Genomic DNA, 461,373 nt, shown 5'->3' on the forward strand with positions numbered 1-461,373 from the left:
CCCAGTCCGTTTTGGCTTTCCCACCGGAAACGGGATTTATTGCGAATAAAAAGACCAACTTCTGAGCGAATTATGGGTTATACGTGACACGCACCGTTGAACATTATGACCCTTGACCAACAGCCAATACAGAGTAAACAGAATTTAAGCCTAAAAGGTAAGTTAATAAATCGTTTCTTAACATGGCTGCGGCTAACCGATCAGCCCGTTGTTAACGTTTATCGGGGATTTGGCAATGCTCAAAAGGTGACCATCCACGGACATGCGCTTCGGCGGAGTGCCCAACCTCGAAAAAATTATCGAAACAGCGCCGTGGTAAATTTGCTTGCCGTCCTTCGCCTGTTTCTGGTGCGTCCGTACCCACAGGCTACCATTCGGGTCCGTTTAGGTGACCACACGACGGAAATCCGGACCGATCCTGATGGTTACTTTCGTATCGAACTCCCCTTGGAGCAGGCCCTACCGCCCGGCTGGCACTCGGTAAAGGCACAAATGGTGTCGCAAACGATTTCGCCCGAAACGATACTGGCCGAAGGAGAAGGTAAAATACTGATTCCGCATCAAACGCCGTTTCTGTGTATTTCGGACATTGACGACACATTCTTGATTTCCCATTCGGCGACGATTGGCAAACGTCTGCTGGTACTACTGACTCAGAATGCGCACAGCCGTGATCCCTTCGAAGGGGTTGTAGCCCATTACCAGCTGCTCGCCGAAGCCGCCAGCGGCCCGGACGCTACCAATCCTTTTTTTTACGTATCCAGCAGCGAGTGGAACCTGTATGATTATATTCTGGAATTTTCGCGCAAGAATGGGCTTCCGGAAGGAATCTATCTTCTGAGTCAGCTCAAGCAGCTATCGCAGTTGTTGCAGACGGGCAAAACCAAGCACCTGACCAAGTTTGACCGCATCGTCCGCATCATCGAAACGTATCCAGATCGGAAATTCATTCTGTTAGGCGACGACTCCCAGCAGGACCCGCCTATTTACGAATCGATTGTCAGGCATTTTCCTCAGCAGATTCTTTGTGTGTACATTCGGCGCATCCACCCCAAAAAACAGGATGCAACGAATGAGCTTATGAAGAGAATCAAAGCCAACGGGGTGGCCTACTGTTATTTCGCGAACAGTGCCGAAGCTCATCGGCATTCGGTAGAAATGGGACTTGTCGCTTCCTGAGGATGCAAGCGAACATTACACGCTAGAGAAAGCGTTGAGAAGATAGACAGGTTTGTGATGACCGCCTGATACAGACATCACAAACCTGATTCGTTATTTCGTCGCTACGTAAAAGAAGTCGAGACTTCCGGCGGGATCGTTGCTGACCAGATAATCGGTGTAGTCGATCTCGGCAGCAATACCATCCGCTTTCAAAAGTCGGTTGCGATTCAGTCGATTCATCAGATCGTAAGGAACCTGTAACAACCGGCGGGGCAACCGATACTGTAGATTGAAAATATCGAACCGGGTCAGCTTTTTGACCGACTCTTTATTTTGCTCATAATAGGTCATCACTTTTCCATTGCCGTGAACGCCTTTGGTATCCACGTTTGGAAAATACTTACCCATCAGGTTCCGTAAGCCATCGGCGTAATATTCCCGAACGTGCCACGGATTACGGGTTAGCGAGAACGTCTTGTTGACGGTTGTCAGCAGTAGCTTCCCCCCCGGTTTCAGAACCCGATGAGCCTCCCGGATAAACAGATCATCATTCTCAATATGTTCGATCACCTGAAACGTTACGATATAATCAAACGTATTGTCAGGTATTGGAGCACCGTTGGCACCCATTAACGGCGGAATGTTGGCGGCAATAAATGTAGACTGTGGGTAGGCCGCACCTAATGCCGAAATCAAATCGTTGTTTTTATCAATACCGGTATAATGATCAGCGGCTTTGGTGAGCAAATCAAGGCCACGTCCCCAGCCACAACCGATTTCGAGCACCTTGCCACTGACGATTGAAGCCGCTTCCACGTATGGAAACAACAGGCGCTGATGGACAGGGTTGTCCGACGCAATTTCAGCGGAGGTAATTTCGGTGGTTTTGTACATATCTTTTCTGGACGCCTGGGTTATTGTTGGCCACTAGGATCGTTTTTATGCTTAATTTAAGATCACCAAGTAGCCATTGTCTGTTTATCAAACGTCGTCGTTTGCAATTCAATCTACAAAATTAGTCTTTTGTAGTTAAGTAAAGAAAAATGAACCGCTTCCGTAACCCGAACGATACAATTTTTTCGTTATAAATACGGCTTTGCTGCTTTTAGGTGTACGTCAGGTTGGTAAGCCGTTAACCGACAGCCAGTTGCTGAAGCCCAAACTAAACATTTACTATCCGAAACACGCAAGATTACTTATATTGTATGCGTATTCTGTCAGCTATACTATTCATTGCATTCGTATCGGCCTGCTCAAGCAGCAAAAAGACGCAGCAGGACCGTGCCACTGCGGCTTACGAAGCGCGCACCGAAGCCCGGCGTAATTCGCCCCAAAGCGATTCGCGCCCGTCGGCACCCGCAACAGCAGCCCCTATCAAACTAAACGATGGTCCGACTACGACGCCTAGCTCAACACCAACGGCGGGGCCAAAACAGGTCGGAGAATGGGTTGTCACGTCCATAAAAGGTAAGTTTCTGGCAGTCGATACCAGTTCGGTTCGCGTGTACATGAACCTGACGGCAAAAACGCCAAAAGGAGAGCCGGTTTTGAACCCCGCTGAGTTTGTCGAGCATTTTCAAATGGCGTACGTCATGTATCCCGACTACAACAACCGCGAACGACTCGGTTATGGCACTATTCCACTGTCTACGCAAAACGTTAGTCGTGAAGGTGATTACCTGACATTGATGTTTGACGTTAAACGGCCTAAAGATGCCGCGAATGCTGTTCTGCTGACAGAAATTACGGAAATGAATACAGGGACGAAAGCGCGTAACGACCTGTCGCTGCGTTTTAAAGGCGGAAAACTCAGTGACCGTTTCGCCCTGTTCGATAAAAAGGGAACGATGCCACAACTGCGGAACTACGTCAACGCAGGTGATACGGTTATTATCCGCGATGTCAGCGGTGCCAGCAAGCCGCTTTACGGGTTTCGCTACCGGCACGATTTCGAGGCTGCTTCGTCGCCAATGAACACCTCGCCGAAACCAGCTCCTAAATCGCTGAACGTCGATTCAACCTTGAGCATTACTACGAACCAGCCGTTTATTATTCCGCGAGAAGGGCTTTATTACTTCGTGGAAGACACAACCGCCGAGACGGGTATTGGCCTGGTTGTCAGCGACAAACGATTCCCAAAAATGACTCGTCCCGAAAAACTCATCAAACCCGTGCTGTACATGAGTACCAGTAGTGAGTTTGGCGAGCTAGCTCAGGCGCAGGATACCAAAAAAGCGTTTGACCGCTATTGGCTCGGCCTGATGTCAGGAAATGAGGAAGTCGCCCGAAAAACGCTAAAAGCGTACTTTGACCGGGTTGAAGAAGCAAACCGCCTGTTCACCACGTACAAGGAAGGCTGGAAAACCGATAAAGGCATGATTTATATCGTACTTGGCGCTCCGGACCGTGTGCAACGGAACCGCGAACGCGAAGTGTGGGTTTATAATCGCCGGGCCAACGTCTCGGAAGTCAATTTTACATTTACGAAGAAACCGAATCAATTTGTCGAGGATCATTACGAACTGGTGCGCTACATTGAGTATCAGCCAATTTGGTACCCGATAGTCGAAGCATGGAGAACCGGCGCAATCCGCGAATAAATCGCTTTAATCATCGAAATAACAATGCCAAACCCCAATTTCGTCCGCAGCCCGACGAGATGGTGTTTGGCATTCAGTCTGTTATCGAAACCCTGCGTTCCGAGCAGCAGATCGATAAACTGTACATGGAAAAAGGGCTTAGTAACCCCGATATCCAGAACCTGGCATTTCAGAACCGCGTCACGATACAGCGTGTACCCGTCGAAAAGCTGGATCGGCTGACCCGGAAAAATCACCAGGGCGTCGTTTGTCTTGTCGCTCAGGTGCAGTACGTCAAGCTGTCCAACGTTATCGCTGATGTGTACGACCGGGGCGAAACGCCATTTTTTCTGCTTTTGGACCGCATCACGGACGTCAGAAACTTTGGTGGTATTGCGCGTACAGCCGAATGTACGGGCGTGCAGTGCATCGTCATTCCGGGACGTGGTGCCGCAGCGATCAACTCCGACGCGATGAAAACGTCGTCGGGTGCGCTCAACCACATCTCGGTTTGCCGCGAACCAGATTTGACCGAAACAATAAAATATTTGCAGGATTCGGGCATCACGGTTGTGGCTTGTACGGAAAAGTCGAGCCGGGATCTTTACGAGCGTACCACCGATCTAACCGGTCCGCTGGCTATTATCATGGGTTCGGAAGAGGACGGTATATCGCCCGAATTACTTCGCATGGCCGATAACCACGTCAAAATTCCGCTTCTTGGCGCAGTCGGCTCGTTGAATGTGTCGGTCGCAACTGGTGTCGTTTTGTACGAAGCTGTACGCCAGCGCAGCCTTGCCGTTCCAGTGCAGACCGAAGAATAGCAACAATGGATGGTTGTCAAAACAAGTTAGCTACCAATCTGACTTTGTAACTCATAAAAAAAGCACCGGCTAGTAGTCCGGTGCTTTTTCACTATTACGATTTTTTGCTTTTCGCTTTGGTCGATCCAGCTTTTTTAGCTGGCGACTTATCCAGCGAATTGATCCAGACGGCTAGTTTCATAGCATCTTCTTTCGGAACCTGTTTCATTGGAGCCATCGGTGGGTAACCGGGCCAGTGGCTTGGTATTGGATTGTAAATCAGGTTAACGATTTCCTCGTTAGAATACTTCTTCTTCGCTACGTCTGCGTAAGCAGGGCCAACTAACCGTTGGTTAGGACGATGGCAAGCAATACAAGTGTACTTGCTCATCAGGGCATTCATATCCGCTGGAATATCAGCGGTCGGAGCCTGCGCATTGACGTTTAATGAAGCCAAGGCCAGGGCTGCCGTAGCAAAAAGAAAGCCAAACGATTTTTTCATGAGAATCAGGTAAAGCAATAAATGAACGGAACAAATTGAAATCGGCGATAGGTCAACCCCGCAAAAATAGATGGTTCCTACTTATAACCCAATTTTGCCTCGGTTTTTCCTACTAAACCACTTGTTTGACAGTTGTTCTTTAAAAACGTTTAATATTTGCCCAAATAAAAAGACTATGTCCCCTCTCGACCGCTTCTCGGGCCACGCTGATCTGTACGCGCAGTACCGGATCGATTATCCGCAGGATCTTTACGATTTCATTCTTTCGTCAACGGACGGGCGTCATATGGCCTGGGATTGCGCTACGGGAAATGGGCAGGTCGCCGGTGTACTAGCCGATACTTTCGAGCAGGTCGAAGCCACCGATATCAGCGAAACGCAGTTGATACTCGCTGTCAAGAAACCGAATATCCGCTACCAGCTAAGTCAGGCGGAACAAACCCCCTTTGCCAACCAGACGTTTGATCTCATCACGGTAGCACAGGCCCTGCACTGGTTTAACGTGAAGGCGTTCCACACGGAGGTTCGACGCATTGCCAAACCGGGGGCGACGCTTGCTGAATGGGGCTATGGCCTGGCGACGCTTGGCGCTGACCTTGATCCGCTTCTGATTGATTTTTACCGAAATCAGGTTGGCCCTTATTGGGACCCACAACGTGTTCATATCGACAAGTCGTACGCAACGTTGCCGTTTCCCTTTGCGGATGTACAACACCAAGGATTTACCATCCGTAGAACCTGGTCACTGGATCGGTTTCTAAACTACTTGCGGACGTGGTCAGCCGTGCGTCAATACATCCACGAAAACGAAGAAGATCCCGTCACTCCGTTTGGCGAGCAATTACAGTCCGTTTGGGGCGATACTGAACGAGACGTTACTTTTCCTGTATTCCTACGACTCGGTCGTGTCCGCTAACAGCTACGAATTAGCTTTTGTCAGCGAACACGACCGAGTTATTATGAACAGCCTAAAAGTTGAAGGACGCGGACGCCTTCAAGGCAAATGGCTTAACCGGAATCCCATTGGGACCATTATCCAGATAAGTAAGCCGGTGAATTGCCTGAATACGGATTATTTTGAAAATATTGTCGATACCATACCCTACTTCCACGTATGGTTTTCTACCATCGAGCGCGCCAAAATGAATCGGTTTCATCCCACCCGGTAATGGCTTAAATGTTTCAATGTCCTGATTGGCCTTTGATTGACTTCCCCAGAGTGCGTCAACGTTGGCAACCAGTCGCCAGTTGAGTTTCCGGATACCGGGTAGTCGATTGAACAGGAGCCCTTCAAACCGATGCTGTACGTGAATTGCCACGAATCGATCACTCACAAATTCGTAGAACTGCATTCGGTTGAACGTATTGAATGTCAGCAAAGGAGTTGGATTACCGATGTGCGGAAACAGCAACGGCGCTGGCAATGTTGACGGTGTAAACCCGGCTGACAGCAGGTAGCTCATGCGACCGAGTGGCCCGATGCGCAACGATTGCTGTGCCCGCATGGTCAGCCGGTCATAATTGTAATTACCACCCAGTGATTTTAGGCCTTTCGTGTAACGGATGGTTAAAACCGGTGCCCGCTTCGTACCGAGCGTGATACGCTCGTTTCCGTCCATGATGTATTTTTCCTTACGGGCCAGACGCGCTTCGATTGACCAGTAAGTATCATAAATATCAGACTTCAGCGGTGATAAATCCCCCATGTCGGGGCTGATCCGGTAATGGAATGGAAATATAGGATTGAATGTCCGACTACCAATCGTAGCGGTCAGCAGTATGCCACGAACGGGTTCGGTACGGAAAAACAATTCTTTTTGCATATTCCTGTAAGCGCCCCGGTACCGTCCAAAACGGCTTAACGCGTAGAAGATCCGGTTTCCGCCGATCAATTCTGGCGTCAGCCCTAAACGTTCCAGATCATCGGAAACCTTAACGCCAGCCAATGTCCAGTGCTGACGAGAGAAAAGGTAGTCGGCTTCCATTCCGTACTTAAACCGACGATCAAGCGTTCCGTAAGCTACGTAGCCACGAAACGTCCAGTTGCGGCTAAACTGATCATTGGTTCTAAAACCGATTCGCGTCCGCAACCCTTCCACCGAATTGACAGCAAACAAATACGGGTACGGGCCTAAGTCGACCTTACCCAGCTTGTAAAACCCGGTAACGAGAACCTGTCCGATTCCTTCGGCTGTTTTCACCGCCGGGATGGCTCTTAAGTTCTCAATCATCTGGAGCGCTTTCTTGTCGGCCTTGTTGAGCGAATCCGACCCGGCAAGATTGCCCTGTACCGCCCGCCAATAAGCGTCATTATCCGTAGCAACGGTGTCGCTCGGCTCAATCGGTTGCTCGTAGAACAAAGCCGGATGCGGTTTATTGACAACGACATTGCTGCTACGTAGCGTAACCTCAGCGCGCAACCCAAGCGACTGCTTACCAACTCCTGTCAGATCAGCCAACAGTCGAATGGTAGTAGGCAGCCAGCCTGCGGTTCCCGACGAAGTAGAGACCGTATCCATCGTTGGTTCCAGTTCCTGCTCAATCGTCAGCTTACGCACATAGTTCAGGTTAGCCCCGCTGCCAATGCTCGTTTCGATCTGGCACAGCGCAAATGAGGTCGTGTCAATCCAGGCTTTACCCGTAAACGCCAGGTCTTCGGGGCGCTTGGGTTCAAACTGAATTTCGTAGCAGATATGATCGCCGATCTGGGTCGTATCCGCCAGGAAAAATTCGTACCAGTTCCGCCAGTTGTCGCCAATAGGTGACGCAAAGTCTTTTCCCAGAATGGGGATGTAGTTATCGTAGAAGTTCTGATTAACCAGGTTTGTTCCACCCAGCAGTTGTGAGCTTAGTCCGGCATCATCTACGGCCACGCCTTTAATGCGCGTTTTACGAACGTCCTCCCGTTTGCGCTGTGGACTATCCCGGTAGTAATAATGCGATACGGATTCCGAAACTAATATAGGTAGCAGTTTGTGCCCATCGCTGTCGATAATCGAATCGTGCTTGCTCATAGCCTCGTTGACCTTTTTCATCAACGGGTTACGGCGCATCCGTTCCGACATATGCGTTAGCGATACCTGGGTTTTAACGTAGTTGTCGCATTCGTAGGCCAGCAACCGTTTTCGGTCGTTGGTAACGCGGTTTTTACGCACCTGCCGCAACACACGGAACGCCGGATTCTCACCAGCACGCACCGTTACTTCCTGCAATGACGTACCACCGGAAGCCAGCTTGACATCAACTGCCTGCGACATTCGTTCCCGATCAATGAACTGTCGTTGCGTCACGTACCCAAGCGAACTAACGGCTATCGAATCTGACAGCAACTTGGCTTTGATCACGTACCGTCCCTGCTCATCCGTCAAGGCACCTACCCGTCGCCCTACCAGCGCGACACTAGCGAACGGAACAGGCTCTCCTGTACGAGCATCCGTTACTAGTCCTGTAACGGTGTAAATCGTTTGCGCGTTGGCTTGTTGTGAAGCAACAACAAGGAGACAAGAGAGTAAAAGTATAAGTAGTTTCTCTATGGACTTCATTGCGTATAATTACGGAAAGCGAAATTAAGCAATGCGCCATAATCTTAAAATACCCTTACCCCCCAAATGTCATTAATAAGTCATTAATTGTCAAAAGCTTGCTTTCAATTGATAGCATGCCTATCCAACCAACCAAATTCGATCGGCGTCGGCTCCCTGCTCAGTCCACTCAACGAGTACCCGTTGGGATTCAAGTGTATTGACGCGTTTTCCGGTATAATCGGGCTTCACGGGCAAATCGCGGTTATACCGACGGTCGATCAACACTAGTAATTCGACTTTACGAGGCCGTCCAAAGGCGGTCATGGCGTCGAGGGCTGCCCGTACCATTCGACCGGTTGCCAGCACATCGTCTACCAGAATTACGCGCTTATCCTCGATGATAAATGGGACATGAGTTGTGTTGGGGCGTAGTGGAGAATCGCGACGCCGAAAATCGTCCCGGTAGAATGTCGCATCGAGGTAGCCAAGAGGTACGTCGTAGCCAAGCGCCCGATTTAGTTCGCGTCCGACGCGCTCAGCAAAGTAAATACCGCGCGGCTGCAATCCCAGAATCACCGTATCCGCAAAATTCTGGTGGTTTTCAATAAGCTGCTGCGCCAGACGGCTGATCACAATTTCGAGCAGCGGACTGGAAAGGATTAGGCGTTGTTGGTTCATGGGGTAAAAATAGTCGTCTATTACCAGCCATCCGTCGTTAGTAGGTAGTTTTGGCTTACTATTTTTGTTTCCTTCAATTTATTAAAGACTAATACAATTGGCTAATGGCTAAATTTTTGATCGTCGGCCTCGGTAATATCGGCCCTGAATACGCTCTGACTCGTCACAATGCTGGATTTATGGTTCTCGACCGAATGGCGGCTCAACACGGGTTTACGTTTACAATGAATCGCCTGGCTTATACGGCTAAATGGCAACATAAGGGAAAGCAGTTGTTTCTGATCAAGCCCACGACCTTTATGAATCTCAGCGGCCGTGCCGTTCAGTATTACATGAAGCAGGAAAATATCCCAATCGAGAATATTTTGATTGTCACTGACGATAAAGATCTTCCATTCGGTAAGCTGCGCCTAAAGCCAAAAGGATCGCCGGGAGGTCATAACGGATTACGTAATATCGACGAAGTACTGTCCACTCAAGAGTACGCTCGCTTACGGGTTGGCATAGGCAGTAATTTTCAGAAAGGAAGACAGGTTGATTTCGTCCTGGGGCAGTTTCCAGAAGATGAATTAATCCAACTACCCGACTATTTAGACCGCATAGCCGATGTTGCGCTTGCTTTTTGTACTATGGGCATACAATTTGCGATGAACAATTACAACCAATGATATAAATTTTTAAAGAACTTTACAGTATTCACAAAACATATATTCTTATAATCTAGGCCCTAATAGGCAAAATATTATTTTGATTCACAAATTAACAATCAGAAATTATCAACTATTTACGAATTACACAGGATCAAATTCGGAATAATATTTCGATAAGGCACCTAATCAAGTTTTGCATTATCAAAACTTATAGAGACATTTGTGCGTTCGATAAATGAAACAGAAATAGAACAAAACAATGAAATCGCGTGTTATCTTTGCGTCGTTGATTCTTGGATTAGGATTGATGACAAGTAAGGCGGACGCGGCTACCACCACCAACACTGATGATAGCCCGGCAGCCAACAAGCCGGCAGGTGCCATGCTGGTTAACGGTTCAGAAAAGCAATTTGCTTCTTATGTTGAACAGCACGTTAACAAGCTTACGCGCAACAGCAACTGGCAAAATTTTATGAGCGTTGTCTCTTTGTATAACCAAAAGCCGTTCGCAGTGCTGAACCTCAGTGCAGCAGACCGGAACAAGTTCAACGAAGCAGTCACTCAAATCGATAATCAACTGGCGAAGCAAAACAGTGCTGAGGCCAGCCGCTGGATGAGCCAGGCCAATCACACGGCCCGGATGATCAACTTCCTTTGGAACGCGAATCAGTCTATCAGCGAAGGCTTTGATATTCAGTAATTTAAATAAATTTCTGATTTAACAAAGTATTTGGAACAGAAAAGGGTAAAAGTTAGTTTTTCATGTAGAAAAGGTTAAGGGTTTAGGAATAGTCAGCATAAGGTTCTCTGCCAAGATCAGGGAACCTTATCTTTTTTATAGACTGTAGCAATCGTTCATTTCTTTAAAAAGTACTACTTCCCCGCCTTTACTAGTTGACTGGACTTCTAAGTATAAGCAGATCAACAAAGATTCTTCATTTCTTTTTTCATGCATGCTGGCGAACCTTATTCTTCAAATGCTTCTCCAACTTAGTAGTAAACGCTAACAAAAAAGCCAGCCCTCAAGATGGGACTGGCTTTCACGTTTTCTTAACCTAAACTAATCGTTACGATTCATACCCTGATTCGTTAGAGTTATGTATCGTTTAATTTTGTCCGCCTACCCGGCTTTGTTCGGCCGATGTCGCGGAATTGCGTTGCCGGGCAGTTTTCACATTCTGATTACCAAATCGATAGGTGAACGTTAGCATGATCCGGCGGCTTTCCCACTGCGAACGAACGCGGAAGTTGATATCCTGTACGACTGCCCGACCACTAAACTTATTTAGCCAGAACGGGTCGTTGACATTCAGTTTGAGATTGCCTTTGCCTTCCATTACTTTTTTCTGAATGCCCAGGCTGAAAGCGCCCATCGGCTGAGCCCGGTAGAACCCGTATTGTGACGCTGAGTTGTACCAGCCTGACAATTCAGCAGAAAGCGTTTTATTGATTGTAAAGCTGTTAGACGTGTACAGATTGTACGATACCAACTTCACTTCGTAAGGTGTTCCCGAGTAGAATGTTTGGTAGTGTGTATAGTAGGAGCTGATATTGTTCTGCATCCGCCACCACTTCGCCACTTGTACCGGGAAGCTGATACTCAAGTTGATATTGTCCAGCGAGCCTAGGTTTTCGGGCGTTACGTACGTAACGTTTTCGGCGGGAATCTGGCGGGGTGTTTCGCGGTTGATGAAATCCGTCGTGCGGCTAAAACCTAATGTCGTCGAAATAGCGCTCTTGTAGACGTGGGTTAGCTCAACGGAGTTCGTGTACTGAGGCCGCAGGAACGGGTTTCCTTTTTGGTAGGTATACGGGTCCAGATAAAACACAAATGGGTTAAGGTTCTGATAATCGGGACGGTCGATCCGGCGGCTGTACGACAGATTCAACGTGTTGGTCGAATCCAACTGTCGCGATAAAAACAGCGTTGGGAACAGATTCAGGTAGTTGCGATCCACGGTCTGATTGAGCGTAATGGACGTACCGATTGAGTGCGTGTGTTCGGCCCGCAGACCCATCTGTAATTTGGTTTTCTTACCTAGCTGTCCGGCATAGTTCAGATAAGCCGCGTTGATATTTTCGTCGTATTTGAACTGATTCGAACGACTCGCATCGAACAACCACTGTTTTGTTTCCTGCCGGAGGGTATCATAGATCGTGTTATTATCGGCTTTTACAAAACTGCTTTTCAAACCAGCTTCGAACTTGCCCCCGTTTTTCATCGGATGAACGTAGTCCGTCTTGAACGCCATGATGTTGATGGTTGATGGCATGTTGTTCCGCACATCCTGATTCGGGCGAGTCATGCCATTGTCAACATTGTAGTAGATCGTATTCAAGTTGTTGGTATTGTTACCGTTGTAGCGAACGTAATCGGCATCAACAGTCCATTCACGACCTTTACCATCGAACTCGTACTTGTAATTAACGTTACCCGTTATGTTCGACAGAAGCTCCTGCGCGTCAGTTTTTGTTGTAGGCTTGCTAGTCAGGCGGTAGTTTTCATCACTGATCAACGTGTTATTCTGACCCGACGAACTCCAGTCATTGGAGAAACCATTCACCAAAACGCCCACCGTACTTTTTTTGCTGACAAAATAGTCGAGACCGGCTTTGTACGAATGGCCGATAAACTGGCTTGGTCGCGACGAATACTGATCAAAGTAAGTTACGGTACCATTGTAAGGAATTGCCCGGTTAATCTGGTTGCTGTTGTAGCTCTGGCGATTTGCGTAGCTGTAATTTCCAAACAGATTGACTTTGCCTTCGCGATGGTTCAGGTTCAGAGACGTGTTAAACTTCGGTAAGTCGTCGCGAACACCGCTCAGGTTATTGGCCCAGCCGTAACCCGTGCCAACGATGAACGTGCCGTTCGTTCCGAAGTTTTTGTTTTTCTTCATCTTGATATTGATGATACCAGAGTTACCAGCCGCGTCATATTTCGAACCGGGATTCGTAATGATCTCAATTGATGCGATGTTGTCGCTTGGCGTATTTTTGAGCAGATTCGCTACTTCCTGCTGGGACAGGTAGGTTTGCTTTCCATCTATGTACACAATGACGCCCGATTTGCCTTTCAGTTGAATCTGGTCATTCTGGCGGTCGATTGTTATGCCTGGTGCTTTCTCCAACACTTCCAGCGCGGTGTTACCACTGGCGACAATGCTGTTTTCGACGTTCACGACGGTACGGTCTACCTGCTGTTCGATGAATGGCTTTTTAGCGACGACGTTTACTTCGGTCAGGTTCTTCGATTCTTCGGTCATTGCCAGAGCAGGTACTTCATGCGTAGGATGTGCTTCGTCGATAACGAATACAGCACTGTACATTTTTCGGTAACCGACCTGTTGAGCGGCCACCCGGTATTGACCAGCCCCAACGTTTTCGAAAATGTATTTACCAGTTGCTTCGCTAATTGCTCCTTTTACAAGCGTCGAGTCTTTAGCTTTCACGAGCATCATAGTGGCAAATTCCAGTGGTTTACCAGCTCCGGTATTCACCTGACCGCTAACGTGGCCTCGCGTCAGAATCTGCCCAAACGACGTCGTCAGCGTCAGCAGTAGTAGCGTCAGAGAGTATAAAGTCGTTTTCATTAGTGTATCTTTTTCAGGAATCGCCTGTGTTTATGTCGAAGTACATGGCAAAGGTAGGTAGTATGCATCGCAAAGTACCTGTTCTTACACAAGCGGTCTGAAAGGCTGTATGAGTGGATTTAAGTGGTGATTGATGTTGTGAAGAGCGACTTTGGAGGAAAGACACCCGAAAAAATGAGATGTTGCGTAATGGCTAAATTTTTTTTTACTTTTCTGCCATTAACCGCTCACTACACGTATGGCTGCGTTGCATATAGGCTGGATGGTACTGAATGTCGGCTTGGCGATCAGCCTGTACCTTGTTTCCTTTCGGAATTTTCGAGTATTCTCGCAACGCTTCGGAATGATACCAAGCGGACTCGTATTGGTATTAATCGCATCAATGTGTCAATCGCCCGCAAGAAAACCATCTGAACTACCATCGAGTACGTTTAAGCGAGTTATTCCAGCTTTTGCTCAGCCTACCGATTGGTCTGATTCATATGACATCCCGTTGGTAACGTATCCGACGCTTCGCCTTACGCAGCAGGTGTATCTGATGCATCACACGCAACCAGGTTCTATACAAATAACCAGCATGACCAGTCTGACTCGTTTTGTGCTGGGCCTGCAATGGTCCCCAGCCAATACCTACGTCGATATTCACCCTGATCTTACGATGAATTATGAAGCGTCGGGTCTGTTGGAATGGAAGCTTCTTGGCCTGACTGTTTACCGGCAGCACAAGTATTTTGCCGGTAAAGTCGCGCTCAAATCAGTCGAAACTCGGTGACTTGTCGATGCAGCCGTTCACCTTACAGTTTTAGCCCAACCGCCCAGACACTCGCGTCTGGTCCTTCGCCCGTCCGAAAAGGACTGTTCGGCTCATAGCGGAAAAATAGTTTGGCACTTCCCCGGTAGCCAATTTCGCTGGTTAGTCCCCAACGAACTGGATTCAGATTGAAAGACCCGTGCGTCCGAACTGCGGACTGACCTTCTGGCTTGACCTTCGTGTAGCTGTCCAGACGCATACCTACGTAAGCCCCTGCGCCGACGGTGAATCCTGATCGAAATCGCAGATTGAGCAGTACCGGTAAATTCAGTTGCGTTGTGACAAGCTTTGATTTACGCAGGTCTACATTAGCCGCTTCGACAATGAGTTGGTTATTTTGCTCCGTCAACGTATTACGGCCTTCAAACATAAAGTTGTTCCAGGCAATTTCAGGACCCGTTACCAGACGCAGTTTGGTTGAGCCGTTGGTGATGAGGGGAATGCGTTTTTGCCAAGCCAGCGCTATGAACCGCGAACCAATTGGCCGAAAGTCGTAACCCGCGGGTAGTGACCCACCAAAATTATTAAAGCCGACGTATATGCTGAAATCGGAGGTGACTCGCTGAACAGCGCGGTACCGATTAGTCGTCGAATCGGTAGTGACCGTGACGGTTGTTGTCTGAGCAAACGTAGCAACTGATGCAGCAACAAAGGCGGTAGTCAGGAAGTGTTTTAGCGTTTTCATGGCAGTATATGAACTAAGATTAAAGGAAAGTTGAAGTTTAAAAAATCGTACAACGTACTCGTTGTGTTATTTGACCGGAAGATGTCAGAACACGCAGGTCAGGTTGCACGCACACTAAAAATTTCCTAAAATTTTTTCATAAACTTCGTCAAACCTCTCATTATCAGACACATAAATCAGTAACATTTCGTACAAAGCAGGCTATCGATCATATCAACTAGCCGATTCGTGCCGTCGGGTTCTCAAACCTGACGGTTTCTGTTTCAGGAGTTGGATGGAACCGGCCACCCTGCCACTGAAGTAAATTACTCGTTACTATAAGTTTCCTTCATCGCCCTTTTTCTTTTGTGTCAACGGGGCCATCCGTGATGTCGGTTTCAAAAAACCGACATCACGGATGGCCCCGTTGACACAAAAGAAAATATACGCTATAATCACCGTTAGCACCCATCGCTATGCACTTGGTTTTGCGGATTTCAATACGGGTAACGTTTGCCGTTTACACAATAAATGGGATACCTATTTGCTATTGACAAAATAAACGTTGACCATTGTAGTGTATTAGTTATGTAGTACACTAAAACAATACACGATGATTACTCTAAACCAATTGACTTTTGGCTATAGCGCGAAGAAATTACTCTTTCAGGATTTGACGGTTTCGCTTCACCCAGGTACCATTTATGGTTTGCTCGGAAAAAATGGGGCAGGTAAATCCAGCCTACTGCGACTCATGGGGGGTCTACTCTACCCCACCGCTGGTCAGGTTCGCGTAGTAGGATTTGAGCCCCGGCAGCGTCAACCTGCTTTTCTACAAGAATTGTATTTCATCCCGGAAGAAATCTATCTGCCGCCGGTGACACTACAACGGTACATTGACACGATGGGACCGTTTTATCCGAATTTCAGCGAGGCTCAGTTCAGACGGTATCTATCGGAGTTCGATGTTCCACAAGACCGCAAGCTGACGGCGATGTCGTATGGTCAGAAAAAGAAAGTGGTCATCAGTTTTGGCCTGGCGACGAATACGCGCATACTACTCATGGATGAGCCTACCAATGGACTCGATATTCCTTCAAAAAGCCAGTTTCGCAAAATAGTCGCTTCGGCTCTGGCCGACGACCGACTTATGCTGATTTCTACGCATCAGGTTCGTGATCTGGACAACCTGATCGACGCCGTTATTGTCCTGGATGAAAACGAGATTTTGATCAACCACTCCCTGGCTGAGATAAGCGACCGACTTTTATTCAACACCGTTTCAACCGTTTCAGAGCCAGACTCCGTACTCTACACAGAACCGTCATTGCGAGGCCATGCCGTTGTGATGGAAAACCGGAATCACGAAGAAAGCAAAATAGATCTAGAACGGCTCTTCAACACAGCCGTTAGCAACCGGAAACGAATCAAAACCCTTTTTCGCCCCTAACCATGACCTTATACTTCATGCTTTTTATGCTACTGAAGGCGCTGATCGGCACAGTAGCCCCTTATCTGGCAACCCTCTAATAGTCAGCAACTAATCTTTTACACCGTAGTTATGAATCAAACGTTTGATCTCCGCCGGTTCAACCTGGTCCTCCGCTTGCATTTTTCCGAGCACCTCCGGACTTATCTGATGGGTATTGGTATCCTGTTTGGCATCTGGATTATCATGCTCATTCCCAACATCATTCATGTCACTCATTTCAGTGAGTCGCTGTATCGAAGTCACGGCACGTTGTTCGGCTTTATTTTTTGCGGAGCGGGAGCCTGGTTTGCTAGTGAATCGTTTCGGGTGGTCGGTACACCGATGCGGGGCATTCCTTTCCTAACCTTACCCGCTTCGCAATTCGAGAAATACCTGGTAGCCTGCCTGATGCTTATCCTGTTTGTCCTGGTTTTTCTGGGTGTTTTTTATACCGTTGAAGGGGCCGCTTTTTCGCTGGTCAATGCCCGGCTGCCGCAGGATGAACCCCGTTATCACTTGCTCGATCTAAGCGGAACAGCCGTGCCCATAGAACTACAGTACGTATCTATCGCTGGTGTACCTTTCTTTTTCTTGGGGTCTATTTACTTTTCCAAAGTGCCCTTTGTCAAGACAGGTGTTGTTGCCTTTGCACTTTTATTCGGCATCATATTTCTGAACCAATTTATTATCGAGCAACTCTTTCCAAGCCGGGACTCTTACGGAACAGGAGCCTTCCGGTCCGTCGCGTTTATACAAAACGGTATCTGGTACAGTGTTGCCTTATCGGGTACACCCAAGATGATCGTTGACGCCTTCCTGATTTTAACCGTAGCGGGGCTATGGGTTGCCACTTACATTCGTTTCAAGGAGAAAGAAGTATAAGTATGGATTTTCGCGATAAACAAGCTATCTATTTACAAATCGCCGACTATGTCTGCGAGAAGATCGTGCTGGGGCAGTGGCCGCCGGGCGACCGTATTCCATCGGTTCGGGATCTGGGTATCGAACTGGAAGTCAACCCGAACACCGTCGTTCGGACCTACGACTTTTTACAGCAGAAAAGCATTATTTTCAACAAGCGGGGCATCGGGTATTTTGCCGCTGACGATGCGCCGGACCGTATTGTCGCGTACCGACGTGAACAATTTCTGGAAACAGAACTTCCCGCTTTCTTTCGAACGCTGTATCTGTTGAACATCGACATGAAAGAGATCGAACAGCGCTACGAATCGTTTGTCAAAGCGGCCTTTACTTAACACATAACCCATGACAATGTGGATAACTATCAACAATTCACTATGCACGTGGATAACTTTCCTATCTAAACCATGAAAACAAGTGATAAACTAATGGTCGGCCTGCTCCTGGTAGGCTTGTTGACGCTGGTTGGCTCTACCGTGGCCCTCAAAGCCGAACACGACAAGATCGACTTTAACGATCCGTTTTATGGCTATTCCGCAACGACAATCAAGCCGTTCCGCGTTCTGAAAATAGAAGTAGACTCGGCCAATAAGCAGCCTGTCAAGAGTACACAAACGGCCATAAGCATTCAAGTTGGGAAGTCGTTTGCAATTCGCCGTCAAGACCAAAGCAGCGTTCCTTTCACGTACCGTTCTGTGGGCGACACGCTATTAGTTCGTTACAAGCCGGAACGTATTTACTGGCACAATAGTACCGATGACCTACTGGCTACCAAACCATTCGCGTACATTATCGTGCCGTCGATTGGGGGACTTGTTGCGAATGGAGCAATCTGTACGCTCACCGGCCTGAACACAGATTCTCTACAAATAACCTCAACGAACGCACTGGTGCGAATCGACAAAAGCATAATTGGTCAACTGACGGCCTCTGGTCAACGGGGAAGCTTTCTGCAAACGGCGTCGGCAAACCGGATTAAAGCCGCCACTATTACTACTTGTGATAGCACGGGCTTTACGGCCGAACGAGACGTTTTCGGTTCGTTATCCATGCAGAACGACGCTAATACGATGATAAGCCTTCCGGCGTCGCTTCTGCGAAAACTACAATGAGCATTGATTCTTTGACGGCGTGGTTTTGCGATAAAATTACGCGGTTATTTTTCCTCCAGCTGTCTCCCCTCTACCGCCAGCATATAAACCGTCATCGACTCTCCGACGGTAGCAATCCAGGTATCGTAATCAACAATGGCTTGCAAACGCTGCTCGTCAGTGATGTACCCCGACTCGACCAACTGAGGACCGCGTAACTCCGCTACTTCGGCCCATAAGCGACTGTCTACGGCGAATGTCGGTAGCAGCTTTTTTGACAATTCAGACTGATCTTCTACCCGAATGTCGATCAACCCAACAGCCTCCATCAGTTCGGCCAGGTGATCAGCAATGGCGTTATCAAAACCAGCATCCTGCCGCCACCTCAGAAAAGCAGCGTAGAACTGTTTCATGGTATGGGGCGGTTCAGGCTCCCAGTGAATTTTTTCATGGTTAAAATCGAGGATTGCCAGAAACCCACCCGGTTTAAGCAATCGCTTCATATTAATCAACGCGGCTTTGGGATTAGCTAGCCATTGCAGCGTTCGAGCGCAGGTTACCAGATCAAATCGCTCGTCGGTATCGAACGTGTACACATCGCCCAGCTGAAAATCAAGCCCCGATCTATCCGTATGCTGACGCGCCTGTTCAATAAGTTTGGCGTTAGGATCAATACCCAGTACGCGACCCTCAACGCCTACTTTCTCGGCAATACTGCGCGTGATAGCACCCGATCCACAACCAACATCAAGCACCGAGATCCCCGGTCGCAGGTATTTGAGCAGATTGCGATTCGCGTTGTTGACGGTTCGGCGTTCAATGACTGGGTTGTGCGCAGCAGGCATGGTCGCCCGGTCAGAGGGTGTTTGGTCGGTCATCACGATTAAGGATAATACTGGCAAGTTCGTATTTATTATGACACTTGCCAGTATTACAGCTGACAATGTTCACTCGCTTCGTAAAGCCGCTCCATTCTTATCCGCAACCTGTTTCGCTGACTCCTTCCGATGACAGGATTATAGCAATTCAGTCGGTACAATTGCCAGTTCATGCAGCGGGCCATTGGTTTCGGGTGGCCTTCCACGCCAATTTTGGGAACTCAGCCGCTCTAACAGCGCGCTAGTCGAACCAAACTCTATTCATAAACAACGCGTCTAATGAAATCGTATTTACTGTCTTTGTCGCTACTCGTCATGAGTGGCTTTACGGCCACCGCCCAAAATGCTACCCGTTTTGCCCAACCCGCAGCGTCAACAAAGGCAACAACCACAAACACCAGTCCTGCGGCTCAGCCAGTAGCCCAAAACGCACCGGTATCCCCGCAAAAAACAGTACCAACGCCGGGTGCAGCCGTTCGCACTACTCCGCTTCAATCGTCCAGTGAGCGGCCCTTGTACATCAACGCCGGAATTGGTTTGGGGGCTTATACGGCTGGCGGTATTCCCATCGGCTTGTCCGTCGAAAAGACCATTCAGAACAACATCTCGGTAGGTGGTTCAATCGATTATGCCCGCTACGGCTACAATACCGGTGGCTACAGTTGGCATTACACCTTTATCTATGCCGGTGCACGTGGCTCGTACCACCTCGGCGAATTGCTCAATACGGGCAATGATAAGTTTGACCCCTACGCCGGTGTATCGCTTGGTTTCCGCCACGCGTCTTATAAAGATACGTACGGCTATGTCGGCGACTACTACAATCCGTATTCAAGCGGTTTATACCTAGGCATTCACCTGGGAGCCCGTTACATGTTCAGCGAGAAATTCGGTGGGTTTGCGGAAGTTGGTTACGGTGTCTCAGCCCTTCGACTGGGTCTTTCCGCTAAATTTTAACAGCTAACGCATAAACGAAACAACACTAGTGAACAGGCTTGACGCCCTTTGAAGTGTAAGCCAGCAAAGAGCATAAACAAGGGTGGAACAGCGGGTGGCGGTTTTGTCATCTGCTGTTCCATTTATGGGCGAGTCGCTTTTGGTCACAGCCTATCGCTTACTGATTCATAAATTGATTATTGACGCTCAGTGGTATTGGTGTCAGTTTTGAAAAGCTGACACCAATACCACTGAGCGTCACCAAGGATGGTTCATATCGATAGGGAAACCGTTTTATGTATAAACTATTTAACCAAAGAACGGATGTGATACGCATCATAGACATAGCGCTTAATCCGACTTAGGAAACCTTTTGCCGGCCAATAAATACCGCGCTGTTTCATCGGCGATTTGTTTTGACTGGAAACCTGTTTGTCTCGTTCATGGTTAGGCCTATTTATAAGCCAACCACCGATTTGGTTCTTTCGTTGCGGCTCCGTCTAGAGACCGGCACGTTGCTTAACCGCTATGACTTACGACACCTGGGTCTTGTTGTTTCTCGGGATGCTAACGGCTATGTTGCTGTACAATATTGCACAGTGGCTATGGCATCGCGAGCGCGTTTACGGCCTTTACACGCTGTACATGCTTGTCTGGCTGAGCTATTTTCTGCTTCGTAATTCGCCCAACTTAGTCAACTTTCCCAACAACGTCTGGTATTTGCTGCGTACCATCGGCCCAATGGTCGCCTACTGGGTTTACTTCGAGTTTACAATCGCTTTTCTGGAAGTAAAAAAACGGCAGCCCAAGCTCATTCCGCTATTTCGTTACGCTCAGGCAACCTTACTGGTTTATTTCGGAATAGAACTGGTGTTTTGTCTGGCAACGGATTTGTGGCAAAAGCCTATTCATGAACTGGTTCATACGATTGTTCGGGTAGCGCTGGCCATTTTCTCGATCTACATTGTCATTCAGGTTTACAAGCGCCGGAATGCCGTCGCCCGGTTGTTTATTACGGGCTCGCTGCTACTGGTCATTGGTGGTGTCATGGCTATGCTGTTCAGTCTGACATGGACTAGTTTTCAAACCTCGGATGCGATTCCGTTCTGGCAGGCACCGCTCACGTACATGCACATCGGCATTTTTCTTGAACTGTTGTGTTTCTCAATGGGTCTGGCGTATCGCCACCGGCGCGAGTCGATTCGGAGAGCCTTGGTAGACAAAGAATTAGCGCGTGAGCGGGAGCAGCGATTACGGGAACAGGTTGAAGCGCAATTAGCCGTACAGCAGTTGAAACATAAAATGACGGAAGTACAAATGCGGGCTTTACAGAGTCAGATCAGCCCGCATTTTCTGTTTAATAGCCTGAATACGCTGTCGTCGCTTATTGCTGACGAACCGGAACGGGCTGAACAGTTTGTTGATCAGATGTCGAGCGTGTACCGGTATCTGCTCCAGGCAAACGACCGCGAACTAACGACACTGACGACAGAATTGACTTTTATTCACTCGTATTACCACCTGCTCAAAACCCGTTACGGTCAGGGTATCGTGCTGGACGACGATATTGCCGATAGTTTCCGGTCGTACCTCATTCCTCCGTTAACGCTTCAGTTACTGGTTGAAAACGCAGTTAAGCACAACGTCGTTTCGGCGAACCGCCCGCTGCGAATTCGTTTATCAACCAGCGAAACGGGGGCGCTCTGCATCTGGAACAACCTTCAGCGGAAACTCAATAACCACACGACATCTACTCAGAAAGGGTTGCTGAACATCATTGAGAAATACAAACTGCTTCATCAGCCTCCTATTCAAATCAACGAAACCACTGATTCGTTTGAAGTGATCCTCCAATTGATTGAACCCGCCTGATCGGCTTTGTTTTTCTACTTTCTACGTCTGTTGGCGAACCAGCATGTTCTGCGGTACGAGCAGCGGCAATGTCACCCGAAACCAGCCGTCCTCCTCTTCAATCGTCGGTTCCGGCTGGTTAAGCAGCTGGTATTTAACCGTGATATTCGACAGCCCCACACCGTTTGAATCGACCCGGAGGGGTTTGCGTTGCAGCGTATTCTCGACAATCAACTGGCGCTGATCATTGGTTCGAATGCGAATCACCAGCGGCTCTTCGGCCAGAATAACGTTGTGCTTAACTGCGTTTTCAACCAGCAACTGGAGCGTGAGCGGGGGTATCCAGGCTCGGTTATACGCCTGATCTACCGCTATTTCCAGACTAACGCCACTGCCGAAACGGGTACGGAGCAAGTGAAAATACGAGTGAATAAACCCAAGTTCGAGGTTTAGCGTAGTCAGTTCGTTCTCGTTGCTGCGCAGCAAATAACGGTACACACTCGACAACTCATCCACAAACTCACTAGCCTGTGGAGGGCTTTCATCAATAAGCGACGAGAGCGTATTCAGACTGTTGAACAAAAAGTGGGGGCTGATCTGACTCTGTAAAGCCCGCATTTGCACTTCGGTCTTTTCGTGCTGAAGCTGTTTCAGGATCAAGTCGGCTTCAAGCTGCTTGCGGTAGTGATGTTCGCGCTCATTTTCCAAATCTTTCTCAACAACTACTTGCCGAACAGCCTCCCGCCGATGCCGGTACGAAATACCCAACGAAAAGAAAATCAGATCAAGCACGACGCCCATCTGAATGAACAGGTCGGGGTGTTGCCAGAGCGGTAATTGCAGACTAAAGGTCGTTGAGCGAATCAGTAGCAGTACCGTGATAGCATGGTTGATCATCAACGAAGCCGTACCAGCGATGAAGAACCGGACGACCATGTCTTTTGATCGATAAAACGTAAAAACGATATATGCTCCTACCGCCAGTAGCGCAAACCGTACCGGATGAAGCAGCAGATCGTGAAGCCTTGTCTGCCAGAAGTCAGTAAACAGATAGATGTACGTCTTGATCAGGCAATAAGCTACCAGTGCCCACTGCACGTACGTTACCCATCGCAGAAATTTAGGGTGACTCTTTAGTTCAAGAAAAACCTTGGCCAGTTCCAGATACAAGATGTACGAGGAATACGACAGGAGAAGCTTGTAAAAATTACCAATGTTTATTGGTAGGCCAAAGTGGTTGATGATAAAATAAACGGCCCAGGTCAGTGTGTAGAGCGCATAAAGACCGTAAATGCGTTCCCGATACATGAACCATTGTACGGTGGTGGTCAATAACATGGCGACAACCATGCCCAAAAAAAGGGGTGACCAGGCTTCGTAAGTCATTGACGGTATCTTGTCGCTTCGACCCGGCGAAGTGGTGTTCCACCCCAACCGCATCATTCCGTAGAGTTGCTAAAAGGCAAAAACGAATGTACAAAAAATACAAACCCGTTTTACCAATTGGTTCGTAGACGGCAACCGTATTTCTCTACGGTTCATCCTCTTCTTTTACCGCTTCAACGCAAACGCCGTTGGCAATCAGTCTTACTAGAACAAACTTGATGTCCGTAAACAACAAGATAGAATCGATTGCTTATGAAATTCCTCGACATTGACCTTTATACGGCTGACCCTGAAGGCACGCGACGCTTTTACACGAAACAATTAGGTCTGGACATTCTGGACGAGTCAACGGACCAGTTGACCTTACAAATCGGCTGGACTCGGCTAACCTTTCGAGCGGTACCCTTTCCGGTAGCGCCGTATCATTTCGCCATCAATGTACCCGCCAGCACGTTGGAAGTATGTATGCATTGCTACCCGTTCGATTACCTCGACACCCAGGCTACGGGCAAAGTAATTGCCGAATTTCCGGCCTGGGGAGCACGCGCCTGCTACTTCTACGACAACAACGGTAACCTGCTCGAATTCATTGGCAGAAACAGTTTACCACTCGACAATCCGAATCTGACCATTGGCGATTTGTTTCAGGGGATCAGCGAACTGGGCATGGGCACCGAGAACGTTCCACTCGCAACCCGTCAACTCAGAAATCAGTTTGGCGTTCCGCAGTTCAATCGGTCGATTCCGATGTCGGATTTCAACGCGGTCGGTGATGACAATGGTTTGTTTATTTTTTCGCAGGTTGGCCGTAACTGGTTATTTACCAATACGCCTGCCGCGCTAAACTACTGCCGCGTAACCTTCGAAACGGAGCCGAATGGCGCGTTACAAACGCTCTGTAGCTACGACATCAATCAGACACCCGTCGGCTACGCTTACAACTACCCGTGCTGAGTGGTTGGGGATACTTCTCATGGATATGCACGGATCAGTTCAGCACCTGAATAGTACGATTGGCTAAGCGTTTCGTACGATTGACACGGATTGATCTTCGGCAATCGCCAGATACCTATCAACTTTGTCAGTATCAACCCATTGCTATTCGACAACAGATACTATGAAATCGTTTAAAGCGTTATTTTTTGCTGGATTGGTGGCGACGAGTGGCTGGCTAATGGCCGCTCGTACCAGCGATGTTCTGGCCGATGTTGGCATTGGTCTGGACAAACTTCGGTACGATGTGCTCACCAACCTGAAGGAGCCGAAGTGGTTTTTCTTTAACAGTACGTCTACCATTCGTTCGATGGCTCGCCGGCTCCCCGAATCGTCGCGGGCCGCTACCGTACGGGCACTTGGCAAAACCGTCCGGGCTTACGTCGAATCGTCGGTTTTTCGGCAGGAATGGCTCCAGGACGTAAAGCGTTACCATCCGTATGACGAGACCTACAGCCCCGAAAATTTGGCCAAAAAGCAGCAGGAAGTCAAAGCCGAGCAGGCGGCCTTTGACAATCAGTTTGCCAGTATGGACCAGGCATTTACGCAGCTTGACCCGGCGATGATGCAGATGGCGATCCGCGCACAATTGGCGGAAGAAGAGCGACAGTTGACTTCGCTCAATGCAGAGGAACGAACCGAGCGGTCGCGCTACATTGCTGCCACCAAAAAGATGTTGTCACTGCCTCCGGCTGAGTTTAAAAAGCAGTATGTAGCCTTGCTCAAGCAACAGGCTCGCAATAACCACGAAAAACCAGCCGCCGATACACAGACCGACAAGGAAAATATCACTCGCTACCGCGAACAGAAAGCCGAATTCGATGCGCACAGCGATTTTAAGCCGCTCCTGAGAAAGCGACTACAAGCTTTTATTGATTTGAGCAATTCCGTTGATTTTGACGCCCGGCTCGTCCCGATGGGCTACAAACAGGAATTTGCCAACCCGCTCTATCAGCGCAAGCCCGCCGAATGGAAATTTTTGTATCGGTTGGGCAAAGAGCCAGTGACGGAAGCCAGAGCCTTCGCTCAGCAATGGTTAACAGACCTTCATTAACGCGGTTGACTTTTGGCTTTTTGGGTGACTGAAGTGCGTTGGCAATCCAGAACGCAAAATACCATTTCATCAGCCCAATTGATCACATAAGCCCACTCTCCATTCCTCTAAGGCGAGTGGGCTTTTACTTTTGATTGTCAACTCCTTAGGGGCTACCTGCCTGATAGATCGAGAAAACAGCAACTTTACCTGAATTGTGATTTCCTATTCTGCTCCACCACGCTCGTCCGTGGAACGTCCCAACGATAAATGGCTCCGTCGGTTTGCCATTCCGCTGGCAGTGCTGCTCGCGAACCTGCTTTCACTACCGGAGAAAGAGTATGACTGGCAGCAATACGTTATCTGGTCTGCGGTTGGGATCGGCTATGCAACCTTGATCTGGCAAGTAATCCTGTACTGGCTGTTGTACATCCGTCGGCGCTATTCATCGATCAATCGGACCCGTCGGCGAGTCATCCTTACGTTCGGTGGTTACTTTGTGATAACAGCCTCTGCCCAAGCCTTAATTATCGGGTTGTCCGACGTAACGGGCGTAAGTAGCATTCCAATCAACGTGTACGTATATGGCAAATTTATAACCGTAGGACTGGTATGGGTCATTCTGGTTGGTACGGTCTACGAGGTTATTTATTACGTCCAGAAATACCGTGAAGCTTTACAGGAAACCGAAGCACTCAAAAAAGTAAGCATTCAGCAACAGTACGACCGGCTTAAAAATCAGGTAAACCCGCATTTTCTGTTTAATAGCCTTAACTCGTTGTCAGCGCTCATCACCGAAGATCGGGATAAGGCCAGTATTTTTCTTGACGAATTGTCGAGCGTCTATCGGTATTTACTTCAAGCGGGGCAGCGCACCGTCGTAACGTTACAGGACGAACTAACCTTCTTGACGGCTTATCAACACCTTCTGAACACTCGATTTGGCAACGCCATTCGCTGGGATATCCAGGTTGACAAACAATTTCTGGATCTATCAATTCCTCCGCTTACGCTTCAAACGCTAATCGAAAACGCGTTACGGCATAATCTCCTACTGGTCGAGCAACCGCTAACCCTGCGCATTACGGTCACGAACGACGGCCATCTACTGGTAAGCAATCGGCTTCAGCGCAAGAAACTGACCGTAGCTACTCAGCAAGGTGGTCTAAGCAAGCTATCGAGTCGATTTGACGATCTCGGTTTGCCGCGCCCGCTTATCGAAGACGACGGCAAGCAATTTACCGTCTGTATTCCTTTAGTCCGGTTAACCCAGTCGCAGGGAAACGTTGTGACAGCTAACCCCTAGCCCGACAGCTAACTTGTTTACGTTGACTCGGTGATTCCTCGGATAAGTAGTAGCTTTATCATCTTGTAATAAGCCCGAAGCAGACCCTACTCTTTTTTAACAGTGCCCCTATGAACGTATTTCTAATTGAAGATGAAGAACTCGCCGTTCGCAAACTGACCAAGCTTTTGCTGGATGTCGATCCTACGATCAATATTGTTGGTACATCAGCCAGTGTGCGCTCGTCGGTAGCCTGGCTCAACGCCAACGGTCCCGGTCAGCCATCAGCGCCGGATCTGATTCTGATGGACATTGAGCTGGCCGACGGACAAAGCTTTGAAATTTTTGAGCAGACTACGGTGAGCGCACCCGTCATTTTTACGACTTCCTACGACGAATACGCGCTACGGGCTTTCAAGGTCAACAGCATCGATTATTTGCTCAAACCCATCAAACGGCACGAACTGGAAGCCAGTCTGACGAAATACAAGCGTACGGTAGCCGACAACGGGGAACCCGTTGAACCTAAACCAAGCGATATAAACGTGATGGACATCGACGCGCTGGTGCAGCAACTTCGGCAACAAATACAGCCCGCCGATTACCGCCGTCGCTTTCTAGTAAAGCACCGACAACAGTGGGTTCCAATTGAAGTTAGTGACATTGCGTATTTCTATTCCGAAGAAGGGGTCAGTCTATTCCGCACCCACAGCAATCAGAAATATTCGCTCGATTATCCGCTCGACGAATTGGAAAAAATGCTTGATCCAACCCAGTTTTTTCGCGCCAATCGCCAGTATATCGTTCAGATAAATACCATTCAGCAGATCCACCCGTATTTCAACAACAAGCTAAAGCTAGTGCTCAAGCCAGCCGCCGACGATGAGGTACTGGTGAGCCGCGAACGGGCTGCCGACTTCAAAAAATGGATGGGTAAATAATTAGCTCCAAAGGTTTCTTTTTAGTCGAGATATTCTTTGTACGTGGGCTTATAACCAGCCAGATAGGCAAACGGCGTCAGCAACGTAAACAAGATTTTCTGCACAAAAAACAGCGGCCTGGCGATACGGAAGACGCTTGCAAACCGGTTAGCCAGTAGCGCCGTTTGCAACAGCGGTGGCATTCCGCTGGCCGTTACTTTACCAGTCTGGGCAAGACCGTTGGCCGTTTCGAGCAGGTATTCCGTGTCCATTGCCGGTCGGACCTGCCAGTTCACGACTGTCTTACCATTGGACGCGTTCCACATGGCGTGTACAGTGTTCATTGGAATGTGCAGCGTATCGCCTTTTTTCAGCAATTTCAACTGGTCGCTTATCTTCACGGTAAGCTCGCCCGTCAACACCTCGAAGTCCTCGACCTGGTAAGGATGGTAGTGTGCTGTCGGTTCTTTCGATCCCGCGTAGTACGTCGATTCCATTTCCAGAAGCTGTCCATCGGTGTCCGCGGCTGTCTGCACGAAGCGAATGTCCTGTCTGGTTATTTTGTTGCAAAGCAGTTTATTTTTGTAAGCCATAAGAAAGGATTTTAACGACCTATTGACAAGGCCAATACTACTAGCCAAAGCCCTGCTGGTCAATCCGTTTAGAGACGAACCCCTTAAATGACGGCTTGAACTGGAAGTTTCTGTAGTCGAATAGATTCGCCAAAAATCCGGGGTAGTTATACAAGGACACCTCTACGGAAAGTCGTCCAGTTTATCGATTTCATAAAACGGTCCCGTTGTCAATGACCAACCCGGATGCGGATGCTTTATCTTTGAACTGGTATGACAACATTAACGCAATCGCGCACTTTACCGACAACCTGGACCGTCGTATTGGCGTTCGCAGCCATCTACCTGATTTGGGGATCAACGTATCTGGCGGCCCTGATCGGTCTGGAGAGTCTCCCGCCTTTTCTGATGGCGTCGCTCCGCTTTCTTTCGGCGGGTGGTTTGCTCTACAGCTGGTGTCTGTTTCGAAGAGAGCAGGCGGTCACCCGGTTGGCATTCTCCCGCAATGCTATTGCCGGTGTATTGATGCTGGGCGGTGGTACGGGTTCTGTCATTTGGGCCGAACAGTATTTACCAACCGGGTTGGCGGCCATTCTGGTGACGACTTTACCGCTCTGGTTTGTGGTGCTAGACCGTCCACAGTGGGCATCATACCGCACAGCAAAACTGCGACTCGTTGGGCTACTGCTTGGCTTTAGTGGCATTTTGCTGTTGTTTAGTGAAGATCCGGCTGCTCTTGTCGCACCTGCAAAAGCAGCGATGTACTGGCCAAGTATAGCGGTCATACTGGTAGGTACCATATCCTGGGCCGTAGGCTCGCTGTATTCGCGGTACCGCAAAGCACCTGGTTCAACAATTTTAAACGCAGCCGTCCAACTGCTGGCCGCCGGTTTGTTTTGCCTTTTCGTGAGCGCAGGATTAGGCGAATGGACAGGCTTTACCATCACTCAGGTAACCGTTCGCTCGTGGGTAGCGTTGACGTACGCCGTTATTTTTGGCTCGGTTGTCGCTTATTTGTCCTACTTGTGGCTTCTTCAGGTGCGTCCGCCAGCGGTAGTCGGCACCTACGCCTACGTCAACCCCGTGGTAGCCGTCCTGTTGGGCTGGGCATTGGCTAATGAAACCATAACGAGTCGGCAACTCACATCGCTTGCTATCATTCTGGTAGGAGTACTACTCGTAAACCGATCGTCGTCGCGCTAACCCAGATTGCTTTTCAGAACAACCATCGCCGATTGATCCGGCAACTAGGAGTTTATTAACGGTCTGTCGGAAGGCTACCCGCTATGCAGATATTAAGTCAAATTTCACTTTCCGGTAAGACACACAAACTACAATGCTTACTTGACCGTTGATAAAACGAAACTCTATCGCTCCATTCTACTCATTTATGACAAACACCCCCGCTTCGCCCACAGTCCTGCTTGTTAACGAACAGGACAATGTACTTGGAACCGCCGAAAAGTTGTCGGTCCATGAATCGGGCGATCTTCACCGCGCTTTCTCTGTGCTTGTTTTTAACGAACAGGGGGACTATTTACTTCAGCAACGCGCTTTTGAGAAGTATCACTCCGGCGGTTTATGGTCGAATTCCTGCTGTGGTCACCCCAGCCAGCCAGATAACACTGCGGCTCAGGCAAACCAGCGGCTGTACGAAGAAATGGGTTTCCGGACCGATTTGCAGCCTTTGTTCAGCTTTCAGTACCACGCCCAGCTACCCAATGGCCTGACTGAACATGAACTGGATCACGTCTTTACGGGTCAGTACGAAGGACCAGTTCCGTTTAATCCAGACGAAGTGTATGCGGTTCGCTGGGTCACTCCTGACGCACTCGCCCGCGAAATAGAAGCGGCTCCAGAAACGTTTTCGGTATGGTTTCGAATGCTTTTCGAGAGGCTACAGAAATCTGCCTAGTATTTTTCTGAATTTAACAACGGATTGGGGTTACTTTTAAGCAAGTAGTTTTGCTTATCAGACAATTACTTCTTTTCTTAACCGTTCAATTTGCGAGTATGCGTTCCCATCCTAGTAAAATTGAGTTCGTTAAATTTATTAAATCATGAAAACACTTACCGTATTTGCTGCTTGCCTGCTTGCCTCGGGCGTTTCGTTGGCTCAGACCTGGACGGTCGACAAAGCCCATTCGCGCGTTGGCTTCACCGTTACCCACAACCTGCTGGCCGAAGTCGATGGCAATTTCAAAACATTTGATGCCAAAGTTACGTCCGCAAAGCCTGACCTTTCGGACGCAGTCCTGGAGCTGACCGCCGATGTGAACAGCATTAATACCGACAACGAACGTCGGGACAATCACCTGAAAAGCCCTGATTTTTTCGATGCAGCTAAATACCCGACGCTGACCTTCAAGAGCACCTCGTTCAAGAAAGTAGATGGCAAAAAATACGCAGCTACGGGCAACCTGACGATGCACGGAGTCACTAAGCCGGTTACCCTCGACGTTACGATGGTCGGCCCCGTGAAAATGAAAGGTCAGGGTGGTAAAGAGCAGGAAAAAGTAGGTTTTAAAATTGGCGGTAGCCTGAAGCGTACTGATTTCGGTGTTGGCACCATCCCATCCGTTGTTGTTAGCGACGAAGTTGAGATAAAAGCCAGTGGCGAATTTGCCAAGCAGGAAGGTTAGAAACCCATTATTTCCCCAATTATTTTTCGCCCGATGATTAGTTTCATCGGGCTTTTTCTTTCTGTATAATAGTCCATTGCAGCAGCACTCATTATACCCGTTTAGCTCCATGAGAAACCGTAGAGATTTTTTGAAACAGGCCAGCCTGTTGACTTTGGGAGGTCTAGCCCTGCCTCAGCTTACGAAAGCGGAACAGCTTATTCATCCGACTCTCTCCCGCCCCATTGGTATCCAGCTGTTCACCCTGTTCAAGCAGATGAATGACGACCCGAAAAGCACACTGGAAAAAGTGGCGGCTACAGGCTATAAAGAAGTCGAATCTGCTTTCAGCATGCGCGGAAAATACTACGGCTATTCGGTCAAAGAATTTAAAGCACTGGTTGAGGGTATGGGTATGAAATGGCGGGCTCACCACGCGGGTGGAGCACCGTTTCGTCCGCGCCCCACTCCACCGGCCAGTACGACCGCTGCGGGTGGAGGAGCGCCACCCGCTCGCAATCCATTTGGCAATGGGCCAATGCCAACCATGCTGAACCTGCGGGACAACTACCAGCAATTGGTTGACGATGCCGCCGAAGGAGAACTGAGCTATCTGGTCTGTGCCAGTACGCCCGTCGCAACGCTGGATGAAATCAACAAGTCAATCGAGGTGTTCCAGAAAACGGGCGAAGCAGCCAAGAAAGCAGGTATTGGCTTCGCCTACCACAACCACGCTACCGAGTTCGATCCCGTTGAGGGCGGGAAGACACCGTACGAACTAATTCTTTCTCAGACGGATAAAGACCTCGTCAAGATGGAACTTGATCTGGCCTGGGCGACCAAGGCGGGTAAAGATCCCGTGGCGTTGTTTAAAGGGCAACCGGGTCGTTTTCCCCTTTGGCACATCAAGGACATCAAGTCGGATCTGAAAACGATCACGGAAGTCGGAAATGGTGTGGTTGATTTCAAACGCATTTTTGCCGCAGCAGGTATTGCCGGACTTAAATACATTTTCGTTGAACAGGATATGGCACCTGGTATCGAGAACATTCAGATCAGCTATCAAAATTTAACCAAGGTGCTGGCCTGATTGGTGGAATACGCCGAAAGACGTTAGCCTTTAGATAGCCCTCACGGACCCGTTTTCGAATGAGTTCGTGAGGGTTATGCGGTTGATAGACTTTGGTTTTGGTTTCCGGCGATACTTTTTGAGTAAAGCCTCCTTTATTTCATCTTTCTGTTATGAAGTTTCTGTCTGACGCCTACTTTCTCCCTGTACCTGTATGAATCTCCCTTTTCAACTACGCGTACCTGCCTGCGGACTGCTAACGCTGGCGTTGAGTTTGCCGGTAATGGCTCAAATGCCGCAACGGCAGCCGACTCCGAACGATACGCTTCAATCACCCCGCGTACTCAACGACAAACGTATTGCCTTGAGCATCTATGCACCTAAGGCAAGCGAGGTAACAGTATCCGGCGATTTTCTGTCGCCAGCGAAACCGCTTAGCCTTGCTAAAAATGAGCAGGGCGTCTGGTCCGTTCTCATTGGGCCGCTCAAACCGGATTATTACACCTACACCCTAACGGTTGATGGCGTTCGGACGATAGATCCCAAAAATCCGGTTATCAAACAAGGTATCAGTAGTCTCGAAAATGTAATGACCGTACCCGGTGATGCCACCGCATTCGAAGACAATCAGTCTGTGCCGCATGGTGAAGTCCGCGAAGTATGGTACCCGTCGAAATCGCTGGGAATGATGCGTCGGATGCATGTCTACACACCACCTGGTTACGAAAAAGGCGCGACAAAATATCCCGTTTTCTACCTACTGCATGGCGGAGGTGACGACGACTCCGGCTGGAATTCCATCGGGCGTGCGGGTTTTATTCTCGATAATTTGCTGGCTTCCGGCAAAGCTAAACCCATGATCGTGGTGATGCCTAATGGCAGTATGCCCATGAACAACAAGCCAGGTAGTGATCTGGCTCAGTCCATGTCAGCCATGCGGGCTTTGTTCGCCGATGAACTATTGAAAGAGGTGATGCCTCAGGTTGAGAAAACCTACCGCACGCTGAACAACCGCGAAAATCGGGCTATAGCAGGGCTGTCGATGGGCGGTTTTCAAACGCTGGATGTCACGCTGAGCCACCCGGAACTGTTTGATTACGTTGGCGTATTCAGCTCAGGGTTTTTCGGTGCAACGATCGATGAAGCCGAAACCAAATACGCCAAGGCATTGCAGGACCCGGCATTTAACAAAGGCAAAAAGCTATTCTGGGTCGAAATTGGCAAAGACGATTTTGTGATGGATGCCAACAAGAAAACGCTGGCTCTCCTCGACAAACACAACATCAAATACCAGTACAAAGAAACGGATGGCGGTCACACCTGGATCAACTGGCGGCAGTACCTGCACGAGTACGCTCCGCTGTTGTTTCGTTAGACAAACCTCGTCAGAATCAACGTCGTGTCAATGCCGTCCGGCGAGAATCGAGCTTGAGGAAGATAAACAGCAGAATAGAGAACGACCACAGCGATGAGCCTCCATAGCTAAAAAACGGAAGCGGGATTCCGATCACAGGCATCAAACCAATGGTCATTCCAATATTGACCAGGACGTGAAAAAAGATGATTCCAGCCACGCAGTAGCCATAAACGCGGGCAAATTTGCTGCGCTGCTTCTCGGCCAGAATCACGATGCGCGACAACAAGCCAACAAACAAGGCAATAACGACGGCGCTGCCAATGAAGCCATGTTCTTCGCCAATGGTACAGAAAATAAAATCAGTACTTTGTTCGGGTACGAAGTCAAATTTTGTCTGCGTACCCTCTAAAAACCCTTTGCCCTGAAGTCGTCCCGAACCAATGGCAATCTTGGCCTGCGTCACGTTCCAGCCAACACCCAATGGGTCAATGGTTGGATCGACCAATACTTTAATGCGGTTTCGCTGGTGTTTTTGCAAAACGTTATTCACAAAAAAATCCACGCCCGTCACGAACACCATCATAACAGCGCCGACAATTCCCATTGAAATGAAGTTGCTTATGGTCCGGTTGTAACGCGGCATCAGCGCAATAATAAGCAGCAGCAGCACTACGATTCCGGCAAAAATGTACAGTTTAGGAAAGATGAGCGCCAGTACAAACAAAGCCACAGCCGTAATACCCATCGCTGGAATCCAGCCGGGTAGTCCTTCGCGGTAAAGCATGATCGCGAAGGAAGCGAAGACCAGTGTAGAACCCGTTTCATTAGAAGCCAGAATCAAAATACAGGGCAGCACGATAATGCCAGCGATGTACATCAGGTCTTTCCGTTTGGTAAGACTAACACCCGGATTGTCCAGGTATTTCGCCAGTGCTAGCCCTGTAGCCATCTTGGCAAATTCGGCGGGCTGGATCTGAAATGCGCCAAACTTAATCCAGGAGTGTGACCCTTTGATGTTGGCTCCTGCCACCAATACCAGCAGTAGCATTAGAATCATAAACGCGTAAAACAAGTACGCGAACGAATCAAAGAACTTATGGTTGACAACCATAATACAGATAATCAGAATGACCGTGGTACAGATCCACATCATCTGCTTACCGGCATTGGTCGTCATATCGAAAAGACTGGTGTGGTCCTCAGGACTGTAAACGGCAGCGTACACATTGAGCCATCCCATAGTGACGCAGCCTAGGTACAGCACTAAGGTTAGCCAGTCGATGTCCTGAGTAAATAGATCGTTATTACGAGACACTTTTGGGTATTGTTTATCTATTGACTTTATAAAGAAGAAGCAGCTAACGCTATTCTATAAACTCGAAAAGCGAACGTTTATTTAATAGCCACTCACCGTCGCTGTGGCCGTTGTTGACCTTGGCTTTGTAGAGGTCATGAATGGTTTAGACGGTACTGGCTTGGGTTCCTTCTGCACAGTATCCTTTTTTGAAGGGGCCGGTTTTTTCGGCGTTAGCAGAAAGTTGGCGGGTGGCAAATAATTGGAGGCCAGCACCTGCGCTTCGAGTTTTTTTGCTTCGGTTATCCGTTTCAGATATCGTTCAGCAACCAAAGCCGCTACGGATGCTGCTGCTTTACCACCCCATCCGGCATTTTCGACGAAAACAGCCACCGCAATTTTAGGGTCATTCATGGGGGCGAACCCGATAAAAATCGAGTGATCGAACTTGTGGCCGAACTTCGCGTTCTGCGACGTGCCCGTTTTTCCGCAAAGATCAATCCCGGCAATATTCGCCAGCGGAGTCACGGTACCATTGGCAACCGCTCCGCGCATTCCGTCAATAACGGGCAGGTAATATTTGTAGTCAATACCGGTTTCATGGCGTTCGTGGTATTCACTGGGTACACCAGCCCCCGCCTTTTCGAAACCCTTAATGTAATGCGGGGTAATGTACCAACCCCGGTTGGCAATTGTTGCCGCCAGGTTGACCAGTTTAAGCGGGCTGATCAACAACTCACCTTCACCAATACTCAGCGAGTAAACGTTCGAGAACTTCCACCGCAACGCACCCCGGTACGCCTTGTCGTAGTACTCAGGCGTTGGTAGATTTCCTTTGCGTTCGCTTGGTAGATCAACGCCTAGCCGTGAGCCGATGCCAAACTTTTCGACCATATCGTGCCACTGCTGCAAGCCTATTGCCGACGCTTTGAATACGTTGCTTTCGCCGTTGAAATACAAAAACTTCCGAAAGACGTAGTAGAAGTAAGGATTACAGGAGTTTTGCACGGCCCCGCGCAAGTTGTTACCACCCCGGCAGTGACACCGCATCGGCGATCCAGCATGACCGTAGATCGTATTTGGAAAAAGCGATCCCTGTTGCTGAGCAACCAGCGCCTGAATAAGCTTAAACGTCGATCCAGGTCGGTAGCTGGACATGATAGGCCGATTGATCAGCGGCTTGTACGGATTCTTGACTAAGGCGCGGTAATTCTTTGAAAAATAACGGCTCGACAAGAGATTCGGGTCGTAAGTCGGCGCTGAAACCGAAACCAGAATTTCCCCTGTCGATGGCTCTACGGCTAACACCGCTCCCACTTTATTTTGCATCAGGCTGTCGGCGTACCGCTGTACCTCTACATCGATGCCCGTAATGAGGTTCTGCCCGGCAACGGCGAGCGTGTCGAAAGCCCCGTTCTTCCAGGACCCTTTGTTCACCCCACGCACGTTCTGCATCATAAATTTGACGCCCCGTTTGCCCCGCAATTGCTCTTCGTACTGTTCTTCCAAACCGTTGTTACCGATATAATCGCCCTGCCGGTAATACGGAATATCCTGTTCTTCGAGTTTCTTTTTGCTGATTTCGCTGACGTATCCCAACGCGTTAGCCATCGTATGCGCCGGGTAAGTTCGCATAGAGCTAATCACAGGTTCAAAACCACGGTAATCCACCAACGCGTCCTGAATCCGGGCAAAATCTTCCTTGGACAGCTGACGCAAGAACAGCGATGGTTTAACCGGGGAGTAATTCTTCGCCAGCCCCATGATACTGTCAAAGTCAGAACGAGTAATGTCCATCATCCGGCAAAACGCTACCGTATCCGGAATACGCACCTGCTTGGGCGTTACGTACAGATCGTAAACAGGAGTATTGTAAACGATCAGTTTGTTGTTGCGGTCATAAATCTGTCCGCGATAGGGTATTTCGATGACTCGCTTAATCGAATTCTTCGACGCTCCCAGCGAGTAGGTATCGTCAAGGACCTGCAAATAAAACAATCGGGCCAGATACGTCAGTGCGACAAGACAGAAAACGCCGATAATGACATACTTACGATTCTCCAACATGAGAATATATACTTACTTCAAGCTACGTACTCTATACAAAGTTAGTGCTTTAATCACGAACTATGCATGATAAACGTTGAAGTAAACTAAGTCATTTTAGCATCCTTTATCATTCCTATTTCCTCCCTAAATCTTACCATCCTTTGGCGGACGTTTTTACTCGGCAGAGGTACATATCCGCTGTTATATAGAGCGTTGAACCATCGTCACCCCAGGCACAGTTGGCCGTGGCACCACCAATTTTGATATGCCCCAGAAACTCACCCGCAGGAGAAAGAACCAATACGCCACCCGGCCTGGTAGTCCAGATATTTCCGTCGCGGTCCACTTTCATTCCGTCGAAACCGCCCGACAACCCTTGCTTTTTTAACCCGTCAGCACCAAACACAACCCGCCCCTTACCAACGGAGCCATCGGCTTGCAGGGGGTAAGCCATAATAACGGGCCGTTCTGGATCTGACTGAGCTACATATAGCGTTTTTTCATCCGGCGACAACGCAATACCGTTGGGCCGGGTCAGATCACTAACGACCATCGACACCACTCCCTGCTGACCAATCCGGTACACGCCAAACTCGTTTATTTCGCGACTGGGATCGTTTTCTTTTTTAGGCATTCCGTACGGCGGATCGGTGAAATAATAACTCCCGTTCGAATGCGCGACGACATCATTAGGGCTGTTGAAGCGTTTGCCATTATAATTGTCAGCCAGGGTACGCTTCCCGCCGACTCCATCCAGTGGCATGGCCGTTACGCGCCGGTCACCGTGTTCACAGGCGATGAGCCGCCCGTTCGCATCAACGGTTAGTCCATTGGAACCAGGTTCATCGCCGTAAACGCCTAAACCTGTATAGCCCGATGGTTTTAGAAAGGGTGTGACCCCTTCTTTTTCGGTCCATTTATAAATCGTATTCTGCGGTACATCGGAAAATAACAAAAAATTACCACCGGCAGCCTTTCCATTTCTTACCCAGACGGGTCCTTCCGTCCACATAAAGCCGCTGGCCAGTACTTCAATCCGGGCATCTTTTGGTAGCAGTTTATCAAGTCGAGGGTCGAGCCGTACAATCTGCCCGATAGTCGGGTAAGGAGTTGGCTGCGCCAGGCTCTGACCAAGCGCCATTACTATCAAACAAGTCAGTATGAATGATTTCATTGAATAATCGGGTTTTGTAGGAATAAGAGCAAGATTACGAAAGTGACGGAGTATAGCCACGTGAACAAGGTGTTTTTGGCGAGTTTTTTAATTATTAAATTATTTAAAAAATTAATCGAGACTTCGTTTATTTTTACAGACGATTCATTCAACAGGATTGATGCTGTTTGTCAGCGTAATCTTCGTTTTACCCTTCATAAATCCTCAATCTATTTTAGCATGAAAAACGACAAACGGGCGGCTTCATCGGAGACAAATGGGCAAAGTTCCCGCCGATCTTTCCTGAAGACCCTCGGTATTGCCGGTACAGCCGCTGCCGCTTCTCCTGTTGCCTTGGCGAAGCCCAACGCTACTCCTATCCCTCAATACCTCGACCTGATAAAAAGCCACTCCAGCACAGCGGCTAATGACAAAATCCGAATTGCCCTCGTTGGTACGGGCGGCATGGGCATTGGCGATACGCAAACGGCGCTGATGGTCGATGGTATCGAGATGGTTGCAGCCTGCGATTTGTATGATGGTCGTCTTCGTCGGGCCCGCGAACTTTGGGGCGAACAGTTGCCCGTTACCAAGGACTACCGGGAAATACTAGAGCGTAAAGACGTTGACGCCATCATCAACGGTACCACCGACCACTGGCACGAAAAAATATCGACCGACGCCATGCGCAAAGGCAAGCACGTGTATTGCGAAAAGCCAATGGTGCAAAAATTTGAAGATGGGCATACGCTCATTAAAGTGGCCAAAGAAACCGGTAAAGTGTTTCAGGTCGGCAGCCAGTTCGCCAGTTCACTGCTGATTGCCAAAGCCCGTGAACTGATGAAAGCGGGTGACATTGGTGAACTAGTTTTTGCCGAAGCCATCTACGACCGACACAGCGCAATGGGTGCCTGGCAATATTCTATCCCCCCCGATGCGTCACCCCAGACCGTTGACTGGGATACGTACCTTGGTAGCGCGCCCAAACGCCCCTGGGACCCGCTCCGTTTTTTCCGGTGGCGGAATTACCAGGACTATGGCACCGGCATTGCGGGTGATCTGTACGTCCACCTGCTGACCTCGCTACATTGCATCACGGGTTCGAAAGGACCAACCCGCGTGTATTCGAGCGGAGGTACGCGCTACTGGAAAGATGGTCGCGATGTGCCGGACATTCAGTTAAGTATCTACGATTATCCGAAAACAGCGGAACATCCCGAGTTTAACCTTACGACCCGCTCAAATTTCGTTGATGGCGGGGGTGGTAATTACCTGGTTCGGATTGTCGGCACGGAAGGTGATCTATCGCTTGGTTTTGACAGCCTGACAGTTCACCGCAATAAATTCCCGAAAGCGCCGGGTATGTCTATCGATAACTTCCCGAAAGATCAGAAAGAGTTGTTCGTTAAGGAATACGCGAAAATGTATCCTTCCCGTCCGGAATTGGAAGGTCCGAAAGAATTTAAGTATTCGTTCCCCAAAGATTACAAGGGAGACCGTTACGAGCACTTTGCGAATTTCTTCAACTCGATTCGGACAGGAGCACCGAACGTCGAAGATGCTACCTTCGGTCTGCGTGCCTGTGGTCCGACACAGTGCGGCAACATGAGCTTTGCGCAAAAGAAAGCGATTAGCTGGGACCCGATCAATATGAAGATTCTGGGCGCTGTGTAAAGTTTATCAATTACGCTGAACGCTGAAAAAGCCGTATGCCATATCTTGGAGATATGGCATACGGCTTTTTCAGCGTTCAGATAGTTAGTCTACCTGGATTCTATGTTGCGCCATGCCCGGCATACCACTTATCGTTGCCCCTTCGGCTCGTAACCGAAGATTCGTTTTGGCATCGGAGGTAAAGAAAGATACGGTTGCCTTGCCTTCCGCGTTCGTTTGGATAAGCGGAGACCAGAATAGCGTAGTTCGATAATCGGGTCGGGCAGCATTCAGCTTTTCCTGCTCCGTTTTCTTACTTTGGTCGTCGTAACGCGGTGAGTAGAACGCACGAACGGGCGCGTATCCGGGTAGTTTAGCAACCAACGTTCCGGGCGCAGCTTCCTTCGCCAGATCGTAGTTTGGCGACCCCCGCTTGGTTAAAATGGAAATGACTCCGCCCCCTCCCCGTGACCCATAAATACTGGCCGACGCTCCTTTCAGAACATCCACCTGGTCAACGTCATTGACGGGAATATTGATGGCGGTTTGCATGTCTACCGGCATGCCGTCCAGCACAAAGAGCGGTTCAACCGCCCCACCAAAATTAGCCGCTCCCCGTATTTGAACCCGCGCGCCCAGGCCAGAGCCCATTACCTGTACACCCGCAATACGCCCCTGAATCACGTCGAGGATCGTTATCCGACCAGCGGTATTCATCGGATCAAACTTAACACTTGCATCCGGCGTACCGTAAATGACCCGTGAGTCTCGCTCTTTGAACTTTTTGGCTTTCACGGTCACCGACTGAAGCAATACCTCCCGGTTTCGCCGGATTTGCTCTTCAATCTCCTGATACTCCCGAGTGCGTTTGATAAATTCACCCAATTCGTCGCGTCTGAACTCAAATGGATTGTAAGGTACGCGCGTGATGGTAACCGTCGGGGTCAATAGTTGATCAAGCGATATTGCCAAATCGCGATTAGCTTTCCCTTTTACACCCTGGATTAGTACCGTAGTGGTATCGGTAAAATCGAGATCGTAAGCACCAAAATACCCTGACTCATCCGTATCACCCGTCAGGAAATCGCGCGTGCTATCGCGTCGGGATAGTACAAAGGTCAATTTCACTTTACCGCCAATATCTTTCTGATTCGGACGAACCACGCGTCCCGTTAATGACAAGCCCTGCTCAATCGGGTATTTGACCGGAGGAATAGTACCAGCCAACACGTCGGCCCAGACGAAACGTCGCCAGCCCTGAGTCATCAGCAGCAGATCCAACTGCCGCCAGCGATCTTCGTTTTTAGGATTGAAATAGTAACTGGGTTGCTCAATCGTTCCTGTCAAATCCGACGAAAGTAACAGATGCGATACAATGCTGGCACTATTTGAGTCGATCTCCGGAGCCAACCGAGCGTCAACGGCGGCCAGCGATAGGTTTGCCGCAACCGGCTTGCCATCGCTGCCTGTGGTAGAAATACTCAGCTCTACCTTTTCACGATTTTTGTACGATGTTTTGTTTGGCGATAGCGTAATATTGATCTGCTCATTTTTGTTGACGAATATTAGCCGCTCACAGATTGGTTTACTTGTTTCATCAAATAGTGTCAGTTGGGCGATTCCCTGCGGAAATTCGGCCTTGGGTAACTGCACCAACGCACCTTTCTTGGCCAAGGGCACTTTAGCGACCTGCACAACCTGACCACGCGTCTGCGCAAAAAGTGTCATCGTAGCAGGAGGATCCGTTATAGCTTTGTTGTGCCGCAGATAAACCCGGATATTGTCTTTGTTACTTATGTTATCGACCTGCATCACAACACCCTCCTTTTGTACGTCAGGCAATGGATAAGCGGTAAACTGCCCGCTACCAAGGCGTTTAACAAAGGCCGTATACGTCTGACCAGCTTCGGGATTCAGCGTAAAAAAGCCTACACCAAGCTGCGTACTGGCTAGCCCCGTGATCGTGTCTTTACGGGTATTGAAGACAAATCCTTCTACAGGTAAGCCACGGCCCGATGCCTCTAGTGCCTTGAACGCCACCCGGCTTTCCAGACCCTCAACCAGCTGGCCCCCTTCGGGCAAAAACTGTACGTCGAGCCGGTCGGAAGAAGCTGATTTGCTGGCTGTCGAAGCGGTTGAGCCATCGGCTTTTAGGATGGTCAGCGTTTTTCTGAAGTAATACGTTTCCGGAAAGTTGCGCATATAGTTCGTATACGCTTGCACCATGTACGTTCCCGAAGCCAGCGAATCCGGCAATAAGAGCTGACCGGGCGCGTAACTGCTGCTGGACCGGAGTTGCAGGCGCTGCCGAACACGGCGAGCGGTAGGGTCAATCAGGTCTACATAAAGTACTTTACTGATGGTGTCGGCAGTGTGCGTATTTCCGTTAAACACATAGCCTTTCATCCAGATCGTCTCTCCGGTCAGATACGTGTCCCGGTCGGTGTGCAGATAGACCTTTTCAACGGGTCGTTGCAGATTGTAAGCCTGAAACTTGGCCAGTACTTCGTTGACAAAATCATCGTTATTAGCAAAACGAAAGGCCGCTAGTGCGACAATAGCGACTAGCGCAAGAATACTACTTGTTCGATAAAAGGTGTGGTGCATAGAATAGATTTCAGCAGTAAGTATCTACATCTGCTTAAAGCGCGACTAATTTAGCAAAAATATCCTCTTTGACATGATAGCACCTACTCCCAAAACAGCCATAGTACTTGGTGCCACCGGGCTTATCGGCAATTTGCTTACCCACCGTTTGATCAATTCCCCTTTCTATGAAAAAGTAAAAGTCCTGGTTCGGAAGTCACTCGGCTGGCAGCACCCCCGACTGCAGGAGATCGTCTTCGATTTTGACCACCCGAACGGACTCCTTACGCAAGCCGACGATATTTTTTGCTGTCTCGGTACAACGATGAAAAAAGCGGGCTCAAAAGACGCTTTTCGTAAAGTAGACTACCAGTATCCATTGGACGTTGCCCGATCAGGTCTGGCAAATGGCGCTCAACAGTTGGCCATTGTTACGTCAATGGGAGCTGATACTAACTCAACGTTTTTTTACAATCGCGTCAAGGGAGAGGTTGAACGGGATCTTACCGCATTGCATTACCCAACGCTATTGATTTTTCGGCCTTCGCTGCTGCTCGGCAATCGAAGCGAAACGCGCTTTGGCGAACGACTGGCGGAAGGAGCTATGCGGTTATTCGACCCACTTATTCCGGCAAAATACAAGGGAGTCGAAGCGGCTAAGGTAGCCAATGCCATGCTAACCACTACGCAAGAGGGATTAGTCGGTAAACACGTGTTTGAGTCAGACCAATTGCAGCGCTATTGATGGTTGCGCTAGTAAGCAGCTTATGGTTTACTTTCTCACCGATGTAGGTCAATAAGGGTTCTCCCTGATTCGCCTGCATCGGTGAGAAAAGCCGTTACCTTTTATTTTAATTTCTGTTCCAGCATCTTGATGTAGTAACCGCCGACAACTGATCGCGCCCGAAAACCAACGTGCTTGCCATCGGTAGTCTCGTGCCAGTCGCTCAGCGGAATCCGGTCGGGGCTTTCGTTCGCAAAACGCAGCACAGGCGCAATCAACGCGTTAAAATCAGCCGGACGATCCGCCAAAGTTGCCGTCCAGATAATCCAGTCCGATTTTGTGTATGTCTTGCGGCTATCGAGTGGTAAACCAAAAGGCTGCTGTTTGGTCAGGTAGTACGCAATCTCTTTCTGCGCTACTTCTTTTGGGAAAATCTCCAGTTTGAGCAGCTTGTCCCAAACCAGATTGTACTTCTGACTCCAGGTTCCTTTGTTTTCGAACGTCAACGTGTAGTGATCACCGTCGTCGGCAAGTTTCATCCACTTTCGGGCCAGATCACGAGCGATGTCGATGTATTCCTTTTCCCGAAGCTTGTCACCTAGCCGCCCCGCTAAATAGCCGTAACTGGCAATGCCCATAATTGCCTTTACCGACAGGTTTGCGTTGCGGGCAATGTGTCCGGCAAAGTCATCGGTACACAGCTGATTAGCCGGATCAAACCCTTCTTTGATTAGGTAATCGGTCCAGGTTGTCAGCGTTACCCAGTGTTGCTTAGCATAGTTCGCATTTCCTTCAACCGCAGCGATAGCCGCCGTTAGAATCAACATGTTACCACACTCCTCAACGGGCATATCTTCGCCGTAGGTTTGGCCGTTGGCCAGCGGATACGTTCCCACGTCGTGAGCCGCAAAAGGCTTGTTCCATTTTCCGCTCTCCGAATACTGAAAGATGGGTTCCATCATTCCCTTCAGCAACAGCGGATTGTACAGCAGAAAGAGCGGAGCCGATGGGTACGTTACATCCACAGTGCCGATTGAGCCATTCGAAAAATTCTCTTTCGAGAAAAAGAACGCTTCACCGTTAGGACCAGCTACCAGCTTATGCGCAGCAATTGCCTGCCGATAACCCAGCACACACAATTCGGCATACGTCGTTCCACCCGCTTTGAGCGCGTCGGTATAAAGTTGCTTATCGAATGTGTCGCATTGAATTTTTACTTTGGCATAGTCTGCATCGGCATCCTCCAGCGCCCGTTCCATGGACATGTTTCCGTAGCGACGCCACCACGCATTGAGTGGTTGCCCGAAGTATTCAATGGACTTAATATCATCGTAGCCGACAAGTAAGTGCCGTTCGACTGCCTTGTTGCCGATTGTGCCGAGCTCCATGCTTGTTGCCAACACGGGCAGGCTATCGCTTACCAGACGAGGCATTCGTTCATGCAAATCCGTCACCCGTCCTTCGCGTTCGAACTGATTTAAAGCACTCGCTAACGACCCAATCCGCCGACTCGTACCTGGCTCAATGGGCGACGCGATGTACAAGTGTCCCCAGTCGATACGAACATCATCACCTTTTCGACCCAGCACTTTCTGCTCGGCGGTACCAACCCGCATGTAATCGAGCCGCCCCGCGCGACCACGTCGCCAGGTCACTAGCTGATCCGGCGAGTTAACAGCCAATTCAGCTGAGGCATCCGAATACAATTGTACATCATGGGTTTTGCCGTCGGTAGACCGTACGCGGTAGCTGACATACTGCACGGGTCTCGACAATACATCCAGATTAGTCATCAGCAACGGAGCCATAAATGTAACCGTCAGTTCGACACCCGCAGCCACAAACGTGTATTCCGACTGCGTCGCTGTCATCCGGCGACCCGTCTGCGTTGCTGGTTTGTAATTTAGTACCCGTTCTTCCACTAGGCCAAGATCGACAAAACCCGGTCCTGACATGTTCTGGCTGTGAAACGCAATGACGTTCTGTCCCTTACGTAACACGTCAGAGGCTTTTCGATTCGTAGGGGTCAGCCGGTAATTCGCCGAAACACCGCTTACTTTTGTCATCCGCTCACCATTGATAAATAGCTCGTAATTGTCGTTCTGAATCGCATCGACCAGGAGCGGACCGTCGGGCACACGATCCAACGTAACAATACGCCGAACATAAATATCCGGTGTTGACCACGGAGTATGGTCACCGTTTCGACTACCAAACGTACCTTCGCCGACATTCCATTGGCTATCGTCGAAGTCGAGCGTAGTCCAGCTATCGGAAGCGGGTTTATTGGTTAGGTAACGGGCCTGATACGTTTGCCGTTGCGCCGAGGGAACAATGGTCTCACCCGTGAACGACGGATTTCCCATGAATCGAAACGTTCGTCCGTCAACCCGGATCAGTCCGTTTAGTTGTTGAGGTTGCCCTGTCCAGTGGCGGGTAGCATCCCCATTAAGCTGATCACCGAACGACCATATACTCGTATACGGGTCAATGGTTAATAATGGAGTTGCGGGAGGATTAAGCGCAGCTTTATGCGCGCTCTTGGGCTGAGTGAACCCAGTCAAAGCATTCATAAGCAAAATTAAAGTTACGGTTAAGCACTTACTACTACGAGTAAATCTAATGATATTGTATCTATATAACATATTTTTTAACTATTTTAATTTATTCATTCGTAAATAATTTTACGGACAGAATTAAAGATGAATGATGTTACAGCGAGTAATTCCCTGCTTTGCCAGCTATCAATCAGGATATTGAATCGACAAATGCCTGGATCAGAACTCCGTTGATTTATTAGGCTACACAAACCTTTCGTGGCTGAGAAATTGCTGTTTGACGAACTGCGTGTAGATTTAGCAAGTACTAATTCGCCAACAATACCCAAAACAGCCGTGCTTCTTAATCCTACTCCATCAACCAGCCTTATTATTCGATCGGCGACCCAGCACGACTCTACTACGGTCTACGAGTTTTTGTGTGAATTAGAGACAGAAACACTTAATTGGACCCAATTTCATATGGTATTCGATCTGAACTTACAAAACCCGCTGATTCACTATTTGATCGCCGAAGCGGCTGGCGAACGCGTGGGTTTTGTGAGTTGTCACGTTCAATACTTACTTCACCATACCGGTAAAGTCGGAGAAATTCAGGAGTTATTTGTTCGGGAAGATTACCGCAACCAGCGAATTGGTCATCAACTCATAGCGGCTTTATATGATATCGCTATTCGCGAAAAATTTGTCAACCTGGAAGTGACAACGAATCAAAAACGCCTGGATACAATCCGCTTTTACGAACGTGAGTCATTTAAGCGTACGCACCTAAAGTTGGTCAAAGCCGTTCATTCTTGATCGAGAACCAACAAAAAAGCCGCTTTCCACGATGGAAAGCGGCTTTTTAAGAAAATATATTGAACCGGCTGCAACGGTTTAACGAGCTAGTTCAGAAACTGCAAACGGAGTTCGTTTAACTGGTTCCGGATCGAGCCATCAATTTGCTGATCACCGACGCGTAGAATATAGCCACCGATCAGTTTTGGATCGATTCTTTCTTCTAATTCAACCAGTTTACCACCCGTAGTTTCTAGGACCATTGCTTTGAATTGCTCCCGCAAAGCGTCCGTAAGTGGAACGGTTGTGATAATGCTTGCCCGCTCTACTCCTTTCAAACGGTCATACTGGCGGATGAATTCTTCTGCAATCGCGTCCATGATTGGCTCGCGGTTCTTCTTGGTGATGATTTGCAGAAACGACATCGTTACTGGGTTGAGCCGTTTTTCAAAAGCTGCTTTTAACACAGCTGTTTTTTTCTCCGACCGAACGATGGGGTTTTTCAGCATCAACAGAAGGGGCCGACTTTGATCAACCGTCTGCTTGAAGAGCTGCATATCTTTGTATAACGTTTCCGTTATGCCTTGCTCCTGAGCTAGATCCAGAAGTGATTTTGCATAGCGGGCGGCTACAGTAGCGACTGCCATAGATATAATCGTAAGTGGTAAACTACAGATCTAAATCTGATAGCTCATCACTCATTTAGTTTAGTCTTGAATTTGATACCAGATCGCTAACCAGTTTTTCCTGCGCAGCTTTATCGTTAAGCTCTTTACGAAGCACTTTCTCGGCAATATCAATCGAAAGCGTAACAACCTCTTTTTTCATTTGGGTTATCAACGCCTGACGTTCGTTTTGCATTGCTTCACGCGCTTGCTCGAGAATCCGTTGACCTTCAGAAGCTGCTTTATCGCGCGACTCAGCGAGCATTTTATCAGCCGTTTCCTTGGCACCACGCAGAATAGCCTCGCGCTCAGCACGAGCCTCAACGAGCAGCTTTTCGTTGTTCGCTTTAAGGGCGGTCATTTCCTGACGGGTTTTTTCAGCCAGGTCAAGTGCGCTTTGGATATTGTTTTCGCGCTCATACAGGCTTTCCGTGATAGGTTTCCAGGCAAAGGCGCGAAGGATCAGGAACAGGAGAACGAAAACGACTACCTGCCAGAAAAGTAAACCAAGATCGGGAGTGAGCAAATCCATGGATCTATATATTGGGATTGTTTATTTCAGTTCGTTAAAATCGTTATGCAGAATGTCAGTTTATGTTCATTCCCGACAACGTCTATCAATCTTTTGTTAGGAACCGTTCGCTTATCGGCAACCCCAAACAAGCGAACGGTTTCCAGAAAAAGGTGAGTAGTGGAGCCAGCGCCTAATGCGACCAGCCTACTCAATTCAGATGCTGCTTAAGCCGTAGCGACCAGCAGACAAATAACGGCTGCGAACAGAGCCACGGCTTCAATCAGAGCCGCGATGATCAGCATGGCAGTTTGGATACGACCCGCTGCTTCTGGCTGACGAGCAATACCTTCCATGGCGCTACCACCAATCCGGCCAATACCCATACCTGCACCAATAGCAACTAAACCAGAACCAAGAGCGGCTCCCATTACGGCGATGTTACCCGTAGCTTCTAACAGCAGAGCAAACAACATTGCGAACATAAACGTCAAACGGATTTATTAGTAAAACAAAAGATTGCAACTCAAAAAGACCACCCGATTGATTCGGATGATATACTCAATTAACCTAACTCAGAAGTTGTTTCATGGCCAATACCATGATCAGCTTCATGATGATCTTCAACGGCACTACCGATGTACATAGCCGTCAACAGCGTGAAAATAAACGCTTGCAGGAAGGCAACCAGTAGCTCGATCAGGTTTAGAAACAGTGCAAAGAAAAGAACGACAGGACTGATCGCCAGACTCGTACTTGCACCGGCCAGATGGTTGGCCATAAAAATCAACCCCAGCAAGCTCAGGATGATGATGTGACCCGCTGTAATGTTGGCAAATAACCGGATCATTAGGGAGATTGGCTTCATAAATACGCCGACAATCTCAACCGGAATCATAACAGGTAGCAACGCGACAGGTACACCCGTTGGTTTGAGGATGTGAAGCCAGTAATGCTTATTACCGCTGAATGTTACGATCAGAAACGTAATTACTGACAGTACCAGCGTCACAGCAATATTGCCGGTCAGGTTAGCAGAACCCGGCAAAAGACCTAACAGGTTGTTTATCAGAATAAAGAAAAACAGCGTTAGCAGGTAAGGCAGATACTTGTGGTAGTGGGGCCCGATGCTCGACTTGGCAATCTCGTCGCGAACGAACAGAATAATCGGCTCAAAGAATGACTGGATTCCTTTGGGTGCTTTCCCCTGATTTTTTCCGTAACCCCGGCTAACGGCTGGAAAGATCAGCAACATAATCGTAGCACTTAACAAAAGCGATGCTACGTTCTTGGTAATGGAAAAGTCATAGACTTTAGCTTCGTGATCTACTTTGCCAGCTTCGTCAACACGGTGGATTTTACCATGTTCCTGCTTGTAGCCATTGTGAACGTTTCCATTAGCCAGTTTTGACGACGAAAAGACCTCTACTCCCCGATCCTGCGAATAAAGAATAACAGGCAAATGAAGCGTAACACCGTGGGCAAACTCCCAGCCATGTTCGTCTTTGATGTGGTGCATAATCATTTCGCCCACATTGAAGCCTTCTTTTTTGCCGTGCTCTCCCGGCACTTCACCCTCGTGGCCTTCCTCCTGAGCGTGTACAAAAGCTAACGAGCTCATAACAAGAGCTATAGCCAATAAAAATCTATTAATCAACGAACTCATTGTAGGATGTGACAGATCGTTTTTACGAATCGCGTCGCAAGTTACGAGTAAGGGCCCAAATCTCAAAGCATGTGTAAAATATATATAGTACAAGAAAGTCAAAAATGAACGTACGGCGTTGTTCGATGTGTCGATATAGGAAAAACCCGACAAAAGCAAGATCAAGCAATAAACGGGCAACTGTTGCAGCTAAGTACAGCGGAACAAATCGTTCGCGATTACCTTGTAAACCAGCATCCACCATGCGATGTGTAAGAAAAGACATGGCTAAAAAGAAAAGTAGTAAAATTTTCCAACTGGGATGTAGCCAAGATGCCGCCGAAAATTTTTCGGCTACGAAAAATACAATTGCTAAAAGGATTGTGAGTATTACAGAGCGAAGCATAAAGCACAGTGCAAAAAAGCAGGCAGCAGGGAGCTACCAGCAAGCGATTGCCGCCAATAAATTATTTTCTGGTTAGTTGACGAATAAATAAGTACAGCGATGCCCCGATAGCCGTTAGCGACAGAACAACGGTCCAGATCGGTCGCCTGTTACCCTGCCATTCATCCAGTTTCAAGCCGACCCAGACCCCTAAACCGATCGTGCCAAGCATTTGAAACGCAATACCACTATACTGGACAAAAGAGGTTGTTTTTTCAGAAGCGCTCTTTAGCGGACCATCGGGCGTTGACGGGCGGTTTTCTGGCGATTGTTCAGGGTCCTTTTCCACAGAATTCAAGAGTTCTATACGATATAAAAAGCAAAATTCGTTAATTTGGGCTAACGTTCATACGGCCACCCCAGATAGAAACGTTTTGAGATACGAGTCACTACGTATTATTTCCCGAATGTCCCGCTATTTCCGTAACCGCCCGCTCCTAGTATTGTTAACGGTCCTTGCGCTGCTGACCGGTGGGCTGGTTTCGTGTTCGCAGTACAGCACAAAGCCAATCAGTAAAGGTTACCATAATCTGACGGCCCATTTTAACGCGTACGTAATTGCCCGCGACGAAATAAAGGAAGCCGAATTAATCCTGTTCAAGACCCGGCAGGAAAATTACAGCCAGCTCTTACCAATCCTGTTGCCCGTGGATTCGATGCTGTCGATGCCCGTAAAACCTCAGCTCGACGACGCCATCAAAAAAGCATCACTTATTCCAGAACGCCATCAGAACAGCAAATGGCTCGATAATGCGTATATTCTCATTGGCCGGGCACGCCTGCTCAAGCAGGATTTACCGAATGCTATTGACGTCTTTAAGTACGTAAATACCAAAGGTACCAGTGAAGACGATAAGCACGAAGCTTTGGTTGGTCTGATGCGTGCTTACACCGAAGCCAGTGACTATGCCAATGCGCTAAATGTAGCAGAATACCTACGGACGCAGCCTCTCAACAAAGCCAATACCCGCGACTTTTACATTACGAAAGCGTACATACACGAGCGGAAAGGTGAATACGCCGTTGCTGCGGGTATTTTGGATGCAACTTTTCCGGCGTTGAAAAAAGGCGAATCCACGGCTCGTTTACACCTGATCGCGGGTCAATTGTATGACCTGACTGGCCAGCCAGCGAAGGCGATAGCTCATTACGAAAAGGTTCAGAAATCGCAGCCCACGTACGACTTGTCTTTCTACGCAAACCTGTATGCGATTCAAAGCAACGGCCTGACCGGCGACCAGAAACGACTGGCTCAGTCAACCGAGACGTTCGAGAGTATGCTCAACGACCGGAAAAATGCGGATCTGAAAGATAAGATTTATTTCACGATGGGGCTGCTGGAAGCCCGTAATGGTCGGATTGACAAGGCCATTAATTTTTATAGGCAGTCCATCCAGGCAGCGGGGGCCAACACAACGCAGATTCCTTACACTTATCAGGAAATTGGTAAGCTTTATTTCGAAAAGAAAGCGGACTATTCGAAAGCGAAAGTATACTACGACAGCGCTCTGGCTTTGATGCCGCAGCAGTCGCCGGACTATGCCGCTCTGATGAATCGGAAGAAGACGCTGGATGAATTTGTACAATATCAGACTACAATTCGTACGGAGGACAGTTTGCTCAATCTCGCTCAGATGAATCCTACGGCGCTGGATAAATTGCTGGATAACGTTATCACGCAAAAAGAAAAGGAAGATCAGGCGCAGGCTGCGCTTGCCCAGCAAATCGTAGAACGCGCTTCCAACGGCAATTTCAACGCTGTTCCAGGAGCAACCAACTCCAACCTTCAACCCAACGAGCGCTGGGTTTTATACAACCCGGTAGCGTTAAGTCAGGGCAGACAAGAGTTTTCGGTACGTTGGGGCAACCGGCCTATCGAAGACAACTGGCGACGCAGTAATAAAGAAGCATCGGAAGCCATTGCAGGGGTCAATAGCCCGCTCAATGGTGGAACCTCCGCTAACGATGTAAGTCCCAACGCCCCCCTGCAACAACAGGATGCTGCTAACGCAACGGCTTCGGTAAATGCAGCAACAACGGGGCGCAAGGCACAGAAAGACGCTTTTTACGCCAAGATTCCGTTTACAAAAGAAGCGCAGGCACAGGCCAATCAGCGCGTCGAAAACGCGTTGTATAAACTCGGCAAGCTGTATAAGTTTCAGTTGAACCAACCAGCTGATGCGATTCCGACATTTGAACAATTACTGACCCGTTATCCCAATACACTACAAAAACCAGAGGTGTATTACTTACTTCATTTGTCGAATGAGCAGTTGGGTAAAACATCTTCCTGGAAGGATAAACTGCTGGCTGAGTACCCAAACACATCGTATGCACGGCTGGCGGGCAAAACGGTTACCCAATCGGGCGATAGCGAAGCCAAAGCGCTGGTAACTTACAATCAAATCTACGAACTGTATCAAGCCAACAACGTAACGGAAGCACTGGCACGTGCGGATAATTCGCTAAGTTCGTTTGCGGGAACGCAGTTGGAAGACAAACTGGCGCTTTTACGTGTTATCCTCGTCGGAAGAGTACAGGGCGTAGATGCTTATCGTCAATCCATCAATGAGTTTATTCGCGATTACCCAGCCAGCCCATTGCTCCCACGCGTGAAAGCAATGCAGGATGCCGCTAATCGAATTACGGCGAACAGAAAATAAGTTTTTTGTTGGCAACCGATGCGCTATCGTTTATAGATAATAAGTCATCGATCAATACACTATAAATCCCTACACACCTGTAATGATTGAGTTTGCTCCCGGTCGGTACCGGACCCTAATTAAAAATCTCTGGCGGTATGCACTACTCGGTTTAGTGCTGATGGTTTTTTACATAGTAGCCGTTAGTTACAACGTTTTCTGGCTATTCGGCGGAATGCCTAGTTTGAAAGCGTTGGAGAATCCGCAAAGTGAAGAAGCTTCCGAAGTTTACACCGCCGACAACCAACTGTTGGGTAAATACTACGTTGAAAACCGAACGCCGGTCGAAATAACGCAAGTCTCCCCCAACGTAGTGTCTGCCCTGCTGGCAACCGAAGATGCGCGTTTCATTAAGCACTCCGGCATTGACCCGCGCTCGTTTTTCCGGGTTATCAAGGGAATCGCTACAGGCAACAGCAGTTCGGGGGGCGGTAGTACGCTTACGCAGCAGGTAGCCAAAAACCTGTTTGATACGCGGGGCGAGAAGTTACGGGGAGCGCTTGGCAATATTCCTGTATTAAAAACGGTCATTGAGAAGACGAAGGAATGGATTCTATCCGTTCGGCTGGAACGCAACTATACCAAGCAGGAGATCATGATGATGTACCTGAACACGGTATCGTTTGGGAACAATACATACGGCATAAAAACAGCGGCCAAAACGTACTTCAACAAAGAGCCCTGGCAGCTAAGCGTTGACGAATCGGCTTTACTGGTTGGGATGTTGCAGAACCCTTCCCGTTATGACCCTCGTATTTTCGAAGATCGGGCATTCCAGCGTCGAAACGTGGTACTAAGTCAGATGGAACGGTATGGATTTCTGAACAAAGAACAGTTTGTAACGTACAAAACCAAGCCAATAAAGCTTGATTTCAGCATTGAGAATCAGAATACGGGTATGGCTGCTTATTTCCGGTCGGTTATTCGGGATGACATCAAAGCATTTATTAACCAGTATAACGAGGACAATCCAGACGCCGAGCTGGACCTTTATACGAGCGGTCTACGCATTTATACGACCATCGACTCCCGGATGCAAACCTACGCGGAAGAAGCCGTTATGGCGAACATGCGGGATCAGCAGAAGAAATTCTACGAACACTGGCGCGGTCGGAACCCATGGGTAAAGAAAAACCCAAAGACAAAAAAATACGAGGAACTACCCGGTTTTATCGAAGCCCGAGCAAAGCAAACGACCCGCTACAAGCAACTAAAAGCTGCGTACGGCAACGACGAAAAAAAGATCTGGAGCGAAATGCGGAAGCCGGTCAAGATGAAAGTCTTTGTGTACGGCGGTCGGCGAAATGAGAAAGATACGACCATGAGTCCGCTTGATTCGATGCGGTATTACAAACGGCTCCTTAACACGGGCTTTATGTCGATGGACCCGCGCTATGGCCATGTGAAAGCGTGGGTTGGTGGTATCAACTTTAAGCACATGAAGTTTGACCACGTTCGGCAGGGCCGTCGTCAGCCGGGTTCTACGTTCAAGCCGTTCGTTTATCTGACCGCTATGGATCAGGGATTTGTTACGCCTTGCAGCCAGATTACGGACCAGCCAACCACATTCTTACACGGCGAAGATAACAACAACGGCCCCGCCTGGACACCGAAAAATTCGACGGGTCGGTACAGTTATCGCGGTCTCACGCTTCGTGAAGCACTCGGCCAGTCGATCAATACGGTTAGTGCTCAGTTGATCAAAAAAACGCGTGCTGAAGCAGTGATCAAATACGCCCACAATATGGGTATTCAAAGCAAGGACTTACCCGAAAATCCAACGCTTTGCTTAGGAACCGGCGATGTGTCTGTCTACGAGATGGTATCGGCTTATTGTGCCTTTGCCAACGGTGGTATCCGGGTGAGACCAATGATTATTCTACGCATAACGGACAAACACGGGAACGTACTCAAGTCGTTTAGCGCCGACGCTAACCAGGTTATAAGCGCCAACCGGGCTTATGAGATGCTGTATCTGATGCGGGGGGCCGTCGAAGAGCCAAACGGTACGGCACAGCGCCTTCGTACGCAATACAAACTCCTTGAAGGTGGTAATGAGATTGCCGCGAAGACAGGTACTACATCAAACTACTCTGACGCCTGGTTCATGGGCATGACGCAACACCTGGTTTCGGGCTTGTGGGTTGGTGGTGACGACCGTTCTATTCACTTCCGAACGATTGAATTAGGGCAAGGTGGACGCATGGCTATGCCTGCCTGGGGCATGTATATGCAAAAGATATACGCTGACCCAACGCTGACGCAGTATCGTCCGGAGCCATTCCGTAAGCCAAACAATTTTAAGATCGATTGCGGTGGTTACCATATTGATTCGACTCAGCGCTACATTCCACCCAAAGTTGTACCAGAGGACGAAGACGAGATTCTTCAATAATAGTTCGGGCCAGCAAATGCTGGCCCTTTTTGTTGGTACTAAACTGGCAACCTTTACTGTATATTCGTTGTTTTTGTATAGCTAACCGCTAGTCTGTTAGAACATAGTTAGCAAATGACTTTACGCTTTACAAACTTTGCTTGACGGTCTTTCTTTATGCCGGAATTCGATTACAAAAAGGAACTTGCCAAAGTACCCCATGAGCCGGGGGTTTATCGCTATTTCGACGCAACCGGTGAGGTTATTTACGTGGGTAAGGCGAAAGATCTGAAAAACCGGGTTAGCAGCTACTTTACGAACTCGAAGCAACATGACCGCAAAACGCTTCGTTTAGTAAGCCAGATCCGGAAGCTTGAGTTTACCATTGTCCATACTGAATTCGATGCGCTGTTGCTCGAAAACCAGCTTATTAAGCGCTACCAGCCGAAGTTTAATATCTTGTTACGGGACGATAAAACGTACCCGTTTGTCTGTGTCACGAATGAACACTTCCCCCGCGTCGTCACGACTCGTCGCATTGATCGCAAACTAGGCACGTTCTACGGCCCATTCGCAAATCTTAAGCCGATGTATACGGTGCTGGATATGTTTAGCCAGCTGTTCACAATTAGGACCTGTAATTACAACCTGGCTCCGGAGAACATTGAAGCGGGTAAATACAAAGTTTGTCTCGAATACCACATTGGCAATTGCAAGGGGCCTTGTGAAGGCAAGCAGAACGAACCTGACTACGACAAAGATATTGAGCAGGTCCACCACATCCTGAAAGGCAATCTAAAACCAGCACAGGAGTATTTCAAAAATCGAATGGTGGAAGCCGCCAATGATCTGGCGTTTGAACAAGCTCAGCAGTACAAAGAGAAGATGGACGTGCTGCAACGCTTCCAGAGTAAATCGACGGTTGTTAACCCTAAAATTGCAGACGCCGATGTTTTCTCGATTGCTTCTGATGACTCGGCGGCCTACATCAATTTTATGAAGGTGGTCAACGGTACGATTGTCCAGGCGCATACGGTAGAAGTAAAAAAGAAGCTTGATGAAACCGATCCCGATCTGCTGGCGATGATGATTATTGAGTTTCGTGAGCAGTATGGTAGCCAGGCAAAAGAGATTATCACAAACATCTCGTTAGATGTCGATTTGCAGGCTGAGGTGACTATTCCGCAGATTGGCGATAAGAAAAAGCTGCTGGACATGTCGCTCAAGAACGTGCTGTACTTCCGGCGGGAGCGCCAGGAACGGGCAGCCGCCGAAGCGACAGCGAACGCCAGCAAAAAAGACCGTGTACTTATCCGGTTAAAGCAAGATTTACAACTCAAAAATTTACCCAATCGCATCGAGTGCTTCGATAACTCAAATATCCAAGGGACGAATCCTGTTTCGGCGATGGTATGCTTTATCGGTGGTAAGCCTGCGAACAAAGAATACCGGCATTTCTCGATCAAAACAGTTGTCGGGCCAAATGATTTTGCGAGCATGTACGAAGTGGTTACACGCCGTTACACGCGTGTACTGGAAGAGCAAACGGACATGCCCGATCTTATTGTTATTGATGGTGGCAAAGGACAGCTCAGCGCGGCCTGCGATGCGTTAAAAGCGTTGGATCTGTACGGTAAAGTACCCATTATCGGTATTGCCAAACGTCTTGAGGAAATCTACTTTCCAGAAGATAACTTACCGTTATACATCGACAAGAAGTCGGAATCCCTTAAGCTTATCCAGCGAATTCGCGACGAAGCGCACCGATTCGCCATTACCTATCACCGCGACAAACGAAGTCGGAATAGTCTGATTAGTGAGTTAGAAAACGTGGAAGGAATTGGTAAGAAGACGGCGGCCAAGCTGCTCAAACATTTTAAAGGAGTCACGAAAATCCGTGAAGCATCATTTGAAGAAGTCGTTGAGGTGGTCGGTAAGGATCGTGCCGTAAAGCTTAAAAGCTATTTTGACACCATTGAACAATAAACACGAAGAGCGACCCTAGTAGGGTCGCTCTTCGTGTTTCACAAAAAAAGCGGGCTTAAACCCGCTTTTTTCTTAGTATTCCCATAGACTGTGCTCTGTTTCCATCAGTTCGTACTCTGTCTGGTAGGATTTTAATAAGCCTTCCCGATCACCGTACATACCGATCAGGTCTTGATCGCCAGGGTTAGCCACTTTCGTAATGCGTCCGTAGAACAACCGCAGATCGAAGGCATCAGCCAGGTTTTTGTGCTGAGCCTGGTTTTGCGGGTTGTACCAGATGAATTTTTTCGGATCGCTACGGAACAGCTTATCCAGATCTTTGTATTTGAACGATGCAATTGGCACCTCAAAACCAGCCTGGTTTTTGTCAGCAGGAAGTAACATCGTCACTGTCTGCACGTCATAGTACAAACGTGAACGCTTCCGGTCGAAAATCCAGTCTTCTTTAATCTCCAGGATATTTAGCTCCTTCGCAAAATATTCATCACCCGAAAAACTAGGAGTCTGCGCTACTGCTACAGTATCTTTTTTGGGTACTTCGACAGGTGCCGCAATGGTTTTCTTTCCTTTCTTGCCTTTTGCGTTCTTCGCTACCGTCGATTTTTTCTTCGGAGCACCCCAGCCATCATCAGCAGGTTCAGCAGCAGCTTTCTTGGGAGCACCCCAGCCGTCATCAGCCGCTTTTTTGTTGTCTTTTTTAGGGCTGTCCCAACCATCGTTGGCAGCACCGTTTTTGCCATCTTCCGTAAAACCAGCGGCTTTCTCTTCTTCCGAAAGACCACCGCCTGTGTTTGGAATCAGCATATTTTCATGAAACTTCTGAGCTGTGATCTTCGTCGTGCACGAATCGTTCGTATAGGCATCGATCAGACCTGCTTTTACCGCTTCAATCAGATACTTAGAAATCTCATTGTTTTTCGAGAACATCGACTGATTTTGTTTCTCCTTCAGGTCGATACGACGCCAAAGGGTCTTCTTCATCATGATGTCGTTCTCGTTTATTCCACGAACGGACAGCGAGTTAGTGCCGTTGCTCGCTTTCTCTTGAGCCATTGCGCTCCCACCCGCCAAGGCCAGCGTTGCAGCGGCCAGCACTCCAGCATATCGTATCGTTCTTCTTTGTGTCATGGCTACTATTTGTTGTCAAGTATGTTAACGGACCGCTAACCACTTTAGTGCATTAATAAAGCGAAACTTGCGACAATGTACTTCCCATTGGAACATCACTAACTTCACCACGGAAATTCCGACGTTGCACACCATCAACTTGAATGACCAATCGATCACCAGGCTGCGCTTCAGCAGCCAACCCAGCGATAGATCCACCACCGGCGGGCACTGTAACCGCTTGTATACGTTTCGTTCCGCGCACTAAAGAAACCGTAGCCCCGGTTGTACGGAAGTTGGCATCGTCTGGTGAGTAAGCGGCAAAGCTTGGATCAGCAACGGCCTGAATCCGAACGCTCCGTGCCGATGATACAGGGACGCCACGAGGGTCGTTAGCCCGTGTTCCACCAACAAAAACTTCAAGCGTTGGGCGAGGCACGCGGTTAACCCGGAAGCGTTCCGTTCCTAGCAAACTACCACTGTTGCTAATGTTTAGGGAAAGATTTGCAGCACTAGGCACAACTGTGATCTTACCTTTCTCGCCTGACTGAATCACAGCACCACCGTCAGCTGAGAAATTCGGGTTCCAAAGCGCTCCTAGCTGTGGGCTCTGAATGCTCAGTTTGTTGGCACAGCCTAAGTACAATGGCGGCATCGTTCCTGTTTCAACCTGATACGACGGCTTAGCTACGAAATACTCAGCAGTAAGCGGTACAGTTTTCAGACCAGCCGCTGTTTGGTAAGCAATCGAACCGTTAAGAACCCGACGCGCCAGACCGTTTTTGTCGTAAGCACCACCCTGAGCGGTAAACTCAACAATACCCTGACCGTCCTGCATCCGAACAGCACCGCCGTTCAGGCTCATTCGTGGTTGAATACCCGACGACGACGCAGCCAGGAACATCTGTCCTTTGAACTTCGTACCTGCCACGACAACTTTCGATTCCATGCTCAGCATGGCAATGATTTTGTCGAACTTCACGTCCTGAGCACCTACTTTACTAGCCAGGGCATCCAGCACTTCACCTTCGATCCGACGAACATCAGCTTGCTTCTGGCTCAATACCGCTAATGCAGCCGGTACGGGTGTCTGAGCAAAATTCAATTCGGCAAAATCCTTCTTACGCTGATCCGGTGACTGGCTAGCGATAGGATCATCTTTGCCATCAAGAGCCATTGCCGGATATTTGGTACCCGCATACTTCGATACAGCATCGATGTAGCCGTTCAGTTGGTCTTTCAGTTTGAAAGCAGCACCGGTACGGCCCGTACCAATCATCAACTGTGCGACTTTCTCTTCTTCGCTCAAGTTTTTGATGTTTCCAGCTTCATCACGGCCACCACCAGCTTCAATAATTTGCTCTTTTAGCTTATCAACTTCACCGATAACGTCAGCGGTTAGTTTGCGGACTTCATCAGCCTGCTTAACAATAGCAAGGTCAGTAGCTCGGTTACCTGATTTTTCTACCGTAGCGCGAATGTTGTCAAATGTTGACTGGTTCACTTTACTTACAGCACCGGTTGACTGCTCTAAGCTGTTATTGATCAATACAAATTTCTCCAGAATAGCCGACGTTACCTGCAATGCTAACAACGCGGTCAATACCAGATACATCATCCCGATCATTTTCTGACGGGGTGTCTCTTTAGTGCCTGCCATAAATTATGGTAGAAAACGGGGATTAGATATGTGGAATATAGCGTTACGGTTTGCAACAGAGACTATTACACTGTAAGAAATAGTCTCCAGCCGCAAACCGTAAACCAGACTATTGATTTTGACTACCACGCATGGCAGTTAACATACTGCCGTATACGTTGTTGAGCGAAGCAAGATTACCGGTCAACTTCGCCATTTCGTTTTTGAACTGCTGAGCGTCGCGGCTTGCGTCTGACATGTTCTCCATAGCCGAAGTGAGGCTACCGTAGAAAGCATTCATTGCTTTCAGGTGCTTGTTGGAATCCTGCAATTCCAGCTCATAAACAGCATTCAGAGCGCCCATATTTTTGGTAACTTTCTGAAACTGATCGCGATAATCTTTAGCGTCGGTCGTTGCGTCGGCCATTGAGTTCATGGCTGTAATGGCTGTACCGTATGACTTGTTCATCTCACTGATCGAACTAGAAGCCGACTTAACGTTGCGAGCGTAATCATTCGTAGCAACAGTTGCGTCCGTCAGATCGGTCAGTTTCGAAACCGTATCATTCAGGTTGCGGAAACCTGAACCCAGACGCTCAAATACGTCAGGCGTTACTTTGGCCTGCGCCAACATCTGATCCATATTACCAGTCAGACCGTTTGTTTGTGGAGCTGGTTTGCGGGCTTCACCTTTGTAATCATCAGCCAACTCAGGATAAACGCGCTCCCAGGCGTAGCCGTCATCAGCTGTTGCTGGGTTAGTGAAGCTCTGAACAGCGTATAATAAGAAGATAACGACCTCTGTCAACAGACCGGCTGTTAAGAGCCAGCCTAAACCTTCATTGTGGGTAATCTTTGCCCAGGCACCCGCAATTACGACGGCTGCACCGGCACTATAAATGGTTGGTACTAAACGATCCCAAAAGAAATTCGTGGACTTTGCTGCTGCCATGATAAGCGATTTGGTTGGAACAGGTAACTAACTTTTTGTGGTTAAGATTTTAGTTGAATGCCAGCTAATTAGATATGTGGTAGAGAAGTATTTTGTCTCGTCTACCACCCATCGATACGCTTATGCTTTTTTAGCGGATGCTTTTTTGCTGGATTTGCTTTTGCCTACACGGCCACCACGACCCGATGCAGCACGGCCCTCAAGGTTGTCCATCACGCAACGGAAACCGATGTAGGAACGCTTCTGATCTTCGTATTCGAAGTAGCGGGTACCCGTTTCGAGGTAGTAAGCGATATCTTTCCAGGAACCGCCCCGAACCACTTTCCGAGGTTCATCGGCATTCTGGTTATCAGGGTTCATATCCCATACGACGGCGTTTGAGTTGTCCGCATAAGCGTCGCGGCACCATTCGGCAACGTTTCCGGCCATGTTATAGAGACCGTAGTCGTTCGGGCTGTACGCTGTCGCTGGAGCCGTGTATGGATAACCGTCGGCATCGAAGTTACCACGCTGAGGCTTGAAGTTAGCCAGATAACAGCCTTTACCGTTGGCAACGTATGGGTTACCCCAAGGATACTTGGCACCGTTTTTGCCACCACGGGCAGCCCACTCCCACTCCGCTTCGGATGGAAGACGGAAGCCAAATGAGCGATAACCACCGTCTTTCGTACGGAAATCGTCAAGCGTATTGGTCCGCCACTGACAGAAATGTTTAGCCGCGATCCAGCTAACTCCTACGACCGGATAAGTATCGAAAGCAGGGTGTGCATAATAGTGCTCCAGCATTGGGTCACCGTTGTGATAGGTAAAGTCGTTTTTCCAGACCGTAGTATCCGGGTAATATTTTGCCATGATTTCCTCTTCACCCAATACGGATACCGAGTCGGCCAGCAGCGCGTTGACGTACTGCCGATATTCATGGTTCGATATTTCAGCATCGTCCATATAGAACGAACTGATCGTTACCTGACGGTTCATGTTGATCTGAGTAGCCGCAACGTCTTCGTCGGCTTGCCCCATGATAAACGAACCAGATGGAACCAGTACCATACCATATGGAGTTGGTTGCTTCCAACCTTTCCGACCCGTAGCCGTGATTTCTCCATTGGTTACACCGACTTCCCCTCCTTTGCCGTCCTTACCACCAAATTTTGATTTCATAAAGCCGCAACCTTGCATCAGCAGAATCACGGCTGCGACCATTACCACTCGGGTTGCGTTGGCTGTAAACCAGTTGTACTTCATCATTATAAGACTTTTAACCTTCTTCTTGTGCGAGATCAGACTAAAAACGAAAATCCGATTAGATATTGTATGTGGATTTCTCTTTACGCGGAATTTCTTAAAAACGTTGCTTGACTGCTTGTCTCCCAATTGGTAAGGGTGTTTTTGTTTATACTCACTTCCTTCAAAAATAAGCAGCCATCTGCAAACAGCCTAACAAGAATATTGCCAAAATGTTAGTGACTGTTATTTAACGCAACAAATCTAAAATAATCCATTTTTATATCAAATTAGTACCGAAAGCGTGGCGTCCGGATAATTGGCTTCTTCCGAGGGTCGGGCGACGGCAAGGCATAACCCAGTATAATCTCGTGCGACGTTGCACTTTTCGTGCTTGCTCCCAAGACCATATCAAGCGAATAGCCAACGCGTAGCGCATTGTTACGCATCAAATTAATACCACCAGTAATCATAGCTGCATCCTGATACCGGTAGCCAACACCAGCCCAAATCCGATTCGCGTAGGTGCCAATAATGTTTAAGGTTGCGGTTGAATTACGAATGCCACCTTCTGTGGCGTATTGAATCAAAATGGATGGCTGAATGTCGATATCATAGCCTATGCCCAGTCGATAACCAGCGGTCAGATAAGCGCTTGGATACAATGGGTTGGTTGAACGATCCGTACCTAATGTATACGATGCTTTGTTGATGTGATTAACGCTTACGCCAAACCAGTAATCCGTTGTATTGTAATACACACCAGCTCCGATATCGGGTCTGACCTGACTGATCCGACCGGTTGGAATGAGTGGGTCACCTGCCTCGCCGGGTCTAAGCTGACCGTAATCATACCCTTTGTTGAAGGCACCCGCCTGAACACCAAGCGACAGCGTACCATTTTTTAACGCTAGTCTATACGCATACGACACTTGTACGGACTGGTTGTAGTTTGGACCTACTTTATCATTCAGTAAATAAATGCCGATACCACTTTTGATACGGGCCAATGGCATATTGAATGATAGAATCTGTGAGTTCTGTCCACCGCCCGGATCAGAGTTACCAACTGGCTGATAACCGAGGTATTGAGTACGTTGAGTCAGCTGTATGCGTGATACCCCCTCCGATCCTGCAGCAGCCGGGTTGTAATAGAGCGGATTATACATGTACATACTAAGCTGTGGTTCCTGTTGAGCAACAACCGAACGAGCGGTAAGCATCAAGAGCAGAAAGGCAAAAGAGTAAAGTGTGCGAATCATACAAGCAAAGAAAAAGGGACCTGCGCCAAGACTTGTTGTCTATTTAAGATACGCATTGGTAAGATCATTGCAACCGTACGGTGCAGTTTACAAATAAACGCCGAAACTGCTAACTTTATTGAACCTAAAAAATAAAGGTTGGCTGCTGGAAAAAGGACTGGAAATGCCCTATTCCAACAACCAACCTCCGTAAGATACCAACTGTTTATGAATTGTTGGCCTTTTTGATGTAAAGATCGAGGGCACCGGTCATTGACGGTGCGTTAGGTAGTGGTGCTTCAATATCGAGTGTTAAGCCAGCATCCGTAACAGCTTTTGCGGTAGTAGGGCCAAAAGCAGCCATCCGCATTCCGTTTTGCTTGAAATCGGGAAAATTCGTCATCAGTGAAGAGACTCCCGATGGACTGAAAAAGGCGATTATATCGTAGCTGTGAATATCCAGATCTGATAAGTCCGTTGGGACCGTTTCGTACATAACAGCCTCCGTAAAATGTAGGCTACTGGTATCCATAAACTCCGGAATGTCGTTGCGCCGGATGTTCGAGCACGGAAACAGGAACTTTTCGTTCTTGTGTTTCTTGATCAGATCGAACAGTTCGGTTGCTGTCTTGCTGCCATTAAAGATTTTCCGCTTGCGAATGATGATGTATTTCTGAAGATAGTTGGCGGTTTGCTCCGAAATACAGAAATACTTCATGTCAGCCGGAACCTCAACGCGTCCTTCCTGACAAATCCGGAAGAAATGATCGATTGCATTACGACTGGTGAAGATGATAGCGGTGTGATCCAGAATGTTGATTTTCTGACGGCGGAAGTCCTTATACGATACACCTTGTATCTGAATAAACGGACGAAAATCGATCTGAATGTTATACTTGCTGACTAAGTCAAAATAGGGAGATTTTTCGTCGGCAGGGCGGGATTGGGTCACTAACAGCCGATTAACCTTCGTTAGCCGGTCTTCTGTGGATTGCATGCTGGTCTCGTTCATTGAATCTCAACTCGTTTCAATAGTCAGTTCTGAGTTCATGGCTTTGGTTTATAATTGACCAGAAAACCAACCATAAACCGCAGCTATAAACTGTAAACCACTCTCACAGCGCGAAACGAAGGCCTATGATGAGTGGAATCAATTCAACGATGCAAAGGTACGAAAATAAATACAGATTCTTGATAGATTCAAGACTACGTATGACAATGTATAGAAAGGCCAAACGGGCCAGGTAGAAGATTAAAATAGGCAATAGCAAGGCACTTTCTGACCAGGTTGTACTCGTTGTGTTATAAGCAATTATAGCCAGCAGCAGCGTTAACACCGTGAAAAACAGCATCGACGATTGTAAAGCCTTGAAAAAATGGATATTGATGATACTTTGTAGCTTGTATAATCCACCAATAACCTCTAAGGCTATATATTTTCCCATTAAGGTAATAAACGCTACGAAACTCAGTATAGCAAACTCACCCAGTATGGACCATAGGCTTTGTTTACCCAGTAAATGTCGGGATAAGAACACATCGAGGTTACGACTCTGCACGAACACCATCAGATAAGCAACCACAAAGCTCAGATTAAGCACAAAAAGGACGTTGGTGCCACTCAATGGACGGCTAATCAGAAACGATTCTTCCTGCGCCCGCAGTGAAAGCAAATCGCGCAAGCTGTAGAACCGTAAAAAAGCCCGGTGGTAGAACGAGAACAGAAACGTGTGCGTTGCCAGCAGAAACAACAATCCCAGACTTAGAAAATTGTCGTAAACGGAAAACGTACGGGGTCGTACGCTCAGGTTATCATCACGTAAAACAACCGGCTTCTGCGTCAGCGATTTAGGATAACCGATAAATAGTTGCTTATTCGTTAAGCCAGGAGCCCCATAGATCGTCAAAAAGATCTCAGGTTGTCGAAAGGCACGGTATAAACTATCGATGCTGAACACGTACCATTTTCCGGCCTCCAGTTTGTGCTTCAGTGCTGCGTTGATAAACAGATACCCGTCCTGCTGGGTCGAAACAAGCAAATTGTAGTTTCGATTACTTTCCAGATCGACATATGTGCTAAGCGCTCGTTGGTCGGGCTGCTGCTCGACGATATAAGGAACATACGCTTTAGCTACCTCGTCGTAGACCTGAAAGTCATCCCTGAAATCGTGAACGGGGTAATACTGGTTGGACGGTCCAATGCCTTCCGTACGTGTCTGAGGAAAGGCAACTTGTGTTAACAGCAAAAAAAAGAACAGAAGAGCGAACTGTGGCAAGGGGAAAAAGCGAGGAAGCATAGTCGTACCTAATCCTGTACAACTTAGTAGCTTCTTTGTCACTCTTTTACTACCCCACGGTCCGGTCTTCTGCGCTTTCACTAGTGTTCTTTAGAAATTTATTTGCCCAGCGCTTTCAGCATGGTATCGCCGATAAGCGCAGGAGATTCAACTACGTGGATACCGCATTCACGCATGATCGCCATTTTAGCGGCTGCGGTATCATCGGCTCCACCTACAATAGCGCCCGCGTGACCCATTCTACGTCCTTTAGGAGCAGTCTGACCAGCGATAAATCCGACAACGGGTTTGCGATTACCATCCGCCTTGATCCAGCGAGCGGCTTCGGCTTCCATACCACCACCAATTTCACCGATCATAACGATGGCTTCGGTTTCGGGATCGTTCATCAGCAATTCGACAGCCTGTTTGGTTGTCGTTCCAATGATTGGGTCTCCACCAATACCGATGGCTGTGCTTTGTCCCAGACCAGCCTTTGTCAATTGGTCAACGGCTTCGTAAGTCAGCGTTCCTGATTTAGAAACGATTCCGATGGTGCCTTTCTTGAAAATAAAACCAGGCATAATGCCAACTTTACATTCCTCCGCCGTCATTACCCCCGGACAGTTCGGACCGATTAGTCGAACATCCTTATCGGCAAGGTAGTTTTTCACGGCCACCATGTCTTCCGTCGGGATACCCTCGGTAATGCAGATAATCACCTGAATACCGGCCTCCGCAGCTTCCATGATAGCGTCAGCAGCAAAAGCGGGTGGTACAAAAATGATAGAAACATTAGCACCAGCCTCGTCAACAGCCTGTTGAACGGTGTTGAAAACGGGGCGGTTCAGGTGCGTTTGTCCACCTTTGCCGGGTGTAACCCCACCGACAACATTGGTACCATACTCGATCATCTGCTGGGCGTGGAAACTGCCCTCCGAGCCAGTGAAGCCCTGGACGATAACTTTGGAGTCCTTGTTAACTAAAACACTCATGACAGTTAGTAAATCGTTGGCGATGCGATTGAATTTGACGCAAAACGAACCGGCGATCGTGCAAAGACTTTAACAGCTACTGCCTTTGCCTTTCGTCTGTTAATCGTGCATCTTTAAATAAGTTGGGCAAAAGTAGCCGAATCTTCGTAAATTACGTGATGATTTTTTCGCACATTCTCTCTGGTTCTATTCTAGCCGGAACGGGCGTTGGGGTATTCTGGCATTTTTTTCAGCGAGTAAGCTTATTTAACCGGCTTTTGTGGGGCTTCTTTTTACTCACGGTTTCTCTCGCTGCACTAATTGGCATTTTTCATTACGCAGACAACAAGTCGCTTGAACCCTTACACCGCTCGATGGTCGTGCTATCCGACAGTCTGGGCGTAATCTGTGCAGTAGTAGGGGTTTGGGGATTGTTGAATCGACGGTCTTATTCACTGATGACCTTCGTAACGACCATGTTGTTTGGCCTGTTCACGTTTATCATGCTGCTGCTGCCCGAAGTGCGCGTCTTTACCCCTATCGTGCCGTCTCTGGCTATTTTGGTTCTTATGCTGCTGGCTGTCTTTTCGCTGCTTCAGCGCAACAAACGGGGACTTTGGATTGTGCTGGCCGCCATGATGATGGGCCTTGCAACGAAAGCGGAGTCATTTGAATCATTTATTCACCCGACGGATTTTTATCACTACGCCAGTGCGTTGGCACTCTGGTTTTTTGGGAAAGCCGCTGAGCGCTAATCGTCTGTATATTCAAGGCGGGACCAACGGGCGAATTCAGATGCCTTTCGGCGGTAATCACCAGGCGAAATACTTTAATCGTCCAGCTAACCAATTCCCTAACCAATCAGTTACCAATCCACCAAACACAACGAACGTGGATTTACTGGAACTGGCACACGACCCGGTTAAGGCTGCCAAGGCAGCTAAACTTGTGTACATGAACGACACCATGCCGGGCATCAGCCGTCGCAAAACCGGCGATCATTTTTCGTACTTTGACACTGACGAGCACGCTGTCGAGGACGAGCAAACCCTGTCTCGCATCAAAAGCATGGCGCTCCCCCCGGCCTGGGAGCACGTCTGGATTAGTCCAAAGGCAAATGGTCATTTGCAGGCTACGGGTATCGACACCAAAAACCGAAAACAGTACCGCTACCACACAAACTGGAACGCGATCCGCAGCGAAACAAAGTTCTTCCGCATGGTGGCGTTTGGGGAAGCCCTGCCAAAACTTCGCGCTCGGCTCGACAAAGATTTGAAACAAAAGTCGCTAACTCGCGAAAAAGTAATCGCTATTGCGCTCAGTGTCATGGAGCAGACCCTTATTCGGGTGGGCAATGCGGCTTACGAAAAAGAGTATGGTTCTTACGGCTTGACAACGCTAAAAAACCGACACGTTAAAGCAGAAGGGTCCAATCTACGTTTCAGCTTCAAAGGCAAAAAAGGCATTTACCACGATATTACGCTTCAGGATCGCCGATTGGCCAAACTGGTGAAGGACTGCCGCGAAATTCCTGGCAAAGAACTGTTCCAATATCTGGATGATGAGGGCGACCGTCACTCCATCGATTCGGGTATGGTGAATGACTACCTGCATGAAACAATGGGCGAAGATTTTTCGGCCAAAGACTTTCGAACCTGGGCCGGAACGGTCAATGCGCTACGTCTGCTGGTCGAGTTGGAGCCTTGTGAGTCGGAGAAAGAACTGAAAAAGAACGTCAACACTGTCCTTGACGAGGTGTCGCACAAACTAGGCAACACCCGGACGGTTTGTCGCAAGCACTACATCCATCCGCAAGTTCTGGAGTCCTACGAATGTCGGGATCTAAACGAATACATTGAGCATAAAAATCGCTTTCGAAAGACAAGTCCACATGGGCTGGATGGTGTCGAGAAGCTGCTGCTCAAGTTTCTCAACGATCAGGTTAAGAAAGTCATCAAGAACCCCAAGGTAAGGAAAGCAATCTAGGCTACAGATGCTTCACTGTACGGCTTCGGTCCACTCCGAGTGGCGGCAGCGTGGGCAAACAAACTGATTAACGGGTCCTGTAAACGTCTGTACGTGACCGCAATTAGCGCATGCGTACTCCCCCGATTGACGAATTGTTTCCGAACGACGCATCAGGTCGTTGGGCAAAATGGACAGGCCCTTCTGCGCATCGCTTTCTTTAAATTTGAAGAGGCTCAGTTGCCCGTTGGCCTCCAGAATAGCCACACGAACCTGCCCGAGCTGTTCGATACCTTCTACACGTAGGTCGGCAAACAACTCGTCCTGACTCAGATCTTCCTGGCTAAAATTGTTAACGAGAATACACCCGTTTTCGATGACATAAACGGGTTGCCCTTCAACGATTTTCTGGACTGTTTCATTCCGGTCGCTAATGCGGGTGGCGAGTTTATAACAACCCATCATCACAACAAATACAACCACCGCCGACGCCAGCGGCACATCGTCGTAAAACATAGGGTCGCCAGCGGCAGAACCGAGGCCAATAACCAGCACCAGTTCGTAAATGGATAACTGCCGTACTTCCCGCTTACCGGAAACTGTCAGCGCGGTTAGCAGAATCAGGAACATAAAGGCCGTTCGAAGAGCGACCTCACCAAGGTACAACCAGGGAAATTCGTGAATAACAATACGCTCCCAGTCGAAGGGCTGAACGGGTTCTTTCATGGTAGTGGACAAAATAAGTAGATGGATCGGCTCGTACCCAAGTACTTATTTTTTGTTCTCCGGAGCGTTATCCTTACGGATTTTCATACCCCGGTTAGAAGCCCACTCTTCAGCTTTGGCGGTTCCTATGGCAATGGCGCGCGTTTCATCAGATCCTTCGGCAAGCAGGGCGTTGACAATATCAATCGCTTTGTTGCGAACGGGTGCCATAAAATATTTTAGCGAATCAGGGTACTCTTTTTTGGTGAAAGGCATAGCAAGTTATAAAGTTAGTTGTCCCGTAATAGGCTGATTTACCGACCTTATAACTCGCTACCTCCCCGACTGTTTAATTACCGACCTAGTTCCTGCGTGATCGTACTACTCAACCGAAGTAACTCGATTTCAGCCGCTTTGGCAGTGAATTCTGCCTCGATCAGACGGATTTGGGCATCGATAGCGTTGCGTTGCACATCCCGAAATTCAACAAACGTTGAGTTCCCGATCCGGTAACGATCATAAGCAATATCGACGTTCTGGTTCGCTAACTGGTTGTTCTGAACTTCCAGGTTAAGCAGCCGCAGACTGTTTTGGTAGGTCTGGTACGTTTGCGTAAGCGCTAAATGAAGTTGTAAGCGCTGATCGTTCTCCTGATTTTGAGCGATAATCGTGTTCACGCGTGCATTTTGAATCTGCCGTTTCAGGTTATACCCGTTAAAAATTGGGATTGAGGCTGTTACCGAATAATTGAGCGATCCCGTCCGACCCGTTCTGATACCAAATCCTCCCTGATTGTCCTGGAACTGGTACGTATATCCCGTTTGTGCCGTTACCAGTGGAAGTTGCTGGGCGCTTGCCAGTCGGATGCTCACATCGGCAAGTGTTCGGTTTAAGACTGCCGATATCAGCAATGGGTTATTTGTATTCAACGATTGCTGGAGCGATGCAAACTCCAGGTTAGGACGCGCAATGATGGTATCGCGCACGGCAAACTCGGTGAGCGGCTCGCGTACCAGTTGTGTATTGAGCAGCACTTTTGCGTTACGCAACGCTTGTTCCTGCGCAATCAGAGCAGCACTATCCGTATTGTAATCTACTTGAGCACTCAAAAAATCAACCTTCGACCGCGCACCGACTTCGTAATTGGCACGTGCCAGTTCGAGTCGCTCACGTGAAATGTCAAGGGCTTGGGTAAAGGCGATCAGCCGCTGAAGCTGCCGAATCACATCATAGTAGCTGGTAGCGATACCGGCTACTGTCGCTTCGATATTGGCGCGCGTCGTTACTGATGTAATCTTCAAAAGTTGCTGAAGCTGTGCATACAGTGCCGACCGGGCATAGCCATTAAAAACAGTGTAGTTGAGGTTGATCCCCAGATTGGTCGTTCGGTTAAACACCCCATTCGCTTCCTGCGGTGGACGAAGGCCGTCGAGGTACGTTTGCCGGAAGCTCTGCAAGCTTCCGTTCGAAAGCCCGTTAAAGACCAGCGAAGGCAGGTAACCCGCGTTTCCTTTCGTGTAGTTGTTTCGGGCGATCTCTTCCTGAGATCGATTGATCTGAATCTGGTAGTTCTTGCTGACAGCTTGTTCAATCGCCTGGGTAAGTGTCAACACGTCACCCGGCTGCGGTATGGTAGCCACCGTGAACGTTCGTTGTTGAGCGCGTTGAATAGGGTTTTGAGGTTGTTGGGCAAGGGCCGGAAAAGAGAGGCAGGTAAAAAGAATCCAATTACGGAGCTTCATTGAGTTATTGTTGACAATGACGATTCAGACAAAAATACAAGAATCTGTGATTAGCTGGTCGGGTTATTGACGTTTCCGTTAATTTGCGTTTTTCCCAACATCAGTCATGATACGCCCTCTTTTATTAATCACTGCTTCATTCCTATTCCTGTCAGCCTGCTCCTCCAAGCAGAAAGCTGACCTTTTCGTTAGAAATGCCCGTGTTTATACCGCTGATTCAAGCTTTTCGGTAGCCGATGCCTTTGTGATCAAAGACGGTAAATTTCTGGCGGTTGGCGCGGCTAAAACACTCGCTGACCAATACGATGCCGACAGTACAGCCGACCTAGGCGGCCAGCCCGTGTACCCTGGTTTTTACGATCCACACTCCCATTTTCTTGGTTTAGGCCAAGTTCTCAATCAAGCCGATCTGGTTGGTGCCGCTTCTTACGATGAAGTGATCGAACGCCTGAAATCGTTTCATCAGCAACACCCCGATGTTATGTGGCTGACGGGCCGGGGCTGGGATCAGAACGACTGGCCCGACAAAACATTTCCGACTAAGGAGAAACTGGATGCTGCCTTTCCCAATGTACCGGTTGCACTAATGCGGGTAGACGGTCATGCGCTGCTCGTCAACTCAAAGACCTTACGGTTAGCGAAAGTAACGGCCAGCTCAAAACTACCGGGCGGTGAAGTCGTGGTGAAGAATGGGCAGCCAACGGGCGTTCTGGTGGATAATGCCATGCAGCTTATCAAACGGGTAATTCCACAACCGACCGATGCCGACAAAGTACAGATGCTGCAAGCCGCCGAAAAAGTATGCGTATCGCTGGGACTCACCACCATTTCAGACGCGGGCATTAGCCCTGACGAAATCAACCTCATCGATAGCTTACACAAAGCAAACAAGCTAAAGATTCGCGACTATGCGATGGTCAGCCTTGGCGAACCGAATCTAAATTATTTTCTGAAGCGCGGGCCTTTTCAGACGGATCGACTGACGGTTCGTTCGTTTAAGCTGTACGCCGATGGTGCTTTAGGATCGCGTGGAGCCTGCCTTCGGCGTCCGTATACCGACCGACCCGAAACAGGCGGTTTTTTGTTGCTTAGTCCGGGTGAGCTGGAGCGTGTCACCAAACTCTTGCACGCTAGCGGCTTTCAAGCAAACACCCACTGCATTGGCGACTCCGCTAACCACCTGATGCTCGATCTGTACGGAAAATTGCTGAAAGGTCGCAACGACCGTCGTTGGCGGATTGAGCACGCTCAGGTCGTATCGCCCGAAGACGTTCAGAAATTCGGTCAGTATTCCATTATTCCGTCCGTACAGCCGACTCATGCCACCTCCGATATGTACTGGGCCGCAGAACGGCTTGGTCCTATTCGCGTTAAAGGCGCTTATGCCTTCAAAGATCTACTGAAACAGAACGGAATGATTGCGTTCGGTAGCGATTTTCCCGTTGAGGCTGTCAACCCTCTGTTTGGCTTTCACGCAGCGGTTGCGCGTCAGGACGCAAAGAATTTTCCAGCGGGCGGTTACCAGATGGAAAACGCGGTTGATCGTAGGTCGGCGCTGCTGGCTATGACACGCTGGGCCGCTTACGCGTGTTTCGACGATCAACTGCGCGGCAGCATCGCAGTGGGTAAACAAGCTGATTTCGTCATCCTGGACCGCGACATTATGCAGGTACCCAATCCGCAACTACGCGATACCAAAGTGAAGCAGACCTGGATTGGTGGCGAACGCGTTTATTAAATTAAGCCACGCTTACAATTGTATAAACCATCTTATTGAACGTAACCTCTTCGCCCGCGCGCCGACCGGCTAATGCCACTCCAACAGGCGATGCGGGCGAAACGGCGAATATATCCTTGTTATCGACCCTGAGTTTGCCCGCGCTGATACTAATAAAAAACGTTCCCCGATTGGTCGTTACCAGACTACCCGGCTGAACGGTGCTGTACTCTTTTTCGCTATTGATTCGGGCGAGTTCCTGCTCCAACGTCAGAGCACCATCGAGCTGTTGGGCGTAGCGGTCACGCTCAAGTTGCGCCATCGCCCGGCCCGTCTCGTACTTATCCCCTGCACTGCTTTTTGATTCGGAATTGGCGGATTCCTGAGCCGCTTCCATCGCTTGCCGGGCGGTTTCGATACGCTGTTGAACGTGCGCTCTGCACTGTTCCACCAAAGCCTGCTTTATTTCTATTGAATTCACGCGTCTAAATTCTTTTGTGCCGTGATGCGGTGTCTGCCACTTCACTAAGTTGACGGTACGATATTACATACGAAATGCGGAGGACACAAAATCTACTAAAACAGTAGCTTTCTCAAAACAACCGTCGTTGGTTTTGGCTTATCAAGTTAAGTACAACCAAATCAACGTTATGGAAGCAAAAATTCCCCCACAGCATCAGGCTATCCAACCGGGTATTGAGGCTGAACTTGATCCCCAGCCGAAGGTGATCCGGTACCTTTACAAAGGAGCTAACAAATTAAAAGACAAAGTCGCTATTATCACCGGTGGCGATTCGGGCATTGGTCGGGCGGTAGCCGTTCATTTTGCCCGCGAAGGCGCTGATGTCGCGATTTCGTACCATCCGCGCGAAGAACAGGACGCCCAGAAAACAAAGGAACTCGTCGAGGCCGAAGGCCGCAAATGCCTGCTCCTCCCCGGCGATATTCGTCAGGAAGAATACTGCAAGCAGCTTGTTGAAGACACTGTCGAGAAACTCGGCAAGCTGAATATTCTGGTCAACAATGCTGGTCTGCAATTGCAGCACCAATCGCTCGAAGAGGTTCCCGATGAGGCTCTGCTAGCAACGTACGAAACTAACATCTATTCGTTTTTCCGCGTCACCAAAGCCGCTGAACCCTATTTAACCAAAGGCGACAGCATTATCAACACGACCTCGGTAACCGCTTATCAGGGCCGCGCCGACCTGCTGGAATACTCATCGACCAAAGGAGCGATCATGGCATTTACGCGTGCTTTGTCCGGTAACCTGATCAAAAAAGGAATTCGGGTGAATGGTGTAGCGCCCGGCCCGATCTGGACTCCGCTCAACCCGGCTTCGGTCAGTGCCAAGGAAGTCGCGCAGTTTGGGAAAGACGTACCAATGAAACGGCCCGGTCAACCCAGTGAAGTAGCACCCGCCTACGTGTTTCTCGCATCCGACGATGCTTCCTACATCACCGGCCAGGTACTTCACCCCAATGGTGGTACAATCATCAACACGTAGTCAAATAGGCTGGATTTCGGCATAAAGTCGGATCGAAAAAAATAGCCCGTGTCGGGTTTGAAACCTGGCATCATCAAACTCATTTCGTTATGGAACAAATGGAAATTGAAACCAAGCCCCAGCATCAGGACGCACAGCCGGGACTTGAATATGAAATGGACCCTCAGCCGATTTATATTCGGGACAACTATCAGGGAGCCGATAAATTGATCGATAAAGTTGCGCTGATTACGGGTGGTGATTCGGGCATTGGCCGGGCGGTGGCGATTCACTTTGCCCGCGAAGGCGCTGATCTGGCGATTGTCTACCATCCCCGTGAAGAACAGGACGCCCAAAAGACAAAAGAACTGGTTGAGGCTGAAGGCCGTCGCTGCCTACTGCTGGCGGGCGATCTCAAACAACTATCGTTTATCCGGGAAGTTGTTGGTAAAGTGATCAGCACCTACAGTCGGATCAACATTCTGGTCAACAATGCAGCCAACCACATCGAGCAACAGGAGTTTACCGATATCTCGGACCAGCAGATGCGCGAAACGTTCGAGCTAAATATCCTCGCGATGTTCCGGCTAACCAAAAACGTACTGCCTCACATGGGTGCGTATGATTGCATCATCAATACTACGTCGGTTGTATCGTACCGGGGTAGCAAAGCCCTGATCGACTACGCGTCTACCAAAGGAGCCGTGACGGCGTTTACGCGTTCGTTGTCGCAAAATCTGGTGGATCGCCATATTCGCGTTAACGCCGTAGCGCCTGGTCCCATCTGGACGCCCTTGATCGTAGCGACCAAAACGCCCGAAGAAGTCGAAAAATTTGGTTCCGAAACACCGATGGAACGCCCTGGTCAACCCGCCGAATTAGCACCGGCTTACGTCTTTCTGGCGTCGGAAGACGCGTCGTATTTTTCGGGTCAGGTAATTCACGTCAACGGTGGTGAAGTAATCAACTCGTAATAACTACAAACGCGCACTGGCAGGCAAAAGCTTATTTTAGTATTTTGCCTGCCAGTGCGCGTTTATAATCAGACTCCTTATTTGATGGTGAAGTCGGAGTCCTTCAGCCCCTTGTTGACTTTCACGTTATCAACCGACATGGTCATCGGCCCGCGTGGCGACTGCTGCGTAATCGTCATGGGAAACTTAACCCCGTTTACTTCTTTATAGTCCGAATAACCCGATGTCATCGTCATTTGGCCACGCGCGTTATTGCTCGTCACGACAGACTGCACTTTCAATCCGGTTGTCGCATCGAAATTGTCCGTCCAGGTAGCGGAACCGTCGGCGGTCGTATGGCTCAATTTGTAGGTGTCTTTGCCGTCGATTTTCTCCGGGCCAACAACGGTTGACTTTATTCCATTCTCAGCGTAATGTAGTTCCGGAAAAATAACGTTCATCGCGGTCATTTGCTGGGCTGCCGATCCTTCCAGCGTGTTGCTGTTTCCCTGCATACCGCCCATTACAATCTTCGAACCGTCGCCCGTTTGCTTCATAACCTCCATTCCGTTGGCGTTGATCACCATCGAAAACTTGTTGGGCAACTTCTGCTTTCGGGTAATCATAATGGTTCCCATCTGCCCTTCGCTGGACATACTTGTCGTTACATCTGTGACTTTCGTCAGTGCATCTTTACCACCAATGGCCGCAATGTATTTATCTAAAATTTCGTCGGCAGTTGGCGTTGTCTGGGCCATTGCCGAATAGCAAAGTAAGGGCAGTGAAAGTAAGGCAATAAATAGTTTTTTCATGGTTCGATTTAGTTAGTGAGTTTCACCAAATGTACGAGATCGCAAACATACTTTTTCGCCAAAAAACAAGACTTTAGCGATGAATGGAATTTCCCTTCGGTAGTCACTGTTTTTCTAGTGGATGTTCATTTGTACCAATCAAGAGTTGATCACCTTCTTTCAACCAATGGCTAGATTCGTCATTCGTGTTTCCTCGCTTGGTCCCGATGGGATGGCCTTATTCCCGTTTATATTGGTGCGAAAGCCTAATCCGGGAGCCGTTTTACTCAACCACGAACGAATTCATTTGCGCCAGCAGGCCGAGCTAGGCATTCTGCTTTTCTACATCTGGTATGTCGTCGAGTACTTCGTCCGGCGGCTTCACTACCGGGAGCATTACGAAGCGTACCGAAACATTAGTTTTGAGCGCGAAGCATTTGCCAATGAAGCCAACCTGACTTACTTAACGAAGCGTTCGTTCTGGGCATTCTGGCCGTACCTAAAGACGTCAACTGAGTGAGTTTTATTCTTCTTGAATAGCAGTTTTCTGCCTCAGCCCGCCCAACATCATCACAATGAGCGACAATACAACGACCAGTATGGGTATACCATCGCGAATACCGATCACCCGCATACTTTCGGGAATGTTCAGGTAAAGCAGGACCGTGATCAATCCGCGGGGAGCTATCCATAACAGCGGATTCATTGGTCCCTGATACGTCAGTCGCAGGGTAACCCAACGCCAGGCAATGATGACCGCCACAAAGATAGCGCTGACAATCAATGCGTCCCGGTCCCACAACTCACTGGGGCTTGCCGCGTAACCTAGGATCAGAAAGAAGAAAGTACGAACGACAAAAGCGCCTTCGGCGGTGAGGTTTTTGAGTTGCTCCAATTCCTTTTCGAACAAGTCATTTTTCAGAATACGACTCAACTGCCCCCGAATAAACAGTTCGGTATTATTCAGGAATAAACCAAAAATCAGGATCAGCAGCAGTGACGACAAATGATTGATCTCGGCAATGGCATAGACGAGGAACAGTACGGAGATGATCGGCAGAAATTTGATCCGGTGGTTGATCCGGCCAATCAGGTACAACAGCAGAAAGCAGCAAATCAGCGATAACAACGCCATGATAAAGGTATCGCGGGCGAAAAACCAGATGGCGCTTAATACGGAATCGCGGCTGACAAGCAGGAAATTAAACAGTAAGACGCCAATGATCCCAGCAAAAGCCGACTCGTAAATTACAAATTCGCCCTGCCCGAACGACAGATTTGATACGCTTGGAATAGCCACAGCGCTACTGATAATGGAGAATGGTAGCGCGGCAATCAGACAATGGTAAAAAGAATCATTCAGCAAAAGGTATAAAACACTGGCCAGCAGAAACGTGATCCCCGCGACCGAAAGCAACGAAGCGATTAACGTACGTCGGATAATGCCTAGCTTGTCGCCGTGTAGCTCTAGATCAAGGCCGTTTTCTAGTACGATCAGGATTAAGCCTAGCGTACCCAGTGTCGGTAAAATCGTATTGACAAACGGAAGTTGAACCCCGAAATAGTTTGTCGCCTGCCGGGTCAACAGACCGAGTAGCAAGAGCAATAACACAGAAGGCGTTCGTAACCGGCTGCTAAACAAGTCGAACGCGTAGGAAATAAGAACGGATAAGCTCAGAACAATAATCAGAATCGACGAATCCATTCGGCAAGATAAAAAGCAGTTTTCAGCTTAACCCATAGCAAGCCCTAAAAACTACTAATCGACGCTGAAAACTACACTAAGTCCGTAGCGATTTTGGCCGATAGTAAACACAATGGGATTCCACCACCCGGATGGACGCTTCCGCCAACAAAGTAAAGGTTATCGAATTGACGCGAGAAGTTGGCATGACGCAGAAAAGCCGCAAAGCGATTGTTGCTGCTGTTGCCGTAAAGCGCTCCCTGTGCCGACGAGGTTCGTGCTTCAATACTTCGAGGGTCCAGTACAGACTCCGTTTCAATGTACTTGCCGATATCTACTCCCAGATTCTGGCTAATCTTTCGAATGACATTCTGCCGGGTCTGAGCAATGATCGCATCCCAATCCTGTCCCGTATTGTTGGGCACATTTAACAGAATAAACCAGTTTTCGCAACCGTCGGGTGCATCGTCCGGTTTAAGCTTTGACGTGATATTCAGATAAATCGTTGGATCAGACGAGACGTTATTCTCCTGAAACAACGTTTTGAATTCAGTCTGGTAATTGTTGCTGAAAAGAATATTGTGCAACCCAAGTTCTGCAAACTGCCGCTTGATACCCCAGTAGAAAATCAACCCTGAGCTTGATTTGGGTTGCCGCAGAATCCGCTCCGGCTGGCGGGCAGTTGGCAACAGCCTGCGATACGTACTGACAATATCCATGTTGGAAACGACCAGCGCAGCTTCGACCGTGTCGATACCGTTAGCGCGGCTAACTCGGATTCCTTTTACCTGTTTACCTTCCGTTATGATCTCGGTAACGCGTGTATTGTAATGAAAGTGAACGCCCAGTTCTTCCGCCAGCTTCAGCAGACAGGTGGTGATGCTGATCATACCTTCTTTCGGAAAAAAAGCGCCGATGTTGTATTCCAGATGCGGAATGATGTTCATCGTAGCCGGTGTCTGGTACGGATCGGAGCCGTTGTACGTGGCGTACCGGTTGAACAGTTGAACCAGTTTGGCATGGTTAAACCGCCCGTTGTTAGCCTCGTTCATCGTGCCGAACACACCCAGCCAGGGCAGGTTCAGGTAGCCGGTTAAAGCATCCCGGTTGAGCCAGGTCGACATTTTATGAAGCGAGCGCTGTAAAAACAATTTCTCGGTTACCTGGTATTTCCGGGCACTATCGTTGAGGTGCTGGTGCAGGTGACGAGCGGGTTCGCCTAGTACGGTTTCGACTTCCTGCCCAAATCGATTCAGATCAGCCCAGGCCGTCAGCCGGGTGTTATCATCCCAGAAATAGCGGCAGGTTTCATCAAGTCGGGTATACTCAAAATAATCGGCTGGATTGCGGCCCGCGAGCCGGAATAATTCATCGACCAGATGAGGCATCGTAAAGAGCGATGGCCCCGCATCGAACCGGTAGGTCCGACCGTCGGGCGTCATTTGGTCAAAGCCGGAGAGCTTACCACCCGGATACGAATTGGCTTCGAACACATCGACGTCGTAGCCTTTTACGGCTAAGCGGATGGATGCCGCAAGTCCGGCGATACCCGCTCCAATGACAGCAGCTTTCTTTTTCACAGATACAAAGAAACGTTTTGATTCAGACGTAAGCCGCTGTCGAACCAAAACGTTTATTAATTTCTACTTACTGCTTACTGTTTGGCGTAGTAGTACAGATTTACCGACGAAGCACTCGCGCGTTCACTAAGGGTAAAGAACCCTCTGCCGTCCTTATCGAAGGCGATAGCTTCCCCCTGCGGTTCGGCTTTGACAACCAACTGACGAGCGGTTCCTTTCTGCATGGCATCAGCAACGGTTTGGCCGGCTTCACGTTTCCAGTAGAAAACCTGGAGGTATGTCCGTAACAAAATTTCTGTTCCATCGGGCGAGATAGCCGCGCTTGTAACGTACGTAAACGGCAATTCTCCGTAAGCTTCGAGGGTAGTTACCTGATTCACATCCTGCGGATACGGAAGCCGATACATCCGTATTTTGCCTTCCCGCTTCGAAAAAATCCAGGTGTCGCGGGTTTGCGGGTCAACCAGGAGCGCTTCGGCATCGCGTGGACCGTCGGGGTATTTGAAATTTATTCGCTCGACCTGCCCGATTGCTTCCTGCAAACTGGCCGGTTCGGGTAAGCGGTAAATCACGCAGTTTGGCCGCTGGGCATTGTTATCACCGATATCAGCGATATACAGGTAGTTTTTACCGCTCTGTGGGCCAGGACCAATCGACAGATCTTCCCAATCCACGTTCGTTGCATTGGGTATACTAATTTTACCTTTCAACTGACCATCATGTCCGAGCAGGGCCAGTTCAGCGGGGCTACCGCTATCCTGTTCAACCCAGATGTTTCCCGGCTGCGTCCGGCTATCGACAATGCCCGAAGCTTCGTCAATCAGGCCGGGCTGAACCGGGGCAATTGTTGGATCACTGCTAAACCTGGCCCCGTCAGGTGATACACCGACGTTACAGGACAGGACTGTCAGTGTACCAAGAACTAAAATGATAATGCGCATGAAAATTCCGGTTGATTCAATCGTCAAAGTAACGAAAGAAGCCGTTGATTAAGTCTTTAATTTGAGGGAGAGGGCAGCAATAGTCGGAAAGTAGCCCCTTCACCCGGTTGCCCGGTCGCCGTGATATAGCCATAATGATTCTCGACAACTTTCTGTACTATAGCCAGTCCAATTCCAGTTCCCTGGTACTCGCTGCGTCCGTGCAGACGCTGAAATACCTGAAAAATCCGCTCAGCATATTGGGGATCAAATCCAATGCCATTGTCAGTGATGGTAACCAGATAAAATAGCCGATTACTATCCGTGGGTGATACAACAAAGCCGGATTCGCGACCACGAACCTTTTCTGACATTATCGTTACTTCGGGTAATCGATCTGGCTTCGCGAACTTTAACGAGTTACTGATCAGGTTTTGCACTAGCTGTCGTAGCTGAAGCGCATCGCCCATAATGGTGGGTAACGAACCAACAGTCAGCAGGGCTTTTTTATCGTCAATGACCGTTTCAAGATCGTTGATAACCTCACGAGCAACGGTACTCAAATCGACGGGCACATGCACTTCACCCCTGTTCGAGACCCGCGAATACGTCAATACGTCTTTGATCAGCACCTGCATCCGAGCGGCAGCCGACTGCATTCGTTGAATCATGTCGGCCCCTGCTTCACCAACAATTGGAGCATACTGGGTTTGCAAAATATCGCCAAATGCCTGAATCTTTCGTAGAGGCTCCTGAAGGTCGTGGCTGGCTACGTAAGCAAACTGTTCCAGATTTCGATTAGAGCGCTGTAACTCGACTACCGACGCTTCCAACTGCTGCTGAAGCTGCTTGAGCGGAGTGTAATCACCGAAGGTCACCAGCACCTCATCGCCCATTCGGGTTACCAGAATATCAAGCCACGCGTCGATACCGCCCCCGTCGTAATGAAAGTCAAACCGCTGCGTTTCGCCCGTTTGATACGCCTTTTTATACAAGTCGAACATGCCGTTGTCCTTGTAATCGGGAAACCAGGTACTACCGAGCGCACCGATAACCGCTTTGGGTTCTTGCCCGACGTAAGAGGCTAATTGCCGGTTAGCCGTCTGAAAGCGAAAATCAACGACTTCCCCGCTTTTATCCCGTACCGGATTAAAAAGAAAGATCCCCGTCTGGGAGGTATCGATTACCGTCTGCAATTCGGCCCGCGACCGCTCCAATTCCTGCTGCGCCCGTTTTATGTCGGTGATGTACTGGAAAACAGTCAGCACATCGTCTTCCTGTTTGACCATTGTGATTGCCGCCCACAAATCGACACCGTCGTCGCAGAAATGATGTTCGTACTGCTTCGTTTCAGCCGTTTCCCATACCTGTTTTAAGTGGTCGAAGAATCCTTTCTGCGCGGAACCCGGAAACATCGTAAAGAGCGTGTTTCCCTGCATGTAGTCTAACGGTCGGCCAGTGGCGGTAGCGGCTATAGGATTCGCCAGTTTATAGCGAAAATCAATGATAACGTTGTTTTCATCCCGTATCGGTTCGTAGAGGACGAGAGCCGCCGGTGAATTATTGATCACCGTTTGCAGCAGATCCGCCGATTGCCGGATTTGACGCTGGATTTGTTTTTCTTCCGATATATCCGAAAACGTAACGACAAAACCATCGTTCAGCTTGAGCGCAGAAGCATGAATCCACATATCAAGCCCATCGTAGTTGTAATGAACTTCCATACTGGTCCGCTCACCACTCTCGACCGTATGGACATACATGTTCATCATCCCTGATTGAAGATTACCAGGAAAAACGTCCAGCATCGATTGCCCGATTAGTTCGTCTGCTGTTTTACGCGCTAGCAGCGAGGCCGCCTTATTGACCGCTATAAACTTGAAATCAACAATTTGCCCGGATTCGTCCCGCACGGCTTCGTAGGCAATAATACCGTTGGTCGAATTGTCGAGTACGCTGTTAAGCAGGTCCGACAACTGCTTGTATTGCAACACATCTTCTTTTTGCTGCGTGATATTGATGCCCGTTACAACGCATCCGTCTCCTAATTTGGTAATGGATGTATCGTACCATTCTTTTACATCAGGATAGTAGTGCTGGGCAAACAAGGGCTGTCCGGTTTCGATTACCTGCGAGAAGAGGTTAAACTGACCGGTCTCCCGCGAATGTGGCCGTAAGTCAAGCAGGCTATTATCCAAGACTTCTTTGCCATATCGGTTCATCACATCCTGACGAGCTACTGCGTTAGCCAACCGTACCCGAAAATCCTGAACCTGACCAACCTCGTCGCGAATTGCTTCGTAAACGAATATGTTGTTCAGGGCGGTATCCAGAATAGTTTGCAGCAGTTCTGTCTGTTTGTTTTTGTCCTGTTCGGCTTCCTTCAACGGTGAAATGTCGCGTGTGACGCTAAGGACTCCGTCTCCCAATTTACTCCGGTCCGTCAGATACCATCCATTCAGAATCGTATTGAAGTAGACCTCCTCGGTAGGCTTGCCTGTTTCGACAATAGTTGACAGACTTGTAAATATGGTTTGGGCAATAAGCGCCTGGTCCTGCCTGTCATTGAGCAGAAGCGTTCCAATGGCCACCTGATATTTGCCTGCACTATATTCTTCTGCTTTCTTGTTGGCGTAATCGACTCGAAAATTAACAACCTGACCGCTGTCATTACGAATAGCCCGCAACCAGATTACAGAATTGGGCAACGCATCAAGAATTTCAGAAAATTGCAGATCTACAGAATTTATAGTCGGCATTTACGATAACGTCAAATATAAATAACACCCTGACAATTAATCTCATTACTTTATTAGAATCGACTTATCCACAGCGTTATTCATTGTAGGAATTCCAGAAGTAAGAAGCGTCAACGAAGGTACATAATTTACTGCGCAAAAGTCATTCCAACAAATAGGTGCGTCAAAACAGCCTTTTTGATTCTAATACCATTGGATTTCAGCGTATCTTTAGAGCCTTTGTTAACCGAAAACAACCTCTATTTATGCTTCACAACCTCTCTGTTCATCGAAAAAGCCGCCGGCTCCTGCTTGCGCTGGCGGTCACGATTCCGATTTTCGGATACGCTCAGGATGCGCCAACTTATCAGACTCCGCCCAAAGCCCTGGCTGATCTGGTAACAGCCCCGCTGACGCCTACGGTCAGCATGTCGGCCAAGGGTGATCTTATGCTTATTCTAGAGCAGGCTTCCGCCCCAAGCATTGCCGAGCTTGCCCAACCTGAATTAAAATTAGCGGGGCTGCGCATGAACCCAGCCAACAATGGTCCCAGCCGGGCGCGCTACATCACGGGATTGAAACTCAAGAAGTTGATGGACAAGGATGAGAAAGCCATAACGGGCCTTCCGGCTAATCCGCTGATTAGTTTTGTCCAGTGGTCGCCCGACGATACGAAAATTGCCTTTGCCAATTCGACCGATACCCAAATTGATCTGTACATCGCCGATGTAGCAACGGCTTCCGCAAAAAAAGTGGGTACGTTAGCGCTCAATGCTACGCTGGGTGTACCGTTCCACTGGGTTTCCGACAGCAAAAGCCTTATCGCTAAAGCCATACCAGCCGGGCGTGGTGCAGCACCTGAAGTTAGCCGGGTACCGGCTGGACCAACCACACAGGAAAACGTTGGCGGTAAACGCGGGCAGGCTCCTACGTATCAGGATCTGCTCAAAAATCCGTCCGACGAAAAGCAATTTGCTTATTACACAACCGCTCAGGTGGTTCGGGTGGGACTGGACGGCTCAACGACCAACATCGGGCAAGCCGGTATTATTCGTTCGGCAGAACCTTCGCCGAATGGTCAGTACGTTATGGTCGAAACGGTTCATACGCCGTTTTCGTATCTGGTTCCGGTTTATCGCTTCCCGCTCAAAACGGAGATCTACGCCATGACCGGATCACTGGTCAAAACTTTGAACGACGGCCCCTTACAGGAAACTGTAGCCTACAGCCCCGACGGTGCGCCAACTGGCCCACGCGAGTTTACCTGGCGCGCCGATGCTCCCGCATCTGTCTACTACACAGTGGCGCAGGACAATGGTGACCCCAAGGTGAAAGCCGACATTCGGGATAAGGTCTATCTGGTTGACGCACCGTTCTCGGCCCAACCCAAAGAAATCTATGCCGCTCAGTACCGCTTCGAAAACTTCGACTGGGGTAATGAATCAACCGCATTGGCTACCGAACGTTGGTGGCAGAACCGGAAAAGCCTTACCAAGACGGTTAATCCTGCTAACTGGCAGACAACGGTTCTCTTTGATCGTTCGTACGAAGACCGTTATACGAATCCGGGTCAGCCGGATACGAAACACAATCAGTACGGTCGCGAGGTGCTGAATATTTTGCCTAGCGGTGAGATTCTGATGGTCAACGGACAGGGTGCATCGCCCGAAGGCGACCGTCCATTCGTAAGTCTGCTTAACCTGAAAACTAAACAAAATCGTGAGCTTTGGCGCTCAGCGTCTCCTTATTTCGAGCGTCCTGTTGCCGTGCTCGATGCTGTTAAACAAGTAATTCTGACCACGCGCGAAACCCCCGACGAGAACCCGAATTACTTTGTGCGTAATCTGAAAGCCCGTATTGCCCCCATTCAGGTAACGACTTTTGCACACCCTTATCCACAGTTGAAAGGGATTCAGAAACAGCAGTTGCGCTACAAACGCGCCGATGGTGTCGATTTGACGGCTACGCTTTATTTGCCCGTTGGCTATAAGAAAGAGCAGGGCCCTTTGCCAACATTCCTGTGGGCTTACCCCGCCGAGTTCAAAAGCAAAGATGCCGCCAGTCAGGTATCGGGTTCGCCTTACCAGTTCAACCGGATTAGCTATTGGGGAGCCGCTGCCTTTGTGACAATGGGATACGCTATTCTGGACAATGCCAGCATCCCCATCGTGGGCGAAGGCGACAAAGAACCGAACGATACATACGTTGAGCAACTAGTTGCCAGTGCCAAAGCCGCCATCGACGAAGGTGTTCGGCTGGGTGTTGTTGATTCGAGCCGCGTCGGTGTGGGTGGTCACTCGTACGGAGCCTTCATGACCGCCAACTTATTGACGCACAGCAAACTATTCAAAGGTGGTATTGCCCGCAGCGGTGCTTACAACCGGACGCTAACACCGTTTGGGTTCCAGAACGAGCAACGTTCGTACTGGCAGGCTCCCGACGTGTATAACAAAATGTCGCCCTTTATGAACGCCGACAAAGTGAAAACGCCCTTGCTGCTCGTACATGGCGAAGCCGACAACAACACCGGCACGTTCCCCATTCAGTCCGAGCGATATTACAACGCGCTGAAAGGTTTCGGTGCCACAACTCGTTTGGTATTCCTTCCCTACGAAAGCCACGGTTACACGGCTAAAGAGTCGTTGTTACACATGCTTTGGGAGATGAACGGCTGGCTGGATAAATACGTCAAAAACCCGGCTCCAACGGCCAAAGCTGGTCAGGCGGGCAAAGTTGGTGGTGGTAAGTAAGCTACAGTCTATTTGTTCGAAGAGCCGTCAGCGAACCGTTGACGGCTCTTTGTTTTTATAGCGAAACCAAAACTGTATCCCGGTCAAAACGAGTCGGGAAGAGCCAGCGGTTTCCTGAACACAACCAGTCAGGGTCGGGTTGAATTCGAAAAAACAGCTAACCTAGTATGCTTACGGCACTTGATAAACAAACCGCTCTCGTTCTAATCGATCTCCAGAAAGGCATCGTCAACGGTGATAAAGCGCATCCGACGCCAATGATCATTCATAATGCTTCCCGACTAAAAGCGGCTTTTCGTCAGGCGCAATTGCCGGTTGTAGTGGTTCACGTCGAACCGATTGGCGCACCAGCATCTCTCGTTCGTTCCGAAAAAAGCAATTTTCCTAAAGACGCTGCCGGACAGCAACAGGCGCTCGACACAATGCGGGCAGCAGGCTTTTTCGATATTGTGGAGCCAATCAAACCAGAACCCGATGACGTCCAGATCACGAAAGAAACCTGGGATGCCTTCTACAACACCTCTCTGCACGAAGAATTACAGAAACTAAACGTAACAGGTATCGTCTTGGCGGGAATCTCAACCAGCATTGGTGTGGAAGGAACGGCTCGTTCGGCAAATGAGCGTGGCTATAACCTTACTTTCGCCACCGACGCCATGACGGATACAGTGGCCGCTGCCCATCATAACAGCCTGACATACATTTTCCCCCGCATCGGCGAACTAGCGACCACCGACGAAATTATCGCCATGTTGCCCGACAGGACCTGACTATCATCTACGCACCATTGTCTAACGGACATGTCGATAAATTGCCAAACAACAACCTTTAAGAGCCTTTTAATAACCCATATTCGTTGCATTAGTTATTTATACGAAGGGTCATAATCCTAAAATAAAAGTCAACGCATATGAAACGGTTATTTTTTATCGCCCTGTTGGGACTGGCAACCAGTCTGACGCAGGCTCAAAATGTCACAGTAAACAGCGAAACCAAACCAAACACGGATTTTAGTCGCTACAAGTCTTATGTTTGGGCATCGCAGGTGGATAGCAAGCTCGATCCAGGCTATTATTTCCTAAACGACCTGGTTTTGAAGAAACAGATTCGGGAAGCCGTCGGCTTCGCTATGGATGGCCGGGGTTACAAATTCAATCGGCAGGCGCCCGATCTGATTGTTAACTTCCGAGTGTTCGACAAGCCAACAACAATAAAGGGCTACACAAGTGCAGGTTCAGACTATTTTAGTTCCAATGAAGTTCAGGCGCTGGGTGATGAGCAGGACATTAAAGTAGAAGCAGGTACCATTCTGATCAATCTTATTGATACAAAAACCGATCAGGCTGTTTGGCAGGGTCTGGCGTCGGGTTTAACGTCCAACAACGGCTTCGATCGTCAGCAAGGTAAAATCCGCGAAGCCATCAACCTGATATTTAACAAATACCCCTACCGAGCCGATAAATTCTAATTGGCCGTTCGTTCCAAAAAGTGCGTCGCTTCCCCGAAGCGACGCACTTTTTTTATGCTATACTACCCTTTAAACCTTGTTTTCATATGCCACTGAAAACATTCAATTTTAGGGTAATGTACTTCTCCAAACGGCAACCGCAGGGGTTGACCATGAAATTGCTTTAAATTGTAAGTGCTTTCTGTGTTGTCAGCCAGGGATGGGGACACGACCACCCGAAAGCCATCGTCTACACTGATCATACCCCGGTCAAAAGCCGTATGCAGGTTAGGGCATAAAGCGATCCCATTGGTTACCTTATCGTCACCGGAAATGCTAATTGGCACAATATGGCAGGCTTCGACCAAAGACGAACCATCTGTGGCAATCACTTTCATTCTTGAAATGGCACACGTAAAGTCATATACTTTTGGAATCAGTCTCTTAAACAAGCCGCCCCGTACGAACCGTATTTCTTCATCATCAACAACCGCCGACGGTGTGTATGATACTTCTTTTTCGTTTAACAGGTCGGCTTCCAGATCAAGAACATAGCTGTACTTTGTGTTTTTCACCCGCGTAAATTCGGCCTTGGTTTCGGCGAAGTACTGATCAAGTACTACCTTCTTCAAATAAAGACGAGCGGACTCGTTGTTTAGTAGTAGAAATAGATCGTCGGAGAAATACCCGTAACCCAACCGGTCGTTGAGCGTCTGAAAACTCCGAATATACGTATCTAAGCGTGGCCCTGCTTTCGTTTTAAGGAACCAGAACCCATCGTTCTGCAAGTAAAAAAGCGGCTGGGTGAAATCATCCTTGTGCGCTGTCTTGACCAGTAACGCAAAGTTTTCTTTAAACGTCGCCACCAGTTCAGGTGTGACTTTTACACAATTGTCGGTTAGGAAGCCTTTCTCGATTAACTCAAAAAGAGTAAGCAACAAAACGGGTTTATGGGGAGCCTTGCCGTAACGGGTACCGCCTTGTTTAAGTTTTTTGAGTCTTTGGCTGTATGAGGCTAATTGGGACTGATTAAGCACGGTAAACTCACTTCTGAATAGTAAGCGATAAAGATAACTGTATTTAGGTAAAATTGGCCACTTCCCCTTTTTGCCTTATTTTTATCGGCTTGTAACCCAATCATCAGAATACATACCTATGAAAACACAATTTCTCACAACGGCTTTATTGTTACCCTTCCTAGCGGTGGCACAACCAAAGCCCAAAAAAGCGGCTTCCTCAGCTGTCGATGCCGATAAGAAAACGGTCATTGCTGATCTGGATAAGCGATTCCCCGAATACGCCGGAATTTCCAAGCAGATCTGGGATTTTGCCGAGTTAGGGTATCAGGAAGAGAAAAGCGCTCAGTTGCTCGAAGAACAGTTGAAAAAAGAAGGGTTTGAGGTGCAGACAGGCGTAGCGGGTATCCCAACGGCTTTTGTGGCGACGTACGGTTCAGGCAAACCTGTCATCGGTATTTTGGGTGAGTACGATGCGCTGCCCGGTCTGGCGACGGAAGCGAAACCTGATTTTACACCCATCCAGGGACAGAAAGGCGGACATGGTTGCGGTCATAATTTGTTTGGAACGGCTTCCGTTGCGGCTGCTACCGAAATAAAGGATTGGCTAAAACGCTCGGGTCACTCGGGAACAATCAAAATTTACGGCTGCCCTGCCGAAGAAGGGGGTTCGGGTAAGGTTTACATGGTGCGTGAAGGCTTGTTCAAGGACGTTGATGTTGTGTTGCACTGGCATCCTGGCGCGCAGAATGCAGCCGACGCGAGTACGTCACTGGCGAATAAAAATGCCAAATTTCGCTTTAAGGGAATTGCGGCTCACGCAGCGGCCTCACCCGAACGGGGACGCTCGGCCCTAGATGGCGTCGAAGCCATGGACTATATGGTCAACATGATGCGTGAGCATATCCCATCCGACACGCGTATTCACTACGTCATCACGCGCGGTGGTGAAGCGCCCAACGTAGTTCCAGCTTTTGCCGAAGTTTATTATTACGCTCGTCACAAAGACCGCGACATCCTGCAAAGCGTTTGGAAACGCATTGAAAATGCCGCCGAAGGAGCCGCAAAAGGTACAGGTACGCAGGTTGAATGGGAAGTGCTGGGTGGCGTTTACAACCTATTGCCCAACGTTACACTGGCCGAAGTAATGCACCAGAACCTGCAAACTGTTGGTGGTGTCAACTACACGCCCGAAGAAATAGCGTTCGCGAACAAGATCAGTCAAACGTTCAACGGCCCAAAAATCCCCATCGAAAGCGCAGCCAACGTCAACGATTTTCGTACCGCATCCGAAACAACAACCAGCAGTGCATCAACCGATGTTGGCGATGTAAGCTGGGTAGTTCCTACCGTTGGTCTGTCAACCGCAACCTGGGTACCAGGTTCGTCGGCACACAGCTGGCAATCGACAGCCGCCAGTGGCATGAGTATCGGTCAGAAAGGTATGCTCGTAGCGGCAAAAACTATCGCACTAACGGCTCTCGACTTATACAAAACGCCTGCTCTCATCGAGAAAGCCCGTGCCGAATGGGTTCAGAAACGCGGGGCCGATTTTAAGTACGAAGCGTTACTTGGCAACAGAAAACCAGCGCTGGATTATCGGAAATAAAAGAGAAAGCACGAAAGAGTGAATGAGCGACTGTCCAGTTCCTGTAAAGTATATACCTTTGCGGCATTCTATTAAAAGAAAGGAACCGAATAGCTGATTCAGGACGTAGTTTCTGCCTGTTCATTCGCTCTTTCCTCTATCACTCTTTTGCTCATTAGAAATGCTTCGAACGCATACCTGCGGAGAACTCCGCCTTACTGACGTTAACAAGACGGTCGAACTGACTGGCTGGGTCCAGACCATTCGTGATAAGGGTGGTGTATTGTGGATTGACCTTCGCGACCGGTACGGTATTACGCAACTTCTGCTCGAAGACGGCCAGACAGCACCCGAACTCTTTGCAACTGCCCGCTCGCTGGGCCGCGAATTTGTCCTGAAAGCAACAGGAACGGTGATCGAACGGAAGTCGAAAAACCCGAATATACCAACGGGTGATATTGAAATTAAGGTGACGGCGCTGGACATTCTGAATGCAGCTAAGCTACCTCCTTTCCTCATCGAAGATGATACCGACGGTGGCGACGATCTGCGGATGAAGTACCGCTACCTTGATCTGCGTCGCAATCCGGTTCGCCGAAATCTTGAACTGCGTCATCGGATGGCCCAGCAGACGCGGCTTTACATGGACGGTCAAGACTTCATCGAAGTTGAAACACCGGTATTGATTAAGTCAACGCCCGAAGGAGCCCGCGATTTTGTGGTACCAAGTCGCATGAATCCGGGTGAGTTCTACGCGCTTCCGCAATCACCGCAGACGTTCAAGCAATTGTTGATGGTATCGGGTTTTGATCGGTACTACCAGATTGTGAAGTGTTTTCGCGATGAAGATTTACGCGCCGACCGTCAGCCTGAGTTTACGCAGATCGACTGTGAAATGTCGTTCGTAGAGCAGGAAGATATTCTGAACATGTTTGAAGGGCTGATTCGTCATCTGTTCAAAGCCGTTAAAGGTGTTGATCTGGCCGAAGTGCCCCGGATGACCTATGCCGATGCGATGCGCCTGTACGGTTCCGATAAGCCGGATACCCGTTTCGACATGCAGTTTACCGAACTGAAAGCGGTCCGGCGTCCCGGCACGTTTGACACCATCGACCTGACATCGGGCAAAGGATTCGGCGTATTCGACTCGGCAGAGTTGGTAGTAGGCATTAACGCACCGGGTTGTGCACACTACACCCGCAAACAACTCGACGAACTGACCGACTGGATCAAACGTCCCCAGGTTGGCGCAAAAGGATTGATCTACGTCCGCTACAACGAGGACGGTACGCTGAAATCGTCAGTTGACAAGTTTTATAGCGAAGACGATCTGAAAAAATGGGCGGTTCAGTTCAATGCCAAACCGGGTGATCTGATGCTGATTATTTCGGGTGATGCCAACAAAGCCCGTAAACAGCTGAACGAACTCCGTCTGGAAATGGGCAGTCGGCTCGGCCTGCGCGATCCAAACGTGTTTAGCAGCCTGTGGGTATTGGACTTCCCCCTGCTCGAATACGGCGAAGAAGAGCAGCGCTGGTTTGCCATGCACCACCCCTTCACGTCGCCCAAGCCAGAAGATATTTCGCTTCTGGACAGCGACCCAGGTGCGGTACGGGCCAACGCCTATGACCTCGTTATCAACGGAACCGAAGTCGGTGGTGGTTCCATTCGGATTTTCAACCGTGATTTGCAGGCTCGTATGTTTAGTCTGCTCGGCTTCTCAGATGAAGAAGCGAAAGCGCAGTTTGGCTTCCTGATGGATGCTTTCGAGTACGGTGCTCCTCCGCACGGCGGAATAGCCTTTGGATTCGACCGCCTGTGCTCGATCTTCGGCGGGGCTGATTCAATCCGCGACTTCATCGCTTTCCCGAAAAACAACTCGGGTCGCGACGTGATGATTGATTCACCGTCTACTATCAGTCAGGCTCAGCTTAATGAGCTAAAGATCGAAACGGTAGCAACAAAGTAATTCGCCCCAGGCGAAGCCAATACAAAGCGAAGGTGTGGTGCTGTGGTGCCGTCAGGTTTAAGAACTTGACGGCACCACAGCACCACACCTTCGCTTTTTGTATATTGGTATATATTTCTACTGATCCAACAGCACACTAGCAGCCGCTATCCGAATAGATTTTATTGTAGCTACCTATAAAGAGTACAACAAGTAAATTTTTAAGCAAATTTTGTATACTTAAATAAATGTCAAGCGGCTATATTCTATACTTGCCGTTTTTATTAGCATCCACCTAATACAACCTAATTATATGAACACATCTAGCCGGGCAATGGTATTGCTCCTTGTCTTACTGTACCCTACCCTTCTGACTGCTCAGCTTAGTGTTTCAAGTCCGGCTCCACGAATAGTTTATCAACGAAATAATGCAGAAGAAGCGACGATTATCGTTACGGGCTTGGCTCCATCAGCGGCTACGCACGTAGAAGCACGGTTTGTGCCAATGGCAATTGGTCAGGGACAGGTTACACGCTGGACAGCATTATCACTTCTGCCTTCGTCATCTACGTTTCGGGGATCCGTTGTTGTCAAGACGGGGCAGTACCGGTTGGATGTACGAGCATTTATGGGCAACACGCTATTGGCCGAAACCCACGTAAACCGGGTCGGCGTAGGCGAAGTGTTTGTGCTGGCAGGTCAGTCAAATGTGTATGGCGGGTTCCGACGCGTGCCTGGTTCCGAAGAAGACCGCGTTTCGTGTGTCGACTTCCGACAGGAAACGATTGACGAATATCTACTTCCATTCCGGTTTAGCAATGTTAGCTACGGCAGTAATATTGGCCCAAGCCAGCCTCCTCACTTGTGGAGCGTTCTGGGCGACAGGCTTGTTCGCTGGCTCAACGTACCCGTCATGTTTCTAGGGGCAGCATTAGGCGGCACGTCGAGCGAAGAATGGAAGCAGTCGGCTGCCGGGAACATCGGAAATACGCTTAACTCAGCCGTTTATCGACGGTTAGGTGTCGCCCTGCTGCATTATGTGTCCCGGACCGGAGCACGAGCCATTTTGTGGCATCAGGGCGAAAGCGATGATACAACCAATACGCAAACTTATTTCGACAACATTCACTACGTTATTACTAAAACGCGCCAGCAGACAGGCTTTAATCAACTGGCCTGGATGGTATCGCGGGCGAGTTACATAAACGGCAAAACAAACCCTGATGTCATTGCGGCTCAGAATCGACTTATCAACGAAGTACACGATGTTTTTGCCGGACCCGCCACGGATACGCTTACGGGTTCTGCCAATCGTCCCGATAATGTACACTTGCTTGGCGACGGTATGTACCGCTTCATTGATACGTGGATGCAGTGTCTTAACACCGATTTCTTTCAAAACAGTGTACCCTTTACGCCGACGGATGAATCGTCGCTGATTACCAGTGGATATACATTACCCTTAACCCGCCGTCCCGGTGAGACAATTCAGGCGTCTTCTCTTCGGTCGGATGCGCACGAGTTGGATAACCAGTACGTTGCACAAATCGTACGAGCCGACAACAATCAGGTTGTGTCTGAATCGGCACCCGGTACTACCAACCCACTGACGGTAACCTTACCTGCTGACTTGACTGATGGGTCATACCGAATCCGTACGAGGTCCACTCATCCAGTCACGGTTGGTACAGTCGGCGAAGCGTTTCAGGTAAGTCGATCAGCAGCCCCAACAACATCTCAAGCTACCATTCCGCTAGCTACCAGTGGCGGAACACCTGATCCCGCCATACAACGCCTGGCTTATCGGTATGAGATCTTCAGTCATGGTTTTTTTGCGATGATTCGCGCCGAAATTCCCGTTGAGGTCCGGCTTGAACGAATCGATGGCGGTAGTTTTAGTGATTCAGGCTGGTATTTGGTTCCACCCAGTAATCAGGCACCCGACTACACCGAATTTGCCGATTTCAATTACATCCGCAATTATCCCCCGGCCGCTGCCGGAGTGGGCGGGGTCGAGCCCGGAAGGTATCGTCTGTCAGTACGTCGCCAGGGCAGTTCAGGGGCTGGATTTTGGTACGATGTCAATTTCATTAATGGCAAGCAGATTCTCTACTACGCTATGGAACCCATTCCGCCGGTACCACCTGTTCTGGCAATGGAAGATATACCGACGACGCAACCTTGTTTATCCGGCTCATTTCCCGTATATGTTACGGTTACCGATGGATCTGTAAATAGTGGTAATACCTTTACCGTTCAGCTGTCCGATTCTATGGGTTCCTTCTACACAGTAACCAATATTGGCACAGGTAATACCAATCCTATCCAGGCTACATTGCCCGCTGGTTTGCCTGCTGGCAATACGTACCGAATCCGAGTGATAGCCAGCAACCCGACGGTAGCCAGTGCTCCTAGTCTACCGCTGCAAATCTGCCCCGATATGGCCGACTTATCGTTGGCCATGCAGGTAGATAACCGAACGCCAGCCGTCGGGCAAATCGTCTCGCTAACAGTGTCGCTCACGAATGCCGGGCCAAACGATGCTACCGGTGTGCAGGCGAAAAGCCTTCTTCCCGATTTCGTTACCTTCGTCGATTCGCAGAACCCAGCGGTAAGTTCAGTAGACAATACCGTAACGGTCGCAGCGGGTACTATTCTTACCGGTTCAACCATACCGTATACGTTTCGTATAAAAGCCAACCAACCCGGCACGTTTGTAACGGCAGCTCAGATTAGTAGTAGCTCGGTAACAGACCCGGATAGCCAGCCTGATTCAGGTACCGGTGACGGACAAGACGATGCAGCTTATGTAGATCTACGCACCGCCAACGCCAATGGTCCTCTGATTACATCGCCTAATCCCAACCAAACACCCTTACCAACTGTCCTGTCCAACCAGCCCTCAACCGATCCAAACAAAGCCGATTTGAGCCTCGACTTACAAGTCAGTCGGCTGGTGGTAACCACTAATGAATCAATTAATCTTACCGTAACCCTTAATAACCAGGGAGGACTAGCGGCCAGTGACGTTGCGATTCAGTTACTACTGCCCAATGGATGGCAACTGACCGATTCAAACGGGTTCCTCGTCAACGGTCAGACGGTTACCGCCGTGGTAGGTTCAGTGGCTATCAATTCGTATGCGACGGTTTCCTTACCTGTACGGATTAGTAGCTCAGGGACGGTGTCGGCTCAGGTTTCGAGTGTTTCCCAGCCGGACCCTGATTCGACACCAGGCAACGGCTATAGCAACGGGGAGGACGACGAAGCCAGTATTAGCGTGCGGACGAAATAGGTAAATTACCGGAACGGCAAAAGCGCTGTAAATCATTACAAATTACAATCCCTAATCCGATTGCATATGTAACAACAGCACCTTAACTTGCCGAGTAATTTATCACCTTTTTTACCGTAACGTACTACTCTATGCCCCTTTTTACTTGCCGCCAGTTGCTGGCTGGAGTGCTTTTCCTTTGCTTAAATAGTGTCCATACTACTCTTTCTGCACAGTCTACCAATCCTCCCTCTACGACTGCAATTCAGCGCGACGCAATTCAGCGCGACACGCTCCGTGAGCTTCTCGAAGAAGAGCAGAAGCGGATTATAGATCCCGGACTGGGACGCGTACCCTACGAGCGACTTAGTGCCGTACAGACGCAGCTTGCCAAGCAGGAGCCCAACGCTGTAACCAATGGAATTCCCGGTGTAACCTGGCAGGAGCGCGGCCCCAGCAACGCAGGTGGTCGTACACGCGCTTTTCTGTTCGACCCGAACGATCCAGCCCGCAAGAAGGTATGGGCAGGAAGTATCAGAGGAGGTCTGTGGTTCAACTCTGACATTACGGATGCGAATGCGTCGTGGACTCCCGTTAGCGACGACTGGTCGAACCTCTTCGTCTCGGCGCTGGCCGCTGACCCGTCAAACCCGCAGGTGATGTACGCGGGCACGGGGGATGGCTACGACTATCAATCCGGTGGTGGTATCTGGAAAACAACAAACGGCGGACAATCCTGGACCCTGTTGAGCAATACCATTCCGGGCGGTTCGTCGCTAAGTTCAGCGTTTTATTACATCAATCGGATTGTGGTCAATCGCTCAGGACACGTATTTGTGGCAACTCAATACGGCCTAGTTAAGTCAACGGACGGTGGAAACAGTTGGAATTACACGCTGGCCCCATCCAAAAACATTGGAGCACCCGGTTCGTCTACGGATTCGTATTATGATCGGGTGACGGACCTGGAAATTGGGAGCGACGGAACTCTCTACGCAGCCTTTTACCCAACTAAGCTGTACAAATCAACGGGCGACGCCACCTGGACGGATATTACCCCAGCAGGGTCACCCACTGGAGAACGCACCGAACTGGCCTTAGCACCTTCCACTAGTGGCGCCGGGCAGGTCATTTACGCCGTAACCCGCAAATACAACGCAACCAATTATTCGCAGGACATCCTCTGGTTTAAGAAAAGCACCAATGCCGGATCAACCTGGAGCGACTTGACCATCCCAGTCTACGGCACCAGCCCTTATATCAATCATTTTACCGAGGGCAATGGCTATTATTCAATGAGCCTGGGGGTTAGTCCAACCGATCCTAATATCGTCTACGCCGGAGGAATGTACTGGTTTCGATCAACAAACGGAGGTACTAGCTGGAGCCGGATTTCCTACAATTATTCCTACCAACATGGATTTGCTTTTCAGTCCGATCAAAGTGGCAATTACATGGCTGCTGTGTTCAGTGATGGTGGGGTTTTTCTGTCAACCGACTGGGGAAATACAGCGATTGCACAGTCTACAACAACTAGTAGAAATACAGGGTATCGGGCAGGAGAAACCAATTCCGTTTCTATGCGAAATAGTCCCGCCAGTGCTTACCTGCTCAATACAACTCACCCGCTGGGTGGTAACCAGATAACACAGGCAGATCTAGCACCCGGAGTCACATTTTTCACATCGGGCAGTCCATTCGGTATAACCTTTATCGACGAAGACGAACCCAGCCTCCAGATTCACTCGTACTACAATAATTTTTACGCATACGTTAATTCAAGCTGGCAGTATCTGTTTAATGCGAGTAATACCCCAGCTATGGCCTCTGCCGATTATGATAGTCCTGCCAACACGTTATATTCAGTTGATTATAACAATAGCGTTTACAGGATTCGCAGAAGCGCTGGCATCGGATCGACTGTTTCAACGACCTACTTGCCCCTCACTGGCGTTACCAATTACCCTTCTTTTGTAAAGCTTAGCCGGGACCGAACAGCGCTTTTCGTGGGAGCTTATCCGGGCAAATTGTACCGGATAACAGGACTCGATCAGTCCTCTCCAACGCTGACCGCCATTGACAACAACATATTCCCGCAGTACAGCACCATATCCAGCATCGATGTTGGTACCACCCCCAACGAACTAATCGTAACATTGTCCAACTACGGTGCCCGGTCGGTTTGGTACACCAACGACGGTGGTTCTACCTGGATTAGCAAGGATGAAGTATTTCACGGATTACCCGACATACCCGTTCGAAGTGTGTTGTTCAACCCCAAGAATTATAAACAGGTGTTGTTGGGAACAGAAGTAGGCATCTGGTCTAGTAGCGACATTACGGCCAGTAACCCAAACTGGTCGTTTTCGAACGCAGGATTAGGCAATGTACGCGTTAACCAGCTGCGCTACCGGGCTGCGGATGGGCGGGTAACAGCCGCTACCAACGGACGAGGCATCTTCACGTCCGATATATTCGCGATTCCGTACACGGTACCGACTGTTGCCTTGACGGACGTATCAAAAGCCGCTCTTTGCGCAGGAAATACGTTCACGGTCTCTTTTTCAACCAGCGGACCGGCTTTCCCATCAACCAATCGGTTCGAAGTCTGGCTATCGGACGCGAACGGCAACTTTACCAATGCCCAACGAATTGGAACTGGTACCGCCAGTCCTGTTTCAGCTACTCTGGCAAGCGGCTACAGCGCTTTACCCTACGGGACTAATTACCGCGTAAAGGTAATAGCCACGAATCCTGACGTAGAAAGCGGACAAAGTGACGCAATAGCTATTGGTAATCTGAGTAGTGCTTATGTGTACGACCGCCGTTCGGAAGCGGGACAAAATAATACAGCTGGCACTATCTGTTCTGGCAGCCGGACTACATTACGAGCCTTTAGTCTTGCAACAAACAACACGTATACACTAGGAGAAAATTACAGTTGGGTGTTAAATAACATACCTATTAACAATGTTTCTTCTGCTACGCTTTCAGTTCAGCAGGCAGGCATATACACCGTAATTGTAAAACAGGCAGGCTGTGTTATAACAAGCAGCACTTACAATCTTACTACCTCTACTGATATTTATACCAATGTAATCTCAGCATCCAGTAACGAACCTCAGTGCGACGATCATCCTTTAAAGCTCCAAGCTAATTACATAGGAGAAACAGCTGTTTACCAGTGGACACGTGATGGTGTCGATATCAGTGGTGCCACTAGTTACACATTTAATGCCAATCAGACAGGAGGATATGCTCATCGAATAACGGACAATGGCTGTACCGCTTCGGCGAACTCCTCATACTTCAAATTTGGACGGTCTCTTTATGCCTCTGCTTATTTAGGCTTCGGTTATGACTCCTTATTTTGTGCCAGTTCGCCTTTTTCCAAAGTTATTAACGCTGCATTACCATTGACAAATGATTACTCGATCCAATGGTATCGTAATGGTGTTCCGCTTACTGATGGTGATGCAACTAAAGAGCGTTATTACGCATATCAGCCAGGAGAATACAATTTTCTATTAAAACAAGGTAGTTGCCAAACATATAGCAATTCTGTAATCCTTAGTTTAACTGATCAAATAGTCGCCAGAATTGAAAACAATGGTATTAAAAGTGCCTGCATAGGTTCAGAAATTTATTTACAGGCACAACCAGGTAACGCTGGTAAGTTCCAATGGCAAAAAGACGGGATAGATATACAGGGCGCGGTCAACAATTACTTTCAAGCTGGGCAGTCTGGAAATTATACGGTTCGTATAACAATGGGCCTATGTTCTGCTATATCAGCTCCAATATCGTTAACTATCGGTAATGTGATAGAACCAGTAATTTCTTATTCATCTCCTTTTGGAGCCTCATGCTCTGGAGCCTCAATATCAGTCAATTATTATACATCCACAAACACCTATAAATATCAGTGGTTTAGAAACGGGGCTACGCTAAACGGGGCTACAAATTCTTATTTGTTCGCTTCTCAGCTTGGTGCCTATTCTATAAAAGTCACAAGTGGTGATTGTTCTGGAACATCGAAAGAATTGTATGTTGATTTTAGTGATGGAAAAACAGCTAGACCAATTATTTCTACACCTGAATCAAAGAAGCAATTATGTTCTAACAATAGCGCCCTACTAACATCGACATACTCAGGTGGCAACTGGCAATGGAAACTCAATGGTGCGGCTATTGTTGGGGCAACAAACTATCAACTCTATGCTACTTCACCGGGAGTATATTCTGTTATGAGCCGAGTAGGATCATGCCAGACGGAGTCGGACCCTATCGACGTTAAGATTGGTGAGCCGACAACGGCAACGCTGAGTGGGAATGCCCTGGTAAGCGCTGGACAAGCTGCTCTGCTGCCCGTAGCGTTTACCGGTCCCGCACCGTGGTCCTTCACGCTTACCAATGGGCAGTCGGTAGCGTCTACCTACCAGAATCCGTATCTTGTTCCGGTTACGCCAGGCAATACAACGACCTTTCAACTGGCCTCAGTGGCCAATACCTGCGGTACGGGTTCGACAGCGGGGCAGGCTACCGTAACGGTTGGTTCGGGTAGTGCCGATGTGTCGCTTGCCATGACGGCCAGCACCCGAACGCCAAACGTAGGCGATGTGGTTACCTACACCTTAACGGCCATCAACGCAGGTCCGCAAGATGCCGTTGGCGTTCAGTTGAGTAGCCGACTACCAGCGGGTCTTGATTTTGTAAGTGCAATAACGCCAGGCGTAACGTTTGCCAACGGAATCGTCTCGGCCAATGTCGGTACTATTACCGCTGACAATACGACCAGCATCAGCTTCCAGGCTAAGCCCACGCAATCGGGTACGTTCGCAACGGCGGCTCAACTGTCGGCGAGTCAGACACCAGACCCGGATAGTCAGCCTAACTCCGGTACGGGCGACGGCCAGGATGATGCCGTGACGGTTGACGTACGTACGCCGAACAATGGTAACGCATTTACGGCTTCCGCAAACCCTGATCAGGCTACGCTCCCGCCGGTAGTAAGCAATCAGCCCCAACCCGACGCGTTAACCGCTGACCTTAGCCTGACTATGGCAGCCGACCGGGTTATCGTCAGGCCAGCCCAAACGGAAACGGTTACCGCTACCCTCAAGGTCAGCAACCGGGGTGGTGCTACCGTACCGAGTGCCGTGATTCTTATTAGTATTCCAAACGGTTCTGTCAATTTCGCTAACAATCCGGCTTTTACGCAGGTAGACAGCCAGACCTACAAGGTTTATGTTAGTCAACTGACTGCGGGACAGTCGTCAACGCTAACCATCCGTTGGCAACCCACGGGAGCAGGTGCTTTGAAAGCGCAAATCGCTGACGCATCCCCATCGGACCCCGATTCGACACCGGGCAACGGCTACAACAACGGCGAGGACGATGAAGCCAGTATTAGTGTGCGGGAATATTAAAGACCGCTTTTTCAGACAGGAGCGCGTTCACTAAATAGATTCGCTTTTTTTAAAATCAGCGCAATTTTAGCGAACTGAAATCTGTTGAAATAAAGCAATCGAATTTGGTTTGCTTAGCTTTGACACCATGGAAGCAACAACGTTAGTACCTGCCGAAAAACAACGCTATCAGAAGCACCTGAATCTGCCAGAAATTGGCGCGGCTGGTCAGCTTCGACTCAAGAATACCCGTGTACTGGTAGTTGGTGCAGGCGGCTTAGGTTGCCCGGTACTGCTTTACTTAACGGCGGCTGGTGTTGGTACCATCGGTGTGATTGATCCTGATGTAGTAGACCTAAGCAACCTTCAACGGCAGGTGCTGTACACAACCGATGAAGTCGGCAAACCGAAAGCAAAAATCGCGGTCAACCACCTGAATCGGCTCAACCCCGACATTACGTTCGATACGTACACGATGGCGCTTGACGGTAGCAATGCTCGCGGCATCATCGAGTCATACGACATCATTGTTGACTGTACGGATAATTTCAAAGTTCGGTATCTGGTCAACGATGTCTGCGTCACGCTCGGCAAACCATTTGTGTACGGGGCCATTCACCGGTTTGAAGGCCAGGTAGCCGTACTCAATGCCGACTTGGGCAATGGTCAACGGGGTCCAACGTACCGATGCCTGTTTCCCGAATACCCGAATGATATCGAGATTCCGAATTGCAATGACACAGGTGTTTTGGGCGTTTTGCCCGGTGTCATTGGTACTTACCAAGCGAACGAAGTCATTAAGCTGATCACGGGTATCGGCCAGAGCCTGACCGAGCACCTGCTGATGGTCGATCTGTTGACGATGAATCAGCAACGCATCAAAACAAAACGGCGGGCCGATGCGGATGAGCTGGCCCGGCAGGGTTTATCAAATACCAACCGACCGGCTCCTGCTGCATCGGGACCGCTAAAAATGTCGGTTCAGGAACTGGCAGACCGGCTGGCGCTTGGCGAAGACATTTTTCTGCTGGACGTTCGGGAGCGACCTGAATATGACCTTTGCCACCTGGAAGGATCGGTGCTGATTCCGGTCGGTATGATTCCCAATAATCGCAAGCGTATTCCGACAGACAAACCGGTAGTTGTTTATTGCCATCATGGTATCCGTTCGGCCAATGTCATTAATTATCTGTACGCGCAGGGCGGATTGACCAATTTATACAATCTGGACGGCGGAATTAATGCCTGGGCGCGCGATATCGAACCCGAGATGGCTATTTATTGATTTTCTTTTCTGTACATGAATTACCAGAAGCGCCGTAGCACTAAGCTATGGCGCTTTTGCTTACCTAATGGTCAACTAAATGACGTGGAACCAACCCCTTGGTACGGCTGTTTTGGGGGTGCCGTAGGTAAGCGTCAGTACTTGCCGCCCCAAACGGCAATCACCGATCAACTATGTTTGTCAACGTATTAAAGTCTAAGCTTCACCGAGTCAAAGTCACGCAGGCGGAGTTGAATTATGTTGGCAGTATCACCATTGATGAAGACCTGATGGATGCTGCCGGATTGTTTGAGAATGAGCAGGTACACATTGTTAACAACAACAACGGGGAACGGCTCATTACTTATGTCATCAAAGGCGAACGCGGTTCGGGCATCATCTGTCTGAACGGAGCCGCAGCCCGCCGGGCACAAGTCGGCGATATCATTATTATCATCGCTTATGCGATGATGACCCCCGAAGAAGCTAAGGCTTATAAACCAACCGTTGTATTTCCGGACGATAATAACCGGTTGGTAAAAGCTTAATCCTTTTGTCAGCGAGCACTCCATTCTCACGAAACTCCGTTACTTTGTGACGGAGTTTTTTATGTAACGTGGCCCAGCGTCGGACCTTTAACCGTCAGGAAGCCGCTTTATCCACCGATTATGAACGTTAAGAACGTCCTTAAATACGTTATCTCATTAGCCATCGCCGGCGGTTTACTTTGGTTTACGTTTCAGCAAAGCCACCTCGACGGGGCTGATTTATGGCGTAAAATAAGTTCGGCCGATTACCGATGGATTGCGGTTTCGGCAGTTCTCACGATTGTTGCGCACTGGAGCCGCGCCGAACGCTGGCGGACCCTTCTCGAACCTGTTGTTCCGCAACGCCCTACCTCGCTCGACGCTACAGTTAGTGTCCTTACGGGTTATTTGGCCAACCTGGCTCTCCCGCGCGCCGGTGAAGTAGCCCGCTGTGGTACGCTTTATCGCCTTTCGGGTGTACCCGTCAACGTTAGCTTCGGAACGGTAGTTGCCGAACGGCTATTCGACGTGCTGATGTTGTTTCTACTACTAGCGGCTACCTTCGTACTCGAATTTGATCGCCTGAGCCAGTTCTTCATGGAATTCTTTGGGGGAAAACTTCCGAAAGAATCCAGCGGTTCGAGTTTGCTGGTGCTTGCCGGAGCCGTTTTGCTAGGGATCGCTTTACTAGCCTGGTTTCTCTTCAACCGCTACCGCGAAGCCTTAGGACGTCATCCGCTCTACCTGAAAGTTAGTGGCTTCCTGGCGGGCTTATTAGAAGGCTTGCTGAGCGTTCGTAAACTTCGTCGGCCCGGTGTGTTTTTGTTCCACACGCTGCTCATCTGGACGATGTACTACCTGATGTCCTACACGCTCTTTTTTGCGATGCCCGCCACCGCCGGTCTTGGCCCGCTGGCCGGATTGACCATTCTGGTCGTCGGGTCGCTGGGGATGGCTGCTCCAACGCCTGGCGGCATCGGCTCCTTTCACTTACTGGTCGGACAGGTGGCGCTTCTGTATGGGCTGACCAGTCAGGACGGACAAGTGCTGGCTACCTTTATTCATGGCGTATCGACGTTGATGATTATTGTTCTCGGCATATCCAGCCTATTAGTTGTGCTGTTCCGCCGGAACAAAACGACGGAGCTTGCCGACGTACTTGATGATCCGAAAGCGATCAAACTGTAGACGCCTATTTGTACATACTTTTTTGCATGACTGAATCAAAAATTCTCACCCGTGAGCAGGCTATCCAACAGGCCGACAAATGGCGAGCCGAAGGACAGCAAATCGTTTTTACCAATGGCTGCTTCGATATTGTTCACCTGGGTCATATCGATTACCTCGAAAAAGCCCGGCATCTGGGCAACCGCCTGATTCTGGGTCTAAATACCGACGCTTCTGTTAGCTGCATCAAGGGGCCACTCCGACCGGTCGTTAATGAATACGCCCGCGCTCGTTTGATGGCTGCCCTGGAATTTGTGGATGCCGTTACACTTTTTGGCGAGCCAACCCCGCTGGAATTGATCGAGGCCGTTAAACCTGATATTTTAGTGAAAGGCAATGACTATACCGTAGCCACCATTGTTGGGGCTGATTTTGTCATAAGCCGAGGGGGGCGTGTCGAAACGGTAGCGCTTGTACCCGGTTATTCGACCACAAAGCTTATCGAACGCATTAAGCAAAGTTTCTAGCAGCGAGCCACTAAGCGCTTATCCTTAAAATTACTTAGAGTCGAAAAAATACTCAATTTCTATCATTCAGTATAAAGTATTGATTATTAACAAATAGCCAGCATAATGCTGGCTATTTGCATTTGGTTAAAAAAGTTTAATCTACTTAATCGTCAGAAGTAAACGAATATACTTTTATTTTAGTAGACTGGTGCTTCGCCCACCACTATTATCATCCATTGAGTTGCCATTAGTCGCTTGTATTAACCTGTAACCAACAGTAAACGAATGTCTTTCCTGGTATTTCGACGTTACGCATGGGCATCAAGCCTTCTTTTACTTTGCTTATTTCCGGTCGCGGGCAAGTCTTCAGTAGACCATACGGCTGACCAGATTCTTGGTTACTGGCTTTTTCCAGCTAAAGGATCGAGTATTGAACTCTACCGAAGCGGAGACCGCTATTACGGGCGCATTGCCGACGTAAGTTCTGTAGGGAAAGACAAATTTGGCTTAAGCAAGAACCAGCTGCTGATTAGTGATCTGGTTTTTGATGGCAATGGTTGGTCTGGTGGCGAGTTGATTCACCCAAAAACAGGAAGCCATTTTGATGTGGAAGTAAAAATGATTGATTCACAAACACTCACAGCAACCGTCTTTAAAGGATGCCGATGGCTTAACAAAGAATTTATTTTAACCCGAAAGCCCACTAGTTAATCCGATTCATTATACCAGCTAGTTGCTGCTCAAAATACGTCCGATGGCCCGCTGATTGACAGTGGGCCATCGTGTTTATAGGGGCCGAACGGCCCACAGCCTTGATAAATGGTCGGGTTTGGGGAGACATTTTGCCTAAACTATTGTTTTATAGTAGATGGCCTGGTAAGTTACCAGTTCGTATATGTACAAACCTGACCACAAAAACGATGATTTCACCTTGGTTATTAATGATCCTTATCTTCGGTATCAGCATGTTTGTAAGCTGGCGACTGAAGAGTAAGTTTAGTGAATATTCTCAAATTGGCTTAAGCAACGGCCTTAGCGGTGCTGAGATTGCGCAACAGATGCTCAATGAAAATGGCATTTACGACGTGCGCGTTGTTTCGACGGAAGGTATGCTTACCGATAATTATAATCCGCAGGAAAAAACGGTCAATCTGAGTAATGACGTGTACTATGGCCGTAGCGTAGCCGCAGCCGCCGTAGCCGCTCACGAATGTGGACACGCGGTGCAGCATAAGGCAGCGTACGCCCCGTTGAAGTTACGGTCTGCCCTAGTTCCTGCGTTATCAGTTTCGTCGCAGTATATGCAATGGATTATCCTGATTGGTATTCTGCTGCTGCAAACGACACCTATTCCCCTGGCTATTGGCGTGGGCTTATTTGCCCTCACAACCCTGTTCAGCTTTGTAACCCTGCCGGTTGAGTTTGATGCCAGCCGCCGGGCATTAGCCTGGATTCAGGATCGGGGCGTTGTTAATCAGCGGGAATACGGCTTCGCAAAAGACGCCCTCTGGTGGGCCGCAATGACCTACGTAGTAGCGGCACTGGGTTCGCTAGCAACGTTGCTGTATTATGCCAGTATCCTGATGGGTGGCCGACGCAGCGACTAATCGAGAACAAGACGAAGCGAGCCAATACGCTTCGTAGTCAATAAGAGAAACGGGCCGTCAGAAGATTTTATAGCTTCTGACGGCCCGTTTCTCTTTGGCACTGGTTTTTATTAAGTAAGTGATACAGTACTCACGTTGGCCAATGCTTCGTATCCTGACTCTATTCGTTCTTTGGTAGGTGCGGAGCGGTCGATCAGCGTTCCGGCAACGGCTACCGCTAATGCGATGACAAGCGCAGGCCAGAAACCATCAATGGTAAAGCTGTCCATAAAGCTATCAATCAGCTTCAACAAAATTGCCGTTACAACAATGCGGATAATCCCGGTCAGCAAAAAGAAGGTTATTAAATTAAGCGGAAAACGAATGATCCAGCCAATGAAAAAATTGAGTAGCCCTAGTAATACCGCGATTAACAACGCCGTCCCGAAACTCTTTACCTGAACTTGTGGCATGATATAAGCCAATCCAAAAATTACAGCTGCGTCCAGTAGCAAGTGTAGTATAAGATTCATACAGAAACGTTTAGATGGTTTCCTGAACAACTCGTTCCAAGCGGGGTTGTTTCAATGGATACTACTTTAGCACGACTATGCACCGTCTCTGGCTATTACCTTTATTTTCCTTGTTAGCTTGTGGTACGGGCTCTTCGCAGCAAAAAACAGCGGCTCAGGCCGCTGACTCAACCGGCTATTACCAATACCAGCAGGCCACCCGCGATGGCATCGGCAAGCGGTATCTAGGACGTGAAATAGCGCAGGTGATGGGTCACCTCGGTGCATCCTGGCTCGAACGTCCGGAGCGGGAACGCGAAGAACGAACTGATCTGCTGCTTAAAGCACTTAATTTACGGCCAACGGATGTGGTAGCCGATATCGGCGCAGGTACGGGATTTTTCACATTCCTGATGGCTCCCAAACTACCAAAAGGCAAAGTATTAGCGGTCGATATTCAACCCGAAATGATCGACTACCTTCAGGAAGGAACGGCAAAGCGGAAACTGACGAACGTAGAGCCTGTGCTCGGTACGGAGTCTGACCCCAAACTACCCGCCAACTCTGTCGATCTTGTCATTATGATTGACGCTTACCACGAGTTTTCTTACCCCCGAGAAATGCTCGAAAAGATTGTTTCTTCGCTCAAACCGGATGGTCGTGTTGTTTTGGTCGAATACCGTGCGGAAGACCCTAGCGTTCCCATAAAAGAACTTCACAAGCTAAGTGTCGCTCAGGCCAGCAACGAGATGAAAGCAGTTGGACTACGATTGATTAAGAACGACCGTCGTTTGCCACAGCAGCACATCATGTTTTTCGGCAAGTAACAACTAATCATTGTGTTCTACTACCCCTCAGTCTGAGCGGGTCTTCTCGTTTATTCCCTTCATCCATAGCGAATCGCTTGATACTCAAAATCATATTAATGATTTTTTAAGGATAAATACCCTTAAATCTAAGACTGCTTTAATTCAGGGCAATCGTTTCTGTCCGTCATTTGCAGTTGTTATGCTAGTACTACACCGAGCGAACGAAGCGGTCCAATTCAAACAATTTAGTTAGTACTAGTCGATTATGTTGATCCAATGCACAGCGCATATTTTACTGATTTCAACCAGATTGGTATGAAACTTTTGTTTATTGACAATACGGCTACGGAAGTCGACTGGATACGTAGGCGTTTAGAAGTTGAGAATAATCAAGTTATTGTCAGCACTGATTCACAAACAGGCTGGACGATGGCTCACCAAGCGCATTATGATGTAGTTCTTTTAACGGTTCACATTCCGGAAGGTGGTCAAGCAGAAACATCTTACCAGTGGATAGCCCAAGCCCACGATGCACCGTTACTCCTGATTATTTCGCCCGATACACCGGCAAACAAGGCCTGGGGGTTAGAGGCTGGGGCCGATGATTGCGTTGGTCATTCCATCGACATTCGTGAGCTAATGGCTCGGGTTACCGCGCTTTATCGACGCAAAGCCGGACAATTTCCAATGAGATCCGTATTGAAAGCGGGGGATCTGGAAATCAAGCTGCTCGAAAAATCGGTATACCGTGCCGGAAAGCGTATCGATCTGCTCCCCCGCGAATACTATCTGCTGGTTTTTCTGATGCAAAATCAAGGGCGGGTTCTGTCAAAAAAGGAAATTCTCGAAAGCGTCTGGAATGCCAGTGATGCAATTCGGCTCAATACGGTGGAAGTGTACATCAATTATTTACGGAACAAGATTGACCGCCAATCACCGGTTAAGCTGATTCACACCGTTGTTGGCATGGGATACGTTATTCGAAATCCCGAAAAATCGTCGGAGGAGTAATTGCCGAATAAGTACTTGACCTAAGCGTTCGACAACGCCACAAAAGGCCGTACCTTTGCGGTATGAATACGACCCTGCATCAGCGTCTCGACACGATTCCTTCGCCCAGCTTCGTTCTGGAAGAAGCAAAACTTCGCCGTAATCTCGAACTCATCGACTCCGTTCAGAAAGCAGCCGGTGTTACTATCATTCTGGCTCTGAAAGGGTTTTCGATGTACAGTGCTTTCCCGCTGGTACGGGAATACCTGAGCGGAGCAACAGCCAGTTCTCTGAACGAGATTAAACTCGTCAACGATTACATGGGTGTGCAGGCGCATGCCTACATACCCGCTTACCGCGACGATGAATTCGATGAAGTTGTTCAGCGCAGCAGCCACCTGACGTTCAACTCGTGGAGTCAGTGGGAGCGCTTTAAGGATCGGGCCGTTGGGCGTGTTTCGTGTGGCATTCGGGTAAACCCCCAATATTCGGAGGTAGCAACGGAAATGTACAATCCATGCGTACCCGGTTCGCGTCTCGGTGTAACCCGCGACCAACTCCCGGATCAATTACCCGAAGGGCTGGAAGGAATTCATTTCCATACGCTGTGCGAAAACGATTCGTTCACGCTTGAACGCACATTAAACGCCCTGGAAAGTCGGTTTGGCGATTTACTGCACCAGGTTAAATGGGTCAACTTCGGCGGAGGACACCTGATGACCCGCGAAGGCTACGACACCAATCACCTTGTTCAGCTGCTTACGGCTTTCCGTCAGAAATACAACGTCGATGTCATCCTGGAACCTGGCTCGGCCATTGCCTGGCAAACGGGTGTGCTGGTTTCGACAGTACTCGATGTATTGGACAGTCAGGGTATTCAGGTCGCAATCCTCGATACATCCTTTGCGGCTCACATGCCCGATACACTCGAAATGCCTTATAAGCCTCGAATTCTTGATTCGTACCATGAGCCCGTGGCCGGGAAACCGACGTACCGGTTAGGTGGAATGACCTGTCTGGCGGGTGACTTTATGGGTGATTACTCCTTCGACAAACCGTTGGCAATTGGCGACAAAATCGTATTTGACGATATGATCCATTACACGATGGTCAAGACCACTACCTTTAACGGCGTCAACCTGCCAAATATCGGCATCTGGAAAGAAAGCGATGAATTTCAGCTGGTCCGGACCTACGGATACGACAGCTTCAAAGACCGGCTCAGCTAGTCAGTAGCGTGAAATCTACAGCCGATTTCACGCTACTACTTATCTTATGCGGCTCCTTCTAACAAACAAAAAACCTGCGCACAATATGGCCCGCAGGTTTTTATCAGACAGCTAAAGGTGTACTGCACAAGGCAATTACGGAAGTAAAACTACGCAACGTTTGCCTCAACGGCAACGTAACGGTTCAGTTTATTTCTTCTCAAACTCGCGGTGGTACGCAGCTTTGTACAGTTCCTCTTCGGGTAAGCTCTTAAAGTATTCATACGTAATCCGAAGTCCTTCGGCCCGCGATACTTTTGGCTCCCAGTCAAGAATGGCTTTGGCTTTGGTGATGTCGGGTTGACGTTGTTTCGGATCATCCTTCGGCAAATCTTTCAGGACCAGCTTTTGGCTCGTACCCGTAAGCTTGATGATCTCTTCGCCGAATTCTTTGATCGTGATTTCGGATGGATTGCCAATGTTAACTGGGTACGCGTAATCGCTCAGCAGCAACCGGTAAATTCCTTCAACCAGATCGTCAACGTAGCAGAACGAACGCGTCTGACTACCATCACCGAAAACGGTCAAGTCCTCGCCCCGTAGCGCCTGCCCAATGAAGGCGGGTAGAACCCGTCCGTCGTTCAGTCGCATCCGTGGACCATATGTGTTAAAAATCCGAACGATACGCGTTTCCAGACCGTGGTAGGTATGGTAAGCCATCGTTATCGCTTCTTGGAAACGCTTGGCTTCGTCGTAAACGCCACGCGGCCCAATCGGATTCACGTTGCCCCAGTATTCTTCGGGCTGTGGGTGAATGGTTGGATCGCCGTAAATTTCTGACGTAGAGGCAATCAGAACGCGAGCGCCTTTTACGCGAGCTAATCCCAGACAGTTATGAATACCTAACGAACCTACTTTCAGCGTCTGGATCGGAATTTTAAGGTAATCGATGGGGCTGGCGGGCGAAGCAAAATGCAGGATGTAATCCAGTTCACCCGGTACGTGAATAAACTTGGAAACGTCGTGGTGGTAGAATTCAAAATTCGGCAGATGAAACAGATGCTCGATGTTACGAATGTCACCGGTGATTAAGTTGTCCATCGCGATGACGTGGTAGCCTTCCTTGATGAACCGGTCGCACAGATGCGACCCTAAAAATCCGGCTCCGCCGGTAATTAAAACACGCTTCATTCAGTATTGGGTTTGTGGTTATAATTGTGGGTTGTACCACCAAGTGATCAGCCTAAGCACTTACGCCGACCAAGCTAGGCATTACAACCCACGAATCATAAACTAGATCAGGCTTTTTGTTCGACAGGGGCCAGAACCGCTTCCCGCCCTACGCTGATGTACGTGTAGTTTAACTCACGCATCTGGTCCAGTTCGTACACGTTCCGACCGTCGAAGATCACCCGGTTCTTCAACAGCAGGTTCATCTTGTCGAAATCCGGCGTACGGAACAGCGGCCATTCGGTGATAATTACCAGCGCGTCAGCATCATCCAACGCTGCGTACTGCGTATGCGCGTACGAAACGGCGTTGCCAATAAGGCCACGTACGTTTTCCATTGCCTCAGGGTCGTAAACCGTTACTTTCGCACCTGCTTCGATCAATGCTTTGATGTTATCGAGTGCCGGAGCTTCGCGGATATCATCCGTATAGGGTTTGAAGGCCAATCCCCAAACAGCGATGGTTTTGCCTTTCAGATCACCACCAAAGTAATCCAGGATCATTGGCATCAACTTCGTTTTCTGGGCGTAGTTGACATCCATTACCGACTTCAACACTTTGAAATCGTAATCGAAATCTTTAGCCGTTTTAGCGAGTGCCTGCACATCTTTTGGAAAACAGCTACCGCCGTAACCGATACCCGCAAACAGGAAGCGCTTACCAATACGGCTGTCGGTACCAATACCGCGACGGATATCGTCTACGTTCGCACCCGCCCGTTCGCACAGGTTAGCAATCTCGTTCATAAACGTGATTTTGGTAGCCAGGAACGCGTTTGCCGCGTATTTCGTCATTTCGGCGGAACGCTCGTCCATGAAAATAACGGGGTTACCCTGACGAACCAGCGGTGCGTAAAGGCGGTTCATAACCCCCTTGGCCCGCTCCGACTTGGTACCAATAACTACCCGGTCAGGCTTCATAAAGTCTTCTACGGCAACACCTTCCCGCAGGAATTCAGGGTTCGACACAACATCGAAATCAACCTTGGCGTTATCAGCAATGTGCGCGTGTACTTTCTCAGCCGTACCGACCGGAACAGTGCTTTTATCGACAATTACTGCGTATTGATTCAGGATCGGGCCCAAATCGCTGGCAACTTTCAGAATATACTTCAGGTCGGCCGAACCGTCTTCACCAGGAGGAGTAGGCAGCGCCAGGAAAATAACTTCGGCACCTTTGATTCCTTCTTCCAGATTGGTGGTGAACGACAAACGACCCTGTTCCACGTTCCGATGGAAAAGTACGTCCAGACCCGGCTCATAAATGGGAATGATGCCGTTATTCAGTTTTTCAACTTTGCGTTCATCGATATCAACGCATGTTACCTGGTTACCGGTCTCCGCGAAACATGTTCCCGTGACAAGGCCTACATATCCAGTTCCTACAACTGCCAGTTTCATATAAAAAAGTCAAAGTAAAATTTATAAACGATTGAGGTAGATTTTACATACGTACCTGCCGGCCCGATTTCACAAAAATAGGAGTTTTTCAATAACAGCCTAGGACCCACGCAGAATTGTGACTTACCGGTAATAATTCAGCCTTTTACTAAATGTATTCAGTATGAACAGCAATACTTTTTTGACAAATATACAAAATATAGATATCAATGATTATTTGTTTTAATATTTTTTAATATAGTAACAAAATCAAATCGATTTCTGCTTTTTCTAGTGAATACTACCTGGTAATTATCTGACAAAACGGAATTGGTACTTTACAACAAATTGCTTAAATTTCTTTTAAATCACTTCATCGAATAACACCCTTATATGACTAACGAAATTGTAGAAAATCAAGAATTAATAGCCCAATCTGTTCGGGATTTGAGTGACCGGTTGATTCGCCCAAACGTACGACAGTGGGACGAGGAGCAGCATTTTCCGCTTGACCTGTTTAAACAACTCGGTGATCAGGGCCTGATGGGCATGCTGGTACCGGTTCACTACGGCGGAACGGGCCTTGGCTACCGGGAGTACGTAACGGCAATTGTTGAACTAGCCCGTGTGGATGGCTCTGTAGGTCTGTCGATGGCTGCGCATAATTCCCTATGCACAAATCATATTCTGCTGTTCGGCAGCGAAACGCAAAAGCAAATCTATTTACCCCAACTAGCTACTGGCGAATGGATCGGTGCCTGGGGACTGACCGAACCGAATACAGGATCGGATGCCGGTAACATGCGTACAACAGCCATCCGGCAAGGCGACGAATGGGTACTCAACGGAGCCAAAAACTTTATTACGCACGGACGAAGCGGCAACGTAGCCGTGGTTATTGCCCGAACGGGTGAACCCAACACCCCGCACAACGCCACTGCTTTTGTGGTTGAGCGCGGAACGCCCGGCTTTTCGGGGGGCCGTAAAGAAGATAAGCTAGGCATGCGAGCATCTGAAACCACCGAAATGCTGTTTCAGGATTGCCGTATTCCAGATAGCCAACGATTGGGTGCAGTAGGAGACGGATTTGTTCAGTCGCTTAAAGTGCTGGACGGCGGACGAATTTCAATCGCAGCCTTAAGCCTGGGCATCGCTTATGGAGCTTATGATGCGGCTCTGGCCTACGCCAAAGAGCGGGAACAGTTTGGGCAACCGATCGCCAATTTCCAGTCTATTAGTTTTAAGCTTGCCGATATGGCGACGGATATTGAAGCGGCCAAACTGCTGACTTATCAGGCAGCCGATTTGAAAGATGCTGGTAAGTCGGTAACAAAAGAATCAGCGATGGCCAAGCTATTTGCGTCTGAAACCGCCGTGCGAGTTGCCAACGAAAGCGTACAGATATTTGGCGGTTATGGCTACACAAAAGATTTTCCGGTAGAAAAATTCTATCGAGATGCAAAGCTTTGCACTATCGGTGAAGGAACCAGTGAAATTCAGAAAGTAGTTATTTCCCGACAAATTCTTAAATAACTCAGCAAAAAGCAGAACGGGTACGTAGACTGATCTACGTACCCGTTCTGCTTTTTGCTTGTGTAAATGGCGCTATACCTACACTGTTCTGCGTGATCCTTTGATCAGAGCCGCAATACCCAGGATGATGACAGCACCAACGAATGATGTTAAGATTTGATCAACTATACCACCCGACCGGCCAAATATCCAGCCGCCTACAAAACCACCGGCAATACCGAGAAGGATTTCAGCGAAGAGCGAAAACGAAAACCGTTTGAAGACGAGGTCGGCGAGCCATCCGGCTACCGCACCTACTAAGATAGAAACTAAGATTCCCATGATTATTGAATGTTGAGTAATAAAAATCTATTGTGAAAACAGGTACATAACTTCGGCCAATAAAACTTTGTTTACGATTTAATACCAATAATTGCCAGCATTCGTCCTGTTTGTCCATTTTCGGCCCGGTATGAGAAGAAAATATCGTTGTTAAGCACTGTCGAAAAAGAAGATACCTCTATTTGCGTTGATGGGACACCAAAACGGATAAGCTGCTGCCGGTTGGCTGCTTTCAGATTTACACAATCTTTCAACGTTTGCGCGTCTTTCTGTACGAACTCAGGCGCAAACCGTTCGGCTACTTCCGGTCCCACTTCGAAGGAGCATTCGTCAATGCAGGTTCCGACGTAAGCGTAGCAATTGGCAGCGCTGGTACCGAACTGTTGCTCCATCGTTGTTAGCGTTTTGGCCACGATTTCGCCGGATGTTCCGCGCCAGCCCGCATGAATAGCCGCTACTGCCCGATTAGCCTTATCGTAAATTAGAATCGGTGTGCAGTCAGCTACGGTCACCCCAACAAACAAACCTGGTTTGTCGGTAATCAGCGCATCGTAACCGTTAAAACGCCCTGCTTCCGTGGCATACAATACCTCCATGCCATGCACTTGATGCGAAGAAGCAAACCGGCGATCCACATCGTCAATTCCCAGCGACAGAAAAAAGCGACGCCTATTCTCGTTTACGTTGTCCGGTTCGTCGTTTGTATTGATTCCCAAATTGAGCGAAAGAAACGGTGCTGGGCTAACCCCGCCATGACGTGTACTTTCGGCTGTTATTAAATCAGAGAAGTCGGAAAATACCGCGGGAATATGGTAAGAAGTCATTAGTTGGTCAGTTGTTCAAGCGTATTGAGTAAGACAATACGACAAAATTGCAATCAAAAGCCTGTCTATCCTAAAAGCCCTACGCTCGATCATCCTTGTTTTCTTACCACTCATCCTTCCGAAAAACCGCTCTGGTAGTTTGTAATGCATAGTACTATCCAGGGCCTATATCTTTGTTTCACCAATCCGGACGATCCCGGCTAACTTTTGAACGAAACGAAAAAACATACTATTATGAAAACGATCCTCAAATCCCTGCTTTTCTCGCTGTCACTTGGCGTATTTACCTCGATGGTTTCCTTTGCTGAAGCCAAACCTGTTGGCCGTCCCGCCAACGTAGCGGCTTACAAAGCTGGGGTATACACAACTGTTTCGGGTCAACTGAGTATTGCGCTTAACAAAGAGATCGGTGGCGCGGTCGATATTCGTCTGAAAAACGCCGGAGGGACCGTGTTGTACAGCCAGCATTTAGGTAAGAACGAAAGCCAGTACCGTACCCGTCTGAACATGAACGAACTGCCGGACGGTACGTATCAGGTAGAAATTTCAAATGGCGTTGAGACAACCACCCATACAATTACCATTGCAACGCAGCAGCCAAGCACACCAAGCCGCGTTATCGCGCTGAACTAACCACCCCAAAAACTTTACGCAAAACCTCGCCCGGACAACAGGGCGAGGTTTTGCTATTACAGACTTTTCATAGTACTTAATCCCTCATTTGTTAGTAAGCCAGCCAACATCAGCCCGCCATCTTTGTTGTATACCCAAGAAACTTTTGGCCTACAGATCATTGCCTGGTCTGTGGCCATCAAGGAAAAGACCGTAAGACTTCCTCAATGACTTTAGCGGGAGCTTCTTTGCTTATCCCCTATACTTAACTCGTTCGCTAACCGATAACAGCCTTTTGTTCATGGTACCCACTGACCACCCTCTCACATCGCCTACAAACTGGGCTGGCATTGCGTCTAATACTGAGTTCTGGTCGCAACTAGCACAGACATTACTGCCTGGTTACGTCAATACGTGCCGCTGGTTTGCCGGAAAAGCTCGTCAACAGACCGGGTTTGCGGCCAAGACGGTACACACGATTCCACTTCCCGACGGCGATGTAGCGTATCTGCTGATACTGGAAGCGACCTACGCCGATGGCATTCCCGAACTGTATCAGCTTCCTTTGTCTTTCATTGCCGACTCAATAGCGAATTCTCTTCCTTTTCAACTAGCGGACGTGCCCGACAAAGGACGTATCGGCGAAGTGGCGCTGGATCATCATGCTGGCGTATTGATCGATGCCATTTATGACGAACGCTTTCGACGGGCTTTGTTTACTAATATTTATACCGATCAGGTATTGCCACAGCCTGACGGGCAACTCACGTTTCACAAAGGCAAAGGGTTGGAGGAAGGCGACGATACGCTGAGTTCGCGGGTGCTACCGGTCGATTCCAGCAATTCAGCGATGGTTTTTGGAGAAAAGTATTTTATGAAACTGTACCGAAAGCTATTCCAGGAGACGAACCCGGAAGTCGATATGGTCGCGTTTCTGACGGATAAAAGCAGCTTTGACCACATCCCGGCCTTCGGCGGTAGCATCGTCTGGCAGCATCCCGATGCCGCTCCATCCGACGGTGCCGATATTACCCTGGGCATGGTTCAGCGTATGGTTCCAAATGACAAGGATTCGTGGATGCAAACCGGCGACTACCTCAACGATTTTCTGTATGCCGTTCCGCAACGACTTTTTGCCATCCGGGAAGATGTGTTTGAAAAAGTTGAGTTGCTTGGTAAACGAACCGGGGAAATGCACTGTGCGCTCTACAAACCCAATGCCGACGCTGACTTTGCCCCCGAACCGATAACAGATGAATACCGTGCCTTCATGATTAAGCGGTTGGAAGATTTGCTGGAACGCCGGTATGCGCTGCTCATCGATAATTACACCAAGCTCGATTCACAGGCGCAGCGACTGGCGTGGGTATTCATGGAAGCGAAGGAAATGATCGAAACATTTATCGATGATTTCAGAAAACGTCCGCTCGGTTCGCTCCGCATTCGGATCCACGGCGATTACCACCTTGGTCAGGTGCTGGCAACCCGCAATGACTTTGTCATCATTGATTTTGAAGGTGAGCCGGAAAGCAGCATTACCGAACGCAAGATCAAGCACTCGCCCCTCAAAGACGTAGCAGGCATGATTCGCTCCTACCACTACGCCGTGTCGGCAAAGCTGTTTAACTCTTCCGAAACCGACGACCTGGACCCGGAGCACTTGCAGCGCGTTTCGGACCGGTGGTTTTATCTGATTCGTGACACGTTTATGAATGCGTATCAGGATGTTTTTGGCACGCCCCATCCGTTGTTCAAAAACAACAACGAGTTGAATTTCCTGCTATTGATCTACCTGCTCGAAAAGGCCGTTTACGAATTAGGATACGAGATCAGCTACCGACCATCGTGGGTTAAAATTCCGCTCCGGGGGATTATCGATGTCATTCGCGAAATTGAAAAAATTCTGCTGAGTGAGGGAGAAATCGAGGCCGACATACCGTTATTGCAGACCGGTTTGTTGCAAGCCAAAAATTTGTAATTGCAGCGTTAGTCAGGCCCGTTTCATGAGCATCTTTCAAGACACAGTTGTCATTATCACCGGCGCGGGTTCGGGTATTGGACGGCAGCTTGCCATTCAGGCCGTTGCAAAAGGAGCAACCGTTATCGCAACCGACATCAATGAGGGCGGCCTGGCCGAAACTCGTACGGGCTCGTCGGGTGATATGACCTTGCTGCGGCTGGACGTGTCGGATGCGGACGCGATAAAGACGTTTGCCGATCAGGTCATTCCAACGCTGAACAACCGCCGGCTTATACTGATCAACAATGCGGGTGTAGCCTTGGGAAGCGGCCCTTTTTCGGATACCGATCTCGACGATTTCGAATGGCTACTGACCATAAATCTCTGGGGAGTTATTCGGATGACGAAAGAGTTCCTGCCGTACTTGCAGAGTCAGGATCGGGCGGGCAGACAAGCCGGACACATTGTCAACATGTCGAGTGTTCTTGGACTGGCAGGGGTGATGAACCAGTCGGCCTATAGCACGGCCAAGTTTGGCGTACGGGGATTTACTGACGTGTTGCGTATGGAATTGCTGGACACCCGGATTGGCGTCACCTGTGTGCATCCGGGTGGTATAAAAACCAACATTGCGATCAACGCACGCGTTGGCAAAAACAGCCAGGTAACCGATGCTTTACTGGAGAAAAGCGCCAGTAGTTTCGAAGAAATGGCTAGAACCACCCCCGAAGAGGCCGCCCGCCAGATCTGGCATGGTGTCGAAAAAAACAAAGCCCGTATCCTGATCGGCTCCGATGCGCGAATGATCGAACGGATCACAAGACTTTTCCCGACAGCGTATGTAAAAATGATGCGCAAGCAGATCGAGAACGTGTTCGCAACAAACCGCTAAGGATTTTTTCTAACTTTCCGCTTCTGATCGCGTTCAATATTCTAGCTATACCAGTCCTAAACAATGGCAAAACGTAAAACCATGATGGCAGCGTCTGACAACCCACCGGCTGACGTAGAACAGCCTGCTTCATCAACCCCCAATACCGATCAACCGATGCAATCAGGTAATCCAGAAGCGTACTCCCGCTTCACTGATTTTGATATCTACCTGTTTCGGGCAGGCAAGCACCAGCGTCTATACGAAAAATTTGGCTCACATGTTGTTGAGCATAATGGCGTTGTAGGAACCTATTTTGCCGTATGGGCTCCTTCCGCCCGCTACGTGTCCGTGATTGGCAATTTCAATGGTTGGAACAAAGGAAGCCATTCGCTGGCTGTGCGCTGGGACTCGTCGGGTATCTGGGAAGTATTTATCCCGAATATCGGCAGAGGAGAAACCTACAAATACTTCATTGTCAACGAAAACGGTCGCGAATTAGAAAAAGGCGACCCGTACGCACACCTTTGGGAAGTTCCTCCGCATACGGCTTCCCTGGTGTGGGACACCTATTACGAGTGGAACGATCAGGAATGGATGACCACCCGTAAGGAAAAAAATGCGCTGAATGCCCCAATTTCGGTCTATGAAGTGCACCTGTCATCCTGGCGACGTGACCCTTCCGACCCGGATCGTGAGCTGAGCTACGGCGAAATTGCCGACGCGCTGGTTCCTTATGTGCAGGAGATGGGCTTTACGCACGTTGAGTTTATGCCCATCATGCAGTATCCATATGCACCATCCTGGGGATATCAGATCACGGGTTATTATGCGCCCAGCAGCCGCTTTGGTACGCCACAGGATTTCATGGCGTTAATCGAGAAACTGCACCAGGCCGGTATCGGCGTATTGCTGGACTGGGTTCCCTCCCACTTCCCCGGCGACGCGCACGGTCTGTACGAGTTCGATGGTTCGCACCTGTACGAACACCCCGACCCGCGCAAAGGCTACCACCCCGACTGGAAAAGTTATATCTTCAACTACAGCCGACCAGAAGTACGGTCGTTCCTCCTGTCGAATGCGTTGTTCTGGCTGGATCGCTGTCACGCTGACGGCTTGCGGGTGGATGCGGTAGCGTCTATGCTTTACCTAGATTACTCGCGGAATGCGGGCGAATGGGAACCCAACATGTTTGGCGGTCGCGAAAATCTAGAGGTCATTTCACTGCTCAAAGAAATAAACGAAGCGGTCTACAGCGAATTCCCCGATGTGCAGACAATAGCGGAAGAGTCTACGGCATTTCCGGGTGTATCACGACCTGTCTTTACGGGTGGACTCGGCTTTGGCATGAAGTGGATGATGGGCTGGATGAACGATACGCTACGGTATTTCGAGCGCGATCCGGCTTTCCGCAAATTCCACCAGGATAATCTGACATTCAGTACGGTGTATGCGTTTACCGAAAACTTTATGCTGCCTCTCTCGCACGATGAAGTTGTCTACGGTAAACAGTCGCTCGTCGGCAAAATGCCGGGCGACGAATGGCAGCGCTTTGCCAACCTACGCCTGCTTTTCTCGTATATGTTTACGCACTCTGGCAGCAAATTGCTATTTATGGGTGGCGAATTTGGGCAAACATCGGAGTGGAAGTTTGACACTAGCCTCGACTGGCATCTGCTGGAGTTTGCTCCTCATAAGGGAATAGCCGCCTGCGTCAAAGCGCTGAATCAGCTTTACAAAAATGAACCCGCTATGTATGAGCGTAGCTATACAGCGGATGGTTTCGAGTGGATCGATACGTCTGACCGGGAAAACAGCATCATCACCTACGCCCGTAAAGGTGATCGCCCTGAGGAGACCTTGCTGATAGTTCTTAACATGACGCCCGTTCCGCGCGCAGACTACCGCATTGGTGTTCCGTCGGCGGGTTCATACCAGGAGATTTTCAACAGCGATGCCAAAGAGTTTTACGGCAGTGGCATCGGTAACCAAGAACCGCTGGCGAGTGAAGAGTCGGCCTGGCACGGACGCCCGCAGTCGATTCGACTGAATGTGCCCCCACTAGGTGCGATTGTCTTAAAAATCAGCGCGGAATCGTAGTTCATTGGACAGGACACGGCTTTGACGGCTAATTTGATTCAGAACCGCTTAAAAAAGCGATACAATCAGATTAGTTGTCAAAGCCGTGTCGTATCAGTTCAGGCCCTATCTTTGCCGACTCGTCATCTGATCAGCTTGCATGAAGAAGTTTATTATAGCGGTATTAACTCTGTTTTCCATTCCTGGTTTTGCCCAGTCACCCGTATCAACTCGTTTGAGTAGTGGTTATGACGTGGGTATGGCTTACTCCAAAAACAACTACAATCCGTCATTGGCGTACTACCAAATGATCAACATCGGCGAGCGCAAGCTGTTTTCGCTGGGATGGACATTGAGATTAGGGGCTTATTACGGAGATAATCTGAACTATTATACCGCGCCAGCCCGGTTGACACGCGGCAAGACAGGCTTTAATGCGCTATCTGAACCGCTGATTATCAAAAACATCGACACGGTCAGGATGGACTATTCGTCAATGACGTCCTTAAACCTGGGAATACGCGCCCAAGTTAATTTGGGAGTTGTTGAGTTGGGAGCCAGCGCGGAGTTGCTCGGTCTCACTTTGGGCAAGTCCCGGACAGGCCGCTACCGTTCATCGACGGGATATTACAAGCAAACGAATGCAGCCGGAGTTGACTCAACGATTTATTTTCGGGTTGCAAACGCGGATCAGAAGACGCGCCCCAGCCGCCTGAATGTCCGGCTGTTAGGTGACAACGATATTGGTACGCTCTCGACGGAAGTGTACGCCCGGATTCGCATTAGCCAGCGTCTTTCGGCCAGAGTCGCTTATCAATGGCTTACCACTGAAATCAAGGTAAATAACAGAGACGCCGAAGCCGACAATGATCGCTTCCGGAGCCGGGTAGGAATGGTTTATGCAGGTCTTACCTTCCCCATATTTTATTAGTTTCTTCAACCAGCATTACCCAGGAAGTGTATCTTCTGCGGTAGTGCTGGTTGCCATGTTTTTAGGCGCTAGCATGCGATAACAACCGAGCATTTATAGGTTCTTGCTTTGCAATTACGCAAACAAGATTACTTTTTTCACTACGAATAATCACGTTTAGTAACAGTATTCTTTGACAAAATAAGGCTTTTACCAAACAGATAACCGTGACAACTCCACACGTGGCTTCCTGAGTCACTAGATTGTCGGATATTTTGCCACATCGTTACAAATTCTGTTATCTTTCGGTTAAAAAGATTCCTCACCGCTGGTTTGTTATCACGTCATGAAATCGCCTATATCCTGCTTCTTAATTGATGACGATGAAGACGATCAGGAAATTTTTTTACTGGCGTTACGAAAATTGGACGCGTCTATCGCCTGCTCTTGTGCCGACAATGGCGCCGATGCCCTGCTTCGACTTCGCCAGGACGAAGCGTTTAAGCCTACTTATATTTTTCTGGATTTGAATATGCCGGGCATGAACGGAAAACAATGCCTGACCGAACTGAAAAAGATTGCGCGTCTCCAGCATACGCCGATCTTTATTTACTCGACCTCATCGGACATGAGAGACCGAGTTGAAGCGGAGAAACTTGGTGCAGAAGGATTTCTGACCAAGCCCGCCCAGGTTTCAACGTTGATTAATCAGTTGTCGCAACTATTTTTGAACTATCCGAACGGCAGAGCGTAGTTCATCATGGAAACCAATAGTGCAGACCCGCGTCTTTACCCATTCCTCAATCAAAAGGACGAACTTGATCAGTTAATCCGTTCACTGGACTGGTCTGCGAGTCCACTGGGCTCAATTGACACCTGGCCACAGAGTTTACAGACCACACTCAGCATCGTTATGGCCTCACCCCTCCCGATGGCTTTGTTGTGGGGTTCTGAGTGCATCTGCTTTTACAATGACTCCTTTCGGTCAAGCCTCGATATTGACGGCCATCATGTACAAGCGCTGGGACGTAGTTTGAAAATAGCTTTTCCTGAATGGTGGCATGCTATTGAACCCCTAGTAAATCAAGCCTTTGGGGGCGAAACAGTCCGGAGTGACGACCAGTTACCCCCTATTTATCGGCAGGAGCACCCGGAAAATGTATACTGGACGCTAAATTATAGTCCTGTACTCGATGAGTCGGGTAGGCCGGGCGGTGTGTTGATTACAGGAATAGAAAGCCAGGCGCTTGCTCAGTTGAAAGAAAGTCAGGCAAAGTTACAGCTTGCTTTACAAGCTAGCGAGCTAGGAATCTGGGTACTTGATCCGTTACAGAAAACGGTTCATATGGATGCCCGTTGCCAGGAATTGTACGGCTTTTTGAAAAATGAGCAGGTCACTTATTCCGACGTCCTAAACCATATTTACCCGGAAGACCGCCCGCGTGTAGACACGACCGTTATGCAAACGTTGGCTCCCGGCTCCAATGGTCAGTACGACATCAAGTTTCGAACGCTTGCTCTCGAAGACAACCGATTACGCTGGATACATTGTCAGGGAAAGGCACACTTTAACGACCAAGGACAGGCGGACCGCTTCGCCGGAACGGCACGAGACATCACGGAACAGGTCGTTACCCAGGAAGAGCAGGAAAATACCGAGGAGCAGGCAAGACTGGCCGTAAGCAGCGCCGGTGCCGGAACCTTCTTTATTGACCTAGAGCATGACACGGTTGTGTGTTCGCCTACCCTTGCCAAAATTTTTACGGGCAATGAACTGACGGGTCTTACGCGGAATATGCTCATCACCTACATTCTGCCGCAGGATCGCCCCAGACGCGACAAAGCCTATGAAGAAGCAGCTCGTACCGGAAAGCTACGCTATGAAGCCAGAACGACCTGGGACGACGGGAGTATCCATTGGCTACGCGTGATGGGAACCTACCTGAACAATCCTGCGGGTAAGCCAACTCGTTTTGCGGGTATTGCTCAGGACATCACCGCTGAAGTCGAAGCCAGTCTAGAGCAGCAGCAATTTACTTCGTTGGTAGAAGGCAGCCCTGAATACATGAGCATCGCCAGTTTGGACGGGCCTATCCTCTACGTAAACCCTTACGGTCTGGAACTGCTGGGTCTAAAAAAAGAGGAGATCTCATCCAAAAAGCTGAGTGATTTCTTTACGCCCGAAGATTGGGAAATCGTTCTGAACACGCAAATACCCCTTTCTATTTCCCACAAACGTTGGACAGGCGTTCAGCATTACCGAAATTTTCAGACAGGCGAGCGTATTCCTTTGGACATTAAACGGTTCGTGATTACCGATCCCGTCACGGGAGAACCTTACGCCCTCGTAGCAACGGGCCGCGACTTACGCCCTGAGTTAGCAGCCAGAAAAGAACTGGAGGAAAGTGAAGCGGCTCTGCAAAAAGTAAACCAACGACTAGAAATAGCGTTGAATGCGGGCCACTTAGGTTCTTATGAGCTCGATTTGACAAGCGGAATTATGCAATGTACCCCGCAGTGCAAAGCCAATTTCGGTTTGCCCGTAGCGGCTACGCTTAATTTCCCGGATCTACTCCGCATAATCCTCCCCGACGACCGACAACTCGTTCAACGGGCAGTCGATTTGGCAATTGCCGACAAGTCTACCTACAAAGCGGAATACCGTGTTGCCTGGCCCGACGGTTCGATTCACTGGATCAGAGCTTCTGGTCAGACAACGTATGACGAAGCGGGGATGCCGCTAACCATGGTTGGCATTACAATGGACATTACGGTCCAGCGAATGGCGCAACAAGACCTCGAACGGCAGGTTCAGGAACGAACCCGTGACCTGATTAATACCAACCAGGAACTCGTTCGGACCAATCACGAGCTAGAGCAATTTGCGTACATCGCCAGCCACGACCTCCAGGAGCCACTTCGCAAGATACAAAGCTTTGCGGGTCTGCTTCCCGACAACCGTTATGACGACGAACTCTTTGCGCTCTACCTCGATAAGATAATGAAGTCGGCGCAACGGATGTCGGCGTTGATTAAGGCGGTTCTCAACTATTCTCGTCTTTCCAAATCCGATGAGCAGTTCGCCAAGACAGACCTTAATCAGATCATCCGGCATGTACTAACGGACTTTGAACTGCTGATTGACGAAAAAAAGGCGGTTATCCAAATTAAGGAACTACCAGTCATCGAAAGTATTCCCATGCAGTTGCATCAGCTATTCGCGAATCTGATCAGCAATGCATTGAAGTTTGCCCGTGAGGTACCGGTCATCGACATTGCGTCGCAGTCCGTTCCGGCAAATGAAGTGGAACAACTTGGTTTACAACCCGACGCAACGTACGCTCACCTGACTGTGAAAGACAACGGAATTGGTTTCGATCAGCAATATGCCGACCGGGTTTTTACGATATTTCAACGGCTCAATAACGCCCGAGATTACAGCGGTACGGGCATTGGTCTGGCTTTGTGCCGTAAGATTGTCAACAATCACGGGGGTGTTATCTCCGCCGAAAGCGAGCCCGGACAGGGAGCAACCTTTCACATTTATTTGCCCGTAAGCCAGCCTGCTAAGCCGGTTTAACGCAATGGTTTAGGACCGTGTTGCGTTAAACCGATCCGTAGTTATACCTCCACCGGTTTCAGATCGAAATAGGTTTCAAAAATCGCAGTACCGATCTCATTCGTACGCGTCTGAAAACTGTCGAGATACTGGTGCAATCCTGCCTTGAAAATATCCGATGTCTCGGTAAATTCAATGTCGGCCCGGAGCTTGGAGAGCGTTCGTTCGGCCGAATTACCAAAACCGTTCGAAATGGTATTGCCCGCAATTTCGTAGAGCGACAATTCAGCCTGTCGGATGCAGTGAGCCACAGCGCGCGGAAACATCTTGTCCAGAATCAGGAATTCGACAATGCTGGACGGTGTCAGCGAACGATACTGCTGGCGGTGCATATTGTAGGCACTTACTGATTTCAATACCGCAGACCAGATCATCAGATCAAGCGTAGAGCCTACCGCTTCGACTTCGGGCAAAAGCGTAAAGTATTTTACATCCAGAAAGCGCGAAGTTTTATCGGCCCGTTCCAGAAACCGTCCTAGGCGTCCAAAATGCCAGGCTTCGTTGCGGGTAATCGTCGCATCGATAATGCCGTAAAATAGCTGCGTATCGTTACGGATGTCCGTAAAAAAATTTTGCGTCTGCACCTCACCCCACTGCTGCTTGGGAGACGTGTCACGCATTTTCAGATAAAACTGGTTCAGGTGCTCCCACATCTCCTTGGAAATGACCTCGCGGATAGTACGAGCATTTTCGCGAGCGTTGCTCAGGCACGCCACAATCGAGTTGGGATTGCGCTTGTCGAAGGTCATAAAGTGAATGACATTCTCACGCGTCGGCTGGTCGTAGTGCTTGTCGAACAGGAAGTTATCAGCCGTAGCAATAAGTAGTGGCTCCCATTGCTGGTTGACGTTGGGCGGCAGGTCGAGCGCCAGGTTGAAGTTTACACTCATAAAACGGGCATAGTTTTCGGCCCGTTCGATATAGCGGTGCATCCAGTAAACAGAATTGGCGACGCGGCTCAGCATAGGTAAAACGTTTGGGTTAGCGTGGCGGGTGACTAACAAAAATAGGACTTCATCACTGTTTTACAAGAAGTACTTTCCGTCTCTGGCTATTTTCCAAAATAATCATCTAAAAATAAAGTAATTTGCTGCCGATTCTTTTCTTACTTACCATTATGTCTAAATTGTATTTTTTCCTCCTGTTAAGTGTAGTGTCCGCTACCGCAACGTTAGCCAAAACAAATCCGACCAAACCTAGCTCCAAGTTCTACGAAGTCAGGATTTATTACCCAACACCGGGCAAGTATGCCGAGATCGTTGATCGTTTCCGGCAGTATACAACCCGAATATTTGAGAAGCACGGTATGGAAAATATCGGTTACTGGACCCCAACCGATACATCCCGCAAAGAACTGATTTACATACTGGCTTATCCCAGCCGTGAAGCGCGCGATGCATCCTGGAAAGCGTTTGGTAGCGACCCGGAGTGGAAAGCCGTAGTAGCCAAGACCGAAGCGAACGGCAAACTGGTCGATCATGTCGATCAGATCTTCATGACGGAATCGGATTTCTCGCCCAAGATCAAAACGGCCCAAAAATCACCCGCCCGTATGTTCGAACTGCGGACGTATACACCAGCACCCGATAAACTGGATGCGCTCCTGACACGCTTCCGCGATCATACAATGAAGCTTTTTAGCAAGCACGGCATGACGAATATTGGTTACTGGATCACGCAGGAGAAAGACGGTGGTCAGCCTAAACTGCTTTACATCCTGGCCCACCCCAGCGAAACCGAGGGCAAAGCGCATTTCGATGAGTTCCGCAAAGATCCGACCTGGGTTAAAGCCAAGGGAGAGTCAGAAAAGAACGGCCCATTGACCACAAAAGTCGAATCGGTCTATATGACACCAACGGATTATTCGCCCATTAAATAGATTGACAATGATCTGAACGGGTTGGCTTAATCAAGTCAACCCGTTTTTGTTTTGTGCCGGGCAACAGAACAGCCCCGCTTCCCCACTACATTAGTTCTGGTAACAAAGTCGTAATGAGCAGGTTTTAGGCAAAACGACGACGTTATGAAATCCATTGATAACCTGTTTGATTTACTCAACCAGACAACTTCATCACCCGTATCACGGCAACAATTTCTTAAAACGGCTGGCCGTGGCCTGGCGGTTGGTGCCGTAGGTAGCACTCTGGTCGGATGCGATAAAAAGTCGGAAACGACGGCTTCATCGGCTCCGGCCACGGTTGACACACCCAGCGGTCCGGTGCCCAAATTACCAGCGACATCACCACCAGCCGAAGTACCCGCCGATTCTACAAAACCCATTGAACTCGAACAGATAAAAGCCAAAACCGAACAGCAGGAAGGGTCAACGCCAACGCCTTTAACCGCCGACCAGCGGGTTGGCTACGCAATCGTCGGACTCGGTCACCTGACACTCGACCAGATCCTGCCCGCTTTCGGTGCTGCTAAAAAGTCGAAGGTCGTTGCGTTAGTGAGTGGTAGCCCCGAAAAAATGAAGAAGGTGGCCGCCCAGTACGGTGTCAAAAAAGAAAGTTGCTACAGCTACGCCGATTACGATAAGCTCCGTGACAATAAAGAGGTACAGGCCATTTACATTGTGCTTCCCAACGGTATGCACGCGGAATACACCATCCGGGGGGCGCAGGCGGGTAAGCACATTCTTTGCGAAAAACCAATGGCTAACAGTGCGCAGGAATGTCAGGCAATGATCGATGCCTGCAAGAAAGCGGATCGAAAGCTGATGATTGCCTACCGCATTCAGTACGAACCCCACCACCGGATTGTGCGCGATATGATTCAGGACGGTCAGTTCGGCAAGGTGAAATCGATCATGGCAAATAATGGGCAAAACTCGGACAACCCTGATCACTGGCGGTTCAAGAAAACTCTAGCTGGTGGCGGCTCACTACCCGATGTTGGCTTGTACTGCCTGAACACGATCCGGTATTTGCTGGGTGAAGAGCCAACCGAAGTTGTGGGTTACATTCACAGCACACCCAACGATCCACGTTTTAAGGAGGTAGAGGAACAGGTCAACTGGCTGATGAAATTTCCGAGTGGTATACAAACCAGTTGCGCAACCAGTTACGGTCACCACGACGATAAGAACTACAAAGTTTTGGCCGATACAGGATGGATCAAAATGGACCCAGCCTTTCCGTATACGGGTTTACAGCTCGAAACGAGTCAAGCGCAGGGTAAAGAAAACCAGATTGTTCAGCATAAGATCAGTGATGTAGATCAGTTTGCGACCGAAATGGATCACTTTTCAGAATGCGTCCTGGAAAACAAAGTACCATTCACCCCCGGCGAAGAAGGCCTTCAGGACCAAAAAATCATGGAAGCCATTTACCAGTCGGCGCGGGAAGGTCGCCCGGTTAGGCTAGCTGCTGTTAATAAGAAAGACGCCTTTAGAGGACCTATGCCAAAAGAGTCATAACGGATAATGCACTAGCTGATTTCGACTAATTTTGAACGATTTTTCGGAATCAGTTGGTGTTTTTGCGCATCTACTACAGCACGACAAACTCCACCCGCCGATTTTTCTTTCGGTTCTCTTCGTTGTTGTTGGGAGCTAGTGGGTCCAACGGTCCGCGCCCGACCGCTTTCAGCCTACTTTTTTCGACTCCTTTACGAATCAGGTAATCAATCACCGACTGGCATCGGTCGCGGGAAAGTTTGGTGTTTAACTCGAAATCTCCCTGATTGTCCGTATGACCGCGAATTTCAATTTGTAATGACGGATGTAGCGTTAGGGCAGCAGCCAATTCATCCAGTTCAGCGTAGGACTCAGGCCGTAAAACCGGACTGCTTTGATCAAAATAAATGCGATTAAGTTGAATTCGTTTGCCCGTTTCCAAGTCGACAAAGGCGGTTGGTTTAACCGACGACAATGCCAAAGTAGGTGAGCCAGATTTATTCAACCCCATTGATTTCAGGCTACTCGATATGGCAAGCGGCTGCACATCCATTACAGGCGGCTTAGCGATCAAGCGAACCATTACCGGATTTTGTTCATTTTCGATGGCGACCGCCCGTATCGACTCTTCGTAGCCACTGGCCCGCGTAGTCAGTTGATAGGTTCCTTTCTCGGTCAACTTCGCGATTACCTGTCCCGCTTCCGAGCCAGCATTGAGTGTAACGGGCGACATTCCACCGGGGTTGATCAGCGTAAATCGAGCCTGCGGAACAACTTTATTCGTCCGGTTGTCAATCGCCCAGATCACTAATCCAAGCGTTTGCTTATCCAGTTCAGCGTCAAATTCAACTAACTTTCCCGATGGCGGAACGTCGATCATTAATCGTCGGCTGACAGACGTATACCCATCCGCGCTAACCTGAATATCCAGATCGTCTGGTTCGGTAAACGTACGTTCGAGCCGTCCGGCGGGAAGCGTGAACTGCTCTTTCTTACCCGTAATCCGCGAAGTCATTACCACCACCGCCGATGCCAGCGGTTGCCGGATCGTCGTGGCAAACACTTTGACGACCAACATACTAGGCTTGGGCTTTATCAATTTGATGGTTAATTCCTGAACGCTATTCAGGTTCGACAAGCGCATTCGGGTAGATAGATAGCCGGAAGCCGATGCCACACTGTTTAATGACGTGCCAGGCAGTACTGATACGCTAAAACGCCGACTGATGCTGTCGTATTCAACATGTAGAACCTGCTGTGTTTTTTCGTCCGTCACCCGAAGCTGTCCCCCCGAAACAGGCGCGTACGTTTCCGCATCAACCAATCGAAACGTTATCATTAGTAAAACGGACGTTTCCACTGATCGGGGCTTTCCATGAACCCCTCCGAAAAGCAACAGGAACTGGACTGCCAATAATACAATCCAAGTTATAGAGCTTTTCATAGACAGATTATTAATACGGTTTCGCTACCGACGCTATCAATGGTGAGCCGTCGTTGATACAGGCGGGTTGATCATGATATGCGCACGGTGCGTACCGGGGTCCATGATCCAGGGCATACCGGGCGCTTCTGGCTTTGTTGGCAAGCCTGTACTTTCAGCCGTCGCGTAAGGAATATACACGACATACCGCAGATAGCCGTCCTTTACATCGCCAGAAGTAGGATTATAATCGCCATCCTTAGCGGTATACACAAATAATGTTGACGGCTGCTCAGGCATCTTCAACGTTTTCGCTTTCACTTCTTTTTCGCGGATGGCCAGAATTTCGTTGGCTTTCTTTCCTTCCTGTTTCAGCACCCGGCCCCGGTCCATGAATGGGTCCAGATCGCGGTGATAACACGAAACACTCAAGCCTTTCTGGGCGGGGTCGTCGGCCAGACAGACAAGTTCGTTGCTGCCCTTGCGCAGTAAGACAAACTCGTTTTTAGCCGAATAACCGTACACAGCCGCACCGTCTCGCTTGTCGGCAGGAGCGGCTAATACCGCTGTTTTTATCTGTACATCGGGTGACGGCACAACCGGGCTTTGCGCCATAGCGGCTGTTATCAGACAGGATGAAAGGCAGAAGAAGGAAAAGGTTTTCATGCGTAGTAGGTAGCTATCTTGTACAACAAACCGATTTACATACTACGCAAGATGCCTTTTTATTGGCAATCCAGCAACTGGATTGATCAAACCGCTATTGATACCCTCTCGCTTGCAAACCGAACAGTTCAGCGTACCGCCCATCTTTTTCAAGCAGTTCGTAATGACTACCAATTTCGAGCAGCGTTCCGTTTTCTAACACCAGGATTCGGTCGGCCATACGGACGGTACTGAACCGGTGCGAAATAATCACGGATGAGCGTCCTTCGGTTAGCTTGGCAAAACGCTGAAAGACTTCGTACTCCGCCCGCGCGTCGAGAGCCGCCGTCGGCTCGTCAAGAATAACCAGTTGTGCATCACGCATATAGGCTCTACCCAGCGCTACTTTCTGCCACTCGCCCCCCGACAATTCAACACCCTTGTTGAACGACCGGCCTAACTGCTGATCATAGCCACCGGCCAGCTTCGCGATAACCGTATCCGCCAGACTGCGTTGCGCTGATGTTTCAATGCGTGGCTGGTTGGTTCGCTCGTCAATATCGCCCACGGCAATGTTGACACCAGCCGACATTTTGAAGCGGGTATAATCCTGAAAAATAACGCCTATATTCTGCCGAAGCGCCGTCAGATCGTACTCCCGCAGATCGTAACCGTCGAGTAAAATCCGTCCTTCGGCGGGGTCATAGAGCCGAGCCAGCAGTTTAACAAGTGTGGTTTTACCCGCACCGTTCTCACCCACGAGCGCCAGTTTTTCACCCGCATGAAGCGTAAAAGACAGGTTACGCAACGCCCACCGTTCGGAGTTTGTGTATTTGAACCCGACGTTTTCGAAAACGAACCCTTCGCGGATGGGATTTGGAAAGGGCCGTGCTTTACCGGGCGAATGAATCAGGGGTTGGATAGCGAAGTAATCAAACAGATCTTGCAGGTAGATCGCTTCCTGCGTTAGACTACTGAACTGAAGCAAAATACCTTCCAGCGACCCACGCACCTGCCGGAACGAACCCGCCAGAAATGTAAGATCACCCAACGAGATTTGTCCGCTCACCGCCCGCATAACAATCCAGACGTAGGCTCCGTAATAGCCCGCCGTACCAAGCGCGGTCAGGACAGTTCCCCAACTCGCCCGGCTAATGGATAATGCCCGATTCTTACGAAAATACTCCCACGAAAGGCTCCGAAAGCGATCAATCAAAAAGCCTGAGAGTCCGAAGATCTTAACTTCTTTCGCTGTCTCGTCACTCGCGCCGATGTAGCGTATGTAATCGAGCTCGCGCCGTTCGGGTGTCCACGACCGCGACAGAGAGTAACTACGCTGATTAAAGTAGTTGTCACCAATAAACGAAGGCGTCACCGCAACCAGAATCAACAGTAACAGCCAGGGATTGTAAACAGCCAGACCAGCCGCCAGAAAGCCAATCGAGATCAACTCCTGCACCTGCCCGAATACGCCCGATAGCAGTACCGTCCGGCCCGATGTCTGTCGGCGAGCCCGCTCCAGTTTGTCGTAAAACGTAGCGTCTTCAAACTGCTCCAGATCAAGCGTGGCCGCGTGTTCCATCAACCGAATGGAAATCTTATTGGTGAACAAATCGCCCAGCAATCCGTCCAGCAACGACACGGCCCGCCCCAGCGCCGTCGACAGAATGGCCAGCCCAAACTCGGCGGCTACGAGCCACCAGAGATAGTTTGTATCATCGGCACCTGCCCCGCCCGGCTGTCTGGACAGGATAACAACCTGATCAACAATTAATTTACCAACGTAAAGCGTAGCGGCTGGAATAGCCGCCCGAATCAAACGCAATGCTGCGTTCCCTAAAAACAGACCTGGCGACGTTTCCCACACCAAACGAAAAAAAGCGGGCAGATTACCGAGGGCGGCAAAGCGTTCGCGCCAGCTTATTTGTTCCTTAGTATCAGTGGAGTTAGCATGTGAATTTACCTTTTTTGCCATATACTAAAAAGACAAGCGCGACGGGGTATTAGTTCATTAAACGAAAGGCGGTTGGGAAGTCTATTTAGTGACCCATTTTGTCGTCATTCCCGGCTAGTTCTGCAAACCGATCTGACTAAATAACCGTCCTTTACCAATCCCTAAAGCGGATTCTTTTTCTTTTCTGCGTAGCTTCGTCTCATGCAGATTTTAGTAAAAAAGAAGGACGTGCATTTACGCCTGTCACGCTTGGTGATGAGCGTACTTTTCGCGGTATTCCTTCACCACTATGCAGCGTGCAAACCCGTTTCGCTTGATCCTCCAGCGGGTATTGCCTTTTTTAAAGGCCCCTGGAAGGACATACTGGCCGAAGCGCAGCGGCAGAACAAACCTATATTCCTGGACGTGTATACCAGTTGGTGCCCTCCCTGCAAACGAATGGCTCGCGAAGCATTTCCCGATCCAGAGCTAGGAACAAAGTTCAACGTACATTTTATCAACTACCAGCTCGACGCCGAAAAAGGCGAGGGCGTGCTAATTGCTAAACAATACGCTGTATCCAGTTATCCGACCGGACTTTATATCGCCCCGAATGGTAGCTTAGTGCATCGATCCGTCGGCTACGGGGGTATCAAGGCGATGATTGACCTGGCTGATCATGTGCTTGCCTTTCCTCAACTAAAGGCAACCGTAGCGAAGGGCGATAAAGATTTCGCAAAGGGCAAACGAGAGCCAGCCTTTCTGAAAAAGTATCTAAAAGCGCGTCAGGAGCTTAACCGACCTGTCTCGGACGTGTTGGATGCTTACCTGAATGCCGTACCAGCGTCGGAACGCAACAGCCCCGAAACCATATTGTTTATTGCTCAACAAATCGAATCTTCGACTACAACCGCCTTTGACTACCTGATAAAAACGCGCTACGGTCTGCTTGCCGAGGATGTAGCGAGTGCGGTCTCCGAAGCATTGAACCGAGCACTTAGCAATGATCTCAATCGGGCGTTTGCAACCAATGATGAGACCCTTCTCGAAAAAGCAATTGCAAACGAAGGTCGAAACGTCGCTTTTACCCATCCGGACCAGTTAACTAGTTACCAACAGGAAACCGCCAATCTGTATCGATTACACCTGTTGAAAAAAACAAAAAACTTTGGACGCTATGCTACTATTGCCCGACCCCTGGTTCAGAACCGGTTCATGAACTTATCAGTGGATGAATGGCACAAAGTCGATTCGGTCGTGACTACGCCCGGAACAAGCGCTCAATCTACTGTTCAATTCCTGGAAAGTGATACGCTAGCCGCTGCTTCGGACGATGCGCGTCAAAACGATCCGGCGCGCAGAGCGGCTAACATCCTCCGGCAAATTGCTGATACCTACTGGCAACAGGCAACGTCCGCAGCCGACCGGGAACTTGCTCTAACCTGGGCTCAGCGATCGGTTGCTTTATACCGCAGTCCCGCAGGTCTGGCTACCTGCGCTCATCTCTTAAAAAAACTCGGACGTACGGAAGAAGCGATCAGCATTCAGAAAGAAGCCATTCAGGAAGCCACAAAAGCAGGTAAGGACACAAAAATCTACGAGGCAGGCCTAAGCAATATAACGCAAAACCGAAATTAATCTAGCATTAACTATCTGTTAGATAGACAATTAAATCAGAAATGCATTAAAACGATTTAATTTCACAAAGTAGCCCGTTATCCGTTTATATATAATCATTCACCTTTCACCGTACTAGCTCATGAAATCGAACAGATTCACCAATTTCTTTGAAAAAGCAGCCTCAAAGGCAACGCAGGCCACCGGCTCGTCAACGGCCTTTTTGCTGGCTTTATTAACGGTCATCATCTGGCTTGTATCCGGGCCAATCTTTGGCTATTCGGATACATGGCAGTTGGTGATCAATACCGGTACCACGATCATTACGTTTCTGATGGTATTCCTGATCCAGAAAGCACAGAACAAAGACTCGCTAGCCATGCAGATCAAACTAAACGAGCTGCTCGCCGTGAACCGAAAAGCCAGCAACCGGTTACTGAACGTTGAAGACTTGACCGAAGCGGAACTCCGCTCTCTGCATGAGTTTTTCGGACGACTTGCCGAGCGCGCCAAAGTTGAAGCAACATTATCGGAATCTCATTCGGTTGAGGAAGCCGAAGAGATTCACGAGGACAAGCGCGAAGAATTGGAAAACCGGAAACAGGAACGTCAACGCGAAAAGAAAACCAAGAAACAGCCGGTTACACCAATGTAATCGGTTAGAATCCCATCTTCACTTCCTGCCGCTCGCCCGAAACCGTTTGCGCTTCCATATTAAAAATATCGGCCAGCGTCATCGGCTCTTTGGTCTGGAAATCCATGCCGAGGTGCGCCAACAGCTCATTGGCTTTCGAAGCGGATAGCTTCCCAAAGGCGTAGTCAACCATCAGGCGACCTTTGCGAAGCAGCGCTTTATCGAGTAGGTGCTTGCTGGCGTTGAAGGTAGCAATCACCTGAATATGCATACAATCGGCCAGTAGGCCATCGGTCAGGTTCAGGATATTTGACACGCTGTTTGTATCACCACCGGCCTCACGCGATTGCAGGATACGTTCGGCATCCTCAATGATGAGCACGGAGTCTTTGTTATCGAGCAAAAACGGTATAATCTCCGGCGATGTGAGGTAATTGGTCATGTAAGGAGGCAGAATAAGCATATCCTTCTTGACCAATGAGCTTAAATACTTGATATACGTCGTTTTACCCGTTCCTGGCTCGCCGTGAAGCAGCATCAGTCCTTTACTCTTGGGCTGACCGAGCAGCGTCACCAGACGTTCATGCACCGGCGGAAAATCGTCGTTGTAGAACAGTTCCAGATTAATGTCAGGGGGTACGATATCGACCCGTTCGGTATGGAGCCCCCCTAAGCCGCTCTGGATCAAATAGATGTGCGTCTGATTATCTTCATGAACGTACTTATGCGCCTGAAAGCCATCGAGCAGGTTCCGTGCGCTTTGTTCGTCGCGGTAGAAGCCATACAACCGAAAGAAGCGTTCCCCCACAAATTCCGCTTTCAGAATGACACCATCGCTGTGTTGATAGATTCGTTCTACAGTATGCCACCCATCATCCGTAACGCGCGATGACAGATTGATCTGATTAAAGCCCCGCTCTTCGAGCAATGCGCGCGCCGACGGCTTAAAATCGTCATTAAAATGCAGGTAATTCGGATAACTGCCAAAGGCTTGCACAAAGTGCGGAGCCATCGGAAATTCACGGTCGAGGTCGCCGGGTATGTACAAGTTTTGAATGGTTTGTTGATTTGACATACGACTATCGGCCGTCAGATAGCGGAACATTTCGGCTTTAGAAAAATCTTCCTGAGGTTTCAAACAGGCGCTAGCTTACAATTTTTCGCTACTAAATTACCTTAAAATTAATCAATTGCCTACACCAAGCCTCAGTTTGCCCTAATACCGTGAAACAACCGTTGATTTAGTACGAAAACTTAAGTAAACCTGGCGAAAAACGAAACATAATTTCGTGTACGCTTTTTTCGTAATATTGGTTAGACAGTGGACTTTCGGGCGTTTGTGAATTGAATATGTAGCCGAGCCGGATCGATTTTGTCAATTGATATTCGGCGAGTGCCTGCAAATAATTCGTCGAGATGATACCGGGACTATTTCGCCGGTACGATAATCCAAGCCCAAACTCCTCGCCGAACCATATGCGTGCGTTCACGTCGATGCCCAACGGTCTATCCTCAATTTTGGAGACCAGAATGGACGGAATCAATACGGTTCCTTCGTCAATTTCCAGCTTTGTACCTACATTCACCATAATGGGCCGCACCGCCGGATAGAATGTTTGGCCCGCCAGGTTCACGCCCCGCGACACAACTTCGGGTATGGAAATACCCCCAAAGAAATGCTCAGCCTGGTAGTAAATACCCACGCCAAAGCTTCCGACAGCACGATTTAGACTCGACGCACTGGTGAAATCGTACACGGGCAGCACGTTCACACCGCCCTGCACTCCAACCGACAATTTAGCGAGCGCGGGTAAATTGAATCGGTAGGCCACGCTGCCGTAAACGCCCGTAGCGGCCAACAGCCCCATTCGGTCATTCAACGCCTGAAAGCCTAACCCGATGCGGCCATTGTCGATGGCTCCGTCCCCCGAAACGCTTTGTGTAAGCGGGGCAGCACGGGCAGAGATCCATTTACGACGCAGAAAGGCGGACAAATGAAACGATTCCCGGCTACCCGCGTAGGCCGGATTGATACTTAATGGATTGACCAGATACTGTGAGTAAAGCACTTCCCGCTGGGCCAGAACCGGCTGAGCAGCCAGCAACGCACAGCCAGCAATAAGCAAAAAACAAAGTTTCCTATAGATACAAACAGACATGACACGTTACGAACAGGAAACCAAATTGCGCGGTTTTAGGGTAAAAACCTAATTTAACCCATCACTCGATCACTGCGTGCAGTTGGTTTATAGAGCGCGTGGGTGTACTACAGGTTTAAAATTTTAATTTCTGTCCGGCGGTTTTGCTGATGTTCATCTTCTGAGCAGTTGACACCATCTTTACATTTATTCAACGGAAGATTTTCTCCGTACCCATTTGCCGTCATGCGTTTAGCGGCTACGCCTTTCTTTTTCAGGTAATCGACAGCGGCTTTAGCCCGATTGCTCGACAAGGTTTTATTGTAGCTTGCCGTAGCGCGACTGTCGGTATGCGACCGCATTTCGATTCGCATCGTCGGGTATTTGGTCATCAGCTCGGCCACTTTATCAAGTTCAACGGCAGCATCCGGGCGAATCGTTGCCTTGTTTAGATCGTAGTAAATGTTATCGATCTTGATGATATCGCCTTTCCGGAACATGGTCAGATCAGCGGAGCCCGTACCGTCTTTGGTAATCCGCCCCCCGCTGGTGCCCATACCGGCTTTGGTTGCCTGAATGGCGTAATCACAACCCGATTTTGCGGTGAACTCGTAACTGCCATCAGCGCCCGTCGTTGTTTCCTGCGTCGTTCCATCGCATTCGTTGATCAAGACAACCTTGACCCCTGCTATCGGTTTTTTCTGATTCTGAGCGGTTATAATCCCGTGCATTGTCGTTGCATCCTCGTCCGACTTCGTAAGCGAAATCTCCAGGCGAGAAGGCTGGTCGTCCGCCAAGTCTTTTATGGAAAAACCGATCTTACTATCCACGTAACCTTCCCGGCTTGCCAAGAACTTAAACTCGCTTTCGGTATCGATGCAAACACGCATTGCGCCTTCGGCATCCGTTTTAAGCTGTTTGTCGCTTCCCCTGCTGCCCCCATCGATAGTCACGGATGTATTGGCCAACGGCTGTTTGGATACCGCATCGACGACGCTTACCATCAACTCCCGACACGGATTCGTTGGTCCCTCGCGCGTGAAGCGATAGATATCATCATCCGCTCCGCCATTCTTGCGGTTACTGCTAAAATAGCCCGCTTTGCGGTTCGCGTCGGTTACGATGCCAAAGTCGTCCTGGGGTGAATTCAATGGCTCGCCAACATTCTGTACGTTCTTTACCTGCAAGCCATCGGTCGTCAATTGCGCATAAAAGATGTCCAGGCCACCCAAGCCGGGCTGCCCATCGGAGGCTACGTACAGGTTCCCGTTGGCATCGACAAACGGAAACATTTCGTTGCCCTTGGTATTGATTGTTTTGCCTAGATTTATCGGATCTGACCACTTTCCATTCTCCCATTTCGAGACGTAGATATCGGTGCCGCCAAAGCCACCGGGCCGGTCAGAGGAAAAGTACAGAAGCTTATCGTCGGGAGAAAGTGCGGGATGCCCCGTTGAGAACTCATCACTATTAAACGATAGCTCGTCTACTTTGCCCCAATAGCCATCTACCTGCGTAGACGTATACAGTTTTAGTTTGTTGACCCCGTCGGTGCTTTTACGATACTTCCCATCATTGTAGTTATTCCGAGTGAAAATCACCCGCACGCCGTCTCGGGTAAACGTAGCTGGCCCTTCGTGGTATTTACTATTCAGCGTCCGGCTAAAGCGGTCAGACTCACTAACCGCTTCCTGGCTATAACCCATCCCCGCGTTGATATTGTTACCACCGAAATAGCCGACGGTTCGCGAGTCGTTAGCCGTTTGCGCCGTATAATCGTCACTGCCGAGCGGTCGAACAAGGGTCGTCCTGGGCGCTTTCTTAGCCGCCGGAACCGATCCTCCTACCCGAGCCGATTTTACACCGCGAAGACTTTCTGCCTCAGGCAAATAATAGAGATCCAGAAAGGGGGTACTGTTCCATTTGAACACACGCTTGATTCCATTAGCCTCCCCTGCCGATACAAACACCAGTCCTCCTTTGTAAAGTACCGGACTAAATTCGGCTTTACGGGTATTCAAACCGAGAAACTCAACGTCGTAGCTGTCGGCGTTACTCGTCATCGGAGTCATATCCCGATAAAGCGTAGAAAACGAAGACCCCCGCTTATCATCCGTCTGCGTTTTAGTATACTTTTCGTAAATCTGCTGAGCCTCCCGGTATTTTCCGTTACTGGCCAGCGCCTGCGCGTAATAAAGATAGCTTTGACTGTATTCAACGGGAAGTTCACCCTCCGCCAGCAGTTCACGATAAACCCGCTCCGCATTTTTGGTATCGTGAATCTGGTGATAACTGTAGCCGAGTCTGACTTTGGCCGTCCGTCGTTCACTATCCGATAATGATGCGGGACTACCCAGCGCCTGTTCGTAAAGATCGACTGCCCGCGCGTACGCCAATTGCTCAAATTGACGGTCGGCCTGCTTACTGACTGACTGGGCAAATGTGGTGTTGGTAAGCAGCCAACATAGCGCTACAAGTGAGCCTATTCGTATCATAAGTAAAGCTTGGATTATAGCTAACCTCAATATATATCTACGATCTAGATAAAAATATATACTTTCGATCAAGCAAATACTGCGCCGAAGTCGAATCGACGGCAAGGAAAAAGGCGTAAATGAAAGACCTAATAATTCGTCTCTCTCCTACGCCTTTTCGCTGTATACCTGATTAGAAATACCGGGGTGTCAGAACACGATTCTTGCCAAAGCCGAACTCATACCGCAGCATGATTTCGTGTGAACTGGGCGCTACATCCTTGAAGTTGTTCATTGTCCGATCATAAGCGTACCCAAACCGAAACTGATCCGTCAGCTGTACTTCCAGCATCCCAACCAGCGCATCGGTACCTACATTGCTCCAATCACTGAACTGATTCCGACGAATGGAAGCTCCGATGGCTATCCGATCGGCAAACCAGATGTTCAGGTTACCGTCAAAGCCCAGGGGCGCTCCCTCAGCGTACTTAACCAACAGCGAAGGCTTTAACTTGATCGCCGGACTTAAACCCACCACAAAACCAGCTGCCAGATAAGCATGACGACGCTGCGTCGAAATGACATTCCCCACATTGTATTCGCTCAACTTATTTTTGATCAGGCGAGGCACCGACAGGCTCAGGTACGAGCGATCGTTGCTGAGGTAGATACCCGTTCCAAAGTTGGGCAGCAGCTTGGTAATGTTACTGGCAAAAGCAGGATCGATCTGGGTGCCAGTAGGACCGGTTCGTACATCCGCCAGGTTAACGTTGTAGCTGGCAGCTCCGGCCTGCAAGCCCAGAGCCAGCGTTGAGCGGGAACCAACCTTGATCCGGAATGCATACGAGGCAAACCCGCCCGCTTCCTGAACGGGTCCGAACTTATCGCCGTAGAGTTGCAGGCCAATACCCACTCGCTCCCGGTTGAGGGGCATGTCCATCGTGAAGGTAGCGGTTTGGGGGGCTCCTTCCACGCCGGTCCACTGGTTGCGGTAGAGCGCCGACATGCTCAGCACATCGCGACTACCGGCGTAGGCTGGGTTTAACGCCAACATGTTAAACATGTACTGCGAGAACATCTTGTCCTGCTGAGCCAGCAGTGGACGGCTGCCGACGCTTAGAAGCATCAGCATAACCAGCGCTTTCTGGTATTTTTTACTTGATAGAAAAAAATGTCGTAACATGAGTGTCTAGAGCTAGCGGTTAATTGTCAGGTAGCGCACAAACTGGCGACCATCGCTGGTCCGGATCATATAGTAATAAGTACCATCAGGTAGTCCATCAGCGTCCGAGCCCAGCATCAGACCCGTGTTGGCCTTACCGTCCCAATCATTGAGATAATCTTGATTCTGATAAACCAGGTTACCCCAGCGGTTATACACCTCCAGACTGATGGTTAGTCCCTGCAACCCTCGGATAATAAACAAGTCATTGATACCATCCCCGTTGGGTGAGAAGCCTTCGGGGATAAAGACGGCTGAATTGTCTACCGGCAATGTCAGCGGAGTAGCCTCCCGTTCATTGTCATCCGTTGGGTTGTTGTTGCCGTTGAGATCGGGGATGAGCCCGTTGGTCGACACGTCGGAGACAATTCCCGTTCGGCTTAGTGCCTGCGCGTAAACCGAGTTGAAGAACGTCGTCGTCGTGCCATTACTAGCGACATTGACCACGATCCGAATCGTATCCGTCTGTCTTGGCAAGAGTACACTCGTGTCGTCTCCGATCACTAGCAAGGCTTGGGCGTTACCATCAAACCGATCATTAAGCTTCAGGCGACTGCCCGTGGAACTGGAGAACGGTGTCCGCACCACTGAATAGCGGGCGCCTGTCTGGCTGTTGAAGACTTTCACCAGTGAGTCGCTGAGACTTACCTGCGTCAGTGTATCATAACCAAAGTTCTGCACAACGATCTGGTAGGTTACGTTGTACGAGCCATTGGGCTGGCGGCTGGTGTCGGCTACGGCCATCGCTACCCCAATGTACGAACCGGTAGAAAGCCGATCAAGCGATACTGGCGTTGGGATATTGCTATTCCGAGGGTCCAGTGTATTGGCAGGATCAGGGTTAAGACCCGAAGTAGACGTGTCGGCAACGGCTAATCCCTGTTCCGTTTGAGCGACGGCGTACGCTCTGTTGTAGAACGTAAGCGTATCTGCATTCTTTACATTTACCCGTACCGTAAAGCCAAGCTGACGAGAAGCACCTACTGGCAGACTGCTTAAGGAGTCGATCAGCATATTTGTCAATACGCCCTGACCCGTATAAGACGGATTTCCCACCAGACCCGCATCGGTAGAAACAGGTATTATATTGTCGATAATCAACGCCCCACGGCCAAAGGTTTGCGACAAATTATCGACCACCTGCACTTTGTAGAGCGGCTCCCGGCCCATGTTGCTCAACCTGATGATGTACGGAATATCGTAGATACCTGCCTGAACCAAAGCAGGCGTACCAACCCACTTAGCGACCCCGATTAACGCCGATGGCAGATTAAAGCGAACAGCCGTTGCTACCGCTCCCTGCGGATTTGGATCGAAACCGTCGTTCGAAATGTCCGTTACGGTCCGGCTCGAATCGGCGGTGCGCCCTCGACCGACAACAGACGAGTAGAATGGCTGCACAGCCCTGTTCGGCTTCACGTTAACAGTAATCAAGACCGTATCCTGCACGCCAATATTCAGATAGCTGGTTCGGGTCAACAGGTCGGTCGCGGTATTACCATTGAAAGCCGTATTTGCCACCAGCGTACTATTGGCACCAACGATTGGTGTACCCACTACCGAGTAGGAAGCAGGCGACGCAAACGTTTTCGATAAGCTATCAACCAGGCTCACCCCGTAGAGCGGAGTACTACCAACGTTTTTGACGGTCGCTTTGTAAGTGACGTTGTAACTACTATCGGGTTGTAGTCTCACGTTGGTAACAGCCAATGCTACACCTATTCCGGGTCCGTTCAATTGCGGTGCCCCCAGTGTAAACACCGTAAATCCCGTGTTATTGGTTGGATTGCCGTCGTTATCAGGATCAACATCACCACCGTTAACCGACAGATCCTCAACTTTCACACCACTACTTAAGGCCGACGCACTGGCAATGTTACGGAATGTCCGTGTCGTATCGCCAACGACGCGTCTTACGGTCACGTCAAGGAAAAACGTCTGCGTACGTCCGGGTGCCAGATAACTCGTTGAATCGAAAAGATGTGTATTGTCTCCTCGTCCGGTAAACGCTGGATTTTGTTTCAAACTAAAATCCGTGTTTGTCGAACTGATGGCGACCGATTGGATCTGATTTGGCGAGAACGCGTAAGCCAGATCATCTGTCACCAAAACGTTTTTGAGGGTATCGTCACCGAAGTTTTTGATAACAAACCCATATCGTACCGCGATCAGCGAATCAGCTATGTTGACCGGCGTTCCGACAACCGCTTTAGCCAAACCAATAACACTGGCTTTCGTAGTCGACGTATCCTGTACGGTTACGCTCGACGTGTTGTTCGCCAGATTAAGGTCCTTGTTATCCAGATACGTGATTTTGGCCGTGTTCACTACTTTTTCTTTCGTCAGCAAACGGGCGGAGAAGGTAATAGACTCGCTTTTACCAGCCGGAAGACTATCAATGCGCCGGGTAATGATATCGTTCGACAGCGTGTAGTTTGGTGTTGAGCCGAGTACAAGTTCCAATCCTTTTGGTAATGCATCCTGCACATCAATGTTACGAGCGGTGTACTTACCATTGTTTGTGACTGTAATCGTGTACGTGACGGTTTCTCCGCGCTTCACAGCAGGCTTGTTTACCGTTTTCGCAATGGAAACATCGGTGTCCAGGGTGTCAGCCGCACAGTTGAAAACCTTTACTTCGATTCTCGACGGCGCACTCAAACAGCCTGTTGCATTTCTTTCGACCACCCAGTACGTCCCTTGCCCTACGGAATCAGGGCGCAGTACAAGATTCGATGCAGTACAGGCACAGGTTCGGTAAATGTAGCTGCTTCCCACGCTCGTTGACGAAAGCGCTTTGGTCAGATCCACAACCTTCGCCGGGCATGCGTTGCGAAGGTTATTTACCAGCGGTGGCACTAACGGAGCGGCCACCTCAACGACCACGTCCGCCGACTTGACCGAGCTGCAACCGCCCGCGTCCAGCACCTGCACACTATAGCGACCACTCGTCCGGACGACGATGTTCTGAGTAGTTACGTTGGTGTTCCACTTGTAGCCAGTTGCTCCGTCAGGTGCTTTAAGCGTTACGGAATCGCCAGCACAAAGCTTCGTTGATCCCAGAATAGAGACAACAGGTACGGTACTGCTACCCTGGATGGTAAGCACCAGTTGATCCGAAGCAACGGGACAGCTAGCGTTGTTAGTGCTCACCGAAAGCGTTAGCGTCACCTTGCCGGCAGCAACATCGTTTGCGCTGGCGTTATAAACGGCATCTAGCGCAAACGGATTCGTAAATGTTCCGCTACCGCTCGTCGTCCACTGAGCGACCTTGCCAGCTCCACCCATTTTACCCGCCAGTTGGTAGGTTTTAGCCGCGCAGATGCTAGCGTCTACACCCGCGTCAGCCGTAGCTGGATTCTGCGGATCGCAGGGCGTTTGCCCCTGACAGGAAATAACCTGAACATGGATCGCCACCGGCTGGCTGTAGCAACCGCCCACCGTTTTCTCCACTACGTAATACGTTCCAGTCCCTACAGCCGATGCACTAGCGACCTTTGAAACACTCGTTAACGAAGCATCCGTGTAATACTCGAAAATTCCTCCGGTAGTTGTCACCTTGCTGGTTACTGCCGTTATCAAATTAACCGTAGTAGCTGGACAGGTATTTGTCCGATCAAGTACGGTTGGCGGTAGCACCGCTGGCGACACACTGACGGTTACAGCGTTCGATGACGCGCTACTGCAAATCGATGAATTACGACAACGCGCCGTGTAACTCGCCGTTGCTGTCGGCACAATCGTAATCAATCGACCAACCTGTCCTGTTGACCAAACTACCTCACTGGTTGCCTGACAACCGTCGGCCCTTAGCGTCACTGAACTACCGGCGCATATGCTTGTGCTAACGCCTGCATTGACTATCGTTGCCGTTGGTGCAGCAGGCGCTCCGACCGTAATGGTATTGTAAGCCGACCAATCACTTTCACATTCACCCAGTTTGCACTTGACGCGGTATTGGGTGGTAGCTGTTGGAGTACCCGTCAGCACAGTGCCGGTGGTGCTCGCCGGATCAGACCAGATGTAGGTACCTCCCGCACAACCCGTTGCTGTCAATGAAACGGTTTCGCTGGTACAAACAGCGGGCGTGTTCGCTACGATAACGGGAATAGCGGGCGTCGTGATCGTTAGGCTAAGGATAGCCGACGGTGCACTAACGCACCCGTTCTGCGTGCAGGTTGCTGTAGTCGAAAAACCGCTAGTGACTGTTTTCTTGATGCTCTGTCCAGTCAAGCCGTCGCTCCAGGTAACCGTTCCACCTTCGCAACCAGTCGCGGTCAGAGTAACTTGTGCTCCGTAACAAACGGTAGTAGATGGACTAGCGCTTAGCACGGGTGGTGATACGGCCTTCACGCTCACTTTAGCCCCCAGCAGATCAAGGTCGGCACATATTTTTTGATCGGCAATCAACCGCTTCACATCCGCTCCGGTAGTGACAGCCAACTTAATAGCACTTAGATCCAGGTAATTCTTGTCACCCACGGTCGCATTGTATACCAAGGTATGGATTGTGTAATCAGCAGCCTGCGCGGGTACGTTGAAACTTGGTGTGGCCGCCGTTTGGGTAATCACCAGTTCAGTTCCTTTCGTGAGCACGTACAATACCGAGTAGCCTGTTGGTTTCACCAGACCCGTGCCCGGAGTAGCAGCAACCGTTACGGTGGAGCTGGTTGCTACGCAGACCGTTGGGCTAACCGCAGTCAGCGTACCAGCTTTGGTTACGCAATCACCCTTGTTGGGACTAATGGTGATGCTAATCGATGCGTCACTCAGACAGTCGTTGAGCTTGCATTGGGCGTAGTAGGTCTGTGTACCATCGGGACGTACCACCAGAACAGCACCTTTATTGTTACCGTTGATGTCGTTGGCGGACCAGATCACTTCCCCCGTACAGCCCGTTGCGGTCAGCGTGACAGTACCCGTCGATTCAATAGCCGTAGCCGAGGCTGTAATCGTCGGCACAGCTACCGGTACTACCGTAACAATAGCACTCGTTGATTCCTGACTACGGCAAGTTCCCTCCTGACAGTAAACCGTGTAAGCCGTCGTTGCTTTCGGCGTTACGGTAATGCTGCTTGTCGTCTCACCCGTGTTCCAGTGCGGAGTACCCTGACAGTTGTTTACCGATAGTTTGACTTCGCCACCGGGACAAATGGCAGTCTGACTAGCCGTAATCGTTGGCGTCGGGGTTGGTGTTACGTTAAGGTTAATCACATTCGAGCTACCACTGGCGCATTGCGTGCCAGTTCGGCAAACCGCGTAAAACGATTTGTTGGTGGGCGTCGCCGTTACCGACACAACTCCGCCGACCTGACCATCCGACCAGACAACCTCACCTGTACAGCCCGTCGCCGTCAGCGAAACCACACTACCGCTACAAGTCGCTAATGTCGATGCTCTGACCGTTGGAGCTGCTACCCCGGAGGTAGCGACGGTGATCCGAACCTTATTGGAAGCTGCACTCTCACAATTACCCACGGTGCAGGTTGCATAATACTCCTGCGTGGCCGCCGGCCGAATGTCAACGCTGGCTCCGATTCTATCCGCACCATACCATTTTACGGTCCCCCCACAGCCGATGGCTCTCAACGTCACCGTATTCCCGCTACATACCGACAAGCTCGACGCCGAAACGATTGGTGCCGACGGCGACGCTACGGTCACAGTAACTGACTTCGATGATTCGCTCAGGCAGTTGTTGCCTACTTTACACAGCGCATAGTAGCTGGTGCTTGCTTCAGGATAAACGATAATGCTTGTTCCTGTTTGCTTGGTACTCCATATAACCGTACCCGTGCAACCCGTTGCCGTCAACGTCACCTTGCCTTTGGCACAGGTTGAATCAACATCGGCGCTAACCGTAGGAACGGTCAGTGGAGCTACTGTAATCGTGTATACGTTCGACGTTTTGCTGATACAAGCGCCGTTTCTACAATAAACGCTATAGCTGTTATTACCAATGGATGGGGTTACTACAATGCTACTGGTCGTAGCGGTTGTACTGCTCCAGATCGGTGTACCAACACAACCGGCTACCGTTAGGGTTACGGTTTCACCTGGGCAAACGGTAGCCTGGCTAGCCGTAATGGTGGGTGACCCTACTTCCGTGACAATGTCAATGGTTTGTACAGCCGGGTTACTCAAGCAATTCCCCACGCGGCACTGCGCCGTGTAGGTTGTTCTCGTGTAGGGCTTAACAACAATCGACGCACCCGTCTGCGGACCTTCCGACCATTCGATGGTACCACCCGCGCAGCCCGATGCGGTCAGTGTCACCGACGATCCGGCGCATACCGTACCAGCGCTAGCGGTCAGAACTGGTTGCTGAGGGTCACGAATCGTTACCGTGACTAGATTCGAGGCATCACTCACGCAGCTATTTACGACACAACTGGCGGAATAGGTCGTTGTCACCGTTGGCTTTACGCTAATTGTGGCACCCGTTTGTCCGTCGGACCATCGGACGGTGCCGCTACCACATCCTGACGCTTGTAGCGTAGTTACGTCGCCCGTACAGATAACTGGAACCGCACCGACGATTGTTGGCGCTTGAATACCACATTGATTCGTGGGAATACCAACCGACGATGTATCGTTCTGCCGATAATTCGGGTCATTATTCGAACCGCTGATCGTCGCCGTAGTGCGGGTCGAGGCCGTACTGTTTATTGTCGCTTCAAGGTATAATGTGCGACTCGAACCAGCCGTTAACGTACCAATCGTCCAGATACCCGTCGATTGATTATAGCTATCAGCGGGTGTGGCACCGGCGAAAGTTAGGGCTGATGGCAGAAGTTGCTGTACCTTAACATCCGTACCCGTAGCAGGTCCGTTGTTGGAGGCCGTTATGGAATAGGTTATCTTCTGACCTACGCTGTAAGGACCAGCCGTCGTTATTTTTGTTACGACAGCCAGATCGGCCTGACAAGCTGCCACTCGAACCACTACCGACGTACGGGTAGCGCTAACGCAATTGTCGGCAGTGACGGCTTCGGCATAGTAGGTGTTAAGACCGACCAAGGTCGGTCTTACCGTAAACTTACTCCCGCTCTCCGTTGTCATGAGTAGCGTGTTGCTCTCGTCATACCAGTTAATTCGGGCCCCTGATGCAAACCCAACCAGCTTGGTCTCTCCCCCCTGACAAACTAGCGTATCGTCTGCGGTTACCCGAGTCGGCGCGTCTGGTAATTTGCCAATTTTCAAAATGAATGAACTGGTTGAGGCACTGCAAACACCCCCCGGTCCGTCCGGGTCATTGGTCGTAGCCGTAATCAGCACCGTACCGCTAGCAACATCAGCGGCTGAGGGAGTGTACGTAGTAGTCAGGCCCGTTGCCTTATTGAAAGTCCCCGTTCCATTCGATGTCCAGCCGACGGTCGTAACCGAACCCGAGATCGTTACCGTCAACGACACAGGATTGACCGAACAGGCCGCTGTGCCCGAACTAATTTTCACTTCAGCCAGGTTCGGACAACCACAATTTACCAGATCGACCGTCAGTACAGCTGGGCTGCTGTAGCATCCGTCCGTCGAGCGAGCAAACAAGTAATAAGTACCCGCGCCCACGTTCGTTGGATCGGCTACCCGCGTTGTTTGCGACCGGTTGACATTAGTATACCATTCGTACGTGAAGGCCGGATTGCTGTTAGACACCACCACATTTGCCAGGTTGACCGTCTGAGCAGGACAGGCATTTTTGATGCTTGCCCGAATAGTTGGCGTCGGTACCACATTTACCGTTATAGTAACCGATTTACGAGCGCTATAACATCCGTTGATCGATGCTTCGACGTAATAGGTTGTCGTGATCGTGGGTTTGAACGTAACCAGATCACCATTATCGACGATAGCCAACGGATTTTCGTCGGTTGGCGTCAGGAACCAGCAGATTTTTGCACCTGGCAGTGAAGTAGCTGTCAGCTTGATTGAATCGCCCGAGCAGATACTTGCGTTAGCTGAAGCCACCAGGCTATAATCCGTCGGACATGACGAATACAAACCCGCATCCAGATTGTTGTTTACCTCACCAACCGCTAATGTTACCGATCGAGTTTGCCCCGTAACCGGATTGACATCGCTATTCTTTGTGTCGTCAACGCCGTCAATACTTGAACTTCCCGTAAACTGGTAACCAGCTGGCGCAACAAAACTTATTGAATAAGGAACGCTGGGAGTTAGTTCGGAGAATGCATAAATGCCATTGGCATTAGTGGTCGTAGTTTTGAGTGGTTGGTTGTTGCTATCAAGCAGGACAACCTTCACCCCGGCAATACCTGATTCGCCCGTTTGTTGCAAGCCATCTTTATTCGTATCCGCAAACACCAAGTCGCCCAAACTACCGTATACGCCCTGAATCACGTCGATGTTACAGCAATTAAGGGCTGAACAGCCATTCAAGGTCGTAGTAAAGCGGTAACTACCCGGACTTTTGATCGACAACGACGAATCCGCGTTGACAACCGCCAGATCAGCCGAAATCGTTGTCACGTTGCTATCGTTCCGATACCACACGATATTCTTGTACCCTGATGGAACGCTAACAACAAACTCATCGCCGGCATACCACAAGATCGGTACGGAAAAACAGACTGCTTCGTAATCATCCTCTGTCAGACTGGCATTGTTTGGCTGCGAATCCACATCACGCTGATCAGCGGATACGACCTCGGCGGTGTTAAACCAAACTCCGCGGCCGAGTACGGTAGCCTGTAACGTGAGAACGGCCGAGTCGTTCGGGGCAATTGCCCCTACGCTCCAGATCCCGGTAGCTGCGTCATAATTTCCTCTACCCCGCACCAGGCTACTCGAACCGGCTACATACGAAACCCCGCCGGCAGGTAGCTGATTTTTGACGATTACGTTGGTAGCATTGGCCGATCCGATAGCGTTTCGAACAATAACGGTATACGTTACCGGCTCGCCCAGGGTCGGATTCTGCTTGCTGATTTTGGTTGAAACGCTTAGATCAACCGTAGTCGGTTGAGCCTGTAACGAAACGCTACTTAAAAGAAAGAACGCGATCAATGAGAAAGCATAACTCACCAATTGCCTTGGTTGTCGCATGAACCGGGCAAAAGCAACCAATGGCGAAATCGATTTCGTTAAATTGAGTTGTCTGCTCCGTTTCACCGCCCCTGCTGATCGATACAGTTCGCAGCTGTCGGTTTGCTTAGCAGTTATACAGTTAGATTGATTTAGTAAAGTTCGTTCATCCATTGGTTGGCCTCTTAGAGAAGTAAATACCTGATGCGGAAAATAAGTCAACCCATCAGGCGGGGTGTGGAAATTGTCTTGTGCTGAACAACCCGGAGGATCGCCATCTGCACAATAAGGCTGGATTTTATCAATGACTTCAGCAGGTTTTAAAACAGCTACGGTTCGGCAGGGCAGGTCGTTGTAGCCGTCGATCGCTGGCCGAATCGCCTTCTGTTGGGGAAACAGAGAAGTCAGCAGACCTATCGAACGCACTACCGAGTTCTTACTGCTAGCGAAGCGAAGAAATAGTCTGGATAACTGACCAGATAAGATCACAGGGCAAGTTGACTGTAGCGTAGAAATTACCTTCATAAGCAACTCAATTAGAAACGGCCCCCTGCAATCAGACTTAGAGATATTTAGTTAACGTATAGCTCTTTCTATATACTGTCACAGCTAGATACTGATCGTTCAAGACACTACAGTTACTATTTTTTATTCCCCGAGTACTGCGCGAAAATTATGCCAAATGCTGGCCAAGTCGTAGCAATTCTCGACAACAGTTATCTCTTGTTGATTTTGGATGTCGTGGTTAACGCAGACCGTCCACTTGTTTTCACCATTCGTGACCATTCACTTTCGGCAACCAGGATCCGTTAGAAGGCTTCCGGAGTAGCGAAAACTATGCCAAGTCTGGGGGAAACAACACCAAAAATTAATTTACTGGATTTCATGTGTCTGAACCGAATAAGGCAGTACTTACTTAGCCAGTAAGGAGCCTTATTGAATAGACAAGAAGAGAGAGAATATGTCGAATGCACGCCTGATCAACTTTCTCACAAAGTGTGACGGGTAGCGGATCAACGAACAAATATATGTAGGAAATTACGTGTTACAAAAAATTGTTGCGAACAGACTAGTTATCCACAAAAAAAGGGCCCGTCAGGACCCTTCATTGTGGATAACTAATTGCTTACGGTTTAGAAATCGTAACCCAGTGTCAGATAAGCAATGGGTTTGCTAACAACTTTATTTTCAAGACCCCATCCATAGTCAAACTTAACGAAATAGCCGAACAGCATCGTTCGCGCGCCAGCTCCATAACCAATCAGGAACGGATTCTTGAAGTTCGTCACGACCGCTCTAAATGGAGTATTACCTCCGCCGACAACTTCTGTGTTTAAGCTGTTCTGCTGACTAAAGGGACCTTTTCCAGACCAGGCCGTACCGATATCCGTGAACGCAACCAGTTGCAGGTTCCGCAGAAAGTTCGAGGTAATATTTCCACGATATAGGTACCGAATCAATGGTAAGCGAAGCTCTACATTCAGCAGCATATGACTGGTACCAGTTAGTTTTCCTTGGCGGAACCCGCGTAGTGGCGCTGCAAAATCAAGGAAGAACACATTCCGGTAGTCGTAGGGAATTTCGGCTGGAATCGTGTTCGGAACCAGCAATGGGTTCGATGCAACCAGTTCTTTGATAGAGGAGTTAGTGCCGATCCAGTTATCCATACCCCCTAATGTACTTTGTTTAGGAGCAGGGCCACCCGATTGGCTAAAGGAGAATCGCGCAGCTAACACCAGATCCCGGTGAATTTTTTGGTAATGCCGCAGATCAAGCGACAACCGGCGGAAACTTTCTGACGATGACCGCAAACCAGCGTATTCTTCATACTTGATTTTCATCTTCGTTCCGACGGCCAGATTCATGCCATTGACTTTTGTGTTGTCAAAAACGATTTCACCCCGTACACCACCATAGTCCGATACCCGATCCGGCTCGCTGAACGACGAAACATCGATCAGCCGGGTTGTCGCATAAAACGGCGACACCGTAAACCGGGTCGTTACCGAAAGCGGATAAGACGCCGAGAGCGCCACTCGATTGTACCGGTATTTTTGGCTCAACCCGCTGTTGTCAACAAATAAGGTACTGCGATCTACGCGCGCGCCAAAGTCGATAAGGTGTTTTAGGTTGGTATACTCTGCGAACAGATCACTGTTGCGCAACGTAGTCGTGATAAACAACCCGGCGCGCAGAACATGATTTTCCAGCAAATCAGTGAGTGTGACATCCTGCGAATACCCAAATCCTTTCGCTGAAATCGGATCGATCCGCCAGTTTGAGTTCGCATCACTAACGGTGAACAGTCCCTTGTAGTTGAAAGGGCCCCGAATGGTGATGTTTTCCCGACGGCGATTACGCGGTAAAGTTGTCGTCAGCGTAGGTGCGGTGCCTCCGATCGTGCGACGTTGACGATACTCGGTCGATTTCAGCACGTCCGGATCGAACTGGTAGTTATCGGTATCTACTTCGCCCGGCTCCAGCGCCAGTCTGTTTGCGTTGACCGTTTGTTTTGCGGCTACTGTATCAGGCCGGGTAGTATCGGCACGGCTTACCTGACCCGCAGAATCTGTTTTTACAGTGTTAGAACGATTCGTTGTTGCTCTGGCGGGCTTGACCGAACCAGAGCTGATACTGCGCTGGGTTGGCGGGGCCTGAACCGTTTGCGTCAGGTTGATCTGCGAACGGAATCCTATGTATTCTTCACCATTCTTGAGGCTACTATAAACGAAACCACCGTTTGACGGATTCAAGTCATAAAACCGAATGCTTTCGGGAAAAGCCGTTACTTGCCCAACCGAACCCGATTCGGTGTCGAGCCGGTACAGGTTGCGGATACCGCTCACATCATTCAAAAAGTAAACAACTGTCTCGCTGGCAGGAATAGGCTGCGTTGCGTGCGACAATGAATCGGTCAGGCGAACCAGCGAAAAATCGCGTGCGCCCCCTTCATGCGAAAATAAGCTCAGGCGATCCGTGATAGTTTTGTATGACCCTTTGTCGACGCCGAGCGTATCCTGTTTGCGGTTCGAACTAAAGACGACCTGACGCGCTGTTCTGCCCACAAATTGCGGATACAAATCGTCATACAGATCGTTTGTTATCTGCTGGTAAGAACCCCGGTTAATGCTGTAAATAAATAAATCGTTCTGCCCCCGGCGGTCGGCGCTCAAAATTAAACTACCGCCATCGTCCGAGGCATCCATCGAAAGAACCTGAGTTAGACCGTTGATCTGCCGCTTGAATTGACGCTTGGGCTTTTTTTCAAAATCGCTGTACTGATACAGGTTTGTTTTACCTAGCTCGTCGGTGATGATAACGAGGTTGTTGCCCCGCTGCCAGGCAATCAATGGCGTACGGGTTCGAGCTTCCTGCCCATCAAGCCGGTAGCCGCCCTGAAGTACCTTCGTTCTCTTCTGATTCGTCGTATTAACAACTTCGACCTTGTACTTCCCGTCGAAAAGCGTGGTGTAGGCAAAATACTGCTTATCGGGGCTTAACTTCAAACTATTAAGTACTAACTCTTCATCCGATGACGATTTGATCTTGATTTGAAACTCGTCGGAACTGGGCCGATACGCTTGCGTTACGGCATTGGCCATTCCTGCGTAATAGTCACGCCATTCCCGCAAAAACCGGCTGTAAGGAATACCAAGCGTACTCGAAATACTGCTTTGCTCATTCCGAATGATACGGGTCAGATTCAGAATGTTCGATACATTGTCGCGACCGTATTTCTGAACGATGTAATTCCAGATCGAATGTCCAACGCGTTCGGCTTCGGCACCGGCAAGCAGCGACGGTTTTTTGATCGTGCGCGTCAACGATGCATCACGCATGTAATCGTCCAGCTCAAGGCTGTAGCCATCGGCAATGTAAGAGGCAATACCCGGCATAAACCACTCCGGGAGCGTCAACAGAAGTGAACTTTGAAGGGCGTCTTTCAGGCTACCGCCGTAGAGCATATCATACACGAAAAGCATGGAAACATCGTGTACGATCTGCCGACGAAAGCTGATCTGATCGCCAGTAAAAGCCAGCTCAATGCGTGACTTCGACAAGTTCTGTTCGCGCTTGTTCAGGCTTCCCTGCGTGTTGAGCCCAATGTTGCTCTGTGCCAACTCTGAGGGCGAATTGAACAGAAAGATCTTTACCCGGTTGTAGGGCGTATACCCAAGCAGCTCCGTGATTCGGTCAAACTCCGATTCGGCGTACTGCGCCGTCAGGTTCGCGATCTGCGTGCCATCCTGGTAATAGTAGATCTCGAAGTTGGAAGTCCGGATAATCTTCCAGTCAAAGCTCCGATATTGGATACGGTTTTTTCCAAAACGCTCCAGCGCCGGATAGTTTTGTGCCGTGGCTGCGCCCAATGCTCCCAGCCATAGCCCCATCAGCAGAATGTATTGATTTCGCATACTAATCGACAAAACGTTGGACGTTAGCTATCAGCCTTATGGCCCTAGCCTGAACGCTAAAACCTTACTCCTATACGCTAACGTTTAATGAACGCTATAATAACGAAACATAACGGCTAATATTCGCTTCCGGCTCTAATTCTTCGCCGTCTAGTAGATATCGAGCAAATTGCTCGGCCAGATAGGGTGCTAACGACACACCTTTGGTACCCATACCCCCAAAAATCCCGATGGCTGGGTGCGCCGGATGCATACCCACAAAGGGCCGACGGTCCTTGCTGGACGGGCGAATACCGGCTTGCTGGTTCACAATTTCATACGGGGTTTTCAGTACAGCCTGAACTTTCGATTCTAGAAACGACCGGCCGTCGTCGGTTGTTTGCCAATCCAGATCGTGCCAAGAATACGTGGCCCCGATCCGCAGCAATCCATTGCGAATCGGCAAGATGAAAACACCCTGGTTAACAATGCTTGTAATCGGATAGCGGTCAACCATCACCGTTAGAATCTGGCCTTTCACGGGATTATACGGAAGCCAGTCAAACAACGGGTTTTCGCGGCCCTGAACCCCATCGCAAAATATGACTTTCTTTATTTTTATGTCTTTCCACTCAACGCCTTCGTCAGTAATTTTTAAATCGCTGACGGATACATGACCTTCGTAATACTGGTTCTTCCGAATAAAGTACCCTTTAATGATTCTGGATAATTCGATTAAATCGACCCAGCCACTTTGTGTTACCTCTAAACCACCAAACGGGTTATTGATGTAGTCGGTGTACAGCGAATCGTTCGTTGCTTTCGAAGCATACGGTTGTATCTGAGGGTCAGCAACGATGGCGAGATACTCTTTTTGTTCGGCCAGGGAGCGAAAAGGTCGGTAGATCGTCTTGGGGTGGAAGAAATGAACACCGAGCTGTTCTTCGATTCCGGCGTAGAACTGGTGCAGAAAAGGAAACAGTTCGTCGGCTTTCCAGGTACGGACCAGCTTTCGCCCCGTCAGTGGATTAACAATTCCGGCAGCCACGGCCGAAGCAGCAGGCAATGTCGGGTCATCGGCCAATAACACAGAACAACCACGCTGATCGAGCGTCCAGGCCAGCGCAGAGCCAGCCACCCCCTGCCCTATCAGTAAAAAATCGGCAGTCATGTGTGTCTTGTTAGAAAGGAACTCATACTTGAGTAAGGCAAAAACCAGCGATAATTACCCGGCTATTTTCTTTGTTTTTGTGCGGTGTATTTCAGCCAGTCGCCGGTCCGCCAGTTCAATCACCCAATCGACCTGTTCCTCAATCGTCATGTGGGACGTATCGAGCAGGATAGCCTCAGGAGCTTGTACGAGTGGGCTTTCAGCGCGTGTGGTGTCGATTAGGTCGCGCTTTTCGATGTTTTTGACAATATCATCCAGGTTAACCATCTCTCCCTTGGCCAGGAGTTCCTGCTGCCGCCGTCTGGCCCGGATGTACGTTTCAGCAGTCATGAATACTTTTACCTCGGCATCGGGAAACACCTTGGTCCCAATGTCCCGGCCATCCATAACAACGCCCCGGCGACGACCCATTTTCTGCTGTTGCGCGACCATTGCCCAACGCACTTCGGGAATAGCACTTACTTCGCTAACCAGGTTGGAGATATACATCTTCCGGATTTCTTCCTCCACATTCAGCCCGTTCAGGCAGGTTTCGTTTTTGCCGACACGAGCGTTGAAATTGAAGGTAATGTGAATGCGTTCGAGAGCCGATTCAACCTCTTTCTGATTTGAAAACGACACACGCTCCTGGAGGAAAAATAAGGTAACGGCCCGGTACATAGCCCCCGTATCAATGTAGCCGTAGCCCATCCGGGCCGCTACAGCTTTAGCGGTTGTGCTTTTCCCGCAACTCGAATATCCGTCTATGGCGATTACTATCTTCGGCATGAAATTTTGGTCCGCCGAAGCGGCAAAAGTTAGGCAAAATAACCACAAATTAGAGGGATTATCAACCGATCTGACACCTTCGATTGCACCGTATCGCTATAGGCACATAGCCAGACCACAGCATTAGCTACTTGTTTAACGCTCTGAACTCCGAACGAAGCATGGCGAAAATGTGCTCATCCAGATACTGATTATTCTTTACAGCGGCTTTGCGGTGGATCGCTTCGTGCTGATAGCCAGCACCTTCCAGCACACGCATTGAACCAATATTTCCTTCCAATACGCAGGCGAAAACTCGATTGACCTGGAAATTGGAAAAGATGTATTCGGTTACAATCGGTACCGCTTCGCTCATAATACCCCGACCCCAATATTCTTCACTAAGCCAGTAGCCAATCTCAGCATTGTATCGGTAAATATCGTCTTTGACCGTAAATCCGATGTTACCCACCGCCTGTCCGTCAATTTCAATGGCCAGGTTGTTAGGCTGCTGGTAAGACTTATTGGAACGTACCCAGGAATGCGCGTCGCGGGGTGTATATGGATACGGAAAAAAATCCCGGACATTATTCCAGATACGACGGTTACTGGCATGGTGCGACAACGAATCTTCATCGCCTTCACGCCAGGGGCGAAGCCTGCCCAGCGAAAGCTTAAATGTAATCAAGGTAGTGGTCAAAGGTGCGCGGGTTTGTACGACAATAACAACGTAGTTGGGTAAATGTTAAGCCAAATTTATCCTTATCCGGCGGGATTTCACGCTACAGTTTCCCCGGTTCGTCGGAAAAAGCAAAGGGCAGGCGATTGGTCATCCTAGTTTTGAGCATCCTATCAGCCACTGAACTGACGAACGGTCATGAAAACACTATACTTCCTCGCCATACTCTTATCCGCTACCCTCAGCACGTCGGCCCAGACGATGCTGGCCGGACGGGTGACGGATCAAAAAGGTCATGCACTGCCCGGAGCCAATGTGTTTCTGCGCGGCACTTACGATGGAGCCAACACCGACAGCACCGGTAGTTTCAAATTTGCCAGTAGTCGGCAAGATACAGCCACGCTGATGGTTTCGTACATCGGCTACGAATCATACAGCAAAAAAATTACGCTCGCGGCCAACAGCCCTATTCTTGTCCGGCTCACCGAAACCGCTAATGAACTAAACACGGTGGTCATAACGGCGGGATCGTTCGAAGCTTCCGACGAGCGCCGAATGACCATGCTCAAGCCGATGGATATTGTCACAACGGCGGGCGCTGGTGCCGATATTACGGCGGCTATGAACTTACTTCCCGGCACGCAGCGCGTTGGCGAACAGACTGGCTTGTTTGTGCGGGGTGGCTCCAGCGAAGAAGCGAAAGTTGTGATCGACGGTATGATCGTACAGAATCCGTATTTCAGCTCAATGCCGGGTTTACAATCGCGGGGACGGTTTCAGCCTTTTATGTTCAAAGGGACTTCGTTCAGCACGGGTGGCTACTCCGCGCAGTATGGACAGGCGCTTTCATCGGTACTGCTGCTTAATACCGTCGACAAAACGCAGAACGAAGGATTGAGCCTGAGTCTGAACCTGGCGAATGCCGCGCTTAGCTACGATCATGCCACCGAGAAATCGTCGGTTTCGGCAACGGCGTACTACGGCAACCTCAAACCCCTTTTTGCGCTCGTTCGGCAAAACATTGACTGGACGCACGTTCCCGAATTTGCGGGCTCTTCCCTGACTTACCGGCTGCAACCCACCAAAACAGGTATGCTTAAATTCTACGGCATGTACTCCGACAGTCGGCTGGGAATGAACTTTGTTGATCCATCCAACGAAACGGGCAAAACAGCTTTCCGTCAGCAGAATCGTAATTTCTTTACGACCAGTACGTATACGGACAGTTGGGCCGATGGTCGCTGGTTGCTCCACTCCGGCCTGTCGTACAGCTACGATACCGATGCGACAACGTTTAGTGCGCAGAATTTTGGTCGTTCCAGTGAGCGACTACAAGCGCGGGCTGTGCTGACCCGATTGCTACCCGGTAACAACTCGTTTTTGTTCGGAACCGAAGGAAGCCGGGTTACGTACCAAAACGCGGTATCGGGGACCCAGTATGCCCTGCACGATAACTACGGAGCCTTGTTCGCTGAATCCCAAACCTACCTTGGTCGCAATCTGGCGGTTCAACTAGGTCTTCGGGGCGAATACTCATCCGTAATCAATCGGTTCAATCTGGCTCCTCGCCTGTCGATGGCGTACAAAACGGGTGTATACAGTCAGGTGTCGCTGGCGTACGGGCAATTCTACCAAACGCCAGACTATCGTTACCTGTACCGGAACGAAAATCTGAATTACGAACGAGCTGACCACCTAATCCTAAACTATCAGCTTATTAAGGACAAGCGTACGTTCCGCATTGAAACCTTCTACAAAAACTACGCTCAACTCGTCCGTGAGTTTACGAGCCAGCCCGGTATGCCCAACTACTACGATGCGAATCCCTACCGCTTTCCCTGGGGTCGCACCGATAACAGCGGCAATGGCTACGCCAAAGGCTTCGACGTGTTCTGGCGCGATCAGAAAAGCATACGAGGCTTGGATTACTGGGTGACGTACAGCTACGTAGACACCAAGCGGTTGTTTCAGCAATACCCGGTAGCCGCCACGCCAACCTTTATTTCCAACCACAACATCAGCCTGATTGGGAAGCGGTACTTCGACAAGATCAGCACGAGCATGGGGCTTACCTACACCATCAGCAGCGGTCGTCCGTACTACAACCCCAACAACGAGCTTTTCCTTGCCGACCGCACCCCTGTTGTGAACAACCTTAGCTTCTCGGCCAGCCACATCACCCGGATCAAAAAGAATATGGTCGTTCTGTACGCTACCGTCGATAATATCCTCAATACGCATAACGTGTACACGTATCAATACACACCCGACGCCAAAACGCGCTACGCCGTTGGTCCGCAGTCGTACCGAAGCTTCTTTGTGGGCGGTATGATCATGCTTTCGAAAAAGGCAAAAGTCAATGTCAACGAACTGTAATTCACATAAATCGATCACCTATACATCCATCTAAATCATGAAAACGCTTATCATTTCCATCGCGGTGGCCGTAGCTACCTCCGTTTCTGCTCAGGCTCAGTCAGACCAGTACAAACAGGCTATGGGTCAGGCACTAAATACCATGCAATCGCACAACGAAAAATCGTCTACCGCCGATCTTATGGCGTCGGCCAACCAGTTTGAACGCATTGCCGGGGTCGAATCGAACCAGTGGCTTCCCCGCTACTATGCCGGCCTGAATTATGTTTATCTGGGCTTTTTGGGCAAAGATGAAGCCGACAAAGACAAGTACCTCGATCAGGCCGATGTCAACCTGAAAGCAGCGGAAGCTGTCTCACCCAACAACGACGAATTGACCATTCTAAAAGCGTACATTGCCCAGGCCCGTATGGCGGTTGATCCAATGAATCGCTGGCAGCAATACGGCCCGTTATTTCAGTCAGCTTTAGCGAAAGCCAAAAGCCTCAATGTTGAAAACCCGCGCGCTTACGTGCTGGAAGGTTCATCGCTTATGTACACGCCGGAGCAGTTTGGTGGCGGCCCTGGTGCAGCATGTCCGGTGTTGAAGCAGGCCAACGAAAAATTCGCTAGTTTTAAACCGGCCAGTGAGTTCTCGCCAACGTGGGGGCAGAAACAGATGGAACCACTATTGGCGAAGTGCCCCAAATAAGACGGTATATTGTCGACATTTTCGACGTACAGTTGTGTAGCCATAAACGCCAACCACAAACGGATTAATCAGCTAATGACTCGCGAGCAACTTATCGGCACGATTGGCAAAAATGGGAAACGACTCAACATGCGAGCGTCGGACCTGTCTAATTTCGACTTCAGCGGTATCAATCTGACACAGGCTGATCTTCGTTTCTCGAACCTCACGCGAGCCAATTTTCGGGGTGCTGTACTACGACAGGCGAATCTGAGTTTTTCGGAATTGAGCGGAGCCGACTTTACGGATGCTGACCTCTACGAGGCCAATCTGAATTTCTGCGGATTGCAGGATGTAAACCTGACGGGTGCAAACGTCGAAGGGGCGACGTTCAATTTTGCCGGACGCAGCAAATACATGCCCAAACCGACAAAAGCGGAGCCAATTACGCTGACCAAAGTTCTGCAAAAGCCCGGCTGGGGTACACTCATCGGAGCACTATTAGGCGCTTTGCTGATCTACGGTTGTAACGCTATCGTCTATTTCACGCATCTGATTTCGTCGGCCAAAGATCCGTTGGTTGCGGGTTTGTACCGGTTTCTGATCATACAGAACATGGCGGATGGGATCGTCGTTTTTTTACTAACATGGTCATTGTCAAGCTGGCTGGCGCGACGAGTTCCGGCGGTCTGGCAGCGTCACCTCATCATTAGCCTATGCATTCTATGCAGCTTCTTTGTGGTAAACTTAAGCATCTATGCGCTAGTCGGCAGACCTTATCTCGTTGAACTGGCCAAACGACCGGGTGGTTACGAAAAGACCGCTTCCTGGTATGTGTACGTGATGGGTGACTTGCTGATCGCTAACTTCTTTCTGTACGTCCTTCAGCAGGGCAGGCAGCTCACCCGCAAACTGTCGGAACAGGAATTTCAGCTTCTGAATCTGGAAAAGTTGAAAACCCGCGCTGAGCTAGACGCGTTGCAGGCCAAAATCAACCCGCACTTTCTGTACAACGCGCTCAATAGCATTGCCAGTCTAGTGCACGACGATCCGGACAAGGCCGAAGAAATGACGCTGCTCCTGTCCAAACTGTTCCGCTACTCAACCGGACGCACCGGCGAATTATTTGCTACGCTGGCCGACGAACTGGAGATGGTCAAAACCTATCTGCAAGTGGAACAGGTGCGTTTCGGCAATCGGCTTACGTTCAGCGTCGAAGTAGCTGACCCGACCCTCAACGAATTAAAACTACCGCAGTTTTTGCTCCAGCCCATCGTTGAAAATGCAATCAAACACGGCATTGCCAAACGCGCCGATATGGGCCGGATCGATGTGCGCATCTACGAGAAAGAGGGCGAATTGCACTTATGCGTGCACGACAATGGCCCCGCTTTCCCGGACGATATGGACGGTGGCTACGGCCTGCGTAGTATTCAGGATAAACTTAAACTGCTTTACGGCGAAGATGCGCGGGTTGAGTTACAGAACTGGCCGCTCAAGCAGGTTCTTATTTCAATTCTTATGAGTAAAGTTCGCAGCGACCATTCTCTGGTAATTCCTGACACAGACGCTTAATTTCAAGAACCAATGACATTCCCGCTTAGAACCATACTTATTGACGATGAACAACTTGCGATCAGTCGATTACGTCGTCTGCTCACAAAATATAGTGATACGTTTGAGGTCATCGGCGATGCACCCAATGGAGCCGAAGGGCTGACGCTCGTTGAGGCCGAACGACCCGATGTTATTTTTCTGGACATCGAAATGCCCCTGCTTAACGGCTTCGAAATGCTATCGCGCTTGACAGCCATGCCGCTGGTGATTTTTGCGACTGCTTTCGATCAATACGCTATTCGAGCTTTCGAAGAGAACTCGGTCGATTACCTGTTGAAGCCGATTGAGGCAGACCGGTTAGCCCGTACAGCGCAGAAAATCCGAACACTCGTCGAGCGGAACGATTCGTCGCAGTTGGGCAGTAATCCCATGACGGACAACATGTTGCGACTTTTAGCCCAGATGCAGCCGAAGAAAGAAATCTATTCCATCTCAGTGAAGACGGGTGAAAAGATCCGACTAATTCCCCTATCAGATATTGCTTATTTCGAAGCCGAGGATAAGTACGTTTTCCTGGCCACAACGGACGGTCAAAAATTCCTGACAACGTATACGCTGACAACACTCAACGAAAAGCTGCCCGACACATTCGTGCGCGTTAGTCGATCCGTGATGGTCAACCGGCATAAAGTTACCGAAGTTCACAAGCACTTCGACGGCAAATTTTTGCTCGCCATCAACGATAAAAAAGGCACAAAACTGACCACCGGTAGTACGTACGGGGAAGCCGTACGGCAAATGCTCGAACTATAATCGGAACAAACAAGGCAATGGGAAAACTGTACTTTTGCAATAAACAGCGCAGTTATGAGCAAGAAAAACCGAACCGGAATTGTTTACTCAACCAATCCCGATTTTGCCTACCAACCCGACCAGGAATCCGAAACCGAAACCTTAGCTCCGGCTCAGCAAAACCTGAAAATCTGGCTGGTGAAGTTAGGCGGCAATAAAGTGGTAACGACCGTGCGCGGCTTCGTTGGAACCGAATCGGACCTGGGTGACTTAGGCAAAAAACTGAAAGCCGCTTGTGGCGCAGGTGGCTCAACGAAAGACGATGAAATCCTGATTCAGGGCGATCACCGCGATAAGGTACTGGCGTGGCTCTCTGACAAGGGTTACAAAGCCAAAAAAGCAGGCGGGTAAAAAACGAATGCCACTACTCTCGGTAGTGGCATTCGTCGTTCAGGAACCGTTCTGTTTGAAGACAGACATCAGCGTTTAGTCAATACCACCCATCCATTTTTTCAGCGGTTTTACAAAGAGTAGTAGCAGTACCCCAAAGCCTAAACTGAAATAAGCGACACTTTGAAACAGCTGTGGCATCTGCTGCACATTCTTCTCATCGAATCCACCGGCAAACAGCCCCGCAATCAGATTGCCCAATGACGAACCCACGAACCAGAGTCCCATCAGCTGACTGGTGTAGCGTTTGGGAGATAGCTTAGAAAACGAACTCAATCCCACCGGGCTCAGGAATAACTCGGCGAGCGTGAAAAAGAAGTAAGTAAGCGACAGATAGAGGGGTGATGTACGCTCACCGGTCAGCGCAATCTTCGCAGCAACGACCATGACGATATACGCTATCCCTAACAGAATCAAACTCGTAGCCATTTTAGCCGGTACGGGGTAACTAATTTTGCGGTTCGCCAGAAAGACCCATAAACCCGCCAGAACAGGCGAAAAAAGGAGAATAAAGGCTGGATTCAGGTTCTGGAACCAGCTCGACGGCATTTCCCAGCCGAATAGATTCAGCTCTGTGTAACGATCGGCAAAAATTTGCAGCGATGACCCTTGTTGTTCATTACCCGCCCAGTAGGCAGCCGCAGCGATGAAAAAAACAAAAAGCACCGTTACGCGCTTTTTCTCGACCGTATCCAGTCCGCCCGCAATTAAAATATACAGGAAATAGCCGACGGCAATCAACGAAATAATCGCTCCCATCGCCTGCGCCAACCCTTGGGCCGTAGTCATGTCCAACACCCCGGTCAATTGCAAGGTCGCTAATATGGCTACCACCACAACCAGAAACAGCAATAGGGAACGGTTTCCGCTCGATGACTGTCCTTGGGCTGCGGCTACCGGAGCGACAAAATTGCCATGATCACCGAGGTATCGTGGCCCAAAGGTGCGGAAAGTAATGATACCGAGTGCCATCGCAATGGCTGCCGCGCCAAAACCGTAATGCCAGCCAACCTTTTGCCCCAGATAACCCACCACCGAGATACCAAGCAGCGACCCGGTGTTGATGCCCATGTAAAAAATCGAGAAAGCCGCGTCTTTGCGTGCTCCCCCTTCGGGATACAACTCACCCACGATGCTACTGATATTAGGTTTCAGCATTCCGGTGCCGATGGCGACGGTCGATAAACCCAGATAGAATAAACTCGGCCCGGACGGAATGGCAAGAATGATGTGACCAAGCATGATGACCATACCACCGTAGAAGATCGACTTCCGTTGCCCTAGTATGTTGTCGGCAAGCCAGCCACCGGGCAGCGAAAGCAGGTATACCGAGGCCGTATAAATGCCATAAATAGCCGCTCCATCGGCTTCGGTTAAGCCCATACCGCCCCGAACGTTATCGATCAGAAACAGTAGTAAGATGGCTCGCATTCCATAGTAACTGAAACGCTCCCACATCTCGGTAAAAAACAAAACGAAAAGGCCCATCGGGTGGCCAAATAGCGTGGCTTGCTTGATAGGCTTTTCAGCAGTAATTTCCATAGCGTAAGGTTAATAACTTAGTTTGCCGAAGAATATGCTTCTAACAACGAAAAAATAGCTGTAAATATACTTTCAGCAACCGGAATCAGCAAGACTGCTCTTTGGGTTAGGGTGTGAACGCCCATAGATCATCATAGCTGGCCCGACCGTATACACCTGTCGTGACGTAGCCTTTTGAGCCAACGCTGAACCCAACTGCTTTTTGCCGGGCGGTTCCTTCGAAGGATGATTTGTTGGTCCAGGAATCGGTAGTTGGGTCATACCCCCATAGATCATAGTCGCCGGAGCGCTGACTACAGGCTCCCGTCACAAAATAGCCAATGTTGTTGATCGCGAAGCCGACGGCATACGAACGCGCGATGGATGTTTCAGCGAAGTTTTTGCGCTCTTTCCACAGGTTTTTAGCCGGGTCATACGCCCAAAAATCCGGTTGATTTATCCCGGCGGCATTGCCAGTACCAACGTAAGCCGTCTCATTAATCACAAAAGCAGCCGCACCGACTCGTCCCCGTCCGCCAAAATCAGCCGCCCGCGTCCAGGTGTCCGCTGTCGGATCGTACCCCCATAGATCACGCTGTTCGTTACCGTCCGTACCCGTCCCGACGAACCCTGTTTGACCAATGGCGAAGGCTACCGCCGACCGTCGGGCGGAACCGCCAAAATCCGCCACCTGCGTCCAGGCATTGGCGGCAGGATCAAATTGATAAAAATCACGCAGCAGCTTGCCACTGGCTCCGTCGATACCCGTACCAACGTACCCTTTGTTGCTAACGGCAAAACCCACAGCTTCGCTACGCGCTTTACCGGGAAAATCAGCGACCTGAGTCCATTGATTCGTGTCTGTATCGTACTGCCAAAAGTCGGCAAGAGCCCCTCTTTCTATCGTTAGCCCAGTCCCGACATACGCTTTATTATCGATTGTGAATGTTACCGCAGCGCTGCGAGCTGGCCCTTGTAGCGATGCTTTTGTATGCCAGCCCCCCGGTAACGTGACGGTTTCGGGGCTCATACAATTGTTCAGCAGAAGGCACAGGCAAACTCCCACTACCCCCAGTCGACGCTTACCTTTCATCATTTTTTTTAGTAGTTGGTGCACGTAATTCGTTCTTAAAGAGTGAAAAGCCAGCGCGTGCAAATTCTTAATACTTTTAACGATAGAATTCTCATACATTGATTTTATCACTTGTTCCATTTCCTGATTGCCCATGCTTCTTCCTTTTCTTTTTCAGAAAGACGCCCATCAAGTAAAAGCCCCCTACGTAGTGCTTGATTTTTCGGCTACCAATCCCGATCTGGCAACGCTGGACCTGACGGACACGGTTACTTTCACCGATTACGTTTTCGGCAAATTACGGGAGGCAGGGGCACAGGTAGGCATGGGCGGCTACAACGAACAACGGGTTATCTACCGCCGAAGTGCGCATTTCAACACCGCCGAAGAACCGCGTGAAATTCACCTTGGCATTGACTTCTGGGCCGAAGCCGGAACGCCTGTCTACGCACCGCTGGCCGGGAACGTGCATAGTTTTCAGGACAACGATCACTTTGGCGACTATGGACCCACGATCATTCTGGAACACACGGTTGACGGAAAGCCGCTCTATAGTTTGTACGGCCATCTAACGCGGTCGTCGCTGGAGGGATTGTACGTCGGGAAGCGGGTTGAAGAAAACGAGCAGATTGCCGAGATTGGCCCCTATCCCGAAAATGGCGACTGGCCTCCGCACCTGCATTTTCAATTGATGACCGACATGCTGGGCAGCGAAGGCGACTTTCCGGGTGTCTGCTCCGTCAGCGACCGCGCAAAATTCCTCGCCATCTGCCCAAACCCGAATGACTTGTTAGGCATTCCGGGGTTATCCTAACTTGCCAGTTAGTGTAGTTTTTACCGTGATAAAGTTTAGTACATCAAGCAATCGCCTATATTTGATTTTCATTCATCTAGCATTCCGAGTTTGACGCATCAGTCGTTCGTGAATAGTTTATTTTCAAGCGCAATGAACGAGCACAGTAAAGATTTTTTGTATCAGTACCTTAACAATGCCTCACCAACGGGCTTCGAATCGTCGGGGCAGCAGATCTGGCTGGATTACCTCAAGCCGTACATCGACGAGCACATTGTCGATACATACGGAACAGCCGTCGGTGTGATCGGCCCAGGAAAGGATTACAAAGTAGTGATCGAAGCCCACTCTGACGAGATTTCGTGGTTTGTCAACTACATCTCCGACGATGGCTATTTGTTTGTTCGGCGTAACGGTGGTTCTGATGCCCTGATTGCTCCTTCCATGCGCGTTCATCTTCACACCAAACAAGGCGTGGTCGATGGCGTGTTCGGCTGGCCGGCCATTCACGTTCGGGATCTCGCCAAAGATAGCGCTCCGAAAGTAACGGACCTGTTCATCGACGTAGGTGCTACCACCAAACAGGAAGTACTGGACATGGGTATCCACGTTGGCACGGTCTGCACGTTCTCCGACGGCTTGATGGAGCTAAACGACCGCTATTTTGTTGGTCGGGCGTTGGACAACCGCATGGGCGGCTTTATGATTGCGGAAGTAGCCCGGTTGCTGAAAGAAAATAACGTAACACTGCCCTTCACGCTCTACGTGGTCAACGCTGTTCAGGAGGAAATTGGACTGCGTGGCGCCGAAATGATTGCCCGGCGACTTCGCCCCGATCTGGCTATCTGTACCGACGTGACACACGATACCCAGTCGCCGAAATACGACAAGAAAGAACAGGGCGACCTTAAATGTGGCGACGGACCGGTGTTATGCTACGGACCAGCGGTGCAAAACAACGTCCTCGACTTCATGATCGGCGTTGCTGCACAGCAGAACATTGCGTTCCAGAGACAGGCGGTTAGCCGTTCGACAGGCACCGATACCGACGCCTTTGCCTACGCTACCGAAGGAATTGCATCGGCCCTGATTTCGCTCCCGCTCAAGTACATGCACACCACCGTCGAAACGGTTCACAAAGACGACGTGCAGAACGTGATCAAACTCATGTACGAAACCTTACTCGCCTTGAAAGGCGGAGAAGATTTCCGGTACATCAAATAAAGCTAAACCAGAAAGAGCCGGATCAGTGCCGGCTCTTTCTGGTTCTAAGTACCTGTACCGATCGCTATCGAGTTGTTCCTAGACTAAAACACCAGCCGACTGCTACCACTACCTACTTCCAGCCGTATGGTGTGCCCAATGGGAAGAGCAAGATTCTGGTCAACGTGTCCAGCCGGAAAGTTAAACAAAACAGGATAGCTATACCCCGCAACGGCGTCGGCGATAATCTCGAATGCATTTTTTCCGAATGGCAACGACGGATTGATCCGCATATCGTTAAACTGTCCCACAACCAATCCGGCTAATTTTTCCAGCCGACCCGCCCGCCGAAGCTGCGTCATCATCCGGTCAACCGAGAAGAACGTTTCGTTAATATCTTCGATAAATAGAATTGTTCCGGCCAAATCGATATCCGTGAACGTACCAAGCGAATTAACCAGAATGGTAAGATTGCCTCCTACCAGCGGTCCTTCTGCTTCACCCACCCGGTTGAGCGCATGATCCGGCACTGCGTAATAGTCAGGCCCCTCACCAAACAGCCATTGCCGTACCGACTCAAGTGATTCCGCCCGGTCGGGATGGCCGTACTGCCGGGGCATCAACCCATGAATGCTTTGTATACCGTGCTTGTAAAGCAGACTGAGTAAGACGGTTATATCGCTAAACCCGACAAGCCATTTTGGATTCTGTTGCAGCCGTGTCACGTCTAGCTGATCAACAATCCGGTAACAACCATACCCGCCACGGGCGGCAAAGACTGCTTTTACGGAAGGATCATCAAACAACCGCTGCAAATCAGTACGTCGCAGTTCATCTGAACCCGCAAACGGACCATCAATAGTCCGAAGGCTATCACCTTCGATAACATTTAACTGCCAAACATCGCGAAGAATACGCAAACCGTCGGACAATTCTTCGTAAGGAAACCAACTGGCGGGAGCTACCACGCCAACTGTATCACCGGGACGTAAAAAAGGAGGAACAATCAAGTCAGTTTTGTCTTTGCACCCCACTTTGGAGGCTGCTGTAGCTATATGCACGGTCGCCCCAAAAGGTTTGGTGAAACCGTTCGTTATGTACCACAAAAGTAAGAATTCGGTAGCAGTTTTGGCACGGTTCGCGCTATAAGCCTTAAGCGCATTTTATACCACTTATGGACAACTAATCGACTGATTTGAGGACCAAAAAGACTTCATAATGAGCGGCATAACCAAATCATATGAAAACTTATTCCTTTCTGATAGGAACCGCAAAAAGTACTACTGAACTTTTAGCTAATTTTGGGGTTAGTGAGGTACTCCTCTTCCGCTTTAGACTAGCTTTTCGGGTATATGTTCTGTTTTTGACCAATAATCGTGTACTCTGCTCAGAAAAGAACTTTCTATTACTATTTAGCCTCCTGAAAAATTTCTGGCAACTTTAATAGAACCTTAACCAAAGAATTAAGTATAAATACTTACTTTAGCGAAAAAATTGGCGTGATCGCGCCAAATGGTACTAACCTACGAAGATGACATTAACCGAAGGTATGATTAGTATAGTCGTGCCAGCCTACAATGAGGAAGAGAACTTGCCTGTTCTCGTTCATCGACTTATGGCTGTTATGAAGCCTTATCAATCGTATGAGATTCTGATTGTCGATGACGGTAGTTCGGATCAGACCCGATACGTTCTTCGCCAGTTGAGCAAAGCTTACCCTGTAGTACGGTTTATCTCTTTTTCGCGAAACTTCGGTCATCAGATGGCGTTGCGAGCTGGTTACGAAAACGCCAGAGGTCAGGCCGTCATCTGTCTGGATGCCGACCTTCAGCATCCGCCTGAACTTATCCCTACCCTAATTGCCAAATGGCAGGAAGGCTACGAAGTTGTTTATACCGTTCGGCAACCGGACGAAAGTCTGTCGTGGTTTAAACGTACAACCTCAAAACGATTCTATAGCCTACTTCGGAAGGTTTCAGGGTTAAAAATTGAAGACGGCGCGGCTGATTTTCGGCTGCTGGACCGGAAAGTTATTGATACATTAAAGCAGTTCAAGGAGAACGATCTGTTCCTGCGCGGAGCCATCTCCTGGGTAGGTTTCCGCCAGTGCCGGATCTTGTATCAACCCGCTGCCCGCTACGCTGGCCGGTCAAAATACTCGTTTCGTAAAATGATGCAATTGGCCGCTATGGGCATTACGTCGTTCTCGACGAAACCGCTCTATTTATCGGTATTGCTTGGTTTTGGGATGTTTTTGTTTGCCAGCCTGTTCGGACTGGAAACCTTGTATGAGTATTTTTTCACCGACGCAACCGTATCGGGCTGGACGACCTTAGTCGTACTTTCTGTGCTGATTGGCGGTGCTCAATTTATTATGATCGGTATTATCGGCGTATATTTGGGCAAAACGTTTGTGGAAGTAAAACAGCGCCCCGCCTACATTATTGGCGATACGAGCGATATTGAGGAAACCGTTACCGTATGGGAACCCCCAACCGAAGCACAGCTAGGAGAAGTATATTATTCACCGTTGACGTAGAAGAATTTGACACGGCTGTTGAGTTCGGCCACGACATTTCGCTGGACGAACAGATAGCCGTTTCGACGCGGGGGCTGCGCCTGATAGCCGAACGATTTGATGCAGTGGGTGCGCGTACTACCCTTTTCACAACGGCCAACTACGCGCTTCATGAGCCTGCCCTAATCCGGCAGCTTGCTACTAAGCATGAAATAGCTTCGCATGGCTATTATCACACGACGTTTGAACCAGCTGACTTACTAACATCACGGCTTGCTCTGGAAAAACTGCTCGACAAGCCCATAACCGGTTTTCGGCGGGCCCGCATGGGCTTTGTTAATCCGAACGATGTCCAGAAAGCGGGTTATCAGTATAATTCATCGTTGCACCCAACCTGGCTTCCGGGTCGTTACAATCATTGGGGCGAACCCCGGCACCCATTCCAGGAGTTAGGCGTCTGGCAAATTCCGGCTTCGGTAACGCCAAGACTGCGCCTTCCTTTGTTCTGGCTTAGTTTAAAAAACTTTCCTTTTTCGTATTACAAATCACTCTGCAAGCAAACACTAGCGACGGATGGTTTTTTGAATCTGTACGTACATCCCTGGGAATTTACGGATCTAGCGGCTTACGAAAAGATACCGACCTATGTTCGTCGGCACTCGCGCGATGAGTTGCTCGATCGGGTCGAAGCGCTGTTACGTTACTTAAAACCAATGGGTGAATTTGAAACCATGGACGAATTTACCCGACAACTCGAAGCAGTTGCTCACTGACCGGATCTTTTGCTTCTGATATCCTCTTTTGATGCTGTCCTTTTTCAAAAAGCCTATATTCAGCGATTACCGCTTTATTTTTGGTGTTTACGCCCTGCTTACCTTATTCGCCAGCACGCGGATAGTAATTCTGCTCGACTCCAATAACTATAAGATTTTTTACTACTCGCTGTACCATTTGATAGACGGGAAAACGCTGTACAGTGAATACCCCGCCGAATACAGTGATCACTATCATTACGCCCCTACATTTGCGGCCTTATTCGCACCCATTTTTGCCCTGCCATTCCGAGTAGGGCTCTTTCTGTGGCATTTTCTGTTTGCTGGCGTTTGGGCGTTGGCTATTTACCGAATGCCGCTTACCCACCAGCAAAAAGTTTTCGCGTACTGGTTCTGTCTGCAAGAATTATTTACATCGCTGGTTAACAGCCAGACAAATCCGCTGATTGGTGCGATTCCGCTGTTCGCGTTCATTAGCTTTGAAAAAAAGCAACCCATCTGGGCCGCCTTCTTTATCGTCCTTGGCTTTAACATCAAGATATACAGCCTTGTAGCAGCAGCTTTGTTTCTGTTGTATCCGCAAAAGATTCGTTTTTTACTGGCAATGGTTGGCTGGGCTATCGTGCTTGGTTTGCTGCCACTTTTGTTTACATCTCCGGCAAAATTGCTCTGGCAGTACGAACTGTGGGTAAATCAACTGCTGATCAAGTCCGATCATGACAAATGGGCGAATACCTCGATTCACCGACTTGTGCACCTGTTTATTTCCCCGGACGTGCCGACACCGGTCATTATCGGTTTCGGTGTAGCGCTGTTCTGCACGGTTTACATGCACATTAAACGGTTTACGCAGCGGTACTTCCGGATGCTGATGGTCGCTTCGATCCTGATCTTTCAGGTTATTTTCAACCCCGTTTCTGAATCGCCTACGTACATCACTGCCGTCACGGGCGTTATGCTCTGGTGGTTCTATTGCCCGCAGAGCGTATTGGACCGAGTCTTGCTAATCAGTTGCCTCGTCTTGACGGTTTTTTCGCCGAGTGATATATTTCCGGTCTATCTGCGCGATCGTTTTGTCTTACCATACGCGCTGAAAGCATTACCTTGCGTGCTGATCTGGTTCCGAATTATTTACCTGATGCACAGACCGACTCCGTTTTCTTCGTCAACAGATGTTCGGGAGGCTGGGCTTTCACTCGAAAACAACACGTAGTTCGCCACGGGGGCAGGCTCGAAGTAAGTAAACGTCGGTAGATCAATTACACAATCATCCTTTATCCAAACACAAACTAAATGGCGCAAGGAGCGGCAACATGGCTTGATTTCTGGCAGGAAGAAAACGAATTTGACGACTCAATGTCCGTCAATTATGCTTACTTTCTGGCGCGGGTAGAGAAATACATTCCTCTGTCGAAAAAGCTAAAGGTACTGGACATTGGCTCTGGTCCGGGCAATCTGGAAACGGCCTGGCACGACCGGGTTGCCGAGATCCACGGCCTGGATGTATCCAAACGATATAACGAGATCGCCCGCCAGAAACACGCCGGGCATCCAAACGTTTATTTTCACGATTTATCGCCGGACGATTATCTCAATTTTAGCCCGGTCCTGAACCAGAAGTTCGATGTGATCATCGTGATGAGCGTCGTTCAGTATTACCGCAATGCAGCCGAAGTAGAGCAGTTGCTAAAGGCAATAAAAGCGGTAGCTGCCCCCGGTGCCAAAGCCATGATCTGCGACCTGATGGTGGGGGGTAGTGTACTCAAAGACATTGGCAGCATCATCGGGCGTTCACTCCGGCAGGGTCAGTTGCTGACGATGATCAGACTTCTGATTCGCTTACGCTTATCGGCTTACTATACAGTGCGCAAGAATAACGGCTTTCTGGTAATTCCTAAACAGGAGTGGCTGGCGATGTGCCAACGGTTGGGCTTGAACGCCCGCTTTGTGGAGGAGCCGCTGACGATGCAGCAGGAAAGACAAAATCTATTTATCGAGTTCTAGACGATGCTGATCGTTGACAGTATTAGATAAATACCACGTCGTCGATCACGTCGGTACCCATGTCTTTATTAACGAGCTGGATGAGCTTTTGCTTCGCGTTAACAAGTTCATTGCGCAAGGGAGCCGACGTAATTTCAATATGCAACTTGCGGTCCCGAACGTAGATCCGGTTGGTCCGCGAGGCAATGGTTGGTCCCATCATGCGGCCCCAAAACGCTTCGAGGTAGGTTTCGTTAAAGCGCGTCTGGAGTTGATAGGCTTTCAGTAACTGCCCGATTGCATCCTTCAACGATGTAGTTCCGGAGGTTCGTGTAGCGTTTTCGCGATTATAACGGTAAGTCTGGCTCATCAGCAACGTATCTTCCTTACAAAAGTAAACATCAGGCGGACTAAATACGCCCTACCAAACCGCGAAGTTGAAAAAATAACCCAACGGTAGAAAATCCCCCTGGCGTTTGGATTGGCGCCGTTTGCCTATTATACTTGCGCTATCAAGTCAATTGTCAGGCGTCAATCCAAACTCCGACGTCAATTGATTTATACAGAAGCGAGGAGAGATCAGGCTCTGCGAATCGCTGGCAACCTACCACTTGGCAAGGTGCTAACTCCTGCCTAAAGCAACCGCAGCAGCGGATCATTAGGGACTATAAATCGTATACTTAAATGCGCTATACTCAGCACTGTACGCCCCCCGCGGCCTACTAAGCATACTACCCTATTAAACCGAAGACCGGGAGTGGTCTTGGGCGGTTCTTTATGTTTACGATTTTCAGTTTGCGCGGTCTTCACTGAAAATGTCAGGCCAGAAAACGCATTATCCATTGGACATTCATTATTTCGACTACAAATATTCGTTCCCTCTCGAATCGGGCGAGAGCCTGCCGGGCTTTCAACTGGCCTACACGACACGCGGAACACTAAACGACGAAGGTTCTAACGTTGTCTGGATTTGCCATGCCCTGACCGGTAACGCTGACCCCGGCGATTGGTGGGGCGGTATGGTCGGTCAAGGGAAATATTTCAATCCGGAAAATCACTTCATCGTCTGTGCCAATGTGCTTGGTTCCTGCTATGGATCAACGGGCCCGCTGTCAACCAACCCCAGCACGGGTCGACCTTTTCATCACGACTTTCCCGCGCTAACGATCCGCGATATGGTCGAAGCATTGGATTTACTGCGTCAGGAACTGGGAATCGAAAAAATTCACACCTGCATCGGCGGCTCTCTCGGCGGTGAACAAGCAGTTGAGTGGGCTATTTTACGCCCTCAGTTAATTGAGAATCTGGTGCTTATTGCAGCGAGTGCTGTAGCCTCTCCCTGGTGTATTGCCTTCAATGAAGCACAGCGTATGGCCATCGAGGCCGATCCTACCTGGATCGAACAGCGCGACGATGCGGGAACAGCAGGTATGCGAGCAGCGCGGGCAATGGCCATGATCTCGTACCGGAATTATGACACCTACGGCTTTACGCAGGCGCTCGACAACAATGAGCAACTGGACGGTTACAAAGCGGCTAGTTACCAACGCTACCAAGGCGAAAAAATAGCGGATCGTTTTAATGCCTTTACGTATTGGACGCTTTCGAAAGTTATGGATTCGCACAACGTTGGTCGTAACCGGGGAAGTATTCTGAATGCGCTCAATCAAATAAAAGCCCGAACCTTAGTTGTCGGTATTCGCTCGGATTTACTTTTCCCGCCAACTGAGCAGCAGTTCCTGGCCCGGCACATTCCAGAGGCCACCTACGAAGAAATTGATTCGCTTTATGGGCACGACGGTTTCCTGATCGAGTTCCGTCCCTTGGCGGGTATTATGCGGAAGTGGGTAACGGCTACTCAACCCAGTTCAACGAACGTAGCGGAGGTAGTTAAGAAGTAGACTTCCCATTTTTTCGCGGGTACGATCAGACCAAATACTCATGTGTTTAACGATGTGCTGCAACACATTCTTTGCTTTTGAGTTATCATAACTTAGCACGGTACACATAACGTACCCTTTATACGAAGCCATAAGGCAAAACTTAACCAATTTATAACCAGATGATCTGGTACGAAGACGAAGTTCGACAGCTCGAAACTAAAATTAAGTCTAATCTATCTACGTCGGACCGAGTCGTATTTTACGGCAGTTCGTCTATCCGCCTTTGGTCAACACTGGCGCAGGATTTTCCGGATATCACAGCGCTTAATTTAGGCTTCGGGGGCTCAACACTGGCGGCCTGCGCGTGGTTTTTTGAACGATTGGTCGTTCCCGCTAACCCCAGGTGCATTGTATTTTACGCCGGTGATAACGATCTGGGTGATAATCGCCATCCGGAAGAAGTATACTTGTTTTTCTGCGCACTGGCGGAAAAGGTACGTCGGCAGTTACCCGATACCCAATTTTACTACCTGTCCATAAAACTCAGCCCTGCTCGCTGGGATATTGCCGATAAGATTCGCGCGACCAATAAACTCATTGCCGACAAAATAAATGAGCTGCCAAACTTTAAAACCATTGACATGACAACTGCTTTGTTGGGTACTGATGGTAAGCCACGTCGCGAGTTTTTTCAGGCTGATGGTCTTCACCTTACCCCGGCAGGTTATCAGGTTTGGAAGCAGGTTTTACAGCAATTACAAATCTTTAATAATTTGTTTACGTACTAAGCTGCCATTGTTTGCGTTGCCTGCTGCAATTTCACCGTAACTACCGCCATCACTATGAATCGCGAGTATCATAAGTGGTTCAGCCCGAATCTGAACCGCGATATGGAGTTGCTTGTTTTTGGTCATGCAGGAGCTCGCGTTCTGGTCTTCCCGACCCGACGCGGGCGTTTCTATGAATACGAAGAGCTGGGTTTGGTCAGCGCGCTCGCCGACCGGATCGAGAACGGCTGGATTCAGCTGTTCTGCGTTGACAGCGTTGATCGAGAAAGCATTTACAACCGCTACATTGCTCCGCACGAACGCATCAAGCGCCACAGCCAGTACGAACACTACATTCTGAACGAAGTACTACCGTTTTCTCGCCTGAAAAATCCACAGCCGTTCATGATTTCGCACGGATGCAGCCTGGGGGCTTACCATGCTACCAACATTGCGTTTCGGCATCCTCAGTGGTTTGGTAAATTAGTAGCGCTTAGTGGCCGGTATGACTTATCTGCTCCGGTAGCAGAGTTTCGCGGTCTATTCGATGACTACTATGACGAAAATATTTACTTTCACACGCCCAATCATTTTCTGCCGAACCTGGAAGAAGACGCGATTCTAAACGAACTGCGCCGGATGCAGATTGTCATGACGGTTGGGGCCGCCGATCCTTTTTTAAACAGCAACTGCGCCTTGAGCGAAACGCTTTCCTTAAAAAACGTCTCTCACGAATTTTACATATGGGAAGGTCGAGCCCATCAGGCCGAGGATTGGCACAAGATGGTGCAGATATACCTGTAACTGATCGTATTCTGATCACGGTAACTTAGAAGCGAGGTACAGATAAGGCCCCAGCAGATGGTGCACGAAGATCGTTTTCTTGTTATCGGGGTATTTTTTATGATACGCTTCGTCGGCCAGCAGCACTACGAATGACCCCGTTCGGACGTAATGGCTGGATTGGTAAAACGTGGGCGGAATGTACTCTTTCAAGTTTGTTTTTACGTACCGACTGGCAAAGCTACCCAGGTACTTCTGGTAATTTTTTTGCGCCTTACGTGCTGGTTTAGACAGCTTGTTAAAGACGTATTTTAACGCCAGATTCCGGGGAAACTTCTGCTTTTTGAGTAAAGCGGGGATGTTGGAGAATGGGTTGGTTTGATTGAAATCGTCAATCGTCTGAATTGTAATCGGTGTTTCGGGAACCCAATCGGCTGAATTGACCACGTTGAACGCCCAGCCCCCAGCGGTCAGGGCTTCGTATTCGTACGCATAAAACAAATTACCGGGCTTGGGCGCAGCACTGCAATAGGTCTTGAACCGAACCGTGGCGGGTATCTTTCCCTGCTTCTGCAACTGCTTCAGATGAGATGTCATCAGATACCCGATGGCTCCCCCCTGGCTATGCCCCATGATGTAAAAATTGGTTACCCCGGCTCGAATACATGAATCAAGCCGGGGTAGTATGTTCTGCGCCAGAAAAGCGGTTCCAATAAGCCAGCCAATATGTACCGCAGCCTGCGGATGTTCGGCCAGTTGATAATCAAACTTATAATCGTTCGATAAAACCAACTGCCCTTTGGCTGGCACCATGGCTGCGTAGAAGTTCTCCAACCAACCGACAGGGTCGAGTGTGGTTCCGCGGATGCTGATAACCGCTACGGAATCAGCCGATGTCCATAAGTCACACCGGTTGTCAAGACCCACCACCGGCGAACGATACACAAACTTGAACCGCTGTGGTTTTGGAATCGGGCTATCTGGCGGCAAGGTGTCCACTTGCCGGGCAAATACGCTCATCAGCTCGATGTATTCCGCTTTCTCGAAGCCCGGTTTAAGTTTTTGCCCAAATAAGGTAGTCGATACCAGGAAAAATGCAAAAAACGTAAGCGTTTGTTTCATATGGCCTCAACTGTACAGTGTACAACACAACTTACCTGGGCAACGCTTAGCCGCGCTTATGTTGAAGCGCGACGACCGACGTACGGCTAACGTATCAATTATTCGGCAATGACTTGGCTCGTCAGCAACGACGCATCAGCAACGACACCCTGTGCTTTCAAAAGCGACTTGGCGTACGGTTCGTACAACACACGTCTGGGTGGATTGACCGATAAATCAGCATCCCACAAACCAGAATGGTGCCACCGGTCTAAATGATCCCAGTCGGGCCGGTCGATGATTGGATACAGGCACACCCCCCAGAGCGGAATGCCCGCTTCAATTACAGCCGCGCATTCGCGTCCGACCATCTCGATCCAGACAGGCCGGTCAATACCCGGATGGCTCGTCTCGGTCAGAACAATCGGTTTACCATATCGGTGATACGCTTTCATCAGCAACCGGCGCATCGGAACCCATCGTGAATCGGGAATAGCATCGTTCCAGCCCAAAAACGTCCCCGTCTTGTTGATCCACTGGTTGTTATAATAGTAGTTAAAACCCAGCATGTCAAGATACTCCGGCTTCCCTCCCAGCTCCGGTGCAATCGATCCTGCCAGCATATCGACCGACTGAAATTGATTTTCGTCGGCAATGGCAGCATCCATAATGTCCTTTCTTGTCGCGTTCAGAGGAGGAACCATATGCACCAGCGGCTCGGTAGTCAGGATACGAATAGAAGGGTCGATCTCACGCATCCCGGCTATTGCTTCAATATAGCCTCTCATCAGTCCGAGCTTCACTTCCCAGCCCTGTTTTGTGCAGTAAGGCGATGTACCCCGCGCGTCTCCTCCGAGCCAGGACATAAAACTCACTTCGTTGATCGGCGTCACAATGAGTTCTTCATCGGGATACAGATCGCGGTAGAAACGGACAAAAGCACGACTGAAAGCGGCAAAACGACGGGCAAACATCGGATGAAGGGGCGTCAGGTCGTCGGGGTAACCAAAATGGCACAAGTCCCAGATTTGCTGAATACCCTGCCGATGTCCTTCTTCCAGCATCTGCCGGACAACACTCCAATCGTATTGATAGGCTGTTTTTTCGACCTGACTCCAGCGCACTCCTTCCCGAACGGTACGAATAGCGAATTGGCTGAGATCGGTATAATCCTGACCCAATAACTGTAAATGCCCCGTCAATGGTAAGAAGTCAACCCGATTTCCGAAGCAGTTGAGCTGATCGGTGCATTCATAACCAGCCCACCAGAATGACCGAAACGGATTCTTTGGCTGGAACGTGTTTGTAGTGAACATTTGAAAACGCAACCATCAGATTGCTATGTACGATGTCTCAATATGACCAAAAAGCGGTCAGTCGGCAAACTTATTCGCTTTTTCCGAGCGAAAGGTATTGACCTTAACTTATAACGCCTGTACGATCGCAATAACGAGTTTGGCTGAATTTCGGGCGGCTGTTGGGTAAAATTTGTCGAAGGCGATGTGTGCTTCAGCGTCGGCCCGATCACTGAGACTACGAATAATCAGGTGCGGCACGTTGATTTGATAGCATACCTGCGCGATAGCTGCACCTTCCATTTCGGTCGCATCGGCCCCGAAGTCGGCCCGCAGGCTGCTTACTTTTATCGGCGATGCCACAAACACATCACCCGTTACAACGGTACCCGTCACGACTTTTACGGGCCGGTCAGAAACACCACCTGACGCCAGCGGAATTCCTTCGAGGGGAATGTCCTTGACCACCTTTTCCGCTAATCGCATCAGCGAGGTGTCCGCCGGAAAATAAACCGGGTTAAACTGCTTTGTAATCACGTTCCGCGTCTGACGGGTCGGGGTATTTTTATCGGTAATTGACCCGTAATCGTGATGTGCCGTACGACCAGCAATGACGATATCACCCGGTTGCAACTCTGGATTAGTGCCCCCCGCAATGCCTGTAAACAATACACGCTCGGGCCGGAAATGATCAAGCAATAAAGCGGTCGTCATAGCCGCGTTTACTTTTCCAATACCCGTTTCGGCCACGACAACTTTCTGTTTACCCAGGCGGCCAGTCGTGAACGTCACCCCATCAACGACTACCGTTTTTGGATTTTTGAGCGTTTGTTTGACTAGTTCAACCTCAGCACCGAACGCACCGAGTAAGCCGGTTATAGGTCGTGGTTTGTACTGTTGACTAAAGGCGGTTTGTGACAGAAAAAGAAAGAGGAGTACGGTATACTTCATAAAAATTGGTAGAAAGTGAAGCGACGGTCACGATCAGGGCAGATGGTGACCGTCAGCAATTACGTTACGGCAAAGATCTTTGCCAGTAACCTCGACAGCGGTAGCAGGCAGAACACCAGCATCGCCAACGGAAAGGAAGCAAAAGCCGCTACCCAGGCCGCATTCATCACAATAAGCGATAAAACACCAGCCCGCACAGCCATACCGATGTTGCGACCGACTGGCTCACGAACGGCTCGCCAAAGTGGTGGAAAGATGTAATAGCCAAACAGGATCAGAAACGGCAAAGCGGTTCCTAACTGTTGACGTTGTTGTGCCAATGCCGCTACGCAGCCAATAACCAGCGCATACAGCAATCCAGCCGCCCGAAGCGTAGTTGGGCTACCGCCGTGTACTTCACCGCGACTGATCATAGTGATTGCGGCAATATACGCGATGGGTACCAGCCCCACCCACGCCCACGGCATTACCTGCTCAGGAATTACGCTTATCCCCAACAACAAATTTAAGCCCCGGCACAAACCCATGTTGACCGGTCCCAGCCAGTTGTGATGCTTGCCAAACCGATCGTAAACCAGCGATGCGACAGCGATACCAAGCGCCAGAAAACCAGCCGTCTGGTTGACCATGAAGGAGGCTATAATTCCGACGAGCAATAAAACAGTTCCTAATAAGGTAGCCGTATTTTTGCTGACCAATCCGCTTGGAATGGCACGCTCGGGCCGTTCAATAGCGTCGAGTTCGGCGTCGAACACATCGTTGAAAACGACGCCACCGCCGTACAGACAAACCGTTGCCAGCGTAAGCCAGCCTACCGGAGCTGGCGGGGGATTAGGAATAAGAAAGTACCCCGCAATCGCCATACCCGCCAACACATCAGCTATAGCCGTGACGAGGTTGGCAGGACGGGTAAGGGAAAGGAGTGCTTTCACCATTATCGGATTATCGTTGAGTCTTTATCTACTCTCGGTGCCTGTCCACCACGCAGTACCGAGCTACCGTTGTACCGCTGACTTTGATCGATGCCCATTGGCTGCATCAGTTCTTCAAGGCTTAGTTGACCACTCTGCGCAAAGGCGGTTACGGCGTTGGTGAAGGTCACCAGACGAATCGCTTCGTCCGAAATACCGCTTTGTTTCATCAACGCGGCTGTTTTCGGTACGGCCAGCGGATCACTGATTCCCCAGTCGGCAGCCGAGTTGATCATAATGCGTTCAGGGCCGTATTGCTTGACAATCTCGACCATACGCTCGTTGCCCATTTTGGTAAACGGGTAAATGGTGAATCCAGCCCAAAAACCCCGGTCCAGTACCTCACGCACCGTCTCTTCGTTGTTGTGGTCCACGATGACCATGCCGGGGTCAAGTCCGTGTTCCAGCGCAATGTCCATGCTGCGGCTAGTACCTTGTTTTTTGTCCCGGTGCGGGGTATGTATCTGCACCGGCAAACCCGCTTCTTTTGCCAGATCCAGTTGTGCCCGGTAGTATTTGTCCTCGGCAGCCGTCTGATCGTCGAAGCCTATTTCGCCCACACCGACCACGCCTTCTTTATAGATGAACAACGGCAGGATTTCCATAACCTGTTCGGCCAGTTCTTCCTGATTGGCTTCTTTCGAGTTCAGACCGATTGTGCAGTAATGGCGGATTCCGAACTGCGACGCCCGAAAACGCTCCCAACCGACCAGACTGGCAAAATAATCCCGGAACGAATCAACGCCCGTACGAGGCTGGCCCAGCCAGAATGCGGGTTCAATCATGGCGACAACACCGGCATCGGCCATAGCCTGATAATCGTCGGTCGTGCGGGAAGTCATGTGAACGTGCATATCGAAGAACGACATGCCACGAATGGAATCCATAAAACTCATGAGCGAATTACAGTAAGGGTATTCTGGATAAATCCCCGATTAGTAAGCAAAGTTCCACAAAAAATACGGCTTCATCTCACATGTTTTTTATTCTCATTTTAATCATTTTTTAGAAAACTCTACATTTCCCCGTTCGTTTAATAATCAGTAACCCAATTTTCGTTATACATACGCGTCATCGTCAGACGCCGGTTTATCCGAAGATTGATTTAATCAACAAATACAATTATGACAACGCTTCAACAGCTAAGAAAAGGGAAATGGGGCATCTACTTCATTCTGTTACTGGCGCTCGGCACCGGCTTGGTAGCCTGTAATGAGAATGCAGTTAACAATCTGAGCCCTGCCGATCAGCCGGTGTACATCACCAATTACGACCGATCCGTCAATTTTAATCAGTATAAAACGTTCAGCCTGCCCGACTCGGTCGTGATCGAATCGAACACCGGGTATCAGCCTTCGCTGGGTCCGCTGGAAAGCCGTTTTGTAGCGAACGTCGCCAATGCCATGACTAGTCGGGGATTCCAGCGGGTCAACCGGGGCCAGACTGCCGATGTGGGCGTTGCCATCATCCGGGTTAGCAACCTGTACACCGGCGTTGGTGTCGATCCCTACGGCTATTATGGTGGCTACTGGGGCGGTGGCTATGGTTTTGGCGGACTTGGTGGTTTTGGCGGTTATAGTCCGTACTACCCAAGCTACTACACCTATCAGGTAGCCGATCAATACTGGGAAATTCAGGTTGTCGATCTAAAAAACCGTCCAGCAGCCAGCACCGGTACACAACAGCAGCTCAATGTCATTTTTGACGCCACCGTACGTGGTTCGGACATTAGTACTCAGCAAGATGTCGATGCGGCCACAACCGCTATTTTCAACCAATCGCCTTATTTACAGGCAGCCCGATAAGCAATCATGAAATCGATCTTAGCATTCGTTGCCCTGCTGTCGTTATCGACAGTAAGCTGGGCACAAGTAAACCGGGATGAGTACGCTCAAGCGTTTCCATCCCCCTATCAGCAATACGTAACGTTTAACATTGCAGCCCGCTACGGTGTATCACTGCCAATGGGTGGTCAGAAAGGCTACATCGACCGTATTTCGCCAGCCAATTTTGCGCTGGAAGGCGAATGGTTATTTCCGCAGCGGTTTTCGCTGGGCTTAAAAAGCGGTTATCAGTACACGCAGCAGCGGCTTGGCCGACAAGTGATTAGCTATACGTCGGGAAATACGGTTCAGGATATTTCGGCGGTTCAAACCCGGACGTTGTCCATTATTCCGGCAATGGCTTCGGTTTCGTATTACTTCGCCGACAATGCAGCCGCTATACGCCCTTACGTACAATTCGCGGGTGGTGGTGCCTTTGTTAATTACACCAATTTTTTCGGGGTACTATCCGATCAAAAGACTGGCTTCAAAGGAGCCATCGCGCCAGCTATCGGTTTGAAATATTATGGTCGACGCGAACAGGGACTTGGGGCGGAAATTCAGGCGCAATACCAGAACGTGTTTTTCAACTACGATCAATTACAGAATAGTAGCCCCTCATTGATGCTGTCAGTGGGTATTTCCTATCGGTGGTATTAGCGGGTTACAGTCGGATTGATCCCGCAATTGGCAAGGCTAATCCGTTAACAACTCGATATGAGGGGGCAAACTACGCCCGGCAGCCCTGCGCTCGGCAGCATAGTCAGCCAGCGTATGCGCGAGTCGGGCGTTTTTGCGCTCATTCAACCCAATAATCTGCGTAACATCTTTATCGGTGAAAAAGGCTTTTAAAATCAGTTGATTCCAGGCCGCTTCGTCAAAATGATCGGCGGGGTACGGATTATGCAGCATGATCGCCGATTGCACATCGGCAATGTTATTGCGGATACCTTCCGTTGCCTGAAACCGCCAGGCGTCCGGATAAGCCAGAATAGGCAATGCAGAATACAACGCCACAAGCTCGTTAAGCTCACCAGCTTTAAACAACTCGGTGATTGTTTTTACGTATAGCGATTCATCGTCGGCGGGCAGTTGAAGCAGCCACCAAACCCGCGCCAGTCGATCCAGCGTCCAACCCGATACGGTGAACCCAGGTCGTAGTTGTTCCAATGCAAAGGTGAGATCAGCGGGCACTTCGATGGGTTGCTTTCCAACAAAGCGAGGTAACGCGGTAAAGACTCGGTAAAATACGGGTATGTGTAGACCTGACGGTCCGGTTCCACCCTGTAATAAATCGACCTGTTGCCGCAGGTAATTGATTGCCTTTTCAGAATTCGCTTGCTGCTCAATCAGGTAGAACAGCGTTTCACTCATTTGCAGAATATTCATAGCGTTACTTGGCTTTCGGGTGCGCCTGATCATACGTCTTTTTGAGTTGTTCCAGGCTGGTATGCGTGTAAATCTGGGTAGCGGCCAGACTACTGTGCCCTAACAGATCTTTGATGGCGTTAAGATCGGCCCCCCGATTAAGCAGATGCGTGGCAAACGAATGCCTGAGAACGTGTGGACTTTTCTTTTCGAGGGTGGTTACCAGATCCAGATGCCGCTTAACAATTCGCTGGATAAGCATCGGGTAGGCCGCAATTCCTTTTTCGCTGACAATTAGATAAATAGTATCAACCGCTCCGCCAAACGTTTCTTCCTTGAGCAAACTATAGTGACGAATCAGTTCGAACAAGGGCTGGGTGAGCGGTATAATCCGATGCTTATTGCGTTTGCCGAGCACGGTGATCGTTCGCTCATACAGATTTACATCCGTCGTTTTGAGACCTGTCAGTTCGCTTAGCCGGATTCCTGTACCATACAGCAATTCAAGCACTAATTTGTCTCGTATTCCTTCAAAGGTGTTTGCAAAGTCAACGTCGCTCAGCAGCGTTTCCATCGGTTTTTCTTCTACGTAGACCGGAATTCGCTTGCTGGCTTTCAGTGCCTGCACCTTTGTCATTGGGTCGAGCGTGATCACTTTTCGCCGTAACAGAAATCCGTAGTAGCACCGAAGCGTAGCGATTTTTCGGTTTACCGACGATTTATCCAGTTCCCCTTCAACTAGACTTACAATCCAGGATCGAATGTGCCGATAATCAGCCTGTTCGGGTCGTTCGACGTTGCATTCCGCCAGTAGAAACGTACTGAATTGCTCCATGTCCTTCGCGTAAGCGGTCAGCGTATGGAGACTCAGCCGCTTCTCGTAACGGATGTACTGAAGAAAATCGTCTGAACTGGGATTTACTTGATTCATAAAAATAGTCAGATGAAGCGTCTATTCGACTACCTGATTTTATCGGCCAAATCTACTCACGTTAGGCATGCAATTTAGCTAAATCATGGTTTGGCAAAGCAACAAAAAAGCAGCAAACATTCCTGCTTGCTGCTCCTGTGTCTATGTTAGCAACTAACAATCACTGACTGCGCATTCAGTAATTGCGACCAACCTACACATCCGGTCAATACCGGGCTGTTGCCCTATTGCTCGGTGTGATTGCCGTACATTCTTTCTTTGTAAGCGGCTTTGATGATCTCGGTGCGACGCTTTACCGACGGTTTTTGGAAAGCCGTCCGCGACCGCAACTGCCGTAACACGCCCGTCTTCTCAAATTTCTTTTTGAAGCGTTTGAGGGCCTTGTCAATCGACTCGTTGTCTTTTACGTTAATGATAAGCATGTTGTAATATTGTATTTTAGCTAAAACCGGACGGCAAAGATAATAGTTTTGCGACTATGAAACAAGCCATTATCGACTTAGGTACCAATACATTTCATCTGCTGATCGTCGAAAAAAACGATACCGGTTATAAAACGCTGTTCCGCGAAAGCCGTCCGGCCAAAATCGGGCAGGCCGGAATCAACCAGGGGATCATTACCGAAGAAGGAATCGGGCGGGCATTGACCGTACTAACGTATTTCCGGCACGTACTCGATGAACACCGCGTTGCTCCCGAACAGGTCATCGCCACAGGTACGAGTGCGATTCGGGTTGCCCGCAATCAACAGGAGTTTATCCGCCGGGTCGAGCAGGAAACCGGTATTCGGATACAGGTTATTTCGGGTGATCAGGAAGCCGAATACATTTACAAAGGCGTCCGTGCTGCCGGTTCTCTGGATAACACGACGGCGCTGGTTATTGACATTGGCGGAGGAAGCGTAGAATTTATTTTGGGCAATCAAGAGCGCATCTTCTGGAAACAAAGCTTCGAAATCGGTGGCCAACGGCTGCGCGAACGCTTTATGACGAGCGACCCGATTGGCCCGGCCAGCATCCGCCGACTACACGATTATTTTCAGGAGCAGTTACTACCGCTTGCCAACGCCATTCACCAGTATCACCCGGCAGTACTAGTTGGCTCGTCGGGGTCGTTCGATACGCTGGTCGATATGTGGTTCATGCACGAGCAAGGCCGTTTACCCGATCCTAAACAAAGCGCCTTTACCTTACCCGTCGAGGAGTTTTACCGCGCTTACGAACTACTTGTTACCCGCAATCATGCCGAACGTATGCAGATTCCGGGCATGATCGAACTGCGCGTTGATATGATTGTCGTGGCCGTTTGCTTAATTGACTACGTGCTAAAGACCTATGCGATCTCTCAGATTCGAACATCGACGTACTCGCTGAAAGAAGGCGTTTTGAGTAGCTTGGGTTAAGAATCGGCTTTTTATCCTAGCTGAGCGATCCGTTCAGCCAGAGCCATCCTAAATCATAACTAACTCCTCGCTCGGACATGGCCGCCAGCCGGCTAGTCCACTTTAGTTACTCCTATGAAAGCCGAAACGAACGAGCGCTCGTCGTACCGCAATCTCATTTACACCGCAACGATTATTGTGGCTGTTATTGTGGCAATGACCTTTCCGGGGCCATTTACCGAACTGAATGGGTTTCCGTTGAAAAAGTTGATTGTTCCCTTGCTGCAAATCATCATGCTGGGTATGGGGACAACCATGTCGATCAAAGATTTCGAAAGTGTCATTCAGCAACCACGAGCGGTTTTTATTGGTGTAGCGTGTCATTTTCTCATTATGCCGCTGCTCGGTTTTACACTGGCCAATGTGTTTAGCTTTCCGCCCGAAATCGCAGCCGGTGTTGTACTAATCGGGTGTTCGCCGAGTGGGCTGGCGTCGAACGTGATGTGTTTTATTGCCAAGGCGAACGTGCCGCTGTCGATTACCATCACCACACTGGCAACCTTGCTGGCTCCGTTTCTGATGCCCGCGCTCATGAAATTACTGGCCGGACAGTTTATTGAGATCTCGCTCTGGGACATGATGATTCACATCACCGAAATTGTCATTCTACCCGTAATCGTTGGGCTGATTTTGAATCGTATTTTTCATAAATCGGCGACGATGATCAACCGCGTGATGCCGTTGGTATCGATGGTGGGGATTGTGCTGATCGTGGCGATCATTACGGCTGCGGGACGCGATAGCCTGCTGACCGTCGGCTGGACGCTGGCGCTGTGCGTACTGATTCACAACCTTACCGGCTTTACATTAGGTTATTGGGCGGCTCGACTGTTTGGCATGGATGAACAAAGCTGCCGCACGGTCGCCATTGAAGTTGGCCTGCAAAATGGGGGTCTGGCGTCGGGTATTGCCGTTCAGATGGGTAAAGTTGCAACAGTTGGCCTCGCTCCCGCTCTTTTCGGCCCGATCATGAATACAACCGGTTCATTGTTGGCAACTTACTGGAGCCAGCGGCCACCCAAAGAAACAATTGTCGATCAAACCGCTTCGCCAACGGTGAAGACACAAGGAGTTTAATTTGATAAACGGGGCTGTTAAATACAGCCCCATTTCGTTTATAACGAACAACACCGAGCAGAAACGACTGACTCTGCTTATCTTAGCACGGCATATACCGCAACCGCTTTGACTCAATAACAATGAAAATTATCTGTATCGTCACCGCACTTCTGCTTGGTTTATTCACCCAGACGTTTGCTCAAAATCAATCGGTTGAAAACCAGAAATTCGTGTTTCTCAACAATGGAGCAACCATCGGCATGATCATTAAATCGGTTCTGAAAGCCGACAAGCAACGGCTTAAACTTACCGATCAGCAGCTACCTAAAGCGAAGCAGGTCATAACCGATGCGACGGTGAAATTCAATGAAGGCGTAAAAGCGCTGAAACGAACCGGTATGAATAACCAGAAGCTACGTGTGCTGGCCGTAGCAGTAGAGACGGAGAAAGTTCATCAGTACAAGTCGATATTGACCCCAGAACAGTACGCTATACTGGTTGCGCAACACAAAAAAGTGTATCCAGAAAGCAAGGTGTAAAGCTAGCCTATGCAAAGGCTTTGGTAAACGCTCACTCTCTGGTGTAGGACAAGCGAGAAACCACCACCCTTTTTTGTACGTGTGCTTTTAACTCGCGTCGCCACACCCTACACCGTTTTCTTGGCTTTACACGGTAGAAAATCAGACAACTCCTGAAATAGTTGTCTTTTTGCTTACTAGTGAAAACATATGTCTGTTATCACATAGGTTATAGACCACATAATTGATTTCTCAAAAGACGCAAACTATTCATAGTTACTTAACGAATATATATGATGTGTGATTGAACCCTTTTTTATATATTTGACTTGATGTTAATATAATTAACCCGTTATAAATGTAATAATCAATCTGGTAACATTTTTTACAACTGAGCATGTCTGTACTTGTAAGGAATAATGTGCGTTTGCTTGGCAACCAGCAGGCAGATAAGACATTGGTATTCGCTCATGGTTTTGGTACCGATCAAACAGCGTGGAATGGTGTTGCGCCAGCCTTTTTTGATACACACCGAGTCGTATTGTTCGACTACGTTGGAGCGAACGAAATAACCGCCCCTCATTTTAATCCGCGTAAATACAAGCAGCTATACTCATTTGCGGATGACATATTGGACATCTTCGATGAATTAGAACTGCGAGACGTGGTTTTTATCGGTCATTCGGCGGGTGGCATGAGCGGAACACTTGCCGCTATACAGGAGCCAACCTGGTTCTCGAAACTTGTTTTATTAAATGCCTCCCCCTGTTATGTTGATCAGGAAAATTATATTGGTGGCTTTAATACAGAGGTTCTGGAAGCGCTTTTCGCCCAAATGGAAAGTAATTTCCATGCTTGGGCCAGTGGTTTTGCGCCCATGATTATGGCAAATCCAGATCGACCGCAATACGCTGCGGCATTTGCAAAAACGTTATCTGCTATGCGCCCTGATGTAGCGCTCTGTATTGCAAAGGTTATTTTTTACTCCGATCATCGGTCAGACATTACTAAGTTAATGCACCCAACCTTATTGCTTCAGAACAAAGATGACGTTGCCGTTCCGATTGATGTAAGCTACTACCTGGAAAAGTATATGCCTAATGCGAGATTATCGTTGATCGATGGTGAAGGACACTTACCCCACATCAGTGATCCCGACAAAGTTGTACAGAAAATCAAACTATTTCTGAACTAGACTTTTCTGTCAGAACAATACTTTGCTCCGTCTACCATCAATTTGCTTATAGAGTAGTGACTGGATCGGTTGACCACTTACATCGATGGATTTTAAGGTACTTGAGAGACGTTTTCGGGCTATTGAAGCAACTGAAATCGGTCCGAAACTTGTCGAAGCCTATATAGCCGAAACGCTTGCTTTCCTCGGCGCCGATGATTGTTTCATTCTCCAGGAACGAGACGAGTGGACAGCGACTGTGCAATTCACGGGCTCGTCAAAAATAAATTCGGCGTCTTTCAATCCTGCGCAGCTTATTGATTTAACCCGCGAGACTTGTTTCTTTCTGGAAAGTGATTTCACCCCCCGCCGGGCCCTGAAGGCGCTACTAGGCGGCTACAGGCAGGTGGCGGGTTTCCGCCTGAACAATTATTCGGTCAAAGGCTGGGCGTTGATTGTCTGGACCGAACCAAACGATTTACCTGCTGAGGATGTCGAGGATGTCCTGTACCGATTCAGCGACAAAATTCTGATTACGAGTTTGTCGCTTCAGCGCATTGCCCTCGAACAGCAATATCGATTCATCTTTGGTATTGTGCCCCAGGCGATTGTCCTTGTTAATGAAGAAGACGAAACGAGCTGGGTAAATCAGGCAGCCATTGAATTACTGGATCTTGAGCAAGGTGATCTCCGTCCCTCACCGGCGAGCTTGTCCATTGGCATGTTGAAACTTCGCAATCAGGCTCTCAACCTGGATGCGATCAACCACACAGCCGCTGAGTTTATTCGCGATTCGAATTTTAGCATTAAAGAATGGCTTTGGATTTTCTCGGACAAGATTCTGTCGATTCTGACCAGACCTATTTTCTCCCCTTACTTCAAAGGGCGGATCTGGCTGTTCAACGATGTAACCGAACTGTATCAGAAAAATCAGCAGCTTTCGGAGGCTAACCGCGAAATCGAGAATCTGATCAGTGTCATCGCCCACGATTTAAAATCGCCATTGGCCACGCTCAGTTTTATTTTCAATTTCCTGCCCATGCATGGGCCGTTGAACGAAGAGCAAAACGAAAACATCGAATACGGCCAGAAGACCATTAAGCGTGGGCTAAACCTCATCGACAGTATCGTTTACTTCAACAAGCTTATTTCGTCGAACCTTCCGGTCCAGATGGAAGATGTCGAGCTTGACGATTTAATTAGTGTGATCGTCGAAGGGTTTTCGGCGCAGGCTTACCAGAAGGAGATTACGTTGCACACCCGCCGTGTAGAGCAGCCCGTTCTGTTGCATACCGATCCAGAATCACTGGTTCGTATTCTTGACAACCTGGTCAGTAATGCCCTGAAGTTTTCTCCCTTCGGACGAAACATATACGTCGAAACAGATATGCGGGATGATCAGCTGACAATCTCGGTCAGAGATGAAGGTCCCGGCATCTCCGACCAGGACCGCACTAAATTGTTCAAACGGTTTCAGCGTTTATCCGCTCAACCAACCAACAATGAAGGATCGTCAGGTTTGGGGTTATCCATTGTCAAAGCGTTAACCGACAAGTTGGGAGCAACCATCGAAGTCGATAGCACGGTCAATGTCGGCACGACCTTCCGTTTGGTCTTCCCCATAACGTTCGTCCGCGTCAGTGATCAGATCACGGCTCAATAAGCTTACGTCTGTTAGGTGATTGAACCGCCAGCAGAAAGTCATTGTGAAAGCAGAAAACGGCTAAGAGAATTTGTCAATCTTTGCGACTTGATACGCCCAAGGATGTCCACCAGTCTGTTTTCCACGTTTTATTGCCTTACCCTACTCCTGTTTAGTCTGAACGGCTATGCGCAGCCAGCGTCAACAGGTAAGATTAAAGCGGACTACAAGTACCAGCTTTATCTACCCAAAGGCTATTCGGCTACCAAAACGGCTTATCCGTTGGTCATTTACCTTCATGGTGGTTCACAGCGGGGCAACGACTTAACCAAACTGAACGTCTATGGCCCGCCTTCTCTGGTCAGCAAGGGCCAGGATTTTCCTTTTATCATTGCGTCACCACAGTGCCCCAACGATAAGTTCTGGTCAACCGATAACTGGTTTGAACCACTCTACGCGGACCTAACGACAAAATACCGAATCGATCCAAAGCGAGTCTACTTAACCGGTATCAGCATGGGTGGGTACGGGGCCTGGCAGACTGCGGTAGCCTATCCGGATAAGTTTGCGGCTGTTGTACCGTTATGCGGTGGCTGCGATGACTCAACGCAGGTTTGCAACATTAAGAACATACCCATCTGGACCTTCCACGGAACAGCCGACGATCTGATTCCCATTGACGAAACCGAACGATTGGTCAGAAGCTTGGAACAATGTAGAGGAAACGTAAAATTTACCCGGCTCAAAAACGAAGGCCACACTATTCAATACCTCTACGAAGACAAATCCATTTACCGTTGGATGCTTCAACAGCACAACTAAGCTTCTGCTGGCTCAGTAATGAAACAAGAACGGGTAACTACACCAGTTACCCGTTCTTGTTTCATTACACTTTGTTCGGGTCCGGATGCACCCAGGGCTGCCGATAAGGTCGCTGGAGCAGTGCATTCGCTTCGCGGTCGCCGACGATTTCTCGCTTTTGCGGATCGTAGACTATGGGCCGTCCAGTTTTCATCGACATATTAGCCAGGATGCAGCTAGCCGTCGAAATGTGGCCTTGCTCAATATCAGCTATCGGGCGGCCACCTTTATCGATCGCATCCAGGAAATTAAGCATGTGCAGACGCGTAGCCGGAGCGGCATTCAACTCAATCTTGGGTTCAGTTGGCTCCGTGACGTCTTCGGGGTATTTTTCCTTTTCGTAGACTACGTCCTTATGAATCTTCTCACCTTTTCCATCGGGAATGAAATCGTACGCCATGGTACTAGCCCACAAGGTTCCTTTGTCACCGTACAACGTCAGCGACCAGGGATAGTCGGGGTTAGCGGCTGTACCCCAGGTTCGGTGCTGCCAGGCGCAGTTGAGACCGTCGTATTCAAACAGGGCTGATTGGGTATCGGAGATGTTGGATTTGCCTTCTTTCTGGACGTAAATACCACCGCTTGAACTGATCCGGTTTGGCCATCCCAGGTTCAGCATCCAGCGCACCGTGTCGAACATATGGACGCACATATCGCCGGTAATGCCATTGCCGTACTCCATAAACGTGCGCCACCAGCGAACATGGGGCAAACCGTCGTACGGGCGCATCGGTGCGGGTCCTGTCCACATTTCGTAGTCCAGAAAATCGGGAACGGCCTGTACCGGTGGATTGCCATTGTTCCGCATGTGAAAGTAACAGCACATATCTACGTGCGAGACTTTACCCAGCAATCCGGCATCAACGATGTTTTTCTTTGCGTCAATCAGGTGTGGCGTACTTTTGCGCTGCGTACCTACCTGTACCACCCGGTTGTACTTCCGGGCGGCTGCTACCATCGCTTCGCCTTCGATTACATCGACGCTGATCGGCTTCTGCACGTACACGTGCGCACCAGCTTTTACCGCGTCGATGGTTTGCAGGGCGTGCCAGTGGTCGGGCGTCCCGATCAAGACGATATCCAGTTGATTGTCCGCCAACATTTTGCGGTAATCGCCATACATACGGGGCGTTTTACCCGATTTCTGACGCTGGCTTACAAGTTTGGCGGCTCCCGCCATCATGTTTTTATCGACATCACAAAGCGCCACCACCTCAACGGGGGCTACCTGAATCAGCCGAAACAAATCACTTTTCCCGTACCAACCCGTTCCAATCAAACCTACCCGGAGCGTTTTGGTAGGATTGATCAGGTCCATGCCTCTGGCTCCAAACGTTGAAAGAGCAAGGGAAGCGGTAGTTCCCTGCAAAAAACGGCGACGGTTAATGTTGAAACTATGCATGCTATGTTGAGGGTTCAGCCGGCCGAAACCGAGTTTTCAGACTGTATATACTGTCCGCGCTTCGTGTATCATCGTTCCTGACGAAACAACACCGGTGGACATCGACAGCCATACGTTTACAAAAGCAAAAAAGTAAAGAAACTACCAGTTTATCCGTCAATAATTCCGCGCTTTACCACTCATGGGTTTGGTGAGCCGTTCAAACCAATCCGCCAAATTATTTCGCTGCTTACTCGTCTTTGGCTTGCCTGCATACAATCAATTGTGAACCTCTTTTTCAATCTCGAAACGATGAAACCTTTCTCAAGACTCTTCGCTTTTGGGTTCATCATGAACCTGTTGACGCTCATGATCTTTGTTTCTATAGCCACAGCCCAACACATCCCACCAACCAGGCTGGCCCGCTATCAGCTAAGCGCGTACGTTTCGGCAGACAGCAGCCGGTTACGAGTCAACATCAACAAGCAACCCGGCGGGCAGTTGCACATACACCTTATCGATCAAAAAGGTACGTTACTGTTTGATCAGACGATGGCTCCGATGGACACCGTACGCCGATACAGTTTAAACCTGATGGAATTGGCCGTTGGCAACTACACGCTGAAAGTGTCGAACGGTTTGGAGGTGATGTTTCGGGATTTTAAAATTATGCCCCGGAAGCCCCGGAAGATGATTCGTACCATCACCTTGCTTTAAGCCTAAGCGTTATGGTCTAAGCCAGCAACTGCTTTTTTTGGCGATAACCAGCCAGTGCTTCCAGACAGAAGCCCGTCGTCAGTTCTTCAGAACCCCAGCCCTGCAAGAGTTTAGGACCGCCGTAGTAGAACAACCAGCGAGGCCATTCGCCAGCTTCTCCCTGCTTTGCAATTAAATACGAAACAGCGTTGGTCAACGGCGGCACATCGGCCCCAAAATTGAGCAACGTACTGATGGCAAATGCGGTGTCCAATACCGATTTCCCTATTCGCCCGTCGGGTTGCACACCAGCTACGATGCGTTCGACGATGGGCTGGATAACGGGTTCAAGACTGACGACTCCCCGCTTGTAGGCGCGCGACAGCAGATAATACATGTTATACGGATTGCGGTACCATTTATCGCAGTTGCCTTCCCGCCCTTCCGCAATGGTCTGGATCAGCGCTGCGATTACGGGCCGGGTCTGCTCGGTCTCGCCCAGGTAGTAGACGATGTTGGTATTGATACCCAGATCAATGTCAGCTCGGGTACACTCGTTGGCCCGCCAGAAGAAAAAACTGGTAATCGGTTGGCTTATTTCTTTGATGGCTAGCCGCCAGTGCGTTCGGTTGGTATGCCAGCGCGGACGCAAAATAAACCAGGTGTAAAATAACCCCTGTTGACTCCGGTTAGCCAGTAGAAGCGGTACGTTGCTTTCCTCAAGACAGCGTACCCCACGCGCTTCCAGTAAGGCCGACGCATAAGCCAAGCTGTCGGCGTCGTAAGGAACCATGTGATGCCAGGGATGACGCTCAGAAAATACGGGCCACACCCCACCCCGGTGCATCTGTCCGGCGATATAGTCAGTAGCGCGGGTGATCATGGCATCGACCTCCGGGCGTTCATTGAGGGGCAGCAGACAGGAAGCGACTACCATTGTGGCAAAAACGGTGCTATCCGTAATGCACCAACCTTGCATAGGCTCGTCGGCGGCAATGTAGCAGCAAAACTCACCGTTTGGGTACTGGTGTTGCTCCAAGTACTGCACACCCTTGTTTATTGCCGCTTCTAACTGACCGAGCTGATTCATAGTTTGTTACGCGATAGGTGTATAACTTAACTTGCCTGTCTCCCGCTTTTTTAGCCAATTCCGATAAGAAGTCAGAGCTTCTAGGCAAAAGCCCGTCGTTAATTCTTCCGATCCCCAGCCAGCCGTTTTACCGGGCTCCCGGCCTAAGAGAACAGTTCTCGACCATTCGCCCTGTTTAGCCTGTTGTGCCAGTAGCACCGTCGCGGTTCGTTCGATGACCATTGGGTTTCCCTGCCAGTAGATCAGCGCACTGAGTGCCTGTGCTGTTTCCAGCGGACTCTCCCCGAACAATCCGTCCGGTTGTTGATGGCTTAACAGGCGTTCTAGTACGACAGGTCGTACATTCTCCAGTTGCCGAACGCCCTTGTCAATAAGGCGTCCCAGCGCGTAGTAGAACGTGATTGGGCTACGGTACCAGCTATCGGACGCTGTTTCCTGCTTGGTATGAACAAGCTTCACCAAATAGTCCAGCATGGGTTGCGTGGCTTCGCTAAGACCCAGATAATACAAGGCATTGGCATTGATAACTTTACCAACGTCCGTACGCCGATACCCTTGTTTTTTCCAGAAAAGCAGACTGTCAAACGGACGTTTGACGATCCGTAAGCCCGTGCGCCAGTACAGCCGGTTAAGCGTCGGGCGGGGGCGCAGTATCAACCAGGTGTATAGCGCTCCGTTGTCACCCTGATTTAACAGTAGTAATGACCGCATATCGGCCCGTGGATAATCAACGTTTAGTGCATCGAACAAAGCGCCGACGTGAACGGTACTGTCAACATCGGGTGGACAAAGCGGGAATAAAGGATTCCGAAGCGTGTAGTAATTGCAAGCTCCACCCCGCATCATCTGATAATCCAAGAAAGAAACGGCACGCACAAGCACGGCACTGACTTTAGGATGATCATTCAGCCCCAGCAGTGTATTGGCAATGATTGCCGTTGGCGCGGCTACGCTATCGGGTGTGCACTGTTCCTGCATCCGTCTGTCGAGCGCTCTATAGCAGCAGAATTCTCCATTGGGATGCTGATGATGACGTAGATAATCAATACCCCGCTCGACAGCTTGCTCGACCTGATTGAGCCGCGACAACGCTATTTGATTCAATCGATCCATTCTACATCGATAGTAACCAGCTGCTGGGCCATTGACTGCATATTCTTTGTCATACTAGCTCCTTCTTCTACCAGCAACCGAACTGGTGGATTTTCCCAACCCAGATGGGCTAGGACCTGTAACGAATTAAACTCAAAAATAGCAGCCTTTAACAGATAACTACCTGCGGTCAAGGGTAACCTTGGCAATCGGCATGCTATTTCGTGTTGCCCTGCTTTTAAGGCTATGGGCGTTGCTGGAATGGCCCCTGTGATGCACGTTGCCCCATCGCCAGTCCATATAAAAAAGGTCCATCCTAAGTTTTCGAACGGTATCAGCGACTGATACGCAAGCGTTACCTTTATTTCGCTACCGGGCTGAATTACCGCCGACGCCGAACTCATCACCTGCATAGTCAAACTACGAATAGCAATCGGACGGTCGGAGCTAAGCGCTGCCTGCGTCTCTTCTCCTGTTGAGGCTACATGTTGGTGTTGCTGGGAAAAATAGTGATCTAGCGTTTCTGTCGCGGTACCGGAAAATTGGACCTGCCCTTTTTCAAGCAAAAGGCCGCGCTGACAAACCGCCTGAATATGATACGGTACGTGTGATACGAGAATGATAGAGCCCCCCGCCGATAGGTAGCTCTGCATATGCTTAAGGCACTTACGCTGAAAATCCAGATCGCCCACTGCTAGAACCTCGTCAACCAACAAAATATCCGGGTTTAGATGAGCCGCTACGGCATAAGCCAGGCGAGCCGTCATGCCTGAACTGTAGAACTGTACGGGCATATGAATAGCGTCGCCTAGTCCCGTGAAATCTATAATCTGCTCGATCAGCGGGTCCACTTGCCGTTTAGAGAGGCCCAACAGAGCGGCCCGCACGTAGATGTTTTCGCGGCCCGACAAAACAGGGTCCAATCCGATCCCCAGTTCAATAAGTGCCCCGACATTACCACGAATCCGAACCTGTCCCCGGTCGGGCTTTATCAGGCCGTTCAGTATTTTCAGAAGCGTACTTTTTCCGGCCCCGTTGTCGCCAACAATCGCCAGCGACTCCCCTTTGTGTAGATTAAAGGAGATGTTTTGCAAGCCCCAAAACTCCGTTTTACGAAGGTGTCCGTTGTCTTGGGTTTTAGGGCGTCTGTAAGGAGTAAGATCCTTGGCAACATCTTTCACGCCGTACCAAAGCGACCGGCGAAATGATGTACTAAACTTTTTAGAAAGATTATCGACGGAGAGTATAGGTACGGTATTCATTGACTAATCTAATAGTAAAAACCTGATTCTCGGCGAAAGAATTTACAAACGAACAATCAGGTGCGGACGGGCCAATCGATAGAGCAACCAACTCGCCAACAAAAGTAAACATGATCCGAGAGCAACTAGTGTAAACCCGGTCGAGGGTTGAATTACCCCCATCAATAACCAATCGCGGGTGGTCGTGAGCAGTGGCGTTACCGGATTCCAGGCAATGATCGATGCCATTGATGCTGGGGGACTATACACGATGGGTGTTATCAGGAACCATAGATTAATGACAACCGGCAAGGCATTAGCAATGTCGGCATAAAGCAAACCGATCGGTGCCAGCAAATAGCCCAATCCCAATCCGAAAATAACCAGTACGGCGAGTCCTAGTGGGGCCAATAGCATGGTCGCGTGCCAGGGCATCTGGAAAGCAATCAGCACGATGAGCAGTATCAGCATCCGAACCGAACTATTGAACAGCACAGCCCCCAGCCCGGCCACAACAAACGCTTCGTGAGGAACCCGTACTTTCGAAATGGTTGAACGGGCCTGCTGGAGCTGTTGCAGGGGGCAGTTGAGAGCCTCTACAAAGCCCTGCCAGAGAAACAACCCCGTCAGCACGAAAACCGGGTAGGGAACCGACGACGTTAGTCCTTTCAGTACTTTCGCCTGACCTAAATACATCCAGACCAGTCCCGTAACCAGCGGAGGCAACACCATCCAAACGTATCCGAGCAGATTCTGACGTACCTGGACTTTCAGGTTACGGACGAATAACTGCCAGCCGACGTGATACACAATGCGCATATCGGCTTTGATTTCGCCCAAAAAACGGCGGGGTGTCAGCAAGGGCGAATGCGCTGAGTAAATAGTTTCGGTCATTGGTTGTAAATTACAAGCTGTTTACTTCTATTCACATTCGGTTAACATTTCGAATCGGCGTCAATGGGTCAGCCTTTCGTATCGTCTCTTCGTCGCATGGGTGCGCAGATAAACGTATTGGTTCGCGCCAGAGAATGGTGGGGCTACAAGTTTTCGCCCCTGCTGGCTACCGCTTACGCCACTACGTATCTGACCGGTACCTCACTTTGGTCGTTGCTGCCGTGTCTGCTGATTCTGCTGCTGGCCCTGACCGTTGGCGCCGTTTACGTCAGCCTGATCAACGACTGGACCGACCGGGCCATCGACCGGGCCGCTGGCAAAAGCAACCGCCTGGCCGATAAGTCTACCTCGTTTGTCTGGTCAGCCCTGGGCCTCTGTCTGGCAACAGGACTGGCATTCGGGTGTTACTTCTGGACCATTGCTCCGGCGGTCAGTCTTTGGTACTCGGGTGCGTGGATCGCTTATTCGCTGTATTCGATTCCTCCGTTCCGGTTAAAAACCCGAAGTTTTGCCGGTGTGCTGGCCGACGCAGCGGGTGCGCATCTGTTCCCTCAGCTATTCACAGTAGCTTTGATCAGTCACTGGGTAGGCCACACGGTCCCGGACGGCTGGTGGTGGGCCATCGGCGTCTGGTCGCTGGCCTGTGGCATTCGCAACATTCTCTGGCATGTACTCAGTGACGTGGTAGCCGACCGACAGGCGGGTATCAACACCTTTGTTACGCACGTTGGTGAAGTTACCGCTCAACGACTGGGTCAATGGGTTATTTTTCCGGTTGAAGTAACGGCCTTTGCCGTACTACTGATTTTACTGGCTAATCCAGCGGCCCTAATCGCTTTGGCTCTGCACGTAATTCAGGAGTTCATGCGCCGGAAGCTATGGAACGTCCGTCTATATGTACTAGCGCCTAACCAGCGTATCATGCTGAACGAGTACTATATTACGTACTATCCGCTGGCAATTCTACTGACTCAGAGCGCCCGCTATCCCGTCGATATGGCGGTACTGGTGCTACACTTACTTCTCTTTGGTAGTCACCTGTCCGATTCCCTCCGGAACGCGTATCACATTGCGGGGCATCTGCGCCATCGTCTGCTTCGTTAGTGAGCGCAAGGGGCTTGAAACTTAATCGCTTCTGAAGATGCTCCCGGCTCCAGACCGCCAGCTCCTGACTAACCCGGTACGGGGCCAGTTGAAAAGCAATGCCTAAGTGACGCAAAACGACCGAAGAGGCTACCGATTTTTTCCAGCTAAAGTAAGCGAAGGTAAAGTGATGCATAGCCAACCGCCGACGAAAAATGCGTTTCTCGACCGGAGTCAACTGATGTTTGAAGCGATTCAGCAGGACCTGCTCATCGTGAAAGCCAACGTCGGGAATTATAAGGGTGTGATCACGGCAGTCCCAGATGTTTGTTTCATGAATATGCTTCGTCCAGTGCGGTATCGGCATAAACGCTGAGCGGCAGGGACGGTTGATCACCATATCCAGGAGCATACACCAGTCGTCGGCAATGCGCATCTGTCGATTCCACGAACCCGGAAACGAACTCCGACGAATGATCAGCGAAGACGACGGGGATGGACAGTTTTCGATCATTATGCGCCGGTTCTGGCTGGGACTCAGCAGCCACCATCCATTATCTGTTTGGGTACAGAACCGTTTACGCTGTTCGGGTAATAGCAGATTGTGCGCATAGCCGGTGCAATCGTTGCTGGTTCGCCAACTCGCAAATACAAAGTCCAGCTGATGTTTCTGCAACATCGCCATACCGTTGGCCAGAAAATCAGGGTGCCACTCATCATCGGAATCGAGCGAGGCTATGTATTCGCCCCGGCAGTACTGAAGACCCTGGGTGCGGGCAGCGGCCTGTCCCTGGTTAGGCTGGTAATAGTATTCGATGTCGTCAATGTCGGCCAACCGCTCTTTTGTACCATCTGCTGACCCATCGTCAATAACAATAATTTGCCAGGGCGAATAGGTTTGCGCGCGTACACTACGCAGTGCTCTTTCAATGAGGTGTCCTCGGTTATAAGTAGGAATAATAATCGATACAAGCGGCTGACTCATTGGAGAACAAGATTAGGAGCCGGTTCGGTGTGGTTAACCAGCTGAAGAAGTTGATGGCCAAATTGCTCGATGGCATCGGCCGGCACCCGATCGAGTGCATATTGTCGCGCCCGAGCGCCCATCTGGGGCCAGTCGGCCAATCGTTGCCAGGCCCGTTCGAGCGCATCATCAATAGCGTCTGCGGTAGGCGTGGCTGCCAGGAATCCCGTCTCGTTATCCGTTAACAGTTCGGCGACGCCACCAACGTTGGTTACTATCGAGGGGCGGCTGCAAAGCATCGTTTCAACCATAGCGAGTGGTAAGCCTTCGCTACGCGATGGTAGTATCAGCGCATGGTGTGTTTGCCAGATAACAGCAGGATTAGGTACGTGACCGGCAAAATGCGTTCGGTCGGCTATATTCAGAAAGCGGGTAAGTTCCTCGACGGCCTGCCGATGGGGTCCGGCTCCAAAAAACGTGATCTGCCACTGGCGTGCGCGCCATTTAGGCTTCGTTAGCACCTCCAACAAAATGTCCTGCCCCTTGTCAAAAATATCAAGCCGAGCGACGCAGGCCAACCGAACCCCATCCGCAAACGAGGGAAACGACGATACCTCACTGGCGTCAAAAGAAACATTGACTGGATTAAAAACGACTTTGGCGTTCGGTAAGGGCAGGCTAAGCTGCCAGCGCGTCAGTTCGACATTATGTTGTGACACAAAAAAACAGCGCACTGCCGATTGATAAGCCCGTTGAATCATCGGTCGATCGCCATCGTACGGATACAGACAGTGAACGGCTTTCTGCGCGATCAATACGTAAGGAAGATTCTGATGGCGGCACAGGTCGGCAAATTTGATTCCGTCAAAATTATTGCCTTGCGCTACAATCGTCAGATGAGGGCGAATTACTTGCAAAGCCTTTTTCAATAATTGTAACGTTCCGTCCTGCCCATTCAACCAACGATACGGCACCAGCCGGTTTCGGAGTCGCCTTAGTACCGGAAGCAACTGATACAGATCGGTGACTGTGCAACCAGCATCCCGCAAGGCAATTATACGAGGGTGATGCGGATTGACATTCGTTTTGAAAACATGCACCTGATGCCCCGACTGGATCAAAAAATGGGCCGCACGAGCCCAAAGTTCTTCACTACCTCCCCAATCGACAGGACAGGAACTAACAATTACAAACCGCATCCGTATAGCTATCTTTCGCTTCACTAAATTTTCAGAACCACTTCGTCATCAACAGCTTGTAACGATCGGTAAACAGCACAAAACTGGCACGAGAGCAGACATGCACCTTGTATAGTCTTATGATAGAGTATCCCTATTTATCTACTAATAAAAACAAACTATCTATCATATATAGTATCTAGTTATTAAGCGGTAGGCAAGAGTAAAAAAAGGTCAAATTATAACTATTTTGGTATACTTATTTTATACAAACAATACTTTAGTAAATATCCTTTCGTTGTCAGCAGCACTATTAGATCGAATGGTAACTTACCAAAAGGATAGCAAAAGGCCATGCACAGTTTTTATTAACAGTGCATGGCTTTTAACTCGTATCTATGCGATGTAGATTTCTGTAGTCGGGATGTTTGGGTACAGACCGAAGTAATAGAAAGGATGTATCAATCGACTCGATAACGATTCAATTAGACACAGCGATAGGATGCGGCCAGGCTAAAACCCAACCACTACCGTATACGACTATAAAGCGCTAAATGATAATTAATCCTGGCTACTCCTCGTCCTCCTGCTTTTTGAGCGTCAGAATGACTTTACCATTTTCGATCAGCCGTGTTTTCAACACTTTTTGAGCAGGTACCGCCAAGAGCAGCATGGGCTGAACGGTGTATGACAACGGATTTTTCGTCAGGGTTGTGTCTGTCATCCGGATGTAGCGGACGGTCATCACCGAATCCTGGACGAATACCCTGCTGATGGACAACTTTGGCGGTTTGTTGGTGGCCGGTATTGAGATGCCGATAACTACTTCTCTGTTGAAATTCGGCATATCGGGGCGCTTGCTCATCGTAGTCGCCGGCTTGAATACTTTTTCGAACGCATCCGCCTTGTCGAATACAAACAGGGTCGGTTTCCCCTTGTTGACAGGCGCGTCATTGCTTAGAAAATATCCGTTCAGCATCCGGTATTTGAGCGTGACCTGTGCAAGCGTAATGAGGCTCAGAAAGAAGCAGAAGAGAAAAAAAACAGAACGAGAAGATACACGTAAACGGCGTTCGAAGAAGGCAAAAAACGACATACTACAGACTTTACTATACCACGGCAATATAGTTGTAACGTCTGATTACTGAAAGGCAGTATGTTCGTGACGATTAAAAAGATATTATTTCAACGGCAGCACCCCTTATTCAACCGGATTTCGGACGGTCATTCCGGCCACGTTAAAGCAGGAATTCTCATTATCGCTCTTGCATTCGAACAGATCAAACGCTTCGACGCCTTTGTCGAGCCGGTCGAAATACAAGACAAATGACAGTTTGGCGTCCTGCTTGATTTCGACGGTTTCCGGAGACGTTGGAATACCTTCCGTCTTCAACAATGCATACGTACGTTTTCCATCCGACGAAGCTAAAACGGCTTTCGGATTAAAGGAAATAGCGCTGGTACCCGCGTAATTAAAGTAGCGGTCGTCTTTGCTTTTGCCGTACGTAAGATAAAGCACCGTGTAGGTAGCCGTCAGGCGAATGTCCGTCACCCGAATGTCAGGGTCCTGTGAGTGACCAAGCCCACCGTGCGGATCAGGCAAAATGCGCGACTGAAGCGCGTACGTTGGCTGATTAGGCTGGTAATATTCAGCCCCATCAGCCGGAGCATTCACGCTTGGCAGCCGGTGCGAGGTACAGGCGGAGACGAGCAGAACAAGAGCGACGAGAGCTTTCATAGCTTTAATTTACGTTCTTCCGTCCGAATAACCAAGAACTCAACGGGTCTGTTTTTGGAGTACGCCTGCGGTCATAATTTTCCACAGCTGATCGTAAACGTCTACCGCCGACAGGTTGTTTCCCACGTTCTGACTGCTTACAAATACAGGATGATGTTCCCGCGCCGTCCCGATGCGGCCATGCGATCCTTTGACCAACGTAGCATCGAGTGAAATCACGTTCATCAGGTAGCGGAATCCAAGCAGTTTACGCCCTAATTTGTAACCCGCCTTTAATTTAATGAGTGGGTTGGTCTGATCCATAAACATCTCGACGGGGTCATAACCGGGCTTCTGGTGAATAGCAACCAACCGGGCGTAGTCCGGAGCGCGGGCATCGTCCAGCCAATAGTAATACGTAAACCAGCTATCGGCGTCAGCAACAACAACCAGATCGCCGGAGCGTTCGTGATCGATGTGGTACTCCTTCTGCTGCTCTTTGTCCAGGACCAACTCAACGCCCGGTGTGTTTTCCAGGATTGACCGCACTTTGCCGAACACATTTGGATCATTGATGTAGACGTGGGCAATCTGGTGATCGGGCGTTGCAAAGGCAGGCGAAGCACCCGCATCAAACAACTCCAATCCACGCTCTTCGCGGTAGCGAATCATCCCCGCTTCGCGCAGAATCCGATTGATGTGAATAGGCCGACTGACGTTCGTGATGCCGTATTCCGATAGCACGACAACTTCAGCGCCCTGTTTCTCATAATGCTGAATCAGATCCCGGCACACATCATCGATTTCGCGCAGGTCGTTCGCTATTTTCGAGAAATCCTGTCCGAATTTCTGCACGCAGTAATCCAGGTGCGGCAGGTAAATCAGCGTCAGCGTTGGATTGTGCCACTTATCGACGAGCATCGACGCATCGGCAATCCAGCGACTACTTTTTATCGTTGTCTGTGGCCCCCAGAACTGAAAGAGCGGAAATGTGCCAAGCTCTTTTTGAAGTTTGTCGCGCAGGTCGCCGGGCTGGGTGTAGCAGTCAGGGAGTTTGATACCATCCGATGGGTACTGCGGGCGGGGCGTCGCCGAAAAATCAGCGGTAGAGTACATGTTGTACCACCAGAACATTTTCGACACCGTGAAATTCGGGTCGATCTTTTTGGCACGCTCCCAAATTTTTTCGCCCGCAACAAGCTTGTTGGACTGCTTCCAGAATTTTACTTCTGAATCGATGCGGTCGTACCAGCCATTGCCAACGATACCGGTTTCACTGGGCCACTTTCCCGTTACATACGTAGATTGTACCGACGTTGTCAATGCTGGCAGCATCGGATCGATGGTAGCCTGGTGCTTACTGGCAAACCACTGTTTCAGAAAAGGCGTGTGTTCGCCAATCAGCGAATAAGACAACCCAACAACGTCGATTACTACAGTCTTTTTCATACGTGTAACCCGGACAAGCTATCCGGCAAGGAATTATGTGTGTGAATATACGTAGTGACTACCAGCCAGGATAGTCAGGGTACTTCGACTCAATTTATTGGTTTAACTACCCGACTCGGACTTCCAAATCACTTAACACCCACCGAATTTCGCGCTCGATAGAATCGACCAAATCCAGTTTCAGGGCTTCGGGCAATACGTCCCACGTGTACGTTTCTACCTCCATCTGATTCGTGAAAGGCCGATCCGTCAATAACCGTAGCACTTCACCGATATCATCTTGCGTAGATTGCAGAACTCCATAATCCGAAACGAACAGGGGAACGTGAAAATGTGCCCGCCATTCGGCATGGGTTTCGTCAAAGGCCGCTAAGGCTTCAGGCAGATCCTTGAACCGCAGGAGTTCGCCCGATTGCGTTCGTGCTACAACCTGGTGCAGATACGTGGGCTCGTTGAATTGCTCGAACGCTTGCCGAACCGCTGCCCGCCCTTCCGCATCAGCAGGAAACTGCGCTTTCAGGGCCGCACTAATCTGAATCTTACCGACGCGCAGTCCATACTCTTTAATTTTGGCGAGCACGTCAGCCGGTTGTTCGTATCCGACGGCAAAATGACAAACGTCGTAGCAGAGCCGGACATGTTCGCAGATACGAGCTTCGGCTTCCTCATCGGTCAAACCAAACTGCTCCGTCAATTGCTCGATACCCATCGGCAAAAGATAGTCCGTAAACCAGGCAATAAACTCGTCGCTTGTTTCGATAACACCGTCGGGTTCGGGTTCCAGATCGAGGTGCATTAGCCGGTCCGTTTGCTGCCGAAGCTTGATTAACTCAGCCACGACTTCGAGTACGTTCTGCGTCGTCTGGGAAAAGATGTAATCACGGGCCGCCGGTTGATCCCATTCGAACCAGTGCCGATACGATAAAGGCGACGTTGATACACCACCCTGAATAGCATTTCCCAGTTCATCAACGGGCAGCAGCACCGACAAAATCCGGAACAGGCGTTTGGTGTATTCAACCCGCGCTTCGGTTGTCCAGTCGGGCGTATGCACCTGATCTTTGACGACAGTATGATGAAATCCACCGAACGGAAAGCCGTTCATCGTGAACACATAACAATCGTTGTCGGCCAGCCAATGTTGAAAGGCAACCAGGTTTTCGAGCTTTTCCAGTTCTTCACTAGCCACATCGGACAGGCGCAACCCGATACCAAAGGGACCGTCGGGCGAAAGCCTTCGCTTTAGTTCAGGAACCGCCTGCTGTAGAGCATCAAAATGATCGGGCCAGGTTTCACCCGCGTGAATATTGGTGCAGTAACCAAGGTGCCCAAGCGTATTTAGCTTCATACGAGTTGCGATTCAGCCGTCGGCTCCTGCTCTTTTAAGGTGGCAATCGACCAGCGAACCTTTGCCGCATCGATCTCATGAACTTCTACGCCTTTTCCGATGCCCTGCAACAGCATGATGGTCAGCTGACCACCGAGATGTTCGCGAAATTCGGCTAATCCTTTCAAGACGCCTTTGCTTTCATCGGCATCGAGCATAGGCTGGTAAAGCGAAAAACCAAGCGTCCGCAATGTCTTGAGCACCCGGTTTGTATCCGCGTCGGTAAGCCAGCCAAGCTGCTGCGAGTACAGGCAGTCCATCGCAATACCAATGGCGACCGCTTCCCCGTGCCGCAATTCGAAATTAGTTAGCTGTTCCAGTTTATGGGCGCTCCAGTGTCCAAAATCCAGCGGACGCGACGAACCCATTTCAAACGGATCGCCCCCGGCAATGTGTTCCAGGTGCATTTCTGCGCAACGGTGAATCAGGTAATCCATCGTCTCCATGTCCCGAGCGGCCAGAGCTTCGGCGTTGCGTTCGATCCACTCGAAAAACAGAGTGTCTTTGATCAACGCCACTTTAATGGCTTCGGAGATACCAGCCCGCCAGTCGCGATCATCGAGTGTTATCAGAAAATCACGGTCATTGAAAACAGCCACGGGTGGCACGAACGTACCCAGAAAATTCTTTTTACCCCGGTAGTTAACGCTGTTCTTGACGCCAACGCCGGAATCGTTCTGCGACAAAACGGTCGTTGGAATACGAATGTGGCGAATACCCCGGTGCGAAATAGCCGCAGCATAGCCAACCATATCCAGGACCGAGCCGCCCCCAACAGCAACTATGTACGAATGCCGATCCACGCCATGACGGTCTACAGCATCCACCAGCTGTTCAACCAGCGCCGGGTCGTTTTTGGAAATTTCGCCACCCGGAATAACGATCAACTCGGGTACGAGTTCTACTCGATCAGTCAGTTGAGCAAAGTACGCTTTGATGTCCGTTAACAGATCAGGGTGCGCATCGGCAACGCCCGAATCGATAACAAAAAGAATCTTTTTTCGTAGTTCGCTGCTCTGTTGCGTAAAAAAATCGGCAAGTAGCGGATTGGTACTCTTGAAAAGCTTTTCGGTAAAAAAGACGTTGTACGTAAACCGAACCGCGAAGGACTGTTGCAGGTGGCTCATTTCATTAATATTCACTCTGACTATAAAATTCAAACTTACCAAATTAACAACAGTTTTGCCCAAAAAAGTCCATTGGTTGGCGCAGATATGGTGTTATTGCGTATCTAGTACACAGATATGTTTGCAGAGTAGCCTAGGGCAGCGTAACTCGTACGCACGGGGCGCCGAAATAAGAAGAGAAATCTCGCTTGATTATACCCGCTCGTAGAAGTCGTTCCAGGTGCGGGTATACGGTTTATCATGGCTTCCCAAATGCCAGCTGCCAGCAAAACAGCATAATCGAGACAGTCAAACAACCGTTTACTGAGCGAGTGGCGGCATGGACCCCGAGGATTCTATTAGCTTTGCACAAGACCTTACAACCGAATCAGTATGATTGCACTCATTACCGGCGCCACTTCGGGTATTGGCCGCGCTACTGCCGAAGCCTTCGCCGATCTTAATTATCACCTTATTTTGTGTGGCCGACGGCAAGAGCGTTTAGACGAACTGGAAGACGTTCTTGGCGCGCAGACCCCCGTTATAACGCTGGCGTTTGATGTACGGACACGGGATGAAGTTGAACAGGCGATCAGCACGCTTCCCACCGAATGGCAATCCATCGATATTCTGGTCAACAACGCTGGCAATGCGCATGGCCTCGCTCCTATCCAGGACGGCGACCCAAACGACTGGGATCAGATGATCGATGGTAATGTACAAGGGCTTTTGTACGTGTCAAAGGCCATTATTCCGGGTATGGTTCAGCGAAAGCGGGGCCACATTGTCAACATCAGTTCCATTGCTGGCAAAGAAACGTATGCCAACGGGGCTGTGTATTGCGCCAGTAAAGCAGCCGTAGAAGCCCTTAGCACCGGTATGAGGCTCGATCTCACCCAGCATGGCATAAAGGTGACGAATATTGCACCGGGGGCGGTCGAAACAGAATTCTCGATGGTACGCTTCAAAGGCGACAACGAACGGGCGGCAAAAGTATACGAAGGCTTTAAACCCCTAACTCCCATCGACATTGCTGACATAATCGTTTACGTAGTAACGGCCCCAGCCCATGTCACCATTGCCGACCTCACGATCCTGGCAGGTGCGCAAGCCTCAGCAACGACCATTTACCGAAAGTGATCATCTGCGCCTTATAGGAGCGAAAACGAATTAGTACGCCGGTCTTTTTGGGTTTTTACGAAAAATAAAACAACTAGCAGTCAACAGCTTACCTGACAATATGCTATAGTTGGAAGGGCTTATTCTAGTTTTTTCTAAAAATTTTTCTGGGTAAGCAATCTAAACTAACCACAGCGTACGTATATCTGTTCGATAACACTTTTCTTTTCATTAGGCCGTTCTTTCGAGAATGGTCTTTTTTTTTGACTCATTGTTGAGTGTTCAGATCCGGAAAGTAACTGAGACGGCGCTAGTAAGCTTTTTAACAGAATCTGGTAGCTTGTTCAATGGTGAGGTTCGGTTCTTGTTTGATCGAGCGAAAGTTTATAAGCTACCCAGGATAACTTCGTGTGGCAAGGTTGGACCACCGTGTCGGTTCTAAGAACCGCGTGGGCGGCCCCGCCGACACCACATCGCTTGTAACGCAATACTAATCGGTGAAGGCTGGATGGAATCGTCGCTTTTTAGCAAAAAAACCCGGCCTAAACCGGGCTTCCCTTGGTAGTGCACTTTAACACAGTGCCCACACACAGGCACAAGCGACTAACTGAACAGTTCCGAAAGTGTTTCTATAATTAGTGCCCTCTGTGCAGTTGCGGTTGTTTATTGATAGAACGGTAGTCAAATTAGGGAATGTTGTATTCCACCGTCGCCTGATCCAGCGTTTTGGCGTACCGATTCACCACTTCATCAAGGAACAGAAACGCACCATTACCAATCCCTCCTAATGACTCGTTGTTCACAAAGGGTTCATTTTCGTAGGTACTCCCGGCGTTACGCGAAGTTACCTGTCCTTTGAATACCACCACTCCGTTTTCCAGCGTGGCAGTTATTCGTATCTGAACGGGTTGTCGAATCGTTTTGAACTCCGTTACAGTCTGATACTGCGTTGTAATTGTTCCTTCCTCCTCGCTGGCTACTTCAATATCAAATCCGGCTTCTTCCAGATAAGCCTGAACCGACTCGAAAAGCGTCGAATCGGCTAATGTGGTCGTTACTTCGATCGCATCGGCCCCACTGGGAATCGTCTGCGCTTTTCCCGCAAATGAACGAAAGACAAACGCGATGGCTAAGCAGAAAAACAGCTTCATGATCGGACGGATGCAGAGCACCTTGTAAGTACGAATTTATTAGCACAGCCGGTTACAAAAAAAAACGCCCGGTCAATATGTCCAGGCGTTTCGATACCCACCGTAACTTGTAAGCCACAAAAATAGAAAAAACGGTGAATGTAAGGCAGGTCAGTAAAGCCCAAGCCCTTAATACAGGCTGTTTATTTCGGAACCGGTACCTTTTACTCCGTTTAAGTCACTCTGGCGGCAAAAAGGGGTTCTTAAATTTATAGACTTACGGCCTGCTTCCCCGCCTTGAGCGGCAGCGTTTTTCCTTTCCAGCGCAGTATACCCGTCAGGGTTGCGGGCAGAGTTATAGTACCGGTCAATCCACCCGTTGGCGTTTTTTGAAACTGTACCGCTATTTCGCCTAACGGATGCGGCATTCGTCCCTCCACATTAGTTAAATCTCCCAGGAACGGCTCAATGCGTACGGTTTTAAAACCCGGTTCAGCCGGTTTTATGCCGCAGGTCAACGACAGAAATTCGTATAAGGGTGATGCGCTCCAGGCGTGGCAGTCCGAACGCGTCGGTTCCGGATTTTCGGCAAAGGTGGTTAAGCCCATAGCCAGCATATCGCGCCAGGGTTTTAGCTGCGTCACAAACTGATCACCAAGACCTGCTTTTTTCAACGCTTCGAACAAATAGAATTTGAAGTAAAACGTAGCCTGCGTCAGGGAGGTATCGGTCATCACTTTTTGCAGGAGCGATGCCTGTTGCGCTGCGGGTACTGCATCCGTCAGTACGGCCAGAATATTCGCGTGCTGGCTAAAACTAGTTTTACCGGATTGTCCGGCAGCCGCAAGCGGAGTATCTGCCATCAGATTCCGGCCCGCGTCCCAGCATTGCGCATAGATCGCCTTATTCAGTTTACGGCCCAACTCGCGGTAATGTTCGGCCTGCTCGTTCTTGCCGTAATGCGCTAGCAAATCACCCGCCCGGAAGTAGGTGTATGCCTGTTGAAGCGATAAAATACTTGATCCACCTTTGCGCGCTCCCGCCGGAACACCACCGGCAATTTCATCACCCGCATTTTGCCACTTCGACCAGTCTACAAAATTCCACCATTCCAGCGGTCCGTTCAGGCCGGTTACCGCCAGTCGTTGCTCATGCCAGTTCAGAACTCCCATTATTCCGGGCAAAAATGATTTTACGAACGCATCGTCCTGGCGGTGCATCCAGTAATCGTGCACCATACAAACCCAGAACAACGAAAAGGTAGGAATCACCTGAAAATCGGCGGATGGGTAGCGGCTCTGCGTCAGCCCGTCGTTGAAGCGGCTGTGTTCATAGTCCATAATCGCTTTCCGCATTAGCCGGTCGTCGCCAGTTACGTACAGCGAAATCATCGATTGAATGCGCGTGTCGCCGGTATATTGCAGCTGTTCGTAGTACGGACAATCGTAGTAGTTCTCACCCGCACAAAGCCGGGCGGTGCGCCAACCGACGTTCCAGAGCGGTTTTAATGTCGTATCGCTGGCGGTAAACTGCGCTTTTTCTTCGAATGGATAGCCCGTAAACTGACCGACAAGGTCATCCAGAACCAGCGGTTTATCTTTTGTCTCAACCGTTAGTTGCAGGTAGCGGTAGGTGCGAAACCAGAGTGGGCGGAAGGTACGCCGATCTCCTCCATCGGCTACGAACTGATCATCGAAACCGCGCAACGTTCGACCCGTAATCTCGTTTCGATTGCCTTTCTGACCTTTCGCATCAATCAACGCTTCGGCGTAACTCAGCGTCACGGTTGTACCCTGCCCCTGGCTGACGGTTAATTCGGGATAAGCGTTGGTCAAATAACCCTGATCCAGCAGGAATACGGCTTTTGTATTGGCGGGAACGGTTACCGGCGCTTTACCTTGTAAAAAGGTATCGTCCATGCGCCCGTTTTCACTGCGCCGAACCGTCGCCAGCCGCAGCGGCTTTTCCTCCATCATCGGAATGGTGCGTGGCACAAGTCCCCAGTTGCCATCGGTTCCCAAACCACGTGGTTTAGTCGCAAAGCCAAGCGGTTTAGCAGCTACCCACGCTTTGTCATCGAAGTTGAGTTGTTCCCAGCCCCAGGGATAACGAGCCCCATCAACACGGTCACCGTCGCCCACAACGATGTAGGTACGTAATTTCGGAATGTCGTTTTTAATGGGCGAATACGCCAGATTGTGGAGTATCTTCCAGGAAGCATCGGTATTGGCTATCTTCTCCGCGTCGCCGTCACCCTGCAACAGAAACCCAAATTGATAGCTCATCTGCGCAAAGGGAGCGCCCTCACCCATGTACCACACCTGCGCAGCCAACACGTTGTTACCCGCCTGTAAGAAGGGAGCGAGATCGATGGTTTCGTAATTCCAGTTTTGGGTGTCACTTCGGGCGGGACCATGCGCAACGGCTTTCCCGTTCACGAACAACCGATAGCGATTGTCCGCCGACACATGAACCACGAAACGGGCGGGCTTTTGCGCTAAGTCGATCACTTTTCGCAAATGATAGATACCGTACTGCCGGGCGGGAGCAGTCGGGTGCAAAATCCAGCGGGCAGGCCAGTATTGATTGGTCCAGTTGGAGGCTGGCGTTTGAGCGATTAGCGAATTAGCCCAAAACGCCAATCCGATAGCTGAACTCAATAAACGGAGTACTCGAAAATGCAGATTCACACAAAACGTTTTCTTGCAAAGATAGAGCTTACGCTAGTTCGCCAAGCAAGTAAAAGCGGGTGTTTATCGGGCGTACCAGCATGCCGGTTATAGAGTCGTGGTTTTTGTGGTGTCGGTTGCTCACAACCGACACCACTGTTTCCATTAAATGCGCTGGATCAGTTCTTTTACCTGGTGTACCTCGCGGCCCATGATGTGGTCGATGATCGCCTGGGCGTGTTCACGACCGTTCTCAATAAAGACTTTTTCCGTAAAGACGCCAGCCATCACCGTACCGCAGACGTACAGCCCCGGAACGGTGGTTTCAAACGTTTCTTTGTCGTAAACCGGTACCTGCGTCACCGGATCAAGCTCGATACCACACCGACGAAGCAGTTCAGCGTCGGGGATATAGCCGGTTAACACCAGCACGAAGTCAGCGGGCAGCTGGGTTTCTTCGCCGGTTTTCAGATTGTTGATCGTTACTGTTTTCTCGTCAATCTGCGTCGCAACGGAGTCGAAGACGGTCTTAATCTTTCCTTCTTTGACCCGGTTTTTTACATCGGGTACAAGCCAGTATTTGACCGTAGTACGAAAATCTTCGCCCCGGTGAACAACCGTAATGTTTACGTCGTGCCGGTATAGTTCGAGAGCGGCTTCGACGGCGGAGTTCGACGCACCAATAATCACAACGTTAGTAAATGAGTATTTAAACGGCTCGTCGTAGTAATGCGATACGTGCGGCAGATCTTCGCCCGGAATACCCAACCAGCGCGGGCGGGTGAAGTAGCCCGTTGCCATGATTACTTTTCGAGCCTGGTACTGCTCGCCCGTGGTGGTCGAAACGGTGAATAGATCATCCTGTTTCTGAACGTCCCACACCTGCTGAAACAGTTGAAAATTCAGCTTAAAATAAGCCGCCACCTTCCGGTAGTACTGCAAGGCTTCATCGCGACCCGCTTTTACGCCCGAAATTGGAAAAGGTAGCCCGCCAATTTCAATATTTTCGGCGGTTGAGAAAAAGCGCATCCGTCGTGGATACTGCCGAATGGATTCCGTCAGGCTACCCATTTCCAGAATCAAATGACTCAGACCAGCTTTGGTTGCTTCAATTCCGGCTGCCAGCCCACAAGGGCCACCGCCAACGATAATCACATCGTACACTTGCATGTTCCGTAAAAATAAAATTCGGCTGTTTTCAGGACTTCTCCCTTATTTCTAACACGTAAAAACCCTCTCGCGGTTCCGGATGGTGGTGTCGGCTTTGAGAACCTGACCCCACCGTCCGGAACCGGATCAGTACCCGTATTGGTTGTGTTTCCTACACTCCCGATTGGCGAACAAAAAGGAGGAGTTGGTTAGCCCACGCATTGCCTGTAGCTGACCGTTTTGTGGTTATCTTTACTCGACGTACCGATTTCATTCGTGGAGAATCAGCCTTATTCACTCTTTTCGTTTACCGATGCCGAAGAAGTTACCTTCTTTGCGGATCTGATTTTACCCATTCCCGTTCCCAGATTATTTACCTATCGCGTTCCGCGTGGCATGGCTGACACGCTCAAGATCGGGGCGCGGGTTATCGTTCCATTCGGTAAGAACAATGGTCGCGTGCTCACAGCCGTGGTGGCCCGACTGCACAACACACCACCGACAGCTTATCAGGCACGTTACATCAGCGAAGTACTCGACGAATACCCGCTCGTGACCAGTTACCAGTTGGAGTTGTTCCGCTGGATGGCCGAGTACTACATGTGCTGCATTGGCGACGTGATGAATGTAGCGCTTCCGTCGGGTCTAAAAATTTCCAGCCAGTCGAAGGTGCAGTTTAATCCGGATTTTGATTACCCGGAACTGCTGACTGAGTTTGAAGCGACACTCCTGACCGAACTCAAAAAACAACCCGCACTTTCGTACGAAGAACTGGGACGATTGGTCGGCGAAGGCGGCAACGTTCCGGCCCTGATCAAGTCGCTGATCGGCAAGAAGGCGGTTATTGTTTTCGAGGAGGTCAAAGAAAAGTACATACCCAAGATGGTGCGGAAAGTCAGACTGCACCGCAACTACGAAGAACGGGAACAATTGCTAGTGTTGCTTCAGCGGCTCGAAAAATTACCGAAGCAGCAGGAAGTGGTGATGCGTTACCTGAGCCACGTACCGATGCAGCGGAACCCGGCTCTCAACCAAAAAGGGCTGGATAAAACAATCCTGAATCAGGATGAAACGCTTTCGCAGTCGTCGCTGACAACGCTCATTAAAAACGACGTTTTCCAAACGTTTGAAGTGATTCAGCCCCGGTTTTCGGATAATTCCGTGTCTACCCCGGTCGAGATCAAGCTGACCGATGCCCAGCAGACAGCCTCGCAGCAGATCATGACCCAGTTTGAGCGTCAGAATATCGTGCTGTTGCACGGCATCACGGGGAGCGGAAAAACAGAAGTGTACATCAATCTGATTCAGCAGGCGCTCGAAAGTGGTTCGCAGGTGTTGTATCTCTTGCCCGAGATTGCGCTCACGACTCAGATCGTGGTTCGTCTACAGCGCGTGTTTGGCGACAAAATGGGCATTTACCACTCGAAGTTTTCGGACAACGAGCGGGTCGAAGTCTGGAAAGGTATCGTTTCGGGGCAATACCAGTTTGTAATTGGGGTGCGGTCGTCCGTGTTTTTACCGTTCGACAATCTCGGCCTGATTATCGTGGATGAAGAGCACGAAACGTCGTACAAACAGCACGACCCGGCCCCCCGCTACCACGCCCGCGACGTAGCGATCATGCTGGCGCACTGGCAGCAGGCTAAAGTGTTGCTTGGCTCGGCAACTCCCTCGCTCGAAACCTATTATCAGGCTAAGCAGGGCCGTTATGGGCTGGTTGAGTTGTTCAAGCGGTTTGGGGAAGCCACCTTGCCCAATATCATGCTGGTCAATACCAAGCAGGAGAAGAAGCAGAAAACGATGAAGAATGAGTTTTCGTCGGCCTTGCTTCAGGCGTTGGAAATGAACCTAGAGCGTAAGGAACAAAGTATTCTATTTCAAAATCGACGCGGTTATTCGCCGTACATGCAGTGCGAAGATTGCGACTGGACCGCTGAATGCTCGAACTGCGCCGTTAGCCTGACCTACCACCAGCGCGATGCCGAACTGCGTTGCCACTACTGCGGCCATAAAGAGAACGTACCCCGTGTCTGCCCGACCTGCGGCTCAACAAAAGTGCGTACCATAGGCTTTGGTACCGAGAAGCTCGAGGACCAGCTGCAAATTTATTTTCCCGGCTCACGGGTGCTGCGGATGGACCTCGACACCACCCGCGCGAAAAACGCTTATCAGCAGATCATTCAGGAATTTGAAGGGGGGCAGGTCGATATGCTTGTCGGTACGCAAATGATTACCAAAGGGTTGGACTTTGATAACGTTAGTTTAGTCGGTATTTTCGACGCTGACCGGCTGATTCACTTCCCTGATTTCCGGGCGACCGAGCGGGCGTTTCAGATGCTCACGCAGGTCAGTGGCCGGGCCGGACGCCGGGCCGGACGCCAGGGAAACGTGTTGATTCAGACAGGTAATCCGCAGCAGACAATCCTGCAAAAAATCATCGAAAACGATTACAAGGGATTGTACGAAGAAGAGATTCAGGAACGGCAAGATTTCAATTACCCGCCTTTTTCGCGATTGATTAAGCTGACGGTTCGCCATCCCGACCGAATCATAAGCCACCAGGCCGCCGAACGACTGACAAACGAACTGACCGACGCACTGGGCAGCAGCCGCGTGCTGGGTCCCGAAGAACCCCTCGTCGAGCGGATACGGAACCTGTTTCTGTTCGATATCCTTATTAAGATCGAACGCGAAAAAGTAAACGTAAAAGCCGTAAAGACGTATATTCAGGAGCGAATCAACGATATTTTGACCGACAAAGGATTACGACAGGTGAGTATTGTGGTCGATGTGGACTGCCTGTAAACGGGCCGTTCCTTTGACAGCACGCATTCAAAACCGAACGGTATACACTTGTTCCCCGTTCTCAACCACCATTTTTCGAACTTATGGCCCGAATCCTGATTCAGTTTGCGCACCCAGCCCTGAGCAAATCGCAGGTTCACCGCGTTTTGATCGACTACTGCCGCAATCAGAAAAATGTAACAGTCAACGATCTTTACGAGTCTTACCCAGACATGTTTATCGACGTTGATCGGGAGCAAAAACTAGTGCTTCAGAACGACATTATTCTTTTTCAATTTCCGCTGTACTGGTACAGCAGCCCGGCCATTATCAAGCAATGGTTTGATCTGGTTTTAGAGCATAATTGGGCCTACGGTTCACGAGGAAATGCGCTGGCTGGCAAAAAGATGGGCTGTATTATTTCGTGTGGCGGAGGACCCGACACGTACTTGCCAACGGGCCGCAATCATTACCCTGTCGATCAGTTTCTATTGCCGTTTGAGCAGACAGCCCGACTTTGCAAGATGCAATACCTGCCGCCATTTGTCGTGTACGGCACCTTTCATATCACGAAAGAAGTAATCCGTCAATCGGGGGAGCAATACCAGACCATCCTGTCCGCGCTGGCCAACGACCGGCTAAACGCCTTGAATTACCAGGAGGCAACGTATTTCAACGAATTACTCCCCGATCTGCAAACGGTCGGGCAGGTATAAGTTTCGCTTTCTGAATAGGTTTCAGGTGGTATTATTGCTACTTGATCCAGATACATAGTTCCGTCAATCAACCGTATCAACAATGCAGCAAACATTCTTTTTCCAGGCAATGGTTTATCTGGCCTCTGCGGTCATTACGGTACCTATTGCCAAAAAACTGGGACTGGGTTCGGTGCTTGGTTATTTGCTGGCCGGAATCATCATTGGCCCCGCCGGATTAGAGTTTATCGGGCAGGAAGGCACTGACATCATGCATTTTGCCGAGTTCGGTGTCGTCATTATGCTGTTCGTTATCGGTCTTGAACTGGAGCCATCGCGGCTGTGGCATTTACGAAAATCAATCCTCGGCATGGGTGGTGTGCAGGTGGGGGCTACCTCACTGGTCGTTGCCGGACTGGCCATACTCTTCGGCATCGACTGGAAGCAGGCTTTGGCCCTGGGCATGATCGCGTCGTTATCATCCACGGCCATCGTCCTGCAATCGTTGAACGAAAAGGGTCTGATGAAAACCGCTGCGGGTCAAAGCTCATTTGCGGTATTGCTTTTTCAGGACATTGCCGTTATCCCGATGCTGGCACTGTTTCCATTGCTCGCCAGTGACACCAACGTACCGGTTGTGGAAGGCGGTCATAGCCACACAACCCTGGTCGATTCTCTGCCCGCCTGGCTTCAGCCTTTTGTCGTTTTGGGTTCGGTAGCGGCTATCATTGCTGTCGGGCGCTATGCCACACCGCCCCTGTTTCGCATCATCGCCCGAACGGGTATGCGCGAGATGTTTACGGCAACGGCTCTTCTGCTGGTGGTGGGCATTGCGGTGCTGATGACAACGGTTGGACTAAGCCCGGCGCTGGGTACGTTTCTGGCGGGTGTCGTGCTGGCTAACAGCGAATACCGGCACGAACTAGAAAGTGATATCGATCCGTTCAAGGGTTTGCTATTGGGATTGTTTTTCATTGCCGTAGGCGCTTCGATCGACTTTCAACTGGTCATGGCAAATCCGGGGCTTATCCTGAGCTTGGTACTGGGGATTATGGCCTGCAAACTGATCGTGCTGTTCCTGCTGGGTAAATCCTTTTCGCTCTCAAATAATCAGAACTCCATCTTTAGCTTCGGCCTTAGCCAGGTTGGTGAGTTTGCCTTTGTGTTGTTCAGCTTCTCGCTACAGGAAGGTATACTCTCGAAAGAAATAACCGACATGATGACGGCTGTTGTCGCCATCAGCATGGCCTTTACTCCGCTGGTGATGCTGCTCAACGAAAAACTGATGTTGCCCCGCCTGACCGTGAAGCAGGACGAGCCCGAAAAAGAAAGCGATCTGGTCGAGCAGGACAACCCGGTTATTATCGCGGGTTATGGTCACTTTGGTAGTACGATAGGGCGTTTTCTGCAAGCCAACAACGTTCAGGCAACGGTTTTGGACAGCAACAGCGACAACGTTGACTACCTGCGCCGGATGGGATTCAACGTTTTTTACGGGGACGCTAGCCGTCATGATCTGCTCGAAATTGCCGGGGCCGCTCGGGCAAAGGTCATTGTGATCGCTATTGGTGACGAAGCAAAACGGCTCGAACTCATCGAGACCATCAAGAAGCATTTTCCCGAACTGCACATTCTGGTACGCTCGACCAACCGCTATGATGCGTATGATCTGATGAACGCCGGGATGCTGCACATCTACCGCGAAACGCTCGATACCAGCCTTCGGGTCGGCGTTGACGCCCTGACCTTGCTGGGCTACCGGGCGCACGAAGCGAATCGTTCAGCAAAAACGTTTTTTATTCACGACGAGCGAACCTTAAAGCGGCTGTCGGCTATCCGCAACGACGACGAATATGTTCATGCCGTTCGGGAAACGCAATCGGAACTGGAACAAATCTTACAGGCCGACCGTACAGCAGAAAGTCTGCGCGTTGACGAAGGCTGGGATGAAGGCAGCCTGATCGCCGAAAACAACGAGTTAGTGAAGTAATAAGCAGGTGGCCGTTCTCTGTAGGGAACGGCCACTAACGTAACGAATCAAACCGGGTACTGCCATTCGCCCCGGTAGGCACGACTCAGCAGCTTATTGGCTTCGGGATCATTCGCAATTTGCCCACCGTCCCACTCGACACTACGTCCAAGCTTCATCGACAGCATACCCAATAAGGCCATGTTGGTTGATCGATGCCCAATTTCGATGTCACTAATCGGCAGTTTATTGGTTTTGATACTGTCCAGAAAATTAGCCCATAACAACGCTATATTCTGATCGTCTGGTTTATCCAGTTGCGCGTCCTGGTGGATCGTTGGCTTTTTTGGATCAGATGGGTAAAATGTCCAGCCATCCAGCCACCCCATGTGAAAGGTGCCTTCGGTACCGTAGAAATACACGCCTACAGCTTGCTGCGGATGAGTTTTCTCAGCCGTGTTGCCCGCAAAGTTTCGCTGCTCCCAGATCGCCGTGAAATTCTCGAATTCGTAGGTAGCGACCTGGTGATCAGGTGCGTCGGTGCTATCTTTTCGGATCGGTCTTCCACCGGTGGAATAAATTTTGCGCGGGTGCTTTTCTTCGGTCCACCATAGAATCTGATCGAGCCAGTGAATACCCCAGTCGCCTAGCGTGCCGTTGGCGTAATCCAGGAAGTTACGCCAGCCTCTTGGATGCATAGCCGGATTGTAGGCGCGCAACGGAGCCGGTCCGCACCACATGTTCCAGTCCATTTCTTTAGGCGCTTCACCATCGGGCGTAGGCTGTCCGGCTCCACCCGGATAATACACGAACGCCCGCGCCATTCCGATTTTACCAGCTTTCCCCGACTTCAAAAACTCCATGCCCGATACGTTGTGCGGTGACACCCGACGGTGCGTACCCACCTGACAGATCCTACCCGTTTGCCGGGCGGTTTTCACCATCGCCTTTCCTTCGTTGATCGTATGACTAATGGGCTTCTCGACGTACACGTGAGCACCAACTTTCATAGCGGCAATGGCAATGAGCGGGTGCCAGTGGTCGGGCGTAGCAACGATCACGATTTCGGGCTTTTCCGTATTCAGCATCTCGCGATAATCCCGGTACAGCTTGGGTTTGTCGGATGTCAGCTTACTTAGTTCATCGCTTGTTTTCTGGAGCTGGCGGGTATCAACATCGCAGAGCGCAACTACCTTCGATTCGCCCGCCTGCACAGCGCAACGCAGAATATTGCCACCCCACCAGCCAGCGCCAACCAGGGCTGTACGGTATTTCTGAGGAGCTTTTCGGGTAATAAACGCCCGCACTTGATGAGGGTCCGTAATCAGTGACGCCCCAGCAAGCGCGGAGGTTTTTAAAAAGTCGGAACGGTTCATGTTAAGAAAGAGTCTGTGGTCTACAAAAGGCTATTGCATCCTTTCTTTACCGCTTGGATCGACGAAAGCCGTACACATCCGCCTTTCTTACGACGCTCGCACCCTCAAAAATGCAAGCCTAGAAGCAGCGGCTTAGCCCATAACGCTTGTACCAGCAAAGCCGAAATGACTACGCCATAAGCAATCGAGACGACAACCACCTGCCGGGGTTGTTTGGCCAGAAAGTAGCCGTAGAGCGGTAGAAGCTGCAACGCATGCATACCGAAAAAATGAGCAACGCGCAGATCGCCGTAGCCTGTGCTCCAGTTCACTCCGGGAAGGCCCGGCCCGCCATCGGGTGCGCCCACGGTATGCGCTAGCCGCGAGGCCATCATCCCGCCTTCAAACGCAAAAATAACGAACAGCAGAATCCCGAATCGAATCCCCCACAGGTAAGTAGCAGGTACTCCCGTTGGCTTGGTGATAAAGAAAAGATAGCCGATGTAGCCGGTCCATGCGGTAAACGTCGTGATGGCGATTCCCATAAACGAGAACAATACGCCGTCTACGATGGAGGTAACGTTGAAGTGAGACAGTTTTCCCTGTGCAGCCTGCCCGATGATGACGGCCAACTCAATGGTCATGACGACAACAACCATCCAGGAGTAAACCGCTACGGTTCTTGGTCGGTTCAGGAGATATAGAAAGCAAGCCATCGTCCAGCAGAAAATCCAGATCGATACGCAGAATTTGGTGGGTTTGATAAAGGCGTTGATGCCCAAAACCTGACGCGTAGTGACAAACGACAATCCGATGCATACCAATCCACCGATCAGGCAGATCAAGCCAAACCAATACAGAATGGCGTTCCGTCCTTTCAGCGCTTGCAGGAGCGTGTTCATTCGATTCCGTTGTTAGTTCAGGTCAACTTTAGCCTGTCCCAATACTCGCAGCAGATTGCCGCCCCAGATTTTGGCAATGTCGGCTTCTGAATACTGACGACGCAGCAGTTCAGCCGTTAGATTCTCGATCTGGCTAACATCTTCGAGACCATTAACGCCCCCGCCCCCATCAAAATCAGAGCCGATACCCACGTGATCGATTCCAACCAGTTTGACGATGTGATCGATGTGATCGGCAATGTCCGACAGGCTGGCCCGCTCCGACGCGTAGGCTTTCGAAACCGAATCGCTCTGAGCCGCAATGCGCGCTTCCAGTTCCGGCGTTGCTACTTTGCCAACCCGCGCCATACGAATCTTGGTTTTTGCGGCCCGGTGTGCATCGGACGGTTTTTTCAAATAGTCGCTCACAAAATTCACCTGAACAACGCCCCCTTTTGCCGCAATCGCCCGAATCATGTCGTCGGTCATGTTACGGGGAAAATCGCACAGTGCGCGGCAGTTTGAGTGCGAAGCGATAACGGGCGCTTTCGACAAGGCAAGAGCATCGTAGAAAGTACTGTCCGCTACGTGCGACACATCGATCAGGATACCGAGCCGATTCATTTCGACAACCACTTTCTTACCGAAATCACTTAATCCACCGTACATCGGTCCGTCGGGATCGGTAGACGAATCCCCAATGAGGTTGTTAGCAAAGTGCGTCAGCGTAATATAGCGAGCACCTAAATCATAATACGTTTTCAGCATCGACAGATCGTTACCCACCGGGTAGCCATTCTCCATACCGATAAAAACCGCTCGTTTGCCTGCTTTCTGAATTCGGTAGGCATCAGCCGGTGTTGACGCAAGTTCGGCCAGATTTGGGTATTTTTTCAGCGCCTGGTGAATCAGATCGAACTGATTCAGCGCATTACGCTTGGCTTCGGCATGGCCCGCGTCCGTACGGGGTCCCTGCGAGGTGTAGACCGCGAAAAACATCGCGTCCATCCCCCCCGCTTTCATGCGTGGGAAATCGATCTGCGACTGATCTTTTTTGGTATCATGGGTCACACCCACATCGAAACCGGGCCTTTGCATGTTGATGGGCGCGTCGGCATGGGTATCGAGTGTCAGGATACGCTGGTGAATTTTACGCGCTTTTTTCGCTAGTTTATCGTCGTCGATGGGCGGATGAGTGGCGAACGAATTGGCTATCAACAAAGTTGACAAAACAAGTGGAAGCATAACAGTCAGGTTGTAGAAGAGGGCATCACGCATTCGAAAACTACGCATTCGCTGATTCAATGTCAAACTTTCGTCCGAAACCCGCTGTTATCGCACTACCTTTGCCGTTTAGTTATTCCGAATAGCCGTTCTTATGGTAAAGAGCCGTTTATTCAACTGATCGATTATGGCCGTCGTACCCTATAAAGATAAAGATACCTCCAAGCGTGAACAGGTAGCCGAGATGTTTGACAGCATTTCGCCGAAATATGACTTATTGAATCACGTTCTGAGTGGTGGCATTGATATTCTCTGGCGCAAACGAGCGATTCGCGAACTCAAGCGTTACGCGCCCAAAACGATTCTGGACATTGCCACCGGAACCGGTGATTTCGCCCTGGAAGCGCTTGCGCTGAAACCCGAAAAAATAGTTGGCGTCGACATTTCGGAGGGTATGCTGGCCGTCGGACGGGAGAAGATGAAGCAGCGCGGTGTCGACAAGATTATCGAAATGCGGTCGGGCGATTCGGAACGTTTAGCCTTTCAGGACAATGAATTCGATGCTGTCATCGTTTCGTTTGGAGTACGTAACTTTGAGAATCTGCTGAAGGGTTTGACGGACATGCACCGCGTTACCCGCCCCGGTGGCGTTTGCGTTGTGCTTGAATTCTCGAACCCGCGTCAGTTTCCGTTTAAACAACTATACGGTTTTTACTCCCGGACTATTCTACCGCTCATTGGGCGCTTAGTGAGTAAAGATGCCTCGGCTTATACTTATCTGCCCGAATCGGTGCAGGCTTTTCCCGATGGCACTGACTTTCTGCGTATTTATGAAGCGGCAGGATTCACCAATACCAAATGGATACCCCTTACGTTCGGCGTTGCTTCGATATATATAGGTCACAAACGGTCCAATCCGGCCTAAAGCAGTCTGGTTTACCCCGGTTAGCTAGCTTACCGTTTTGCGGTAGTTTGTTCTGGCAGTCGTGCGCTCGCCTGGCTATTGTTGCGACACTACTCTTTGTCGTTAGCTTGCAGGCGCAGGCACAGGGCTACAAATACGTCCGCAAGCACCTGGAGCGCTACGATGACAAACCTATTCACTACGGTTTTTTCTTCGCGGCTCCCGTTACCCGGTTTAGCGTTGGTCATAGCCCCTCGTTTCTTACGGCTGACTCCGCTTATCGCATCTACTCACCCAACAAACCCAGTTTTCGGGTTGGTTTCGTCGTGAACGCGTTTCTGGATAACCGTTTTGACCTTCGGCTGACACCCTCCGTATCGCTGTTCAGCCGCGAAGTTCATTACGATTATCCGGGTGGTACATCAAAAACCGAAGTCCGGGAATCGACCTGGGTTGATTTACCCTTGTTGTTAAAGTATAAATCGGAACGGCGCAACAATAGCCGAATGTATCTGCTGGCCGGTGGTGCGTTCAGCATTGAAACGAACGTGCGCCGGAAAGAACTGCAAGGAGCGAGTCGGCTCAGTACAGGTACGATGGATCTGGCGGTAGAATATGGGATTGGCTTCGAGCAATTTTTTGAGTTTTTCAAATTTGCCCCCGAATTACGATTCTCTCACGGCCTTATCAACCTGTATCGCCCTTCAACGAATGCCGCAGGAGTTGGTATCAATCGCCTGACGACACATAGCGTAACGTTGTATTTAAACTTCGAATAAATTTGGTGCTGATTGTCAAGCAACTAAAAAATATTTTAAGTTTTTTTACAGAAACGCTTGCAAATCGACTTAAAACTCTCCTATATTTGCACTCCCAAACGACGACAATCGGGCGGTAAAGAAAAGGGAGTTTAGCTCAGTTGGTTCAGAGCATCTGCCTTACAAGCAGAGGGTCGGGGGTTCGAATCCCTCAACTCCCACAACGAAAAAGCGCTTAGCATCACTGCTAGGCGCTTTTTTTATTTGATGTGATCACTATATTGTCTGTCCTCTTTCTCGTATTGGTACAGTTCTCCTCTTTGTGCTTTTCTTTTAAGCGCTATCCCTGCAATGACAATTTGTGGTGCTCACGACCGCCGGCCTGGTAGAACGCTCACTATATAACGCAACGCCCGAACCTGTGAAGATCCGGGCGTTGCGCTGTTGAATTTCCTTAGATAGATGCTTTATGGCCGTACAAGCTTGATCTGCTGACGTTGCGTAGCCGTGCTCACCTCCAGCAAAAGCATGCCCTGCGCGGTGCCCAGGGGCAAACTCACCCGTTCCAACCAGCCCGCCTGCCGAATCGTTTGGCCATGGAGCATCTTGCCCTGCAAGTCAACCAGCTTCAGTTCCACCGACTGACCGCTCACTCCGCTGATCTCGACCTCCGCCGATGGACCCACCACCGGGTTGCCCAGCACCTTCACGGCTAGGCCGCTACCCACTTCCTGCGAGGCCACGCGCGAGCTGCCTGTGCCCGTCGGCTCAACACCGTAGAAGATGGTGCCGTTCTGATAAGCCGTGATGCGGGGGTTGAGCGTGTAGCTGCTGTTGTTGATATACGAGTAGTCATCAGGCTGGAAGAAGCTGCTGTAGTTCTCTTTGTAGACCTGCAACTCCAACGGTCCCGAATCGCCCATCGGTGCCAGATTGCCCGCGCCCCCACCGAAGCTGTACTCGATGTAGCCCGTGGCCCCCTGACGCGCCTGACTAATAGGCACGTACCGCACAGTCAGATTGCTCTGACCGATGGCCACAAAGTTCTTCTGGAAGACAAGGCCCACGTTGTCCTCGGTGGTTAGCCAGTAGCGTAGGGTGATGTTGCTATAGGCGAACGGGTCACGACCCACGTTTTGCAGGATCAGGTAGGGCTTGATGGTGTTGTTGCCCAGCTGGCCGTTGTCAGGGTCACGTGAAAGCACTTTGAGTGTAGGCGCTACTACCGTGACGGTCGCCGTGGCGGTTGGACTGGTGCAGCCGTTGCGGGTGCAGGTGGCGGTGAAGGACTGGGTGCCCTGGCTGCTGGTGGAGACGGCCAGCGTGGTGGCGTTGCCTCCGTTCCAGTTTATGGTGCCACCTGTACAACTCGAGACGGTCAGGATCACATTGCCCACGTTCTGGGAGATGGTCAGGTTGCTGACGCCTGCCGGGTAGGGATTACCCGCCTGGGTGACCAACACCGGAGCGGTGGGTACCTCCTTGACGGTAACGGTTTGACTGGCGGAGTTGGTGCAGCTATTGTTGTCGGTGAAGCGGTAAACCACCTGGCGATCCCCAATGGAAAGCATGATCGGATTGAAGACTGTCGCTGAGTTGCCGTCAATGGTAAAGCTACCGCCTGCGGGTGAACCCAGCGGAGCTAGTGTGACTGCGGTAGCGTCCTGGCAGTAAGCGCTGGCCAGACCGGTGATGCTGACGGTTGGCAGCGCATTGATGGTGACGTTCTGAGAAGCCGTGTTGCTACAGCCGCTGCTGTTGGTGTAAGAGTAGACCACCGTGTGCTGACCCACCAATAACACTGCCGGGTCTAATGTGGTGGCCATATTGCTATCAATGGTGAACTTGCCCCCCGAAGGATTACCCGTTAGCGTCACCGCTGTCGCGTTTTTGCAATAGGCGCTGGCCAGACCCACAATCGTCGGATTAGGTACCGGGTTGATGGTCACCGCTGCCGACGCCACCGCCTTGCACCCGCTGCCATCGGTCAGCGTGACCGAGTAGGTACCTGTGCTGCTAACCGTAACCATTGGACCGCTGGTGGGGCTGGTGCCTGTCCAGGCGAAGCTAGGATTGACCGCATTGGTTGACGAAGCGGTCAGCGTAACCGTTCCACCGCAGACGGTGGTGGTCGAGGGGCTAATGCTGAGCACCAGAGCGGGTGGTTGGGTAATGGTAGCGATGGCCTGAGCGGTGGCACCGTAGGTATCGGTGACGATGGCGGTGTAGGAACCTGCGCTCAAGCCTGTGATCGTGGTGGTCCCATCGCCAGTGGGATTACCCGGTTTCCAGTCAATAGTATAAGGAGATGTGCCACCGGTGATGGCCAAGGTAGCCGAGCCATTGTTGCCATTGTTACAGGTTACGTTGGTCCGGGCACTGATACTGGCCGCTAGCGGGGCGGTGGTAGTAAACTGCTGGGTAGCGCCGTAGCTGGTACCGGCGCTGTTGATGGCGTAGGCGCGGGTGTAGTAGGTGGTACTGGTCGACAGGCCGGTGATCGTTTGCGAGAAGCTACCCGTTGCTGAGCCGATTTGAAGCTTGGTGGCGTTGGCGGTAGTGGGCGGGTTGTTGCTGGCGCTGTAGACGATCCCCCGCTCAGTAACGGAGGCTCCTCCGTCGGCCGTCACGTTGCCGCCCAGGATGGCCGAGGTGCTGGCTACACTAGCCGGAGTAGCTGTGGTAACCGTAGGAGCCTGCTGAACAGGAACGTTTTGTACAGTCGCTGTAGCGTACCACAAATCACGCTGAAACTCCTTGCATTGTCCCCTTACGTCCGTCGTCGAATTGTCAAACAATGTTATAATACGTCTGTCTTTTGTCATCAGACCCGAAAAGTAGTTGCCTCCCCGGGCAACATCATTTGGCGTGAAAGCGGTACCCACTGTCCAGTTGCTGCCTGACGTACCTGCCAGCTGATATGCGTAATTAAGCCGAGTGGGACTCCCCCGATCATCGTTATAAACCAAGAACTTATCCCCATTTTCGTTTATTTGCAGCGTGTGCTGCGTATAGGTTTCTCCTTTGGCATTTCCATTGATCTGACTGGTTACAAACGAGCCGGAAACGTTGGTGGTGTAGTAAAGATTGTTTTGGTAATCGGAGTGAACGATGTGTACCTTGTTGTTGGCATCGGTGTCAATTGTGTTGGTTTCAGCCTGTGCCTGTGCGGTATTACCCTGCGCCAATAACTCAGGAGATGACCAACTGCCCGTCGTATTGGTAACGTAGTAGAGGCTACCGTCCCTACCTGTTCCATTCGTTTCCCGCCGAAAAGAAAAGTGAGCTTTTGCGTCTCCGTCAACGGCCAGATCGAATTGGCCGATTTCATTTGAGACAGTTCCTCCATTGGAGCTTCCCGATTGAGCAAAGGCATCTTCCCCCACCCAATTACCCCCGATTAGCCGGAAGTACCGAAGCCGGTAGGTCCGGGGTGTGACTGTGGTATTGGACCGGAAGCCGACGTGTGGGTTGATTTTGCTTATCTATTTCAATAACTGCATCGTATAGCGATTCATTCGCTGCACTCGCTGGCAGAATATCTACGGGTTGAAAGGACCAGTTGACTCCGTCAGCGCTAGTCCCGTACCAGACCCCGTCGTTGACTGTAGACAAGGCTATTCCCTTGAAAACAACGTGGAAACGACCAGTCTTGTCAATAGCCAGGGACACTTTATCCGCTGCGTCACCAAAGTCGGGTACTTTAACGGACGACGAAGTTCCATTCGCTGTTGTGAATGTGCTCAAGGTAGTCCAGCCAGGATTGTCCCAACGAATAAGCTTGTAGGTGGCACCGGCGCCAGCACCTTTTCGCCAAAAAGCGTAAACTTTATTATCGGCTGGATTAGTGGCAACAGCATTGAAGGGCCAGTTGCATTCTTGGCCCGCATCGACTTTGGCGGCAGTGAACGAGGACGTTTGCGCTGTGGCCATCTGAGCAAGAATGATGCAGACTAGCATGAACAGCCCGGTTGTTAATCGGCTACTCTTTCGTGACCGATTTGAAGAGACAGTAGAAATGAACATAAGCAAGTAAGTGGAAAATGTGGATTTTAGAAAAGAAATTAAACTAGCGAAACCTGCACAAGTAGAAATATGTAAATGTTTGATAATAAGTACATTGATAGACACTTCTACTTACGCAAAAAACTACATATGCGCTGATCAGGAAAAAATGACCTTGTTTAAAAGAATCATATAGCGCTATAGAATATGATCATCAATAGTGCCTCAAAAGTGGACCTATTTTGCCCAAGCAACTATCGTAAATTGCCCAAAAACACTCCTAATTGTACCAGCGTTTTTGAGTTAAGTAAGATTTCAGCGTTTGTTTAATAGTATTCTGCCAGCAGTGCGTCCTATTGCCGGCTTTTGGCTTGTGCTCACTCAGTGGCTATACTTACCGCAAACACAACTCTTCGGCCCTCATACGGTATCTCAGCGAATCGATAGGCCCAACACAGCTCAACATAAAGGTTAATATGCAAGTTTGTAGGGAGTGCTGATTAGTGAATACTTGTTTTACTCTTTTAGACTATAATCCAGTATACAAGCGTTGGCTACATGAACTGTACACCATTCATCCCTATATGGAGATTGATTTCAACAAGGTATTTATCAATGACCTCGACTGGAGCTTAGCCACGCAGATTGTCATCCGAACCTTGATCATGTTTACCCTGATCCTGACCTTCTTGCGGCTATCAGGTAAAAAAGGTATTCGTCAGCTGTCGATATTTGAAGTAGCGATTATTATTGGCTTGGGTTCAGCGGCAGGCGATCCAATGTTTAACGAGGAGAACGCTATACTCCCGGCTCTGCTTGTTTTTGCGACTATTCTGCTGTTTTATCGCTCTATCACCTGGCTGGCTGCCCGTAGCGAACGCTTCGAGAGCGTGTTGGAGGGAGAGCCTGTTTACATCATTGAAGACGGCATGTTTGCTTTACTGGAAGCGAGCGATCAGATGTACGCCAAAGACGAATTCTTTTCGGAGATGCGTCAGCAGAACATCGAGCACGTTGGTCAGGTACAAACCGCTTTGCTGGAGACAAATGGTAACGTCAGCTTTTTTTATTACACCGACGATGACGTTAGGCCGGGATTACCGATTCTACCTAAAGTCTACCAGAAGAAAAGCTGTACACTTCCAGAAGCAGGGCTTTATGCGTGTACTACCTGCGGCCACGTAGAACGGATCACGCAGAGTGAACACCATTGCCAGCGGTGTAACAACGTAGAATGGGTTAAGGCCATCAGCACCCGTAGAAGAACGTAAGCTGCGGTTGACTCAGGATGCCTATCTCGGAATACGTATTTTTTAAACCGCTTTGCAGTTGGCTAATTCATTGTGACAGTAAACTTCGACGCCGAACTGGTAGCGGGTATCGATTCGGATGTAGCCACAATCGGTTTGGCGGGGGAAGCATCGCCGTTTCCCGAAATACCATCTACTTCGCCCGGCCAGGTACTTTCCTGATAATTTACCGGTGGCACCGTAAGGAACTGCTTTACCTGTTTATAAAATAGCGTAAAAACTTTTGTCCCTGGCCAGCGATCTAAGGCGTAATAAGCACTAACCATTACTGCCAGACAACCGCTAAGCTGCCATATGTACGAATTTACAAACAGAGACATACGTTTTTAATTAAAGAAGTACTTTATAATCCTGGCTTTTGGATGATGCCTTCACAAATAGCGGTAAGGCATATAGCCAATAGTAACGAAATGCGTTTTGAACAGTTCTCTTTTAAGACTTTACGATCTTGTGGAGTCACATTAAAGCGTATCGATTGGGATTGAAGCCAGTCCAATCAAAGGGCATTTTGCACTGCCTGACAAGCGGATACACGCCCTTAAAAATTGTAGTTACTCCACAACTAGAGCCAAGATCGTGCCGATATGGACTAAATATCCGGAAAGATCGGCATTTATGAACAATAGTTGTACGCCTGGTCAACAAAAACGCTCGGCCGCAAAAGCAACCAAGCGTTATTAATTCCTTCTCAATGTAAACATGCCTTAAATACATGCCTCGACTGTTTTATGTTAATTAAAGATCGATTAAATCTGAAAATCACAGCATTCCGCATCAGTAGGCAGTATACAACCATTAATTTGGGTAGGCTACCTCAGCAATATACTCTCCTTTTCGTTACTTATTCTCCCTCTCCCATCGTCATTGATTGATGACTTGGCTGTATAACCCACTGTTTATTATCCAGCCAGGCTAAACTAAGCTGGTAGTTCGCCAAGGGTAATTGATCGGCACACATCCAGACGGTACTGGCTTTCCAGTTTGACACCCCCGTCTGCAAGTAGTAGGCCAGCTTCGTCTGGCTTCGGTTAACGGGCCATATAAACGTATGCGTACTTGACTTAACCAATAAGTAAACGTCTCGCGAGTCGAACATAGTACCGTCTGGCAAATCGCTATTGATGGATAAGCAATGAATGCGCCGTTCGCCCATTACGAAACTACTATCCTGTACCAGTGGGCCAGCAATCGGTGGCAGCGAAATGGCTTTGCGAAGGTCTGTGTCTAACGGAGATGCCGGAAGTTTATACACTCCTTTCTGTACAGCAGCCTGTAATATGCTACTGTAAAAATGGTCGTGTTGGTTCGTACTAACGGGCATTGAAATAAGCATTTTGTGCGCACGCCAGTTGTGCGTATCACTCAGCAATAATTGCCTTACGTTTCTTAACTCACCTAAATTGACCCAGTAAGACAGGCAGTATATGATCAAGGCAATTGCTAATGCCACGCGGCTGGCCAGCAATCGGTATCTTGTTTTGAGCCAGAGTAAGGTAAGCTGATAACCGATCGCCGTACCCATAGCAGCAAACCACAGAAAACGTGGCAGCAGTAAACTCGGATACCAGCCAAGACTCCGGGCAAACGAAATAGTCAGCAAGGTAAGCACGACGTATAGGTAGCAGGCCGAGAGCACGACAAAAGGTCCTGCAATTGGTAGAGAGTAACGGATTTGACGAAGCCAGGCCGAGAAATGCAGAAGAGGTTTTTTAGTAGTTAAATGTCGAATTACGGTTTGACTAATCAAAAAACCGACAAAAGCTATTTCACACAAGCCAATAGCCATTAACAGACCGATTGACCGGCTAAATAGCAAGCCTACCGAGCCGGCCATCAGAAAAAATCCGGCTATCACCCGTAAGGGATGTTTTAAATTACTTCCTATTTCGGGAGAGTGAGTTGTATGATGAACGTACACATACAACCCTAGACTTAATGCTGTAAAAATCAGCCAGACAAACAACCGCGTACGGCTTCCGGAAAGCAAAATTATCAGTAGGCCAATAGCGAACACGATCAGTCCGTTCCCGTTAGAAAAGACCGAAAGAAAGGCAATTGGTAAACTCAGAAAAAAGGCTTTTTCTGACGAACGACTCATTAAATCAAACGCCAAAAAAGCAAAAAATAAGGCGGGTAGATGCTGCAAGGCACAAATAGCCCATGTAGTAGTGTTTTCGTAAAACTGAGGCTGAAAAAGTAGAAGAACTACCGGCAAAAAGTACATTAGTTTCAGACCACCACGCTGCGCAAGTCGGTATAAAATATACACCGAGCCAACAAACGTTAAGTTACCGACGATAAACAGCGTACGAAAATTCAGGCTTCCTTCAATGTAATAGTCAAGTAGAGCGGTTAGACGAGCGAACAAAATAATATGCTCGCCGTGTGGGTGGAAAAGACGGCTCAAGTAGTCGGTCAACGTCAGCCCCTTTGTCTGCGAGTCGATACAATCCACCAGAAACGTGTAGTCATCAATGTAAGGTATATTAACCGCCAACCGGTAGACCATCCAAAGATGTACAAAAATAGGCAAGCTGATCGCTACATACCAAGGATAGTTTTGGCCAGCAACGCTAGTTTTATAAGGATCAGTCAGATGAAACCGATCAGGTACAGCAACCATGTTATAGTGGATAAAAGCGAAATCAGATTCAAAAAGTATTGCGTATTGATAGCTTCATTAATTGATAAATTGGCTTGATAAGAAGTGGCAAAAATCGACTAACTATAACTAGCTTAACAAAACGTATACTAATTGATTAACAAAAAATATATATTATCAATATGTAATCAATCACTGTGTATACAGTAAAAATTTATCTCAGCTTTTCATAACTATTGGGCGTAAATTATTAGCTGCAAAGTACTCAGATTATTAGTATAAAATCGAGAAATAAGTTTTTTAATTTTTATAAATCAGAAAAGCAAAAATATGCACCTATGTACTAATTGGTAAGTATTGAATTCTATGTATTGGTGACGACTATATTTACGTTGTACGCATCATTACAAATTAAAATTGATTGCATACAATGAATAAGAAAGAACTATATTTCGCCGACTAAAAGGCTTAAATTTACTGTATAAATCATAGATATAATAGCATTATATTCACGTATAGTCTTGTGAGAAAAAAGCGGTGTAGGTATTAATTCAGAAATCAATTTTAAAGCATTAGCGGCAGCACCGGTTTCATAAAACAGCTAATGAAGTTATGGAATTAGGTTCGAAAACCGCAGGGGCGGCTCCGCCAACTCCACAACTTCATTAGTCTAAATGGCCGTTGTCTCAGCTTCGTTACAAACCTGCCCACGGGCCAATAAAGTAAGATCGTTTACTCAGTTGGGTTTCGAGTACCGAAATATTGCAAGGTAAATTGCTCACCCGGCGCTACGTAAGTTTGTGTCGATTCATGGGCAATTTCAAACTGCTGAATTGTTCCTTTCCAGTTTGGCTGATTGGCAAAATTGAATTTATAAGTGTGGAATTTCCCATCGTTAATAGCCTCGAAACGAATCGACTGGTTAGGGCTATTACGTATGCCGTTGGGAAAGCGAACCTTATTTTGATTTGGGAAAGCAGGATCGATACCATCAGGTGCCTGACCGTTTGTAACCCATGTCAGGCGTAGTGGTGCCCGTGCTCCTGTACCGGGAGAACCGCTGTAAGCCATGCGCAGGTACACTTCGTTAAAATCAGTGGCTTTCCAGCTCCCCCAGGGGGATATCAGTTTGGCGTTATAAGCGTTGTTTAAACTTTCTTTGCCAGTCAACGTAGCCTGCCAGTTATCCGTCTTGAATGGCTCTTTCTGATCATAGCCTCCATCAAAAATAGCCCATCCATTACGCCCGTTGAATTTATTGAAAATAAAATCGGGCTGGTTGAAGCGTTCCTGCGCGTACACGTAATCTCGAATCTCCTGCTCCGTACCAACAATGTACGTGTACTCTTTGTACCACACGTTGTCAGAATCCAGATGCACCATCGGCACATGCGCTACGTAAGTATTTGTATTTCCACCCTCCCAACTTTCGTTTGCACTAATGTTGTCTACACTGTAATTAGCCAAGAAGTAGCCAGGTGAATATAAGCCGATAAACCGATTGGCACCTATCTCAACTGCTTGCCAAGGTTCAGTCACACCAAAATGAGGCCCCCTGTATGTTACCGCAGTTACGTTCCCTTTACTCTCGATACCATCCGTAATGGCCGTAGCGTCATATGTAAACGGCTTATCGCCATTGTAAAAATGAACCTTCCGCGCACCATTGATCATCATAAACGGCCACTCCTGCGATTCGGGTTCGTAAAACGTTTTATCCGGTCGCTGATGCGTCAGGCGCACTTTGACATGCACTTTGTTGCCATCGAGACGGACCCATTGTTCGTAATAAAAAGGCAGTTTTCGGGCATCCTTGTGAGCCCATGACAAACTCTGTGATTTCGTGTAAATCCAGCCATTAATGACCCCGTGAAACAGGATAGGCGCGGCATTGCCCCCGTCATCACCAGCCTGCAAGGGGTTATACCCAATATTTTTCCAATTGGGTGAATCATCCGCGAAGCTACGCGGTCCCCCGTACGTACCCATGCCTGACTCACGCCCGAGGTCTTTGAAGTTGATTAACTGCTGCTTTGTTACTTTATCGTAAATCTGAATGGCCGCCCCGTAATTTTTGCGAACTTCTAACTGCAACGAATTTGACTCCTGAACAGACGTAGCACCTACCAGCCGATCATTGATGACGGTTTCGTTATAGCCCGTCCAATCCGACTGCGTAGTGGGTACATCATACACAAAAGGTGCAGTGATTGGGGGCAACGTCGGTGCTGGTTTAACCGCTGGGGTCGGTTGTTCGTAGCCCGGTACGTTAATCGTGCAGCCACCAATGTTACTGGCTAGTAGATACGTCATCAGCACTGCCTGCAATCCTGAAAGTAAATAATTCATACGACGTGTTAGGCAGCTTCAACGCATTGCCGTGGCCTATACCCTTCTGTCAAAAAGATTTTATCAAAGCCGGTGGTTGGGTGCATACTTACTGAATGGCCAACTAATCAGGCAGTATACCCTATTATCCCTACCAACCTCAACTACCAAAGATAAGTCTTAGAATTTAGTTATGCGTTAATAAATTAATGGAAAGAATAGAGTGGCCAGTAAGCTAATGGATAAGAGGAGCAGCCGCATGTGATCATTTTCGTAGACTTGTCGGCAAATCGAAAAAGAAAGAAAAATAATTGGAAACCCGTAGGAAATTGTACGCGTAAAATCACCAGCCATAAGCATCGTAAACGTTGTGACAGCCAGCAGCGGCAGAATCATAGCGAGCAGGATGTATTTTTTATAGTAAATAAGCGTTCCGATCATACTAACGATTAAAAGCCAGAAACTTTCGAAACCACTGTATAACCGGATCCCGAAACTCCTAATGGCCTCCCTCACGTGAAAAAACAGCGACGGGCCACCAATAGACATAGCGATGTGATAGTGCTTAGACAAGTAAACACGAACGGCCATATACACAACACCACCTGCAATAACAGCTAGTGCCTGCGGAGTTGGCTTCTTTACCCTAAACAGTATAGGCTGCTCACGATCTGGTCGGTACAAAGCCAGCCAGTGGTACAAAACTATATATGATGCATTGAAAAGAGTTCGCTCATCCACCCAGGCCGCCAGAAAAATAGCAGACGCAATAAAAAATGGGCGACGAAAAAAAAGGGCAGCGATTAAGAAGGCATAACCAAACGCATCTCCGTAGGCATAAACGTCCAGATAATAAGCTGCCCCTGCATACAAACCGCTAAAACCTGCTGTGAAATAAAATGCCTGAAGCCGGTCTTGCGTATGTCTATAGACAAGACGTAAAATCATATACATCTGCGCAATACCCAGTGCTACTTGTAGCAGATAAATGGCCAGGATTGAATGGAAAAATGACCATAATACAGGTAAAAATAAACGGAGCCGCATATTAGCTTGGTGAACCGTATCCCAAATTTGCAGCTTTTGCATGAACCAGTCTGTCGTTTGGTATTCAACATCAGTCCAGAAATAGCAACACAGCTTGGGGTCAGGGTGACCATTGACAAGAGCAAAAAAATTTTTTAAATAAACAAAGTGCTTTAAATCAAATCCAACATTAAAAAATACAGACCCGAGTAGTAATAACAATAATGCTTTTACTGTCCAGGCGGAGCCCGTTAAAAGCGTTCGTTCAAGATAGAGATGCAACGAATTAATAGGAAGCATGATAAAGTTTGTACTATAGATAAGGGCGCAAACATACTAGTTAAATAGGATCTAATGGATGAAATGATTTTATTTACTAGTGATCTTTTTATTAAAAGAGATAGACTTCTATTGAAGTACACCACGCTTTTATACTTGGTATTAGTGTTTTGTTAAAACGTCAATAACTGATTTGTACTATTTTTATACAGAATTAGCCAAGGGTGTATAGTTTTAGTTACAGATTATTTTCGCGCAAAAAGAATAATACATCAACAAAAATATACGATAAATTTCATTCGTAAATACCAGTTCATCAGAACAACAATTCGTTGATCATCGTACTTTTAGTATCAATCGATACCCTTTTCTGTTAAGTTTATAGCAGAAAGTTTTTTTACTCAATTGTTCTGAACCCTTTCTTTTTCGCTATGACCCTGGCTCCTTTTTATCGTTACGTTTGCTGTGCGCTTATTGGTGTACTGACCCTAAACTGCTCAAGCGACTTTCCGGCTACGGCTCCTTACACCCCACCATCCAATCCATCAGATCCAAACACACCACCGCCCCAATTCCCGCTTCCGCCAACCAAACGATTATATATTTCAAACGATAAAGTGAAATTAGGCATTGACCTCAACATGGGCGGAGCGATTACCTACCTCTCTGAAGCGAGCAGCTCAGAAAATATGATCAACAATTATGATCTGGGCCGTCAGTTACAAACATCACTTTACGCTGGCCCTTACCCTTATTCGGTCAATGGCAAAGATCCGGTCTACGTATGGCGAAATCTGGGATGGAACCCTGTGCAAACGGGTGATTATTTCAACCACCCGGCGCGTATCGTTAGTTATCAACAGAATCAAAACCAGCTGTACGTAAAAACGGTACCACTTATCTGGCCGATTTTTGACGAACCAGCGGATTGCGTCATGGAGCACTGGATGGAACTGAAAGATAATACGGTTCATGTCAGGAGTCGGACAACGGTTTACCGGACGGATGCCACTCAGTATGAAGCCCGTACCCAGGAAGCTCCCTGCATAAACATGAATGCTCCGTGGTATCGGCTGGTGTCGTACGTAGGCTCGCAACCCTTTACCAACGGTGCCGTGCTGGAGAACACTACGGTTGATAACAACTACCGCTACGGTACCGAAAACTGGGTAGCCATTCTTAACCAGCAGGGACGCGGACTTGGCCTCTACAGAGCCAATGAGTTTCGTTTCGCGGTCAACGATTATTCGATCCCAACACGCGTAGGGGGCGAGTATGCTATTGAAAGCACGTATATGAATAGTAGCCCGTTTGCAGTCATTGATCACAATGGCCTTTATGAGTACGACTACACGTTGGTATTGGGATCGCTGGACGACATCCGGCAGTTTGCCTACAGCCAGCCACGTCCCGCAACGGCTCCGGCTTACCGATTTACGCAGGATCGGCAAGGCTGGTATTATTACAATGCCAAAGACAAAGGATGGCCCATCCAGAACGAACTAAACGTGTATTGGCAACGGGCTGATACGACCAAAGCTAATTTTCGGGTGAGTAGCCCCCTTGTTTTCTGGCGGGCGGGCGATCTTCCCAAAATGTACGTCCGGGCTGCTTTTACCACAAAAGCGACGGTTGCCAGACTGGTCTGGCGTAAGCCGGAGGACATTGATTTCTACGATGTTCCGGAGCGTTACATTGATTTTCCTATAAATGGCGACGGACAAGTTCGCACGTACGAACTTTCATTGAGTGGACGAAGCGGCTGGGATGGCGTTATCAATCAGATATGCTTGCTTAACCCACAGAACAATCTGGAGAAAGGATCGATCATGCGGTTACTTAGCGTTACAGCCACTCCCAATCAGTGAGCTAGCCTCACAACAGCGCAGAAAGAACCACGTTAAAGTTCTCAGGAATCGTACAGGCGCTCGGTGCAGAGATGCATTTGAAGCGCCTTTTTTTACCGTTCGCTTCGATAATATCCTACAAAATCGATCTAAAGATTGACAGCGCTCTCTAACTATACTATCACAATTAATTATTAACTACTTTACTAATAGGTTACAAATAGATACAACAGTGTAATTGTAATATTTACATCCATCTACAATCTAGATTATAGAATAGGAATATCATTTATGATTATCTCTTTTTGACTACATTTATAATTGTTTTAGTAAACTCAAAAACATATTTTACTATAAAAGGTAACTTATTAAAGTAATACATCAATCTAATTTTCAAACAAAAGCGTACATCAGGTCAGCAATTGTTGGCTGATGCTGCGACCATTATTGAAAGATTTGGTCGATAGTGATTCAATACCGCACCACTGACTCCTTTTTGACAACCCAACGGCCTTACTAAAAGCCATTTAGATACAGGTGTTTATCCAATTAATGATTAACGAGAAGGCTAATTAAATGAAGCATCTTTACTGGGTATTAATTAGTCTCCTTACTGTTTCAGTGGCTTATGCTCAACGTTGTCCTCCGCTGGTTACACCTACCATTAAAATAACCCAGGTCGGATCACTCAACAAACGGGCAAGCGCGTCATTTTGCCAGGGCGATCAGGTGCAGCTAAACGCAATTACGGGTACAGCCTCCGTTTCGGCGGTTGCGTACCAGTGGCAACGGGATGGTGTAGATATAAATGGCGCTACACGGCCAACGCTGGTCGTGAATCAATCGGGCGCTTACACCATAAGTCTACGGCAACAAGGTGTCTGCCCCGACACTACGTTATCAGCCGCGACCACGATCAGCGCGAATCAGTGTGGCAGTGGCGGTCTGTTACCCATCATTGGTGGACAGTTGGAGGACTTCAACGGTAACGCCGAAGAACTGTCGGCGCTGTTGTTAAGAGCCGCTTATTTCACCAGCGCCAAGTCATTCGACAACTTTCCCCCGTCGATCAAAGCGTATGTATACCGCAAAAAGGATAGTAGCTCAGTAGCAACCGTTACTATGGTTCGGGGATCTGCTATCGACGGTCAGAACACCCCGTTACCGGCAGCCTGCAACGGCGATTCCTCGAGAATAAACAGCGTCGTATATTTCGGGTCGGTTAATTTTCTACCCTCAGTAAATGACCCGAAAGGCTATTTTGTCACCACCGAACCCGTCTGCTGTCGGGAAGTCAGCAATAACGTGAACGGCACGGGTCCCGTTGTGTACTATCTGGAGTTTGGGGACCGCAGCAAATACAACGTCTCCGCACTTAAAAGCTCCTTTGGCGGTATTTTCAATGTGCCTTCGCGTATAGAAACCTGCGTCAATCAGCCTGTCCGGATCGACACGCGTGCGTATGCGGGTGTTAATTTCGACAAGATCACGTATTCCCTCACCACTCCTCTGACGGGCAATGCCACCACACCCAGGAAAGAAGTAAACTGGGCGAGTGGCTACGGCGCTAACGCGTTTATGGAAAGCAGCAGTCCGTTGCAGGTCAATCCAAAAGGCGAGATTACCGGAACACCAACGAAGGTCGGTACGTATCGCTATGTCGTCAAAGCGGAACTCTACCAAGACTCGTTCAAAGGCTTTGAAATACGCCGTGAACTAGCGCTTCAGGTAAAGGAATGCCCAGCGGTGATAACGCCTAAAGTCATTGTTTCGGCGGTGGATAAGCCAGCGGAATTGGTTAAAAGTGTCATCTGCCAGAATGGAGCCGTTCAACTCAACGCCAAAACGCCGTTGCAGGATGTAGATTACCAATGGTATAAAGACAACGTCGCCATTGAGGGTGCGACGGACTCGGTGCTCGTCGCCCGACAGGCGGGACGGTATACAGTGACCGTTACCAAAGAGATGGCCTGCCCAAGATCGGCCACTTCAGCACCAGTTTCTGTGTCGATCAGTCCAAATCCAACCGTCAATCTAACGGTAAATAATGCAGCCGGAGCGTTGTGCAACGGAAATTCGTTTACAATCACGGCTACTTCATCGGCTACCGCAACCGGCACCCTCTTCCGCTGGCAACGCGATACGTCAGTGATTGCGAGTGAAATAGGCTCTTTTTACAAGACCAACTTAGCGGGTGTTTATAGCGTTACGGTTACTGATGCGAACGGATGCACCGGTCACTCCACCCCGTTACCAGTCACGCTGAACGAGCCGCCCGAAGCGTCCATTCTTACAACTGCCACCGGTTTTTGTCCAGGAAATTCGCTTCGTTTACAAGCCAATACAGGCAATGGATTAACGTATCAATGGCAACGGAACGGGACACCCATCAGCGGGGCTACATCGGCGACCTACGAAGCGGGTACCGCTGGCCTGTACAGCGTTCTCGTTGGAAATGTAAATTCCTGTACCACCCTATCGGGACTTAAAACAATTTCAGCGTCAACAGTGCCCACGGTCAAACTTAGCGGGCCTACCCAGCTTTGTCGTGGACTGAATGTCAGGCTAACCGCCATAGCCAGCGAATCATCATTGCAATACACTTGGCTCCAGAACGAAACCGTTATAACCGGTGCTCAGGCCACCACATTGGCCGCAAAAAGCGGAGGAATTTACCAGGTTCAGGTCACAAATGCCAACGGATGCTCAGCCGTATCAGCCAACTGGTCTTTGACGGAAGTAGACAAACCAACGGTTTCGCTGGATTCAATTCTTCCTTTCTGCGGAACGGATAACGCGCCCGTACTACTAACAGGAACGCCAGCGGGGGGAATCTTCAGCGGGAACGGGGTATCGGGCAATCAGTTCTGGCCAGAACAAGCCGGAATAGGCGCGCACGAGGTAACCTACACTGTTACCGGAAATACGGCTTGCCCGGTCATAACTGCGCAACGAACGGTGCTTGTCCGGGCGTTGCCCGCTCTGGATTTACCCACCGACCTAACGATTCAGCCCGGCGCATCGGCTAGCTTACCAGGTCCGGTCAATACGAACTATCGATACAATTGGAGTCCGTCTGCTGGATTAGATAATGCGTCCATTGCCCGCCCGACTGCTTTTCCTGCTTCCAGCACCTTATACACGCTGACCGTTCGCGACCAGTTTGGTTGTCAATCGGTAGATAGTATGATGGTCTACGTTGAATCACGCTTGTATATCCCGGATGCATTTACACCAAACGGCGATGGCAACAATGACGTTTGGGTACTGCGCAACATAGAAAAGATCAAGAATGTAGAAGTAACAGTATTTAACCGCTGGGGAACCGTTGTTTTTCATTCAATCGGTTACGAAACGCCGTTCGACGGAAAAGACTTACCCAATGGGGCCTATGCTTACGAAATCAACTACGGCGAGCCCAGAAAACGATTGACAGGAACAGTTATGATACTACGCTAACAAGGGGCGATAATTATCTCGCAGGGGCTTATCATCTAAACAAACGCAGTCAGGTTTATAAACGTGTCTTGTTTACTTCCCCGCTGTGCTAGCGTCGATTTTCGATACCGCTGAGAAACGGCTCTAGCATTGACCGTGTCACGCCATCAATTGCTTTAAACAGGATTAGGCTCTTAAATGCAGTCTTTTACTGTGGTGTCGGTTTCTCAAAACCGACACTTCGCGGCTTTTATCAATGTCGGTTTTGAGAAACCGACACCACCACAGGGTCAATACCGCCATGAACCAACTAACTGGGAACCAATACTCATACGCTGTTTTTGTCGTTCAATAAATGGCTACTTATCTCAGAGGATACGAGTCCTCTAATCTAACTTATTCACTAACCGTGTCAGTCTCTCCTGACCGATCCACCACGTCAATTAAGTCTCAATCGCTTCTTAGCCATAAGGCGTGTTCAACACGATATATAGCGCATTTTGTGCAGTAGATCAACTGACAATTAACGCCTGTTACGTTTCAACTGGTCTACCTAATAACAAAAAGTGCTGATTACGGCGTAATCAGCACTTTTTAGATGAGAAAGCTACTATTCTATCGAGTAAATCAGTCAGGGAACGGATCTCTGTTTTCGGAGTTGATCCAATCGATTATGCAATATTCACCCGAATTGTAAGAACGACCGTCGTTGTACGCATGCGGCTTAATCGAGATCTGACTGACCACACCCTGCCAGGCAGTGTTGCCTGACAAATCAACTATCGCCGTATGCCACTGTCCATCTGGAATTACGTCAAAAAGAACCGTTTGAATCGGAGCGTCGGCGCTTCCGTTGGCAAACCGGACTTTATCCTCATCGACAAACCGGTTATTGTTTGACAAATCAAGTGGACCATCGCTTTTCTGACGGTTACGTTGGAATTTCAACGACCATTTTGTCTGATTACCAGAATATTTGTAGCGAATGTAAAACTTGTTGAACTGGCTGGTCTCCCAACATACACCGGGCGACTGCATAACGGCGTGTGCTCCGTTGCTGAGGTATACCTTCCAGCCCTGACGCGACTTTCCGTTGAACGTGTCATCCCAGGTGTGGACATCGTCACCATCGCCCGAGTTTAGGCTCCATCCTTCCCGACCTGGGCGGTTGAACTTGAACTTCGGTGTACGATCAGGGCGGTAAGACTGTGCATAAACGTAAGCCCGTACTTCATCGACGGTACCAACAATCACTTTAGCCGTATGCCGCCAGATTATACTGTTGTCCAGGATTTCGGCAGGTGACGAGGTAATTGAAGCATAAGTTCCTCCCATCGATGGGTTAGCGGCATCGAAACCGCCATCACCCCAGAAACCATAAGCGGCTTTAATGTTGTCTTTTAGCATCAGGCCGATACCAAACCCATCGGTTCCGCCAACCCATATCCAGGGTTCTGACAGATAAACGCCGTTCGGTCTGCCACCGTTTTTACCAACCCCATTGCGGTTGCTCGGTCCTGTCTCAGGTGCAATTGTCGTTACGCCATCGTTGGAGTACGGACGATCTCCATCATACCATTTGAAAACCCGCAGTCCATTGACATACAAGCAAGGATTTTCCTGCGATTTCGTAACGTGCCGCCCGGCATAACTAGTCCGGTTAAACGTAGACTGATAGTGGAGATCGAGCGCTCGGTCGTCCAGGGTACCCCACTTCTCGAAAATGACCTGGTCACCAACATACAGTCGATTCTGTCCGTAAATAGGTGGTCTCGTTTTCGTGTAGAAACCCGATGATATTCGACCAAACTTCAACAACTGACCGCTATTCATAAAATCGTCCCCAGCCTCGTTCGGATTGAAGCCAAGTCCTCCATCGTAACCCGGCGGGTTCTGACCGTCCACCGGATAGCTGCTACCAGCCGCACCGTCGAATTCGTTGGTGTAGAAAGGCTTCGGCAAAGCATAGAGACACTCGGACAAGCCTTGACCCAGGAAGATTCGTCTTGGTGGACCCGAACGATCTACAACTCTATTTTCATCGCCGTCGTACCGATTCGGGTTGTACAACAGTGTATGCGTTGAATTATGCTGCTTGTTAAATATCTGATAAACAGCCCCCCCCATTCCTGGCTGCTGCGAATCGGTAGTTTGGTTACGCAGCGCAAGTTTGACTCTAATCTTATCGTTTTCAAAAACGGGGAATGCATCATCAGTAGACGACTCACCCGGTGCAGTATAATCAAAGTTATCGCCCCGGTACGAGTACACACCTAGTTCGGGACAGCCCGTTACTCGTAACGTAACCGTATCTTTTTTGGCAACACAGCCTAACTTCGAAGCGGTAACGGTATAGATGAAATTACCATTCGAATTCGGTACATTGACCGTAGCCGACTGACCGTACTGGGCCACTCCGTTACCATTCCACGAATAGTTTACGCCATCACAATCAGGACCATTGCAATTAGCTGATAAATTGACGCTTGCGCCACAAGACAGATCGGTACTGCTGGCACTTGCTTTTGGGGTAAAGGCACATTTCGGCAAGTCACAGGAAGTAACATAAACCGTGTTAGACGCTGCACTGCTGCAGCCATTAGCAAAACAGGTAGCCGAGTACTCCCCCGCCGTGCTCACCACCAGACTGCTCCCCGTCACCCCTGTCGACCAGCTCACCGTACCGCTGCAACCGCTGGCCGTCAGACTCACACTCGAGCCGTTGCACAGCTGGGCGCTGCCCGATACACTCACCACTGGGGCCGAAGGCGGAGTGCAGACTGTCTCGCTGCTGGGCTTGATACAAACCTGATCAAAACAGATGTAACCCTCCTCGGTACCACTGCTCAGGCCGATGACGTGGTTGCCCGCCGTCAGCTCGAAGCTGCCCACCAGCTGGTTTTGGAAGCTACGGCTCAGGTTGCAGTTGACCGTCTGGCTCTTGCCGTCGATGCGTACGATAGCCTTCACCGCCCGCTCGGGGGCCATGTAACGAAAGCTCAGTTGGTAGGTGCCCGCGCTGGTCACGCTAATGCTCTGGTTGCGCACCTCATACTGGTTGCCCGAGCACACCGCCGTAAACGACACGCAACTGCTGGTCGACACAACCGGCGTAGTAGGCGTGGTAGTGGGGGTACAGGCCGTCACCGAGACCACGTTCGAGGCTGGGCTGCTGCAACCGTTGGCCGAACAGGTGGCCGAGTACTCCCCCGCCGTGCTCACCACCAGACTACTCCCCGTCACCCCCGTTGACCAGCTCACTGTACCACTACAGCCGCTGGCCGTCAGACTCACACTCGAGCCGTTGCACAGCTGAGCGCTGCCCGACACACTCACCACCGGGGCCGAGGGCGGAGTGCAGACCGTCTCGCTGCTGGGCTTGACGCAAACCTGATCAAAGCAGATGTAACCTTCATTAACCCCGCTGCTCAGACCGATGACGTGGTTGCCCGCCGTCAGCTCGAAGCTGCCCACCAGCTGGTTCTGGAAGCTACGGCTCAGGTTGCAGTTGACCGTCTGGCTCTTGCCGTCGATGCGTACGATAGCCTTCACCGCCCGTTCGGGAGCCATGTAGCGAAAGCTCAGCTGGTAGGTGCCCGCGCTGGTCACGCTGATGCTCTGGTTGCGCACCTCGTACTGGTTACCTGAGCACACCGCCGTAAACGACACACAACTGCTGGTCGACACAACCGGCGTGGTCGGTGTCGTGGGCGTAGTAGGCGTGGTGGTAGGGGTACAAGCCGTCACCGAGACCACGTTCGAGGCTGTGCTGCTGCAGCCGTTGGCCGAGCAGGTGGCCGAGTACTCCCCCGCCGTGCTCACCACCAGACTGCTCCCCGTCACCCCCGTTGACCAACTCACCGTACCACTACAGCCGCTGGCCGTCAGACTCACACTCGAGCCGTTGCACAGCTGGACGCTGCCCGACACACTCACCACCGGGGCCGAAGGCGGAGTGCAGACCGTCTCGCTGCTGGGCTTGATGCAAACCTGATCAAAGCAGATATACCCTTCATTAACCCCGCTGCTCAGACCGATGACGTGGTTGCCCGCCGTCAGCTCGAAGCTGCCCACCAGCTGGTTCTGGAAACTACGGCTCAGGTTGCAGTTGACCGTCTGGCTCTTGCCGTCGATGCGTACGATAGCCTTCACCGCCCGCTCGGGGGCCATGTAACGGAAGCTCAGCTGGTAGGTGCCCGCGCTGGCCACGCTAATGCTCTGGTTGCGCACCTCGTACTGGTTGCCCGAGCACACCGCCGTGAACGACACGCAACTGCTGGTCGACACAACCGGCGTGGTCGGTGTCGTGGGCGTAGTAGGCGTGGTGGTAGGGGTACAAGCCGTCACCGAGATCACGTTCGAGGCTGTGCTGCTGCAGCCGTTGGCCGAGCAGGTGGCCGAGTACTCCCCCGCCGTGCTCACCACCAGACTGCTCCCCGTCACCCCCGTCGACCAACTCACTGTACCGCTGCAACCACTGGCCGTCAGACTCACACTCGAGCCGTTGCACAGCTGAGCGCTGCCCGACACACTCACCACCGGGGCCGAGGGCGGAGTGCAGACCGTCTCGCTGCTGGGCTTGATGCAAACCTGATCAAAGCAGATATACCCTTCATCAACCCCGCTGCTCAGACCGATGATGTGGTTGCCCGCCGTCAGCTCGAAGCTGCCCACCAGCTGGTTTTGAAAATTACGGCTCAGGTTGCAGTTGACCGTCTGGCTCTTGCCATCAATACGCACGATGGCCTTCACCGCCCGTTCGGGGGCCATGTAACGGAAGCTCAGCTGGTAGGTGCCCGCGCTGGCCACGCTGATGCTCTGGTTGCGCACCTCGTACTGGTTGCCCGAGCACACCGCCGTGAACGACACACAACTGCTGGTCGACACAACCGGCGTGGTCGGTGTCGTGGGCGTGGTGGTAGGGGTACAAGCCGTCACCGAGATCACGTTCGAGGCTGCACTGCTGCAGCCGTTGGCCGAGCAGGTGGCCGAGTACTCCCCCGCCGTGCTCACCACCAGACTGCTCCCCGTCACCCCTGTCGACCAGCTCACCGTACCACTACAGCCGCTAGCCGTCAGATTCACGCTCGAGCCGTTGCACAGCTGGGCGCTGCCCGACACACTCACCACCGGGGCCGAAGGCGGAGTGCAGACCGTCTCGCTGCTGGGCTTGATGCAAACCTGATCAAAGCAGATGTAACCTTCATCAACCCCGCTACTTAGGCCGATGGTGTGACTACCCGCCTTCAGTTCAACGCTGCCCACTAGCTGGTTCTGGAAACTACGGCTCAGGTTGCAGTTGACCGTCTGGCTCTTGCCATCAATACGCACGATGGCCTTCACCGCCCGCTCGGGGGCCATGTAACGAAAGCTCAGCTGGTAGGTACCCGCGCTGGTCACGCTGATGCTCTGGTTGCGCACCTCGTACTGGTTACCCGAGCACACCGCCGTGAACGATACACAGCTGCTGGTAGCCCGATTGCTCGTGTCAGCAGCAGTCAGAACTGTAAGTTGCCTAGTTGAACCCGCTTCTAGCTTAACAGACTGCGTACTAGATTTCGTAGATAAATTCTGATGGTCACTCCGTAATGTTCTTACAAATCGAAAAGAGTTATCGTCAGTGGCCGAGGTGGACAGCTCTTGTCGAGCAGATGACGGCAAATACGTATAATTCGTGGATAAGAGAATGGAAATAGTCTTCGCTGAACCAGTTATCAGCTCTATTCCGAGAGGGTTTTTTGTGATTGGAAAACTGTATAAGGGGGGAGAAACCAATAGAAGCAATAAAAGATAAGGTATAATGCGCCTAAGGATACATCCTTTTAGAATGTAGAGAGATAAAGTCATAATAAGTTGGATAAAGATACTTTATAAGTAATTAATACTTAATCAATGCTGTAATATTAGCAAATCTTATGCCTATGATTGACAATTAATTCTATATGTTTAATAATTTGTTACCAAATATAAATAACTTATAATTAAGTATACATCATTCGATTAGGTTGAGACTGTCTTATATGAGCGGATCGGGCATGGTTAGTCCCTATCGGGGAGGGCACACCTGAAAGCAAGAGGCAGCTTGTTTGCGGGCAACGTGCCAACAGAAGGCTTGGCGGGGTCTTTTTTGCTGGATGAATCCTAACAATAATCCGCTTTGCCTGAATGTAGCAGTATGTCAGGCTTGGCCAATGAACAAGAGAACGCTAATTAACCTTGAACGGCAAACTAAAAAGGCTACTAACTTCAGAGATTCTTCATCTATTGAGATAGTATGGCACTAGTTTTGTGCAGGCTTGGCTCACCTCTACATCAACAAGAATAAGCCACAGTGAGTAATCCCTGAAGTGATCTGTTTTTGCAAGGATAGAACTCACATTATGTTACTGAAACGACAAAAAGCGCCCAGCCTTAGGAGGTTGGGCGCTAAACAGTCTCTAAATTACTGTATATTAAGTAACAATTTTCCTTCCTAGAAACTTGCTGACAGGTTAGCGAAGTAATAACCACCGTTGAAGCCGAACTGGGTTGCGGTGCGACCATACACAAAGCGACCAAAGGAAGAGTTGTCCAATGCTGCTGTACCGTACCGCTCTGGCGTTGGATAGTTAGTTACTTTCAACGGATCAGGATAAACGTCAAACAGGTTGTTAGCCCCTACCGTCAACGTCAAATTTTTCTGAATACGGTACGAAACATTGAGATCCGTAACCATTCTCGGACTAAAGCTCTGGTCGAGAGCAGGATTGGCAGGATCGTAGGATTCGACCGTACCGAAGCGAGATACCCGAAGAACGGCCCCGAACTTACTGAGACGGTAATTGAATGTAAGCTGAATTTTACTCCGGGGCTGAGCAACCGTCAGCCGGGCACTATCCTGCCGGTTGAACAAAAAGTTACCAAATGTAGCATCCTGCGGGATATTAGCGGGCCGTTTTATATCACCCACGACTTTAGTCTGGTTAAAGTTGGCGGCCAGCGTTACATCCAGCGTACCCGTAGCCAGCCGGGAATTTGTGGCGATAACAACATCCAGTCCCCGTGTTTGGGTATTTACAGCATTGGCAAAAAACTGGGCACTGTTCACGTCCGTCTGGCCGGCATTATTCAGGATAGTTGCTACAATCAAGCCTGCCCCGGATGTACCACGCGAAAACTGGTTGCTATAAATAATTCGGTCACGGATATTGATTTGGTACGCATCAACGGTTAGACTGACGTTTGAAAGAGGGCGGGATGTAATACCGACGCTAAAATTTGTTGAGCGTTCGGCACCAAGCGACGGTACACCAAACGCCTGAGCGATGGGACTATCGTTCCGGAATGTGCCCGTCTGCCGTGGTTCCAGCCCCGTTCCGGTCGAGACAAACACGGTACTGATGGCGCTAAAATAACGCTGGTGCAAACTCGGTGCCCGAAATCCATTACTAACAGATCCCCGGAGCGAGAACGCTTCGCTAAAGCGATAGCGAGCAGCCAGCTTACCGGCTACGTTTCCGCCGAAATCGCTGTAATACTCATAACGCCCAGCGGCATTCAACAACAACCGTTCGGTAACATCCGACTCCAGGTCAAGATAAGCGCCGTATACCTGCCGGTGTGCATTAATAGCGTTGGCAGGCTGATAACCTGGAAATACCTGCGCACCACCGGCCTGACCCGATTGCGGACTGAAGTTCAGATACGAGGCCGCTTCCCCCTGTTTGATCCGGTATTGATCATTCCGGTAGGTCACCCCAGCGGCCACGTTAAACGATGTCAGCCCCATCTGCTTACCAAAATCTTTGGCAGCACTAATGTCGGCTGTATTCTGATAAAAGCTGAGCGTTCCGGCATAAAAGGAAGTCGGGTTGTTAACCGGTCCAAGGTATGCTAATGATGCGTTATTGGAATTGGTCACGTCGAAGCGAAAGGAGTTTCCGCCGTACACATTACTGATATCCCAACGCCAGCCATTCGTTTCGCCGTTGACACCCACCAGCAATGACTGGTCGTTGATGGTCGATTGAATGTTCGGTAAGAAGCCATTGGGGTAAATAGCGGTAATAACTTGCGTCGTCTGGTACGGGTATCGGTAAAACCCACCGGCCAGCCCCCGGCGGTAATTCAAACCACCTGTAGCGTAAAAACTGGCGTTAGACCCTTTGATCGGTACGCGGGCATTCAGGAAAAAACCGGCGTTATCGACCCGCGCGTTACCAACCTGTAAATTGTCACTCAGATTAAAATTGTTCTGGCGAATTAACGCCTGGTCCTGCTGGTACAGACTCTGCCGACGGGCCACATACGCAGCCGCACTTTCACCTGATTGCTGGCCGACGTTCCAGTTGACGTAAACAGGCCCCGTGTAGTCACCCGCCCGGTTGGTGGCTCCGCGATGACGAAACTCACCCGTCAGGCTTAGTATACCTTTCTGACCTAGTTTGAAGCCGTGGTTGATGCCTACCTGTGCCACCTGCCCGTCACCCTCGTATTGCTGGCCGAGCTGAGCATTGACGGTTGTGCCGGGTTGTTCTTTCAGGCGCAGGTTAATCACGCCAGCAATCGCATCAGAACCGTATTGTGAGGAAGCACCATCGCGGAGGACTTCCACCCGCTCAATTGCCGAACTGGGAATAGCGTTGAGATCCGTACCGACCGATCCTCGCCCAATTGTGCCATTGATGTTGATCAGCGCCTGGTTGTGTCGCCGTTTACCATTGAGCAGCACCAGCACCTGGTCAGGTCCTAAACCGCGTAGTGTTGCCGGGTCAATGTGATCGGTACCGTCCGAAACGGTTTGCCGGGACGAGTTAAACGATGGAGCGACAAAATTCAACTGCTGGCTGATATCCACCTGTCCGGTAGCCACCAACTCGCGCGACTGAATAACATCAACAGGCGCTACTGTCTGCGTACTGGATCGCGCCTGCGTTGAGCGGGAGCCTATAACGACAACTTCGTTCAAACTAGCCAGACTTTCGACCAGTCGTATATCGACTGTAGCCGTGGTTCCGGTTGTAACCTGCACTGGTAGCGTCTGGGTTGTATACCCTACAAAGCTGGCTTGGAGCGTATAACTGCCCGGTTCGAGCGTCAAGGTATACAACCCGTTAGCATCGGTAACGGCTCCTGTGTTGCGTCCCTGCACCAGAATAGAAACCCCTGGCAGATCAGCCCCTGTGGTCGCATCTGTAACGTGTCCCCGAACGCTTTGCGCGAACGCTGACAATAAGGCAAACAACCAAACGACACTAGTAAGTATCAGTAAGCGATAAATGTAGCAATTCTTCATAGAACGAAACTTCTGTGGTACGAAGCGTACCGACCCGTAATTCTTATTAACTCACTGGTTATATCGATTGGGTGCCGATAAGGTTTAGTTAATTAGTGAATGGTCCGGTGAGAAAGGGCTACGAAACGTCTCGCTAGCGGAGTAGACAAAGACCACCTTAAGGCGGTTGAGAACAACTTGGCAACTTTGATTGACTTACTTCCGCTTATCAACAAATCGAATCACGGGTATCTGCTTATACAGGAATAAACAATGGCCTATAGCCTTGCAATAAACTCTATCTATACCAGAATTAGTAAACCTGTAAGCTTTTGTAATGATCGAATGATTGCTCCATACAATTCCGGGTTGTGACCTCTACGTATGGCAGTATTTTACTGAGTATTAACTACGGATTTCCCTAAGTAATCAGCATGATCAACAGCATATTTTATCAAAAATAAAAAACTTACCTGATCCCTAAAAAGTACAATTTTAATAACTTACTAATCTGTATTAAAATTTCTCCCATATTTTTTAATGTCAATATTAAAAGCAAATTAAACAAGTTAATAGATTGATTTACAGCAGTATAGCAATAGTAACGTTAACATTGTAGACAATCCATTAACAGTTTGTCTATTTTTAGACTCATTCGTAAAGTACAAAATTGACGCACCAGAAAAACAGTTTTACGGCAAAATCTACCAACAAACGGGAGAAAACAACTACTCATCGAATATAACCCGTTTACCGCCTGTTGAAGAGGCAACTTTGATCCATCAAACGCAACGAGATCAAAGTCATGGCAACTGTTTTTACAACCAGCATCATCCCAAACAACGCTCGGAATTCAACGTCTAAATCACCCGTTCGCATCACCCTAATCGCAGCCTTATTTTCCTTTCTTTTCAACCTGGTAAGCTGTAGTCCCAAGACCGATGCCGTTGCGCCAGAGAAAGAAACGACTACGTTTACGGCTTCAAGCCTTCGGGCTATTGCTCCTGGTGACAGCAACAACACGCTGAAGGCTGTAGCTTCATTCCCAATCGGTGCTTCCATCAATCCACAACTGCTCGCGTCGAACGCACGATACAAGTCAGTTATTCAGGAAAACTGCAATAGCATAACCACAGAGAACAGTGCTAAAATGAATCGGATTCAGCCAAAAGCAGGCCAGTTCAATTGGACCGATACGGATGCGCTGGTCAACTTTGCCAAACAATCAAACATGAAAGTACACGGCCACACGCTAATCTGGCATAACGCGGTACCGGATTGGGTTACTAACTTCCAAGGCGATTCGCTAGCTTGGGAAAAGCTTATGAAAACACACATTCAGACCGTTGTGGGCCATTACAAAGGCAAAATCAAGTCGTGGGATGTTGTGAATGAGGCTTTCGAAGCGGATGGTACATTAAAGAAATCAATTTGGTATCAGCATCTGGGACCTGACTATATTGCCCGTTGTTTCCAGTACGCTCACGAAGCTGATCCACAGGCGCTCCTTTTCTACAATGACAACAACTCGGCTTACCTTCCCAAACGGTCAGATGCAGTGTTTGCCATGCTCAAGAACTTGAAGCAACGGAATATCCCTATCAATGGCGTTGGCTTACAAATGCACATCACGGTTAGCACCCCAGAAGCCGCTCTTTCGTCAGTTATCAGCCAATATGCAAGCACTGGTTTATTGATTCACATTTCCGAATTAGATATCCGGATGAATCCAAACCTTTCAACGACGTTTGTATTAACTGATGCCATTAAAAATGCACATGCCTTAAAATACAAGGCCATCGCTAAAATCTACAAAAGCATTGTAACCACCGGACAGCAGTTTGGCATAACCACCTGGAACGTAGGTGACAACGATAGCTGGCTATTAACAGAGAGCAAAAGTGAAGATCACCCACTTCTTTTTGACAAAGACTACAGTAGAAAACTATCTTTCTACGGATTCATGCAGGGCTTGAGTGAGTAACAGAATACCTTTTTGCGTTGGATATAGTTTCTAAAGGCTTTCGGTTTATTAACTGAAAGCCTTTTTTGTAAGCGATAGCCAATCAGGTCGTATTCTCATGCCCGCTAAAACCTTCTCGTAAGTCAAGTTAGTATAATTGGCTTGCCAGTTGGTTTTGTCTTAAATACGTACCATGAAGCTCTGCATCTTTTTTCTCTCTCTTCTCCTGGTAAGTACTGCGCTGAAACAGGATGTACCTCCTCGCTTGCGATTGTTCCTGCTCATTGGACAGTCGAACATGGCAGGCCGGGGTACGCCGGAGGTACCCGATCAACAGCCTGACAACCGCATCTGGATGCTAACAAAGGAGCAAAGCTGGGTACCCGCCCGCGACCCCATGCATTTTGATAAACCCGCCGTGATCGGTGTTGGCCCAGGTTTCGCTTTCGCCAAACGCTTAACCGAAGCCTTTCCAAATGAGAACATTGGCTTGATCCCTTGCGCGGTTGGCGGCTCAGACATTGATGTCTGGGTACCCAGTGCCTATTACGAACCAACAAAATCCTATCCGTACGATGATGCACTACGACGAGCCCGTGTAGCACTGGCGCAGGGTAATCTGGCGGGAATTCTGTGGCACCAGGGCGAGAGTGATTCAAACCCGGAGAAGGCACCTGAATACGGTCAAAAGTTGGTTGCGCTAATCCAGCGGCTACGGCAGGATTTGAATGCACCGGCTGTCCCGGTTGTCGTAGGTACGTTAGGCGACTTTATTGTCAAGCGGAACAAAGATGCAGTAACCATCAATAAGGCATTACAGGCGATTCCGGGTCAGGTCGCGAACACGTACTGCATCGTCTCGGCGGGCCTAACTGACAAAGGCGATTCAACGCATTTCGATACACCCTCGGCCCGAACATTAGGACGACGCTACGCAGAGGTTTTTATTCAGAAGAAACTGTTGCCTAATCCATGAGTTGGGTACTGCGGTACGGTTAGCGCAATCTCTATTGTCAAACAAGCGGGCTGTTAATACGTTTACCGAGTTAAACCAACTCAACGTATGGCAAATCGACTCATCATCGTCACGGGTTTCGGCTCTCATAATCCCTCTGGCTGGACACGCGCTTATCTGAATATCAGCCAGGAAGAAGCCGTAAGGCGCTATAAGGAAACGTTCGAAAGCAAGGATCGTCCGCAGGTCGACATCGTTGAGTTCGAGGATGAAATTGCGCTGTCTGTGGGCCCTACCAATCAGGTTATCGTGACAGGCTAGGACGAGCAAGAAACGTCTAAGGCTGAAAATAAATACAAAAGTGGCCTACGAACGCGCAGGCCACACTTCAGTTACGATGGGCAATGCAAACCTAACCAACTTAATTACTTTCCTTCGCGGTCTTTGTGCGCTTTGTGCTGACGCCGACGCTCCAGTACTTTAGCCCGCTGTTCGGGTGTCATGGCATTCAGACGAGCCTGCATCTGTTCGCGGTGGGCCTGCCGAAACGCTTTACGCTCAGCAGGTGTCATTTGGGCAAGCTTAGCTTTCATTTCGGCTTTCTTTGCTTCCCGCTGTTCGGTTGTCAGCCGGGGCCTGGCACCGGGCGTCTCCGGCTGACTTTGGGCAAACGCACCCACCGACAGAAACAGGGCCACAACGGCCATCAACAATCTGTTTGTGTTCATTAGCTTTCTTGTTTTACCCTTTGACGAAGCTCATTGGCGAAGGTTTAATCAATAGCTTCTTATTTCTTGTTTATAACACACCCCGTTAATTGATAAGCCGCCATTCAGCGAAAAACAGTTCTGTTCATGAACAACCTAAGCCTTTACATTCAAGCCTTTGTTTACATAGCCGCGGGAATCAATCATTTCATCAGCCCCAAAATGTACTTATCTATTATGCCGCCTTACATTCCGGCGCATAACCTGATGGTCGTGTTAAGTGGCATCGCGGAGGTAATCCTCGGCGTTGGCTTGCTATTCCCGGCAACGCGTTCGTTATCGGCCTGGGGACTGATCCTGCTACTCATTGCTGTTTTTCCCGCCAACCTTTACATGGCGACCTCTAGCCGGTTTCGGAAATTCCCGGCCTGGTTACGCTGGGCTCGATTGCCCTTGCAGGGAGTCTTGATCTGGTGGGCCTACCAATACACCTGACTTATTCGAGTACCTGAATCCAGCCTTTACACTGTACTCCCGACGGTGTTGTTAGCAAGTAATAGTAAACGCCATTGTCGACGTTGCTACCCCAGTTGTTCTGGTAAGGTGATGCCTCGAAGACACGTCGCCCCCATCGGTTGTAGATCACCAGTTGAGCATTGAACAGGCCACTGTTGAAAACGTCGTTTTTGCCGTCGTTGTTGGGCGTAATGACATTCGGGATGTTGTTTAGATTCTCAACGTTGATCGGCTTCGTTGTACTCAGTGAACAGCCATTGCGGTAAGCTGTCAGCGTAACTGCGTACTGCCCGGACTGCTCGTATTGATAATTTTCGGGAATAGTCGTCCGGATGGTATCGCCATTACCTAGTTGCCAGACGTATTGATCAGCATTTTTCGTATTGTTCACGAACGTTAGCTGGGCCGCCTGACTGCAATTTTCGCCGACCTGAACCGAGAAATCCGGTCGGAACGAGGCATCGCTGCTTATCGTTACATTTCGGCGCGTAGTACAGCCGTATTCGTTGGTCATATCGACGGTATACGTTGTTGTTTGTTTCGGTCGGGCGATGGGGTTGGCAATTGTTGTACTGCTCAATCCATCAGCGGGCGACCAGACATACTGAATAGCGCCACTGGCACGCAGCATAGCAGCCGCATCGGGGCAGATCGTTGTATCAGGGCTAACCCGAAAATTAGCCGGATTGACCGTAATCACCTGTTGAACAGAATCGACCCGTTGGCACGTCAACGGATTATACGCCCGGATCTTGACGGTGTACTGACCCGCTTTTGTAAAGACGTAACTGGTTTTGGCCGTATCCGTTGAAACGACTTGCCCATCAATAACCCACTGGTATTGCTTACCGCCCGTACTGGTATTCTGAAACGTGAGCGTCAGCGGAGTACAGCCCGTTACGATGCCTTTCTCGGTGCCCCGATATGTATCGAAACCCGCCCGCAACCGATCCACATCGAATTTGAAAGCCAGGTTATTGCAGTTTGAACTGTTGTTTGTTTTCGACCAGGCTTGAGCGGTTGCCGGAAAGCTGGTTCCTCCACAGGCGCAGACGGCGTGGTAGATAACGCCTTGCTTGTTAAAGCGTGATGTTCCTCCATCTACATGATCACCCCGCCCAACGGCTTCGCTACCCACAAACGTGGCGTACAACAATGATTTGGCCCCGCGTTCGAGCAACGCTACCCAGAAATTGCTTCCGTTTGTCGTACGCTTGTAGGCTCCACTCGTGACAGGCAACCCGTTTGTGCTACTGCTGACGTTGTAACCCGTTCGGGCGTTTACCGCTCCACCCCATCCCGACAGATAAATGTTGCCGCATTCGTTGATCAAAAAAGCCGTAGGAGCAATATCCGGCGTAGCTCGTCCCGATCCGATAACGGTAGAAAAAACGGTACTGGACAAGTTGGCGTCGAGTGCGTGGATAAACTGACTGCTGCCCGCATTCTGATACGTACCCGTCGTAACGGGATATTTACCACGCGTTGACCCAAACACGTACGGGTTACCATCGGTGTCAACATCCAGCAAATAAACAATATCGTCGGCTGCCGTACCCAGGTAAGTCAGTCGAGTCAACTGCTGGTTGTCAAAGCGGGCCACGAAACCATCGGCCTGCGTCGTGCTTTCGGGTTTTGATTTGATCGCATCCGCACTGGCGGGCAAGTCGCGGCTGGTGGTTACGCCCCCGACGTACAGCGTTCCAGACGAAGTCAGTTTAAGGCTATGCGCTTTATCATATCCGCTGCCACCAATCCGCGAACTCCAGCGCAATTGCGATAAGTCAGCACTCAGCCTAAACACAACCCCATCGGCCAGATTAGTACCCGTTACGGGTAAGGCCGGAGCCGGAAAATCCGTTGATTCCGTTACGCTGGCTACGTATACATCATTGTCGGGACCGACGATCACTTCGCCCCGCAGATCGTCGCCGTAGTTGCGAAACGAAATTCCGTCGCTGTTAGGCCCTGTACTTAATCTGGATCCTACCCCATCTTTGCTGGCTCCGCCGACAAACGTACTGGCAACGAGCTGCTTGCCATCTGGACTAAGAATAGATACGAACAGATCACTGCCGTTGGTAAACTCAATGCTGGTTGTGGTTGCAAAAGAATACGAAGCTGGCGTTCCCAAATGCGTCTTGGTCTGATAAGCGCCCGCCGTCACCGGAAAATCGGTCGAGGATGTAGAGCCCATGACCACCAGATTTCCCTGCCCGTTGACAATCAGGCTATGCGGTACTTCAGCGGCTTTTCCCCCGAGAAACGTTGCGTAGAGTAGCTTACTACCATCCGGACTGAATTTTAAGATAGCCACATCGACAACACCGCTAAACCGCGTTCGAAAGGCACCGGTCGTAGCCGGAAAATCCGGCCCAAATACAATGCCACCGGAATAAAGATTGCCGTCTGTGTCGTAAGTAGCCGTCATACCCCAGTTGTCAGAATAAGACCCGGAGTAAGTCGAAAAAACCAGTTCGGGGTCAATGGTCAGTGTCTGGCTCTTGTCGTATCCGTTCGGAAACCGAAAACCAACTTTTCGACTACTACCGGCTGGACTTTGACCCGCGTCGAGCTGCCAGAACGCAGCCACCTCCGTAGCGCGACCGTTCTGACTGACATACGAATACGGGCGACTCTCGGTAATCGCTTGCAGGCTCGTTTCGACGATTAGTTGCTCCTTGTCTATGCGAAGTTGATTTGCCCCCGAATAAACCAGCTGAATGACTGACGGATCGGCACCGGGCCGCACAATGAATTCGTATTTGAGTGTCTGATAATAAGCGTACAGCCGCAGATCGATACCCGGATAAAGATCATGGTACAGCACCTCGCTAAAGGCCGCCACGTTGCCTGTCGGATTCTTTCCCGTGAGATAATTTCGAATGGTCGGGGACGGGTGGCTCGTTTCTATTTGACTAGCGGTGTTAGCCCCTTCAAATCGTACCTCCACCGCGTGACCGGGAATCTGATCGCTAATAGGCTGACCAGCCGTTGGTGTATGGTGACTGGACAAAGCCGAGCCATCGTAAAAAACGTAATGCAGCGCGTTGGCTTTCAAGTACAGATAACCACCCGGAATCTCGGCCCGAAAACGGACTTCACTCGCCCACTGTCCACGGTTCTGCACAAAAGCAACCGGCTCGGCATAAAGCCTGGAAGCAAGTAAACTGATAATAAAAAGTAAAGGGTAAAAACGCCACATAGAGCAAGGGTTGAGCTGTATGTGAATAACGCACTTTTACGGATAAAATGATAGGTTTTGACAGGGCTTATTCTGCCTTTCTTTTGCTTAATACACAAACTATATATGCTTTATCTGGATAGTGCACTCAGCGATTAGTAGAAAAACGAACGTGGCTTGTTTTCTAGAAAATCGACTTCTATGAATTTAAAAATTATGTATGCTGGCTTGTTATTGGCGGCTACAAGTCTTACTTCATCTCCTCTTTTCGCTCAACGTTCCAATGCTCTCGGCCAGTTTGATGGACAATCGGATGTAGGCAAGGTAAAGCGGCCCGGCGCGGCAACTTATGACCCCGTAAAGCAGGAATACACCGTTGAGGGTTCAGGCACCAACATCTGGTTTGATCACGACGAGTTTCACTACGTCTGGAAGCACATGAAGGGCGATTTCATTCTTCAGCTAAACGGCAAATTACTCGGAAAAGGCGTTGATCCACACCGCAAACTCGGCTGGATGGTCCGTTCGACGCTTGATTCAAACTCGGCGCACATCAACGCGGTCGTTCACGGCGACGGCCTTACCTCGCTGCAATTCCGCCGGACCAAAGCCGCAACCACGGAAGAGCAAAAATCAGCGCTTACGTCGGCGGATGTGGTACAGCTGGCCCGAAAAGGCAACACCTACACCATGTCGGTAGCCCGCAACGGACAGTTGTTCGTAACCGAGCAGGTTAGCGATTTAACGCTGGGCGATGATGTTTACGTGGGCCTGTTCGTGTGTTCGCACAATCCGGATGTTTCGGAAAAAGCCGTTTTCCATAATGTTCGCATCATTGTTCCCGCCCGCAACAATTTTGTGCCCTATCGCGAGTACATCGGCAGTGACCTGGAATTGATGGACGTGGCAACGGGACACCGGAAAGCCATTTATCACTCACCCGAATCGATTCAGGCTCCGAATTGGTTGCCTAACAACAAAGCGTTGATCTACAACAGCAATGGAAAATTATACCGTTTCGATCTGAAGAAGAAAACCCCGACGGTGATTAACACAGATTTTGCGATCAACAATAACAACGATCACGTTCTATCGTTTGATGGAAAAATGATCGGCATCAGCAACCATGTCAAAGACGAAGGCAACAAATCCATCGTGTACACCTTACCCGTTGGTGGCGGCAAGCCCAAACGAATCACGCCCCTGGGTCATTCGTACCTGCACGGTTGGTCGCCCGATGGCAAGACGTTGATCTACACGGGCCAGCGAAACGATGAGTTCGATATTTATAAGATTTCGTCCGATGGCGGTCCGGAAACGCAGCTTACCACGGCTAAAGGGCTGGACGACGGTTCGGAATACTCGCCCGATGGCAAGTATATTTATTTTAACTCGACCCGGAGCGGTACGATGCAAATCTGGCGCATGAAGGCTGACGGCAGCGACCAGACGCAGATTACCAATGACGAATTCAATAACTGGTTTCCGCACATTTCACCGGATGGAAAATGGATGACAATTCTGTCGTTTGGCAAAGACGTATCGCCCGACGATCACCCATTCTACAAGCACGTCTATTTGCGGTTGCTACCCGTTTCGGGCGACGCTCCCGCAAAAGTCATCGCTTACGTATATGGCGGTCAGGGAACCATCAACACCCCGTCGTGGTCGCCGGACAGTAAGCAAATCGCATTTATCAGCAATTCGGATTCGGTCGATAAAGCAGCAACGGCCAACAAATAAAGAGTAGGCAAATTGGGTCCAACTCTTATTGGTGTAGTAGTAAATCAATTCCAATCTTATGAACGGTTCTCTAAAAATTTCCCGTAGCGAATTTCTTAAAACCAGCGCGCTGGCGATGGCTGCCGCTCTGGCGCCAAGCCTCGACGTACTGGCCAAGCCCGCAAAATCCGTTGGGTTACAATTATACACCCTTCGTGACCTCTTGCCCAAAGACCTCGAAGGAACGCTGAAAAAAGTGGCCGAGATCGGCTACAAAGAAGTAGAACTGTTTGGCTACTCCGACGGTAAGTTTTTCGGAAAAACGCCGACTGAGTTTTCGGCTCTGCTAAAAAGTCTGGGTTTATCAGCGCCCAGTGGCCATTACACGACTGGCAACACCATGCCCAACGCAAAAGGTACGCTGAAGAACGACTGGAAGCGGGCCGTTGACGATGCCGCTGCACTCGGTCAGAAGTACATGGTTTGCGCGTACCTGTTCCCGCAGGAGCGCACGATGGACGACTACAAACGCCACATCGATTTATTCAACAAATCGGCGGAGGTTTGTAAAGCCAGTGGTATTCAGTTTGCCTACCACAACCACGATTTCGAATTCAAAGAAATGGACGGTCAACTGCCTTATGACATGATTCTCAAAGGTACTGATCCAAGTCTGGTAAAAATGGAGCTAGATCTTTACTGGGCGAGCTTTGCCGGACAAGATCCGGTAGCGCTGTTTAAAAAGCATCCGGGCCGGTTCCCGCTGTGGCACGCAAAAGATATGGCCAAAACCAAAGAACGCGAGTTTGCGGAAGTAGGCGAAGGGTCTATTAACTTCCAGCGCATTTTCGACGCTAAGAAAATCGCGGGTATGACGCATTACTTTGTGGAACAGGACGTTTGCAAACGGCCACCGCTGGAGTCGATCGCCATCAGCTATCGAAACCTGAGCAAACTTAGCGTCTAGAATCCACAGGACCAGGTTGTCCCAAACCTACGGACGCCGACCCGTAATCAGTCGGTAATGAACGAACGATACAAGATAAACGCCTAAAGCCGGATACAGTACGGTAAAAGGTTTTTATTTTGTGTCGTTCGTTTTTGTTTTGCCCTAAAACCCGCCCCAATGGCCCGACTTCTTTTTACTGTTTTCACGCTACTTTCGCTGTCCATCGCAACGGCCTGGAGCGCACCCGGCGATACGCACATTGCCATCGAAACCCGCCAGACCGCTCTGGTGATCCGGGTGGACAAAGACCAGAATCCGACGATTGTTCACCTTGGCCAACGGCTCAGCCGCCCCGACGAATATGCCAAGCTTCCGGCAAACAGCAAACGGGGCGAAGATTATACCGGTCTGTACAATTCGGCTTACACACCAGCGGGAAGCCGGAATTTGCTGGAACCTGCCATTCAGGTTACTCATGCCGATGGTAATCCGTCGCTCGATTTACGCTACGTCCGCCACGAACGTAAATCAGCAGGAGATGGCGTTGTCCTCACGACGGTTTACCTAAAAGATCCGCAGTATCCGTTCGAAGTAACGCTGTTCTACAAAGCCTATGAAAACGAGGATGTCATCGAACAGTGGTCGACAATCCGGCATACCGAGAAGAAAAATGTTACACTTCACAAATATGCCTCCGCGAACCTGTACATTCCCGCTACAAATTACTACCTGACGCATTTTCACGGCGACTGGGCTAAAGAAATGAATCCGACTGAAGAGCCGCTTACCGAAGGAATCAAAATACTCGACACAAAACTCGGCACGCGGGCTGACCTGTTTCAGCCGCCTTCTTTTCTGATTGCGTTGAATCAACCCGCCGAAGAAGACAAAGGCGAGGTGATGGCCGGAACGCTGGCCTGGTCAGGGAACTACCAGATCGCTTTTGAAGTCGATCCGTTGCATAACCTGCGACTCACGGCGGGCATAAACCCGTACGCGTCGGCTTACAACTTAACGCCAGGTAAAGAATTTACGACGCCCGCTTTTTTGTTTACCTACTCGACTACCGGTAAAGGTACCGCCAGCCGGAACCTACACCGCTGGGCGCGTAAATTCCGGATTCCGCAAGGGCAGGGTAATCGGCTAACGCTACTCAACAACTGGGAAGCTACGTATTTCGATTTCAACGAAGAAAAGCTAACGGCGCTGTTCAAAGACGGGAAGAAGCTAGGCGTTGACTTATTTCTGCTCGACGATGGCTGGTTTGGCAATAAATACCCGAGAAACGACGACCATGCTGCGTTAGGCGACTGGCAGGAGAACGTTAAGAAGCTACCGCACGGTCTTGGTCATCTGGTCAAGCAAGCCGAAAGCGTTGGTATTAAGTTCGGCATCTGGCTGGAACCCGAAATGGTAAGTCCCAAAAGCGAACTTTACGAAAAACATCCGGACTGGGTGCTCAAACTCCCTAATCGACAGGAATATTACTTTAGAAATCAGCTCGTTCTGGACCTGACAAATCCCAAGGTACAAGAGTTTGTCTACAGTATCGTCGATGATATTGTAACAAAGAACCCGACGATTAACTATATCAAATGGGATTGCAACGCCGTCATCTACAACGCTTTTTCAGCCACCAACCCCAATCCGTCGCACCTGTACGTGGAATATGTACAGGGATTGTACAAAGTCATGGAACGACTGCGTACCAAGTATCCGACTTTGCCGATGATGCTTTGTTCGGGCGGTGGGGGCCGGGTTGATTACGGTGCCCTGCGTTACTTCACCGAGTTCTGGCCAAGCGATAACACGGACGGTTTGGAACGGGTATTCATCCAATGGAATTACTCGTATTTTTTTCCGTCTATTGCTACGTGCAACCACGTCACCGACTGGGGTAAACAGCCCATCAAATTCCGCACGGACGTGGCAATGATGGGTAAAATCGGTTACGACATCGTTGTTAGCAAGCTGGATGAAAAAGAACTGGAATTTAGTCAGCAAGCGTTAAAAACTTACGACCAAATTAAAAATGTGGTCTGGCAGGGCGATCAATTTCGGCTCGTGTCACCTTATACCAGCGATATAGCTTCGTTGATGTACGTAAGCGACGCAAAAGACAAAGCCGTCTGGTTTTCGTATCTGACCCAGAACCGCTACAAAGCAGGTAGTATAGCGCCTATCCGGTTGAAAGGGCTTGACCCATCCAAAAACTACTCAATCCGGGAGCTAAACGTATATCCAGGCACAAAATCTCCCATCAATGACAGTGCAACTGTTTACTCGGGTAATTACCTGATGACAATCGGCTTCAACCCGAACGTCGATGCACGACGCGCCAGTGTTGTGCTTGAGTTGATAGAAAGCAAATAGACAAACAGAAAAAACGGATACTCTTTATAGACTCAAACAGTTGTAAGTGTCGAGTTTTTATAAAGAGTATCCGTTTTTCGGATAAGTATTTAAACGTAGTTATAAAGCGTCAAACTAAAAGTATGGTATACTGAATCAAAGCACTTTACCTGGCTACGCAAAGCTATTTGGCTTCGTAATAGCCCTTATTCGCTTTCTTGGCTGATACGCGCGGTAGGTTTATGCGTATAGGAATACGATAGCGTTGCCGAACATGTTGCGTATATTCTTCGAGCATCCGGTAGAATTCGTCTTCATTACCAGATTCCGCACCATGGTTTGCTTGTGAATGTTCGGCCATGAGTTCGTAAGTCCTATGAACAGTAATTTTTGACGCAATATAGGAAAAACTAACTAGTTGTAAACGAAATCAGTAGTTAATTAAGCGGAATTTGCTTTAGGTCGAAAATCTTTTGCAGATTCTGGGGCTTCTTTCCTACTTTATTCTTCAACGTCTGGGTTTCCGACCAGTGGTGCTGTAGATGTTGTATACTGGAAACCAGTTGGATATAGCTTTGCGTCTTATCCAGATAACTGGTTGTTCCTAGTTCATAACATCGTTCAATATGATCTCTGTTATGCAGCGCCGAAAGGATAGAGATAGGTATACTCCTATACTCCTCGTTACACTTCAGGAAACGAAGGATATCGAAACCACTAAAGACAGGCATTTCGAGATCCAGAAGAATCAGATCTGGAAGCCGACCGTCCAATTGATGCGTCAAATGCGTCAGCAACACACTCCCATTTTCAAATACACGTAAGTTGCACTCTTTAAAGTGTTCAGCAAATATGCATTGTAAGAGGTAGCGATCATCTTCATCATCGTCTACAGCGTAAATTAATGGATTAGAAAAGTTAGACATTAGGCTAAATAACTAGAAGTAAACTTCATGAAAAAACATACGCAATGTAACTACGATCTGTTACCATACAAAGTGATCTTTTATCATATACTTAGTTAGGGAAAACTTTTACCATTTCTACTTTCCAATTATACCTAAATATACCCTACCTACCCTAATTTATTTACAGATAACCAGTAGTACAGACATATTAGTTTAGCAAATATTTTCACGTATAACATAAAATAGTAATCAACTATTTACCTTTTCTCCCTTATATCTACAGGTAATAAATTTCTCGAATAATTTTATATTTATTTTTAGTATTTAGTTACCTTTTACTGTCTTTGTTTATTATGATAAGCCTAAAATTGGATAACATTATCTTAAAAATTCCGTTATTAACAGTTTAATTGTATAGTAAACAAATTTGCTGATGCGCTTTTGATTGAAATGACCAGTTAGGCCTTGCTACGTTCTTGGCGTTATAGAAGGTGATGGCTACCATTGTTACATTTTAATGTCACCAAAATCCGCGCTCTAGTTTCGTACCAAAGAATTTAGAGAATATATATTTACTTGCTTTCGTTTTATCTAGTACAATTTTATTTGGGCGGGCTACTATAACGCAATTATATATACTACGCTATTGGTATTACAAGATAAATTAGTTTTCGATTAATATCCAATTCGATAGTAGAATAATTAAACATTTCCCTTTGTTGTATGATAAATAGAGTATGGGTACTATAATGAAGCCAACCGTAGGCAATATAATCAGGCTGTGGTTTGGGGCAGATACCCCAATCCAACACTATAAAATCAAGTTGAATCCTGCTATATGGGCTGCCTGCCAACGCGTTAGTCAGGATTTTAAGGCACCTTCTGGCGCTTTGTCGAAAGATAAATACCGTAAGTCGGACAAGACTTCTTTTGCGAGAGCTGTGCTGGACGAACTAGATCAAACCAGAGAGCCTGAAGAATCTCTGGAGACTACCTACTAGATGCTTCAGGTGCCGTTTGATAAAACAATCGACGCGTACACTACATTCATGTACGCGTCGGGGAAGTGGTGTGCCTGTTGCGGGTGTATCAACGAGTAACTTATTGGGTTTTAATAGGCCCTGCATTGCCCTCCCAAGTAGTAGCCAGCACTATCTAACACTAATTATCTATTGCCCTAAAATCAATCACAAATAAGCTTTTTATGCTCTCCTGTTACAGTACATTGTAAAGGATTAGCGTTATGTGGAGGATAAAACTGATCCCGAACGTAGGAAAGATGTACTTCACGTGCATAGCGGATAAAATTGGAATCAGCACCATCAGAAAAGAAAGGTTACTGGCCAAAAATTGCCAGTCGCTGCCGCCATAATAAAATAAGGTCAACAATAGAACCGGCGAAAGCAAGCAGCCCTGGATAATAGCGGCTGTAGCAGCCCAGCCAAATCGGTTAAACTCAGCTTTATTGACGAAATTCGTATAAGCAGACCGCCAGCGGCTATAACTATTGGTTGTATATGCGGGGGACGAATGAGTTAGCGTTGCCATGAGTATTGCGTGTTTAGATTACACTGCAAAACAACCCCTTATCGTGCTGTGACAATATGACTAAAATCAGCCAAACAACTGATTATTGCAGCTATTGGATTGACAATAAACAATGCTTTTTGATGGTCTGTCATCTATCAGCCCGTTCCTGATTAATCGTCGTATAGCCCAGACTGTACACTCCACAAAACGGCATACACTCCCCAGAATTACACAGGCGAGCGCATGCCGTTTCATGCTCTTATTGTCACATTTTTCCTGTTTTCTTCGCTCACTAATTACGTAAGACGCATTAATTCATTTTGAGTTTAAATGAACCGTCGGTGAGGGTAATCGTATCGGTTTTGCTTTGCCGACTGTAGCCATTTCCCTCCGGATCGATGGCTGAATCGTAACCGGTCGTTTTGGTAATTGCCTTATCTTCCATTTTGTTGATAAGCCGTCCTACTCCACCGAAAACGGTAGCCGTTGCTTTTTCTTTCCAGTACGAACCGGCCAAAGAACAGTTGAAAGTTGCTTCCAGAAAACCGTCCGCACCCATTTTGACCGTAATAGTTTCGTCGTTGTTCTGGGATTTACCTACGTGGTATTCCATGCGGGGCTCACGCGTCTCTTCCACAAATTTGACAACGGCAATACCTTTGTAAGTACCTAGCTCCTGAATCTTTTTCTTATTCTCTCTTGTGTCGGGTCTGTCTGCATCAACGATCAGATAGGTACCTGTTTCAATAATGTCTTTGTTATCATAGCTGCCCAGCCATATTCGTATCGACTTATCAGGCTTGATGCTGTTAGCTGTTACCCACCAGTAATTACCTATTCGCAGACGACGTGGCTGCGTCTGGTATTTTTTGCCGTCGACCTGCACTTCGAATGAATTACTATTAGCCAGTTGCCCAAATGATGTCGTCGTAACGACTGTCAGCATCAGTAAAGAGAAAAGTACGTTCATGGTTCTTTAGTAAGCGTTTATTAATTATCTACCGTTTCTTGCGTCCTCCACCAACATAGCTGTTTGTCAATACGCTTTGTCGAGGTAAGTATCAGCTTTTACTATTGTACAAAGGTCAATTAGGCGGCCTTATTATCGAACCGGTTGTGTCACCAATCGTATATTCTGATGGATGAACCGTTGTAAACGCGCATTAAAGCGCTCCGCTTCATCCGAATTCAGGGTCCATTATCCGCTATTACCTTGCACTTCTTTTGGAAGCTTCAGCCTTTTTAATCAGGATTTTAACTGGATTAAACCTTAGTTATAATTACTTAGTCCTATATACAAATTAGTTCGCTGTAGATTTACTTTGTTTAACCATTCACCTAAACACCACGACGATGACTAATAACAATCAATCATTCGACTTAACCTGCTCTATCACCTGGCTATCCGTATTTGCCATTTCAGTACTTTATTTGATTGGACTTGTCAAGCTCCTGTTTTGAACACAGACTTGTCAGTTGTAGACTAATTGCGTTGATCAATAAAAAGTAAGAAGCAGTTTAGTTCAATTGCCCATTCCTGTTAAGACATTAAAAGCAAGATTCCCTAGCTGATTCTACAATTAGTACCTACCGTAATAGAAAGCTCGGTCGTTAGCCGGGCTTATTTGTTGTACCATATGGGACAGTTGATACACCGTTACTTCTTATTCTCTAAAAGTTGTCTTTAGTTGGACAATTCACTCTCACGTACCCGTCAAACAAAATAGTCCGGCATAAGCATACCGGACTATCCGCATTTTCCACATTGTAATGTTAACCTACTAACCTTTCCTAACGTCTACACTTGCAAACCTTGGATAAGCTATAGACGAGAAAACAGACACAAGTCACTAAATATACAAAAAATGACTACTAATCATACAAGGGCAGTTCAAGAGATTTTGAACATTACTTAGCCGATCAGCTAAAAAACTATGATTCTACTACATGTCCTACAAAGCCTGCCCCATTGTCTAAGATTAGACCACCACGCCTGAAACCAAGGCCACAGGCTTCCCCCGCGAAAAACACACCAGCCTGATACGTAGACCCCTCTGAATCCTGAGGAAAAGCAACGTACTCCTGATAGATCTTAGGGTAATCCCCGTATTCACCATCAACAGCGTGCCGTTCACTGCCATCGGCATTCAGAATCCGGACGTTGGCACCTTCGCGGCCAAACAACACTTTCTCAACGCACGACTTCCCCGCAAGCGGTTTAGTATCTGTTTCGAGGAGGAGAGGGTGATTGGGGTAAAGCTCCCAGAGTACTTTCAGGATGCACTTTGATTGAAACAACAACGTATAAGCCGGGTTCAGGACAATCGCCAGCCGCTTGCGAACCAACTCAGTCAGAATCGCTACCAACTCGGGTTCGTCTTCGGCGATGGCTTCCCACGGAACCAGCTTAAACCAAAAATCAAGCTTTTCAAACTGGCTGTTTTTTGGGTTCTGCCAGAAGATTCCTTCTTCAGCCGAAAAATCAACATTGTCAATAAAATCGAACTCAATCTCAAAACCCGCTTCACGAGCGGCTTCGCCGATCAGCGATACGTTGGCATCATCTTCCGGAAAATCGCGCATAGCCGATAACAGCAATGTTGGCTGCAAATCAGGATTCAGCGCCAGCAATTCCTCAAACTGACTCGTTAGCGTTTCAAAAACAGCATTGAACTGATGACTCTCATCGAGGCCATTGGCGCGTAGATGCGCATACTGTACGACGGCTGTTTCGGGCAGGCAAGTAGCGGTATCCGCGTTGAATTCGATTAGTTTAATGGGTTTTCCGTCGATGCCGCCCGCCAAGTCAAAGCGACCGTATAGATGAATGTTCCGGTCATCGTCCCAGGACAGTTTGATCAGATCAATGAGATTAGCCGGAATACCCAGTTCTGCAAATCGGTTGTTATCGATAACGTGTTGCCCGGCTGCCACGAACATATCAAACAATTCGTTGGCCGCTTCGTAATACGCGTCGGCTTCAGCAGGACTCACCAGTACCACTTCATTTGTCAGGTAAGGCAGTGTATCCTGACCAAGCATCCAATCCCAGCCCAGATTCCGAAGTTGTACAGCAGGCGAAGTGGTAAGTGGCTTAAGTGAAATCATAAAGAATAAAGTAAGTTGGCCTAAAAGAATGCTTTCTACGTGCAAAAGAACGACTCTATGACCCGCCTGCACGTTATTTTTGTTGGACTGCTGTTTACGCTGACGACCGGTAAAATGCAAGCGCAATCCGCCGTAAAATCAACACCCGTACCGGTCATCTTCGACACGGATATGGGTCCTGACTACGACGATGTAGGCGCCATTGCGATTCTACACGCTCTTGCCGATAGCGGTCAGGCGCGAATTTTAGCAACCATCGCCAGTACCAACTATTCAACTGTCACATCTGTTCTGAGCGTGCTCAATACGTACTTTGGCCGACCTACCATTCCCATTGGCGTTCCCAAAGGCGAAGCGGTTAGCGACAAGGATTCACAAAACTGGTCAGATACACTGGTAGCCCGTTATCCGCATACCGTTCGCTCCAACAAAGAGGTGATGGATGCCGTTGCGCTCTACCGCCAGATTTTGGCCGAACAACCCGATCAGAGTGTAACGATTATCACGGTTGGTTTTCTAACCAATCTGGCAAATCTGCTTAACTCAAAACCCGATCAGTATTCTAAACTTTCGGGAAAAGAACTGGTATCAAAGAAGGTTAAAAAGGTCGTCAGTATGGCGGGTAAGTTTCCCAATGGGCGCGAATACAATGTGTACAGGGACGCCCCATCGTCAAAGATCGTGTTTAAAAACTGGCCAACGCCGATGCTGTTAAGCGGCTTCGAAATTGGCGAACAAATTCATAGCGGCTTACCCTTAACGCAAAATAGCCAGATCAGAAACAGTCCGGTAAAAGATGTATTCACGATCAGTCTGCCCAAAGCCAAAGAAGATCACGCAGGTCGCATGAGCTGGGATCAGACGGCTGTGCTAGTTGGCATCAAAGGCTACGCGCCTTATTACACGGTCGAGTCGGGACGGCTAACGATGAACGCGGATGGCTCCAACGGCTGGGACAAAACCGGCAAAGGTCATCAATACCTGGTGGTGAAAATGCCAGTGGCTCAGGTGGAAAAACTTATTAACGAGTTGATGCAGCACCAGCCTTCCAGGCAATAAACGAGAACGAGTCCGTCCGGTTCAACGTTATAAAAACGCTATGACCTCTCGCTCTTCTCAACCGCTTCTGTTGTTCGACGGTGTTTGCAACCTCTGCAATGCCGCCGTCACGTTCGTACTGGATCGTGACTCAACAAACCGCTTTCAATTTGCGTCACTACAATCGCAGACGGGTCAGGAAATCCTCCGTCAGCTTGGCCGCCCGACGGATCAGTTTTCTTCATTTGTCCTGTGGGAAAATGGGCGTTTTTACGAGCAATCGACGGCAGCTTTGCGAGTGGCCCGCCATCTGTCGGGTGGCTGGCCATTACTGTACGGCTTTATCATTGTACCGAAAGGTATACGCGACGCTGTTTATAACTTCGTTGCCCGCAACCGTTATCGTTGGTTCGGCCAGCGCGACGCCTGCATGCTGCCCACCCCCGAATTAAAAGCCCGATTTCTGACGTAATTTTTGTCAACGAATCACTTTATACGCGGGTAGCGGCTTTGCGTTCAGCCGCCAAACCCGCCTGCGCGACAAACGAACGCAGTAAAGTCTGATACGCCCGAATTTGCTCACGACAGTATTCATCGTCCCACCCTAACTCGTCTGCCATTAACTGGGCAACCTGGGGAGTAATCTGCGCGGTTAGGATCCAGTCCGACAGTTCGAGCCGCCAACGACGGGCCAACACATCGCGGAGGGTTACGGCCATTTCCTGCCGGATTTGGTAAACAACCTCAGCGCTGATAAATGGCCGGTGTTCGGTCAGTTTTTCCCGCAAAACAGGCCGTTCAACGGTCAAACGAGCAACCTGCTCGGCACGGTCACCGTACGTTTGCATCAAGTGCTGGCAAACGTCAGTCGGCAGACCGAAGCGCTGCTGCAAAAGCTGCCAATCCTCGAAACGATATGTTGCGCCACCCACCAGATAATGCCTTTCCGTCGTGCTTTTAGCCGAACTTCCCAAGCGCTCCGCTACCCGGTCTATCGCATCCTGCGCCATGACCCGATAGGTTGTCCATTTGCCACCAAGCAGACTCAGCAAACCGGATTCTGAATCGTGCTCCACTTCATGGTCACGTAAGAGCGTTTTGGTATCGGTTCGACTACTGAGTATAAGCGGTCGAATACCGCCGAAACCGGCTTGTACCTGATTTTTATCCGGCGTTTTAGCCAGATACGGCCGTAACGTATCAAGCAAATAATCGATCTCAGCGGGCTCTAGTACGGGTTCCTGGTTCAGATCGGTATAATCGTCGTCGGTTGTACCTACGAAAACTTTATCACCGAACGGAATGGCAAAGACAACCCGACCATCCGCCGTTTTGGGAATCAGCATCGCACAGTCGCTCCGCAAAATCTCGCGGGGCAACACCATATGCACCCCTTTGCTGGGACGTATGCGCCGGTCGAGGGTGGGGTTCGCCAGTAGCCGGATTTCGTCCGCGTAGGGTCCGGTACAGTTTAGAAATACCTTCGCCCGGATTGAGGACGTTTCGCCTGTCAGCTGATCCTGCACATGAGCGGTAGTGATCTGACCGTTCTCCTGCTCGAAACCCGTTACGGCTAAATAGTTGACAACGGCTGCACCCGCTTCGTCAGCGGAATGAGCCAGCGCCAGTGCATAACGAGCATCGTTGAACTGACCATCGTAGTACAGTACCGCGCTGTGCATCTGGTTGGTCAGCGTCGGCATTTTGGTCAGCGCATCCGCTTTATTCAGCCACCGTCCTTTGGGAAAGCTGTCATGACCGGCAAAAAAAGCGTAAAGATTGAGGCCAATGGACATGTACATGCCTTCGAACCAGCTAAACACCGGCGTCAGCAAGGCCAACGGATGGGCCAGATGGGGCGCGTTACGAATCACCGTTCGGCGTTCAGCCAAGCCGTGTCGTACCTGTTTGAGCTGAGCCAGATCGAGCTTTTTGATGGCTTGCTCCAGATAGCGGACCCCGCCGTGGATAAGCTTCGTTGAGCGCGACGATGTCTCCCCGGAAATATCACCTCGATCAATCAAAGCGACCCGATAACCGCGCAGGGCAGCGTCAAGAGCGGCTCCGGCTCCACTGGCTCCGGCTCCAATTATACAAACATCAAATAACTCTTGCTGCAACCGCTTTCGATTATCGTTCCGATTCATAAACCAAAGATAGACAGATTTATTACGCTTACTGGTTAACAGACTGTTAAGTTACCAACGGGTACTGACAAGCCTTATTTATCGCAAAAGCGCAAAGACTACTACGTAAACAAATTCTCTGCAAGCTTCGTGCCTTCGATTTGCCCAAAACAGCGTCAAGCTTCGGTGTAATCGAGATCTTTACCAAACGTTTCCTCCATCGTCGTCAGCGCCCAGTAGGCAAGCCCGAAACAAACAACGGCGACAACCGCACTCGCTCCAATTACGCCCAGTTGAGGTTTCATAGCCTGAAAAGCAGGAATACTTAGTAGAGTGGTAGCCCGAACATTGTTAGCGACGGAGGTCGTCGCTGTGGCGCGCAGATTCGTACCAAAACTTTCGGCCGTAATGGTAAGAAACATGGCGATGTAGCCGATGCTAAAGCCCAGGCAGGCACAGACTGCATAAAACGTACCCGCCGAGGAGATACCGCCGAACAAATAGACAAGCACGAAAACCGCAGTTAGCCCCATCATTAACCCAATGGCTTTCTTCCGCGAACGAAGCTGTTGGCTCAACACTCCGCTGGCTAAATCGCCAACAACGGTACCGATGTACGTGAACATGACACACCGCCCCGGCTGAATGGCTTCTGCAATCCCCAGCGCTTTACCGAATTCGTTGCCGAACGTGGCCAAAATACCAATGACAAGGTAGGTTGGCAGTGCGATGCCCATACACCGCAAATAGCGCAGAACACGATTTCGCTCCTGAAATAACGCCCAGAAGTTACCCCGCGAAACAGTAGTTCCCTGAACTTTCATGAACATCCCCGACTCCAGGACGCTCACGCGCAGAGCCAGCAGCCCCAACCCTAGCCCTCCACCAACAAAATACGTCGTGCGCCAGTCGAACAGCGTGACGGTGAAATAAGCGACTACGGCGCCGAACAACCCGACACTCGCGACCATCGACGAACCATAGCCGCGTAGTTCTTTGGGAAGAATTTCACTTACCAGGGTAATCCCCGCCCCTAGTTCACCCGCTAAGCCCAGCCCCGCGATGAACCGGAGCCACGCGTAAAGCTCAGGATTTTGCACTACGCCACAAGCCAGATTGGCTAGTGAATAGGTAATAATCGATCCAAACAGCACCGATAACCGGCCCCGCTTATCGCCCAGCACACCCCATAAGATACCGCCAAGCAACAGACCAGCCTGTTGGTAATTCAGAATTTTGCCGCCAATCAGCGAGATATCCGCTTCCGAAAGGCCAAGGTCTTTCAGACTCGGCACCCGAACAATGTTGAACAGCAGTAAATCATAGACATCCACGAAATAGCCTAGCGAGGCAACGATAACGGGTAAGCTAAATAAGGGACGGAGCGAAACAGAAGAGGAGGAAACAGGAGTCGATTGCATGCCAGTTGAAAATAGCCACCAGCAAGTTAGGAAGTAATTAGTTTCCAACGAAAAAGGCATAGCGCAATGCACCATGCCTTTTCTATTCCTAACTTTTATAAGCCCCTACTTAGTTCATCGAGACCAGCCGCGTTGACAGCTGTTGTTCGATTGATGGTGTGGACAAATTGAATATGCGCTCTTCAACCTGATTGCCATCCGAGATCCGGAATGTGTATTTACCATCGCCAACTTGGCTTAGATCGAACTGCTGACGATAGCAGTTTTTCTTACCGACTTTTGCGGGCAAGTATTCGCGGTAGAGCACCTGCCCTTTTTCGTTGACCAGTTCGACATTGATTTTATTAGCGGCCTTATATTTCTCCAGACAAAGCCACACTTTCGATTCGGCATTAGCGGGAAAAATAGCGAGCGCAAATCCTTTTTGTTCGGGTTGATCTCCTGGATTTCGGCCGAACGATGGCGCAGAAACGCTTAAAACAAAGGCGAATACACTGGCAATGAGGTTGAATGAGATTTTCATTGTGTTGAACGATTACGTTTAGAACCTTTAGCTGTCAACACAATGATGCAGTTCCGAACCGCTACCGCTCCGCTTCGTGAGCAACGGCTTATCCGAATGATAAACGGTCAGCAAGCCGTTTTAGAAGCCCTAACCAGGTATTTAAAGCACGAAGTGGGGAGATTTTGAAAACGATACACAGGACGAATAGACTATTCTACAAAATCCAGGTCTTTACCAAACGTTTCTTCCATCTGGCTTAGTGACCAGAAAGTCAGGCCGTACACAACGATCCCTACCAGAGCAGCGGCTGCCACCGCCCCAAAGGAAGGTTTTAGGGACTGAAAAATTAGCGTCATCGGGATAAGCGTTCCACGCACGACACTGGGTACCGAAGTCGTAGCCGTATTGCGGATGTTAGTGCCGTACAGCTCGGCTACCATCGTCAGAAACATAGCAATATACCCCGTGAAAAAACCTGCCAGCAAACAGATGGTGTATATACCTCCGGCGGTCTTGATACCACCAAACAAATAAATACCGCTTAGCAGCGCACTGAAGATAATCAGCCCTGTAATGGCTTTCAGTCTGGATCGTAACCACTGGCTGACTGGCCCGCATATCAAATCACCCGCAGCGAAGCCAACGTAAATAAGCATCACGCAGCGGCCAGGCTTCACCCCCTCGGCAATATCCAGTGCTTGCCCGAGTTCGTTGGCAAACGTGGCCAGAATACCCACCACAAACCAGGTCGGCATCCCCACAGCTACGCAGCGTAAATATTTAATTGTCTGTCGCCAACTACTGAAGAAATAAAGAAAATTACCCCGGCTAACGTTCTTATGCTCAACGTTCAGCCGGCTGAACAAACCCGACTCGAATACACTGACCCGCATCAGCAGCAAAACGAGTCCCATGCCGCCACCAACCCAGAACGCGGATCGCCAGTTAAAATACTCGACGGTCAAGTAAGCCGCTCCGGCACCTAAATAGCCGATGCCGGCCACCAGTGATGACCCGTAACTCCTAATTTCTTTGGGCAGAATCTCCGCTACCAGCACCATAGCCGCGCCGATCTCCCCCGACAAACCAATACCAGCCACGAACCGCAGCAACGCGTAGGTATTTACGTCGTTCACAAAGCCACAGGCAATGTTGGTTAGCGAATAGGTAAGTATGCTACCGAACAGTACCGACATCCGCCCCCGTTTATCGCCCAGCACGCCCCACAGAAAACCACCAATCACCAGCCCCGCTTGCTGACAATTCAGGATAAACGTTCCCGCTTTCGACACATCGGCCTCTGACAAGCCGAGCGATTGCAAACTGGGTACGCGAACGATACTGAATATAACCATATCGTACACATCGACGAAGAAGCCAAGTGCCGACACAATCACGGGCAAGGCAAACAACGGACGCAATGATACGCGGGAAGGCGTGGTCGAGAGGGTTTGCATAAGTTCGTGGCAGAGCGGAAGCTATAGAAATAGACTGACTACGCGGCTTTCAATTTAATGATGGTGGCGAATGCTTAATCCCGTATGACCGATACTATGGCAACGCTTGCCGGTTTTATGGTTGTTTTTGTGGTGTCAGATTTAAGGACCTGACATCGCAAAACAGCCGACAGCACTCCAATTTCCATTCAGCGAATGACAACCCACAGTTGATTAGCAAGCCTTCATAATCACCGTGCACAAATTATTCTTCCAGATAATCCAGATCTTTACCGTGGGTTTCGGGTATGGTCAGGATGGCATAAAATCCGATGATAAAGCTAATTAACCCTACAACCGCTCCGGCGTTGATTACATCAAGCGATGGTTTGAGCGCCTGATACGTCAGCGTCATCGGAATAACCAGACCACGCACCATATTCGGCACGGTCGTAGCCGCCGTAGCGCGCAGATTAGTGCCAAACTGTTCAGCTCCGATGGTCACAAACATGGCCCAGTAGCCAATGCCAAAGCCCATTGCCAGGCAAAGCGCATACAGCACCGTTGCGCTCTTGATGCCAAGAAACAAGTAAACGAGTCCGAAAATCAGTGCAATGGCCATCAGGAAAGAAACCGCTTTTTTACGTGATGCCAACTCCTGACTGATGAATCCACTCGCCAGATCGCCAACGGCCAGCCCAACGTAACACCACATAATGGCCAGTCCCGGCTGAATTTCTTCGGTTATGCCCATTGCTCTGCCAAACTCGTTGCTAAACGTAGCCAGAATACCAATCACAAACCAGGTTGGTAAGCCAATTCCAATGCATCGGAGGTAGCGCCCTAACCGGTTGGCATTGGTAAAAAAGGAAAAAAAATCGCCCCGGCTGATGTCTTTTTGTTCGGACACGTCTTTGAACATTCCCGATTCGACCACACCAACGCGCAACAACAGCAAACCAATACCGAGTCCGCCACCGACGAAGAACGCCATCTGCCAGTCGAAATATTTCACCGTAAAATACGCGACCACGGCTCCCGAAAGGCCAATTCCTGCGACGAGCGACGTACCGATAGCTCGCTTTTCTTTAGGCAAAATCTCACTCACGAGCGTAATGCCCGCTCCCAATTCCCCGGCAAGACCAATCCCGGCGACGAAGCGCATCAACGCATAATACGTGACCGGGTCCATAAACGTAACGTTCTTGATAAAACCGCAGGCAATGTTGGCAATTGAGTACGTAATGATCGATCCGAAGAGTACCGATAATCGTCCCCGTTTATCGCCTAATACGCCCCAGAGAATTCCCCCCAGCAGCAGTCCGCCCATTTGCCAGTTAAGAATGCTGGCTCCAACGGTTGAGATCTGATCGGGCGTAAGGCCCAGGTCTTGCAAGCTCGGCACGCGAACGATGCCAAAGAGCAGCAAATCATAAATATCGACGAAATAGCCCAGAGCGGCTACGATAACCGGCAGGCTAAACAATCCGGCTTCGGTAGACTTGACGGGATCACCGGACGATTTTGGAGACAGAGTAGGAACAGCCATACGGCAGAATAGACGAGTGAAATCAGAACAATTCTGCAATAATACGAAATGACCAAAGAAGATTAGGAATAGGGTCGTCTTTATTGGCTTCTTAGCATTCAAAATAGTCTGAACGGCAGTAGTCAGGGCAGAACCTACCTATTCGTCTCTTTTCAGATCCCTATCCAAGCTCCCTGGTCCGTCAACGGGCGGCTGGATATCCCCGTTAGAAAGCGGAATAGGTACCGACTCATAAATGGGCGAAACCGACGGCACGGTATATTGTGGTTTAGGTAGCTTTTCGTACAGGGCATACGCCGTTCCCAGCGACCAAACTTTTAGAACAACACGGCCAAAAATTAAAGCTTGCTGCACCATAAACATAAGTAGAATCGTTAGCCATCCGCTCATGGTGACGGCATCGTCGATCAGGAAGTAAACGCCAAACAGCCCCGCTCCGATCAGGATAAATACCCAGTACAGACCAAACGTTTTACCCACATTGCGAAGAACGAACCGCCCCGCCCGCCGATAGGTCCGAAAAATCCGCTGCTCGTCCTCCCGAAACAGCATGACTTTCGCGTAATCGCCGATGCACAGCGCCAGCGTAGCGGTTAATGCGAACAGAATAAAAAACGTCAGACCGACCCAGAATAATCCCCGCTCGGTAAGCGTATCTTCCAGCGCGATGTGCATAAGCGTTCCGAGAACGAGCCAGATACCGCCCCCAACAATAACAGACAATAAAGTAACGCCAAACAGCCGCAAAAAACGCCCAACATACTGACTACAACCTTGCCAAAATGTGCCGACATCGAACCGCTCCCCTACCTGCGCGAATCGAAGTAAAATTCCACCGGCGACAAACACGCTCAGAAAGATATACAGCGCGCCCAGCCAGCGACCAACGCTGAACAACGGACTGATTACCCGACCACTACGGTGCATAAAGTCCGAGTAAACCGTATAATCGAATCCATTAAGCAGATCTAGAAACGCCAGCGAGTTTTGATCTTCAACCTTCAACGTGTTGTAGAACGGCAAAGCTACCAGCAGGCCAAGCACCAGCGTGATTCCATAAAGAAGCCACAGGAGTCGCTGCGAGCCCAGCGTTTGACGAAGCGTAACAGCCAGCGTGTTCATCGTTATGAACGGGTTGAAAGATCGTCAAAATGCGTTGGTTCCTGCACTTGCAAAGTAGCCGGTTGCTGACCAGAATCGTTTTTCCCAAGCAGCGGGTGTTCGGTTCTGATTTTTTCCTGCAATTTTAAAAAGCCGTCGATCAGTGCTTCTGGACGGGGCGGACAACCGGGCACGTACACATCTACCGGGATGATCCGATCTACGCCCTTTACGACGTGGTAACCATGCTGCCAGTAAGGCCCACCACAGTTGGAACACGATCCCATCGAAATGACGTAGCGTGGTTCGGGCATCTGCTCGTACAGTCGCCGGATGCGGTCGGCCATTTTATACGTCACCGTTCCCGACACAATCATAATGTCGGACTGGCGGGGGGAAGGGCGCGGAAAAATACCAAAACGGTCGAGATCGTAATTGGCGGCAAAAGCCTGCATCATTTCGATGGCGCAACAGGCCAGACCAAAGCTCATGGGCCAGAGCGATTTCTCCCGCGACCAGTTAAGCAGGTCCTCCGAATGCATCATAATGACACTCGCTTCGCCAGATTTATTTGATTGTGAAGTAGCTGACATTGTCTTACGTCGATTCTTTGATCAGTCGTTCGGCAAGTAAACGCTTACTCACCGAGTTACTTGTTGACTCTACCGGGCAGCGGATTTCGCGCGTTCTGCTGATAATGAATACTGAATGGTTCCAGCTGCCGCTGTAAGTTAATCGCGGGATTCGAGGAATCAAGCGGTCGGATCACGCGTCTCGACAAATTAACGAGGACACCGCTTAGAATCAAACCTGTGGTAGCCCCTCCTACCGAAGCCATCGTAAGCGTGACAATGTAGGTGATGGGGTTGCCGGTCCGCTTTTTCTGCAACGACTCATTAGCCACCAAAGCCGCTACCGCAGAACCCACGATAGCGCCCGTAATCCGCCAGGCCGCTTTGTTGGTTCGCCGGACAACCACTTTACGAATCGCCGTCAGTGGAATCCACTCATCTTGTTGATAATACCTTGGGCTTGTGTACGCGATACGAAGATGGGTGTCCGTCACTTCGTCCAGGATGCCACGAAGGCGAATACCCTCTTTGGTGACAACTCGAACGCGGTATTCCTTAACAGCCGGTTTCTGGGCCACCGCCGGGAACGCCAGCGTTAGTCCTGTAATCAGGATCAGATAACGGAGCCGGAGTAGCGTCAACGTTTATAACGATCATTTACTTTCTGATACAAATCGGCGGGCACTTTCGTTTCGATTGTCGGAATTTTAGGCTGTGGTTTCACCCAGTCCAGGTACCCTTTGGCCCACACATACGCCAATCCAAGGGCGAGAATAACGACAAACAAGGTAGCCTCAGCCAATGCAAACCACCCCCAAAGTCCGCCGGTAGCTTTGATCAGTGACGCCTGACCGAAAACAGTAGACCACGGAAACAGGAATACCAACTCTACATCGAACAGCACGAATATCAAGGCTACGACGTAGAACCGGATATTAAACTGAACATTGGCGTTGCCAACTGGCTCTTCTCCCGACTCGTAGGTGCTGTTTTTCTCAACATTCGGACGATTCGGGCGCAACAGGCTCGCACCAAACAGGACGATGCCGATAAAAGCGAACGCAGCCAGAATAAACAACAGCAAGATACCGAAGTCGGAGAGCATAGCGTGCTGGTAGTTTTCGGTTTACAGATTATAACGTACCGTCCTCGAACGGATTAGCCCGCCGTAAACGACGAACTTACTTCTTCTTTTTCTTTGGATACAGGTTGTAGACCAGCGACGCCTGAAACACCCGGTTCTGATAGGTTGCCGTTGCTTCGGGCGACACATTCGTCACACCGTAGATGTAGCGAACATGGAGACTGAACTTGTCAAGCATATCCAGAAAATCGTAGTGCGCTCCCAGAACCACGCCAAGATCGTTGTTTCTTCCTGGCCCATTTGCTGAACCGGAGTTAAGTGCGTAGCTAAATTCAGGACCCGCCTGTATGGTCAGCCCTTCCGTCGGAATGTAGCCAAACAGCAACGGTACACTTACGTACGTGTATGTGTTGTTGATAGTTTGTCGTGTTCCGTCCGCCTGCACGGCCTGAAATGCGCCCCCTTTGATGTTAAGCAGGGCTTCAGGCTGCAAAACAAGCCGGTGATACCGGTAGCGATACATGACGCCGATGTGCGGATCCAGATTCTGCTTGGGTATGTTAGCACTGGTACCCGAAAGGCGTAAACGCGTCAGGCTACCACCTACTTTTAGCCCAAAATGACCACCAACGGGGTTATTACTTTGCGCCCGTACCAAGAAAGACGAGCTAATTAAAAACGTAAGAAGTATTAGTCGGGAAACCTGCATACAAACTGAAGGAAGTGGACCTTCCCATAACGGCTGATTATCCGAAAACGTCGGACCGCCGACAAAATTGGCAAAAAAAGTTAAGATATCCCCCTAATTGCCAGCGTGGACTTTAATTCAGACGCGGATCAACCGGATAATGCGCAATGGATTTGAATTCGCCCCCCATCCGCTTGAGCACTCCCCGCCAAAACTGATCAGCAGGCGTTTCGAACAGGAAGGTAGCATCGGCCCGAGTTACGATCCACGCTTTCTGATCCATTTCGCTCGCCAGTTGCCCGGCATCCCAGCCCGAGTAGCCGATAAAAAACCGAATATCGCGTTCGGTAAGCGTACCGACATTCACGGCTTGTTTAACCTGATCAAAATCCCCGCTCCAGAATAATCCGTTGGTTACACGGATGGAGCCATCAATCAAATCCGGGCGACGATGGATAAAGTGAAGCGTATTTTGCTGCACAGGCCCCCCAATAAATAATCCCGACGAAGAATATACATCGTCAATGACATCGCTTAGCTGTAAATCCGTCGTCTGATTTAAAATTAAACCAAACGTACCAGCTGGACTATGTTCACAGACCAGCACGACGCTACGGTCAAAGTTCGTGTCGCCCATAAACGGTTCGGCAATCAATAAGCTGCCATTTGTGACGGGTAGCGTATTGGTATTCATGTTTTTCAAAACGTTAAAGAGTGGTAGGTTAAAAACGTTATAGACTAGACGATGTTACCAAAATGATGCCGAAAATTAGCTTTCTGACCTGCAAGTATTTTTTTTACGGATAGGAAATATACATGAACATACGAATTATACTCATGATTGAAAAGTCAGCCGCACCTTTCGTCCCGAAATTCGCTCCAACAACGGCTTAAGTATCCGGTCTGCATTTTGGCGCGTCTGATCTAAAATTCCTCCGCTCAGCGCCGACTGGCGAATTTGTCGCTCGGCTTCTTTGTAGGCGTCACTGACCAGCTGCGATTGGTCGAGAAACGAAAAGCGTGTATCGTACACCCGCGAGCGGTCGTGATTAATTTTCCAACTGCACAGTTCGGGTTTAGGCAATTGTATGATAATCGAATCACCCGCTGTCTGAATATCCTCCGCTTTGATTCTGGTCAGGTCAACGCAGCCCGTAGCCTGCCCTTCAACGATCAACACAGCATTGGCATTTGGGAGAAACGTGTTGACCTGCTCGTGTTCAACGATATCCTTGAAGGTGTAGCTAACTAATTCCAATTTACCCAGCGCTGTTACCTCTTTCAGAACAGCCCGCTGGGTCGTCACATCCCCCCGCCGAAAACGACTCATCATATCGCTTCCCCGAATCTGTTCCCAGATAGCGATCAGGCCCGCGACCAGAATGGCAATGAGAAATAACCGAAGCAACGTATTCAACAATCGAGACATAGATCAGAGCGTAAAAGCGCGTGCCGTACGAGTAACTCGCATCAATTTACCTGCCAGTATGCCGCCTAAAAACAGCAAAACTCCCAAATCAATAACGATTTGGGAGTTTTATCAGTATTTGTGGGGTCGATCAATGTTTGTACTCGTCCACGGATTGTTTTTCCAGATCGAACAAATCGTTCAGCACATCGATCAACGTTTCGGCTTCTCCCCGCTTGCAGGCAGCCTTGAGTTGAAGAACAGGCAGCTTAATGATTTTTTGCATGATACCCCGCGTGATCTTGTCTACTTTTTCGGACTCGTCGGGCGTCAGATGCTTCAAGTGCCGGGCGATTTCGTCTTTGCGAATCTGCTCCAGCGCATTTTTCAATTTATTGATGGTTGGCGACACAACCATTTCCTTTGTCCAGTCCCCAAATTCGGCAACGGCCTGCCCGATAATGGCTTCGACCTGCGGAATTGCCGCCAACCGCTGATTCAGCGCTTCGTCGGCCCGGTTCCGGATGTGGTCAATGTTATAAGCCAGTACACCCGGAATCTGCTCGACAGCAGCGTCTACGCTACGGGGTACGGATAGATCAATGAAATACTTGTACGTTAAAACGTTTAGCCCTTGTAAAAATGCTGGCGTAATAAGCGGCTCATCGCGCATAACGGACGAGATAATGACATCAGCCCGGCTAATTTCGTCCATCAGGTTCGCAAAATCCGCCACTCGAAATCCGTATTTCTGAGCCAGCGCTTCGGCTTTCGCCTGGGTCCGGTTGCAAAGGGTGATGTTCTTCATGTTTCTGGATTCCAGATTCATGCAAACATCAGCACCGATTTCACCTAACCCGATGACTAACACGTTAGGGTTCTGGTTTTCGCCGACCAGTTCGTCAATCAAATCAACGGCTGCGTAGGAAACCGAAGCGGCTCCATCGCGAAAAGCCGTCTCCTGAGCAACCCGTTTGTTGGTGAAGAAGATGGTATGCATCAGGCGGTGCAGGAACGGCCCTGCCATGTCAAGATCAGCCGACCATTGGTACGACTGCTTTACCTGATTTGGAATCTGCATATCGCCAACTACCTGCGAGTGCAGCCCTACGCATACCTCAAACAAATGCAGAACGGCATCCGAATGCGCAGCGTAAAACTGGAAATAAGGCAAATACTGATCCGTATCCGTTAAGCCTTTCTCAATCAGCAACAGCCGGGCGATTTCAGCGTTAAGATCCTGCTCAAACGCGTAATACACTTCCGTACGGTTGCAAGTCGAGACAACAAGCAAATCGGATAATCCGAAAAAATCGCGCAGCCGAAGCATTAGCCGCTTTGCTTCTTCTTCGTTAAGTGCAATTAGCTCCCGCACCCATAAAGGAGCCGTTTTGTGGGATAAACTAATTGATTTGAAAGTATCTAACATTGTCGCGAATCACACTAATGGCGTTAGCCAGCACAAAATTACAGTACAATTACCGGACATGGAAATAGACTGTACAATCGGTCACTCTATTTAGAATACGTCCAAATAGCAGACGATTTTCTTTGCTGAATCCTATTCTGTTCTAACAAGTATCGGCGTTCAGACGTTCGCATTTACACCATTAAACTGCTTTTGACGTTTACAATTGGACGCCCTGCTTAATTAATCAATCGATACGAACAAATAAGTTGGATGGTTGCTTACTGATCATGTATTCGTGCGGTGTACTGGTGATTGCTTTTCAGGTAGCTTTGACATTATAATCCGACTGGCGGGATAAAAACATGCTGAAATCATTCGATATCTATAATCAGAATAATATTCTTAAAATTATCGTCGCTCTCAATCTCTTGTTGGTTGGGACGGGGTCGCTGTTGTATACCAATCGGCTTATTACCAAGCTGGAAAATCGCGAAGAACATTACATCCAGCTCTACGCAAAGACAATTGCCTACCTGGTCGATCCCAAGCACTTTGATTCGGGTGACCTCACGTTTGTAACAAGTGAAATCCTGGAGGCAAACAACACGGTTCCGGCTATTTACGTTGACCCTAACAATCAGATAGCAAAACCGTTAAACATCACCTTTCCCGACGGTTTGTCGGACAATGAGAAGGAGCAGTTTTTAAGGGACAAGATCGCGGACATGCGCAAACGCCACACGCCTTTGGTCGTCGATATTGGTAACGGTGTGCGGGGATTAGTTTATTACGACAATTCGAAGCTTCTTCGACAATTGACTTACTTTCCGTATGCCTTGCTGACGATCTTAACGGCGCTGGGCTTTTTAGCTTACTTGGCTTTTAGTTCGTCACGTCGAGCGGAGCAAAACCGCGTCTGGGTAGGCTTGGCGAAAGAAACGGCTCACCAGCTGGGCACGCCTATGTCGTCGCTGATGGCCTGGGTTGAGTATATGCGGTCGGACCCGGATCAATACGACGAATCGGTTACGGATGAGATTGAAAAAGATGTTCGGCGGCTTGAAACCATTACGTCGCGTTTTTCCAGCATCGGTTCGATCCCGACATTAAAAGAAGAAAACATTACGGATGTAGTCGAGCAGTTTACGGACTATCTGTCGAAGCGTATTTCAACAAAGGTCAAAATGAGTTTGACCAACCAGCTCCCTGCTGGACAAACTGTGGACATCAACAAGCTACTCTTCGAGTGGGTCATCGAAAATATCTGCAAAAACGCTGTCGATGCCATGAAAGGAGTAGGCGAACTCCGGTTGAATATGCTATCGCTGCCCCATCAGCAAATAGCGATTGATATTACCGATACGGGTAAAGGTATTCCTAAAGCCAGCATGCAGAAAGTTTTCACGCCCGGTTTCAGCACTAAAAAACGGGGCTGGGGTTTGGGTCTTACTCTTGCGAAACGAATTGTAGAGGAATATCACAACGGACGGCTTTTTGTTAAGAGTTCGGAAGTGGGCAAGGGCACAACATTCCGAATTGTTCTGAACGCCGATAAACAACAGAAGGCCGTGGAACCACAGCCTTCGGCTAAAGAAGCGTAATCGAAAACCGGTTTCTAGTCCGGATACGGTAGGCTGATGGTGTCGGTTTCAATGACATTACTTGCATTTAAGCTCCGGTCACGGATTCGGATCTGAAACTTGGTTGGGTACATTCGATTGACATTGCCGTACGCAAATAGCTGGCTGAAATCGAGCGTACCTTCAATGGCTCCTTTAGGCTTTCCTCTCGTCAGATCAGGAAAAAACAAAAAGTTGTTTACCGGTGTACGAGCCTCTACGTATTGCCGATTGACCAGCCGGAATGTGCGAATTTCGTAGTTACCCCAACCGCCGTTCTGCGCGTAATTGAGCGAATCGGCTTTAGCTAGCGGTATGTCATTACCCATGTTACCATCGCCGTCTTTAAAACCGATTGTGATCACCACCGAGTCACGTCTGGGTTGACCAACTCCCTGACCAGCTGCTACCGGGTACCTGAAAACACCTTTGAAGTCAATCGAAGGGGCATCAGGATAATCTGGCTCGTTGAAACACGACGACAGGGTCAGGACGATTGTCAGCACCAGAAGACAGGGTTGAATTAGTTGCCGTTGCATACTGTTGTACTCGTAATATCAATAATCGTTTTCGTTTTGTCTTTTTTATCAATGCTTTCGCCCGAGGCTGTTTCGGCACGGCAAGCGCTTCGCCAACAGCTTTTATCGACCGACTTACGCCCGTCGGATCAACATCAGTTCGAGCAACTCGCTCTGGCCGTCTTTCGGTACCAGGCTGTGCACAACCCCATTTATCGGAATTACTTAGCGCACCTCGCCGTTCGTCCTGATCAGATTTTCGAACTGCGTCGGGTGCCGTTCATGCCTATTGGTTTCTTTAAAAAGCATACGATCCTCAGCGGTTTTCCAGCGAATGTTCAACCACTGTCAGATACGCTAACCTTTGCCAGCAGCGGAACAACGGGCGAGCAAACCAGTCGTCATTATGTGCCGGACCCGGATCTGTACGATGCTGTCAGCACCCGCATTTTTGAGCAAACGTACGGACCGCTCAGTAACTTCCACATAGTAGCATTACTGCCATCCTACCTTGAACGAAATAACTCGTCGCTGGTGTATATGGTTCAGCGATTTATCGCGCAAACGGGTTCCGAAAAATCCGATTTTTTCCTGCACAACCACGACGAATTGACTGAACAGCTCCGGCAACTTACGCAAGAACCGGATCAGAAAAAAATTCTGCTGATCGGCGTTACGTTTGGTTTGCTCGATTGGGCCGAGTCGGGTAAGGATCTGTCGTTTCTGGGAGGTAACCCAAACCTGATTGTTATGGAAACGGGCGGTATGAAAGGGCGTCGTCAGGAGTTGCTGCGTGAAGAAGTCCATACTATATTAACCGACCAGCTCGGAATTCAGCGCGTTCACTCCGAATACGGTATGACCGAACTGCTATCCCAGGCTTATTCGTCGGGAAGCGGAGTATTCGAACCAAGCCCTACCCTACGCATACTGCTACGCGACATCAACGATCCCTTCTTGATCTATCCCGATGATTACAAACGGACCGGCGGCATTAACGTTATTGATCTGGCTAATCTGGATTCCTGCGCATTCATCGAGACACAGGACTTAGGGCAGTACGTGGGAAGCGAGGGGAATTTCCAGGTAATTGGCCGATTCGACAATTCGGACGTGCGGGGCTGCAACCTGATGGTTCTATAACGGGGCCACCGGACTGGTAGCCCCGTCACTATTAAGCGTATGCTTTTACGTCTTCCTGCGTAATTTCATCACCGCACATGATCACCAGCCGCTCAATGACGTTGCGCAACTCGCGAACGTTACCCGTCCAGGGCAGTGACTCCAGATAAGTCATGGCATCGGGCGTAAGCTCTTTGGGCGCAGAGCCGTATTCCGTGGCAATGTCGTGCAGAAACTTATCCGTTAGCAAAGGAACATCAGAACGACGTTCGGCCAGTGGCGGTACGTGAATAACGATCACACTCAACCGGTGAAATAAGTCTTCGCGGAAGTTACCATTGGCAATCTCCTGCCGAAGATCTTTGTTGGTAGCTGCCATTACGCGTACATTGACTTTGATTTCTTTGTCTCCGCCAACGCGCGTGATTTTGTTTTCCTGCAACGCCCGCAGCACCTTCGCCTGCGCCGACAGGCTCATATCGCCGATCTCATCGAGAAAAAGCGTTCCCCCGTCGGCCTGCTCGAACTTACCGATTCGCCGAGCAGTCGCTCCGGTAAACGCACCTTTTTCGTGTCCGAAGAGTTCGGTTTCGATCAGTTCACCGGGAATTGCTGCGCAGTTCACTTCAACGAGTGGCTGAGCCGAACGGCTTCCTTTTTCGTGAATTTGCTTGGCAACCATCTCTTTACCCGATCCATTCGGCCCGGTAATAAGTACGCGGGCTTCGGTTGCCGCTACCCGATTGATTGTTTCCTTGACGCGCCGGATGGGTGCCGAGTCACCAACAATTTCATTGAGTTTGTAAATTCGTTTTTTAAGCGTTTTTGTCTCCTGTACCAATTTGGACCGTTCGATGGCATTACGAACCGTAATGAGTAAACGGTTGAGATCGGGTGGTTTGGTAATGAAGTCAAACGCCCCCCGCTTGGTTGCTTCAACCGCATTTTCTACGTTTCCGTAGGCCGAAATCATGATGAACTGAGTGCCTTTACTGGCTTCGTGGGCTTTCATAAGTAATTCCAGCCCGTCCATTTTAGGCATACGAATATCGCACAACGCTACATCATAGTTCGTACGTGTAATCATATCCAAGCCCTCTTCGCCGTCTTTGGCTTCGTCTACTTCGTAGCCTTCGTATTCTAAAATATCGCGCAAAGCAGCCCGAATGCTCTTCTCGTCATCGACGATAATCAACTTAGCCATCCGTATGGGTATAGTTTGTGTTGTGCCGGAGCACGAAAACGAAAATAGCAATTTTGTCTTAACAACTACAAAGCTACGTAATAAAGGATTTGTAGTACATGGTTACAAAGTATCTAAGGACTAAGTAATTACTCACCGGGTTTGTATATCGTTATCCAATTTATTCAAGGGTGCACCAAACGATTAACGAATTGTTGAGCAATCACGCATCCAACGCCGTAGGGTAGTTTCAACGCGGTAATGGCAGGCCAATTACCTGAGCCACATTGGTACGCGCATCAACCGGACGCATTCGAAACGAATAGGTATAGGTCTTGTTTGCCGGCAACTGGTATTCCGAATGAACGCGTGGACTCCAACTATCGTCTCCCCCCAAACCCATCTGTGCCATATCCACGTTGACTACCGTTACATTACCCCGCTCTACTTCCTGCGTTTCGGGCTGTTTGGCTTTCAGTAACGCCTGATCGGTGTAGTCCCGCGCATTGATGTTCAGCAACGCAGGGGTCGTTAGATCACTCATGATCAGCAAACCAACGCCCGAGCCGTCTGTCAGTTCGGCCCAGCGAACGTCGGTCTTATTGCCGTTCTCCTGCGCCATGGTATACGGAAAAAACTGGTCAGCTACTTTACCTTCGTATAATCCGACTTTGGCAGCATCTTTCCGGTCGGCATAACTCTCGAAGGGTCCACGTCCGTACCATTTGAGGTTGTTGAGGGTTGCCGGCAACTGAAACTGCATGCCTATCCGGGCCAAGGGCGGAAGCGTTCCCGAAGGTTTGTAGCTGGTTGTGATCTGCATATCACCCGTTCCGTAAACAAGGTACTCAGTCTCCTGAGTCAGAGTACCGTCTTTAGCCGTCAATTCATTTGTGCAGCTAACGCGCACCAGCTGTGGCCGGATTTCTACCTTGACATCAACCGGGTGTGCTTTGATCGTGTCCAGACCTGCCTGACGCCAGCGAGCCGCGAACGAACGGTCTCCACCTCCTTCATCGTTATCGGTCGGTACCCGCCACAAGCTTGGCTGAGGTGCCTTTGTGACCAGGTTCTTGTTTCTGAACAGCCACTGGGTCAACGCACCACTCGTTTTGTCGAACACCACGGTAAAGTCTTTTCCCCGAACGGTTACGGCCTTCGGCGACTGTACCACCTTGAGCGCCAGAATCCGATTCATCCCTACAACTGGCTGTACCGCAGGCTTGGCTATTATCGGAAACTGAGCCGACGCCACCTCATGGCCCGCCGGAGCCCACCTCGTTGCTTGCTTAAGCCGGATAGTTACGTTCAGGAAGTATTCGCTCACCAGCGATGCGCCAGGAGCAGGAACAGCGCGGGCATTACCAGTGACCTGCCGCATATCGACAACTTCGCTGATGTGTACCGGCAACGTTAGTACCTGTGTCTGACCGGGCTTAGCGACAAGATTATTTTCACCACCCCGCTGAATAACCTCGCCATTCCGAATAACTTCCCACTCTAATCGGAACGGTTCGAGCGACTGAAAATCGTAGGTATTGCGCACGTTTACTTTAATGGAACCATCGGCCTGAATTTGACTAACCGACAAAGCCGCTGGCGTCGTTAATTTCACGTATTGGTAGACGAGCTTTACCTCGTTGATCTCCGGTTGCGGCTGGCGGTCAGGGTTGACCAACCCATCTCCGGCGTTGGCTCCGTCGATGTAATTGATGTGATCCGTAAATTCCTTTCCCGCTTTGTTTTTTAGCCGCAACCCCTGATCGACCCAATCCCAGATAAACCCACCCTGCATCCGGGGATACTTGTCAATGGCCGCCCAGTACTCTTTCAAATTACCGACGCTGTTGCCCATCGCGTGCGCGTATTCGCAGACAATAACAGGTCGCGACGGATCTTTTTCCATCAATTTAACCATATCCTCCACAGTCGGATACATCGTCGAAATGATGTCGAAGCTGGTCAGCGATGTGCCCGTGTAGGGTTTACGACCTTCGTAATGAATAGGCCGCGTTGGGTCGATCAGCCGGATAATATCGGCCATGTCGCGAAAGTTTTGCCCCATGTCGCTTTCGTTACCCAACGACCAGATGACGATGGATGGGTGATTTTTGTCGCGCTCGACCATGGCCCGCCCCCGTGCTACGAACGCATCACGCCATTCGGGTTTGTCGGCGGGGGATTGCCCTTTTGACCATAAGTCGTGGCTTTCGATGTTCGCTTCATCAATAACGTACAAACCATACTCGTCGCAGAGGTCATACCAGTCCGTGGCGTTCGGGTAATGCGACGCACGTACAGCATTGATGTTGTGCTGTTTCATAAGCTTTATGTCCTGAATCATGGACTCACGCCCAATTACCCGCCCGGTGGTGGGGTCAAACTCGTGCCGGTTAACGCCTTTGTACGTAACGGGTTTACCGTTTACCAGCAACTGCCCGCCGGTCAGGGTCATTTCCCGGAAGCCAACGCGCTGACTAATGGCTTCCACGGCTTTTCCATCCGATCCCATTAGCTGAACCGTCAATGTGTACAGCGTTGGTGATTCGGCGCTCCAGAGCGCGGGCGCTTTTATTTCTTTACTCAGCCGAACCATCGACTCCTGCCCGGTATTCGTTGCACTTTCTGAATTGAGGGTTTCCGAAAAAACAAGAGCTCGCTTGGGATCGTACAGCGTAACTTTTAATTGGTAAGGCACTTGCGTTGTCGAAAACGAGCGCACGTTAGCCGTTACTTTCAGAGTGGCATCACGATACTGGTTGTCCAGATCCGTTGTTACGGCTAGGTCGCGCAGGTAGGTCGTGGGCGTTGCGTACAGGAATACATCGCGGAAAATCCCGGAAATTCGCCAGAAATCCTGATCTTCCAGATAACTCCCATCCGACCAGTTGATCACTTCTACGGCCAGCAGATTTTCTCCCGCTTTGAGCTTATCGGTAACCAGAAATTCGGCCGGTGTCATGCTATCTTCGTGGTAGCCGACCGGCTGTCCATTCAGAAAAACCCGACAGGTCGATTGAACGCCCGCAAAATGCAGAAACACAGCCCGATCCTGAAAAGTAGCCGGGACGGTAAACCGCAGGCGATACAAACCAACGGCGTTCGTATCCGATGTTATACGCGGTGGCGTAACGGGAAACGGGTGTTTGATATTCGTAAAAATGGGACGGTCGTAGGGTCTACCTTCGCGCGCACCCACTACTTGCCAGTTGGAAGGAACCGGCAGATTATCCCAACTTTTGTCGTCCGTACTGGGTTGGTAAAAATCACCGGGAACCTGATTGGGATGCTTCAACCAGCGAAACTTCCAGGTGCCATTGAGCAACTTGACGTACGGTGACGTACGCCAGTCGGTTGAGGTTAACGCTTGCTGCTCGGTAGCGAAGGGTACCAGGGTCGCGTGAGGTTTCTCGGTATTTTGACTGATTACCGCTGGGTTCTCCCAATCAGGAAGCGTCTGGGCGTAAGTCGAAGCGGTTAAGTTGACTAAAAAAAGAGAGACTAGTAAGCGTTTATGCATACGCGGCACGTTTAAGAGAAAGGATATTTGCAGAAAAGACGCTAGAATAACCCGCCGGTTTCTACGACCGACAAAATTCTCCACAAATTAACTGCCTTACCACCTGAAACTTATGATTTTTCGCCGTTTACTGCTTTGTTTTCTGTTCACTCTTCCGTTTATCGCATCGGCTCAGTCGCGCCGACGCGCTCAATTAACCAATCCGCAGGCAAACGGTCCTGTTCCGGTTGTACCCGCTCCGCAAACGCGCCTGCTGGAAGGGATGGTTCTGAACAGTTCGATCCTGAACCGGGGCGTTAAGTTCTCTATTTATCTTCCCCCCGATTATTACACATCGAACCGACGCTATCCGGTCGTCTACCTGTTGCACGGCTACGGCGATGACGAAACCGGCTGGATACAATTTGGCGAAGCTGATCGCATCGTCGATGCGGGTATCCGGTCGGGCGAACTACCGGCCATGATTATCGTGATGCCCGACGCAGGCGCTACTTTTTACGTGAACGATTACCAGAACAAGGTTCGCTACGAGGATATGTTTGTGCAGGAGTTTATTCCGCACATCGACTCCATGTTTCGGACCCGTACCCAGCGCGAATTTCGGGCCATCTCCGGCTTATCAATGGGTGGTTTCGGGTCGCTAACCTTGTCCATGCACCATCCCGAGCTGTTCAGTGCCTGTGCCGCGATGAGCGCCGGAATTCGCACTGACGAAGGCTTTGTCGCCATTCCTGACGAACGGTACAACACGGTTTTTGCACCCATATTCAGCGGTCCAGCCAAAGGCGAAGATCGGCTAACGGTCACCTGGAAGCGTAACAGCCCGATCAATCTGGCGAAATCAGCACCGGAAGGGGACCTAACCAAAGTGCGCTGGTACATCGATTGTGGCGACGACGATGCCCTGACGGTTGGAAACGCCATGTTGCACCTTGCCTTGCTGGATCGCAAAATTCCGCATGAATACCGCGTCCGCGATGGTGCGCATACGTGGAGTTATTGGCGCTCTGGTCTGCCAGATGCCTTAAAGTTCGTTGGCGCAGGTTTTCACCGGTAGACAACGTTACTGCTTCTGAATAGGGACGACGGCTTCGGTTTCGTCCCAGACCAACTGCATAGTTGCGCCATCTGATTTTTTCATAAAATCGATGTAAAACTGCTCAGCTGTTGGCTTGTGAGATTGTGCGTCAATGGGTACCCGCAACACGTCTTTCGTTTGATCGTAGTTGGTGCCCCATTGGCCTGTTTCGCTATTAAAAATAGCGATCCACTTTTCTTGTTCAGGAATGGTCCATAACGAATAGCTTCCGGCTTTCAACGGCTTTCCGGCAATCACCACATCCTGATCAAACCGAATCACGGTGGCTTCATTGGCACCGGTACGCCATACTTTCCCGTACGGTACGAGTCCACCAAAAATTACCCGGCCTTTCTTGTAAGGTCGGCAATAGTTTACAGTGATTGTAAGGCCGTCGTTGTTGAATTGAGCTACGGCTTCGGGACTGCTCGATTTTGTTAAGGTTCGTAGTACAAAAAAGCCGATAAGCAGGATAGCCGCAATACTGGCAAGAATAATAAGAACGCGTCGCATGACTGTGTGAGGATAAAATACTGGGAGCCTGCAAGATACAAAGTTCTTGCAGGCTCCCAGCCATCATATAACTATATTACTTGCTGTTGCACGGATTGACCAGCGGCATTCAACCAGCCTCTAACCCAATGCTATTTGGACTATTAAGCCATTTCTTTCTTTAGCTTGTCGCGTAACTGAAACAACTCATCACGCAGACGGGCCGCTTCCAGGAAGTCGAGATCTTTGGCGGCACGTTCCATCTTGGCCTGGGTTTCGTTGATCACTTTTTCCAGGTCGCCCTTGCCCATGTACTGCACCACCGGATCGGCAGCAATCCGAATTTCTTCCGGCTCGACGTAGAAATGTTTCGCTTTCGAATCGGCCACTTTAGTTTGTCCCATGATTGCCTCGCGGGATTTCAGCACCGTCGTCGGCGTAATGCCGTTATCCGCGTTGTACTCCATCTGAATCGCCCGACGACGGGTAGTTTCGTCAATGGCTTTCTGCATGGAGCCGGTGATGGTGTCGGCATACATGATCACTTTGCCGTTTGCGTTTCGGGCCGCCCGTCCTATAGTCTGAATCAGCGACCGGATGTCACGCAGGAAACCTTCTTTGTCGGCATCCATAATCGCTACCAGCGACACTTCCGGCAAATCAAGCCCTTCGCGCAGCAGGTTTACCCCAACCAGCACGTCGAAATTACCCAACCGCAAATCCCGCAGAATCTCGACCCGGTCCAGCGTTTTCACCTCCGAGTGAATGTACCGCGTTTTGATACCGACCCGATCCAGGTATTTGGTCAGCTCTTCGGCCATGCGCTTGGTCAAAGTCGTTACCAGAACACGTTCACCGTTTTTGATCCGGCCATCGATGGATTCGAGCAGATCATCAATTTGGTTAAGGCTAGGCCGCACTTCGATTTCCGGATCGAGTAGCCCCGTTGGCCGGATGAGCTGTTCGACAACCACACCCTCGCTCTTCCGCAATTCGTAATCGGAAGGCGTAGCCGACACGTAAATCGTCTGTCCCGACAAATCTTCAAACTCCTGGAACGTGAGCGGTCGGTTATCCATCGCCGAGGGCAGCCGGAATCCGTAATCGACCAGCGCCGTTTTCCGCGAACGGTCCCCCCCCCACATAGCCCGAATCTGAGGGATTGTGACGTGACTTTCGTCAACAACCAGCAGGTAATCGTCCGGGAAATAATCGAGTAGACAGAACGGGCGCTGACCCGGTTGCCGCCGGTCAAAATACCGCGAGTAGTTTTCAATACCCGAACAGTAGCCCAGCTCCCGCATCATTTCCAGATCAAACTCGGTGCGCTCTTTGATGCGCGTGGCTTCCTGCTCCCGAAAATCGGACTCGAAATAACGAATCTGCGACACCAAATCGTCCTGAATCTCATACATGGCGCTGTTCAGCGTATCACGACCCGTCACGAACAGGTTAGCCGGGAAAATCGTTACGATTCGCTCTTCCGAGATTTTCTTACCCGTCGAAGGGTCGATCCGCTGAATGGTTTCGATTTCATCACCGAAGAAAATAACCCGGTAGGCAAAATCGGCGTAGGCAACGAACAGGTCGACCGTGTCGCCTTTTACGCGGAAATTCCCCCGCTGAAAATCACCTTCGGTCCGGCTGTAAAGAATGCCGACAAGCTGGTGCAAAAACTGGTTGCGGCTCATCTGCTCACCCACGCCAATGCGCACCACATTCCGTTTGAACTCTTCGGGGTTACCCATGCCGTAAATACACGACACCGACGCGACCACGATCACATCGCGCCGACCGCTCATCAGGGCCGACGTTGCCGCCAGCCGTAGCTTGTCGATCTCTTCGTTGATCGCCAAGTCTTTTTCGATGTACGTGTTGGTCGTAGCGATATAGGCTTCCGGTTGATAATAATCGTAGTAGCTGATAAAATATTCGACGGCGTTTTCGGGAAAAAACTGTTTGAACTCACCGTAGAGCTGGGCGGCCAGCGTTTTATTATGGCTAAGAATCAGCGTTGGGCGGTTGGTCTGCGCGATCAGATTGGCGACCGTAAACGTCTTTCCGGAACCCGTTACCCCAAGCAACACCTGCGACGCTTCACCTTCTCTTACACCCTTGACCAATTGTTCGATGGCCTTCGGCTGATCGCCAGTGGGTTGAAATTCTGAGGTTAGTTTAAAGTTCATTAGTCGAGCTGATAATCTGGCTAAGATACAAAATTCAGGACTGGATTACAAGGAGGCTCTTCAAACAACGGCTTTACGATAGATACGATTCAGCGGTAGTGAGCGGTTACGAATCCTCCCCTCACGAATTCCTTTTCTATAACACAATTTTGGCCACTCTTGTCCCGTCCAACAGACGCCAGATTAGCGCGCAAAGCAATAAAACTCACTAAAATAGAAGCAGTTTGGCGAGCCCGTCACGCAAAAACAGCCCTCGACTGGGGACGATTTGGCTCGGCACGGGTTGATAGAATGTGGTAGCATGAATTGAAACGCTTTTCTGACTGCCATTCCGTTCCGGCCAAACGTATTACTCTAGTTCTACAGTAAATTGTCTCTATCTGTTTTGACGAACCAACCGCAACTTCCATCCCCTGATCAACTTTTCGGTGATCTGTTTCACGACGTACAGTTGAAACCCGTTTTTATCGATTCCAAAACGTTTGTCGATAGCGTTCCCAAGTTTCCTCCCGCCGACATTCTGTCCTGGTACGAGACGGAAAAAGTAAAGTCCGGTTTTGACTTGGAAGCTTCCGTGCGCGCCAACTTTCTTGTTCCCGACCAAACAGCCAGCAATTACGTTAGCGATACGACGCTATCTACCGCCGAACACATCAATCGCTTGTGGGAACGACTCACTCGACCTGCCGATACCGCCGTGGAAGGTAGTTCCCGTGTTCCTCTACCGCATCCTTACATTGTACCGGGTGGCCGCTTCCGGGAGATTTTTTATTGGGACACATACTTCACAATGCTGGGTTTGCAGGAGGCTGGACGCGCGGAGTTGATCCGAGGAATGATCGATAATTTCGCGTTTCTGATCGACACATTCGGCTATATTCCCAATGGCAACCGGACGTATTTTTTGAGTCGCTCGCAGCCGCCTTTTTTTGCGCTGATGGTACAATTACTCGCCGAGATTGACGGGGAAGACACGCTCCGTCGCTACCGACCACAACTTCAGCAGGAGTACAACTTCTGGATGACGGGTCGGGCAGAACTCACCGCTGACCGATCCGTTCATCAGCGGGTGGTCAGAATCGATGATCAAACGGTCCTCAACCGTTATTGGGACACCCTGACGACACCTCGTCCCGAAGCCTACCGGGTAGAGTTTGAATTGGGAAACGAAGCCCGGCGGATTGGCGTCGATGCCGAGGCTATGCATCAGCACGTCCGGGCCGCCTGTGAGTCGGGCTGGGACTTTTCGAGCCGGTGGCTGGCCGACGAAAAAACGATGCCTTCCATTCATACTACCGACATTGTACCTGTCGATTTAAACTGCCTGCTTTATTTTCTGGAAACCGTATTGCACGATAACAGCGCCCAAAGCAGCACCTCGGAGCCTTTCAATGGAGAACTAGCTCAACAGCGGCAACAGGCCATTCAGCGCTTGTTCTGGAACGAAGAGACAGGTTTTTTTCATGATTACGACATTGTTGCTCAGCAGCAAACCCCATCTATCACTTTGGCGGGTGTATTTCCTCTCTTTTTTAAACTAGCTACTCCCGAACAGGCCCGCCGGATTCATGACCGCCTGAAAGCCGATTTTCTGCAAGCGGGCGGTTGGGTGACGACGTTGAATCAGACCGGCCAGCAGTGGGATTGGCCGAATGGTTGGGCACCCTTGCAGTGGATCGTCTACCAGAGTTTGCTGAATTATGGCTTCGTCGAAACAGCCCAGGAAGGCCGTAACCGCTGGCTGGCCTTGAATGATAAAGTGTTTAAAGCGACGGGTAAAATGACCGAGAAATACAACGTCGTGGATGCCTCGTTGACAACGGGCGGGGGAAAATATCCAAATCAGGATGGCTTCGGCTGGACGAATGGCGTATACCTTGCATTAGCGAAAGACGTCCATACCCGTTCGTAATCGTCCGCCCTTACAACCGCTGATTGACATTCTCAACGGTTCGTACCAAACTATTTGCAACCCTGTTCAGCGTCTGCTAGTTTAGGGTATACAAACGTTATTAATCTATGACCCCGCTTCGTAAACACACCGTTCTTAAACGCGTTAAAGACATTACACTCAGCGCAACACTTAGTCTGGCCCTGCTCAACGGTTCGGCTTTACTGCAAAGCTGCGGTAACAATCGGAGCGATGAGAATGAAACCGAACAAACCGAAACGAGCTTCCGACGCGGTGTCCGAACATACATTACGGAAACAGCGCCGGGCAATTTCAAGATCACGGACGAAGAGCAGGCTGACCCAGACAAGGCTGGCGCGATTGTCAACTACTACGATGGTCACCGCGATACGCTAAGCGTCGAAGCGGCTAAACGCTTGGTTGAATCCGATCAGTCGACCCGTACCTACCTCCAAAATCCTGGTGCCTATAGTGCTCACCACAGCAACGGTCTGGCCAATGCCTTGCTTTGGGGAGGATTGGGCTATATGCTGGGCCGTTCGACCGCTCCGCAGTACCGGGCCGACGAACGGCGCTACGGGTCCGGATTTTATACGACTCCGGGTCAGTACGAACGCTCCCAACAGATTCGGGAGAATGTACGAACCTCACGCGTGGTGCGTACGACACGACCATCGGGAGGGCGGAGCGGTTTCTTCGGTGGGCGCAGTCGCGGCTTCTCGTCCTAACTCGGTAGCTGTCAAACCAGTTGCTCAAATGTTCCTTGTTCGCTGGCCTTTCTCCGTACAGAGGATGTACAAGCAAGGCGACTTTTTGCCTATATTTACGGCCGAACCGAATTAGTTACTATGTCGGCTACCAATCCTTCTGCCGTCTATTTTCGTGGTTTTAACGGAGTTCGTTTTCTGGCAGCCTCGTCGGTGGTGTTCCATCATATCGAGCAATTTAAAACGATCTTCGGCTATACCGATACATTTACCAAGACTGACGAACACCCGGTTGTTTACCAGGCCGGGCGTTTGGGTGTTGCTTTGTTTTTCGTGCTGAGCGGCTTTCTGATCACGTATTTATTACTGGCAGAAAAGCAGTCGTCGGGTCGGATTCATATCAAAAACTTCTATATCCGACGTGTACTGCGGATATGGCCGCTTTATTTCTGGGTTATCGGATTAAGCTTTTTTGTCTTTCCGCATATTCCCGCGCTGCATATCCCCGGTATCTCCGAATATGCCTACGACCATTTCTGGCCTAAACTGGCCCTCTTCGGTATCGTCATGCCCAACATTGCCCTGACGCTATACCACGAAATGCCACTTTGCTCGCATACCTGGTCCATCGGGGTCGAAGAACAGTTTTACCTCATCTGGCCGTGGCTGATCGGTAGTCTGCGTCCGCGCCGGACCTTGTTGGTTTTGGCCAGCATCGCTCTTGTTCTGGCAGGTGGCTTTTTCTGGTTGCGGTACGGTCCCGGCTTGACGGCTCCGCAGGCGGGTACAACGATGTTGCTGATTTCCGATTTTCTGGCTCACTTCCGCATCGGCACGATGGCTATCGGTGGTATTGGTGCGTATCTGGTTTTCAAGAAACATCCGATTCTGAATTTCCTGTATCAGAAACCCGTCCAATGGCTGGTGTATGCGGTGCTGGCAACCATGCTGGCGATGGGCGTTCGGATTCCCGGATTAAACTACGAAGGTTACGCGCTGTTCTTTGTCTTTCTGCTGATGAACCTGGCCGCGAACCCAAATTCGGTGATCAACCTCGAAAACCGGCTTTGCAACTTTATGGGTAAGATTTCGTACGGGCTGTACATGTACCATCCTATCGCGATTGTCCTGTGCCTGTACGTTATCCGGCAGTTTATGCCGTACAGCTTCGGTTTCTCCGTCCTACTTTACGTGACCAGCTACGCCTTGACAACGTTGGTAGCCTGGCTCTCGTACGAGTATTTCGAGAAACAGTTCCTAAAGCTGAAAGACCGTTTTGCTCCCGGTGACAAACCCGTTGTCAAGCCACAAACGGCACGCGTTTAGCCCCTATCGTCACTTGCTAGTTTGATCAAATCATAGCGGTATAGCATAGCCCCGGTTGTGGTGGTGTCGGTTTTGAGAAACCGACACCACAGTATGTGGGTGAGCCCCCACCGACTTCAACTCGATCCACAGTATTCTCTTAAATCGCGGGGCGTTTGTTGAACCAGGGTCGGGCTTGCTCCAACTGACCCGCTAATCGAAACAAGGTTGCTTCGTCGCCGAGTTTGGCGGCAAACATGACGCCGATGGGCAGACCGTCAGGCGACCAGTGTAACGGTATAGACATGGACGGCTGCCCGGTCATGTTCGTGATTACCGTAAAGGAAATATATCCCAGCGACCGCTCAGCCAAATCATCCACGGTTTTGCTCCCGTTCAGGTATTTCAACGCACCCAATGAATCGACTAGTTTGAGCAGCCGTTGTTCCGAAGCCGTGTTCTGAAACGTGCCGATCGTAATGGGTGGTCGTGGCAGCGTTGGCGTCAGGAACAAATCATAGGTTTCGTGCAGCTTACCCATGCTTCTATTTAGGGAATTCCAGCGCCGTTTCTGAAAAGCAACATCGGCCGCTGAGAACCCTTCGGCTAGCCGGGCCTGTGCCCACGTGTTCAACTCGACATCGTCGCGCCGGACAGGACGACCCAGAAAATGACCCAGTTCGCGCAAAGTAGCCGCCGTTTCGCTCAATACGTTGACAAAAAAAGCTTCGGTCACGATTGTTTTCTCGTAGGGCAACGGCACCTCCTCTACCGTGTGGCCCAGACTTTCCAGCAGCCGAGCCGTTTCCCGGACCGCTTTTACACATTCGGGATCAACGGGCTGCGACTCGATAAGGGTTTGCGTTGAAAAGGCAATACGGAGCTTGCCCGGTTCCCGGCCTACTTCTTCCGTAAAGGGGCGTTCGGGCGGAGCAATACCGTACGGGTCACCGGCGAGTGGTCCGGCAACCACGTCCAGCAGTCCGGCGCTATCCCGGACGCTACGAGTTACAGCATGACCTGCTACTGCGCCATTCCACAACTCCCCGAAGCGAGGTCCAAGCGTGACCCGCCCCCGCGAAGGTTTCAGCCCAAACAAACCACAGCATGCAGCCGGAATCCGAATCGAGCCACCTCCATCCGAAGCCGTAGCCGCCGGTACAATGCCAGCGGCTACGGCTGCAGCCGAACCACCACTCGATCCACCCGGCGAATGCGTCAGCTTCCACGGATTTTTTGCCGGACCGTACAGTTTTGATTCGGTGTAGGGAGTCAGACCAAACTCCGGTGTATTCGTTTTTCCAAAAAAGACCAGACCCGAGGCTTTCAGGCGTCGAACTGCTTCGCTGTCGATGGCCGAAACATAAGTCTGGTACCCCCGACAGCCCATTTTCATGGATGTTCCTGCCCAGTCAAACTCTAAGTCTTTCAACAAAAAAGGTACACCCCGAAAAGGCCCGGACTCGGGTAAGTGGGAAGCCATTTCACGCCCTTTCTCGTACAAAGGCGTTACGATAGCGTTGAGTTGCGAATTAACCGCTTCGGCGCGGGCAATGGCCGTTTGAAGCAATTCGGTGGGTGTGACATCGCCGTTTCGAACGAGTTCGGCCAAAGCCGTTGCATCGCGTTGAACGTACTCGTCGAAGGAAAGCGCCTGCGTCGATGAGGTCTGCATGGTCTGGTTGATTACGCTTGTTTCGCAATAACATCGTCACCCGGCCCTTCTGATAGCATATCCCCCGACGATGGCGCGGTCAACCAACCATTGAACCAGCGGTCGCGCTGCTGTCGGGCCGTTGCGTCGTTGAGTTCCAGCAAACGAATTCCCCCGATGGTATCGGGCGTGGATTCTTCGTACAGAACCGTTAAGCCTACCCAGGCCAGGTATTCGTTTAGTTTTGTTTCAAGCGGCTGATTGCCGAAAATACACAAGTCGTAGTACCAATCCAGTGATTCGCCCGCCACGGTTTCGGTAATGGTTCGGTAATCATCCAGCGTATAGCCGACGAACGGCTTGCCGAACTGCTGCCACATCATCCGCATCACATCGTCCAGCGAACGGGCATGATCGGTCCGCTGGCGAATGTGCAGATCCAGAATCAAAGCCGCAATGGCTCCTTTGTGATAAACCGACACTTTACGGTCCGGTACGCCTTTGTCGTAGCCATCCAGCCATAAATCCCACGAGGACTCGACCAGTGACTGAAACGCCCGTCCGTTCGCTTCGAAGTGGCGTTTGAACAGAACCTGCAATTCTTTGAGGTACGCTTCATCGTTGAAAACGCCCGACTGCCGGAGCATCAGATCGCCGTAGTAAGTCGTGACCCCTTCGGCCACAAAGCAGGTGGGAAAGTAATTTTCTTTCGTAAAATCGTAGGGTAACAGCTCGGTAGGCCGAATCCGAATGATGTTCCAGGCATGAAACAACTCGTGCGAAGATACCCCCAGCAGATCAACGTACAAGCCTTCGCCTTCGTCGTTCGGGCCGAGCACCAATACCGTTGAATTGCGGTGTTCAACACCATGATAATAGGGCACTGGTAATACCAACGTCAGGAAATGGTACTCCTGTTCGGGAAATTCACCGTACAGCGCCAATTGCTTTTCCGAGAAGCGGCTGAAATCGTCTATAATCCGTTCGGCATCGAACGTGTAGTCGCCATCGCTCCGCCGACCGCCCTGAATCCAGACATGAAACGAAACGCCATTGACTTCGTACTGAACGTGCTGTATAACAGGGGCAGCGATTAGGGGACAGTCTACCAATGCGTAAAAATCCGCTGCACGAAGCGTCTTTTCGTCGACCTGCGTTAGTCCACAAGCAATTGTCCAGCCGTCGGGAATCGCCAGTTCAAGCGTACAAGGCTCATCAATGCGCCCCTCCGCGTACAAACAAAGATTGACGGGGTTGACGTACAACAGCGAATCGCTTATAAAACTGCTGCCCGCGTTGAGCAAGTTAGGCGTCGATAACAGCGAATAGTAGTTGTACCGTATGGTCAGTTCTGTAGCTCCATTTGTATGGACCAACCAGCGGTCTTTGGTCGTTTTCCGAAACGGTAACGGCTGCCCGGTCTTATCAACAATCTCAAACCGCTGAATATTTTTGGCAAATTGCTGCAATTCGTATCGTCCGGGTCGCCAGGCAGGCAGTTGCAACTCCACTTCAGACTGGTTCTGGATTCCGGTTAGATGAGCGTCAACGGCAATATAATGAGGCAAAATTGGATCAGCAGACAAACGATAATGCATAGGCGCGAGCAGAAAGGGTGACTGAGTAACTAACTCGCTTAAAGATAAAACGTTTTTCAGAAAAGGGGCTTGGTAAACTGCGTCTATTCTCCTATCTTTGCGGACTCATTTGGAAAACAAGGGTTTTAGGAAGATATATCATGAAAAGAACGTACCAACCATCGAACCGGAAGCGGAAAAACAAGCACGGCTTCCGCGAGCGGATGTCAACCGCTAATGGCCGCAAAGTGTTGGCCGCACGCCGGGCCAAAGGCCGTCACAAACTGACCGTTTCGGACGAGAAAAAAGGCGAACGCTTTAAGATCTAATCGTTTTACTTAGCTGTTATTTGGTTTTCAGTTCGTAGTGCTACAACCGCTCGGATTCCTGAAAACTACGAACGTTTTATGCAGCAAACCTTTACCAAATCGGAGCGGCTTTGCAGCAAAAAAATATTGGGTGAACTGTTTAAGAAAGGTAGTGCGACCAGCGCCCAGACGGCGCGGACGTTCTACCTTTTTCCGTTTCGGATGCTTTATCTGCCACACCCCGAACCCCATAACCAAGACGGGCCTCTCCTGCCCGCCATTGTCATTACGGTAAGCAAACGAAACTTCAAACGCGCTGTTGACCGCAACCTCATCCGTCGGCGCGTTCGCGAAGCGTACCGCCTGAACAAGCACCTTATTCCCTCTGGTCAGTCCTCTCCTGCCTACATTGCGTTTCTCTATACCGCCAAACAGATTATTTCGTTTGAAGAAATAGAAAAAGGTATGAAATTAGCTCTGAAAAAAATGTAATTTCGGTAGTTACTCCGTTGTAGTACGTACGCGGGCACTTTGTCCAAATCAGACTTACCTATTCCTTTACCTATTAGGTACTTATTTTTCAGACTCACGGCTTGAACCGGCTCTGTATTGCCAACTAGTTATGAAAAAACACTGGAAAACCCTTGCTCTGGCCGGTGCGCTGGCCGGAAGTGTGTCGCTGGTAGCGATGAAAACCGACGACCGGTTCTTTGAGATCGCCCGCAACCTCGACATCTACGCAACCTTGTTCAAAGAACTGAACATGTATTACGTTGATGAAATAAATCCGAATCGAATGGTGAAAACCAGCATCGACGGTATGCTGAAAGCCCTCGATCCGTACACCAACTTTTTTGCCGAAGACGAAATCGAGGATTACATGACCATGACCACCGGCCGGTACAATGGCATTGGCGCTCTGATCGGTCAGCGGCAAAACAAAAGTATCGTGCTGATGGTGTACGAAGGCACCCCCGCCGAAAAAGCGGGCCTTCAAATCGGCGATGAGATTCTGAAAATTGACGGCATCAGCATCGCCAATCGGAAAGACGCCGATCCGGGCAAACTGCTCAAAGGACAAAACAACACGAGCGTCAAACTAACGATTCAGCGTTACGGTCAGAAAGCGCCACAAGACCTGACCGTCAACCGCGACGTGGTAAAAATGACGAACGTGCCTTACTACGGCATGATCTCGGAAGACGTTGGCTACATCGACCTGAAGGATTTTACGGCTACGGCTTCGCGTGAAGTCCGGACGGCGTTTCAGGAACTGAAAGGCAAAGGCATGAAAAAGCTCGTGCTCGACGTACGCGAGAATCCGGGCGGGTTACTGAATATGGCGATCGACATCTGCAATATTTTCATTCCGAAAGATTCAGAGGTGGTAACGACCAAAGGAAAAGTAACGGAGTGGAACAAGACGTATACCGCGCTCAACCCACCGCTCGACCTTGAGGTTCCGATCATTGTACTGACCAACAGCCGCAGTGCATCGGCCGCTGAAATTGTATCGGGTGTCATTCAGGACTACGACCGGGGCGTATTGGTTGGTCAGCGCACTTATGGCAAAGGCTTGGTGCAGACCACCCGCGAGTTGTCGTTCAACACCAAACTCAAGATCACGACCGCCAAATATTATATTCCGAGTGGTCGCTGCATTCAGGCCATCGATTACAGCCATCGCAACCCCGACGGCAGCGTTGGTAAAATCCCGGATTCGCTCAAAACCGCGTTTAAAACCAAAGCCGGACGTGTGGTGTACGATGGCGGGGGTGTCTTACCCGATGTCGTAGTCGAAGCGCAGACGCCGACGCCCATCGCGCTTAGTTTGACCAACAAAGGGCTGATCTTCGATTATGCCGTTAAATACCGGCACGAGCATCCGAGCATCAAACCCGCCCGCGAGTTTCACCTGACCGACGCCGAGTACGCAGACTTTGTGAAGTGGGCCAGCGACAAAGAGTACGATTACACCACGCAGGTCGAGAAAGACCTTGGTACGCTCGAAGCATCGGCCAAAAAAGAAAAATATTTCGATCAGATTCAGGACCAGCTGAAAGCGTTGAAAACAAAGGTGTCGCACAGCAAAGATGCAGATATGATGACGTTCAAAACCGAACTCCGGACGTTGCTGGAACAGGAAATTGCGGGTCATTACTACCTTCAGAAAGGGCTGAAAGAAGCGTCGTTTGCTACCGATCCTGAACTCAAGGCCGCCCTTGCGCTCTTTAAAGATATGAGTCGTTACACGGCAACGCTGAAAGGAACCAAATAACCGTATCCGGATTACCGGCGTGATGCTAGTTGACAATTGATTCTGGTCAGTTGTCAGCTAGCATTCATCATTTATCATTCTATGCTTATTTTATCGCTTGATACATCGACAGCAGCCTGTAGCGTTGCTTTGCACAAAGACGGCACGTTGCTAGGCTGTTACGAACTATTCACCGAACGTACGTCGGCGGCCATGCTGACAACGCTGATCGACAATGTGGTAGCACAGGCCGGGTTTAGTTTATCGCAGCTCGATGGGGTAGCGGTGGCGAAAGGTCCCGGCTCCTATACTGGGTTACGCATTGGCGTCTCAACCGCCAAAGGACTTTGCTTCGCACTCGACAAACCCCTGTTGGCAATTAACACGTTAGCGGGCATGGGCGAACAGTTGCGTGCGTACTATTCAAGCGATTACCTACTTTGCCCGATGATTGATGCGCGTCGGATGGAAGTGTATTGCGCGCTGTTTTCGACCTCAGGACAGGAAGTAGCACCAACCTCGGCGCACATCATTGATGAACAGTCGTTTCAGGATTGGCTAACCAAAAGTCCGGTTGTGTTTTTTGGCGACGGGGCCGCTAAATGCCAGGCACTGCTCGGTCAAAATTCAAACGCCTTCTTTCCTGAAGAACTTGTTGTTCCGTCGGCCCGAACAATCGGGAAACTAGCCACAGAAGCGTTTGCAGCCGGATCATTCGAAGATATCAATACGTTCGAACCTTTCTACCTGAAAGACTTCATGACAACGCAGCCCAAAAAAGCGGTTCTCTAAGCCTATGGTTTTTCAGATTACAGCAAGGTTGATTCTATTCGAAGCAACCTTGCTGTAATCTGAGGTTTTTCTCCTTATTTCGCCCCGACAACCGTCCCCTTTCCGCTCTCGTGCAGATTATCGTTGACATTGGCAATACCGACGCTGTCTTCGGACTTTATAACCAAACACATTGGCAACACATCTGGCGAACCCCCGCCCGGCACGACGAGTCAGCGGAATCGTATGAGGCTCGGCTGCGGCTGTGGTTGCTCGAAGCCAATCTTCCATTGAGTAGCGTCCACCTTACGGTTCTTAGTAGCGTTGTACCTACGCTGACGCCCACGATGCGATCAATGCTAGGCGAACTGTTTGGCTTCGAACCGATTGTGGTGGGTCCGGGCATCTACCCGTTGCTCCCCCTCGAAATTCTGAGGCCGCACGAAATTGGTGCCGATCTGGTAGCGAATGCCCTGGCAGCTTACACACGTTACCAACGAAATTGCGTTGTTGTTGACTTTGGTACAGCGCTGACCTTCACAACCGTTTCGGGCGAAGGAAAAATTATTGGGGTTGCTATTGCGCCGGGGCTCAAGACAGCCATTCGTTCGTTGTTTGCCAATACGGCACAGCTACCGGAAGTTCCTATTGAAGTACCCGAATCGGCGCTGGGTACGAGTACGACCCATGCTATCCAGGCGGGTGTTGTCTTGGGTTACGAGGGTCTCGTTCGTTCGCTTTTAGACCGTATTCGTGCGGAGTTGGATGGTGACTGCCTGGCGGTTGCCACGGGGGGGCTATCGGGTCGAATTCCTTCTTTGCGAGATGCCTTTACCGATATTGTGCCGTCATTAACCCTCGATGGCGTTCGTCTAATTGGTGAAACGGTGACCGAATCTACTAAGTAGTATTATAACCATCATAAGGAAACCAACGAGGCAGTGGTCACAATCGCTGCCTTGTTGGTTTTTGGCTTTCAAATGCCAAAAACCCCCACACCGCTTCCAATTTTTTTTGTTACGTCGCAGATTTTCAAATTCTGGCAAATAACCGCATATCCTTCTGATTTATAGACGTTAATCTATATAAAATTCAACAATAGTTCAGAGATTTAAAATATCTTCTACATATAAATATTCAATTTAATAGCAAATAAGTACCATTACATAAGTACTATCAGTAAACCACCGCCCACACATGCATTTTCAGGTTCACTAGCCATTAGGTAAGCACACATAATTCGGATCTGAAAGCAGTGAACATGAAAAAATATATCCTCCTGGCGATCGTTTGGCTCATTGCTGTAGAGACCCAAGCTACCGCTAAAAACACGTGGAATCGTGGTGAACTATCGCTCATCAATGGTACGGTTTTAACAGGCGATCTAAGCTATAACTGGCGCGCCGAGATTGTGCAGTATCGGGACGGAAATACCATAAAGGCATTCTCTGCTTTACAGGTGCGCGAATTCAAATACTTTGACGTTGACCAGAACACGCTACGCAAATTCATTGTGGCCGATCAACCTGATAAGTCAAGTCGTCATCGCTTATTTCTGGAAGAGTTTGGTGTTGGGTCGATGATGATTTACCGGCAGCTCCGTCATGCCCGCGATCCAATCCACATTGGCAATCCGATGAATACCTCCATCGATGACAAATCGCCCAAAAGCCTTGATCGCTACGTTTATTACATTTACGAAGGCGATCAAATGACTAGTTTGACTGATTTTAACACCGAGCTATGGCCACGCATGAAGGCAGAGTTTGACGATGAACTTACTCATTACTCGGCAACGATACAGGCCAATTTTTCCAGCACTTTAACCCGCTTACTACTCATTGCTCAGTATAATCAATTGAAGGCCCGCGCTAACCAGTTGACTATCTCCCATTCTGATTTGCAGCCAACTAGCCTCGACTAATTTTTCGACATATAGTACAAAAAAAGCACCTTACAGATAGGTGCTTTTTTTGTACTATTTTAAGCTTAAGAAGCCCGGCTAAAAAAATACGGGGCCACACGATAAATGGCTAGCCCTGAATCGATTTAAGCAAAAAACTAAATAATCCAATAAGGTCCTTTTTTTCGTCTGTCAATTCTATTCTGTCTACGCATAGTGTAAAAGGCAGGAATAGGACAATTTTAGCGCTGACAACTAGATACTTACCGCTTGGTTAACTTACCAGAAGAGTTCACCCGTTTCCAGCTTAAAAATAAGCATGAGAACCGACAAGTCTTTTGTTCAATTAGCCAACAGCGGTTATGAAAAACGTATACTCATTTGCAGTAATAGTACTTATTGTCTTTTTCTCTTCAGGGACTGTTGTCTCAGCTCGACCAGATGCTGTTTGGCGTAAAGGACAATTAACACTTATCAGTAAAGTCGTGCTTGATGGCGATTTGTCCTACAACTGGTCTACCGAAGTAGTTTCCCTACGTCAGGTCGATGGCCGCGTTCGGGCGTTTTCGGCGCATCAGGTTCAAAAGTTTAGCTGGTTTGATTACGACGAGCATAAACAGCGTACTTTCCTTGCCTTGTCAGCAGCACTCAGCAATCAACCCGAACCCGCTTTTTTTGAAGTTTGTACGGATGGTGCCTTGTCGGTAGTTCGTCGGCTGCGTCGTCCGCATGGTTTGTTTAAGCATGCATTTAGCCATCCGGCTTATTATCACGATCAACCCACCCTCGCCCAGAATTTCGACCATTTTGATTACTTTGTGTACGATGCTGGCCGTCTGCGGGAGTTCAGTAAATTTTATATAGACATCTACGAGCCACTTATGACCACATACCAGCAGGAATTACGGACTTACACAACGACTCGCAACATCAATGAACGTTCCCTGCTTGGTCGGCTGGTACTCGTAGATCGTTACAACTATTTGGTACAGCAAGACCCCAAAACAGCCTCAGCCAGAGAAAGACAGTACGTAGAGGAATAAGCTGCGTTAGTTATCCGTAGACGCTTCGGGCTCGTCTTTAGTACTATCTTTCGACCGTTTTTTTCGTTTCCGAAGCGCATCATTTAGCAGGAATTCAATCTGTCCATTCACGCTCCGGAATTCCTCCTGGGCCCAGCCCTCCAGCTCCTTCAGGGTTTCGGGATGAATTCGCAACACGAAAGCTTTTTTTTCTACAGCCATAAAAGCAAGCGGTTCAGCAGCGGAAGCCAATCAGAGACTGGCTTCCGCTGCTGACTATTTTTTCTCATCTAGGCGTATAACGTCCCTGCGTTTACCACGGGGCTTACTGATTTTTCACCGCACAATACAACGAGCAGGTTGCTCACCATGGCGGCTTTACGCTCTTCATCCAGCTCAACCACCCCTTTTTCTGCCAACCGGGTCAACGCCATCTCGACCATACCAACCGCTCCTTCGACAATCTGTTTCCGGGCGGAGACGACCGCTGTAGCCTGCTGCCGTTGAAGCATGGCTCCCGCAATTTCGGGCGCATAAGCGAGGTGACTGATGCGCGCTTCCATTACCCACACCCCCGCCTGATTCAGTCGCTCATCCAACTCCTGTTCCAGAAATTTATTGATCTGACCGGTATTGTCGCGCAGCGTCACCGTCTCGTGCTCGTCTTCAATGTTGTCGTAGGCGTGTGAACTAGCCAAAAACCGGACAGCCGCTTCGGATTGAACCTGAACAAAATTCACGTAATTATCAACGTCAAACAAAGCTCTGGCTGTATCGGACACCTGCCAGACGACTACAGCCGCAATTTCGATGGGGTTCCCCATCTTATCGTTTACTTTCAGGGTTTGTCCGTTCAGGTTGCGCGCCCGTAAACTGATCTTGCGTTTACTGTATAGTGGATTTACCCATTGCAAACCTGTTTTCTTGATTGTCCCGACATAATCGCCGAAGAAAGTAGCCGCCAGCCCTTCGTTCGGATAAATGATGATAATTCCTTTCAGAATAAAAAAGCCAACGATTACCAGCACAATCGACGGAAGGGGGCCATACTCCCTTCCCACCAGGTAAAGCAGAAGTCCAGCCAGGGCCAGACATAACAAACCGATTAACAAAAACAGATAACCAGACGCAGACGTAAGCTTTTTCTCTTGCATAATTGTAAGCAATAAGGTCAGGAAGTGATATCATTTTGATAACATAATAGTAGCACCTCTGTTCTTAACGACCAGTAGTTTTTGTACGAACGGCTGGGATCAAGGATGAGCTTCTCTTAATGACATACAACTAAAGAGTCCGGGTAGAAGCATAGCCTGTATGCTTCTACCCGGACTTTCGCCGTTTTTTCGGAATGTATGCTTTTTAATTCTGTACGTCCAGCACCTGAAGCGTTTGGCGCGTAACCCCAATCCGATACACGGGGGTTTCCTTATAGCGAGAGGCAATAATAAACTGGGTGTCTAGCATATGCGGAGCAAACAGATCGTGTAACAACTGCGGGTTGTTGTTATCTTTCGACAAATGCGCCATCAAGACATGGCTCATAAAAGCGGGCTTGTGCGCTTTAAAAAGATCCAGCGCCTGTTGATTCGATAAATGGCCTTTGTCGCCCCGCACTCGATGCTTGAGGTAGTACGGATAACTGCCCCGCTCCAGCAAGTCATCGTCGTAGTTCGCTTCCAGGAACGCAGCGTGGCATTGACTAAAATGACGAATAACGTGTTCGCAGGGCGCGCCGATATCGGTAAATACCCCAACCTTGGTGTCCTGGTAGGCAATCAAAAAGCTGTGCGGGTCCGAAGCGTCATGCTGCTTGGGAAAGGCCGTAATACAGAGTTCGCCAATCCAGACGGGTTCGTATCCGCGCAAGGGCTTGACCGGAAACGACTGTACGGGTAATCGTGCGCTGGTTAATGTACCGGATGTAATAAAAACGGGTAGCTGGTATTTCTTAGCCAGCTGGGCAATGCCGCGAATATGATCCGAATGCTCGTGGGAGACAAAAATAGCTTTTACCGTTTCCATCGACAGACCCAATCGCTCCATCCGGCGTTCGGTCTCCCGGCACGAGATACCAGCGTCAATCAAAACAGCCTCCTGCTCGTTGCCAACGTAGTAGCAGTTGCCGTTGCTACCTGAATTTAAGGAGGTAATAAACAATTCCATATGAATGCAAGGTAACGACTTTTCAGAAATTGATTTCCGTACAATAGCCGTTGCGTAAAGCTTATTGAACAGCCGGTTTAATCAGGCGCACAACGCCATTAATGAACCAGCCCTTTCTCATTCCAGACTAACAGTCTATGGCTAATGACTAGTTCGTTTTGGGTCGATCGAAATACTGTCGCATAAACAGCAGCTGGTACTGAACAGCGTTGTTCCAATAGGGCCAGTTGTGACCACCAGGCCGGGCAATGTAATCGTGAGGAATATTCCGTTCAAGTAGCTTATCGTGCAGGTTGTTGTTGACCCGGAAAAAGAAATCTTCGGTGCCACAGTCAATAATCAGCGCTAGTGCATTGGGTGTTAGCAAATGAAGCAGGTTGATAACCGTATTTTGCTCCCAGCGCTCCGGAAACTGGGCGTACGTTCCCAGCCGCTTCGCCATGTCCCAGTTATTCGGAAAAGGCCGGATGTCTACGCCACCACTCATACTGCCCGCAGCGCCAAAAACATCCTGATGCCGAAAGGCGAGATAAAGCGCTCCGTGCCCCCCCATACTCAAGCCCGTAATGGCCCGACCCGACCGATTCCGGATCGTTTTATAATGACTATCCACCCACTTCACCAATTCATCGGCGACGTAGGTTTCGTATTTGAACGAAGGGTCAGCTGGGCTGTCGAGGTACCAGCTGCCGAAATTACCGTCGGGACACACGATAATCACATGGTGCAGATCAGCCGCATTTTGCATGGCGGGCGCTTTTTTGGCCCAGTCGCTGTAATTTCCGCTGTAGCCATGCAACAAGTACACCACCGGCAATTCTTTATCACTGGCGTAGGTATTGGGCGTCATGACAACCGCCTTGATCGATTTCTTCATCGAAGCGCTGTACGTCTCCACCGTATCTATTTTGGCCGCGCAAGCCAGCTGTTTTCCTACTACTAAAAATCCGAAGGTCAATAAAATACGCAGGTAAAGCATTCAAGTAAGGTTTATAAACGAGGAGCTAAGTTAGGTCAGCGCGCATTATAGTTCATATTCGTAAGGCTTTAAAAGTTCGACAAGTGCTTACCGTTATTTTAAGAAAGGAATTGAAATAAGGGCAAAAGCTACTATTCGATCTTATGTCTGTAAACGCCAATCCTTTTCACTATTTTTGCGCCCTAAAATACTGGTTCGTTCATTAAATTGACCGACCGACTCATTGATAATCATGCTACTGAGCGAACAAGAGATAAACCGCCGACAAAAACGCGAAGAACTGATGCGGATGGGCATCGACCCCTATCCCGCTGAACTATTCGACGTAACAGCGACCATTGCTGATATTCGGTCCGCTTTCCAGACCGGTCCTGAAACCGAAGTAACCCCCGAAATGGACCTCTCCGGCGACGAACGCTGGGGAAATGTCCAACTAGCTGGACGATTGATGGGCTTCCGTATTATGGGTAGCGCATCCTTTGCCGAGATTCAGGATTCGACCGGACGGCTTCAATTCTATTTCCGGCGCGACGACCTTTGCCCGGACGACGATAAAACGCTGTACAACACGGTATTTAAAAAACTGCTCGACATCGGCGACATCATCGGCGTACGGGGGCACGTTTTCTCGACCAAAACCGGTGAGTTGTCCGTATACGTGAAGGAATTCAAGGTACTCAACAAAGCGCTGAGACCTTTGCCGGTTGTCAAGGAAGTGGTGAACGAGAAAGGCGAAAAAGAAGTCTACGATGCCTTTACCGACCCCGAACAACGCTACCGCCAGCGGTACGTAGACCTGATCGTGAATCCGCAAGTGCGCGATGTTTTCGTGAAGCGCACGAAACTGGTCAATTCCATCCGTCAGTTTCTAAGCCAGCGGGGCTATCTGGAAGTCGAAACCCCTATTCTTCAGCCAATTCACGGTGGCGCAACGGCCCGCCCGTTCCGTACGCATCACAACACGCTCGACATGACGCTGTACATGCGGATTGCTAACGAGTTGTACCTGAAACGGCTCATCGTTGGTGGCTACGACGGTGTTTTCGAGTTTGCGAAAGATTTCCGGAACGAAGGTATGGACCGTACTCACAATCCGGAATTTACGCAGGTTGAATTCTACGTCGCCTACAAAGATTACCTGTGGATGATGGATACCATCGAAGAGATGGTTGAAAAAGTAGCACTGGACGTTGCTGGTACGACGAAAGTAACGGTGGGCGAAAATGTTATCGATTTCAAACGTCCCTGGAAACGCCTGACCATGTTCGAAGCCATTCAGGAATACACCGGCGTCGATGTGTCGGCAATGGAAGAGGATGAACTCCGGCAAGTAGCCGAAAGTCGCGGCATCAAAGTGGACAGCACGATGGGTAAATCGAAGCTGATCGACGAGTTGTTCGGTGAAGCCTGCGAGCCAAACATGATCCAGCCGACGTTCATTACCGACTATCCGGTCGAAATGTCTCCGCTTACCAAAAAGCACCGCAGCAAACCGGGTCTGGTAGAGCGTTTCGAAGCCATCTGTAATGGTAAAGAGATTGCGAATGCGTATTCGGAGCTAAACGACCCGCTCGATCAACGCGAGCGTTTTGAAGAACAACTTCGGCTGGCCGAGCGCGGTGATGAGGAAGCGATGGCGCTGGACGAGGATTTTCTGCGCGCCCTTGAATATGGTATGCCACCAACGGCGGGCGTCGGTTTGGGTATCGACCGTCTGACGATGATCATGACCAACCAGCCTTCCATTCAGGATGTGCTGTTTTTCCCGCAGATGCGCCCCGAGAAAAAACTTGAACAATCTGACGAAAGCGAATTTGTAGCAGCTGGGGTTCCGGCGGAGTGGGTTCCAGCCGTTCAAAAGCTTGGCTTCCTTACAGTTGAGCAACTCCGTACGGCCAATCCAAACAAACTTTTCAACGACCTGGGTGGCGTACGCAAAAAGCTTAAGATGGAAGTACCGATGCCCGCCATCGCTGACGTGCGCAGCTGGACGGGCCAATAGACGGCCGGATCAACCAATTGAAAAACCCCACTTGGACGTCAAGTGGGGTTTGTTATTTTGTGGTCAGACGTAGCGATTTAGTACTCTGACTCTAATTTTTTCACTTTCACAGCGTTGAGGCCTTTTTTGCCATCAACAACTTCAAATTGAACCCGATCCTTTTCACGGATGGTGATACCGTTCAGACCAGTGATGTGGACGAAGATGTCCCGATTGGAATCGTCCTCAACGATAAACCCGTAACCTTTGCTTTCGTTGAAAAACTTTACTACACCTGTTTGCATAAAACTAACAAAAATTAAACTAATTAAACATACAAAGGGAAAAAGTAACAAAGGACGCGAAACAGGTACCAAAGCATACATCAGGCAGAACACTTGGCTGAAACTCAACGGTCTTTGTTGACAATAACGGGACATTAGTTAAAAGATAACTACTGCCCCCGCTACAACACAAAGTAAATAAATTTGTTCCAAATCCAATGCAAATGCGCGCTTTTTTTAGGTAGTTCTACGATCTTTATTGCGCTTTTCTGTGTAAACGGCAAACATTGTATAGCTTTTGTTTGTTAGCTTTGTTCGATCAGTGATACGGGAAAATCGTAACAAGGCACATACGTTACTAGAAGAAGTATGGATAAGCTCAGGTATTTCGTCGAAAAGCAGGCGTTTGGCGTTTGCACGTTACTGGGAGAGAAGATGAACATCTCGGCCAGCAGCATCCGGCTGTACTTTATCTACACCTCATTTCTGACCCTGGGGTCACCCGTCGTTTTGTATCTTATCCTGGCTTTCTGGATGGAGATGAGTAAGCACCTGCGCCGACACGCTCACCCGACCATCTGGGAGTTATAAGTCACGCAGTTCTCTAAACGTCTTCTTCCCTTTTACGAAGTATTGCCAGACAATACTATACGGGTACAACGCAACAGCCTGTTTCTGTTGTTGTCGTAAGGCTTTACGCTGGCGTCGTAAATAAGGCAAGTGACCGTAAAAGGCAAAATGCGCCCGTATGATGGCCTGCACGTCGCGCCACTGACCAACTTTCAGAAAAAGCAAGGACGATACGCCGTCCAGCACCAGCCGCAACAGGATTTTACCCCACAACCAGCCATCGGCGGGCCAGTTCTTGTACAGCATAAACAAGCTGTTCCGGTAGTTAAGATACGTTTTGTGCGGATTCGACTTGGGTAGTGTGCCCCCTCCAACGTGGTAGACCGTCGATTGCCCGCAGGCCCACACCTCGTACCCCAGCCGTTGCAGCCGCCAGCACAGATCAATCTCTTCCATGTGGGCGAAAAAGGTAGTATCGAAGCCACCAGCCTGGTGAAACAAGTCGGCCCGAACAAACAGACATGCCCCCGTTGCCCAAAACACTTGTTGATTATCGTTGTACTGCCCTTGGTCGGTTTCAAACGTGGCAAAGACACGCCCCCGGCAAAAGACATAGCCAAGCTTGTCAACGAATCCACCCGCTGCACCTGCATGCTCGAACGTATCCCGCTGGCTGTACGACAGGATTTTGGGTTGACAGGCGGCAATCTTCGGGTTGGATTCTAGCAACGACAACACCGGCGCAATCCAGCCGGGCGTCACTTCAATATCAGAGTTGGGTAGAACGTAGTAGTGAGCCCCGCCGTGATGGGTTCGGATGTATTCCAGCGCCATGTTATACCCACCGGCATAGCCACCGTTGTGGGCTAACTCAATGAGCCGAACAGCAGGAAAATTATCCTGAACGAATGCGACGGAACCGTCTGTCGAAGCACTGTCGGCCACGTAAACCGGATGACCTTCGGCGTATGCGAGCACCGTCGGCAGAAACTTGGCGAGGAACGATTGACCGTTATAATTTAAAATAACAATTGCGAGGGTATCCACGGAACTCGTTTGTGGTTTGTCGTTCGTAGCTGCGTGATAGACCAACTACGAACGACAAATTTACAAACACTTTCCTACATTAAGCCGTCCAAATTGAGGCCCGGAATATTTGGCAACAACCCTTCGGTAGCCTGACGCAGGTGCTCCCGCGCTTTGGTTTCTATATTACTCATCGCTTTATTGGTGGCGGCAACGATCAGATCCTGCAACATTTCCCGATCTTCCGGTTTGATCAGATCAGGATCAATGTCAATTGTCAGAATATGTTTCAGACCATTAACCGTCACTTTAACCAGGCCCGCTCCCGACTCGCCGGTTTCCGTAACGTTACTAAGCGTCTGTTGCGCGTCCTGCATCCGGGATTGAACTTCCTTCATTTTCCCGAACATGTCCATCATGTTCATACTGTATCTTTTTATATCTTTTGATCGGCTGTAAAGCTAGCGTTTAAACGACTCTGGCAAAAATAGGCTATCAGGCCTATCTCCTATTACCGCAATCGGGTCGTGTTTGTTTTCGTAGCACGCCGATCTCACCAAATACAGGGCAAAAAGCGTTAAAACACGAGCGACCATCCTTACCTGCTCACCTATTTCGAATACTGTTTACGACTTATAGCCAGGACAGTATCGTTCCGTATAGCGGTAGCGAACTAGCTTTCGATGGTTACCGAAATGGCAATATGATTAATACCTACTATGTGGCCTAATATCTTGGAATACAGTCACATATCCTATCTAAAAAGCCGTTCGTGCAATCACGGTTGTTCGTATGGCTAGGCGTGGATTTGGGCAAATTACAGATATCCCGTTATCTTCGATGGCGAATAGTCTCTACAAATGAAAGTAAGAAAAGCAGTTATCACCGCAGCAGCGCGCGGAGAACGGTTATATCCGGTAGCCGATACGATACAGAAGGCCATGCTCCCCGTTATCGATATCGATGGTTTGCACAAGCCAGTTATTCAAGCCATTGCCGAAGAGGCTTTTCTAAGCGGCATTGAAGAAATCTGCGTCGTCTGCGCCCCCGGCGATGGAGAACGCTACATCAATGCCTTCACGTCGTTGCGCGACAATCTGGTTAAGTCATTCAAGAACGTAGACTGGGCTCGTGAGGAAGCCGAAAAAATCGATAACCTTATCAGTCGTACACAGTTCACCGAACAGCAGGAACCGCTGGGCTACGGCCATGCCGTTCATTGTGCTAAAGACTTCGTGAACAGCGAGCCATTCCTGTTGCTGTTAGGCGATTATCTGTACATTTCTAACCTCACCAGCAAACGTTGCGCTGCCCAACTGATCGAGTTGGCTACGCAGGAAAACTGTTCGGTGTCTGCCGTCAATCCTACAATCGAACACCTAATCGGTCGCTACGGCACGCTAACGGGCAAGCACGTTCCCAACATGCCCGGCGTTTATCAGATCGAAAAAATTATTGAAAAGCCGTCCCTGAGCGTGGCCGAACTGGAACTGCAAACACCCGGTCTGCGCGTGGGTTATTACCTCTGCTTCTTCGGGATGCACGTCTTTACGCCGACGGTTTTCGATATTCTTCAGAAACAGATCGCGCAGGGAAGCACCAATGTTCTGCTTACGCCTACGTTACAGGAACTGGCCGAAACCGAAAAATACCTGGCGCTTGAAGTACAGGGTAACCGCTATGATCTGAGCGGACGCCAGGGTCTACTACGGGCGCAAATGGCTTTAGGACTGGCGGGTGTCGCTCACGACGAAACACTAACGTCGATGGTAGAGCTTCTGGCCGAAACCAATACGCGTAAGGCAAAACTGGTTCAGTAGCCGTTGACCGCCAATTTCCATCTCCAACAAGCCAAGGCGTCTACCCGCTTATAAAAGAAGGCCACATGAATGTTTTCATCGAAACAATAACCTCCACTGATCCCACTACACGAAACCGATCCTTTTTTGAGTTAAGCCGCAATTTATCCGCCAATAATCTACTAAACGCCCTGCGTGAACTGGACGACTTTCGAAAGTCCACGCCGAACTTATACGATAAAGTTAGAGCGATTCTCTTTTTATACGCTGGTTTCCGCTTTTTCCTGATGGAAGCCAAAGAGACGCCCAGTATTGGCAAAATCCCCTACGCGGGTTTCGAGGATTTATTGGCTCGCCGGTTCGAGCAGGCAATTGCGACATTCTTGCAGGATCTGGATCGGCAAGGCCCCAGCGCTCCATTGTTCAGTGCGCTGGCGGATAGCTACCATCATCTGTCTTTCCAGATTCTAGCCGATCAGGTTCGGAAAAGCGTTCGCTCGAGCAAAGGCAATCAGTGGATGTTCCGCGTTGGCCATCAGGACGAACACCCCATCCGTATTCATCCCAAGTTGCTCCAACGGGCGGAAAATTCTCTTTTCTATCCTGTTCTGCACGAGCAAACCTCCGTTCGGATGGATTTGACGCACAGCGGCTGGTCGGATATTTTCTTTCTGGGAATGGATTACCCCGAAGGTGCTCGGGTCATCAATATTTCCATTGACCTCGGCGTATTCGGGCGCGACAAAGACATTCGTCCGCCCCTGCATTGCTACGTCCGCGTTATTTCGGAGCCGGTCCTGCGCCTGACCAGCGTTGACCTGAACACAACGAAAGACGTTCATGATCTAGCCGACCTGTTCAATTTTGGAAACGATTACCTCAGTCTGGTGAAAGCCGGGGTTATCGCGTCGGGCCTGATTCCACCCTCGTTTGAAGGAACCAATCAGTCGCTGGCTGCTATTCTGGCCCGGATTGTCGCTCCTGGCATGGGTATCGAACTCGTCACGAAGGTCAACGACATTCCGAAAGGATCACGGTTTGCGGTTTCGACCAACCTGCTGGGTTCCATCATTAGTCTGCTGATGCGGGCTTCTGGACAGACGCGCAATCTGGAAGGCGGTCTGGAAGAAAGTGAACGCCGACTGGTCGCATCACGCGCCATTCTAGGCGAGTGGATTGGTGGTTCGGGGGGCGGCTGGCAGGACTCCGGCGGTGTTTGGCCAGGCATCAAAGCCATTCAGGGTACGTTCGCGCAGGAAGGCGATCCCGAATTTGGTATCAGCCGGGGTACGTTGCTCCCTCGTCACCGCGTCTTGCAGGGCGACGATGTGCATCCCGACATTGAGCAAAAAATCATGAACTCGCTGGTGCTGATGCACGGCGGTATGGCGTCTAACGTCGGCCCGATTCTGGAAATGGTTTCCGAGAAATACCTGCTCCGGGGTGATAAAGAATGGGCCGCCCGTCAGCAAACAAACCAGATTTTCGATAACATCCTGGGTGCTATCAAAGAAGGCGACATCAAGAAGCTGGGTGCCAACACCGCCCGCAACTGGGAATATCCAATCAAGACGATTATTCCCTGGGCGTCTACGTACTTTACCGAACAGCTCATCGCCAAAGCCAAAAAGCAATTCGGCGATGACTATTATGGCTTCCTGATGCTTGGCGGTATGTCGGGTGGCGGTATGGGAATGTTTGTTAATCCCGATCACTACGAAGACTACAAGATGCGGGTGCTGGACATTCTTCGGACAACCAAGAATGAACTCTCCGATTCGCTACCCTTTGCGGTGGAGCCTGTGGTCTACAACTGGACGATCAACAAAAAAGGCACCTGGTCTACCCTGCATGAAGGTAATGATGCCCTGATGCCGGAACAGTATTACGGTATTCACGTGTCAGAACTGGTGCGCAAAGATCCTAGCTCAATTCCGTACGTCCGCCGGGCCGAAATCGATTATTTTACGACCTACTGCGAGCAGAATAACCAGGCGTATCCGCTGTTGCGTACCATCGTCAGTAATCTGTTTAAGGTATCGGACCCTACCTCACAGGGTAATCGTAGCGCCGAAAACGAGAAAGCTGACCGGATTAAGAAAGAAAACGGTTTCGACTTCATTCAGCACGAAGAGATTCGGGAGGAATTGCAAAAAGGCCGAATTGGATTGGCCCGTAACCGCCTGCCCGTTGAAACCTTAATTGAGGATGTTCTCCCCGAAGAAATTGCCCAGCTCGATGCGTTAACGGCTTTGGCCAGCGCGGGTGAAGAAGCCATCCGATCCGGAAAGGTAGCCGTACTAAGCCTAGGGGCGGGTATAGGAAGCCGCTGGACAAAAGGAGCCGGTGTGATTAAAACCATCAATCCGTTTGTCGAGATTGAGGGGGTACACCGAAGCTTTCTGGAAATTCACATGGCCAAATCGCGGAAAGTGGCCGAGCGGTATGGCGCTACGATTCCTCATGTCGTGGCGACCAGCTATCTGACCCACGAACCGATTCGAAAAAAGCTGGAACAAACCCGCAACTTCGGTTATCCGGGTCCTACCTTCCTGTCACCGGGGCGTTCCATCGGCCAGCGGTTTGTGCCGACCGAGCGCGATCTGCGGTTTATGTGGGAAGAGATGCCTCAGGAAACGCTCGATGAGAACAAGCAAAAAGTGCGGGACGCGGTGCGGCAAGCGATGATCGGCTGGGCTAAGTCGAAAGGCGAAGGCTCCGATTACGTCGATAACATCGCTGGCCAACGGTTTTCTCCGCTGGGTCACTGGTATGAGTTGTCGAACCTATTGCGGAATGGTACACTGGCGAAGCTCCTTGCCGACCACCCGCAGGTAGAAACGCTGATGCTTCATAATATTGATACACTCGGTGCGGACGTTGATCCGGTGGCGCTGGGGTATCACCTCGAATCAGGCAACGTACTCTCGTTTGAGGTTGTCCCGCGTCGGATCGAAGACCGTGGGGGTGGACTGGCTCGGGTCAATGGCCATATCCGCCTACTCGAAGGCTTGGCTCAGCCCCGCGAAGAAGACGAGTTGAATCTGAGCTACTACAATTCAAATACGACCTGGATTCAGATTGATCCGCTGCTCCAACTGTTTGGATTGACACGCGAGGATCTACAGGCAGGCGATGAAGCGCAACTTGCCAAAGCGGTACGTAGCGTTGCGCACCGCATTCCTACGTATGTCACCATCAAGGATGTGAAATACCGCTGGGGACACGGGCAGGAAGACATTTATCCCGTGGCGCAGATCGAAAAACTGTGGAGCGACATGTCGGCACTGACCGATGTTAAATGTGGCTATATTGTAGTGCCCAGATTCCGGGGACAGCAGTTAAAAGATCCCGCTCAATTGGATTCGTGGGTTACTGACGGTAGTAAAGACTACGTTAGCTCCCTGTGTACGTTCACCGAAGTTCAGTCGTAACAGTCAAAAGTTTCGATAGGGCGTAACCCGTATAAGCGGCTTTGAACAGAAGTCACGCATACGGGTTACGCCCGCTTTATTTTCTTCAGGCGTTTCTAGCCTGCAATGTGCCATTGTTTTTCTGGGCAAAGCAATTATCCAAGTACCAAGCCCGCACCACAGAGCCGTTTAAAGCCATCCCTTTTCACGTTCTTTGCAGCTTATTAACGTACATTGCGCGTGAAGGAACGTGTATCCCGGCATTTTCGTCTCTTTTTCAAATCCGAATCATCGAGTGGTAGTGTCCTTTTCGGCTGTGTTATCGCGTCGTTAGCACTGGCAAATTCGCCGTTGGGTAGTGCATTCGAGAGGATTCTGGCGCAGGAAATTGGCTTTATTACGACGCACCTGGCGCTTAGGTACCCCATTCTGCTCTGGATCAACGACGGCCTGATGGCTGTTTTCTTTTTGATGGTCGGCCTCGAAATCAAGCGGGAAGTAGTACAGGGCGAACTGGCTTCGTTCAGAAAAGCCGCCTTGCCCGTTCTAGCTGCGCTAGGCGGGGTTACTGTTCCGGCTATGATTTATTTATTAATCAATTCCGGCACTACTACAGCGGGCGGCTGGGGTATTCCCATGGCTACCGATATTGCTTTTGCCTTGGCTATTATCCGGTTACTGGGCAACAAAGTCCCGGCTTCGTTAAAAATCTTTCTGTCGGCGCTGGCTATTACCGACGACCTGGCGGCTATTCTGGTAATCGCTATTTTTTATTCTGCCGATATCCATGGTTTGTACCTGGCCTATGCAGGAGTTATTCTGTTGCTATTGCTGACGTTTAATCGTCTGGGTGTAACAAATCTTGCCTTTTATCTGCTACCGGGCATGGTGATGTGGTACTTCATCCATCATTCGGGTATTCACGCTACGATCGCTGGCGTAGCTACGGCTTTTACCATACCAATTACACAGCAAGCAGCCAAATCTCCCCTGGAAAAGCTGGAACGTGCGCTGCTAAGACCAGTCAACTTTTTTATTATTCCTCTCTTCGCGCTGGCAAATACCACTATTCGTTTCGAACAGGGCATGATCGAGGGCCTTACGACACCGCTGGGAATAGGCATTGTACTGGGTTTACTGATCGGAAAACCGTTGGGCATTTTTTTATTCTCCTTTTTATCGGTGAGAACAAACCTGTGTGAACTACCCACAGGAGCGCATTGGAAACACCTTGCAGGAGTAGGAATCCTGGGTGGTATTGGATTTACTATGTCGATTTTTATAACGTTTCTGTCCTTCGCCGACCAGCCTCAATTGCAGACAGCCGCCAAATTTGCCGTGCTTACTGGCTCCGTTTTATCGGGCGGCATAGGCTATTTTTCCTTGCTGGTGATATCAAAATAATAAACTTGCTGAGCATAATCCTTAGTTTATTATACTCACCGATCAACAACTTTTTTCTTGATAATTAGTTACTTACACCAGAAGTGAATTCTTAACAAATCTTAAAAACAGCTCTTCGTTTAGCGGCAACAAACCAAAATTCGATTTCTTACGTTAGGCTTTTAATAGGTTTTTAATCCCGTTTTAATGTTAACACTTTTGTAAGTATGGCGGTTAGTACACACCTACAGCCCCCACCAACGCCCCTCCAGCGTTTGTACAGGCTATTAGGAACCGAACGAAAAGATATTGTCTACACTCTTTTGTTTGCAATCATTACCGGCCTCATCGGCCTTACCTTACCCCTTGGCATTCAAGCTGTCTTCAATCTGGCGTCAAGTGGTATGTTATTCAGTTCCATTTATGTCCTGATTGGTTTAGTAATCGTAGGCGTGCTGGCCGGAGGAATCCTTACCATCGTTCAGCTAACACTGGTCGAAATTATTCAACAGCGTATATTCGTCAAAGCGGCTTTTGAGGTTACCTACCGTTTACCCCGTATCAAACCGGAGGCTATGGATGATTACTACCCGCCCGAGCTGATGAACCGCTTTTTCGACGTTGTGACCCTTCAGAAAGGCATGTCGAAGGTATTGATCGATATGCCAGCGGCTGCGGTGCAGATTCTGTTCGGGATTCTTCTGCTTTCGTTTTACCATCCCGTTTTTATTGGTTTTGGCTTCGTTACCATCCTGATTTTGTACGCCGTCATCCGGTTGTTTGGGCCAGAAGGTACGCGAACCAGCATCAAAGAATCGAGTGATAAATACAAGGTGGTAGACTGGCTGGAGAAGTATTCGCTACACCTGGCCGAACATGGCGAATTCGACAACGAGGAAAAACCCATCGATCAGATCGACAAGCGACTCGCTAATTACATTCACCACCGTAATGATCATTTCCGCGTATTAAAGCGCTTTTATTACAGCTCTGTCGCCTTCCGGACCCTTGTTACGGGCGGTTTGCTGATTCTGGGTACGTCGTTGGTTGTTAGCCGCCAGATGTCTCTGGGACAGTTTGTGGCGTCCGAGTTGGTTATTGTCCTTGTTACCGGAGCCGTTGACAAGCTGACGTCCAGCATCGATACGGTGTTTGACATGCTGGCGGGTGTTGAAAAAATTGGTATGATTACCGACTTACCTTTAGAAACTGACGCAACAACACATGCTTAACATATCTAATCAGCAGATAGATGAGCAGATGTTTGCTGAGCATCCGCTCAAAACCTTACAGGATTTACCAAAGCCCAAAGGTGGCCGCAGACTAGGCCGCTGGATGTTGTTCTTTTTATTCATCACGTTTATCGTTCTGCTGCTGCCCTGGCGTCAGAATGTCGACGGTACAGGAACCGTTACGGCGCTGACACCACAGGACCGACCCCAATCGTTACAAAACGCCATTGCTGGCCGGATCGAACGATGGGCGGCTCAGGAGGGCCAGTACGTCAAAAAAGGCGATACCATTCTGGTTATTTCGGAGATCAAAGACGAGTATTTCGACCCGAATCTTCCGCAGCGGCTACGGGAACAATTAGCGGCTAAACAAGGCTCCCGCATTGCTACCGATGCCAAGATCGACGCACTCGACGGGCAGATGCGGGCATTAGGAGTTGGGGTAAAGGCCGATCTGGCCGCTGCTCGCAACAAGGTACGGCAAAGCCAGTTACAGGTTCGCATTGATAGTGCTGACCTGGTGGCAATCCAGCGCAATTACCAAATTGCCGTTTCCCGGCTTGAACGCTACGAAAAAGGCTATCAGGATGGGTTATTTTCGCTTACCGATCTGGAATCACGACGGATTACCCTTCAGCAGGATTACGCCAAAGTGATCATGCAGGAAAATAAGCTCAACGTAACCCGCCAGTCGCTGACCAACGCTCGAATCAACCTGGATCTGATTCAGGCGAAATACGAGCAGGAGATCGCCAAAACTATGTCGGATCGTAGTTCGGCCGTTTCAAGTCAGGCCAGTGCTAACAACGAGATCGCCGTTATGCGGAATAAGATCAGCAACGTGGCCGTTCGCCGTGGTTTGTACATCATCCGGGCTCCTCAAAACGGCTACATCGTGCGGGCGCTCAAAGCGGGTATCGGCGAAACAATCAAAGAAGGCGAATCGATTGCTACACTACAGCCCGATAAGCCAACCATTGCGGTCGAATTGTACGTGCGGGCAATGGACGTTCCACTTATTCAGCGGGGTCGTATGGTCCGGCTACAATTTGACGGATGGCCCGCTATTCAGTTTTCGGGCTGGCCGGCAGTAGCAGTCGGTACGTTCGGCGGTAAAGTGGTTGTTATCGACGCGGTCAGCAGTAACAACGGCAAGTACCGTTTGCTGGTCAGACCGGAGCAGTTACCCAACGACCAGCCCTGGCCTTCGCAGCTCCGCGTTGGTTCGGGTGTTATTGGCTGGGTGATGCTCGATAACGTACCAGTATGGTATGAGATCTGGCGTCAGCTCAACGGCTTTCCGCCAAACCTGAAGCAAGAACCAGAAAAGACCGAAAAACTATGAGATCACTCATTTTGCTTTTCGGGTTCTGGGGGCTACTTCTCTGGACAGGACCGGTGTTTGGGCAAACGCCCGCGCCGGTCTCTCCCATTACTCGTGAGCCTGTAATTCCGGTATCGTCCAACGCTTTGTCCAGAACGGCAATCAGCGCGTCGGGTTCGACATCGCTAGCAGCAGCTACCACCCCTGACTCGCTGATTGTTTTTACAGCCGATGAGTTTTACCAGGCGGTTTTGCAGCATAACCCTATCGTTAAACAGGCAGCATTGCTGGGTCTGGAAGCACAGGCGCAGGTTCAACAGGCGCGTGGCGCTTTCGACCCAAGAATTTTTTCGGATTATAGCCGGAAGCATTTTGGCAATACCCTCTACTACGACAAATGGCAGTCGGGTTTACTGGTTCCGGTGTTGCCGGGCGGTCTTGACCTCAAATTGGGATACGACCGAAACACCGGCGACTATCTGAATCCGGAAAACGTGGTGCCACCCACGGGTCTGCTGGCACTGGGCGTAAAGGTTCCGGTTTCGCAGGGTCTGTTTATCGACGCCCGCCGGAATGCACTTCGGCAGGCTCGGCTAGCGGTCAACCTTGCCGAAGCGGATCGTATTTCGCTGATCAACAAGACATTGCTGGATGCAGCCAAAGCGTACTGGGACTGGTATCTAGCCTATCAGCAATTCCGTTGGGTCGAGCGAGGGTACCAATTGGCCCAAACTCGCTTTGTAGCCGTTCGGCAACGGGCGTTGATCGGTGATGCCGCAGCCATTGACACGACCGAAGCCCTGATTACAGCCCAGGACAGACAGGTTCAGCTGCAACAGGCCGGTGTCGATTTACAAAACAGCCGGTTAATGCTGAGTACGTTTTTGTGGAGTAGTCGGGATAGTGCGGTGCCCCAACCCGTTGATCTACCGCTTGCCGTTATTCCGCAGGCCGCTCCGCCCGATCAGGCGAGTCAGCTACAGATTCAGGATTTGCTTAGCCGGGCCGCTCAGCAGCATCCGGATTTGATCAAGCTAGCGAACAAGCAGCAGCAGTTGACAATTGAAGAGCGATACCGTCGGGCATTGCTATTGCCCAAGGTAAGTCTGGAAGCTAGTCTTCTTAGCCGTGGTCCTCTTCCGGAAGGCAATGGCGACGGCTCTACGTACTACGGCGTTCAACCGAGCAACCATAAAATTGGCGTCGATCTGGCGTTTCCGTTGTTTCTGCGCGCTGAACGGGGTAAACTCCGGCAGGTACAGCTTAAGAACCAGCAAACGGGACTTGAACGGCAGCAGACAGGACGGGATATTGTAAACGAAGTACAGAGCTACTGGAATGACCTCGTCACACTGGAACAGCAGATTGCTACACAGCAGCAGACAATGAGGAATCAGCAAGTTCTGGTCCGCGCCGAAGTCGAAAAATTTCAGATGGGTGAGAGTTCTTTGTTTCTGGTCAACAGCCGGGAATCAAAGCTTATTGATCTGCAAATAAAGCTGGAAGAACTACGCTCCAAACACCAGAAAGCCCTCGCGAACTTATGGTACGCAGCAGGCTCCAATGTTGGGGTCCGGTAAACGCTTTATATAGGGTCGGTACAGTTGATTATCTTCTTTTCCCGTTGGCTAGACAACTTTACAGTCGGCCAGCGGGATTTTTTTGTTGTTTATGAGATCAAGCCAAAACTAACTGATCAGTCAGCAAGTATCCTCACCTAAAGAACTACCACCAGTCTATCGAATTCCTAAACTAATTGATTACACTGTCGTTATAAGCCTTGTTCTGTTCGCCTGTTTGACCACTGCCTTATCTGACAGATAACTCGTTCAATTAACCAAATCAGGACATACCCGAGCGAGAATCCATCTAGAAAAGCAAGTAGGTTGACGGGCCAAACCAAATCAATGACAGCAAATTCATGAATACCATCAAAACAAAAGCGTACGGGGCGAAAGCATCGCTTATTGATCGAATGAGCACCTTGTCGCGCATGGACATCGAGCGCGTGGCACCCCAATCGGACGAGGTACTGATTGATGTTTTATACTGTGGCGTCTGCCACTCTGACTTGCACCAGGTGCGCAACGATTGGAGCAACACGGTTTATCCCTGCATTCCAGGTCATGAGGTCGTTGGTCGGGTGACGGAAGCGGGTAGCGGGGTTACCAAATTCAAAGTAGGCGATATAGTGGGCGTCGGCTGTATGATCGACTCCTGCGGAAAATGCTCTTCCTGCACCGAGGGCGAAGAACAATATTGCGAAGGACCAGTAAGCTGGACGGCCACCTACAACGGTTATATGAAACCCGATGGCAGTGGATACAATACGTTCGGTGGATACTCAACCGACATTGTCGTCAAAGAGTCATTTGTACTTAGTATTCCTGATTCGCTTGATGTCAAAGCCGTGGCTCCAATTATGTGCGCGGGTGTAACAACTTACTCTCCCCTGCGGCATTGGCAGGTGAAAGAGGGTAGCAAAGTAGGTGTAGCGGGTTTGGGCGGACTGGGACACATGGCGGTTAAGCTGGCGAAAGCTATGGGTGCGGAAGTAACAGTATTGACCACCGACAAAGATAAACGCGAGGCTGCCGAAGCGCTGGGCGCTCACCAGGTTATTCTTTCTGACGATAAAGAAGCAATGACCGAAAATGAGTTATCGCTCGACTTGATCCTGATCACAATCCCCGACAAGTTCGACGTTAACCCATACGTAAGCTTGCTCAAGCGGGACGGCAGCATCGTAACCGTTGGGCTGTTAGGACCGTACAAAAGTCCGACCAACAACATGGAGATCGCTATGCACCGTCGGTCGGTATCGGGTTCGTTGATCGGTAGTATCAAAGAAACACAGGAGGTACTCGATTTCTGCGCCGAGCATTCAATTCTGCCCGATGTCGAGATGATCCCAATGCAGGATATAAACAAAGCATACGAACGGATGATGGACGAAGAAGTCCGTTTCCGGTACGTTATCGATATGGATTCCTTGAAAAACGAAAACTAATCCGATCACTGTTCGCATCGTCAGTCACTGACTGCTGACACGATGCTCAACACTTACTCAACGAATTAAAACGTATGGCTACTTCTTTTTTGCGGTCCTTCCAGATTGGCCTGATTGCCGGGATGCGCGCTATGTCGGCTCCGGCCTTATTGAGTCACAAGCTTGAACGGACAATACCAACCAAACAACCCCAAAAACCGATTCATTATCTGGCCCAACCGCCGGTATCGCTGACGCTGAAAGTACTGGCGGGCGCGGAAATCATGGGAGATAAAATTCCGCATGGCCCGAACCGAACATCACCCCCTCAATTTATCGCCCGCGTTGCCTCGGGAGCCACCTGTGGCGCTTTTGTCAGCGAAGTTGAAGGCGAATCGGCTCCGCTGGGGGCTGTGGCCGGCGGATTGGGAGCCGTAGTAAGCACGTTGCTGTTTTTCCAGCTGCGCCGGTGGCTCGACCACGACCTGGGCTTACCCGACGCCGTTGGGGCAGTCGCTGAAGATGCGTTGGCGGTAGGGCTTGGCTGGCAAGTCGTCAATGGGATTCAACCCAAAATGAAACCGACTACCTAGCAGACTTGTGGCTTTTTATAAAAACGAGCGTGGACGATACAGAGCGTCCACGCTCGTTTCGTTTATAAAAGCGCTGGCCTATTCCGCAAAGTCGCCTAACTTGCCTGCATGATACGCACACTTAAGCAATATAGTCTTGCCGGACTCTCGCTAATCTGGCTTATGAGCAGTTGTCAGTCCGCCGATGGCCCCTGCGACGCCACGGCGGTTACCATCAGCGCTCCGCAAAGCGAAACGACTGCCCTTAAACAATATATCGATTCAAACCATATCAAGGCCACTGCGGATAAGCGAGGTTTTTATTATACCATCCAGTCGCCGGGGAGCGGAGCCAAGCCAACCGTATGCGACAACGTAACGGTCAACTACAAAGGTCAGCTCACCAACGGTAGTACGTTCGACAGTGGTGATGACGTTAGTTTTGGCTTGAATCAACTGATTGTCGGCTGGCAGGAAGGGATTCCCTTGGTGGCACCCGGTGGCAGCCTTACCCTGTATCTGCCTCCTAGTTTAGCCTATGGCTCTCAGGAGCAATCGGGTATTCCAGCGAATTCAATCCTGATCTTCAAAATTGACCTAATCAAAATTAATTAAGGACGGGCGCTGTCGGTTATGGCTAGCCGACAGCCTAAAGACATTGTTCCTGGTCAACCCATTCCAAGTCGTTGTACGCGTTACCGGGCAGCCGACCAAACAAATCGTCGCTCTTGGGTGGGGTCCCAGTTGTTCAGACTCACGCCAAGTCGGTTGACCAATGCGGCTTGGAGTAACAAGCTAAACGCTACGTGATACGTAGTCAGTGCATCACCACTATTCTTAGCAATTACCTGAATAACGATCTGACCGTTGGGATTGTAGCAGAAGGCTTTTAGCAAAAAGTAGAAATCATCATTGGGTTTGTCTTCGCCTAGTTCGAAAACGGCATAATCGTAGAAGTGCCGGGGAAAATCGATTAGCTGCCGACCGAATTCCTTGAAGCCGTCAATGGCGTACAAAGGCACGGTGACCTTACAGCTACCGCTATCGATTGACAGCTCGAAGTAATCGCACTCTGCTTCGTCATTACTAAAGTTTGACACAACAAATTCGGCTGCCATCACTTCCGGCCCTTTAGCGAATCAAAAGCAGCGCGCCTGTCTTGAGCGTTTTATGATCGGTATCGTCAATAACTTCGACCTGATACATGTATTGCCCCGCAGCGGCTTGCTGCCCATTGATGGTTCCATCCCAACCCTTTGTCCGATCCGTTGTGCTGTAAATGACCTCGCCCCATCGACTATAAATCGTTAGCCGGAATCGGTCGAAATAAAGCCCTTTCACCATGAACGTGTCGTTGTTTCCATCGCCGTTGGGCGTAAAGGCGTCGGGTACAAAAATCTTAGGATCGCGCCGTAACGTGAAGAAATTAGAATAGCTGGGCACTCCACCACTGGATAGCGCAATGACCCGGTACCGTTGCGTTTGTATAGATGGATCGTTGGGGTCAGGCTCGTAGTGCGCATTGCCGCCCATGACGATTTCTTTTTTGGTATTGTTAACCGAATCGACAATCTCAAGCGTATAGCTGTACACATCGCCGGGCGCAAACGGCGATGCCGTTGTCCAGTCTACACCCGTTGCTGACTTTGACGACAGAAAGACCGTACAAACAGGAGCCGACAGGGGTGATGTCTGGCCGCACTTGTTTCGGTAAGAAAGCTGGTAACAGTAGGAAGCTGCCGATGGGTCAGCGCTTTGATCGGCAAATGTGTTACTGTTATCCACCGTGCCAACCTGCTGAAACGGCCCTGCCGAACTGCTGGCTCGACTAACAAGCATCGTGTAGCTGGAAGTGCGGGTAGAGGTCGGCATCGCAGCTACCAGATACGGGTGCCCATCCTGAATAGTGACGACAATATCACCTATACTTTCCAGCGCTTCTTCATTAATACCGTTAACACAAGACTGCGCTGACGTGATAATCGTTGGTCCAACGGTGGTTTCAAGCCGGTAGCAGTATTGAACCCCACACTCAATTTGACTCTTATCGGAATAGGTTGTTGTGTTTTGGTTCACCACATTACCAACCGGCGCATCATTCCGAAGAATTCGGTAGGACCGGAACGAGCTTGACGCGGAGGTAGAACCGGAGTAAGGTTGCCAGCTCAGGTCGTTTTGTTTGCTGGCGGCTTTCGCATTGAGCACCAGGCTACAGACCTGCTCGGAGGGAGCACTCGTCGAGTTACTACAGGCATCCTGATAAATCAGTTGAAAACACTGAACCTGCTTCGTATCCGCTTGTACAGTAAAGGCTCCGGCTGTCCCGCTCTGGGGCGTGGTCACAAATACGCCGGAAGCATCTTTCTGCTGAAGCAGAATGTTTACGCCGGGAGTCGCCTGATACTTCAGTGATATAGTATTGTCATTGACGGTCGTCAGCGCCGTAATAACCGGCTGCGTTGTAGCAGAAAGCGGAGTAACGGGAAAGCTGGTTACTGATGAGCGGCAGGTAACCGGGGGATTATAAAGCCCCTGCACGGTTACTGTGTAGGTTACGTTGTTATTATACGTATGCGTTGGCTTTGCAACGAGTTCAGCGCGTGTTTTTTGCTCTCGCACGCCGTCACCCCAATATACTTCGTACCGGTCGTACTGACCCAAGGTTGTTTCATCAGGGACTAGTGTGGCTTTCCGTCCTAAACAGGATGTAACCGTAAACTTGACCGCTTCGTTGGGCAATACCGTTACTTCCTGACAATAAACCGTTCCTGTTCCGGCGCTTCCGCCACTACCCACTTGTATGATGGTGTATGAACCTGGCTTTGTATATGAATAGGTTGGAAGCGTCGAGGGGACCAATAATCCTTTTCCACCGTACTCGTAATTATAACCGGCATTCGATACGTTAGGACTTACCTTCGTTACTCTGACAAGTTCGCCCAGACAGATTTTCGATTTCTCTAATGTGAATCCACCCTCGGCTGCTCCGTTCCGGTTCAGGCAGTAGTTGTTGTTATCCGGCGTTTGCCCATTGGCGGTCCAAGCGATAATCAGAAAGAGGCTGGTCCAAAACGTAGCCAGCCAATCGGCTTTCCCCCTAATTCCAATCGGCCACATTCGTAAAACTCGCACAAGGGTAAAGATTTTTGTCAATGATATCTGCAAAATGGTTTCTAACGCTAGTAACGTTATAATGTACATTTTCGCATCTGGCGAAACGTATCTTTCTCAAAAACAGTTTGGATGTTAAAAGTACATAGTTTTTAGCATTTGACCCGTCGAAAGCGCTAAACTTGTCATCCAAATGCTAGTTCCGACTACACGCATCGACCAAACCAATGAGCAATAATAATACCAACGTCACCACAAACGAATCGCTGGACCAGCCCCAATCGGATGCCATTCGACTGGATCGTATCGAAGATGCTATCGCTGACATCAAAGCGGGTAAAATTGTACTGGTGGTAGACGACGAAGACCGTGAAAACGAAGGCGATATGATCTGCGCGGCTGAGATGATCACGCCCGAAATGGTCAACTTCATGATTCGCGAAGCACGCGGTCTCATGTGTGCTCCGCTGACTCAGGAGCGTTGCGAAGAGCTTGGCCTGGAAATGATGGTGACCAGTAACACGTCTGTTCACACGACGCCGTTTACTGTATCCGTTGATTTGCTGGGTAATGGGTGTACGACCGGTATTTCGGCCTCCGACCGCGCCAAAACCATTCGGGCGCTGGTCGATCCGGATACCAAACCGGATGATCTGGGACGACCGGGGCACATTTTCCCGTTGCGTTCGGTGGAAGGCGGAGTTATTCGCCGGGCTGGCCATACCGAAGCTGCCGTTGATCTGGCGCGCCTGGCCGGACTGTCGCCGGTAGGTGTCCTCATTGAAGTTCTCAACGAAGATGGCACGATGGCTCGCCTGCCGCAACTGCGCGTGATGGCCGACCGATTCGGCATGAAACTGATTAGCATCCAGGATCTGATCGAGTATCGGTTACGGACCGAAACACTGATTCGTCGCGAGATCGGTGTAGACTTACCGACCGAGTGGGGTCATTTTGATCTGATCGCTTATAAGCAAAGCAACACTGGTGATACACACTTAGCGCTGGTCAAAGGCAGCTGGGAACCCAACGAACCGGTATTGGTGCGCGTTCACTCATCCTGCGTTACGGGTGATATTTTTGGCTCCTGCCGTTGTGACTGTGGTCCGCAACTCCACGCGGCTATGAAAATGGTCGAAGCCGAAGGCAAAGGCATCGTTGTGTACATGTTTCAGGAAGGCCGGGGTATCGGATTGCTTAATAAGCTGAAAGCGTATAAGCTTCAGGAAATGGGGCGCGACACCGTTGAAGCCAATCTGGATCTGGGACTGCCAATGGACTCCCGCGACTACGGTATCGGCGCACAGATCTTACGCGATTTGGGCGTTCGGAAGCTACGGCTAATCTCGAATAACCCCAAAAAACGGGCGGGTTTGATGGGCTACGGCCTGGAAATTATGGACACCGTACCGATCGAGATTCCGGCAAATCCTCATAACGAGCGCTACCTACGTACCAAACGGGATAAAATGGGTCATACAATCATGAATGAACCCGTGAACGAAGAGCAGCCTTTGTAGTTTTAATTCGGGTCTATTATCGCTAACAAATTACCAGCGATGATAGACCCGAATCACTTACCGGCCATAGAACCCTCCATTATCGTAGAAGCTCCGGCGACGGCTCAATTTCAGCTCCTGAAGAATCGAAGAGCGTACGCGTAAGTCGAACGAATAGTTACCCGACCGAATGTTACTACCCGAATAAGGTGTCCAGTTAAACGCCATTTCCCAGCAGTGAAGATCGCGGTTTATACCAATGGTCGTTAGCGTTGGGCTGTTAAACTGGAAATCATATCCCGTGTTGAACGTAATCTTCCACTTGGGCGTCAGGCTCAAATCGCCCGTCAGTGTCAGTGCCTGAACAATCTGTGAAATCTCAGGGGTTAGCTTCGTTAATCCAAAGGTGTAGCTAACATTAAGCGACCAGGGAATTGTAAAATCGACGTACAAATCCGGGTTATTGTTGATTGCCTTCATTGTCGCGTCAGTCGCATTAGGACTGGATTTCTTTTTGTCCGCCTGTTTGGGAGCCAGCCGCGTACTGATGTACGCTTGCAGATTCGTTAGGCGCGCCAGTCCCTGCCCCGCCTGAAATGCGTACAACTTCGGCACCCGTTCGTATTGCTGATTGTCATAGCCAAGCGTCCGTAGCAGAAGTTGCGAATACGTATTCCCCGGAATGGCAGAGGCCCCTGAGGTAGCCGCGAGCAACGCATAGTAAGCCGCTCCACCGTAGGGCCGGGTTGCGTATGGATCGAATGAAGAAGAAAAGTTAAAGCTAACGTTCTTGAAAATCTGCGTATTGGCACTAACCGTAATCGGTGACAGGTTATAATCGGGAGCCAGCAGGTTGTAGCTCCCGTTGACGCTGATATTATCAAAAATCGGAATCTTCTTGAAATCCTGCCCGGTGGAGTCGCCACGGGTACGCACTTTCATTTCGAGCTGGTTCACAACCCCAAACGTTATAAAAGCCGACTGCGTACTGGCACTGGAACCACTGCCACCCAGACCCCGGAACACTGATAACGTCCGGCGGTATTCGGCCAAAGTGGTCAAGCTTCCCTGAGCAGGTAACGTCTGAAATAAACCAAACGCGGGATTGGTGAAATCGGGAACGTAGCTGAACGAAATCGACGGAGCGACGGTATGCCGAATGGCTTCAATCCGTTTTCCACGAATGAAATACGTCCCGTAGAAGCGGGTATTCATACTGACGTTGGCCGAGAAATTGTAGGACGGAAAAATACCGCGTAATGTGTCGATCCGAACCTTATTCCGATCCGATAAGTACAGACCGGTGGTCGGGTCTATAGCTAAGGTATTGTCGTACCCTAGGTACGTGTAATTAAGCTTCTTCGTATAAATGCTTCCCTGCAACGAAAAGCCCGGTGTGAGGTTGATATAGCGCAGCAGTTTGAAGTTCGGCAGCGAAATCGGAATGCTATAATTGGCCTGTATGGTCCGATTTTCCCAGATTCGGTTCAGGTTAGCCATGTTGAACGCAATCAGGTTTGGGTCAGTAACCACCTCTCCATTACGGATAGCGGTTGCCCGCGCAATACTATCCAGCACCCGCTGAACGGTACTGATCGCCGTTAGGTTGGTAAGAACCGGAAAGCCTAATCCACTCGTGTCAACCTGCGTCCGGATCGTGTTGCTAATGCCGATTGAGCCGCTAACATCCAATCCCACGCGGAAGCTCTCGTACCAGCGGCCCGTTCCCCCTTTGAGTGCAAACGGCGCAATCTGGTTAATACCAAAGTTGAAGTCAGACGATATATCGGTTTTACCGTTCTCGCGTACGTTTGTCACTCGATTGATTTGGCCAAACTGCTGGTTTACCCGAATGTTGGCTCCTGCCCGCGCATACTGTCCAAACTGGCGGCTGTACTGAACGGACGACCCAGCCACGTTAGAAATGTAGGCGTTCGTGCCGGTGCTTGAGTTAAACTGATTAAAGCTATTGCTGCTGACGTTAACATTCGCCGAGAAACTGCCCCGCCCACGCGGTACGGGCGAATGCGACCAGCTAAACGCAAAGTCATTACGGGGTGCTTGCTGTGACAAGTCCACGCGGTCGCCAGAGCGGTTTCGGTTGAATTGAATGTTCAGCCCACCACTATACCGATAGCGTTTGTTGTAAGCTGACGATAAACCCACTCCCCAGCTACCGCGTGAATAAATCTGTCCTTTGAATTGCAGACCCAGGTTTTCGTTCACGGCCCAGTAATAACCGCCATCGCGCAGGTAGTAGCCTCGTCCGTTAGGTTCCTCACCGTATTGCGGCACAATAATCCCCGACACGCCAATGTCTTTCTTCTTCGGGAATGGAAAGAAACCAAACGGAAGCCCAATCGGCAACGGTACCTGACTAATCGCCAGATTGAAAGGCCCCGCCACAACCTGCTTATTGTGGACAACTTTCAGTTTACTGGCATTGATGTGGAAGTGCGGAGTCGCCAGGTTACAGGTCGTGTAAATTGCTTTACCGATGTATAAGTTATCCTCGGCATCTTTCTTCACGTTCTGCCCACGGATATTCCCTTCCCCCTGCTGGGTAATAACCCCCTGGATTTTTCCTTTCTTAGACTTAAAATTATAGCGGATCTCTTTGGTATCGTATTTGCCCTCCCCATCCTGAAAAACAGGGCGACCAATCCATTTCTGAGACGTTGAATCGTACCGGCCTTTGGCGTACACTTCATTGGTCAGGTAGTTCAGGCGAATGTAATCCGCTTTCAGTGAGATCTCACCATACACGACGCTGGCATCACCAAACAATTCGACCGTCTGCCCGTCTGCCGCATAAATAGTAGAGTCTTTCGACTGGTATTTAACCGTCGTCGCGAACGAGTCGGCGTTCTGAAGCGAATCCGTCCGGGCGGTATCGTTGCTGGCAACTCGTGCAGAGTCTGAACCAACCACTGTCCGGCTTTCGGGACGAACGGTGTTGGGCGATACGATACCCGGCACCAGCTTCCCTCTGCCAGCCGGAGCCGTCTGCGAACGCGGAGTGGTTGTAACGGCGGTTGCTGTTCTTGACGCGGGCGTAGTCGTTACGCTGGTCGGCGTTCCCGCAGCTGGATTGTTGGACCGCGATGCCGGTGTGTTGCCCGACGGTGTTCCCGATGGCGAGTCTGCTACCCGTTGCGACGGAACGTCGGAGGTTGGCATACCGCCTTTGCCCGGCTGTTGGGGCAGCGGCTTTGCCTGAACGGCTGGCGCTGTTTTTGCAGACGATGGCCGTAGGGTATCTTTTCGGGCAGCTACGCGACTTTGCTGACGGATTTTTAACGAATCTTGTTTTGTTTTGGCCGTTCGAGCAGCGCGCGGACTCGTCTTGGGCGATGCCGTACTCGAACGCGGTTTCGTAGTCTGCGTAGAAATAGGTGTCGACGGATCGGGGCCGAGCCGGTTAGGAACCAAATAGGGGTCATTAAGCTCCCGTTCCAGATCGCTCATCGGCTGAGCGGTCTTGGTTGCCGTGCCTGTCGAAGGGCGCGTCGATTTGACCGCCGGGGCGGCTATGGTTTGTCCGTTGGGTGTGCTAACGCTGGGTACAGAATCCTTGGCCGAACGCGAACGTGTCGGCTGGCTCTGCCCCAGGCCGTTGATTGTCAGAAACGTCCCAATCAGACAGATTATGACTCGTATAAGCGGGGACCGTAAAATAAAGTGTGCTTTTTTGAGTTTTATCAAAAAAATTATATTTGCCATAATGGTGCTAAACCCATGGCTTACAAAGGTATTCACGAACAGTTATCCCGCTATTGCCTTGAAACGTTTTTGGCCGTTAAAAATTATTAAATCAACACGTGTTCGGTTCACTCGTCCGACTCCCGGAAAAGTGACATCACTTCTGTTGGGAACATTACCGCTACTGGCACTAACCGTACTTCCCGCTCCCGATGCTGTTTTTCAGGACCAGAAGCAAGATACCGTTCGCCGGAACGACGCACAAGAACCCGACGTTACTAACGACGCACCGAACCAGCTTCGTACAGTGGTGCTGGATGCTGGTCACGGCGGTAAAGATCCCGGCTGTCTTGGACGAAAAACGCGTGAGTCACGCGTTGTATTGAAGCTCGTTCTGGAACTGGGACGTAAAATTAAGCAAGAGATGCCGAAGATACGGGTTATTTATACGCGTTCTTCGGACCATTTCGTCGAATTAGCCGAACGGTCAGCTATCGCGAACCGCAACCGGGCCGATCTGTTCATTTCGATTCATTGCAACGCCAGCCCGTCATCGAGCCGGGTGTATGGTACCGAAACGTACACGATGGGTCTTCACAAAACCCAGGGCAATCTGGACGTTGCCAAACGCGAAAACTCGGTTATTCTGAAAGAGGACAATTACCAGCAGACCTACAAAGGATTTAATCCGAATTCTCCGCTGGCGCATATCATGCTCGCGAACTACCAACATGCCTTCATGGGAAGCAGCATCAACTTCGCCGAAAAGGTCGAACGTAGTTTCCGCAGCAGTGCCGACCGGAAAAGTAACGGTGTAAAGCAGGCAGGTTTCGTTGTGCTCTGGCGTACTACCATGCCCAGCGTTTTGATCGAAGCGGGTTATCTGACGAATCCAACGGAAGAAGTTTATTTGATGTCGGAAGAAGGGCAGGAAGAAATTGCCAGTGCTATCTACAAAGCCTTTGCACAGTACAAGCAGGAGATTGAAGCGGGTGGCTAGCGAGCACAGGATGCCTGATTAATTTACGGAGAGCAACCGTTTACTAACTGTCCGCTAGGTACCGTTCAGCGAAAATCCCATCTTCGCGGGACAAACGGATGCCGAAATTGGTTATATCCTTAATCAATTGATTGGCGAGGCCCGTTGGGTTGTTCACCTTCACACACGCATGAAAATTTCTCAGGAAGTAAAAGTTGGTTTGCTTGCCGTCATCTCCTTGATGATGTTGTATTTCGGGTTCGAATTTTTGAAAGGTTCAGACTTTTTTTCCTCGACGCGCAAGTACCAGGTTGTCTACGATAACATTGATGGTTTGACGGCCTCCAATCCAGTGCGCATTAATGGCTTATCCGTCGGACAGGTCAAAGGCATTGAGATCTTACAGGATCAGGGCAACAAATTACTCGTTACGCTGGAACTCCGTAACGATCTTCTGATCACCCAAGGAACGAAAGCGGTTCTAGCCGACGATGGCCTGCTGGGTGGAAAAACCATTCTCCTGACGATCAACCCTGGTGCGCCTGCTCTGGAAGACGGTGGCAAACTGGTTGCGGCCAAAGAATCTGGCCTGTCCGCCTTGATTCGGGAAAAAACGCTGCCCGTTTTGAACAACGTCGATTCATTGACCTTTCAGCTAAACCGCATCGTCGCCCAGTTTGATCAGACGGGTGTCGTGCTCAATCAAACCCTCAAAAGCGCCAATGCTGCCGTTGGTGCGCTTGGGACGACAGTTGCTGAGAACCGCGCGGGGTTGCAGGCAACGCTGGCCAACGTCAATAAGCTATCGGCGTCGCTCATCGAAACCGAAAAGCAGCTCAAACCGATTCTGGCTAAGGCCGATACCTTCGCCGATTCGCTACAAGGTCTTCAACTGAAACAAACACTCGGTAGCGTCAACAAAACCGTCGATAATCTGCAACGTCTTTTGGCCGATATCAACCAGGGTCGCGGCTCATTGGGTAAGCTGGCGTCGGACGAAGCGCTGTACAGTAATGTCAACAAAACCACGGCCAGCCTCGAAAAGCTGTTGACCGATCTGCGCGAGAACCCAAAACGGTACGTACACTTCTCGCTTTTTGGTCGGAAAGACAAAGGCAAACCGGATCAACCTGCCAGTACGACGGTAACTACGTCTACCGCTGTTCCCGCACCAGCCGATTCGACCCGGTAGAGACGGCCCTCTACAACTGACTATTCCATGCAATCCTTCATCGACGAACTCAATCAGCGCACGGCTCAGACGCAGTTGGGCGGTGGTCAAAAAAAAATTGACGATCAGCACCGCAAAGGTAAGCTGACCGCCCGCGAACGCATCGCGTACCTCACCGACACCGACCGTCCTTTTGTGGAGATCGGTTTGTTTACGGGCGAAGGTATGTACGCCGAACACGGCGGTTGCCCGTCAGGTGGCGTCGTTGTTGGCGTCGGTTATGTGTCGGGGCGACAATGCGTTATCGTCGCGAACGATGCGACCGTAAAAGCCGGGGCCTGGTTTCCAATCACAGCGAAAAAGAACCTTCGGGCGCAGGAGATCGCAATGGAGAACCACCTGCCCATCATATATCTGGTCGATAGTGCGGGCGTGTATTTACCTTTACAGGACGAGGTATTTGCGGACAAAGAGCATTTTGGCCGGACCTTCCGGAATAATGCCCAGCTTTCGGCGATGGGGATTTTGCAGGTAGCAGCCATTATGGGAAGCTGCGTAGCGGGTGGCGCTTATCTACCCATCATGTCCGACGAAGCACTCATTGTTGAAGGAACGGGCTCCATTTTCCTGGCGGGTCCTTACCTCGTCAAAGCGTCCATCGGTGAAGATGTCGATGCCGAAATACTCGGCGGAGCAACTACTCATACCGACATTTCGGGCGTTGTGGATAACAAATATCCGGATGACCAAAGCTGTCTGGATGCAATCAAACGCATTTTCGACAAAATCGGCCATCGGGAAACGGCTGGTTTCGACCGCGTAACTCCCGCCCTTCCGACCAAGAATCCCGAAGAAATCTACCAGATTCTGCCTACCGACCGGGTAAAACCGTACGACATGCAGGAAATTGTGGATAGACTTGTGGATAACTCGGTGTTTGATGCGTATAAACCTGGTTATGGACAGTCGCTGATCTGCGGTTACGCCCGTATTGATGGTTGGGCGGTAGGCATTGTCGCCAACCAACGCAAGGTCGTCAAAGCCAAAGGGCGCACCGGCCCCGGAATGTCGGATCGGGCTACTGAAATGCAGATGGGTGGCGTCATCTACGGCGATGCTGCCGACAAAGCCGCCCGCTTCATCATGAACTGCAACCAGAAACGAATTCCGCTGGTGTTCTTGCAGGATGTTTCGGGCTTTATGGTGGGCAGTCGGGCCGAGCAGGGCGGCATCATCAAAGACGGGGCTAAAATGGTCAGTGCGATGGCGAACTCGGTGGTACCTAAGTTTACGGTCGTCGTTGGCAACTCCTACGGCGCGGGCAACTACGCCATGTGCGGGAAAGCCTACGATCCCCGGCTGATGCTGGCCTGGCCAACGGCGCAAATGGCGGTGATGAGCGGGGCTTCGGCGGCCAAAACCCTCCTGCAAATTCAGGTAGCGGCTCAGAAAGCAAAAGGCCAGCCCATGACACCCGAGGAGGAAAAGGCACAGTTGACCAAGATCACGGATCAGTACAACGCTCAGCTTTCGCCGTATTACGCAGCAGCCCGGCTGTGGGTCGATGCGGTCATCGACCCGCTCCAAACCCGGCAGATTCTATCTGAAGGCATTGCAGCCGCTAACCACGCTCCCATTACCAAACCGTTTTCGGTTGGTGTGATTCAAACGTAAAAATGGGGTGATTGATTCATGATTTCATACGCCATATCTTGGAGATATGGCGTATGAAATCATGAATCAATCACCCCGCAAATCACCTTCCTGCTCACTTACCGGAGCGAACGGCCTTTACTTCGTCGGCGGTGACGGCACTGGCTTTGTTGCCGAAGTTGCTCCGCACGTACGTCAGCACATCGGCAATCTGCTGATCGTTCAGAAAATCATGCGCGGGCATGGCATTGTCGTACATATCCCCTTCGATTTCCTGACCCTGCAATCCTTTCAGCAACACATTGATGAGCCGGGTTTTATCACCCAAAACCCAATCCGTTTCGCGCAGGGGCGGGTTCAGGTTTGGTACGCCGGAACCGTTGCTCTGGTGGCAGGTCAGGCAGTTTTGTTCGTAGATCACCTGACCCGGCAGTTTGGTCGTTGCTGTAGCAGGCTTAGGCGCAGCTTTAGCCGCTGGCTTTTTGTTTTGCCCAACCGCGATGGACGCTGACAGACAAGCGAAAAGAATAAACAGTTGTTTCATGCGGTTGATAAAAGAGTTATTTACGCCATTTCAGGGTATTCAGCAAATGGATTATATCCTTGCGAATGTACTGAATAACGGGCTGTAGAGAATCGTTTTCTGTGGCGGTGTTGAAGTACAATGCACCACGCAGGAAATGCCTTGTCGAATCGGTCGTTATGAACTGAACCTGGCTCGGTACATCACCGGACAAATCGATGATACTGGCTTCCAGACCCGATTTGAGCCGGACCTTTTTTTCCTCGATGGCGTACGCCTTGATGTTATGACGGGCAGCCAACTTATAGGAATCTTCCAGCATCGACCTCAACCGATTAATGTTGTTATTGACAGGCTTGTAAGTCAATTGGACGCTGGCATGGTAAGCTGGATAGTTGATAAAAATCCAGTCTGGCTCCGAGCGGGCAAAGGTATCGGGCAGGATACGGGCAACTTTGTTGTATTCAAACTGATACGGGTGCGTCGGCGCCAGAAGCGTATACTGCGTAGCGGGCAAATCGAAGCGCGGGTACCCTTTCGGTTTGGGTGTATAATTCTCGGAATCCTTGCTACCACAGGCCGCAGCAAACAGGCCAACAAGCCCTATAAAAAGATATCTAGCCAACGTATAAATCAGGTAAACCGGACGCCGACATCCGAGTTGAAACTATGCGTACGCAAACAACGAAAAAGCCCGGCTGTTTGGTGCAGGGCTTTCCGACTATGTATGCTAACGCGTAATCAGGCATTTGCGTTTTCCAATTCTTCCTGCCGCACGGGTTGCCCCAGCAGCGTAGCAAAACGGTTGATATTGAACGTAGGCTCAAACCACACTTCGCCCATGACGGGATGCTTGACGGGCACGTCGGGGTTCTGAATTTCGTTCAGCAATACACCGGTTTCGCCCGTTGTGTGGCGCTTAACCTGCCGAATCGTATACAGTTGGTCCCGCTTTGGGGTCTGAACGCCAAATTCAGCGTAGAAAGCCAGTACAGGCGCGGGAAAATTGTCGTTTGTGCAGATGACTTCCATAAAACTTTGAACGATAATCGGTCTGATTTCAGTGATAACGCTGGCGACTAAGCAAGGTTTATCAGCCAATTTGTATCACAACTCAAAGACAAATTAATCTTCAAACAAATTCCCTAACTGACCCAACACGGAGCCGCTTTCTTTATTGGCCAGTCCGCCATTCGGTGCTAACCGTTGTACCAGTTTAGAAATCGGCATTGACTGAATCCACACTTTACCCGTACCACGGAGCGTGGCCAGAAATAACCCTTCGCCCCCGAAGATCATGCTTTTCAAACCACCCGCCCGCTGAATATCGAAGCTGATACTCGGTTCAAAACCAACGACGCAACCCGTATCAACACGCAGCGTTTCATTGTTCAGCGTTCGCTCAACGACTACCCCACCAGCGTGAATAAAAGCCAAGCCATCACCCTGGATTTTTTGCAGAATAAAGCCTTCTCCTCCAAAAAAACCGGCTCCCAGCCGTTGGTTAAACTGAACACTTAAGCGGGTTCCTAACGCGGCACAGAGAAATGAATCTTTCTGAACGATCAGCGTATTGCCGAACGCATTGGCCAGATTGATCGGCATAACCGTACCCGGATAAGGAGCCGAGAAAGCCACTTTTCGTTTGCCCACGCCCCGGTTGGTGAAGTGCGTCATAAACAACGACTCCCCGGTAACCATGCGCGATCCGGCTTGCATCAGCCTGCCCAGAAAACCCTGGTCTGGCTGCGAGCCGTCGCCCATTTTTGTTTCGAACGTAATACCGTCTTCCATGAACAGCATGGAACCGGCTTCGGCGATAACGGTTTCGTTTGGATCTAACTCGATTTCAACGATCTGAATGTCTTCCCCAATAATTTTGTAATCAATCTCGTGAGAGTTCATGCGACGAGTGGTTCGTGGTTAATCTGACGGGTACGTCAGTGGGTTATTGATTGGCGAAAACTACAAAAAGAGCTGGATTCTACGGACGGTTATTCGTACAAACGGCATAAAAAAAAGCCCGACCGGGCTTTTTGGCGGGTCGGGCTCGTTGGCTTTTAGCGTTGATTTATATCATCCGGCAGATCGTTGTCGGTTTCGTCGAAGAGCCGCTCTTCATCCGAATCCTCATCCTTTTCGTCCGGCCCATTATCTCCTTTGAGGTTCAGATCCGTCCGATGGCGCAGCTTCTTGTCGTCAACCGTCTTATTCAGAAACTGGTTGATCTTGTCGATATCAAAACTCGTCGTGATTTCGCCAAACGAGTTAATCTGAATATCAAACCCTTCGAGTTCTTTATGAACGCGTGGTTTATCGTTTTCGTCAGGATTGGTTTTCTTCTTTGCCATGAGCGTCTGTAATGAGCGTGCTATTCGTTTACAACTCGAAAACACTATCGACGGTTAACGAGCGGACGTATTCAATGTACCAAGCGCTTGCTCCAGTCGTTTTACCGTTTCGCCCTTGCCGATAATTTCCATCGTCAACATGAGGTCCGGTCCTGCACCCAGTCCGGTCAGGGCTAAGCGCATAGCCTGCATAATTTTTCCTTGTTTGATGCCAGCCTGCTGCATAGCGTCGCCCAGCGTGTGCTTGATGGCATCCGCCACAAACGCACCGTCGAATGTCTGTAACGCATCCCGAAAAGCAGTCACGGCCCGAACGGCATCGTCGTTCCATTTGGCAGTAGCAATTGCTTCGTCGTAGGTCGTTGGTGCGTTGAAGATGGTCCCTGCTTCATCAAAGATCTCGCGCGCAAAATTGACCCGCCCCTTCAGGAGTGCCACAATTTTTTCGGCTTTCTCCAACGAGCAGTCAAAACCAGCGGCTTCGGCCTGTTGCTGAACGGTTGGAGCCAGTTCCGCGTCGGGACGCTGACGAACGTATTGGTGGTTGAACCACTGCGCTTTCTGGATGTCGAAACGCGCTCCGGCTTTATGGACCTGCGTCAGATCGAAGCTGGCAATCAGTTCGTCCATCGTAAACAGCTCCTGCTCGGTACCGGGGTTCCATCCCAGCAAAGCAAGAAAATTGACCGTCGCTTCGGGCAGATAGCCATCCTCCCGGAACCCGCGCGCCACCTGTCCCGTGAACGGATCAGTCCATTGCAGCGGAAAAATCGGAAAACCGCCCAGATCGGCATCGCGCTTGCTGAGCTTACCATTGCCTTCGGGCTTGAGCAGCAGCGGTAAATGGGCAAATTGCGGCATGGTGTCTTCCCAGCCCAGATAGCGGTACAACAAAACATGCAACGGTGCCGACGGTAGCCACTCTTCACCCCGAATGACGTGCGTAATCCCCATCAGGTGATCGTCCACAATGTTAGCGAGGTGATAGGTCGGCAGACCATCTGACTTGAGCAGTACTTTATCGTCAATAGCCGACGAATGTACATTGACCCATCCCCGAATCAAATCATTCAGACGCACTTCTTCCTTGCGCGGGGTTTTCAACCGGATTACATACGGCTCTCCGGCGTCCATCCGCGCCCGAACGTCGTCGGGTTTCATGGTCAGCGAATTTCGCATCTGCATCCGGGTAATGGCATTGTATTGCGCAGCAGGTGCGTTCGCTTCTTCCAGCCGTTTCCGCATAGCGTCCAGTTCTTCCGCCGTATCGAACGCGTAATAGGCTTTCCCTTCGTCAACCAGACGCTGCGCTTCTTTCTGGTAAATGTCGCGTCGTTCCGACTGCCGGTATGGCGCGTGTGGTCCCGGTCCGTCGCCGTGGTCGACACCCTGGCCTTCGTCGATCTCGATACCCACCCACCGAAGCGATTCGAGAATGTACTCTTCAGCGCCGGGCACAAATCGATTCTGGTCGGTATCTTCGATACGAAGAAGCATTTTTCCGCCCATTTTTCGGGCGAACAAGTAATTATAAAGTGCCGTTCGTACCCCACCAATGTGCAGGGGGCCAGTCGGACTTGGTGCGAAACGAACGCGGACAGGTGTTTGCATTTTGTATAGTGAGCGAATGCGTGATTGAGTGATGCTTCTTAAACTAATCGGCTCAACCACCCGCTTCCTCGGTCAGTCGTTAAATAGCGATTACTGAAATTTCAACATTCACGTCTTTGGGCAACCGGGCCACTTCGACGGTTTCGCGGGCGGGCGGTTCGCTGGTGAAATAGCGTCCATACACTTCGTTGATAGCCGCAAAATTGTTCATGTCTTTTACGAAAATACTCGACTTGACAATGTTGGTATAATCTTTACCAGCCGCTTTCAGGATGGCTCCGATATTTTCCATGACCTGCTTCGTCTCGGCCTGAATGTCGCCCAGCGGAGCCAATTCAATAGCTACCTGACCTGAAACGAACAGCATGCTCGCTGCCGAAGCTAAATCAACTTTTACCGCCTGACTATAAGGCCCGATGGGTGCTGGAGCCTGCTCCGTATAAACAATTTGTTTGCTCATAGTTTTATCAATAATAAGCGACGTTGGATCGGGGCGTGTTAAACGCATCCCGTATTGCGAATCGCTCTTTTGGTCCGCAAGTTACCACCAAACCAGCGGATGGCCGAAAAACCGCTCACGATCTTCGATAAAAACCCTATCGTGGATGGTGATGCGATCAGCCTGATGCGAACCTGTAGAAAGATTACCAACCAACTTCTCGATGACTACCTGGAAAGATTTTTTTACGAGTGTATCGGATGATACAGAAACCCAGTTCGACCGGCTCAAGAACCGACTCTTCGGACGGTTGGACGCAAAAAAGCCGTACAAAATCGTCTACTACCGAGGCTTTGGCAGCCCAACAGCCGTTTGGCTTAAAGGGCGCGTACTGCGCGAACGGGATCTAAGTACACCAAGCGACAACGATACGTTCTGGCAAAATCTTTTAGCGACCTACCAGCGTTTTAATAGCGATGAAGTGCCCGGCGTAACGGTGCGGATTGACGCCTTCGATCAGTCATACACCACCACTACGGACAAAGAAGGGTATTTCGACATAACGATCAACCCGCCCGATGATTTACCGCCGGGCCGGGCCTGGTTTCCGGTTCGGTATTCGCTGGACGGCGTCACGCAACCGACCGGAGAAGCGGTAGAGAAGGATGGCTACCTGATGATTTCACCGTTGTACAGTCAGTTTGGCGTTATCTCCGACATTGACGACACCGTACTCGTAACGGGGGCAACGAGTCTTTTACAAACGGCCCGGCTGACGTTTCTGGGTAATGCGTATACCCGCCTTCCCTTCGCCGGAGTAGCAGCTTTTTACCGGGCGTTGCAGAGCGGTCCGGTCACGACCTTGTTTAACCCAATTTATTTTGTGTCGAGCAGCCCGTGGAATTTGTACGATCTACTGGTCGATTTCTTCCGCATTCAGGGCGTACCCAAAGGACCAATCCTGCTCCGCGATCTGGGCTTCAACCCCGAGCTGTTGTCGTCTCAATCGCATCACACGCACAAGCTGGCGATGATCAAAAAGATCCTTGATGTCAACCCACAGCTTCCGTTCGTGCTGATTGGCGACAGCGGCCAGCAGGACCCCGAAATCTATGCGCAGGTTGTTCGCGACAATCCGGGGCGGATTCGAGCCATTTATATTCGCGACGTTTCCGTCGATATGCGCGATGAAGCGGTCCGAGAGCTGATCCGAACGACGGAAGCCTATCAGGTGCCGATGCTTCTGGTTCCCGACACGGTCGAAGCCGCCGAACACGCAGCTTCGCTGGGTTTGATCGACCCGGATACCATTCCGGAAATCCGGGCCGACCGACGCGCCGACGAAGAATAGCTAAACGCCAGCGATCATTTTTTTCATCTTTTCCATCGACGTTTTCGCCACCGTCATAGCGTCCTGCGCGTAGTAGTTTTTGTTAAAAACTTCCAGCGATAGAATAATCGACTTGCTGGGATCTTTGATTTTAGTCAACGTTTCCTTGATGGGAGCCACACCATCGCCAGGGTACACCCGATCCGCATCGACAATAGCCTGCCGGGTCATGTTGGCCGGGTAATCGTTGACGTGAAAAACCTCGATGCCGGGTTTACCGATCAACGGCAAGCTGTCGATGCTGGAACCGCCTTTGAAGATGTGGTAAATATCGAGTAGAAGCCGTGCTGACGGGTGGCCGCTTTCGATGGCTACGTACATTACGTCGCTCAGACGGCTCAGATTTTTGGAAAAGCCCCACATCTCCAGCTGCGGTACTACGCCCGTTTGATCGCCCAGTTCCAGGATAGCGCGATACCGTTCGGCGGCTTTACGCAGATCGATAACCGGCGCGTCGGGTGCTTGTGCACCAACCGACGGGGTAGCTACGCGTTTGCAACCGACCTGCGCTAACAGTTCCATCTCGCGCTTCATCTGTTCGACTCCTTTAGCCCGAACCGTTTCGTCATCGACAATCCAGGGCGCGAAGCCAATGGCATTTTCGATGCGAATACCCAGATCAGACAGGCGCTTTCGGGCATCGGCTACGGTTCCGCCCGATTTAACGTATTCCTGTAAGCTATCGATCCAGACCTCAACGGAGCGAAAACCGGCTTTGGAAGCTGTTTCCAGCTCCTTGACAAAACCTAACTTGTGCCCCCGCAGGGTACTCATATTCAGGCAAGGCGTAAACGGTGGCGGACCAGCCATTGGAGCCGTTTGCGGAAAGGCAGACTGAGTGGTTGCCGAAGCAGGTGTAACCGATGCGCCAACGGCAGCAGTCAACGTCGTCAGTAGCTGGCGACGAGTCACGGATTGGGCCATAAACGTAAGATCGTGCAGGTTGTTTTGGATTATGATACCGAATTCTAGTAATCCAAAACAGAAAACCCGCCTAACCTACTGTTTACAGCAGCGGTTCGTTAACCTGCGTATCAAATACACCCGTCAGAACCCGACCGTTCCGCTTGACCTGCACCCAGATGCGGTAGTGCCCCGCTCGGGGGAATGCGTACGGAAACTCAACCATGTTGTTGGTCTTCATGGTATGGTTCATCGCAGGCATACCGGCCATCAGTAACTTGTTTTTTTCGGCTTCGGGCAAGGTTTTCAGCCTGGCGATGTAGGTATCAATGCTGTCCCGAAATTTCACCGCGTCTGGGTACTGGAACGTGCGGGCAGTATCGCTAATCCGTCCGACCAGTGATCCTTCGGCAGCCATCGAGTACGTTCCAACCGGATGTAAGTGGATGTACACCGTTCCGTCCGAACGCAGAATAGCGGCATGTCCGCCCATACCGAGGTAAGGTTCCAGCGGAGCCGCTTTTCCCTGCGCATCCGCAACGGCAAATTTCAGGTTGTACAACTTACCAGCCTCCAACACCTGGCTCTTCTTATCCATCCAGACCATACTTGAACCGTCTTCGAGTTTTGTGCTGGCACCGGGCTTGCCACAAACGACCATATCGTTGTCCAGATGCGGCACATTCACGGAAGCGGCTTTTACGCCCATTGGCTCCGTTACCAGCCAGCTATCATCCGGGTCGGACGGTTTGGCTGCGGCAGCCGCTTCGGCGCTGATTTTTAAAGACGGTACATCGACGGTGTCGGTCAGGGTTTCGGCAAAACCATTTCGATAGACGACATCGGCGTAAAGCAGGTATTTACCGCCCGGCAGCGCTGGTAAAGCTGCATCGTAGTGCAGCGTATCGCGTCGGTTCGGATGCAGGTGGGCGAAAGCATCCAGATTCGGTGTCCGGATCAGAAACAAATGCATTAGTTTCCCGTGATCAGGCAATACGTAGCTTAGGTTACGCCGTTTCTGCCAGTCGTTTGCAAAACCGGTTGTATCCACCTGGATCGTCAATTGCCGCTGTGCGTCAGCAACACGCACCGAAGCATTAATCGGTAAAGCCCGGTAAAGCTGCTCCGTTCGATAAGCCTCGGCGGTACTGTTCCACCAAGAGCGCCAGCCTGTCAGCATCAACGCAACGACAACCAGCCCAACGCCCATACCCGTCACCCGACGTCGACGAAGACCGGCTACAGCGGATTGACCGGGCACAACGACACCATCGGCATTGCTGGCTCCAATAATGGTAATCAGCATAACAATGAGCAACAAGCCCATAGCCGCCAGCCCCCAACCCGTCCCGGCAGGCATCTCACGCAACGCTGTAGCTACAGCCGCTACCGGAACAACGACTTGCTGTTTGCCATCGGGACCATCGATGCTAATTTCTACACTCGATGAACCGGAACTCATCAGCCACACGTCGGCCTCGTACTGATTCGTACCTACCGGTACAAGTACATCATGCGTGGGTGCTCCTTTGTCACCGGAGTTGAAATAAATAGGCCGCGCTCCCAGGCTGCTAACGCGCCCCTGCTCGACGAATACCGTTACTTTGGCCGTTCCGGGCACTACATCGGGCGGGTTTACCTGAATCAGCAATTGGTATTTACCCGCTTTTTTCTGCACGATTACCCCCGAACTACCGACGTGGGCGTTGGCTGTGATCGACAGGCAAACAAATAATAAGATTGTATATAGATGTATGATCCAGCCTGATCCGCTTTTCTGCAGGCGTTGATTACGCTTCATAATGATTGGTTTCGTCTGTCTAACTTCTCTACCGTACCACTCGTTTCATCCAATTTCCCCAAAGCAGACCGACACGAGCCGAAAGCGTAGCGTAGAGCAAAGCCTTACCGAAACCCATCCAGAAAGCCGCGGGCGACTGCATGTTCCAGGGAGCATAATCGTAACGGTATTTCCAGTCAGGAGAATTATCATAACTCCAGGAATACGACAGAAAGAAGCCATTACGAGCGTACGGCGACTTCAACAAAAATTCTCCAAAGGGCCACTGAACCGCCAGCAACACAAGTAGAAATACGACAGCATACAAGGCGGCCAGCACCCAATCGTTTAGTTTACGTTTCCCGTTATTGGCCGTATCGAAGCGATGCATTAGCCAGTCGAGTACCAGGGCGGGTACAACTAGCAGTACCGGAAAGATAAACGGCTGGTAATGCGTAATGGGGTTGTTGATCGGTCCCAGCCGGGGAGTGGCCGAAAAATTCTGTAGCACCCAGCTAGGCGCTAGCATACCTAGGGCGTAAATCGCGGTGATGATCGTGAGCGGCCAGCGCAAGAGCGACGCCCGCGCAACGGCCAGCAAAAAGAACGGGAAAATAATCGCCCCCGTGACGTAGTACCCTGACGAATGAGTCTCGTGCCTCCCCATCGATTCAGTCGTGAGTGTGTTGAGCATCATCAGCAACAGACCTGCCGAAATCGCGAACAACCATTTCAGGCGTGTAGCCTGCCGTTCGCTATCCGAATTGTGGATGAGGGATTTACCCCGATACTGATTCTGCAAAGACAGCACCCCAACCAGTGCGCCAAACTGAACGGTCATAATACCGATGGCTAAAATCGTGTGGGGCGGGGTCAGAATCTGAACGTCGAGTCCGTAGGTATTATGCCACCAGTCGTCGAAAGGAGCCGATGTCAGCATAGCCAGTGCTCCCCATACGCTGAACATAGCCCCCAGCGGTCCGTAGAAAACACCCCAGAAGGGAACAGCAGCCGAACGACCGGGATGGTTTTTGGTCAGCGTAAGGTTAAGAATCTGGTAGGCCGAAAACAGCCCTGACACAATCGCTCCAACGTAGATAACTACGTGCGGAGGAGCCAGCAGGCCATCACGCCCAATGCTCATGTGCCACATAATGTCCCACAGCAGTCCCATTACGACGCAGAAGGACGAAAAAACAACCGCGTAAATGTAAACGGGTATGCCTAGCCGCCAACCCGCAAGCCGGGTTGATGAAGACGCCCGCACAGATGGTATTGATGACGATATTGCGGATTCCATAAAAGGATTCGTAAAGGTTTGGCTAACAAGGCTGAAAATTACGAAAACGTCATCAGCTAGCCTAAAAATAATCCTACCAATTGCTAAGTCTCAGGGGCACTAGCAATCTTGTCTTTCAGGTAAGTAACGATCAGCAACCGATCGACCACGCCTGCTAATCTTACTTTCTTCATAATACCCCTTTTGACTAGACTGAGTGAATGGGATACAGATCCGTTTATTTATGACGTTATTTGCACAACCGTACGCATTCCTCTTCATCCCTATGCTTCGCTTCCCTTCACCGGTACGTTCGTCAGCGCTTGTCGCAAAAGCCTTTTTTGTCCTGCTTAGTCTGTGCATGAGCGCCTGCGTACCCGATTTTCTGCTCTCCAATCCCGATTGGGTGGTTATCGAAGAGGGCGAGCACGAGCCTATGCCGAAGCGAAAGGTAGGGCTGTTAATAAGCCCCGGCCAGATAACCGCCGAAGTGACCTTCGACAGTAGCTGTGTGTACGATATTGGCGCGGTCGATGCCGACGACTGGAACAAAGTAATTGGATTAGGTTTCGTGGGATCGAAAGATCAGCCGCTGGACGGTGTTCCTCCGCATCAGGTCGACGGCGCACGGGTCGGCTGGCGTTATAATCCAAAGACCAAACGTATCGACCTGGGAGCCTATGCCTATGTAGCGGGCAAACGCGTTGACTTCAAAGTAGCCGAAACAGCCATCAATCAGCCCACTCGGCTGACAATAAAAATCGACTATGACCGCAAAGTATACCAGATATTGGGTGGTCAGCCAATTGCGTTCACGCACGATAAATCGTTTGCTTACGCCACCGGGCTTTACTTCGGCGGTAGCCAGCCAGCACCACACCGGATCAAAGTGAAAATTGTGGATTAGGGCCGTATGACCATCGCTCCCTTCGACCTGCTTCTGCTGCTGGGTACGTTGCAAGGATTCATTCTGGCTACGCTGCTGTGGATCAATGGTAAAGGGAACCGATTATCGAACCGACTCTTGGCTACGCTTATTGGGTTGCTGGCCATGATGAGTCTGGCCGTGGGCGTTCCCATACCGAACCCGTGGGTAGGGCTTCTACTGGATTTGCTGCCACTCTTCGTCATCATGCCGCTCGGCCCCCTGATGTACTTCTACAGCAAATCTATGCTGGATCCAGCGTTTCAACTAGGGCGGCAAGAACGACGTCATTTTTACCCGGCAGTGCTGGATCTGGGGTCTCCACTAATCATCTGGACATTTTTCATCGGAAAGTTTCTGGGATTGGTTGACGGAAAAAGCGGTCCTGCTTGGGGGCACGCCATGCAGGAGTACAACACCTACGCCGACATTCCGCGCTGGATTTCGCTGACGGTTTATCTCGTATTGACGGGTCGCTTGCTCAACAGTTATCGAGCCACCCGGACCAAACAGCCGGACGAAAAAAACCTTCGCTTGCTCCGACAATTTTTCACCGCATTTCTGATTTTTCAGGTTATCTGGTTTATCCACTTGGTGCCGTACATCATCCCGGCTACCCGTGGGCCGCTACTGGATCGCGTTGGCTGGTATCCGATCTACGTTCCTATTGCCGTGCTAATTTATTGGCTGGGATTGAAAGGTTATCTGCACGCCCGGTCAACAACCCCTGTCGTCCAGCCCCCCAAACCTGCGGGTGCCGAACTACCCGAAGCAATCGTGAAGCCGGTTGTCGATGCGCTCTTGAACGCTATGTCGGCGAAGCAGTTGTTTTTAGATCCTGAACTGACGGTTGAAAAACTAGGTCAGCATACGCAACTAAGTCCTAAACTGATCTCCGCCGTTCTGAACCAGCACGTACGCAAAAACTTCAATGGCTTCGTCAACGAATACCGCGTTGATGCGGTGAAGCAGCGGCTAACTGACCCTGCTTACGGGAACCTGACTCTAACAGGCATTGCCTTCGACTGTGGCTTCAACTCACAGGCCACTTTTCAACGAACATTCAAGCAGCTGACGGGCGTGTCGCCGGGCGAATACCAGGCGCAACAAAAGAAAAACACTGCTCAAATCCGGATTTGAGCAGATCCGCTCATTGGTTTTAGCCTGTTTTGGGCCAAAATCAGCGAATTATGAGCAACCTCTACCATCTTCTCTTTTTTCTTCTATCCTGCTCCCTACACGCCCAATCGGTTCGTGACACCTTGCAAACCACTATGCTGCAACCCGCCGATATGCAGGCTGACTTTCGGTATTTCCGCCGGTTGCTGGAAGAAACCCATCCCGGTCTGTACCGCTACACGCCCAAAGCAATCATGCAGGCTAAACTGGACAGTATCGACGGTACGTTGACGAAGCCAATGCCGTTCCATGCCTTTTACCAAACCATCGAAGCCCTTATCGTTGACATTCGCTGTGCGCACACCCACGCATTCCCGACTAAAGAATGGCGACGGGGTTTCGACACCTGGAAAACGTTTCCGCTGTTTATCCTGCCCATCCAAGATCGCTCGTACGTGCTATTCAACGGCACCGCCAATCCGCTTATCAAGCCAGGCTTCGAACTACTGCGTATCAACGGGCGGGATATGGCCAGTATTCAGCTGATCCTGTATCGCTACCACTGGGCCGATGGCTACATCCAGACCTCGAAGCAGGCTAGCATGAAAGGCGCACTTTTCGCCTTATTCTACTACTGGTTCGTTGAGCAACCGGATACGTTTCAGCTATCGTTCAGGACGCTGGCGGGTGATACAATTCAGGTCGATGTGCCGGCTCAGCCTTTCCATACGTCGCTAAAGGGGTACATCAAGAATCCCGTCAACAAGCAAATGATCGCGTGGTATTATCAAAAGAACCAGAAGCATCCCTGGCGGCTCTCCTTTCCGAAAGACGTTGCCCAAACGGCCTACCTGCGTATCGACGGCTTCAGTGGCGAAGGGGCTAGCAGCAACGAAACCGCCGTGGCCCGGTTCCGAGTGTTCATGGATAAGACGATGGCGAAGATTGAGAAACTAAAAGCCCGTAACCTGATCGTTGACATCCGGGATAATCCGGGCGGCTGGGATAGCCAGGGCATTGAACTGTTCACGTACCTGATGAGGTCGAATTCTGCGGCTCCATATTATGCCCGGCAACATAGTGTTACGGATAGCTCAGCATTTATCGAGTTTTCGGATTTGTCGGAGGCTGATCGGAAGAACATAAAAAACGAACTACTACCCGAACCGGATGGAACGTTTACGCTCAGACAGGGCGACAGTGGTCGGGGTCCCAAACGGTACTCACCCAAACCAAACCGATTCAGGGGAAAAGTTTATGTACTCATGAATGGCCAGAGTGCGTCGACCACATCTGAGTTTCTAGCCGTTGCGCACGCCAACAAGGTAGGTGTGTTTATCGGTGAAGAATCCGGTGGTGCTTACGAAGGGGGAAATGGCGGAAGCTTTATTACGCTGGAACTGCCTCACTCCAAGATTCAGGTGGGTACGCCCCTCGTCTATTACAACATGGCTGTCGGAAAAACAGGCGCCAGAGGACGCGGAACCCTCCCCGATTATACCATCCCGATCAGTCTAAAAAACATCCTTGAGCACACCGACGACCAACTGGACTTTGTAAAGAAATTGATCAGAACGCACTTAAGCTCAAACTGAAGCTCCTTCGTATGCATTTAGAAATTAATTATTTTTGTTCAAACGCTATGAACTATGGCCGCGCTTAGTAACCTCCAAATTGAGCTTCTAAAGACTTTTTCAAGACCAATCTCTGAAAAGCAGCTACACGAAATTCGTCAGCTATTGGCTGATTATTTTGCCCAGAAAATAGATAACGAAGTCGATCAGCTTTTTGAGCAAAATAATTGGGACGCCACAAAAGTTGACGAGTGGCTGGGGGAACACTCACGCACTCCCTACCGGATTCAGCAATGAGAATTGTGCTAGATACCAATTGTTTACTGGCGATTACCCCCAAGATTTCACCTTTCCGACCCATCTTCGACGCATTCAGATCCGGCAAGTTTGAATTGGCAGTTTCCAGCGAAATCTTGACAGAGTATCATGAAATCGCTGGTCAGAAAATGACTCCTCAGATTGCAGAAAACATCATCGAGTTGATTCTGAAACAGGACAATACGGTACAAACAGAAATTTTTTATCGTTGGCAACTAATTACTATTGACCCTGATGATAATAAATTTGTTGACACTGCAATTTCTTCTGGAGCTGACTATATTGTTACCAACGATGCTCATTTCCGTGCGCTTCGGGATATTCCATTTCCCAAAGTAGCCGTCATTTCTATTCAGGATTTTTTATCACTTCTACAGACGGCTGACAGCTAGTGCAAGCACTTTGTTCGCATGGAGAAACCGGTTGTCCATACCGTCTAACTAACTATAAGCTAGCTTTTCAAACCACGACCCGTTCTCGTTCGTTAGGTGAAAGCCCGCTTTCTTGTTCATATGGCCACTTACCAACCCCTCCACGACTGGAACGTTTCACCCGCTGAGGCCGTCGCGCTGCAAAAACAGTTGCGTTCGCAGATTCGGATCGAGCCGCTGACAACTCCGCCAAAGACGATTGCGGGCTGCGATATTTCGTTCAACAAGTTTGAGGAAACGGTTTACGCCGGAATTGTCGTACTAGATCTGGAAACGCTCGAAACCATCGAAGAAGCGGGGGTAATCAGCACGGCTCCGTTTCCGTACATTCCGGGTCTGCTGTCGTTCCGTGAGATTCCGTCGCTGTTGCAGGCGTGGGCCAAACTAAAGACCGAACCCGACGTGGTGATGTTCGACGGTCACGGTACGGCTCATCCGCGCCGGATCGGGATTGCTTCCCACGCTGGTTTATTCCTGAACCGGCCGACGTTTGGCTGCGGCAAATCAGTGCTGGTGGGTAAGTACGAAGAGCCTGCTCCCGAACGCGGTTCCTGGTCGCCGATGATGCATTACGGCGATGTGGTAGGCGCGGCTTTGCGGACCAAAAACAAAGTCAATCCGGTTTACGTCTCTCCCGGTCATTTGATCGATCTGGAAACCGCTATATCACTTACATTAGCCTGCGACGGTGGCCGTTTCCACGGCGGCCGTGGAGTCGGCTACCGGATTCCCGAGCCGACGCGCCGGACGCATAATCTGGTAAACGCCTTACGTAAAGGCGAACGACCTGATCTGACGGATTAAGTACTCAAACAAAAATAGTTTAAAGTATTTTATAATGGCGTTTTTGTCATACTGACGGAGGAAGCATCTTCGGATGAGTGAATCAACCCAGCTATCGAAGATGCTTCCTTCCGCTCCGGCGGGCCGGTCAGCATGACAAAAAACAATCTAAATTATTATCAGTAGACCTGCTTAGTAGCTGTGATCTTCAATTTTCACTTTTCCCCGGAAGGTCCAAAACATAAACACCGTATAGGTAGCCACCAGCGGCATTCCGATAACGGCAAACAACAGCATCGTGCGCAGGGAAGCATCCGACGAAGCCGCTTCGTAGATGCTGATGTGGCCTCTGGGATCAACGTTCGACAAGACCAGATTTGGGTACAGCCCCATCGCAAATAGAATCAACAGCAGCGCGGTCGTGATGGACGACGAGATGAACCCCCGTTGATATTGCCGTTTTTCAATGCTCCGACGAATGTTTAGAACGATTAGCACGGCGGCAATGGCAATACCGAACAAAGCCGGATGCTGCTTGAAAATAGCCGTCATATGGGGCACGTAAATAAGCGTTGCCATCGACGTAGCGACGAAACACAGAATAAAAAACTTGCTGGTATTATTGGCGATAATGGTCAGCCGGGTAAAAATGCGATCTTCGGTCTTCATGATCAGGTACATCGATCCGTGCATCATAAACAGCGCCAGCACCGTAACGGCAACCAGCAGCGCGTACGGATTGAAAAAATCGCGCAGCCGTCCCACAAATTCGTGATTTGCATTGAGCGGTAGTCCCTGAATGAGATTCCCTAAAATCAGTCCCAGCAGCAACGAGATAACGATACTGGACGCGCAAAAGCTGACATCCCACAGTTTTCGCCACCACTTCATGTCTTCCTTCCCCCGAAACTCAATCGAGATCGCCCGGAAAATAATGGCGACCAGAAACAGAATAAATGGCAAATACAGGACCGACAGGATCGTGCCGTACACCAGCGGAAAAGCCGCAAACAAAGCCCCCGCCCCGATAACGAGCCATACTTCGTTCCCGTCCCAGACTGGCCCAATAGCATTGAGTGCAATCCGGCGACTTTCTTCTTTCCGAAAAAACAAATGCACCGCGCCCGCACCCAGATCAAATCCATCTAAAATTCCGTAACCGCTGATCAGCGCGCCAATCAGCAAAAACCACCACGTGGGTAGATCAATTCCAAGAATGGTATCCATACCTAAACAGTGAATGTGTTGTTGAGCGAAGAAGTGATTGAGCGAATAAACTGCTTTGGCACAAGTTCATTCGCTCTTTGGCTCATTAGCTGAGTACTGGATTCATGCGCGACGACGTTTCTTCCTGTTCCGTATCCACGTCGGGGCCATGCTGAATTTTTTTGTTCAGCAGGTACAAAAACAAGGCAAACAGCATCACGTAAATAAACGTGAACAGAATCAGCGAAGCCAGTACGTGCTCGGCTTTGACCGCCTGCGAGAGGGCATTGGAGGTGCGGAGCAACCCGTACACGACCCACGGCTGACGACCGACCTCCGCCGTATACCAACCCACCTGATTAGCAATCTGCGGCAAGAGCACCGCGAAAACGAAAACGCTCATCAGCCAGCGCGTCTCGAACAGTTTTTTTCGGTAAAGCAGGTACAAACTAAACAAGGTCAGCGCAATAAGCGTCATCCCGATGGCGACCATGAGGTGATACGTCTGAAACACGAAATTGACCGCAGTCGGGCGATTTTCGGGTTTGATGCTGTTCAGACCGGGAATGGGCTGGTTGAAATCCTGATGCACCAGAAACGATAAGCCACCCGGAATTTTTAGCCCCATCGTCTTTTGCTCTTTCGCATTGACCCAACCCATCAAATACATATCCGCAGGGGCCGATTTCTCGAAGTGGCCTTCCATCGCGGCCAGTTTCGCGGGTTGGTACTTGGTGACGACTTCGGCGGATTTATGCCCCGTAACCAACTGACCCAGGGCCGAAACAGCCGCTACCCAAAGCGCAATTTTGAAGGCAGCCTGCGCGTGACCAACGTGTTGCTTTTTGAGGATGTACCACGCGCTCACGCTCAACACCAGAAATGAACCGGCCAGCAACGCACCGATCAGTACGTGCGAATACCGCTCAACCGACGACGGGTTGAAAACCATCGCCCAGAAATCCGTAACGATAGCGCGGGCTTTCATGCCTTGTCCTTCGATCCGATAACCCGATGGCGTTTGCTGCCAGGAGTTGGCCACCACAATCCAGAGCGCCGAAAAAATAGAGCCCAGTGCTACCAGAACGGTCGCCATGAAATGCACGCGTGGGCTGACCTTGTTCCATCCGAACAGCAGAATACCGAGAAAAGCTGACTCCAAGGCGAACGCGAAAATGCCTTCTGCCGCCAGCGCCGACCCGAAGATATCGCCCACGTAACGCGAGTAAGTAGCCCAGTTGGTGCCAAACTCAAACTCCATGACGATACCCGTAGCTACGCCAATCCCGAAGATTAGCGCAAAAATCCGGACCCAGAACCGGGTCAGCTCTTCGTAAAGTTTGTTTTTTGTTTTGAGATACAGCCCTTCCATCACCACCAGACAAACGCCCAGACCAATGCTCAGGGGCGGGTAGATGTAATGAAACGCGATGGTGAAAGCGAACTGAATTCGGGAGAGTAATTCGACATTGTCCATAACCATACGATAGCAGGGACGAATCGCCGAGGTCGCAGACAGACGGTGCGATTATAGGCGAACAAGGCGAGAAAACTATCACCCGAAAGGTACAACCGGAACGCACACGGCGGACCAAATTTACCGGGATTTTCGCTAAAAAAATACGGTCGTCTTATCCCTCGGTAAGCCGCAAAGCTTTACATTCAACAAATTGATGAATCAATCCAATTACCGTGCAACCTGCCCGACCGCACTCGTTTCAGCAACAGGCTAGAAACTACATTACCGCCTTCTACCAGACGCAGCGAAATGCGTTCGTCGTTATCGTTACGCTGCTTATTTCGTTTTACATCCTGACCGTTCCCGACCAGGCCGCCGACATGATCAATGCCGTGATCGACAGCGGTGTGTTCAGTCAGTTGTTTCAGTTTATTCTGCTCAGCACGTTTATCTGGAGCTGGACCGTGTATGGCAGCACCCGCATGATTCTGCATATTTCGCCGGTTGGGATTCGGCTCAATCAGGAAGCAGACAGGCTGTTGCGCTGGCTCCCCAAACTCGGCGGCATGATTCCGGCGCTGATCCTGGCCTATGCCTTCTGGGAGCCTAACCGCTGGCAGCCGTATTTGCTGGTGCTGGAAAGTGGTCTGATGCTGGTGCTCTTTCTCCGGGTCGAGCAGCGAATTCCGGTTTTCGAACTGCCGGCACACTGGCGCTTTTCGGATCGGTACACCAGTTTCCGGCAGGACATCCGGGAGCTTTGGCGGCATCCGTTAGGTCGATTGGTCGTTTCGGGTGGCTTGCTGTTGACGGCTTTTCTGATCGTCTTGTTTAGCCTGCCCGTTGAATGGGAACTAGCCCGTCGGTTACGGCCTACGGCCATTATCATTTTCGGTATTTCGATGTACACCTTCTGGGGTAGTCTGGTGGTGTATTTCAACGACTACCGCTACCGTCCGCTGGTTCTGCTGGTCTTTCTGTACATGATTGGAATCAGTGCGTTCAACGACAACACCAGCATTCGACAGGCGACCGACGCTGCCGTACCCCCGATTGCCCAACGCCCAACGGTGGCCGCTCATTTTACACAGTGGGTGGTCGCTCGTCGGCAGGAAGATGGCGACACCATTCCGCTAGTACTTGTCGCAGCAGAGGGTGGTGGCATTCGGGCGTTAAACTGGACCGCCGAAACCCTGATTCGACTCGATTCCATCATTCCCGGTTTTAGTCGGCATGTGTACGCGCTCAGTGGCGTATCGGGCGGGGGCGTCGGAACGGTTTTCTATACGGCTTTCCTGCGCGACTTCGCCAAAAACGAACGCAGTAAACGATTCGAACAATTCCGAAAAGCCATTCGGGATGATTACTTATCGGCGGTATCAGCGACACTACTATTTCCCGAATCCGTGCAACGCTTGCTGCCAGTTCCCGTATCGGCCCTGGAACGAGCTAAGTGGTTGGAAGACTCCTGGTCAGGTTCGTATTACGACAATCTGGGTTTGAAAACGCTCGATTCGTCGCTGACCCAGTTGTATCAAACCCGCACTGGCTACAATTATGACCTGCCTTCGCTGCTACTGAACGGAACCCTCGCCGAATCGGGTCAGAAAGTAATCACCTCGAACCTGCAACTCGACACCCGCTATTTTAAGAATGTCGTCTCGACGCTGGATGTCATTCAGGCTGATGTTCCACTAAAAACGGCGGCTTCGTTATGTAGTCGGTTTCCGGTTGTCACCAACGGCGGTTTAATCCAAAAAGATACCCTGGTGAACAACAGACGCCAACAACTGTACGGCGGACACGTAGTGGACGGCGGTTATTTCGATAATTCCGGCGTTGAAACCTGCATTCAGTTGTTGAACAATCTCGTGCCTTTCATCCGGCGACTGGACACGCTCGAACGCGTGACGGTTGTTCCGTACATTCTTTTTATACAAAACAGCAACACGGTCGGTAAGCTACCGAAGAAGCGCTCGGTGTTGCAGGAAGTGCAGATTCCACTGCTGGCTTTTTTCAACGCCTGGGACAATGGGTCCATCACCCGCGACAACATGTTCAACTCTTTCATCGACCGCTTTGCCAACCCCAAGACGAACTACCTGACGCTCCGGCTAGCCTACAACGCCAAATATCCGCTGGGCTGGTTTATGTCCGACAGCGTTGCTCACAGCATCAGTCGGCAGGCAACCGATTCGATCAGCCTGAAGAATAAAGAACTGGTGCGCTTGAAACGGGCCTTCACTCGATAGCTAGGGGCTGGCCAGGACGCTATGTTTTATACCTACGTGGTGTCGGTTTCTCAAAACCGACACCACTCCCGAAACCGACACCTCTCCCAAATGATTATGCGTACAACGATCCGCGAGATGATATAGATCTAGTGGGAGTAATCGATTAATGATTCGTATGCCGTATCTTGGAGATACGGCATACGAATCATTAATCGATTACTTCTGAAAACCACGATTACCCATCGTTGAGAAAATCCCGCTCTATCGTACTTTAGCGGCTGAATTAACTTCTGTTTCGGACATGAACCTTCGCATTAACGGGCGTATCTGGCTTGAAACGGTCTCTGCCGACGGCGCAGAACGGTTTATCGGTATTGGTCGGCTCGAGTTACTCGGTCACATTCAGCGAACTGGCTCGATCAATCAGGCGGCCAAAGCCATGAACATGTCGTACAAGCGGGCGTGGGAAATGGTGCACTCCATGAATACCCAGGCCGCAACCCCACTGGTGACCACACAAACCGGGGGCGAAAAAGGGGGCGGCACCGTCGTAACCGCCGAAGGCGAAAAATACCTCGCCCACTACCGCGCCCTGCACGAGCGATTCCAAAAATTTATGGCCGACGAGCTGGCAAACCTTCCGGCTTAACCCCTCCGAATGTCTTCGAACGGTACCATAGGATACGAAAACAAAGCGTTATTTCCCAACAACCAGAACGAGCGTTATATTTCGCCAGTAATAACGCTCGTTCATGAAACACATCTTCCTCTTTCTTTTTTTTACCAGTCAGGCGGTGGCGTCTACAATGCTGCCTGATAGTACGATCAACCCTAAAGATTCTCTTCGCAAAATTGAGCTGAACGAGATTGTTGTCACCGCTTCCCGCATCTCCGAAAGCGTCCTGAAATCGCCGGTGAGTATTGAGGTACTCGACGCGCGGCAGATTCGGATGTCGGCCCAACCTTCTTACTTCGACGCGATCGAAAACCTGAAAGGGGTCCAACTCATGACCGCCAGTCTGGGCTTCAAAGTGTACAACACGCGGGGATTTGCCAATCCGACAAACGTGCGGTTTGTGCAGCTTGTCGATGGCATGGACAATCAGGCTCCTCACATCGGAGCACCCATTGCCAACGCGCTGGCTCCCTCCGATCTGGACATTCAGCGGGTCGAGATTGTACCGGGCGCGGCTTCGGCGCTGTACGGCATGAATGCATTAAATGGCCTGGCGCAACTCATCACCAAAGATCCGTTTACGTCGCGCGGATTAAGCATCAGTCAGAAAACAGGCGTGAACCACATCAACGATCCGCTCTCGTCGGCGAAAGTATTCAGCGAAACCAGTCTGCGCTACGCGAATACCATCGGTTCGCGGCTGGCCTTCAAAGTAAATCTAACCTACCAACGGGGCTACGACTGGATTGCCCGCGACTTAACTGATTTGAATCCTAATGCCAATACAACCCTTGGACTAACCGGCCCGGAAAACCCCGGTCGTGATCTGGTCAACAACTACGGCGATGAATCAGCGAACCGACGCACACTGACCATTGGCGGGAAGCGCTACGTGGTATCCCGTACGGGTTATTTTGAAAACGAAACAACGGATTTGAGCCTGAATAACCTCCGGGGTGACGCGGCTATTTTCTGGCGTATTCTGCCGAAGTTAACGATCTCATATCGCTACAAAGCGGCTACACTCGACAATGTCTACCAGCGTACAAACCGGTTCCGACTCGACAATTACGTCCTCGACCAGCATGGCCTGACGCTCGAATCACCGTCGGTGCAGATCCGGGCGTACCGGACCCGCGAGAACACCGGCGATTCGTACAATATCCGCTCGATGGCCGAAAACATTGACAAATCGTTTAAATCCGATAATCAGTGGTTTACTGATTTTACGAATCAATTCACGGCTAGTACGGCGGCTGGTCAACCCATCACCAATGCGCTGGCAACCGCCCGCACCTTCGCCGATGCAGGCCGCCCACAGCCGGGTTCAGAAACGTTCGACAGCCAGATCGCCAGACTGCGGGACATCAACAACTGGGACATTGGCGCGGCTCTGCGCGTAAAATCGTGGATGTACCATGTGGAAGGCCAGGTAGAACCAACACGTGTTTTGTGGGCTGGTTTCCGCCAAAAAACGGGCATTGATCTGCTGGCGGGTTTCGACTACCGGCGGTATGTCGTTTTTCCCGATGGTAATTATTTTATCAACCCTGACCGTACCGATCACAATCTGATTTACGGTAAAACCGGCGGCTTCGTGCAGGCGTCGCGGTCGTTTTTCGGTGATCGGTTGAGCCTGCGCGGATCGGTACGGGTCGATAAAAACCGCTATTTCGACCCTAAAGTCAATCCACGCATTTCGCTCGTCTTCTCCCCCACCGAGAACCACAATTTTCGCGCTTCTTACCAGACCGGTTACCGGTTTCCGTCGCTTTTCGAAGCGTTCTCGAACGTCAATTCGGGAGGGGTCAAGCGCGTTGGCGGGCTAAAAATCATGTCGCAGGGTATTTTCGAGAACTCCTACTTCCGCACTTCCATCGACGCCTTCCAGAACGCGATTACCACTGACGTCAATACGAATAAGTTAACCACCGAGCAGGCTATTCAGAAAAACAAAGGACTGCTTCGACCCAATACGTATACATACCTAAAACCAGAGCAGGTCAATAGCATTGAGGTTGGGTACAAAGGGCTATTTTTCACGAAGAAACTATACGTAGACGTCGATTTTTATTACAACGTTTACCGCAATTTCATTGCTCAGGTCGAAGCCAATATTCCGAAACGAAGTAACCCGGATTCGATTCCCTACTACCTGGCTGACCGTAACCAGCAGGACCGCTACCGGCTCTGGACCAATTCCAAAACGACGGTGTACAACTACGGTTCCAGTCTGGGACTGCGGTATTCAGCAGGGCATAATTGGGTGTTTTCCGGCAACGCGTCATTGGCCCGACTCGACCGTACGGACCAGGGTGACGGCCTGGAAGAAGCCTTTAACACACCTCAATGGATAACGAATCTAAGCGTCTCGAACCCCGACTTAGGCAATGGTTTTGGTTTTTCTATTAATTACAAATACCAGAGTTCGTTTCTGTGGCAATCGTCGCTGGCGACGGGTATGGTTCCCGCGATCAATACCTTCGACGTGCAAATCAGCTACGCGCTACCAGCCCGGACGCTCGGCCCACTCTTCTTCAAATTGGGCGCTACCAATCTGCTGAATCGTTCGTACACGACCTTCACCGCCGGACCAAGCGTAGGCGGGTTTTATTATGCAACAGTGACACTAAACATCCCACAGTAAATTAGGGAACAAGCTAAAAAGCCCTGACTTTGTGTAGCAAGACACGAAATCAGGGCTTTTTATTTTTAGGTTAGTACTACTTTTTAGCGCTATACATAACCCGCCAAACTTTACCTTTTACTGAATCGGTGATGTACAGCGAACCGTCGGGACCTTGCGCCAGTCCCATTGGACGTGCTTTCGCATCACCCGGACTCGCCAGATCGAGCTTACCTGCGTTGACGTTCGTGCCGGGTTTACCCTGCTCGGCTACACCCGCGAAATTTTCCGCAAACACTTCGTACTTGCCCGACGGACGACCGTCTTTCCCGAATGGAATAAACGCTACAAAGTAACCGCCCTGTTTCAGCGGAGCCCGGTTCCATGAGCCGTGGAAGCAAACAAACGCACCATTTTTGTATTTCGCAGGAAATAGATTTCCCGTGTAAAACAGCAGGTCGTTGGGTGCCCAGTGGCCAGGGAATGCCATAATCGGCTTTTCTTTTCCGGCGCAGCGGTCTTCTTTTGTGCCGTCTCCACCGTATTCAGGAGCCAGTATTTTTTTGTTTTTGTTATGGTCGTTGTAGCAGTAAGGCCAGCCAAAGTCAGCACCTTCTTTGATCATTAAAAACTCTTCCGAAGGCAGTTCCGCGCTTACTTCGTCGGTGAATACACCACCCCAGTTGTTGAGGTTATCGCGACCGTGTTGCAGCGCGTAGAGCGAATTTGTCGCCGTGTTCCAGTCGAGGGCGACGGCGTTACGGATACCCGTTGCGTACCGTTTTCCGTCCGACTGCTTCTGGTTTTGTTTGTTGGCGTCGAATACCCAGATACCGCCGTAATTTTCCAGAATTGGGCAAGGGTCCATTCCCTTCGAGCCTTTTTGCCGGTCTTTTTCCTGACAGGCGTTGGAGGGTGCTCCGAAATTGACGTACAATTTCCCATCCGGCGAGAGCGCCAGTGATTTACCCGCGTGCTGGCGTTGAAGCGTCAGACCAACGACAATCGGTTCAGCGGGGGTGGTTTCCATTACCTTACCGTTGGTCAGCTTGTAGCGGTACACCGATGTATCCGACGATGCGTACAGGTATCCATCGTAGATGCCCATACCTGTACCGGTGTAGTTGCCGAACGTCACGGTCTGATCGGCCCGACCATCGCCGTCGGTATCCAGCAGTTCAACGTTTCCTTTACCGTCTTTGAGTTTGTCCAGTTTGACAAATACGGTACCCGCCTTATCGACAACGATGTGCCGAGCTTTACCGACATTGTCAGCGAATACCAACGCCTGAAAACCCGTAGTTAGCTTGATGCCACCATTGTCGGGATCGGGCGCAATCGCGTTTCGTTTGGTGGTAATCCGGTGATCCGTTGATGAATGAATTCTAGCTGACTTGACGGGCGGCTCAGCGACGGCGACCGTCGTAGTCATGGCCAGCAACAGTAACGTTGATTTCATGATTGAGTTTAAGTTGTAAGGATTGTTAACAGGCGTGTAACGATTGCTCGCTCACAAAAGTTTTTGGCTGTACTAGTCATTCCGTGACTAATTTGCGGCATGAGCAATGAACCCTTATCCTGGTCCGATTTTGAGAAAGTAGAAATCCGTACGGGTACGATCCTTTCCGTAGACGCTTTCCCGGAAGCCCGCAAACCAGCGTACAAACTAACGATTGATTTTGGTGATTTTGGCATCAAACGCACCTCCGCGCAGATCACCAAACTGTACTCAATGGATGAACTGGTTGGCAAGCAGGTCGTAGCGGTTGTTAACTTTCCGCCAAAACAGATCGCTACGTTTATGAGCGAATGCCTGGTTCTGGGTGCTGTCGCCGACGATGGCACCGTTACGCTTCTGCAAACCGAACGTCCGACGGTTAATGGCCTGCGCATTGGCTGATCGTCCGTTGTAAACCAGTGCGTATGACCGTATAAAAAATCATTGTCGTATTCCGACGCCGTTTTCGTTTTACACGTATGAAAACCCTTTTAGTAGCCTGCTTACTAGTTTTATCCATCGCTGCACGTACGTACGCCCAACGTGCCGATGACACATCGCATTACCGAACGGTTCCGGTTCCGGCTCACCTAATGCCCATCGAACGGACGGCGGCTTCGCTGGGGACCGTCTATTTTTACGGCGGCAAACGGCTTTCTTCACCGTTTGCGCTCGAAGTACCTTTCTACGAACTCAACGATCCGACCGTCAACCATCATTTTCGAACGTTTCGCACCTTAACGACGCTCAGCCGGTTAACGTCGCTGGCGACGCTGGCCTACGTTCTCTTCAGCAAAAACGGCAGCAACAGTACCTATTGGATCGTGTACGGATCATCGATCGGTGCGTCGCTTACGCTGGCATTTATTGGAAACGGGCACGTCAACAAAGCCGTTACGCGCTACAACGAAATGCTCCGACAGCCCCGTCTGGGCATGTCCGTTGCGCCCATACCCTTAACCGGAAGCCAGGCGATTGGTGTGGGTATTGCCTGTAAGTTCTGAAAGCAGAATCATCCGGAATCAATCCAGGACGGTCGGTGTTGATTTCAAACGAATCATCCTCTTGACTATGTAATGACATTTACGTTTCGCTCCATGCAGAAGCCACCGATCGAGTCTTACTTTCGGGAGCACTTCTCCGATGAAAGTCTGAAACGGGAAGCGCAACGGGCAGGCGTCTTATCGGCCATGTTTCTGTTCGCTACGGTAGTGCTGGCCATTTTACACCCTCTGCTGCGTAATGACAACCTGATATCCATTCCCAGCCCCGTTATGCTCACGGTTATACCCTATCTGGTGGGCATGGGCGGGTACGAATGGGGCATCCGGCGCTTGTTTACGCAACAGTTGAAGCGCCATCAGGACATCCCGACGTTCTTTAAGTTTGCCAATGCTACCTTCGAGATCAGCTCTATTTCGTTTATCATCCTGATTGTATCCCGTCATCTGAGCGACCGGTTGCTGGCACTCGACAGTCCGCTGACGTACATCTACCTGTTTTTCATCATTCTTTCCACCCTTCGGCTCAACTTCTGGCTATCGGTCTACACGGGTGCTATCGCCGGGGCTGAGTATATCGGTCTTTATTTTCTAATTGCTGGTTCCGTCAGCGAACCGTACCGGGAGATCGACTTGTTTGTACACCTGCCCCTAATGTTTATCATCAAAGGGGGGCTGCTGATTATGGCTGGTCTGGCAGCGGGTTATGTATCCCGGCAGATTCGGCTTAGTATTACGGATACCATTCGGGCTACTGAAACGGAGCAAAATGCCGTAACGCTGTTTGGTCAGCAGGTGTCGCCCCAGATTGCCCGCGCCGTACTGGAGCAAAAAGGAAACTATCAGAGTCACCGCATGCGTGTGGCTGTTATGTTTCTCGACATCCGCGATTTTACGAACTACGCCACTCACCAGGCTCCCGAAGACGTTATGGCGTATCAGAACACGTTCTTCGGTATCATTATCCGCATCGTCGAACAGTACGGTGGTGTTGTAAACCAGTTTCTCGGCGATGGCTGCATGATCACCTTCGGAGCGCCCGTAGAGGTGGAAAACCCCGCCGAAGTAGCCGTTGAAGCGGGGTTTACCATTCTCCGAGAAATACGCAAAGCTGTTACGGACGAGTTGATGATTCCTACAGCAATAGGCATTGGTATTCACCTCGGCGACGCGGTGGTTGGCAATATTGGCACCGAAACGCGCCAACAATATTCCGTGACCGGCAACGTCGTGATACTGGCCGCCCGCATTGAACAGCTCAACAAACCGTTTAAGACGCAGTTTCTGGTGTCGCGGGAGGTGTACGAATCGCTGACTATGCCGCCCGAAACGGCCCGCGCCTTGGGTCCAACGGTTATCAAAGGCGTTGACGAGGAAATTGAGCTATACCAATTGTTTTAGCCTCACACCCTCTCCTGTTTGCGGAAGAAGAACTTTTCACGCGTGTCAACAGCCCTACGAAGAGCGTCTTAAAAGAAGAAACCGACGCGCAGCATGGGAATCCGATCTTCGCGGGAAAGAGCGTACAACACAGAAATCACCGCTGTGTTGTAGGGCGACAGCCAGATACCACCGCCGTAGCCGTGATGCCATACGCTTGACTTTTCGCCATCAACCCATACGCGTCCCACGTCATTAAATCCGACAATTCCGGCATACGCCGGAAAAAGGTAGGTACGAATGGTCAATAGACGCAAGCGCAAATCCAGGTTATGGAAGAAAGCGCTTTCACCCGCAAAACGGGTCCGCCGGAAACCCCGGAGGTTGGTCAGTCCGCCGAGTGTACTCGCCTGAAAAAATTCGAAGTTATCGCTTAAATTCAAACTTGTACCGACGCGAGTGGCAATAGTGAGCAGCGCAGGCAGCCGAATACTGGCATAAAACGAAAGATCAGATTGCAACTGCGTAAACGGACGCGTCTGGCTGTTTAGTCCTTTGTAAGCCGTTAATGCGGTGCGCCACAGAACACCACGGGTTGTCAAGAGGGCGTTGTTGCGGGTATCGACAGTGAAGCCCGCTTTCAGCCCGCCGTACCAGAACGACTCGAACAGTCGCTCGCCGTTGGGGATGCTTTGCGCGTACTCCTGAATAAATTTTCGCTGCTCATCGTCCACTTCAACCCGCTCAACGGCAGGGCCGTAAAAAAAGGTAGCCCTCCCTACCCGATTCTGCAACAAAGCGTTCAGACTCCAATTGTCGAACCGGACCCGGTAGTAGTTGACCCCGCGCTCTTTGTTGAATACGGTTTCGTTGCCGATGCCGAAGAAGTTCTGAACAAAATTTGGTGCTTTGATATCCGCATTGACAACCAGATCGGTTTTGCCAAGCAAGTCGGTAAAGGTTCCGTCGTAGTGAAAGCTAAACGCGTCCGTAGCGAAGGCATGGCTGGCCAACAGGCGATGCTGCTGCGAAAAGGGTTCCTTCCGAAAACCCTGCGTCCGGTGCAAAACACCCGCGCCCAGAAACAACCCATCGTCGGGGTTCAACTGCACCGACGCCAGCGGCATGGTCAGATCGTAGCGAAAAGCCATCCGGTCATAGCGATTAACCGCTTTGTTGTCGGACAACCGACTGCGTGTTTCTGACCCTCCGGTTATCGTCGTGTTTTTACGAAAATCATACACCCACGTTTTTCGCGACAAGCCCCGCACCGACGAACTATCAATGATCACATCGTCGCCTTTACCACCGATAATGCGTACCAAACTTCCTTCCGGCGCGGCACCACGTAATGTAAACCGGTCGTCACCGCCTAGTCCGTACAACCGAACCTCCTCCGTTTCCTTTGCGTCGAATCGCCGTTTGTAAAGTACCTGCGTTGCTTTTTCTGCTTTATTGAGTTTGTACACAACCACATCGGTTTGCCCGTCCGGGCGTCGGGTCACGTCGAAAAGCTCGTCTTTGTCGCTGCCTACCACGTCCACCGCCTTAGCCAGAAAACGGTACTGCTCATCGGCATAATGCGCGAGATCGGCCCGGCGCTGACGTAGTTTGGCGGCAATTGTCTCGGCCGTTAATCCGCGTGATGGCTCTGGTAGTTGGCGCAAGGCGCTGTTTATTTTCTCGTCCGTGAGGCTTTCGCGCAGTGAATCAGCCATCGCCAGCCAGTCGGCACGGCCAGGCTCCGTCAGAAACGAACGGTCGAAAAAGCGGGCGTTGGTATTGAAACCGGGGGCATACCGGAGTTTGTAATCGAATCCCTGAATTTTGGGCATCAGCCAACGCCGGCTGGCGATCTTCGGCAATATGCCTTCGTTGACGAAAAAAGCCTGATCGCGGTCGCGGGGAACCGGCTCAAACCGCATTCCTTTTCCCGATTTGAAACTCGCCCACCGCCACTGGTCGTCGTGGCGATCCCAGTCGCCAACCCACATATCGAACAGCCGCGCCCGCAGCACCGCCCGCTGATCGACGCGGTTATCGTTATCATCCTGTAGTTTTTCGAGCAGCTTGGGTGTGCTATACAGCTTGGTTGTGTTGCCAAACAAGCCGGTTCCTTTATAATTGCCGTCGGCTCGTTCTTCAAGAAGCATCAGGGTATTAGCAAACACTTGCTGGTAATCGCGCATGCTCGTGTCGTCGGGCGTTACCACCACGCGTGGGTTGGTATGATAAACACCAGCAGCTTCGGCCAGCGGAGCCACTGCTAACGCGCCAAACGGATGGGAGGCTGAAATCTGATCCTGCACGATGTCATTAGCCAGACCGCTTCGCAACTCGGTTGGGATTGCTTTTTCGGGATACTTTTCGATGGATCGAATCGCATATTCGCGCTTTTTCGGATCAACCAGCCGCAACGATAGGGTCTGCATACCACCACCCCGCTCGGTAGGGACAAGTTGTTCTTTTTTTAAATCCAATACGGGCACGGTGAGTGGGCTGGTCCAGACATCCCGGTAGTTGTCCCCGAACCAAAAGCGCTTTACTGAACCGGCAGCGTAGCGCGCGCCCGGCACTACTCGTGCGCTATCGGGTTCTTTCTGAACGCTACCCGTCGAATTAGACCGGACATTAGGACGAAGCTGAATGACTTTCTGGTACAACAGTTCGCCCGTCGGACTTTCGGCACTGGGTGCGAAAAACGAAATAGTCATCTGGTCGCCGGGACCAAAATCCAGGCGAGCAAATCCTTTCTGTTCACGAGCGAACAAGGATTCCCTGGCTTTTTTGACCGCTTCTTCTTTGGAGCCACTGCCGCTGGTGAGATAGTACAGACTGTCACGCTGAATCAGTTGCAGGTTATGGTCGTGCCCGTTGGTATAGATCAGGTTGCGGTATTTATTGAACACAGCGACCATGCCGTTTCGCAGCTCCCGGTATACCGGATTGGGCAAGTCCTGCAAGCTCCCGAAAACCGACCGATAAACGGGGTAAATCGAGCCAATGACCGGTAACGGAATGTACAGCCATTTGCGAAGGCTCGTCAGAGGAAACAGATGATCTTTAAACGTGTAATAGCCGCCGTGCTGACCGTGACTGTACATGGGATGGTGCCCGGCAACCACCACGCGCCGATGGCGGTTCCGATACAGAATATCATCCAGTTGGGTCAGAAAGTCGGGTAACGTTTTTGCCCCACAGTCGGAGCCTTCGCCGGGCTTATCCCACGGATGCAGCCAGTACTGCGTATCCATCAGCACAAGCGTGAGCGAATCCGACAACGGTATCTCCACCGGACCGGGGCAGCCATCGTTCGGAAAAAACACATCGTCGCGACCCGTATACTGCCGCACAAAATCCTGCTGATTTTTAATGCGCTGCCAACCCTCACGCCCGCTTCTGTCCCAATCGTGGTTCCCCGGAATGGCAAAAATTCGGCCCGGAAAGGCGGTACGCAGGTCAAGCTGCTGGCTCATTCGCCGTTCGCCATCCGCACGGTCGGGGTGATCGGCATCAGGCAAGCCATGCTGATAGATATTATCGCCCAGTAAAATCAGCGAACTGTTTGGTCCAGCCGTTTGTAGCTGAGCACGCAGTGTATTCAGGACAGGATCTTTACCATCGGGAACGGGTGCCCCGGCATCACCCAACAGAAAAATCCGATAGGCTGTCTGCGCCCGGACAGCGGTCGTCTGCCCAACGAGCCAGCCAGTAATCGACAGAAAAACCAGCGAGTAAAAAAACTTCATACGAGCAACAAGTTGAAAATAGAGGATCAATTTTGCGGAGACTTCCATCACTACATTGTACCTGGTCAACGCGTTAGCCAGAAAATCGTGCCGATCAGGCAATACATCGTATGAAATTAACCTCGGCTACGTAACGGAATCCGTCTGTAATTCGTTACCTTGTAGCCTACCGGCAAGTTTAGTAAAACCAACCGTATGATCGCTCAGGAAACCACGCTGCTTCATCAAACCCGGATTTACGCCGAATCGTTGCTCAAGCAGCTTCCATTAGATTATACCTACCATAACCTGAGCCATACGCAGGCTGTGGTAGCCTTTGCCAACGACATTGCCGACCAGGAAGGGATATCCGATCATGACCGAGAAACGGTGCTTATTGCGGCATGGCTGCATGATGTTGGCTATCGACAAGGCTGCGTCAACCACGAAGATACGGGTATTGATCTGGCGCGCCCCTTTCTGATTAAGCTGGGAATGCCCGCCCAACGCGTTGAGGAAGTAGCCACCTGCATTGAAGCGACCAAGATGCCGCAGTCGCCCAACGGGAATCGGCTGGCAGAAATCCTGTGCGATGCGGACCTCGGCCATTTGTCAACGCCCGATTTTCTGGAACGCAGTGAGCAGCTACGGCAGGAGTTGAAACGGACGGGCAACAAAATCAGCAAGAAAAAATGGCGTAAAAAGACGGCTGGGTTTCTGGAAAATCACCATTACTTTACCCACTACGGCCAAAGTGTATTGGCCCCTCGGCAGGCGGCTAATTTAGAGACGCTTCGCCAGCAGGTCGAAGAAGACGGTGACGAGGAAGACGATGATACAAAGCCTGATAAGCCGGGCAAACACGCAAAGAAAAGCAACCGGATCGACCAGCCATCCGGCAATTCACCAGTGGATGGGCCTCCCAAAGCGCGTAAACCGGAACGGGGCATTGAAACAATGTTTCGTCTGACGTCCCAGAATCATTTTCAGTTGAGTGCGATGGCCGACACCAAAGCCAACATCATGATATCGATCAATACCATCGTTATCTCCCTAGTGCTCAGTATTCTGATCCGAAAGCTGGAAGATTGGCCTACCCTGACCATTCCGACCGTTATGTTTACTATAACGAGTGTTATCGCTACGGTACTGGCCGTGTTAGCGACCCGTCCTAACGTAACGAGCGGTACATCCTCCCGCGAGGACATCGAGAACAAGACGGCGAACTTGCTTTTCTTCGGTAATTTTCACCAGATGGACCTTGCGGATTATGAATGGGGGATGCGCCGGATGATGGACGACGCCGACTTTCTATACGCCAGCATGATCCGCGACATTTACTTTCTGGGAAAAGTGCTGGGTAAGAAATACAAGCTACTCCGCTGGTCTTACTCGGTCTTTATGTTCGGATTGATTGCGTCGGTACTGGCCTTCGGCGTAGCAGCGTACGTAAGCCGGTAACGGTAGCGTCTGTTTGGCAGTAGCGTCAGCCAGCAAAATAGTATTTGGTGATTGGTCGGATAAAGGGTGCATACTAGTCTGATTTGCGCTTTTTTGTTAGCTTCGCCTACCCAATCATCAAACGTATGCAGTCAAAAGTAATATTTCCTCTTTTAGTAGCTTCCTTTCTTTCTTCTCCCCTATTAAATGCGCAAACTATCCTAAACCGCGATTCGCAGATTAGCGATCTGGTTGGTCAGGTTTCGGCTGATAGTTTACGGGCGCACATCGACGGACTGGTTAGTTTTGGCACACGTCACACGCTTAGTGTACCCATGAGTGCCAACGAGCAGGCAGGCAAGCGAGGACTGGGTGCCGCCCGCCAGTGGATTCTGGGTAAGTTCAACCAATACGCCAAGCAGTCCGGTGGCCGGTTGACCGCTACGCTTGATACCTGGACACTTCAGCCCGATGGCCGCCGGGTCGATAAGCCAGCCAACATGGGCAACGTGATGGCAACGCTGAAAGGCACCGATCCGAACGACGACCGCATTTTCATTGTGCAGGGCCATATGGACAGCCGCGTCACGAATGTCATGAACCGGGAATCCGACGCACCCGGCGCTAACGACGACGGTTCGGGCACGGCTGCGGTGATTGAACTCTGCCGCGTGATGAGCAAATCATCGTTTCCGGCTACTGTCATTTTTGTAACGCTGACGGGTGAAGAACAGGGTCTTTTAGGCGCTGAACACCTATCGGAGCGGGCGATCAAAGAAAAATGGAACGTCGAGGGTGTACTCAACAACGACATCATGGGCAGCAACAATAGCTCTGATACGCGCATTATCGACAACACCCGGCTACGCGTGTTCAGCGAAGGACTACCCGGTTCGCTCCTGAAAGATACCACCGGTCGTATCGGACAGATTCGGCAGTTCGGTAACGAAAACGACGGGAAAGCCCGGACGCTGGCCCGCTACCTGAAAGAAGTTGGCGAACGTTACGTGGAAAACCTGGAAGTGGTGATGGTGTACCGCAACGACCGCTATCTGCGCGGGGGCGATCATACGCCGTACGTGCAGCGGGGGATTGCAGCCGTTCGCCTGACGGAGATGAACGAAAACTACGAGCACCAGCACCAGGATTTACGGACCCAGAACGGCATTGAGTACGGCGACTACGCTAAATTTATGGACTTCGAATATCTCCGTAAAAATACGGCGGTAAATCTGGCGACACTGGCGAATCTGGCCAAATCGCCGTCGGTACCGCAGCAGGTTACGGTTGACGTTCGGAATCTGACCAACGCAACGGTCCTGTATTGGCAAGCACCGAAGACGGGCAAGGTGAAAGGCTACTACGTGCTGATGCGCGAAACCTACTGGCCTTTCTGGCAAAAGAAATTATTCACGACCAAGCTGGGCATGACCCTGCCTTACTCGAAAGACAATTATTACTTCGCCGTGCAGTCGGTCAGCGAAGACGGCAACGAAAGTTTACCTGTACTGCCTGTTCCGAATTTGAGGTAATATAATTTAACCACAGAGGCACAAAGACTATATTCTTTAGCCTGATTAAAGTCTGTCTAAAAATTTGTGTTTGATCCGTTTTTGTCATCCCGAGGCACGAGGGATCTTCGCTAAAAAAAATTGGGTCGGTTAGCGGAGATCCCTCGTGCCTCGGGATGACAAAACCACCTGTATCAGTTCGTCAGGACAAAACTTAGACAACGCTTAAACTTTCTAGAAGTTAGTCTAAATCGGTGTTTTTGTCATGGCTCTGGCCACCCGGCCCGAGGAACAGAAGTTTAAACAGGTTCATTAAAAGCAGCTCTGTGTTCTTTTCCCTCTGTGGTTACTAGTTTTTGTTTAACTACGATTGATACAAGTAGACCGTGCCACCTATGTCTTCCCTCTCCAAGCGCCAGTTTCTAAAATCTCTCGCCGGTACAGCCGCTTTGTCAACCTGGTCAGGTCTGGATAAGGCATTGGCCAGCGCAGCCGCAACACCAGCTCCCCTTCTAGCCGAGCAGGAAGATTTTTGGGCTAAGATTCGGACGTTGTATCCGGTCACAAACGACTTTATTCAACTCGAAAACGGCTACTATTCACTGGCCGCACAACCGGTGCTGGACCGTTATGTACAACACATTCAGCAGGTCAACGCTGTTTCGTCATATTACATGCGGACGCGCCAGTTCGATGATAAACGGGCTTCGAAAACCCAACTGGCAACATTGCTGGGCTGCTCCCCCGACGAGTTGATCATTACCCGCAACACCACTGAATCGCTGGATACGGTGATCGCCGGAATAAACTGGAAAGCAGGTGACGAGGCCGTGATGGCCGAACAGGATTACGGAGCCATGCTTGATATGTTTCGGCTTCAGGCCCGTCGATATGGTACCGTAAACCGTCTTGTATCCCTGCCTAACCATCCGCAATCCGACGACGAAATTGTGAGTCTGTACGAGCAAGCGATCACGCCAAAAACGCGTCTGCTGATGGTGTGTCACATGGTGAATATTACGGGTCAGATTATGCCGATCCGCCTGGCGCACCGGCATGGCGTTGAGGTATTGGTTGATGGTGCTCACGCGTTTGCGCAACTGGCATTTACGATGCCCGATCTGGGCGGTTGCGATTACTACGCCAGCAGCCTCCACAAATGGCTGGGCACACCGCTAGGCGCGGGTATTCTGTACGTGAGGAAAGACAAAATTTCGTCGCTCTGGCCTTTGTTTGCCGACAGTAGCATGCCCGACGATGATATTCGCAAACTGAACCATACCGGAACCTACCCCGTTGCCACCGATCTGGCCATTCAGGACGCGATTCGCTTCCACGAACGTATTGGTATTGAACGAAAGGAAGCGCGGCTTCGCTACCTGCAACGCTACTGGACCGACCAGATTCGTCACCATCCGAACATTGTACTGAATACGCCCGAATCGCCAACTCGCTCCTGCGCCATCGCCAACGTAGGTATAGCCACCATAAAACCAGCCGACCTATCGAAACGCCTGTTCGAGAACTATAAAATCTTCACCGTAGCCATCGACAACGCCAACGTGCATGGCGTACGCGTTACCCCCCATCTGTACACCACCACCGCCGAACTGGACAGCTTTGTGAAAGCATTGAAGGAACTGGCAGCCTAAACTGACAGACGCAGAATAGGACACAAACTAACTTTTTTATCCTATTCGCTGACGCTAGAGCAACAATAACCCGTATTTGGGCGTAGTGTACGTATATAGTTTGTTCTTTTTTGTAGTTTACACCCACATACTCCAGTCACAGCTCTGACTCCAAAATCAAATTACTATGAAGCGTTACATCTATTTACTCTGCCTGTCGGTTTCTCTTATTGGGCTAAGCTCCTGTAGCAAAAACAATGATCCTGCGCCAGTTTCACCTGTAGTTGGCCGTTGGGAATTGAACCGGGGATTATTGAGCGGGTTTCCTTCTAGCGCCGGATTTAATGGGGAAGCTATTGACTTATATTATGTTGAGACGGTTGGCTCGACAATAGATGTGTATGCAGATAATACATTCAATGAAAACTTCCGACAAGTCACGGTTACCGATGGAGGAGGTACATGGGCATTCAACAATAACCAGCTAACCCTGACATACGATGCTGGTGGCCAGGCAACGTATAATTACAGCAAAAACAAAAATATTGAAGAGCTTGCAGCAACTGCTCCTGTAAGCTATACAGTTCCGGTTTCCACCACCGCAAATGTCACTGGTCAGTTACAACTGATATACCGGAAATAGTTGTTTTTTCTTTTTATTCAAAAAAGCCGGTGGGGTTTCCTACCGGCTTTTTTGCGTATTTTGGGTGCTTCTTTTACGTACTCCTCTATCTTATCGAACGCTGTTATGCCCAATCGTTCTTTACTTCTCGCTCTCGCTACGCTGACCAGTTTGAGCGGTCTTGCGCAGACACCTATTAAAAAACGGCCCATCAATTCGACAGATATCTACCGGCTTCACACGCTCAGCGATCCGCAGGTATCACCCGACGGCAAATGGATTGTCTACGGCTTATCGACGGTCGATACCACGAAAGACAAACGCAATGCCGACCTCTGGATGACCAGCTGGGACGGTAAAGAATCGGTCCAGATTACGAACGGGCCGGATAGCGAGTCAAAAGCGCGCTTTAGTCCCGATGGTAAATACATTTCGTTTGTGTCGGCGCGGCAGGGTGCTACCAAAGGCCAGATCTGGCTTATGGACCGCCGGGGTGGTGAAGCCAAGAAACTCACCGACCTGAAAACGGATCTAGACGAGTACGTGTGGTCGCCGGATGGCAAGAAGCTGGCCCTCGTTCTGCAAGACCCCGATTACGCTGATTCGGCCAAGACCAAGGTTCGTAAGCCGTACGTCCTCGACCGGTATCATTTCAAAGCTGATATGAAAGGCTATCTGGAAAAAGGCTCAACGCATCTGTACGTCTACGACATTGCCACGAAGAAACTGGATACGCTGACGACCGGTGCGCATGATGAAACATCGCCCGTTTGGTCGCCGGATGGCTCGCAGTTGGCGTTCGTCAGCAACCGAACCGATGACCCTGACCGGAATCAGAATACCGATATTTACGTCATCGACGCCCGCAAAGGAGCGACAATGAAGCAACTGACAACCTGGGCGGGCTCTGATAACAGTCCGGTCTGGAGTCCCGACGGCAAACGGATCGCTTATGTACGCTCCACGGCTTCGGGCAACTTTCTGATGTACGATCAGCCGGTACTGGCCGTCATCAACCAGGATGGTGGCGAACCAAAATTGCTGTCGAAAACGCTGGATCGCCCCGTCCGTAATCCAAAATGGGCTAAAGATGGGCAAACCATTGGCGTGCTGGTACTGGATGACCGCCAAACCTACGTTGGTCAATACGCGCTTGCGGATGGAAAATTCACCAAACTAATTGGCGGCAATCGGTCGTTCAGCGATCTGGAAGCCATCTCCGCTGGCAACTGGATGACGGTATCGAGCGATCCGCAAACGCCGTCTGAACTATACGCCCTTGAGAACGGAAACCTGCGTCGGCTCACGCACGTGCATGATGCATTCCTGGCCCCGCTTGAACTAGCCACGGTCGAAGGCTTCACGTCGAAAAGCAAAGATGGTGCGCAGGTATCGAACATCCTGTTTAAACCCGCCAATACGCCTGCCAACAAGAAACTGCCTACCATTTTCTACATCCACGGCGGACCCGTTTCGCAGGATGAGTTTTCGTTTGACCTGACCCGGCAGTTGTTATCGGCGGGCGGTTATGCGGTGGTAGCCGTCAACTATCGCGGCAGCAATGGCCGGGGTATCGACTATACCAAAGCGATTTACTCGGATTGGGGAAACAAAGAGGTGCTGGACATTCTGGGCGCTACCGATTACGTAGTCGAAAAAGGCATTGCGGACCCTGACCGGCTGGGCATAGGTGGATGGAGTTACGGCGGTATTCTGACCAACTACACCATCGCTACCGATACGCGTTTCAAAGCAGCCGCGAGTGGGGCCGGTAGCTCGCTTCAACTATCGATGTACGGCGTTGACCAGTACACCAACCAGTACGAAAGCGAGTTGGGCGCTCCCTGGAAAAACACCGACAAATGGTTAAAATTGTCGTACCCCTTCCTGAAAGCCGACCGGATTAAAACGCCTACGTTATTTATGGCGGGCGAAAAAGATTTCAACGTACCGTCGTCGGGGAGTGAGCAAATGTTCCAGGCACTGCGGTCGTTGGGCATCCCGACGCAACTGATTATTTACCCAGGCCAGTTTCACGGGATCACGATTCCCAGCTACCAGAAAGACCGGGTTGACCGGTATCTGCAATGGTTCGATAAGTACCTGAAGCCGAAAACACTGTAATTTTTATTCTGACAATCAAAAAAGGGTTCGGTGTTGATGGTTCGTGCAAATTAAGAACCGCACGAACCATCGACACCGAACCCTTCTGTTTTCGCAAGAGTACTCACAAAAGGTCACCACGAACAACAAATACTATTTCTTCTGTCCATATAAGAATAACCAATGTAAATTCCGAAAAATAGACTATTCTTAAAATTAAATTATTATCAATTCTAGTTAGAAAACGCTTTTATTCGAATTAATTCGTACTTTCACAACACCCTATCTACTAAGGAATTACAATTTGGTTTACTTTTATTTTATCGCAGATAAATACAAAAAAGCCTATACTCATGTCTTCACAACTAACTCGTCGGGATTGGCTTCGGGCCAGCGGTCTGATGACAGCCGGCCTTTCGCTCAGCCAATTTAATACTGCCGAAGCGGCTTCATCGGTTAAACGGATTCAGTCCGAATTCACCAACGAATTTGCCTTTACAACCGCTCCACCGGACATGCCTAAGCTACGGGCACGGCTGCTTGCCAACGAGAATCCGCTTGGCATCGCACCCAGTGCTAAAGAAGCATTGGTGAAGGCCGCTGACCTGGGCAATCGTTACGCCTGGATGGAGTTTGGTCAACTGAAAGAGCTGATCGCTACCGACGAAGGCGTAAAGGCTACGAACATTATGATGTCGCCCGGCTCGTCGGATATTCTGATGGCCGCAGCGGATCATTTCGCCAAAGCCGGAGGCACCATCCTGACTAGTGCGTTTACCTACGATGACCTGCTCCGGCGCGCCGAGAAAATGGGTGCTAAAATCAAGGCAATACCGATGACGAAGGATTACAAGTACGACCTTCCTGCCATCAAGGCGAGCCTGACACCCGATGTGAAACTAGTGTATATTGTCAATCCGAATAACCCGACTGGAACCATCGTCCCGACTGCGGAGCTTGAAGCATTCTGCCGTGAGGTAGCTCCCAAAGTGCCCGTGTTTCTTGACGAAGCTTACATCGATTTCTACGAACCGGCCGACCGGCCAAAACTAGGTAAACTGGTCGCCGACGGTCAGAACGTAATTCTGGCGCGTACGTTCTCAAAAATTCACGGGTTTGCGGGCTTGCGTCTCGGCTATGCGATTGCCCAACCTGAGATGCTGAAAACGCTGCATGCCTATACCAACGGTGATTTTGCGGTGAGCATTACAACGCTGATGGCTGGTATTGCCAGCTACAAGGACAAAGAATGGCAGAACCATTGCCGCGCCGAGAACGCCAAAGCACGCACGTACACCACCAAAGCCCTGGCCGATATGGGTTACGAGGTAATTCCATCAGCGGCCAATTTTATTCTCTTTCCGATCCGCATGAAGCCGAAGACGTTTGAAAATCAAATGTTTGCCAACGGTATCGGCATCCAGACACGCGAGCTAAACGGTCAGCCGTTCTGCCGGGTAAGCGTCGGGACCTCGGAAGAGATGGTCATGTTCGTTGATAGCTTTAAGAAAGTAGTCGGTTAACCAATAGGCGTCTGGAGCAGGGAATCAGGAGCGAAAGTCGGCCTCACAGGCATGGCTTTCTATCCTTGCTTCCAGCTTTTCGTTCCTAAAAAAATATGACGCGAAGAGATTTCATTCATTCAACAAGTGCCAGTTACGCCAGTCTGTTGGCCTGGGGGATGTTGCCGCCAGCACCTGCATCGGCGCTCGATCTACCCGCCAATGGCCAGAATAGCGACGGTAAAGGTCGAAAAATCATTATCCTTGGGGCCGGTCTGGCGGGTATGACGGCTGCCTACGAACTAGGTAAGCTCGGCTACGATTGTACCATCCTGGAAGCCCGCTCTCGTTCGGGCGGACGCGTCTGGACCGTTCGGGGCGGCACCAAAGAAACGGAACTGAACGGACCGTCGCAGACCTGTTCGTTTGAGGACGGGCAGTATTTCAACGGGGGTGCCGCCCGCATTCCGCACCACCATCAGCTAACGCTTCAGTACTGCCGCGAGTTGGGCGTTCCCTTACAGATTTTCAACGGAGCCAACGAGTCGGCCTTCCTTTACAACGACGGTGGAACGGGCGATCTGGCGAATAGACGTATGCGGATCAGCGATTACCACAACGACATGCGGGGCTACACCTCCGAGTTGCTAGCCAAAGCCCTTGATCAATCGGCCCTCGATCAGCAGTTGACCAAGGAAGATGTCGAAAAACTAATCGACTTTCTGAAAAACGAAGGCGATCTGAACACGGCCCATTTGTACAAGGGTACCAACCGACGAGGTTATAAAAGCAAAAGCGACCCTGGTGCTGGTAACATGCCCGGTACCCTCACCGATCCGTTTGGCCTAACCGACTTACTCCGATCGGGATTTATGCAACCGGTTTTTTACAACGTAGGGGATTACGCCTACGAGCAGCAAACCACGCTGTTACAACCGGTTGGGGGCATGGATGCCATTCCGAAAGCGTTCGAAAAGAAACTAGCCGGTAAAATCATTTTCAACGCCCCCGTAACGGAACTGCGAAAAACCGAAAATGGTGTTCGGGTCGTCTACAAAAAAGACGGTAAGCCAGTCGAAGTAACCGGCGAGTTCTGCATCTGTACGCTTCCTTTGCCGATGCTCAAAACCATCGAATCGGACCTGTCGGGAACGGTAAAGCGAGCCGCTGATTTTGTTCCGTACATGAAGACCGGCAAAATTGGCTTACAGTTCAAGCGTCGGTTCTGGGAAGAGGATGACGGTATTTATGGCGGCATTTCGCGGACCAATATGGACATTAACCAGATCTGGTATCCGTCGTTCAGCTTACAGGGCCAGAAAGGCGTTCTGATCGGTTACTATAATTTCTACAGTCGTGCCGAAGCCGTAGGGTCCTTATCCATAGCCGAACGCGAGAAGATGGCGCTGGCTCAGGGCGGTAAAATTCACCCGCAGTATCCAGCAGAGTTCGAAAATTCGTTTTCGCTTGCCTGGCACCGGATTCCGTACAGTGGCGGAGGTTGGGCCGTTTACGACGACGCTACCCGAAAAAAATATTACCCCGCGTTGCTCGAACCCGACGACAGTATTTACTTCGCGGGTGAGCATACCACGTATCTAACCGCCTGGATGGCTGGGGCTTTTACTTCCGCCCGTCGGACCGTCGAAGCGATCCATGCACGCGTGGGCGGATACACGAAAAAGTAATTTGTACACAAACAAGTAGAGGCTGAACATCAGCGCTCATCTACCCAGAAATGATGAAGAACAACCTGCTATCGATCCTTATTTTTCTTTGTTGCGCCATCACGACACAGTTGTTGAGCCAGCGCGTTTTGGCGCAGACAGCCTCTGCGTCGATGACCCTCGAGCAACTTAAAGCGGTTAAAGCGATCAAAGTAGCCAACCTCGACAAAGACACGTATTTCAAATCGGGCGGCTTTATTCTGGACCGCTACGAAGAGCGTCCGGCCTATGTGTTTACCTACAGCGACGGTATCACGCGGAAAATTTACCTCTACAAAGTCTTTACCGCCGAGGACACCAAAGAACTTGGCTTGCTGGCGATTTACAAAAACGAGAAATCGGGCGAAATAAAACCCTTCGTTATTCCAGGGGCATCCGCCGACCGCAAAGCGTGGGACGCTTACATCGACGACCTGAAATACGTTGGTGAAAAAGAACCGGGTCTGATGTCGACGCTTACGTTTGTTTTGTCGCGCGAAATGGCCGGATTACTTTCGGGTGGTGGCGGAAAATCGGAAGATGGTGGCGGCAAGAAAAAAGAAGAGTATAACTTCTGCTTCGCTCATGATGCCCCGGTAACCCTGGCCGACGGTTCGGCCAAGTCGATCAATGCACTGAATGCGGGTGATGTTGTGCTGGGCTACGATGCGACAACGAAAAGCCTTGCTCCTACCCGCGTAACGAAAGTAGACACCCACGAAGGCAACTTTACGCTGGCGGGCGTGTGGCTTACGCCGATCAGTGAACTCACTGCTGATAATCGTAACGCTTTAACCGCTCCCGTACTACTCGAAGCAACGGCTAACCACCCCGTTCTGACAGCCAGCGGCCGGAAAGCGTTGGGTGACGTAAAAGCCGGTGAAGTCCTCTATCGCTATGATGCAGCCGCTAACAGCGTTTCGGCTTATCACGTCGTCCGTGCCGAAAAAGCGATTCGGGCGGTGAAGAACGTGTATAATCTGGTTACCGAATCGGGCGCATATCTGGTTGGCGAAACAATCGTACTGGATAAATAAGCCTTTAGTTTATTTGAAAATTTATCGGATGCCCTAAGCGGCATTCTTAACAGGTCAGGTTCGTCGGCGATGAACCTGACCTGTTGCATTTTACCCCCACTCATACTGCGGTTTTATAGTCATCAACCGGATGATAACGGAGCGCTAAATGCTCAGTGGGTTAAACGTAATCAGCCAGGGCGGGTTAGTCTTTCAGGTACTGCCCGTCTTTTTTACGCCCAAAAGCCAGTTTTTTCTCCGTAAACACAAGTCCTGGCAGTTGTCATAATATGAATTTAAGAGAGTGATCACCGCTTTTGCAAAGAGTCAGAGCGGCTCATTCGATGTAGTATGATCAGAAAATATTGTTTATTGGTCTTTCTCACGCTGGTAGGTGTGACTGTCCGCGCTCAGGATTCGACTCGATCCGATTCCGTCGTGGTCCGTCGAGATACCATCGTTGTGATCAACGATTCTGTCGTTACCGTAAAGGATACCACGTACTGGCAAAAGTCATTCAACGGAAGCATCAACTTTAACCAAACCTCCTTCAGCAACTGGGCGGGTGGCGGCACGAACTCAATTTCACTGGGTACGCTGGTGAACACCAGAGCCTTGTACCTGAAAGACAAATGGTCGTGGGACAATACCGCCGACATACAATTAGGTTATCTTATTCAACTGAACGACACCCGGAAATCGGCGGATGTGTTTATGCTTAACTCGGTAGTTGGCTACAAATTTAGCCCTAAGTGGAGTTTCTCCGGGTCGGCGGCTTTCAACACGTTTTTTGCACCCGGTTTCCGCTACGATTCAACCGACCGAAATCGCCTTCGCGTATCCAATTTTTTCTCGCCCGCTTTGCTGACGCTAGCGCTCGGCGTGTCGTTTACGCCCACGAACTGGTTTTCCCTGCAAATGAACCCCTTCGCGCCCCGCCTGACGACCTTAACAGACAATCGAGTGCGCATTGCCCAGGTAGACGGCGTTTACGTACCCGATCCAACGGCCACCGTCTACGGCGTACCGCCCGGTCGATCAATCCGACTGGAGTGGCTGGCTTTTCAACTGCATTCGGTTATCGACCGCAACCTGACCAAGAACATCAAACTTAACGCGCGTTATCAACTGTACGCCAATTATTTAGCCTTAAACGCAATCGACCACCGGCTCGATTTGACGATGACCGCCAAGCTGATCAAGTTTTTAAGCGTTACGTTTAATTTTATCGGCTTTTATGACCGGGATTTCAGTACCCGCTTGCAAGTTCAGCAGACCATAGCGTTGAGCTTAGCGTACAATTTCAGCACATTCCGCAAAAAGTAAAGTACCGTAGTCGCTGGCGTCTTGCTCGGTTTGTATTCTCACGGATAAAGAAAATATCAATTTAATCCAAAATCGTTGCCCTGTTGAGCCTTTGCTGCTACTTTTGTTGAAACATAACCGTATGCTTGCATACTAATTATTCGGATAGACTTATGGCTGAAGCATTCATTTATGATGCCGTCCGAACGCCACGCGGACGCGGGAAGAGTGACGGTGCGCTGCATGATGTGCAACCCATTCAGCTCCTGACGAGTGTTCTGCGTGAACTCCGCGACCGGAATCAACTCGACACGTCGCTGGTCGATGACGTGATCATGGGTTGCGTAACACCCGTTGGTGAGCAGGGCGCCGACATTGCGCGTACGGCTGCGCTCGAAGCGGGTTACGCTGAATCGGTAGCCGGGGTTCAGCTCAACCGGTTTTGCTCGTCAGGTCTCGAAGCGATCAACATGGCCGGGGCTTACGTGATGTCGGGGCAGGTCGATGCCATCATCGCGGGTGGTGTAGAATCCATGTCGCGGGTGCCGATGGGTTCCGACGGTGGCGCTTTATTTATGAATCCGCAGATCGTTGCCCGTCACAACATTGTTCCGCAGGGTATTTCTGCCGATCTGATTGCGACGAAGTACGGTTATTCGCGGAATGATGTGGATCGCTTTGCTGCCGAATCGTACCGCAGGGCCGTTGCCGCGCAAGCCGATAACCGTTTCCAGAAAACACTCGTACCCATCAAGGACGAATTAGGTCTGACACTCCTCGACCGCGACGAAGGTGTACGACCTGACACAACCGCCGAGAGTTTAGGCAAGCTCAAACCCGCTTTTGAAGGCATGGGCAAGATGGGGCTGGATGCGCTGGCGCTGCTTAAATACGCCCAATTCGATAAAATAAACCACGTTCACCACGCCGGTAACTCCTCACAGATTGTTGACGGAGCCGCAGCCGTGTTGATCGGCAGCAAGGCATTTGGCGAACAGTCAGGATTGAAACCTCGGGCCCGCATCAAAGCGTTTGCGGTTGTGGGTTCTGAACCAACCATTATGCTCACGGGTCCGATTCCGGCCACACGCAAACTACTGAAACGGGCGGGCATGCGCATTAGCGACATTGATCTATTTGAGGTCAATGAAGCGTTTGCGGCCATACCAATGCTGTTTATGGACGAATTAGGCGTTGACCATAGCCAGCTTAACGTCAACGGCGGGGCTATCGCGTTGGGTCATCCGTTGGGCGCAACTGGCGCGATCATTTCGGCGACCCTGATTGACGAACTGGAACGCACCGGTAAACAGTTCGGGCTTTCGACGCTCTGCATTGGTGGCGGCATGGGTATTGCCACCCTTTTCGAACGAGTTAATTAACCGTCATTTATTGGCATTCACCGCATTCGTTGACAGTATTGACAATGATAAACTACAGCGTTGACCAAAACGTAGCCCTTATTTCGTGGGCAATGACATCGGCTCCGATGAACGTCCTCAATGATGAATCCATCCCCCAATTTGAAGCGGCCATCCAACGAGCCTTTTCTGACGAATCGGTTAAGGGAATCATCATCACCTCGGCCAAGCCTGAGTTCGTCGCGGGAGCCGATCTAAAAATGATTCTGCGCAACAACGACAAAGAACCCGCTGAGATGCTAAAGGTATCGTCGGAGCTGAACCGGATTTTTCGCAGCATCGAAACGTCGGGAAAACCAACTGTGGCTGCGATCAATGGTACGGCGCTCGGGGGCGGTTATGAAATCTGTCTGGCCTGCCATCATCGTATTGCCTTAAACAACGGAACGTCCGCCCGGTCCAAAACCTTGATTGGGCTGGTCGAAGTAACCATCGGTTTGTTGCCGGGCGCGGGTGGTACGCAACGGCTACCGCGTATGTTAGGTATTCAAACAGCGTTGCCGCTGATGCTGGAAGGCAAAAAAGTAGGCGTTCAGGAAGCCAAAAGCCTGGGTATGGTCGATGACATAGCCGATACACCCGACGAGATGCTGGCGAAAGCGCGTGCCTGGATTGACGCGAATCCCAACCCAATCAAGCCCTGGGACGAAGTTGACCGCAAAACAGGTAAAATCGTCGGAAAAGATAATTTCAAGGTGCCGGGCGGCAACGTGCAGAGTGTGGTCGGGGCGCAAACGTTCAGCGCCGGAACGGCTATGCTGCTAGAGAAGACCAAGGGCAACTACCCCGCCCCGCTTGAAATTATGGCCTGCGTGTACGAAGGGTTGCAGGTAAACATGGATCGGGCACTCGTCATCGAAGGCAGGCATTTCGTGAAGGTCGCTACGTCTAAAGTAGCCAAGAACCTGATCCAGACGATGTTTCTGGGCATGAACGAAGCCAACAAGGGAGCCAGCCGCCCCAAGGACGTTCCAAAAACAGACATTAAGAAACTGGGCGTTTTAGGCGCGGGTATGATGGGATCCGGTATCGCCTACGTATCGGCACAGGCGGGTATGGACGTTGTCCTCAAGGATGTTTCGATTGAAGCCGCCGAAGCGGGTAAAAACCAAGTCAGCAAGCTGCTACAGAAAGGCGTCGAACGGGGCAAAGTCGATCCGGGTAAGGCAGACGGTATTCTGAGCCTGATCAAACCCACTGCCTCCGCCGACGATCTGCAAGGCTGCGACCTGATCATTGAAGCGGTATTCGAAAATCGCGATCTGAAAGCGCAGGTTACGCAGGAAGCGGAGCCGATGCTAGCCGAAAATGGCCTTCGTGTGTTTGGCTCCAACACCTCTACCCTGCCCATCAGCAGTCTGGCGCAGGCATCGGCCAGACCCGAAAACTTCATCGGTATTCACTTCTTCTCTCCCGTAGACAAGATGATGCTCGTTGAGCTAATCATGGGCAAGCAAACCTCCGATTATGCGCTGGCCGTTGCCATTGATTACGTGCGTAAAATTCGAAAAACGCCCATCGTAGTGAATGATTCACGCGGCTTTTACACCTCGCGCTGCTTTGGCACCTATTCCTCGGAAGGAATGGAGTTACTGAAAGATGGCGTTAACCCGGTCTTGATCGAGAATGCGGGGAAAGATGCGGGTATGCCCGTCGGCCCGCTAGCCGTTACGGACGAAGTGGCGCTTGACTTGGTTTACAAAATTGCGAGCCAGGGTATCAAGGACGGTGCTTTGAACGAGGATGACACCAGCTACCAGGTTGCCGGACAGTTTGTCCAACGAGGCCGGTCGGGTAAGAAAGCCAAAGCCGGTTTTTACGATTACCCCGATAACGAAGCGAAACGTTTGTGGCCGGGACTGGCGGATTTGTTTCCACTGGCCGACCAACAGCCCACACTCGACGAAGTAAAAACCCGTTTGCTGTATCGACAGGCGATTGAAGCGGTACGCTGCTTTGAAGAAAACGTCGTTCGCACAAAGCTGGACGGTGACCTGGGATCGATTCTGGCCTGGGGATTTCCGGCCTATACGGGCGGAGCGTTGTCGTTTGTCGATTTCGTCGGTATCGATACCTTCGTTACAACCTGCGATAGGCTGGCCGACCAGTACGGCGAACGCTTCCGGCCCACTGAGAAATTACGCCAACAGGCCGAACAGCCCACGCTGGCCTAACGCTTTTCAGCATCATCTGAAACTAAATAGACTGATGCATTGCTCTTGAGCCCTTAAACGACAAAACCGCCGTGAATGGCGGTTTTGTCGTTTGAAATTCGTCAGTGATTGCGATCCTACCGGCTGGAAGCGGTTATCAACAGATCGTGCCCTTTGGTATTCAATTCCCAATCGTTTTTTTCCTGATTCCATTTGAATAACAGCTGCCGTTCGCTGGCGTTGCCATAATCGTTGGGTACAGAAAACTTGACGGTATAATGCTCGTTGCCCTCCGGCTGGGCTGGTAATCCCTTGAAAGCGCTTACCAGCTCCTCAAGGCTTACTTCCAGATTCTGGATGGGCTGGGTGTTCATCTTCATAGCAATCAGTAAATTAGACGTGTTTGTGAATAAACTCAAGAAAGTCAATAGGGTTTACACAAAGAAGATGATAAGACAGATTCTTTAATTCTGCAAAGGGTAACTGCCGGGACGGGCAGTTGGTTTACGCCCATCATCAACTTCGCTACCAATTAAACAATGCTGGTCGAGGGGCGAAACAGGCTAATGGGTACTTCGCGGGTAAGCGACGGGGTGGTGTTAGATTAACCGAAAACTCATCCGGTGGTATTTTGTCGGTCCAAACTTCCGAATGGCTTCCCGATGAATGGGGGTTGGGTAACCAACATTTCTGGCCCAGCCGTAATCGGGAAACTCCTGCCCCAACTGCTCCATCAATTCATCACGGTACGTCTTGGCTAGTATCGAAGCGGCTGCGATGGACAGAAAATGCGCGTCACCTTTCACAATACAAGTGTGTGGAATCATGGGGTACGGCACAAACCGGTTTCCATCGACCAACAAATGTTCTGGCCGGACGGCGAGCGAATCAACAGCACGGTGCATGGCCAGAAAACTCGCCTTCGAAATATTGATCCGGTCAATATCTTCGTGCGACACCTCCGCGACGGCCCACGCCAAAGCGTCCCGTTTTATATCTATTCGCAGCATCTCGCGTTGAATACGAGTCAGTTGCTTCGAATCATTGAGAATGGGATGCGTATAATGTTTGGGTAAGATAACCGCAGCAGCGACCACAGGTCCGGCCAAACACCCCCGGCCTACTTCATCTAAGCCCGCTTCGATGACCTCTGCGTTGTAGTAAGATTTAAGCATGGTAAATAATAGCAGGTATCCGGTTAATCTTGTAATACATTTCCAACAATGGTATTTTTCAGAAACAGCGCGAAGAGTAAGAAAGAAATTGCCCAGTACAAATACACGCGATACTGATCCTGCACATCTTCGTACACCAACGTCCGAACGGGCGCTTTTTCTAATTGGTCAATCTGCGTAAAAACGGCCCGGAGCCGACCGGCGTCAGCAGCCCGGAAGAAACTACCATTACCGATTCCGGCAATCGTTTTCAGGATACCCTCATCTACGGTTGAAGCGGACGCACTCGAACGGATGGCCCGGCCTACCGCAATGGTATAGATCCGGATGTTGAACGCCTTGGCCAGACGGGCTGCCGTGACCGGGTCCAGGTTACCAGCGGTGTTGTCGCCGTCGCTGAGCAGGATAATCACTTTACTACGCTTTTTCCCCGACTCCGTTGAATCCTGGGTAGCATTCATGGGTTCCCGCATCCGGTTGATACAGCGCGCCAGCGCATCGCCAATGGCCGTACCCGACGCGGGGATCATCTGCTCGTTCAGCTCGCTTAAATACTGCTTCAGTAACGCGTAATCCGTAGTCAGTGGGCAAAGCGAAAACGCTTCACCTGCAAAAATTACGAGGCCAATCCGGTCATTCTTACGACCGTTGATGAACGTCTGCGCTACTCGTTTAGCCGCAGCCAGGCGCGTGGGTGGCAGGTCGGCCTCGGTCATGGACGACGACACGTCCATAGCCAGCATGATATCGATTCCCTCCGACTGCTCTTCGCGATGCGTTTGTACAAGCTGGGGCCGGGCCAGGGCCACCAGTAAGAGTGTCATGGCAATGAACAGGCTTCCCGGCAATAGAAACCGTAACAGGCTTACCAATCGTTGATTTACCAGAACGGGATCTTCCTGAATCCGGTCGCTCTGACTGCCCCGTCCTGTTCCCAACGACATATTTAACCGCTGCTGCGAATCATGCTGCAAGTAGTAGCGCAGCGCAAACAGAAACCCAATCGTTGGGATGAGGTAAAGGGCGAGCGGATTGGCGAAACGAAACTGTTCCCAAAGCGCCCGATCGAACCAATGTAGCGAATACCAAGGCTCCATATTACGAACGGGTTGACGGGTTAGCTTCGTCGGACATGACGACTGGTACCGGTGGCTCCGCCGGAGCTTGCAGTATATTCCGTTGCCGATGATACGCCTGGACAGCCACCTTAAGCAATACCTGCAAGGCGTCCTGCGACTGAGCCGAAAAGGTTCCGCCGTAAATCATCCGGTCGGCTTCCCGCAAAGCGTCAGCTACGCGTTCATCACCCGTTCGCTCGGCGATTTCGGGGGTGGTCAGGGAAGCATAAGGCTGTTTTTCAAGGCTTTCCAGGTACGTTTTCCAGATCACAATCGCCTGATTAGCCATATCCGATGCTGTATCGGCGCTCAACAGTTGACTCAACCGATTGTATTCTTGTAGAAACCGCTTGTGTTGCTGGTAAAGCTGATAAATCTGCCACTGGTGACGAATCGATCGCCCAAACAACAAATTAATAAGTGTTAACAAAGCGCCCGCTACCAGCAGTGCTTCAACCAGAACCGGATAGTTAAACTGTTGCTGTAAGCGAGCTAGTTGCGTTTCCGAGGCCAGTGTTAGACTCTGCGTAGGTGCCGTACCTGAACGGGGTAACGTCAGCTTTGATCGTAAGAATACTGTGTCAATCTGCGTCATTAGGCTGGTACAATCGTTGGCATTGACCAGCCTAATAGGAACCTGCAATAACTGAGCGGAATCCGTCTCGAACGAAACCAGTGTATACACGGCGCTATCCCGACTGACCGCCAATGGGCCCTGGCCGGTTGTCTGCGTGGGAAAAACGCTTATTTCCTTGACGCGGAAAGGCAGAAAATGAACCGCTGTATCCGGAAAAAGAACTTCAGCCGTTGGTACATGGCGGTAGGTGACGGCATACCGAAAGGGCCGACCGATTTCAATACTATCGTCGAGAAATTGCCCGTTCAGTGTCCGTTTCGCGGGTGGTTGCGCCCAAACCGAAACGGCAAACAGGCATAAGCTACTAATCAATTGAAGCGTATGAGTCACTAATCGACCTGTCAAAATCACTGATATCTTCTTACCCGAAACAGCTCAATGAGTTTCGGCACAAAATCTTCCTGCGAATCGAGCGCCAGGTAATTGGCGTTGAACTGCTTGCAAAGCCGCTCCAGCCGAGCCTGATTCTGCTGGAAGGTTTCCCGCAACCGGTGCCGAAACGAAGCCGACGACGTATTGAGCCACATTGTCCGACCGCTTTCCGTATCGTGCACCGGAATGATCCCAAGCCGGGGCAGATTTACTTCGCGCTGATCGTAAAAGTGAATAACAACCAAATCGTGTTTTCGTGCCAGAGCCTTGAGATTATGCTCGTACCCATGATCGATAAAATCCGACAGCAGAATCACGACACTCCGGCGTTTCAGACAGTTCAGCGTAAACAAAAGCGCATCCGCCAGGTTTGTCCGGGCCGATTCGGGTTGCAGCTTAAACAGACTCATAATCAGCTGATAACCCGTTTTCATGCTGTTGGATGGTTTGATGTACCGCTCTTTCTGATCCGAAAAACAATACAAGCCTACATGGCTGGCTTCGCGAATAGCCGACATCGCCAGTACCCCACATACTTCTTTTGTTGCATCCAGCTTCGCCCGGTGCTGCGGACCAACCTGCTGCGACGCACTCACGTCAACGACAAAAAAAACGGTTTGATCTTTCTCTTCGCGGAATACCTTTACGAACGTACCGTGTCCTTTCGACGACACGTTCCAGTCAATAGCCCGCACATCGTCACCGTATTGGTAAATGCGCAAATCACTAAATTCCAGCCCGGACCCTTTAAAAACCGAGCGAAAGCTACCCCGCATCTGTGAATTGACCGCTTTTCGAATCTGAATATCGAAATTACGCAGCCGGGCCAAGAACTCGTCCATACCCAATAGGCGTTATGTTATTTTAACAGCCAATCCCGAACTTTGCCTGACCGGATTAGCTTACAAAATTAACGCTTAAAAACTATGCGTTGGCATCTGATGAAACAAACCATCTGGATGGGGCTAGCGATGCTTTACCTGGGCCTCCTGCAAGGTTGCCAGCCGCCAGAAGACAAACGCCCGGACAATTTGATTCCGGAGGAGCGTATGGTAGCCATTCTGACCGAAGTACACATACTCGAAGCGCGGGTCGGGCGTATGGGCCTGCGATCGACAGACTCGTCTAATGTGGCTTATCACCATTTGGAAAAACAGATTTTCCGAAAGTTCAAGGTCGATACAGCGGCCTATTCGAAAAGTTACGCGTATTACGCAGCGCACCCACGAGCGATGGAAACGATATACCAGCAGGTCGTTGACAACCTGAAAAAGAAAACTGAGCCCCAAAAACCAGCCCGTTCATGACTATTGGCATTATCGGAGCGGGCATTTCGGGACTCACGCTGGCTTACGAGCTGCAGGAACGTGGGGTTGATTATCATCTTTGGGAGGCCAGTGATCGAGCCGGTGGCTACATCGGATCAGAGCGAGCTACGGGCCCCGACGGACAACATTACCTGCGCGAGCTAGGGCCTAATTCGCTGCTTGGTGACGCCGATCTGCTGCTCTGGCTCGACAAGTTGGGTCTTACGCCCGCCCTCACTTTCAGCAAACCCGTTAGTAAAGCTCGTTTTATCTTTCGCGATGGGCAGTACCGACAGCTTCCATCGGGTCCGCCCTCGTTATTGTTTGGTACTTTCTTTAGCTGGAAAACCAAGCTGGCAATTTTTCGCGAACGGAATAACAAAACCAAATCACCCGAAGGGGAAACGCTGGGACAATTTTTTCGACGCCGTTTCTCGAACGAGATTGTCGATTACGCATTGGCACCGTTCGTAGCCGGAATTTACGCGGGCGATCCCGATCAGCTGCTTGTCTCCGAGACATTTCCCGTTTTGCTCGACTACGAAAACGAGTATGGCTCGGTACTTCGGGGGCTGATAAAAAATCAATCGTCCGCCGGTCGTCGGCAGTCGTTTAGCTTTCGGGAGGGTATGCAGATGCTGACCGATGCGCTGGCCGCCCGGCTGACCAACCTCTCGTTGAGCGATCCGGTTAAGCGCATTAGCCGAACCAGAGATGGCTGGCAAATCGAAGCCCAAAGTGGTACTAAACCGGTTGACAAACTGATTCTGGCCGTTGGAACTGACGCAGCTGCCCGATTGGTAGCCGCTGATTATCCTGCGTTTGCCGATGCGCTTCACGCCGTTCAATACCCACCAATGACTGCCGTTCATTCCGTTTATAAACGCGCTGATGTTCGGCATCTGCTCAATGGTTTTGGTGGCCTGAATCCAAAGGTCGAGGATCGTTTTGCGGCTGGTCATATCTGGAGCAGTTCGATTTTTGAAGGCCGCTGCCCCGACGACGAAGTCCTGATTACGACCATGGTAGGTGGTCAGGCCGGAGCGCAGAAAGCCCAGTTAGCCGATGATGTTCTGCTCGAGAACGTTCATCAGGAGTTAGTCAGCAGTTTTGGCATTACAGCAACCAAGCCGGTTTTCCGAAAACTAACCCGCTGGAAACGAGCCATTCCGCAGTACAACGCCCAAATCGTTACCGTCAAACAACAGGTCGAAGCCGTTGAAAAAGACGATCTGCTGGTATGCGCAAACTGGTACAAAGGCGTTTCGTTGTCCGACCGCATTACCAGAGCGCGCCAACTTGCCAAGGAGTTAAGCCAACCATCTGCGATTAACAAATTTTAATAGTTATTTTGTACAAAAATCACCGGTACTGCTGTTGTATCAGTAGTAGTATTGGTCGCTTACAAACCCACTTCGTACGTCGTGAAAGAACGCCTGGTAGTTATTCCCACTTATAATGAAATTGAGAACATTGAGGCTATTGTCCGAAAAGTATTCTCGCTGCCGGAGCCGTTCGACATGCTGATCGTAGACGATGGTTCACCCGATGGTACCGCGCAACGGGTCCGTTACCTACAAGAAGAGTTTGCCGATAGTGGCTCTCCCGCCCGTTTGCATCTGCTCGAACGGCGAGGAAAATTAGGACTAGGCACCGCTTACATCGACGGTTTCAAGTGGGCGCTATCGCGAGGATACCAGTATTTGTTCGAGATGGACGCCGACTTCTCGCACAACCCCGACGATCTGATCAAACTTTACCACGCCTGCGCCGATGAAGGGCCGAACCGGGCCGATGTTGCCGTTGGCTCCCGCTATATTCGGGGGGTAAATGTTGTAAACTGGCCAATCGGTCGGGTGCTGATGTCGTATTTCGCCGGGGTTTACGTTCGGTTTATCACCGGTATGTCGATCATGGACCCTACGGCTGGCTTTGTCTGTTATCGGCATAACGTACTGGAAGTGATTCTGCATAATCCGATTAAGTTCGTGGGTTACGCCTTCCAGATCGAAATGAAGTTTACCTGCTGGAAGTACGGTTTCCGAATTGCCGAGGTACCGATTATCTTCACCGACCGCACGAAAGGCGTTTCCAAGATGTCTACCAAGATCTTTAAAGAAGCCGTTTTTGGGGTTCTGCAAATGAAAATTAGTAGCTTCTTCCGGCACTATATACCGCGCAAACAACCGGCATCCACGATGGCCGAGCCAGTCGATGCCGTTTAATGTCATTCGATAGAAACAAAGAAGCCCAACGAATTGACGATCGTTGGGCTTCTTTGTTTTACTGGTCTTACTCGTTGAGAATTTGCGCGCGGAATTGCACAAACTCCTCTTCCGTTACGTCGATCTCAAGTCGTTTGTGCGGGTTTGTAAATCCGGCGACAATAGCCACTTTGGATTTAGCAATACCTAACTGCTTGGCTAGAAACTCGATTAAGTATGCATTCGCTTTACCATCCTGAGCCGGCGCTTTGATTTTGACATTCAGCGTCCCAGCCGCATCGTAGAACAGCTGATCTACTTTACTGCCGGGTTTTGCTTTCACGTGCAGCGTCACGCGGGCTGGTTTAATTGAGCTGCCAGAACCGCTATGCCTTCTTCGAACGAATGTGGATCGTAGCCAAGCACGGTGTGCGATTTATCGAGAATAAATCCTGTGCGTGGTGGACGACGAGCAACCTGCGTAAACGTCGATGCGTCGGCCTGCGCGATCAGTGATTTGTCCAGGCCAAAATAATCGGCGGTTTTGATCGCCATGTCATACGGCGTCAGTACCTCTTTTCCCGAAATGTTGAAGATACCTTCTGCTTCCTTGTCGGCTATCAGATAACAGCCCATCGCCAGGTCTTCGGCCAACGTTGGGCTACGCCACTGGTCGGTAACGACTTTGATATTTTTACCGTCTTCGAGCGATTTCTTCACCCACAGAATGATGTTGCTCCGGCTCATGTCGTGCGCTATGCCGTAGACAAGAACCGTCCGGGCAATGGCCCAGTGCAATCCGGAATGAATCACCACTTTTTCGGCAGCATATTTACTCCATCCGTAAAAACTGATTGGATTTCCTTCGGCGGTTTCGTCATAAGGGCCATCAGCACCGTCGAAAATAAAGTCGGTGGATACATGAAGCAGGAAAGCATCCGCAGCCTTACACGCGTCAACGATGTATTCGGTAGCATGAACATTCTGCGCCCAGCAGTCATCCTTCTGAACCTCACACTTATCCACATCGGTCATGGCGGCTCCGTGGATAACTGCGTCCGGCTGCACATCACCGATCACATCAAGCACTTGCTGACGATCCGTAATGTCCATCGAACGGTAGGTATAGCCGTCGGAAAAGGGCAGTCGATTGGCACCCCGTGCCGTTGCGATTAATTCAACATCCGGTTGCTTAACCAGCAATCCAACCAGCTTTTGCCCCAGCAGACCATTGGCACCGGTGAGGAGAATCCGTTTTTTCATAGGCATTCACGTAGAAATAGGCGATCTGACGTTTCTATTGATATTGATAGTTGTACTGCTTCTTGATCTTTTTCTTTTTGACCCACGTTCCGGTCATGCTCATGCGCACGTCTGCATCCGGGCGATCCATTTCGTTGCGAGGCTGCTTGGCGATGCTATCGACGATAGCCACTCCATCAACGACTTCCCCAAACACCGTGTAGTTACCATCGAGGTGTGGAGAGCCTCCCAAGGTTTTGTATACTTGCTTCTGTTCATCGGTGGGAACGTGCCCCTTCATGGTCTGAATCCGCGCGACCTGTTTCTGCAACTCGTCTTCGCTCCACACGCGCCCCTGCACGATGTAGAACTGACAACCGCTCGACGCTTTTTCGGGATTATTGTCACGGGCCGCAGCTAAGGCACCTTTCTTGTGGAACAGGGCGGGTACAAATTCAGCCGGAACTTTATAACCGACATCACCACTTCCCAAAGGGTCGCCAGGCTTGGCTTTGCGGGAGTTCGGGTCGCCCCCCTGAATCATGAACATCGGAATGATGCGGTGAAACAACAGGCTGTCGTAAAATTTCTGATTGACGAGCTTGATGAAATTTTCTTTGTGCTTGGGCGTCTGGTCGTATAGCACCAACCGCATGGTACCAAACCGGGTATTGAGCGACACAAGGTAATCTTTTTTCTTGCGGTTCTGCCCGACTACCAGCAACGGCATCAGCAGGAAAACAAAGAGAAGTTTACGCATTACGGTGAATGGATGGGGGTGAAATACTACGGATAAATTCGTCAGAGAGCTACCCGATTCTGGAATACATCTTTCAAGCGTTGATCGTGGGTAACAACAATCAGGCTAGCCCCAATCTGCTCCGACTGTTCGCGCAGAAGCTTGACCACACGAGCGGTGTTTTCATCGTCAAGACTGGACGTTGGTTCGTCGGCCAGAATAATGTCAGGTTGGTTCATCACGGCCCGCGCAATACTCACGCGCTGCTGCTCGCCCTGGCTCATCTGGTGCGTTTTTTTGTTTAGATGATCCGCAAAACCGAGCTGACCAGCCAGTTCGCGGGCGCGGCTCCTATCCTGCGGTTTATCCGCCAGATAATTCGCTAAAACCAGGTTATCCAGCACCGATAAAGAGCTGACAAAGTGCGGTTTCTGATAAATAATACCGACGTGTTTGGCCCGAAAGGCTGCGGTTTCAGCGGCACCGAGTTTGGTCAGGTCCGTCTGATCGATAACAACCGAGCCGCTTTTGGGACGAAGCAGCAGTGCCAGCAGGTGCAGGAAGGTTGTTTTTCCCGTTCCAGATTGTCCTAAAATCAGCAGGGCTTCGCGGTTGGCGCAGTGAACATCGGGAAATGCGAACTGTTTCGCAGGGCTATATTCAAACGTAAGTTGATTCGTTGCCAGCATCGGATTCGGGCGAGTACTCACAAAAATAGGTAAAAGTTGTAATTTTGACCATTTCAGCCACGGGTCAATCGTCATTCGTCGTTACTAATTTGTCTATAAGGCGACAACCGACTAAAGACCGACGCCTAATCACTACTGACTTTGAAACGTATTGCCCTCTTTGCTTCCGGCTCCGGCTCCAACGCGGAACAGATTGCTACCTACTTTGCCGATAATGCCGACGTAACCGTTTCGCTTATCGTCTCCAACAACCACAAAGCAGGAGTTATCGACCGGGCGCGACGACTCCACATCCCGGTGTTGCTATTCGACCGCAAGACATTCTACGAAACGGATCAGATCACGGAGATTTTGCTTAACCAGCCAATCGATCTGATTGTATTGGCGGGGTTTATGTGGCTGATGCCGAGTAAACTGGTCCAGGCTTTTCCCGACAAAATCATCAACATTCACCCGGCTTTACTGCCTAAATTTGGGGGGAAAGGTATGTACGGCCACTTTGTACACGAAGCGGTGGTGGCAGCTAACGAAACCGAATCAGGGATTACTATCCACTACGTAAACGAACGCTACGACGAAGGACAAATCATTTTTCAGGCAAGCTGCCCGGTATTACCGACCGATACGCCGGAGGACGTTGCCAAAAAAGTACAGGCTCTTGAACATGTTCATTACCCTCGCGTTGTAGCTGAGGTGCTGGCAAAACTTGATTCGTAAAGACGTATGAAAAAACTTCTCCTACTGGCGCTCTTGCTAACCACAGCGGGCTGCTTCAAACCGATGGTTTATCTGCAACACAAAAATCACTACCCCGTTGATGTGTTTTACGAAAACCAGCGCCCTGAACGACCGTTCGATCCGATTCAGGATTTGGAAATGAAAGGAGAAATACCCGTGACGCAGCGGCAGCTGGTCAACCGACGAATGCTTAGCCGGGGTAACGATGCACAACAGAAAGAACTATTGCTGTCACGGCTGACCATACAGGCTAAAAAACTAGGCGCAGACGCGTTGGTGGCTGTCCGATATACCTACTACACATCGACAACCGATAACGGCTACGTCATGAGTGGACTGGCCGTGAAATACAAGAAAGAATATTAATTACTTGACCTCTTCAAAGTCAACGTACTCACCGCTGTTGTAGCGCGAATCGGACTCTTTCTTCGGACGACTGTCGACGCGAATTTCACCTTCACGGCGACCACCCCGAACGTCATTCTGACGCTTCTGCTCTTTTACTAATTGCCGGCCAACGAGCAGATAAAAAACGAATCGGCGCACGGGTGGCACAAACAGAATAACAAGGGTGATGATGAAAAGATATTTAAACAGCATGTCGGAGTGTTGTTATTAGTTAAATAACGTAGGGTTGAGTCGTTTAGTTTTCCAGTGGGTCGAACGGTATTTATGCGGGCTGATCGGCCAAAAAAGATCAGCCCGCATAAAAGCAGTCAGCCAGCCATACTATTGCCCATACAAGGCTTTTCCAGCCGCTTCATACTTATCGCCCGCCGACCATTGGGGACGCGTTGGCCGATCGGCGACCAGACGAGCCGCGTACGCAAAGGCCTGACAGAACTTGTGAACGTAGCCGTAATCGAGCGATTCGGGGTTGTCGATAGCCTGATGGTAGTACTTGCCAATGGCCTCGTCAAAGGCTTTGAAACCGGGCGAGAAAGTTGGTGACGGAATTCCTTTTGCGGCAAAACTAACGTTGTCAGACCGGTCGAAAAGGCCCTGTTCGGGAGCGGGTTCGGCAAAGACGCCTAGTCCAAACGTTTTAGCCGCCGTTTCAATTTCGGCTCTTGCGCCCGTGCGTTCCAGACCAATTACCGAAACAATCGTCGTATCGTTATAGCCAGCACCGTCGGTATTCAGGTCAAAAACGGTTTGTTTGAGCGGGACGAGTGGATGTTCGGCGTAGTAGCGGCTACCCAGCAAACCTACTTCCTCACCCGTCAACGCCAGCACCAGGATGGAGCGCTTAGGCCGCTGCTGCGAGAGTGCCTTGGCCGCTTCCAGAACAGAAACCGTTCCGAAGGCATTGTCCCGTGTTCCGTTGAAGATACTATCGCTGGGTTGATACGCACTGCCCCCCTGCTTACCCACACCGACATGGTCGAAATGGGCCGACAGAATGACATATTCATTCTTTAGCTTTGGATCGGTTCCTTCGATAATACCGGCTACGTTAGCCGATGGCGCAGCCGACCGTGGGCGACCCGAGGTACGTAGCGTAACGGTTTGCCCGGCTTCTTTCAGTTGCTTGTACTGATTGTTGGCGTTGTTTACCCAGACATGAGCCATTGCTGCGCCGTTGCTACCCTCGATGGGTACTGAAATCTGCTCCCGGCTGAAATATTGGTTCACAAATCCCCACGGAATTGACTCGCTGTACAGTTCGATCAAGGCAGCGGCTCCTTTTTGGGAAGCCAGTTTCCGCTTTTCTGCCGACGCCCGGAAGATTTCACCCGGTCCCTTCGCTTCCGGCGAACCGCCTTGTACAACCACAATCCGTCCTTTCACGTCACGTCCTTTGTAGCCGTCTTCACCATCGGTCAGGCCGTACCCTACGTAGATAACCTCACCCGATACATTGGTTGGACCACCCGACATAACGGCCAATTCTTTGCCTAACCGAAGCGAATCGTTACCTAACGTCAGCGTACCACTCGTAGCCGCCTTTACTTTTTCGAAGCTAATTGGCTGAAGGTAATCCGTCTGGCCGGGAGGGGTTTTCAAACCAAGCTTTCTAAATTGTTCAGCGATGTACCGAGCCGCCACCTGATTACCCGGTTCGCCCGTACGACGGCCCATCAGTTCGTCGGAAGCCAAAAATCGCGTATGAGCCTCGATTTCCGCCCGTGACATTGAAAATTCGGGAAGGTTTGTGGTTGATGATGTCTTAGTACGCGCAGTTGCTGGTTTAGCGGGTCGGGTCTGTGCCTGCACGGATGCAGACGTTAGCAGAACCCCTGCCACTAAAGTTGCCAAAGAATATGTTTGCATGATGATTGGGTTTACCGGTAAAATTACGAAAAGCCGACGGCTTGACGCATTCCGGCCCTCTCATCTATTTTCAGTAATTTTGTTTTTCCAAACTGCTCCTGTTAACGATCAAGCAGATTTGGCCCTGTGAAACGCCCTATGTTTTCCCGTTCACCTTCGTCTGTTCGTTTATCTACCGAAAAAAACTACCTGCTTGGCGCGGCTGGCTTGTTGCTGTTTTATATACTTCCGTATGTCTGGCTCGGCGAAGGTGCTTACATAACGATCCACGACAACCTGGACAGCGATTTTCTGTACCTGTACCTGCTCAAGATCACCCGTACTGCTTTCGACTTCAACCTGGACACGCTTATTCCCAACGCGATGAGTGGCGGCCCATTCACCGGCATTCCTCGTTCGGCCTTCCGTACGGGTCTGAATCTGGAAGTGCTGTCGTTCTGGCTCCTACCGCCGTATGTCGCGCAGGTTGTCAACTTTGTAGCGGTGCACATCATTGGCTTCGTGGGTATGTACCTGTTGCTCAGAAAACATAGTTTACCTGAACCGCACTGGGCGTTTACGCGGGTAGCCATCGCTTTTCTGTTCGCGCTGGTGCCGTGCTACACCGTACATGGCGCATCCGTCAGTGGACAACCGCTGCTTCTGTTCGCTTTTCTGAACTTACTGACCCGCACCAGCCGCTGGACCGATTGGCTTATTATTCTCCTGTTTCCTTTTTACTCGTTCTTTGTCTGGGCGGGACTATTCATCTGCGTAGTCCTGGGCGGCATCGGTCTGGCAGGGATGGCCATCCAGCGGACGATCAACTGGCCGTATATCATTGGTTTAGCGTTGCTTTCTGTAACGTATCTGGCCAGCGAATGGGAGTTAATCTACGCGTTTATCCATCAAACCTACGTCTCCGAACGCGTTGCGTTTGATTATTCGCAACTACGCTCCATGCGTGTCCTGGATAGTCTGCGCCGAAGTGCCGATCTGTTCGTCTGGCCGATGTTTAATACGGGTGCTTTCCTGACAGTAGGTATTCTGGCGGTAGCAGGCGTCGGTGCCTGGCGTGCCTACGGGCGAAGGAATTACCGGGCGGTCTGGTGGCTGGTAGGCTTACCGATTGTTGCGGGCATTTTCTGCCTGATCCACGGCTTTTATCATTACCTCGTCGTCTGGCTGGGCAACAGCCCGCTCGGTATGAAGTTCCGGGTATTTCAGTTCGACCGTTTTTATTTTCTGCTGCCGACGCTTTGGTTTTGCCTTTTCGCGCTGGCTCTCCGACAATTCGGGGCCAACGGACGCTGGAATCGTTTTGTTCTGGCCGGTCAGCTTTTATTAATGATCGTTGCTAATAAAGAGTGGTGTATCAATGTCGGTAAACTGACGGGCTCTGTCACCGAAGCGCAGTATCCATCCTTCCGGGCGTTTTTCGCCGAAAAGCAATTTGCGCAGATCCGCCAGTACATCAACCGGCCGCAAGCGGACTACCGGGTCATTTGTTTGGGGATGCACCCTTCTGTGGCCCAGTTCAACGGTTTTTACACTTTGGACAGCTATCAGAATAACTACCCATTGCCTTACAAGTACGCGTTTCGCAAAATTATCGCGACCGAGTTGGCCAAAGGAACCCGCCAGATGCGCGTGTACTACGACGCTTACGCTTGTCGCGTTTACCTTTATACCGCCGAATTGGGCATGAACTACCTGTTCGGAAAAACGCAGAACCAATCCGTTCGGAACCTTCAAATCAATACGAATGCGCTCAAGGCACTGGATGGAGCCTATGTTGTGTCCGCTGTGCCCATCCGCAATTCAGCCGCAAACCATTTACGGCTGGCCAGGGTATTCGATGAGCCGGAAAGCTACTGGCGGATTTGGTTGTACCGGGTCATGTAGTCAATCGACCAGACCATGTCCTGCGCCTTACTACCGCCAATAAATTAGTTTCGCTTGTAGTGCTGCCGGGCGAAGCGCATGAATGTATCGGCCAGCCCTTCCGTAACGCCTTGCAGCTGAATTGAATAAAATTCCCGCTGGATGGAAAGCCCTTGTACATCGAGCACCTTCAGGATGCCGGTTCGTACTTTGTCCTGTACGGCGAAGATCGATACAAAAGCCATGCACCGCGAACTGCCCAGGTAAGACTTAATGCTTTCGGTACTACCTAACTGCATTTCTACGGTCAGATCGGTCAGGCGAAGGCCCACACCCCGAAGCGCGTGTTCGATAACTTCCAGCGAGCCAGAACCGCGTTCGCGCAGCAAAATAGGTACTGTCTTTAACTCATCCAGCGTAATCTCGTCTCGGTCGGCCAGGGGGTGATCGGCCCGGCAAACCAGCACCAGTTCGTCTTTCACAAAGGGTGTATAGCGAATATCGCTGTGGTGGGTTCGCCCTTCAACCAGCCCCAAATCAATATCACTCTTGAGCAACTGCTGTTCAACCTGCTCGGTATTACCGCTCAGTAGCGATATCGAAATATCAGCTGAATACTCGTGAAAACGGGCGAGTACAGGCGGAATAACGTATTGAGCAACTGTCGTGCTGGCTCCCAACCGAAGCGTACCACCGGGCTGTCCTTTCAGGGCGTTCATATCGAACTCCAGCTGGCGATACGTAGCGACGATGGTTTCGGCGTGGCGAAGCAGCAAACTACCAGCCGCCGTTAGACTGATCTGATTGCCCCGGCGGTCGAAAAGAGCGGTACCAAACTGGTTTTCGAGTTCCTGAATGTGCTTCGTTACGGCGGGCTGCGTCACATACAGTTCGGCAGCCGCTTTTGTAAAACTGAGCCGCTTGGCAACGGTGTAAAAAACGTTTAATCGAAAATCAAGCATGAACAAAGTTACGGACGAATGACTGTCCAACCCTACCACTTATTCAATACTGGAAAATCAGGCCGCGCTGACCTTGTTCAGCGATTCATTCAGATGGGCGTAGGGTGAATTTTTGCTTACATAATCGGGTATATACTCCTTCAAAATGCGCACCAGCGCCGTGTCGTCGGCGTCCGAAAGGGCTAGTTTGAGCTGGACAATGGCCTTTTGCAGAAACGAAGCATCCGCCGGCAACAAACGAACCTTTTTGATCTTGGGATGATCCGTCGGTAAACAACACGCATCGGCACTCAGCAAGTCCTCATGTAGTTTCTCACCGGGTCTTAAGCCTGTAAACCGCAGCTTAATCTCTTTATTAACCTCGTAACCGGACAACTGAACCAGCCGACAGGCCAGATCGACAATGCGTACGGGCTGGCCCATGTCAAAGACAAACACCTCTCCGCCATAGCCCAAGGCAACCGCTTCGAGCACTAGCTGGCAGGCCTCGGGTATAGTCATGAAGTACCGGCTTATGTCGGGATGCGTAACCGTTACCGGCCCACCTGCTTCAATCTGACGCTTGAACAGCGGAACGACCGACCCGGCAGAATCAAGCACATTGCCGAAGCGGGTAATGATGAAACGGGTCGATGAGTCAGCAGTCAGGCTCTGTACGTACATCTCCGCGAGCCGCTTCGTTGCGCCCATTACGCTGGTTGGATTGACCGCCTTGTCGGTTGAGATCAGCACGAATTTTTGCACCGAAAAGCGTACAGCCAGATCCGCAACGACTTTGGTACCCAATACGTTTGTCTTGACAGCTTCGTAAGGGTGCTCTTCCATCAAGGGCACATGTTTGTAAGCCGCCGTATGAAAGACAATATCGGGCTGGTATCTGGCGAACACGTGCCGCATCCGTACTAAGTCGGTTATATCGGCAATATGACCCGTTAGTAGGCCACCGCTCCCTGGTTCGCTACTGAGCCTGACCAATAGGTCGTACAAAGCCGATTCAGCCTGATCGAGCAGCACAATTTGCCGGGGCTTATGACACAGGAGTTGCCGTACCAGTTCGCTGCCAATTGACCCTGCTGCGCCAGTTATCAGTACGACTCGTCCAAGAACTTGTTTATTGACAACGGTATCGTCGAACTGAATAACCGGTCGGCCTAGTAAGTATTCAGCCTGGGCAGGCAGGAACTGCTTCATGGTAGGTATCTTATCGTTACAAAGTCGGTGGGCAAACAAGCCTGATAACCGCCAAAAACCCGTTGGCTATCAAAGACAAATGTAAAGAAATGACTTCCCTAAACAAGCAGACAAGTAACTTTTTACAACAACAAAATATACTTAAGCGATAAGATTACTTTTCACGATAACGCTACGTACTGCTAGGCTTTCGGGCGTTTGTACAGGGGAACTGTGCTACAAGGCTCACCAAAAAGCAGGCTCTGAGCCACAGGTCGTAACACACGCGTTATTTCTACGTAAGCCGCCGTCGGCACCGGAACTTTCGAGCATCCTTTCACGACAACACGCACTCCTTCGTAATCAGCCGGGTTAATGCGGGCGATAGCATCGAAGTAAAGCTTGTCCTCCAGGTCAGTCAGCGAACCAAAGACGATCATATTCGCGTAAGGCTGAAGCTGAATTGTCAGCAGCATATACGCCCAGGTCGGCACAATGGCATCTTCTGTGCAGGTGACGGCCACGTTCTTTCCAGCGTATTGGGTCCAGTCGTGTTCTTTGAGGAACGCTCGAAAGTCTTTTTCCTTTAAAATCAGTCCCATATACAGGTTATCTTTCAAGTCATACACAACCCGTTCGCCGGGATGATAATAGTCTTCCAGGTCGAGCGTGACAAGACCGCTGTTGGCAACGCGATTGATGATTTCAGTCTCCATTTTCGTTTATTTATAGTCCTGTTTGCCAAGGACGAACGAGTCCTTGCAGTCGTTCTGTATAAGCCAGAAACACCGACAACAGTATATTTCAGACCTTGTTTCTTTTTCTCTGCAACAACCCTTCTGCGTGGAAAGGTTCTTTACTTACCGTTGACAAAAACCCGCCCCAGAGTCTATATTTTTTGTACTTTTGTTCTTATATCTAATTACAAACAGTCTTAAACGATTGGCCAATGAAATTTATCGTTTCTTCGTCCGTACTGCTAAAAAACCTTCAGAATATTAACGGCGTCGTGGCGACCAACCCGATTGTGCCGATCCTCGAAAATTTCCTGTTCCGTATTGAAGACGGCACGCTGACCATAACGGCTTCGGACCTGCAAACAACCATGACAACGCAGATTCCGGTTGAGTCATCGGAGAACGGGGCCATTGCGATTCCAGCTAAGTTGCTGCTCGATACGCTCCGTAGCCTTCCGGAACAGCCCGTAACGGTCAATATCGATACCGAGACGTTTGGTACCGAAATCCTGACGGATAATGGACGCTATAAGCTTTCGGGCGAAAACCCGATTGACTTCCCGAAACTACCAACGGTCAGCAAAAACATGTCGGTCGAAATTCCGTCCGATGTACTGCTGGGTGCGATCAACAACACGGTCTTCGCGACCAGCACCGACGATCTTCGCCCGGCAATGACGGGGGTTTATCTGCAACTCAGTCCTGACAACGCAACGTTCGTGGCTACGGATGGACACCGGCTTATCCGCTACCGTCGGACTGATCTGGGCGCGTCGGCCAGCACCTCGACCATTGTTCCCCGCAAAGCACTGCAACTGCTGAAAGCATCGTTGCCCGACAACGTTCCTGTTACGGCAGAATTCAGCCAGGCGAATGCATCGTTTACGTTTGGTGGCAACGGCCATCCGACTACGCAACTGATCTGCCGGTTGATCGACGAGCGATTCCCGGATTACGAAAACGCGATCCCGACGAATAATCCGAACGTGATGACCATCGGTCGGACCGATCTGTTAAATTCGTTGAAGCGAATCATGATCTACGCGAACCGGACAACGCACCAGATTCGGCTGTCGCTCAAGGCCAACTCGCTGACGATCTCTGCCGAAGATCTGGATTACTCGAACGAAGCGAACGAAAAGCTTCTGTGCGAATACGATGGCGATTCGATGGAAATTGGCTTCAACGCCAAACTGATGGCCGAAGTGTTGAGCAACCTCAGCGCTAAAATGATTTCGCTGGAGCTGTCAGCACCAAACCGGGCTGGATTGCTTATTCCGGCTGATCGGGAAGAAAACGAGGACATCCTGATGCTGGTAATGCCAGTTATGTTGAATACATACGCTTAGTTTTCAGAATTGAGGAGTTCGTTCAGCCAGCATCCGATTTAACCCGGACAACGGCTAACGAACTCCTCAATTTTTTTTGCTCATGAGAAACCGCACAGCGCCAGCCCTCGTCTTTATTTTCATCACGCTTCTCATCGACGTAACGGGACTGGGTATTATCATCCCTGTTTTTCCAAAACTGATTGAGCAACTTATTCACGGCAACATCAGTCAGGCAGCCCATTGGGGTGGATTGCTTACATCCTCTTACGCCCTGGTGCAGTTTCTTTTCTCTCCGGTTCTCGGCGGACTGAGCGACCGTTTTGGCCGTCGGCCTGTGCTGCTGTTCTCGCTCTTTGGCTTCGGTCTTGATTATATTCTGCAAGGCTTTGCTCCTACTATTGGCTGGTTGTTTTTGGGGCGAATCGTCGCGGGTATTACCGGAGCCAGTTTTACCACGGCCACGGCTTACATTGCCGATATTAGTCCACCCGAAAAACGAGCGCAGAATTTTGGATTGGTTGGCGCAGCTTTTGGCGTCGGTTTCATCCTGGGTCCGGCACTCGGTGGTTTCCTGGGGCAGTTTGGTCCACGCGTACCTTTTTTCGTGTCAGCCGGGTTGACCCTGCTTAATTTCTTGTACGGCTTTTTTATCCTTCCAGAATCGCTGGCTCCCGAAAAGCGCCGACCGTTCGAATGGCGACGCGCTAATCCCATAAGCTCGCTGATGCGGTTGGGAAAGTATCCCGTTATTCTGGGTTTGGTTGCATCGCTGGTGTTGATTTACATCGCCGGATTTGCCGTACAAGGTACCTGGACATTCTACACGATGGAAAAATTCAAGTGGGATGAAAAAACGGTCGGCTTATCCCTGGCCGCGATTGGCGTATCGTTCGCGATCGTACAGGGTGGGCTAAGTCGAATTATCATTCCTAAGCTAGGCCAGCAGCGCTCTGTGTACGTGGGGATGCTGTTCAGTGCTATTGGGTTTGCCTTGTTTGCCCTTGCCAACCAAAGCTGGATGATGTTTGCTTTCATGGCGGTGTATGCCATGGGCGGTATTGCCGGGCCATCTGTTCAAGGCATCATTTCCAATCAGGTTCCTGATAATGAACAGGGCGAGCTTCAGGGGGCTTTAACGAGCCTAACCAGCACAACGTCGATTTTCGGTCCGTTTATTATGACGAACCTGTTTTCGTACTTCACGTCGGCCAATGCTCCTGTTTACCTTCCGGGAGCCCCATTCCTACTAGGCTCCGTGTTGATTCTTATCAGTGCTGTTCTGGCCCGCCGTGGTTTGAATCGGTCACGGGTCGCGGTTAGTTAATTTGCGTTTTCTATAGCAATGCTTATTACGCTAAGCAAAAGTCTGTTTGAAGTCATGGGGTCCGGTTTGAGAACCGGACCGCGTTGGTTTTAAGAAACCGACACTACCGCAAAACCGATCTATCGTAATTTTCACCGGTTAATCATTTACTTCCAACGCTTGAATCATGCAATCGGGCTACATGGCCGAAACAAACCGATTTACCTCTACAAAACCATCTTCATATTTGCACGTTGGCAACCGCAGACAGGACAGTAGCGCTTGTCAACGTGCAATTGTTTGATTTTTGCAAGCATCCGTTTGTTTTGGGCAAGCATCAAGCTGTCGCGCTGATCTACTTTTGTGCTGTACAAAAGCAGGACAATATACCTAACTAGTTCCCACTGATTAACAGCTAGTTGCCTAAGTTTTGTCCCGTATTATAAACGAATTTATTCGATGGATACAGCAACAAAAAAAGTATGGTTTGTGACAGGCGCGTCAAAAGGTCTCGGCCTGGTGTTGGTGAAACAACTGTTGGAACAGGGTCATGCCGTAGCCGCCACATCTCGCAACCAGCAGGAGCTTTTGGATGCGGTCGGTACGACAACGTCTTCCTTTCTGCCCCTACAGGTCAATCTCACCGACGAGAGCAGTGTACAGCGGGCGATTGAGGCAACGATTCAAACGCTGGGTGGCCTGGATGTCGTCGTTAACAACGCGGGTTATGGCCTATCAGGTAGTTTGGAAGAATTGACCGACGAGGAATCGCGCAATAATTTCGATATTAATGTTTTTGGCTCACTCAACGTCATCCGGCAGGCAATGCCTCAGCTGAGAAAACAAAAGGCCGGTCATATTCTGAATATCTCGTCGGTTGGTGGTTTTTTTGGCAGCTTTCCGGGCTGGGGGATTTACTGCGCAACCAAATTCGCGGTGGAAGGCTTCTCGGAATCGCTGGCCGCCGAAGTCAAAGCGTTTGGCGTTCACGTCACGATTGTCGAGCCGGGTTATTTCAGAACGAACTTCCTAACGTCAGATTCAATGGGTTTACCCAAAAATCAGATCGATGCGTACAAAGAGGTTCGGGAATCGCAGCAATTTCACCAGCAGGAGATGAACGGCAATCAGCCGGGTGACCCGGAAAAGGCCGCAGCAGCCATGATTCGCATAACAACCGAGCCTAATCCCCCCTTGCATTTGTTCCTGGGTCAGGACGCATACGATTTAGCGCGTACGAAGCTAAATGCCGTTCAGCAGGAACTGGAACAATGGAAGGAGCTTACGGTCTCAACCGGGTTTACGGCCTAAAGAGCAAACGAGCTGACAGATACGTCTGTCAGCTCGTTGCTTATATCAGAGTAGATTCGCTTCCGTAAGAATGATTGGCTTGCCATCCGTCACGACAATGGTATGTTCGTGCTGCGCCACAAAACCACCGCCTTTACCAACCAGCGTCCACCCGTCGCCTTTATCCTGGGCGTACGTCGCTTTGGTGGATATAAACGTTTCAATGGCGACAACCGAATTCTTTTTGAAGCGCCCCGTAACCGAGCGGTCGTAGCAGCACAAGATTTCCTTTGGCTCCTCGTGCAAACTCCGGCCAACACCGTGACCAGCCAGGTTCCGAATTACCCGATAGCCGGATTTTCTGGCTTCGGTTTCGATAAGACGACCGATCTCGGCAATCTTCACCCCGCCTTTTATGTTGTCCAACGCTTTAGTCAGAATGCGTTTTGACGCATCGATCAGCGGTTTGTGATTGTGAACGTCGGCTCCCAGCACAAACGACCCGCCGTTGTCGGCCCAGAATCCGTCAAGTTCCGCCGACACGTCTATATTAACCAGATCACCTTCTTTGAGAATGGTTAAAGCCGATGGAATCCCGTGGCAGATTTCATGATTGACACTGATGCAGGTCCAACCCGGAAAATTGTACGTCAGCTTAGGAGCTGATCTAGCACCCCACTCTTCGAGGACAGACCGACCGTATTCGTCAAGCTCTTTGGTAGACATACCCGGCTGGGCATATTCCCGCATCTTACGCAGCGTTGTTCCAACAGCGTCGCTTATTTTTTTTATCCCAATAAATTCAGCGTAAGAGGTTATGGACATTATTCCTGATTATTTATGCGACCAATCTTTTGCATAAATATACAAGCTTCCAGCTAACCTACCAGAATGTTCGTTACGCTACGCATTACGGCAAACACCCGCACGACGCCTATAGAGTGAACACGACGTTGAACCGAAGTGCCATATCATCGTCGGTTTTCATGCCCATCAAGGATGGCCGCTCGATGTTGTAGTCGCTCATGTTTACCGGGAATTCGCCCGTAAGCGTCATTTTACCGTTCGCATCCCGTCGGATCGTTCGTAACGTAACCGGCTTCGTAACTCCGTGGAAGGTCAGCTTTCCATTCGCCGTCAGTGCTCCGCTTTCGCCCACCGAAATATCAGAACTCGTAAACGTAACATTTGGGTATTTCAGTCCATCGAGTACTTCCATCGCGTGCGAATCGCGGTTGTTGTTGTTACTGTCAAACGAGGACACCTTCATCGAAACGGCCACACTTTCGGGCTGCTTTGTTTCGTCATTGTAGATTACCGCACAGTTGACATCGTGGCTAACCCCTTCCCACTTGTGCAGGGGATGCTTGGCCGCGTACGTAACTGTCGACAGTGCTTTATCAGCGATCAGTTTACGCTTCGCCATTGGGTTCACAAAGGCACAAAGCAGCAGGGTAGCTAGCACGTAGCCACGTGTAATAAGGTAGTTCATACGCGTAAAAGAATTAAATAAGTACCTGGATCACGTCAGAAAGTAAGTGATATAACCGAAGCCGCGTAAGCGCCGAAGGTACCATAGGCTACCGCCCGGTGAACTGGTTTCAGATCAGGGTGCTGGTCGATCATGTGCGCCAGTACGTTAGTAGCAATCATACCCGTCAGGTGAACAATAGCCAGGTATTTGTGCAGCTTGATCGACGTAAAGCCGGGCTTAGCGCCAACTACCGGCGGTGGAGACGTTAGCGATAGGGCCAGTGTCGTGCCGTACGCAATGTTGATAAACGTAGCCGAGCGCTGGTGCCAGATCTTTGTATCGACGTACTCCTGCCCCCTCGCGTTGTACAGCTTAGCACCCAGTAAGCCTTGCGCAATAAATCCGGCCAGTGTCACAAATCCGCCTATCTGGTGGGTAACCAGCATCGTCCGACGAATTTTCAACTCACGGGCGCGTCCTTCAGCCGTTAGCGGAGCCACATTCATAACCCGCAACAGCCCTTTGGGTCCCCAGAATGCGCGCTGCGTAAAAATCATCTTTCGGGGCAGCAAAGGTTGTGACTCCGTCGAATCCGTCAGACCCGCCAGCAAGGCATCAGCCTCATTGTTTTTTGCCGGTACGGTATCGGTCGCTGCACTTGTCTTGACCGCCGTTGAATCCTGCGCCCGTACGGAACCGATTCCAGCCCACAGAAGTGTTAGTAACAGAATGTATTTCATCGGAAGAAAAGAAAAAGTAGTTAGGCCGTCACGGTTAAGGTGCTCCCATCCGTGCTCAGCGCCGTTTTATACTGAGTTAGTGGACTAGTCGCCGGTCCTACTTCTACGGCACCGGTTGTACTAAATTCCGAGCCGTGATTAGGGCAGTACATGTCGTCCTGGCCGGAGCGGTATTGTACGTCGGTTCCCTGGTGCGTGCAGGCTTTCGACAGCGCAACCACGGAGCCATTTTTTATTTTAGCCACGATAACACTTCCTACAATGACGTATTGACCGGCTGTTTTGAGCTTACTGAAATTCGAGTCGGTCAGGTCGAGTTTGAAATTGATGGCACCGGAACCTGTGTTTGCATTGCCCGTTATTCCCGAGCTAGGCGTGGTTCCCGTACCACCAGTGGATGGCGACGGATCATCGCTTTTACTCGAACAGGCCGTCAGGGTGCCCATGCAGTAAAAAGCCATCAGAGCCGCGCTGCTCATGCCGAGATCACGCAAAAATTCACCACGATTCATTTGCTTGTCTACTGAATTCATTTTCATCTGATTATAAGTTATTTAATGTAGCTACACTGATTCGATCAAGCGACGCACGCTGCCCCTTTTGGTTACTCGGAAAGACTAAAGCTTGTACCGCAACGACAGGAAAGCCCCGGTACTCAACAGATTGATCTTATACGCTCCAACCCCTTTTACGGGCGCTTTTATAAACGGTTCTACCTGCCACGATAACCGACGACTCAAAGCCCGTTCGTAGCCTACCGACAGGTTTAGCTGACTGAACCCGTACCCGCCAGTACGGGTACTTATTTTTGTCGGCTGGTTGTACGTACGAGAGGGGTATTTGTAGGTGTAATCCTCCTGCAACATGACGTAGGACGTTACCCCACCACTCACAAACCAACGGCTTGGCGGCAGCCGGTTATCCTGACGCGGGCGTAAGGCGATGTCAAAACGAACATTAACAGGGATATCGAGTAGCGTACAAACCCCATCGACACCCACTGGCTGGACGTTCCATTTCGGCCAAACCATCTCCGTGTTGTACTGGTCAGGCGTAGCGCCATACACCTTTGTGCTTCTAATAACCCCCGCCTGAACGCTCCACCGCGACGCAATCCGGTATTCCAGCAGCATCCCAACATTCGTACCCGGCCGCGAAAAGTTGTGTAGCCCTATCGCACTCAAATCAGGCGCTACAGCCAGTCGGACGCTTAGCCCACGCACTGGTGCACTATTCGGCACTGACACAGCCTTGTAAGGTTGATTGTAAGCTACTTCCCGATCCATACTTTCGGGCAACTTAGACCATTTACCCGGACGAATCGCTAACTCCGCGATTGTTGGCAAAGTCGCTGGTGTTGGCGCATTACCCTCATTAATTGATGGACTACCGGTTGCATTGGAATTCTTTAACGAGGCTTCTTCGATCGATTTCTTTGCCCTTCGCTCACCCAATGAGACCGCAGCTTTCGCTGGATAGTCCGGTGTTGCAGTTGTTGCTGCAACACCACGACCATACCGATCAACAAACGTACTACCTGGTGTGGAATTCGTTTTTCTTCTTGTCTTACGAAGTCGTCGTCCGAAAGCATCCGCCGTCGTCGTCGAAGGTTCTGACCGCATAGTCGTACCCGCTATCAGTTTTTTACCACCTAAAGCCGGTTTTTCCCTATACGCCGTTACCGTACGCTCCGTTGCAACTCTCTCCGTATTTTTACTTACTTTCTTTACCGGCTTATCAGCTATAACCCGTCCGGTGGTCGCGCTGGTTATGGCTACCGGCGCGGGTTCCGTAGCGGTAGCAGGCACGGCAGCTTGTGTCCGCTTCGTTCCTATCGACTCTGTTTTCGTGGATCGAGTCGCAACAGCGTCCGGCTGCTTTGCCTTCGTAATCGACGATGCACTCTCCCGACCAGCAGGCGGCACGACCGACTGAGAAACCGCAGGACGCTCAACGTTCTTGTACGCGTACCAGCCTCCACCCGTCAGCAATAGCAGCAACAGCGGTATCCCCCAGGGCAGCCATTTTTTCCAGAAGGCCGTCCGGTCACGCTCATCCAGCTGGTCTTTCAGGCCCTCCCAGGCTGCCGGGTCAAACGGTGCATCAAACTCTTCAGCCGACTTTCTGAAGAGTCCGTCCAATTGGTCATCGGTTAGCTCTTGCATACTCATCGTTATTTAACTGCTTCAATAATTGGCGCAGGTTTTCCCGCGCACGAGCCAGATTTGACTTCGATGCTCCGGCGGATATCCCTAACTGAGCCGCAATCTCCTCGTGCGTAAATCCGTCGATCACGTACAGGTTAAAAACCAATCGGTAGGCTGGCGACAGCCGCTGAATCAGGTTCATTAGTTCTTCCTGAGCCAGTTGACTATATGCATCAGGCGCTTCTGTAGGCACAACCTGCTCCGCCTGTTCAACAGCCTCGTGGTAAAAATGCCGTACTTCCTGCCGATAGTGATCGACTGCTGTGTTGATCATAATTCGCCGGAGCCAGCCCTTAAACGGCTGCGTCGGCTCGTACTGTTCCAGGCGGGTAAACACCTTCAAAAATCCATCGTTCAGCACCTCCAGTGCACCCTCACGGGTTGGTGAATACCGTAGACAAACGCTCATAGCATAGCCATAAAACTGCCGGTAAAGCAGCTCCTGGCTGCGTCGATGGTTGCGAAGGCAACCCGCCAGCAGATCAGGTAAAGCGGATATGTTTGACGCGTTGGACAACGTTTACACGCTAGTTAATAGGTTATTATCTACCATTCAATATCGAATCAGTTCGGTGCCACCGCCGTTGTTGTGTTAACCACCGGCCAAACACCCGGTCTCGGTACACTGACGCCTTTGGTGCTACCCCGCTGTCCCTGATCGGCTCCAAAATAATAAAGCGGCCAGCCTTTGTACGTCAGCTGTGTTTTCCCAACCGCCGTAATCGTCGTAAAATCAGATCGGTTGAGAGCGGACGGAATATCGCCAATTGTCGCTGATGTTTCAAAAATCGGCCAGGTGGCATTATTACTCAGATCCGTTCTGGTATAATTGTTTTTATTGTTCTTATCGCTGGCGAAGGCGTAGAGTGTACGACCCAGACTATCCGTTAAAAACAGCGAATTTCCAGTCCCTTCTTTGGTGTCGAATGTGTAGTTTTTGCCATCATTACCCATCAACTGCCGTGACGCAATCATTACTTTGTAATTGGGTTTGGCGACCATCCACACATTACCAACATTTTCCCCCGCTACGTCGCCCGCTTTTGCGTCTTTCTGATAATAATAAAGCGGCCAGCCTTTGTAGGTCGTTTGCTTTTCGCCGTCGGCGCGGGTGATGGTAGCAAAATCGCTTGTGCGCAGCCCGTTGGCAACGGTTGGCGTTTCTTTATAGAACACGGGCCAAACCTCTTTGCAGCCTCCCGAACAGGTAGCGTCACCGGCTACGTCAGGCGCAAAAAAATAAAGTGTTTTACCCCCCTCACCGGTCAGCACGTTTCCCAGCGATGTCGTCGCCAGCGCAACGTCGGTCGCGGTAGTCGGGTTTTCATCGCTTTTACAACGAACAAGTGCTACCATCATGAATGCCGCTATGGCCAACAGGCGACTGTTATAGACGAATGATTTCATTGTGTCAACTGCATTAGAAAGTAAAAAAAATAAGACAGTTGAACCGGTTCATTCGCCAATACGGAGCGATTGAAAAAAGGGTTGCGTCGAGGCAGAAAAATAAATGTCGTTACTTCATTTTTTACCTATTTTGATGTAAAATTGACCGTAAATCATCTCTCATTATGACTGACCACGAGCGAATTGATGAACTAGAACGGCAGGTCGCTTTTCTCCAGGCCCAGCAGGAAACGCATATTACCCGACTGAATCAGGTGCTTTCACGGCTGACGTTTCTGGAAGCAAGACAATACCGGCTAATGAGAGAGTTGGGGATTACGCCTACAATGCTCGACAACACGTCTACGGCTCAGATGGACGCCCAGGAAATCCTACGCACCCTCCCGACCAATCGACTGAATTAACGTTTACCTTCTATCGGCACGCCCAGCTAAAGAATTTATAGGGCCCGTTGCTCGTTATAGCACCGTATGAAATCCGCTTCTTTGCGCACGCTTCTTATTATTGCGGCCCTCGTCGCTGTTAATATCTTATCGGCATTCGTTTTTTTTCGGCTCGATCTAACTCAGGAAAAACGGTATACCCTATCCGAGGCCACCCAGAGTCTGCTGGCTGACCTGCCCGATGATGTGCATGTCGATGTGTACCTGACGGGTGATTTACCACCGGCATTCAAACGACTCGAAAATGCAATTCGCGAAACGCTGGACGAATTTCAGGCGCAGCGCGGATTGGCTGACAACGGTAGTAAAATCACGTATCGCCTGATCGACCCGGATCAACTTACCAACGTTGATGCGAAAAATAAACTTATTGACAAGCTTCAACAACGGGGTTTGTTGCCGACCAATTTGGTAGCTAACGAAGGCGGAAAGCGGACCGAAAAACTTATTTTTCCGGGTGTTATCATCTCGTACAAAGGCAAGGAAACCGGTGTGTTGTTGCTGAAAGGAAACAAAGCCGCGTCGAAAGAAGAACAGCTGAATCAGTCGTACGAAGGCGTTGAATTTCAACTGGCGTCGGCTATTCGGAAGCTGACTCAGACCAAAGAAAATCGTCGGCGCGTGGGTTTACTGTACGGGCATACGCAGGTCCCTCCTTCCCGCTTTGCCGACCTGCTGGCATCGGTCCAGGAGAATTACGACCTCTTTTTTATCGACATGACCAAACCGGGCCCAATCGAGGGTCTGGATGCGGTACTGGTGCCAAAACCGGACCGTCCTTTTTCGGAAGACGAAATCTTCAAGCTCGACCAGTATGTCGTCAAAGGAGGACGCGCTTTGTTTTTCGTGGACGGTCAGCGGGTAGACAGTGTAAGCAACGAAGGCACCTACGCCCAGCCAATAAACCTCGGCCTCGACGACCTGTTTTTTCGGTGGGGCGTTCGTCTTAATCGGGATGTGGTCAAAGATTTTTATTGCGCCCCGATTCCGCTTAACGTGGGCAACATGGGCGATAAGCCAAACATCCAACTGGTTCCCTGGCGGTTCTACCCGTTGCTCAATAACTTCGGAACGAGCGGCAATCCCATCGTACGGAACCTCGACGCAGTATTGGGCCGGTTTGTGAGCACGCTAGACACCGTACGGGCAGCTGGTATTCAGAAAACCCCGCTCCTGCTGACTTCACAATACACCAAAGTCTTAAAAACGCCGACGCTGATCTCGTACACCGAAGCACGGCAGCAACCCGACCCCAAAACCTACAACGATGGCGTACGCATTGTCGGCTGTCTGCTCGAAGGCAAGTTTCAGTCGCTGTTTACCAATCGCATTTTGCCGGGCGATCCGCGCGCGAATGGTTTTCAGGCTTCGGGTCAGGCTTCGCGGGTGCTGGTCTGCTCAGACGGTGATTTGATTGTCAACGATGTTGATTTTAAACGAAACGTACCTTACCCGTTAGGTTTCGACCGCTACACGCGCAACACGTTCGCCAATAAAGATTTTGCCTTGAATGCGATTGATTACTTGGTCGATCCAAACGGCGTTATTGCGGCCCGCGCCCGCACCGTAACGCTTCGCCCCCTGGACAAAATTCGCGTCGATGAAAACCGTACGGGCTGGCAGGCCCTAAACCTGTTGGGTCCTTTGGCGTTGGTTGGACTGGTAGGCGTTGTTTGGCAGGTGGTAAGGAAGCGTAGATACGGACAGTAAGGTTACTCAACGGCAAATTTCACCAGCCACTGCGCTACCGTAGCGCCACTGAGATCGAAAACCAGATTGGGAAATAACCCCAAGATCAGCGCCATTACCCCCAGCGGAACCAGCATCAGTTTTTCGCGGGCCGTCAGATCAGCAAGTACAGCGGTGCCATCGTGGTGATTATCAAAAGGGCGTACCCAGGTCGGGCCGAAAAACATGCGTTGCAGCGTCCAGAGAAAATAAGCAGCCGCCAGCAGGATACCCGTAGCCGCAACGGCGGTCAACCAACCAGGCAACCACTCGGACTGGAAACTTCCCATCAGCGTAAACAACTCACCCACAAAGCCCGAGAAGCCTGGCAAACCCAACGAACCGAAAAAGGCCACGGCGGTCAAAACGGTGTACTGCGGCATCGGCTGAATCAGGCCCCGGTAGGAGTCGATGCGTCGGTCGTGCGTGCGGTCGTAAAGCACTCCCACAATCAGGAAAAGCATAGCCGACAAAACACCATGACTGACCATCTGGTAAATCGCCCCATTGATCCCTTCGGCGGTCAGGGAAGCCACACCCAGCAGCACAAAACCCATGTGCGATACGGACGAGTAGGCAATTAATTTCTTTACATCCGACTGAGCCAGGGCATTTAATCCACCGTAGACGATAGAAAGCGTACCTAAACCAGCCAACGTTTGGGCGTATTCGGCGGCCCCATCCGGAAAAAAGCTCCAGGCGATCCGCAGAAACCCGTAGCCTCCAATTTTAAGCAACACGCCCGCCAGTACCACCGATACGGGTGTAGGTGCTTCTACGTGCGCATCGGGCAGCCACGTGTGAACGGGTACAATGGGTAGCTTGATAGCAAAGCCAATGAATATCGCCCAGAATGCCAGCATCCGGGCTGGCAAGCCCAGGACGATTGGCTCGGCTGCCGGATTCAGAAACGCATCCGGTAAGTAATTACCCCCATCGGCCAGAAAACGCATGTCGAACGTGTGTACGATCTGCGCCGGATTTACCTGTCCATTTTGCAGGTACGTCTGCATAGCCCGGATAACTTCGTCCGTTGCAGCAGAAGCGTCAGGGACCAGACCGGCAGCAACCGCCGTGCTAACCGGGTCCATGACCGAGAGGTACAACCCGATCATCACCAGCAAGATCAGCAGTGAGCCGAGCAACGTGTAGAGAAAAAATTTGATCGACGCGTACTCCCGACGCGGCCCGCCCCACAGGCCAATGAGGAAATACATGGGCAGGAGCATGAATTCGAAGAACAGGAAAAAAAGAAAGAAATCGAGCGCCAGAAAGCACCCCATGATCGTACCCGTCAGCAGCAGATAAAGCGCATAGTACGCTTTCAACCGATGCGTTATGTTCCAGGATGCAACAACACCGATAACCATGACCACCGCCGATAAGACAACCAGAGGCAGACTAAACCCATCAACGCCTACCAGATAATCGATGGACGCAATACCCAGATTGCCAAGCGATAGCGTAATCCAATCCGCTTTTTCCAACAGCTGATAACCGGCACTGGCGCGATCGAAAGCGGCATAAGCGAAACCCGCCAGCACCAGATCAGCGAGGGTAACCACCAAAGCAATCCATCGAAAATACGCTTTTTGACTTTCGGGTAGCGTCGCTACCAGCAAGGACCCAGCTAACGGAAGAAAAATAAGTAACGAAAGAACCATACTGAACACGGATCGAACCGTGATTTATATCATCAATTGCGGCTTGTAACCGCCAAGCGGAATTTCCGCCTTATAAAAGCCACCAAAGCAATACCAATAAGCCAACGACTGCCGCCGTGATGTACGACTGCACTCGCCCATTCTGGATGGAACGCGTTAACCGCCCGAATTGACCCGCTACCCAGGCCGCACCGTTGACGATTCCATCAACCCCGAAGCGATCAACGACATGCGTAAGCTGCGCCAGTACGACCGTTGTTACACCCGCGCCGTTGACAACCCCATCGATCACTCGCTGATCAGTTCGGTTCAACAGCAATGCCAGCCTATGGAACGGATTGATAATGACGTACTGATAAATCGTATCCAGAAAACCGTATTCCAGCGAAAGGCGAACGTAACTCCGCAACCGATTCGGCTCACGCATTCGGAAGCCAATCCAGCCACCAGCCAGTACCAGGGCGATGGATAGCGGAGCCAGCCACCAGATACCCGCTTCCTCGGCTACGGATATAAGCTTGAAAAACCAGCCTGAATGACCCGAAAACGGATTAAGCGAAAACCAGAACCACAGCGATAAACCCGTCAGCAGTACGATTGGACCGCGCATCAGCCAGTCAGGTTCGTGGACATGGGCCAGCGGTCCCGAGTCGCTGCGGTAATCGCCGAAAAAGATCATCCGCCACTGCCGCACCATGTACAAAGCCGTTAAGCCCGACGAGCCGATTAACAGCACAGGCACCAGATAAGCCAGACCACTCCCCTGTTCGTGTGCCCAATGAACAGCTCCGCCTAGAATGGCTTCTTTGGACAAGAACCCGGAGAAAAACGGTAATCCCGCCAGTGCTGCGACGCAAATACTGTACGCGATGAAGGTGACGGGTATCATTTTTCGCAGACCACCCATCTGCCGCATGTCCTGTGTATCAACGGCGTGGATTACCGCGCCCGCACTCAGAAATAACCCGGCTTTGAAAAACGCGTGCGTCAGCAGGTGAAACATAGCGCCACCAACGTTGCCCGTGCCCATACCAGCCACCATCAGACCCAGCTGTGAGACCGTCGAGAAAGCCAGTACTTTTTTAATATCGGTCTGAAAAACGGCTGAATATCCGCCCCAGATGGTCGTCATTGTTCCAACTAACGCGATGACAACCAACGCATCGGGTGACAGCAGTGGGTGAATACGGGCGAGCAGGAAAATCCCGGCGGCAACCATTGTCGCGGCATGGAGCAAAGCCGATACCGGTGTTGGACCTTCCATCGCGTCCGGCAACCAGGTCAGCAGCGGAAATTGGGCCGATTTACCAACGCAGCCCATAAATAGGCACAGACCTATAGCGGTTGGTAGCGTAGCCGGTAGGTTATCCGTCGTCAGGGCGCTGAATTCAAGCGTATCGAAGTAGTAATAGGTCAGAAAAATACCGAGTAGAAAACCGATGTCGCCCACCCGATTCATCAGGAACGCTTTTTTTGCTGCTTGTGATGCAGCAGGCCGTTCCGTGTAAAAACCGATCAGCAGGTACGAAGCCAGACCCACCAGTTCCCAGAACGCGTACATAACCAGCAGATTACCCGCCAGAACAATCCCTAGCATGGCTCCCACAAACAATTGCAGATACGCAAAATAGCGGGCTAGCTTGGGTTCGTCGTGGAGATACGAAAGCGAATAAATCTGTACGAGTAAGGCCACAAAATGAACCAGTACGAGCATCAGCCCGCTCAGCGCATCCAGGCGAAAACTCAGACCGAATGATACGCCCGATATAGTTGCCCAATCGGACCGGAGCGTCAAGGCTTGTTCGGGTATACCTGCCGTCAACAACACCGACCCCATTAACCCCAGGCCAGTCAACAGAATAGCCAGTTTTCCCGCTGTAGACCGGTTAGCGTTCATCAACGCTACGAACCCCGCGAAGGGTAATCCCAGCAAAGCAATCATCAACGGGGAAACGAATAGAGAAACGTCGTCAGGCATTTAGAATCAATCTGAATTGGCCGCAAATATCCCCATTCTACCGTAGGGAAACAAACGCTTCTAAATTCAAATGCGGAAGCTTTTTGATAGCTTTGGCAGAAACTTGTCAACCCGCCGTCGCCTTATCGTTCCGATTCGCTGCTTTCTGGCAAAGAAACAGCTGTCAGGAATAACTTATCCATGAGTATTCAGTCCGTTGTTTACCGCATTAGTCCGCCATTTTTCCGCAAGCGCATCAAGCAAACCTACTACGCTGGCCGACGCTTTTTTACCGAGCGTATTATCGAGCCTACCGAAGTAATCGTTGGCTTACGGGATAAATTAACGCCACCACGGTCAAAAATCTTTGTGGGCGACGGTGATTTTAAAGCAATCGGTGAAACCTTCCGGCAGTATTTTATCGATTTCTGCCAGCTACAGCCCGATCATGCCGTTCTCGACGTGGGTTGCGGCATCGGTCGAATGGCGGTTCCGCTCACCAGCTATTTATCAGCAGACGGTTCGTACGAAGGCTTCGATCCTGTAGCCGATGGGATACATTGGTGTCAACAGCACATTACGCCCCGCTTTCCCAATTTTCAGTTTCGTCAGGTTAATCTGTTCAATGGCTTTTACAACCCTGCGGGACAGGATCAGGCCATAACGTATCGATTTCCGTACAATGACGACCAGTTTGACACGGTAGTTGTGGTTGGCGTTTTTACCCACATGACGATTAACGAAATTTCTACCTATCTGGGCGAAATAAAGCGGGTTCTCAAGCCGGGTGGCCGCTGTCTTACGTCGTTTTTTCTGCTCGACAACGAATCGCGTCGGCTCATGGTTGAACCGGGCAGCGCCTTCAACTTTCAGTATCCGTTCGAAGGGCGCTGGGCGTTCGATCCGCACAACCCAAACACCGGCTCGGCACACGACGAAACAGAACTGCTCCGCGTCATGGCCACGCACGGGTTGCCGATTCAACGTCCGATTCGTTACGGCTCGTGGAGTGGTCGTCAGCCAGCCACGTCTTTCCTCGACATCATTATTCTCGAAAAGCCGTAAAAGTAACTAGGCTGTTTTTAACCAGCCCGTCACGCTGAGTCGTTCGCGGGTAGCGGGCCGCACTTCGTGTTCAAGCCGACCGCTCTCGAAACAAACCAGCCGACCGCCGAGGGGTTGAACAGTTATTTCACGTTCGGCATTCGGGGCGCTTTCGTCGGGCAGGAACAGCGCCAGTTGCCCACCGTCGGTTTCCTGCCAGTCTTCGTTCAGGTAACAGATTACCGACAGTTTCCGACGCGAATCACTGCGAAACTGGTCGAGGTGGCGTTTGTAGAAGGTTCCCGGCGGATACAGCGCGTAGTGAAATTCGTAATCGCGCAGACCCAGGTAACAGGTTTGGTTTAAGTAGTCGACAAAATCACCGATTCGTTGCAGAAAAGCCGCTTCTTCGGGGGTTGCCGAAGTGTCGTCAATCCACAAAATCTCATCGCCCCGAATGGTATTTTCGATGGTTACCTGCTGATTGCCGATGCCAGCCGCTTTAAACTGGCCCGCTGCCCGACGTTCGCGGAGTCGCTTTGCCAGAGCGGTTACTTCATCAGCAGTCAAAAAATGGTCAACGGTGCCGTAGCCTTCGTTGAGAATACCGTCGATAATCGGTTCAAATAAAGGATTCATTGCTTCAGTTCATTCAGCTCATCGAGTTGAGCCGTACGGAAATGGCGATAGACTTGCAGGACGATTGCCAGCGCCACCGCCGATTCAGCTGCCGCTACCACCATCACAAACAGGCTTAACATCTGCCCCTGCAAGCGGTCGGGATCGTACTGGCTAAACGCGACCAGGTTAATATTAACGGCGTTGAGCATCAGTTCGATACCCATCAGCACAACAATGGCGTGCCGTTTCAGCAATACCACGGCCAGACCGATGGCAAACAATGCAGCGCCAACAAGCAGAAATAAATGACTATTAACCGGTTCCACGGGCAGACAAACGTAACGGGTGACTAGATAAAACAGTAATTGAGGTGAGCGGGCATTTGGTTCCAGACTTGGCCAACCAAATGCACCACTCACCTCAATTCGCTTCTTTTTCGATCATTAAACGTCACACAACACCACGGCTTCCCGCAGGCTCGTCAGCGGATCACGCTTCGGAATAAACTCCTGCGCTACGTAGCCTTTGAAACCTGTATCGACAATGGCCTTCATAACGGCAGGGTAGTAAATTTCCTGCGTTTCGTCGAGCTCATTGCGACCGGGATTACCGCCCGTGTGGTAGTGACCAATGTACTTGCTGCTCTCCCGGATTGTGCGGATGATATCGCCTTCCATGATCTGCATGTGGTAGATATCGTACAGCAGTTTGAAGTTTTCCGAGCCTACCCGCTTGCACAGCTCGACGCCCCAGGCCGTATGATCCGCCATGTAATCTTTATGATCAACTTTGCTGTTCAGCAGCTCCATGATCATCGTGATACCATGCTTCTCCGCGCTAGGCATCAGGCGCTTCAGTCCGACTGCGCAATTTTCGAGCCCTTCTTCGTTGCTCATTCCACGGCGGTTACCCGAAAAGCAAATGACGGTGTTTAGTCCGGCTTCTTTCAGCTTCGGAAAGATCGCTTCGTAGCTGGCGACCAGCTCGTCGTGGAACTTGGGGTTGTTGAACCCATCCGCAATTCCTTTACCTGCGCCCTGCGGCAAAGCCGATGTCAGACCGTGCTTTTTCAGCACAGGCCATTCTTCGGGGCCCGTCAGGTCGATGGATTTGATGCCCATCTCTTTGGCGGCTTTGCACAGATCGTCCAGCGGAATTTTGCTGTAGCACCACCGGCACACCGAATGGTTGATCCGGCCTTTCAATTTAAGCGCTGTTATTTCGGGTTGGGTCGCGGAAGTAGCGAACGAATCGGTTAGAGACAGCGAAACTGCACTGCCAGTTAAGGTTTTTAGGGCCGCTCGGCGGGAGGTCATACAAGTAGTAAGTTTGTAGTTTCCGCCTGTAGTCAGCCACAGGCGGAAACCGTTTTTTTAAAGTTCGCGAATTCGGATGTTGCGGAACCACACCTTGTTGCCGTGATCCTGCAAGGCGATGTGACCGGTTGAATATTTACCAAAGCCTTCCCACCCCTTGAATTTACTTTCCGATACCATTTTATCCCACTCGGGGCCGCTGGTCGGATACTCCGCCGTTTTCTTTCCGTTCAAATACTGTTCGGCTTTACCATTGTGCACGATCAGCCGAGCTTTGTTCCACTCACCAGCGGGTTTAGCGGTATTCATGGTAATGGGCTTTTGCAGATCGTAAAGCGCACCGGCGGTCCGGTTTCCATCCCGGCCTTGCTTGGCATCGGGGTGACGTTCGTTGTCAAGCACCTGCATTTCGGGACCGGTACGGTAGGTAGCCTTAAATTGGGGATCTTCGTGAACGTGGTAGATAACGCCACTGTTACCGCCTTCTTCGATTTTCCATTCTAGTTCCAGCTCGAAGTCGCCATACTCTTTGTCGGTAACGAGATCACCGGCTCTACCTTCTTTGAGGTGGATTGCGCCATCGTCAACCACCCATTTGTCCGAAGCCGGTTCGCCAGCTTTCAGGTACGTATGCCACCCTTTGAGGTCTTTGCCGTCAAAAAGGCTTTCCCATTTTCCTTTTTTTGGAAGATTGTCCGCCTGCACGTTGACAGTTAGCGCGAGGGCCAGCAGCCCAACAGATAAACGCAGAAACTTCATAATCGATGAATTATTAAGATTTTACTCAAACACAGTAGGAACGAACGGAATGGTACCGTTTGGTATGACACTGCTGCTTATAAAAGCGGCACCCTGGTAAAAAATACCTCATTCTTTCCGAACAATCTCTTCCAGAAACGCCCGGAACTTATCGGCAAATTCGGGCCGCTTCAGGGCAAACTCAACAGTCGTTTTTAGAAAATCGAGCTTATTGCCAATGTCGTGACGCTTTCCTTCGATGCGGTGTGCGTACAGGTTTTCCCGCTTGAGTAGCAGCAGCAGGGCATCGGTGAGCTGAATTTCGTTGTTTTTACCAACCTGGGTGTGCTCCAGCATGGTAAAAATTTCTGGTGTCAGCACGTACCGACCCGCAATGGCCAGATTTGACGGGGCTTCGCTCAGGGACGGTTTTTCGACCAGCGTTTCCAGCTCCAGAATTCGGTCGCTCAGCGATTTACCGCCAACGATGCCATAGCGGTTTACTTTATCGTGGGGGACTTCCTCCACAGCAATGACCGAGCCACCATATTGGGCGTACGTGTCGATCAGCTGCTGCGTAACCGGAATGACCGAGTCCATGATCGTGTCACCGAGCAACACGGCAAATGGCTCATTACCAACGTGGTGCTTGGCATAACAGATCGCATCGCCCAGGCCATTGAGCTCCCGCTGACGAACGTAGTGCAGATTAGCCATGTCCGACAATCGGCGCATCTCGTCCAGCAACAACTGATCTTCTTTTTCTTCGAGCCGGGCTTCGAGTTCGAAATTGCGGTCGAAGTGATCTTCAATCGCCCGTTTGCCTTTGCCGGTGATGATCAGAATATCTTCGATACCCGAATCGACCGCTTCCTGCACGACGTACTGAATCGTAGGCCGGTCAATAATCGGCAACATTTCTTTAGGCTGGGCTTTGGTAGCCGGTAGAAACCGGGTTCCGAGTCCGGCGGCAGGAATAACAGCTTTTTTAATCATGGGCTTTATTGAGAGCAGGAGTTGACAGGATGCAGGGATAGCCGGGAACAGCTTTTATCAGTGCTATCCTTACTATCCCCGTTAGACAACGTAAGGCTTTATAACGCGGGCATTTATTTTTTTGAGTTCGACAAAAAGTCGGTTAAGCATCGCATCGTCGCGGTAGAGACCAATGATAGAACCACCCGACCCCGTGAAGGAAGCCGACGCTCCGCAAGCGCGGGCGGCTTCGATCAGGCTTCGGTTCCGCTCGCTGATGGTATAAATCTGGGCGCGCAGATCGAAATTGCGGTTGACCAGTTCGTTCAGTAGTTTGATATCCTGCCGGACCAACGCTTCACGCCCTTCACGGGCAACATCGGCAATGGCGTTCATCGTCTCGACGACAAGCGGTTCCCCTTTGAGCCAGCGCGACCGCACATCGTTGTGCACCCGTCCCGACTGCTTACCCAAATCGGTATTGTAGGCAATGTACAGTTTGGGTAGGAGTTGCGGCTCAATGGACTCGTATTTCCCGTGTCCCTGACGCTCCATGATTTCCTGGTTAAAATCCATGTACACGCACCCTTCGTAGCACTGGATCACCCGGTCCTGCAAACCCGCTGTAATGCCCAGTTCCTCGGATTCGGTAGCTAACACCAGGTTAGGCAGAACGGCCAACGGAATCTCGACATCGTAGAACTGCATCAGCGCCCGGAACGTAGCGACAATGATGGCGCTTGAACCAGACAGGCCAACCTGACGTGGAATGGAGGTGCTGTACCGAATCGAAAAGTTCTGGTTGGGTAGCCGGATGTGCTGGGTTTCGCAGTATTCCCCAAATTTTTTGATAGCCGCTTTCAGCAACGGAACACCGCCGTGATAGCCCAGCATACTGACAGCATCGCGCAGGTGATGCAAACTCCGAAAAACGTTCGTATCCTGCGGCTGGGCCTCTATGATGAGTTCCGGCGATTCGTAAAGCGTTACGGATGCCCCAAAATTTCGGACACTAATAGCGATGGTTTTACCAAAGAAGCCATCAGACGGGTTACCAAGCAGACCCGCCCGGGCGTAGGCACGGGTTTCGATAAGCAAGACTATGGAGCGGACAGGCAGTCCGGCGACTGAGTGATTAACGGGCAAGTTTACGAAAGAATCCTGTTCCGACCGGTGCCCGTTGCCGCAGATCGCCAATAAAAAGAGCGACCGGGTTTTGCCCAGCCGCTCCATAAACTCATTACTGAGTAGGGTATGTTCTATTGTGAATTCGATTTGTCCTTACCGTCGTACCCAACATTGTGCGGGTCGTACCCTTCGTTCGGATTATCTCCTTCTTCAAGGTAAGTCGCATCAGACCGATGGAACAAGGCGTCATCAGATGGGTTTTCGGCAACTTCGCTTAGTTTTGCCGCAGCCTCATCGCTCATCATGCGACCTTTGGGCTGGCCCGAATCGTTTACCGAACCGGGTTCTACGTCCCATTCCTGGTGGGTACCGTATTCTTCCCCTTTCGGTTCGCCTACGCGACCTACGCCCGTGTTGCTTTCACGAGAGTCACGGGTCATCTCCATGTTGCCCGTTTCCATATCGGCTCCGGACGTTGCATTGCTATACTGATTGGTACCAACGCCTTCCGATTCACGACCGAAATCGGAATCGCCATGTTGGTTTGGATCTTGCGAATAAAATTCAGGGTCAACTTTATCGGGATCGAATGGTGATGTCGTAGCCATAACGTTAGGTGTTTTCAACCTATAACCCTAAACAGGGGCGGGTTGTTTGGCAAGGTTACTTCTTCAATGCCATTAATTCGGCCATCAGCTGATCGTTGGTCTGCTGCAACAAAGCCATCCGTTCATTCAGTTGAAAAAGCAGAAACTCAACATTCCGTAACCGTTCCTCCGTGGTAACAGCTGCCGAGGGCGAGTTAAGGGTTTTAAACATGATGCCTTCACCCCGCAGCAGCCAGTCGCCATTGACCTGTGGATAGGCAATCAGTATTTTTTCGAGCGTATCGTAGCGCGGTTTCAGGCGACCGTGCAAAATGTGGTATACTTTTTCGCCACGATGCTCACCCAGTTGCCGGGCAAATTCGAGAACGCTGATATCCAGCGCGTCGATTAGCTGCTGTAAACGAAGATGAATGGTCATAGAAAAAGCCAGACTTTACATAAAGGTATGTAAAAAACCCGCTCAACAACCAAGTCGAAGCAAGCGCTAAAAACAAGGCTTGAAAAGGCTAAAATACGCGTTTTTAAGCCTTACAAAATACTTACAAAATGGGTTTGGTTTTTACGCAAAACTGTGTAACTTTAAGTCAGTAAACACGACCCTTAAAAAGGCAAAAGGGACCGCAACATGGGCCCCCTGCTTGAACAGTAAACAACAAATACTAATGAACACACAAAACAAAAGCCAAATCGAGACAATTCAAAGCGGTAATGCTTCCATTATTCAGGAAATCACAAATGAAGTCGTGAATAATGGGCCTGTCCGCCGGTACAAATATCTGGAAGGACACCCGCGCCAGTACCGCTTCGATGCGAAAGAAGGTGTGTTCAACATCAACGGAAGCGAGAAATTGGGTCGTACCTTAACGTTTCAACCCATCGCCTGGCGCATCTTCACGGATAATATCCTCAACATGGGTACCAAGAACTGGGCGGAGCTTTTTTTTATCGACGATAAAAACTGTGTATCAGCCATTCTTTTCCATGGCTACTCAGTCGATAACATTTTCCGGCTTATCGAACCACTCTATTACGACGATCTGACCTTGGCCGATGTCGTAATTACAGCTGTGGCCGAAAAGAAAGAGAACAATAAGATTCAACCAAAAGGCGTCTATTACATTTCGACTTTCTCCTATAAGATGGGTGACGTTGAGAAGACGACGCAATTGAAACAGTTTGCGCAGGAGGTAAAAATCTTCCGTCAGGAAACGCTGACCGACATTGCCAACATCAAAACGGCGATGAATTACTACAACCCGTTTGCAAACCTTACTGAAGAGCCAGAGCTGTTGTCAGCTGGACAATTGTAAGATTGGTAGCCTAAAGTGACCCTCGATGAAATGTTTATCGAGGGTCTTACTCAACAAACCACTCCATTTCCGCATGACTTCTCAACAATTGATACATAGTCACCAGCGACTGCTCAGTCCTGGTGATGATTATCGGGCGCTGACGCGTGTATCGAATTCAGACCTGACGCGGCTCAAAGAAGAACATTTGGGTTACTGGTCGGTTCCGTCGGCGCGATTTATTCCCGAAAAAACAAAAGCGTTCGGGCGAGCCTTTCACCAACACCTGCTGGAACCCGAAACGATCGGTACGGTTATCGGGCAACTGCTCCCGGACATGGCGGATTCATTGACCGCAACTCAGGACGCCTTGGCTCCGGCTCAAACCGAGCAGCTCCACACGCTGATGCGGACCATCAGGCAGGATGCTTTTTGTCGGCGCTACCTGCGCCAGTCCGAGCGCGAACGAGTCGTGCTTTTTACCGAGCCGACTACTGGGGTTGCTTGCAAGGCGCGGCTGGATATGGTGTATACAAGCCCCAAACGCCGGAACGCGCTGATCGTTGACATAAAAACGACCTCGGCTCGTACGCAGGCTCAATTTCTGGAATCGTGCTATACCTACGATTACGACCGGCAGGCCGCCTTTTACGTGGATAGCCTGCGGCACGCCGACGGTGCCGAGTGGGCTTCTACCCGGCAGTTCAAGTTCGTGTTTATCGGCGTGATGAAACAACGGCCTCATCGGCTGTTTGCCATCGATGCCACGTCTATTCCCGGATTTATGGATTATGGCCGTAAAAAGTATCGCTTCTGGCTCCGCAAGTGGCGCGAAGAGCGCGAAACCAGCCAATCATTAGCCCCGTCCCCATCCTGGAGTATAAGTGCATAGCAGGTTCGTAGTTTCTGTATCAATTGGATTCTATGAACCCAAACTAATCAACTGTTATGAACGCTTCTATTATCACCCTGACGCCCAGTCCGCTCAATTTTGATTGGGGAACCGACGGATTAGTGCTGTGGATCGAGGAACTGGATAGTATAGACACCCTGGCCAGCCAGATGAGCGAGGTTATGGATCGAATTGCGTTTGCGATTGAACTCCAAACCGGCTGGGACCACCGCACGGATAGCGACACGCTTCATCCGCTTTACGGCTACCGACTTTTGTTGCGCGACGCGTCGGGCCGCTGGAATGCCATCCGGACGGACGAAACCGGTCATTTTGCCGGGTTGATTCCGCTCGAAGAAATGGATTACGAAATTGCTTACGAAAAAGTCATGTGGCTCGAGTAAGCCCAACCCTACTATTATCTACATCAGCCGCCGGGATTCGTTCCGGCGGTTTTGTTTTGCCAGGTTTCCGAAATTGTCGAGCGTAGCGAAAGATAATCGCCTGATTTTTGACAAGCCACGCAACCTTCCGGTCATGGTCTGCATCTTTATCCAAACAACACAAGCAGAAGCACCATGAAAAAACTAGTCACATCAACCTTTCTTTTCCTTATCGCATTAGCACCCACACTGGCCCAGACGACGGTTGATGCCCGTGATATCATCGCCAAGATCAATCGGAAAGAAGCTGTTTCGTACCAGAACGCAACGATCACCGGCGACCTCGACCTCACGAACTTGGCCAACCGCAAAGAAGTGCGGGAAGGTAGCTGGAAAGGCGAATCACGCGAGTATCTGAGCGTAGTCGAAGCTCCCATCTCTTTCAAAAACTGCGTCTTTAAAGGTAAATTTCTCGCTTACCGCACTGACGCATCCGAAGAACGACGGGTGATCAGCATAAGCAACACGGTTTACAACGCCGATTTTACGGAAGCCGTGACCGTTCAAAATTGCACGTTTGAGGACGACGCTACGTTCAAATACTCAAATTTCGGGCAGCGGGCGCTCTTTACCGACAACACCTTTCGCGAAATCGCTTTGTTCAAATACGCTAAATTCCACAATGATGCTGATTTTAGTGGCTCTAGCTTCCGTGGATACGCCGATTTTAAATACACTAACTTCAACGAATCGTCTGCTTTCCAGAAGGTAGCGTTCGACAATTACGCTGACTTTAAATACACGAAGTTTGACGAAAGAGTCAACTTCCAACAAGCTCGGTTCAGCCGCATGGCTGATTTCAAATACACCCACTTACCACGCGGCACCAACTTCGACGATGCTCGTTTCGAAGGAGGGACTGATTTCAAATACACTACACTAGACGGACGGAAATTCTCACCAAGCCGACGCTAAAACACCATTACCGAGCGGCCAAACCCGGCAATTGACCAGCGGATTTACGTTCGCATTGGGTCAACTGCCGGGTTTACCTTTTACTTAATTAACCCGTCATTCCGCTAACCAATTAGTGAGGTTACTCGTTTATCAAGACGTTACACCAATCACGCAATGTTTTGAAACGAACAACAAAATTTCTGATTGCGCTTGTTGTCCTCCTCATAATCGCCCGGATTCTACTGCCTTATTTTGTGCTGCGGTATGTCAACAAAACGCTGGCCGACATGGGCGACTATACCGGTCATGTTGACGATATTGACATTCAACTGATCCGGGGCGCTTACCAAATCGACGATTTACGCGTCCGTAAGATTAACGGAAAAATTAAAGAACCCTTTCTGTACATTCCCAAAACGGACCTTTCCGTTGAATGGAAATCTTTGTTTAAGGGGCGGTTGGTGAGTGAGGTCGAATGTTACCAGCCAGAACTCAATTTTGCCTTTAGCGAAAGCGAATCCAGCAGTCAGACCGGTGCCGAAGTGGACTGGACGGCTTATCTGAAAAAGCTGTTACCGATCAACATCAACCGCTTTGCCGTTATCGATGGGACAATCAATCTAACCAGCCTGATTACCCAGCCCCGCGCCGACCTTTCCCTTAAACAATTTCAGGGCGAGATCCGCAACATCCGTAACGTCGAAGATAAAGACAAAAAGCTTCCCTCGCCGGTGGTGGCTACGGGTAACGTGCCGGGCTACGGTGGAACAATGGCGTTCAACGCCGACATGAACCTGCTGAAAGTTACGCCGGATTTTGATTACCATCTCAAGTTCAACGAGTTACAGTTGGTAAAACTGAATCCACTCGCTCGTGAATACGCCAACATCGATTTTGAGCGTGGAACGCTGAGTGTATACAGTGAGATGGCGATGTACAACAGCAAGCTCAATGGCTACCTCAAGCCGCTTACCAAAAACATGAAAATCTTCAAGCTCAATGAGCATGAAGGGCGGTCGGTCGGCAAGTTTTTTACGGAGCTTATTGCGCAGGCTGGTACGGCTATTCTAAAAAATCAGAAGCACGATCAGGTAGCGACCCGTATTCCACTAACCGGTACAATCGAAAACGTTGAAACGCCCATCTGGCCCACCGTCTTCGGCGTATTACGAAACGCGTACATTCAAGCTTTCCGGGGCGAGTTCGACAACAATGTCACCCTACAAGACGCGCTGAAAACGTTTAAAGACGATTACAAAGCCAAGCGGGAAGCCCGGAAAGCCGAACGAAAAAAAGTGCGGGCCGAGCGAAAGGAAGAGCGCAAGGAAAAACGAGAAGAACGCAAACAAGCACGTCAGAAAAAGCGCGAAGAACGAAAGCGCGAGAAAGATAAGTAGTCTTCTCTGAACTACTAATCAAGCCAAAAAAGTAGCGCATTTGTCCGACAAATGCGCTACTTTTTCTTTTTATGGCTTCCGCTTGTTCATGGTATCGGGCCGGGCACCGGATGCCGTCCGACGTGGCGTGTACTTAGGCTGTGTTCGTTCTTTTCCAGCGCCCGTTTTCGCTTGCTTGTAGCTGGGAAGCGCGTTGTCTTTGCTCTCCAGGTTGTCTTTCATTGACGGCGCTGGTATTTTTTTGTTCGGCGAGCGCCGGGCGGCATCAGCCGCTGTGGCAGTCGCTGATGCGCTTTTCGTTGTTGTTGATTTGGAGGACGTTCCAGCCGATGCCGCCGTTTGCTTGTTCGATTTGTTACCCGACGCTGCCGAGGTTGATGCCGGTTTTGGCGAGCTTGTTTGTCCGGTTTGTGGTGGTGTCTGGGCCAGAGCTGTGGCCGTTATCAGTAAGGCACCGATCATTAACTTAATCATAACGTTTTTCTGGTTTGTCACAAAAGGACTAGATAACGAGGAATTTTGTTTGAACCCATCGTCTATTTGCCTCTTTCGACACACTTTGTTGAGGATAGCAGCCAAGGATTAACAAAACAGCGAATTTTCGGTAATTGATTTATACCGTTTTGCGATTATGACTACCTCAGCTCCCGTTCAGACCCGTTCGCCTTTACAAAACCCGCTTTTTCGAACGCTATGGATTGCTTCTATGGTATCAAATATCGGTACGTGGGTTCAGAATACAGGCGGTTCGTGGCTGATGACTAACCTGACGACGTCATCGACACTGGTTGCCCTGATGCAGACCGCCACTACCCTGCCGGTGCTTTTTGCCGCGCTACCTGCGGGAACACTGGCCGATTTTTTCAACAAGCGCAGTCTGCTCATCGGATCGGTTATCTTTCAGATTATTGTCGGCATCGCGTTGACGGTACTTACGTATTACAACCTCGTCGGACCAAGCTTTTTATTGTTTTTCACGTTTCTGCTCGGGCTTGGCAACGCCAGTTTTAATCCCGTCTGGCAGTCCTTAACCCCCGAAATCGTTGGTCGTGATGCCTTACCGTCGGCGGTTGCGCTGAACGGGGCACTTACGAACGTGTCCCGATCCGTTGGTCCAGCTATCGGCGGACTCCTGGTTGCGCAGACAGGCTACTACGCAGTGTTTGCTACCAACGCGCTGTCATCGGTATACATGCTGATTGTACTAATTCGATGGCGTACCGACGCAACTATCGAAAACAAACAGGTTGGCGGAAACGTCTGGTCAGCACTCGGGGCCGGAATCCGATACGCCCGGTATTCAGAACCATTGCGCGGTGTACTGGCCCACGCGTTGCTTTTTGTCAGTTTTGCTAGTTGCATCTGGGCGTTGCTTCCCCTGATCGCCCGGCAGCAGCTTCACTTTCAGGCCAGTGGCTACGGTTCCTTGCTCGGCATGATGGGTGCGGGTTCGATCACAGGCGTTTTTCTCTTATCGCGGCTTCGGCAGCGGTTCAACCTCGATACGTTATTATTGGCCGGGGGCTTGGGTTTCGCCTGCATATTGGCCGTAATTGGTTTCTTACCGCAGGCTTATCTGGTGATGCCGTTGCTGTATGTCGCGGGCTTTTGCTGGCTTATTGTCCTTACGTCGCTTAACATCAGTGCGCAGTATTCAGCGCCGACTTGGGTAAAAGCACGCGTGCTGGCTATCTACCTGCTGGTATTTCAGGGCGGAATGGCCATCTTCAGCTTTCTCTGGGGGGCTCTCAATCACCTGTTGCCGTTATCCTACACGCTGGCAACGGCGGGTGTTGGACTCGTGGGTGGCTCGCTGCTGGCTTATCGTTACAAACTCCATCCCATCAGTGAGATCAACCATCAGCCTGCTCTGGCCTGGCCCGACCCGGAAGTTATTGTCGATCTGCAACCCTCCGACGGTCCCGTACTCGTCACGATTGATTACACGGTGGAGACAAGAAATCACCACGAGTTTTTAACGGCTATGCAGCAGATAGGCCGGACCCGTCTACGGGATGGAGCCTTGGAATGGGACGTTTATCAGGATTTAAGCAACCCTAGCCACTTCATTGAAACGTTTCAGGTAGGATCGTGGGCGGAGCACTTGCAACAGCATCAGCACCTTTCGCAGCACGATTACCACATTCTACAAAGCATAAAGCCACTGATCAACGGTCAGCCCGTTGTTCATCACCTGCTTCACCAAAGAGCGCCAGTCCGGTAGTTGGTTGCGCCTATCGAAGTGTATCAACCCGGGTAGCTCCTCCCCGCCGAAGTGAATCGGGCCGTAAGCGACGTTGCTTGCGATCAGGACGTGTCCGGTTTTTGGGTAACGCAGTATCCATTGCTTTATCCAGCGCTTTCCGCTCCTGAGCGCCGTTGGTTTTCATCATCGGCTTTGGCGGATTAGCGCGTCGGCTGTCTTCCGTTGAGGTTGTTTGCTGCATGGTTGGGGCCTGATTGCTTTGGGCGTAGCCGTTGACCGTTAGTCCAATGCAAAACAGGCTGGCAATACATACGATCCGTTTCATGGCGTTGAGTATTTGTGTATACACTCAACGAATGCGACGTACAGAAGGTTATTTCTTACAATCAATTCGAAACCGTTCCGCTGCGTCACTTTATTAAGACGGCTTCGATCGAGTCGCTGTTTTGACGTTAGCGTAAAAAATTACTGGTTACTACGTTGTCTATTCACCGGTTTCTTATGGAATTTGATGCGTTACTTCATCTAGAAAGTAAGTAAGCAGGAACGTATGTTTTTAAAACGGTTTCGGAAACCCAAACTCACCACCGACGCGGAATACATTTCCGCTTACCGTGCTACGGGCAATTTGGCCGTTCTGGGCGAACTCTATGAGCGACACATGGAGTTGGTATACGCAGTTTGCTACAACTACCTGCGCGACGAAGAGGAAGCGAAAGACGCCGTGATGCAGCTTTTTGAACAACTGGTCTCGGATCTGCGAAAACACGATGTGCAACAGTTCCAGTCCTGGCTGCACAGCGTTGCCCGAAACTACTGCCTGATGCAGTTACGCAAAAAGCAAGCATCTCCCAAAGCGGTACAACTGACAGGACTGGCATCCGACGCCGAAACCGACGACTACGTCAATACGGCCCTGATTGCGGACGAGTTGGATAACCGGACGCTTGATCTCGAAGAAGATCTGACCCGCATGGAGGCTTGTCTACAAACACTACCGACCGAACAGCGTTCGTGTCTAACCTTATTTTATTTAAACCAAAAAAGTTATGCCGAAGTCGCTGACATAACGGGCTTTGACTTAAAGCAAGTGAAAAGTTATTTGCAAAACGGCCGTCGAATGCTGAAACTTTGTATGAGCAAATGACTCGGACGGCATGTCTGCATTATGATTATGAATGACCAATTGAGTTTTGACGATTTGCGCGCTTATCAGGCCGGTCGGCTGAGTGGTCCGGCACAGCACCGGGTTGAGCGGATAATCCTGGAAGATCCTTTCTACGCCGATGCGCTGGCGGGACTGGAAGCGATGCAGCAAACAGCAACGCCTACAGCCGAACAACTGGCCAGTTTGCGGGATGCGCTTCAGGATCGTATCCATGAGTCGGCGACCAAAAAGCGGCTCTGGCCCCTGTGGATTGCCACAACAACAGCTGCTATCCTGTTCATGCTGGCGATGGCTATCTACTTCATCTTTTTTGTTGCGAAGCACCCCGCCAGATCAAAATCCGTAACCAAACACAGAACTACTTTACGCATCGAGACAACCCGCTCGATGAATCAACCCACGGCTCTTGTTCGCCGTCAAAATGAATTAAACGGATAGTCAACGAGCCTTCAATCGCCATTGTCAATGGTGGAGGTGTACTGAAAAAAAGGTAGCTGTTCAAGCGATACAGTTAAACCGCAACATAAGAAGTAGGGTAGTAGAGTAAAACATTTCGGAAACGCCGAGCGTTAACCCCGCGTAACCACATATTTTACAGTCTATGTTTCGCTCAATTACGCTACGTTCTCTAGCCATTCCATGCGTAGCCCTTTTAACTTGCTTATCAACTACTTACGCACAGCAACGTTTTAGTGCAGGACCACGTGTTGGCTTGAATTTGTCCACATTACGGGGCGACGTACAAAATTTCAAGTTAACGCCGGGTCTAACGGCGGGCGCTTTCCTAATGTATAGCTCCCTGAACCATTTCGGTGTCTCTGCTGATGTGTTGTACTCCCAGCGTGGGGGCAAATTTGAAGGAAACACCAATGGTGTACCTGAAGAATTTAAGCACCGAATCAATTACTTAGAAATTCCGGTGGCGCTGCGGTACTTCTTGACGCTGGATGGCAATTTTAGACCAAACCTATTTTTTGGTCCCTCGTTAGCGATACCACTGAGCGCGCAAACCGTCAAGCAAAAGACCAACGGTGCTGCTCAGCCTGATGTAGACAATTCCGCTGCGTTCAAAAACCTTGATCTTGGCCTTCTCGCTGGTTTTCAGCTGAATTTTCCGGGATGGGGTGAACGGCAACGGTTCCTGATTGACGCTCGTTACACATTTGGTCTTGCCGACATAACGAGACAGCCTATCCGGGGTGGAACTGGCCAGCAGAACGTTTACAACTCAACCATCACCTTGACGCTGGGCTACGGTTTTGGCGTAGGACCTGAATACCGGAGCCGCTACCGTCGGTAGTCGCCCGCACAAAATCTTTTGAAAATCCTCATCAGTCGATGAGGATTTTTTTATGCCCTTTTCAGCATAAAGCAGGTGGGGTTAGTACGGGTTGCCACCATCCGCTTAATATAATTTTAATCTTTTTTTAATCTAAACCAATCCAGCTGAGGTTCTTCACCGTATAACTCGTGCTGTTATAAGCGATTATGAAAACTTTTCCTTACTACTATGTTCAATAGCAAACCTTTCCGCATTCTGTTTGGAACGCTGGCGATTGGCTCCCTTGTAACACTCAACGCCTGCCGGGACACGCAAACCCAACTCGAACCAGCGAGTGCTTCTACGGCCAACGCCCGTCTGGCCGCTGATTACATGTTCTACGTGTTGACCGACAACAATCAGCTGCTAAAGCTAAACACGCAGAACCCTGGCGTAAACATGGGAACAATCAGCATCACGGGAATTTTAAACAATGAACGACTAGTATCTATTGATTTTCGGCCCGCCACCGGTCAGCTCTATGCGGTAAGTAATGGAAGCCGGATTTACGCGATCAACCTGACAAACGGCGCAGCAACAGCCCTCGGTTCAGGACCGTTTTCGCCCGGTATCAACGGGGATGTGGTAGGCTTCGATTTTAATCCAACTGTTGACCGTATCCGGTTAGTTACCAACCGAGGACAGAATTTACGCTTGAACCCAGAAACGGGGGCCGTGATGATTGTCGATGGCCCTATCAATGGTGTACCCAACGTAGCGGTTTCAGGAGTGGCTTACACGAACAATCGCTCGGGTGTTACGACAACGACGTTATATGACATTGACCCCGTAACCGACAAATTATACCGGCAGGACCCGCCAAACAACGGCACCCTGGTTGAAGTTGGCTCGCTGGGCGTTGATATTGCCGGTACGGGCAGCTTCGACATTGCTCCCGACGGCAGTGCTATCGCTACGCTGATCAGCGGTACGACTCAGGGACTTTATCAGGTCAACCTGACGAGTGGTCGCATCGAACGTTTGGGCGATCTGCCCGGCTCAACGAGTATTGTTGGTCTGGCCATTCCAACGGAACCCGTCGCTTATGCCATTGATCGGTTCAACAACCTGATTACTTTCAACCCAACATCTCCAGGCAGCTATGTATCAAAAACCCTGACGGGTCTGGCACCGAACGACATGATTTACGGAATCGATTTCCGGCCAGCGAACGGCCAGCTTTACGCCGTCAGTAACACGAGCCGCCTGTACACGATCAATACATCAAGTGGAGCAGCAACAATGGTAGGTTCGGGACCTTTCTCACCAGCAATAACCGGTACCGACGTTGGTTTTGATTTCAACCCAACCGTTGACCGCATTCGACTGGTCACTTCGTCTGGTCAGAATCTCCGGCTTAACCCCAATGACGGAACAGTAGCCGCTATCGATGGAACTTTAGCCTATACCTCCGGCTCCGGTAATGGTGCGATTACGGCAGCCGCCTACACTAACAACTTTGCGGGTGCAACCTCAACTGTACTGTACGATTTGGATTCTCAGCTTGACCGTCTCGTTCGGCAAGATCCGCCAAACAATGGTGGGCTGGTGACGGTAGGACAACTGGGCGTAAACATTGAAGGCGCTACGGGCTTCGATATTGGCGGCAGTAGCAATATGGCTTACGCACTGTTACGAACGGAGGTGCAGACGGGTTCTTCGGCGCAGCAGGTCACTAAAGTATACCAGATAAACCTGGGAACAGGACAGGCCACTGCGGTTGCTGATTTTCCTCTTCTGGCGCGGGCAATGGCCGTTGGTTTAGGCTTCTAAACGAACAGCGATTCGTCAACTAATCTGTAAACAAGAAGTGGTGTCGGTTTTGAGAAACCGACACCACTTCTTGTTTACAGATTAGCCTGCACTACCGGCTTAGATACAGATTCCGTTCAGCGTAGATCTTCTGGAAGAAATCGTCCGTCAGGTCATCGATGAAGTAGATTCCTTCGCCGGTCGACTTCATTTCGGGGCCGAGTTCCTTGTTTACGTTCGGGAACTTGCTGAACGAGAATACCGGAATCTTGATGGCGTAGCCTTTCTTGACCGGTTTAAATTCGAAGTCTTTTACCTTCTTGTCGCCCAGCATCACCTTCGTCGCGTAGTTTACGTACGGCTCCTGGTACGCCTTGCAGATAAACGGTACCGTCCGGCTGGCCCGTGGGTTCGCTTCGATAATGTAAACCACCTCGTCCTTGATGGCGAACTGAATGTTGATCAGACCAACCGTCTTGAGCGCCACCGCAATCTTCTTGGTGTGCTCTTCAATTTGCCGGATCACATTATCGCTTAGATCGAACGTCGGTAGCACCGCGTACGAGTCGCCCGAGTGAATGCCCGCCGGTTCGATATGCTCCATGATCCCGATGATGTACACATCTTCACCGTCGCAGATTGCGTCGGCTTCGGCTTCAATGGCATTCTCGAGGAAGTGGTCGAGCAGAATATTATTGTCTGGAATATCACTCAAAATCTTCATCACGTGCTGTTCAAGCTCGTTTTCGTTGATGACGATTTTCATGTTTTGTCCACCCAACACGTAGCTTGGACGAACCAGCAGCGGAAAGCCTAACTCTCGCGACAACTCAATAGCGGCTTCCGACTCCCGTACCGTTCCGAATTTCGGATACGGAATGTCGAGCTTGCGCAGCATGTCCGAGAAATGACCCCGATCTTCGGCCAGATCAAGCGCTTCCCAGCTTGTACCGATAATTTTGATTCCGTAGCGGGTCAGTTTCTCGGCCATCTTGAGTGCCGTTTGTCCACCCAGCTGCACGATCACACCTTCCGGCTGCTCATGCATGATGATCGCATGAACGTGTTCCCAGAAGACCGGCTCGAAGTACAGTTTGTCGGCAATGTCGGGATCAGTTGATACCGTTTCGGGGTTACAGTTGATCATGATCGTTTCGTAACCCGCTTCTTTTGCCGCCAACACCCCGTGAACACACGAGTAATCGAACTCAATTCCTTGTCCGATACGGTTTGGCCCCGACCCTAACACGACGATTTTTTTCCGATTCGACCGAATCGACTCGTTACCGGGCAGATCCGAAACGGGTTCTGGACGGTCGGTCGTGATCGGCAACTGGTTGTTGAACGTCGAGTAGTAGTACGGCGTACGGGCTTCGAACTCAGCTGCGCAGGTATCCACGCATTTGAACACGCGACGAATGTTGTGCTTCTGACGGTAGTCATAAATCTTGCTTTCTCTAACCTGCAACAGGTGAGCCAGCTGACGGTCGGCATACCCTTTTTGCTTGGCAATGCGCAGCAATTCAGGCGGCAGATCGTCCAGATCGTACTGTTCCATCTCGCGTTCCAGCTCGATCAACTCCTCGATCTGGTGTAGGAACCAGGGATCGATTTTAGTCAGCTGCTGAATCGTACGGAACGACATTCCGGCTTTAAACGCATCGTAAATATGGAACAGACGGTTCCAGCTCGGATGCGCCAGACTTTGGCGAAGCGCTTCCCGGTCGGCTAGTTCGCGACCGTCGGCACCGAGGCCATTCCGGCGAATCTCCAGCGACTGACAGGCTTTTTGCAAAGCCTCCTGGAAGTTGCGACCAATACCCATAGCCTCACCGACCGACTTCATCTGTAAGCCCAGCGAACGATCGGCACCCGGAAACTTGTCGAAGTTCCAGCGCGGCACTTTCACGATCACGTAGTCGATTGCTGGCTCGAAGAAGGCCGAGGTCGTACCCGTGATGGGGTTGATCAGTTCGTCGAGGTTATAACCAACGGCCATCTTGGCGGAAATCTTGGCGATAGGATAACCCGTCGCTTTCGAAGCCAGAGCTGACGAACGGCTTACCCGTGGGTTTACTTCGATGACGATGATTTCGTCGGTCTGCGGATTTACAGAGAACTGAATGTTACAGCCGCCCGCAAATTGTCCGATACCGCCCATAACCCGGATAGCCAGATCCCGCATTTGCTGATAAAGCGTGTCGGGCAGCGTCATCGCGGGCGCTACCGTGATCGAGTCACCGGTGTGAATACCCATCGGATCGAAGTTTTCGATCGAACAGATAATCACGAAGTTGCCGTTGTGGTCACGCAGCAACTCCAGCTCATACTCTTTCCAGCCCATCACACTTTGCTCGACCAGTACTTCGTGTACCGGCGACGCATGCAGACCGTTGGTCAGTGCTTTATCAAACTCTTCGGGGGTATTGACGAAGCCGCCACCCGTACCGCCAAGTGTAAACGACGGACGGATAACCAGCGGAAAGCCGATTTCCTGCGCAATTTCTTTTCCTTCGAGGAACGAGCGAGCCGTGCGGCCTTTGCACACACCCGCGCCCAGCTGAAGCATGAGCAACCGAAATTTCTCCCGGTCTTCTGTTGTCTCGATGGCGCGGATATCGACACCGATAATCTTTACACCGTATTTTTCCCAAATACCTGCCTTATCGCAGTCGATAGCCAGATTCAGTGCTGTTTGGCCACCCATTGTCGGCAGGACAGCGTCGATGGGCCGACCCATTTCCTGATGTTTCTTCAGGATTTCGACGATAGATTTTTTCTCCAGTGGCATCAGATAGACGTGATCGGCGTTGATCGGATCAGTCATAATTGTGGCCGGATTGGAGTTAATCAAGGCAACTTCAATACCTTCTTCCCGAATGGAACGGGCCGCTTGTGAACCGGCATAATCAAATTCACAGGCCTGTCCGATAACGATAGGGCCAGAACCGATAATAAGAACCGAGCGGATTTGAGCGTTTTTAGGCATTTTTCAGCAGGCAATGAACCGCACCGACGAATTTACCACAAGAGCAAATCGGGCGGTCCCGAATGGATGATGAACGGTTAACTAGTGACGAACGCAGGCTTATTGACAACCAAAGCAATGCAGGGTGGTCAAAAATCCTGCAAAATTAGGGGTTTACGAGCGAAAGGAAAAGGAGAATTTTAGAAACTGGTTAAACCACAGCGTATAAATCGGTCAGTAACTAAGAATAATTGAAAAATGAGGGCTCCGGACCTACCTTTGGATTAATCTGTTTTTAATGTATGCGCTCAACTTACTTTGCTTTCCAGGCTCTCTGTCTGTTCATTGGTGCGCTGTCGTTCAGCTGCGTACGCGATTTTCCCGCAACGGCACCTTATATGCCACCCACCGCACCAACCGACCCTCAGCCTCCGCAGACACAACCCGTCAATCCCAATCGCCTGTTTATCAACAACGACAAAGTCAAGCTTGCCATTGACCTGAACATGGGCGGTGCTATTGGTTACCTGTCTGAAGCAGGGAGTTCAGAGAACATGGTTAACAACTATGACCTGGGACGACAACTGCAAACATCCCTCTACGCGGGTCCTTACCCCTACTCAGTGAACGGAAAAGATCCGGTTTATTTCTGGCGTAACCTAGGCTGGAATCCGGTTCAAACGGGCGATTATTACAATCACCCGGCGCGGGTCGTCAGCTATCAGCAGGGACAAAATACGCTGTACGTTAAGACCATTCCGTTGATCTGGCCCCTTTTCGATGAACCAGCGGACTGTGTTATGGAGCATTGGATTGAGTTGCGCGACAACACGGTACACGTACGCAGCCGTACAACCGTCAACCGGGCAGACACCAATCAGTATGACGCCCGTACGCAGGAAATGCCCTGTGTTTACCTTAATGCACCGTGGTATCGCATGGTCACTTACAAGGGCAATCAACCTTTTACAAACGGTGCCGTTACCGAGCTGTCGGAGCGCGACATGATCAGTCATTATACCACCGAAAACTGGACGGCGCTGCTCAATGCCGAAGGGCGGGGTGTTGGTTTGTACCAACCCAATCAATTTCGGTTTAAAACAAACGGGTTTGGTTCAGGACGTGTCGGGAAGGAGTTCGATGTTGCCAGTTTCTACATGAACGCTGATGGGTTCATGCAAATCGATTACAACGGCGTTTATGAGTTTGAGTACACGCTGATACTTGGGTCACTGACCGACATTCGGCAGTATGTCTACAGCCAGCCCCGTCCCGAAACGGTTCCTAACTTCAAATTTACCAATGACCGTCAGGGCTGGTATTACTACAATGTTCATGACAAAGGCTGGCCCATCCAGAATGAACTGAACGTTCGTTGGCAGCGCGCAGATACGACTAAGGCTAACTTCCGGGTATGCAGCCCATTTGTTTACTGGAAGCCCACCGACGTGCCAAAAATCTACGTACAGGCCGCTTTTACCACAAAGGCAACTACGGCTCGGCTGGTTTGGCGCAAACCCGAAGATTACGATTTTCTGGACGGCCCGGATCGGCAGATCGACTTTCCGATTATCGGGGATGGCCAATTTCGAACGTATGAAATTACGCTGAACGGGCATGCCGGATGGAGCGGTATTATCAATCAGATTTGTTTGCTCAATCCACAAAACAACCTCGAAAAAGGGTCGGCTATGCGCCTGCGTAGCGTAACCGCTACACCAGTTCAATAAAAAAGTTGGGGAGTTAACCGAACTTGATCGGTAACTCCCCAACTTACTACTAACTCCACTAATTTACGCTAAGAACGGGGTAGCAATCGCCAACACCTGTGCTTTCGTGAGCGGCTCGTCAAATGCTTCCGTGACGCGGTTTACGTTTTGTTTGGTCAGTTCTACCAGATCTACACCACCCTGCATGCGAACGTCTTCACCCGCATAGACAGCAGCTGGTACTCCTTCAGCACCTACGATCCATCCACGACCACCGTTCAGGTAGCGAACTTTGGCTGCGTGCATCGCTTCTACCGAGTGAATCTGTAGCGCAATTGTCAGCACGTCTGGTGCGCTGATCAGGTTACCAGCCTGGCCTTTGTAAGCACGAACACCCGTATCTTCAAAAGCCTGAGCCAGCGTCAGGAACGTCCGGTAGTTCGAGAACGTATCTGGGAAAGCACCTTTAGCCGTGAAGTCGAAGTTAGGCTTCATAATAGCAGCACTACCCAGAGCCGATTTCAGCAACGCTACGTGTGCGTTTTCGTGCTTGGCGATCTGCTGGAACGTGTTCCATCCTTCCATACCCGTAATCAGACCACCGGTGGCCAGACCACGATTGTAGAATTCGGCTTCCAAGTATTCGAGCGTCAGCGCGAAATTAAGTACGTCAGCGACAGAGCTGTTCTGTGCGTATGCGTTGTTCAAGACCGCACCCAACGCTACGGGCGCTGCGGCTTTGATTGATTTTTTGAGTAGGTTTTGGAAAACGTGACGACGAGATACATGCGCTACCCGTTCGAATACGTCAGCATCAACCTTCTCAATTTCATTAAGTATGTTTTGTAGATTCATGGCTATTGGTGGTTATGCACGACGTCCGTTTTTACCGTTAAGAATTTCTTGAACATAAGGCCGAACGAGTGTCAACACTTCTTCCGGCGTCCGAGCTTCACCGAGTCCAGAAGCAGCCGCAACGATATCGTCACCGGCAAAAGACATGGTCTGTGGTTTGATCAGTTCACTGATAATGGCGGTATGGCGCGCTTCTACCGAAACGATTTTACCAGCAAGTATCAGATAGTCAGGCGTTGTGATGTATTTACCAGCACCATTGTAAGCAGAAACACCAATTGCTTCGAAAACGCGCGCTGTACCTAGAACTGACTCACGGCTGTTGAAGTTGATGCTGCTAAAGTTCGGCGTCAAACCAGGGATGGCTGCGCTGCCCAGAGCCGCTTTAAACAAATCGCGGTGGATGATCTCATGATCGCGGATGTCTGTCAGAATGGCTCTTTCATACCCGTTCATACCCATGTAAGGCATTTTAATCACCTCTGAGTAGAAAGCGGCTTCCAGTTGTTCCAGAGCGTACGCATAGTTCAGAACGTTTACGTCTTTGGAACCGATATCACCCAAGTCGATGGCTTCTCCGGCACGAGCTGAACCTCTAGCCGCAGTTGGATCAACAACTTGATCGTGACAAGCACTTAGTACAACACCTGCTGCTGCAGTAGCGCCGAGGTAGCGCATAAACACACGGCGTCCGAGAGCGGCCGAGGCTTTACCGGTCAGGCCCTGCGGGGTTACCGTTGGGTCGTTTGGTAGTTTTTCCATTGAGTGTATTAACTGTTTAGTGGAGTTATTTCCCGGTCATCGAGAAACTGACACTAACTACGCGGAAATGCACCCTACGGTTTTCGGCTTCTGAAATATTTTCGGGCTAATTTGAAGTTATTTGATCAAGTGGCACCAAAACAACCGCTTAATAACAATTTTCAACAGTAATTTAATGCAAAAAAATATCGGTAAATTACATACCTCGCTGTAAGCAACACCATTCCATGGCGACACTTTTATACATTTTGCATGGTGCTCAGCTTGCGGTAAAAGCCTTCATCTACCGTCAGTAGCTCATCATGCCGCCCCCGTTCAACAATACGTCCCTGATTCACCACCAAAATTTCGTCGGCATGTTGAATCGTGCTGAGTCGGTGGGCAATAACAAGCGTTGTCCGGTTAGCCATCAAACGCGTTAACGCTTCCTGGACTAGCTTTTCGGATTCAGTGTCAAGCGCCGAAGTGGCCTCATCGAGAATAAGAATCGGTGGATTTTTTAGAATAGCGCGGGCGATGCTGATGCGTTGCCGCTGCCCTCCCGATAGTTTTCCGCCCCGGTCACCGATAACCGTCTGGTAACCGTCCGGCTGGGCCATGATAAACTCATGGGCATTGGCAATCCGGGCGGCTTCCATCACGTCGGCTTCCGTAGTCGCACTACCGAATGCGATGTTGTTGAAAATCGTGTCGTTGAACAAAATGCTTTCCTGAGTCACGATACCCATCTGCGCCCGTAGGGATTCCATCGTACAATCGCGTAGATCGACGCCATCAATTAAAATTTGTCCGCCGGTTGGATCGTAAAAGCGGGGAACCAAGTCGGCGATGGTCGATTTTCCGCCACCCGACGCCCCGACCAGCGCAATCGTTTTGCCTTTAGGTAGATCAAAGGTAACATCACGCAAAACCGGCGTATCGGCGTTATAAGCAAACGATACGTTCCTGACCGAAATACTTTGCTGGAAATCACCCAATTTTACCGCACCCGGTTTATCCTGAACGACAGGAATTGTATCGATTAGCTCAAGCACCCGCTCGCCCGAAGCCAGGCCCCGCTGCGATCCACTAAACGCATTTGAAATATCTTTGGCTGGACGCGTTACCTGCGAAAAAATGGCGATGTAGGTAATAAACTCAGACGCCATCAGATCTGACTGCCCGCTCAATACCAGCGTGCCACCGTACAGCAGAATACCAGCAACGACAGCTACGCCCATAACTTCCGAGAAAGGCGAAGCCAGTTCACGCCGGTTTGCCAGCGACCGCACCGCATGCCGGTATCCTTCGTTTTCGCGCTGGAATTTATCCATGATGAACCCTTCGGCCACAAAGCCTTTCACCACGCGCATTCCCCCGAAGGTTTCGTCCAGCAAACTCACCAGACCGCTCAGCCGTTGTTGACCTTCCTGCGCATCACGCTTCATTTTACGAACCAACGTGGCAATAAAACCGCCCGAAACGGGGATGACAATGATGGCAAATAAGGTCAGCTTCACCGAAATGCTCAACAACGCAATGATGTAGCCGATCAGCAGAAATACTTCTTTCGACGCTGCCGAAAGCGAGTTGGCAATCGAATTTTCGACTTCCTGTACGTCGGTGGTGATGCGGGAAATAAGGTTCCCTTTTCGCTCATTGGAAAAAAACCCCAGGTGCAACCGAAGCGTCTGACCGAATACAGTCTCCCGCAGCTTGGCTACCATGCGCGCCTTGAACGACTCCAGTTGCCTAACCGACAAATATTTGAACACATTGCTGAGCAGTACCGACAGGACAATGACACCGCAGACGAATTGAAGCGTACCAATCTTCCCGTATTGCTCATAAACCTGGGCGAAATAGTAGTTGAATGCTGCCGTAGGCGATGTTATCAACGTTGGCGCTGGCTGACTCAGAAATTTTTGCATCTGCGCCGGATTCACCTGGTTGAACAGAATGCTCAGCAACGGAATCAGCAGCGTAAAATTCAACACACCGAACACGCTGGCGAACAGGGACGTTAGCACAAACGGCGCAAGAAAGCGGCCTAGCGGCTTAGCGAAAGAAAGTAATCGAAGGTATGTTTTCATGGCTTACACAAACTAGTATGAACCGGGATTTACAGGATTAGCGTGACCGGCTGTGCATTGATGTCCTTTCGGGACGCCCCGCTTTCGCATCAATGGCTTACCGCTTATACGAACTGTTCTCCGGCCACGATGCCTTTGTACAGGTTCCAGTACTCACTGGCTACGTTCGGCCAACTAAAACTGGCGGCCCGCCGGCGCAATCGCTCCTGCCGTAACGGGTTCTGACCGAAATCGTGAAGTCCGTCGTGGATCAGTTTCGCCATACTTTCTGGTTCAAAATTCTCAAAGTAGTACGCTTCTTTACCGCCTACTTCGGGCAAACTGGTTAGATCAGAAATAAACACAGGCTTGCCAAAGGTCATGGCTTCGGCTACCGGCAAACCGAATCCTTCGGACAGCGACGGAAACAGAAACGCGTCGCAGTGCGCGTAGAGCCACAGTTTGGTAGCTTCATCAACTGGGCCGGGCATGACGAGTCGATCAGCAACGCCGAGCTTCTGCGCCTGTTCGCGAATATGCTGCGCGTACGGATGGCGATCCGGTCCGGCTAATACCAGTCGGTAATCCGGGAACGCTTCGAGTAGCGGCAGCAGCGTATGAACGTTTTTCTTTGGATGGATAACGCCCACAAACAGAAAAAACGGTTTGTCATCGCCGGTCAGAAAAGCCGGTTGTAGTGCATCAGGTTGTACATCCTGCTCACTGACGGCAACACCGGTATACACGACTTTGAACGGTAACGTTTCGGGAATGCGCAAATGCTCCCGCACCACCGAAGCCGTATAGGCCGACCCAGCCGTCAGCAGCGTAGCCCGGTCAATTTTACGCTGAAGCCGCGCCAGTTTACGCGCTTTTTTTTCAACCGAATAGTCGGCTCGTTCCAAAAAATTTAAATCATAAATCGTCAGCATCAGTTTTGACCGTATGGGCAGGTATACCGAATCCTGGTGCAGACAGTGCCAAACATCATACCGGCCCACTTTAGGGTGAGGAGGAATCCAGAGTTTACGCTGCCACGATGCTTCAATGTAATCGACGGAATCGCCAAAAACTCCGGCCTGCCCTTTGGGCACCAGAAAGGTTATATTCCATGAGTCAGGACGCTGGCGAACTAACTCATGCCCTAAGTGCAGACAGACCTGACCAAGACCGCTATTTAAATCACGTAACCGTTCGGCGTCAATAAAAAGTGAAGGCATCCGATGTTTCCCTCTAACAAAATTTGATAACTAAGAAAGCACAAAATTAGTCAGACTAATTAGGATAATCAGACGAATCGCTGTTCAAGCCTATCTTTGTACCATGACTTTACAAAATGACTTATTTCTCCGCACGGCGCGGGGCGAATTAACCGAGCGCGTGCCGGTTTGGATGATGCGGCAGGCAGGTCGTGTGCTAGCCGAATACCGAGCCGTCCGGGAGCGGGCAGGCAGTTTTATTACGCTGGCCAAAACGCCCGAGCTGGCGGCTGAAGTAACGATCCAACCGGTCGATGCGTTCGGCGTTGATGCGGCTATCATTTTCTCCGATATTTTGGTCATACCCGAAGCCATGGGCCTTCCGTATGAGATGATCGAAAGTCGGGGACCCGTTTTTCCTGAAACGGTTCGCACGATGAGCGACTTAAGCCGGTTGCGCGTCGCCGATGCAGAAAGTGACCTGGGCTACGTGCTGGATGCGATCAAGCTGACCAAAAAAGAGCTGAATGGCCGGGTACCGCTGATCGGTTTTGCCGGAGCACCGTTCACCATTTTTTGCTACATGACCGAAGGTAAGGGTTCCAAGACGTTTTCGGTAGCGAAGAAGCTGCTGTATACCGACCCTGATTTTGCCCACGCCTTGCTTCAGCAGATTACCGACAGTACGATTGCTTATTTGCAGGCTCAGATACGGGCGGGTGCCGATTTGGTGCAGCTTTTTGATTCGTGGGCGGGTATTCTTTCGCCTGAACAGTACCGTACCTTCTCGTTGCCTTACCTCAAACAAATCTGTGATCTGATTACCGATGTACCCATAACGGTCTTTGCAAAAGGCGCTTTTTTTGCCCGGCAGGAAATCGGTCAGTTGAGTTGCGATGTGGTTGGTTTGGACTGGAACATGGACCCGCACGAATCCCGCCAATTGATTCCAGACCGCGTGCTGCAAGGCAACTTAGATCCGTGTGTTCTCTACGCCGATTTTGCGCAGATACGCGCCGAGGTCAAGCGTATGTTTGACGGATTCGGGCACCAGCATTACATTGCCAACCTGGGCCACGGCATTTATCCGGATACAGATCCCGACAAGGCGCGTTGCTTCGTGGATGCCGTAAAAGAAATGTAACGTGGACATTCTGTCCGCAGGTGAATAGATTTTGGGCTTCATTCTAGCCCGTTCTCTTCTCTGCGGACAGGATCTCCACGTTACAGGCATTCTTTGGCTTCTTCTTTTAATTGCGTTTTGTCAACCGGTACTACGCCGACGGATTCACAAACCAGCCCTCCGCCTAAATTGGATAATCCGGCGATGATAGCAGGTGATTGTTTCAGGGCTACGCAACAGGCGGCAATGCTGATGACGGTGTCGCCCGCCCCCGACACGTCGGCAATCTTGCGGATATGAGCAGGCAGTTTGTGCTTTTCACCGTTGAAGTCAATAAATACGCCCCGTTCCGAAAGCGTGATCAACGCTCCTTTTACGTTCAGTCTCGTTTTCAACTCGTCGACAGCCGACTCAAACTCATTGGCGTTATCTACGTCAAATTCGAGCTTTAATCCTTCGCGTAATTCTTTCAGATTTGGCTTGAATAATGTCGTATTTCGGTACGACAGAAAATTTCGTTTCTTTGGGTCAACGACCGTCGGAACCCCCTGCGCATTCGCAAAATCGGTAACTTCGGTAATCAATTCTTCGCTCAGAACGCCTTTATCGTAATCCTCGAAAATAACGACGTGACAGGTCGGAATCAGTTCTTTTATCTTGTTGATTAGCTGGCTGCGCTCGTTGGTAGTGATGTATTTGTCAGTTTCGGTATCGACCCGTACGATTTGTTGCGAACTCGCAATGATCCGTTCCTTGATGGTCGTGATTCGCTCGGCGCTGCGAATAAGTCCGTCGCAGTTCAACCCCCGGTCGCACAGTTCACCAACAAGCCGGTCACCGGGTTCGTCGGTTCCAATGACCGAACAGATAATTGCTTCGGCTCCCAAAGCCTGTACATTCAGCAATACGTTGCCCGCTCCACCAAGCCGCAATTCACGCCGGTCAACCGTAACGACGGGTACGGGTGCTTCGGGAGAGATACGCTCAACGCGCCCCCACACGTAAGAATCGAGCATGACATCGCCTATAATCAGGACGCGGAGTTTATCGAATTGGTCGAACAGTTCGTCGATGGTCATATCCAGGACCGGACTCATAGGCGCAATGGGCTTGTTTCAGGGTACAAAGAAACAAAAATCGCACCTGCTTTTCGAAATGAGTTGCTTAGTTTGAGGTAGTGGCACTGTGTTAATGTCTGTACGGATTGCGTATTTTGCATCGAAAAATGTTTTCGTTGATTTATCCATAGCTATACATAGCAGCTTGGGCTGATTTTTCGAAAACGATAAACCTCAACCCTGATTTCATGTATTTTATTGGCTTCGACTTAGGTAGTTCGTCCGTTAAAGCGTCTCTCGTTAACGCCGAAAGTGGTACAGCGGTGGCTTCCGCTTTTTTCCCCCAAACCGAAATGGCGATTGAAGCGCCCCAGCCGGGTTTTGCCGAGCAGCAGCCCGAAAACTGGTGGATCAACGCTTGTCTGGCCAGTAAATCCGTTTTACAGAAAGCCAATGTCCGGCCCGAAGACGTGAAAGCCATCGGCATTTCGTACCAGATGCACGGGCTGGTCGTTGTTGACAAAGCATTTAACGTACTGCGTCCGTCCATTATCTGGTGCGACAGCCGGGCGGTTCCCTTCGGCAATCGGGCGTTCGATGATCTCGGCCATGACCGCACGCTTCAACACCTGCTAAACTCACCGGGCAATTTCACGGCGGCCAAACTTGCCTGGGTGAAAGCGAACGAACCTGACGTGTACGCCGAAGTCCATAAGTTTATGCTTCCCGGCGATTATCTGGCGGCTCGGATGACCGGCGAGATCGTGACGACAGCCTCAGGTTTGTCGGAAGGTGTACTCTGGGATTTTCAGGCAGATCAACCAGCACAGTTTCTACTCGATTATTACGGGTTCGATTCGTCACTAATGGCAACCCTTAAACCAACGTTTGCGCCACAGGGTGAGCTTACGGCATCGGCAGCCAGCGAACTCGGCCTTGCGGCTGGCACACCCGTCACCTACCGCGCTGGTGACCAACCCAACAATGCGTTCTCCCTGAACGTACTGGAACCGGGCCAGATTGCGGCCACTGCCGGAACGTCGGGTGTTGTGTATGGTGTTAGTGATCAGCTCAGCTACGATCCAAAATCTCGGGTTAATACGTTTCTTCACGTCAGCCACACCAGCGCAGCTCCCCGATACGGCGTCCTGATGTGCGTCAATGGTACGGGCATTCTGAACAGTTGGTTACGCAACCAGGTCCTGCGCCGGTCGATCGGGTACGACGAGATGAACGTGCTGGCGCACGAAGCGCCCGTTGGAGCCGATGGTCTCATCTGTTTGCCGTTTGGAAATGGTGCCGAACGTATTCTCGAAAATGCGGATTTAGGAGCTTCGTTTCACGGGCTGCAACTAACGCGACATGGTTTACCCCATTTCATCCGGGCGGCCCAGGAAGGAATCGTATTCGCGTTCTATTACGGCATTCAGGTTATGGAAAGCGTAGGGGTTGGCCTACAAACCATCCGGGCGGGCGAAGCAAATATGTTCCTGAGTCCCCTTTTCCGCGATACCCTCGCCAATCTGACGGGAGCGGCTATCGAGCTATACAATACGGATGGTGCTCAGGGAGCCGCTCGGGGTGCAGGGTTAGGACTCGGCTATTACAAAAACGCGCAGGAAGCATTCGCGGGTTTACACGTGGTCAAAACTATTGAGCCCGATATGCGCGCTCAGGAAGGTTACCGGGACGCCTATGGGCGGTGGTTAGAGACGTTGGCCCGTAGTTAATCCAAAGACTGAATTTTGACGATAGCTAGCCGAAACAGAGTAGAATCGTTCTCTGACGTTATTTACTTAAGCCTACGCTTCGTAAACATAGCCGATACTGTCCTACTACCATGAAATCTTTACCCGCTTTACTTTTAGGCATGGCCCTATTGACAGGCTGTACGCGCAACGTTCAGGTCGTTACGCTACGGGGTAACAACGTTATGCCAACCACCAAAGGACTGGTTCTGGATAACGATACGTTGACGTTACAGTACGACTTTTCCAGTGAGCGTGGTCGGATGCATGTATCCGTAACCAATAAACTGAATCAACCGCTCTACATCGACTGGAAGCGGTCATCTCTGATCATTGGTCAGGAAAAAATTGATTACTGGCGCGACGTAGCCAATGTTCAGTTAACGTCCAGCGGTAATCCGTACAGCCGCTATTCGGTCCGATCAACCAGTGGTATCATCTCCAAGGAAGACCCGGTAAGTTTTATTCCGCCTAAAACCCGGATTGAAAAAAACCGGTTTGTCGTTGTTCCCAACGGTGCGCTGCGTTTATCGGGTACACCAGCCGTTGTGCAGGAAAAACCGAAATGGAACCCCGACCGCAAAAAGCCCGTCAATATCAATACGTTCACGTACGGTGATGACCAATCGCCTTTGACGTTCCGAAACTACCTTACCTTGTCAACCGATAAGGATTTTAAAACGGAATTTCATATTGACACCCAGTTCTGGGCATCCGATGTAAAAGTGATGCCGTATAATCAACTTGTTTCCGGACCAGTACGGCAGTCTGACGGGAGTTATTCCCAAACCCTTATTTTTAACAAGCCGGATGGTTTTTACGTACCCATCCCGCTACAGCAGTAAGAAACCCTATTCTTCTTTTTATTAGAGTTGCTATAATCCCAAGCGCTACTGACCTTTGGGAGTAATTTTTCTTAAAACCCAATAAAGCATGTCTGGTACGAACTTAACCCTCGGCGAAAAAATTTATTTCCCGTTTATTGAAAAACCGATTCAATTTGAAGGTCGCGAATCGGACAATCCGCTGGCTTTTAAATTTTACGATGCAAACCGGCCTATCCTGGGTACGCCCATGAAAGATCTGTTCCGGTTCGCTACCGCTTATTGGCATACCTTCTGTGGTACCGGTGGCGATCCTTTCGGCCCTGGCGTTAAACACTTCCCCTGGGACGAAAACTCGGATCGGCTGGCGGCTGCCCATGATAAGATGGATGCTGCCTTCGAGTTTATCACCAAAATCGGCATGGAGTACTACTGCTTCCACGATGTCGATGTCGCTCCCGAAGGCAATTCAAACGCCGAATTCGAAAAAAACTTCCGCGCCATTGTCGACTACGCCAAGCAAAAGCAGGCTGCCAGTGGTGTTAAGCTGTTGTGGGGTACGGCTAATTTGTTCTCGCACGAGCGCTACATGAACGGGGCGTCAACCAATCCGGACTTCCACGTGCTGGCTCACGGTGGCTGGCAGGTTAAGAACGCCATTGACGCAACCATCGAACTAGGCGGACGCGGTTACACATTCTGGGGTGGTCGCGAAGGCTACATGTCGCTACTGAACACCAACATGAAACGCGAGCAGGAACATTTGGGTAAGTTTCTCCAAATTAGCCGGGACTACGCCCGGAAGCAAGGCTTTACCGGTTCGTTCTACATCGAACCCAAGCCGATGGAGCCGACCAAGCACCAGTACGATTTCGACGCAGCTACGGTTGTCGGCTTCCTGAACCGCTTTGGCTTGCAGGACGATTTCGAGCTGAACCTTGAAACCAACCATGCTACACTGGCAAACCATACCTTCGCGCACGAATTGCAGGTAGCTGCCGACAACAACATGCTGGGTTCGATTGATGCGAACCGGGGCGACTACCAGAACGGCTGGGATACCGACCAGTTCCCGGTAGATGTATACGAGTTAACCGAAGCGATGCTGGTTATTCTGGAAGCGGGTGGTTTAAAGTCGGGCGGTGTCAACTTCGACGCTAAAACTCGTCGGAATTCTACCGATCTGGAAGATCTCTTTATCGCTCACATCGGCGGTATGGACACCTTTGCGCGGGCTGCGATTGCCGCTGAAGCCATTCTGGATAAATCGAAATACAAACAAATGCGCGCCGACCGCTACGCAAGCTACGACAGCGCTGAAGGTGCCCGTTTCGAGAAAGGTGAACTGACGCTGGAAGATTTGCGCGAGTATGCCTTGAACAACGGCGAACCGAAGCAGGTCAGCGGCAAGCAGGAGCTTTACGAGATGATCGTTAATCAATACATTTAGCCAATAGCCAGCTGGGCGTGCAACGCGTTGTACGCCCAGCATTTTACTTACCCGTACGCTTTATGAAGATCGTACTGCTTCTTCTAATAACCTTTATTTGTGGTTCGGCTATTGCACAGACTACCCCCGACGAATCAGCCGTTCGGGTGTCGGTCAATCAGTTGTTCGAAGGCATGAAAAAAGCAGACTCGACAATGCTCAAAGCTGTTTTTGCGCCGGGTGCCCGATTACAAACCGTCGTTAATAAGCAGGGAAACGTATCCGTGCAGGATGAAGCGATCGCTCAATTTATATCGTCTGTTGGCAAAGCGAAAGCCGGTGCGCTGGACGAACGCTTATCGAGCATGGAAATTAAAATTGACGGCGAACTGGCTACTGCCTGGACGCCCTACTCGTTTTATTACAACGGCCAGCAAAGTCACTGTGGTGTGAATGCCTTTACGCTGGTCAAGCTGGCGGGTACCTGGAAGATTCAAACGATCATCGACACCCGCCGAAAACAAAATTGTCCTTAACCAATTGACAGCACCTACGGATTCCAGTTGGGTTTTCGTTTCTCCAGAAAAGCAGCCATACCCTCTTTAGCGTCCGGCGTCTGCTGAAGCTGTCCAAACTGTTCGTATAAGTAAGCTTGCTGTTCACTAGACGGCAGGCTTTTTAGTTGTTGGTAAGCTCGTAAACCAAACTGCATCGCCGTTGGCGACAATTGCTTTAACTCGTCCAAAAGACCGGTGACAGTAGCGCCAAGCTCGGCAGCCGTTGCAAGGGTTGTAACCAGTCCGAACGCCAGTGCTTCAGCAGCCGAAAGTGTTCGAGCGCGCAGGCACAGATCGAGCGCCGTTCGGGCGGGCATTATATCGAGCAAAACAGCCATCACCTGAAACGGGAATAAACCTCGCTTTACCTCTGGCAAACTAAACGTAGCCGACTCCACAGCAACAACGTACGTACTTGCTCCTACCAACAAAAAACCGCCTGCGTATACCGGACCCTGTACCCGCGCAATGCATGGTTTACACAACTGAGCCATCAACTCGCCTAGGCGAACCGGGCCGGACGGCGCGGGCACAGTAGCTTGTTCCGTATCACCCACCGATAATGCTTTTAAATCCATTCCGGCGCAGAACGTGTCGCCGGATGCGGCTAATACAACGATCCAGACCTCGGGTGTATGATGGGCGTAAGCCAACGCAAATGCCAACTCATGGAGCATGGGCGGATGCAATGCATTTTTCTTTTCAGGCCGGTTGAGCGTGATGGTCATCACATGATCCTCAAGCGAGGTGATCAGGTATCGAAAGCCGTTGACGGGCAACTGAGCGACTTGATCGGCCGTATATAGCATGATGAAAGAATTGAAATATACCGTTTAAAAACATTCACTTTTCAACTATACAAGAATGTAAGCTTTACGAGTTATTCGAATAACAACGCCAACGCTCAACCTTCCATGAAAACAATTACGATTCTACTCCTCGTGGTTTGTAGCATCCGCACGTCCTACGCTACTCACCTGCTCGGCGGCTACATTCAGGTAAAACCAGTTGCTGGCTCGACGCTAACGTACGAAATAACAGCAACACTGTATTTGGACGAAATACGAGGTACCGCTGCCGCTAGTGCGATGAGTAGTTTGTCCTTGTGCTTTGGTGATGGGCAAAGCGCGGAGGTATTTCGGCAAAGCCGAATTCTATCTACGAACAAAGAAAATAGCGTTAATACGTATCGAATGGTTCACACTTATTCGGGTCCTAGCACATACACCGTGTCAACTGCCATCGTGAACCGAACTCCATCCCTTAACATTCCTAACAGCTCTACGGAACAGGAGCCCCTTACGCTTTCAACGACTTTTTTAACCACCGGCCTCTCAAACCAGACGCCAAACTTATCTGTTTCCCTAACTAATTTTACAATAGGGCTAAATCAGCGAGCTACGTTATCGTTACAAGCGACAGACACTGAAGGCGACAGCCTGGTGTATGCCCTGACTCGACCGCTGACCAGTGCGTCCGGTACTGGCTGTACATATCGTGCAGTGACAGCCTATCAATTCCCGAATGACCTTTCTCGTCAAGGTACCTTTAAGCTAAACAGCCGAACCGGTGAGCTTATTTGGGACGCGCCAACACAACAGGGCTACTTTAGCGTAGCGATCACGGTGAGCGAATACCGCAACGGTGTGTTGATCAGCCAGACACGCGAAGAAATTCCGTTGATCGTCGTTGACAGACCCGGCACACCCAGCGTTATTCCACCGTACGAACCGGCCCTGACAGGAACGGTCGTTACGGGGTTGCCTGAATACCGCGATGAAGATGTATCGTTCTCGGTGTTCCCAAATCCAGTCGAAGATCGCTTGCAGGTACTGATACAAACCAGTAATCCGAGTACGGTTTCACTTCAGCTAATCGACGCTGGCGGACGAAAATTGCACGAAATAGCCTTCCGCAAAGCGGCTCGTCAGCATGAACAGGTTATTGGGATGGGTAGCCTTTCACCGGGTGTATACCTGCTTCAGGCGACGATAGCGGGCCGGATAATGGTTCAGAAAATTCTTAAGAAGTAAACTAAAACAGTTGTTTCCAGGTGCCTTTTACCCAATTGTACTTAAGCGTGCTGGGCAAGGCTTTCCACCAGTATTTATTGACTTCTACGGCAAAGGAAGGCTGCATATAGCAGTTGATCACGCAGCCCTCGCAGGCAGGTAATCTCCCTTCCAGCGCTACTAGCTGTTGTACTTCGCTGGAGCGATACAGATCATACAATTGTCCATCGATAGCAAAGTCTTTCAGGCCCAGATGATAGCAGGGCAAGACTAATTTATTCTCAGGAGAAATAACCAGCGTGGTACTGCCCGCTTTACAAACGGGCTTGTCGATGTGATTGCCTCCGTCAAGGCGAAGTTGCACGAACGCGTCGTTCAGGTAAACGTTTTTCTGACCTCCCCACCACGACAACTCATTGAGCGCATGGTTGGATAAGCTACCCGTTTCGACCGAATTGTAATCAAAGACCGGATTTAAGATCAGTACCAGATCGTTGGGCAGACAGATTTCGTCGCGCATCTGCCGAATTTGGGACACGTTCCGTTCAAATACCGTAAACAGAATGTCAGGCCGTTCGCCCAGCTGTCGGGCGAGCTTAATTGACTCCATTACCTTGTCGAAGCAACGTACACCGCGCGATTGGTTGTGCTCGGCAGCGACGGGCGAATCGAGCGAAAAGTGAAGCATATCGACCAGACCCCGCAGCCGTTCGGCGTATTTGGGATACAGGAGCCCGTTGGTCGTAACGGTAGTGATCAGACCTAGTTTCTTGGCTTCCTGAAGCAGTTCGGGCAGTTGACGATGCAGCAGCGGTTCGCCACCCGTAAAGTCAACCACCCGAACCCCTAATTTCTTTAGATCACGCAGATTTTGTCGTGCATTTTCCAGCGTAACGTACGGCGAAGGCCGCTCCCATATATCGCAAAAACTACAGGTGGCGTTACAGCGGTACGTCACGTAGTAATTGCACAAAACCGGATGAGAAACGATACGCATGTTAGGAAACGGGGAGCACGGGGTACTAGCACATCCCCTCTCCCAGACTATTCCAGCATTCGGAACAGGTTAGTTAGCTTTTCTTTCAGGTCTTTCCGGTCAACGATGAAATCCAGAAAGCCATGATCAAGTACGAACTCGGCGCTTTGGAATCCTTTAGGAAGATCCTTACCAATGGTTTCCCGAATAACCCGTGGGCCGGCAAAACCAATTAATGCCTCCGGTTCCGCAATGTTGAAATCGCCCAGCATAGCGTACGAAGCCGTGACGCCACCCGTTGTTGGGTCGGTTAGCAGCGATACGTACGGCAATTTAGCTTCGGACAGCAACGCTAGCTTGGCAGATGTCTTGGCCATCTGCATCAGCGAGAAGCCCGCTTCCATCATGCGCGCTCCCCCCGACCGAGAAACCATGAGGAACGGTGTTTTATTCCGAATGGCATGATCAATGGCCCGCGCAATTTTTTCGCCGACAACCGACCCCATTGAACCACCGATAAAGTTGAAATCCATCACCGCCATCGTGACGGTCCGGCCATTTACCGGGCCATGAGCCGTACGAACAGCGTCTTTCAAGCCCGTTTTGGCAATGGTTGTTTTGATCCGATCCGGATACGCCTTTGTATCGACAAACTTCAGCGGATCGCCGGAAGTCATGTTTTCGTCGAGTTCGGTAAATTCGTTCTCATCGAAGAGGATCGAGAAATAAGCCTCCGAACCGATTTTTTCGTGATAATTACAATGAACGCAGGTGTACGCGTTAAGCTTATGCTCGCGCGTGTGCATTACTTTTTTACAGTTTGGGCATTGATACCACAGACCGTCGGGAGCTTCCCGCTTCAGTTCGGTTGGGGTCTGAATACCCTTATCTTTTCGGACGAACCAAGACATAGTCTAAGTTTACAGTTGATAGCTTGCCGTCAGGCAGACCAGTTTTTTAGTTGACAGTGCCAATATAAAGCGTAAAGATACGAAGACCAACGACCAATTCTCCCATTTACAGCGTTAGATAATACTTCCGCCGGGCTGGTTCGAACTTCTCGATGGCATAACGAAGGGTTGTACGCGGTATTTGGCGAACAGTATCGTGTAAAAATTCGTCAAGCGCTTCCGTATTTCGTTTGCCAACTTCTCGTAACATCCAGCCAATCGCTTTGTGAATAAGATCATGTTTGTGCGCTAATAACAACTTCGCAATGGCAAATGTGTCGGCAAACTGCCCCGCCCGAATAAACGTAAACGTCGAAACAATGGCAATCCGCTGGCTCCACAGGTGATCTTCACGGGCTAAATCGTACAACACAGCGCGATCACTTTGCAGCAAAGGCCGCCCAACAAGATGCGGGCAGGTTACATCAATCAAATCCCAGTTGTTGACATACCGTCGATTGGTCAGATAATGCTCCATCAAAACCTGCTGCTGCACAGGGCCCGCTTTTCGAGCCTGATAGACCCAAATCAACAAGCCAACCATCCGCATTTCGTGAAATGGCTCGTGCAGTAGGTTTTCCACCTCTTCAGTCGGGCAATGTAAATACAGCTTCGCGATAGCGTGTTGCTGAGGCATCGACAGCCCCAAGAACTGGTCGCCTTCGCCATACTGGCCGGGTTTTGTTTTAAAGAAACCAGCTAATATACGGGCACGCTCCGCATCGGCCTGATCCAAAATAGCCTTTTTTATATCAGCGTAAGTCACGGTTTTTTGAGCAGCTTGATGTGTTTGAGCTCATTGATGCTCACTCGTAGGCTTAAAAAGCAAAAGGGCTTTCTGAGTAGAGAGCCCTTTTGCTTTTCTTGAAACGCAACTAATCGTTGAGCTTCGACCGTACAAATTCGTTTTCGGGTAACATCGGCATTTGGTACAATACCGTTTTGTTGCGCTCAAACGTTGGCCGGTCAAGATCGGAGGCAGAATACTGTCCCTTCATAAATGTATCGATAGTACGTCGGATCAGTTCAGCGTCATCGTACCGTTCTTCGTCATCCAACACCAAGGTTCCGCCGTCATCATGCGTTGGGTGAAACCCATTGATTGGCTCAGGTCTGATAATAGTCGTTCCGTTCAGGCTGGTCGGTGTCAATTGCCGCTCATCAACTTTCGCGGTCATCGTTACCGGCTCCGGAGCAGCAACCTCGGCTTCCGCTTCAACAGGCTCTAGTTCGTCCACTGGCAACGCCTGGTCCTGCGCCAGTGCATCTTCTACGGTAGTGCCCGACTCATCAACTTCTTCCGGTACAATCGCTTCTTCTGCTTCAGGCTCTACCGGGCTTTTGAGCTGCTCCATAAGCGCGTTTGTACCGTCGAACCCGGCCGCAATAATGGTTACGCGCAGACTTTCGCCCAGATTTTTATCCGTAATAGCACCGAATTTAAACATCCGGGCTTCGGCCTGAATTTTCTTGGCAACGTGCTCCGAAATAGCCATTTGCTCTTTCAGCTTCATGGCGTGTTCCTTACTCGACGAAATAGTAAGCAGAATTCGCTTGGCACCCCGAATGTCGTGATCGTTGAGCAAAGGCGAATTAAGTGCCGCTTCAATGGCCTTAACCGCCCGGTCTTCACCACTCGCTTCGGCAGAGCCCATCACCGACTGCCCAGCGCTTTCCAGCACTTTTTTAACGTCGGCAAAGTCAGCGTTGATATCCCCTTGAGTCGTGATGATTTCTGCAATACTCTTTACCGCATTAGCCAGCACATCATCGGCATGCGCGTAAGCATCCGTCCAGGTTAGTTCACTGTATAGCTCCGCAAGCTTATCGTTAAGGACAACGAGAACGGTATCGCAGCTTTTCTTTAGCCTTTCAATCCCTTCTCGTGCCTGTTCTTTCTTATCAGTTCCTTCAAAGTAATAAGGAGCAGTAACAACGGCTACCGTTAGTAGCCCCATTTCCCGCGCCACTTCGGCTACGACCGGAGCCGCACCCGTACCTGTACCGCCACCCATACCTGCCGTAATGAAAACCATTTTGGTTGGCGGAGCCAGCAGGTTACGGATTTCTTCAATGCTGGCCCGGGCCGCATCTTCACCGGCTTTAGCCTCGGTACCGGCTCCCAGTCCATCACCCAGTTGTAATTTGGTCGGCACAGGATTACTCATCAGAGCCTGGCGATCCGTATTACAAACGGCGAAGTTTACATCCTTCATCTCAAGGTTATACATGTGCTTGACCGCATTTCCGCCCATGCCGCCTACGCCCACAACCTTGATTATGGTTGGATTGTCATCTGGTATTTCGAATCTATAGCCCTGACTCAGCATCTTATTCGATGGTATCTTTTTGTGTAAATTAACAAAACTGCCTGTATACAATTAAACTGGCTTGTCACCAGTTACCCCTAACCCTTACAATTAATACGGATCAGTTTCGCTGCCCCGAATTGGCTGAAGAGCTTCTCTAAGCCAACTTAGTAGCCCTCCTTTCTTGGGTGCTGGAGGAGGTTCCTTTTCGGGCGTTTTATCACGACCGCTCATTACTGGATTGCCATAAGGCGGTCGGACAGGTGCAGGTGTCTGTTCTTCGATGTATGCCGCCCGAGCCGGGTCGCTGATAAACGATATACGGTTATCAATGGTTTTGTATCCGGCCCAAACTAAGCCAACGGCAGTAGCATACGCTGGATCGCCCACCAGATCAGCGCGGCCATTCGGTTCCAGATGTTCGGGATAACCGACTTTTGCTTCTGTCCCGGTGACACGGCTAAAAATTTGTTCAACACCCGGTACCAGAGCAGTTCCTCCAGTCAGCACGATACCAGCCAGCAGCTTTCCTTCGTAACCAGCCCGAATAATTTCGGCCTGTACCAGGGCAGCAATCTCCCGTAAGCGATCTTCAATGATGGTGGCTACGTTTTTGAGCAAAACGTCTTTGGGTTTCCGATTGCTCAGACCCGGTACAGCCACCACTTCATTGATGTTGTATTCGCCAGGATTAGCATTGCCAAACCGCTTTTTCAACTGCTCGGCCTGATCAGGCATGATTTTACAACCCGACTGAATATCAGCAGTCAGGCTGTTACCCGCCCAGGGAAATACCGCAACGTGCCGTAACACACCCCGGTAATAAATTGCCAGTTCGGTAGTTCCTCCGCCAATGTCCACCAGAGCGACACCCGCATCCTTTTCTTCATCGGTTAATACCGCCAGGCCGGACGCTAGCGGAGACAGCATCATGGTTTCCTGCTGAAGGTTATTCCGCATGATGCATTTGCGAACGTTTCGAGCAGCATTCGCCTGCGCCGTAATCAACTGAAAATCAGCACCAAGCTTAACACCATTACGACCAACGGGCTGGTTGACATTTGTTTCGCCGTCAACCACAAAGTCCATTGGTAACACATGAATAATCTCTTTATCAGCAGGAATCGATGTCCGATACATATCACTTAACAGGTGATCGATATCCTCCGACTGAATTTCATCGCCCGACGACGAGCGGGTGATGCTACCAGTTGATTTAACAGATAAAACGTGCGCCCCGCTAAAGCTTACATTGACCAAATGAATATTCAGGTTCGACTGATTCGACGCTTCGGATACGGCCCGCCGAATAGCGCTTACCGTATTGTTCACATTCACAACCGACCCTTTTGTTACTCCGTCAGCTAACGGTGTTTCACCTACGCCCAATACTTCGAGCGTTTCCTGATCTTTGTTATTACGCACTACACGGCCTGCCACCGCACACACTTTCGTGCTGCCGATGTCCAGACCTACCACAATTTTGTCGCCAATGCTTGTCGTCGTCATTCGCACACGATTTGATTTCGATATTGAACGTTCACCCGGCTGTATCGGTCCCAACCTTTGGCGGGTAGAACGTCTGTATAAAACAATTTCAATTTCTTAAACTTGGCCTCCAGATCGGTCGGTGTTCCCAATTCAATCTGGTGGTTGCCCATCTGCGGCCACATCCTCACCTCACCCTGCCCATCCACAGAAACTTCCGTGATTTGAGCACGCCAGAACGGATCATCGCGAATCCGTTTAAGCAATTCTAGCAGTGGCCGGTTTCGTTCACTCGCCAGTGAACGATTTTTGACAAAATAATCGCCGGTCAATACAGGTACACGCGCCGAATAGTTCATCGAAATCGGGAAAAACCGTCCTTCTTCGCTTACGTATTGGCCCGCAACCGTCTGTACACCATCACCTGAAACAATCAACCGGGCTAACGGTCGAGGCTGCTCGACTGTGACGAGTAGGTCACCTGTCAGGTCACGAGAAATCTGACAGCTGTTTACTAATCCGTGTCGGCGCAGCCGTTCTTCCAACTGGTGAAAATTCAGCTCCTTATACACTTTACCGATTACCGGGTCAGCTCCTTCGTTTGTCAGATAGCCAGTAACGTCCTTCCTGGTAAGAAATGAGTGTCCGTCGATCTGATCAATATGTATAACGACGGCTTGTACTCGTTTCTGCCTATGCTTAATCTCGGTAAAGGCGATTAGGCTAAGTAGCACTAAAAGTCCACCAATTGCGAATAATCGCTTCTTGATTGATTTAAAGGTAGAAAACATCTGTGTATAAGCTAAGTCGTTATCCAGATATTTTTATCTATTGGTCTTTTAGGACCTCTTTCAAGTACGGTAACATTTGATCTATATCACCGGCACCTATGGTTACAAGCAACGTAGATTTCATCTCTCGCACAACGTCTACTAGTTCCGCTTTGGTACTTTGCCGTTTGCTTTTAGCTTGAATATTGCTAAAAATCAATTCAGAGGACACGCCCTCAATTGGCAATTCGCGCGCTGGGTAAATATCCAGCAAGATCACATGATCGGCCAGTGACAAACTTTCTGCGAAACCTTCCGCAAAATCGCGGGTGCGGCTGTACAGGTGCGGCTGAAAAATAGCCGTCAATTCACGATCGGGGTATAATGCTTTGACCGACGATAAAAATGCGCTGACCTCTGCGGGGTGATGCGCATAGTCGTCGATCAGCACGGCTTGATCCGTTTTAAGAATGTATTCAAACCGACGACGGACTCCCTGGTACGTATTCAGCGCAGCGCGGATCGCGTCGGCAGATACGCCTAGCTTTAAGGCCACGGCACTAGCTGCTACAGCGTTTTCTACGTTATGAAATCCCGGTACGATCAGTTGAATATCGGTGATGGTGCCATTTGGATGCGCTAGATCAAACACAAATGCTGCGTTTTCGATCCTTAGATTCTGGCTGTGGTAATCACCTTCCTGAAGGGAATACTCCTGAACCGTTGCTTTTGTTTTGCCGGCCAGTGATAATCCTTTTTTCATGAACAGGGTACCGTCTGGCTCAATCTGGCTAACGAATAAGCCAAATGATTCAAGAACAGCCTCATGGGCGCCGTAAATATCAAGGTGGTCGGCGTCCGTTGAGGTCACAATGGCCAGATGGGGAAAAAGCGTCAGGAACGAACGATCAAACTCATCGGCTTCGACCACGCACACCACCGAACGAAGATCGTCGGCGGGTTCGTTAAGCAGAAAATTAGTACCGTAATTATTGGTAATACCGCCCAAGAAAGCCGCACAGTTGACACCCGAATGACGTAGAATATGCGCCACCATCGACGATGTTGTTGTTTTCCCATGCGTTCCAGCCACGCCAATGGTTTTCATCTGACCGGCCAAAAGTCCCAGCACCTGCGAACGTTTTTGCAGCGTGAATCCACTTTCCGTCAGATAAACATACTCCTGATGCGTTTTAGGAACGGCAGGCGTGTAGATGACCAGCGTCTCCGCTGGGTTTTGGCGAAAAGCGACCGGAATCTGCTCAACGTCTTCCAGAAAATGAATACTGATTCCTTCGGTTTGTAGGGCCGATGTCAGCGCAGTAGGCGTTTTATCGTAACCGGCGACTTCGTAACCGTTCACGCGAAACCAGCGCGCTAACGCGCTCATCCCAATGCCTCCAATACCGAGGAAATAAATGTATTTAAATTGATCTAAAGTCATACGTTATGGTCTGGTCCAGACCGGTGCCGGTTCTTGTTCGTATTTATCGAGCCACCTTTTTACTTGACCCCGTGAGATGAATTACTTCCTGGGCAATGTCGCGGGCAGCATTAGGCTTTGCCAGCGTTTTGATAGCTTCGCTTAATTGTTGGCGCTGAGCCGAATCGTCCAGCAAACTCAGGGCCGCCGTTACGAGTTCTTCACGAGCGGTACGGTCATTGACCAGCAAAGCCGCTTTACGCTCGACCAGGCTCATCGCGTTTTTCGTCTGGTGATCTTCGGCAGCGGTCGGCAAAGGTACCAAAATGGCGGGTCTACCCACTAAACAAAGTTCGGAAACGGACAAGGCACCCGCTCTGGAGACGACGGCATTGGCTACCGCATAGGCTTTATCCATCTCGTAAATGAAATCGTACGCCTTGATTAAAGGCGACC

General features: G+C 50.1%; 378 protein-coding genes, 1 tRNA gene, 1 pseudogene and 1 riboswitch (2 of these 381 only partly in view). Of the genes and pseudogenes, 187 read left to right on the forward strand and 193 right to left on the reverse strand.

The window, feature by feature from the left end:
- Positions 1 to 58, reverse strand: partial view of a diacylglycerol/lipid kinase family protein gene (locus tag LQ777_RS19910; protein WP_232559691.1) — the 5' end (the start) only. The gene continues 818 nt to the left of window position 1, outside the view; only the first 58 of its 876 coding nucleotides appear in the window; its start codon is at positions 56 to 58; the stop codon falls past the left edge of the window.
- Positions 59 to 312: 254 nt separating this feature from the next.
- Between LQ777_RS19910 and LQ777_RS19915 the strand changes: the two genes are divergently transcribed.
- Positions 313 to 1,179 (forward strand): App1 family protein, encoded by an 867-nt coding sequence (locus tag LQ777_RS19915; protein ID WP_232559692.1) that lies wholly within the window; start codon positions 313 to 315, stop codon positions 1,177 to 1,179.
- 93 nt (positions 1,180 to 1,272) lie between these two features.
- On the opposite strand, the gene LQ777_RS19920 is transcribed toward LQ777_RS19915, so the two are convergent.
- On the reverse strand, positions 1,273 to 2,055 hold the full coding sequence (locus LQ777_RS19920) for a class I SAM-dependent methyltransferase (RefSeq protein WP_232559693.1): 783 nt from the start codon (positions 2,053 to 2,055) through the stop codon (positions 1,273 to 1,275).
- Between the two features lie 311 nt (positions 2,056 to 2,366).
- On the opposite strand from LQ777_RS19920, the gene LQ777_RS19925 reads away from it, so the two are divergent.
- Entirely contained in the window at positions 2,367 to 3,761 is a 1,395-nt protein-coding gene (locus LQ777_RS19925) for a GWxTD domain-containing protein (RefSeq protein ID WP_232559694.1), read from the forward strand.
- Entirely contained in the window at positions 3,734 to 4,564 is an 831-nt protein-coding gene (gene rlmB / locus LQ777_RS19930; protein WP_232559695.1) for a 23S rRNA (guanosine(2251)-2'-O)-methyltransferase RlmB, read from the forward strand. Before LQ777_RS19925 ends, rlmB begins: the two co-directional genes overlap by 28 nt.
- A 94-nt stretch (positions 4,565 to 4,658) precedes the next feature.
- Here rlmB and LQ777_RS19935 read toward each other — a convergent pair whose 3' ends face one another.
- The gene (locus tag LQ777_RS19935) at positions 4,659 to 5,045 is read right to left on the reverse strand and encodes a c-type cytochrome (protein WP_232559696.1); all 387 of its coding nucleotides are present in this window, start codon (positions 5,043 to 5,045) and stop codon (positions 4,659 to 4,661) included.
- 175 nt (positions 5,046 to 5,220) lie between these two features.
- Here LQ777_RS19935 and LQ777_RS19940 point away from each other — a divergent pair, with 175 nt between their 5' ends.
- Positions 5,221 to 5,961, forward strand: a complete 741-nt coding sequence (locus tag LQ777_RS19940; RefSeq protein WP_232559697.1) for a class I SAM-dependent methyltransferase — start codon at positions 5,221 to 5,223, stop codon at positions 5,959 to 5,961.
- Between the two features lie 52 nt (positions 5,962 to 6,013).
- On the opposite strand, the gene LQ777_RS19945 is transcribed toward LQ777_RS19940, so the two are convergent.
- Entirely contained in the window at positions 6,014 to 8,587 is a 2,574-nt protein-coding gene (locus tag LQ777_RS19945) for a DUF5686 and carboxypeptidase-like regulatory domain-containing protein (RefSeq protein ID WP_232559698.1), read from the reverse strand.
- Between the two features lie 120 nt (positions 8,588 to 8,707).
- Entirely contained in the window at positions 8,708 to 9,247 is a 540-nt protein-coding gene (pyrR, locus tag LQ777_RS19950) for a bifunctional pyr operon transcriptional regulator/uracil phosphoribosyltransferase PyrR (protein WP_232559699.1), read from the reverse strand.
- Between the two features lie 104 nt (positions 9,248 to 9,351).
- On the opposite strand from pyrR, the gene pth reads away from it, so the two are divergent.
- Together pth and LQ777_RS19960 are read left to right on the forward strand one after the other, a co-directional pair.
- Entirely contained in the window at positions 9,352 to 9,915 is a 564-nt protein-coding gene (gene pth, locus LQ777_RS19955; RefSeq protein ID WP_232559700.1) for an aminoacyl-tRNA hydrolase, read from the forward strand.
- Positions 9,916 to 10,156: 241 nt separating this feature from the next.
- Positions 10,157 to 10,597: a hypothetical protein gene (locus LQ777_RS19960; RefSeq protein ID WP_232559701.1), complete on the forward strand. Its 441-nt coding sequence runs from the start codon at positions 10,157 to 10,159 to the stop codon at positions 10,595 to 10,597.
- 406 nt (positions 10,598 to 11,003) lie between these two features.
- Here the strand turns inward: LQ777_RS19960 and LQ777_RS19965 are convergent, their stop codons facing one another.
- The gene (locus tag LQ777_RS19965) at positions 11,004 to 13,490 is read right to left on the reverse strand and encodes an outer membrane beta-barrel protein (protein WP_232559702.1); all 2,487 of its coding nucleotides are present in this window, start codon (positions 13,488 to 13,490) and stop codon (positions 11,004 to 11,006) included.
- Between the two features lie 238 nt (positions 13,491 to 13,728).
- Here LQ777_RS19965 and LQ777_RS19970 point away from each other — a divergent pair, with 238 nt between their 5' ends.
- Positions 13,729 to 14,262, forward strand: a complete 534-nt coding sequence (locus tag LQ777_RS19970) for a hypothetical protein (RefSeq protein WP_232559703.1) — start codon at positions 13,729 to 13,731, stop codon at positions 14,260 to 14,262.
- Between the two features lie 22 nt (positions 14,263 to 14,284).
- Here LQ777_RS19970 and LQ777_RS19975 read toward each other — a convergent pair whose 3' ends face one another.
- Complete coding sequence (locus LQ777_RS19975) at positions 14,285 to 14,986, reverse strand: outer membrane beta-barrel protein (RefSeq protein ID WP_232559704.1); 702 nt, start codon at positions 14,984 to 14,986, stop codon at positions 14,285 to 14,287.
- Positions 14,987 to 15,578: 592 nt separating this feature from the next.
- Between LQ777_RS19975 and LQ777_RS19980 the strand changes: the two genes are divergently transcribed.
- The 4 genes from LQ777_RS19980 to LQ777_RS19995 all read left to right on the forward strand — a co-directional run bounded on the left by LQ777_RS19980 (position 15,579) and on the right by LQ777_RS19995 (position 18,469).
- Complete coding sequence (locus LQ777_RS19980; protein ID WP_232559705.1) at positions 15,579 to 16,415, forward strand: ABC transporter ATP-binding protein; 837 nt, start codon at positions 15,579 to 15,581, stop codon at positions 16,413 to 16,415.
- A 111-nt stretch (positions 16,416 to 16,526) separates the two neighbouring features.
- Positions 16,527 to 17,318, forward strand: a complete 792-nt coding sequence (locus LQ777_RS19985) for a hypothetical protein (RefSeq protein ID WP_232559706.1) — start codon at positions 16,527 to 16,529, stop codon at positions 17,316 to 17,318.
- 2 nt (positions 17,319 to 17,320) lie between these two features.
- The gene (locus tag LQ777_RS19990; RefSeq protein ID WP_232559707.1) at positions 17,321 to 17,692 is read left to right on the forward strand and encodes a GntR family transcriptional regulator; all 372 of its coding nucleotides are present in this window, start codon (positions 17,321 to 17,323) and stop codon (positions 17,690 to 17,692) included.
- A 72-nt stretch (positions 17,693 to 17,764) separates the two neighbouring features.
- On the forward strand, positions 17,765 to 18,469 hold the full coding sequence (locus LQ777_RS19995; protein WP_232559708.1) for a hypothetical protein: 705 nt from the start codon (positions 17,765 to 17,767) through the stop codon (positions 18,467 to 18,469).
- A gap of 44 nt (positions 18,470 to 18,513) precedes the next feature.
- On the opposite strand, the gene LQ777_RS20000 is transcribed toward LQ777_RS19995, so the two are convergent.
- Positions 18,514 to 19,326, reverse strand: coding sequence for a class I SAM-dependent methyltransferase (locus tag LQ777_RS20000; protein ID WP_232559709.1), 813 nt, complete (start codon positions 19,324 to 19,326; stop codon positions 18,514 to 18,516).
- A gap of 279 nt (positions 19,327 to 19,605) precedes the next feature.
- Here LQ777_RS20000 and LQ777_RS20005 point away from each other — a divergent pair, with 279 nt between their 5' ends.
- Complete coding sequence (locus tag LQ777_RS20005) at positions 19,606 to 20,283, forward strand: hypothetical protein (RefSeq protein ID WP_232559710.1); 678 nt, start codon at positions 19,606 to 19,608, stop codon at positions 20,281 to 20,283.
- A 507-nt stretch (positions 20,284 to 20,790) separates the two neighbouring features.
- Entirely contained in the window at positions 20,791 to 22,134 is a 1,344-nt protein-coding gene (locus tag LQ777_RS20010; protein ID WP_232559711.1) for a sensor histidine kinase, read from the forward strand.
- Positions 22,135 to 22,155: 21 nt separating this feature from the next.
- On the opposite strand, the gene LQ777_RS20015 is transcribed toward LQ777_RS20010, so the two are convergent.
- Positions 22,156 to 23,556 carry a sensor histidine kinase gene (locus LQ777_RS20015; RefSeq protein ID WP_232559712.1) on the reverse strand — a complete coding sequence of 467 codons (1,401 nt, stop codon included), beginning with the start codon at positions 23,554 to 23,556 and terminating at the stop codon, positions 22,156 to 22,158.
- Positions 23,557 to 23,751: 195 nt separating this feature from the next.
- Here LQ777_RS20015 and LQ777_RS20020 point away from each other — a divergent pair, with 195 nt between their 5' ends.
- The 4 genes from LQ777_RS20020 (at position 23,752) to LQ777_RS20035 (ending at position 27,751) form a co-directional block, all read left to right on the forward strand.
- A complete protein-coding gene (locus tag LQ777_RS20020; protein WP_232559713.1) occupies positions 23,752 to 24,453 on the forward strand; it encodes a VOC family protein in 702 nt (233 codons plus the stop codon).
- 163 nt (positions 24,454 to 24,616) lie between these two features.
- The gene (locus LQ777_RS20025; protein ID WP_232559714.1) at positions 24,617 to 25,546 is read left to right on the forward strand and encodes a hypothetical protein; all 930 of its coding nucleotides are present in this window, start codon (positions 24,617 to 24,619) and stop codon (positions 25,544 to 25,546) included.
- A 196-nt stretch (positions 25,547 to 25,742) separates the two neighbouring features.
- Positions 25,743 to 26,831: a histidine kinase gene (locus LQ777_RS20030; RefSeq protein ID WP_232559715.1), complete on the forward strand. Its 1,089-nt coding sequence runs from the start codon at positions 25,743 to 25,745 to the stop codon at positions 26,829 to 26,831.
- 110 nt (positions 26,832 to 26,941) lie between these two features.
- The gene (locus tag LQ777_RS20035; protein ID WP_232559716.1) at positions 26,942 to 27,751 is read left to right on the forward strand and encodes a LytR/AlgR family response regulator transcription factor; all 810 of its coding nucleotides are present in this window, start codon (positions 26,942 to 26,944) and stop codon (positions 27,749 to 27,751) included.
- A 20-nt stretch (positions 27,752 to 27,771) separates the two neighbouring features.
- Here the strand turns inward: LQ777_RS20035 and LQ777_RS20040 are convergent, their stop codons facing one another.
- Complete coding sequence (locus LQ777_RS20040) at positions 27,772 to 28,323, reverse strand: cupin domain-containing protein (RefSeq protein ID WP_232559717.1); 552 nt, start codon at positions 28,321 to 28,323, stop codon at positions 27,772 to 27,774.
- A 252-nt stretch (positions 28,324 to 28,575) separates the two neighbouring features.
- Between LQ777_RS20040 and LQ777_RS20045 the strand changes: the two genes are divergently transcribed.
- The 5 genes from LQ777_RS20045 (at position 28,576) to LQ777_RS20065 (ending at position 33,367) form a co-directional block, all read left to right on the forward strand.
- Positions 28,576 to 29,505, forward strand: a complete 930-nt coding sequence (locus LQ777_RS20045) for an EamA family transporter (protein ID WP_232559718.1) — start codon at positions 28,576 to 28,578, stop codon at positions 29,503 to 29,505.
- A gap of 187 nt (positions 29,506 to 29,692) precedes the next feature.
- Positions 29,693 to 30,217, forward strand: a complete 525-nt coding sequence (idi, locus tag LQ777_RS20050) for an isopentenyl-diphosphate Delta-isomerase (RefSeq protein WP_232559719.1) — start codon at positions 29,693 to 29,695, stop codon at positions 30,215 to 30,217.
- 145 nt (positions 30,218 to 30,362) lie between these two features.
- Positions 30,363 to 30,944 (forward strand): YceI family protein, encoded by a 582-nt coding sequence (locus tag LQ777_RS20055; protein ID WP_232559720.1) that lies wholly within the window; start codon positions 30,363 to 30,365, stop codon positions 30,942 to 30,944.
- A gap of 109 nt (positions 30,945 to 31,053) precedes the next feature.
- The gene (locus LQ777_RS20060) at positions 31,054 to 32,013 is read left to right on the forward strand and encodes a sugar phosphate isomerase/epimerase family protein (RefSeq protein WP_232559721.1); all 960 of its coding nucleotides are present in this window, start codon (positions 31,054 to 31,056) and stop codon (positions 32,011 to 32,013) included.
- Between the two features lie 193 nt (positions 32,014 to 32,206).
- Positions 32,207 to 33,367, forward strand: a complete 1,161-nt coding sequence (locus tag LQ777_RS20065; RefSeq protein WP_232559722.1) for an esterase — start codon at positions 32,207 to 32,209, stop codon at positions 33,365 to 33,367.
- Positions 33,368 to 33,383: 16 nt separating this feature from the next.
- On the opposite strand, the gene rodA is transcribed toward LQ777_RS20065, so the two are convergent.
- The 3 genes from rodA to LQ777_RS20080 all read right to left on the reverse strand — a co-directional run bounded on the left by rodA (position 33,384) and on the right by LQ777_RS20080 (position 37,866).
- A complete protein-coding gene (gene rodA / locus LQ777_RS20070) occupies positions 33,384 to 34,664 on the reverse strand; it encodes a rod shape-determining protein RodA (RefSeq protein WP_232559723.1) in 1,281 nt (426 codons plus the stop codon).
- A gap of 81 nt (positions 34,665 to 34,745) precedes the next feature.
- Complete coding sequence (locus tag LQ777_RS20075) at positions 34,746 to 36,710, reverse strand: penicillin-binding transpeptidase domain-containing protein (RefSeq protein ID WP_232559724.1); 1,965 nt, start codon at positions 36,708 to 36,710, stop codon at positions 34,746 to 34,748.
- Positions 36,711 to 36,843: 133 nt separating this feature from the next.
- Positions 36,844 to 37,866: an SMP-30/gluconolactonase/LRE family protein gene (locus tag LQ777_RS20080; RefSeq protein ID WP_232559725.1), complete on the reverse strand. Its 1,023-nt coding sequence runs from the start codon at positions 37,864 to 37,866 to the stop codon at positions 36,844 to 36,846.
- Positions 37,867 to 38,085: 219 nt separating this feature from the next.
- Here LQ777_RS20080 and LQ777_RS20085 point away from each other — a divergent pair, with 219 nt between their 5' ends.
- The gene (locus tag LQ777_RS20085; protein WP_232559726.1) at positions 38,086 to 39,519 is read left to right on the forward strand and encodes a Gfo/Idh/MocA family protein; all 1,434 of its coding nucleotides are present in this window, start codon (positions 38,086 to 38,088) and stop codon (positions 39,517 to 39,519) included.
- A gap of 84 nt (positions 39,520 to 39,603) precedes the next feature.
- Here the strand turns inward: LQ777_RS20085 and LQ777_RS20090 are convergent, their stop codons facing one another.
- Complete coding sequence (locus tag LQ777_RS20090; RefSeq protein WP_232559727.1) at positions 39,604 to 42,105, reverse strand: TonB-dependent receptor plug domain-containing protein; 2,502 nt, start codon at positions 42,103 to 42,105, stop codon at positions 39,604 to 39,606.
- 73 nt (positions 42,106 to 42,178) lie between these two features.
- On the opposite strand from LQ777_RS20090, the gene LQ777_RS20095 reads away from it, so the two are divergent.
- Positions 42,179 to 42,829 (forward strand): Rossmann-fold NAD(P)-binding domain-containing protein, encoded by a 651-nt coding sequence (locus LQ777_RS20095; RefSeq protein WP_232559728.1) that lies wholly within the window; start codon positions 42,179 to 42,181, stop codon positions 42,827 to 42,829.
- A 101-nt stretch (positions 42,830 to 42,930) separates the two neighbouring features.
- On the opposite strand, the gene LQ777_RS20100 is transcribed toward LQ777_RS20095, so the two are convergent.
- On the reverse strand, positions 42,931 to 45,381 hold the full coding sequence (locus LQ777_RS20100) for a glutaminase family protein (protein ID WP_232559729.1): 2,451 nt from the start codon (positions 45,379 to 45,381) through the stop codon (positions 42,931 to 42,933).
- Between the two features lie 447 nt (positions 45,382 to 45,828).
- Between LQ777_RS20100 and LQ777_RS20105 the strand changes: the two genes are divergently transcribed.
- Complete coding sequence (locus LQ777_RS20105) at positions 45,829 to 46,164, forward strand: GNAT family N-acetyltransferase (RefSeq protein WP_232559730.1); 336 nt, start codon at positions 45,829 to 45,831, stop codon at positions 46,162 to 46,164.
- Between the two features lie 86 nt (positions 46,165 to 46,250).
- Here LQ777_RS20105 and atpH read toward each other — a convergent pair whose 3' ends face one another.
- From atpH to atpB, 4 genes are all read right to left on the reverse strand, one after another.
- Positions 46,251 to 46,790, reverse strand: coding sequence for an ATP synthase F1 subunit delta (atpH, locus tag LQ777_RS20110; protein ID WP_232559731.1), 540 nt, complete (start codon positions 46,788 to 46,790; stop codon positions 46,251 to 46,253).
- A gap of 55 nt (positions 46,791 to 46,845) precedes the next feature.
- Entirely contained in the window at positions 46,846 to 47,340 is a 495-nt protein-coding gene (gene atpF / locus LQ777_RS20115; RefSeq protein WP_232559732.1) for a F0F1 ATP synthase subunit B, read from the reverse strand.
- Positions 47,341 to 47,546: 206 nt separating this feature from the next.
- Positions 47,547 to 47,804, reverse strand: coding sequence for an ATP synthase F0 subunit C (atpE, locus tag LQ777_RS20120; protein ID WP_425276912.1), 258 nt, complete (start codon positions 47,802 to 47,804; stop codon positions 47,547 to 47,549).
- Between the two features lie 80 nt (positions 47,805 to 47,884).
- The gene (gene atpB / locus LQ777_RS20125) at positions 47,885 to 48,940 is read right to left on the reverse strand and encodes a F0F1 ATP synthase subunit A (protein ID WP_232559733.1); all 1,056 of its coding nucleotides are present in this window, start codon (positions 48,938 to 48,940) and stop codon (positions 47,885 to 47,887) included.
- 308 nt (positions 48,941 to 49,248) lie between these two features.
- On the opposite strand from atpB, the gene LQ777_RS20130 reads away from it, so the two are divergent.
- Positions 49,249 to 49,446 (forward strand): hypothetical protein, encoded by a 198-nt coding sequence (locus LQ777_RS20130; protein ID WP_232559734.1) that lies wholly within the window; start codon positions 49,249 to 49,251, stop codon positions 49,444 to 49,446.
- Here the strand turns inward: LQ777_RS20130 and LQ777_RS20135 are convergent.
- On the reverse strand, positions 49,432 to 49,698 hold the full coding sequence (locus tag LQ777_RS20135) for an AtpZ/AtpI family protein (protein WP_232559735.1): 267 nt from the start codon (positions 49,696 to 49,698) through the stop codon (positions 49,432 to 49,434). The two genes, LQ777_RS20130 and LQ777_RS20135, sit on opposite strands and share 15 nt — an antisense overlap.
- 118 nt (positions 49,699 to 49,816) lie before the next feature.
- Between LQ777_RS20135 and porW the strand changes: the two genes are divergently transcribed.
- The 3 genes from porW to uvrC all read left to right on the forward strand — a co-directional run bounded on the left by porW (position 49,817) and on the right by uvrC (position 56,471).
- On the forward strand, positions 49,817 to 52,072 hold the full coding sequence (porW, locus tag LQ777_RS20140) for a type IX secretion system periplasmic lipoprotein PorW/SprE (protein WP_232559736.1): 2,256 nt from the start codon (positions 49,817 to 49,819) through the stop codon (positions 52,070 to 52,072).
- A gap of 82 nt (positions 52,073 to 52,154) precedes the next feature.
- The gene (locus LQ777_RS20145) at positions 52,155 to 54,506 is read left to right on the forward strand and encodes a penicillin-binding protein 1A (RefSeq protein ID WP_232559737.1); all 2,352 of its coding nucleotides are present in this window, start codon (positions 52,155 to 52,157) and stop codon (positions 54,504 to 54,506) included.
- A gap of 156 nt (positions 54,507 to 54,662) precedes the next feature.
- Positions 54,663 to 56,471 (forward strand): excinuclease ABC subunit UvrC, encoded by a 1,809-nt coding sequence (uvrC, locus tag LQ777_RS20150; RefSeq protein WP_232559738.1) that lies wholly within the window; start codon positions 54,663 to 54,665, stop codon positions 56,469 to 56,471.
- A 72-nt stretch (positions 56,472 to 56,543) separates the two neighbouring features.
- Here uvrC and porN read toward each other — a convergent pair whose 3' ends face one another.
- The 8 genes from porN to sucD form a co-directional block, all read right to left on the reverse strand.
- Positions 56,544 to 57,599 carry a type IX secretion system ring subunit PorN/GldN gene (gene porN / locus LQ777_RS20155; protein ID WP_232559739.1) on the reverse strand — a complete coding sequence of 352 codons (1,056 nt, stop codon included), beginning with the start codon at positions 57,597 to 57,599 and terminating at the stop codon, positions 56,544 to 56,546.
- Positions 57,600 to 57,651: 52 nt separating this feature from the next.
- Positions 57,652 to 59,238, reverse strand: a complete 1,587-nt coding sequence (gene porM / locus LQ777_RS20160; RefSeq protein ID WP_232559740.1) for a type IX secretion system motor protein PorM/GldM — start codon at positions 59,236 to 59,238, stop codon at positions 57,652 to 57,654.
- Between the two features lie 109 nt (positions 59,239 to 59,347).
- On the reverse strand, positions 59,348 to 60,169 hold the full coding sequence (gene porL, locus LQ777_RS20165; RefSeq protein ID WP_232559741.1) for a type IX secretion system motor protein PorL/GldL: 822 nt from the start codon (positions 60,167 to 60,169) through the stop codon (positions 59,348 to 59,350).
- A gap of 120 nt (positions 60,170 to 60,289) precedes the next feature.
- Positions 60,290 to 61,417 carry a T9SS ring complex lipoprotein PorK/GldK gene (porK, locus tag LQ777_RS20170; RefSeq protein ID WP_232559742.1) on the reverse strand — a complete coding sequence of 376 codons (1,128 nt, stop codon included), beginning with the start codon at positions 61,415 to 61,417 and terminating at the stop codon, positions 60,290 to 60,292.
- 266 nt (positions 61,418 to 61,683) lie between these two features.
- Positions 61,684 to 62,655: a PorP/SprF family type IX secretion system membrane protein gene (locus tag LQ777_RS20175; RefSeq protein WP_232559743.1), complete on the reverse strand. Its 972-nt coding sequence runs from the start codon at positions 62,653 to 62,655 to the stop codon at positions 61,684 to 61,686.
- Positions 62,656 to 62,860: 205 nt separating this feature from the next.
- Positions 62,861 to 63,646 carry a uroporphyrinogen-III synthase gene (locus tag LQ777_RS20180; RefSeq protein ID WP_232559744.1) on the reverse strand — a complete coding sequence of 262 codons (786 nt, stop codon included), beginning with the start codon at positions 63,644 to 63,646 and terminating at the stop codon, positions 62,861 to 62,863.
- 103 nt (positions 63,647 to 63,749) lie between these two features.
- Positions 63,750 to 64,931 (reverse strand): DUF4271 domain-containing protein, encoded by a 1,182-nt coding sequence (locus LQ777_RS20185; protein ID WP_232559745.1) that lies wholly within the window; start codon positions 64,929 to 64,931, stop codon positions 63,750 to 63,752.
- A 98-nt stretch (positions 64,932 to 65,029) separates the two neighbouring features.
- Complete coding sequence (sucD, locus tag LQ777_RS20190) at positions 65,030 to 65,905, reverse strand: succinate--CoA ligase subunit alpha (RefSeq protein WP_232559746.1); 876 nt, start codon at positions 65,903 to 65,905, stop codon at positions 65,030 to 65,032.
- A 158-nt stretch (positions 65,906 to 66,063) separates the two neighbouring features.
- Between sucD and LQ777_RS20195 the strand changes: the two genes are divergently transcribed.
- Positions 66,064 to 66,639 (forward strand): DUF6962 family protein, encoded by a 576-nt coding sequence (locus tag LQ777_RS20195; RefSeq protein WP_232559747.1) that lies wholly within the window; start codon positions 66,064 to 66,066, stop codon positions 66,637 to 66,639.
- 136 nt (positions 66,640 to 66,775) lie between these two features.
- A complete protein-coding gene (locus LQ777_RS20200) occupies positions 66,776 to 67,870 on the forward strand; it encodes a DNA topoisomerase IB (RefSeq protein WP_232562880.1) in 1,095 nt (364 codons plus the stop codon).
- A gap of 12 nt (positions 67,871 to 67,882) precedes the next feature.
- Here LQ777_RS20200 and LQ777_RS20205 read toward each other — a convergent pair whose 3' ends face one another.
- The 3 genes from LQ777_RS20205 to LQ777_RS20215 form a co-directional block, all read right to left on the reverse strand.
- Complete coding sequence (locus LQ777_RS20205; RefSeq protein ID WP_232559748.1) at positions 67,883 to 68,575, reverse strand: DUF421 domain-containing protein; 693 nt, start codon at positions 68,573 to 68,575, stop codon at positions 67,883 to 67,885.
- A gap of 45 nt (positions 68,576 to 68,620) precedes the next feature.
- Positions 68,621 to 68,830 carry a DUF2188 domain-containing protein gene (locus tag LQ777_RS20210; RefSeq protein ID WP_232559749.1) on the reverse strand — a complete coding sequence of 70 codons (210 nt, stop codon included), beginning with the start codon at positions 68,828 to 68,830 and terminating at the stop codon, positions 68,621 to 68,623.
- Between the two features lie 77 nt (positions 68,831 to 68,907).
- A complete protein-coding gene (locus LQ777_RS20215; RefSeq protein WP_232559750.1) occupies positions 68,908 to 70,296 on the reverse strand; it encodes a TolC family protein in 1,389 nt (462 codons plus the stop codon).
- A gap of 106 nt (positions 70,297 to 70,402) precedes the next feature.
- Between LQ777_RS20215 and LQ777_RS20220 the strand changes: the two genes are divergently transcribed.
- A complete protein-coding gene (locus tag LQ777_RS20220; protein ID WP_232559751.1) occupies positions 70,403 to 72,034 on the forward strand; it encodes an amidohydrolase in 1,632 nt (543 codons plus the stop codon).
- Position 72,035: 1 nt separating this feature from the next.
- Here LQ777_RS20220 and LQ777_RS20225 read toward each other — a convergent pair whose 3' ends face one another.
- Positions 72,036 to 72,494, reverse strand: coding sequence for a 3-oxoacyl-ACP synthase (locus LQ777_RS20225; RefSeq protein WP_232559752.1), 459 nt, complete (start codon positions 72,492 to 72,494; stop codon positions 72,036 to 72,038).
- Positions 72,495 to 72,663: 169 nt separating this feature from the next.
- Between LQ777_RS20225 and LQ777_RS20230 the strand changes: the two genes are divergently transcribed.
- On the forward strand, positions 72,664 to 73,518 hold the full coding sequence (locus LQ777_RS20230; RefSeq protein ID WP_232559753.1) for an SDR family oxidoreductase: 855 nt from the start codon (positions 72,664 to 72,666) through the stop codon (positions 73,516 to 73,518).
- Between the two features lie 89 nt (positions 73,519 to 73,607).
- Complete coding sequence (locus tag LQ777_RS20235) at positions 73,608 to 74,471, forward strand: SDR family oxidoreductase (RefSeq protein WP_232559754.1); 864 nt, start codon at positions 73,608 to 73,610, stop codon at positions 74,469 to 74,471.
- 77 nt (positions 74,472 to 74,548) lie between these two features.
- On the opposite strand, the gene LQ777_RS20240 is transcribed toward LQ777_RS20235, so the two are convergent.
- Positions 74,549 to 75,262 (reverse strand): LolA-like protein, encoded by a 714-nt coding sequence (locus tag LQ777_RS20240; protein ID WP_232559755.1) that lies wholly within the window; start codon positions 75,260 to 75,262, stop codon positions 74,549 to 74,551.
- Between the two features lie 166 nt (positions 75,263 to 75,428).
- Between LQ777_RS20240 and LQ777_RS20245 the strand changes: the two genes are divergently transcribed.
- Positions 75,429 to 75,761: a hypothetical protein gene (locus LQ777_RS20245; protein WP_232559756.1), complete on the forward strand. Its 333-nt coding sequence runs from the start codon at positions 75,429 to 75,431 to the stop codon at positions 75,759 to 75,761.
- 3 nt (positions 75,762 to 75,764) lie between these two features.
- Here the strand turns inward: LQ777_RS20245 and LQ777_RS20250 are convergent, their stop codons facing one another.
- From LQ777_RS20250 to LQ777_RS20265, 4 genes are all read right to left on the reverse strand, one after another.
- Entirely contained in the window at positions 75,765 to 76,946 is a 1,182-nt protein-coding gene (locus tag LQ777_RS20250; RefSeq protein WP_232559757.1) for a sodium:proton exchanger, read from the reverse strand.
- A 71-nt stretch (positions 76,947 to 77,017) separates the two neighbouring features.
- A complete protein-coding gene (gene crtD, locus LQ777_RS20255) occupies positions 77,018 to 78,505 on the reverse strand; it encodes a 1-hydroxycarotenoid 3,4-desaturase CrtD (protein ID WP_232559758.1) in 1,488 nt (495 codons plus the stop codon).
- Positions 78,506 to 78,579: 74 nt separating this feature from the next.
- Entirely contained in the window at positions 78,580 to 79,446 is an 867-nt protein-coding gene (locus LQ777_RS20260; RefSeq protein ID WP_232559759.1) for a PE-PGRS family protein, read from the reverse strand.
- 56 nt (positions 79,447 to 79,502) lie between these two features.
- Positions 79,503 to 82,184 (reverse strand): PAS domain-containing protein, encoded by a 2,682-nt coding sequence (locus tag LQ777_RS20265; RefSeq protein WP_232559760.1) that lies wholly within the window; start codon positions 82,182 to 82,184, stop codon positions 79,503 to 79,505.
- A 245-nt stretch (positions 82,185 to 82,429) separates the two neighbouring features.
- Between LQ777_RS20265 and LQ777_RS20270 the strand changes: the two genes are divergently transcribed.
- The 3 genes from LQ777_RS20270 to LQ777_RS20280 all read left to right on the forward strand — a co-directional run bounded on the left by LQ777_RS20270 (position 82,430) and on the right by LQ777_RS20280 (position 86,381).
- Positions 82,430 to 84,913 (forward strand): S9 family peptidase, encoded by a 2,484-nt coding sequence (locus tag LQ777_RS20270; protein WP_232559761.1) that lies wholly within the window; start codon positions 82,430 to 82,432, stop codon positions 84,911 to 84,913.
- A gap of 167 nt (positions 84,914 to 85,080) precedes the next feature.
- The gene (locus tag LQ777_RS20275) at positions 85,081 to 85,683 is read left to right on the forward strand and encodes an isochorismatase family protein (protein ID WP_232559762.1); all 603 of its coding nucleotides are present in this window, start codon (positions 85,081 to 85,083) and stop codon (positions 85,681 to 85,683) included.
- A 140-nt stretch (positions 85,684 to 85,823) separates the two neighbouring features.
- On the forward strand, positions 85,824 to 86,381 hold the full coding sequence (locus LQ777_RS20280) for a DUF4136 domain-containing protein (RefSeq protein WP_232559763.1): 558 nt from the start codon (positions 85,824 to 85,826) through the stop codon (positions 86,379 to 86,381).
- Positions 86,382 to 86,443: 62 nt separating this feature from the next.
- Here the strand turns inward: LQ777_RS20280 and LQ777_RS20285 are convergent, their stop codons facing one another.
- Complete coding sequence (locus tag LQ777_RS20285; protein WP_232559764.1) at positions 86,444 to 87,298, reverse strand: HNH endonuclease; 855 nt, start codon at positions 87,296 to 87,298, stop codon at positions 86,444 to 86,446.
- A 217-nt stretch (positions 87,299 to 87,515) separates the two neighbouring features.
- Here LQ777_RS20285 and LQ777_RS20290 point away from each other — a divergent pair, with 217 nt between their 5' ends.
- The 10 genes from LQ777_RS20290 (at position 87,516) to LQ777_RS20335 (ending at position 104,668) form a co-directional block, all read left to right on the forward strand.
- Entirely contained in the window at positions 87,516 to 88,985 is a 1,470-nt protein-coding gene (locus tag LQ777_RS20290; protein ID WP_232559765.1) for an amidohydrolase, read from the forward strand.
- 160 nt (positions 88,986 to 89,145) lie between these two features.
- Positions 89,146 to 90,933, forward strand: a complete 1,788-nt coding sequence (gene aspS, locus LQ777_RS20295; RefSeq protein WP_232559766.1) for an aspartate--tRNA ligase — start codon at positions 89,146 to 89,148, stop codon at positions 90,931 to 90,933.
- Between the two features lie 292 nt (positions 90,934 to 91,225).
- On the forward strand, positions 91,226 to 94,207 hold the full coding sequence (locus tag LQ777_RS20300; protein WP_232559767.1) for a sialate O-acetylesterase: 2,982 nt from the start codon (positions 91,226 to 91,228) through the stop codon (positions 94,205 to 94,207).
- A gap of 131 nt (positions 94,208 to 94,338) precedes the next feature.
- On the forward strand, positions 94,339 to 99,615 hold the full coding sequence (locus LQ777_RS20305) for a hypothetical protein (protein ID WP_232559768.1): 5,277 nt from the start codon (positions 94,339 to 94,341) through the stop codon (positions 99,613 to 99,615).
- A gap of 127 nt (positions 99,616 to 99,742) precedes the next feature.
- Positions 99,743 to 100,879, forward strand: coding sequence for a molybdopterin-synthase adenylyltransferase MoeB (gene moeB / locus LQ777_RS20310; protein ID WP_232559769.1), 1,137 nt, complete (start codon positions 99,743 to 99,745; stop codon positions 100,877 to 100,879).
- A gap of 173 nt (positions 100,880 to 101,052) precedes the next feature.
- On the forward strand, positions 101,053 to 101,406 hold the full coding sequence (gene panD / locus LQ777_RS20315; protein ID WP_232559770.1) for an aspartate 1-decarboxylase: 354 nt from the start codon (positions 101,053 to 101,055) through the stop codon (positions 101,404 to 101,406).
- A 120-nt stretch (positions 101,407 to 101,526) separates the two neighbouring features.
- Entirely contained in the window at positions 101,527 to 102,573 is a 1,047-nt protein-coding gene (locus LQ777_RS20320; RefSeq protein WP_232559771.1) for a lysylphosphatidylglycerol synthase transmembrane domain-containing protein, read from the forward strand.
- Between the two features lie 26 nt (positions 102,574 to 102,599).
- On the forward strand, positions 102,600 to 103,079 hold the full coding sequence (gene rfaE2, locus LQ777_RS20325) for a D-glycero-beta-D-manno-heptose 1-phosphate adenylyltransferase (protein WP_232559772.1): 480 nt from the start codon (positions 102,600 to 102,602) through the stop codon (positions 103,077 to 103,079).
- Positions 103,080 to 103,346: 267 nt separating this feature from the next.
- Positions 103,347 to 103,772: a DUF2147 domain-containing protein gene (locus LQ777_RS20330; protein ID WP_232559773.1), complete on the forward strand. Its 426-nt coding sequence runs from the start codon at positions 103,347 to 103,349 to the stop codon at positions 103,770 to 103,772.
- A 230-nt stretch (positions 103,773 to 104,002) separates the two neighbouring features.
- Positions 104,003 to 104,668: a zinc metallopeptidase gene (locus LQ777_RS20335; RefSeq protein ID WP_425276953.1), complete on the forward strand. Its 666-nt coding sequence runs from the start codon at positions 104,003 to 104,005 to the stop codon at positions 104,666 to 104,668.
- A gap of 110 nt (positions 104,669 to 104,778) precedes the next feature.
- On the opposite strand, the gene LQ777_RS20340 is transcribed toward LQ777_RS20335, so the two are convergent.
- Complete coding sequence (locus LQ777_RS20340) at positions 104,779 to 105,180, reverse strand: phage holin family protein (RefSeq protein ID WP_232559775.1); 402 nt, start codon at positions 105,178 to 105,180, stop codon at positions 104,779 to 104,781.
- A 77-nt stretch (positions 105,181 to 105,257) separates the two neighbouring features.
- Here LQ777_RS20340 and LQ777_RS20345 point away from each other — a divergent pair, with 77 nt between their 5' ends.
- The 3 genes from LQ777_RS20345 to nspC all read left to right on the forward strand — a co-directional run bounded on the left by LQ777_RS20345 (position 105,258) and on the right by nspC (position 108,187).
- Positions 105,258 to 105,986: a class I SAM-dependent methyltransferase gene (locus tag LQ777_RS20345; protein ID WP_232559776.1), complete on the forward strand. Its 729-nt coding sequence runs from the start codon at positions 105,258 to 105,260 to the stop codon at positions 105,984 to 105,986.
- A 297-nt stretch (positions 105,987 to 106,283) separates the two neighbouring features.
- Complete coding sequence (locus tag LQ777_RS20350; RefSeq protein ID WP_232559777.1) at positions 106,284 to 106,979, forward strand: response regulator transcription factor; 696 nt, start codon at positions 106,284 to 106,286, stop codon at positions 106,977 to 106,979.
- A gap of 62 nt (positions 106,980 to 107,041) precedes the next feature.
- Positions 107,042 to 108,187, forward strand: coding sequence for a carboxynorspermidine decarboxylase (nspC, locus tag LQ777_RS20355; protein ID WP_232559778.1), 1,146 nt, complete (start codon positions 107,042 to 107,044; stop codon positions 108,185 to 108,187).
- Between the two features lie 189 nt (positions 108,188 to 108,376).
- Here nspC and LQ777_RS20360 read toward each other — a convergent pair whose 3' ends face one another.
- Positions 108,377 to 109,357 carry a UDP-glucuronic acid decarboxylase family protein gene (locus LQ777_RS20360; RefSeq protein WP_232559779.1) on the reverse strand — a complete coding sequence of 327 codons (981 nt, stop codon included), beginning with the start codon at positions 109,355 to 109,357 and terminating at the stop codon, positions 108,377 to 108,379.
- Between the two features lie 107 nt (positions 109,358 to 109,464).
- Complete coding sequence (locus LQ777_RS20365) at positions 109,465 to 110,796, reverse strand: UDP-glucose dehydrogenase family protein (protein ID WP_232559780.1); 1,332 nt, start codon at positions 110,794 to 110,796, stop codon at positions 109,465 to 109,467.
- Between the two features lie 372 nt (positions 110,797 to 111,168).
- Between LQ777_RS20365 and LQ777_RS20370 the strand changes: the two genes are divergently transcribed.
- The gene (locus LQ777_RS20370) at positions 111,169 to 112,308 is read left to right on the forward strand and encodes an acyl-CoA dehydrogenase family protein (protein ID WP_232559781.1); all 1,140 of its coding nucleotides are present in this window, start codon (positions 111,169 to 111,171) and stop codon (positions 112,306 to 112,308) included.
- 78 nt (positions 112,309 to 112,386) lie between these two features.
- Here LQ777_RS20370 and LQ777_RS20375 read toward each other — a convergent pair whose 3' ends face one another.
- A complete protein-coding gene (locus LQ777_RS20375) occupies positions 112,387 to 112,629 on the reverse strand; it encodes a GlsB/YeaQ/YmgE family stress response membrane protein (protein WP_232559782.1) in 243 nt (80 codons plus the stop codon).
- A 71-nt stretch (positions 112,630 to 112,700) separates the two neighbouring features.
- Positions 112,701 to 113,453: a peptidoglycan editing factor PgeF gene (gene pgeF / locus LQ777_RS20380; protein WP_232559783.1), complete on the reverse strand. Its 753-nt coding sequence runs from the start codon at positions 113,451 to 113,453 to the stop codon at positions 112,701 to 112,703.
- Positions 113,454 to 113,687: 234 nt separating this feature from the next.
- On the opposite strand from pgeF, the gene LQ777_RS20385 reads away from it, so the two are divergent.
- The 7 genes from LQ777_RS20385 to LQ777_RS20415 all read left to right on the forward strand — a co-directional run bounded on the left by LQ777_RS20385 (position 113,688) and on the right by LQ777_RS20415 (position 123,465).
- The gene (locus tag LQ777_RS20385; protein ID WP_232559784.1) at positions 113,688 to 114,086 is read left to right on the forward strand and encodes a hypothetical protein; all 399 of its coding nucleotides are present in this window, start codon (positions 113,688 to 113,690) and stop codon (positions 114,084 to 114,086) included.
- A gap of 280 nt (positions 114,087 to 114,366) precedes the next feature.
- Positions 114,367 to 116,043 (forward strand): putative maltokinase, encoded by a 1,677-nt coding sequence (locus LQ777_RS20390; RefSeq protein ID WP_232559785.1) that lies wholly within the window; start codon positions 114,367 to 114,369, stop codon positions 116,041 to 116,043.
- 25 nt (positions 116,044 to 116,068) lie between these two features.
- Entirely contained in the window at positions 116,069 to 116,917 is an 849-nt protein-coding gene (locus LQ777_RS20395) for an SDR family NAD(P)-dependent oxidoreductase (RefSeq protein WP_232559786.1), read from the forward strand.
- Between the two features lie 63 nt (positions 116,918 to 116,980).
- Positions 116,981 to 118,996 (forward strand): 1,4-alpha-glucan branching protein GlgB, encoded by a 2,016-nt coding sequence (gene glgB / locus LQ777_RS20400; protein ID WP_232559787.1) that lies wholly within the window; start codon positions 116,981 to 116,983, stop codon positions 118,994 to 118,996.
- Positions 118,997 to 119,135: 139 nt separating this feature from the next.
- Positions 119,136 to 119,906, forward strand: coding sequence for a hypothetical protein (locus LQ777_RS20405; RefSeq protein WP_232559788.1), 771 nt, complete (start codon positions 119,136 to 119,138; stop codon positions 119,904 to 119,906).
- Positions 119,907 to 120,231: 325 nt separating this feature from the next.
- The gene (locus LQ777_RS20410) at positions 120,232 to 120,639 is read left to right on the forward strand and encodes a response regulator (RefSeq protein ID WP_232559789.1); all 408 of its coding nucleotides are present in this window, start codon (positions 120,232 to 120,234) and stop codon (positions 120,637 to 120,639) included.
- A gap of 6 nt (positions 120,640 to 120,645) precedes the next feature.
- Positions 120,646 to 123,465 carry a PAS domain-containing sensor histidine kinase gene (locus LQ777_RS20415; protein WP_232559790.1) on the forward strand — a complete coding sequence of 940 codons (2,820 nt, stop codon included), beginning with the start codon at positions 120,646 to 120,648 and terminating at the stop codon, positions 123,463 to 123,465.
- A gap of 41 nt (positions 123,466 to 123,506) precedes the next feature.
- Here the strand turns inward: LQ777_RS20415 and LQ777_RS20420 are convergent, their stop codons facing one another.
- Entirely contained in the window at positions 123,507 to 124,469 is a 963-nt protein-coding gene (locus LQ777_RS20420; protein ID WP_232559791.1) for an alpha-E domain-containing protein, read from the reverse strand.
- A 149-nt stretch (positions 124,470 to 124,618) separates the two neighbouring features.
- Between LQ777_RS20420 and LQ777_RS20425 the strand changes: the two genes are divergently transcribed.
- Positions 124,619 to 125,383: an NIPSNAP family protein gene (locus tag LQ777_RS20425; protein ID WP_425276954.1), complete on the forward strand. Its 765-nt coding sequence runs from the start codon at positions 124,619 to 124,621 to the stop codon at positions 125,381 to 125,383.
- 144 nt (positions 125,384 to 125,527) lie between these two features.
- On the forward strand, positions 125,528 to 126,922 hold the full coding sequence (locus LQ777_RS20430) for a Gfo/Idh/MocA family protein (RefSeq protein ID WP_232559793.1): 1,395 nt from the start codon (positions 125,528 to 125,530) through the stop codon (positions 126,920 to 126,922).
- 73 nt (positions 126,923 to 126,995) lie between these two features.
- On the opposite strand, the gene LQ777_RS20435 is transcribed toward LQ777_RS20430, so the two are convergent.
- The 3 genes from LQ777_RS20435 to LQ777_RS20445 all read right to left on the reverse strand — a co-directional run bounded on the left by LQ777_RS20435 (position 126,996) and on the right by LQ777_RS20445 (position 130,944).
- On the reverse strand, positions 126,996 to 128,240 hold the full coding sequence (locus LQ777_RS20435; RefSeq protein WP_232559794.1) for an OmpA family protein: 1,245 nt from the start codon (positions 128,238 to 128,240) through the stop codon (positions 126,996 to 126,998).
- Between the two features lie 141 nt (positions 128,241 to 128,381).
- The gene (locus tag LQ777_RS20440) at positions 128,382 to 128,990 is read right to left on the reverse strand and encodes a hypothetical protein (protein ID WP_232559795.1); all 609 of its coding nucleotides are present in this window, start codon (positions 128,988 to 128,990) and stop codon (positions 128,382 to 128,384) included.
- A gap of 94 nt (positions 128,991 to 129,084) precedes the next feature.
- The gene (locus tag LQ777_RS20445) at positions 129,085 to 130,944 is read right to left on the reverse strand and encodes an ABC transporter ATP-binding protein (protein WP_232559796.1); all 1,860 of its coding nucleotides are present in this window, start codon (positions 130,942 to 130,944) and stop codon (positions 129,085 to 129,087) included.
- A gap of 180 nt (positions 130,945 to 131,124) precedes the next feature.
- On the opposite strand from LQ777_RS20445, the gene LQ777_RS20450 reads away from it, so the two are divergent.
- Positions 131,125 to 132,540, forward strand: a complete 1,416-nt coding sequence (locus tag LQ777_RS20450; protein WP_232559797.1) for a thioredoxin family protein — start codon at positions 131,125 to 131,127, stop codon at positions 132,538 to 132,540.
- A 121-nt stretch (positions 132,541 to 132,661) separates the two neighbouring features.
- Entirely contained in the window at positions 132,662 to 133,174 is a 513-nt protein-coding gene (locus LQ777_RS20455; protein ID WP_232559798.1) for a low affinity iron permease family protein, read from the forward strand.
- A 4-nt stretch (positions 133,175 to 133,178) separates the two neighbouring features.
- Here the strand turns inward: LQ777_RS20455 and LQ777_RS20460 are convergent, their stop codons facing one another.
- The 9 genes from LQ777_RS20460 to LQ777_RS20500 all read right to left on the reverse strand — a co-directional run bounded on the left by LQ777_RS20460 (position 133,179) and on the right by LQ777_RS20500 (position 155,029).
- Positions 133,179 to 134,258 (reverse strand): AAA family ATPase, encoded by a 1,080-nt coding sequence (locus tag LQ777_RS20460; RefSeq protein ID WP_232562881.1) that lies wholly within the window; start codon positions 134,256 to 134,258, stop codon positions 133,179 to 133,181.
- 136 nt (positions 134,259 to 134,394) lie between these two features.
- A complete protein-coding gene (locus LQ777_RS20465; RefSeq protein WP_232559799.1) occupies positions 134,395 to 135,312 on the reverse strand; it encodes a PorP/SprF family type IX secretion system membrane protein in 918 nt (305 codons plus the stop codon).
- 107 nt (positions 135,313 to 135,419) lie between these two features.
- Positions 135,420 to 137,786, reverse strand: coding sequence for an OmpA family protein (locus LQ777_RS20470; RefSeq protein WP_232559800.1), 2,367 nt, complete (start codon positions 137,784 to 137,786; stop codon positions 135,420 to 135,422).
- 172 nt (positions 137,787 to 137,958) lie between these two features.
- Positions 137,959 to 138,897 (reverse strand): PorP/SprF family type IX secretion system membrane protein, encoded by a 939-nt coding sequence (locus tag LQ777_RS20475; RefSeq protein ID WP_425276955.1) that lies wholly within the window; start codon positions 138,895 to 138,897, stop codon positions 137,959 to 137,961.
- A gap of 63 nt (positions 138,898 to 138,960) precedes the next feature.
- Positions 138,961 to 148,050: an Ig-like domain-containing protein gene (locus LQ777_RS20480; protein WP_232559802.1), complete on the reverse strand. Its 9,090-nt coding sequence runs from the start codon at positions 148,048 to 148,050 to the stop codon at positions 138,961 to 138,963.
- A 1,112-nt stretch (positions 148,051 to 149,162) separates the two neighbouring features.
- Complete coding sequence (locus LQ777_RS20485) at positions 149,163 to 152,444, reverse strand: hypothetical protein (protein WP_232559803.1); 3,282 nt, start codon at positions 152,442 to 152,444, stop codon at positions 149,163 to 149,165.
- Positions 152,445 to 152,538: 94 nt separating this feature from the next.
- Positions 152,539 to 153,594: an NAD(P)/FAD-dependent oxidoreductase gene (locus LQ777_RS20490; protein WP_232559804.1), complete on the reverse strand. Its 1,056-nt coding sequence runs from the start codon at positions 153,592 to 153,594 to the stop codon at positions 152,539 to 152,541.
- A 54-nt stretch (positions 153,595 to 153,648) separates the two neighbouring features.
- The gene (gene cmk / locus LQ777_RS20495) at positions 153,649 to 154,362 is read right to left on the reverse strand and encodes a (d)CMP kinase (protein ID WP_232559805.1); all 714 of its coding nucleotides are present in this window, start codon (positions 154,360 to 154,362) and stop codon (positions 153,649 to 153,651) included.
- A 127-nt stretch (positions 154,363 to 154,489) separates the two neighbouring features.
- The gene (locus tag LQ777_RS20500) at positions 154,490 to 155,029 is read right to left on the reverse strand and encodes a GNAT family N-acetyltransferase (RefSeq protein ID WP_232559806.1); all 540 of its coding nucleotides are present in this window, start codon (positions 155,027 to 155,029) and stop codon (positions 154,490 to 154,492) included.
- 189 nt (positions 155,030 to 155,218) lie between these two features.
- Here LQ777_RS20500 and LQ777_RS20505 point away from each other — a divergent pair, with 189 nt between their 5' ends.
- From LQ777_RS20505 to LQ777_RS20525, 5 genes are all read left to right on the forward strand, one after another.
- Entirely contained in the window at positions 155,219 to 157,396 is a 2,178-nt protein-coding gene (locus tag LQ777_RS20505; protein WP_232559807.1) for a TonB-dependent receptor, read from the forward strand.
- 37 nt (positions 157,397 to 157,433) lie between these two features.
- On the forward strand, positions 157,434 to 158,087 hold the full coding sequence (locus LQ777_RS20510; RefSeq protein WP_232559808.1) for a hypothetical protein: 654 nt from the start codon (positions 157,434 to 157,436) through the stop codon (positions 158,085 to 158,087).
- A 75-nt stretch (positions 158,088 to 158,162) separates the two neighbouring features.
- Positions 158,163 to 159,641, forward strand: a complete 1,479-nt coding sequence (locus tag LQ777_RS20515) for a histidine kinase (RefSeq protein WP_232559809.1) — start codon at positions 158,163 to 158,165, stop codon at positions 159,639 to 159,641.
- 12 nt (positions 159,642 to 159,653) lie between these two features.
- Positions 159,654 to 160,436: a LytR/AlgR family response regulator transcription factor gene (locus LQ777_RS20520; RefSeq protein WP_232559810.1), complete on the forward strand. Its 783-nt coding sequence runs from the start codon at positions 159,654 to 159,656 to the stop codon at positions 160,434 to 160,436.
- A 54-nt stretch (positions 160,437 to 160,490) separates the two neighbouring features.
- The gene (locus LQ777_RS20525) at positions 160,491 to 160,826 is read left to right on the forward strand and encodes a translation initiation factor (protein WP_232559811.1); all 336 of its coding nucleotides are present in this window, start codon (positions 160,491 to 160,493) and stop codon (positions 160,824 to 160,826) included.
- A 75-nt stretch (positions 160,827 to 160,901) separates the two neighbouring features.
- Here the strand turns inward: LQ777_RS20525 and LQ777_RS20530 are convergent, their stop codons facing one another.
- Positions 160,902 to 162,407: a peptide MFS transporter gene (locus LQ777_RS20530; RefSeq protein WP_232559812.1), complete on the reverse strand. Its 1,506-nt coding sequence runs from the start codon at positions 162,405 to 162,407 to the stop codon at positions 160,902 to 160,904.
- A 106-nt stretch (positions 162,408 to 162,513) separates the two neighbouring features.
- The gene (locus LQ777_RS20535) at positions 162,514 to 163,416 is read right to left on the reverse strand and encodes a Kelch repeat-containing protein (protein ID WP_232559813.1); all 903 of its coding nucleotides are present in this window, start codon (positions 163,414 to 163,416) and stop codon (positions 162,514 to 162,516) included.
- 196 nt (positions 163,417 to 163,612) lie between these two features.
- Here LQ777_RS20535 and LQ777_RS20540 point away from each other — a divergent pair, with 196 nt between their 5' ends.
- Together LQ777_RS20540 and LQ777_RS20545 are read left to right on the forward strand one after the other, a co-directional pair.
- The gene (locus LQ777_RS20540; protein WP_232559814.1) at positions 163,613 to 164,272 is read left to right on the forward strand and encodes a peptidoglycan DD-metalloendopeptidase family protein; all 660 of its coding nucleotides are present in this window, start codon (positions 163,613 to 163,615) and stop codon (positions 164,270 to 164,272) included.
- 132 nt (positions 164,273 to 164,404) lie between these two features.
- The gene (locus LQ777_RS20545) at positions 164,405 to 165,475 is read left to right on the forward strand and encodes a M42 family metallopeptidase (protein WP_232559815.1); all 1,071 of its coding nucleotides are present in this window, start codon (positions 164,405 to 164,407) and stop codon (positions 165,473 to 165,475) included.
- 83 nt (positions 165,476 to 165,558) lie between these two features.
- Here LQ777_RS20545 and LQ777_RS20550 read toward each other — a convergent pair whose 3' ends face one another.
- The gene (locus tag LQ777_RS20550; protein WP_232562882.1) at positions 165,559 to 166,464 is read right to left on the reverse strand and encodes a S66 peptidase family protein; all 906 of its coding nucleotides are present in this window, start codon (positions 166,462 to 166,464) and stop codon (positions 165,559 to 165,561) included.
- A 521-nt stretch (positions 166,465 to 166,985) separates the two neighbouring features.
- Between LQ777_RS20550 and LQ777_RS20555 the strand changes: the two genes are divergently transcribed.
- The 4 genes from LQ777_RS20555 (at position 166,986) to LQ777_RS20570 (ending at position 170,749) form a co-directional block, all read left to right on the forward strand.
- Complete coding sequence (locus tag LQ777_RS20555) at positions 166,986 to 167,993, forward strand: glycosyltransferase family 2 protein (protein WP_232559816.1); 1,008 nt, start codon at positions 166,986 to 166,988, stop codon at positions 167,991 to 167,993.
- On the forward strand, positions 167,936 to 168,745 hold the full coding sequence (locus LQ777_RS20560; RefSeq protein ID WP_232559817.1) for a polysaccharide deacetylase family protein: 810 nt from the start codon (positions 167,936 to 167,938) through the stop codon (positions 168,743 to 168,745). The genes LQ777_RS20555 and LQ777_RS20560 overlap by 58 nt, the downstream gene beginning before the upstream one ends.
- A gap of 31 nt (positions 168,746 to 168,776) precedes the next feature.
- Positions 168,777 to 169,958, forward strand: a complete 1,182-nt coding sequence (locus LQ777_RS20565) for a glycosyltransferase family 87 protein (RefSeq protein ID WP_232559818.1) — start codon at positions 168,777 to 168,779, stop codon at positions 169,956 to 169,958.
- Between the two features lie 80 nt (positions 169,959 to 170,038).
- Positions 170,039 to 170,749, forward strand: a complete 711-nt coding sequence (locus LQ777_RS20570; RefSeq protein ID WP_232559819.1) for a class I SAM-dependent methyltransferase — start codon at positions 170,039 to 170,041, stop codon at positions 170,747 to 170,749.
- A 22-nt stretch (positions 170,750 to 170,771) separates the two neighbouring features.
- Here LQ777_RS20570 and LQ777_RS20575 read toward each other — a convergent pair whose 3' ends face one another.
- On the reverse strand, positions 170,772 to 171,098 hold the full coding sequence (locus tag LQ777_RS20575) for a DciA family protein (RefSeq protein ID WP_232559820.1): 327 nt from the start codon (positions 171,096 to 171,098) through the stop codon (positions 170,772 to 170,774).
- A 185-nt stretch (positions 171,099 to 171,283) separates the two neighbouring features.
- A riboswitch (SAM riboswitch) is annotated at positions 171,284 to 171,402 on the forward strand.
- Between the two features lie 168 nt (positions 171,403 to 171,570).
- Between LQ777_RS20575 and LQ777_RS20580 the strand changes: the two genes are divergently transcribed.
- The 3 genes from LQ777_RS20580 (at position 171,571) to LQ777_RS20590 (ending at position 174,182) form a co-directional block, all read left to right on the forward strand.
- Positions 171,571 to 172,629, forward strand: coding sequence for a homoserine O-acetyltransferase family protein (locus LQ777_RS20580; protein WP_232562883.1), 1,059 nt, complete (start codon positions 171,571 to 171,573; stop codon positions 172,627 to 172,629).
- Between the two features lie 161 nt (positions 172,630 to 172,790).
- Positions 172,791 to 173,399, forward strand: coding sequence for a GDSL-type esterase/lipase family protein (locus tag LQ777_RS20585; protein WP_232559821.1), 609 nt, complete (start codon positions 172,791 to 172,793; stop codon positions 173,397 to 173,399).
- 54 nt (positions 173,400 to 173,453) lie between these two features.
- Positions 173,454 to 174,182 carry an esterase family protein gene (locus LQ777_RS20590; protein WP_232559822.1) on the forward strand — a complete coding sequence of 243 codons (729 nt, stop codon included), beginning with the start codon at positions 173,454 to 173,456 and terminating at the stop codon, positions 174,180 to 174,182.
- 15 nt (positions 174,183 to 174,197) lie between these two features.
- Here LQ777_RS20590 and LQ777_RS20595 read toward each other — a convergent pair whose 3' ends face one another.
- From LQ777_RS20595 to LQ777_RS20615, 5 genes are all read right to left on the reverse strand, one after another.
- On the reverse strand, positions 174,198 to 175,283 hold the full coding sequence (locus LQ777_RS20595; RefSeq protein ID WP_232559823.1) for a lipase family protein: 1,086 nt from the start codon (positions 175,281 to 175,283) through the stop codon (positions 174,198 to 174,200).
- Between the two features lie 98 nt (positions 175,284 to 175,381).
- On the reverse strand, positions 175,382 to 176,578 hold the full coding sequence (locus LQ777_RS20600) for a glycoside hydrolase family 1 protein (protein ID WP_232559824.1): 1,197 nt from the start codon (positions 176,576 to 176,578) through the stop codon (positions 175,382 to 175,384).
- Between the two features lie 108 nt (positions 176,579 to 176,686).
- A complete protein-coding gene (locus LQ777_RS20605) occupies positions 176,687 to 177,508 on the reverse strand; it encodes a 5'-methylthioadenosine/adenosylhomocysteine nucleosidase (RefSeq protein ID WP_232559825.1) in 822 nt (273 codons plus the stop codon).
- Positions 177,509 to 177,567: 59 nt separating this feature from the next.
- Positions 177,568 to 178,443 (reverse strand): UbiA-like protein EboC, encoded by an 876-nt coding sequence (eboC, locus tag LQ777_RS20610; RefSeq protein WP_232559826.1) that lies wholly within the window; start codon positions 178,441 to 178,443, stop codon positions 177,568 to 177,570.
- Positions 178,443 to 179,375 carry a TatD family hydrolase gene (locus tag LQ777_RS20615; RefSeq protein WP_232559827.1) on the reverse strand — a complete coding sequence of 311 codons (933 nt, stop codon included), beginning with the start codon at positions 179,373 to 179,375 and terminating at the stop codon, positions 178,443 to 178,445. Before LQ777_RS20615 ends, eboC begins: the two co-directional genes overlap by 1 nt.
- Before the next feature lie 228 nt (positions 179,376 to 179,603).
- On the opposite strand from LQ777_RS20615, the gene LQ777_RS20620 reads away from it, so the two are divergent.
- Together LQ777_RS20620 and LQ777_RS20625 are read left to right on the forward strand one after the other, a co-directional pair.
- The gene (locus tag LQ777_RS20620; protein WP_232559828.1) at positions 179,604 to 180,284 is read left to right on the forward strand and encodes a DUF4136 domain-containing protein; all 681 of its coding nucleotides are present in this window, start codon (positions 179,604 to 179,606) and stop codon (positions 180,282 to 180,284) included.
- Positions 180,285 to 180,290: 6 nt separating this feature from the next.
- The gene (locus LQ777_RS20625; protein WP_232559829.1) at positions 180,291 to 180,962 is read left to right on the forward strand and encodes a porin family protein; all 672 of its coding nucleotides are present in this window, start codon (positions 180,291 to 180,293) and stop codon (positions 180,960 to 180,962) included.
- Positions 180,963 to 180,998: 36 nt separating this feature from the next.
- On the opposite strand, the gene LQ777_RS20630 is transcribed toward LQ777_RS20625, so the two are convergent.
- From LQ777_RS20630 to rpsU, 3 genes are all read right to left on the reverse strand, one after another.
- Positions 180,999 to 181,691 (reverse strand): EboA domain-containing protein, encoded by a 693-nt coding sequence (locus tag LQ777_RS20630; protein ID WP_232559830.1) that lies wholly within the window; start codon positions 181,689 to 181,691, stop codon positions 180,999 to 181,001.
- A gap of 4 nt (positions 181,692 to 181,695) precedes the next feature.
- Positions 181,696 to 182,601: a tyrosine-type recombinase/integrase gene (locus LQ777_RS20635; RefSeq protein ID WP_232559831.1), complete on the reverse strand. Its 906-nt coding sequence runs from the start codon at positions 182,599 to 182,601 to the stop codon at positions 181,696 to 181,698.
- Between the two features lie 224 nt (positions 182,602 to 182,825).
- Entirely contained in the window at positions 182,826 to 183,023 is a 198-nt protein-coding gene (rpsU, locus tag LQ777_RS20640) for a 30S ribosomal protein S21 (protein ID WP_012924721.1), read from the reverse strand.
- 56 nt (positions 183,024 to 183,079) lie between these two features.
- Between rpsU and LQ777_RS20645 the strand changes: the two genes are divergently transcribed.
- The 6 genes from LQ777_RS20645 (at position 183,080) to LQ777_RS20670 (ending at position 189,257) form a co-directional block, all read left to right on the forward strand.
- A complete protein-coding gene (locus LQ777_RS20645) occupies positions 183,080 to 184,003 on the forward strand; it encodes a Ppx/GppA phosphatase family protein (protein ID WP_232559832.1) in 924 nt (307 codons plus the stop codon).
- 114 nt (positions 184,004 to 184,117) lie between these two features.
- Positions 184,118 to 185,119, forward strand: coding sequence for a bile acid:sodium symporter family protein (locus tag LQ777_RS20650; protein ID WP_232559833.1), 1,002 nt, complete (start codon positions 184,118 to 184,120; stop codon positions 185,117 to 185,119).
- A gap of 122 nt (positions 185,120 to 185,241) precedes the next feature.
- Positions 185,242 to 185,640 (forward strand): hypothetical protein, encoded by a 399-nt coding sequence (locus LQ777_RS20655; RefSeq protein WP_232559834.1) that lies wholly within the window; start codon positions 185,242 to 185,244, stop codon positions 185,638 to 185,640.
- Positions 185,641 to 186,016: 376 nt separating this feature from the next.
- Positions 186,017 to 186,814, forward strand: a complete 798-nt coding sequence (locus LQ777_RS20660) for an alpha/beta fold hydrolase (protein WP_232559835.1) — start codon at positions 186,017 to 186,019, stop codon at positions 186,812 to 186,814.
- A gap of 85 nt (positions 186,815 to 186,899) precedes the next feature.
- Entirely contained in the window at positions 186,900 to 188,456 is a 1,557-nt protein-coding gene (locus tag LQ777_RS20665) for a sensor histidine kinase (protein ID WP_232559836.1), read from the forward strand.
- Between the two features lie 102 nt (positions 188,457 to 188,558).
- The gene (locus LQ777_RS20670) at positions 188,559 to 189,257 is read left to right on the forward strand and encodes a carboxylesterase family protein (RefSeq protein WP_232559837.1); all 699 of its coding nucleotides are present in this window, start codon (positions 188,559 to 188,561) and stop codon (positions 189,255 to 189,257) included.
- Positions 189,258 to 189,321: 64 nt separating this feature from the next.
- Here LQ777_RS20670 and LQ777_RS20675 read toward each other — a convergent pair whose 3' ends face one another.
- Positions 189,322 to 190,698 (reverse strand): Gfo/Idh/MocA family protein, encoded by a 1,377-nt coding sequence (locus tag LQ777_RS20675; RefSeq protein WP_232559838.1) that lies wholly within the window; start codon positions 190,696 to 190,698, stop codon positions 189,322 to 189,324.
- A 291-nt stretch (positions 190,699 to 190,989) separates the two neighbouring features.
- On the opposite strand from LQ777_RS20675, the gene LQ777_RS20680 reads away from it, so the two are divergent.
- The gene (locus LQ777_RS20680; RefSeq protein ID WP_232559839.1) at positions 190,990 to 191,394 is read left to right on the forward strand and encodes a hypothetical protein; all 405 of its coding nucleotides are present in this window, start codon (positions 190,990 to 190,992) and stop codon (positions 191,392 to 191,394) included.
- Between the two features lie 16 nt (positions 191,395 to 191,410).
- Here LQ777_RS20680 and LQ777_RS20685 read toward each other — a convergent pair whose 3' ends face one another.
- The 4 genes from LQ777_RS20685 to LQ777_RS20700 are packed head-to-tail and all read right to left on the reverse strand — an operon-like array spanning position 191,411 to position 195,690.
- Complete coding sequence (locus tag LQ777_RS20685; RefSeq protein WP_232559840.1) at positions 191,411 to 192,463, reverse strand: prenyltransferase/squalene oxidase repeat-containing protein; 1,053 nt, start codon at positions 192,461 to 192,463, stop codon at positions 191,411 to 191,413.
- Between the two features lie 6 nt (positions 192,464 to 192,469).
- On the reverse strand, positions 192,470 to 193,576 hold the full coding sequence (locus LQ777_RS20690; RefSeq protein ID WP_232559841.1) for a prenyltransferase/squalene oxidase repeat-containing protein: 1,107 nt from the start codon (positions 193,574 to 193,576) through the stop codon (positions 192,470 to 192,472).
- Positions 193,564 to 194,817: an ABC transporter ATP-binding protein gene (locus LQ777_RS20695; RefSeq protein WP_232559842.1), complete on the reverse strand. Its 1,254-nt coding sequence runs from the start codon at positions 194,815 to 194,817 to the stop codon at positions 193,564 to 193,566. The genes LQ777_RS20690 and LQ777_RS20695 overlap by 13 nt, the downstream gene beginning before the upstream one ends.
- A gap of 42 nt (positions 194,818 to 194,859) precedes the next feature.
- On the reverse strand, positions 194,860 to 195,690 hold the full coding sequence (locus LQ777_RS20700) for an ABC transporter permease (protein WP_232559843.1): 831 nt from the start codon (positions 195,688 to 195,690) through the stop codon (positions 194,860 to 194,862).
- Positions 195,691 to 195,753: 63 nt separating this feature from the next.
- On the opposite strand from LQ777_RS20700, the gene LQ777_RS20705 reads away from it, so the two are divergent.
- The gene (locus LQ777_RS20705) at positions 195,754 to 196,794 is read left to right on the forward strand and encodes a UbiA family prenyltransferase (RefSeq protein WP_232559844.1); all 1,041 of its coding nucleotides are present in this window, start codon (positions 195,754 to 195,756) and stop codon (positions 196,792 to 196,794) included.
- Between the two features lie 613 nt (positions 196,795 to 197,407).
- On the opposite strand, the pseudogene LQ777_RS20710 reads toward LQ777_RS20705, so the two are convergent.
- From LQ777_RS20710 to LQ777_RS20740, 7 genes and pseudogenes are all read right to left on the reverse strand, one after another.
- A pseudogene (locus LQ777_RS20710) lies at positions 197,408 to 197,758 on the reverse strand (glycosyltransferase family 2 protein); the annotation flags it as partial.
- On the reverse strand, positions 197,755 to 198,936 hold the full coding sequence (locus LQ777_RS20715) for a glycosyltransferase family 4 protein (protein WP_232559845.1): 1,182 nt from the start codon (positions 198,934 to 198,936) through the stop codon (positions 197,755 to 197,757). The pseudogene LQ777_RS20710 and the gene LQ777_RS20715, both read right to left, overlap by 4 nt.
- A gap of 550 nt (positions 198,937 to 199,486) precedes the next feature.
- The gene (locus LQ777_RS20720; RefSeq protein ID WP_232559846.1) at positions 199,487 to 200,011 is read right to left on the reverse strand and encodes a hypothetical protein; all 525 of its coding nucleotides are present in this window, start codon (positions 200,009 to 200,011) and stop codon (positions 199,487 to 199,489) included.
- A gap of 105 nt (positions 200,012 to 200,116) precedes the next feature.
- Positions 200,117 to 200,653 (reverse strand): hypothetical protein, encoded by a 537-nt coding sequence (locus LQ777_RS20725; RefSeq protein WP_232559847.1) that lies wholly within the window; start codon positions 200,651 to 200,653, stop codon positions 200,117 to 200,119.
- Between the two features lie 39 nt (positions 200,654 to 200,692).
- Complete coding sequence (locus tag LQ777_RS20730) at positions 200,693 to 202,081, reverse strand: alkaline phosphatase family protein (protein WP_232559848.1); 1,389 nt, start codon at positions 202,079 to 202,081, stop codon at positions 200,693 to 200,695.
- Between the two features lie 106 nt (positions 202,082 to 202,187).
- Positions 202,188 to 203,429, reverse strand: coding sequence for a metabolite traffic protein EboE (gene eboE / locus LQ777_RS20735; RefSeq protein WP_232559849.1), 1,242 nt, complete (start codon positions 203,427 to 203,429; stop codon positions 202,188 to 202,190).
- Complete coding sequence (locus tag LQ777_RS20740; RefSeq protein ID WP_232559850.1) at positions 203,426 to 204,595, reverse strand: 3-dehydroquinate synthase; 1,170 nt, start codon at positions 204,593 to 204,595, stop codon at positions 203,426 to 203,428. The genes eboE and LQ777_RS20740 overlap by 4 nt, the downstream gene beginning before the upstream one ends.
- Positions 204,596 to 204,961: 366 nt before the next feature.
- On the opposite strand from LQ777_RS20740, the gene LQ777_RS20745 reads away from it, so the two are divergent.
- On the forward strand, positions 204,962 to 205,714 hold the full coding sequence (locus tag LQ777_RS20745) for an SDR family NAD(P)-dependent oxidoreductase (RefSeq protein ID WP_232562884.1): 753 nt from the start codon (positions 204,962 to 204,964) through the stop codon (positions 205,712 to 205,714).
- A 665-nt stretch (positions 205,715 to 206,379) separates the two neighbouring features.
- Here the strand turns inward: LQ777_RS20745 and LQ777_RS20750 are convergent.
- The 3 genes from LQ777_RS20750 to LQ777_RS20760 form a co-directional block, all read right to left on the reverse strand.
- Entirely contained in the window at positions 206,380 to 206,844 is a 465-nt protein-coding gene (locus LQ777_RS20750) for a hypothetical protein (protein WP_232559851.1), read from the reverse strand.
- A gap of 248 nt (positions 206,845 to 207,092) precedes the next feature.
- Complete coding sequence (locus LQ777_RS20755; RefSeq protein WP_425276956.1) at positions 207,093 to 209,471, reverse strand: family 78 glycoside hydrolase catalytic domain; 2,379 nt, start codon at positions 209,469 to 209,471, stop codon at positions 207,093 to 207,095.
- A gap of 186 nt (positions 209,472 to 209,657) precedes the next feature.
- A complete protein-coding gene (locus tag LQ777_RS20760) occupies positions 209,658 to 210,662 on the reverse strand; it encodes a YpdA family putative bacillithiol disulfide reductase (RefSeq protein WP_232559852.1) in 1,005 nt (334 codons plus the stop codon).
- Between the two features lie 255 nt (positions 210,663 to 210,917).
- Here LQ777_RS20760 and priA point away from each other — a divergent pair, with 255 nt between their 5' ends.
- From priA to LQ777_RS20775, 3 genes are all read left to right on the forward strand, one after another.
- The gene (gene priA, locus LQ777_RS20765; protein WP_483012345.1) at positions 210,918 to 213,446 is read left to right on the forward strand and encodes a replication restart helicase PriA; all 2,529 of its coding nucleotides are present in this window, start codon (positions 210,918 to 210,920) and stop codon (positions 213,444 to 213,446) included.
- 83 nt (positions 213,447 to 213,529) lie between these two features.
- Positions 213,530 to 214,141: an NAD(P)H-dependent oxidoreductase gene (locus LQ777_RS20770; protein WP_232559853.1), complete on the forward strand. Its 612-nt coding sequence runs from the start codon at positions 213,530 to 213,532 to the stop codon at positions 214,139 to 214,141.
- A gap of 82 nt (positions 214,142 to 214,223) precedes the next feature.
- Positions 214,224 to 216,110, forward strand: a complete 1,887-nt coding sequence (locus LQ777_RS20775) for a monovalent cation:proton antiporter-2 (CPA2) family protein (protein WP_232559854.1) — start codon at positions 214,224 to 214,226, stop codon at positions 216,108 to 216,110.
- 47 nt (positions 216,111 to 216,157) lie between these two features.
- Here LQ777_RS20775 and LQ777_RS20780 read toward each other — a convergent pair whose 3' ends face one another.
- The 3 genes from LQ777_RS20780 to LQ777_RS20790 form a co-directional block, all read right to left on the reverse strand.
- Complete coding sequence (locus LQ777_RS20780) at positions 216,158 to 217,465, reverse strand: Gfo/Idh/MocA family protein (RefSeq protein ID WP_232559855.1); 1,308 nt, start codon at positions 217,463 to 217,465, stop codon at positions 216,158 to 216,160.
- 104 nt (positions 217,466 to 217,569) lie between these two features.
- Positions 217,570 to 218,346, reverse strand: coding sequence for a hypothetical protein (locus LQ777_RS20785; protein WP_232559856.1), 777 nt, complete (start codon positions 218,344 to 218,346; stop codon positions 217,570 to 217,572).
- A gap of 12 nt (positions 218,347 to 218,358) precedes the next feature.
- The gene (locus LQ777_RS20790; RefSeq protein WP_232562887.1) at positions 218,359 to 219,570 is read right to left on the reverse strand and encodes a dipeptidase; all 1,212 of its coding nucleotides are present in this window, start codon (positions 219,568 to 219,570) and stop codon (positions 218,359 to 218,361) included.
- Positions 219,571 to 219,736: 166 nt separating this feature from the next.
- Here LQ777_RS20790 and ubiE point away from each other — a divergent pair, with 166 nt between their 5' ends.
- From ubiE to LQ777_RS20805, 3 genes are all read left to right on the forward strand, one after another.
- The gene (ubiE, locus tag LQ777_RS20795) at positions 219,737 to 220,474 is read left to right on the forward strand and encodes a bifunctional demethylmenaquinone methyltransferase/2-methoxy-6-polyprenyl-1,4-benzoquinol methylase UbiE (RefSeq protein WP_232559857.1); all 738 of its coding nucleotides are present in this window, start codon (positions 219,737 to 219,739) and stop codon (positions 220,472 to 220,474) included.
- Positions 220,408 to 221,232 carry a type IX secretion/gliding motility protein PorT/SprT gene (gene porT, locus LQ777_RS20800; RefSeq protein ID WP_232559858.1) on the forward strand — a complete coding sequence of 275 codons (825 nt, stop codon included), beginning with the start codon at positions 220,408 to 220,410 and terminating at the stop codon, positions 221,230 to 221,232. Before ubiE ends, porT begins: the two co-directional genes overlap by 67 nt.
- Positions 221,233 to 221,357: 125 nt before the next feature.
- Positions 221,358 to 221,432 (forward strand) — tRNA-Val (locus tag LQ777_RS20805).
- A gap of 246 nt (positions 221,433 to 221,678) precedes the next feature.
- Here the strand turns inward: LQ777_RS20805 and LQ777_RS20810 are convergent.
- Positions 221,679 to 224,597, reverse strand: a complete 2,919-nt coding sequence (locus LQ777_RS20810; protein ID WP_232559859.1) for a cellulose binding domain-containing protein — start codon at positions 224,595 to 224,597, stop codon at positions 221,679 to 221,681.
- A 4-nt stretch (positions 224,598 to 224,601) separates the two neighbouring features.
- The gene (locus LQ777_RS20815) at positions 224,602 to 225,171 is read right to left on the reverse strand and encodes a hypothetical protein (RefSeq protein WP_232559860.1); all 570 of its coding nucleotides are present in this window, start codon (positions 225,169 to 225,171) and stop codon (positions 224,602 to 224,604) included.
- A gap of 629 nt (positions 225,172 to 225,800) precedes the next feature.
- Between LQ777_RS20815 and LQ777_RS20820 the strand changes: the two genes are divergently transcribed.
- The gene (locus LQ777_RS20820; protein WP_232559861.1) at positions 225,801 to 226,487 is read left to right on the forward strand and encodes a DUF421 domain-containing protein; all 687 of its coding nucleotides are present in this window, start codon (positions 225,801 to 225,803) and stop codon (positions 226,485 to 226,487) included.
- A 62-nt stretch (positions 226,488 to 226,549) separates the two neighbouring features.
- Here the strand turns inward: LQ777_RS20820 and LQ777_RS20825 are convergent, their stop codons facing one another.
- The 4 genes from LQ777_RS20825 to LQ777_RS20840 all read right to left on the reverse strand — a co-directional run bounded on the left by LQ777_RS20825 (position 226,550) and on the right by LQ777_RS20840 (position 232,782).
- On the reverse strand, positions 226,550 to 226,846 hold the full coding sequence (locus LQ777_RS20825) for a hypothetical protein (RefSeq protein WP_232559862.1): 297 nt from the start codon (positions 226,844 to 226,846) through the stop codon (positions 226,550 to 226,552).
- A 521-nt stretch (positions 226,847 to 227,367) separates the two neighbouring features.
- Positions 227,368 to 229,035, reverse strand: coding sequence for a hypothetical protein (locus LQ777_RS20830; RefSeq protein WP_232559863.1), 1,668 nt, complete (start codon positions 229,033 to 229,035; stop codon positions 227,368 to 227,370).
- 825 nt (positions 229,036 to 229,860) lie between these two features.
- Positions 229,861 to 231,477 (reverse strand): hypothetical protein, encoded by a 1,617-nt coding sequence (locus tag LQ777_RS20835; protein ID WP_232559864.1) that lies wholly within the window; start codon positions 231,475 to 231,477, stop codon positions 229,861 to 229,863.
- A gap of 177 nt (positions 231,478 to 231,654) precedes the next feature.
- Entirely contained in the window at positions 231,655 to 232,782 is a 1,128-nt protein-coding gene (locus LQ777_RS20840; protein WP_232559865.1) for a hypothetical protein, read from the reverse strand.
- A gap of 410 nt (positions 232,783 to 233,192) precedes the next feature.
- On the opposite strand from LQ777_RS20840, the gene LQ777_RS20845 reads away from it, so the two are divergent.
- Both LQ777_RS20845 and LQ777_RS20850 read left to right on the forward strand, forming a co-directional pair.
- The gene (locus LQ777_RS20845) at positions 233,193 to 234,629 is read left to right on the forward strand and encodes a hypothetical protein (protein WP_232559866.1); all 1,437 of its coding nucleotides are present in this window, start codon (positions 233,193 to 233,195) and stop codon (positions 234,627 to 234,629) included.
- 555 nt (positions 234,630 to 235,184) lie between these two features.
- Positions 235,185 to 238,067 (forward strand): T9SS type B sorting domain-containing protein, encoded by a 2,883-nt coding sequence (locus tag LQ777_RS20850; RefSeq protein ID WP_232559867.1) that lies wholly within the window; start codon positions 235,185 to 235,187, stop codon positions 238,065 to 238,067.
- Positions 238,068 to 238,673: 606 nt separating this feature from the next.
- On the opposite strand, the gene LQ777_RS20855 is transcribed toward LQ777_RS20850, so the two are convergent.
- Together LQ777_RS20855 and LQ777_RS20860 are read right to left on the reverse strand one after the other, a co-directional pair.
- Complete coding sequence (locus LQ777_RS20855; RefSeq protein ID WP_232559868.1) at positions 238,674 to 243,491, reverse strand: hypothetical protein; 4,818 nt, start codon at positions 243,489 to 243,491, stop codon at positions 238,674 to 238,676.
- Positions 243,492 to 244,518: 1,027 nt separating this feature from the next.
- Positions 244,519 to 247,320, reverse strand: coding sequence for a TonB-dependent receptor (locus tag LQ777_RS20860; RefSeq protein ID WP_232559869.1), 2,802 nt, complete (start codon positions 247,318 to 247,320; stop codon positions 244,519 to 244,521).
- A 784-nt stretch (positions 247,321 to 248,104) separates the two neighbouring features.
- On the opposite strand from LQ777_RS20860, the gene LQ777_RS20865 reads away from it, so the two are divergent.
- From LQ777_RS20865 to LQ777_RS20875, 3 genes are all read left to right on the forward strand, one after another.
- Positions 248,105 to 249,283 carry an endo-1,4-beta-xylanase gene (locus LQ777_RS20865; protein ID WP_232559870.1) on the forward strand — a complete coding sequence of 393 codons (1,179 nt, stop codon included), beginning with the start codon at positions 248,105 to 248,107 and terminating at the stop codon, positions 249,281 to 249,283.
- A gap of 172 nt (positions 249,284 to 249,455) precedes the next feature.
- On the forward strand, positions 249,456 to 250,238 hold the full coding sequence (locus LQ777_RS20870) for a sialate O-acetylesterase (protein ID WP_232559871.1): 783 nt from the start codon (positions 249,456 to 249,458) through the stop codon (positions 250,236 to 250,238).
- An 87-nt stretch (positions 250,239 to 250,325) separates the two neighbouring features.
- Entirely contained in the window at positions 250,326 to 250,538 is a 213-nt protein-coding gene (locus tag LQ777_RS20875; RefSeq protein WP_232559872.1) for a hypothetical protein, read from the forward strand.
- A 104-nt stretch (positions 250,539 to 250,642) separates the two neighbouring features.
- Here LQ777_RS20875 and LQ777_RS20880 read toward each other — a convergent pair whose 3' ends face one another.
- Positions 250,643 to 250,945 carry a hypothetical protein gene (locus LQ777_RS20880; protein WP_232559873.1) on the reverse strand — a complete coding sequence of 101 codons (303 nt, stop codon included), beginning with the start codon at positions 250,943 to 250,945 and terminating at the stop codon, positions 250,643 to 250,645.
- A gap of 126 nt (positions 250,946 to 251,071) precedes the next feature.
- Between LQ777_RS20880 and LQ777_RS20885 the strand changes: the two genes are divergently transcribed.
- Entirely contained in the window at positions 251,072 to 251,419 is a 348-nt protein-coding gene (locus LQ777_RS20885; protein ID WP_232559874.1) for a DoxX family protein, read from the forward strand.
- Position 251,420: 1 nt separating this feature from the next.
- Here the strand turns inward: LQ777_RS20885 and LQ777_RS20890 are convergent, their stop codons facing one another.
- Complete coding sequence (locus LQ777_RS20890; protein ID WP_232559875.1) at positions 251,421 to 254,645, reverse strand: DUF7948 domain-containing protein; 3,225 nt, start codon at positions 254,643 to 254,645, stop codon at positions 251,421 to 251,423.
- Between the two features lie 180 nt (positions 254,646 to 254,825).
- On the opposite strand from LQ777_RS20890, the gene LQ777_RS20895 reads away from it, so the two are divergent.
- The 3 genes from LQ777_RS20895 to LQ777_RS20905 all read left to right on the forward strand — a co-directional run bounded on the left by LQ777_RS20895 (position 254,826) and on the right by LQ777_RS20905 (position 259,668).
- Positions 254,826 to 256,367 (forward strand): TolB family protein, encoded by a 1,542-nt coding sequence (locus tag LQ777_RS20895; protein WP_232559876.1) that lies wholly within the window; start codon positions 254,826 to 254,828, stop codon positions 256,365 to 256,367.
- 58 nt (positions 256,368 to 256,425) lie between these two features.
- On the forward strand, positions 256,426 to 257,313 hold the full coding sequence (locus LQ777_RS20900) for a sugar phosphate isomerase/epimerase family protein (protein ID WP_232559877.1): 888 nt from the start codon (positions 256,426 to 256,428) through the stop codon (positions 257,311 to 257,313).
- Between the two features lie 159 nt (positions 257,314 to 257,472).
- Positions 257,473 to 259,668 carry an alpha-galactosidase gene (locus LQ777_RS20905; protein WP_232559878.1) on the forward strand — a complete coding sequence of 732 codons (2,196 nt, stop codon included), beginning with the start codon at positions 257,473 to 257,475 and terminating at the stop codon, positions 259,666 to 259,668.
- 163 nt (positions 259,669 to 259,831) lie between these two features.
- Here LQ777_RS20905 and LQ777_RS20910 read toward each other — a convergent pair whose 3' ends face one another.
- The 5 genes from LQ777_RS20910 to LQ777_RS20930 all read right to left on the reverse strand — a co-directional run bounded on the left by LQ777_RS20910 (position 259,832) and on the right by LQ777_RS20930 (position 265,193).
- Positions 259,832 to 260,008: a hypothetical protein gene (locus LQ777_RS20910; RefSeq protein WP_232559879.1), complete on the reverse strand. Its 177-nt coding sequence runs from the start codon at positions 260,006 to 260,008 to the stop codon at positions 259,832 to 259,834.
- A 76-nt stretch (positions 260,009 to 260,084) separates the two neighbouring features.
- Positions 260,085 to 260,573 carry a response regulator gene (locus LQ777_RS20915; RefSeq protein WP_232559880.1) on the reverse strand — a complete coding sequence of 163 codons (489 nt, stop codon included), beginning with the start codon at positions 260,571 to 260,573 and terminating at the stop codon, positions 260,085 to 260,087.
- 1,197 nt (positions 260,574 to 261,770) lie between these two features.
- Complete coding sequence (locus LQ777_RS20920) at positions 261,771 to 262,103, reverse strand: hypothetical protein (protein WP_232559881.1); 333 nt, start codon at positions 262,101 to 262,103, stop codon at positions 261,771 to 261,773.
- A gap of 292 nt (positions 262,104 to 262,395) precedes the next feature.
- A complete protein-coding gene (locus tag LQ777_RS20925; protein WP_232559882.1) occupies positions 262,396 to 263,055 on the reverse strand; it encodes a hypothetical protein in 660 nt (219 codons plus the stop codon).
- 962 nt (positions 263,056 to 264,017) lie between these two features.
- On the reverse strand, positions 264,018 to 265,193 hold the full coding sequence (locus tag LQ777_RS20930; protein WP_232559883.1) for a glutathionylspermidine synthase family protein: 1,176 nt from the start codon (positions 265,191 to 265,193) through the stop codon (positions 264,018 to 264,020).
- A 57-nt stretch (positions 265,194 to 265,250) separates the two neighbouring features.
- On the opposite strand from LQ777_RS20930, the gene LQ777_RS20935 reads away from it, so the two are divergent.
- Complete coding sequence (locus LQ777_RS20935) at positions 265,251 to 266,252, forward strand: nucleoside hydrolase (protein ID WP_232559884.1); 1,002 nt, start codon at positions 265,251 to 265,253, stop codon at positions 266,250 to 266,252.
- Positions 266,253 to 266,292: 40 nt separating this feature from the next.
- Positions 266,293 to 266,703, forward strand: a complete 411-nt coding sequence (locus LQ777_RS20940; RefSeq protein WP_232559885.1) for a thiol-disulfide oxidoreductase DCC family protein — start codon at positions 266,293 to 266,295, stop codon at positions 266,701 to 266,703.
- A 19-nt stretch (positions 266,704 to 266,722) separates the two neighbouring features.
- Here the strand turns inward: LQ777_RS20940 and LQ777_RS20945 are convergent, their stop codons facing one another.
- The 13 genes from LQ777_RS20945 to hemA form a co-directional block, all read right to left on the reverse strand.
- Positions 266,723 to 268,378, reverse strand: coding sequence for a glycerol-3-phosphate dehydrogenase/oxidase (locus tag LQ777_RS20945; RefSeq protein WP_232559886.1), 1,656 nt, complete (start codon positions 268,376 to 268,378; stop codon positions 266,723 to 266,725).
- Positions 268,379 to 268,533: 155 nt separating this feature from the next.
- Positions 268,534 to 269,778, reverse strand: a complete 1,245-nt coding sequence (locus LQ777_RS20950) for an MFS transporter (protein ID WP_232559887.1) — start codon at positions 269,776 to 269,778, stop codon at positions 268,534 to 268,536.
- Between the two features lie 109 nt (positions 269,779 to 269,887).
- On the reverse strand, positions 269,888 to 270,301 hold the full coding sequence (locus tag LQ777_RS20955; RefSeq protein ID WP_232559888.1) for a hypothetical protein: 414 nt from the start codon (positions 270,299 to 270,301) through the stop codon (positions 269,888 to 269,890).
- Positions 270,302 to 270,492: 191 nt separating this feature from the next.
- Positions 270,493 to 271,740 (reverse strand): MFS transporter, encoded by a 1,248-nt coding sequence (locus tag LQ777_RS20960; protein ID WP_232559889.1) that lies wholly within the window; start codon positions 271,738 to 271,740, stop codon positions 270,493 to 270,495.
- Between the two features lie 244 nt (positions 271,741 to 271,984).
- A complete protein-coding gene (locus LQ777_RS20965) occupies positions 271,985 to 273,268 on the reverse strand; it encodes an MFS transporter (RefSeq protein WP_232559890.1) in 1,284 nt (427 codons plus the stop codon).
- 138 nt (positions 273,269 to 273,406) lie between these two features.
- A complete protein-coding gene (locus LQ777_RS20970) occupies positions 273,407 to 274,390 on the reverse strand; it encodes a hypothetical protein (RefSeq protein WP_232559891.1) in 984 nt (327 codons plus the stop codon).
- A gap of 2 nt (positions 274,391 to 274,392) precedes the next feature.
- Complete coding sequence (locus LQ777_RS20975; RefSeq protein WP_280059682.1) at positions 274,393 to 274,962, reverse strand: NADH-quinone oxidoreductase subunit B; 570 nt, start codon at positions 274,960 to 274,962, stop codon at positions 274,393 to 274,395.
- Positions 274,963 to 275,018: 56 nt separating this feature from the next.
- Positions 275,019 to 275,582, reverse strand: a complete 564-nt coding sequence (locus LQ777_RS20980) for a hypothetical protein (protein ID WP_232559892.1) — start codon at positions 275,580 to 275,582, stop codon at positions 275,019 to 275,021.
- Positions 275,579 to 276,046 carry an NADH-quinone oxidoreductase subunit A gene (locus LQ777_RS20985; protein ID WP_232559893.1) on the reverse strand — a complete coding sequence of 156 codons (468 nt, stop codon included), beginning with the start codon at positions 276,044 to 276,046 and terminating at the stop codon, positions 275,579 to 275,581. The genes LQ777_RS20980 and LQ777_RS20985 overlap by 4 nt, the downstream gene beginning before the upstream one ends.
- Before the next feature lie 76 nt (positions 276,047 to 276,122).
- Positions 276,123 to 276,734, reverse strand: a complete 612-nt coding sequence (locus LQ777_RS20990; RefSeq protein ID WP_232559894.1) for a porin family protein — start codon at positions 276,732 to 276,734, stop codon at positions 276,123 to 276,125.
- A 112-nt stretch (positions 276,735 to 276,846) separates the two neighbouring features.
- Positions 276,847 to 277,407 (reverse strand): YqgE/AlgH family protein, encoded by a 561-nt coding sequence (locus tag LQ777_RS20995; RefSeq protein ID WP_232559895.1) that lies wholly within the window; start codon positions 277,405 to 277,407, stop codon positions 276,847 to 276,849.
- A gap of 141 nt (positions 277,408 to 277,548) precedes the next feature.
- Positions 277,549 to 278,142, reverse strand: a complete 594-nt coding sequence (locus LQ777_RS21000) for a DUF4230 domain-containing protein (protein ID WP_232559896.1) — start codon at positions 278,140 to 278,142, stop codon at positions 277,549 to 277,551.
- 130 nt (positions 278,143 to 278,272) lie between these two features.
- Positions 278,273 to 279,550 (reverse strand): glutamyl-tRNA reductase, encoded by a 1,278-nt coding sequence (gene hemA / locus LQ777_RS21005; protein WP_232559897.1) that lies wholly within the window; start codon positions 279,548 to 279,550, stop codon positions 278,273 to 278,275.
- Positions 279,551 to 279,894: 344 nt separating this feature from the next.
- Between hemA and LQ777_RS21010 the strand changes: the two genes are divergently transcribed.
- Positions 279,895 to 281,133: a sensor histidine kinase gene (locus tag LQ777_RS21010; RefSeq protein ID WP_232559898.1), complete on the forward strand. Its 1,239-nt coding sequence runs from the start codon at positions 279,895 to 279,897 to the stop codon at positions 281,131 to 281,133.
- A 14-nt stretch (positions 281,134 to 281,147) separates the two neighbouring features.
- Here the strand turns inward: LQ777_RS21010 and LQ777_RS21015 are convergent, their stop codons facing one another.
- On the reverse strand, positions 281,148 to 281,690 hold the full coding sequence (locus LQ777_RS21015; RefSeq protein ID WP_232559899.1) for a hypothetical protein: 543 nt from the start codon (positions 281,688 to 281,690) through the stop codon (positions 281,148 to 281,150).
- 51 nt (positions 281,691 to 281,741) lie between these two features.
- Here LQ777_RS21015 and LQ777_RS21020 point away from each other — a divergent pair, with 51 nt between their 5' ends.
- A complete protein-coding gene (locus LQ777_RS21020) occupies positions 281,742 to 282,812 on the forward strand; it encodes a LuxE/PaaK family acyltransferase (RefSeq protein ID WP_232559900.1) in 1,071 nt (356 codons plus the stop codon).
- Positions 282,813 to 282,843: 31 nt separating this feature from the next.
- Here the strand turns inward: LQ777_RS21020 and LQ777_RS21025 are convergent, their stop codons facing one another.
- The gene (locus LQ777_RS21025) at positions 282,844 to 283,995 is read right to left on the reverse strand and encodes a sigma-54-dependent transcriptional regulator (protein WP_232559901.1); all 1,152 of its coding nucleotides are present in this window, start codon (positions 283,993 to 283,995) and stop codon (positions 282,844 to 282,846) included.
- A 229-nt stretch (positions 283,996 to 284,224) separates the two neighbouring features.
- A complete protein-coding gene (gene lacZ, locus LQ777_RS21030; protein ID WP_232559902.1) occupies positions 284,225 to 287,494 on the reverse strand; it encodes a beta-galactosidase, LacZ type in 3,270 nt (1,089 codons plus the stop codon).
- 112 nt (positions 287,495 to 287,606) lie between these two features.
- Here lacZ and LQ777_RS21035 point away from each other — a divergent pair, with 112 nt between their 5' ends.
- On the forward strand, positions 287,607 to 288,551 hold the full coding sequence (locus LQ777_RS21035) for an alpha/beta hydrolase (protein ID WP_232559903.1): 945 nt from the start codon (positions 287,607 to 287,609) through the stop codon (positions 288,549 to 288,551).
- Between the two features lie 6 nt (positions 288,552 to 288,557).
- Here the strand turns inward: LQ777_RS21035 and LQ777_RS21040 are convergent, their stop codons facing one another.
- Positions 288,558 to 289,085, reverse strand: coding sequence for a DUF2911 domain-containing protein (locus LQ777_RS21040; protein WP_232559904.1), 528 nt, complete (start codon positions 289,083 to 289,085; stop codon positions 288,558 to 288,560).
- Positions 289,086 to 289,228: 143 nt separating this feature from the next.
- Positions 289,229 to 291,250, reverse strand: coding sequence for an excinuclease ABC subunit UvrB (uvrB, locus tag LQ777_RS21045; RefSeq protein ID WP_232559905.1), 2,022 nt, complete (start codon positions 291,248 to 291,250; stop codon positions 289,229 to 289,231).
- Between the two features lie 370 nt (positions 291,251 to 291,620).
- Between uvrB and treF the strand changes: the two genes are divergently transcribed.
- The 3 genes from treF (at position 291,621) to LQ777_RS21060 (ending at position 295,195) form a co-directional block, all read left to right on the forward strand.
- The gene (gene treF, locus LQ777_RS21050) at positions 291,621 to 293,162 is read left to right on the forward strand and encodes an alpha,alpha-trehalase TreF (protein WP_232559906.1); all 1,542 of its coding nucleotides are present in this window, start codon (positions 291,621 to 291,623) and stop codon (positions 293,160 to 293,162) included.
- A 107-nt stretch (positions 293,163 to 293,269) separates the two neighbouring features.
- A complete protein-coding gene (locus LQ777_RS21055; protein WP_232559907.1) occupies positions 293,270 to 293,890 on the forward strand; it encodes a Cj0371 family chemotaxis-regulating polar lipoprotein in 621 nt (206 codons plus the stop codon).
- Positions 293,891 to 294,010: 120 nt separating this feature from the next.
- Entirely contained in the window at positions 294,011 to 295,195 is a 1,185-nt protein-coding gene (locus LQ777_RS21060; protein WP_232559908.1) for an acyltransferase family protein, read from the forward strand.
- Positions 295,196 to 295,334: 139 nt separating this feature from the next.
- Here the strand turns inward: LQ777_RS21060 and LQ777_RS21065 are convergent, their stop codons facing one another.
- Both LQ777_RS21065 and LQ777_RS21070 read right to left on the reverse strand, forming a co-directional pair.
- Positions 295,335 to 296,849, reverse strand: coding sequence for an amidase (locus LQ777_RS21065; RefSeq protein WP_232559909.1), 1,515 nt, complete (start codon positions 296,847 to 296,849; stop codon positions 295,335 to 295,337).
- A gap of 11 nt (positions 296,850 to 296,860) precedes the next feature.
- Entirely contained in the window at positions 296,861 to 298,426 is a 1,566-nt protein-coding gene (locus tag LQ777_RS21070; protein WP_232559910.1) for a M61 family metallopeptidase, read from the reverse strand.
- A gap of 140 nt (positions 298,427 to 298,566) precedes the next feature.
- On the opposite strand from LQ777_RS21070, the gene rpmH reads away from it, so the two are divergent.
- The 7 genes from rpmH (at position 298,567) to LQ777_RS21105 (ending at position 304,687) form a co-directional block, all read left to right on the forward strand.
- Positions 298,567 to 298,734 (forward strand): 50S ribosomal protein L34, encoded by a 168-nt coding sequence (gene rpmH / locus LQ777_RS21075; protein ID WP_162385660.1) that lies wholly within the window; start codon positions 298,567 to 298,569, stop codon positions 298,732 to 298,734.
- 78 nt (positions 298,735 to 298,812) lie between these two features.
- Positions 298,813 to 299,205, forward strand: coding sequence for a ribonuclease P protein component (rnpA, locus tag LQ777_RS21080; RefSeq protein WP_232559911.1), 393 nt, complete (start codon positions 298,813 to 298,815; stop codon positions 299,203 to 299,205).
- A gap of 130 nt (positions 299,206 to 299,335) precedes the next feature.
- Positions 299,336 to 300,991 (forward strand): S41 family peptidase, encoded by a 1,656-nt coding sequence (locus LQ777_RS21085; RefSeq protein WP_232559912.1) that lies wholly within the window; start codon positions 299,336 to 299,338, stop codon positions 300,989 to 300,991.
- 81 nt (positions 300,992 to 301,072) lie between these two features.
- Positions 301,073 to 301,762, forward strand: coding sequence for a tRNA (adenosine(37)-N6)-threonylcarbamoyltransferase complex dimerization subunit type 1 TsaB (gene tsaB, locus LQ777_RS21090; protein WP_232559913.1), 690 nt, complete (start codon positions 301,073 to 301,075; stop codon positions 301,760 to 301,762).
- A 110-nt stretch (positions 301,763 to 301,872) separates the two neighbouring features.
- The gene (locus LQ777_RS21095; RefSeq protein ID WP_232559914.1) at positions 301,873 to 302,649 is read left to right on the forward strand and encodes a type III pantothenate kinase; all 777 of its coding nucleotides are present in this window, start codon (positions 301,873 to 301,875) and stop codon (positions 302,647 to 302,649) included.
- A 353-nt stretch (positions 302,650 to 303,002) separates the two neighbouring features.
- Positions 303,003 to 303,665: a hypothetical protein gene (locus tag LQ777_RS21100; RefSeq protein ID WP_232559915.1), complete on the forward strand. Its 663-nt coding sequence runs from the start codon at positions 303,003 to 303,005 to the stop codon at positions 303,663 to 303,665.
- 341 nt (positions 303,666 to 304,006) lie between these two features.
- Positions 304,007 to 304,687 carry a hypothetical protein gene (locus LQ777_RS21105; protein ID WP_232559916.1) on the forward strand — a complete coding sequence of 227 codons (681 nt, stop codon included), beginning with the start codon at positions 304,007 to 304,009 and terminating at the stop codon, positions 304,685 to 304,687.
- Between the two features lie 6 nt (positions 304,688 to 304,693).
- On the opposite strand, the gene LQ777_RS21110 is transcribed toward LQ777_RS21105, so the two are convergent.
- The 4 genes from LQ777_RS21110 to LQ777_RS21125 all read right to left on the reverse strand — a co-directional run bounded on the left by LQ777_RS21110 (position 304,694) and on the right by LQ777_RS21125 (position 307,808).
- On the reverse strand, positions 304,694 to 304,888 hold the full coding sequence (locus tag LQ777_RS21110) for a type II toxin-antitoxin system antitoxin (protein WP_232559917.1): 195 nt from the start codon (positions 304,886 to 304,888) through the stop codon (positions 304,694 to 304,696).
- A gap of 68 nt (positions 304,889 to 304,956) precedes the next feature.
- Positions 304,957 to 305,820: an SPFH domain-containing protein gene (locus LQ777_RS21115; RefSeq protein ID WP_232559918.1), complete on the reverse strand. Its 864-nt coding sequence runs from the start codon at positions 305,818 to 305,820 to the stop codon at positions 304,957 to 304,959.
- Positions 305,821 to 306,025: 205 nt separating this feature from the next.
- On the reverse strand, positions 306,026 to 306,829 hold the full coding sequence (locus LQ777_RS21120; RefSeq protein WP_232559919.1) for an MBL fold metallo-hydrolase: 804 nt from the start codon (positions 306,827 to 306,829) through the stop codon (positions 306,026 to 306,028).
- 148 nt (positions 306,830 to 306,977) lie between these two features.
- Positions 306,978 to 307,808: an alpha/beta hydrolase gene (locus LQ777_RS21125; RefSeq protein WP_232559920.1), complete on the reverse strand. Its 831-nt coding sequence runs from the start codon at positions 307,806 to 307,808 to the stop codon at positions 306,978 to 306,980.
- Positions 307,809 to 308,040: 232 nt separating this feature from the next.
- Between LQ777_RS21125 and lysS the strand changes: the two genes are divergently transcribed.
- Positions 308,041 to 309,810 (forward strand): lysine--tRNA ligase, encoded by a 1,770-nt coding sequence (gene lysS / locus LQ777_RS21130; protein WP_232559921.1) that lies wholly within the window; start codon positions 308,041 to 308,043, stop codon positions 309,808 to 309,810.
- A 77-nt stretch (positions 309,811 to 309,887) separates the two neighbouring features.
- Here lysS and LQ777_RS21135 read toward each other — a convergent pair whose 3' ends face one another.
- The gene (locus tag LQ777_RS21135; RefSeq protein WP_232559922.1) at positions 309,888 to 310,094 is read right to left on the reverse strand and encodes a cold-shock protein; all 207 of its coding nucleotides are present in this window, start codon (positions 310,092 to 310,094) and stop codon (positions 309,888 to 309,890) included.
- Between the two features lie 348 nt (positions 310,095 to 310,442).
- On the opposite strand from LQ777_RS21135, the gene LQ777_RS21140 reads away from it, so the two are divergent.
- Positions 310,443 to 310,664 (forward strand): PspC domain-containing protein, encoded by a 222-nt coding sequence (locus LQ777_RS21140; protein WP_232559923.1) that lies wholly within the window; start codon positions 310,443 to 310,445, stop codon positions 310,662 to 310,664.
- Here LQ777_RS21140 and LQ777_RS21145 read toward each other — a convergent pair.
- Both LQ777_RS21145 and LQ777_RS21150 read right to left on the reverse strand, forming a co-directional pair.
- Positions 310,659 to 311,690: a glycosyltransferase family 2 protein gene (locus tag LQ777_RS21145; protein WP_232559924.1), complete on the reverse strand. Its 1,032-nt coding sequence runs from the start codon at positions 311,688 to 311,690 to the stop codon at positions 310,659 to 310,661. The genes LQ777_RS21140 and LQ777_RS21145 overlap by 6 nt on opposite strands.
- Positions 311,691 to 311,764: 74 nt before the next feature.
- Positions 311,765 to 312,094: a YbaB/EbfC family nucleoid-associated protein gene (locus LQ777_RS21150; protein WP_232559925.1), complete on the reverse strand. Its 330-nt coding sequence runs from the start codon at positions 312,092 to 312,094 to the stop codon at positions 311,765 to 311,767.
- Positions 312,095 to 312,529: 435 nt separating this feature from the next.
- On the opposite strand from LQ777_RS21150, the gene LQ777_RS21155 reads away from it, so the two are divergent.
- The 9 genes from LQ777_RS21155 to LQ777_RS21195 all read left to right on the forward strand — a co-directional run bounded on the left by LQ777_RS21155 (position 312,530) and on the right by LQ777_RS21195 (position 324,996).
- Positions 312,530 to 313,489: a UTP--glucose-1-phosphate uridylyltransferase gene (locus LQ777_RS21155; RefSeq protein WP_232559926.1), complete on the forward strand. Its 960-nt coding sequence runs from the start codon at positions 312,530 to 312,532 to the stop codon at positions 313,487 to 313,489.
- A 65-nt stretch (positions 313,490 to 313,554) separates the two neighbouring features.
- Positions 313,555 to 316,902 carry a UTP--glucose-1-phosphate uridylyltransferase gene (locus LQ777_RS21160; protein ID WP_232559927.1) on the forward strand — a complete coding sequence of 1,116 codons (3,348 nt, stop codon included), beginning with the start codon at positions 313,555 to 313,557 and terminating at the stop codon, positions 316,900 to 316,902.
- A 219-nt stretch (positions 316,903 to 317,121) separates the two neighbouring features.
- Positions 317,122 to 318,285, forward strand: coding sequence for a Na+/H+ antiporter NhaA (gene nhaA, locus LQ777_RS21165; protein WP_232559928.1), 1,164 nt, complete (start codon positions 317,122 to 317,124; stop codon positions 318,283 to 318,285).
- 206 nt (positions 318,286 to 318,491) lie between these two features.
- Positions 318,492 to 319,496 carry an ABC transporter transmembrane domain-containing protein gene (locus tag LQ777_RS21170; RefSeq protein WP_232559929.1) on the forward strand — a complete coding sequence of 335 codons (1,005 nt, stop codon included), beginning with the start codon at positions 318,492 to 318,494 and terminating at the stop codon, positions 319,494 to 319,496.
- Positions 319,489 to 320,841, forward strand: coding sequence for an HlyD family secretion protein (locus LQ777_RS21175; RefSeq protein ID WP_232559930.1), 1,353 nt, complete (start codon positions 319,489 to 319,491; stop codon positions 320,839 to 320,841). The genes LQ777_RS21170 and LQ777_RS21175 overlap by 8 nt, the downstream gene beginning before the upstream one ends.
- Positions 320,838 to 322,400 (forward strand): TolC family protein, encoded by a 1,563-nt coding sequence (locus LQ777_RS21180; protein WP_232559931.1) that lies wholly within the window; start codon positions 320,838 to 320,840, stop codon positions 322,398 to 322,400. Before LQ777_RS21175 ends, LQ777_RS21180 begins: the two co-directional genes overlap by 4 nt.
- A 341-nt stretch (positions 322,401 to 322,741) precedes the next feature.
- Positions 322,742 to 323,830 (forward strand): NAD(P)-dependent alcohol dehydrogenase, encoded by a 1,089-nt coding sequence (locus LQ777_RS21185; RefSeq protein WP_280059683.1) that lies wholly within the window; start codon positions 322,742 to 322,744, stop codon positions 323,828 to 323,830.
- A gap of 74 nt (positions 323,831 to 323,904) precedes the next feature.
- A complete protein-coding gene (locus LQ777_RS21190) occupies positions 323,905 to 324,402 on the forward strand; it encodes a DUF4126 family protein (protein ID WP_232559932.1) in 498 nt (165 codons plus the stop codon).
- A 108-nt stretch (positions 324,403 to 324,510) separates the two neighbouring features.
- Positions 324,511 to 324,996, forward strand: coding sequence for an FKBP-type peptidyl-prolyl cis-trans isomerase (locus LQ777_RS21195; RefSeq protein WP_232559933.1), 486 nt, complete (start codon positions 324,511 to 324,513; stop codon positions 324,994 to 324,996).
- Positions 324,997 to 325,076: 80 nt separating this feature from the next.
- Here the strand turns inward: LQ777_RS21195 and LQ777_RS21200 are convergent, their stop codons facing one another.
- The gene (locus LQ777_RS21200; RefSeq protein WP_232559934.1) at positions 325,077 to 325,499 is read right to left on the reverse strand and encodes a hypothetical protein; all 423 of its coding nucleotides are present in this window, start codon (positions 325,497 to 325,499) and stop codon (positions 325,077 to 325,079) included.
- 13 nt (positions 325,500 to 325,512) lie between these two features.
- Complete coding sequence (locus LQ777_RS21205; protein ID WP_232559935.1) at positions 325,513 to 327,513, reverse strand: T9SS type B sorting domain-containing protein; 2,001 nt, start codon at positions 327,511 to 327,513, stop codon at positions 325,513 to 325,515.
- 206 nt (positions 327,514 to 327,719) lie between these two features.
- Here LQ777_RS21205 and LQ777_RS21210 point away from each other — a divergent pair, with 206 nt between their 5' ends.
- The gene (locus LQ777_RS21210; RefSeq protein ID WP_232559936.1) at positions 327,720 to 329,012 is read left to right on the forward strand and encodes a bifunctional 3,4-dihydroxy-2-butanone-4-phosphate synthase/GTP cyclohydrolase II; all 1,293 of its coding nucleotides are present in this window, start codon (positions 327,720 to 327,722) and stop codon (positions 329,010 to 329,012) included.
- A gap of 57 nt (positions 329,013 to 329,069) precedes the next feature.
- Here the strand turns inward: LQ777_RS21210 and LQ777_RS21215 are convergent, their stop codons facing one another.
- On the reverse strand, positions 329,070 to 332,714 hold the full coding sequence (locus LQ777_RS21215) for a putative LPS assembly protein LptD (RefSeq protein ID WP_232559937.1): 3,645 nt from the start codon (positions 332,712 to 332,714) through the stop codon (positions 329,070 to 329,072).
- A 130-nt stretch (positions 332,715 to 332,844) separates the two neighbouring features.
- On the opposite strand from LQ777_RS21215, the gene LQ777_RS21220 reads away from it, so the two are divergent.
- From LQ777_RS21220 to LQ777_RS21230, 3 genes are all read left to right on the forward strand, one after another.
- Positions 332,845 to 333,693, forward strand: coding sequence for an N-acetylmuramoyl-L-alanine amidase family protein (locus tag LQ777_RS21220; protein ID WP_232559938.1), 849 nt, complete (start codon positions 332,845 to 332,847; stop codon positions 333,691 to 333,693).
- A gap of 169 nt (positions 333,694 to 333,862) precedes the next feature.
- Positions 333,863 to 334,864, forward strand: a complete 1,002-nt coding sequence (locus LQ777_RS21225) for an MlaD family protein (RefSeq protein ID WP_232559939.1) — start codon at positions 333,863 to 333,865, stop codon at positions 334,862 to 334,864.
- 27 nt (positions 334,865 to 334,891) lie between these two features.
- Positions 334,892 to 336,517, forward strand: coding sequence for an acyl-CoA carboxylase subunit beta (locus LQ777_RS21230; protein WP_232559940.1), 1,626 nt, complete (start codon positions 334,892 to 334,894; stop codon positions 336,515 to 336,517).
- 94 nt (positions 336,518 to 336,611) lie between these two features.
- Here LQ777_RS21230 and LQ777_RS21235 read toward each other — a convergent pair whose 3' ends face one another.
- The 7 genes from LQ777_RS21235 to LQ777_RS21265 form a co-directional block, all read right to left on the reverse strand.
- Complete coding sequence (locus LQ777_RS21235; RefSeq protein ID WP_232559941.1) at positions 336,612 to 337,040, reverse strand: c-type cytochrome; 429 nt, start codon at positions 337,038 to 337,040, stop codon at positions 336,612 to 336,614.
- Positions 337,041 to 337,056: 16 nt separating this feature from the next.
- A complete protein-coding gene (gene gldD / locus LQ777_RS21240) occupies positions 337,057 to 337,644 on the reverse strand; it encodes a gliding motility lipoprotein GldD (RefSeq protein ID WP_232559942.1) in 588 nt (195 codons plus the stop codon).
- Between the two features lie 116 nt (positions 337,645 to 337,760).
- Complete coding sequence (locus LQ777_RS21245) at positions 337,761 to 338,051, reverse strand: hypothetical protein (protein ID WP_232559943.1); 291 nt, start codon at positions 338,049 to 338,051, stop codon at positions 337,761 to 337,763.
- 93 nt (positions 338,052 to 338,144) lie between these two features.
- Entirely contained in the window at positions 338,145 to 338,924 is a 780-nt protein-coding gene (locus tag LQ777_RS21250) for a TIGR00266 family protein (RefSeq protein WP_232559944.1), read from the reverse strand.
- 155 nt (positions 338,925 to 339,079) lie between these two features.
- The gene (locus LQ777_RS21255; protein WP_232559945.1) at positions 339,080 to 339,370 is read right to left on the reverse strand and encodes a hypothetical protein; all 291 of its coding nucleotides are present in this window, start codon (positions 339,368 to 339,370) and stop codon (positions 339,080 to 339,082) included.
- 54 nt (positions 339,371 to 339,424) lie between these two features.
- The gene (gene gltX / locus LQ777_RS21260; RefSeq protein WP_232559946.1) at positions 339,425 to 340,981 is read right to left on the reverse strand and encodes a glutamate--tRNA ligase; all 1,557 of its coding nucleotides are present in this window, start codon (positions 340,979 to 340,981) and stop codon (positions 339,425 to 339,427) included.
- A 79-nt stretch (positions 340,982 to 341,060) separates the two neighbouring features.
- The gene (locus tag LQ777_RS21265; RefSeq protein WP_232559947.1) at positions 341,061 to 341,441 is read right to left on the reverse strand and encodes a Rid family detoxifying hydrolase; all 381 of its coding nucleotides are present in this window, start codon (positions 341,439 to 341,441) and stop codon (positions 341,061 to 341,063) included.
- A 202-nt stretch (positions 341,442 to 341,643) separates the two neighbouring features.
- Here LQ777_RS21265 and LQ777_RS21270 point away from each other — a divergent pair, with 202 nt between their 5' ends.
- Complete coding sequence (locus LQ777_RS21270) at positions 341,644 to 342,771, forward strand: App1 family protein (RefSeq protein ID WP_232559948.1); 1,128 nt, start codon at positions 341,644 to 341,646, stop codon at positions 342,769 to 342,771.
- Here LQ777_RS21270 and LQ777_RS21275 read toward each other — a convergent pair whose 3' ends face one another.
- The 3 genes from LQ777_RS21275 to LQ777_RS21285 all read right to left on the reverse strand — a co-directional run bounded on the left by LQ777_RS21275 (position 342,772) and on the right by LQ777_RS21285 (position 346,793).
- A complete protein-coding gene (locus tag LQ777_RS21275; RefSeq protein WP_232559949.1) occupies positions 342,772 to 343,734 on the reverse strand; it encodes a sugar phosphate isomerase/epimerase family protein in 963 nt (320 codons plus the stop codon).
- A gap of 82 nt (positions 343,735 to 343,816) precedes the next feature.
- Positions 343,817 to 345,514 carry a hypothetical protein gene (locus LQ777_RS21280; RefSeq protein WP_232559950.1) on the reverse strand — a complete coding sequence of 566 codons (1,698 nt, stop codon included), beginning with the start codon at positions 345,512 to 345,514 and terminating at the stop codon, positions 343,817 to 343,819.
- A 28-nt stretch (positions 345,515 to 345,542) separates the two neighbouring features.
- Positions 345,543 to 346,793, reverse strand: coding sequence for a hypothetical protein (locus tag LQ777_RS21285; RefSeq protein ID WP_232559951.1), 1,251 nt, complete (start codon positions 346,791 to 346,793; stop codon positions 345,543 to 345,545).
- 265 nt (positions 346,794 to 347,058) lie between these two features.
- Between LQ777_RS21285 and LQ777_RS21290 the strand changes: the two genes are divergently transcribed.
- From LQ777_RS21290 to nfi, 6 genes are all read left to right on the forward strand, one after another.
- Entirely contained in the window at positions 347,059 to 347,679 is a 621-nt protein-coding gene (locus LQ777_RS21290) for a hypothetical protein (protein WP_232559952.1), read from the forward strand.
- 6 nt (positions 347,680 to 347,685) lie between these two features.
- Positions 347,686 to 348,837, forward strand: a complete 1,152-nt coding sequence (locus tag LQ777_RS21295; protein WP_232559953.1) for a helix-turn-helix domain-containing protein — start codon at positions 347,686 to 347,688, stop codon at positions 348,835 to 348,837.
- A gap of 50 nt (positions 348,838 to 348,887) precedes the next feature.
- On the forward strand, positions 348,888 to 350,411 hold the full coding sequence (locus LQ777_RS21300) for a S41 family peptidase (RefSeq protein WP_232559954.1): 1,524 nt from the start codon (positions 348,888 to 348,890) through the stop codon (positions 350,409 to 350,411).
- A gap of 54 nt (positions 350,412 to 350,465) precedes the next feature.
- Entirely contained in the window at positions 350,466 to 350,687 is a 222-nt protein-coding gene (locus LQ777_RS21305; protein ID WP_232559955.1) for a hypothetical protein, read from the forward strand.
- Entirely contained in the window at positions 350,684 to 351,100 is a 417-nt protein-coding gene (locus tag LQ777_RS21310) for a putative toxin-antitoxin system toxin component, PIN family (RefSeq protein ID WP_232559956.1), read from the forward strand. Before LQ777_RS21305 ends, LQ777_RS21310 begins: the two co-directional genes overlap by 4 nt.
- Before the next feature lie 120 nt (positions 351,101 to 351,220).
- A complete protein-coding gene (gene nfi / locus LQ777_RS21315) occupies positions 351,221 to 351,943 on the forward strand; it encodes a deoxyribonuclease V (RefSeq protein WP_232559957.1) in 723 nt (240 codons plus the stop codon).
- A 171-nt stretch (positions 351,944 to 352,114) separates the two neighbouring features.
- Here nfi and cydB read toward each other — a convergent pair whose 3' ends face one another.
- Both cydB and LQ777_RS21325 read right to left on the reverse strand, forming a co-directional pair.
- Positions 352,115 to 353,149 (reverse strand): cytochrome d ubiquinol oxidase subunit II, encoded by a 1,035-nt coding sequence (gene cydB, locus LQ777_RS21320; protein WP_232559958.1) that lies wholly within the window; start codon positions 353,147 to 353,149, stop codon positions 352,115 to 352,117.
- A gap of 85 nt (positions 353,150 to 353,234) precedes the next feature.
- Positions 353,235 to 354,605: a cytochrome ubiquinol oxidase subunit I gene (locus LQ777_RS21325; RefSeq protein ID WP_232559959.1), complete on the reverse strand. Its 1,371-nt coding sequence runs from the start codon at positions 354,603 to 354,605 to the stop codon at positions 353,235 to 353,237.
- Between the two features lie 215 nt (positions 354,606 to 354,820).
- Between LQ777_RS21325 and LQ777_RS21330 the strand changes: the two genes are divergently transcribed.
- From LQ777_RS21330 to LQ777_RS21340, 3 genes are all read left to right on the forward strand, one after another.
- A complete protein-coding gene (locus LQ777_RS21330) occupies positions 354,821 to 356,839 on the forward strand; it encodes a hypothetical protein (RefSeq protein WP_232559960.1) in 2,019 nt (672 codons plus the stop codon).
- Between the two features lie 283 nt (positions 356,840 to 357,122).
- The gene (locus tag LQ777_RS21335; RefSeq protein ID WP_232559961.1) at positions 357,123 to 357,470 is read left to right on the forward strand and encodes a winged helix-turn-helix domain-containing protein; all 348 of its coding nucleotides are present in this window, start codon (positions 357,123 to 357,125) and stop codon (positions 357,468 to 357,470) included.
- A gap of 103 nt (positions 357,471 to 357,573) precedes the next feature.
- Positions 357,574 to 360,144, forward strand: coding sequence for a TonB-dependent receptor plug domain-containing protein (locus tag LQ777_RS21340; RefSeq protein ID WP_232559962.1), 2,571 nt, complete (start codon positions 357,574 to 357,576; stop codon positions 360,142 to 360,144).
- Positions 360,145 to 360,220: 76 nt separating this feature from the next.
- Here the strand turns inward: LQ777_RS21340 and LQ777_RS21345 are convergent, their stop codons facing one another.
- On the reverse strand, positions 360,221 to 361,582 hold the full coding sequence (locus LQ777_RS21345; protein WP_232559963.1) for a PQQ-dependent sugar dehydrogenase: 1,362 nt from the start codon (positions 361,580 to 361,582) through the stop codon (positions 360,221 to 360,223).
- Positions 361,583 to 361,681: 99 nt separating this feature from the next.
- On the opposite strand from LQ777_RS21345, the gene LQ777_RS21350 reads away from it, so the two are divergent.
- From LQ777_RS21350 to LQ777_RS21360, 3 genes are all read left to right on the forward strand, one after another.
- Positions 361,682 to 362,023, forward strand: a complete 342-nt coding sequence (locus tag LQ777_RS21350) for a tRNA-binding protein (protein WP_232559964.1) — start codon at positions 361,682 to 361,684, stop codon at positions 362,021 to 362,023.
- A 77-nt stretch (positions 362,024 to 362,100) separates the two neighbouring features.
- Positions 362,101 to 362,625 (forward strand): hypothetical protein, encoded by a 525-nt coding sequence (locus tag LQ777_RS21355; protein ID WP_232559965.1) that lies wholly within the window; start codon positions 362,101 to 362,103, stop codon positions 362,623 to 362,625.
- Between the two features lie 93 nt (positions 362,626 to 362,718).
- Positions 362,719 to 364,023 carry an adenylate/guanylate cyclase domain-containing protein gene (locus tag LQ777_RS21360; protein ID WP_232559966.1) on the forward strand — a complete coding sequence of 435 codons (1,305 nt, stop codon included), beginning with the start codon at positions 362,719 to 362,721 and terminating at the stop codon, positions 364,021 to 364,023.
- A gap of 68 nt (positions 364,024 to 364,091) precedes the next feature.
- Here LQ777_RS21360 and LQ777_RS21365 read toward each other — a convergent pair whose 3' ends face one another.
- Positions 364,092 to 367,751, reverse strand: a complete 3,660-nt coding sequence (locus LQ777_RS21365) for a BamA/TamA family outer membrane protein (RefSeq protein WP_232559967.1) — start codon at positions 367,749 to 367,751, stop codon at positions 364,092 to 364,094.
- 195 nt (positions 367,752 to 367,946) lie between these two features.
- On the opposite strand from LQ777_RS21365, the gene LQ777_RS21370 reads away from it, so the two are divergent.
- From LQ777_RS21370 to LQ777_RS21420, 11 genes are all read left to right on the forward strand, one after another.
- The gene (locus LQ777_RS21370; protein WP_232559968.1) at positions 367,947 to 369,191 is read left to right on the forward strand and encodes a Pycsar system effector family protein; all 1,245 of its coding nucleotides are present in this window, start codon (positions 367,947 to 367,949) and stop codon (positions 369,189 to 369,191) included.
- A 125-nt stretch (positions 369,192 to 369,316) separates the two neighbouring features.
- Complete coding sequence (locus LQ777_RS21375; protein ID WP_232559969.1) at positions 369,317 to 370,702, forward strand: M28 family metallopeptidase; 1,386 nt, start codon at positions 369,317 to 369,319, stop codon at positions 370,700 to 370,702.
- Positions 370,703 to 371,076: 374 nt separating this feature from the next.
- Complete coding sequence (locus tag LQ777_RS21380; protein ID WP_232559970.1) at positions 371,077 to 372,333, forward strand: aminotransferase class V-fold PLP-dependent enzyme; 1,257 nt, start codon at positions 371,077 to 371,079, stop codon at positions 372,331 to 372,333.
- Positions 372,334 to 372,499: 166 nt separating this feature from the next.
- A complete protein-coding gene (locus LQ777_RS21385) occupies positions 372,500 to 372,955 on the forward strand; it encodes a hypothetical protein (RefSeq protein WP_232559971.1) in 456 nt (151 codons plus the stop codon).
- Positions 372,956 to 373,060: 105 nt separating this feature from the next.
- Complete coding sequence (locus LQ777_RS21390; RefSeq protein ID WP_232559972.1) at positions 373,061 to 375,058, forward strand: alpha/beta hydrolase family protein; 1,998 nt, start codon at positions 373,061 to 373,063, stop codon at positions 375,056 to 375,058.
- Between the two features lie 332 nt (positions 375,059 to 375,390).
- A complete protein-coding gene (locus LQ777_RS21395; protein WP_232559973.1) occupies positions 375,391 to 376,560 on the forward strand; it encodes a pyridoxal phosphate-dependent aminotransferase in 1,170 nt (389 codons plus the stop codon).
- 95 nt (positions 376,561 to 376,655) lie between these two features.
- Positions 376,656 to 378,227: a flavin monoamine oxidase family protein gene (locus tag LQ777_RS21400; protein WP_232559974.1), complete on the forward strand. Its 1,572-nt coding sequence runs from the start codon at positions 376,656 to 376,658 to the stop codon at positions 378,225 to 378,227.
- A gap of 53 nt (positions 378,228 to 378,280) precedes the next feature.
- Positions 378,281 to 379,282 (forward strand): Hint domain-containing protein, encoded by a 1,002-nt coding sequence (locus tag LQ777_RS21405; RefSeq protein WP_232562890.1) that lies wholly within the window; start codon positions 378,281 to 378,283, stop codon positions 379,280 to 379,282.
- 330 nt (positions 379,283 to 379,612) lie between these two features.
- Complete coding sequence (locus LQ777_RS21410) at positions 379,613 to 380,587, forward strand: DUF3078 domain-containing protein (protein WP_232559975.1); 975 nt, start codon at positions 379,613 to 379,615, stop codon at positions 380,585 to 380,587.
- A 152-nt stretch (positions 380,588 to 380,739) separates the two neighbouring features.
- A complete protein-coding gene (locus LQ777_RS21415; RefSeq protein WP_232559976.1) occupies positions 380,740 to 381,948 on the forward strand; it encodes an acetyl-CoA C-acetyltransferase in 1,209 nt (402 codons plus the stop codon).
- Positions 381,949 to 381,992: 44 nt separating this feature from the next.
- On the forward strand, positions 381,993 to 384,161 hold the full coding sequence (locus LQ777_RS21420; protein ID WP_232559977.1) for a 3-hydroxyacyl-CoA dehydrogenase NAD-binding domain-containing protein: 2,169 nt from the start codon (positions 381,993 to 381,995) through the stop codon (positions 384,159 to 384,161).
- A 116-nt stretch (positions 384,162 to 384,277) separates the two neighbouring features.
- Here LQ777_RS21420 and LQ777_RS21425 read toward each other — a convergent pair whose 3' ends face one another.
- From LQ777_RS21425 to LQ777_RS21445, 5 genes are all read right to left on the reverse strand, one after another.
- Positions 384,278 to 384,520: a hypothetical protein gene (locus tag LQ777_RS21425; RefSeq protein WP_232559978.1), complete on the reverse strand. Its 243-nt coding sequence runs from the start codon at positions 384,518 to 384,520 to the stop codon at positions 384,278 to 384,280.
- A gap of 219 nt (positions 384,521 to 384,739) precedes the next feature.
- On the reverse strand, positions 384,740 to 385,315 hold the full coding sequence (locus tag LQ777_RS21430) for a ribonuclease HII (protein ID WP_232559979.1): 576 nt from the start codon (positions 385,313 to 385,315) through the stop codon (positions 384,740 to 384,742).
- 23 nt (positions 385,316 to 385,338) lie between these two features.
- Positions 385,339 to 386,412: a VWA domain-containing protein gene (locus LQ777_RS21435; protein ID WP_232559980.1), complete on the reverse strand. Its 1,074-nt coding sequence runs from the start codon at positions 386,410 to 386,412 to the stop codon at positions 385,339 to 385,341.
- 1 nt (position 386,413) lies between these two features.
- A complete protein-coding gene (locus LQ777_RS21440) occupies positions 386,414 to 387,400 on the reverse strand; it encodes a hypothetical protein (protein ID WP_232559981.1) in 987 nt (328 codons plus the stop codon).
- Between the two features lie 17 nt (positions 387,401 to 387,417).
- Positions 387,418 to 388,284: a DUF58 domain-containing protein gene (locus LQ777_RS21445; RefSeq protein WP_232559982.1), complete on the reverse strand. Its 867-nt coding sequence runs from the start codon at positions 388,282 to 388,284 to the stop codon at positions 387,418 to 387,420.
- A gap of 84 nt (positions 388,285 to 388,368) precedes the next feature.
- Between LQ777_RS21445 and LQ777_RS21450 the strand changes: the two genes are divergently transcribed.
- The 3 genes from LQ777_RS21450 (at position 388,369) to LQ777_RS21460 (ending at position 390,974) form a co-directional block, all read left to right on the forward strand.
- A complete protein-coding gene (locus LQ777_RS21450) occupies positions 388,369 to 388,749 on the forward strand; it encodes a DUF4296 domain-containing protein (RefSeq protein ID WP_232559983.1) in 381 nt (126 codons plus the stop codon).
- Positions 388,746 to 390,092 (forward strand): protoporphyrinogen oxidase, encoded by a 1,347-nt coding sequence (hemG, locus tag LQ777_RS21455; RefSeq protein ID WP_232559984.1) that lies wholly within the window; start codon positions 388,746 to 388,748, stop codon positions 390,090 to 390,092. The genes LQ777_RS21450 and hemG overlap by 4 nt, the downstream gene beginning before the upstream one ends.
- 81 nt (positions 390,093 to 390,173) lie before the next feature.
- Positions 390,174 to 390,974, forward strand: a complete 801-nt coding sequence (locus tag LQ777_RS21460) for a polyprenol monophosphomannose synthase (protein ID WP_232559985.1) — start codon at positions 390,174 to 390,176, stop codon at positions 390,972 to 390,974.
- A gap of 67 nt (positions 390,975 to 391,041) precedes the next feature.
- On the opposite strand, the gene LQ777_RS21465 is transcribed toward LQ777_RS21460, so the two are convergent.
- The 4 genes from LQ777_RS21465 to LQ777_RS21480 are packed head-to-tail and all read right to left on the reverse strand — an operon-like array spanning position 391,042 to position 393,623.
- Positions 391,042 to 391,308 carry a DUF167 domain-containing protein gene (locus LQ777_RS21465; RefSeq protein ID WP_425276913.1) on the reverse strand — a complete coding sequence of 89 codons (267 nt, stop codon included), beginning with the start codon at positions 391,306 to 391,308 and terminating at the stop codon, positions 391,042 to 391,044.
- The gene (locus tag LQ777_RS21470; protein ID WP_232559987.1) at positions 391,305 to 392,216 is read right to left on the reverse strand and encodes an SDR family oxidoreductase; all 912 of its coding nucleotides are present in this window, start codon (positions 392,214 to 392,216) and stop codon (positions 391,305 to 391,307) included. The genes LQ777_RS21465 and LQ777_RS21470 overlap by 4 nt, the downstream gene beginning before the upstream one ends.
- 34 nt (positions 392,217 to 392,250) lie before the next feature.
- Complete coding sequence (locus LQ777_RS21475) at positions 392,251 to 392,955, reverse strand: peptidylprolyl isomerase (protein WP_232559988.1); 705 nt, start codon at positions 392,953 to 392,955, stop codon at positions 392,251 to 392,253.
- A gap of 41 nt (positions 392,956 to 392,996) precedes the next feature.
- A complete protein-coding gene (locus tag LQ777_RS21480; RefSeq protein ID WP_232562891.1) occupies positions 392,997 to 393,623 on the reverse strand; it encodes an ATP-binding cassette domain-containing protein in 627 nt (208 codons plus the stop codon).
- 141 nt (positions 393,624 to 393,764) lie between these two features.
- Here LQ777_RS21480 and purN point away from each other — a divergent pair, with 141 nt between their 5' ends.
- Together purN and LQ777_RS21490 are read left to right on the forward strand one after the other, a co-directional pair.
- The gene (gene purN / locus LQ777_RS21485) at positions 393,765 to 394,340 is read left to right on the forward strand and encodes a phosphoribosylglycinamide formyltransferase (RefSeq protein ID WP_232559989.1); all 576 of its coding nucleotides are present in this window, start codon (positions 393,765 to 393,767) and stop codon (positions 394,338 to 394,340) included.
- A gap of 6 nt (positions 394,341 to 394,346) precedes the next feature.
- Positions 394,347 to 394,727, forward strand: coding sequence for a YbjQ family protein (locus LQ777_RS21490; RefSeq protein ID WP_232559990.1), 381 nt, complete (start codon positions 394,347 to 394,349; stop codon positions 394,725 to 394,727).
- Here the strand turns inward: LQ777_RS21490 and LQ777_RS21495 are convergent, their stop codons facing one another.
- Positions 394,728 to 394,961 carry a DUF4834 family protein gene (locus LQ777_RS21495; protein ID WP_232559991.1) on the reverse strand — a complete coding sequence of 78 codons (234 nt, stop codon included), beginning with the start codon at positions 394,959 to 394,961 and terminating at the stop codon, positions 394,728 to 394,730. It abuts the gene before it with no gap.
- A 129-nt stretch (positions 394,962 to 395,090) separates the two neighbouring features.
- Positions 395,091 to 396,635 (reverse strand): M28 family peptidase, encoded by a 1,545-nt coding sequence (locus LQ777_RS21500; protein ID WP_232559992.1) that lies wholly within the window; start codon positions 396,633 to 396,635, stop codon positions 395,091 to 395,093.
- A gap of 138 nt (positions 396,636 to 396,773) precedes the next feature.
- Between LQ777_RS21500 and LQ777_RS21505 the strand changes: the two genes are divergently transcribed.
- Positions 396,774 to 398,519: a DUF6044 family protein gene (locus LQ777_RS21505; RefSeq protein WP_232559993.1), complete on the forward strand. Its 1,746-nt coding sequence runs from the start codon at positions 396,774 to 396,776 to the stop codon at positions 398,517 to 398,519.
- 44 nt (positions 398,520 to 398,563) lie between these two features.
- On the opposite strand, the gene LQ777_RS21510 is transcribed toward LQ777_RS21505, so the two are convergent.
- From LQ777_RS21510 to LQ777_RS21520, 3 genes are all read right to left on the reverse strand, one after another.
- Positions 398,564 to 399,460: a LysR family transcriptional regulator gene (locus LQ777_RS21510; RefSeq protein ID WP_232559994.1), complete on the reverse strand. Its 897-nt coding sequence runs from the start codon at positions 399,458 to 399,460 to the stop codon at positions 398,564 to 398,566.
- A 57-nt stretch (positions 399,461 to 399,517) separates the two neighbouring features.
- Positions 399,518 to 400,651, reverse strand: a complete 1,134-nt coding sequence (locus LQ777_RS21515) for a UDP-N-acetylglucosamine 4,6-dehydratase family protein (RefSeq protein ID WP_232559995.1) — start codon at positions 400,649 to 400,651, stop codon at positions 399,518 to 399,520.
- A gap of 182 nt (positions 400,652 to 400,833) precedes the next feature.
- A complete protein-coding gene (locus LQ777_RS21520; RefSeq protein ID WP_232559996.1) occupies positions 400,834 to 401,346 on the reverse strand; it encodes a DUF2480 family protein in 513 nt (170 codons plus the stop codon).
- A gap of 233 nt (positions 401,347 to 401,579) precedes the next feature.
- On the opposite strand from LQ777_RS21520, the gene dnaN reads away from it, so the two are divergent.
- From dnaN to LQ777_RS21535, 3 genes are all read left to right on the forward strand, one after another.
- On the forward strand, positions 401,580 to 402,716 hold the full coding sequence (gene dnaN / locus LQ777_RS21525) for a DNA polymerase III subunit beta (protein ID WP_232559997.1): 1,137 nt from the start codon (positions 401,580 to 401,582) through the stop codon (positions 402,714 to 402,716).
- Between the two features lie 82 nt (positions 402,717 to 402,798).
- Entirely contained in the window at positions 402,799 to 404,022 is a 1,224-nt protein-coding gene (locus tag LQ777_RS21530) for a TCR/Tet family MFS transporter (RefSeq protein WP_232559998.1), read from the forward strand.
- Positions 404,023 to 404,460: 438 nt separating this feature from the next.
- Complete coding sequence (locus tag LQ777_RS21535) at positions 404,461 to 405,312, forward strand: oxidoreductase (RefSeq protein ID WP_232559999.1); 852 nt, start codon at positions 404,461 to 404,463, stop codon at positions 405,310 to 405,312.
- Positions 405,313 to 405,357: 45 nt separating this feature from the next.
- On the opposite strand, the gene map is transcribed toward LQ777_RS21535, so the two are convergent.
- From map to LQ777_RS21570, 7 genes are all read right to left on the reverse strand, one after another.
- Complete coding sequence (gene map, locus LQ777_RS21540) at positions 405,358 to 406,116, reverse strand: type I methionyl aminopeptidase (RefSeq protein WP_232560000.1); 759 nt, start codon at positions 406,114 to 406,116, stop codon at positions 405,358 to 405,360.
- Positions 406,117 to 406,225: 109 nt separating this feature from the next.
- Positions 406,226 to 406,783 (reverse strand): YceI family protein, encoded by a 558-nt coding sequence (locus LQ777_RS21545; protein WP_232560001.1) that lies wholly within the window; start codon positions 406,781 to 406,783, stop codon positions 406,226 to 406,228.
- 35 nt (positions 406,784 to 406,818) lie between these two features.
- Positions 406,819 to 407,505, reverse strand: a complete 687-nt coding sequence (locus tag LQ777_RS21550; protein WP_232560002.1) for a hypothetical protein — start codon at positions 407,503 to 407,505, stop codon at positions 406,819 to 406,821.
- Between the two features lie 20 nt (positions 407,506 to 407,525).
- Complete coding sequence (locus LQ777_RS21555) at positions 407,526 to 408,044, reverse strand: QcrA and Rieske domain-containing protein (protein WP_232560003.1); 519 nt, start codon at positions 408,042 to 408,044, stop codon at positions 407,526 to 407,528.
- A gap of 78 nt (positions 408,045 to 408,122) precedes the next feature.
- Positions 408,123 to 409,670 carry a porin family protein gene (locus tag LQ777_RS21560; RefSeq protein WP_232560004.1) on the reverse strand — a complete coding sequence of 516 codons (1,548 nt, stop codon included), beginning with the start codon at positions 409,668 to 409,670 and terminating at the stop codon, positions 408,123 to 408,125.
- The gene (locus LQ777_RS21565; protein ID WP_232560005.1) at positions 409,651 to 410,229 is read right to left on the reverse strand and encodes an RNA polymerase sigma factor; all 579 of its coding nucleotides are present in this window, start codon (positions 410,227 to 410,229) and stop codon (positions 409,651 to 409,653) included. The genes LQ777_RS21560 and LQ777_RS21565 overlap by 20 nt, the downstream gene beginning before the upstream one ends.
- A 47-nt stretch (positions 410,230 to 410,276) precedes the next feature.
- Positions 410,277 to 411,119 carry a hypothetical protein gene (locus LQ777_RS21570; RefSeq protein WP_232560006.1) on the reverse strand — a complete coding sequence of 281 codons (843 nt, stop codon included), beginning with the start codon at positions 411,117 to 411,119 and terminating at the stop codon, positions 410,277 to 410,279.
- 164 nt (positions 411,120 to 411,283) lie between these two features.
- Here LQ777_RS21570 and LQ777_RS21575 point away from each other — a divergent pair, with 164 nt between their 5' ends.
- Positions 411,284 to 411,523, forward strand: a complete 240-nt coding sequence (locus tag LQ777_RS21575) for a hypothetical protein (RefSeq protein WP_232560007.1) — start codon at positions 411,284 to 411,286, stop codon at positions 411,521 to 411,523.
- Positions 411,524 to 411,589: 66 nt separating this feature from the next.
- Positions 411,590 to 413,272 (forward strand): gliding motility-associated ABC transporter substrate-binding protein GldG, encoded by a 1,683-nt coding sequence (gene gldG, locus LQ777_RS21580; protein WP_232560008.1) that lies wholly within the window; start codon positions 411,590 to 411,592, stop codon positions 413,270 to 413,272.
- Positions 413,273 to 413,274: 2 nt separating this feature from the next.
- Here gldG and LQ777_RS21585 read toward each other — a convergent pair whose 3' ends face one another.
- Positions 413,275 to 414,954: a complex I subunit 4 family protein gene (locus tag LQ777_RS21585; protein ID WP_232560009.1), complete on the reverse strand. Its 1,680-nt coding sequence runs from the start codon at positions 414,952 to 414,954 to the stop codon at positions 413,275 to 413,277.
- A 70-nt stretch (positions 414,955 to 415,024) separates the two neighbouring features.
- Positions 415,025 to 416,932: an NADH-quinone oxidoreductase subunit 5 family protein gene (locus LQ777_RS21590; RefSeq protein ID WP_232560010.1), complete on the reverse strand. Its 1,908-nt coding sequence runs from the start codon at positions 416,930 to 416,932 to the stop codon at positions 415,025 to 415,027.
- Between the two features lie 180 nt (positions 416,933 to 417,112).
- Here LQ777_RS21590 and LQ777_RS21595 point away from each other — a divergent pair, with 180 nt between their 5' ends.
- Positions 417,113 to 417,976: a class I SAM-dependent methyltransferase gene (locus tag LQ777_RS21595; protein WP_232560011.1), complete on the forward strand. Its 864-nt coding sequence runs from the start codon at positions 417,113 to 417,115 to the stop codon at positions 417,974 to 417,976.
- Between the two features lie 6 nt (positions 417,977 to 417,982).
- Here LQ777_RS21595 and LQ777_RS21600 read toward each other — a convergent pair whose 3' ends face one another.
- The 8 genes from LQ777_RS21600 to LQ777_RS21635 form a co-directional block, all read right to left on the reverse strand.
- Positions 417,983 to 418,594, reverse strand: coding sequence for a 2OG-Fe(II) oxygenase (locus tag LQ777_RS21600; RefSeq protein WP_232560012.1), 612 nt, complete (start codon positions 418,592 to 418,594; stop codon positions 417,983 to 417,985).
- Complete coding sequence (gene nuoK, locus LQ777_RS21605; RefSeq protein WP_232560013.1) at positions 418,591 to 418,902, reverse strand: NADH-quinone oxidoreductase subunit NuoK; 312 nt, start codon at positions 418,900 to 418,902, stop codon at positions 418,591 to 418,593. The genes LQ777_RS21600 and nuoK overlap by 4 nt, the downstream gene beginning before the upstream one ends.
- A gap of 117 nt (positions 418,903 to 419,019) precedes the next feature.
- A complete protein-coding gene (locus tag LQ777_RS21610) occupies positions 419,020 to 419,892 on the reverse strand; it encodes a hydroxypyruvate isomerase family protein (RefSeq protein ID WP_232560014.1) in 873 nt (290 codons plus the stop codon).
- Between the two features lie 57 nt (positions 419,893 to 419,949).
- Positions 419,950 to 420,651, reverse strand: a complete 702-nt coding sequence (locus tag LQ777_RS21615; protein ID WP_232560015.1) for a 3-keto-disaccharide hydrolase — start codon at positions 420,649 to 420,651, stop codon at positions 419,950 to 419,952.
- A 108-nt stretch (positions 420,652 to 420,759) separates the two neighbouring features.
- Positions 420,760 to 421,626: a UTP--glucose-1-phosphate uridylyltransferase GalU gene (gene galU, locus LQ777_RS21620; RefSeq protein ID WP_232560016.1), complete on the reverse strand. Its 867-nt coding sequence runs from the start codon at positions 421,624 to 421,626 to the stop codon at positions 420,760 to 420,762.
- 81 nt (positions 421,627 to 421,707) lie between these two features.
- Positions 421,708 to 422,703: a mevalonate kinase family protein gene (locus LQ777_RS21625; RefSeq protein WP_232562892.1), complete on the reverse strand. Its 996-nt coding sequence runs from the start codon at positions 422,701 to 422,703 to the stop codon at positions 421,708 to 421,710.
- 161 nt (positions 422,704 to 422,864) lie between these two features.
- A complete protein-coding gene (locus LQ777_RS21630; protein WP_232560017.1) occupies positions 422,865 to 423,341 on the reverse strand; it encodes a hypothetical protein in 477 nt (158 codons plus the stop codon).
- Between the two features lie 55 nt (positions 423,342 to 423,396).
- Positions 423,397 to 423,759 (reverse strand): XRE family transcriptional regulator, encoded by a 363-nt coding sequence (locus tag LQ777_RS21635; RefSeq protein WP_232560018.1) that lies wholly within the window; start codon positions 423,757 to 423,759, stop codon positions 423,397 to 423,399.
- 244 nt (positions 423,760 to 424,003) lie between these two features.
- Between LQ777_RS21635 and LQ777_RS21640 the strand changes: the two genes are divergently transcribed.
- The 5 genes from LQ777_RS21640 to LQ777_RS21660 all read left to right on the forward strand — a co-directional run bounded on the left by LQ777_RS21640 (position 424,004) and on the right by LQ777_RS21660 (position 428,259).
- Positions 424,004 to 424,651 (forward strand): hypothetical protein, encoded by a 648-nt coding sequence (locus LQ777_RS21640; RefSeq protein WP_232560019.1) that lies wholly within the window; start codon positions 424,004 to 424,006, stop codon positions 424,649 to 424,651.
- A gap of 73 nt (positions 424,652 to 424,724) precedes the next feature.
- A complete protein-coding gene (locus LQ777_RS21645; RefSeq protein ID WP_232560020.1) occupies positions 424,725 to 425,522 on the forward strand; it encodes a PD-(D/E)XK nuclease-like domain-containing protein in 798 nt (265 codons plus the stop codon).
- Positions 425,523 to 425,578: 56 nt separating this feature from the next.
- A complete protein-coding gene (locus LQ777_RS21650) occupies positions 425,579 to 425,926 on the forward strand; it encodes a hypothetical protein (RefSeq protein ID WP_232560021.1) in 348 nt (115 codons plus the stop codon).
- Positions 425,927 to 426,100: 174 nt separating this feature from the next.
- A complete protein-coding gene (locus LQ777_RS21655) occupies positions 426,101 to 426,880 on the forward strand; it encodes a pentapeptide repeat-containing protein (RefSeq protein WP_232560022.1) in 780 nt (259 codons plus the stop codon).
- A gap of 161 nt (positions 426,881 to 427,041) precedes the next feature.
- On the forward strand, positions 427,042 to 428,259 hold the full coding sequence (locus tag LQ777_RS21660; RefSeq protein ID WP_232560023.1) for a DUF748 domain-containing protein: 1,218 nt from the start codon (positions 427,042 to 427,044) through the stop codon (positions 428,257 to 428,259).
- 69 nt (positions 428,260 to 428,328) lie between these two features.
- Here the strand turns inward: LQ777_RS21660 and LQ777_RS21665 are convergent, their stop codons facing one another.
- Positions 428,329 to 428,733, reverse strand: a complete 405-nt coding sequence (locus LQ777_RS21665; RefSeq protein ID WP_232560024.1) for a hypothetical protein — start codon at positions 428,731 to 428,733, stop codon at positions 428,329 to 428,331.
- 157 nt (positions 428,734 to 428,890) lie between these two features.
- On the opposite strand from LQ777_RS21665, the gene LQ777_RS21670 reads away from it, so the two are divergent.
- The gene (locus tag LQ777_RS21670; protein ID WP_232560025.1) at positions 428,891 to 430,483 is read left to right on the forward strand and encodes an MFS transporter; all 1,593 of its coding nucleotides are present in this window, start codon (positions 428,891 to 428,893) and stop codon (positions 430,481 to 430,483) included.
- Between the two features lie 10 nt (positions 430,484 to 430,493).
- On the opposite strand, the gene LQ777_RS21675 is transcribed toward LQ777_RS21670, so the two are convergent.
- The gene (locus LQ777_RS21675; protein WP_232560026.1) at positions 430,494 to 430,790 is read right to left on the reverse strand and encodes a hypothetical protein; all 297 of its coding nucleotides are present in this window, start codon (positions 430,788 to 430,790) and stop codon (positions 430,494 to 430,496) included.
- A gap of 225 nt (positions 430,791 to 431,015) precedes the next feature.
- Here LQ777_RS21675 and LQ777_RS21680 point away from each other — a divergent pair, with 225 nt between their 5' ends.
- The 4 genes from LQ777_RS21680 to LQ777_RS21695 all read left to right on the forward strand — a co-directional run bounded on the left by LQ777_RS21680 (position 431,016) and on the right by LQ777_RS21695 (position 434,727).
- Positions 431,016 to 431,612, forward strand: a complete 597-nt coding sequence (locus LQ777_RS21680) for an RNA polymerase sigma factor (RefSeq protein ID WP_232560027.1) — start codon at positions 431,016 to 431,018, stop codon at positions 431,610 to 431,612.
- Between the two features lie 27 nt (positions 431,613 to 431,639).
- Positions 431,640 to 432,071 carry a hypothetical protein gene (locus LQ777_RS21685; RefSeq protein WP_232560028.1) on the forward strand — a complete coding sequence of 144 codons (432 nt, stop codon included), beginning with the start codon at positions 431,640 to 431,642 and terminating at the stop codon, positions 432,069 to 432,071.
- A 163-nt stretch (positions 432,072 to 432,234) separates the two neighbouring features.
- On the forward strand, positions 432,235 to 432,933 hold the full coding sequence (locus tag LQ777_RS21690; protein ID WP_232560029.1) for a porin family protein: 699 nt from the start codon (positions 432,235 to 432,237) through the stop codon (positions 432,931 to 432,933).
- Positions 432,934 to 433,143: 210 nt separating this feature from the next.
- Complete coding sequence (locus LQ777_RS21695; protein WP_232560030.1) at positions 433,144 to 434,727, forward strand: DUF4394 domain-containing protein; 1,584 nt, start codon at positions 433,144 to 433,146, stop codon at positions 434,725 to 434,727.
- A gap of 91 nt (positions 434,728 to 434,818) precedes the next feature.
- On the opposite strand, the gene carB is transcribed toward LQ777_RS21695, so the two are convergent.
- A complete protein-coding gene (gene carB / locus LQ777_RS21700; protein WP_232560031.1) occupies positions 434,819 to 437,695 on the reverse strand; it encodes a carbamoyl-phosphate synthase large subunit in 2,877 nt (958 codons plus the stop codon).
- 281 nt (positions 437,696 to 437,976) lie between these two features.
- Here carB and LQ777_RS21705 point away from each other — a divergent pair, with 281 nt between their 5' ends.
- Positions 437,977 to 439,404 (forward strand): hypothetical protein, encoded by a 1,428-nt coding sequence (locus LQ777_RS21705; protein WP_232560032.1) that lies wholly within the window; start codon positions 437,977 to 437,979, stop codon positions 439,402 to 439,404.
- Positions 439,405 to 439,467: 63 nt separating this feature from the next.
- Here the strand turns inward: LQ777_RS21705 and LQ777_RS21710 are convergent, their stop codons facing one another.
- From LQ777_RS21710 to LQ777_RS21725, 4 genes are all read right to left on the reverse strand, one after another.
- A complete protein-coding gene (locus LQ777_RS21710) occupies positions 439,468 to 440,238 on the reverse strand; it encodes a ferritin-like domain-containing protein (RefSeq protein WP_232560033.1) in 771 nt (256 codons plus the stop codon).
- 12 nt (positions 440,239 to 440,250) lie between these two features.
- Complete coding sequence (locus tag LQ777_RS21715; RefSeq protein ID WP_232560034.1) at positions 440,251 to 441,000, reverse strand: ferritin-like domain-containing protein; 750 nt, start codon at positions 440,998 to 441,000, stop codon at positions 440,251 to 440,253.
- A 239-nt stretch (positions 441,001 to 441,239) separates the two neighbouring features.
- Positions 441,240 to 443,072: an ABC transporter ATP-binding protein gene (locus tag LQ777_RS21720; protein ID WP_232560035.1), complete on the reverse strand. Its 1,833-nt coding sequence runs from the start codon at positions 443,070 to 443,072 to the stop codon at positions 441,240 to 441,242.
- 104 nt (positions 443,073 to 443,176) lie between these two features.
- The gene (locus tag LQ777_RS21725; RefSeq protein WP_232560036.1) at positions 443,177 to 444,271 is read right to left on the reverse strand and encodes a glycosyltransferase family 4 protein; all 1,095 of its coding nucleotides are present in this window, start codon (positions 444,269 to 444,271) and stop codon (positions 443,177 to 443,179) included.
- Between the two features lie 103 nt (positions 444,272 to 444,374).
- Here LQ777_RS21725 and hemE point away from each other — a divergent pair, with 103 nt between their 5' ends.
- Positions 444,375 to 445,394, forward strand: a complete 1,020-nt coding sequence (gene hemE / locus LQ777_RS21730) for a uroporphyrinogen decarboxylase (RefSeq protein WP_232560037.1) — start codon at positions 444,375 to 444,377, stop codon at positions 445,392 to 445,394.
- 80 nt (positions 445,395 to 445,474) lie between these two features.
- Here hemE and LQ777_RS21735 read toward each other — a convergent pair whose 3' ends face one another.
- Positions 445,475 to 446,470: a bifunctional heptose 7-phosphate kinase/heptose 1-phosphate adenyltransferase gene (locus tag LQ777_RS21735; RefSeq protein ID WP_232560038.1), complete on the reverse strand. Its 996-nt coding sequence runs from the start codon at positions 446,468 to 446,470 to the stop codon at positions 445,475 to 445,477.
- A gap of 209 nt (positions 446,471 to 446,679) precedes the next feature.
- Between LQ777_RS21735 and LQ777_RS21740 the strand changes: the two genes are divergently transcribed.
- The 4 genes from LQ777_RS21740 (at position 446,680) to LQ777_RS21755 (ending at position 450,968) form a co-directional block, all read left to right on the forward strand.
- Positions 446,680 to 448,161 carry a xylulokinase gene (locus tag LQ777_RS21740; protein ID WP_232560039.1) on the forward strand — a complete coding sequence of 494 codons (1,482 nt, stop codon included), beginning with the start codon at positions 446,680 to 446,682 and terminating at the stop codon, positions 448,159 to 448,161.
- 110 nt (positions 448,162 to 448,271) lie between these two features.
- Entirely contained in the window at positions 448,272 to 449,024 is a 753-nt protein-coding gene (locus tag LQ777_RS21745) for a hypothetical protein (protein WP_232560040.1), read from the forward strand.
- 88 nt (positions 449,025 to 449,112) lie between these two features.
- Entirely contained in the window at positions 449,113 to 450,453 is a 1,341-nt protein-coding gene (gene xylA / locus LQ777_RS21750) for a xylose isomerase (RefSeq protein WP_232560041.1), read from the forward strand.
- A 62-nt stretch (positions 450,454 to 450,515) separates the two neighbouring features.
- Positions 450,516 to 450,968, forward strand: a complete 453-nt coding sequence (locus LQ777_RS21755; protein ID WP_232560042.1) for a nuclear transport factor 2 family protein — start codon at positions 450,516 to 450,518, stop codon at positions 450,966 to 450,968.
- 14 nt (positions 450,969 to 450,982) lie between these two features.
- On the opposite strand, the gene LQ777_RS21760 is transcribed toward LQ777_RS21755, so the two are convergent.
- Positions 450,983 to 451,798, reverse strand: a complete 816-nt coding sequence (locus LQ777_RS21760; protein WP_232560043.1) for an enoyl-CoA hydratase/isomerase family protein — start codon at positions 451,796 to 451,798, stop codon at positions 450,983 to 450,985.
- 105 nt (positions 451,799 to 451,903) lie between these two features.
- On the opposite strand from LQ777_RS21760, the gene LQ777_RS21765 reads away from it, so the two are divergent.
- Positions 451,904 to 453,022, forward strand: coding sequence for a T9SS type A sorting domain-containing protein (locus LQ777_RS21765; protein ID WP_232560044.1), 1,119 nt, complete (start codon positions 451,904 to 451,906; stop codon positions 453,020 to 453,022).
- A 1-nt stretch (position 453,023) separates the two neighbouring features.
- On the opposite strand, the gene LQ777_RS21770 is transcribed toward LQ777_RS21765, so the two are convergent.
- The 8 genes from LQ777_RS21770 to murG form a co-directional block, all read right to left on the reverse strand.
- Positions 453,024 to 453,998: a radical SAM protein gene (locus LQ777_RS21770; RefSeq protein ID WP_232560045.1), complete on the reverse strand. Its 975-nt coding sequence runs from the start codon at positions 453,996 to 453,998 to the stop codon at positions 453,024 to 453,026.
- 47 nt (positions 453,999 to 454,045) lie between these two features.
- The gene (gene accD / locus LQ777_RS21775; RefSeq protein ID WP_232560046.1) at positions 454,046 to 454,888 is read right to left on the reverse strand and encodes an acetyl-CoA carboxylase, carboxyltransferase subunit beta; all 843 of its coding nucleotides are present in this window, start codon (positions 454,886 to 454,888) and stop codon (positions 454,046 to 454,048) included.
- A 106-nt stretch (positions 454,889 to 454,994) separates the two neighbouring features.
- The gene (locus tag LQ777_RS21780; RefSeq protein WP_232560047.1) at positions 454,995 to 455,693 is read right to left on the reverse strand and encodes a DNA alkylation repair protein; all 699 of its coding nucleotides are present in this window, start codon (positions 455,691 to 455,693) and stop codon (positions 454,995 to 454,997) included.
- A gap of 109 nt (positions 455,694 to 455,802) precedes the next feature.
- A complete protein-coding gene (gene ftsZ / locus LQ777_RS21785; RefSeq protein ID WP_232560048.1) occupies positions 455,803 to 457,257 on the reverse strand; it encodes a cell division protein FtsZ in 1,455 nt (484 codons plus the stop codon).
- 90 nt (positions 457,258 to 457,347) lie between these two features.
- Positions 457,348 to 458,745, reverse strand: a complete 1,398-nt coding sequence (gene ftsA, locus LQ777_RS21790) for a cell division protein FtsA (RefSeq protein WP_232560049.1) — start codon at positions 458,743 to 458,745, stop codon at positions 457,348 to 457,350.
- Positions 458,742 to 459,515 (reverse strand): cell division protein FtsQ/DivIB, encoded by a 774-nt coding sequence (locus LQ777_RS21795; RefSeq protein WP_232560050.1) that lies wholly within the window; start codon positions 459,513 to 459,515, stop codon positions 458,742 to 458,744. The genes ftsA and LQ777_RS21795 overlap by 4 nt, the downstream gene beginning before the upstream one ends.
- Before the next feature lie 37 nt (positions 459,516 to 459,552).
- Positions 459,553 to 460,938, reverse strand: a complete 1,386-nt coding sequence (gene murC / locus LQ777_RS21800) for a UDP-N-acetylmuramate--L-alanine ligase (RefSeq protein WP_232560051.1) — start codon at positions 460,936 to 460,938, stop codon at positions 459,553 to 459,555.
- A gap of 43 nt (positions 460,939 to 460,981) precedes the next feature.
- Positions 460,982 to 461,373: the final stretch of an undecaprenyldiphospho-muramoylpentapeptide beta-N-acetylglucosaminyltransferase gene (gene murG / locus LQ777_RS21805; RefSeq protein WP_232560052.1), read on the reverse strand. Its footprint extends 721 nt past the window's final position; only the last 392 of its 1,113 coding nucleotides appear in the window; the start codon falls outside the window, past its right edge — the gene reads right to left on this strand; it ends in the stop codon at positions 460,982 to 460,984.

Source organism: Spirosoma oryzicola (genome assembly GCF_021233055.1).
Classification (GTDB): Bacteria; Bacteroidota; Bacteroidia; order Cytophagales; family Spirosomataceae; genus Spirosoma; species Spirosoma oryzicola.

What these genes read in the sequence shown, in the direction of transcription:
- LQ777_RS19990 (WP_232559707.1), top strand. Translation starts at nt 17,321, where the DNA reads ATGGATTTTCGCGATAAACAAGCTATCTATTTACAAATCGCCGACTAT.
- LQ777_RS20895 (WP_232559876.1), top strand. Translation starts at nt 254,826, where the DNA reads ATGAATTTAAAAATTATGTATGCTGGCTTGTTATTGGCGGCTACAAGT.
- LQ777_RS20450 (WP_232559797.1), top strand. Translation starts at nt 131,125, where the DNA reads ATGCAGATTTTAGTAAAAAAGAAGGACGTGCATTTACGCCTGTCACGC.
- LQ777_RS20835 (WP_232559864.1), bottom strand. Translation starts at nt 231,477, where the DNA reads ATGAATTATTTACTTTCAGGATTGCAGGCAGTGCTGATGACGTATCTA.
- LQ777_RS20775 (WP_232559854.1), top strand. Translation starts at nt 214,224, where the DNA reads ATGCAGCAAACATTCTTTTTCCAGGCAATGGTTTATCTGGCCTCTGCG.
- porN (WP_232559739.1), bottom strand. Translation starts at nt 57,599, where the DNA reads ATGACACAAAGAAGAACGATACGATATGCTGGAGTGCTGGCCGCTGCA.
- gldG (WP_232560008.1), top strand. Translation starts at nt 411,590, where the DNA reads ATGAAATCCGCTTCTTTGCGCACGCTTCTTATTATTGCGGCCCTCGTC.
- LQ777_RS21060 (WP_232559908.1), top strand. Translation starts at nt 294,011, where the DNA reads ATGTCGGCTACCAATCCTTCTGCCGTCTATTTTCGTGGTTTTAACGGA.
- LQ777_RS20240 (WP_232559755.1), bottom strand. Translation starts at nt 75,262, where the DNA reads ATGAAAAAACTATTTATTGCCTTACTTTCACTGCCCTTACTTTGCTAT.
- LQ777_RS20520 (WP_232559810.1), top strand. Translation starts at nt 159,654, where the DNA reads ATGACATTCCCGCTTAGAACCATACTTATTGACGATGAACAACTTGCG.
- LQ777_RS20035 (WP_232559716.1), top strand. Translation starts at nt 26,942, where the DNA reads ATGAACGTATTTCTAATTGAAGATGAAGAACTCGCCGTTCGCAAACTG.
- LQ777_RS21755 (WP_232560042.1), top strand. Translation starts at nt 450,516, where the DNA reads ATGAAGATCGTACTGCTTCTTCTAATAACCTTTATTTGTGGTTCGGCT.
- LQ777_RS21185 (WP_280059683.1), top strand. Translation starts at nt 322,742, where the DNA reads ATGAATACCATCAAAACAAAAGCGTACGGGGCGAAAGCATCGCTTATT.
- LQ777_RS21640 (WP_232560019.1), top strand. Translation starts at nt 424,004, where the DNA reads ATGAACACACAAAACAAAAGCCAAATCGAGACAATTCAAAGCGGTAAT.
- LQ777_RS21190 (WP_232559932.1), top strand. Translation starts at nt 323,905, where the DNA reads ATGGCTACTTCTTTTTTGCGGTCCTTCCAGATTGGCCTGATTGCCGGG.
- LQ777_RS20815 (WP_232559860.1), bottom strand. Translation starts at nt 225,171, where the DNA reads ATGCTAGTCTGCATCATTCTTGCTCAGATGGCCACAGCGCAAACGTCC.
- LQ777_RS21770 (WP_232560045.1), bottom strand. Translation starts at nt 453,998, where the DNA reads ATGCGTATCGTTTCTCATCCGGTTTTGTGCAATTACTACGTGACGTAC.
- LQ777_RS20515 (WP_232559809.1), top strand. Translation starts at nt 158,163, where the DNA reads ATGACTCGCGAGCAACTTATCGGCACGATTGGCAAAAATGGGAAACGA.
- LQ777_RS21570 (WP_232560006.1), bottom strand. Translation starts at nt 411,119, where the DNA reads ATGAAATCATTCGTCTATAACAGTCGCCTGTTGGCCATAGCGGCATTC.
- pgeF (WP_232559783.1), bottom strand. Translation starts at nt 113,453, where the DNA reads ATGACTTCTTACCATATTCCCGCGGTATTTTCCGACTTCTCTGATTTA.
- LQ777_RS20210 (WP_232559749.1), bottom strand. Translation starts at nt 68,830, where the DNA reads ATGCCTTTCACCAAAAAAGAGTACCCTGATTCGCTAAAATATTTTATG.
- LQ777_RS20370 (WP_232559781.1), top strand. Translation starts at nt 111,169, where the DNA reads ATGACTAACGAAATTGTAGAAAATCAAGAATTAATAGCCCAATCTGTT.
- LQ777_RS21040 (WP_232559904.1), bottom strand. Translation starts at nt 289,085, where the DNA reads ATGCGACGCGTTCTTATTATTCTTGCCAGTATTGCGGCTATCCTGCTT.
- ftsA (WP_232560049.1), bottom strand. Translation starts at nt 458,745, where the DNA reads ATGACGACGACAAGCATTGGCGACAAAATTGTGGTAGGTCTGGACATC.
- LQ777_RS21760 (WP_232560043.1), bottom strand. Translation starts at nt 451,798, where the DNA reads ATGCTATATACGGCCGATCAAGTCGCTCAGTTGCCCGTCAACGGCTTT.
- LQ777_RS21655 (WP_232560022.1), top strand. Translation starts at nt 426,101, where the DNA reads ATGAAAAAACTAGTCACATCAACCTTTCTTTTCCTTATCGCATTAGCA.
- LQ777_RS21310 (WP_232559956.1), top strand. Translation starts at nt 350,684, where the DNA reads ATGAGAATTGTGCTAGATACCAATTGTTTACTGGCGATTACCCCCAAG.
- LQ777_RS21555 (WP_232560003.1), bottom strand. Translation starts at nt 408,044, where the DNA reads ATGAAAATGAATTCAGTAGACAAGCAAATGAATCGTGGTGAATTTTTG.
- LQ777_RS20365 (WP_232559780.1), bottom strand. Translation starts at nt 110,796, where the DNA reads ATGAAACTGGCAGTTGTAGGAACTGGATATGTAGGCCTTGTCACGGGA.
- LQ777_RS21475 (WP_232559988.1), bottom strand. Translation starts at nt 392,955, where the DNA reads ATGCGTAAACTTCTCTTTGTTTTCCTGCTGATGCCGTTGCTGGTAGTC.
- LQ777_RS20005 (WP_232559710.1), top strand. Translation starts at nt 19,606, where the DNA reads ATGAAATCGTATTTACTGTCTTTGTCGCTACTCGTCATGAGTGGCTTT.
- LQ777_RS20665 (WP_232559836.1), top strand. Translation starts at nt 186,900, where the DNA reads ATGGATTTTAAGGTACTTGAGAGACGTTTTCGGGCTATTGAAGCAACT.
- eboE (WP_232559849.1), bottom strand. Translation starts at nt 203,429, where the DNA reads ATGAAGCTAAATACGCTTGGGCACCTTGGTTACTGCACCAATATTCAC.
- porK (WP_232559742.1), bottom strand. Translation starts at nt 61,417, where the DNA reads ATGATGAAGTACAACTGGTTTACAGCCAACGCAACCCGAGTGGTAATG.
- LQ777_RS21425 (WP_232559978.1), bottom strand. Translation starts at nt 384,520, where the DNA reads ATGAAGATGAACACCCAGCCCATCCAGAATCTGGAAGTAAGCCTTGAG.
- LQ777_RS21230 (WP_232559940.1), top strand. Translation starts at nt 334,892, where the DNA reads ATGCAATCCTTCATCGACGAACTCAATCAGCGCACGGCTCAGACGCAG.
- LQ777_RS20865 (WP_232559870.1), top strand. Translation starts at nt 248,105, where the DNA reads ATGGCAACTGTTTTTACAACCAGCATCATCCCAAACAACGCTCGGAAT.
- LQ777_RS20970 (WP_232559891.1), bottom strand. Translation starts at nt 274,390, where the DNA reads ATGAACACGCTGGCTGTTACGCTTCGTCAAACGCTGGGCTCGCAGCGA.
- map (WP_232560000.1), bottom strand. Translation starts at nt 406,116, where the DNA reads ATGTCCATAACCTCTTACGCTGAATTTATTGGGATAAAAAAAATAAGC.
- LQ777_RS20475 (WP_425276955.1), bottom strand. Translation starts at nt 138,897, where the DNA reads ATGCTGATGCTTCTAAGCGTCGGCAGCCGTCCACTGCTGGCTCAGCAG.
- LQ777_RS20220 (WP_232559751.1), top strand. Translation starts at nt 70,403, where the DNA reads ATGATACGCCCTCTTTTATTAATCACTGCTTCATTCCTATTCCTGTCA.
- LQ777_RS20930 (WP_232559883.1), bottom strand. Translation starts at nt 265,193, where the DNA reads ATGATTTCACTTAAGCCACTTACCACTTCGCCTGCTGTACAACTTCGG.
- LQ777_RS20625 (WP_232559829.1), top strand. Translation starts at nt 180,291, where the DNA reads ATGAAATCGATCTTAGCATTCGTTGCCCTGCTGTCGTTATCGACAGTA.
- LQ777_RS20445 (WP_232559796.1), bottom strand. Translation starts at nt 130,944, where the DNA reads ATGGCAAAAAAGGTAAATTCACATGCTAACTCCACTGATACTAAGGAA.
- LQ777_RS20870 (WP_232559871.1), top strand. Translation starts at nt 249,456, where the DNA reads ATGAAGCTCTGCATCTTTTTTCTCTCTCTTCTCCTGGTAAGTACTGCG.
- LQ777_RS21020 (WP_232559900.1), top strand. Translation starts at nt 281,742, where the DNA reads ATGCTTTCGCCCGAGGCTGTTTCGGCACGGCAAGCGCTTCGCCAACAG.
- LQ777_RS20205 (WP_232559748.1), bottom strand. Translation starts at nt 68,575, where the DNA reads ATGAAAGAACCCGTTCAGCCCTTCGACTGGGAGCGTATTGTTATTCAC.
- LQ777_RS20705 (WP_232559844.1), top strand. Translation starts at nt 195,754, where the DNA reads ATGGGTCAGCCTTTCGTATCGTCTCTTCGTCGCATGGGTGCGCAGATA.
- ubiE (WP_232559857.1), top strand. Translation starts at nt 219,737, where the DNA reads ATGGCCGTCGTACCCTATAAAGATAAAGATACCTCCAAGCGTGAACAG.
- LQ777_RS21325 (WP_232559959.1), bottom strand. Translation starts at nt 354,605, where the DNA reads ATGGACAATGTCGAATTACTCTCCCGAATTCAGTTCGCTTTCACCATC.
- LQ777_RS21055 (WP_232559907.1), top strand. Translation starts at nt 293,270, where the DNA reads ATGACCCCGCTTCGTAAACACACCGTTCTTAAACGCGTTAAAGACATT.
- LQ777_RS20725 (WP_232559847.1), bottom strand. Translation starts at nt 200,653, where the DNA reads ATGAAAGCTCTCGTCGCTCTTGTTCTGCTCGTCTCCGCCTGTACCTCG.
- LQ777_RS20045 (WP_232559718.1), top strand. Translation starts at nt 28,576, where the DNA reads ATGACAACATTAACGCAATCGCGCACTTTACCGACAACCTGGACCGTC.
- LQ777_RS21135 (WP_232559922.1), bottom strand. Translation starts at nt 310,094, where the DNA reads ATGCAAACAGGTGTAGTAAAGTTTTTCAACGAAAGCAAAGGTTACGGG.
- LQ777_RS20085 (WP_232559726.1), top strand. Translation starts at nt 38,086, where the DNA reads ATGAAAAACGACAAACGGGCGGCTTCATCGGAGACAAATGGGCAAAGT.
- LQ777_RS20615 (WP_232559827.1), bottom strand. Translation starts at nt 179,375, where the DNA reads ATGAGTTTTATGGATTCCATTCGTGGCATGTCGTTCTTCGATATGCAC.
- LQ777_RS20740 (WP_232559850.1), bottom strand. Translation starts at nt 204,595, where the DNA reads ATGAGCCACCTGCAACAGTCCTTCGCGGTTCGGTTTACGTACAACGTC.
- LQ777_RS20405 (WP_232559788.1), top strand. Translation starts at nt 119,136, where the DNA reads ATGAAGAAGTTTATTATAGCGGTATTAACTCTGTTTTCCATTCCTGGT.
- LQ777_RS20955 (WP_232559888.1), bottom strand. Translation starts at nt 270,301, where the DNA reads ATGAAAATCTCATTCAACCTCATTGCCAGTGTATTCGCCTTTGTTTTA.
- LQ777_RS20415 (WP_232559790.1), top strand. Translation starts at nt 120,646, where the DNA reads ATGGAAACCAATAGTGCAGACCCGCGTCTTTACCCATTCCTCAATCAA.
- LQ777_RS20275 (WP_232559762.1), top strand. Translation starts at nt 85,081, where the DNA reads ATGCTTACGGCACTTGATAAACAAACCGCTCTCGTTCTAATCGATCTC.
- LQ777_RS20420 (WP_232559791.1), bottom strand. Translation starts at nt 124,469, where the DNA reads ATGCTGAGCCGCGTCGCCAATTCTGTTTACTGGATGCACCGCTATATC.
- LQ777_RS20435 (WP_232559794.1), bottom strand. Translation starts at nt 128,240, where the DNA reads ATGATAACGTTTCGATTGGTTGATGCGGAAACGTACGCGCCTGTTTCG.
- LQ777_RS20920 (WP_232559881.1), bottom strand. Translation starts at nt 262,103, where the DNA reads ATGGCAACGCTAACTCATTCGTCCCCCGCATATACAACCAATAGTTAT.
- LQ777_RS20825 (WP_232559862.1), bottom strand. Translation starts at nt 226,846, where the DNA reads ATGTCTCTGTTTGTAAATTCGTACATATGGCAGCTTAGCGGTTGTCTG.
- LQ777_RS21740 (WP_232560039.1), top strand. Translation starts at nt 446,680, where the DNA reads ATGTATTTTATTGGCTTCGACTTAGGTAGTTCGTCCGTTAAAGCGTCT.
- LQ777_RS20670 (WP_232559837.1), top strand. Translation starts at nt 188,559, where the DNA reads ATGTCCACCAGTCTGTTTTCCACGTTTTATTGCCTTACCCTACTCCTG.
- rnpA (WP_232559911.1), top strand. Translation starts at nt 298,813, where the DNA reads ATGCAGCAAACCTTTACCAAATCGGAGCGGCTTTGCAGCAAAAAAATA.
- ftsZ (WP_232560048.1), bottom strand. Translation starts at nt 457,257, where the DNA reads ATGCTGAGTCAGGGCTATAGATTCGAAATACCAGATGACAATCCAACC.
- atpB (WP_232559733.1), bottom strand. Translation starts at nt 48,940, where the DNA reads ATGAGCTCGTTAGCTTTTGTACACGCTCAGGAGGAAGGCCACGAGGGT.
- LQ777_RS20290 (WP_232559765.1), top strand. Translation starts at nt 87,516, where the DNA reads ATGAAAACACAATTTCTCACAACGGCTTTATTGTTACCCTTCCTAGCG.
- rlmB (WP_232559695.1), top strand. Translation starts at nt 3,734, where the DNA reads ATGGAGAACCGGCGCAATCCGCGAATAAATCGCTTTAATCATCGAAAT.
- LQ777_RS21545 (WP_232560001.1), bottom strand. Translation starts at nt 406,783, where the DNA reads ATGAACTACCTTATTACACGTGGCTACGTGCTAGCTACCCTGCTGCTT.
- rpsU (WP_012924721.1), bottom strand. Translation starts at nt 183,023, where the DNA reads ATGCTTATCATTAACGTAAAAGACAACGAGTCGATTGACAAGGCCCTC.
- LQ777_RS19975 (WP_232559704.1), bottom strand. Translation starts at nt 14,986, where the DNA reads ATGAAAACGCTAAAACACTTCCTGACTACCGCCTTTGTTGCTGCATCA.
- LQ777_RS21735 (WP_232560038.1), bottom strand. Translation starts at nt 446,470, where the DNA reads ATGAGTCCGGTCCTGGATATGACCATCGACGAACTGTTCGACCAATTC.
- LQ777_RS20905 (WP_232559878.1), top strand. Translation starts at nt 257,473, where the DNA reads ATGGCCCGACTTCTTTTTACTGTTTTCACGCTACTTTCGCTGTCCATC.
- LQ777_RS20890 (WP_232559875.1), bottom strand. Translation starts at nt 254,645, where the DNA reads ATGTGGCGTTTTTACCCTTTACTTTTTATTATCAGTTTACTTGCTTCC.
- LQ777_RS21200 (WP_232559934.1), bottom strand. Translation starts at nt 325,499, where the DNA reads ATGGCAGCCGAATTTGTTGTGTCAAACTTTAGTAATGACGAAGCAGAG.
- LQ777_RS21180 (WP_232559931.1), top strand. Translation starts at nt 320,838, where the DNA reads ATGAGATCACTCATTTTGCTTTTCGGGTTCTGGGGGCTACTTCTCTGG.
- LQ777_RS21720 (WP_232560035.1), bottom strand. Translation starts at nt 443,072, where the DNA reads ATGAAAACATACCTTCGATTACTTTCTTTCGCTAAGCCGCTAGGCCGC.
- LQ777_RS21645 (WP_232560020.1), top strand. Translation starts at nt 424,725, where the DNA reads ATGACTTCTCAACAATTGATACATAGTCACCAGCGACTGCTCAGTCCT.
- LQ777_RS20960 (WP_232559889.1), bottom strand. Translation starts at nt 271,740, where the DNA reads ATGCAAACCCTCTCGACCACGCCTTCCCGCGTATCATTGCGTCCGTTG.
- LQ777_RS20945 (WP_232559886.1), bottom strand. Translation starts at nt 268,378, where the DNA reads ATGAATCGGAACGATAATCGAAAGCGGTTGCAGCAAGAGTTATTTGAT.
- LQ777_RS20340 (WP_232559775.1), bottom strand. Translation starts at nt 105,180, where the DNA reads ATGAATCTTATACTACACTTGCTACTGGACGCAGCTGTAATTTTTGGA.
- LQ777_RS21550 (WP_232560002.1), bottom strand. Translation starts at nt 407,505, where the DNA reads ATGAAATACATTCTGTTACTAACACTTCTGTGGGCTGGAATCGGTTCC.
- LQ777_RS20300 (WP_232559767.1), top strand. Translation starts at nt 91,226, where the DNA reads ATGAACACATCTAGCCGGGCAATGGTATTGCTCCTTGTCTTACTGTAC.
- LQ777_RS21160 (WP_232559927.1), top strand. Translation starts at nt 313,555, where the DNA reads ATGAATGTTTTCATCGAAACAATAACCTCCACTGATCCCACTACACGA.
- LQ777_RS21685 (WP_232560028.1), top strand. Translation starts at nt 431,640, where the DNA reads ATGAATGACCAATTGAGTTTTGACGATTTGCGCGCTTATCAGGCCGGT.
- LQ777_RS21355 (WP_232559965.1), top strand. Translation starts at nt 362,101, where the DNA reads ATGAAAACCCTTTTAGTAGCCTGCTTACTAGTTTTATCCATCGCTGCA.
- dnaN (WP_232559997.1), top strand. Translation starts at nt 401,580, where the DNA reads ATGAAATTTATCGTTTCTTCGTCCGTACTGCTAAAAAACCTTCAGAAT.
- LQ777_RS20790 (WP_232562887.1), bottom strand. Translation starts at nt 219,570, where the DNA reads ATGCTTCCACTTGTTTTGTCAACTTTGTTGATAGCCAATTCGTTCGCC.
- LQ777_RS20185 (WP_232559745.1), bottom strand. Translation starts at nt 64,931, where the DNA reads ATGCTTCCTCGCTTTTTCCCCTTGCCACAGTTCGCTCTTCTGTTCTTT.
- LQ777_RS21505 (WP_232559993.1), top strand. Translation starts at nt 396,774, where the DNA reads ATGTTTTCCCGTTCACCTTCGTCTGTTCGTTTATCTACCGAAAAAAAC.
- LQ777_RS21170 (WP_232559929.1), top strand. Translation starts at nt 318,492, where the DNA reads ATGGCGGTTAGTACACACCTACAGCCCCCACCAACGCCCCTCCAGCGT.
- LQ777_RS21690 (WP_232560029.1), top strand. Translation starts at nt 432,235, where the DNA reads ATGTTTCGCTCAATTACGCTACGTTCTCTAGCCATTCCATGCGTAGCC.
- LQ777_RS20060 (WP_232559721.1), top strand. Translation starts at nt 31,054, where the DNA reads ATGAGAAACCGTAGAGATTTTTTGAAACAGGCCAGCCTGTTGACTTTG.
- carB (WP_232560031.1), bottom strand. Translation starts at nt 437,695, where the DNA reads ATGCCTAAAAACGCTCAAATCCGCTCGGTTCTTATTATCGGTTCTGGC.
- LQ777_RS20620 (WP_232559828.1), top strand. Translation starts at nt 179,604, where the DNA reads ATGACAACGCTTCAACAGCTAAGAAAAGGGAAATGGGGCATCTACTTC.
- LQ777_RS21155 (WP_232559926.1), top strand. Translation starts at nt 312,530, where the DNA reads ATGAAAGTAAGAAAAGCAGTTATCACCGCAGCAGCGCGCGGAGAACGG.
- LQ777_RS21715 (WP_232560034.1), bottom strand. Translation starts at nt 441,000, where the DNA reads ATGGAAAAACTACCAAACGACCCAACGGTAACCCCGCAGGGCCTGACC.
- LQ777_RS21530 (WP_232559998.1), top strand. Translation starts at nt 402,799, where the DNA reads ATGAGAAACCGCACAGCGCCAGCCCTCGTCTTTATTTTCATCACGCTT.
- LQ777_RS21410 (WP_232559975.1), top strand. Translation starts at nt 379,613, where the DNA reads ATGATCAGAAAATATTGTTTATTGGTCTTTCTCACGCTGGTAGGTGTG.
- LQ777_RS21535 (WP_232559999.1), top strand. Translation starts at nt 404,461, where the DNA reads ATGGATACAGCAACAAAAAAAGTATGGTTTGTGACAGGCGCGTCAAAA.
- LQ777_RS20720 (WP_232559846.1), bottom strand. Translation starts at nt 200,011, where the DNA reads ATGTCGTTTTTTGCCTTCTTCGAACGCCGTTTACGTGTATCTTCTCGT.
- tsaB (WP_232559913.1), top strand. Translation starts at nt 301,073, where the DNA reads ATGCTTATTTTATCGCTTGATACATCGACAGCAGCCTGTAGCGTTGCT.
- porL (WP_232559741.1), bottom strand. Translation starts at nt 60,169, where the DNA reads ATGGCAGCAGCAAAGTCCACGAATTTCTTTTGGGATCGTTTAGTACCA.
- LQ777_RS21035 (WP_232559903.1), top strand. Translation starts at nt 287,607, where the DNA reads ATGATTTTTCGCCGTTTACTGCTTTGTTTTCTGTTCACTCTTCCGTTT.
- LQ777_RS20195 (WP_232559747.1), top strand. Translation starts at nt 66,064, where the DNA reads ATGATTTTTTCGCACATTCTCTCTGGTTCTATTCTAGCCGGAACGGGC.
- LQ777_RS21595 (WP_232560011.1), top strand. Translation starts at nt 417,113, where the DNA reads ATGAGTATTCAGTCCGTTGTTTACCGCATTAGTCCGCCATTTTTCCGC.
- LQ777_RS21250 (WP_232559944.1), bottom strand. Translation starts at nt 338,924, where the DNA reads ATGAACTCTCACGAGATTGATTACAAAATTATTGGGGAAGACATTCAG.
- atpE (WP_425276912.1), bottom strand. Translation starts at nt 47,804, where the DNA reads ATGTTCGCAATGTTGTTTGCTCTGCTGTTAGAAGCTACGGGTAACATC.
- rpmH (WP_162385660.1), top strand. Translation starts at nt 298,567, where the DNA reads ATGAAAAGAACGTACCAACCATCGAACCGGAAGCGGAAAAACAAGCAC.
- LQ777_RS21000 (WP_232559896.1), bottom strand. Translation starts at nt 278,142, where the DNA reads ATGTCTCGATTGTTGAATACGTTGCTTCGGTTATTTCTCATTGCCATT.
- LQ777_RS21015 (WP_232559899.1), bottom strand. Translation starts at nt 281,690, where the DNA reads ATGCAACGGCAACTAATTCAACCCTGTCTTCTGGTGCTGACAATCGTC.
- LQ777_RS20570 (WP_232559819.1), top strand. Translation starts at nt 170,039, where the DNA reads ATGGCGCAAGGAGCGGCAACATGGCTTGATTTCTGGCAGGAAGAAAAC.
- LQ777_RS20785 (WP_232559856.1), bottom strand. Translation starts at nt 218,346, where the DNA reads ATGAACACGCTCCTGCAAGCGCTGAAAGGACGGAACGCCATTCTGTAT.
- LQ777_RS20915 (WP_232559880.1), bottom strand. Translation starts at nt 260,573, where the DNA reads ATGTCTAACTTTTCTAATCCATTAATTTACGCTGTAGACGATGATGAA.
- LQ777_RS20015 (WP_232559712.1), bottom strand. Translation starts at nt 23,556, where the DNA reads ATGATGCGGTTGGGGTGGAACACCACTTCGCCGGGTCGAAGCGACAAG.
- LQ777_RS20680 (WP_232559839.1), top strand. Translation starts at nt 190,990, where the DNA reads ATGAAACCTTTCTCAAGACTCTTCGCTTTTGGGTTCATCATGAACCTG.
- LQ777_RS20455 (WP_232559798.1), top strand. Translation starts at nt 132,662, where the DNA reads ATGAAATCGAACAGATTCACCAATTTCTTTGAAAAAGCAGCCTCAAAG.
- LQ777_RS21270 (WP_232559948.1), top strand. Translation starts at nt 341,644, where the DNA reads ATGACTACCTGGAAAGATTTTTTTACGAGTGTATCGGATGATACAGAA.
- LQ777_RS20235 (WP_232559754.1), top strand. Translation starts at nt 73,608, where the DNA reads ATGGAACAAATGGAAATTGAAACCAAGCCCCAGCATCAGGACGCACAG.
- LQ777_RS21575 (WP_232560007.1), top strand. Translation starts at nt 411,284, where the DNA reads ATGACTGACCACGAGCGAATTGATGAACTAGAACGGCAGGTCGCTTTT.
- LQ777_RS20145 (WP_232559737.1), top strand. Translation starts at nt 52,155, where the DNA reads ATGATTGAGTTTGCTCCCGGTCGGTACCGGACCCTAATTAAAAATCTC.
- LQ777_RS21255 (WP_232559945.1), bottom strand. Translation starts at nt 339,370, where the DNA reads ATGGCAAAGAAGAAAACCAATCCTGACGAAAACGATAAACCACGCGTT.
- LQ777_RS21695 (WP_232560030.1), top strand. Translation starts at nt 433,144, where the DNA reads ATGTTCAATAGCAAACCTTTCCGCATTCTGTTTGGAACGCTGGCGATT.
- LQ777_RS20985 (WP_232559893.1), bottom strand. Translation starts at nt 276,046, where the DNA reads ATGCTCTCCGACTTCGGTATCTTGCTGTTGTTTATTCTGGCTGCGTTC.
- LQ777_RS20040 (WP_232559717.1), bottom strand. Translation starts at nt 28,323, where the DNA reads ATGGCTTACAAAAATAAACTGCTTTGCAACAAAATAACCAGACAGGAC.
- LQ777_RS20095 (WP_232559728.1), top strand. Translation starts at nt 42,179, where the DNA reads ATGATAGCACCTACTCCCAAAACAGCCATAGTACTTGGTGCCACCGGG.
- LQ777_RS20025 (WP_232559714.1), top strand. Translation starts at nt 24,617, where the DNA reads ATGAAATCGTTTAAAGCGTTATTTTTTGCTGGATTGGTGGCGACGAGT.
- LQ777_RS20635 (WP_232559831.1), bottom strand. Translation starts at nt 182,601, where the DNA reads ATGAATCAAGTAAATCCCAGTTCAGACGATTTTCTTCAGTACATCCGT.
- LQ777_RS20750 (WP_232559851.1), bottom strand. Translation starts at nt 206,844, where the DNA reads ATGAAGCTGTTTTTCTGCTTAGCCATCGCGTTTGTCTTTCGTTCATTT.
- nspC (WP_232559778.1), top strand. Translation starts at nt 107,042, where the DNA reads ATGAATACGACCCTGCATCAGCGTCTCGACACGATTCCTTCGCCCAGC.
- LQ777_RS20690 (WP_232559841.1), bottom strand. Translation starts at nt 193,576, where the DNA reads ATGGATCGATTGAATCAAATAGCGTTGTCGCGGCTCAATCAGGTCGAG.
- LQ777_RS20595 (WP_232559823.1), bottom strand. Translation starts at nt 175,283, where the DNA reads ATGAAACAAACGCTTACGTTTTTTGCATTTTTCCTGGTATCGACTACC.
- LQ777_RS20545 (WP_232559815.1), top strand. Translation starts at nt 164,405, where the DNA reads ATGAACGAGCACAGTAAAGATTTTTTGTATCAGTACCTTAACAATGCC.
- LQ777_RS19925 (WP_232559694.1), top strand. Translation starts at nt 2,367, where the DNA reads ATGCGTATTCTGTCAGCTATACTATTCATTGCATTCGTATCGGCCTGC.
- LQ777_RS20345 (WP_232559776.1), top strand. Translation starts at nt 105,258, where the DNA reads ATGCACCGTCTCTGGCTATTACCTTTATTTTCCTTGTTAGCTTGTGGT.
- LQ777_RS21010 (WP_232559898.1), top strand. Translation starts at nt 279,895, where the DNA reads ATGCTGAAATCATTCGATATCTATAATCAGAATAATATTCTTAAAATT.
- LQ777_RS20525 (WP_232559811.1), top strand. Translation starts at nt 160,491, where the DNA reads ATGAGCAAGAAAAACCGAACCGGAATTGTTTACTCAACCAATCCCGAT.
- LQ777_RS20560 (WP_232559817.1), top strand. Translation starts at nt 167,936, where the DNA reads ATGGGAACCCCCAACCGAAGCACAGCTAGGAGAAGTATATTATTCACC.
- LQ777_RS20490 (WP_232559804.1), bottom strand. Translation starts at nt 153,594, where the DNA reads ATGACTGCCGATTTTTTACTGATAGGGCAGGGGGTGGCTGGCTCTGCG.
- LQ777_RS21665 (WP_232560024.1), bottom strand. Translation starts at nt 428,733, where the DNA reads ATGATTAAGTTAATGATCGGTGCCTTACTGATAACGGCCACAGCTCTG.
- LQ777_RS21175 (WP_232559930.1), top strand. Translation starts at nt 319,489, where the DNA reads ATGCTTAACATATCTAATCAGCAGATAGATGAGCAGATGTTTGCTGAG.
- LQ777_RS21390 (WP_232559972.1), top strand. Translation starts at nt 373,061, where the DNA reads ATGCCCAATCGTTCTTTACTTCTCGCTCTCGCTACGCTGACCAGTTTG.
- LQ777_RS20700 (WP_232559843.1), bottom strand. Translation starts at nt 195,690, where the DNA reads ATGACCGAAACTATTTACTCAGCGCATTCGCCCTTGCTGACACCCCGC.
- lysS (WP_232559921.1), top strand. Translation starts at nt 308,041, where the DNA reads ATGCTACTGAGCGAACAAGAGATAAACCGCCGACAAAAACGCGAAGAA.
- LQ777_RS21335 (WP_232559961.1), top strand. Translation starts at nt 357,123, where the DNA reads ATGAACCTTCGCATTAACGGGCGTATCTGGCTTGAAACGGTCTCTGCC.
- LQ777_RS21305 (WP_232559955.1), top strand. Translation starts at nt 350,466, where the DNA reads ATGGCCGCGCTTAGTAACCTCCAAATTGAGCTTCTAAAGACTTTTTCA.
- accD (WP_232560046.1), bottom strand. Translation starts at nt 454,888, where the DNA reads ATGTCTTGGTTCGTCCGAAAAGATAAGGGTATTCAGACCCCAACCGAA.
- LQ777_RS20010 (WP_232559711.1), top strand. Translation starts at nt 20,791, where the DNA reads ATGACTTACGACACCTGGGTCTTGTTGTTTCTCGGGATGCTAACGGCT.
- LQ777_RS20065 (WP_232559722.1), top strand. Translation starts at nt 32,207, where the DNA reads ATGAATCTCCCTTTTCAACTACGCGTACCTGCCTGCGGACTGCTAACG.
- LQ777_RS21115 (WP_232559918.1), bottom strand. Translation starts at nt 305,820, where the DNA reads ATGCAAGAGAAAAAGCTTACGTCTGCGTCTGGTTATCTGTTTTTGTTA.
- LQ777_RS21125 (WP_232559920.1), bottom strand. Translation starts at nt 307,808, where the DNA reads ATGCTTTACCTGCGTATTTTATTGACCTTCGGATTTTTAGTAGTAGGA.
- LQ777_RS21745 (WP_232560040.1), top strand. Translation starts at nt 448,272, where the DNA reads ATGAAATCTTTACCCGCTTTACTTTTAGGCATGGCCCTATTGACAGGC.
- LQ777_RS20350 (WP_232559777.1), top strand. Translation starts at nt 106,284, where the DNA reads ATGAAACTTTTGTTTATTGACAATACGGCTACGGAAGTCGACTGGATA.
- LQ777_RS19935 (WP_232559696.1), bottom strand. Translation starts at nt 5,045, where the DNA reads ATGAAAAAATCGTTTGGCTTTCTTTTTGCTACGGCAGCCCTGGCCTTG.
- LQ777_RS20505 (WP_232559807.1), top strand. Translation starts at nt 155,219, where the DNA reads ATGAAAACACTATACTTCCTCGCCATACTCTTATCCGCTACCCTCAGC.
- LQ777_RS21210 (WP_232559936.1), top strand. Translation starts at nt 327,720, where the DNA reads ATGAGCAATAATAATACCAACGTCACCACAAACGAATCGCTGGACCAG.
- LQ777_RS20250 (WP_232559757.1), bottom strand. Translation starts at nt 76,946, where the DNA reads ATGGATTCGTCGATTCTGATTATTGTTCTGAGCTTATCCGTTCTTATT.
- LQ777_RS20395 (WP_232559786.1), top strand. Translation starts at nt 116,069, where the DNA reads ATGAGCATCTTTCAAGACACAGTTGTCATTATCACCGGCGCGGGTTCG.
- LQ777_RS20360 (WP_232559779.1), bottom strand. Translation starts at nt 109,357, where the DNA reads ATGAAGCGTGTTTTAATTACCGGCGGAGCCGGATTTTTAGGGTCGCAT.
- LQ777_RS21615 (WP_232560015.1), bottom strand. Translation starts at nt 420,651, where the DNA reads ATGAAGTTTCTGCGTTTATCTGTTGGGCTGCTGGCCCTCGCGCTAACT.
- LQ777_RS21215 (WP_232559937.1), bottom strand. Translation starts at nt 332,714, where the DNA reads ATGGCAAATATAATTTTTTTGATAAAACTCAAAAAAGCACACTTTATT.
- LQ777_RS19945 (WP_232559698.1), bottom strand. Translation starts at nt 8,587, where the DNA reads ATGAAGTCCATAGAGAAACTACTTATACTTTTACTCTCTTGTCTCCTT.
- murC (WP_232560051.1), bottom strand. Translation starts at nt 460,938, where the DNA reads ATGACTTTAGATCAATTTAAATACATTTATTTCCTCGGTATTGGAGGC.
- LQ777_RS21025 (WP_232559901.1), bottom strand. Translation starts at nt 283,995, where the DNA reads ATGGCTAAGTTGATTATCGTCGATGACGAGAAGAGCATTCGGGCTGCT.
- LQ777_RS20215 (WP_232559750.1), bottom strand. Translation starts at nt 70,296, where the DNA reads ATGAAGCTCCGTAATTGGATTCTTTTTACCTGCCTCTCTTTTCCGGCC.
- LQ777_RS21480 (WP_232562891.1), bottom strand. Translation starts at nt 393,623, where the DNA reads ATGCTGGCAACGAATCAACTTACGTTTGAATATAGCCCTGCGAAACAG.
- LQ777_RS21670 (WP_232560025.1), top strand. Translation starts at nt 428,891, where the DNA reads ATGACTACCTCAGCTCCCGTTCAGACCCGTTCGCCTTTACAAAACCCG.
- LQ777_RS20660 (WP_232559835.1), top strand. Translation starts at nt 186,017, where the DNA reads ATGTCTGTACTTGTAAGGAATAATGTGCGTTTGCTTGGCAACCAGCAG.
- LQ777_RS21300 (WP_232559954.1), top strand. Translation starts at nt 348,888, where the DNA reads ATGAGCAACCTCTACCATCTTCTCTTTTTTCTTCTATCCTGCTCCCTA.
- galU (WP_232560016.1), bottom strand. Translation starts at nt 421,626, where the DNA reads ATGATTAAAAAAGCTGTTATTCCTGCCGCCGGACTCGGAACCCGGTTT.
- aspS (WP_232559766.1), top strand. Translation starts at nt 89,146, where the DNA reads ATGCTTCGAACGCATACCTGCGGAGAACTCCGCCTTACTGACGTTAAC.
- cydB (WP_232559958.1), bottom strand. Translation starts at nt 353,149, where the DNA reads ATGGATACCATTCTTGGAATTGATCTACCCACGTGGTGGTTTTTGCTG.
- sucD (WP_232559746.1), bottom strand. Translation starts at nt 65,905, where the DNA reads ATGAGTGTTTTAGTTAACAAGGACTCCAAAGTTATCGTCCAGGGCTTC.
- LQ777_RS20470 (WP_232559800.1), bottom strand. Translation starts at nt 137,786, where the DNA reads ATGATACGAATAGGCTCACTTGTAGCGCTATGTTGGCTGCTTACCAAC.
- LQ777_RS21225 (WP_232559939.1), top strand. Translation starts at nt 333,863, where the DNA reads ATGAAAATTTCTCAGGAAGTAAAAGTTGGTTTGCTTGCCGTCATCTCC.
- LQ777_RS21585 (WP_232560009.1), bottom strand. Translation starts at nt 414,954, where the DNA reads ATGGTTCTTTCGTTACTTATTTTTCTTCCGTTAGCTGGGTCCTTGCTG.
- LQ777_RS21350 (WP_232559964.1), top strand. Translation starts at nt 361,682, where the DNA reads ATGAGCAATGAACCCTTATCCTGGTCCGATTTTGAGAAAGTAGAAATC.
- LQ777_RS20280 (WP_232559763.1), top strand. Translation starts at nt 85,824, where the DNA reads ATGAAACGGTTATTTTTTATCGCCCTGTTGGGACTGGCAACCAGTCTG.
- LQ777_RS20320 (WP_232559771.1), top strand. Translation starts at nt 101,527, where the DNA reads ATGAACGTTAAGAACGTCCTTAAATACGTTATCTCATTAGCCATCGCC.
- LQ777_RS20335 (WP_425276953.1), top strand. Translation starts at nt 104,003, where the DNA reads ATGATCCTTATCTTCGGTATCAGCATGTTTGTAAGCTGGCGACTGAAG.
- glgB (WP_232559787.1), top strand. Translation starts at nt 116,981, where the DNA reads ATGGCAAAACGTAAAACCATGATGGCAGCGTCTGACAACCCACCGGCT.
- pyrR (WP_232559699.1), bottom strand. Translation starts at nt 9,247, where the DNA reads ATGAACCAACAACGCCTAATCCTTTCCAGTCCGCTGCTCGAAATTGTG.
- LQ777_RS20655 (WP_232559834.1), top strand. Translation starts at nt 185,242, where the DNA reads ATGAAAATTATCTGTATCGTCACCGCACTTCTGCTTGGTTTATTCACC.
- LQ777_RS20230 (WP_232559753.1), top strand. Translation starts at nt 72,664, where the DNA reads ATGGAAGCAAAAATTCCCCCACAGCATCAGGCTATCCAACCGGGTATT.
- LQ777_RS20430 (WP_232559793.1), top strand. Translation starts at nt 125,528, where the DNA reads ATGAAATCCATTGATAACCTGTTTGATTTACTCAACCAGACAACTTCA.
- LQ777_RS20845 (WP_232559866.1), top strand. Translation starts at nt 233,193, where the DNA reads ATGACCCTGGCTCCTTTTTATCGTTACGTTTGCTGTGCGCTTATTGGT.
- gltX (WP_232559946.1), bottom strand. Translation starts at nt 340,981, where the DNA reads ATGCAAACACCTGTCCGCGTTCGTTTCGCACCAAGTCCGACTGGCCCC.
- LQ777_RS21340 (WP_232559962.1), top strand. Translation starts at nt 357,574, where the DNA reads ATGAAACACATCTTCCTCTTTCTTTTTTTTACCAGTCAGGCGGTGGCG.
- LQ777_RS20995 (WP_232559895.1), bottom strand. Translation starts at nt 277,407, where the DNA reads ATGAATACCAATACGCTACCCGTCACAAATGGCAGCTTATTGATTGCC.
- eboC (WP_232559826.1), bottom strand. Translation starts at nt 178,443, where the DNA reads ATGGTGAAAGCACTCCTTTCCCTTACCCGTCCTGCCAACCTCGTCACG.
- LQ777_RS20390 (WP_232559785.1), top strand. Translation starts at nt 114,367, where the DNA reads ATGGTACCCACTGACCACCCTCTCACATCGCCTACAAACTGGGCTGGC.
- LQ777_RS20485 (WP_232559803.1), bottom strand. Translation starts at nt 152,444, where the DNA reads ATGCGAAATCAATACATTCTGCTGATGGGGCTATGGCTGGGAGCATTG.
- LQ777_RS20540 (WP_232559814.1), top strand. Translation starts at nt 163,613, where the DNA reads ATGCTTCTTCCTTTTCTTTTTCAGAAAGACGCCCATCAAGTAAAAGCC.
- LQ777_RS21085 (WP_232559912.1), top strand. Translation starts at nt 299,336, where the DNA reads ATGAAAAAACACTGGAAAACCCTTGCTCTGGCCGGTGCGCTGGCCGGA.
- atpF (WP_232559732.1), bottom strand. Translation starts at nt 47,340, where the DNA reads ATGGATTTGCTCACTCCCGATCTTGGTTTACTTTTCTGGCAGGTAGTC.
- LQ777_RS20100 (WP_232559729.1), bottom strand. Translation starts at nt 45,381, where the DNA reads ATGAATGCTTTGACTGGGTTCACTCAGCCCAAGAGCGCGCATAAAGCT.
- LQ777_RS21395 (WP_232559973.1), top strand. Translation starts at nt 375,391, where the DNA reads ATGTCTTCACAACTAACTCGTCGGGATTGGCTTCGGGCCAGCGGTCTG.
- hemG (WP_232559984.1), top strand. Translation starts at nt 388,746, where the DNA reads ATGACTATTGGCATTATCGGAGCGGGCATTTCGGGACTCACGCTGGCT.
- LQ777_RS20885 (WP_232559874.1), top strand. Translation starts at nt 251,072, where the DNA reads ATGAACAACCTAAGCCTTTACATTCAAGCCTTTGTTTACATAGCCGCG.
- LQ777_RS21430 (WP_232559979.1), bottom strand. Translation starts at nt 385,315, where the DNA reads ATGCTTAAATCTTACTACAACGCAGAGGTCATCGAAGCGGGCTTAGAT.
- LQ777_RS20270 (WP_232559761.1), top strand. Translation starts at nt 82,430, where the DNA reads ATGCTTCACAACCTCTCTGTTCATCGAAAAAGCCGCCGGCTCCTGCTT.
- LQ777_RS20600 (WP_232559824.1), bottom strand. Translation starts at nt 176,578, where the DNA reads ATGTTCACTACAAACACGTTCCAGCCAAAGAATCCGTTTCGGTCATTC.
- pth (WP_232559700.1), top strand. Translation starts at nt 9,352, where the DNA reads ATGGCTAAATTTTTGATCGTCGGCCTCGGTAATATCGGCCCTGAATAC.
- LQ777_RS20075 (WP_232559724.1), bottom strand. Translation starts at nt 36,710, where the DNA reads ATGTTGGAGAATCGTAAGTATGTCATTATCGGCGTTTTCTGTCTTGTC.
- LQ777_RS21295 (WP_232559953.1), top strand. Translation starts at nt 347,686, where the DNA reads ATGACCATCGCTCCCTTCGACCTGCTTCTGCTGCTGGGTACGTTGCAA.
- LQ777_RS20875 (WP_232559872.1), top strand. Translation starts at nt 250,326, where the DNA reads ATGGCAAATCGACTCATCATCGTCACGGGTTTCGGCTCTCATAATCCC.
- atpH (WP_232559731.1), bottom strand. Translation starts at nt 46,790, where the DNA reads ATGGCAGTCGCTACTGTAGCCGCCCGCTATGCAAAATCACTTCTGGAT.
- LQ777_RS21725 (WP_232560036.1), bottom strand. Translation starts at nt 444,271, where the DNA reads ATGCCTTCACTTTTTATTGACGCCGAACGGTTACGTGATTTAAATAGC.
- LQ777_RS21705 (WP_232560032.1), top strand. Translation starts at nt 437,977, where the DNA reads ATGCGCTCAACTTACTTTGCTTTCCAGGCTCTCTGTCTGTTCATTGGT.
- LQ777_RS20780 (WP_232559855.1), bottom strand. Translation starts at nt 217,465, where the DNA reads ATGAACCGTTCCGACTTTTTAAAAACCTCCGCGCTTGCTGGGGCGTCA.
- LQ777_RS20925 (WP_232559882.1), bottom strand. Translation starts at nt 263,055, where the DNA reads ATGAACGTACTTTTCTCTTTACTGATGCTGACAGTCGTTACGACGACA.
- LQ777_RS21195 (WP_232559933.1), top strand. Translation starts at nt 324,511, where the DNA reads ATGATACGCACACTTAAGCAATATAGTCTTGCCGGACTCTCGCTAATC.
- LQ777_RS20555 (WP_232559816.1), top strand. Translation starts at nt 166,986, where the DNA reads ATGACATTAACCGAAGGTATGATTAGTATAGTCGTGCCAGCCTACAAT.
- LQ777_RS21345 (WP_232559963.1), bottom strand. Translation starts at nt 361,582, where the DNA reads ATGAAATCAACGTTACTGTTGCTGGCCATGACTACGACGGTCGCCGTC.
- idi (WP_232559719.1), top strand. Translation starts at nt 29,693, where the DNA reads ATGACAAACACCCCCGCTTCGCCCACAGTCCTGCTTGTTAACGAACAG.
- LQ777_RS20510 (WP_232559808.1), top strand. Translation starts at nt 157,434, where the DNA reads ATGAAAACGCTTATCATTTCCATCGCGGTGGCCGTAGCTACCTCCGTT.
- LQ777_RS20950 (WP_232559887.1), bottom strand. Translation starts at nt 269,778, where the DNA reads ATGCAATCGACTCCTGTTTCCTCCTCTTCTGTTTCGCTCCGTCCCTTA.
- LQ777_RS21280 (WP_232559950.1), bottom strand. Translation starts at nt 345,514, where the DNA reads ATGAAGCGTAATCAACGCCTGCAGAAAAGCGGATCAGGCTGGATCATA.
- LQ777_RS21435 (WP_232559980.1), bottom strand. Translation starts at nt 386,412, where the DNA reads ATGGAGCCTTGGTATTCGCTACATTGGTTCGATCGGGCGCTTTGGGAA.
- LQ777_RS20385 (WP_232559784.1), top strand. Translation starts at nt 113,688, where the DNA reads ATGAAAACGATCCTCAAATCCCTGCTTTTCTCGCTGTCACTTGGCGTA.
- LQ777_RS21675 (WP_232560026.1), bottom strand. Translation starts at nt 430,790, where the DNA reads ATGAAACGGATCGTATGTATTGCCAGCCTGTTTTGCATTGGACTAACG.
- LQ777_RS20260 (WP_232559759.1), bottom strand. Translation starts at nt 79,446, where the DNA reads ATGCGCATTATCATTTTAGTTCTTGGTACACTGACAGTCCTGTCCTGT.
- LQ777_RS20685 (WP_232559840.1), bottom strand. Translation starts at nt 192,463, where the DNA reads ATGAATCAGCTCGGTCAGTTAGAAGCGGCAATAAACAAGGGTGTGCAG.
- LQ777_RS20055 (WP_232559720.1), top strand. Translation starts at nt 30,363, where the DNA reads ATGAAAACACTTACCGTATTTGCTGCTTGCCTGCTTGCCTCGGGCGTT.
- LQ777_RS20330 (WP_232559773.1), top strand. Translation starts at nt 103,347, where the DNA reads ATGTCTTTCCTGGTATTTCGACGTTACGCATGGGCATCAAGCCTTCTT.
- LQ777_RS20585 (WP_232559821.1), top strand. Translation starts at nt 172,791, where the DNA reads ATGATCTGGTACGAAGACGAAGTTCGACAGCTCGAAACTAAAATTAAG.
- moeB (WP_232559769.1), top strand. Translation starts at nt 99,743, where the DNA reads ATGGAAGCAACAACGTTAGTACCTGCCGAAAAACAACGCTATCAGAAG.
- LQ777_RS21275 (WP_232559949.1), bottom strand. Translation starts at nt 343,734, where the DNA reads ATGGCCCAATCCGTGACTCGTCGCCAGCTACTGACGACGTTGACTGCT.
- LQ777_RS21405 (WP_232562890.1), top strand. Translation starts at nt 378,281, where the DNA reads ATGAAGAACAACCTGCTATCGATCCTTATTTTTCTTTGTTGCGCCATC.
- LQ777_RS21630 (WP_232560017.1), bottom strand. Translation starts at nt 423,341, where the DNA reads ATGGCTACGACATCACCATTCGATCCCGATAAAGTTGACCCTGAATTT.
- LQ777_RS20965 (WP_232559890.1), bottom strand. Translation starts at nt 273,268, where the DNA reads ATGGCTGTTCCTACTCTGTCTCCAAAATCGTCCGGTGATCCCGTCAAG.
- LQ777_RS21360 (WP_232559966.1), top strand. Translation starts at nt 362,719, where the DNA reads ATGCAGAAGCCACCGATCGAGTCTTACTTTCGGGAGCACTTCTCCGAT.
- nfi (WP_232559957.1), top strand. Translation starts at nt 351,221, where the DNA reads ATGGCCACTTACCAACCCCTCCACGACTGGAACGTTTCACCCGCTGAG.
- LQ777_RS20535 (WP_232559813.1), bottom strand. Translation starts at nt 163,416, where the DNA reads ATGAGCCCCGAAACCGTCACGTTACCGGGGGGCTGGCATACAAAAGCA.
- LQ777_RS20105 (WP_232559730.1), top strand. Translation starts at nt 45,829, where the DNA reads ATGGTATTCGATCTGAACTTACAAAACCCGCTGATTCACTATTTGATC.
- LQ777_RS21680 (WP_232560027.1), top strand. Translation starts at nt 431,016, where the DNA reads ATGTTTTTAAAACGGTTTCGGAAACCCAAACTCACCACCGACGCGGAA.
- LQ777_RS20180 (WP_232559744.1), bottom strand. Translation starts at nt 63,646, where the DNA reads ATGAACGAGACCAGCATGCAATCCACAGAAGACCGGCTAACGAAGGTT.
- LQ777_RS20645 (WP_232559832.1), top strand. Translation starts at nt 183,080, where the DNA reads ATGAAACAAGCCATTATCGACTTAGGTACCAATACATTTCATCTGCTG.
- LQ777_RS20820 (WP_232559861.1), top strand. Translation starts at nt 225,801, where the DNA reads ATGGAGATTGATTTCAACAAGGTATTTATCAATGACCTCGACTGGAGC.
- LQ777_RS20880 (WP_232559873.1), bottom strand. Translation starts at nt 250,945, where the DNA reads ATGAACACAAACAGATTGTTGATGGCCGTTGTGGCCCTGTTTCTGTCG.
- LQ777_RS21510 (WP_232559994.1), bottom strand. Translation starts at nt 399,460, where the DNA reads ATGCTTGATTTTCGATTAAACGTTTTTTACACCGTTGCCAAGCGGCTC.
- LQ777_RS20245 (WP_232559756.1), top strand. Translation starts at nt 75,429, where the DNA reads ATGGCTAGATTCGTCATTCGTGTTTCCTCGCTTGGTCCCGATGGGATG.
- LQ777_RS21380 (WP_232559970.1), top strand. Translation starts at nt 371,077, where the DNA reads ATGTCTTCCCTCTCCAAGCGCCAGTTTCTAAAATCTCTCGCCGGTACA.
- LQ777_RS20975 (WP_280059682.1), bottom strand. Translation starts at nt 274,962, where the DNA reads ATGTCAGCTACTTCACAATCAAATAAATCTGGCGAAGCGAGTGTCATT.
- LQ777_RS21400 (WP_232559974.1), top strand. Translation starts at nt 376,656, where the DNA reads ATGACGCGAAGAGATTTCATTCATTCAACAAGTGCCAGTTACGCCAGT.
- LQ777_RS20020 (WP_232559713.1), top strand. Translation starts at nt 23,752, where the DNA reads ATGAAATTCCTCGACATTGACCTTTATACGGCTGACCCTGAAGGCACG.
- LQ777_RS21495 (WP_232559991.1), bottom strand. Translation starts at nt 394,961, where the DNA reads ATGCTGTTTAAATATCTTTTCATCATCACCCTTGTTATTCTGTTTGTG.
- LQ777_RS20935 (WP_232559884.1), top strand. Translation starts at nt 265,251, where the DNA reads ATGACCCGCCTGCACGTTATTTTTGTTGGACTGCTGTTTACGCTGACG.
- porW (WP_232559736.1), top strand. Translation starts at nt 49,817, where the DNA reads ATGTCCCGCTATTTCCGTAACCGCCCGCTCCTAGTATTGTTAACGGTC.
- lacZ (WP_232559902.1), bottom strand. Translation starts at nt 287,494, where the DNA reads ATGCATAAACGCTTACTAGTCTCTCTTTTTTTAGTCAACTTAACCGCT.
- uvrB (WP_232559905.1), bottom strand. Translation starts at nt 291,250, where the DNA reads ATGAACTTTAAACTAACCTCAGAATTTCAACCCACTGGCGATCAGCCG.
- LQ777_RS20565 (WP_232559818.1), top strand. Translation starts at nt 168,777, where the DNA reads ATGCTGTCCTTTTTCAAAAAGCCTATATTCAGCGATTACCGCTTTATT.
- LQ777_RS21445 (WP_232559982.1), bottom strand. Translation starts at nt 388,284, where the DNA reads ATGGACGAGTTCTTGGCCCGGCTGCGTAATTTCGATATTCAGATTCGA.
- hemA (WP_232559897.1), bottom strand. Translation starts at nt 279,550, where the DNA reads ATGTTAGATACTTTCAAATCAATTAGTTTATCCCACAAAACGGCTCCT.
- LQ777_RS21385 (WP_232559971.1), top strand. Translation starts at nt 372,500, where the DNA reads ATGAAGCGTTACATCTATTTACTCTGCCTGTCGGTTTCTCTTATTGGG.
- LQ777_RS21500 (WP_232559992.1), bottom strand. Translation starts at nt 396,635, where the DNA reads ATGCAAACATATTCTTTGGCAACTTTAGTGGCAGGGGTTCTGCTAACG.
- LQ777_RS21065 (WP_232559909.1), bottom strand. Translation starts at nt 296,849, where the DNA reads ATGCAGACCTCATCGACGCAGGCGCTTTCCTTCGACGAGTACGTTCAA.
- LQ777_RS20760 (WP_232559852.1), bottom strand. Translation starts at nt 210,662, where the DNA reads ATGCAAGTGTACGATGTGATTATCGTTGGCGGTGGCCCTTGTGGGCTG.
- LQ777_RS20175 (WP_232559743.1), bottom strand. Translation starts at nt 62,655, where the DNA reads ATGATTCGCACACTTTACTCTTTTGCCTTTCTGCTCTTGATGCTTACC.
- porT (WP_232559858.1), top strand. Translation starts at nt 220,408, where the DNA reads ATGGATACCCCTTACGTTCGGCGTTGCTTCGATATATATAGGTCACAA.
- LQ777_RS20080 (WP_232559725.1), bottom strand. Translation starts at nt 37,866, where the DNA reads ATGAAATCATTCATACTGACTTGTTTGATAGTAATGGCGCTTGGTCAG.
- LQ777_RS20440 (WP_232559795.1), bottom strand. Translation starts at nt 128,990, where the DNA reads ATGAAAACCTTTTCCTTCTTCTGCCTTTCATCCTGTCTGATAACAGCC.
- LQ777_RS21235 (WP_232559941.1), bottom strand. Translation starts at nt 337,040, where the DNA reads ATGAAACAACTGTTTATTCTTTTCGCTTGTCTGTCAGCGTCCATCGCG.
- LQ777_RS21470 (WP_232559987.1), bottom strand. Translation starts at nt 392,216, where the DNA reads ATGAAAAAACGGATTCTCCTCACCGGTGCCAATGGTCTGCTGGGGCAA.
- LQ777_RS21520 (WP_232559996.1), bottom strand. Translation starts at nt 401,346, where the DNA reads ATGGAGACTGAAATCATCAATCGCGTTGCCAACAGCGGTCTTGTCACG.
- LQ777_RS21710 (WP_232560033.1), bottom strand. Translation starts at nt 440,238, where the DNA reads ATGAATCTACAAAACATACTTAATGAAATTGAGAAGGTTGATGCTGAC.
- LQ777_RS21420 (WP_232559977.1), top strand. Translation starts at nt 381,993, where the DNA reads ATGATAAACTACAGCGTTGACCAAAACGTAGCCCTTATTTCGTGGGCA.
- LQ777_RS19985 (WP_232559706.1), top strand. Translation starts at nt 16,527, where the DNA reads ATGAATCAAACGTTTGATCTCCGCCGGTTCAACCTGGTCCTCCGCTTG.
- LQ777_RS21150 (WP_232559925.1), bottom strand. Translation starts at nt 312,094, where the DNA reads ATGAACATGATGGACATGTTCGGGAAAATGAAGGAAGTTCAATCCCGG.
- rfaE2 (WP_232559772.1), top strand. Translation starts at nt 102,600, where the DNA reads ATGACTGAATCAAAAATTCTCACCCGTGAGCAGGCTATCCAACAGGCC.
- LQ777_RS19960 (WP_232559701.1), top strand. Translation starts at nt 10,157, where the DNA reads ATGAAATCGCGTGTTATCTTTGCGTCGTTGATTCTTGGATTAGGATTG.
- LQ777_RS20830 (WP_232559863.1), bottom strand. Translation starts at nt 229,035, where the DNA reads ATGGTCTACCGGTTGGCGGTTAATATACCTTACATTGATGACTACACG.
- LQ777_RS21140 (WP_232559923.1), top strand. Translation starts at nt 310,443, where the DNA reads ATGGATAAGCTCAGGTATTTCGTCGAAAAGCAGGCGTTTGGCGTTTGC.
- LQ777_RS20130 (WP_232559734.1), top strand. Translation starts at nt 49,249, where the DNA reads ATGGCTAAAAAGAAAAGTAGTAAAATTTTCCAACTGGGATGTAGCCAA.
- LQ777_RS20465 (WP_232559799.1), bottom strand. Translation starts at nt 135,312, where the DNA reads ATGTCTGTTTGTATCTATAGGAAACTTTGTTTTTTGCTTATTGCTGGC.
- LQ777_RS20715 (WP_232559845.1), bottom strand. Translation starts at nt 198,936, where the DNA reads ATGCGGTTTGTAATTGTTAGTTCCTGTCCTGTCGATTGGGGAGGTAGT.
- LQ777_RS21120 (WP_232559919.1), bottom strand. Translation starts at nt 306,829, where the DNA reads ATGGAATTGTTTATTACCTCCTTAAATTCAGGTAGCAACGGCAACTGC.
- LQ777_RS20860 (WP_232559869.1), bottom strand. Translation starts at nt 247,320, where the DNA reads ATGAAGAATTGCTACATTTATCGCTTACTGATACTTACTAGTGTCGTT.
- LQ777_RS20940 (WP_232559885.1), top strand. Translation starts at nt 266,293, where the DNA reads ATGACCTCTCGCTCTTCTCAACCGCTTCTGTTGTTCGACGGTGTTTGC.
- LQ777_RS20695 (WP_232559842.1), bottom strand. Translation starts at nt 194,817, where the DNA reads ATGAATACCGTACCTATACTCTCCGTCGATAATCTTTCTAAAAAGTTT.
- LQ777_RS20770 (WP_232559853.1), top strand. Translation starts at nt 213,530, where the DNA reads ATGGCCCGAATCCTGATTCAGTTTGCGCACCCAGCCCTGAGCAAATCG.
- LQ777_RS21290 (WP_232559952.1), top strand. Translation starts at nt 347,059, where the DNA reads ATGCTTCGCTTCCCTTCACCGGTACGTTCGTCAGCGCTTGTCGCAAAA.
- LQ777_RS20090 (WP_232559727.1), bottom strand. Translation starts at nt 42,105, where the DNA reads ATGCACCACACCTTTTATCGAACAAGTAGTATTCTTGCGCTAGTCGCT.
- LQ777_RS20850 (WP_232559867.1), top strand. Translation starts at nt 235,185, where the DNA reads ATGAAGCATCTTTACTGGGTATTAATTAGTCTCCTTACTGTTTCAGTG.
- LQ777_RS20480 (WP_232559802.1), bottom strand. Translation starts at nt 148,050, where the DNA reads ATGCGACAACCAAGGCAATTGGTGAGTTATGCTTTCTCATTGATCGCG.
- LQ777_RS19995 (WP_232559708.1), top strand. Translation starts at nt 17,765, where the DNA reads ATGAAAACAAGTGATAAACTAATGGTCGGCCTGCTCCTGGTAGGCTTG.
- LQ777_RS21610 (WP_232560014.1), bottom strand. Translation starts at nt 419,892, where the DNA reads ATGACCTCCCGCCGAGCGGCCCTAAAAACCTTAACTGGCAGTGCAGTT.
- LQ777_RS21285 (WP_232559951.1), bottom strand. Translation starts at nt 346,793, where the DNA reads ATGGAATCCGCAATATCGTCATCAATACCATCTGTGCGGGCGTCTTCA.
- LQ777_RS20605 (WP_232559825.1), bottom strand. Translation starts at nt 177,508, where the DNA reads ATGAAGTATACCGTACTCCTCTTTCTTTTTCTGTCACAAACCGCCTTT.
- LQ777_RS19980 (WP_232559705.1), top strand. Translation starts at nt 15,579, where the DNA reads ATGATTACTCTAAACCAATTGACTTTTGGCTATAGCGCGAAGAAATTA.
- panD (WP_232559770.1), top strand. Translation starts at nt 101,053, where the DNA reads ATGTTTGTCAACGTATTAAAGTCTAAGCTTCACCGAGTCAAAGTCACG.
- LQ777_RS21245 (WP_232559943.1), bottom strand. Translation starts at nt 338,051, where the DNA reads ATGGAAGTCATCTGCACAAACGACAATTTTCCCGCGCCTGTACTGGCT.
- LQ777_RS20460 (WP_232562881.1), bottom strand. Translation starts at nt 134,258, where the DNA reads ATGTTCCGCTATCTGACGGCCGATAGTCGTATGTCAAATCAACAAACC.
- LQ777_RS21110 (WP_232559917.1), bottom strand. Translation starts at nt 304,888, where the DNA reads ATGGCTGTAGAAAAAAAAGCTTTCGTGTTGCGAATTCATCCCGAAACC.
- porM (WP_232559740.1), bottom strand. Translation starts at nt 59,238, where the DNA reads ATGGCAGGCACTAAAGAGACACCCCGTCAGAAAATGATCGGGATGATG.
- LQ777_RS20590 (WP_232559822.1), top strand. Translation starts at nt 173,454, where the DNA reads ATGAATCGCGAGTATCATAAGTGGTTCAGCCCGAATCTGAACCGCGAT.
- LQ777_RS20410 (WP_232559789.1), top strand. Translation starts at nt 120,232, where the DNA reads ATGAAATCGCCTATATCCTGCTTCTTAATTGATGACGATGAAGACGAT.
- LQ777_RS21370 (WP_232559968.1), top strand. Translation starts at nt 367,947, where the DNA reads ATGATCGCTCAGGAAACCACGCTGCTTCATCAAACCCGGATTTACGCC.
- LQ777_RS21795 (WP_232560050.1), bottom strand. Translation starts at nt 459,515, where the DNA reads ATGTTTTCTACCTTTAAATCAATCAAGAAGCGATTATTCGCAATTGGT.
- LQ777_RS20990 (WP_232559894.1), bottom strand. Translation starts at nt 276,734, where the DNA reads ATGCAGGTTTCCCGACTAATACTTCTTACGTTTTTAATTAGCTCGTCT.
- LQ777_RS20840 (WP_232559865.1), bottom strand. Translation starts at nt 232,782, where the DNA reads ATGCTTCCTATTAATTCGTTGCATCTCTATCTTGAACGAACGCTTTTA.
- LQ777_RS21375 (WP_232559969.1), top strand. Translation starts at nt 369,317, where the DNA reads ATGCAGTCAAAAGTAATATTTCCTCTTTTAGTAGCTTCCTTTCTTTCT.
- LQ777_RS20265 (WP_232559760.1), bottom strand. Translation starts at nt 82,184, where the DNA reads ATGCCGACTATAAATTCTGTAGATCTGCAATTTTCTGAAATTCTTGAT.
- LQ777_RS19920 (WP_232559693.1), bottom strand. Translation starts at nt 2,055, where the DNA reads ATGTACAAAACCACCGAAATTACCTCCGCTGAAATTGCGTCGGACAAC.
- LQ777_RS21635 (WP_232560018.1), bottom strand. Translation starts at nt 423,759, where the DNA reads ATGACCATTCATCTTCGTTTACAGCAGCTAATCGACGCGCTGGATATC.
- LQ777_RS21515 (WP_232559995.1), bottom strand. Translation starts at nt 400,651, where the DNA reads ATGAAGCAGTTCCTGCCTGCCCAGGCTGAATACTTACTAGGCCGACCG.
- LQ777_RS21560 (WP_232560004.1), bottom strand. Translation starts at nt 409,670, where the DNA reads ATGCAAGAGCTAACCGATGACCAATTGGACGGACTCTTCAGAAAGTCG.
- LQ777_RS19970 (WP_232559703.1), top strand. Translation starts at nt 13,729, where the DNA reads ATGGCTGCGTTGCATATAGGCTGGATGGTACTGAATGTCGGCTTGGCG.
- LQ777_RS21265 (WP_232559947.1), bottom strand. Translation starts at nt 341,441, where the DNA reads ATGAGCAAACAAATTGTTTATACGGAGCAGGCTCCAGCACCCATCGGG.
- LQ777_RS20900 (WP_232559877.1), top strand. Translation starts at nt 256,426, where the DNA reads ATGAACGGTTCTCTAAAAATTTCCCGTAGCGAATTTCTTAAAACCAGC.
- LQ777_RS21450 (WP_232559983.1), top strand. Translation starts at nt 388,369, where the DNA reads ATGCGTTGGCATCTGATGAAACAAACCATCTGGATGGGGCTAGCGATG.
- xylA (WP_232560041.1), top strand. Translation starts at nt 449,113, where the DNA reads ATGTCTGGTACGAACTTAACCCTCGGCGAAAAAATTTATTTCCCGTTT.
- LQ777_RS20000 (WP_232559709.1), bottom strand. Translation starts at nt 19,326, where the DNA reads ATGACCGACCAAACACCCTCTGACCGGGCGACCATGCCTGCTGCGCAC.
- LQ777_RS20530 (WP_232559812.1), bottom strand. Translation starts at nt 162,407, where the DNA reads ATGGAAATTACTGCTGAAAAGCCTATCAAGCAAGCCACGCTATTTGGC.
- LQ777_RS21365 (WP_232559967.1), bottom strand. Translation starts at nt 367,751, where the DNA reads ATGAAGTTTTTTTACTCGCTGGTTTTTCTGTCGATTACTGGCTGGCTC.
- cmk (WP_232559805.1), bottom strand. Translation starts at nt 154,362, where the DNA reads ATGCCGAAGATAGTAATCGCCATAGACGGATATTCGAGTTGCGGGAAA.
- LQ777_RS21070 (WP_232559910.1), bottom strand. Translation starts at nt 298,426, where the DNA reads ATGCATTATCGTTTGTCTGCTGATCCAATTTTGCCTCATTATATTGCC.
- LQ777_RS20910 (WP_232559879.1), bottom strand. Translation starts at nt 260,008, where the DNA reads ATGGCCGAACATTCACAAGCAAACCATGGTGCGGAATCTGGTAATGAA.
- LQ777_RS21100 (WP_232559915.1), top strand. Translation starts at nt 303,003, where the DNA reads ATGAAAAAATATATCCTCCTGGCGATCGTTTGGCTCATTGCTGTAGAG.
- LQ777_RS20630 (WP_232559830.1), bottom strand. Translation starts at nt 181,691, where the DNA reads ATGAATATTCTGCAAATGAGTGAAACGCTGTTCTACCTGATTGAGCAG.
- LQ777_RS21600 (WP_232560012.1), bottom strand. Translation starts at nt 418,594, where the DNA reads ATGAATCCTTTATTTGAACCGATTATCGACGGTATTCTCAACGAAGGC.
- LQ777_RS21590 (WP_232560010.1), bottom strand. Translation starts at nt 416,932, where the DNA reads ATGCCTGACGACGTTTCTCTATTCGTTTCCCCGTTGATGATTGCTTTG.
- LQ777_RS19965 (WP_232559702.1), bottom strand. Translation starts at nt 13,490, where the DNA reads ATGAAAACGACTTTATACTCTCTGACGCTACTACTGCTGACGCTGACG.
- hemE (WP_232560037.1), top strand. Translation starts at nt 444,375, where the DNA reads ATGACTTTACAAAATGACTTATTTCTCCGCACGGCGCGGGGCGAATTA.
- LQ777_RS21490 (WP_232559990.1), top strand. Translation starts at nt 394,347, where the DNA reads ATGAAAAAACTTCTCCTACTGGCGCTCTTGCTAACCACAGCGGGCTGC.
- LQ777_RS20675 (WP_232559838.1), bottom strand. Translation starts at nt 190,698, where the DNA reads ATGCATAGTTTCAACATTAACCGTCGCCGTTTTTTGCAGGGAACTACC.
- LQ777_RS21650 (WP_232560021.1), top strand. Translation starts at nt 425,579, where the DNA reads ATGAACGCTTCTATTATCACCCTGACGCCCAGTCCGCTCAATTTTGAT.
- LQ777_RS20305 (WP_232559768.1), top strand. Translation starts at nt 94,339, where the DNA reads ATGCCCCTTTTTACTTGCCGCCAGTTGCTGGCTGGAGTGCTTTTCCTT.
- LQ777_RS20650 (WP_232559833.1), top strand. Translation starts at nt 184,118, where the DNA reads ATGAAAGCCGAAACGAACGAGCGCTCGTCGTACCGCAATCTCATTTAC.
- LQ777_RS20375 (WP_232559782.1), bottom strand. Translation starts at nt 112,629, where the DNA reads ATGGGAATCTTAGTTTCTATCTTAGTAGGTGCGGTAGCCGGATGGCTC.
- LQ777_RS21415 (WP_232559976.1), top strand. Translation starts at nt 380,740, where the DNA reads ATGGCTGAAGCATTCATTTATGATGCCGTCCGAACGCCACGCGGACGC.
- LQ777_RS19940 (WP_232559697.1), top strand. Translation starts at nt 5,221, where the DNA reads ATGTCCCCTCTCGACCGCTTCTCGGGCCACGCTGATCTGTACGCGCAG.
- LQ777_RS21765 (WP_232560044.1), top strand. Translation starts at nt 451,904, where the DNA reads ATGAAAACAATTACGATTCTACTCCTCGTGGTTTGTAGCATCCGCACG.
- LQ777_RS21105 (WP_232559916.1), top strand. Translation starts at nt 304,007, where the DNA reads ATGAAAAACGTATACTCATTTGCAGTAATAGTACTTATTGTCTTTTTC.
- LQ777_RS20730 (WP_232559848.1), bottom strand. Translation starts at nt 202,081, where the DNA reads ATGAAAAAGACTGTAGTAATCGACGTTGTTGGGTTGTCTTATTCGCTG.
- LQ777_RS20575 (WP_232559820.1), bottom strand. Translation starts at nt 171,098, where the DNA reads ATGAGCCAGACTTACCGTTATAATCGCGAAAACGCTACACGAACCTCC.
- uvrC (WP_232559738.1), top strand. Translation starts at nt 54,663, where the DNA reads ATGCCGGAATTCGATTACAAAAAGGAACTTGCCAAAGTACCCCATGAG.